This is a genomic window from Chryseobacterium gotjawalense (genome assembly GCF_030012525.1).
In the GTDB taxonomy this organism is placed as follows: Bacteria; Bacteroidota; Bacteroidia; order Flavobacteriales; family Weeksellaceae; genus Kaistella; species Kaistella gotjawalense.
The window spans coordinates 173,014-634,386 of sequence record NZ_CP124855.1 but is presented as its reverse complement, the minus strand read 5'-3'; the positions used below and the strand labels follow the sequence as shown (position 1 = coordinate 634,386).

Below are 461,373 nucleotides of genomic sequence, written 5' to 3'. Positions count from 1 at the left end.
AGAAACGATTCCATCGTTCTTTCGATTGCTATTGAATATACTGAAAATATTTCCGGCGACTTCAAATTTACCATTAAAATAGAAGGGATTAGGACGGTCTTTCTTTCCGATTTCATTATAAATAAAATTATAAATTACTGAAGAAATAAGAATATCCTGCGTTTGACGGTCTTTATTGATCAAAGACTGCAGAAAGTTATTTAATGAAGAAAGGTTATCACCGGTTAACGATTCCTGAAAGCTTTTATCATCCACAATCATGGTTGATAAATCATCTGAACTTATACTTCCTGCGATGAAATCCTGGTATAAAGCAGGTGAATAAATGTTAAACATTTGGTTTCGGACTTCGGCATCCTGTGGAAAGAAGTCATAATAACGGTCTTTATTTCGGGTTAAACTTAATTGGGTATTAAAAATCGAAAGCCGGTGAGAAACAATATCGTTAGCGTTGGCAAAGTAGTTCAGACCTGCGTTAAAGCCAATTCTTCCTAATCCTATATTATCCTGAACTGAAGCTCCTAAAGTAATCGATGAAGTAGGAGAGTACTTTTTGGGAATCAATTTCCAGGTTTGAAAAGGAAGCAGTAAACGAGGGAAACTCAACGAAGTTTGTGCTAAAATTTCATACGCCAGGGTTCGTTGGCTTGTATTTTTAGAACTGGTCACCGAACCGAAAATCCCGGAAAGACTTGTCGTCAAGTTTTCAGCACCTCCGAAAACATTACGGCTTGTAAGATCAATAGAAGGGGAAACCCCAAAATTTAAAATTTGAGAATAATTAATATCGGTCGCCACTTTTAAATCATACTTTGGCAATGGTGCCAGAAAATAGTTTACATCTAAAATGCTGTCGCTGGACTTTCGGAGAATCTCATCATATTTAATGATACTGAAATTATTCATCGCGGCGATATTCCTCTTCGTTAAATCCAAATTTCTCTGATCATATACGTCGCCAGGCCGCAAAATAATTGGTCGCCACAAGGACATTGTTTTGTACTGATCATCGAGCTTATAAAAATTAATTCTTAATAATGAATCTTTGACCGTATCTGCAGAATCCGATAATTTTTCCAAAAGATGAACGTTCACTTTTCCGATTGTCGTAAGCTTATAACGCGAATCTATGGAGTCTTTGTGAATATCCATGGTTAAAGGAACATTCTTTCTGCTTTGTAACGTATCTGCCGTAAAATATATGTCTTCATTAGAATTATTGAATTTGTAATAACCATAGTCTTTCATCAAATCATTAATCCTTTTGACTTCTTTTTCTAAAACCGCCTGATCCAGTATTTTTTTCCCACGAACCAAGCTTTTAGCAAGATGTTGCTCATAAATGTTTTTAATGGCCGGATCTGGAATATTATAGTAGTAATCGCTGATATAGGTTGGATCTTTATGGGTAATTAAATAATTAACCTGTGCTTTTTTTGCAGCTGAATCTAAATCTTGGGTGAACTTCACATCCGTATCCCAATATCCTTTATATACTAAGAATTTACGAACTGAGGTTGCGCTCTGTTCCGTTTTTCTCTGATCTAAAATAACCGGAGGCTGACCAATATTCTGCAAAAATCTTTCATAAAAAAGCCGTTTTCCAACAAATTCCGGATGTTTGTATTTCACAAAAAGAGAATCCCGAAGTTTTTGATCCCTCATTTCATTGGGATAAGTCATGTATTCTGCAAGAATAGAATCGTATTTGGGATTGGTTGCATTGTACATCCATAATCCAATTGGCAAGATGAAAAGTTGCTTTTTATTGGGCTTTTGACTCACATGACTTTCAATTTCCTCATCATGCACTTTTCCATCTTCATATCTGAAATTATTTTTGGTCAAAAGAAACTCACCATCTGGAACCTTTTTTGTGGTGCTGCAGGCATACAAAAAAACAATTGTGATTGCAGATGAAAAAAATAAGTAATACTTTTGAAAATATTTTGAAAAATGCTTACGGCTCATAAAAAAAAGATTTTACAGTCTCTTGATAAAAAGAAGTTCAGACAAAAATACAATTTGTTTTTGGTTGAGGGTAATAAAACGATTAAAGAAATACCAACTTCAAAGTTCCGAATCAAAGAATTTTTTTCGGTAAACCCTTCTGAATTATCAGTTGGCAATATCGTTGCCACAGAAATTTCACCCAATGAATTACAGAAAATAAGTTTCCTGCAACATCCGAAAGATTCAGTGGCAGTCTGCGAACTTACGGAAGAATTGTTATTAGAGGAAACAGGCATTCAATTAATTTTAGACGGAATTCAGGATCCCGGAAACTTGGGAACGATTATCCGGCTGGCGGACTGGTTTGGGATTTCGCAAATCATCTGTAGTGAGGATACCGTGGATTTTTATAATCCAAAGGTAATTCAGGCAAGTATGGGTTCTTTTCTGCGGGTAAACATCGTTTACCGGAATTTAGAAAATTATCTTTCTACCACTCATCAGCCGCTAATCGGAACGGATATGGAGGGCACTGATCTTTATGATTATCAATTCCCGACCCAATTTAATTTAGTTCTCGGGAATGAAGGAAACGGAATCAGACCGGAAATTGAAAATTTATTGACGGACAAAATAACGATTCCGCGCTTTGGAAAATCACAGTCTACAGAAAGTTTGAATGTAGCGATGTCTGCCGGGATTATCTTGGGTCAGATTTTCGGACAAAAATAAAAGCCGGAAAACCGACTCTGTATTTTTATATCAACTGTTCGAAACTGGAAGTTGTTTTGCTTTTTTGATAATCATCTAATTTTTTACGGATAAATCGAAGTGCGATTGGTGCCAGATAAATAAGCGCTAAACCGATCATCTTTTTCTTCCAGCTTTTATTATAAAGATTTTTCCGGGCATAATTACCGACAAAAGTTACCGCTCCTAATTTCATTGCATTTTCAACAATACTCATTCCCGCATCGCTTTTTGCAAAGCCGTACACCGCATTTTTGTTTAGAATTGAATCTTTTATATTACCGGAAATCTCCTTTACAATCTCGCCGGTATTCAGGGAAATTTTGGTTTCGCCGTCAACCGATTTGCTTTCCTGCAGATATTTATCTGTAAAACCATTAGTTAAAGCACTTAGACTTTCTTTGGCATTATCGAAGGTTAAAAGATCTTCTAACTCAGAAACCTCTTTTTTCAGCAGTGCTTTCTTTCTTCGGAGTTCTTCCAAACTGTTGTATTTCGTGCTCATCTTTAGGAATTTATAAATTTAATAATTTTATCGGCCACCTTATTTTTGATGGCATTTCGGGCGGCAAAAGTGATGATTAAAATCAATAAATAAAACCCGGCCATAATCAAAATTCCGTAGGCGTAATTACCCAACCAAGAACCAATGAGTAAACCCAAACCAATATTAAAGAGAATGATGAAGAACAAAGCCGCAACAGATGCTAAAATAAGATAGGTTAAAGTGCCCACAGTGAGTGAAGATTTTTCCGTCATCTCCATTTTGAGCAAATCTATTTTTTTTGAGGCGAATTCTTTTACAATGTCAACCATAATATTTTTTTTAAAGTTACAAAAAAAGGAACTTATCTAAAGTTCCTTTTTATTTTTAGGAATAAATGGAAATCTAAATTAAGACTTCATTCCGTCTAATTCATTTTCTACATCACCTACAACCTCTTTGGTTTTCGCAACTGCTTCATCTTTGTACTTGTCATAGCCCTCTTTTACAGAAGATACTACTTTGTCCGCAGTTTCTTTCAGTTGAGATGAGATCGTATCATATTGATCTTTTACTTTCCCCGATACGTCTTCATACTGTTCTTTTGCTTTCTCAGAAACCTTACTGTACTGATCAACTGCCTGATCTTTTAAATCATTTGCTTTGCTCTTGATTTTTTTTCTTGTTTCTGCACCTTCTTCCGGAGCATAAAGCATTCCCAGAACAACACCTGCTGCTGCTCCAGCTAATAAACCTGCTAATACACTTGCTGCATTATTTCCTTTTTTTGACATCTTAGTTAATTTTTTTAATAGTTAATAAATCTTATGATGGATTTCTCCATCTCTTCTAAAGTTACAATTAATATACCAAAGAAAAAAAAAGTTATCTTAAAATTTTGTTAAAAGCCCTTTAGGTAGGATAAAATCAGATCTACAGTTTCATTTTTTGTAAAATCTGAATTATCGATGGTGATCGCATCGTGCGCTTTCCTTAGCGGAGCAACTTCTCTTTCGCTGTCTGTTTTATCTCTGGAGATTAAATTTTCCCGTACGGTATTTTCATCCGTTTCGATGCCTAAACTTTGCAATTCCAAAAAGCGTCTTTTTGTCCGTTCGTCGACACTGGCTGTCAGAAAGAATTTAAAATCGGCTGTTGGTAAAATGACAGTTCCGATATCGCGGCCATCCATAATAACGCCACCTTTTTCTGCCATTTCCCTTTGAGCATCGAGCAGAAAATCACGAACTTCTTTTTGACTGGCAATTAAGCTTACATTTTGAGAGATTTCATTGGTCCGAATATCTGTAGAGATATCATTACCATTAAGGAACATCACCAGTTCACGATCGATTGGTTTAAATTCGAGTTCTATTTCATTAAACCTGTTAAAGAGTTCCTGCAAGTTTATTTCACCATCTGCATTTAAACAGTTTTTCAAAGCAAAATAGGTAATACCGCGATACAGCGCTCCGGTATCCAGATGAACCAAACCGAGTTTTTGAGCAATGATTTTAGAAATCGAACTTTTGCCGGTAGAAGAGTAGCCGTCGATAGCAATTACAGGTTTTCTCATAAGGCAAATTTCCTGAAAATTTTCGGAGAAAAAAAATAAATCAGTACTGTTCTATTTGCTGGGTAATAATTAATGGTATTTTTAGAACCTGTTTAAATTTATTCAATAAAAATTTTGCGACGGATAATTTGACCCTATTTTCAGAGTTTTCCCTGATGAATTCATTTAAAGTGAAGTGGTAATAAATTTTGCAGGTATATCAAGTTATTTTTTAAAACCTAAATTATTAAACACCGCGGTGATTTTTCCAAAGGTTACTTTAAAAAATAAAGAATATAATAAGCAACCTATTAGCCGAACAACCAACAATTTACGAGAAATAATAAATATTAAGAACTGACAATCAGTTTTTTTAAGAAAATCTTTATCTTCTATTTCCCGAAACTTCGATTAAATCGAGCGTCAATCCAAACATGTTGACATTTGAAGCATTGTGATATCTTATATGAGCATAATCAAATCTGAAACTCGAAATTTTTATCCCAAAACCTGCGGACAAGCCGGCAAAACTTCTTTGATCCAAAACGGCCAGTTCATTTCCGCGTCTTACGTTATACCCAAACCGGATATTAAAAGCCTGTTCCGGAAAAAGTTCAGCGCCTAAAGAAAAATGATCGGCCACTTTGCGGCTCCAGTTAATTTCCTGACCGTTATTGTTGAAATCCTGCGAGATATTGAGTTTTTGCAAATCGTGAGCCGTAATGGTAAACGCCAAAGGAAATTCATCTAAAATTCTGGTATATCCTAAATCCACCCGAAAAGCTACATTCTCACGAAGACCATTAAACGATTTGAATTGATAGCCAAAATTCCGGAATACCAAAGCCACTGTTTCCCGGCTCTGGGTGTTGTGATAAGTAATTGCGGCCGTTCCAACAACAGCCATTGAGGTATAATTGTCGATTTTTGAAGTGACAAAATTAGCACCACCGGCAATGGTGAAGTCTTCATCAAACTGGTACGCGTAGGAAAGTCCCAGTGAAGCATCCATCGCGCCAAACTGGCCATTGATTTCTGCACTTTCATCCGTTCTAGGCATTTTGCCGTAATCCATATATCGGGCATTAAAACCAATGAGATGACCTTCTTCTAAATCTTTTACAAAACTGATGGTTCCATATTGCGAGCCGGCGAGATAAGAAGCATAGTTGATGGAAACCATTTGGTCCTGATTCAAATTCATCAATCCGGGATTGATTGCGGCGAAACTCACATCAAAATCACGGACCGAAACAGCGTCACCACCTAAAGCTGCCTGTCTGGCAGATCCGGGAATATTCAGAAAAGGATACACATTCGTCCCTTCCTGAGCAGATAGTAAGCTAGTAATTAATAGAGCAGAAACAGCGGTGATTTTTCTCAAAATGTGATATAAAGATGCAAAAATAATTTAATTAAGTGCTTTTCAAAAATAATTTCGGTGTAAATATAAATCTATTAACGAAATTATTTGTGTTTCCTTATATTTGCACGGTAAAAAAAGTAATAAACTTGTAAAAATGAAATACGAACGAATTCTTCTGAAATTAAGTGGTGAGGCATTAATGGGAAACCGTCAATACGGAATTGATAATGACCGACTGAAAGAATATGCCGCTGAAATAAAAAAAGTAGTCGATATCGGTTGTCAAGTGGCGATTGTTATCGGTGGCGGAAATATATTTAGAGGTCTTGCCGGTGCCGCTACAGGAATGGATAGAGTTCAGGGTGACTATATGGGAATGCTGGCCACCGTAATTAATGGGATGGCTCTGCAAGGTGCTTTGGAAGATGCCGGAATTTTTACCCGTTTGCAAAGTGCCATCGAAATGGACAAAGTTGCAGAACCTTTTATCAAAAGAAAAGCAGTTCGTCATTTAGAAAAAGGAAGAGTGGTAATTTTCGGTGCGGGTACTGGGAATCCTTATTTCACTACCGATACGGCAGCTACTTTGCGTGCGATCGAAATTGATGCAGATGTAATCCTGAAAGGAACAAGAGTCGATGGAATTTATGATTCTGATCCTGAAAAAAATGCTGATGCGGTGAAATATCATTCCTTAACGTACAGCGAAGTTTTTGAAAAGGATTTAAAAGTGATGGATATGACTGCTTTTACTTTAAGTAGAGAAAATAATTTACCCATTATTGTTTTTGATATGAATAAAGATGGAAATCTATTAAAAGTAGTTCAGGGAGAAACTATCGGAACTTTAGTGAATTTATAGAAAAATAATACTATTTTTGAGTGCTTCATTTAAATTAGTAAAACAGAAATTTAAGATATAATGGAAGAATTAGAACTTATTGTAGGAATGGTCAAGCAGGAAATGGATGCGGCCATTAAACATTTGGAACATGCTTTTCAGAAAATTAGAGCCGGCCGTGCTTCTACAACCATGGTGCAAGACGTTATGGTAGAGTATTACGGCGCACCAACTCCATTGAGCCAGGTTGCCAATGTGATGATTCCAGATGCGATGACGATTTCAATTCAGCCTTGGGACAGAACGGCTATCGGAGCCATCGAAAAAGCGATTATCAATTCAAATCTGGGATTTGCGCCATCCAATAACGGAGATAATATCATTTTAAATGTTCCGCCATTGACAGAAGAAAGAAGACGTGAATTGTCTAAACAGGCGAAATCCGAAGCTGAAGCTACCAAAATTACCGTAAGAAATGCACGCCAGGATGGGATGAAAGAACTTCGGAAATTAGAAGGAGTTTCTGAAGATCTGATTAAAGATGAAGAAGCAAAAATTCAATTAATTACAGACAAATATATCAAACTGTGCGACGATCACTTCAAAGTGAAAGAAGGCGAGATTATGAAAATCTAATCTTTTAAACATAATATAAAAAGCCGTTTCAAAAATGTTGAAACGGCTTTTTTGTTTTTTAAAAACACTGATGAACCAGTGATTTCACAAATTTTTCAATTATTAAGAAATTAAGATTTCAGTCTTAAACATTTAAGAAACCATTTGCGAAGTGAAACGCCTTTGCGACCGTAATTTTATGCAGCATTATTATATAATCCTTTGCGTCTTTGCGTTAAAAAAAATATGACTTTTATTGAAACAAATCAATTATGTTTAAGACTGAATTAGGATTTCAGTCTTAAACATTTAAGAAACCATTTGCGAAGTGAAACGCCTTTGCGACCGTAATTTTATGCAGCATTATTAATTAATCCTTTGCGTCTTTGCGTTAAAAAAAACATGACTTTTATTGAAACAAATCAATTATGTTTATCCGCAAAACTGAATTAGGATTTCAGTCTTAAACATTTAAGAAACCATTTGCGAAGTGAAACGCCTTTGCGACCGTAATTTTATGCAGCATTATTAATTAATCCTTTGCGTCTTTGCGTTAAAAAAACATGACTTTTATTGAAACAAATCAATTATGTTTATCCGCAAAACTGAAAATACTTCCTAATTTAATTTTGGAATAACCGTTCGATTTTATTTTTGATGCATTAATCATTGCGTGAGCGAGAACATCAGTTGGCAAAGGTTTTTGGCTTTTTAGCAGACCTAATTTGTTGATGAATTTAATTACTTTTGCGCCAGCAACTTCACCGAACCGGTCAGAACTTTTCCGCTCCAGCATTCCCGGCTGAAAAATCGTGACTTTGTTGAAATGCAACTTTTTTATTTTTTCTTCCAATTCCCCTTTTAGCTGAGAATAAAACATTTTTGAGGTCGCACTTGCACCGTAGGCAGAAACCAAAATAAAATCTTCTACTTCATTTTCCTTTGCACTTTTAGCGAAGTTATATTGATAATCCACATCTACTTTTTTTTGCGCTTCCTTACTTCCGGCCGCTTTCAACGTGGTACCGAGACAGGAAAACGCAACATCACCTTTTACCAGATCTTTCCATTCGTCAGGTTTTTCAAAATCAACGACATGCGTTCTTAATTTTGAATCATTGATGTTTAAAGGTTTTCTTACAAATACATCAACTTCCTTAAAATCAGAATCCTGTAGGAGTTGATAAACTAAATCTTTTCCTGTCGCGCCGGTAGCGCCGATGATTAATGCTTTCATAATTTTTGATAAGTAATGAAAAATAAGTAATTAGTAATTTCTCAAACAAATTTATTAATTTTATAATGTTAAAACGATTATTATTAATCATTATTACCTATTGATAATTACTTATTACCCTTTACTTATATTATATATGGATATCACCGAAATTTTAGAATATTGCCAGCTCAAAAAAGGAGTAGAAGAAACTTTTCCTTTTAATCCTGAAACATTGGTACTGAAAGTGGCCGGGAAAATGTTTGCTCTAATTCCGCTGGATAAACAACCTTTATCCATTGCTTTAAAAACAGATCCGGAATGGAGCGAAGAACTTCGGGAAAAACATCCGCAGATTACCGGGGCTTATCACATGAATAAAACCCATTGGAATTCGGTGGTTTGTGAGGGTTTGAAAAGAGATTTGATTTACAAATTGATCGATCATTCTTATGATTTAATCGTACAATCTTTAACAAAGAGAAAAAGAGAAGAATTATTGAATTCCTATTAAAATAAAAAAAATCATTGGTAATTTGCATTGTTTATGCATTTAAGACAATAATATTTTTAATAAAATGACATATCTGCTATTGTGTATCTTCTTTTTTTTTTTTTCTTTGAAGAGTTGAAACTCAATGCGCAAAAAAAGTGAAGACATCAATTATTAATTTTAAAAAAATATTACAATGAAAAAAAATATTTTAGGACTGTTTTTAACAGTTGGAATTTCTGGAATTGCGTCAGCAAACGAAATAATAAACGAACATGATATAGAAAAAATAGATGCCACAAATTTTTTAAGCATTCAATATGAAGTTCTTTCTTGTACAACATCTATGTAATGAGATGGTATGATTGTGATGGTAGTTTTACCGACACTAAAGTAGGAACTACTGAAGGAGCATGTGGAGATAGAGAGGAAGAATCATTGAATTTTGAAATATTTAGAATAGATGGTTGTCCAACGGGATAATATACTTATGAAAAATCTAATCTTTATCGTTCTATTAGTAATTTCTTTTTTATCAGTGAAAGCACAAAATATTATAGTGGAATATGAAGTTAAAACACTTTATAGCGGAACGAAAGGAAAAGAATTTGCAATAATAACACCAATTGATTCTTATTATTTTGATTATGTCGAGGAGGATAATGCGCCAATAAAGGAAATAATTGAAAATTATAATATTAAACGAGGCGGACAAAAAATGTATCGTAAATTATTAGATTATAATAACATTTATAGAATTAAAGCTTATCCCGGACAATATGGTGAGCAATCATTAATAATTGATAATAAGCAAGAAATTAATTGGGAGATATTTAATGAAAATAAATTAATTTTAAATATGTTATGCCAAAAGGCTGTAGGAAAATTTAGAGGTAGAACATATACCGTGTGGTTTACTAAAGAAATACCAGTCAGTCTTGGACCTTGGAAAATAGATGGTTTGCCTGGACTCATTTTGGAGGCAAAAGATAATAGTAATGTTAACTCTTATAATGCAGTACAAGTAATTCATAATACTGATTTGGGAATACCTCAAAATATATTATCCTTTATTGAGAATTACCCACAACAAAACATGAAAAGCTATAAAGATTATATTTTTAAAGAAGATATTGCTTTAAAAGAAAGACAACAAAAAGCTTTGTCAAATTTACCAAAAGGAACTAATATTGTAGATGTCCCAAATGTTAGAGACTTACAAAGAGAGATTTCGTTCGAATGGGAGGATACTAAAAAACCTTAATGAAATAACACATTTGCTATTGCGTATCTTCTTTTTTTTTTTTCTTTGAAGAGTTGAAACTCAATGCGCAAAAAAGTGAAGACACTAATTATTAATTTTAAAAAATTATTACAATGAAAAAAATTATTTTAGGACTGTTTTTAACAGTTGGAATTTCTGGAATTGCGTCAGCAAATGAAATTGACATTGCCATAAAACCTGATGAAACTATGATGTCGACGCAGGAGATTTATAGCGAAATTTATGATTTACAGTGCTCTGAAATTATAGATTGTTGGCATGGTTATACGGCTACAATTGTAGATTGTGCCGGAGAAAGGCATAATCTAAATATGGGAGGCTACGCAGGAGAATGTGGTGGTAACGAGAATAATTCAATAGTAATACACCACATGGGAATTTACGAAGTAATGGATTGTGTTGGTAACTAAAAAAGAATTGTGAAATTATGAAAAAAGCCCTTTTTCTTTTATTTATAATAACTGGTTATTCTATCTTTTCCCAAAATTTGACTGTTATTCAATTTGATTTCACGCGGAAAACAGAAAGCACTCCAGTGAAATCCAATCAATTTTTGGTTCTTAATAATAAGGAAGCCTTTTATATAACACCATATCACAAAGTTTTTCAAGATTATTCTGATTTAGTCAATGATAAAGAATATTCTCATTCAACTAGATATATGAATTCTTTACAAATAGAAGATAAAGGGTTTAAAGGACTTGCATATATTCCTAATAATCCTAATTTAATGTTATATATAGATCCAGCACCCACAATTATCTGGAAAATTTTATCTGAAAAAAAGAATATTTTAAATTTTAATTGTCAGGCTGCAATTGGAAATTTTAGAGGTAGAGTTTATAAAGTTTGGTTTACACCTGAAATTCCTTTTTCTAATGGTCCTTGGAAATTAAAAGGGCTACCTGGTATGATCTTAGAAGCGGAAGATAATCAGAACGAATATAGTTACATCGCAACAAAAGTAGTTATAAATTCATATTTAAAAGTTCCTGAGAAATTGATTAATTATTATAACATTAATGAGGGTAAGGAAATAGAGTATATAGATTTTATAAGTAAAACAAACGATGCGCTATTGTTATTCCGACAAAAAATGATGGCTAATCTTCCAAAGAATGTGGTTTTAGCAAACCCGCCACCGATAAGAAGTTTAGAACCCGAAAGAGAATTTGAATGGGATACTAAAAAACCTTAATGAAATACCTATGTTTACTGTTCCTAATATTATCTTTGAAAATCTCTGCGCAAACGGAGATTAAAGGATTTGTACTTTCGGAAAATAAGCAGCCAATTTCAAGAGCCAATGTGATTCTTATGGATTCACAAAGCAATATTTCAACTTTCGTCTTTAGCAATAAAGACGGAAGTTTTTTATTAAATACAGATAAGTTTGGCGACTTTACTTTGCAATTCTCAGCAATGGGATATGTGAAGAAAAGTATGCCCATTTCTTTTATTAAAAAAGGGACTGTTATCGATCTGGAAACAATTGAATTAGAAGCCGATAAAGTAAAAGAAATAAAAGAAGTGGTCATTACCCGCACTGCTCCTATAAAACTAAAAAAAGATACCATAGAATACAATGCTCAACAATTCTCAAACGGAACAGAGCAGAATGTGGAAGAATTGCTGAAAAAACTTCCAGGGATTACCGTACAAAGCGATGGCAAAATAAAATTTGGAGACAAAGAAGTAGAAAGAGTAATGATAGAAAATGATGACCTTTTTGAAAGAGGATACCAAACGCTTACTCAAAATATGCCTTCAAAACCTTTAGACAAAATTCAGGTTCTCAAAAATTATTCTAAAAATAAACTTCTCAAAAATATAGAAAATACAGAACGTATTGCCCTAAATCTCACATTAAAAGAGGATGCGAAAGGAAAATGGTTTGGTAATGTTTTACTGGCTTCTACAAGCTATGAAGAAAATAGGAGACAGGGAAAACTCAATGTAATGAATTTTACAAAGAGAAAGAAAGTATATCTTTTATTTAATGCTAATAATTTGGGATTGAATGAAATGAAAGGAGTAGAGTATCTCATTAATCCAAATTCAGAAAATGAAGTTGAGAATGTAGGGACCAATATATCTATTTTGTCGCCAGTGAACCTTCATCAGAAAAATTTCCAATTCGAAGAAAAGCGGACTAATTTCAACAATGATCAGCTGGCTTCGCTTAATTATATTTATAATTTTAAAACCGGTTGGAAACTCAAATTTGTGACTGTTTTTAATGAAACAGAAAACAGAAATTTCGTTACCAGTCTTTACAAATTTAACTACGAAGGATTAAATTTCACCAATACAGAAGACAAAGTCTGGAAGCAAAACAACAGAAATATTGTCGGAAAAATGGAACTTTCAAAAGAATTTAAAAACAACTCAAACATTTTGTTCTATAATAAGGTTTCTTCTTTGAATGAAAATAATAACAATATTTTTCTTTTCAACGAACAATTAAATAATCAGATGGGAAAAAATCAACTTTTCGCCACTGAAAATAAATTGATTTATACCAAACAAATCGATTCCTCACAAGCTATTGTTGCAGTTGCAAGATATACTTTTCAGGATCGACCCTATGATTTCACTGATGAAAACGATGTATTTCAATTCATTATCAACAATCCAAATGCGCGTAGAATTAACCAGATCATCAATTCTAAAATGAGTTTCGGAGGTTCTAAAATTTCATACCTTAAAAAATACAATGAAAATCAGTCACTTGAAATCCAGGTGGGAAATGAATTCAGAAAAAATGATTTCTCCTCTGATTTATCTGTTTTTGATTTTAATAATCAAAAAATAATTTTCGATAACAGCCCATTTATTAATAATATCAATTTTTCGCAGAATCAAATTTTTGCGCAGGGAAAATTTCAAAAAAAACATAAAAAATGGAATTATGGACTTGCACTGCTGAATGAATATATTTCATTTGATTTTAATCCGGAAAATAAAGCAGGATTTTATATTTCACCAAGCATTAATGTTGGCTATGAAAACAGAAAAACAGGAAATTTTAACCTTCATACAAGCCGAAAGTTTTCGACGGTTTCTATAAACGATCTGTACACCAATTATCTGTATCAGGGTAACAGAAATTTTAAACGAAGTGAAGTAGGTTTTGTTGTGCTTCCTAATTACAACGCGGGCTTTAGCTATAATCTGGGTGACATGCTTTCTGAACATTTAACCTTTAGTGCCAACTATTTTATAAATGAAGATTACCTCTCAAATAATATGATTGTAAATCCAAATTTTATTTACAATCAGAGCATCTTGGTTAAAAACAATACTACATTATCATCTCATATTGAATTACGAAAATATCTGAAATTATTAAAATCTCGGATCAGTATATTAGGTTCTTATCTCCTTTCTGAATACGAAAACAGCATCAATAACCAGCCGCTTATTAAAACAGAATTTAATAACTTAAAAATAGGTTTTGAAATGAAATCAGGCTGGACAAGTTTTGCCAATTATGAATTGGGATATGAGTGGTCTTTTAATAAAATTGCATCTGAAATTAACTCTAATAACTACAAAGATCAGAAAGGATTCTTTAATCTCTACTTTACATTAAATGCTCAATTCAGAATAGAGTCACTGTTAGAATATTATAAATTTGGAAATACCAATCAGGATACCACCCAGTTTTGGGATGTCAAAGCGAACTATAATTACAAAAAGTACAATTTTAATGTATTTTTACAGGGAAATAATTTGTTAAATTCAAACAGTATTCAGAAATATTCTATCACTAATATCAGTGAAAGTTTATATACACAAAAATTGATTCCGCGACATATCGTATTGGGAATTAATAAGAATTTTTAAAAATTAAAATTCTCCGTCAATCGCTTATCTTCATCTAATCTTTCAACCAGTTTCTCCAAATTTTCAAATTTGATTTCGTCGTGCAGAAATTCCCGAAAATTGACTGAAATTTCCTGGTTGTAAATATCTTCATCAAAATCTAAAATATAAACCTCTACAGAAAGTGAATTTCCATTAACGGTAGGATTGGTTCCGATGCTCAACATTCCTTTATAATGACGGTTTTTCACAAACACATCAACAATGTAAGCTCCTTTTTTCGGTAAAAATTTAAGCATATCAACTTCAATATTTGCCGTTGGATAACCAATCGTTCGTCCGATTTTTTTACCGTGAACAACTTTTCCCGAAAGCGAATAATGATAACCGAGCATTTCATTGGCGGCGATAATATTGCCTTCTGATAAAGCATTTCTTATTTGCGTGGAACTTATATTGAAATCTTTATAATTTACTGCTTCTACCTGTTCTACTTCAAAACCGTATTCCGGTCCCATTTTCTTTAATAATGAAAAATCTCCACTTCTGTTTTTTCCAAAAGTATGGTCGTAGCCGATAATCAAATGTTTCACCTGAAGTTTATCGACTAGAATCTGTTTCACGAATTCTTCGCCGGTTAAATTTCTGAACTCTTCATCAAATTCCTTTAAAAACAAATGTTGTAATCCATTTTTCTCCAGCAGATATTTTTTTTCATCAATGGTGTTCAACAATTTCAAATCATCATTTGGGGTAAAAACAGTTCTTGGATGTGGCCAAAAAGTAAGAATGGCAGATTCCAGGTTTTTCTTTTCAGAAATGGCATTGAGTTTCTTTATAATACTCTGATGTCCCAAGTGAACACCATCAAACATCCCAATAGAAAGTGCTCGAGGATTTTGGGAAACCGAACCGGTGAAATTTTCTGTAATTATCAACTGAAATTCTTGATTATAGTGAAAAAATTGCCCTAAAAATGGGCTTATAATAAGTTTATGCAAATATGACAAAAATCTTCTTTTAAACCAATTGCAAATGTGCGAATATTCATTATATTTGCACTCAAGAAAAAAATAAGCAATGGCAAACCAACTTAAAGGAAAAATTTCTCAAATTATCGGTCCAGTAATCGACGTAATTTTTACAGATGCGGCAGAACTTCCAAGCATCTATGATGCATTGGAAATTACAAAAACAGACGGTAACAAAGTGATACTTGAAGTAGAACAACATATTGGTGAAGATTCTGTAAGATGTATCGCAATGGATGCAACAGACGGACTTCAAAGAGGTCAGGAAGTAATTTCACAAGGAAAACAAATCACCATGCCAACAGGTGAAGCGGTATATGGCAGATTATTTAATGTAGTTGGAGATGCCATCGACGGTATCGCACAGGTTTCTAAAGAAAACGGACTGCCGATTCACAGAGATGCACCAAAATTTGACCAGCTTACCACTTCAGCAGAAGTGCTTTTTACAGGAATTAAAGTAATCGATTTGGTAGAGCCTTATTCTAAAGGAGGAAAAATTGGTTTATTCGGTGGAGCAGGTGTTGGTAAAACGGTATTGATCCAGGAATTAATTAACAATATTGCGAAAGGTCACGGTGGACTTTCGGTTTTTGCCGGTGTAGGTGAAAGAACCAGAGAAGGAAACGACCTTTTGAGAGAGATGCTTGAATCCGGTATTATTAAATACGGTGATGCATTCATGGAATCCATGGAAAATGGAGGATGGGATTTATCTAAAATCGATTTGGAAGCCATGAAAGATTCGAAAGCTACTTTTGTTTTCGGTCAGATGAATGAGCCACCTGGAGCAAGAGCAAGAGTTGCTTTATCCGGTTTAACCATCGCTGAGAGTTTTAGAGATGGAGACGGAACAGGACAAGGTAGAGATATCTTATTCTTCGTTGATAATATCTTCCGTTTTACACAGGCAGGTTCTGAAGTTTCTGCACTTTTGGGAAGAATGCCATCTGCAGTAGGTTACCAACCAACTTTGGCTTCTGAAATGGGGGCGATGCAGGAGCGTATTACTTCTACTAAAAACGGTTCTATTACTTCAGTACAGGCAATCTACGTTCCTGCGGATGATTTAACTGACCCGGCGCCGGCAACCACATTTGCTCACTTAGATGCAACTACCGTATTGGATAGAAAAATTGCTTCATTAGGTATATATCCGGCAGTAGATCCATTGGCTTCTACTTCCAGAATCTTAACTTCTGAAATCTTGGGTGACGAACATTACGACTGTGCTCAAAGAGTAAAAGAAATTCTTCAAAAATACAAAGCATTACAGGATATCATCGCGATTCTTGGTATGGAAGAACTTTCTGAAGAAGATAAATTATCAGTTTACCGTGCCAGAAAAGTTCAGAGATTCTTATCTCAGCCTTTCCACGTTGCAGAACAGTTTACCGGTTTGAAAGGAGTATTGGTAGATATCAAAGATACCATCAAAGGATTTAACATGATCATTGACGGAGAGTTAGATCATTTACCTGAAGCTGCTTTTAACCTTAAAGGGACGATTGAAGAAGCGATCGAAGCAGGTGAAAAAATGTTAGCGGAAAACGCATAATTAGAAAATAGAATAAAGAAAAAAGAGTGAAGATTTCTCTTTTTTCTTTTCTCTATACTCTTTAAGTCTAAAAGATATGAATATAAAAATTTTAACTCCGGAATTCGTGATTTTTGAAGGTGAAGTGAAATCGGTTTTGCTTCCCGGAAAAAGTGGAGAATTCCATATCATGAAAGATCACGCTGCTATTGTTACTTCCTTAAATTCAGGGAAAATCAAAGTGTTCACGAATGAAATCAAGGAGGAATACAGTCATCATTTCACCAGAGAAAATGAAAAAGAAAGTGTATTTTCTTTTACGATGAAAAGTGGAGTGGTAGAATTCAGCAATAACAAAGGAATTATTCTTGCAGAATAGAAATCCTTTTTAAATAAATAAAAATCCCGTCTTAATCATAAGACGGGATTTTTTTACTTAAGATCAGAAATCATATTTTATAAACTTAAAATTACTCCGTTTTCTTTCAACAGTTGTAACGGTTTTGAAAACCAGAATAATTCGAAATCTTCAAACGTTTCTTCAAACTGATTTTTGAGTTGTTGAAGTGTTATTTTTTTAGGATTCTCTGTAGAATTTTCAGAGAATATTTTCGTCAGCCAATCTGCTTTTTCCTGTTCAAGTTCTATCTTGACAATATTGGTTTTCAGATGAAAAGTCAGTCGCGTATATTCGAAAGATCCTGCTCTCGTTCTTTTTTGAAAGTTCTCAACATTCGGGTTTTTGTCCAGAAAAATCAACTTTGAATTTCCTTTAAAAACAAAATTCTCTTCTTCCAAAAGACAATCATGAATATAGTCGGGATGAATAGTTGTTTTGGGAATTTTAAAATCAAACCAGTCTTTCAGCGGAAGGTCAAAATTAATTCCGTGCATATAATTGAACAGCGATTTCTTTAAGCCAAAGCTAAATCTGCTGTGGTCAATCCCGGTTTCATCGGTGAAATCGATATCGTTGTGGGCAAAAAGTATTTCCTTATTTAAAGGTTTTACGCCAAATTCTTCGGGATTATTTCCGATAGGCGAGTGTGCAGTCATTGCGAACTGGTGCCAGAAACCGCTTTGCACAATTCCCATTTCAAAAAGCTGGCGCACCATTTCTAAAGAATCCACCGTTTCCTGGATTGTTTGCGTCGGGAATCCGTACATTAAATAGGAGTGAACCATAATTCCGGCTTCAGTGAAATTTCGCGTAACTTTTGCGACCTGATCTACGGAGACGCCTTTGTCAATTAATTTTAATAATCGATCACTTGCTACTTCCAATCCGCCGGAAACAGCTACCAAACCTGAAGTTTTTAATAAGAAACATAAATCTTTGCTAAAGCTTTTTTCAAATCTAATATTGGTCCACCAAGTGACAACTAAATTCCGGCGTAGGATTTCTAAAGCCACTTCTCTCATCAAAGCTGGTGGCGCGGCTTCATCCACAAAATGAAAACCTGATTCACCTGTTTGGGCAATCAATTCTTCCATTCGATCCACTAAAATTTTAGCAGAAATGGGTTCATAAATTTTGATATAATCTAAAGAAATATCGCAAAAAGTACATTTTCCCCAATAGCAACCGTGCGCCATGGTGAGTTTATTCCACCGCCCATCGCTCCATAAACTGTGCATCGGATTAGCGATTTCTATTACAGAAATATATTGGTCCAATAATAAATCGGTATAATCCGGCGTTCCTATAAATGCCTGTTTGTAATCAGATTTTGGCGTATTGTTTTTATAAATTACTTCCTGATTCTCCAGGATAAAAGTTCTTTTGAATTCCCCTTCTGAAATTTCTTTCTTTGAATTTACATTTTCAAAAACCAATTCGATCGGTAATTCGCCATCATCTAAAGTGATATAATCGAAAAATTCAAAGACGCGCGGATCTTTTAATTCTCTTAATTCGGTGTTAGGAAAACCGCCGCCCATGACCGTTTTCAGTCCGGGATAATTCTCTTTAATGAATTTTGCAGACCTGAAAGCGGCGTATAAATTCCCGGGAAACGGAACAGAAAAACAAACAAGTTTTGGCTGAACAAGGTCTAATTTTTCCTTTAATAATTTTAAAGTAAATTCATCGGTAAAAGTTTGAGGAGCATTTAACTTTAAATAAAGTTCATCAAAAGAATTAGCGCTTTGCCCAATACGTTCGGCATATCTGCTGAAACCGAAATCTGCATCGATATTTTCAACAATATAATCTGAAATATCCTCCAGATATAAAGTCGCCAGATGTTTTGCTTTATCCTGCAAACCCATATTTCCGAAAGCAAATTCCATATCATCCAACTGATTAAAACGGGAAGCTTCCGGCAGAAAATTCATACTGCAGATTTGTCTCGCTAAGGTAGGATTATGATTCTGCAGAAAAAGAACGACCTGGTCGATGGTCTTTATGTATTCTTCGCGTAAAGCAAAAATCCGTTTTGAATTTTCTGAGGTATTAATCAGATCGATATTTTCCCCGAATATTTTTTGAATGCCTCTTTTTGAAAACAGTTCTAAAATCACTTCGATTCCCAGATCAATCTGATAACTTGAAATATTTTTAGTATTCAGAAACCCTTTAATATAAGCGGTCGCCGGATAAGGAGTGTTGAGTTGGGTAAAAGGCGGAGTGATGAGGAGCAGATCTTTCAAGCGTTTTCTTTTTGCAAATTTATTTTAAATTCAGGACATTATAACCATGATTTTTTTTAAACCGCAAAAGTCACAAAGTAATCTGTGACTTTTGTATTACAAGTCCACAATAGGAAAAAAATGACGATCATTTTCACCTTTTGTTTTCTTATTTAAAATTAATCTTTCGGCTTTTTAGTTGTTAAAATCATCGGTTACAGATCAAAATCTCCGGCAGATTCCGGCTGATAAATTACTTCATCGATTACAATTTTTGTCATACCGGAAGGAATCAGCCAATCGATTTCGTCACCAACGCGGTAGCCGATCAATGCCGAAGCAACCGAGGAAAAGATCGAGATTTTACGTTCCTTAATATTGGCATCAGCGGGATAAACCAATTGAAATTCCATGGTCGTTTTATTATTCTGAAAGTGAATTTTCACGATAGAATTCATCGTTACAACATCGGGTTCAATTTTGTCCTGTTCTACAATTTTTGCAGATTTCAGTTCTGCGAGTAGTTTTTCAGCTTCTTCTTTTTTGATGCTGTTTTTCGCTTTAGCGTCAGTAATCGATCTGTGGATTTTATTAAAATCCTGCTTGGTAATTATAACTTGGCTCATATTTTTAATGGGTATATAATAAAAAACCGTTTGAATTTTTCAAACGGTCTATATAAAAATATATTCTGAAAAATTTTATGATTCTTTAAATTGAAGTTGTTTTTCCTCCAACAGTTTTTGCTCCTGCTCCTTGTAAAAGCCCGAAACTAATTTCTCATGAATTGCTTCAAATGCTGCCAGCGTTTCATTAATTTCTGAATCGGTGTGGGAAGCGGTTGGAATTAATCTTAATAAAATCATTCCTTTTGGAATCACCGGATAAATTACTACAGAAGTGAAAATCCCGAAATTCTCGCGTAAATCTCTGGAAAGTAGGGTAGCTTCTACGGTTGAACCTTCCATCATCACTGGAGTGACACAGGTATTAGATCCTCCCAGATTGAATCCTCTTTCTTTCAGACCATTCTGTAATTTATATACGTTCTCCCAAAGTTTCGCTTTGATTTCCGGTCTTGAGCGCAATAGCTCCAGTCTTTTTAAACCTCCGATAACCATTGGCATTGTTAAAGATTTTGCAAAAACCTGTGACCGTAAATTATATTTTAGAATTCTGATAATATCTTTATCTGCCGCGATAAATGCTCCGAAACCTGCCATTGATTTGGCGAAAGTAGAGAAGTACACATCGATTTGATCTTGGCAACCCTGTTCTTCACCTGCACCTGCACCCGTTTTTCCTAAAGTTCCAAATCCGTGCGCATCATCAACCAATAAACGGAAATTGAATTTTGATTTTAAATCACAGATTTCTTTGATTTTTCCCTGCATTCCGCGCATTCCGAAAACACCTTCAGTAATCACTAAAATTCCACCGCCTTGTTCCTGTGCCACTTTAGTTGCTCTGACAAGATTTTTCTCTAAACTCGCGATATCATTATGCTTATAAGTAAAGCTTTTACCCATGTGAAGTCGTACTCCATCAACGATACACGCATGTGAATCTGCATCATATACGATCACATCATGTCTTCCGACTAAAGCATCAATGGTAGAAACCATTCCCTGATAACCGAAATTTAATAAATAGGCAGATTCCTTTTCTACGAATTCTGCTAATTCTCTTTCTAATTGCTGATGTTGGTCTGTCTCACCAGACATTGCTCTGGCGCCCATCGGATAAAACATTCCGTATTCAGCTGCAGCTTTTGCATCAGCTTCTAAAACTTCTGGATGGTTACAAAGACCTAAGTAATCATTAGCGCTCCAAAAAATGACTTCTCTTCCTTGAAATTTCATTCTTGGGCCGATCGGACCTTCTAGTTTTGGGAAAACAAAATAACCCTCCGCGTAATCTGCAAATTGCCCTAATGGCCCTGGGTTTTCTCTAAGGCGATCAAAAATATCTTTCATTATTATTTTATTGTTTTTAATACTCAAAGTTAATTAAATTAAACTAAAAAAAACCTTTTGCTTACTACAAAAAGGTTTATTCTCTATTTTTGGGTTTTTATTATTTTATCAATTCTGTTTTGTAAACTTCATCATAATTATGGACTCCATTATTAACGAATCTCTGTTCTGCCATCCATTCGTCGCTGTACACTTTAGTGATATATCTGGAACCGTGATCCGGGAATAAGACAACCACCAAATCATCTTTTGTGAATTCATGAGAATTTGCATACTGCAAAAGTCCCTGCGTCACTGCACCTGTGGTATAACCGCCCATAATCGCTTCTTTCAATGCAATTTCGCGGGTTCTGTAAGCCGCCATTTCATCATTGACGCGAACGAATTCATCGATCTTGTCAAATAATAAAGCAGATGGAATTAGGTTTTTTCCCATTCCCTCTATTTGGTAAGGATGAATATCTTCCTTGTGAATTTCGCCGGTTTCATGATAGCTTTTCAGAATAGATCCTGAAGCGTCAACGCCAATTACTTTAATAGCGGGGTTCTTTTCCTTTAAAAATTTCGCGGAACCTGATAAAGTCCCTCCTGTTCCTGTACAGGCAATCAGGTGCGTAATTTTACCTTCTGTCTGTTCCCAAATTTCGGGACCAGTTGTCCGGTAATGCGCATCAATATTTAACTCGTTGAAATACTGATTGATATATATTGAATCAGGGGTTTCAGAAGCCACTCTTTTCGCAACTTCGTAATAAGATCTCGGATCATCTGCCGCCACATTTGCGGGACAAATATAAACCGTCGCACCCAAAGCTTTCAGATAGGCGATTTTTTCTTTCTTTGTTTTATCACTTACGGCAAGAATACAATGATAGCCTTTGATAATACAAACCATCGCAATTGAAAAACCGGTATTTCCGGAAGTCGTTTCTACCACGGTTGAACCGGGTTTTAACAAGCCTTTTCTTTCAGCTGCTTCTATGATATGAATTGCAATTCTGTCCTTTGTAGAATGGCCGGGATTAAAAGATTCTAATTTAGCATATACTGTGGCTGGAATCTCTTTCGTAACTTCATTTAGTTTCACCAAAGGAGTATTCCCAATTAAGCCCAGAATGTTATCGTGAACATTAGTCATTATTTAGTCATTTTAGTCTATTAAAACCGTGTGCAAAAATACTAAAAAATTAATAAGTCAACAATTAATACCCATGTTTGTATTTGAATGTATGAGAAATGTCACTTAAGTAATCTATAATTCTGCGATCTGCAATTTGTCAAGAATCAAGCCAATTGCTTAAATTTTGTTAAAATCAATGGATAATAAGTTAAAAACCTTATTTTCGCAATATTGAAAATTTAATATGAAAAATTGGTCTTTTAAACAATGGAATACGCTTTTAGGATGGGTAGTATTCGGAATTGCATTTTTTACTTATTTATCAACCATCGAACCGAATTTCAGTTTTTGGGATTGTGGTGAGTATATCTCGTCAGCGGTAAAACTGGAAGTGACCCACGCTCCTGGAGCAGCACTCTTCCAACTGGTAGGTGCCGTTTTTGCCGTATTTGCTTTTGGCAATAGTGAACATTACTCGGTTGTTATCAATGCAATGTCTGCTTTATTCAGCGCATTTACGATACTATTCCTCTTTTGGACCATTACGCATCTTGTTCGGAGATTGCTTCACAAAGATTTTCATGATATTACAAAACATCAGGAAATTTCCATTCTGTTTGCCGGCGTGATCGGTGCTTTGTGTTTCACCTTTTCAGATACTTTTTGGTTTTCTGCTGTAGAAGGAGAAGTTTATTCGATGGCATCCATGTTTATCGCACTTTTGTTATGGTTAATAACAAAATGGGAAAATGAGTATTCAGAAACTGATAATGAACGTTGGATTATTTTAATATTCTTTGTAACCGGTTTATCAGTAGGAGTTCACATGATGTGTATGCTTGTTATCCCAGCGGTTTGCTTTATTTACTATGCCCGTAATTATGAATTTAGCTGGAAAAGTTTCCTTTGGGCTAATGTAATAACGCTGTTTATTCTGGCAACGGTTTTTAAAGGAATCTTCCCTTTGATCATGACTTTGTTCGGTAAATTAGAGATTTTCGCAGTGAACGGAATCGGTCTCCCATTCCACTCAGGAACCATTGTTGCCTTTATTATTTTAATAGCAGTTTTCGTTTTCGCTCTTAAATACGCTCGAAATGCAAAGAAAAGCCTTTATCAGACCATCGTTCTTTCTGTCATTTATATGATGATCGGTTTTTCATGTTGGATGGTTATTCCGATCAGAGCCAACGCAAATCCACCAATGAATCTGAATGATCCGGATACCGCAATCGGCATGCTTGATTATTATAATCGGGAGCAATATGGCGATTGGCCAACTTCTTACGGTCAGAATTATACTGCTTATTTAGATGCAAACGGAATTCAGAAAAATGAAGACGGAAGCTTTAAAACAAAAAAAACGGGAGATGCTTACGAAAAGGATGAAAAAACCGGAACGTATAGAAAAGTAGGAGAGCGTTTTAATTATGTATATAATACGGATCAGGTGAGTTTTTTACCACGGATGTTCAATGAAGATAAAGCGGTAATGGAAAATTATATTTCCATGTATGGCGCGCCCGATTTCACTTTTAATTATGCCAATGAAGATGTGGCAGATAATCCGGAAGCCCACAAAATTTTTGATGATTTAAGAAAAAAATATGAAGAAGGAAGTATAAAAGCGGCAGATTATTTACAGGTAAAACCTTATAATTTAATCAATGTTCAGCGACCTTCTTTAGTGCAGAATTTAAATTATTTCTTCACCTTTCAAAATGGATATTATTTCGTAAGATATCTCATGTGGAACTTCGTTGGAAGACAAAACGACCTTGAAGGAAACATGGAAAACAACCGTGGAAACTGGATTTCCGGAATTCCATTTATTGATAATGCAATGTATGGTGACCAAAGCCAAATGCCTGCAAAATTCAAAAATGAAAGTACGGTTGCCTTTTTCTTCTTGCCCTTACTTTTAGGTTTGATTGGTTTCTTTTTCCAACTGAACCGTGATTTCGGCCGATTCTATGCGATATTGTCCTTATTTATTATTACCAGCGTCGGAATTATTTTCTATACCGGCGTGAAACCTTTTGAAGTTCGCGAAAGAGATTATGCGATGGTGGGTTCTTTCTATGCTTTCGCAATTTGGATAGGATTGGGAGCTGGAGCCCTACTTTGGTATTTGCAGGAAAAAGTAAAATCTAATGCTTTAAATATCGGTGCCGGTGTTATTTTAATGGGAATTCCTCTGATGATGGGCTTCCAGAATTATAATGTCCATGACAGAAGTCAGCGGTATTCCGCTTATGATTATGCCTATTCCACTTTAAAATCGTTACCGAAAAATGATATTCTCTTTGTGTATGGAGACAATGACACTTATCCGATTTGGGGAATGCAGGAAACTTCCGGTCTTCGGGATGATGTCAAAGTAGTGAATTTCACTTTGCTTTCAACGCCCTGGAATATCGATCAGGTGAAGAGAAGAACCTATAATTCAATGCCGGTCCCTTCTGTATTTACGCACGAAGATTATCGGGACGGCACGAATGATCAGATCTTTTTGATGAACAAAAAAGACTGGGAAAATATCTTTGCCAATATGAAAGAGCAAGGTGCGCCGGATGACGTTTTCCCTGAGTTCAGAAAATATCTGACCCAAGATTCGATGTCTTTAAAAGAAGCCGTCAACTTTATTAAAATGAAATCTGACGATAAAGATCAAATTTTAAAAATGATTTTCGGAGAAGCTAAATTTGAGAAATTTAATTTCCTGCCGGTTTCAAAATTCATTTTACCCGTCAATAAACAAAATGCTTTAAAAGCAGGTACCATTGAGCAGAAAGATCTTGCCAGTACTGTGGATCAAATAACTATTGACTACAAGAAATCCAGCATGTTCAAAAACAATTTGCTGTTGATGGATATCTTAGCAAACTTCGATTGGAAAAGACCGATTAATTTCTCTTCAGGTGGAATTTACGATCCGGAAAATCTTTTCTTTTTAGGAGATTACTTACAGTACGACGGATTCAGTTACCGGTTGGTACCTATTGAAACCAAAGAGCGTGAAGACGGCGAAATGGGCAGAGTAGATGCCAACTCGCTTTACAACATTGTTAAAAATTACAAGTGGGGCAATTTCAAGAATTTGAAGGTTCATTTTGACGAAACCTGCACCCAGAATATTGTGAGTTATAGAAGTTCGGCCAGCCGTGCAGCAGAAGCATTGGCACTTTCCGGACAAAAAGCAAAAGCAGTAGAAATATTGGATTTGGCTTCCAGAGAAATTCCGGTGGCGAAATACAATGATCCGCGTTCATTAAGCTCGATGGTTTACGGATATATCGTTGCCGGACAGGAACAAAAAGGATTAGCCTTAGCTGAAGAACTGAAAAAAGGAATCTTTACAGAATATGATTATTATACCAATTTGTCAGATAAAGAGCAACGTTTTGTCAGCCGGCAGATGAGAACCAAGCCGATGGAGTATTCCCTGGTGGTAGGGGCTGTTTCAGACGCTTATACTAAAATCGGCAAGAAAGAAAAAGGGTATGATTATTTGGTAAAATCAATTGAACCTATTGATAAAAAATTCAATAATTTTGTTAAAGATTTGCAGATTATGGGTAAAGAAAAAGCCTATAATGAATCGGAAAAAGTACAGAAAATCACTCCGTTTTATACGTATTTATTTGATCTGATGAAACCGTATGATTCCACTTATGCCAAAGAAAAAGAAGCGCAAATTACCGCTGCTGTTATGAAAGCCACCCAATAAACGGAATCTCAACCCTAAAATTATTTTCAAAATGAACGCATTAGAATATATCAAAAAAGTTCCGAAAGCAGAATTACATCTTCACATTGAAGGCAGTTTCGAACCGGAATTAATGTTTGAAATCGCGCAGAGAAATAAGATAGAAATTCCGTATTCGAGTATCGGAGAATTAAAGAAAGCTTACCAATTTGGGAACTTACAGGATTTTCTGGATATTTATTATGCCGGAGCAAACGTTCTCATCCACGAGCAGGATTTTTATGATTTGACGATGGCTTATTTTAAACATTGCGCCGAAGAAAATATCGTGCATACCGAAATCATGTTCGATCCGCAAACCCATACGAAAAGAGGCGTAGCATTTTCCACCGTTATCAATGGAATGCAGCGCGCCAGAGAAGATGCAGAAAGACAATCCGGGATTTCTTCTTTATTAATAATGAGTTATCTGCGCCATTTATCCGAAGAAGATGCTTTCGAAACATTGCAGCAATCGCTTCCGTTCAGACACCTCATAAAATCCGTCGGTCTGGATTCTTCAGAAAAAGGAAATCCACCTTCCAAATTCCAGAAAGTTTTTGAAGCTTCAGTGAAAGAAGGTTATATTCCTGTTGCCCATGCGGGTGAAGAAGGTCCGGCAGAATACATTTACGAAGCTTTAGATTTGTTAAAAGTCGCCAGAATCGATCACGGAAACAATTGTCTGACAGACCCAAAATTGGTTGAAAGACTTGTTGAAGAGAAAATGGCTTTAACGGTTTGTCCGCTTTCGAATACCGCTCTTAGAAATGTAGATGACATCAAAAATCATCCGTTAAAAAAGATGTTGGATTTAGGTTTACAGGTAACCGTGAATTCTGACGATCCCGCTTATTTCGGCGGTTATCTTACGCAAAATTACATCAGCTGTATTGAAGCGCTCAATTTATCGCTGGAACAGGTAAAACAATTGGTTCTCAATTCCTTTCAATATTCCTTTTTACCGGAGGAAATGAAAGAAAAATTCATCGCTCAACTTTAAAATTAATCAATTGAGATATTGCGCTTTTCTCCGTGGAGTGAATGTTAATGGAACTTCCATGAAAATGGCAGAAGTTTGCAAAGTCTTTTCTGAGGTCGGAATGAAAGAAGTATCTTCCGTTTTAGCCACGGGAAATATTTTGTTTTCATCCGCTATCAACCGATCTGAACTGAAATTGATTTTAGAAAAAGCGCTGTCAGACTATTTCCATTACGAAGCTTTTCTTTTCCTTAAAACCGAAAAAGAAGTCGCTGAAATTTTTGCTCAAAATCCATTTGCAAAATCCGACGATTCTCACATTTATATTTTTGTCGGAATAGAAGGTGTTGAAGATTTGCTTTTACAAGAGTTCAATGATTCCATAAAATCCGAAAACGAAAAAGGAGCAATTGTCAATCAAACTTTTTACTGGCAAATTTCGAAAGGAAATACTTTAGATTCCAACTTCGGGAAAATTTTAGGCAAAAAATCCATGAAAGAAAAAATGACTTCCAGGAATTTGAATACGATTGAAAAAATTGTAAAAAAGTTTTGATATAATTAAAAATTTATTTTTTTTCATCAGTTTCATTTGGTTTAATGTTTTTTAACTTTCCGAACATAAAAAGCATTTGCATAAAAAAATCCGTATTTTTGTTATCTTTAATTCAACTTTAATTTTAACCAAAAATCAATGATTCAATACTTAGATAACATCCATCACAAAAATTCTAAAAACTTTTTCCTGATCGCAGGTCCCTGCATTATTGAAGGCGAAGAAATGGCTTTGAATATCGCTGAGAAAATTGTGGAAATGACCAATAAATATGAGATTCCCTACATTTTCAAAGGAAGTTTCAAAAAAGCAAACCGAAGCAGAGTAGATTCTTTCACCACAATCGGTGAAGAAAAATCTTTGGAAATTCTTAGAAAAGTAGGAGAGACTTTCAATATTCCAACCACGACCGATATTCATGAAAATGAACACGCAGCTTTGGCGGCACAATATGTTGATGTTTTGCAAATTCCAGCCTTTTTAGTTCGTCAAACCGACTTATTAATCGCCGCTGCAAAAACAGGAAAATGTGTAAGTTTGAAAAAAGGTCAGTTCCTTTCTCCAGAATCCATGCAGTTTGCGGTACAGAAAGTAAACGATTCAGGGAATCCAAAAACAGCAATTATTGAAAGAGGAAATTCTTTTGGCTACACTGATTTAGTCGTTGATTTCAGGGGAATTCCGACGATGAGAAAATTTGCTCCTGTGATTTTAGATGTCACCCATTCATTACAGCAACCCAATCAAAGTTCCGGCGTCACCGGCGGAAGACCCGAGTTAATTGAAACCATTGCAAAAGCAGGAATCGCAGTTGGTGCAGATGGTCTGTTTATCGAAACGCATCCAGATCCAAGTGTCGCACTTTCCGATGGAGCCAATATGCTCCGTCTTGATAAACTCGAGGAATTACTGCAGAAATTAACCCGCGTCCGGGAAGCCATACTGTAATTTTTTGTTATCTTTAAAATCTAAATGTTTTACCTTGAAAAAAATTCTATTCCTCTTATTGGTGGTGCCGGTTTGCGCTTATTCGCAAATAATCATTAAAGTTCTGGACGAAAATGGCAAACCAGTTTCTGAAGCCTATATTTCTTATAACAATCAAAATTTTACGACTGATAATAATGGTTTTGTAAAGATTCCAATTGCAGATTCTGACCAGTCTTTATCCGTTCAAAAAACGAGTTTTAGAGATTTTAATAAAAATATTAAAATCCTACCGAAAGTTCAAAACGTAAATATTTTGTTTGTAAAAGCCGAGCGGGAAACCGAAATTCAGGAAGTAGTATTTCAGAAAAAAGGAAAACCAAAAGTAACCGATCTTACTTCAATAGAGATTTCCGCAAAAGAAGCACAACAGGTCGCCTCCCTTTCCGGCGGTGTTGAGGGACTTTTGAAAACATTACCTTCCGTAAATTCAAATACAGAACTTTCGTCACAATATATGGTAAGAGGTGGGAATTACGATGAAAACCTGATTTACATTAATGATATTGAAATTTACCGTCCCTTTTTAATCCGAAATTCTTTGCAGGAAGGACTGAGTATTATTAATCCGGATATGGTTCAGGCCATTAACTTTTCTGCCGGTGGATTCGAAGCAAAATATGGCGATAAAATGTCTTCGGCTTTAAATATTTATTACCGTCAACCCACGAAATTTGAACTTTCCGGTGAAGCGAGTTTAATTGGAGGAAGGCTTACAACCGGTTTTGCGTCAAAGGACAAAAAATTGTCTGCCATGATTTCCGGCCGTTACCGAAATACCAATTTGGTTCTAAATACTTTAAATGAAGACACCGATTTCAATCCGCAGTACATGGATTTGCAGACGTATATCAATTATAAATTAAATGATAAATGGGGATTTTCCTTCATCGGTTACTGGAGCAAAAATGATTACGAAATGATTCCCAAAATGAAAGAAGTTGATTTCGGAACTTTGCAAGCACCTTTGAGACTAAGCGTTTTTTATAATGGTAAAGAAGACGATAAGTATAAAAATATGATGGGAACAGCTTCCATTAATTTTAAACCCAATAAAAAATGGGCTTTTACTTTAGATAATTTCGCCTACCAAAACCGGGAGAGAGAATATTATTCGATTGCTTCTGCTTATATGTTGCAGACTTTTGATCCTGTTTCTGGGTCGCCAGTTGTCTCTTACGATGTCGGTGGTCAAATCGATCATGCCCGAAATGATTTGTTGGTGAAAACATACGGCACACAATTGAAAGCGAAATTTTCACCGGATGTCAATACTAATTTTGAAGTCGGTTTGAAATTCGAAAAAGAAAATTTAAGAGACTTTACCAATGAATGGCAATTGGTTGATTCCTTGGGTTACAGCACGCCAAGAAATTATGCAGAACCTGGAACATTGGATCCATCAAATCTTCGTTTGCGTTACAGCATTTCCGGTGCGAATCATATTGAACCAACGCGACTTTCCGGTTATGCACAATATTCCAGAAAATTCTACTGGGGAGAAAACCGCATTTTCGTGAACGCCGGAGTTCGAGCTTCTCATTGGGATTTTAATGATGAAACGATTATTTCGCCACGTGGACAAATTGCCATTAAACCAAACTGGGATATGGATATGTTGTTCACCGTTTCCGGAGGAGTTTATTATCAGTCGCCTTTCTATAAAGAGATTAAAGATGTTGATGGCAACTTTAATCCAAATATAAAGTCACAACGTTCAATGCAGATTATTTTGAAAAATGATTATGAATTCAAAATGACCGAACGTCCATTTAAGTTAACCACAGAATTGTATTATAAGAAAATGGATCATCTGATTCCTTATTATCTTGACAATGTGAGAATCCGATATTCCGGGTTAAATAATTCTGAAGGTTATGCTTACGGAATTGACACTAGATTATTCGGCGAATTTGTGCCGGGTATTGATTCCTGGGTTTCTGCGAGTTATGCCAGAGTTTACGAAAATATTGATGGCAGAGGTTATATCCCGAGACCTACCGATCCCCGTTTCAGATTCTCCATGTTTTACCAGGATTATATGCCGAAGTTCCCGTCAATGAGAGTCAACTTAACTTTGGTCTACGCTAACGGACTTCCATCTGGAACACCGATTTCTCTGGATGAAAACGGAAAACCTGATTTCGAAGCTCCTTACAGATACCAAAGAACTTTGCCTTCTTACAAAAGAGTGGATATTGGTTTATCTAAAGTTTTCATCGACCAAAAAGACAATAAAGTAAATGGCGGTTTCTGGGGTAATTTCAAAGAATTGACTTTGGGTGTTCAGATTTTCAATGCTTTCAATATCAGCAATACCGTTGCCAACCAATGGGTAAATGATGTGAACTCCGGTTACAATTATCCGGTTCCTGTACGTTTGACAGGGAGATTTTTTAATGTAAAACTAGAGTTTAAACTTTAAAGTTATAAAACTCAAGCCGCTTGTGGTGAAGAAGTTGTCTGTACTTCACAAATTAATTTGCAACCACAATTAAAGTTAAATAAATTCGGTTCATCTGTTTTTGACCGATTTAATTAAAAGCATCAAGAATTAAAATTTCTTGATGCTTTTTTGTTGAATTTTCCTTATTTTTCATTTTCTAAACGCCCTTTAGATTAAAATTACCCATAAGAACACCATTCATGAAATTTTTAAATAAAATTATTACTGAACTTTTAGCACAAGATGTTGATTTGTCGGCATTTAATATTGTTCTTCCCGGTAAAAGACCTGTGGTTTTTATCAATAAAATATTGAAAGAAAAACACTATTCGGGAATGTTGCCGAACTTTTTTACGATTGAAGATTTAATTAAAGAAATTGCAGACCGACAACCGGTTCAGGGAATCGCTTTATGGCTATTTTCTTTTGATGTCTATCGGCAAATTCAACCGTCAGAAGATTTTGCGAATTTCTTGAAATGGTTTCCGACCATCGTAAAAGATTGGGATGATATTTTGAAATTTTCGGATTCTGACAAAGCAGTTTTAGAATATATGTTTGATGACGAACAAATAAAAAACTGGTCCGAAAACTTAGAAGTCCGCGAAGACGGATCTTTGCGGAAGTTCCTCAATTTCTGGCAAAAAATGAATTTGTTTTTACCTTTATTAAAGCAAAAACTTAACGAAAAAAATTGGGCAACTTCAGGAATGATTCACGAAACGGCCAAAAATAAAATTAAAGAATATGCGCAAAAAACAGAAGGTAAATTTGTCTTTTGTGGCTTTAATGCATTTACGCCGGTAGAAGAAAAACTCGTTAGAAACCTGATGCAGTGGGATAAAGCGCAATGTTTCTTTCAGGCTGATGAATATTATATTAATGATGAAAGGCAGGAAGCCGGAAAGTTTTTACGCATCATCAAAACATGGAAAGAATTTAATGAAAGCAGAAATTTCAACTGGATTGAAAATGATTTTGCACAACCGAAAAATATCAAAGTGTATGAAGTTTCGGGAAATATAACGCAGGCGAAAGTTTTGCCCGAAATTTTCGCGGAAATCAACGATGAAAATCTATCAAAAACCGCCGTTGTTTTATTAGATGAAAATCTGCTTCCAACGTGTTTAGATGCGATGAGCAGTGTAGAACATCTGAATATCACGATGGGATTCCCGTTGAAAAATCTTGGTTTCAGCAATGCCATGAAACAACTTTTTTACCTGCAAAAACAGCTGGAGAAAAAAGATTCTTCTTATTATTACAATGATGTTTTATCGGTTTTAGAGGAACTTCCGAATGAAGAAATTGATCAGCAGATCATTTTGGATTTTAAATCAAAAATTGAAGAAAGAAATATCGTTTACATTTCCAAAAAGCAGTTTAAGGAATTTTTATCAGAACTTTCTTATTTTAATTTATTTGAAAAACCCAATTCTGTTAAAGAGTTTATAGATTTGATTATTGCCTATTGTTATCAATTGAAATACAGAGATTTAGATGACATTTTATATGAAAATATTTCTCACTTTGAGAAAAGTTTTAAAATTATTAAAAATCAACTTTCGCCTTATTCATTTGAAATAAAAATGGAAACGCTGGAGGTTTTAATTAATCAGTTGGTAAATTCGGAAACGATTGATTTTCAAGGAGAACCACTTCAGGGATTGCAAGTGATGGGACTTTTGGAAACGCGTTTATTGAACTTTGAAAATATTATTCTGCTTTCTACCAACGAAGGAAAACTCCCTCTTGGAAATTCTCAAAATACCTATCTGCCTTTCGATGTTCGCCAACATTTTCATATGCATACTTTTTTAGAAAATGACAGTATTTATGCGTATCACTTTTACCGGTTGTTACAGGATTCTCAGCATGTTCATTTGCTTTTTAATGCTTTAAGTTCCGGCGTAAATACGGGTGAAAAAAGCCGTTTTATTACCCAGATAGAAATTGAAGATCAACACCATCAAATTGAAAATATCATCATTGAAAATTCGTCTGAGCCGATTAACAAACAGTTAATTCAGATTGAAAAATCTTCTTCGGTTCTTCAAAAATTAGAGGAATGGAAAAAGAGAGTTTCGCCATCACATCTTACATCATTTATTTATAATCCGGTTGATTTTTATCTGACCAAAATTTTGGGAACCCGCGAAACCAGCGAAATGGAAGAAGAACTTTCCCAAAGAAGTTATGGTAATCTCGTGCATTATGCACTACAAATTATTTATGAGAAAAATTTAGGTAAAGTTTTAACTGTTAACGATTTAGAATTTTCAAATCAACAATTGCTTGAAGTAATGAATCAGGCGATTATTAAATTGAATCATCAGACCGATTTTTATGAAAAGGGAATGAATTACATTCATAAATCAATTGCAGAAAGGGTAGTGCGCACTATTTTGGAGGTCGATAAAAAATTAATTGCAGACGGAAATACGTTAGAAATTTTAAGTGTCGAAGGAAATTTTGAAAATATCGATTATTTTTTAAACAAACAGAAAACGGATAAAGTTTCCTTTTACGGATTTATCGACCGGATTGACCGACTGAACGGAAAGTTAAGAATCATTGATTACAAAACGGCAAAAACCAAAAATCTTCTCATTAAAGAAGCCAAAAAAGAAGAGGAAGCAGAAAAACTCGAACAGTTGTTTTTTAGAGATGATTTCAAACAGGCAATGCAGTTATGTATTTATGCTTATGCGGTTTTAAATGAGAAAAAATATCCCGATAATTTCGTAGAATGCGGAATCTGGAGTTTCGCTGAAGCCAACAAAGGCGTTCAGAATTTACAGATTTATGGTGACGAAGAAATTTCGAATCAATCATTGGTAAGTCCTATGAATTGGATTAAAAACGTGATTGTAGAAATTCTGAATCCGGAAAATGATTTTGTAGAAGAAGTGAAAACCAGTTGGTAAATTAAAAAAAAACCTTCAGGTTTCAAGATCCTAAAGGTTTTTTATTTTTTTTTTTATCCAAACGCATTAATTCCGGTAATATCCATGCCGGTTATCAACAAATGAATATCGTGGGTTCCTTCGTAAGTGATGACGGATTCTAAATTCGCTGCATGACGCATCATCGGGAATTCGCCCATAATTCCCATTCCGCCAAGAATTTGTCGGGATTCTCTCGCAATGTCGATGGCCATTTTCACGTTGTTTCTTTTCGCCATTGAAATTTGTGCAGGCGTTGCTTTATGAGCATTTTTTAAATTTCCTAACTGAAGACAAAGCAATTGTGCTTTGGTGATTTCTGTTAAGAATTCTGCTAACTTTTTCTGTTGCAATTGAAATCCTGCAATTGGTTTTCCAAATTGTGTTCTCTCTTTTGAATATTGAACTGCCGTGCAGTAACAGTCGATGGCTGAGCCGATTACACCCCAGGAAATACCGTACCGTGCAGAGTTTAAACAGGATAAAGGTCCTTTCAAACCTATAACTTTCGGTAATACATTTTCTTTTGGAACTTTCACATTATCAAAAACCAACTCTCCGGTTTTCGAAGCCCGAAGTGACCATTTATTATGGGTTTCAGGAGTGGTAAATCCTTCAAAATCTCTTTGTACAATTAAACCCTGAACTTTTCCTTCTTCATTTTTTGCCCAGACTACAGCGATATCACAAAGTGGCGCGTTGGTAATCCACATTTTTGCGCCGTTTAATAAATAATGATCGCCTTTGTCTACGAAATAAGTTTCCATCGAACTGGGATCAGAACCGTGATTGGGTTCGGTTAATCCGAAAGCGCCGATCATATCACCACTTGCCAATTGCGGAAGAAATTTCTTTTTTTGTTCCTCAGAACCGTATTCATTAATTGGAAACATGACCAAAGAACTTTGAACAGAAGCGGCTGAACGAACCGCAGAATCGCCTCTTTCAAGCTCCTGCATTATGATTCCGTATGAAATTTGATCTAAACCGGAACCGCCATATTCTTCCGGAATATAAGGACCGAGTGCTCCGACTTTCCCTAATTCTTTCATCAGGTTAGGAATATCGGTATGATTTTGTGCCGCCTCATCAATTTTGGGCATAACAAAACTCTCCACCCAATCCCGAACAGATTGGCGGATAAGTAAGTGTTCCTCAGTAAGTAAACTGTCAATTCCGTAATAATCTGGAATGGAATTCAGTGGATAGTATGACATATTATTTAAGTTTGCCCTAATTTAGGATATTTTAAAATTTTAAGGAAATATTTATCGAAAATTTATCGTTTTAACCAAATTATAAATTAATTCTCTTATTCTTTAGTCATTAAACGGTATAAGTAGGGCGCTTTGTTGGAAGGAAACATTGAAAAGTTTTTTCATAAAAAAAAATTACACCGTCGAACGTTATTTCGCGTTAAATTTCTTATCAAAATCAGTGCAGGCTACGGGCTTCAAAGTAGATCCTTCATATTTAAGTTTTGCAGGACTTACATAATTAGATTTATTTCCATCTGTTTTTTGCTCACCGATTCCTTCGATGATATTTCCTTCTTTTTTAAGAAAATAAATTTCGCGGTCAGAAGTTTTTCCTTCCGCTTTAAAGGTATAAACCAATTTTAAAGTATCACCATTTTGATTACCAACGATGTCACCGATGGAACTGTCCTTTTCGAAATTTTTATAGTGCATTTTTCCCGTAATAGTACCCAAATTATCTTCCAGAGAAACAAAAAGCGAATCCTTGCCCGTGGCTGTCATATAGCAGGTTTGTAGGGTAGAGGACTCGATAGGTTCATTGGTTTCGGGAATAACAGTCAAAGAATCTGGAGTTTCGTGAGTTGTTACGACTTCAGCAGTTTTTTTTTCGCAACTTAGTACGATGCACATCATAAGTGCAGAAAGAAATAGATTTCTCATAGAATATTTTTCTAATTAATTTTAGGTATAAATTTACTGATTTTAATTTAAAGTGGATATATTATGTTAAATTGAAGATCGATCTGAACATAATGACAGATGCTCAAGAAGAAGTTTTTAATATTATTAATGGCCAGTATTTATTAATCAAACTGGGTTTCTATTTTAAATTTAGTGAAGACAAAATTATTGCGGAATTTCAGTTTGTACTTAAATAATAACTGGAATCTCAGATGATTTTTCAAAATTTTAATTTTAGGAGTTAAAATTTAATAAGTAAAGTTTTCTTTAATTCGAAATTCTTATGAATTGTTCTTTTTAAAATTTTATTCAAGTTAAGTGTTAAATAAAAAATTGTAAAATTTAAACATTCTCTTAATTTTTTTTCGTTTTTAAAAATGAGCATTATTCGAAATTTTCTAATCGCTTAGAATCGGCTGTATAATTTTATTTTGGATAAGGGATCGGATTTATGAAAAATTTGAATTCTAAAAATAGTTTTAAAAATATACATAATAGCCCTACAAAAGATATTCTGGCGATTTATAAAATGTCCTATAATTTATATTATGTTAAATTGTATTTGTTTCCGGGCTAAATAATTAAGGAATTGATGAATCTCTAATTGCAAACTTAAAAATGGGCGCACTCATAAACATTCTTTGTAATCCCGACAAAACCATTCCCGTAAATCTTCAAACAAAAAAAAGAGCCTCCCAAATTGGAAGACTCTTTTCAATATTATTTGTTTTTCAAACATTTTTCTAAGAACTGATCCTGTTCCCATAACGTATGCAATACATTTTCCTTGGCAGCATATCCATGAGATTCTTTCGGTAAAAGAACCATTCTGACTGGCGCTCCTAAGTTTTTCAAAGCCTGGAAATATCTTTCCGTTTGCAAAGTAAAAGTTCCCGGATTATTATCGGCTTCACCATGAATCAGCAGCAGCGGCGTTTTCATTTTATCAGCCTGCATAAATGGAGACATGGTATTATAAATTTCCGGTACATCCCAGTAATTTCTCTGTTCGGTTTGGAAACCAAATGGTGTCAAAGTTCTGTTATATGCACCACTTCTCGCAATTCCACAAGCATAATCTTTGGAATGAGTCAAAAGATTGGCCGTCATAAACGCTCCGTAAGAATGTCCGCCGACAGCAACTTTCGTTCTGTCAATATACCCTAATTTGTCAACGGCATCAATCGCTGCTCTACCATCTGCAACCAATTGTGTGATAAATGTATCGTTTGGTTCCGCTTTTCCTTCGCCGATAATTGGGAAAGACGCATCATCTAAAACCGCATAACCTTTGGTCACCCAATAGATAAACGAACCATAACTAGGGAACGTAAAATCATTTGGATTTTGGGTATTTTGTCCTGCAGTATCTTTACTAACAAATTCTCTGGGATAAGCCCAGATTAAAAGTGGCAATTTTTCGGTGCGATTTTTACGGTCATAGTTTGCCGGTAAATAAAGCGTTCCGGTCAACTCTACTCCATCATTCCTTTTGTAGGTAATTACCTCTTTATATACATTTTTAATGCTTTCAAAAGGATTAGCAAAATGAGTTACTGCGGTCGCTTTACCATTTTTAATGTTTCTTACAAAATAGTTTGGATATTGGCTTGGCGACTGTTCTACCACTAAAACCTGTCCGGTTTTGGCATCTAAAATATCAATGATACTTTCTTTCGACTTGGTTAATTTTGAAGTATAAACTCTCTTTTTAGACATCGTTCCCAGATCCAGTTCATCAATGAAAGGAAACTGACCATCTTTGGTAAAACCAGCGCCGATAAGATTGGTCTTATTATTTTTAACGTCAATTACATTTCTGCCGAATTGATTTTTCGTTTCGGCGAAACTTCCCGGATTGCTGTAAACATCCTGATAATTTCGGTCATCAATTATTTTTGATGAATTATCTTTTAGATTGATCAGATAAGTTTTAGAATTTCTGGTATCATACCAATTATCAGAAACTACTGCGAAATTACTGTTTGTCCAATCGATACCGTTGAATCTCTGCTGTGTTTTGAAGAACGATTTTGGTGTGGTATTGAATGGCGCTTCCCAAACAAAAAGCTCATCGCGGTAATCCACTTTTTTTGACTGATCTCCGCCGTCCAAAGCTTCTGCAAAAACCAATGTTGATGGTTGGTCATCTCTCCAGCTAATATTTCTTTTCCCAGCTCTTACCGAAGAAAAACCTTTGGGCATAATTTCATTCAGTGGCGTTTCATTAACTACTTTTACTAAATTTCCGTTTTTATCATAGACGGTAGAAGTCATTGGAAATCGGTTCAAAGGAACAATGTAAGAATACGGTTTCTGAATGGTTGTCAGCATTAAATAGTTCCCATCTGGTGAGAAATTAACAGAAGTATAAATATCTGCGTCTTTAAATTTCTGCTGATCTCCATTAATAGAAATCTTTACCAAATCAGATTTGGCCAGTGTTTCAAAGTTGGCTTCATCTTGTGGGTTTTTTAATAAATCCTGATAAGTTCTGTTTTGCGAAACTTTACCGTCTGAATTAGAAACTGTAGGCCCAGTTGGCAGATTCTGTTTCTCATCGATTAATGCATTTCTATTGGTAGGAATTTGTTTAACCAAAAGGTTTTGCGAATCCGACATCCAAACATAAGGATTTCCTAAGTTTGCATTTAGGGGTTGGTTTGAAATCTTTTTTGCGGTATTTGAAGCAAGATCTAAAATCCATAATTCAACCGCATTTTTTGTGGTATTGGTAAAAGCCAGTTTTTTCTCATCTGGAGAAAAAGAAAGGTATGCGATTCTTGCGTTCGCGGGTAAACCTTTCACTTGGGATTCCGTTTTATCTTTTAACTTACGTGTTTTCAGATTATTCACATAAGTCATCGTACTCGAAATGTTGGTGATGGGATTCACTCTCAATCCAGCCAGTTTCATTTCATCCTGACTCAAATCATCCAGGGATTTGTAAGTGTCCCGATAAGAGAAAATCATCTGTTCTCTTTTGCTGTCCATAAAAACAGAAGGTGCACGCTCGAAATCTGCTAACTGCATAATTTCCGCAGAAGGTTTTTGATACGTAATGTTTTCCTGGGCACTCGCAAAAACTACAAATAGTAAAGCAATTGCCGTAAGTCGTTTTTTCATAAATACTCTTTTTTCAAAAGTATCAATAATTAATGTTTTAAACAAATATGTACCATAAATAAAACAAAAAAACCACCAAAACATAAAGTTATATGGTGGTTTTGTATTTTTTATTGACTATTTACCATCTGGTTTCTCTCCGCTGAGAGATCATATTGTCGATTGAAAATTTCCGGGGTCCGAAAGTGAAAATGAGCGCGAAAATAGAAAGGAACAAAAGACTGCTTTCTTTTACCGTAAAAGGATCAGAAAAATGAACTCCGAAAGCTGCAATTGCCATAACCAACATCAGTAATAAACTTGCTGCACGCGTGAAAAGCCCGATCATTATTAAAAAAGCGCAAATCAGTTCCATCAGGATGGCCAGAATTAATGTAGCACTTGATCCCATACCAAAAAAATTGTAAAACTGAATTTCACCTCCTGCCAGAAATTTTTCTAATTTGGGAAGTCCATGCAGCATAATCATCGCGACTGCTACAAATATCCGTACTAATAACATGATTATATTATTAAGTGTTGGGATGTCTCTGGTCGAAGAAAAATAATTCATTTAATATAATTAGATAAGAAAATTAATAAAAACGTCTAAACTACAAAATTTTAATCCAAATCATTACCGGTAACCAAAATTTTTCAAATCTCTGTCATTTTTTCTCCAGTCTTTTTTAACTTTAACAAATAAAGCAAGGTGAATTTTTTTAGAAAAGAATTTTTCCAAATCGATTCTCGCTTCCGTTCCCACTTTTTTTATGGCATCACCTTTATGCCCGATGATGATTCCTTTCTGCGTGTCACGCTCTACATAAATCACTGAATCGATAAAGATCATTCCGTCGGTTTCTTTGAACTGCTCAGTTACCACTTCTACGGAATAAGGAATTTCTTTTTCGTAATTCAAAAGAATTTTTTCGCGAATGGTTTCGTTCACGAAGAACCTTTCCGGTTTATCCGTATATTGATCTTTGCCGTAATAAGGCGGATTTTCAGGAAGCATCGATTTTAATTTAGGCAAAATCACTTCAGTATTAAACCCAGTTAAAGCAGAAATCGGTAAAATCTCTGCTTTCGGAATTTGTTCATGCCAAAATTCTATTATTTTTTCAAGATCGGTTTGATTGGAAGCATCGATTTTATTCACCAAAATCAAAACAGGAACCGGAATTTTATTCAGTTTCTCAACCAGGAATTCGCTGTGTTCTCCTTTATCAGTAATATCAATAATGAATAGAAAAACATCTGCATCCTGTAAAGAATCCTTTACAAAATCCATCATTTTTTCCTGAAGGCCGTATTTTGGATCCAAAACTCCGGGTGTATCAGAAAAAACAATCTGTAAATCCTCTTCATTATATATTCCGAAAATACGGTGTCTCGTGGTTTGTGCTTTCTGCGTTACAATCGCTAACTTCTCTCCCATCAATTGATTAAGAAGTGTCGATTTTCCGGCGTTGGGTTTTCCAACTATATTTACGAATCCTGCTTTATGCGTGCTCAATGTATAAAAATTTTAAAGTAAGGGCAAAGTTAATGAATTTTGGTGGGTGTTTATTTTATTCTTTGATTTAAAATCACCAAGATGACCAAACTATAGGATTCGTTTTTCAAAAGGCATAATTATTTCATTATTCAAAATCTTAAATTACTTATTATGAGATCAATCTGGAACGGAGCAATTGGATTTGGACTGGTAAATATTCCGGTGAAAATGTATTCTGCAGTTGAAGACAGCAATCTTGATTTGGATATGTTGGATAAAAGTGATTTCTCAAATATCAAGTTTAAACGTGTCAATGAGAAAACCGGTAAAGAGGTAAAATGGGAAAATATCGTCAAAGGATATCTGTTAGAAGACAAATACATTGTCCTGGATGTCGAGGATTATACTGCGGCAAGTCCCGAGAAAACTAGAATTTTCTCTATTGAACAATTTGTAAAAGAAGCAGAAATCGATTCTGTTTTTTTCGAAGTTCCCTATTTTCTGGAACCGCAGAAAAATGCGGAGAATGCTTATAACCTTTTATTAAAAGCACTGGAAAAGACAAAAATGGCAGGAATCGGAACCTTCGTAATGCGGGATAAAGAAATTTTTGGAATGATACGTCCTTATGACGACAAAGTTCTCATTATAAACAGATTGAGATTTGCACAGGAAATAAGAGATTACAAAGATTTAAAAATTCCGGATCAGAAAAATCCAAAAGAAGGCGAATTAAAAATGGCAGTTTCGCTGATTGAACAAAACTCTGAGAAGTTTGAACCCGCTGCTTTTAAAGATACTTATGCTGAAGATTTAATGAAAATTATCAAACAAAAAGCGAAAGGCGGAAAAGTCAAGAAAGTTGAGGAACAAGCTGAGGACAGCGGTAAAGTTGTCGATTTAATGGCGCAGTTAAAAGCAAGTCTAGAAAGTTCAAAAAAGAATAAAAAAGTCTCCTGATGATGCCACTCGAAGAATACAATAAAAAACGGAAATTCAACGAAACTCCCGAACCGGAAGGAAAAGAAATGAAATCAGATAACAAACTGATTTTCGTGATTCAACGGCATTCTGCGTCCAGATTGCATTATGATTTCCGTTTGGAAATGGACGGAGTTTTGAAAAGTTGGGCTGTTCCGAAAGGACCTTCGCTGAATCCGGAGGATAAAAGACTGGCGATGATGACCGAAGATCATCCTTTTTCTTACCACGATTTTGAAGGAAATATTCCCGAAGGCAATTATGGCGCAGGCGAAGTTGAAATCTGGGATTCCGGCACTTACGAGCCTTTGGAAAAAGTTGAAGGTAAATCTGATGCCTTGATTATGCGCCACGAACTGCATCAAGATTCTTTAAAATTTATTCTTCACGGTAAAAAATTAAAAGGGGAATTTGCTTTAGTAAAGATGAAAAACTCCAAAGAGGGAAATGCCTGGCTATTAATTAAACACAAAGATAAATTCGCACTGGAGGAATATGACGCTGAAGAGCATATTCCTAAAAAATCGAAAGTAACGTTACGCGAAGAAAACCGTCCCGGTAAAAAAAAAATAAAAATTCCAAATAAAGAATCGAAAACATTCAAAAATTATACGCCCTCATTGATTGGTGAAAAAAAATTGAAAGATTTCATTAAACCCATGTTGGCTCAAACGGGAGAAAAAGCCTTTAATAATAAAGATTGGGTTTTCGAAATTAAATGGGATGGTTATCGTGCTGTAGCTGATTTACGGGAACCAGTAATTCAACTATATTCCCGGAACGGACTCTCTTATTCGGATAAATTTTCGAAAATCATTAAAGCCTTAGATCATCAAAATCATCAGATGGTTTTAGACGGTGAAATTGTAGCTTTCAATAAGGAAGGAAAACCTGATTTTCAAATCTTACAAAAAATAGGTGAAAATCCGGATTTAGCAATGACTTATCAGGTTTTCGATTTGCTTTGGCTCAATGGACATTCCACTGAAAATTTAACTTTGGTTCAACGCAAAGAATTGCTCAAAGACGCTTTAACAGAAAATAATGTCATTAAATATTGTGAGCATATTCCCCAAAATGGGATTGATTTTTTTCAACAGATCAAAAAGATGGAATTAGAAGGAATGATCGCAAAAAAAACAGACAGTATTTATTCAGAAGGTGTCCGTTCTTCAGACTGGCTGAAAATCAAATTCCAGAATACAGAAGATGTTTTAATTTGTGGTTTTACCGAACCGAACGGTTCGCGGAAAAATTTCGGTGCGCTGATTCTGGGAACTTTTGCCGATGGTCAATTAAAATATTGCGGACATGCCGGGACTGGTTTTGCAGATAAAATTTTAGATTCTTTATATGAATTGTTTAAACCGTTAATTATCGGAAACTGTCCTTTTGAAGAAGTTCCAAAAACCAATGCTCCTGCGACTTGGTTGAAACCTGAATTGGTTTGTGAAATAAAATTTACAGAAAAAACGAAAGATGGAATTTTCCGGCATCCCGTTTATATGGGACTTCGAAGTGATAAAGACAAAGAGGATTTGATGAATGAAGAAGAGGAAGAAATTGAAAATTCGACTTCTTTAAAAATGAAAATAAGTGAAAGCAAAGTAGAAAAAGATTCAGTAAAAACTAAAACTCAAAAGATGACAAAAGCCGTTAAACTGACCAATCAAAACAAGATCTATTTCCCGGAAAGTGGTATTACGAAAGGTGAAGTTATTGATTATTATCAGTCTGTGGCGAAATATATTTTACCCCATTTAAAAAACCGTCCGCAATCGCTGAACCGTTTTCCCAATGGTATTGAAGGCTTGAGTTTTTATCATAAAGATGCCGGAAACGATGCGCCTGACTGGATTGAAAAAGTTTCGGTCTTTTCAGAATCAAATGAAAAAGACATTGAATATTTAATCTGCAATACAGCAGATGATTTGGCTTATTTAAATAATTTAGGATGTATCGATTTGAATCCATGGAATTCCACGGTCATCGATCTGGATAAACCAACCTGGCTAGCTCTGGATTTGGATCCATCAGAGAAAAATACTTTTGACCAGGTTATCGAAACTGCTTTGTGTGTAAAGGAGATTTTGGATTTAGCAAAAATTAAAGGCTTTTGCAAAACTTCAGGAAGTTCAGGAATTCATATTTTCATTCCAATGGGTGAACAGTATGAGGTTGAATTAGTGAAAAATTTCGCCCATCTTCTAATGCAGAAAGTACAGCAAAAATTACCGGATTTAACTACTTTAGAAAGGAATTTGAAAAAACGGGATAAGAATAAAATTTATCTGGATTATCTGCAAAACCGGACCGGTCAGACGTTGGCGAGTGTTTACAGCGTTCGTCCAAAACCTTTTGCACCGGTTTCAATGCCTTTACTTTGGGAAGAACTGAAGTCCGGTTTGAAACCGACCGATTTCAATATTCATAATGCTTTGGAGCGTATTAAAAAGAATGGCGATTTGTTTAAACCAGTTTTAGGGAAAGGAATTGATATGTTGAAAGCTTTGGAAAATCTTTCTAAAATTTAATGAAAATCTATTTTTAAATCTGATAAGAATTGCACACAGTCTTTCGCCCATAATTCATAAGTCAGTTCAGACGGATGAATTCCATCGCTGAAAAAATCTGCAGTTGTTTGATCTTCTTGCAGTTTTCCCAACCATTCCTGTACGTTAATTTTTCTGGTCGGGAAATAGATGTTTTTGTTTTTTAAAACCTGCGCGTTAAGGTAATCCGCCAATAAATCTTTGTGATTTCCCAAGACCGATTTCATTTGTTTTGTAAATGCAGGAAACGTTTCAATTGTTGGCAAATGCGGAAATAAAATCGGAGTTTCAGGAAATTTATTCTGTAAATTTTCAATAAGAAACTGAATGTTTTTAGTCCATTTTTTGGGTTGAGTCAATTCAAAAGTATCATTGCCGCCAATTCCGATAACGATTAAATCGCAAGTGATTTCCGTGATCTGCGGAACGATTCTCTGGTGAATTTTTTCTACGTTATAACCTGTTTTCGCATACACTTTCCAATCGATATTACATTGAACTAAGGAACTGAATTCTCTGGAGAAATGCCCGGCAAAGCTGTTTTTATGAAAATCTGATCCTACGCCGGCCATCGAACTTTCGCCAATAAATAAAATCTTAAAATTTTTATCGGCGTTAATATTGAAAAAACCTTCGGGATCTTTTGCTTCAGGAAGAAGCGGTATTTGCTTCCTTATTTTTTTTCCCTGAAAATAAATAAGTGGTAATATAGGAATCGACTTTAATAAATGGATTAAATACTTCTTTCCCATTGCGATTGCTTTTTAGTTATTTTTTAAAAACGACGGGCAAAATCTCATTTTCTGTCAAACCAAATTTTCTGCGGTCTTCATTGGAAAATTTCCTGGAGTAAAAGTTGATATCAACTTCAAAACCCGCTTTTTTCAGTCGGTCGAAATAATCCATTCCGTACCAGCGAACGTGGTCGTATTGGCCAAAATGTTTTTGTCTTTCTTTTGGATCTTTGATGGAGAAATCTTCGTATGTTTTTTCTAAAGAATTCTTCATCGGAACCTGAAAAATTCCCCAACCGCCTTTTTTCATGACCCGATAGAGTTCGCTCATGGCTTTCTGATCATCCCCGATATGTTCTAAAACATGATTGCAAAAGACAATATCATAACTTTCATCTTCAAAAGGTAAATCCAGAATATCTGCTTTTACATCGACGATCGGCGAATATAAATCGGCAGAAGTATAATCCAGATTCTTCATTTTTTTGAATCTTCTCAGAAATTCCTGCTCAGGTGCGATATGAAGAACTTTGTATTTTTCAGTAAAAAAATCGGTTTCATTTTGAAGATACAGCCACATTTGCCGGTGACGCTCCAAACTTAATGTTCCCGGTGACAAAGCATTTTCCCTTTGTTGACCATAACCATACGGAAGGAATTTTCGGTAAGATTTCCCATCGATTGGATCGGTGAATTTTGTTCCTTTAAAGAATAAATAAATGACAGGCCTCAGAAAAATGCTTAAATTAATAAGCATTGGCCTGGGTATTCTATTTAAAAGAAATTTGGTGATTTTTTTCATTAAAAATCCATTGTAAATGGTTTTTCTTCGTCACTTACAATTCCTAAAGCTTCATAAATATATTTGTAGGTCGACAATAAAACCGGTTTTCCGCCGATAATACAAACATCGTGTTCGAAATGGGCTGATGGCGACATATCGAGTGAAGTTACCGTCCAGCCGTCATCATGGAATTTTACTTTTTCAGTACCTAAATTTACCATAGGTTCGATGGCTAATACGATCCCATCTTTTAAAACTTTACCGCTCCCTTTTTTCCCATAATTAGGAACTTGTGGATCTTCGTGCATTTTTCGGCCTAAGCCGTGCCCGACTAATTCACGAACAACTCCGTAACCATGAGTTTCGCAATAGGTTTGAATTGCGTTTGAAATGTCTCCTACTCTTTTTCCACGAACGCATTGCTCAATTCCTTTGTAAAGAGATTCTTTGGTTATTTTCAGGAGTTTTTTAATTTCAGGTGCAACCTCTCCTACTTCAAATGAATAAGCGTGATCGCCATAAAATCCGTTCATAAAAACGCCACAATCTACTGACAAAATGTCTCCTTCGACTAATGGTTTTTCATTTGGAATTCCGTGTACCACTTCAGCATTTGGGGAAATACATAAATTTTTCGGGAAACCGTACATTCCTAAAAAGGCCGGCTCTCCGCCGTGATCGCGAATAAACTGCCCACCTAAATTATCAAGATGCAAAGTAGTTACGCCTGGTTTAATTTCTTTGGCCAGCATGCCCAGAGTTTTGGAAACCAGTTGGGCACTTTCCCGCATTAAGCGAAGTTCTTCTATTGTTTTTAACTGTATCAATGTATTATAGTATCTAAAGTTAGAGAAAAGGAAATGTGAATTTTAATAATAATTTACCAGAACAATCCTTTCTTTTTATCTTTTTTTATTTTCGAATAAGCCAGGACTTCTTTGCCATCCACCCGGAATTCTATTCTTTCGTTAATGATATTGTAGATTTCGCCCCAACCTGGGAATCCACCAAGATTTCGGTCGTCGATAAAAAGGTCGGCATCAATTTTTCGGGACGCATTTTCATTCTCGAAAACTTCGCCTTCAAAACTTGAATTAACCGCATAAAACTCAACGCCATTTTTTTTGCAAAACTCAACTGCTTCATCCAAAGTTTTTCCATGTCGGTAAGTCCACAGAATCAATCTGTAGCCTTCTGACTGGAGTTTTTTTAGGGTTTCAAAAGCAAAAGTTTTTGTTTTTCCAATTCCGGGATATCCATCATCTACGATTGTACCGTCAAAATCGATAGCAAGTTTTTTACTGTTTTTCATTTTTTTCTAAATTTCGATGGTGCAAAGATAATAAATTTAGCGTTGAAAGGATGTTCAAATCGATTAGTGGATTCTTTATAAAAGTAAAAAAGCCAAAGAAGTGATTCACTTAATTGGCAATATAATTTACATGAATTAAATCTAAGATTTAATCCATTTGAATTGATATTCCTGATCGGGAGTTGAAATTCTGTCGGTGATTCTTTGTAATCTTCCCGGGAGTTTCATTAAATATTCCTGCGCTTTTTCCGCAGATTCAGTAAGTCCGGTAATATGTTCAATTTTCCAGTCTTCTAATAATTCTGATAAAATATTGATGTAATCCTGGCCTGTATAAACCATAGCACGCTGTGCTGCATCTGAGAAATGTCCCCAAAGTTCGCCAGCTTTCTGACCAGATTCACGCATTAAATGGGCGGGCATTACTATTTTTTTACGCATCATATCTTCGAAAGCCAACATCATTTCTGAAGGATCGAGTTCGAGAATTTTGGTCACAAAATGCTTGTACGCTTTTGCATGTCGTGCTTCATCAGCAGCAATCACCCCGCACATTCTGGAAAGTTTTGTATTTCCGCTTTGTTTTGCCAAAGATCCTACTCTTCTGTGGGAAATATTAGTCGCCGTTTCCTGAAAACTGGTATAAACAAAATTACGGTATGGATCCATCGTAGTTCCGATATCAAAACCGTCCTGAATTAAATATTGAGTTGTGATTTCTACTTCACGCATATTTACACGGCCGCATAAGTACAGGTATTTATTGAGCAGATCGCCGTGGCGGTTTTCTTCTGCGGTCCAGCTTCTTACCCATTGTGACCATCCGGTTCTTTCTTCCTGGTTTACGCCGTCAATTCCCATAATCCAAGACTCATAACTTGGTAATGCCTCTTCGGTAATACAGTCACCTATTAAAGTTACAAAAAGATCGTAACCCATTTCCTGTGCATAAGTTTGAAGTTCTTCTACATCATATTTAAAACTGTCTGCAGACGGATCCGGCAAAAAATCAGTGGGTTGCCATATTTTTTCTACAGGGGTTAAATAGGAGTTAATAAACTCATCGACATTTTTGCCTAAAGTTCTCATTACTTCTATTCTCATCATTTTATTATACATTCTTCACTCTTTTATATATTAGGCAAATATAATTTAAAAATATTATCTATTACATAGTTAACAGAAAAACAAAAGAAATATCTGTCATTTTAATGGTCAATTTTGGAGTTTCTTTAACTTACTAATACTTCTCCGGTCATTATAGGAGGAATTTCAATTCCCATCACTTTTAGAATGGATGGGGCGACATCCCCTAATTTTCCGGGTTTTAAATTCCAGTTTCTGTCTTTATCCATGACGATTAAAGGGACTAAGTTTGTTGAATGCTGCGTATTAGGACTTCCATCAGCGTTCAGCATTACATCTGAATTCCCGTGGTCTGCCAGAATAAAAACCGCATAACCATGTTCATAAGCAGTGGACGCAACTTTAGAAATGCACTCATCTACAACTTCAGCTGCTCTGACGGCTGCAGAAAAAACGCCGGTATGGCCGACCATGTCGGCATTGGCAAAATTTAAACAAATAAAATCTGCTGATTCCTCTTCAATTTTGGGAAGTATTTTTTCGGTAATATCGTATGCAGACATTTCCGGTTTAAAGTCATAAGTAGGAACATCTTTAGGACTCGGACACAACAATCGGCTTTCCCCGACGAATTCTGCTTCTCTTCCACCGGAAAAGAAAAAGGTAACGTGAGGGTATTTTTCTGTTTCTGCGACCCGAATCTGTGTCTTGCCGTTTCTTTCTAATACTTCACCCATCGTTTCGTGTAAAACTTCCTCGTCGAAAACCACATGAACATTTTTATACTTTTTATCGTAATTCGTCATCGTGACATAATACAGATTCAACGGATGCATTCCGTATTCGGGAAACTCCTCTTGTGAAAGAACTTCTGTAATTTCCCGACCACGATCTGTTCTGAAATTAAAACAAAATACGACATCATCATTTTCAATCTTGGCAACTGGCAAACTGTTGTCTTTCAGACAAATAATGGGTTTCAAAAACTCATCGGTAACATCCTGATTATAAGAGCTTTCTATGGCTTGCAGGACATCTCTGGTTCCATCTCCTATCCCATTGACCATTGCATCATAGGCTAATTTTACACGTTCCCATCTTTTATCACGGTCCATCGCGTAATATCTTCCAACAACCGTTGCAAGCTGTCCGGTGCTGGTTTTCATGTGATCCAGGAGTTCCAGTATAAAACCTTTTCCTGAATGCGGGTCGCAATCTCGGCCATCAGTAAAGGCATGAACGTAAACATTCTTGTCTAAACCAAATTCGTGAGCAGCAGTGAGTAAACCTTTCAAATGATTAATATGGGAATGTACCCCACCATCTGAAACTAAACCGATGAAATGAACATTTTTATTATTTTCTAAAGCATATTCAAACGCTCTGGTGATTGTGTTTTCCTTTCCTAAAGTAGCATTTTCAACCGCCATATTGAGTTTTACCAAATTTTGGTAAACTACCCTCCCGGCACCTAAATTCATGTGGCCGACTTCAGAGTTTCCCATTTGTCCGAAAGGTAATCCTACAGCAATTCCACTCGCTTCCAGGGTAGTATGCGGGAATTTTTCATAACAGGAATCGATAAAGGGAGTATGTGCCTGAGCGATGGCAGAAACTTTGGGATCCGGTCCTATTCCCCAACCGTCGAGTATCGCTAAAATGGCTTTTTTTGACATTTCTATTATATTTTTGATTGAATACAAATTTAGTGATTTAACACTTATTCAGCGACTGATTTTAAAGAATCTTAGATAATTTTTTGCTTACAATCCAGCAATTTTTCAAATGCTTTTCGGGCAGCATTCCGAAAGTAAACTTCACCACAATATTGGTAACCTAATTTGTCTAAAATTTTCAACATCGGAATATTATCAAAGTTAGTATCTACTTTAATACTCAAAATATTTTTTGAAAGGGCAATTTTTTCAATTTCTTTAAAAATTTGCGTGGCAATTCCTTTTCCTGCAGACTCCGTTGAGACTGCGACACGGTGAACTACCATGTATTTTCCATCAGAAAGCCATTTCCCTTCAATAGTTTCGTAAGCCGGTTCAGTGTCGGGAATCACTGCTGCATAACCAAGAATAGTATCTTCTAAGGTCAGGACAAATCCATAATCGTTTTGAATATCATTTTCGATTGTTTCCAGATTAGGATAACCGTCTTGCCATTGGGTGCTGCCGTCGTTTTTCCGCCTTTCAATGGCCTGCTGCAGAATTTTCCAGATTGTTTCTTTATCATCTGAAACTGCTTTTCTAAAATGAAATTGTTCTTTTGATTTTGACATTGACTGTAATTTTTCTTTTACAAATTTACAGAAGATTTTATTCTCAATAAAAATAGCGGCAATTTGATGAGTTGTTTATTTTTAAAAAAAATCAGATGAAAAAGAAATCAGTTGTTTTTAAGGTATTGGAATTTCCTTGTATAAAACTTCTTTGACTGAATGGCTTAAAAAAAGCAGGAACTGTAAATTCTTAATTTAATATAATTCACGGGAAAATGATTTAAATGTTGAAGATTTCAATTCAAAACAACAAAAAACCGATTAAATAATAACCGGCTTAATGTTTTTTTTACCATTTGTGTTTTGGTGGTACAAAAGTAAACTTTAGTTTTAGTAAATAAAAGGGTGAAATCACCCTATTTTAGCACATGTGATGTTTAATGGCAAAAAGCACAATTCCTACTCTGGTTTTTACATTCAGTTTTGCAAAGATAGAGTCTCTGTAACCGTCTACAGTTCTTGGGCTCACGCACATTTGTTCTGCAATTTCCTTATAGGTGAGTTCAGAGCAGGCTAATTTAATAAATTCTATCTCGCGGTCTTTTAATGAATTGTTTATTTCTTGATTTATCTTTTCTTCGGTTTTTATTTTCAGCAGACTTTGGGTTACGATATCGGTATAGAAAATTCCTTTTTCATGAACGATATTTATCGCGTCAAAAAGAATATCAGGTGACATATCTTTGAGCAAATATCCTTTCGCGCCTGCTTTCAACATACTGATAATGGTGCTTTCATTATCTTCCATCGTTAAAGCAATCACCTTTAGGTCGGGATAGTTTTTAGTAAGTTCCAGGGTTGTTTCGATGCCGTTTTTCCGGGGCATATTGATGTCCATTAACACTACTTCAGGGAGTATTTTCCGGTGGTCAAGCTGTTTCAGAAAATCTTCGCCATTAAAGCAATTCATTACCACTTCAAATTTTGGATTAAATGAAATCATGTTTTCAATGGCCTTGGAAACTAATTTATGGTCATCTACGATTGCTATTTTTATTCTTTCCATGGTGTGGGTTTCTTGTAGGTGATGGTAATTTCGGTACCCAGATTTTCTGTAGACTTAATCTTAAAAGTGGCATCGATCAGTTTTGCACGATTCTTTATATTTTCTAATCCACTTCCATCATTTCTATGTTCTGCATTAAATCCTACCCCGTAATCATTAATATTAATTTCAGTGAAATTGGGATGATCTTCAACTTTTATCAATATTTTATTTGATCGGGCATGCTTGATCACATTGTTAATAGACTCCTGTATGATTCGAAACAGAATTAAAGCATGATCAGAACTAATTTCTAAATCGTGATTATTGATCTCGTACTCTACGTCCAGTAACTCCAGTCGTTCGATTCTGGAAATTTCCCTTTCCAATGATTCAACAAATCCAAAATGCTTTACCTGCTTGCTTATAAATACTTTAGAAAGGTTTCTGATATCTTGAATGCATTCGCCAATCAACAGGTTGATTTCCTGGGCGATATTTGTTTTATCTTCATCATTTGCCAGCCCGAGTTTATTAGTCATTAATCTTGCTACAGATAGCTTTTGTCCCAAATCATCATGAAGTTCCTGTCCTATATAATTCAGGGTTTGTTCCTTAATCTCTACCTGAGAAATTGCCAATTCCTGTTCAAAAAGAGCTTCTTTTTTTTGTTGAGATAAAAGAAGTTCAGATTTCTTCCTGATGAAAACCCCATACACTAAAACCATCATTAAAATTACAATTAAAATGATAAAAGTTGTAATGGTAAGCAGAAAATCGGTTTCTGTGAGATTCACTTTTTAATATTAATATTTTGTGCGAAAAAAACTCCTGTTATCAAAATAGAATATCCGATAACATTCACAATGAATAAAATTATGAAAAAAATATTGATATTCATCATTTGTATCGCAGTATTACTTATTATGAGTAACGGGGTTACTCCTAAGTAAATGGACATCAACCCTATACAGGCCCAAAACGGGTAATACGACTTGATATTAAGAATCTTATCTGAATTAAAGGTCTCACGCAAAACCAAAAAGATATTCACCATCAGGAGGATGACTTCAACAAAATAAAATTTAAAGGGGAATTTATTAAAGAAGTTATCAGAAAAAGCTGCAAATGAAATATAACTGGCGATAAAGATTATTGTAATAATCAAGTTTATTTTTTTAGATTTTTCTAATTCTAAGATAGAGCGAAAGTATAAAAAGAACAGTAAAAAGACACCGAAATTAACTCCTACTGAATAAATAGGAGTACTGTTAAAATGAGAAGTCGATATCCGCATTATGAAAATCAGCGTATCCAAAAAAACGACCACACCACTGGCGACAATAAAATAATTAATCCCTTTGCCAAGCTTGTTTCTTTTAAACAGTAGAAATATAAAAAATATTACCACCAGCAAAATTTGGATTAAACTTGCTATATTTCTATTCCATTCGATCATTGTATATTAATTAATATGGTGGACAGAGTTGTCCGAAATTTAAACCCGGTAATTCCTCTGGAGTAGAGACTTTTACAGAATTATCTTTTGTATCTTCAGCTGCACCCATATCTTCTGGGGAAAAGAATATGGTTTGGTAGCCTTTGTAAAGTGGATTTAACCGTGGGTCAAATTGGCCGTCAGAATATTTTCCTAGTGTAATTCTGATTCCTTTATTTTTTATTCCCATTTTTTCCATTCCTTCGCGGATCATGTTGATATACTCCTGTAAAATTTCTAAATCATAAGTGTAATATTTAGAATCCGGTTTTTCAGGAGGTCTTTTTGCATTAATGGCCGCATAATTCGTTTTTTCGTATTCCGTAGCCAACTGATCACTTTCTTTCTTTGTAATCAAATGTTTTTCTAATGCACTCATTGCTAAATATGTTTTATTAGTAACAAATTTAAAGTATATTAGTTGAAACTGATGGGTGAAATCACCCAATACGGTAGTTTTTTTAAATTATTTTTCCGCAACTTCACCTCTTTTGTTAATAAAGGATAATTTCCTTAAATTTCGGAACTCATTTCTTTGAAGAATTGAACCTTAAATTAATAAACGAATGCAAAAATTTTCTCCCATTGCCAAGAGTTACGAAGAAATAAAAACCGCTTTACCGGATAATGTTCAGCTCGTCGCAGTGTCTAAGACTCATCCGAAAGAAATGATCCGGGAAGTTTACGATTTAGGACAAAGGGTTTTTGGCGAAAACAAAGTACAGGAACTGATCGAAAAGCATCCGCAACTTCCGCAGAATATTCAGTGGCATTTGATCGGCCATTTGCAAACCAATAAAGTCAAATATATTGCGCCTTTTATCGATATGATTCAAAGTGTTGATTCTGAAAAACTTCTGGTAGAAATTGATAAACAGGCAGAAAAAAACCACCGGAAAATAAAAGTTCTGCTCCAGGTGAAAATCGCCGAGGAAGACACCAAATACGGTTTAGAAGTCCATGAAACCAAAGAGTTATATATGGATTATCTCCAAGGGAAATTTCCAAATATTATTATTTCCGGGTTAATGGGAATGGCGACTTTTACAGAAAATAAAAACCAGGTTAGGAAAGAGTTTACCTTCTTAAAACATCTTTTCGACCAACTTTCTTCACAGCAGAAACTCGATACGTTATCGATGGGAATGAGCGATGACTATCCTCTTGCTGTTGAATGCGGTGCTAATTCAGTCCGTATTGGCTCAGCAATTTTCGGATCCAGAGAATATCTTTAAATTCCTCTTAGGTACGATTATTGCTAAGATAAAAGCAAAATTCAGATAATACTTTTACTCAATCCATAAATTTTTATAATGCAAAAAATCTTAATTGTTGAAGATGAAAAAGCCATTTCGGGCGTTCTTCAAAGCATTCTCTCAGATGAATTACCTGGCTATGAATTCGTTATTGCCGAAGATGGCTTAGAAGGCTTAAAACAAATAGAGAAGGAAGATTTCGCTTTGGTGGTTTCTGACATTAAAATGCCTAAAGTTTCAGGTACCGAACTTTTGAAACAGGCGCTTCAAATTAAACCCGATACGACTTTCGTAATGATCTCAGGGCATGCCGATATCGATACCGCGGTAGATTGTCTGAAAGACGGTGCGTATGATTTTATTTCAAAACCTATCGATATCAACCGGCTGATTACAAGTGTTAGAAATGCTTTGGACAAAAGAATTTTGCAGAAAACAAATCAGCACTTAAAAATAGAAAATACAACTTTAAAGAAAAAAGTTAATAAGAAGTATCAGATGATTGGCGAATCTCCTGCGTTGAAGAAAATTCAGGATATGATTGAAAAAGTAGCGGCCTCTGATGCCAGAGTTTTAATTACAGGACCCAATGGTGCCGGGAAAGAATTGGTAGCCCACGCGATTCATGCACAAAGTGACCGAAGCAAAGGACCGATGATTGAAGTAAACTGTGCGGCAATCCCATCAGAACTCATTGAGTCAGAGTTGTTTGGACACGTTAAGGGAAGTTTTACAGGTGCAATAAAAGACAAACAGGGGAAATTTGAATTAGCCAATAATGGTACTATTTTCCTGGATGAGATTGGGGATATGTCGCTCATCGCACAGGCAAAAGTTCTTCGTGCACTACAGGAAAGCAAGGTCTCACCTGTCGGAAGCGATAAAGAAATCAAAGTAGATGTGAGAGTTCTGGCGGCCACCAATAAAAATATGCAGGAGGAAATTAAAGCCGGAAAATTCAGAGAAGATCTTTACCACCGACTTTCTGTTATCGAAATTTATGTTCCTTCTCTGGATGAAAGAAAAGACGATATTAAACTTTTGGTGAAACATTTTGCCAAAATTATTTCTGATGAACATGGTACCGCTTTGAAAACCTTTGATGATAAAGCAATTAAAGCTTTGGAGAATTTCAGCTGGACCGGAAATATCCGGGAGCTGAGAAATGTAGTTGAGCGTTTGATCATTTTAGGATCAACTCCGATTAATGCAGATGATGTTGCCAGTTTTGTGAGAAAATAAAATCTAATAATCTTATTACTACAATAAGGATATTCTAAATAATAAACCAAAGTACCAATTTGTATTTTGGTTTTTTTATTTGTTTTTAATAGTTTTTGGCACATTAGATGCTTTTTTTTAATGAAAAATAAAAGAGGATTAAAAGCAATTCTAAATTTTCTGTGATGAAAAATAAAATTCCTGAACAAATTATTGGTGTAGAAAGTGAAGCAGTTTCAAAGATTAGTTTTGACAATCAGGATCTGGCCCGAATCCATTTTAAAAAAGTAAAAAAAAGGTTTCTGGATATTAATTCCTGGGAGCTTTTTGCAGGCAAAGAAAAGGCAGAATTTTCTCTTCGTGATGAAAACGGTAATCTGATTTTAGGTGATCCACAGGTTGGAAATTATATCAGCATTAAAGTGCCGCTGCTTCCCAACAGAGATGATGATGGACTCGACTGGGTAAAAATTGAAGTGTATGAAGAGGAAGCTTCTGCGGATTATGAAGCTGTTTATCTGAGAGTTCGTCCCAGTTCAAAACCTAACAACCACAGCAATGAAATCACTCATTTTTTAGATTCATCGGCAACCTCTAATTTCATCATTAAAAGAAGCGGAAAAGAAATCTCCGCCGAAATTTATGCGAGAAATGAAGTTCCTAATTCAAAAGATAAGTCGATTTCAGAAAAGATCCGAAATAAAATAGTTTCAGTTGGTGGAATGTTAATTGGCAGCAAAATTCAATGGGAAGGTTTAACTAAAGGTTTAATTGAAAATGAATAATAAAGTATATATCGGTTGTTCAGGGTTTAGCGAAAGACTTTGGAAAGGATTTTTCTATCCGGAAGAATTGCCTTCTAAAGAATATTTACGCTTTTATTCAAAGCATTTGAATGCCGTCGAAATTAATTCTACTTTTTACAGAAAACCCACTTTGAAAACTTTAGAAAAATGGCATGCTGAAACTGGAGTCGATTTTAAATTTTTTATCAAAATCCCAAAATTTATTTCCCATTTAAAAAAACTGACTGAAACTAAAACCGACACCAAAGAATTCTGCAAACATATTTCATCAGGTTTACAGGAAAAATTAGCAGGTTTTCTTTTCCAGCTTCCACCGTCTTTTACATACAGCAAAGAGAATTTGGAAAAGGTAATCGATACGGTTGATAAAAAATACCTGAATGTGGTAGAATTTCGGCACCAATCCTGGTGGAATGCCGAAGTCTTTGAAAATTTAAATAAACATCAGATCGTTTTTTCCGGGGTTTCTATACCTAAAGATATTCCGGATGATTTTATTATTAATAATGATGACTTTGCGTATTACCGTCTTCACGGGATTCCTGAACTGTTTAAATCTGAATATTCAGAAAAGGAACTTACAACTTTAGCGGCGGAGGTTCGAAAATTTAATGGAACTTCATTTATCTTTTTTAATAATACGTACGGAACCGCCGGAATAAAAAATGCTGTTTATTTGAATAAATTTTTTGTCTGATCCAGCTTAACTCTTATTCATATTACAAACAAAACCCTTTAAATAAAAATATATCTAGAAAGTTTGCAGTAAATTTGCCGCAGATTTTTTTATATATTATGCAAATTTTAAATCCTGTACATACCAAAAGATTATTTAAGTTAGCACTTCCTGTAATGATCACGCAAGTAGGTCAAGTTTCTGTGCAACTGTTTGATAATATAATGGTTGGTAAACTGTTGGGCGCAGATGCACTGGCGTCTGTATCTTTGGCCAATGGTGTATTTTTCTCTGTTTTTGTTTTGGCATTAGGCTTTTCACTGGCAATTCCACCATTGGTTGCAGAAGCACAGTCACAAAATGATCACAACATGATCAATCGTATTTTTCGTCATGGTTTTGTGGTGAATATGTTTATTGGTTTGTTATTAGTTATTTTGATGCTCTTTGCTCTGCCATTGCTATATCATCTCGATCAGCCGGCGAATATCATTCCGGACACCGAAAGTTATTTACGGATAACCATTATCAGTATTCTGCCATTTATGGCCTTTCAAACGATGCGTGAAGTTTCCGAAGGGTTGAGTTTTACCATAGGCGTTACCAAAGCCACCATTATTGCCAATGTCATCAACATTGTTCTGAATTACGTTTTTATTAAAGGAATCGGTATGGAATCTATGGGGGTGGATGGTTCCGCATATGCCTCTTTTATCGCCAGAGTTTTCATGGTGGTCTTTCTGTTTTTCGTAATGAGAAAGAATCCAATGACCAAAAGGTATATGGCGGATTTCACGTTAAAAACTAAACTTTTTCAAAAGAAAATGTTCCGAAAGTTAGTCAAACTGGGATTGCCAACTGCCTTACAAATGTTCTTTGAAGTAACCGCATTTGCAGCAGCCGCTTTTATTTGTGGACTGATTTCTGCAAAAGATATTGCAGCGCATCAGATTGCATTATCTATGGCTTCCTTTACCTTTAATCTTTGCATTGGTTTCAGTATTGCCACTACCATTATGGCGGGAAATAGATTTGGAGAAAGAAACTATAAAGAATTAAGAAATGTCGGGATTAATAATCTGAAAATAGTGTTCATTTTCATGGTACTGTGCGGAATTATATTCATCGCCGGAAGAAATATTTTACCTACATTTTTTACCAAAAAAGAAGATGTCGAGGTCATCATACTGGCCTCAAAATTACTAATAATTGCAGCACTTTTTCAGCTTTCAGATGGTTTACAGATTCTGTCTCTGGGAGTTTTACGAGGAATGCAGGACGTGAAAATCCCGAGTATCCTTACGTTTGTTGCTTACTGGATCATCACTCTTCCGTTGGGATATTATCTTTGTGTAACCAGAGAAATGGGTGCCTATGGAATGTGGATTGCTTTGGGAATTGGCTTGACGATTTCGGCATTTTTATTAATAAGAAGGTTTTTAAGACTGTCTCAAAAGAATATAGATGCCGCATTGTAAGAGACCTTAAACTGTCGTTGTTTATTATTTCTACATTGTAGGAGGTTTGTCATTTTTAAATAAAATAGAGATACTCCAAGTTGATATCTATTATGTTTTATATCGTAAAGTCATCATGCTATTTTTCTTTGATAAAATCTTAAAGTAAAATTAAAATCAATATTACCATTAGATAAATCATTAACAATGAAAAAAAAAATCCGTCAAAGTTAATAACTAAGGTGGATTTTTTTTAGAATGAAATACTGAGAAGTTATAAAGCTTTTTACAACGATATTGGCATCTTAGAATAAGATTATAATTGAATTCTTTTCCCAGAAGTCATTAACAACGAAACATAAAAAAAACCGTCAAAGTTGATAACTAAGACGGATTCTTTTTTTAGGATGAAACTGAATGGTTAAAATTCAATCTCATTTTCAGGATGAATATGTTCGTATTCTTCTTTCATCATTTTTCCATAATTATTCTTTTCTCCTTTTGAAAATCGTTCTTCTAATTTTACGATAATGTAATACACGACCGGAACGATAATTAAAGTCAGGAATAGTGAAGATAACAATCCACCGATAATTACAATCGCCAAACCGTTATTCATTCCGGCTGCGGCACCAGAAGCCATAGCAATTGGCAGCATTCCGAAAACCATTGCAATGGTGGTCATCAGAATCGGACGAAGTCTCGCGTGATTGGCCTGTATTAGTGCATTTTCAATTGTTTCCCCGCTTTCCATCCTATGATTGGTGAAATCGACCAATAAGATCGCATTTTTTGCAACCAAACCGATGAGCATAATTACCCCAAGAATGGTAAAGATATTTAAACTCTGATTGGTAAGAGCAAGTGCCCAAAGCGCTCCAATAAAAGATAATGGAATTGAAAAGAGTACAATAAACGGTTTTACAAAATCATTATAAAGCACGACCATAATCATATAAACCAGCATAATCGCCGCCAATAAAGCCACTCCCAAGGTTCCGAAACCTTCACTTTGGTTTTCCATATTTCCGCCCCAAAGCCAGTTCACCCCGGCAGGCTTCTTTATTTTCTCCATTTTAGCTTCCCATTCAGATGCAACGGTCCCCGTAGTTTTACCAACGACCTGTGATTGAATGGTGACAGATGGTGACCGGTCGTAACGCTCTAATAAAGCGGGACCGGATGAATTCGTGATGGACGCGAACTGAGAAAGTTGAATTTTCTGTCCTGCGTTATTGATGAAACTGATGTTTTTCACATCATCAATATTTTTTCGGTATGCTTCATCTAAAATAATATTGATGTCGTATTCATTGTTCCCGGTTCTGAATTTATTGCTGTCGTTTCCGCTAAATGCAGTCCGTAAAGTTTGTCCTACGGTTGCAACATTTAATCCCAACAAAGCCATTTTGTCACGATCGACACTTACCATAATCTCCGGATTTCCCTCTTCTACAGAAAGATCAACCCCTGATGCTCCGTCGATCGATTTCAGTGCTGCTTCTGCTTGTTTCGCGTAATCCATCACTTCTTTCAGATTGGGTCCCACGATGGTCATCTGCAATGGCGCTTGTTCTGCACCCATAAACCCAACCGGCACGGTCGTTATTTTTGCGCCTACCAGTTCTCTTTCTAATCCGCGTTTTATTTTTGCTGCATAGACTTTTGAACTTTCTTTGCGTTCTGACTGTTCTATCAGTTTTAGACTGATTTCAGATTTATAAGTAGTGGCTTGCGAACCACCCAGACCTCCGGAGCTGGACTGCCCAACTGTTGTGATCATGCTGGTAATCGCAGGATCTTTTTGCAGGAATGCTTCTGCTTTTTGAGTCATAAAGTTGGTTTCCTCGATCGAAACGTCTTTCGGCATTTCAATTTGCACTAAAAACTCTCCTTTGTCTGTCGCCGGGAAGAAATCCGAACCGATATAACCAAAAGCCATTAATAAAATACTCGATGCAAAAAGCAAAATAACGATGACAAAAGTTTTGATTTTATGACCTAAACTCCAGGTAAGAATACCGGTGATAAAATGAGTAAATGCACTTAAACCTGCTTCGAATTTGTAAATTATTTTTCCGAAAAGAGAATCTTTACTGATTAAATCAAGTTTTCCGTATCTGGAATACAACCACGGTACTACGGTAAAAGAAACTAATAACGACAGTAAAGTCGCAATAATTACGGTTACACAAAACTGTCGGATAATATCTGAAACCAGACCGCTACTCATCGCAATCGGAAGGAATACTACTACAATTACCAAGGTAATCGCTGTCACGGTAAAACCAATTTCAGAGGCGCCATCGTAAGCTGCTCTTGCTCTGTTTTTACCCATTTCCATGTGCCGGTGAATATTCTCGATGACCACAATGGCATCATCTACAAGAATCCCAACTACTAATGAAAGTCCCAATAAACTCATTAAGTTTAATGAATAATCCAAAATATTTAAACCGATAAAAGTTGCAATAAGTGAGGTCGGAATTGCCACCATCACAATAAGTGCATTTCGGAAACTGTGAAGGAAAAACAACATTACAAATGCTACTAAAGCAACGGCGATAAATAAATCTTTAATCACAGAATGTGCTGCTTCTAAGGTAAATAAGGAGCTGTCATCAGCAATATTTACTTTTAAATTCTGGGCCTTGTACTGGGTTTCCAGTGCGGCTACTTTTTTGCGAACCAGTTCACTTACATCAACTGCATTGGCATCGGTTTGTTTTTGTATCTGTAACAAAAGGGTTGTTTGCTGATCAACCCTTGCGATTTTATCGGTTTCTTTTTGAGTGTCTTGAACCTCAGCAACATCAGAAAGTTTGATGTTTTGTCCGTTTTGAGAAGAAATGATTAAGTTTCTTAATTCATCTACAGTTTGAATTTTTCCCGAAAGCCTAATTAAAGTACTGTTAGAACGTGTTTTTAAACTTCCAGTAGGGAAATCAAGATTGGAGGCTGTTATAACCTGCTGTACCTGAGGAATCGTAAGACCATAACCTTCCAGTTTATATTGATTAAGATTTACGCGGATTTCTCTTTCCTGACCTCCCACAATATTCACCTTGGCAACTCCTTGAATCCGCGAAAATTCAGGCTGGATTTTTTGATCTATCAAATCATAAAGTTCGCTCTGGGTAAGGTTTGCTGTAACTCCCATGCTCACAATCGGCATATCCGAAAGCGAGAACTGAGAGAGTGAAGGCTCTTCTATATCATCTGGAAGTTCGGAACGGATGGCATTTATTTTCCGTTGGGCTTCATTCAATGCAAAATCTACATTCGCATCGTTATTAAAGGTAATGATAACTGCTGAAAGACTTTCGTAAGATTTCGACTGTATTTTTTTGATTCCTTCCAGAGAAGAAACCGCATCTTCGATTTTTCTGGAAACGGTACTTTCAACCTCGGATGGCGATGCACCAGGATAAATGGTGGAAACGGTTACCACCTTTACTTCAAATTTAGGAATCAGCTCATAGTTGAGCTGGGTATAACTGAAAAGTCCGCCGATAATAAGTAATGCAAGCATTACGATAACTAAACTGGGCCGCTTAATCGATACTTCTACTAATTTCATATTGATAATTTACCGATTACTTTAAAATTCTAATTTTAGTTTTGTCTGAAAGATTGATCTGGCCGCTGGTTACTACCTGCTCTCCTTCATTTAAACCGCTTACTATTTCTACTTTGTCGCCGTAATTAACGCCACTCTGCACTTTTGTCAGATAAGCGACATTGTTTTTTACCACAAAAATGAGGTTATCACTTACGCTTCCTACAAATGCATCTCTTGGTACTACCAGTACGCTGTTTACTCCTGTCCGGTTAAACATTGCACTTGCATACATGCCCGCTTTTAATTTATTAAAGCTATTGGGAACGGTAATTTCGACAGGAAATTTTAAAGCTCCCGATGCAGAGGGCGCGATAAATGTGATTCTGCCTTCAATGGTTCCATCGATTACATCGGGTTTTACTTTTACATTATTTCCTAATGATAATTGGGTTACTAATGCTTGATCAACATCAACTTTAAGTTTTAATGAAGAAATATCAACAATCTCTACAAGAGGAGTTCCCGGTGCAACAACAGATCCTACTTCCACCATTTTTTGATTCACGATACCACTGATTTTTGCAATGATATTGGTATCACCTGACTGTAGTTGTGCAGATTGTACCTGTGACCGTGCATTTTTCACTTGCAGTCTCGCTTGGTCTAACTGCAAAGCGGTAACACCACCTGTTTTATAGGCAGCTTCATATCGGCTTAATGCTGACTGAGCTTGTGATAGATTGGCATTGGCATTTCCGACAGTTACATTTAGTTTTTCACCAGCTAGTCTTCCTATGCTTTGCCCGGCTTTTACATAACTTCCTTCCTTAACATATAGTGCAACCAATTGTCCGTTGATTTCTGAGGCAATTTGACTTTGCTTATTGGGTAAAAATGTTCCGTTAACGGTAAATTCGCCACTGATTTCTTCTCTTTTTACGGGCGCTGTCCTTACGGCTACATCGGTGTTTTTCTCGGCAACAATTGCAACCTCCTGCTGGTTTTTCTTTTTGTTATTCTGTAGAATCCAGTAGAATCCGGCTCCGATAATGATAATGGCCAATATGGTAAATAAAGTTCTTTTTTTCATTTCTTTAGTTTATTTCTTTTAATGTATTAAGTTTTCCCTGCGATTTTAGCAATTCTATTTCTGCAAGTTTATAATCCAGTTTCGCTTGTGTGAGATTATTCTTGGATTGAGTAAGGTCTTTTTCAGCATCTAAAATATCGCTGAGTGTTGCCAAACCGTATTGATAATTTGATCTGGTGTTCGATAATACCTCATCGGCAAGTTTCACGTTTTCTAACTGCATATTTATGGTTGTCATATTATTTGTCAACAAGGTGATTGCATTAGAATGTGCTAAATCCAAACCTAATTTGGTCTCATTAAAATCTGTTTGTGCTTTTTCAATGTCGATTTCATTAAGCTGAACCTTTGATTTTGTAGCAAACCCATTAAAAATAGGAATGTTGATCTGTAATCCTATTGAAGCTAAATCTGACCAATACACTCCATTTTTTGAACCATTCCACAAAGGAAATTTACTTCCCTGACCGACAAAGCCATAGTTTGCGATAAGTCCTACCGTTGGGTAATACTCTGCTTCAGATGCTTTTTTTTGCCATTCCAAAAGTTCTAACTGTTTACTTGCAAGACGAAGTTCTGCTCTGTCTTCAAAATTTCCTGGATCACTATCCGGTAAAATGGCAGGATCAAAAGTTTGATTGGGCAACTCAATTTTCTCTGCCATCGGCATTCCAATCATAAATTTAAGCGCGTTTTCGCTCAGTTGTACCGAATTTGCTAATTGCTGTGTAGTCGCAATGATGTTATTTTTTGCAACAACCGTTCTGTCATAATCTATTTTTCTTGCAAGACCGGCATCATATAGCCCTTTGATAATTTTAATGGTTTGGTCTGTGATCTGAAGATTGTTTTCAGCATTCAATAACATTTGTTCACTTTGATAAACTTGGTAATAAGCATGTGCTACCTTTTCAATAATTTGTTCTTCTGTAAGTTCTTTATTAATGATATAAAATTCGCGGGTTGTTTTTGCCGCTTTCAAACCCGTAAAAACAGACTGATTAAAAAGCACTTGTGAAAGCTGAATGTTATTGCTGGAAGTCCATTTTTGCCCAAAGGCTACTTTTATCTGCTTTCCGGGTTCACCAAATACATCACCAGGCAAAACAGTTTCTTGCAGTAATGGATTATAAGAAGTATTACTGCCGATTGAAATATTGGGATATGCGCTTGATTTTACCTGAGCAATTTGTGCCTCACCTTTTCGGATATCTAACTGGGCTTTCTTGGCATCAGCTTTATTTTGCAGAGCATAAGAAATGGCTTCCGGCAAAGTAAGAATTCTTACTTCCTGCCCGAAGATTAATCCGCCACAGAAAAGGAGGCTTAGTGCTACTTTCTTCATATTAATATTTTATTTTATTTAAAATTTCTTTTCCTTTTTCATTAGTGATGGCGTTCATGTACATACTCATAATTTCATGTTTATAATGAGCTTTATTGATTGTAGCAGGGTCCACATAAAGAGGGTTTTGCATAGACATGAGCAATTGAAAAAATAATTTAGAATACACTTCTGCATCAAAATTAGTTCGGTATAATCCCTGTTCCCTTCCTTTTTCGATATTGTGAACCAGAACTTCGGCGAATTTATCTGAAAATTCAATCATGTGTTTATTGAAGATTGCCGGGTAGTACTTGATCAATTGTTTAATAAGGATGGTATTGTTGGCATCTGCAACATTATCCATTTCCTCATCCCTGCAAAACATCCTTTCAATCGCGTTTTCAATCGTTTGATCCAGATATTTTAACCGGGTGATAATTTCTTCAAGTTTAAAGTGAAGCACCTCTTCGATGAGTTCTTCCTTGTTTTTATATTTAACATATAAAGTCTTTTTGGAGATCCCGAAAGCTTTCGCAATATCATCCATTGTCAAAGTTTTTGCACCGTTTTCAAGAAACAACTGTGAAACTTTTGTTAAAAAAATTGTATCCTCTTCCATAATAAGTTTGCAAATATAAGAAAGAAAACTAGAAAACAAAAATAGTTTCCTAGTTTTTAATTTTCTCTGCGATCATCATTTAATTGTGAATATGACGTGGGAAAGTCATCTGCAGCCCTATTTAAGAAATTTTAACTTTTTTCATTTATAGGTTTTCTATAGCACGATTGCGTAAATACCTCATTTTTATATAGGTGTATTAACTGTGTTCTTCATCGTTTTCATCCAATTAGGAAATTTCATTTTTATCGGTGGTTTTTTCGCTTCAGAATCGATATACATTTGTATCACAAACTAACCAAAAATTTTTAATCATGAAAAAATTACTAGCAAGTGCATACGCACTTATGGCAGTTACCATCGGTTTTGCACAAAGCAACCATGATGAAACTAACCAATACGGAAATTCCAACCATGCAACTGTTGGGCAACACGGTCAAAAGAATTACAACACAATTGACCAAACGGGAGATAATAACTTTTCAACTGTAGACCAGCATGGAAAACCTTTCTTTACGTTCCAAATGAATAACAGTAATAAAACAACACAAGTAGGTGATTGGAATATGTCTAAAACAGAACAGTATGGTAAATATAATTCAGTAACCCAGATGCAAAATGGTAAAGGTTCGGTCAACAATCGTAACTCTGTCTATGCAATGCAATGTGGTGAGCTTAATACAGCGGTACAAAACCAATATGGCACAGGTAATTATGAAGAATCAAAACAATATGGTGAGCTTAATACCGTAAAACAAAATCAAGGTAGTCCTGGCCATGCCGCTAAAGGCAATAAAGCTTACGCATGGCAAAACGGTTTTTTAAACACCATTATTCAAACTCAAAAGGGAGAGAAAAATGAAGCTCATGCATGGCAAAATGGAGGTTTATTAAATCTGATTGATCAAAATCAAGATGGATACAATAATTTTGCTGATGCAAAGCAAACAGGTTACACTGATAAAATCTATCAAGTTCAAAAAGGAGATTCCAATAAGGCATATGCTACACAAGTTGGTAACAGAAATACTATTAGCCAAACACAAACTGGTAATGGTCATTATACAAAAGATTACCAAATTGGATGTGATAATACCATTACTGTTGTGCAGGATACTAACAGTAGTTACAGTTGCTGCAGTAATGTAAACCTGCCGTCAACAAATTGTCCAAAAGGAACCGTTGGTTGTCATTAAACCTAACGACCTGATATTAATTCATCCTTTGGGAGAAGTTATTTAATGGCTTCTCCCTTTTATCCAGAAAATAATAAAATCATGAAAAACACACTCTTAATCCTCACGATTCTCTGCAGTTTTTTGATGGGTGCACAGAGCATTGATTTTAAAAACATCAGCAGTTTAAATGTTTTAAATATAATCGATGCGCCCAGAACCAATGTTTCTGAATTCTCTACGAAGGCATCAGTTACGCAAATAGGAAATAACAACAATGCTATGATTTATGATAAAAGTAAAAGAAGTGATTTAATGATTCGGCAAACGGGTGATTTTAATACCACTTTAATGACCAACACCAATCCTCATTTAGAAAACAAACAGAAAGTAAATGTTGAAGGCAATAACAATTATATCGATGTTACAGGAAACAACAGTAATTCGAAAGAGATGCAGATTAATCTAAAAACAAACGATAAAATGATTTTTGTACGACATTATTAATATAAAATAAAAGGATGAAAAATATTAGTAAAAGTATCAGTCTTATTTTCCTCTTGCTACTTGGAATTAATTCAAACGCACAGGACTCCGGTAAAGTTATTGCAAAAATTGAAACTCATGATATTGAAGGAGTACTCAATCTAAAAGCAGTCGCTCAAAATCAAAGTGAAGTTTTCCAATCCCTTAATTATATCTTTCTTGCTGTGAAAAAAGATAAAGGGAAAAATATGTCCTCTTCAAAACAAGAAAATAAATTTACCCTTCTTCCGAAAGAAACCAGAGTTCTTTCGGAAATCTCTATTAATGTCAATAAAGATGACGCCTTGAAAGTTTATCTTTTTATTAAAGATGAAAAAACCGCGAAAGTTATTGCAAAAGACAGTTTGGAAATGAATTCTAAAAGTTTAAAAAATTCTGTAGCCTACGAAAAAACATCCAACGAAGAGAATGTGATGTTGAGTAATTTGGTTATTAACGATACCAAAACCAGAGTTGGTGAGGATTTTTACACCAAACTCTTTTCTGTTCTAATGCTGAACGATATCAAATTTAGTTTTAGAGTTCGTATTGCAGAATTCCCATCAACTGGAACAAATATGATGCTTCAGGTTTTTGCTGATGATGAAAATGTGCTCACGTTTATGGCACGTCCAGATGAAGATTATATCAATGATGCAGTAAAAGAAACTATCGGTAATCTGATACAATTCGAACAGGATCGCCAGGTGTCAGACAAAGGCTTCATTTATTAATTAAAAAAAACAATGCAATGAAAACACTTATTTTATATTTCGTTTTAGGATTGAGTTTTGTGGGTGCCCAACAATTTGTTTACAAACCAGTCAATCCGGCTTTTGGTGGCGACACTTTTAATTACCAATGGCTTTTAAGTTCAGCTTCTTCCCAAAATCAATTCAAAGGTGATACTTCAGCTTTTAATTCACTGAGCTCGCTTGATAGTTTCACTGAAAGTCTCAATCGGCAGTTATTGAGTCAACTGTCTCAAAAACTCTTCGGAAATCAATTCGGAGATGGAAATCTAAAACCGGGAAATTATACTTTCGGTTCAATGTACATACAAGTTACACAGTCTGATAAAGGATTAATAGTAAGAATTTTAAATACATCAACAGGTGAGCAGTCAGAGATCATAATCCCGAACTAAGAATTAATATCATGAAAACTTTATTAACAATCAAAATTTTACTCCTGCTCTTCTTGCTAGGCGTAATAAACAGCTGTGGTACAATGATGAATCTGCCCGCCGAAGGAGATAAATCTACATTGGGAGAGATGACTCCCTATACCAAACAGCTCAAAGAATTACCTGCACCGGAAGAAAAAATTGTCATTGGAGTCTATAAATTCAAAGACCAAACCGGTCAATACAAAATGGCAGAAAACGGCAGCAATTGGAGCACCGCTATTCCACAAGGAACCACTTCTATTTTACTGAAAGCTTTAGAGGATTCTAAATGGTTCCGTCCCATTGAAAGAGAAAATATCGGAAATCTTTTAAATGAACGACAAATTATCAGATCTACCAGAAAAGAATATGAAGTGGCAACCGACGGAAAAACGATTATCAGCGACCAACTGCCACCACTACTCTACGCTGGAATCCTCTTAGAAGGAGGAATAGTTTCCTATGATACCAATGTAATGACGGGTGGAATGGGTGCGCGTTATTTTGGAGTCGGTGGCGGAACTCAGTACCGGCAAGACCGCGTGACGGTTTATCTGCGCGTGGTCTCGAGCATGACGGGTGAAATACTTAAGACTATTTATACTTCCAAAAACATTCTATCGACTACGGTCAACGGAAGCTTTTTCCGGTATATTGACACAGACCGAATTCTAGAGGCTGAAATGGGCTTTACCCAAAATGAGCCTGTAAGTTTAGCGGTTACTCAGGCTATAGAGAAAGCGGTTTATACTTTAATTTTAGAAAGTGTTGAAGACGGAACGTTTCGAATAGAAAAGGTTCATGAAAAAGAATTAAAAGATCTTCTTCAAAAATATCATACAGAAAAAGAACAAAACACACATCAGTTAGTCGGTAATAAGTTTTCTGATAAAGAAAGGTCGCGGGCATCCGTATTGCTATTGGCCAATGGTGATATTATCAAAGGTGATTATACCGATGCTAAAATGAATATAGGCGGAAAAGCGGGATTCAAATATTTTTTTAATGATCATGTGAATGCCGAAGTGAGCGTCGGTTTTGAAAAGTTAGAAAATAAGGGAATCGTAAAAAATAATTTTATGTACACTGATCTCAATCTTGAATATCTTCTACTGCCAAAGTTTAGCTTTTCCCCTTATGCCTATGCAGGTCTTGGATCGATGTTTAATGGCAAGAATTTCTTAAAATATCAATTTGGTGGTGGCCTAGAGTATTTGCTGGGAAACAATCTCGCTTTTAGGCTCAACGCTCAATACGATATGGGATTTGATGATACTTGGGATGAGTTTATCAATGGTAAACGAAAAGATCAGGCCTTCCATATCGGTGTTGGAATTAATTTTTATTTTGATCAGGCTAAGAAACTCAATACAAAAAAAATAAAACCATGAAAACGCTCTTATATTCTTTATTAGGATCTCTCCTTTTTCTTTTCTGCGTTTCCTGTAGAGAAGAATTAGTAGGGAAAGTATCAACAGGCATAATAACGGGAAAAGTAGTTAAAAAAGGAACCAATACTCCGCTGGCTAATGTGAAAATATATACGTCTCCGACTACTCAAACTGTTTTTACTAAAACAGACGGCACATTTATATTAGACAATGTCCCGTTAGGAGATTATTCTTTAAAAGCAGAACTCACCGGTTATTTATCTACATTTCAAGGAGTGAACGTAAAAACACAAGATGGGATAAGTGTAGTTTTTGAAATGTCAGATGATAATTCTTTAAACTCGCCACCTTCAGTCCCAATTTTATTAACTCCAGCGGATCAGTCAGTGGATCAACCTACATCGGTAAACCTTACCTGGAGCTGCACTGATCCTGATCCCGGGGATTCATTAAAGTTAAAATTTAAAATTATTGTAAAAAACAGTTTAAACAATATCGTTTTTGAAAAAGAAAATATTAAAGTTAAAAATTATGTTTTAGATAATTTAATTTTTGGAGTTACTTATTTCTGGCAAGTCGTGGCAGATGATACCGTGAATACTCCAGTTTATAGTGCAATTCAACAATTTAAAGTTTCAGATACCCCGAACAATAGATTTCATTACGTGAAAAAAGCAGGTTCTAATTATTATATAGTTTCCAGTAATGAAGCTGGTCAGAATTTTCAGTTTACTCCAAATTCTGTGAACAGCTGGAGGCCTAAGTTGAATAATGATGCTGGCTTAGTTGCATTCCTGCGAACTGTTGCCGGAACCACCCAAATTTTTACCGCCAAAAAAGATGGTTCTAATTTGAAACAGGTAACTACTACTCAACCGGTATTAGGATATAATTATGAAGATTTAGATTTCAGTTGGAGTACCAACGGAAGTGAACTGCTGTATCCAAGTTTTAATAAACTGTATAAAATTAATAAAGACGGTAGCGGATTAACTTTAGTTTATACCACAACAGATGGAAATTTTATTACCGAATGCGATTGGAGTATTGACGGATCAAAAATAGCTTTAAAGACAAATGATATCAATGGCTACAATGCCAAAATTTTCATTATCGATCCATTGGGAAATATTCTGCAGACCGTTCTAACCGGACAGACAGGTGCCGCGGGGGGACTGAATTTCTCTATTGCCGGTGATAAACTTATTTTCACAAGAGATATCTCTGGATACGAAAATCCAAATCACAGACAACTGGATTCACATATTTTCCTTTATAATTTGACAACCAGTGTTTTAACGGATATTTCTCTTTCAAGTGAAAAACCTGTTGGCTCAAATGATTTAGATCCTAGATTTTCACCTAATGATGCTGAAATTATTTTTATGAACACTTCTAATGATGGGATCTCTGAAAAAAGTATCTATAAAATGCCACTGAATCTACTGAATAATGGATCGTCCCGAACATTATTATTCAGCACTGCAGAAATGCCTGACTGGGAGTAAGATTTTAAAACAAATTCATGAACTCATCCTTAATTTTTTAAAGTAAGAAGCAGATCCATAAGATCTGCTTTTTCCATTCTAATATTTGTAATTAAAAAACAACCAATTTATTCTCTAAGGCAAATTTCATTAATTTAGAAGAACTGTTGAGGTTGAACTTAAGCATCATATTTCTTCGGTGTGACTCTACCGTATGGGCACTGATGAATAGTTTTTCTGCAATTTCTTTAGAGCGCAACCCTTCACATATTAAAATCAGAACATCTTTTTCTCTGGCAGTAAGTTCTTCGGCTAAGTTGTGCTTTTTTTCGTCTTCTTCATCAATATTGCAGATGAAATTTAAAAGTGCACTTTTTGCATCATCACTTACAAAAATTTTTCCGTCAATCACCTGAGACATGCCCTCCAGAAATTCCGTACTACTCGTGTCCCGACCAAAATAACATTTTATCCCTTTATCAAAAAACTTTTTAATGGATCGAACTTCAGCATTGGCAGAATGAATTATTATTTTAAGCGTTGGGTTTAACTGAAGAAAGTGATCAATACTTTCATTAACATCTGTAAGGCCTAATCCTAAAGTATTTATAATAAGGATACAGTCTTTTTCAAGGATGTGTTTTTCAAGCTGATCGAAATCTACAACACCTTCGATAATATATCTTTTTGTAATACCGTGTCGGTCTAGAAAACAATCCGTACACTCCAAATACAATCTTTGAAGATTGTAAATAATTATTTTATTTTTCATGGCATTTATGTTTTATACGAAATTAATACTAATTTTGATTAAAACCTAATAATACCAAAGTAATAGAGATTATTAATAACGCAACCGTATTATATTTATCAAAACAAAAATTAAAACGAGCACACTTTGTGTAAACCTCAATATTAGCTGTCGATAAAAACAAATGTTGTTTACGATTAATTTTCTATTTATATTGTTTTTTAGCTAATATAATTTCATTTTAAAATAAGAATTATTGTGTGAACTTAAAAAATTAATCTAATTTAGAAAAATCTGATATTTTTGAGTTTCATTAAATACTTCGAGTAAATCTCCATTAACGTGAATCATGGTTTGCATGCTCATGAGTTCAATTTGACTTTCATCTTCGGGATTTTTAATAAAGAAATTAAGTTTTTGCTCGCCTTGATGCTCATCAAATTGATTTTTGAAAAATTCGATATCTTCTTTTCGCAAATCATTCACATCAACTACAACGGTCATTTTCTTTGCAAACTTTTCAAATGCTTCTTTAAGGTCAATAACCTCTGAAACATTCACGAAAACCCGCCCATCATTTGCTTGTGAAAATTTAATTTTAAAAATAATAAATCGTTGGACATCGATTTTGTCTCTGAATTTCATATAATCCCGGTCTCCTAAACGGAAAGAATAACTTCCACTGTAGTCTTCCAACAACAGAAAAGCTACTTTTTCACCGCTGTTTCTCCCATCGCGGATACTGTATTCTGTTATCAAACCGGCGACCATATACTCCGGCGTATTGTTTTTTAGAGCTTGTTTTTCCTTCCAGTTTAATTTATCATTATTAAATAAATCCGGTTGATTGGCAAAAACTGTATTTTTAAAATTTTCAATTTCATCTAAATTTAAAAAATTAAAATTCCCCCGGGGCTCTACTATTTTAGTGGGCTCTTCAATCAAAGCATCCTCTTCACCATCTAAGATTTCAGCAGAGAGATCTACCAAATCGTCGTCTGAATCGTCAATCTCTGAAACTTCAATCGGTAAGATCACTTTTTCGAGTTCTAAAGTTTCATCTTTTTTACCTTCTAAAATTTCTTTCTTGCTCAAAGCTCCCTGCAAAAACTGGAACTGATATTTATACTCGTCCAAAGGATGCGCAGAAAGATAGAAGCCGATAATTTCTTTTTCTTTATTGAGTTTATGCATGTTTTGCCATTCTGGTGCAGGATTTATTTTGGGCTGTTCTATTTTTACCTCATCGGCGAAATCTGCAAACAGGGAATTTTCGATCTCATTTTTACTGTCCTGAAAACTGTAACCATATCGTAATAATCTTTCAATATTAGTCTTTCCAGAAGTATCGATGTCGAAATACTGGGCACGGTGATAGCGGTCAACTTCATCAAAAGCGCCGGCAATCACCAGACTTTCCGCGACTCTTTTATTCATTTGTGAAGAAGGGATTTTTTCAAAGAAATCATAGATATTCTTATACCGTTCCTCTTTTCTCGCTGCAACAATTGCTTCACTCGGACCTTCGCCAATCCCTTTAATCGCTCCCAGTCCAAACCGGATCTGGCCTTTCTCATTGACGGCAAAAGCGTATTGGGATTCATTCACATCAGGACCCAAAACATCAACACCAATACTTTTACAATCCTCCATAAATAAAGTGATTTGTTTGGTATTGTTAATATTATTCGACATCACACTCGCCATATACTCTGCCGGATAATTGGCTTTCAGATAAGCGGTTTGATAGGCAATTAAAGCATAACAGGTAGAGTGGGATTTGTTGAAAGCATATTCAGCAAAGGCTTCCCAGTCTTTCCAGATTTTATTGAGTTTGGTTTCATCGAGGTTATTGATTTTTCCACCTTCCAGAAATTTTGGGTACATTTTATCCAGAACATCTCTTTGTTTTTTCCCCATCGCTTTACGCAAAGTATCGGCTTCACCTTTGGTAAAATTGGCCAGTTTCTGAGAAAGCAACATTACCTGTTCCTGATAAACCGTAATTCCGTAGGTTTCTTCCAGATACTCTTTGGTCTCTTCCAAATCATACACGGTTTCTTCTACGCCATTTTTCCTGTTAATAAATGTTGGGATATATTTGATTGGACCCGGCCGGTACAAAGCATTCATGGCAATTAAATCTGCAAATTCCGTCGGTTTCAGTTCCCGCATATATTTTTGCATTCCCGGACTTTCATACTGGAAAATCCCAACTGTTCTTCCCTCTTTAAATAACTGATAAGTTTTCGCATCATCCAGAGGAATAGTATCAGGATCAATGTCAATCCCGTGTTTTTCTTTAATGAGTTTAATGGCGTGTTTAATGATGGTTAAAGTCCGCAATCCCAAAAAGTCCATTTTCAGCAAACCGGCACTTTCCGCCACCGAGTTATCAAACTGCGAAACCAAAATATCTGCATCTTTTGCCGCAATCGTAATCGGTACCAAATTCGTAATATCTTCCGGCGTAATAATCACTCCACAGGCATGGATTCCGGTATTTCGAATACAACCTTCCATTTTCTGGGCAGCAGAAAGAACTTCGTAACGTTCATCTTTTGGATTCGCCAAAATATCTTTCATTTCCTGCGCCAAAGCTTTATCTTCTGGAGCGAGTTTTTCAAATTTGGCAAATGCTTTTGCAATATTCATTCCCGGTGATGGCGGGATTAATTTCGCAATATTATTGGTCTCAAAAATCGGCAGATCTAAAACCCTTCCCGCATCTTTTATCGCAGATTTCCCTCCCAAAACAGAATAAGTGATAATTTGGGCAACATTACTTTTACCATATTTTTCAACCACCCATTTGATGATTTTATCACGGCCTTCATCATCAAAATCGATATCGATATCGGGCATCGAAACCCTTTCAGGATTAAGAAAACGCTCAAATAGCAAGTCATATTTAATGGGATCCACATTGGTAATTCCGGTGCAATATGCAACCGCAGAACCGGCAGCAGAACCACGTCCCGGACCAACCCAAACGCCCATTTTCCGGGCTTCATTACAGAAATCCTGTACAATCAAAAAGTATCCCGGATAACCGGTTTTCGCAATAACTTCTAATTCGAAATCCAGCCTTTCCCTTATTTCATCGGTGATTTCTTCATATCTTTTTTCGGCACCTTCATAGGTTAAATGTCTTAAATAAGCATTTTCTCCTCTTTTTCCGCCATCAACCTTATCTTCGTCACTTAGAAATATTTCAGGAATATCAAATTCTGGAAGCAATACGTCGCGCTTTAAAGTATAAGGTTCAAATTTGGCCACCAACTCATCATAAGCTTCGAAAGCATCTGGAAATTCCCGGAAACTCTGTTTGATTTCCTCTGTTTGTTTAATATAAAATTCATGAGAAGGCAAGCCTCTTCTCTTACCAAAACCTTTCCCAACAGGCGAAGATAATTTTTCACCATCTTTAATACAGTATAAAATATCCTGAATATGTGCCTCTGATTTTTCGGTGTAAAAGGTTTCGTTTTGAGCTAAAATTTTGACTTCATATTTCTCCGCAAATGTTAATAGAACATCATTTAAATAATGTTCTTCTTCAATTTCATGGTTTTGAAGCTGTACATAAAAATCATCACCAAAGGTATTTTTCCACCATTGAAAAATCTCCTCTCCTTTCTGTTCACCAAATTCTAAAATTGCATTAGGAATATCTCCCATTGTTCCGGCAGTTACCGCAATTAAATCTTCTTTCAATTCCGCAATCATCTTTTTAGAAATCCGTGGAACACCAAAATAGAAACCGTTGATATAACCCAAACTCGAGAGTTTTGCCAGGTTTTTATAACCATTAAAGTTTTTCGCCAACAATACCATATTCGTTCGCCGGTCGGGATCATCTTTGGTAAACTGCTTCTGATCCGGACGGTCTGAAAGATAAAACTCACATCCAACAATTGGAATTAAAGGATTTTTCCGAGGTTCCGCATCAGTAAATACAGTTCCATCTTCTTCCGCTTTTTGCTTTTTATCTAAATAGTCCTGATACGTTTTTTTAATATTACCATTGGTTTTTTCAACTTCAGAAATAAATTTAAACGCGCCCATCATATTCCCTAAATCAACGATACCAACAGCGGGGAAATTATTATCCAGTGCTCTTTTTATCAATTCATGAATATGCGATGACGCCTGAAGTGACGAATAAATACTGTGATTGTGGAAATTAAAATAACTTCCGATTTCAATCTCATCCGTATTATTAAAAGTAGTTTTTTTCTTCTTTTTCGAATCCGCAACCTGTCTTCTGATAACAATCGGAAATGGTCGGATGGCAACCGGATTATTATTAATATAATGCTGTAATTCTGAACTTTCGAGTTTCAAAGTTTCAGCCGGAATGATCCCAATCCGCATCATTTCAAAGAACACTTGCGCTGTTGCATTTACGTCGGCTGCGGCATTGTGCGCTTCATCAAATTTTTCATCGTACAGCTTTTCGTATAATTCTGTAAGTTTTGGCGATTTATATCTTCCACTTTTTCCGCCACCTAACTGACAATAATCAGTTCCCAACTTCATGGTGTCTGCGGACGGAATTTCCTGTAAATTATTATCGATTTCTTTTCTGAAAAACTCAGCACCCACAATATTATAATCGAAAATAATATTATGTCCGATAACGACTTCTGCTTTCTTTAAAGCTTCTTTAAATTCCAGTAAAACTTCATTCAAATCACGACCTTCCTCAGTCGCCATCTTTGTAGAAATCCCGTGAATTCTTTGAGAGGAGAACGGAATATCATAACCTTCAGGTTTAATGATATAATCCTGATTTTCAAGCAAATTACCTTCTTTGTCATGAAGTTGCCACGCAATCTGTACCATTCTCGGCCAGTTGTCGGAATCGGTAATCGGAGCGTTAAAATTTTTAGGTAAACCGGTGGTTTCAGTATCGAAGATTAAAAACATGTAGAAGAAGAATTTTGGTAAAATTAGGCTAAAATTTCTTTAAAAAAAAGTTGCTATTTTCGAAAATAGAACTTATTTCTCTATTTTTAACTTAGACATTTATGGAATAAAAAACGATCATTTATAATAAGTGTAATATCTGACAGAAACAGTTGAAATAAACTGCTCATTTTACATTATTTTTAATTTAAATGAAAATAAAGCCCGTACAAAGAGATGCTTTAAAATTTAATATTTTTCACCTTCCATTAAAATTTTTATCTTTGTTCACTATGGAAATTGATACAAAACAAAAAGTTTCTCAAGAGATTTTACTGAAAGCATTCCGGCACATGATGATTGCCAAAGCAACTGCCGATGTTTACGAAGAAAACAGAAATATCTGCAAATACGTGCACTCTACTTCCCGCGGTCACGAAGCCATTCAGCTTGCCACTGCTTATCAACTTACCAAAGAAGACTGGGTTTCGCCCTATTATCGCGACGAAAGTCTACTTTTAGGAATTGGTTTTGAACCTTACCAATTGATGTTGCAATTGTTGGCGAAATCAGATGATCCATTTTCTGGCGGACGTTCTTATTATTCGCATCCATCAAGTCGGGAAGAAAACCTTCCGAAAATCATCCATCAAAGTTCCGCCACCGGCATGCAGGCGATCCCTACCACAGGAGTTGCACAAGGAATCAAATATATTCAGGAATTTAAATTAAAGGAATACGAAAACAATCCGGTTGTTGTCTGCAGTTTCGGTGATAATTCTATTACAGAAGGCGAAGTTTCCGAAGCTTTTCAGTTTGCCGCACTTCATCAATTGCCGATTATATTTTTAGTTCAGGATAATGAATGGGGAATTTCGGTGACCAAAGAAGAAGCCAGAACTTCCGATGCATATGATTTCGCTGCCGGATTTGTTGGTTTAAATAGAATGAAAGTTGACGGAACTGATTTCGAGGCGAGTTTTTCAGCTATGGAAAAAGCAGTCGATTTTGTTCGGACTGAAAGAAAACCGATGTTGGTCTGCGCAAGTACCGTGCTCATCGGACATCACACTTCAGGAGTTCGCAGAGAATTCTATCGTGATGAAGAAGATTTAGCAAAACATAGGGCTAAAGATCCGGGGAATCTTTTGAGAAAACGGTTATTGGAAGAAGGAACCGATGAAGATTTTTTAAAACAAATAGAAAAAAAAGCCCGGTTAGAAGTTGAACAGGCATTCCAGAAAGCCATTGATGCAGAAGATCCAAAAGCTGAAACCGTAGAAAATCACGTATTCGCTCCTACGCCGATTACGGAAGAAGTTGGTGAAAGAGAACCACAAGGTCAGGAGAAAATTGTGATGGTCGATGCCGCCATTCACGCCATTCAGGAAATCATGTGGAAACATCCCGAAGCGTTGCTTTACGGACAGGATGTTGGTGAAAGAATTGGTGGAGTTTTCCGGGAAACGGTGACTTTAGGAAAAAAATTCGGGAACAAAAGAGTTTTTAATACCCCGATTCAGGAAGCCTATATCATCGGTTCTACGGTCGGAATGAGCGCAGTTGGTTTGAAACCGATTGTGGAAGTTCAGTTCGCCGATTATATTTATCCCGGAATCAATCAGTTGATTACCGAAGTTTCGAAATCGTGTTATTTAAGCAACGGAAAATTCCCGGTGAGCAATATCATTCGTGTTCCGATCGGCGCTTACGGCGGTGGCGGACCGTATCACAGCGGAAGCGTGGAAAGTATTTTATGCAATATTAAAGGAATTAAAGTGGCTTATCCGAGCAATGCAGCCGATTTCAAAGGTTTATTAAAGGCGGCGTTCTATGATCCAAATCCTGTCGTAATGTTGGAGCATAAAGGTTTGTACTGGAGCAAGGTTCCGGGAACCGAAGAGGCGAAAACCATCGAACCGTCGGAAGATTACATCTTGCCTTTCGGAAAAGGAAATATCCTGTTAGAAGCAGATCAAACCGAAACAGAAAAAGGAAGAACCATGCTCATCGTCACTTACGGAATGGGCGTTTATTGGGCAAAAGAAGCCGCAAAAAGTTTTGCTGGGCAAGTCGAAATTATCGACTTGCGAACTTTAATTCCTTTGGATGAAAAACTGGTTTTCGAGCGAACAAAACTGCATGGAAAATGTCTGGTTTTAACTGAGGAACAACTCAATAATTCTTTCGCAGAAGCCTTTGCACACCGAATTTCTAAAAACTGTTTCCAACAATTAGACGCGCCGGTTGAAGCGATGGGTTCCTTGAATTTACCAGCAGTTCCTATTAATTTAATTTTAGAAAAAGAAATGCTTCCAAATGCTGATAAAGTGGCGGAAAAAATTGGGGAAATGCTTTCGCAATAATCGGACATCTTAGATATTTAGAAAATTCTCATTCATTAAAAATGAGAATTTTTTAAATGATAGTCAAATAAAAAGAATTCACACGACCTAAATCCACTTTACGGTTTTCCGTATTTTTCTGTGGGTTGAATCCTATTTGTTTACAAAAATTTACTATGAAAAATCAATAGGAATGGCTCAGATAGTTATCGGAATTAGCTCGTTTTAATTACGAATCCATTCGGCTTTAGTCATAACTTAATTAAAGTTTAGAACCCGTCCATACTCAAAATAATTTTCCTTTTTTTCAATAATCAAATAAAGGTTTTAGTATTTTTGTAGAAATCATCATTCACAAAATGTCCGAAAACATCCAACAAAAAATTGAAGAACTGCGTGCGGAACTTCATCAGCATAATTATAATTACTACATTTTAGATGAAGCTACTATTTCAGATTTCGAATTTGATCTGAAATTGAAGGAACTTCAGGAGTTGGAAAAAGCGTACCCCGAATTTTACGACCCCAACTCTCCTACTTTGCGTATTGGTGGTGAAATCACCAAGAATTTTCCGACCATTCAGCATCAATTCAGAATGTATTCTTTGGATAATTCTTATGATTTCGATGATTTAGAAGACTGGGAAAAACGCATTATCAAAACCATTGATGAACCCGTAGAATTTGTAGCTGAACTGAAGTATGATGGCGCTTCAATTTCTATTTTATACGAAAATGGAAAACTGAAACAGGCGGTCACCCGTGGCGACGGTTTTCAGGGCGACGAAATCACAGCGAATGTGAAAACGATTTCAGATATTCCTTTAACACTGAAAGGCAACTTTCCCCATCAGTTTTTTATGCGGGGGGAAATTTATCTGACCCGAAAAAACTTTGATAAAATAAATCTCCGACGCGAAGAAGAAGGTTTGGACTTATTTATGAATCCTAGAAATACCGCGTCAGGCAGTTTGAAAATGCAGGACTCGGGAGAAGTGAGCAAGCGCAAACTTTCAGCCGTTCTCTATCAGTTTATTTCTTCGGAAATTCCGGCAGAAACGCATTGGGAACTCTTGCAAAATGCCAGGAAATGGGGTTTCAACGTTTCTGAGCAGGCAAGATTATGTAAGAATTTAGATGAAATCAAAGACTTCATTAATTATTGGGATCAGCACCGGCATGAACTTCCTTTTGAAATCGACGGAATTGTTTTAAAAGTAAATTCAATTCAGCAGCAGTCAAAACTGGGTTTCACCGCCAAATCACCTCGTTGGGCAATGGCTTACAAATTCAAAGCGGAAAAGGTAGAAACACAATTACGATCCGTGACTTATCAAGTTGGAAGAACCGGCGCAATTACGCCTGTTGCGAATCTGAAACCGGTATTATTGGCTGGAACCATAGTTAAAAGAGCCAGTTTGCACAATGAAGATATCATTAAAAAACTCGGTTTGCATGAACATGATTTTGTTTATGTTGAAAAAGGCGGTGAAATTATTCCAAAGATTGTAGGAATTAATTTAGAAAAAAGAAATCCCGAAAACAAAGAAATTCAATACATCACGCACTGTCCCGAATGCGGAACGGAACTGGTGAGAACTGAAGATCAGGCGATTCATTTCTGTCCGAATGAAAATGGTTGTAAGCCACAAATAATTGGAAGAATTCAACATTTTGTGAGCCGGAAAGCCATGGACATTGAAGGTTTGGGAGGAGGAACTATTGATTTACTATTTCACAATAATATAATTTCAAATTATGCAGATCTATATAATCTAAAAAAAGAAGAAATAATAGGTCTTGAGAAATGGCTTGAAAATGATAATTCTGGAATTAAATTTAATAATGAACTGCAAGTCGTTTTATCGAAAGCAATTTTTGCATTGTCAAAAAGTTGGGGGAATTTAACTGTGAAAGAAGCGGAAGATTTATCGAACGAAATAAAATGTATAGACAAAATTGCAGATATTAAAGTTTCTTCTGATAATAAGAAATTAGTGAAATTTCAGAAACACATTCTAGAAGCAAAAAAGAATGTTGTTTATTCTGATTTTAATTCAATTGATAATTATGTATCTCTAAATTACATCTTACAATTAAAATTCCCTAAATACTTTTGCATAAAAACGGACAACTTATTTGATGATAAATCTTCAATTTTAAATTCACTAAACTATATTGATGAAATTCTAAAAATTAATGATTTCAGAAATGACAAACATTTCGAAGCTTTTATAGCGAGTATTTCTGATAGAAGCAGAGTTGGTATAAAAGAAAAATCTGCAGAAATTATTATTAAATCTATAGAGAAATCGAAAGAAATTTCCTTTGATAAAGTATTATTTGCTATCGGTATAAAACACGTAGGAGAAACAGTTGCTAAAAAGTTAGCAATTCATTTTCAAAACATTAATAATTTGATTAATGCGTCAATTCCTGAAATTGCAAGCGTTGAGGATATTGGTGATAAAATAGCAGAAAGTATCGTTGATTTCTTTTCTAAAGAAAAAAACCAAGAGATATTAGGTAGACTGCAAATAGCAGGTTTACAGTTTACATTAAATTCCGAATTAGAACCAGTCTCAAACTTACTAAATAATATGACTTTTTTGTTTACCGGTTCATTAACAAAATTTACACGTGATAAAGCTCAAAAATTAGTTGAAGAAAATGGTGGTCGTAATTTGTCAGCGGTAAGCAAGAATTTGAATTATTTAATTGCAGGCGAAAATGCCGGAAGTAAAGTCAAAAAAGCAGAAGATATAGGAACCGTAAACATAATAACAGAAGAAGAATTTTTAAATTTGATTAATCTATAATTATTACAAATGCTTGAAAGTTTTATTGCACTAGATTTTGAAACTTCTTATGGACATATCCCTTGTTCAATCGGAATAGTTGAATTTAAAAATGGAGAACCTATCTCTGAATACTATTCTCTAATAAAGCCAATCGACCTAAAGTTTAATCCAATAAACTCCAGGATAAATGGAATTTATTTGGAAGATGTTCAAAATGAAAGAGAATTCTGTGAGATATGGAATGAAATTGAAGGTTTTTTCCACAATCAAAATATTATTGCTCACAATGCTTCAACCGATATTGCTATACTCGAGAAAACTTTAAGCTTTTATAATATTCCGCATCCCACTTATAGAACATTTTGTACTCTTTCAATTTCAAAGACAAAGGTTAATCTTGAAAATTATAAACTTTCAACTTTAGCAAAGCATTTCAAAATTGAACAAAATAATTATCATAATGCTTTAGATGATGCGTTTGTTTGCGGTTATTTATTCAATCATCTCATTGATGGAGCTTTTGAATATCAGTTTAAAGAAAGAATCAAAAAAGAAAAATCAAGTTCTGTTTCATTAATTAATGTAAATAAAAATAATCTTTTATCAAGTTGTTCAAATTTACTTGATAACAAAACCTTCTTATTCACCGGAAAACTCTGCCTTTTCACTCGCGAACAAGCCGAAGAAATGGTCGAAAAACACGGCGGCAAAAATATCTCCGCGGTTTCTAAAAATCTGAATTATCTGGTGGTTGGCGAAAAGGCCGGAAGTAAACTGAAAAAAGCCCAGGACATCGGAACAATCGAGATTCTGGATGAACAGGAATTCCTGGACCTGCTCAAGTAATATTTTAATAAAGCGTAAAAACAATACGGTTTAGATTGGAAGTTCCCTTTATTTTTAAAAATAAAGGGAACTTCCTGATTTTTATTTTATTAATGAATATCTCCTAAATCAATATTTGCTTTTCCTTTTCGTTCTTTTACGAATAAAACAAACGGAATACAGATCAAAAACAAGATGCCCAGGTAGAGAAAAACATCCATATAAGAAAGAACTGTTGCCTGTTTCAATACTGATAAATCCAAAATTTTATAGGCAGACTGCAAGGCGACATCGGGTGTGAATCCTTTGGCCTGAAACATCGCTTTCAGTCCGGCGATTCTCTGTTGTACATCAAAACTGTTTGCATCTAAATGGCTTGATAAAGCTGCCTTGTGAATCGAAGTTTGATTAGAAATAAAAGTAGTAATCGCCGCAATTCCGAATGAACCTCCCAACTGACGCATCATTCCGGTGAACGATGCTCCCTGACCAATTTCCTGACCTTTCAAAGTACTTAAAGCTAATGAGGTAATCGGAATAAACAGTAAACCAAGACCGGCTCCTCTTACGATCAGCATCCAGAAGAAATCAGATTTTCCGGTATCCGGCGTGATAATATTGTAGCCCCAGAAACTGTAGACAAAGAAAAGCAGCAATCCGAGCGAAACCAGAATCTGCTGTTTTACGCCTCTGGTGAGTAATCTCCCGATAATTGGCATCATCACGGCGGTAGTTAAGGCCGCAGGTATCATTAGTGCGCCGGATTCCAGCGCCGTCCAGCCCATAATACTTTGGGTATAAAGCGGCACAATAAAGGTGGATCCATATAAACCGAATCCAAGGATAAATGACATAACGGTACCAATTCTTAAATTCCCGTTTTTCAGAACTCTTAAATCTACAATAGGATATCTGAAGGTAAGTTCCCGCCACAGGAAGAGAATAAATCCGATGACCGCAACTACGGTAAGAACGATAATTACTTTGCTGTCAAACCAGTCATCTTCATGTCCTTTTTCAAGAATGTATTGCAGCGAGCCAACAAATGCTGCAAGCAAGCCGATTCCCAGCCAGTCGACATCTTTCGCTTTTCTTTTTTCGGAAAATTTAGGACTTCGGATAAACTGCAAAGTCAATAATGTTGCTGCAATTCCAATGGGAATATTAATATAAAAAATATAAGGCCAGCTGAAATTATCTACGATATAACCTCCTAAAGGTGGACCTAAAGTTGGCCCAATAATCACTCCCAAACCGTAAATCGCCTGCGCCATACTCCTTTTTGCAAGCGGGTAAGATTCGGTAATAATCGTTTGCGAAGTCACCAGTAATGCGCCACCACCGATTCCCTGCATTAATCTGAAGAAAACCAATTCCCAAATGCTGGTTGCGTTTCCGCAGAGAAATGAAAATATGGTAAAAATCACGATTGAAGCGGCAAAATAATTCCGTCTTCCGAACTGTTGGGACAGCCAACTCGTCATGGGAACAATAATTACATTCCCAATGGCGTACGCGGTGATGACCCAACCAACTTCAGAAAGTGTGGCTCCCAGATTGCCTTTCATGTCATTCAAAGCCACATTCACAATTGTAGAATCTACAATTTCCAGGAGTGCACAAAGAATGGCCGTAAGGGTTATGATGACACGTCTTGCGCCGTATTCGACTAATAAATCCTCTTGCATTTTTATTGCTGGATATTTGATATCGGATGGATTGGGAATGAGATCTATAAAATACCCAATCTTTAATCCAATATTATTTTAAATTCACGGTTGTTTTCACATTCATTCCCGCACGAAGTTTTTTTGCGATTTCCGGTTTCAATTTTACAAAATCTATTCTTACCGGAAGTCTCTGAACGACTTTTACAAAGTTCCCACTCGCATTATCCGGAGGAAGAATAGAAAACGAAGAACCTGTCGCCGGAGAAAATGATGTCACTTTACCCTCGAATTTTTCTTTAGGAAAAGCGTCGATTTCGATATCTACCGTTTGTCCTTCCACCATCTTTGAAAGCTGGGTTTCTTTAAAATTAGCAATTACCCAAACATCGTTATCTCGAACCAGACTGAATAGCTGTGAGCCTGCCTGTACAAATTGCCCCTTTTGAATAGGAACTTTTGAAACAAAACCATCTTCGGATGCAAGAATTACAGTGTAAGAAAGATTGAGTTTGGCATTTTCGACATCCACTTCCCGTTGCTTAACCATCGAATTTGCTACACCGATCTGCTCAGAACTTGCTGCGGTTTGTGAGGTTACAATTCCAGGTTGTTGCAATACCTGATTTTTTTGATCCACTAAAACCTGTAACTGCCGGTCAGCAGATTGTTTTGCTGCCAAAACAGTTTCATATTGCTGTTGCGTAATGGTGTGATCTTTTACCAGATTTGCATATCTTTTTAAATCCTGAGAGGTTTTCCAGACATTTACTTTTGCGGCTTCAATCTGTGCATTGGCTGTGGCAACTGCTGCATTAGCAGAATTAATGTTTTGAGAAGCTGCATGTGTAGAAGCAATTGCGGTCTGTACATTGCTTCTTGCGGTTCCCAATGCTGCTGCTGCTTGCTGAAGAGTCATTTTCTGGTCACGGTCATCGATGACAATAAGGGTATCTCCTTTTTTCACAAACTGATTATCGCGCACTTTTACTTCGGAAACATATCCCGAAATTTTAGAAATTACCGGACTCATATTCGATGCAATCTGTGCATCATCGGTCTCTTCATGAGCTAAACCATAGGAATAAGCTCTGTATCCAATGACTCCACCGACAATTAAAACGATAGCTAAGATAATCGGAAAAGTAAGTGATTTTTTCTTTTTGATTTCGGGAAAAAATTCTGGTTGTGTATTGTTATCTTCCATTTTTAAAAAAAATATTATAGTTTAATTCTTGGTCTAAATTTTATTAATGTAAAGTCAAAATTCCGGTCGTTTGCAAAAGTTTTCGGTAAGCTAAAGCGGCATCTGCTTTTGCATTGACCACATTTACGTTGGCAGAAATCTGTGCCGTATCAGCGTCCAAAAGTTCAGTGATGGTCGCTAAACCGTTATCGAATTTATTTTTGGTGACTCTGTAATTTTCGTTCGCCTGAGCCGCTGCTTTTTCGTAAACGGCGATTTTCTTTTTCGCAAACTCCGAGTTCTGGTAATCTCTGTTAACTTCTAATTTAATTTGATCATTTAGTAATTCATTGGTCGCAGAAAGTTGTTTTTCTGTAGCCGCAGATTTCATTAAAGAAGAATTCTTTTTCCAGAGGTTATCGATATTATACTGAATTCCCACCCCGATATTTGCCGCATTGGTAATGGTCAGGATTTTCGGGATTTCCGCAGCAATATATCCGCCGGTTAAAGCGATGGTGGGTAAGCTTTCAGCTCTTGCTGCTTTTGTTCCCAATTCTGCCGCTTTTCTTTGATAATCTAGTGCCTGTACATCTTTCCGCTGAGAAACGGCTTGGTTTAAATAATATGAAACCGGTTGATTTTCAGTGAGTTCTGAAATGTAATCAGGATCGATTTCGATTTCCGTTGCGTCAGGTAACCCTAAAAGTAAATCCATATTGATGTTGGCAATATTGAAGTTATTGTTCGCATCTAAAAGCTGAAGTTCAATATCTGAAGTCTGCAGATTCGCTTTCAACTTATCGTTTCGCGCGATGATTCCGTTGTCCTCTAATTTCTGAAAAGACTCATCCCTTTTTTGAGAAGCCGTAAGATTATCTTCCAGAACTTTAATTTGCTGACTGGCTTTAAACAAATTATTGTAAGCTTGCGAAACATTATAAGCGACCGCCAATTTGTCGTTCTCGGTACTGAGTTTTGAAGCTTCTACTAAATATTCTGCCGACTGAATTCCATATTTAATTCGGCCGCCCGCATAAATCGGTAACGAAGCAGCAACGTTTCCATAGAAAGCAGAATTTGCTTTTGGTGTAGTACTTCCTCCATTTGTAGAAGGCGGCAAAACCTTGAGATCAACATTGGCATTGGCTAAAGCCAGAGCACTTGCGGAAACTTTCAAACTCGGCAGTCTGTTATTTTTAGCTTCAAGATAATTGGCGGTCGCCTGATCGATTTTTGCCTGATCGATTTTAAGATTTTTAGAATTCTGAATTCCCAGATTTACCGCTTCATCAAGGGTCAGCATTTTCTTTGCCTGTGCATGAACCGTGATTCCGATGGCCGAAAAAACCATCGCAATCAGGGGACTATATGTTTTCTTCATAACCTAAAAGGTGTTTTAATATATTTTGGACATGTATTTTAATTTCATCGAAATACTGATTTTCGTAATTTTCATCACCCTCAAAAAATTCCTTGTAAACTGGAAGCGTATTGAGTGCTGTAAAAATGGTTCCTGAAACTGTAGAATGCAGAAATTCTATGCGTGGTCTTTTGGTAAAGGTTTTATTTTGTAATCCTTTTTCGATGAGTTCGCTGTAAATAGCCAGAAATCCTTTTTTAGATTTATTTAAAAATTCTGCGATATGAGGATTTTTATTGCTCAGCTGCTCTCTTTGTAAAATACGGTAAAAAGTTTTCAAATTTTTCACACGATCCGCATAACGGTTAATAACAGTGACCAGTTTTTCCCACTCATTCAAATTGTCGTTGGCTAAAATATCTTTACTGAATGCCAAACTTTCGTTCATCCTTACTTCGAATATTTTTACGAAAAGCTTTTCTTTGGAGCCGAAATAATAGGAAATCATCGAAACATTTACCTTCGCTTTTTTAGAAATCTCCCGGGTAGAACTTCCTTCAAAACCCTTTTCAGCAAAGAGTTTTTCGGCATGTAATAAAATATGTTCTTCTTTGGAAATCATAATATCTGATTTTTTTGAGGGTGCAAATTTAAATAAAAACAGAAAACAATCAAACGATTGATTGATTTTTTTTCTGTAAATAAATATAGAAACCGTCTATAATATTCCATGCGATTTTGTGTGAAAAAAATTTAAATGAAAGTGATTGAACGATCCAAAAATAATTTTAACTTTGCTATATCAATAACCATTAAAACCAAATTTTATGAAAAAAGTAATTTCAGTGTTAGCCGTCACCATTTTCACTTTGGGATTTGCTCAGGAAGCTCCGAAGAAAGCCTGTTGTTCCGGAAAGGATAAAAAAGAATGTAAAATGGGTGACAAGAAAGACAGTAAAGCATGCACTATGAAAGATCACAAAGACTGCAAAGGCACTTGTGACATGAAAAAGGAGGAAAAGAAAAAAGCCGCTTAAAAATAGAAACCACCGGTTGGTGGTTTTTTTATGGTTTTTTATGAAGGTAACGGGAAAGTTTAATCCCCAAATCAGTCCATATAATCTTGGTATTTCCGTTTCTTTCTAAGTGATAATTGGCGGTTGAGATTTCTTCTAAAATAGATTCAATATTGGCTCCATGGATGAATTTTGAGAAACTCTCCCATTTGAAACCGCCGGCCTCTATTTTTTTATAGACCAGACTTTCATTTCCGTAATTTTGAAGTAACGCCAGACGGAACATTTCTGCGCAGTATTCTAAAAAATTCATTTGTTTTTCTTTGTTCCAAAGTGAAATTCTTCTGCCCCAAAGAACAATGTTTTTTAAAAACTCAGGTTTCTTTTTTACCTGAAAAGCTTCACGAACCCACATGATAAACTGATCTTCAAATTCGGAATCTGTGTTTTCACTCTGCAGTAATTTCTGCGCGGTATTCCAGTTTCCCTGTGCCTGAAAAACAATTTCCCGTCTTCTGTCTGTACTGATCTCCTTGTTGTTCTGTAAAAACTGGTCGAGATCATCTTCTTTAATACTCGAAATTTCCACAATCTGCGTTCTCGAAATAATTGTCGGAAGCATGAAATCCGTGTTGGAAGCCGTCAGAATGATGTACGTGTTTTTTGGTGGTTCTTCCAGAAACTTCAGAAATTTATTGGCGGCATCCGTATTCATTTTGTCAGCTTGCCAGACAATGAGTATTTTACTGCCGCCTTCAAAACTTTTCAGGGCGAATTTTTTATTGATTTCATCAATTTCTTCGACGTAAATACTGAGTTGTTTATTTTCTGATTCTAAAATTGTGCTCCAATCTTCGTTATTTGAATAGGGATTTTCCAGCATCATCTCCCGGAATTCATCAAAAAACTGAGCCGTCAATCCGCTTTTATTCGCTTTAAAAACGGGAAAGCTAAAATGCAGATCGAGGTGATTGAGGTGATCAACTTTTGAAGAAGAATGCTCGTTTTCCTTTCTTAAAATTTCTTTTGCAAAGGCCATCGCCAAGGGCAGCGTTCCATATCCGTCTTTGCCTACAAATAATTGTGCGTGGCTTACCCGATTATTGCTGATACTATCTTTCAGAAGGTTTTTCAATTCCTGATGACCTACAATTTGTTCCCAATTCATGCTTCAAAGATAAAAATTTTTGCTGGATAATGAGAATGAAAATGGTGATGAGGATCTATAGATATTTTAACGTAAACAGGATTATAAATGTTAAATAATGTAAAACCTCTTTGGTAATATTCAAACAGTTAATTTTGACATGTTTTGTTGAGAATAATAGTACTGTAAAGTGATTTTGAGAAATGTTTAAATTAGATACCCATGTGATAAGCTTAACAAACTTTAACCAAACTTACTTTCACAGTTCAGTATTATTTAAGATATTTGCGCATTATTTTTAAAAATAGAGAATGAAAAGATTTTTTGTATTACCATTGATTGCGGCAGGTTTTTTACTTAATGCACAAACGATTGGTAATTCTCCATATGCTGCCTTTGGAATCGGTGATGTAAAATACGATAATACAACTGATATCAGTTCGATGGGTGGCATTTCTACTGCATATATTTGGGATTTTAACAACAATTTTAATTTCAGCAATCCGGCAGCCAATAAAAATTTAGAACTAACCACTTTGAAAATTGAAGGAAGTAATCAAAATAACTTCTTCAAATCCAATTACAATAACATGAGCGCCACCAAGCATTCATCTTATTTATCTAATTTAACGATTGCCTTCCCAATTTCTAATAAAGTGAAATTTGGATTGGGTTATCAGCCTTACAGTTCAAAAGAATACACTATTTTAAATAAAGAAGTTTTGGATTCCGGAAACAGCCAGATGAGTCTTTACCATGGTGAAGGAACGCTGAATACGGTCCAAGCAGCTTTGGGTTATCAGATTACACCAGAGTTTGCAATGGGTCTTCGATCTAATTTCTTCTTTGGTAATTTATATGATATTAATGAGTTGACTACTTCTGATGCTGAACTGATCAACGGCTACGAAACAAAAAATAAAGTTAAAACCTTTAATTTTACTTTGGGAACCGCTTATCAGAAAAAATTTCAGACCGATAGAAAGTTAACTTTAGGAGCAACTTACACTTTCGGAAATACCGGTCAGATGGAAACCCGATATGTCAACAGCACCTATTTTTACACGCCCGGAAAAATCAAAAATAACGAAAGCATTATTGAGGAGAAATTCAGCGAAGACAAAAACCTGATTCCTATGGAATTCTCATTTGGAGCTGGTTACGGCAGAGATGCCAAATGGTTTGTAGGAACTCAGTTGGATTATAAAAACGGCGAAACCATTCAGTTTTTGGGGAAACCTTTTGTGAACGAAAATTCTTATAAAATTTCTGCCGGAGGTTGGTATTTGCCCAACTACAATAACTTCAGAAATTATTTCTCCCGTGTTACCTACCGATACGGAGCGTATTACGAAAAAGGGAATTTAGCAATCAACGGAACCAATATCAATCAATTTGCGGTTACCGGTGGAATGAGCCTGCCTTTCGAAAATAAAAGCGCGAGCAGAATGAGCGGTATCGATTTAGGACTTGAAATAGGAAAAAGAGGAACGCTTGATAATAATTTGATCCGTCAGAATTTTGTTAATTTGAAAATAGGAATTAATTTTGCTGATAAGTGGTTTAACAAACGACTTTATGATTAAAAAATGAATTTCATTAAAGAAATACTTTATAAAAATATAGCCGGCTTTTTAAGTTGTGCTATATTTTTTGCTTTAATATCTTGTGAAGAAGATCTTGCGAAAATTAATAAAAACAGAAATAATAATTTCCCGTCTCAGATTATCAATAATGCCAATATTGTCCAGCGGGATTCCGGGATGATAAAATTGCGCGCCACTGCACCGCTCATTGAAAAATTCGAGTATATCGACTCGCCTTATATTGTTGCCAGAAAGGGAATTAATATTCTTTTTTATGATAAAAAGAAACCGGATGTCCCGGGAAAAATTTCGGCAAAATATGCGAAATTCAATGAAAAAAAGAAGTTTTACGAAGCCAAAGGAAACGTAAAAATCATCAGCAATGAAAATCAAATGTTTGCCATGCAATCGGTTTATTGGGATCAGGTAAAAAAAATTATTTATACAAAAGACACGGTGTTTGTTACCGATAAAGATGGTTCTACTTTGGTCGGCGCCAATGGAATGAGAGCAAAAGATGATTTCTCTGAATATACCTTCTACAATAATTCCGGCGACATCAACGCTCAAAAAATTCCTGAGAAATCAAGATAAGCAGGTTGATTGCGTTGTATTTTAAGATGGATTTTTTCAACAAAAATTCATACATTTAAATAAATTTTGATTCTATGAATTTCCATGCTTTGGGTTTAATGTCTGGCACCAGTCTCGATGGACTGGATGTTTGTTACGCCTCTTTTCAAAAAGAGGAACTCGGCAAATGGAATTTTAAGATTCTGCACGCCGCCACTTTTCCCTATTCTGAAATTTGGGAAAACCGGCTCAGAAATGCCGTTCATTTATCCGCAGAAGAAATTTTTTCACTCAATTCTGAGTATGGATTTTATTTGGGGGAAAAAGTGAATGAATTTATTACTCAAAACGCAATAAAAAATATAGATTTCATCGCTTCCCACGGACATACCGTTTTTCATCAGCCAGAGAAAAAATTCACGGTTCAGATTGGAGATGGCCGTGCGATTAAATTCCTGACCAATATTCCGGTGATTTACGATTTCCGCAGTCAGGATGTTTTGATGGGCGGAAACGGCGCACCTTTAGTGCCCATCGGCGATGAACTGCTTTTTTCAGAATACAGCGCGTGTTTAAATCTCGGTGGTTTTTCGAATATTTCATTTAAAGAAAATGGAAAAAGAATTGCTTTTGATATTTGTCCGGTCAATATTGTGCTGAATCATTTCTCTAAAAAATTAGGAAAAGACTACGATGAAAACGGAGATTTTGCAAGAAATGGAAAAGTAAATCCAGAACTTTTACAGTCACTGAATTCATTAAAATATTATCAGCAAAATCCACCGAAATCATTGGGAATGGAATGGGTTTCGCAGTATATTTTACCGGAATTTAAAGATGAAGATCCTTCGGTGATTTTAGCGACTTTTACAGAGCACGCCGCCATTCAGATTGCAAACATTTTTAATCAATATCAACTCAATAAAGTTTTATTTACCGGCGGCGGAACGTATAATTCCTTTTTGATTGAAAGAATTTTAAGTAAAACCAATACCGAAATTTGTATTCCCGATAAGGGAACCATCGATTTCAAAGAAGCCCTTATTTTCGCGTTCATGGGAGTTTTAAGAATGACAAATGAAGATAATGTTCTTTCTTCAGCCACCGGAAGTTCCCGCAACCACTGTTCCGGACTTCTCGTTTAACCACTAAAAAAAATAAAAGATAGATGCAAGTAGATATCAGACCTTTAAAAATTGAAGATTACGACGAACTCAGAGAGACGATGCAGAAAGCATATCCTGCGATGTCCGAAAGTATTTGGTCAAAGACCAGTATTAAAAAGTTAATCAAAATCTTCCCAGACGGACAGATTTGTATTACCGTTGACAACAAGATAGCAGCGGTTTGTCTCTCCCTGATTGTACAGTACGAATTGTACGGTGATGATCATACTTATAAAGAAATTACCGGAAATTATACCTTCAACACGCATTCTGATACCGGAAATGTTTTATATGGTATCGAAATTTTTGTAGATCCGGAATTCAGAGAATTGCGGTTGGCCCGACGATTATATGATGCGAGAAAAGAACTCTGTGAAAACCTGAATTTGAAATCAATTATCGTGGGCGGCAGAATTCCGAATTATCATTTGTACAGTTCAGAACTTTCTCCGAGACAATATATCCAGCAGGTTCGGAAAAAAGAAATTTACGATCCGGTTTTAAGTTTTCAGTTGGCCAATAATTTCCTGCCGGTTCGGGTTCTGAAAAATTATTTGCCGGAAGATATTCAATCCGCTGAAAATGCAGTTTTGCTGCAGTGGAATAATATTTATTACAGCAAGAAACCGAATACGATGCAGGATTCTGTAATTCGCTTGGGCTTGGTTCAATGGCAGATGAGGCATTTCAAAGACATCGATGCGTTTTTTGAACAGGTTGAATTTTTCGTGAATGTAATGGCGGATTACAAATCTGATTTCATCATGTTCCCCGAGTTTTTCAATACGCCTCTACTCGCTCCTTTTAATGATTTGAGTGAAAGAGACAGCATGTTTAAACTGGCTGAACTTACGGAAGAAATAAAAAATAAACTGTCACAATTAGCAATCGGTTACAACATCAATATCATTGGTGGAAGCATGCCGCTTGTAGAAAATGAGGAATTATACAATATCAGTTATTTGCTTCACCGTGACGGGAAAATCGATGAACACCGAAAAGTACATATCACGCCCAACGAGAAAAAATTCTACGGAATGAAAGGTGGAAATGAAATAAAAGTCATCGATACCGATTGTGGAAAAGTAGGTCTGGTCATTTGTTATGATGTTGAATTTCCTGAATTACCGAGAATTCTGGCCGATCAGGGAATGAAGATTCTATTTGTTCCTTACCTCACCGATACCCAAAATGCTTATATGCGCGTTCGTAACTGCGCGTCTGCAAGAGCGATTGAAAACGAATGTTATGTGGCGATTGCAGGATGTGTCGGAAATTTACCGGGAGTAAACAATATGGATATTCAGTATGGGCAGGCCGCTGTTTTTACACCGTCTGATTTTGCCTTTCCATCCAACGCGATTAAAGGAGAAGCAACACCGAATACAGAAATGACCTTAATCGTAGATGTTGATCTGAATTTGTTGAAAGAGCTGCACCATTACGGCGCGGTACGAACAATGACGGACCGCCGGAAAGATTTATACGACACCATTTCCTATAATAGCGATTCGGAAACAGAATAGATAAAAATCCCAAAACTTTTTAGTTTCGGGATTTTAGTTTTCTTAAAAATAGAAGTCAACTCTCTTTACAAACTAATGCACTGACAAAATCATCAAAATATAGAAAAGTTCTAAGTGAAATAAGGGTTTTGATCAGGAATTAAAATTTCCTTTAGATAAATATACCACTTTTTTGGTTTCAAAAAATTCTCCTTCAAAATGATCTTTGAGTTGGAATAATTCGGCTTTTAATCCTGCAAGTTCTTCTCCTAAATCGCCACCTTTTAGATAAAGGACACCATTATGTTTAGGATTAAACTGCTCTTTTAAAAATTTACCTTTCAACCAACGCAGAAAAACAGGCATTTGCGTAACTGCTCTGCTGACTACAAAATGAAACTGGTCCTTCACCTCTTCAGCTCTTCCGTGAATTGCGGTTATGTTTTTCAAACCAATTCCTTCCGAAACTTCTTTTACAACGGTAATCTTTTTACCAATAGAATCCACCAAAGTAAATTGAGCTTCGGGAAATAAAATTGCTAATGGAATTCCGGGAAAACCACCTCCGGTACCGATATCCAGAACTTTTGTATTTGGTGCAAACTCCATTATTTTAGCAATTCCTAAAGAATGCAGAATATGTTTTTCGTAGAGTGAATCCATATCTTTTCTGGAAATGACGTTGATTTTTTCATTCCATTCCTTGTATAACCGTTCAAGATCAGCGAATTGCGTTTTCTGATTTTCGGAAAGATTGGAAAAATATTTTTCTATTAATTCTACAGACATTTTTCAGTAATTTTTTTACAAAAGTAAAGAAAGGATTTCACAATAATTTGGTTTGCGCTTTCAAACTAAAAAATTATCTTTGGTTCTTTTAAAATTAAATATGGAAAAATTCTCAGACCGACTGAATCGAATGAGTTTCTCACAGACATTTGTAATGAGCAACAAAGTTCGGCAAATGAAAGCAGAAGGAATCGATGTGATCAGTCTAACGCTTGGCGAACCGGATTTCGATGTGCCAAAAAATATTAAGGAAGCTGCTTTTGCGGCGATTAATAATAATTTCAGCCACTACTCGCCTGTCCCGGGATTTCTGGATCTAAGAGAGGCCATTTGCGGAAAATTAAAAAGAGATAATAATTTAGAATACAACGCTTCGCAGATTTGTGTGTCAAATGGGGCCAAACAAGCGATTATAAACGTACTTGCTTCCATTACCAACGATGGTGACGAGGTTATTCTGCCCGCACCGTATTGGGTGAGTTACCATGAAATGGTGAAAATGATGGGCGGCAAATCTGTTTTCGTGGAAACGTCGATCGATACTGAATTTAAAATGACCGCCGAACAACTCGAAAAAGCGATTACGCCAAAAACAAAAGCCCTGCTTTACAGTTCTCCATGCAATCCATCGGGAAGTTATTATACGTATGAAGAACTTGAAAAAATTGCGAATGTTATTGCAAAATACCCTCAAATAACGATTATCTCTGATGAGATTTATGAGTTTATCAATTATGAAGGAAAGCATACTTCGATTGCAGAATTTCCGCAGGTTTATGAGCAAACTGCCGTAATCAACGGGATGTCGAAAGCATTTGCGATGACGGGTTGGCGAATTGGCTATTCTGCCTGTCCGACCTGGTTGGCAAAAGCGTGTGAGAAAATTCAGGGACAAATGACGAGCGGCGCCAATACCATGGCTCAAAAAGCATCTATCACTGCACTGCAAACCGATCCTGCCGAATATCGTTTTATGATTGAGGAATTTAAAAAACGACGCGATTTGGTTTTTTCATTAATGAAAAATATTCCCGGTTTCAAAGTAAATTATCCGAAAGCGGCATTTTACTTTTTCCCTGATATTTCGTTTTATATCGGGAAAACGTTAAATGGAACAATGATTAAAGATGCCGATGATTTTGCGATGTTATTATTAGAAAATGCCCATGTCGGAACGGTCGGAGGCGTTTCTTTTGGTAATCGTAACTGTATCCGTTTTTCCTATGCTGCGTCTGAAAAAGAACTCACAGAAGCGATGAGGCGAATTCACGAATTTTTAGAAAAGGTTGAAATTAACTAAAAAGATATTCCATAAAAAAACCGGTTTGAAAATTTCAAACCGGTTTTTTTATTATGAGAAAGAATTAAAATTTAATAATATCTTTCATTTTCTCGTTTTCTTCATTGACCAAATCGTCGTCCACCAGGATTTTTCCTGAATGCTCGTCGATAATGATTTTTTTACGTTGAGCAATTTCCATTTGCTTTTGTGGAGGCAATGTGAAGAATGATCCTTTCGGTGCACCTCTTTCTAAACCTACTACTGCTAAACCGGTTGGTGAATTTGTTCGGATTCTGTGGTAAGAAGCCAATAGTCTTTCATCAATATTTTTAGCGAATTCGTTTGATTTTTCAATCAGGAAATCTTCTTCTTTCTGAGTTTCAGAAACTAAATTTTCGAGTTCTTCTTTTTTGAATTTCAAGTGATTTTTCAAATCAGCTATTTTAGAATTTAACTCTTCTAAAGTTTCATTCTTATGGCTTATTTTTACACTAAACTCACTGATTCTTTTTTCTGAAAGTTGAATTTCCAATTCCTGAAATTCAATTTCTTTATCCAAAGATTCGAATTCTTTGTTATTTCTTACGTTATCTTGCTGAGATTTATACTTATCAATCAAAGTTTTTGCGTGACTGATCACTTCATTCTTTGTATTGATTTCATCGTTTTGAAGTTTAATCTCACTTTGAAATTTCTCAGCTCTTTTTTCTAAACCTTCGATTTCAATTTCTAAATCTTCCACTTCAATTGGCAATTCGCCTCTTGTGCTACGGATTTCGTCTAATCTTGAATCGATGATTTGTAGGTCGTAAAGTGCTCTTAGTTTGTCTTCAACGGCGATTTCTACTGTTTTTTTAGCCATATTTTATAAAAAATAGTTTACAGGGTTGGTTTTCTCGGTAGATTTTGAGACTGCAAAGATAGTGAATTTTTGTGATAATATATCAACCAAATGCTCAGTAACAAATTGTTCGGATTCAAAATGACCGATGTCGCAAGTCAACATTTTCCCGTCTCCCTGGAAATAATCATGATATTTTAAGTCGCCCGTTAAATAGGCGTCACATTTTCGGGAAATTGCCGCACCGATTCCACTTGCGCCGCTCCCGCCTAAAACGCCGACTCTCTTGATTTTTTTGTTGACGAAATCAGAATGGCGAATTGCTTTTAAATTAAATTTATCTTTAACAAAAGTCAGGAATTGGTCTTCATCCATCGCTTCTTCAAACTCACCAAATCTGCCTAAACCCAAAAATTGGTTTTCATTTTCTAACTGAATAATTTGATAAGCCACCTCTTCATAAGGATGTGCAGATTTCATCGCCGTAATAATTTGATTTTTTTTATAGCTTTCATAAATTACCGAAATCATCACTTCATCCGCATTTTCGCGAATCCCTATTTTGCCGGAGAATGGTTCTGCTCCATCGATTGGCCTGAAAGTTCCGCTGCCAGAAACTGCAAAACTGCATTCATCGTAAAAGCCGATATTTCCAGCACCTGCGCCAAATAAAGCATTTTTTACTTTTTCTGAAAAATCACGAGGTACGAAAACATTCAGTTGATGAAGACCTTGCTTTTTCGGCATTAATACTTTTTGATTTTTAAGACCAAGTTCTTCACAGATTCTGTAATTCACGCCAAAGTAATCATTATCAAACGCGGTATGAATTGCATAAATGGCAATCTTATTTTCAAGCGCTTTCAACACTGCTTTTTCAACATAATTTTTGCCGGTGATTGATTTTAAACCTGAAAAAATAATCGGATGAAAGGCAATGATAAAGTTGATATTCTTAGCAATGGCTTCATCGACAACAATTTCCAGCGCATCATGACACACTAAAATTCCGGAAACCTCTCTGTCAGGATTTCCGCAAAGCAAGCCTACATTGTCATAATCTTCTGCCTGGGATAAGGGAATTATTTTTTTCAGGTCACAAACCACTTCATTTACTGTCATTTTCTTATGTTTGCAACGAATTTAAGAATTAAATCTGTAATAATACCGCTTGCAATGGAAAGAGAACATAATTATATGCCCGAGCGAATCCGCTGGAAACGTAAACTGTTCCGGATTATTTTCAAAGCTGACACGAAACTCGGTAAACTTTTTGATATTTTTTTATTGGTCTTAATCCTTCTCAGCACTTTCATCGTTATGATGGAAAGCGTCCGGATTTTCGATGCAAAACTCCACAAGGTATTTGTAATCGTAGAAGTAATTATTACCATCTTTTTCACTGTGGAATATGCGTTGAGAATAATTACCATTAAAAACAAGAAAGACTACATTTTCAGTTTTTTTGGAATTATTGATTTTCTGGCGATTTTACCTTTTTATCTTAGTTTATTTATTCCGATTACCAAATATTTTCTGATTATTCGAATGCTTAGAATGCTGAGGATTTTTAGAATATTGAATCTAATGGATTTTATGAATGATGGTTACTTCATCGTTACGGCCTTAAAAAACAGTTCCAGAAAAATCTATATATTTCTTTTATTCCTAATGATCTTTTCTGTCATCGTAGGTTCTATGATGTTCATGGTTGAAGGCGACAGAGAAGGTTTTGAGAGTATCCCGCAAAGTGTTTATTGGGCGGTTGTAACCGTGACTACGGTGGGTTATGGAGATGTCTCGCCAGGCACTCCACTGGGGAAATTCCTGTCTGTATTATTGATGCTTGCCGGTTATTCCATCATTGCAGTTCCTACGGGAATTGTTACTGCAGAAATGCGGAATAAGCGTCAGGAACTTGGCAAAAGCTGTAGCCGTTGCGGAAATAATGACATCGATGATGATGCAAGATTTTGTAAAATTTGCGGCGAGAAAGTCGTATAACAAAAAGGTGCATTGTAACAATGCACCTTCTCTTTTTTTCATTCATTTGGTTTTTTTAACTCATCTTTTTATTTTCGGGAGGAAAACAAAAATCATCATTTGTGTTTGCGGATAGTTAGTAGTTTTTACCCTATTTTTAAAGACTAAGTATTATTAACCCTTTAAAAAAATCTTCACATTAAAGTAAATTTATTACTAACTACTGTTCCGTTATTTACGGTGCGTTAAAATAATGAGATAATAAATTTTCGTCTAATGTTTCTTATTTTTCTGGTACAAATATAAGGCAATGTATTTCCCATATACTAAGTTAAAACACCCTTTTTTTTATAATACAATATAGTTAAGCTCTAATGATTATTCAAACATCCTTTTTTAATCATCATGCAAATTTTCAATATAAGGCTCGCAAACATTCTGTTGACAAAGGCCCTTTTCTTCAGTCTTTTTTTAATTTGTTAAAGGTATTTCACTTTGAAAATTTCACAAAGTTTATCGGTGATTACTCCTTTTTATATACCGCAATAATCATCTTATTGTTGTATAATTTTATCCAACCTCTCACAACTTGCCCTATAGAAAAAGCACCTCAATTTCTTGAAGTGCTTTGTTGGATTAAAATCGGTTAAAATAAAATTCAACCAGTTTTTTTTCAGTTTATTTTGTTAAAGTGGTGTTCACTTTTACCAATTGTACATCGAAGATTAACCAGGCATTTGGTGGGATAACACCTCCCGCGCCGCGAGCTCCATAACCAAGTTCTGACGGAATAAGCAGAGTTGCAGATTCTCCTTCTTTTAACAGAAGAATACCTTCGTCCCAACCTTTAATTACCTGTCCTACTCCAATTGAAATTTCAATTGGTTCATTTCTTTTAAATGAAGAGTCGAATTCATTTCCGTCAACTAATTTACCGGCATAATGCACAGAAACAGCATCACCAACATTAGCTTTCTTGCCTTCAGTTGTTTGAGTTATTTTATAGTACAATCCGGAAGGAGTTGCCTGCATCGTTGCTTTTAAATCATCAACTAATTTTTGCTGATTGGCTGCAAATTCTTCGGCTTTCTTTTTTTTGTCAGCTTCTATTTTTTCAAGGATGGCTTTATTATTCTCTTTGATTTTTGCTTTTCCTTCAGTAAAGATTTTGGCAGCATCATAATTTTTGTATTCATCACCTTTAGAGAAAATCGCCACTTTTTCTAAAACTACATCAGTTTTAGGTTTGTCCTGTGCGCCTTTTTCTACATTGGCAATCGTGTCAATAACTTCAATACCATTCACAACTTCACCAAAAATCGTGTGTTTACCGTCTAACCAAGGTGTAGCAATTTCTGTAATGAAAAACTGGGAACCATTGGTATTCGGTCCTGAATTTGCCATGGACAGAATTCCTTTTCCGGTGTGCTGAAGGTCATTTTTTTCGTCATCGAATTTATAACCCGGGTCGCCCATTCCTGTTCCTTTAGGATCACCTCCCTGAATCATAAAATCTTTGATTACTCTGTGGAAAATAGTTCCGTCATAAAAAGGAACCCCTTTCGCTTTTGCAGTGTTATCAATTTTTCCTTCAGCTAAACCAACAAAATTTGCAACCGTAACAGGTGCATTTTTGTCTTCCAGTTTCACGATCATATTTCCTTTTGAAGTTTGGAAATTGGCATAAAGTCCTTCTTTCAGACCTGCGTAAGTTTCTTTGTCTACGTTCATTTTTTTATAAATTGGGGTGCAACTTGTTATCGAAATCGCTGCTATCGCGATTAGTAAATTCTTTTTTAGCATAAATAGCAATATGTTTTAAAGTACTTTTAATTTAATTATTAAAGGCATATCATTTGAAATCTGATCATTATCGCCATAGGTTCCAAAACCCAGTGCCGAAGGAATCAAAAGGGTAACTTCCTGATTTTTCTCCATGTATCTCAGCGCATCTTCCACCGGTTTTAGTTCTTCAAAATGGCCAAAAATTTTATTTTTATTTTGAACAGGATTTTCATATAATTTCACCAAATCGAAATCGTAAATATCATATTGGTAAGAAATCATTTCACCATTCTCTTTTCGCTTTTGATGCCGGAGGTCTTTATCATTCACCCAATAGTTCATGGTCATCGGATAAAACGCTTCGTCTTGATTTTTTATCCAGTCCTCAATTTGAGTTCTTTCAATCAGATTCAGATTTTTGGACCTGTTTTTAGAAATATCTAAATCTTTCTGACTTAAAATTCCACCAACAGGAGGATGAGCAGGTGCATGCTTTACACAGCCGATCAAGATCAAAGAACAAAGTACGATTATTTTTTTCATAAAAACTTTTGCGAAAATAAGCATTTCGAATTAGATTAAAAAATGAAAAAACCGGGAAAAAATTATTCCCGGTTTTTAATTGCTATTTTTAATAAAACGCTAAAGTTTTTTAGATGCTTTTTTCTACTAAAACTCTCCATCCAAAAGGATCTTCGGCAACATTTGTTTGAAGATCAACTAAATCTTTTTGAAGCGTTAACGCAAAACTTTCCTCTAAAGTTAATTGTGGCAATTCTAATTTTTCACCTTGGTATCCGATTGCTTTGAAAAGGGTGGTTACAACAGCAGTTCCCACTCCCCAAACTTCTTTTAAAGAGCCATTTTTGTGAGCTTCTATTACAGATTTTACAGAAATAGGTTCTACTTTTAATTCAATACCTCTTTTATTTGCTAACTGAATAAAACTGTCTCTGGTAACGCCATCCAATATTTTCTCGGAAGTTGGTGGTGTATAAATCGTGTCATTAATTCTAACGAAAACGTTCATCGTTCCACTTTCTTCGAAGTATTCGTGGGTAGAATCATCCGTCCAGATGATTTGCTCATATCCTTCTTCATTTGCCAACTGCGTCGGGTAAAAAGATGCTGCATAATTTCCGGCAGCTTTGGCAAAACCTACTCCACCGTTGGCAGATCTTGAATAGTAATCAGAAATTTTCACTGAAACAGGTTCCGAATAATAACTTTTTGCAGGAGTAGCTACAATTGCAAACATATATTTATTAGAAATTCTGGCTTTTAAAGCTTCTTCAGTAGCGAAAATAAGGGGACGGATATACAGAGAATTTCCTTCACCATATGGAATCCAATCCCGATCTAGATCAACCAGTGCTTTTAATCCTTCTAAAAAAACCTCTGCCGGGATTTCTGGCATCGCAAGACGACCTGCTGATTTATTGATTCTGGAAAAATTCTTTTCCGGTCTGAAAATAAAAACCTGACCGTCTTTATCCTTATACGCTTTCATTCCTTCGAAACATGCCTGCCCGTAATTAACCCCCATCATTGCAGGAGTAAAAGGAAGTGGCCCGTAAGGCATCAATTTTACTTCACCCCATTTTCCGTCTTCATATTCACAAATAACCATGTGATCGGTAAACATGTTTCCAAAAGAAAAATTCTCTGGATCAAATTCGGATATTCTCGGAGCAGTAGATTTTTGAATTATCATATTTTAATTTTTTGTTGATGTTCTACAAATTTAATATAATTTTTTAAATATCAAAATTTTAAATTAATTTTGAAAAAAAATATCATGGAACGAGAAATAAAAACCACTTCAGATGGAAGTAAAACATTATATATCAGTAACTTAAACGAAAACTATCATTCACACCATGGTGCTTTGCAGGAAGCTCAACACGTGTTTATCGATAATGGATTTAATTTAATTAAAAATTGTGATATTAATATTTTAGAACTCGGTTTTGGTACAGGACTTAATGTTTTGGTTACAATTGATGAGTTTTTGAAAACTGACAAAAGTCATGTTATTCATTATTTCACGCTTGAAAAATATCCCATAAATGAACGGGAAGTTAACGAACTGGATTATGGATCTATTTTTCATAAAACAGAAATGGCGGAAATTTACCGAAAAATACACGCCGGTAATTGGAACGAAACCATTGAAATCCTTCCTCAATTTTTCTTAACCAAATATCACTGTGATTTTTTTGAAATTAAAAATCTGGACCTTCCTGAAATAGATCTGGTTTATTTTGATTGTTTTGGAGCACGAGTTCAACCCGATCTATGGGAAAAACCGCTTTTTGAAATGGTTGCAAATACGATGAAACCGGGTGGTCTTCTTACTACCTATTCTTCTAAAGGCAGTGTTCGCCGTATTTTGAAGGAACTCGATTTTAATGTTGAAAAAAAAGCCGGACCTCCTGGAAAACGGGAAATGATCAACGCTATCAAGAATTAAAGATAAATGAAAAATTGCTAACTTTGTGATTGTTCCAAAAAAAACTAAAATACCAATATGATTGATAAAGTTAATGTCCGAGTGTATGCAACCATTATGAAAAATGGAAAAGTCCTTGCGCTGCACGAAGAATACGTTGGCGAGCACCTCATGAAATTCCCCGGCGGCGGTTTGGAATTTGGCGAAAGTGTTCTGGAATGTCTGGAAAGAGAACTGGAAGAGGAGCTGAATATCACAGTGAAAAACATAGAACATTTGTATACTCAAGAAGATTTTCTGGTGTCTAAATTTCGAGATAATGATCAACTTCTGAGCATTTATTATCTTGCTGAAATGGTGGATGAAAATGAATTGCTTATTATGGATCCGTGTATCGAGAAAACAGAATGGGTTTCCCTCAATACTGAAGAAAACCCATTTCTTTTACCAATAGATAAAATTGTTTTTGATGTTTTGAAGAAGAAACTTCTATAAAATTTCGTTCAAAATTTTTGCTAAGCGCAAACCACCATATAATAATTGACGCTCCACCAAAGGTTCAAATTTATAATTATAATCATAGGAATAATTAGCATCTGGTATGGAATTGGCGTAAATCCTGTTTGCTTGCCGATGACTGTCAAAGAGCCAATCTTCTAAAGTTCCCAATTGAATGGACTTGTTTTCTTCTTTGGTCTTCACATCCAACACTCTTGCAAATTCTGTATAACTGTATTTTTGAAAATCAACCATTTTAGAATCCCACAGAGAATGTAAATTGGTTGGAGCTCCAAAGTAATTCACTTTGATTTTATTCCCTCCCAAATCTTCTAAGCGGCCGACATGAAGCGGCTGAGCAGCGTCTCCAACTAAATGAATAAGAAACCTCAGTGCAATTTCCCGATCTTGAGCTGATGTTTTTTTGTCTTTGATCTGCTCCGAAAGAATTTTGATCTGCGTATAAATATTCGGTCCTTTTTGTGCTTTTAAAGCCTCTGTAAATGGTTGTATGGCCGATTGAGGAGCCACATTTACATAATGCCATTGCTCTGCAGGCTTCCAAACTCCGGTAGTGTCAGATTTAATGTCGTCTGGCCAGTTTGCCCAATAGGCTAATTTTTCTGTACCAATGATTTTCTTTAAACTTCTTTTTGCTTTCCCCGAAAGATGATTTTCTGCGATTTCTGCAATTACTCTGTGACCGGTTGTTCCCCATGAATAACCGAAATTAAAACTCAATAAAGCCAGTAGTAATACTGAGTTTTGTAAAATTCTGTTCATATTATTTTTTAATTTTAAAGGTAAGATACCCAGGATAAGGTTGCAAATATCCGCTATTCCAATTACTTTGCAGCAATGATTCTAAAAATTCATCAGTTCTATCTGCATGTGGGTCGTAAGGGTCTTTCAAACTGACATCAGCGATATTCCCTTTTACGTTCCACCAAAAGGCGCTCCAACCGCCGCGAAGTTCTTTCACGATTTCAAAAACGGTCTTGCCTGTGGCTCGGTTCATCAATTTGGCAAAGATACGTCCTTCGGTCGTTGTTAAATCACGCAATTGCAATTCATATTGATCCGCCAAATCTTTTTGCCTTTCATTCACATATTTTCTCTGCGAATTTTTATCAAGATTCTGCATCTCTGCCTGAATATCTTCATACTGTTCTAAGGCAGTTAAAAAGAGAGGATAAACCCGGTTCAGTTTCTTATTAAGAAAATAGTAATAATTTTGGTCAAGTTGGTTGTTAAACCGAGGCTTACCTTTTAAGATAAGTTCATCCATCACAACGACATTCTCTCCGTTTATTTCGTAAATCCTTGCCTTCTGCTTTGCGTCGTAGTAGTATTTAATTCCAAATTCATCTGTTTTAAGAAGTTCAGGCGGGTATTGACTTATCGGTTTTAGCGTTGTTAATTCCTGTTGTGCATTTGCATGAAGTCCGAAAAACAGAAGAAATAATAAGATCAATTTATTAAAATTCATTATTTTTACCTTCTATAAAATCAAAATTTAACCTAACAAAATTCATTCCTTTCTCATGAAATTTGAAAACAAATCATTAGAATTTTTAGAAAAATATCTAAATACCGCATCTCCAACAGGTTATGAACATAACGGCCAAAAAATCTGGATGGACTATTTAGCACCTTATGTGGACAAAATAGAAATCGATCATTATGGCACATGCTACGGAATCATCAATCCTGAAGCAGAATTTAAAGTAGTTATCGAAGCACACGCCGACGAAATCTCCTGGTACGTGAATTATATTACCGAAGATGGTCTTATTTACGTCATTAGAAACGGTGGTTCTGACCAAATGATCGCCCCTTCAAAGGTGGTTCATCTTCATGGTGAAAAAGGCGTGGTTAAAGGCGTTTTCGGTTGGCCAGCCATTCATACAAGAGGCGTCAATTCAGATGAACCGGTTCCTAAACTGGATAATATTTTCATCGATTGCGGCGCATCAACTAAAAAAGAAGTTGAAGAACTGGGGATTTTTGTAGGAACCATGATTACTTATCCAGACGAATTCTTTCAGTTAAATGATAAATATTTCGTTTCACGCGCTCTCGATAACCGTGTTGGAGGATTTATGATTGCTGAAGTTGCAAGATTATTAAAAAAGAACAAAAAGCAACTTCCCTTCGGGTTGTACATTACCAATTCTGTGCAGGAAGAAGTTGGTTTATATGGTGCGAATATGATTGCAGAGACCATTAAACCAAACATTGCAATCGTAACCGATGTTACACACGACACTTCTACTCCAATGATTGAAAAGAAAAAAGAAGGTGACACGAAATGTGGTGATGGTCCCGTGATTTTCTTTGCACCTAGTGTTCATCACAATATCCGTCAGCTCATTGTAGAAACGGCAAAAACAAATAAAATCCCTTTTCAAAGAGCCGCAGCAAGCAGAGCAACTGGAACAGACACTGATGCATTTGCCCATTCCAACGGCGGAGTTCCATCTGCATTAATTTCATTACCATTGCGCTACATGCATACCACGGTTGAAATGGTGTCGCAAAAAGATGTAGCCAATGTAATTCAATTGATTTATGAATCATTGCTGAAAATAGAACCGACGATGAATTTAAAATATCATTAATTTCAAAGGTCAAAAGAAAGAGTAAAAATAAATTGTAAAAAAGTAAAAATGAAAACAAAATTAATCTCACCATCGCTTCTTTCTGCGGATTTCGGAAATTTGCAGAGAGACATTGAAATGTTAAATCAGTCGCAAGCAGATTGGTTTCACATAGATGTAATGGACGGAAGATTCGTTCCCAATATTTCGTTTGGCTTCCCGATCATGAAAACGGTACAGCAATATGCAGAGAAATTTATTGATGTGCATTTGATGATTATAGAACCCGAAAAATATGTTGAAGAATTTATTAAGTACGGTGCAGATTTGATTTCGGTGCATTACGAAGCCTGCGTGCATCTGAACAGAACGGTTAATCTCATTCAGGAAAAAGGGGCAAAAGCCGGAGTGGTTCTAAATCCGGCGACACCGGTTTTAATGCTGGAAGACATTATTGCCGATGTAGATTTGGTATTATTAATGAGCGTAAACCCAGGATTTGGCGGCCAAAAATTCATTGAAAACACCTATAAAAAAATCGCCGAAACCAAAGATTTGATTTTATCAAACAATTCTACGGCATTAATTCAAATCGATGGCGGCGTCAATTTAGACAATGCGGCTAAACTATTTGAAGCTGGCGCAGATGTACTGGTCGCCGGGAATGCTGTATTCTCATCAGAGAACCCTTCGGCAACGATTGAACTTTTGAAGTTGTAAAACTTTTAAAATATTTTCATCAATAAAAATCCCTTTTAGTTAAAAAACTAAAAGGGATTTACTTTTAAAATCTTTCGTCAAAAAATTGATTCAGATATTTATGGTTTTTTTAGAAAATTTCTCTTCCTGAGAAGTGGAAAGCAGCTTCAATTAAAGCATTTTCATCTGAATCTGAACCATGTACCGCATTCTCTCCTACGCTTCTTGCAAACATTTTTCTGATGGTTCCTTCTGCTGCATCTGCCGGATTTGTCGCACCGATTAAAGTTCTGAAATCTTCAACAGCATTGTCTTTTTCCAAAACCGCTGCAACGATAGGTCCTGAACTCATAAATTCAACTAATTCTCCGTAAAAAGGTCTTTCTGCGTGAACTTCATAGAATTTTTTGGCATCAGCATTGGTAAGTTGAGTCAATTTTAAAGCTTTCACTTTGTAACCAGCTTCTGAAATTTTTCCTAAAATAGCACCGATATGTCCGTCTGCAACAGCATCCGGCTTGATCATGGTGAATGTAATTTTACCTGACATAAATCTTGTTTTATTGTGGTGCGAAAATACAAAAAACTTTTATATATTTGTAATGAAAATTCTTACAGAGAACTGCTGAATTTATTTGGCACGGAAATTGTAAATTTATTTACGATTCTCATGTTTAATTTGAGTTTTCATGGTTATTAGTTTTTACCCAGCTTCGGCTGGGTTTTTTATTGGGCAGAATTCTCTTCGGCCTCCTCCATTATTTTCAAATAAGTGATGTACCGTGTTTCCTCTATTTCGCCGGATTCTACAGCTTCCAGAACAGCGCACTTCGGTTCATTGATATGCATACAGTTATGAAATTTACATTTCCTGCCTGTTTTGAAAATCTCGGGAAAGTAGTGTTGGATTTCTTCTTTCTCCACATCAATCATTGCGAATTCCCGAACTCCAGGTGTATCGATCACGCTTCCACCAAATTTCCAAAAATGCATTTGTGCAAAAGTGGTCGTATGTTTTCCTTTCAGATGGGTTTCAGAAATAGCAGATGTTTTAATATTGACTCCGGGCTGCATCGCATTCACCAAAGTAGATTTTCCACTTCCTGAATGGCCAAAAAACACTGAAACCTTATCTTTAATAATGCTTTTCAACAATTCCAAATTCAAATTTGAATAAGAAGAAATTTCTAAAGTTTCATAGCCGATATTTTGGTAAAGTGCTTCAATTTCTTTCGACACTTCTTTTTCTTCATCTGAAAGCACATCCATTTTATTAAATAAAATCAGCGGCTTAATGTTATAGGCTTCGCAACATGCCAAAAACCGATCGAGAAAACCATAAGAAGTTTCGGGATGTTTAAGGGTAAAAATAAAACAGGCAATATCAATATTCGAGGCGATGATATGAGCTTCTTTCGAAAGATTTACCGCTTTTCTGATCAGATAATTTTTCCTTGGTTCAATCTTAGTAATCCACGCCACATCGTCCTGTTCCAAGGAAAACTCCACCAAATCGCCTACCGCAAGCGGATTGGTCAACCGGGTTTTTATCAGTTTAAATTTTCCCCGAATTCTTGCCTCGAAGAATTTTCCGGTTTCATATTCTAAAACCTGATACCAACTTCCGGTGGATTTTGTAATGAGTCCTTTCACGAATGATTATTGAGGAAAATTAATTTTAAAAATAAGAGAATTAAAGACTGTTTTGCACTTCAATCGATTCTTCATGAATGGCTTTGAATACTTTTTCAATAAATTCTGCCGACATGCCGGATTCATCAGCTTTTTGAATGGCGTATTCCGTAATTACTTTCCATCTTTCCGGTTGGAAAATGGCGATATTATTATCTTTTTTCAAATTACCGATTTTCTCAGAAATTTTCATTCTTTGAGATAATAATTCGATCAACTGAAAATCTAAATCAGAAATTAAAGTTCTGTGACGTCCCATTTCTCCATCAAAAGCGGAAATATCAGAATTTCTGACTTTTAAATTTTGTAGTAATTCTGACAAAGTTTCCGGTGTGATTTGCTGTGCAGCATCACTCCAGGCTTCATCGGGATTGCAGTGGGTTTCTATCATCATTCCTTCATAACCGACATTTAACGCTTCCTGAGCGATTCCTGCCAATCCGGTTCTGTTACCGCAAATATGCGACGGATCTACCAACATGGGAATATTAGGAAACTGATTTTTAAAATCCAGGGCAATCTGCCAATTGGGAACATTTCTATATTTTGTTTTTTGGTAAGTGGAAAAACCGCGGTGAAGAACGCCCAGATTTTTAACGTTCTGACCTAAAAGTCTTTCTAAAGCACCGATCCACAAAGCCAAATCCGGATTCACAGGATTTTTTACCAGGATTGTTTTATCCGCTCCTTTTAAGGCTTCAGCAATTTCCTGCACGGTAAATGGATTCACAGTTGAGCGGGCGCCAATCCATAAAATATCGACATCTGCTTCTAAAGCGGCAGCGACATGATGCGCATTTGCTACTTCTGTGGCAGTTTTAAAACCATACTCTTCTTTAACTTTTTTCAACCAGTTCAGACCGATTACTCCTACTCCTTCGAAACCGTTCGGCTTTGTTCTCGGCTTCCAAATTCCGGCACGGAAAACAGGAACGTCGGCATTTGATTCTTTAATTCTTTTTGCGGTTTCAAGCATTTGTGCTTCACTTTCTGCACTGCAAGGTCCGGCAATAATCAATGGTTTGGAAAATTCTTTGATCCAATTATTTTCTAAGGTCTGTAAATTCATATTAAAAATTGAAGAGTATACTATTAATTAAAATCCAATTTAAAAAAATCATCTAATTCTTTTAAGACTGGGTTTATCTCGGCAAATTTATCAAAAATCTTTCGTTTAGTAATGATTTCTTTTTTCATCGATAAATCAGCGCGATATTCGATTGAGATATTGTGATTGTTTACTTTGTGCATAAAATGATTGAAGAAATCCGCACGTATCTTATCAAATTCCACTTTCGCTGATTCCGATGGATACGTAACTTCTACAATATTTTCGTCTTTTTTCTGAAGTTTAAAAGAACCGATTGCATTATAAATAATAATATCTTTCTGCTGAAGTTCCTGTAAGAATTTTTGCCACTCGCTTTTTAAATCAGTTTCACTGAAGTGCTGACTTGGTAAATCTTCCTTTTTAGAATCGATTATTTTTTCAGGTTCTTCCTCTGATTTTTCTAAAGCCGCACTGATGCTGAATGCAGATGGTCTTTTGGGTAAACCAATGGGTTCTGTTGTTTTCAAAACCACTTTTTTGATTTCCTCGGGGATTTCTTTAGCGACTTCTTTTGGTTTTTCTTTAGCAACTGCGGGAGTTACCATAACTTTAGAACTAAGAAACGGTGCTAAAATCAGATACTTTTTTTTTTAGAGTCTGGCGCGTTTCCAGATAAGGAAGAAAGTTGCATCAACGCAATCTCGACCGTTAACCGTGGATTTTTTGAATTTTTATAATTAATGTCGGCGTGATTACAAATTTCGATTGCATCTACCAATTGTTGAGCGTTCCATTTCTTACTCTGTTCTAAAAACTTGATTTTTGTTTTTTCTCCAACTTCAATCAAACTTACGGTCTGAGGATTCTGAGCCATCATTAAATCCCTGAAATGACTGCCTAAGCCTGCAATAAAAATATGCGGATCAAATCCTTTTTTAATAATTTCATTTAAAGCAAATAAAGTTTCGGAGATTTTATTCTCATGCGCGAGATCAACAATAGAAAGATATTGTTCGTAATCAAGTACATTAAGAACTTCTGCTGCTTTGGCCAAAGTAATATTTTTCTGAGAAAAAGTAGAAAGCCTGTCGAAGATTGAAAGTGCGTCACGAAGCGCTCCATCTGCTTTTTGCGCAATTAAATAAAGAGCATCGTCTTCATACTGAATTCCTTCCTTATCCGCGATTTTCTGTAAATGAAGCTGAATATCTTCAATGGTGATTCTCTTGAAATCATAAATCTGACAACGCGATAAAATGGTAGGTATGATCTTATGTTTCTCGGTCGTCGCCAAAATAAAAATAGCGTGCGCCGGTGGTTCTTCCAATGTTTTCAGAAACGCATTAAAAGCCGCCTGAGACAACATGTGAACCTCATCAATAATATAAATTTTATACTTTCCAACTTGTGGTGCAAACCGCACTTGATCGGTCAGTTCGCGAATATCATTGACGGAGTTATTAGAGGCCGCATCGAGTTCGAAAATATTATAGGCAAAACCGTCTTCTGAGGTAGAACCGTCTCTCTCATTGATTTTCCGGGCAAGAATCCTCGCACAGGTTGTTTTACCAACACCTCTCGGTCCACAAAAAAGAAGTGCCTGCGCCAGCTGATTTTCCCCGATGGCGTGCTCTAGAGTTTCTGTAATATGACCTTGTCCCACAACAGTATCAAACTCTTGCGGACGATATTTTCTTGCAGAAACCACGAAATTTTCCATTGGCCAAAAATAGGGAAATAATTGAGAAGATAAAATAATTGAGGGAAATTATTGTGGCGAAATGCAGGAAGTAATTTTTCGGCAGCCGTACATTACTTACCCTTTCCTTTGACATTCCTTTGACATTCCTTTGACATTCCTTTGACGATGGTTTTATTTTCGTGAAATCAGGTCGGTCTGCGTTTTCTGAGAATTTGCAAGCGCGGTTCTTGCGGACTTGTTGCGGAATAGTTGCGGAATCCTTTCCAAAAAGGGGTGAATTTGGCAAGGTGCTGGCAAGGATTCCCGAACAATGGTGCAAGAAAACCAGTTAAAACAGGTTTTTTCACTATTGTATAAGTTGTTTTGCTCTTTTAAATAATTCAGGACTTGAATTATGCATCATACGCCAATACGATTTTTATGCAATAGACTAATAATCAAATTAATAGTATTTTTTAAAGATAGTGGGAATTGTGTATATTTGGAGTTAGCGGCAACTTATCAGAACTCTCCCAAAATCAAGATATGAACAAGAACATTTGGAATCTTTACAAAAATTCAGAAAGAGGAAAAAACGCAATAGAAATTTTTACAATAAATGAAGGAGAAGAACTATTAGAAAAAATTTCCAAAATTTATGATTTTTGTGAAGAATTCGTTGGCGAAAAATCTGAAAAAGAAAACTTTCTTAATATTTTATTTGGCATTTACGACAATATCATTGTAGATAATTTATATTTGAAAGAAAACGAGAATATTATAGATTTTTATGAAAGATTCATTGATAATTTTGAAATGGCAATCATTGATGAAGATGAGAATGGAAAATTATTAAAAGTTATTAAAGAAAAACCAATCTTTAAGCAGAAAGACTATAAAAATCTATCTTCCATTGTTTCAGAACTTTCGCTAGTATTATATTGTGACTATCCAGAAGCATTTGTCCCAATACTTTTTCCAGAGAGATTCGACAAATTAATCAATCTTTTAGACGCTTTAAATATTGAATTGCCACAACTTCCAACAAGTGTTGACAAAAGGGGGCGATTACTTTTCTACAATAATCTTTGCGAAAACATCTTCAAGTTTGCAGAAGATAATGAATTAACACCACCTGAAATTTGTGCCTGCATTTATGATTTTGGCAAAATGCTAATTCAAGACGATTCAACATTGGATTCCGATTTACCCGAGCCAACTAATATTTGGTTAACAGGAGGAAGTAAAAGTGATTACCAAACATTTTTGAAAAATCCCCCTGAAAATGCACATTCTGTTTGGACCTGTAACGAACAAACAAAACGAGGAGATATTATTGTGATGTATGTCTTGTCGCCATATAGTTGCATCCAATCAATTTGGCGTGCAAATACAGATGGCGTTTTTACGCCATTTAATTACTATAACAGTAGAACAACAGTTACTAATGGAATTGTTTTACCAGAAATAAAACTTGACGAGTTAAAAACCGACGAATATTTTAAAAATATAGGAATTGTTCGTAAAAATTTTCAAGGGGTCAATGGTGTGAAATTTTCCGCAGAGGATTATTCTAAATTACAAAGAATATTAAAAGAAAAAGGATTTGACACTTCTATTCTTCCGCAACTTTATAGCCCAGACTTAAATATTGAGGTTAAATTAAAAAATGAGAAAGATGTTGAAGAGAACCTTTTGATTCCACTTCTGAAAAAATTAGGTTATACGGAAAGTGATTGGACAAGACAATTATCTCAAAAAGCAGGTCGAAAAGAAAAAGCAATACCCGATTTTGTGTTTTTCCCTAAAGGAGAAATTCACTTTCAAAACGCACCTTTAGTGATAGAAGCAAAATATGACATGAGTTCTAGTATTGAAAGAATGAAATCCTACAATCAAGCATTGTCATACGCAAGAATGATGCAGTCACCAATTTTTGCAATTTGTGATAAAGACAGACTAATAGTTTATAAAGGAAAGGACAACAGCTTCAATCGATTCAAGCCTACCTTCGAGAAACATTGGCAGAATTTAAACGATGCTGAAACCTTCAATACATTAAAGAAAATTATTGGAAAAGACTACATAAAAATCTAAAATTCAAAAAAGTCAGCAAATAATAACTAAGCTTTCGTTTTGTCTGAAAGACAAGAAACCGAAGGTTCGCAGAAGGCAGATGAAAGCCCATTGAACCTCTGAGAGCTTCAGGGTACACTTCATATCCAGTAGCTTTTCTCCAATTTTAAACGGTGAGTGGGAAAAGATATCGGAGGTTAGTTTAAGTTATCATAAAAATTCGCTCATTGTTCTTTTTGTTATATTTACAAGACCTGTTTTCATAAGCCCCTCCAACAGAAATACCGGACCGTTTTATTCCATTGCAGACCGTAATAAATTTGGAACTTCGAAATAAAGTAATAACTTTGTAGTCACAAAGAAAATTATTACTATGGATGTTTCAGTCATTCCAATCGGAAATTCTAAAGGAATCCGTTTACCGAAAACCTTATTAGAAAAATATAATATTACAGATAAAGTTGAGCTCATTCTTGAGAAAGGTTATATTATTTTAAAACCAAAATCAGAACCAAGAGCAGGTTGGGAAAATGCTTTTAAAAAAATGCATGAAAACGGCGATGACAAATTGTTGATCAACGATACGTTTGAAGATGAAAACTTTGAAGAATGGATTTAAAACAATATCAAATCGTTTTGGTCAATCTTGATCCAACTATTGGAAGCGAAATAAAGAAAACGCGTCCGTGCGTCATCATTTCTCCAAACGAGATGAATAAATATTTGAATACGATTGTTATCGCCCCGATGACAAGCAGTTCAAAGAATTATCCAACAAGAGTTGAAATTAGTCATGATAAGAAAAAAGGCTGGATTGTTTTGGATCAAAGCAGAACAGTTGACAGACAAAGAATAATCAAGGTTTTAGGAAATTTGTCTGAAAAAGAATTCAAAAAAGTAAAAGACGTTTTGCGCGAAACGTTTGTAGATTAACCGGCAACGGTATATGACAGCGTATTTAAGGCTGGTTTTTAGTAAGTTGAAATTATTTCTTCCAACAGAAATACCCAACCGTTAAGCATCGCCAAATAATGCTAAATTTAACATCAATTTTATTACCGCAATGAAAGCATTAACATTTTCGAAATTCGGGACCTCAGACGTTTTAGAATATATTGACATTGAGAAACCCAAAATATCAGCTCAAGAAGTTCTGGTAAAAATGGAAGCGATCGGTTTGAATTATGCTGATATTTACAGAAGGAAAGGAAATTATCACCTCAAAGGAAATCCGCCTTTTATTGCCGGGTATGAAGGGGCAGGAATTGTGGTGGAATCCAACAGTACAATGGCCAAAGCAGGTGACCGTATTGCATTTGCTGATGTCCCCTTTGCCAATGCCGAATTTGTAAGTGTCCCGGAAGAACATATCATTCCGATTCATGAAAATATCAGTTTTGATTTGGCTGCATCGGTTTTGCTGCAAGGTTTAACGGCCCAATATTTATCGGAAGACAGCTTTAAGGTGAAAAAAAACGATGTGGTTTTAATACACGCTGCTGCTGGAGGTGTAGGTCAAATTCTGACGCAGATCTGCAAAATGAAAGGAGCAGAAGTAATAGGGCTGACAAGAGATGAGAGCAAACTGCAGATCATCAAAAACAATAAAGCGGATTTTGCTTTACAGTTACATTCAAACTGGACTCAAAATGTGATGGAAATTACCAATGGAAAAGGAGTTGATGTGGTTTTTGACAGTGTAGGTTCCACATTGATGCAGAGTTTTGAGGTCACCAAAGAATGCGGTACCGTAGTTTTTTATGGGATGAGCGGAGGCGATCCGGCACTGATCAACCCCAGAATGCTGATGGACACCAGTAAAACGTTAACCGGCGGAGATTTGTGGAGTTATATCAATTCACATCAGGAACGGATTAAAAGATCAAAACAATTATTTGACTGGATTACTGCTGGCAAAATTATTATTCAGGAACCCATCAAGTTCAAATTGTCTGAAGGAAAAAAAGCCCACGACTATTTAGAAAGCGGTAAGAGTTCCAGTAAAGTTTTATTGATCCCTTAAATGATTTATGGTTATTTAAAAAATCGAAACGTCAAATTTTATCAGGAAAATAACCAGCACTACAAATAATAACTAAACTTCTGTTTTGCTTGTTGAACGGAACCTTCAAATCTTTTACTTTAGAAGTTATGGAAAAAAATAGAACTTTTGAATTTGCTTTCTCAAATAAGAGATTATTCACGAATTTAGTTTTAGGAATTTTGTGGTTGGGAATCGGAATTAGTTATTTTTTTGAGCAAGATGATAAATTGAGATATAAACCTTATGTCGTCTCAGTTCTTGGAATTCTTTATATTTCATTATTTCTCTTTGAATTCAAACAAAAATATTTTGAAATAACAAAAGACAAAATTAAAATTAAATCAATTCCAAGTAAAGAAATTAATCTAAATGAAGTGACAGAAGTAAAATATTATGCAGATGATTACACTTTTAAAACACCAATTAAATCTTTAAAAATTGTTAAATCACAGATTAACAAAAAGCAACTTCCTGAATTTGAAAATTTCTTCAACAATTTAAACAGTGAATTAAAGAAAAACGCCGTATAATCGGTGGTAAACGCTGCACAACCCCAATTCACCGGTAAAAGTCCTGAAAACCCTGTAAAAAACAACCTCTTTTAAAGCGATTTAAAAGAGGTCATTGCTTTTCCGTAGCCACGGTATCTACTTACTTTGAGCAAAAAACAATCCCTTCGTTTGAAGGGATTGTTTTTTGCTCAATAAAAGAAAACTAAAGCGCTTTCCCGTCATCGAGAATTTCTTTATGCTGGTAATCCTGCACCAGATCGATGGCATTGGAAATTACATCGCTCAGTGCGGTGATAAAGGTGTTCTCTTCTGCCAGACTCATTGCGTGTTTCAGGGCATCAATTTCTTTAGGGATGATCTCATAACTCAGTTCTCTGCCGGAACTTTGAATTCCGGAAATGACCAGTCCGTTGATTTCTTCCTCGGTTCTTCCCCGAAGGTGTTTTTCGTTGCGGATGATGATATGGTCGAACATTCTGCCGGCAATCTTTCCGCACTCTCTGATGTCTTCGTCTCGGCGGTCTCCCACTCCGGATATGATTCCGATTTTCTTTGGCGAATCAATATTTTTAAGGAAATCTTCAATGGCTTCGTATCCTGCCGGATTATGGGCAAAATCAATCAGCACTTTGAATTTTTTAAACTTAAAAACATTCAGTCTTCCCGGCATCAGTGCAGGACTTGGAATGAAAGTTCTCAGTGAATTGGCAATGTCTTCAATCTCGAAACCATAAAGATAGGTCGCCAAACTGGCCGCCAAAACATTGGCAATCATGAATCTGGCTTTGGCTTCCATGGTAATCGGAATGCTGTTGGCCTTCGCAATACGGATTTTCCAATCTCCTTTTTTAATGGTGACAAAACCTTCTTCATACACGCAGGTTATTTTTCCTTCCTTGGCGAATTTCAGGATGTGGGGATTATTTTCATCCAGACTGAAAATGGCTACTTTAGAATCTAAGTCCGGAAGTAATCTCATTGAATATTCGTCGTCGGCATTTAAAACACACCAGCCATCTTTTTTTACAGAATCCAGTACAACCCGTTTCACTTTTGTCAGATCCTTCAAATTGTGAATATCGTTCATTCCCAGATGATCTTCTTTAATATTCGTTAAAACGCCGATATCACATGAACTGAACCCTAAACCGGACCGAAGAATTCCGCCTCTTGCTGTTTCTAAAACGGCAAATTCCACAGTAGGATCCTTTAATATAAACTCCGCAGAAATCGGTCCCGTAGTATCTCCTTTGGTGAGCATCGTGTTCTGAATATAAATTCCGTCAGAAGTCGTAAATCCTACTCTATAGCCATTATTTTTTACGATGTGGGAAATCAGTCTTGTGGTGGTTGTTTTACCATTAGTTCCGGTTACCGCAATAATCGGGATTTTTGCCGGTTTTCCGTGAGGATAAAGCATATCGACTACCGGAGCGGCTACGTTTCTTGGCAATCCTTCGCTTGGGGCAAGGTGCATTCTAAATCCCGGTGCCGCATTCACTTCTAGAATTGCTCCTCCACTTTCCCTTAAAGGTTGGGTGAGATTTTCTGCCATGATATCAATTCCGGCGACATCCAGACCGATAATTCTGGAAACTCTTTCCGCCATGACTATATTTTCGGGATGAACCATATCTGTGACATCTATCGAAGTGCCACCAGTAGAAAGATTTGCGGTTGATTTCAGATAAACGATTTCGCCGTTTTTCGGAATGCTTTCCAACGTGAAATTTAATTTTTCTAAAAGTTCATTGGTATCTTTATCGACGAGAATTTCTGTTAAAACATTTTCATGTCCGTAGCCTCTTCTCGGATCTAAATTTTCTTTATTAATGAGTTGCTGAATATTCAGTGCACCATCTCCGATAATATGTGCGGGAACCCGGCGGGCAGCTGCAATCATTTTATGATTTATAACCAAAATGCGGAAATCATATCCGGTAATGTATCTTTCTACAATCACTTTTTTGGAATAATTCTGTGCATGAGCCAACCCGACTTTTGCAGTTTCAAAATCATTAATATTGATTGAAGAACCTTTTCCATGATTGCCGTCTAACGGTTTTATTACAAGAGGATACCCAATTTTCTGAATCGTTTTCTCTAATCCTTCTTCATCGGACACCAAATCACCAATCGGAACCGGAATCGCCGCTTCATCGAGCATCTTTTTTGTGAGTTCTTTATTACAGGCAATATCTACCGCAATCGAACTTGTATTTCCTGTAATGGTCGCCTGAAATCTGGTTTGATTAACTCCATATCCCAACTGAACCAAAGAATTTCTGCCCAATCTTATCCAGGGAATATCTCTGGCAACCGCTTCCTCTACAATACTTCCTGTTGACGGACCTAACCGTTCGCGCTCGCGGATTTCTTTTAAATTTCTAATGCATTCTTCTAAATTATAATCGCGGGCTTCAATTAAACATCTTGCAATTTCAACCGACTGTTCAGCCGCATAAATACCGGAATTTTCTTCCAGATAACTGAATACAACATTATAAATGCCGGGAGTTTTTGTTTCTCTGGTACGTCCGAAACCGGTATCCATCCCTGATAAAGTCTGAATCTCCAGAGCAATATGTTCGATAACATGCCCCATCCAGGTTCCCATCTCAACCCGTAAGAAAAAACCGCCCTCCACTCCTTCCGAACACCGGTGGGTAATAAGTGTGGGCATCAATAGCTGTAATCTGTCACGGAAACCTTCAATTTTATTGGTGGGCAAATGCTCCATTTCTTCCAGATCCAAACGCATCTGAATGAGTTTCTTTCTTCTGATACTCCAAATATTGGGTCCGCGTAAAACTTGTATTCTATCAATTTTCATAGGTGATTGGTCTCTTTTATATTCTTTGAATTTTTCTTTGAATTTCAAAGATAATCGAAAACCTTAATAATTCTAAAAAAAATAATTAAAATTGGAAGCATTTTTTCACGCATACCTTTATGAGGCTCATAGGCTTTAATTAAAATGATAAAGTATTATTGAAGTAGCAAAGAATAATTATTTAAATTTGCAATCTATGAAAGCAGTTGGAAAATTAATGATTATTGGCGGCGCCGTTAACAAAGGCAGTTTCTCCGAAACCGATTATGATCAGAATGTAGAAAAAAACCTGAATTTTTTCGAGCGTGGAATTTTAAGGAAAATTATCGATGAATCCCGCTTAAAAGAAAATTCGGTGATCGAAATTATAACGACTGCGTCCCAAATCCCACAGATTGTAGGTCCGGAATATAAAAAAGCATTTGAATTTCTAGGCGCAAAAAATGTAAATATCCTGGATATCACCAACCGCGAACAAGCCAACAGTGATGCAATTACTGCCCGTGCCAGTGCCGCTGATGTGGTCATGTTTACAGGTGGTGACCAACTTCGGTTGACTTCAATTCTGGGTGGAACGAGATTTCATGACGTTCTTCTACAAAAATATCAGGAAGAAAATTTCATTTATGCGGGAACTTCAGCGGGAGCAGCGGCGGCTTCGGAAAATATGATTTATCAGGGATCCAGCAGCGAGGCTTTACTTAAAGGGGAAATTAAAATCGCTCAGGGTTTAGGATTCATCGATAACGTAATTGTAGATACGCATTTTGTGCAGCGCGGGAGAATCGGAAGATTATTTCAGGCAGTGGTCAACAATCCCCGAACTTTAGGAATAGGTTTAGGTGAAGATACCGGACTGTATATTGAAAACGATACCATGACAGCCATTGGATCCGGGCTTGTTATCTTGGTAGACGGCCGTTTTATTAAAGACACCAACTTAACCAATGTAAAGCTTGGTCAGCCTATTTCGATTGATAATCTCATCGTTCATGTTTTATCTCAAAATGATTTTTACGATTTAAAATCAAAAGATCTTACCATTGTTAATTCTCAGTATAAGCCTATTCCGCAGGATCAATAAAATAAATTTTATCATTAAAAATGAAAATAATCATCCACGGGGGATTTTTCTCTGAAAGCGACCAAAGTCATGACGTGAAAGTTGCCAAGCAAAATTCTTTAAAACAGATTGCCCAAGATTCTTTTGAATTCCTAAAAACACATTCCGCAGAAGAAACAGTGGTACATGCTGTAAAATTATTGGAGGATGATTTACTCTATAACGCCGGAATGGGTTCACAAATTCAAAGCGACGGAAAAATCAGAATGAGTGCTTCTCTGATGAACGGAGAAACGCAAAAGTTTTCTGGCGTCATCAATATTGAAAATATAAAAAATCCAATCGAAGTCGCTCAGGTTTTAATGAAAGAAGACGATCGGGTTCTCGGCGGAAACGGCGCGAAAAAATATGCTGCAGAAAATGGTTTCGAAGATTTTTCGACCGAAATTCCGCAACGTAGAAAAGAATATGAAGAAAAATTAAAAAACGGTGGAAAAGGAACCGTAGGATGTGTCGCTTTAGATCAAGAAGGGAGCTTAGCAGCAGCAACTTCCACTGGCGGAAAAGGTTTTGAACTGGTTGGAAGGATTTCTGATTCTGCAACCGTTGCAGGAAATTTTGCTAATGAATATTGCGCGGTAAGTTGCACAGGAGTTGGTGAAGATATCGTAAGCAATGCCACGGCAGCGAAAATTGTAACCAGAGTGACGGATGGTTTTCCATTAAAAGATGCCGTTGAAAAAACCTTTGCCGAACTGAAAGAAATTGACGGTTTTGCGGGAGCAATCGCCATCGATAAAAAAGGAAATATCGCCCATCAGGATTCTTATCCGACGATGGTTTTTGCAAGTTTTGATGGAGCGCGTTTTGAAATTTTTGATTAGGGGAATTAATTAGATTTTGTATTGAATATAGACCCATTCGAGGTAGTTTTATTTAACCAATAACGTCTCAGTCGAACTTTAATGGTCGTATTTTATTTAGGTCAGCATTGGTTTATAATCATTTGATTATATGTAGGAATACAACTCTAAATTTTAGTAAAATGACAAGATTCAGATTTTGATTCATCACCTATTGGAGCAAAAAAAATGCGTTGGTTAACGCATTTAAAATTTTAATAATTGAATAAAACCGATCCCCAGGTAAATCCACTTCCGAAGGCGGAGAGCAGAACCAGATCACCTCTTTTAATTTTTCCTTTTTCAATAGCTTCACTTAAAGCTAAGGGAATCGAAGCGGCAGTAGTATTTCCAAAACGCTGGATATTGTTGTACACTTTTTCATCGGGCAATCCGAAACGTTGCTGTACAAACTGAGCAATCCGCAAATTGGCCTGATGCGGAATGAACATATCTAAGTCTTCCGGTTTTTTTCCGGCTTTATTTAAAGCTTCCATCATGGTTTCGGGAAATCTGGTAACGGCATGTTTGAAAACGAAGTTGCCATTCATGACAGGATAGATTTCGGCATCGGTCACATTTTCGGGTTCCAGACGCATCCGATCGCTCCAGCCAAATTTAGAACCGGGGAATTTGGTGCATAATTCATCGGCATATTTTCCTTCGGAATGCATATTGGTGGCCAAAATATCACCGGCATTTTCGTCTTCTGTAGCTGATAAAATGATCGCTCCGGCTCCATCTCCAAATATGACTGAGACTCCACGTCCGGCATCGGAAAAATCCAAACCAAAAGAGTGAATTTCGGCCCCCACGACTAAAATATTTTTATACTGCCCTGATTTAATAAAAGCGTTGGCAACACTCATCGCATAAACAAAACCCGAACATTGGTTTCTGACATCTAAAGCACCAATGGTTTCACAGCCGAGCATTTCCTGCAAAAGCACACCGCAACCCGGGAAAAAATAATCCGGCGAAAGGGTTGCAAAAACAATATAATCAATATCTTTCCCAGTCATGCCAGCCATTTTTAATGCGGCTTCTGAGGCTTTGAATCCCAGATAAGCGGTCGTTTCTTCGGAGTCATTTCTGTTTTTACGGTGATGGCGTTCTTTGATACCGGTTCTTTCTGTAATCCATTCATCAGTAGTGGTCATCAATTTTGATAAATCATCGTTGGTTACTATATTTTCCGGAACATAATGTCCCACACCTTTAATACAACTTTTAAGCATAAATTTGAAATTTAAACAAAGGTAAATTATATTTTGACACCTTAGAAGTTATTTCCCCGCAACCTTCGAAATCTATAAATATATAAGTTTCCAGTTGAAATTCGGAAACAGTAATATTTTACAATTTCCTGAAAATCCTCAGCGAGTTTTTTAATTTTTTTTGCTGAAATTGGCTTCTTGCTGAAATTCATTTTAAACATTTTCGTACGAACGTGCGGCTTGTAGAGAAATTATAATAGTGAGCATGGAAAGGAAATTTTAAACTTTATATTATTAATTGATTGTATCTATGAAACAAATCGGTCTAAAAATAAACCCCGCAAATTTTGCAGGGTTCATTGTATTGGAGATTGAAATTTTTGTTTTTAAAATGCATAAATCTTTTTATAACACTTTATCTTCAAATGATTTCATTAAAAAAGGAAATGTTACTTTGATAATAGAAGATTTTTTTAATTCATGCAAAACTGATTTTGATTTTAAAATTAAATTTCCAAAGATTTAAAATTCTCTTCTGGATTTTGGAAGTTTTGGAGGATACGGTGAATAAACAAAACATCATCTTTATAATTGTAAATGATGGTATTGTGCTTGGTTAAAAGAAATTTGTGAAAATGAGTATCTTCATATTTCTGAAAAATTACATTTTTAGCCAACAAAATAGCTATTGCTTTCTGAAATTTTTCAAAGAAATCTTCCAAAACATCAATATTCCACTGTTCAAGAAGATAATCTTCAATATCGAGAAGATCTTGTTCAGCTTTTTCAGATATTTCGTAACGCATCTTCTTTGTACTTTTCTATCCGTTTTTTAAACTTCTCTAAAACAACTTCTCCAGGAATTCCTTTGCCATTTCTGAAATCTTCTTCGGTTCGTTTCAGCGATTCCAAGATTTCTTCTTTCGTTTCGTTGCGCCATTGTTTGGGTTCGATGGTTTGTGAAATTGTTAAAAGTTCTTCCGGCGTAAATCTTTTCTCTTTTAATTTTTTAAAAAAAGTAGGTTTCTTAATCCCCGATTTCTCAATGATATAAGACATTTTGAAAGGCGAATCTTTCAGAATCTGATCAATATTATTCTGAATTTCTATATATTTTTCTATTTCTGCTATCATTTTATTACTGTTTTTGGTATCAATATGTTATACAAATGTAAGAAAATTTTGATATAAAATTTGAACTTTAAATAAGTGATTTTTATTTTATTATGCAATTTTGTCACTAATGTTATTTAAGTAATAAATTATTCAAAATAAAATAGGTCATTTTGTCGTAAATTACAAATAAATGCATTAAAAAATTAATAAATTAACAAAAGGTACTATAATTGAAAAAGTTAATATCATTAACAAACAAATTTTATTAATATGCAAAAAGTCATTACCGTTACAACACACACGAACATCATCGATAAAGATGCAAAATTCACTGAAAAAGAATATCCTCAATTAAATGCTTATTTAGAAAAGGGGTATAAAGTAAAAGAGGTAGTGCCAATTACTTTAGCTTCAAATACTGCATATATGTATTCATTAACCTTTATCTTAGAAAAATAAAAAATGAAGTTTAAAATTAATCAGGAAGTGTTAGAAATGGCTTCTGGGAAAAATACTAAATTAAGTTATGTGTACAGGCAAGATGCTCGCACCAGTGTACAAAAATATATAAAAAAACCTGCTTCACAGCAGGTTTTTCTATATCCAAAAATTCTAAAACAAACCCTCATCCACAATATTCGGCAATGTTACTTTCAAATTCGGCTCCACTTCCATCGCTCTTTTAATGGCGAAAATTGCGCCTTCATTTCTGGCCCAACTTCTTCGGGAAATTCCATTGTTCACATCCCAGAACAGCATTGATTTTAATCTGCGGTCTGCATCTTCACTTCCGTCCAGCAACATCCCGAAACCACCGTTGATGACTTCGCCCCAACCAACGCCGCCGCCATTATGTATGGAAACCCAGGTCGCACCGCGGAAACTGTCGCCGATTACATTCTGAATCGCCATATCTGCCGTGAATCGGGAACCGTCATAGATATTTGAAGTTTCACGATACGGCGAATCCGTTCCCGAAACATCGTGGTGATCTCTGCCTAAAACGACTGGCCCAATTTCATTATTTTTAATGGCTTTATTGAAGGCTTCAGCGATTTTCATCCGACCTTCGGCATCGGCATAAAGAATTCTTGCCTGCGATCCAACGACGAGTTTATTTTCCTGAGCTCCTTTGATCCAGGTAATATTATCCTGCATCTGTTGCTGTATTTCCACGGGGGAATTTTTCATGATTTCTTCCAAAACTGTGCAGGCAATTTCATCGGTCTTCTGAAGATCTTCTGGTTTCCCACTGGCACAAACCCAACGGAACGGTCCAAAACCGTAGTCGAAACACATCGGTCCCATAATATCCTGAACATAACTTGGATATTTAAACTCTCTTCCTAAAGTCGGATGATCAGACATTACATCAGCGCCCGCTCTACTCGCTTCCAGTAAAAACGCATTTCCATAATCGAAGAAATAGGTTCCTTTTTCTGTATGTTTATTGATTGCGGCAGCATGTCTCCGTAAACTTTCCTGAACTTTTTCTTTAAATATTTCAGGATTTTCTGCCATCATTTTATTGGATTCTTCAAACGAAATGCCGACCGGATAATATCCTCCAGCCCAGGGATTATGAAGAGAAGTCTGGTCAGAGCCGATATCTATTTTTAAATTTTCACGGTCAAATTTCTCCCATACTTCGACGACATTTCCGAGATAGGCTAGCGAAACGGTCTCTTTGTTTTCCTGCGCTTTTCTAACTCTTTCCACCAATTTATCCAGGTTTTCATGAATTTCATCAATCCACTTTTGCTCGTGCCGAATCCTGGTTATTTTCGGATTGACTTCTGCGCACACCGTAATACAGCCGGCAATATTTCCCGCTTTTGGTTGCGCGCCAGACATTCCGCCTAATCCTGAAGTTATAAATAATCCGCCTTTCGGTTCTTTTTTAATTTTTCTAAAAGCATTCAAAACCGTAATTGTCGTTCCGTGCACAATTCCCTGTGGACCGATATACATATAACTTCCGGCGGTCATTTGTCCGTATTGCGAAACTCCTAAAGCGTTCATTTTCTCCCAATCATCCGGTTTTGAATAATTTGGAATCACCATTCCATTGGTTACGACAACTCTCGGAGCGTCTTTGTGCGAAGGAAAAAGTCCCATCGGATGACCGGAATACATCGTTAAAGTCTGTTCGTCGGTCATTTCCGACAAATATTTCATCGTCAGAAGATATTGCGCCCAGTTCTGAAAAACCGCGCCATTTCCACCGTAAGTAATGAGTTCGTGCGGATGTTGCGCAACTGCGTAATCTAAATTATTCTGAATCATCAGCATGATCGATTTTGCCTGCTCCGATTTTCCCGGATAGTCTGAAATTGACCTCGCTTTCATTTCATAATCCGGACGGAAACGATACATATAAATTCTGCCGTATTTCTCGAGTTCTTCTTTAAATTCCAATAAAAGTTCAGCATGAAATTTTGGATCAAAATAACGGAGTGCATTTTTAAGTGCCAGTTTTTTTTCTTCTTCGGTGAGAATTTCTTTCCGTTTCGGAGCGTGATTAATTTGGGAATCGTATGGTTTTACGGAAGGAAGTACGTTTGGAATTCCTTGTTGAATCTGTTCTTGAAAAGTCATTTTAATATTCAAAGTTGTGAGTTGATTATTCGAAGTTTTAAAGATATTCAAATTAGAAAATACAAAGCAAAGAAATACGAAAAAAGTTCCGGTCTGTAAAAAGAGGAACTTTTTTTTCAATTTAAAAATTAAAAAAAACCTTACTTCTTGTAGTAAGGCTGTGTTAATTATGGCAATATATCTTCATTTTCTTCTTCGTGGTCATCTTCATTATCGCTTCGACTGTAATAATTATTTTCTTCGTCTTCAGATCCGATTTCTTCCATATCATCATCGGCGCTTGCTCCGGGGACATCCAAATTTTCGTCTAAATCACTTTCTTCGGTTGATTCTGCGGTAATTGGATTCCCGTTTCCGTCCAGCGAAATATGTTCTTCCTGATTGAAAATATCATTTTCAGGATCGTAGTTCATCTGCTCCAGTTTTTCTTTTTGTTCATGCGTGTTATTCTTTGGTTTCATAATATAAGATTTGATGTAATTGTACTGCGACAAAAATGATTCCAATTTCTTTTAAAAAAGACAGGTTTAAAAAACGCAATCCTTTTAATAATTGAAAAAAATCTATATTTGCGCTTGATATTTCAATGAAACAGGTGAATCGTGTGCAAATCACGAACTGTCGCGCAACTGTAATCCGCTGTCGGAAAGTCAGATCCCTACTTTGAAATTACAAATGCTTTCGCGATTTGAAGCAGAAAATTCAACTGACCATTCGTTCAGCTTTTTCTGTTCATTTCAATTATTAATGTTTTAATTCAATAACAATGAACTACGAAGAAAAAATCCAAAATTCCGAAACCAGAGTTTTTAAAGTGGTATTCCCCAACATTACCAACCATCACAATACCATGTTTGGCGGAACAGTCATGGAAATGATGGATGAAGTCGCTTTTATGACCGCTACCCGATTCGCCAGAAAATCCTTTGTAACCGTAAGTTGCGACCGAATCGATTTCAAAAAACCAATACCTGCAGATACTTTGGTAGAACTTATCGGTCGGGTAAAATATGTAGGAAACTCCAGTTTGAAAGTGAATATCGAAGTTTATGTCGAACAGATGTACGATGAAATAAGAGAAAAAGCGGTTTCCGGCGATTTTACTCTGGTCGCCATCGGTCCTGACAAAAAACCTGTGAAAATCTTTGAAAGAGAAGAAACGACGAACCAATTATAAATAAAGAATCCACTATGAAGTGGATTTTTTGATGTTATAAATCGTCATCAAGCATTTGATTTCTATTTTTCTCCCAAGCATCACCGTATGCTTTTTCCTGATTTTTCCAGGCTTTCGGAGGAACTGCGTTTTCCGCGTGCAGAGGACGGTCATTGATAATTATTTCGTCTTTTTTGTCGCTTTCGTTTCGAATCACCCGATCGTCAATACCGGGAATTTTAATTATTCGGCTGTCCTTATTGTCGGTATTTTTATCTTTGTTTTTCATGATTGAAGATTTATAATGGGATTAGACATTCTAAAACAAATAGTATTCCGAAATAAAACGGTATCCTCTTCATTAAAATTAATGGAATTAGGAATATCAGCACCGGATTTAAAAGTGAAACATCTTTTCAATTAAATTCAATTTTTTCTTCCACATCATTAGAAACCGGTAAAAAAAATCTTTATCATTCCCAAATAATTCTTAATTTTTATTATTAAATTTGCCCTGATTGATATTATGGAAAAAGACAAAAAAAAAACCACCCCAAAACCGGTAGACCAAAACAAAATCCTTTCTAAACCGCGCATATTTTTCGGTATTTTATTTCTCGTGTTCTCGGTAGTTGCTGCCCTGTCCTTCATTTCTTATTTAATGAACTGGAAATCGGATCAAAGCCAAGCCGGAACCATGTTGGATAAAACCATCAAATCATCGAACATTTTTGGTAAAATTGGTGATTGGCTCGGCAATATTTTTATTTTTGAAAGCATCGGAATTGCAGCATTTCTGGTTGCTTTTCTCTTTTTCGTTTTTGGAATGATGATTCTGAAAAAAAATTACTTCAAACCATGGAAAACCATTGGTCATTCCTTGTTTTTCATCTGTTGGCTTCCTATTTTTATGGGCGCACTGACCAAAGGTGATGGCGTGTTGAGTGGTGTTTACGGATTCCAAATCATGGATTTTTTAAACGCCGTCATAGGATCTGCAGGATTATGGATGGTGATTTTAGTAAGTATGGGTCTGTATTTTATTTTGGAATTTAATCTTCGTCCGAGCAGTATTAAAGCAAAACTTAGTGATTTAAATGACAGCACCATCGGTCGTGTCAAAGGAATGATGCCGCGTTCAGAAGAAAATTTTGAAGCTGATGAGGAATTAGAAGAACAGGCTCATCAGGATGCACCCAATGTTACGGTGACCGAAATGAATCCGCAGCAGGAAGTTCTTCATAAAGAAATTGAAACCATTAAAACTCCAAATCAGACTTCGTTTGAAGAGAATGAGGAAAAAACAACGGTTACTTTAAGTCCAGCTGCTTCTACAGCGGAAAAACCGAATGTTCCTAAAAATGATGATATTGATTTTAAAGTTGAAGTAGCAAAAACTATTGACATCATTGATGAAAGTGACCGCAAATCTCAGGAATTAGTTGACAAACACGGTTACTATGACCATCGACTGGAGCTCGCTAAATTCCAAATGCCAACCATCGATTTATTAAGAGATTATGGCAATGAGGAAATCTCCGTTAATAAAGAAGAATTAGAAGAGAACAAAAATAAAATCGTCGGTTTATTAAAAAACTTTAATGTCGGAATTTCTGAAATTAAAGCGACCATAGGACCCACTGTTACGCTTTACGAAATCGTTCCGGAAGCGGGAATTCGTGTCGCATCGATTAAGAAACTTCAGGATGATATCGCTTTGAATCTTTCGGCCTTAGGAATTAGAATTATCGCTCCGATGCCTGGAAAAGGAACGATCGGAATTGAAGTTCCAAGAAAAAATCCCTCTATGGTTTCAATGCGAAGCGTTATTGCTTCCCAGAAATTCCAAAATTCAGATATGGATTTGCCGGTTGTTTTTGGAAAAACCATTTCCAATGAAATCTTTATGGCCGATTTAGCAAAAATGCCACACTTATTGATGGCAGGTGCTACCGGACAAGGAAAATCAGTCGGAATTAATGCGATTTTAACTTCACTCCTTTATAAAAAACATCCGAGTGAACTGAAGTTCGTAATGGTAGATCCTAAAAAAGTAGAACTTTCGCTTTATTCAAAAATTGAAAGACATTATCTGGCAAAACTTCCTGATGGCGAAGATGCGATTATTACCGATACGCACAAAGTGATCAATACGTTGAATTCCCTGTGTATCGAAATGGATCAGCGTTATGATTTACTGAAAAACGCTTTCTGTAAAAATATAAAAGAGTACAACAAGAAATTCTCTGAGCGAAAACTAAATCCAGAAAACGGACACCGATATTTACCTTATATCGTTTTGGTGGTTGATGAATTTGCCGATCTAATTATGACGGCAGGGAAAGAAGTTGAACTTCCGATTGCCAGATTAGCGCAATTGGCGAGAGCGGTAGGAATTCACTTAATCGTTGCAACCCAAAGACCTTCCGTAAACGTAATTACGGGAATGATTAAAGCAAACTTCCCTGCAAGAGCGGCTTTCCGTGTAATTTCAAGTGTAGATTCCCGCACGATTTTAGATTCGCCGGGAGCCGATCAGTTGATCGGAAAAGGTGATATGCTTTATTTTAATGGAAATGAAATTATGCGTTTACAATGTGCTTTTGTAGATACACCGGAAGTTGAAAAAATTGCCGAATTTATCGGTGAACAAAAAGGATACGCAAGTGCATTTATGCTTCCTGAATATTCCACGGAAGAAAATACTTCTACAGCAAGTGCTTTTGATCCGAACGAAAAAGATGTTCTTTTCGAAGATGCTGCAAGGATATTAGTTTCTACCCAGCAAGGTTCTACCTCAATGTTACAAAGACAATTGAAATTAGGATACAACCGTGCGGGACGAATTATGGATCAGTTAGAAGCCAGCGGCGTTGTAGGAGGCTTCAATGGAGCAAAAGCGAGAGAGGTACTAATCAGTGACTTAAATTCTTTGGAACAGTTTTTGGAAGAATTGCGAAAGTAAATTTAAACCTTAAACAAGAGTTTAACTTTACGGCAAATAATTCATCATAAATAAAAAAGAATGAAAACGATACTGAAAAAAATCTCAATTGTAATGATGGTTGCCGCTACTACGGCAAGTTTTTCTGCCCAAAAAATCGATGCGAAAGCAAAAACCATTTTAGATGCCATTGCCACCAGTTATAAAAGCAAAGACAACGTCTATTTTAAATTTGTTTACGGAACGGGAACCGGTAAAAAAGTAACCAAAACTGAACCTGGAATTTTCTATTCTGCGAAAGACCTTTATAAATTAAAAATAATGGGTACCGAGCAGATCTTTGATGGAAATAAAATCTACAGCATCTCTGACGAAGACAAAGAAATTACCATTTCAAAACCAACCGGAAGTGAGCAAATGTTCTCCCCGCTTACTTATATTGAACAATACAAAAAAGGGTACAACGTAAAATATGCCGGAAAAGTAACGGTAAACGGAGTAAGCTGCGATTATATTAAATTAACCCCCATTAAAAATAATGGAATTAAAGAGGTCAACCTTTTTGTAAATTCAGCAAAAAAGCAAATTGTAAAAGTTGAACAGTTCTCAAATGACAACGCTGTTTCAGTAATTGCAATTAACGATTATAAAGAAAATCAGAAGTTGAGCAGCACCATGTTTACCTTCGATAAAGACCAATATAAAAACTATTTTGTTACCGAACTTTAGAACACATTAAATCACGATAAAAAAGTCACAGAGGAAAAATTTCTTTTGTGGCTTTTTTGGTAAATTTGAACCATGATAAAAAAACTCGACGGTTACGTCATCAAAACTTTTTTCGGCCCGTTTCTTTTCATATTCAGTGTGCTGTTTTTCATTTTTGTGGTGAACATCATTTGGATCCGATTGGCGCAGTTTACCGGTAAAGGTTTGAGTTATTGGGAGATTTTGAAATTGCTTTCTTATCTTTCTGCGATTGTGGTACAACTGGTTTTACCGCTGACAATCCTGCTTTCTTCCATTATGACTTTTGGTGATTTTGGCGAACGTTACGAGTTGGCAGCCATGAAAGCCGCCGGTATTTCGCTCACCAGGATTATGTTGCCGCTGTTTGTCACTACCCTATTCTTTTCTGCTTTTCTGTTTTTTTTCTCCAATAATGTGGTGCCCGATTTCCAGCGGAAGGCGAAGAATATGCTGTATAATATTGCCGCAACCAAACCTGCGCTGAACTTTACACCGGGACAATTCCTTCAGCAACTTCCAGGTTATAGTGTGAAATTTGATAAAATAACCGGTGAAAATGGTGAAAATTTAACAGGAATTTTTATTCATAAAATGGCAACTTCTTTTGAAGACCAGCAATCCATTGTTGCAGAAAAAGGAAAATTCGTTCCTGCAGATAATCCTAATTATTTAAAATTGGTTTTATTTAATGGCCATATTTACGAAGATCAATTGAATGGAATCGATTATAATGTCCGATTAAAGCAACCCGATCAGGCGATAAAATTTGATACTCTGGTGTCACATTTCAATATTTCCGAAATCATTGACAAAGCGATTGAAGCAGAAAAAATAACCGACGACTACTCTTTTCAGAATGTCCTGGAATTGAATACTACTATTAAAAAAACAAAAAAAAGCAACAATGAGATTATGAATAATATGACTTACGAATTGGTCAGCCAAACCAACAGTTACGTAAGTTATGTGGATAAATCGAAAGCAAAAACTCCTGTCATCGCTCCTGTAAAAACAGATACGCTTAATAGTAAAACAAAGGAGGAAATGCTCTATTCTGCTTATAATAAATTAGAAAACATCAAGCAGTCGACGTTGGGTAAAGAGGGACAGATTAAAGATATGCACGCCTATTTTGCACGCGTCGTCATGCATCAACAAAGAATTGTTTCCTATTCCGTTACGTGTCTAATTTTCTTTTTAATCGGAGCAAGTTTAGGTTCGATTATCCGAAAAGGAGGTTTAGGATTACCGGTAGTTATTGCTATTGTAATATTTATCCTTTTTTATGTTCTCAATCTTTCCGCAGAAAATTTTGCGTGGTCTGGGGGAATAGATCCTTATCTGGCAGCTTGGTTGCCTAATCTGGTGCTCCTTCCGTTTGGCGTTTGGTTAACTTATAAAGCATTAACAGATTCCCAACTCTTCGATGCTGAAAAATATAAATCGATGTTTAAACCGCTTATCAACAGGTTTTCAAAGAATAAGGAACATCAGCGGTACCGCTAATAATTTCAATATTCACCTATTTATAAAGGATGGTTTGCCATCCTTTTTTTATTAACTGAAAGCTGATTTGAGCCGATTATTTCAGGAATAAAAACAAGGTAAAAAATCGGCTCCGAACAGGACAAAAAAAGTTTATTGAAGCGAATCAATAAACTTTAAATTTTTAATCAATAAATTTCTTATATGATCACCTTCAATTTACTTCAAATATTTCGTTATAGAATCACTTGTAGGTTTCGTTGTGCTGATAAATGAATCAATTAAATGACCGTTTTCGTCGATCAGGAACTTGGTGAAATTCCACAGAATTGTGGTGTTTTTAACACCGTTTAAATCCTTCTCTGTAAGGTATTTGAAAACGGGCGCTATATCTTCTCCTTTTACAGAAACTTTTGCCGCCATCGGAAAAGTAACGCCAAAGTTTTTCTCACAGAAAGCCCCGATTTCCTGGTTGCTGCCCGGCTCTTGGCCTCCAAAATTATTGGCAGGAAAACCGATTATCACTAATTTATCCGGATAATCTTTCGATAGTTTTTCTAAATCAGCGTACTGGGGAGTAAATCCACATTCGGACGCGGTATTTACAATTAAAATCTTCTTGCCTTTAAAATCGGCAAAGTTGATTTCTTTCCCATCTAAACTTTCTACTTTGTAGTCATAAATTGTATTTTCCATCGTTGTTTTGGTAGTTTTTATCTGTGAAACATCGTTCTTCTGATTTTTGCAGCTTTGTAAAAAAACGCCTGAGGATAACAGAAATATAAATAGCTTTTTCATTGCTTTAAAATTTAAAAGTATTCGCCGGGAATACCTTGTTGGTTTCTATTTTATTTAAAATCATTACAAAATCACTGTCTTTTTTTGGAGATGAAGATTCGATTCGGTAAGGCATCATCACAGATCCCGCCATTTTATAATCAGAATATAATAATGTTTCATCTTTCTTAATTTCCTTCAGAAGCATATACGTTTTAGAGTCAAAAAAGTAGAGTGTTTTATTAATATTTTTAGTCAGTTCTACTTTATGGAAATAAATATCGCCCACTTTTTCTTTGCCAAGGTATTTCGCATCAAAACCTTTATTTTCCCAGTCGATAAAATCGTTATCGAAACTCTCAGGCACATAATTCGGATATTCCTGGATTTTATTGGCTGCATAGTTCATTGCATATCCTTTTGTTCCGTCATAACCTTCTACTGCAGTTTCTTTTTTACCAATGGTAATGGTTGTTTTGGTAAGATTTGGTCTTTGTTGATAAATCTTAATCGGATATTCGTCATTGATCCCTAAAGTCACTCTGCCCTGTAATAAGACGGAATTTAATAATTTCCAATTGGTTAATCCACCCGTTAATTCTATATTTTTTTCTATAATTTCTTTGGCTGTTTGTGCTGAAACTATAGAACCTATTGCCATTAATAAAACTAAAAATAATTTTTTCATATAATAAAATTACGCTCCGAAGGCGTTTTTTATAAAATTAATTGTTTACAAAAATACTGTTTTGCCTGACCAATTTTCAAATATATACTTTTTGAAATGAAATGATAGGATTTTAATTTTGGGTATTGCTTATTTAACCAATTTTAAGAATGTTTATCCTAATATATTTTGAAGAATCTCTTAAGAATTGTTATTATTTTTCAGGATCTCCCGTGCTTTTTCTAAATCTTCCGGCACATCAATTCCAACCCCCACGAAATCGGTTTCGATCATTTTAATTTTCATCCCGTATTCCAGATAGCGGATACACTCAATTTTTTCTGCTATTTCCAGAGGCTGCATTTTCAATTTTGCGAAATTCAGTAGAGCGTTTTTTCTAAAGGCATAAACGCCGATATGTTTATAATATTCTGCTTTGACAGATGTTTCCCGCGGATACGGAATTACCGAACGGCTGAAATAGAGCGCCAAACCCTGATTATCAGTAATCACTTTTACGTTATTTGGATTTTCAATTTCCTCCATTTCCGTCAGTCTTATTTTTAAGGAAGCCAAGGAAATCTGCCCGTTTAAATCATCATTAAAAACAGAGATCAGTTTTTTCAAAGGTTCTGTCTTCAGAAAAGGTTCATCGCCCTGCACATTCACTACAATGTCGCAATCAATATTTGCCACCGCTTCTGCGATTCGGTCGCTGCCGGTTTCATGTTTGCCGGTCATCACAACGTTACCACCTGAACTTTGGATTTCATTAAAAATAATTTCGGAATCGGTTGCAACAAATACTTCATCAAACAATTCCGTTTCTACTACATTTTGATAAGTGGTTGCAATGACCGTTTTTTCACCCAGAATCTGCATGAGTTTTCCGGGAAACCTGCTGGCTTCATAACGGGCGGGAATAACAGCGATAGTCTTCAAATTATTTGTATTTTTTTAATATTTTCTCCAAACGCTCATCGGGTTCATAGTCTAAAACATCAATAAGTTTTACATTTTTGAAATCAGGATGAGTCGTATTTATAATGATATTGTGATTTTCAGGAAGAACAGAAGACGGAACTTTTAACATTAAAGTTGTCCGCCGGTCATACCAGAAATCGCCTCTGTTCTGAAGTTCCGAATAAAATTCTGTACCCCGCCAGTTTTTAGGTAACTTTTTGGCATCTATCTGTTCCATACTTTTACTGGAAATCTCAATAATCATGATTTTATAATCATGATTAAAACCGGTTCCACAACGGTAAACCATATTCTCTAATAAAGCGAGCGAAATATTTTCCGAAGTATAAAGAACCAATTTCCCATTGCTGTTCCATCTACCGGAAAGCCCACTTACAGAAAGGTTTTCGGCATATTTTTTATGGGCAATTCTAAAAACCAGCATTCAAAAAATTTTATACGGGATAACCTTGCGCCATCCTTTCAAGACGGACAATCAACAAATCTACTCCACCTGAAGTATTTAAAAAATCGGAGGGTTTTTCTTCAGAATTCCAAAAGGGTTTTTCCAGCCAATTGTTGAATTCATCGATATTTCCCAGATATTCTTTTCCTTTTTCAAATAGAGCAATCAACTTTAAAAGATGTTCGCTGTGATTGGGTTCTAAAGATTTATTCAGTTCACGGTAATTACTAATCGTTCTTGGGGAAAGATTAAGGACTGCCGCCAACATTTTCTCGGGCATTTTTATAGACTCTGCAAAGGTGTAAAAAACATCGGTTTGGATTCCTGCTTTTGCTTTTTTTACCAGAGAATAATCATTTTGAAAAACAAAATTTCTGTAGGAAGTATTTCCGTAAGCAACTGCCGGTTCAGAAACCAAGCTTTCACTTTCTTTTTTATGTGATTTTGTTTTCATTTTATTTTTTCCTACCACAAAGGTAGAAATTTTTCCATTGCAAAAGCGAATTTTTTCACAATATTTTAAAAAACTAACCCAGTTTTGTCAAAGCATTTTCCAATCTCGGCAACATATTTTTGATTTCATCTAAAGAAACTCCTCCTGCCGAAGCTCTGAACCACGGCATATTGCGAGAATTTCCGAAAGCTGAAAACGGCACCAAAGCGATTCCCGCTTCTTCAATCAAATAGAAAACGAGATCAGAAGAATCTGCGATAACTTTTCCATCCGGTTTCGTTTTTCCAACATAATCTAACTCCACTGTTAAATAAAGCGCGCCCATCGGCTGAATGCTTTCCACAGAAAAGCCTTTATGTTTAAGATTCTGAATTCCGTTGTGAAGAACAGTCAAACTTTCGGCAATTTCTCCTTTAAAATGATTCACGAATTCATCCACTTTTTCCGGATGATTCAGTAAAACGGCTACTGCTTCCTGTTCAGGTTTTGGCGCCCAAGCTCCAATGTGTCCCAGCAAGGCTTTCATTTTATCAATAATTAAAGAAGGTCCAAAACTCCAGCCTACACGGATTCCGGTTGCGGCAAAGCATTTGGATGCGCCATCAATATAAATTGTATAATCCTTTAATTCAGGATACAAAGAAACAGGATCGAAATGCTCGCCACCGAAAGTAAGCATGGCGTAAATTTGATCGTACATCAAATACAATGGCTTTTCTCCTTCGCTACGATTTTTATTTTCCTCCAAAATCAGTTCGCAAATATCAGCGAGTTGTTGCCTGGTAAACATCGTCCCGGTCGGATTCAAGGGCGAACAAAGAGCAATTAAAACCGCTCCTTTTAAACGAGGTTTTAAGTCGGCAGCGGTCGGTAAGAAATTATTTTCCGCTGTGGTTTCCACTTCTATTTTCTGCGCATCCGTTAAATAGGAATAGTGATTGTTATTCCATGATGGTACCGGATAAATAACTTTGTCACCCGGATCGACAATTGTTTTAAATGCTGTGTAAATCAAAGGTCGGGAACCGCCGGCAACTAAAATATCATCTTCAGAATACTCCAGATTCCAACGGTTTTTAATGTCTTTTGAAATCGCTTTTCGCAAAGACAAAAGTCCGTTCGCAGGCGGATAATTGGTTAAATTATTTTGATAAGCTTTTTGAATTTCCTCTTTTAATAAATCCGGAATCGGATAAATATTGGAATTGAGATCACCAATCGTAAGATTCGCAATTTCTGCGCCCTGGGCTTTCAAATCATTGACTTGATTTCCTATTTTGATAATTTCTGAGCCAATGAGATTGGCGGCCAATTTTGATATTTTCATTATTTTTTAATTAAACGAATTATTTTGAACTTCATTGATAATCTCATTCAAAAATACAAATTTTAATTGCTGCTGATATCAATTAAAGTAAGAACTGCTAAAAAAAAATTGGTAAAAATTTCATCAACTTTTACCAATTATTAATAACCAGATTTTTACAAATTCAAATCCTGTTTTACAATATTGATTTTTTCTTCCAAAACCAGTAGTTTTTCTTTAAATTCCTGTGCAGAATTTATCGCATCTTTCACAGAAACATAGAATTTAATTTTTGGTTCTGTTCCGGATGGCCGAACGCAAACTTTCGTTCCATCTTCCGTATAATAAATCAAAACATTTGATTTTGGAATGTCATCCATCACCGATTTTTTATTGTCCAGAAGATTCAAAGAAGTTTGTTCCTGGAAATCTTTTACGATGGCCACTTTGGAACCTGCTATTTCTTTTGGCGGATTTTCACGGAAATCTTTCATCATCTGCTGAATTTCTTCGGCACCTGTTCTCCCCTTTCTCACCACGTTTACCAATCCTTCATAATACATTCCGAGGTCTTTGTAAATATCGATCATGTATTCGAAAACCGAACTGCCGTTGGCTTTGCACCAAGCTGCAATTTCGCAGGCGAGCAAAATAGAACCACAGGAATCTTTATCGCGAACGAAATCTCCGGTCATAAAACCGAAACTTTCTTCACCCCCACAAATGAATTTTTCTTTGCCTTCGAAATCACGGATCATTTTCCCGATCCATTTAAAACCGGTTAATCCAACTTTACAGTCAACGCCGAATTTTTCAGCAATATCATAGAAAATATCAGAAGTTACAATTGTAGAACCGATGAATTCTTTTCCAGTGATTTTTCCGGCTTTTTTCCATTGGTCCAAAATATAATAGGTTAGAATCGTATTGGTTTGATTTCCGTTCAAAAGCTGCATTTCACCATCTAAATTTCTGACTGCGATTCCCAGTCGGTCTCCGTCTGGATCAGTTCCCAGAACGATATCGCCATTGGTAATTCGGGCTAAATCCATCGCCATTTCCAAAGCTGCCGGTTCTTCCGGATTGGGTGAATCAACGGTGGGAAAATTCCCACTCGGAATCATCTGCTCTCTTACCAAATCAACTTTTTTAAAGCCTGCTTTTTTCAGCGCCTGAGGAACAGTTGCATAAGTAGTTCCGTGGATTGAACTGAAAACAATATTCAGATTATCTCTGCCAACATCCTGATAAAGAGAGTTTTCCATACAGGCATCGATATACACATCATCCTGTTCCGGACCGATCCATTCAATTAATCCGTCGTTTCCGTTGAATTTAATTTCATTGAATTTTACCGAATAAACTTCTTTAATAATATTCTCATCATCTGGCGGAACAATCTGCGCGCCATCGTTCCAATATACTTTGTAACCGTTATATTCAGGCGGATTGTGAGAAGCGGTCAATACAATTCCGGCGTTACATTTTTTATCTCGAACCGTGAAAGAAAGTTCTGGCGTTGGACGGTGTTCTTTGAATAACAAAACTTTAATTCCGTTGGCCGTTAAAACATCGGCACACATTTTCCCGAATTCTTTTGAATTATGCCGAACGTCGTAAGCGATCGCAACTTTAATTTCCTGATTTGGAAACTGCTGATGAAGATAATTCGCCAAACCTTGCGTTGCTTGTCCAAGCGTATATTTGTTCAAACGATTGGTTCCTACGCCCATTATTCCTCGCATTCCGCCTGTTCCGAATTCAAGTTCCTTGTAAAAAGAATCTTCTAATTCCTCAGAATTGGTATCGATCCAATTTTGAATTATTTTTTGTGTTTCTTGATCGAAAGTATCTGTTAACCAGAGTTTTGCTTTTTCTAAGGTGGTCATATCTTATTATTTTTTTTTTTAAGTTTTTCAGAGCCGCTTATTCTAATTCTTTATGTTGAACAGTTGCTGTTTTTTCTATTTTCAGAGCGCTGATCGGCTCATTATAATACGTCAGTTTCGCCGTATTTTTAATGCTTCCTTTTAAAGAATCTTTCACATTTACTTCCGCATAATTTCCATTTTTTGATTCAATCTTTAAATGGTCAATCATCCAGTAAGGTGCGATAATACTTGCGGTATCAGATATTTTCAAAACCGCGTCTTTGGTTTTTCCCAAAAAATTAGCACGGCTTTTTTGAGTCATTTCAACTTCTGCTTTTCTGGAATTGACCGACCCAATAAATTTAGCGTTATTTTTTAAACTAAGTTTAAAATTATCCGTCTTTATTTCGCTTGAAATATTTAATTCAACAGAATCAGACATGGATACTTTTTCCAGATTATATTTCGAATAAATGGTGATATTGTAGAAATCGACTCCCTCTGTTTCGCGGTTTTCAGAAATGGTTAACGTTTTATCTTTTACTTTGATTTTTAAATTACCACCTACATTTTTATATGTTTCAACATTCACAAAACTGCTGTCACTTTTAATATAAAAAGCCCGGAATTTACCGTTGAGATTAAGACTCACAAAATCCTCCACCTTAATATCATGGCTTACGATATCTCCTTTCGGCGAAATTTTTCCGCAGGAGAAAAGACTGAATATGAGCAGTATATAAATTAAATTCTTCATTATTAAATTTTCTAAAACCTATTTTTCCGGATCAATACCTTTGTCGATTTTCTAAAGCATTTATATCACTTCTTCCACGTGATAATTCTCGTGTTGTCTATTGGTTCTGATAATCATTTCTCCTAAAAATCCTGCGATGAAAAGAAGTGTTCCCAAAACCATCATGGTTAAAGCAATAAAAAACCAGGCATTATTGGTTAAAAGATGCCCGTAAATTCCACGGGAAACATCTATTAATTTTGAAATTCCGAGCCAGAAGGCGGATAAAAATCCTGCGATAAACATCAATGTTCCTGCTGCTCCGAAAAAATGCATCGGCCGCCCGCCAAATCGGCTTACAAACCAAAGTGTAATTAAATCTAAAAAGCCGCGAACAAAACGCTCCGTTCCAAATTTAGAACTTCCATAAGGTCTTGCCTGATGCTGCACCGGTTTTTCTGTAATCTTCCTGAAACCTGCATTGGCAGCCAAAACGGGAATATATCGGTGCATATCTCCATACACATCGATGGATTTTACCACCTGTTTTTTATACGCTTTCAAGCCACAATTAAAATCATGAAGGGAAACTCCAGAAATACTTCTTGCAGCAGCATTAAAGATTTTAGACGGAATATTTTTGGTCATTACATTATCAAACCGTTTCTTTTTCCAGCCCGAAACAATGTCGTACCCTTCCGTTTTAATCATGTCATATAATTCCGGAATTTCTTCGGGAAAGTCTTGTAGATCGGCATCCATCGTGATAACGACCTCTCCGTTTGCTCTTGCAAAAGCGGCGTGCAAAGCTTGAGATTTACCATAATTTCTGGAAAACTTAATTCCGTGAATTTGCGGATACTGCACTCTTAAATTTTCGATAATACTCCATGAAAGATCGGTGCTTCCATCATCTACAAACCAGATTTCGTAGGAAAGGTTATGGGAGTTACAAACTTTGTCGATTCTTGAAAAAAGTTCGTCAAGAGATTCTTCTTCGTTGAGAAGTGGAATGATGATGGATAAATTCATTGATAATAAAAGATTATTGAGACAAAATTAGGGGTTTATTTTTTTTAATCAGCAATTGTGCAAATGATTAAAATCAAAGTTCTGATCTGCTGCGGAAAAAACTCGCAAAAAACGTAGATAAAATAACATAGAAAACAAGAATTGCGGCGAAATAGTAGGAAAACTGGCGAAAACTAAAAAAATCTTTATCCTTGATCATTTCGTGGGAAATACGTGATTTGTTCTGTTGATATTCGGTTTCCAGTTCTGCTTTTTGCTCCTCAGTTTTTAGGATGGGTTTTGCTTTATTGTACTCGTTATCCATTTCAATCTTCTGTCTTTCAAGGTATTGGAAATTCAATAAATCTTTGGCAGCCGGATCTACAAAGTTTAAAAACAGAAACATGGTGAGGACTGATAAAAACCCGCCAACGAACATGGGTTTAAAAGCGCGGCCAAAACCTTCCCGAAATCCCATCCGGATTCCTGCTTTTCTCAGCGAATTTACGGAGATATAGGCACCCGCCAGATAAATAACCGGCATCACAAAGGAATTGATAAGCATCGTATTATCGAAATAATCGGTATTCATTCCGAAAAAATACATTCCAAAGAAAACGACCATTGTGGCAATAAACAGCATGAAACCAATGGTATAGACATTTTTTATCATATTTAAAGTACTAAATTTTATTATTTTTTTGTTTTGAATTTTGAAATTTGAATTAAAGGCGTATATTTGCAACGGCAAGTCCTAAACAACCAGCTCCTGAGACTCCTCCAGGGTGGGAACGCAGCAAAGGTAATCGGTTGTAGCGGTGTGATTTAGGTAGCTTGCCATTTTTTGTGCCTTATATTCTCGTTTTTTTATTTCACTTAAAGTTTTTTCGTCCATCCAATTCTCTTTGGTTTTAAGATAATTAATCTGCATATCTGAAACTTTAAATTATTTTGTGAAGTCCCGAAAGGTTTTTCTTTTACTCAGTTCTTCTTTTTAAATTTCAAAATCTTCACCTAATTTCGGTAAAGTGAATTCGATATTTCTTTCTGAAAAGAACTGATGAGCATCCTCGTGATTGATTTTAATCGGCGGGAAAGTATCGAAATGACACCCTATTACTCTTTTAGTTTTTAATAATTCTGCTGCTGCAAAACTTGCTTTACGGGCACACATCGTATAATGTGAACCAACGGGAAGAATTGCCAAATCAATGTTCCCAAACAATTTTGGAAACATTTCCATGTCTGCCATTACACCGGTGTCGCCTGCCAAATAAATATTTTTGCCGGAAAATCTGAAAATATATCCTGCAGGTTCGCCACCATAAGTGCCATCGGGGAAAGAACTGGTATGACTTGCCGGCACCATTGATATTTTTAAATCTTCAATCTTTGCAGATCCACCGAAATTAATATCAATCGAATTCGGATGACCGAAATAGCCACAAATTTCAGGTTGCCCAATTACAGAAGCTTCCGGATAATGTTGCAACACTTCTTTCACATCTGCGATATGATCGCCGTGTGCATGGGTAATCAACACATAATCAATTTTTTGCGCCGAAATATCAAAACCGGATCTATCTTTCTGATAATTATAAAAAGGATCAGATAATATGTTTTTTCCTTTGTAGGTGAACAAAAAACAGTTTTGTCCGAGAAATCGTATTTTCATAGTTGAATCCATAAAACTGATTTAAATTTTAATTAAAATAATTCAATCCGGCTGCGACCAAAATAGCCATTGTCAACGTCAAGATTCCCACCTGTTTTAAAAATGGGTCTAATTCTTTCGGCTCTTTAACCTGCATGATTTTTCGGCGAAGTGCCGTCATTGGAAGCATCAGGATGAAAAAGATAAATGCATAATATTTTCCTTCAGTATGCAAACCGTTCATCATCATAAATACCAACATCAAAAGTAGTGGTATTTGCAGCAAAATGATTTCATACACCATTGCTTTTTTGAAACCTAACCGCAATGCGAGAGTTTTCTTTCCGCTCAAGGCATCGCTTTCGATATCCCGCATATTATTCAGATTTAAAACTGCGGCACTTAATAAACCTACTGCAGTGGCGGGTAAGAGCATATCCCAGTCGAAATGTTTGGTAAAAAGGAAATAACTTCCACAAACCGAAACTAGGCCGAAAAAGATAAAAACCATGATATCGCCTAAGCCTAAATAACCATAGGGTTTTTTACCGATCGTATACCCAATCGCAGCTAAAATACAGGCAACTCCCAATCCTACAAAAGTGTAAAATTCTTTCATTAGGTTTTCTCTAAAGAAAGCCAGATACAAAAGCGCAACTGTGGCAATCAAAGACAAAACAGAAAACAGAATTACAGCATTTCGCATTTGAGTTGCGGTAATTCTTCCTGAAGCCACCGCTCTTTGTTCTGCTTCATTTACCCTAAGTTTATCTGTTCCTTTAATTCCGTCACCATAATCATTGGCAAAATTCGAGAGAATCTGATAGAGTAAGGTGACCAGCATTGCCATTGCAAAAATTGTCCAGTCCCATGTTCCTCCACTTTCATGAATTCTCCATTTTGCAATGAAAGAACCTAAAATTATTCCACTCATCGAAAGTGGTAATGTTCGCAGACGCGCTGCTTTTATCCAATCTGTCATAGTTTAGAGATTTGAGATTTTGAGATTCTGGATAAGAGACTAGTATATTTTTTTTGAATATCTATTATCTCCTATCTTCCAGTCTCGTGTCCCAATTTAAGATATCCATTTATTATCGCCGAAATCGGGTTTTCTTTTTTCGAGGAAGGCATTTCGTCCTTCTTTCGCTTCTTCGGTCATGTATGCCAAACGGGTAGCTTCACCGGCAAAAACCTGTTGCCCCACCATTCCGTCGTCGGTTAAATTCATAGCGAACTTTAGCATACGAATTGACATTGGTGATTTTCCCAAAATCTCTTCCGCCCATTCGTAAGCAGTATCTTCCAGTTCAGCATGGGGAATTACAGCATTCACCATTCCCATATCGGCAGCTTCCTGAGCAGAATAATTTCTCCCTAAAAAGAAAATTTCTCTGGCTTTTTTCTGTCCTACCATTTTGGCTAAATATGCTGATCCGTATCCGCCATCAAAACTGGTAACATCGGCGTCGGTCTGTTTGAAGATTGCATGTTCTTTACTCGCTAAAGTCAAATCGCAAACGACGTGCAAAGAATGCCCGCCACCCACGGCCCAACCATTAACCACTGCAATCACGACTTTCGGCATGAAACGAATCAATCGTTGAACTTCTAAAATATTTAAACGGTGTCTTCCGTCTTCACCCACATAACCTTGTTCTCCACGTGCTTTCTGATCACCGCCACTGCAAAAAGCATGGCCTCCATCTTTAGGACTTGGTCCTTCGCCGGTGAGTAGCACCACTCCTACCGAAGCATCTTCGGAAACGTGGTAAAAAGCATCGTATAATTCTGAGGTTGTTTTCGGACGAAATGCATTGCGCACTTCCGGTCTGTTAAAGGCGATTCTTGCGACTCCGCCTTTTTTTTGATACGTAATATCTTCGTATTCTCTGACGGTTTTCCAGTCTGTCATTTTGCGTAAAATTTTGCGTAAAGGTAAGGAAAATAAAAAGCCGGGTCAAAACGAAAATAGGTTTATATTCGTAGTATTTCGCTGTGATTAGGAGCAACGCGATTATTTTTCTTTCAGGAATCTCCAGTCGCTTTCCGCTATAATTCCCCACGCGGGACCAATGCTTACTTTCTCTGACCTTTTCCAATTCAAGCAGATTTTCTCAACAGATCTTAAGGAGTACTAATTTGGCAATATTGGCAATTCCTCTCGCAATGCCCAAAAAAGGATTTGGTCAGGTTGAAATATTCTATTTTTATTGCAGGAACATTTTTGGTAATCACAAAAGCTGGAAGCTGATAAAAAAGTTCTTTTAATTATTTATGAGAAAAAAATTAGATATTAGTGTAGTCAAAAAGTCTGACTATTATCCGACCTATCTATAAAAAAAAGTGGTGTATTGGACTAACTGAGTAAGACCTATGAACAAGTTGCGTAAAATGCTATCGACTTTAATGTAGAGTAATTAGAATGAGAAATACAATAATTTTATTTTCAATATTGATTATAAGCTTAATTTTTTTAAGTAATTGTAGAGGAGATGGCGATAAACAGAATTTAGATATTCATGTGTCAGGCAAAGTATCAAATGACAAAGGTGTCGGAATATCAAATGTGAAAATTTATTTTCAGCGCGGGAAATGGGGAAACTACGCTCCTCCAATATATACGACTTTTGAAACGGTGACCACGGACAATAATGGCAATTATCAATATACCATCAAAAATGACAGCTATGTTTACAAAATATGTTGTGAGTTACCTTCCGGCTATAATTCTGTAACTCCCCGGTGCAAAGACATTGATTATAGTGTAATTCACAGTCATACTATACCTAATGTAATAAATTTTACGCTGACAAATTAGCACTTCGTATAACAATTAAGCTTTCAGCGAGGATTTTTGCGGTTAATTTTAAGTTTTTTGCACGTAGAAAGTTTTTGTATTTTTATCCCACCGGCAGATATACATATAACCGTTCTCTCAACATTAAAAATCCAAACCGAATTATGAAGCTTTTTACAATAGATTCTGACGGAAAACTTACTTCTTACAAAGAGCAATTATTCAGAGATGAGAATAAAGAAACGGACTTAGAAAAATTACTCGAAGAAAATCCTGAATATTTTTTTGAAGATAGCAAAGTTTTGGTTATTGGAAGACAAGTCCCGACAAATTTAGGAACCTGGATTGATTTACTGGGATTGGACAAATACGGAAATACAGTTTTAATAGAACTTAAACGGGGAAAAACACCAAGAGATACAATTGCTCAATTACTTGAATATGCATCGTTTATTGAAAATTTAGACTATGAATCATTAAACTTGATTTATCAGTCTTATATCGGTGAAGAACCTTCGCTAGACACCTACCATCAAGAGTATTTCGCAATTGACCTTGACCAAACAGTTTCCTTTAATAAATCGACGAAATTAGTAATTGTTGCTCAGGAGATTTCTTCCTCTATTAAACAGACATCACTTTATCTTAGAAAAAAAGGATTTGACATTTACTGCATGGAATTTAAGTATTTCCATAATCACGCTTCAGAAAGAATGATAACGTGTGACTTTGTTGTTGGTGAAGAATCTTTCCTTAAAACAGAAATTAATCCTTCTGTGTCTCTACCTAAAACAGACGAAAAGAAATTCTTAGCTTCATTGGATTCAAACGGAAGAGTGGTCTATGAGAAACTTTTTGAATTTGCAAAAAACAATAATTTATTTATCCGCTGGGGCTCAAAAGGCTTTTCTTTAAATTTAGGGTTAGAAAATGGATTTGTTGGTTTATTCTTTGGTTATCCCCCAACTTCCGTTTTCAAACAAAGCATTTACAGCGGATTTGAAGAAATAACTAAAAAAGTAAACAATTCTGAAGAAATCATTGAACACCTTAGATTAGAATTAGAACAGACTGGTTTTTTTGAATCTGCCAGATCAAACTTGAAATGGATCATTAGAAAACCAGAAAACCAGACAGAAATTGACAGACTTTTATCAATAATCACAAAACTGACAGAAAAGATAAGACGAAACGGATTGAAAGGATAAAATACTGGCGTAACAAGATATTTCAATAAACGTGTATAAAGTTTTCATCCAGGGTATGATGGTACAGGATCAAAATTTATATTTCCTGAAAAAGCACCGTTCCGTAGGAGAAATGCTATATGAATGACCAATCAGGAGAAAAATACAGGATATTGAAAATTTCTAAAAAACATCTTCTTCAAAATGTTTTTCTCCAAAATAGGTTTCAATTGTGGAATGTTTGATCTGCAGATGTTCCAACTCGTGTTTGATGGTTTCTTTCAGATTTTCAATTTCGGGAATCGTCAACTTATCTGAAATCCTTACGTGACCGGTTAAGGCATTTTCTGTCGTACTTAAAGCCCAAATATGGACATGCTGAAAATCCTCTACTCCATTTATTTTGAGAATTTCTTGTTTCACTTTTTCTGGATTTATATTTTCGGGAACGCCATCTAAGGATAATTTTAAACTTTGAGTCAGCAAACTCCAGGTGCCAGCCAAAATAACGACGCCGATTAAAATACTCAACAGTGCATCCAGCCAAAACCAATTGGTGTAGATAATGATAATTCCGCCAATGACCACTGCCAGGGAAACCAAAGCATCCGCAACCATGTGCAGATAAGCGCCTTTCACATTGAGGTCTTTTTCTTTATCTTTCAGAAAGAGCCAGGCCGTAATTCCATTCACGAAAATCCCTACAAATGCAACGACGGAGACTACTCCACCTTCCAGAGGCTGAGGATTCATGAATCGGCCGACTGCTTCGTAAATGATAAATCCAACCGCAAAGATGAGTAAAACAGCATTGATCAGCGAGGCCAAAATCGTGGCCCGGCGAAAACCATAAGTATAGGTTGACGTAGGTTTTCTTTTTACTAATTTAAAAGCAATTAAAGATAAGACCAGACTCATTACATCGCTTAAATTGTGCCCTGCATCAGAAAGCAGAGAGAGCGAATTGTACATCCAACCATAACCCGCTTCAACAATCACAAAAACCAAATTCAATCCAATGCCGATATAAAAAGCACGGTTTAAATTGGTTACATTCATCTGGTGCGAATGGTCATGGGAATGATTGTGAGCCATAAATCCTCTGATTATCTGTTATTGTTTTTGGATTTTCTGAAATTAAAGAAAGAAATGGTTACATATCATCTTCGGAGATTTCATCATTTTCCTGGAGGACTTTTTCTGCGGCCTCAAGGTCTCTTTCGCTCACCAATAAATAATAATTTTGGGAAATAGGAAACACCGCAATATTATTTACAAATTCATTTTTTATATAACTGGGTATATCCCGGGAAGCGAGTTTTGTTTTGGCAAGTTCAATTTCGTACAAGTAAGAAGATTGAAAAACAGGCACTAATTCTGACATAATTTCTTTTTCGAAAGTTACTTATTTTTTTCGGAAATGATAAGAATGTGCTGAAATTATAAGCAGACCTTTTTCTCTTTTAACCACAAAAGTCACAACATTTTTTAAGGGGGTTCGTAAAGTTTAAATAAGTTTTTATCAGCTCCTATTATGAAACAATACTTGCGCTTATGAAATATTTCTTCACAACAGTTTCCTCCATTTTCAATGTACTTATCCGCCCTGAATTTTCGTAAAGAAACCTGAAATAAGTTTTTAGCCCCGATCGCAGCGGCATCCTCTGGCTTTTTGCCAAAAAAGCCAGAGATATAGCGGAGAGCGGGACTGAATTTGTAAGAAGGAAAAATCTTGTTGCTTCTGAAAATGAATTGATCTAAAGATTAATTATTTGATTCTCCTGTTGATGAACCAATACACGGGAATTCCAATTAAAATAAGGATGAATCCCGGCCAGGTATATTGTGGTTTAAAGATGATTAAAAGGACGCAAAATGCGGTTCCTATGAGTAAATAAACAATGGGTGTGATCGGGTAAAGCCAGGTCTTATAAGGTCTGTCGAGATTTGGCTGTTTAATCCTCATCCAGATAACGCCGAAAACGGTGACCATATAAAACAGGACGATGATGAATGAAATCATATCGAGCAAGTCGCCGTATTGCCCGGAAAGCGCGAGTAAACATGCCCAACTTCCCTGCATCCAAAGTGATTTACCGGGAACCTCGTTTTGATTATTTTCTGCAGCTGATTTGAAAAACAAACCATCTTTGGCCATGGTCTGAAAAACTCGGGCTCCTGCTAAAACCAATCCATTGATACAGCCGAAAGTGGAAACCATGACTAAAAGCGCCATAATAATGGTACCGGTGCTTCCGAAAATAACTTCTGAGGCCGCCACCGCAGGACGATTGTTAGCGGCAAATGCAATCCCGTCGCGGTCGAGCGCATGAAGGTAAACAAAGTTTACAAAAAGGTATAAAACCATTACAACAGAGGTCCCGAAAACCATGGCTTTCACAACGTTTTTCTTTGGATTTTCAATTTCACCTGACATAAACGTCACATTTTCCCAGGCCACCGAACTGAAAACAGAACCGACCATTGCGGCAGCGATTCCGCCCAAAAGGGTGATTCCTCCGATTGATTTCCAAGTCGTTGGTTCTAAAGTATTTCCGGTGTCTTTACCAAAATCCTGAAAAGCATTCCAGCCGAAACTCATGTTTTCGGCCCATTGTGAATTCTTTACCAAAATAACTCCGAAAATAATAATTCCTAAAAGTGCTATAATTTTCGATGAGGTAAAAATATCCTGTAAAATTTTTCCGTTTTTTAAACCTCTTGAATTAATATAGGTGAGTAGTAAAATAATCCCGATGGCGAGAATTTGAATCCAGGTAATTTTGAATCCGCCACTTTGAAAAATCGGTTGCGAATTAAGTGCCGGGACGAGATAGGCGGTAAATTTCCCGAAAGCCATTGCTACCGCTGCGATAGTTCCGGTTTGGATGACGGTGAATAAACCCCAGCCATAAAGAAACCCGGGCATTTTCCCAAATATTTCGGTAATGTAAGTATACTGTCCGCCAGCTTTGGGAAACATGGCCGAGAGTTCGCCATAAGAAATAGCGGCGGCAATGGTCATGATTCCGGTAATCATCCAGACGGCAATCAGCCAGTATCCGGAACCTAGATTCCGCATCATATCTGAACTGACGATAAAAATTCCGCTTCCAATCATAGAGCCCATTACGAGCATGGTTGCATCCCAAAGTTTAAGTTTTTTATTCATAGATGATCGAGATTAAAGAGAATACAAGATTTATTTTTCTCTTTTAAAATTATATTAGTTATTATTTCAATGTAAATTTTTCTTTAAATAAGACAGTGGTCTTATTTCGAATTCAATTTTGAAAGGGATAAATATATAAATTTTATATAAGGAATTTAATATTTTGATTCCAAGTATATTGCAAATTGTACAAATAGCTGATTCTTAAATAATTCTGATTAAAAAATATTTTATACTTTTGTAAAAATTAAATCAATGAAAAAGTTTGTTCTTTTATTATCCCTGATGCTTTCCACAGTTGCTTTTGCGCAAGGAACAGAAGCGAAAAAAGTTGGTCCGCCAGAAGGCAAAGCCTTGGTGGGAGAAGTTTACGGAGCAGGTGTTTCTGCAAAAGCAGAAAAATCTGCGATAACAACTAAGAAATTAGATCAGAAATTAAAAAAATCTGCAAAAGTAGAAAATGTGGCAGTTAAAGGAAAAGTAACGAAAGTCTGCGATAAAAAAGGATGCTGGTTAACGGTAGAAACCGATAATAATGAGAAATTTTTTGTAAAAATGAAAGATTACGCATTTTTTGTTCCGACTGCTTTGGAAGGAAAAACCGTTGTACTGGAAGGGAACGCGGAGATGAAAGTTACTTCTGTAGATGAACAGAAACACTATGCCGAAGATGCAAAAAAACCACAATCGGAAATTGATGCGATCATGAAACCTGAAGAAGAAATCAGATTTATGGCGAGCGGAATCAAAGTCGTCGATTAAATCTTATCAATAATTCAACACAAAAGCGAAGTCTGCCGACTTCGCTTTTTTTATTATACTATTTTGAAATCGACTTCTTCATCTAATTTCGGGAATTTCCTGTCGGAAACAAAGGTTTTCCCCGTGCAGTCAATTTCTTCCCAGCCTTTCTTTTTGCCGATATCACCGACTTCGACAACGATGGGTACGAAATAAATTTCGTCAGCACCGGGTTTTATTTCTTCCTTATACTGAACTGCGACATCTAAAATACATTCAAAATCGGTATTCAGTTTTACATTTCTGTAAATCAGATCATAATGAGATTCTTTATTTTCCGGAATCTCCCGATAGATTTCCCAACCATCTGTGGCACCATTTAATTCAGAAATTGCCGCCAGCGCTTCGTATAAAGCTAGCGTATAATATTTACGGGTTCCTGTTCTTTTATAATCATTTTGAAAATGACCGCCTTCAAACAGTATGGTTGGAATCCCGAATTTTGTAAAATTATCTCCCGTAGAAGTCGGATAAAACTCATCTGAATACCTCGCAATCTGATGAGGAATTTGAGTCTTCAGTTTTTGGTAAACTTTAGAAATTACTGCCATTGCTTTTTTCCTCGTTTCGGAAATGGTTCTTTCATGATCCTGAGAAGGCGCTAAAAAGGATAGGGTTGCCGGATGAATTCCATCCGTAGTGAAAATCGTTCTTTGTTCATGCAAGTTCAATGCATACTTATAAGATCCATTCTGAGCCAGTTCTTTGAGTAAAGGAAACTCTTTGCTGGAAAGTTTCAGAAAATCTCTGTTAAGATCGATATCAAGTCCATTTCTTCTGGACCATTTTTCTGAACCGTCAGGATTAAGCATGAAAATAAAATCCAGTGAAATCTTTGAAAACAATCCCTCTTTCAGTTCCGGCTGATGTTTAAATATTTCCAATAAATCAAGCATTGCATGGGTGGCATTAGATTCATTTCCATGCATTTGAGACCATGCGAGAATTTTTATTGTACCAGTTCCCAGACTCATTTTAAAAATAGGTTTCTCTAAATAAGAGGAACCGATCTCTTTAATTTGATCGCTGTAATGCTCCTGTAGGAAATTAAATAATTTTTCAGGGGAAATATAGCGGTTTGGGAAATCAGGGTTTTGCAGGTATTTTAAGTTTGACATGATCTGTTCAATTTTACAATTTCCAAATTTAGATTTTTCTTTTCTAAAAATAAAATTAACTTTTGTAAACTCATTAAACAGTTCAGAATGTCAGAATGTCTGTTGGTAAATTTGTGGATTACATTAATTTTAATTTAATTTTATAACTAATTACAAATCAATTAATTATAGATTTTACTTAAATCAAATATTCAGACTTACTTTAAGTGATAATCAGTGTGGAAAACCTCATTTGACGGTAACTAACATAAACGCGTTTATTATTGTACCCCGATTTATTACATCATGGTTTACATTTGTAACCAATTAAACAATTCTTAAATTTGACTATATTTGTTCTTTATAATGATATGACAAACGAGAGTATTTTCTTATTAGGTTTCATCGCTTTTATCTTAATTATTCTGGCATTGGATTTAGGTCTGCTGAATAAGAAATCAGATACAGTTTCTATGAAACAAGCCGGCTTGATGAGTTTTTTCGTAGTAGCGCTTTCCATGTGTTTCTATTTTGTTCTTACCAACTACGGTCACCTACTCCATGGCATAGACAGTATCGAAAAACTGCAGCAGGTCATTTCCAGGCATCATCATCCGGTTAAAATCATTCCCGGAGATCTGGGAAGCAGTATCTATTTATACAATCAAAATCTGGGGCTTGAATATTTAACAGGTTATGTGGTAGAATACGCCCTTTCTGTGGATAATATCTTCGTAATGGTCTTGGTATTCACGGCATTTGGCGTGGCTCCAAGAAATTACCACCGCGTGCTGTTCTGGGGAATTCTGGGTGCGATTGTGATGAGGTTTCTCTTTATCTTTCTTGGTGCGGCACTTATCCAAAAGTTCGAATGGATCATGTATGTGTTCGGTGCTTTCCTGGTGTTTACAGGTATCAAGATGTTCTTTGATAAAGATAATGACGATAAGATTGATACCCAAAAACATCCTGTCGTTAAGTTTGCCAACAGGTATTTTAAGGTTCATAACCACTTTGTCGGAAATAAGTTCTTTGTAAAAATCAATGGTATTACGAAAATGACTCCGCTTTTCCTGGTTCTTATCATCATAGAATTTACCGATTTAATCTTTGCCGTTGACAGTATTCCCGCCATATTCTCGGTTACCAAAGATCCCTATATCGTTTTCTTTTCAAATATTTTCGCCATTATCGGACTGCGTTCTATGTTCTTTTTATTGGCCGGAGTTATCGATAAGTTCAGATTCCTGAAAATAGGATTAGCTCTCTTATTAACCTTCATCGGTTTGAAAATGTTATTCCATGAATATCTGGACCGATTAGGTTTTTCAACCACTGATTCTTTGTTTATTATTGTAGGAATATTAGGTGGAAGTATCTTCCTGTCACTGGTTTTACCGGAACATAAAAAGGAGCGAAAACTGAAATACGATCCTAAAAATGATGATCATTCGCGTAAGTAATTTAATAATGTAAATAATTAAATACAATGTAAATCAACTGGTTATGGCTTAGTTTTACATTTGTAATGTGCTGTATTTTTAATTGATTAACATTTGTAATTTATTATTGTAAAATAATTTTTACATTTGTAATATGGATTTAAAGGAAAGAATTTCAAAAGTCATCGCGTATTCTGAATTGTCACTGTCGGAATTCGCAGATGAAATCGAAGTACAGCGCTCGAGTATATCTCATATCACTTCCGGACGAAATAAACCCTCATTGGATTTTCTAACGAAAATAAAAAATCGTTTTCCTGAATTAGAATGGGAATGGCTGATCGAAGGTGAAGGTGAAATGGTGAAAAAACCCGACCCTGCTTCAGAAGTAAAGCCAATTCCTGAAAAACAAAAACCGACTTCCCTGCCCGATTTATTTTCTTTAATTAATGATGAAGCATTTGGAATTACAGAATCTGAAGATCGCATTGAAACTGAAGTTCCACGAGAATCAAAAATTCGTGTACCGATAGTCGAAAAAGAAAAAATATCCGATTCTCAGCGATTAGAGATCGCACAATCAGAAACCGAAACCGAATCAACTGTTAATCAGGAAGTTAAAATCAAAAAAATTGTTTTCTTTTATGAAAATGGAAAATTCGAAACTTTTGAACCTTAAATCTTGATTTGAGTTTAATTTCTAAAAAAATTCTACAATTAAATTTGTAAATTTGATTGTACTCTTAAAAATGGATTAATATGAAATTGGCTGAACTTGCAAAAGAACTTAAAATCCCTACTGAAAGTTTTATCAAATTTATTCAGGATTTTGATTTGGAACTTACAGAATGTATTACCACCAACTTTGAGGTCAAAGATGATTTTGTGAAGTTCGCGCGGGAAAATATTATTTTCCTGAGGAGGTATTCCGAAGACTTAAACCAAAATAAATCCATCGAAGATATTGCAGAGAATATCAATAAACCGACCGAAAAAGTCGCGGAAATTATCAAAAAAGATCAACCCAGATTATTTGATAATGGAAAATATAAATCATCGGTTTCCAGTTTCGGAATCGACAATAAACTGGGAGGTCATTACGAATTCATTTACAATTATTTTGGAAAAGCCACGCGATTAGCCGAAAGAGATTTCATCGGTTACCGGGATTTATTTTTCTTTGTTACCCAAGCTCTGGAACCCTATTTAAATAATCTTTCAGTGGAAGACTGGGGAATTCATAAACCTGCGGGAATTATTATTTATGGTCCGCCGGGAAGTGGCAAAATATTTTGGGCAAAGAAAATCGCAGAGATTATCGAGTACGAATTCAAAGAAATAAAAAAGCATTTTCTGGGAATTTCTTTTGTGGATAACCAGAAAATAACGTTTAATGATTTTCTCATTCAGGTGATGAAATCAGAAAAGATTCTGCTTTTTTTAGAAGATTTTGATCAGTTGATGGTCGAACGCAGTGAAGATCAACCCGTAAAAAGTTGTGATGAGGAAATTAAAGAAGTTGTTTTGCACTATATCGGTCATTTTGAAAAGGAGAAAATTTTGATGGTTGGCGCCGCAAACTCCGTAGAGAAAATTGACAAAGAACTTCTTGCTCCAGGACGGTTTGATGTTTTAATTCCTATATTTCCACCCAATACAAAAGAGCGTTCAGAAATGCTTTTTCACCATATGACACACGGTCTTTCGGAGGATGCTTTACTGATGAAAATCTTAGAAAACAATAAAGCACGCAGAAAATGCTGGATGCTTCGTTGCGGGATGCTTCTTCAAAACTAACGGGAGATTATCTGGATCAGATTCAACAATTTATTTTTGATGTTTCTTTGAATAATTACGAAGATTTTTCCCAAAGAATTGAAGCATTGAAAAATGAATTAGAGCATTATAAAGTTACTGATGAACCGAAAAAACCAATAGGCTTCAGTCATAATGATTAAAGAGATAACAAATTATCAATCAATCGGTTTGTGAAAACAATTATCAAATCTATCGTTTAATCTTACGGTAAAAACTACTCGTTATTTCTTCTTTTTGGCTATTTTTAATCCGGCTTCTTTCGCTTCAGAGATTCCAATTGCAACGGCCTGTTTTCTGTCGGTTACTTTGTCACCGGACGATGATTTCAGTTTTCCTTCTTTAAATTCGTGCATCACTTCACCAATTTTCTCCTGTGCTTTTTTAGAATATTTTTGGGTTGCCATTTTATATAAAGTTAAGATGCAATTGTTTTTACAACTCCAATTTCATAAACGTGCGCATGTTTCAAATATTTCGAACGTTCTCTGGAAGTTACAGATTCGAATTCACCATTTTTCAGAACAATAATCGGGTCTTCTGAAATTTCTATTTCTGCATTTGAAATATATTTCTCTTCGGGACTTTCTTCATCCAGATGTGATTTTCTTGCCTGGAGCCGTTCCGCAAAATCCCTGAATTCGGGATCTGATGAGTGAATGAACCGATATTCCGGCCCTGCTTCTACGACATAATGAAGCTTTCTATCCACCAGTTCTGCCTCATTTGTTAATTGGGGATTGTCGTTCCCGTCCTTAAATCCGACTTCTGCTAAAGTGCCTTTATTTTGAGCGGCATAGTTTTCAGCATCCTCATACGTAGCAAATCCTACCACAATTTCCTGATCATTTATTTGATATTTTACTAATTTTTCAGAGTTATAGGTTTCCATAATGATTATTTTTTATTAATTATGCAAATAATATCAATTATATTGCCATTAAAAGTGATTACCAGAAAGTTTAACGGTATTTTAAGAAATTTGCTATCTTTGAAAATCTTACTAAATTTATTATGAAAAAAATCCTCTTCTCAATTTCTATTTTAACTTCTGTCGCCTATTTCTCTCAGGAGATTACCTTAGATAAAATCTACTCTGGTTATTACAGAGGCAAAGGAATCTCTGGAATCTCATCACTCAAAAACGGTGAAAATTACGCGGTAATTGAACCGGGTGGAATTGCAAAATACTCCTATAAAACCACCAAAAAAGAAGGAAACATCGTCGACGGAAAATTCCAGTCTTATATTTTCAACGATGATGAATCAAAAATCCTTCTATTAAAAGAAAGTGAACCGATTTACAGACATTCTTTTTTAGGTAAATTCGATGTCAAAGATTTAAAATCCGGAAAAGTTCTCCCGCTCAATAATGGTAATTTTGTGCAGGAACCTACTTTTTCACCTGACGGAACCAAAGTGGCTTTTATTGCTGATAATAATATGTTTTATCAGGATTTACATTCTGGCAAGATTACCCAGATTACGACAGATGGAAAGAAAAATTCTATCATCAACGGGCTTGGAGATTGGGTATACGAAGAAGAATTCGGACATGCGAAACTGTATGAATGGACCAAAAATTCCGACGCCATTATTTTTGTTAAATCGAACGAATCAGAAGTTCCGGAAATGTCTATAACCATTTATGGCAAGCAACTCTACCCTTCTGAAATGAAATTTAAATATCCAAAAGCCGGAGCGAATAATTCGGTGGTATCTGCTCAGCTCTATCGTTTGGATTCTGCAAAAATCATAGCTTTAGATCTCAGCAATTTTAAAAACTACTATATTCCAGATGTTTACAGAACGGCAAAACCCGATGAGATTATTTTGATTACGTCGGAGAGATTACAGAATGCTTCAGATGTTTTAAAAGTAAACACCAAAACCGGAAGTATCACCAAATTATTTACCGAATCTGACAAAAGATGGATTGATACCGATAATGTAACCTTGGAATTTTTGGATGACAATTCTTTCATCTGGGGAGCCGATCGTGATGGGAACAGACATCTTTATTGGTATGATCAAAACGGAAAATTAAAAAAACAGATCACGAAAGGAAATTGGGAAGTGACCAATTACTACGGATTCAATCCTAAAAGCAAAGAAGTTTTCATTCAGACAACTCAAGAAGGGAGCATAAATAAAGTCGTTTCCAAAGTAAATATCGAAACAGGAAAAACAACACTCCTTTCGAATCCGAGCGGAACAAACAGCGCAAACTTTAGCCATAATTATAAGTATTTCATCGAAACTTCTTCGTCTGCGGCAAAACCTTATACTTATGTTTTAAAAGATGGAAACGGAAAAACATTAAAAGAGTTACAGAATAATGAAGAGCAACTGAAAAAACTTCAGGCAGATAATATGGTGACCAAAGAATTTTTCACCATTCCAAATGAAGTTGGCGACCAGATGAACGCATGGATTATGAAACCGAAAGACTTTGATCCCAATAAAAAATACCCGCTATTTATGTTCCAGTATTCCGGTCCGGGTTCCCAACAGGTAAGTAATTCCTGGGATCAGGGAAATGGATTATGGTTCAATCACCTGGTTCAGAAAGGATATATCGTTGCCTGTGTTGATGGTCGTGGAACCGGTTACAAAGGAACTGAATACAAAAAGACAACCTATTTAAACTTAGGAAAATACGAAATCGAAGACCAGATCGCGGCTGCAAAATGGTTCGGAACACAATCTTACATCAATAAAGACAGGATAGGAATTTTCGGCTGGAGTTTCGGTGGTTATATGTCAAGTTTGGCCTTAACCAAAGGAGCTGACGTTTTCAAAGCGGGAATCGCGGTGGCACCGGTAACCAACTGGAGATATTACGACTCCATTTACACCGAAAGATTCATGAGAACACCTCAGGAAAACCCTGGCGGATATGACGATAATTCCCCAACAACCTACGCCAATTTATTAAAAGGAAAGTACCTCTTAATCCACGGAACAGCTGACGATAACGTTCATTTTCAGAATGCTGTGCAATTTTCTGAGGCTTTAATTCAAAACAACAAACAATTTGAATTCATGGCTTATCCTGATAAAAACCACGGTATTTATGGTGGGCAAACCCGCCCGCAACTCTATCAGAAAATGACGAATTTTCTATTAGAAAATCTTTAAAAAAAATGTTTTAAAACAAACTAAAAAAGCTCTCATAAGAGGGCTTTTTTTATTTAAACTTAATAATATATATTTGCTAAAATTTAATTTGAAAATGGAACAAAAAACAACCAGCAAACACCCAAAAGGTTTACCCTATCTGTTTTTTACGGAAATGTGGGAAAGGTTCGGCTATTATTTAATCTTAGGAATCTTCGTTCTTTATATGATCGACAGCGAAAAAGGAGGCCTTGCTTTTCATGATAAAAGCGCAGATGATATTTTCGGAACCTTTATCGCATTAACTTATCTTACTCCGTTTCTGGGCGGTTTTTTAGCTGACAAAGTGTTAGGCTACATCAAAGCTATTTATATTGGTGGTGCTTTGATGGGACTTGGCTATCTGGGAATTGGTTTATTCAAGGAACTCCCTCTTTTTTATGCTTCACTGGGACTCATAATTTTAGGAAACGGATTTTTTAAACCGAGCATTTCTACTCTTTTAGGAAACCTTTATAACGAGGAACCCTACAAGGATAATAAAGACGCAGGCTACAATATTTTCTATATGGGAATCAATATCGGTGCATTTATCTGCAATATCATCGCCGCCTTTATGAGAAACAAATACGGTTGGGGACCAGCTTTTATGACCGCAGGAGTTGGAATGTTCATCGGATTATTTGTTTTTACGTTAGGAAGAAAACATATTTTACAGGCCAACATTTTGAAACCTTCCCAAGAAGGAGATACCAAAATTTCAGATGTTTTGTTGAAGGTTTTCTTACCCGCGATTATTGCAGGATTTATCGGATGGATGATCCCCAATAATATTTTTGGCAGCGATTCTACGGACGCATTTATATTTGCCTGTATTCCGGTCATCTACTTCTATATCATGCTTTATGTAAAGGCAAATTCGGAGGATAAAAGACCTATCGGCGCTTTGCTGGCTATTTTTGCAGTGAGTGTGATGTTCTGGGCGGTGTTCAAACAAAACGGAACGGCGCTGACCCGTTGGGCAAATAATTATACAGACCGATCAATTCCGGCTCCTTTAATTGAACCGTTACGCGCTATCAATTTAATTGACGGTAAAGATGGTGTTAAAGGAAAAACCTATGAAAAGAAGGAAGTTTCCGAGTATGACGATCAATACCGGACGGTAAAAGATGCCGAAGGAAATCCTGTAAAAGAAATGAATCATGACATTTATTTCCGCAATATTGCCGATGCTGAACGCGCAAAACTGGAAGCCAATCCCAACCAGGAAGTTGCCCTTTATAACACCGAATTATTCCAGTCGATCAATCCGGCCTGGGTCATTCTTTTAACTCCGGTAGTCGTTGGATTCTTTATGTTTCTCCGAAGAAAAGGTAAGGAACCTACCACTCCTTCAAAAATTATTCTGGGTTTATTCATCTCCGCTTTATCATGTTTGGTTATGGTTGGCGCTGTGTATGCAGGTAATAATGGTTTGGTAAAAGTATCTGCAATATGGCTGATCGCTTCCTACGGAGTTATTACTTTGGGAGAATTATGTCTCTCGCCAATGGGATTATCTTTAGTTTCAAAACTTTCGCCCCCCAGAATTACCGCATTAATGATGGGAGGATTCTTCCTGTCAACATCTATTGGAAATAAACTCTCGGGAGTTTTAGCAAGTTTCTGGTATGAGTATGATAATAAGGCGTATTTCTTTATTGTAAACTTTGGTCTTTTATTAATTGCCACCTTACTGGGGCTGTCTATTTTGAAGAGACTTAATAAAATTATGAAAGAAAAGGGTGTTAACTAATGTCTTTAATAATAAAAGAAGAGAAAAGTGCTGTATAATTCAGCACTTTTCTCATTTAATTACCATTCATACTTCTTCACAAATAGAAAAAAAACTATATTTGCTAATCTTAACAAAATTTAACAACTAAAAAATTATGGATACAGCAGTACAGAAAGGCCACCCGAAAGGATTGTACCTCTTGTTTATGACCGAAATGTGGGAGCGCTTCAGCTATTACGGAATGAGAGCGATCTTCGTTTTGTATATGACAAAAATGTTATTGATGGGTGATGCAGAAGCATCGGAAATTTATGGAAGTTACACGGGATTAGTTTATTTAACACCGCTTCTGGGAGGGTATCTATCGGATCGCTTTTTGGGAAATAGAAGAAGTATAGAAATTGGTGGAGTTTTAATGGCGATTGGTCAGTTCATTATGTTTTTTTCAGCCTCTACAAACGGTTCCAGTGCAATCACCCTGATGTGGATTGGGCTGACCATGTTAATTATTGGAAACGGATTCTTTAAACCGAACATTTCCACCATGGTAGGTCAGTTGTATCCGAAAGGCGACCGAAGAGTTGATTCTGCCTTTACGATATTCTACATGGGAATTAACTTAGGTGCTTTCTTCTCCCCTCTTATTTGCGGAACTTTAGCAGAAAAAGTAGATTTCAAATGGGGCTTTTTAGCAGCAGGTATCGGAATGGTTTTTGGCTTAATTACCTTTATGGTTCAGAAGAACAGACTTTTGGTCGATAATAATAAACAACCCATCGGTATGCCAACCAATAAATTTGGTATTGCACAGTTCGGAATGGTTGCTGGGGCGATTGCTATGATATTTTTCTTTATGAACTTTAAAACAATGTTCAAAAGTGACCTGGATATTATTGGTTATTTAATTTATGGCGCAATGGTTTTAATGCCGCTGCTAGTTCTAACTGACAAGGGTTTAACCAAAGAAGAACGCGACCGGATTATGGTAATCTTCATCCTTGCATTCTTTGTAATCTTCTTCTGGGGGGCATTCGAACAGGCTGGAGCTTCATTAACAATCTTCGCAGACAGACAGACAGACCGTCATATTTTCGGGTGGGAAATGCCTGCCAGTTATTTTCAATCGGTTAATCCACTGGCTATTATTTTATTGGCTCCTTTATTCTCTTCTTTATGGCTGAATTTAGGAAACAGAAACCGCGAGCCTTCTTCTCCAAAGAAAATGGCGATCGGTTTAACATTAGTTTCTTTAGGATATGGAGTTATTGCATTTGCAGTTTACGGTATTGGAGCTATGGACAAAGTATCGATGTTTTGGTTGATCTCTCTTTACGTAATCCACACTATGGGAGAACTTTGTCTCTCTCCAATCGGACTTTCAATGGTTTCTAAATTGTCACCACTAAGATTTTCTTCTTTGTTAATGGGAACTTGGTTCTTAGCAAATGCTGCCGCTAATAAATTCGCAGGTACTCTTTCCGCATTGATTCCTGGAAGTGGAGAAAATGGTCAGGGTGCAAAAACTACGAATTTCTTAGGATTTGAAATCGCAAATCTTTTTGATTTCTTCCTCGTGTTCATCGTGATGTGTGGTGTTGCAGCAGCAGTACTATTCTTAATGAGTCGCTGGTTAGAAAAGAAAATGCACGGAGTAAATTAATTTTAAAAGTTTAATAAATCATAAAACCACCGATTATTCGGTGGTTTTTTCTATTTTCGTAGTGCATTACGCAAGTTTTATAATTTAAAATTGATGAAAATTTCACTTTGTTCAGAAAAAGATGAAACCATCGTGAAATATTCTGTCTTAAATGACAAAAACAATCTGTTTGCAAGCAAATATCTTTTATATTTACCAAAGGAAGAAGAATTAAAACAAATCATCGATCAAGACAGAATTCGTTTTGAACTCGAACAAGAAGAAAATAAAAATAATTCATGACGCGCTGCGTCAGAAATCAATTATCAATTATAATTATGAACCTAACCCTCGATCAAATCCAAGATTTTAAAGGCAAATATCCAAAACAAATCTGGTCACTTTTCTTTTCGGAAATGTGGGAACGCTTTTGTTTCTACGGAATGCGCGGAATGCTCGTCTTTTTTATGATTTCCCAACTGAACTTGGGCGAAAAAGAAGCCAATCTGCAATACGGCGCGACCCAAGCTTTTGTGTATGCCTTTACGTTCGTGGGAGGTTTGTTCGCAGATAAAATTTTAGGATTCAGGAAATCTTTGTTTTGGGGCGGAATTTTAATGATAATCGGCAGTTTGATTTTAGCCCTGGATCCGCACCAGTTTTTCTTTTTAGGAATCTCATTTACTGTAGTTGGAACAGGATTTTTCAAACCGAACATCTCCACTATGGTAGGAAAACTATACAAGAAAGGTGATAACCGTACAGATGCAGGGTTTTCACTTTTTTATGCCGGAATTAATTTAGGAGCTTTGCTAGGTGGTTATTTGTGTATCGCCATTGGAAAAGGTGAATTGCTTTCCCATTTAATCCCTGAAGGATTACACTGGAATGTGGCTTTCGGTTTAGCAGCAGTTGTAATGGTGATCAGCTTAGTCAATTTTATTTTTACACAGAGAAGATTAGGACCCATCGGACTTCAACCTTTAAAAGTACTTAAAAACGGAGACCTGGTTTCCATGGAAAAATGGAAAGAATACGGAGTTTATGCCCTGTCTTTACTTTTCATTCCGATGATTATGGTCATGGTGGCGAAAACTCAATACACCGATTATTTCATGTATGCTGTTGGCCCATTGACATTAATTTATCTATTCTATGAAATGTCTAAAGTCTCTAAATCAGAACGCAGTAAGCTTATGGCTGCTCTCATTTTCATTCTTTTCTCCATCATATTTTGGGGTATTTATGAGCAAAGTGGTGGTTCGCTAAGTATTTTCGCTGCGCATAATCTGAACAATGATTTACTCGGTTTAGATCCAAACGGCGTGAACAATTCCGGCGGCGCATTCTTCATTTTATTGGTTGCGATCCCAATTGGTTTACTTTGGATCTGGCTCAGTAAAAAGAAATTAGAACCCAACACTATTATTAAATTCGGTTTAGGATTTATATTTTTAGGGTTAGGATTTTATGCAATTTTCGCTACTCAATTTTTTGCAAATGCAGCGGGAGTTACTTCTTTAAGCTTATTTACCATCGCTTTGTTTATTATCACTTTGGGTGAAATGTGTCTTTCTCCGATTGGTCTGTCGATTATGACGAAGCTTTCTACGCAAAAGCTTCAGGGAATGATGATGGGAATGTGGTTTTTAGCTTCAGCTTACGGACAGTATGTTGCAGGATTAATTGGAGCAAATATGGCAACAGCACGCAAGGATGCCTCCAATATTGAAAAGCTGCATGCGTATACATCTGGTTATAAAGAATTAGGTTTATATGCCGTGATTGCCGGGGTTATTTTAATATTAATTTCGCCACTGGTCAAAAAATTGATGCAGGAAGTAAGATAAACCCCAACTTGGTACGACTTTAGTCATTAAATTGAAATGAAAAAAACAGTCCTTTTACTTTCGATATTGATAACGTTCTTCGCCTCTTCCCAAGTCAGATGGATGACTTTGGAAGAAGCGGTCAACGCTCAGAAAACGGTTCCCAAGAAAATACTGATTAATTTCTATACCGATTGGTGTGCTCCGTGTAAAATCATGGAGAAAAACACTTACAATCAACCGGTGATAGCAAATTATTTAAATGAGAATTATTATCCGGTGAAGTTTAATGCCGAAGGAAAAGAACAAATAAATGTATTTGGCAGAACTTTTACCAATACTGAATTCGATAACGGAAATAAAAAAAATGCCATGCATGATTTCACCAAATACATGAATGTCAACGCAATACCATCGGCGGTTTTTCTGGATGAAACGGGAAATCCCATCACCATTTTACAGGGAGCCCTAACTGCCAAAGAATTAGAGCCCTATATTCCATTTATCGCAAACAATGAATATAAAAAGATAAACACCCGCGCACAATGGGAAAATTATCAGAAAAAATTCAAATCAAGTATTAAAGATTAACGGTGATTCTTAAATAACAGTAAAGAAGACTTTCAAATATTTTTTGGAAGTCTTTCTTATTTTAACGAAATTCGCTCCTTGACTTTCAATACGCTTTTTTTTTAATATTGACTTTAGAAACTCCCATAGAATTTTTAAAGGGAATCGGTCCCGAACGCGCCAAATTCATTAAAAATGTTTTAGGATTTACGACTGTGGAAGATTTTCTAACTTTTTATCCTTTAAGATATATTGATAAAAGCAAAGTTCATAAAATAGGCGATTTAAGAACAGAACCCGATGCTGAAATCCAATTTAAAGGCAAGATTACCGATATTCAGGAAGTGGCTTACGGCAAAGGTCAGAAGAGATTAACGGCTAAATTCCGTGATGATTCGGGCACGCTGGATCTCGTCTGGTTTCGGTATTCAAAATGGATGAAAGAACAAATTCCCCTCAATCAGGAAATGTTCGTCTTTGGTAAAATCAATGAATTCAACGGGATTTTCTCAATGCCTCATCCCGAAATCGAAGCCGATGAAAAGAAAGCCCTTTCAGGAACGCTCTTGCCGATTTATCCCGGCAGTGAAAAACTCTCGAAGCGTGGATTAAATAACAAGTTTTTTCAAACGGTAATCGCTGACATTGTTAAAAACCTGCCCAATTTAGTTTCGGAAAACCTACCCGGTTCCTTAATGAAAAGTTTGAACTTAATCGGAAGAATTCCCGCTTTATACCATATTCATTTCCCGAAAGATCTCGTTCATTTTCAACATGCAGAAAACAGAGTCAAATTTGAAGAAGCCTTTTTTTTCCAGTTAGGGTATGGTTTAAAAAAGCAACATCATAAAACGTCCGTAGCTGGAAATCCTTTCCCGAAAATCGGTGAAAATTTCAATCAGTTTTACAACGAATTCATTCCTTTTGAACTGACCAATGCCCAAAAAAGAGTTTTAAAGGAAATCCGGACTGATCTGAAAAAACCGATTCAGATGAACCGGCTTCTTCAAGGCGATGTAGGTTCCGGAAAAACCATGGTAGCGCTTCTTTCGATGTTGATCGCTCTGGATAACGGTTTTCAGAGCTGCATGATGGCTCCGACAGAAATTCTGGCGCAGCAGCATTTTAATTCCATTCAGGAACTTTTAGAAAAAACAGATATTAAAGTCCGGTTGTTAACAGGTTCAACCAAAACGTCGGATCGAAAAGTTATTCATCAGGAACTTCTTTCCGGTGAACTTTCAATTCTGATCGGAACGCACGCGGTTTTAGAAGATATCGTACAATTTAAAAATTTAGGTCTCGCCATTATTGATGAGCAACATCGGTTTGGTGTGGCGCAAAGAGCGAAATTATGGGCGAAAAACAAAATCGCTCCGCACATTCTCGTCATGACTGCAACGCCGATTCCACGGACTTTAGCGATGAGTTTTTACAGTGATTTAGATGTGTCGGTCATCGATGAACTACCGGTCGGCAGAAAAGCCATTATCACCGCACGCCGTCGGGAAAAAGACCGATTATCGATTTTTCGTTTTGCCAAAGAGGAGATTGAAAAAGGCCGTCAAATCTATTTCGTTTATCCTTTAATTGAAGAATCCGAAACTTTGGATTATAAAAATTTATTAGAAAACTTAGAACATATCATCGAATTTTATGAAGGATTTAATGTAACTATGCTTCACGGCCGAATGAAACCTGCTGAAAAAGAAGCAGCGATGCAGTATTTCGCTTCCGGAAAAGCCCATATTATGGTTGCAACCACGGTCATCGAAGTCGGTGTAAATGTTCCCAATGCGTCGGTGATGATTATTGAAAGTGCCGAAAGATTTGGCCTGTCCCAACTTCATCAACTTCGCGGAAGAGTGGGTCGCGGTGCCGAACAGAGTTACTGTATTTTGGTCACTTCCGATAAACTTTCCAGTGACAGCCGAACCCGGATGAAAACAATGGTCGAAACGAATGACGGTTTTAAGATTTCAGAAGTTGATATGAAACTGCGCGGTCCCGGCGATATTCTCGGAACCCAGCAAAGTGGTGTTGTCGATTTTAAAAAACTCGATTTAGTGGCAGACGGCAAAATCATCAAAGCTGCAAAATTGACCGTTGAAAAATTACTCAAAAATGATCCTCATCTAGAACATCCTGAAAATTTCGAATTACGAACCTATTATGCGAAACAATACAAAGGAAAAAATAAATGGGGACGAATTTCCTAATAGTTAAAGTTTATGAGTCTTAACACGTAATCTGCATTGAATTTTAATTTTTTTGAATACTTTTGTTTTCTATGAAAAAACACAGTGCAATTCTCTTTTTATTTATTGGTCTTTTCTTCTTCGGACAATCTAAAATTACGGTTTTAAAAACGGGTGAAGGAACACCGATTCCCAATGCTTCCATTTTTTGTAAAGGAAAACTTTTTGGTAAAACCAATACTGAAGGCACTTTAACCTTCAAAACAAAATGTGAAAAAGTACAAGTAAAAGCTCCGGGCTTTTATGAAGACGAAGCCGTGGTTGATAAAGTGATGGAAATTTCTCTTTCTAAAAACGATCCTAAAACCCAGTCGATTGAAGGAGTCATCATTTCTGATAAAAGTGACCCGCGCGCGTTGAGAATTTTACAGAAAGTAAATGATAATTTCAAAAATAATTCACCGCAAAGTTTAGACTCCTACTCCTTTAAATCTTATGAGAAAATTTCTTTCGACTTCGATGAAGACAGTATTAAGCAGTACAGTCAATATTTGAATCACCGTCTTGATTCACTGAAAACAGTTCCTGTCGCGATACAATCTGCCGAAAAAAAGAAAGATTCATTAGAAAATCTGAATGTGATGAAACTGATGACTGAGAGTAAATTGTTTCTTTGGGAAAGAGCTTCTGAGTTTTTATATTCCAAAAAATACGGCGAAAAAATCAATATTCTGGACAATCGTGTGGCTGGTTTAAAACAACCGGTTTACGAAATGCTGGCGCTGCGCTCTAACAGAAATAAAATTCCCAAAGAAATCCAGGAGGAAAACCGGACTCTTTACCGCTACTTTCTGACAGACAGTATCGAGATTGAAGGCAGAAAAAATTATGTAATCCGTTTTCGCCAGACCGATTATAAAAACCCGGTGCAGAAACGAAAATTCAACGGTTATATCTACGTCGACGCCGAAACTTATGGCCTGAAAAAAATCGAAAGCAACAGCAAGAAAAAAAGTGAAGGATCAATCACAAGCATCTGGAAACCCATCGACAACAAATGGTTTTTGCTCAAAGAAAATTTTAAAATAAAAATGGGATCCACCGTTTTTGACGTCAACAAAACGGACAAAAAGAAAAAGGATGATTCAGACGAAAAATTGAAAAAACAGTTTGGAAACTACGTTTTTGTGAGGGCAGATTATTTCGATTTTAAAACTTCCGTTGACGAGAATAAAAAAGATTTTTCGGGATATTCAATGTCGGTAAAAAACACCGCCGGAGATATTCTGGAAAAATACAGAACAGATTCTTTGACAACACGCGAAAAAATGACCTATTCCAAAATCGACAGCGTAGGAAAAAAATACAACCTCGATCAGAAATTGAATGTTTTTACCGGTTTTCTCAAAGGCAAAATCAGAGTTGGGAATGTAGATTTTGATGCACTTCAACTGCTGAAATACAATCAATACGAAGGTTTTCGTCTGGGTGCAGGCATTAAAATGAATGAAAAATTCAACAAATATATTTCACCCGACGCCTATATCGCTTATGGATTCAAAGATTCTTCCTGGAAATATGGTGCCGGAATCGATATCAAAACAACGTTAGACAAAACTTCTTTTTTCCGGGGCGAATATTATAACGACGTCGATGCGGCGGGACGTTTCAATGAAAATCTCTGGAACTTTAAAATGAAAATCAATAATTCCGGTGTGGACTTAAACAATGACAGATTCTACCATTTCGAAGGTTTTAAAGTGTCCTACGAAAATGATCTGTCTAATTCGCTGACTCTGAGAGTTTCTGCCAAGAGAGATCGCGAGGAAGCAAAATTCGATTACAGTTACAACAATCTCGGAAATCGTTTTGAAAATGTCGCAACGCAACTTACCCTGAAATATTCACCGAATTCTAAAAGTATGATGACGCCATCAGGAAAGTTAACGTATGAACAGAACTATCCGGAGTTTTATTTCAATTACGAACAAGGTATAAAAACTTTAGGCGGAGACTTCGGTTTCAGCAGATTTGACTTTCTGATTCAACACATTTTCAAAACCAAAATCGGTGTTACGGGTGCTCGTTTGTATACCGGTCTGAGTATCGGAAATGCGCCGATTTGGCATCAGTACGCGGTTAACGGTTTAGGAAATGGCGAAAGTTCTCTTAATTTCAACCTTACTTCTTACCTCGGTTTTGCCACGATGGAAGGCGGCAAATATTATAATGACAAGTTCGTAGGTTATTATTTAACGCACAGAATCCCCTATTATTTCAGCACTTTCGGAAAGAAAATTTCCAGTTTCGATATGGTGTACCGTGGAATTACGGGCGATATGAAAAATCCGGAAATTCATCAGTTTGATTTTCAGAAACTCGACCATTTTTATCAGGAAATCGGTTTAGAAGCCAACAACTTTTTAGGGAGTCCTTTCAATTTAGGATTCTTCTACCGCGTGGGATATTACGCCACTCCAACCTTTAAAGAAAATTTCGCCATACAGTTAAAACTCAATTTTTTAGGATTTTAGAAATGAAAAATATACAGATTAAAGCAAGTTCTTTTTTTGAATTATTAAAGATGAAAGATACCTCGATGTGGGAGATTTTCGCCCAAATGATCGATGGCGAAGAAAAAGAAATCATCTTTTTAGATGATGAAGAAAAGATTCTGTTCAGTTACCTGCTTCCCGATAATTTGGAGAAACTGGATGAAGACCGAAAACAGTTTGCGGAGGAATATTCTGAAAAACTGTCTGGATTGAATTAGAAATAAGTAGAACCTGTTTAAATTTGTTTTAAAAACCACAAAAGTCACAATGGCGATGAACATTTTTAAGTTTTTCTAAAGGAAAAATAAGGAAACTGCTCTAAAAAGTTATTTTTTTTCGCCTTCGGAAGTTCTTATTTTCAGATTTTCTTTTGTCAGATTTGTGGTTTAAAATAAAGTTTGATGTCTTTTATTCCATTACTTTTTCAAAAACAAATCAATTGTTTTTTTAGTTGCCAAAACATCGTGAACACGCAGGATTTTTGCTCCTTTTTGCAGAATTTTTAAATGGATTTTCTGCGTTTCTTCCTGAATATCTAAAGGCGATTTTCCTAAAGGTTTATAAATAAATGATTTTCGGGAAATACCGATTAACAAAGGATATTCACCAAATCCGATCATCTCCGTTTCATCAATCATCTGATGTTGCTGCTCCACAGTTTTCCCGAATCCAAAACCGGGATCGAGAATGATGTCCTTAATTCCGAAACTTCTTAATTTTTGAATCTTTTCAGAAAAATAACAATTGATATGGAGGATAATATCGTCATGAATGAGCTTTTCATGCATCGATTCATAAGTCGGGTTAATGTGCATTAAAATATATGGAAGTCCTGTTTCGGCAACTTTTTCGAACATTTTGTCATCAAACATTCCGCCTGAAATATCATTGACCAAATCCAATCCTTCATCAAAACCAAACTTTACCGTTTCAGAATAAAACGTGTCTAATGAAATTAAAATGTGTGGAAATTCTTTTTTAATTATAGAGATCAGATTTCCTATTCTTGAAATTTCTTCTTTTGAACTTAAAAATTCGGCATTTGGTCTGGTCGACTGTGCGCCGAGATCGATGATCGAAGCTCCGTCAGTAATCATTTTTTCGGCATGTAAAAGCGCTGCCTTTTCGGTATTGAATTTTCCTCCATCGGAAAACGAATCCGGCGTGATATTGAGGATTCCCATCACTTTAGGTTCTGATAAAGCGACTAAATGACCATGGCAATTTAGAGTTGAAAAATTGGAAGATTGCGGTTTCGGAATTTCAGTATTCATTTGACAAAAATACGATTTCTGACCAAGATCAACCAACAACTCTCAAACGAAATTCTTATCTTTGAAAAGTTTAGAAATCTTATGCAAAAAACATCACAACAGTTCGACGAAGTTATCAACGTCTGCCGCGAATTATTCAGTAATAAACTGTCTGATTACGGCGCATCATTTCGAGTTTTACGAACTTCATCATTAACAGATCAGATTTTCATTAAAGTTAAAAGTTTAAGAAATTTCCAAACCACGGCAATTTCTAAAGTCGGCGAATCAGAAGAAGAAAATTTTATCGCTATTGTAAACTACTCTATTATCGGATTAATCCAGTTAGAGAAAGGCTTTGCAGATGATTTCAAACAGGATCGCAATGAAATCCTGAAAATGTATGACCAGTTTGCTCGTGAAGCCAAAGAATTAATGCTGAGAAAAAATCACGATTACGGAGAAGCCTGGCGCGAAATGCGGATCTCATCAATTACCGATCTGATCTATCAAAAAGTACTGAGAACCAAACAGATAGAAGACAACTCCGGTATAACTTTAGTTTCCGAAGGAATTGACGCCAATTATTTTGATATGCTGAATTATGCGGTTTTCTGCCTGATAAAATTCTCTGAAGAAAAAGAAGTTTCCAAACCACTATAATTGAATTGATATGTTGAGAAATACACTAAGAATTGCAATTGCATTAGTTTTTATTGCATCAGGTTTTGTAAAAGCCGTAGATGCAGTGGGATTTTCATTTAAACTAGAAGAATATTTTTCACCTGCCGTTTTCAACATTCCTTTTTTAGAAAAACAGGCGCTCATTATTGCAGTGCTCGTCGTTGTTCTGGAACTGGTTTTCGGATTTCTACTGTTAATAAAAAGTCAATTGAAATTCACGCTTTCCGTCTTGATTGCTTTGTGTGTTTTCTTTGCTTTTCTGACTTTTTATTCAGCCTACTTTAATGTGGTAACCGATTGTGGTTGTTTTGGTGATGCCCTGAAAATGGAACCCTGGCAAAGTTTCTGGAAAGATATTATACTGTTGATCGGATTGCTCGTTTTATATTTTCTTTATCGAAATAATTTTAATGAAACCGACCAAAATTCGAACCTTAAGAAATACCTTTCTGCCTTTGCTTTTCTCGCCATGATTTTTGTGATCAGTTGGGGAATTACCCACGAACCGGTCATTGATTTCAGAGATTATAAAATTGGCACCGACCTCAATATCGAGAAAAAAAATATTGCCGAAAATCCGTCTCAATTTAAAACCTATTATTCTCTTAAAAACGAAAAAACAGGAGACGTTTTAGAAGTCAATCAGGATGATTATGTCAATGAGAAGAAATATTGGGAAGAAGGTTCGCCGTGGATGATTCAGGATGACAAGACCACTTCTAAGCTTGTAAAACAAGGTTATGAATCAGAGATTTCTAAATTCAAACCTGAAACCACAGACGGCATCGATTTGACCGGCGAAATGCTGAAAGCCCCAAAAGCGATTCTTATTTTTTCGTACAATCCGAAAAAGGCAGACAGCGAGGTTTTAGCGCAGGCCGAAGCCAAGTTGAGCCAACAAAAAGACGCTCTGGTTATGGGTATTTCTACCAATCCCAATACCTTTAAAACCATTAATAATACAATGATGGATGGCACGGCAATTAAAACAATAGCCCGAAGCAACCCGTTTGTCCTTACTTTAGAAAAAGGAAAAATTGTAGATAAAATGTCAGCCGAAGATTATATTAAACAAAAAAATTAAACGATAATGAATCAAAAAAAATCAAATAAATCGATTGCCGGTTATCACCTGTTAATGATTCTTTCCGCTGTTGATGGGGAATTTGCTCCGGAAGAAGGAATGATGATTCAGCAATATCTAGCCGATGAATTTCCATTTAAAATGGACTTAGATGACGAATTAGAAGTTATTGCTCTTTTAAAATCTGAAGAATGGAAGCCGCATTTTGAATTTCACGCGCAGTGTTTTCTGGATGATTCTACAGAGAAAGAAAGAATGTCTTTCAGACAATTTGCAAAAACGCTGATTAAAGCAGATGAGCAGGTTTCTGACACCGAACACGATTTCTATCAAATCCTTAAAGACATTTGGCAACTTAATTAAATAAATATTTGACCATGAGAAAAAACATCGTTGCAGGAAACTGGAAAATGAATAAAAATGTGATTGAAGCACAGCAATTAATGTTTCAATTATTAGATTACAAAAAACACAACGCCACTCAGTGTGAAGTTTGGATTGCGCCACCAGCACTATATTTAATGATGGCAAAAGATGTTTTTGCCCACAATGAAATCGGCGTTTTCGCCCAGGACATCAGCGCGCACGAAAGCGGCGCTTATACGGGAGAAATTTCGGCAGATATGTTGGCATCTATTCATGCGGCCGGTGCAATTATCGGTCATTCTGAAAGAAGATTATACCATGGTGAAACTGATGCTCACTGTAATGTAAAAGTAAAATTGGCTTTGGACAAAGGTTTAACGCCGATTTACTGTAATGGTGAAACTTTGGAGCAAAGAATAGCCGGCCAACATTTAGAAGTGGTAAAAAACCAAACTGAAGTGGCTCTTTTCTCTTTAACGGCTGAAGAAATTAAAAAAGTGGTCATTGCATATGAACCGGTTTGGGCAATCGGCACTGGAGAAACAGCTTCGCCAGAGCAAGCACAGGAAATTCACGCCCATATCAGAAATTTAATCGCCGGTAAATACGGACAAGACGTTGCTGACGAAATTTCAATTCTATATGGCGGATCTGTAAAACCGGACAATGCCAAAGAAATCTTCTCCCAACCTGATATCGACGGTGGTTTGATCGGAGGTGCCGCCTTGAAAAGTGACGATTTTGCTAAAATAATTGAAGGATTTAATTTGTAGTACACATCCTTTTGTACAAAGTGAAATTTTTCCCATAAAAAAACGGACGTCAACTTTAAGTTGCGTCCGTTTTCAATACTTTATGCGTTGTAAAAAAAAATATTACTTGCTCTCTGTTTTTCTTTGAAGAACTTCATCAACCATTCCAAAATCTTTGGCTTCCCCGGAAGTCATCCAATAATCTCTGTCAGAGGCTTTCTCCACCCACTCGTAGGTTTGTCCTGAATGTTCAGAAATGATGTCGTAGAGTTCTTTTTTCAGTTTCAGCATTTCGCGCAAATTGATTTCCATGTCGGATGCAACACCCTGTGCTCCACCACTCGGCTGGTGAATCATCACTCTTGAATGCTTTAATGCAGAACGTTTTCCTTTTGCACCGGCAACCAAAAGAACTGCGCCCATTGAGGCAGCCATTCCGGTACAGATTGTCGCAACGTCGGGCTTAATAATCTGCATGGTGTCGTAAATTCCTAAACCTGCATATACGCTTCCACCAGGAGAGTTAATGTAAATTTGAATATCTTTTGAGGCATCAGAACTTTCAAGGAAAAGCAACTGCGCGGTGACGATATTCGCAACCTGGTCATCAATTCCTGTTCCCAGAAAAATAATACGGTCCATCATTAAACGGGAAAAAACGTCCATTTGAGCAACGTTCAAACGTCTTTCTTCCATAATATACGGCGTCAGACTGGTTGGGTTAAACATTCCCATATATTGATCAGTCGCCAGTCCGCTGTTTCCTAAATGTTTTACAGAGAAATCTCTGAAATCTTTTTTAATATCCATTACTTATTTTTTTTTGCATTATGTAGTTTACAATTTTTGTTCCCTAAAAAAACTATGCCCTTTTGTCAGTTGGCGGTTCAGTTTTTTATTGATTTCGCTCAGAAGACTTTTTAATACCATAATTTTTTTCACCAATTCATAGTACTCTTCCGGATTTTCATCTCTTACAGCATCTAACTTCTTCACAATATCATAAATCATCTTTTCAATAAAATGACTTTTATGGATGAGAATATCATCTTCAATTTCAGCTTCTAATTTATCGCCGGGTTTAGGCGGAAAGATATTGCTTTTTTCCCAGTTGCTTAATTCTTCATCCCCAAGGATGGCACCTGAAACTTTAGAAACAATAGTTTCATCCATTAAAGTTAAGAAAAAATTACTTTGAATGATCTCATTATTGGCTAATCCGTTTTTTAATTCTTCAATTATTTTCCGGTTAACCGGAGATTGTGGCTCATAATTATCTTCATTAAAGTGACTGATTATTTCTTCAATCACCGTAATTTTAAACGGTTGGTTATCGGCATCAGACTTTTCTAAAACCCGGTCTCCAAAGTTAAGCATGTGTTTCACCAACTTTTCCTCTAATTCCAACAAAGGATTTACCGAAATTATGGTTGGAGGAACAATTTCCATTTTCGGCCTTTCTTGAGGCTCTGCTCTCTGTTGCGGCGAAAACTGCTGATTCTGAATCTGTTTCTGAACATTCAGTTCATTAAAAAGAGATTGCTCTGAAAGTCCAAATTTGGTGGCGACCTCTTTCAGGTAAACTTCCTGTTTCAAGGCATTTTTTACGAAAGCGACCGACTTTACGATATTTCGGATGGCTTCTGCTTTTTTTATCGGATCATCGCCGGCTTCTTTTAATAAAATCTCAGCTTTGAAATCGATAAAATCGTTCGCTTTGGTTTTAATGAAATTTTCGACATATTCCTGAGGATGCTTTCTCGAGAAAGAATCAGGATCATCACCATCAGGGAACAGTAAAATCCGGATGTTCATTTCCTCAGCCAACAATAAATCGATGCTTCTGAAACTGGCTTTAATTCCGGCAGGATCACCATCAAAAAGAATGGTTACATTTTCAGTCAACCTCTTAATCAGTTTGATTTGATCCACGGTCAACGCTGTTCCCGAACTGGCTACGACATTTTCAATTCCGCTTTGATGAAGAGCGATTACATCCATATAACCTTCTACCAGAAGGCAAAGGTTATTTTTTGAAATCGACTGTTTTCCCTGGCTCAATCCGTAAAGAACGCTGGATTTATGATAAATTTCGGTTTCAGGAGAATTAAGATATTTGGCTGTTTTTACATTATTCTTCAGAATTCTGGCACCAAAACCTAAAACCCGGCCTGAAAAACTGTGAATCGGAAACAAAACCCTTTCCCGAAAACGGTCGATGCCGTTCGGTGCATTTTCCGGGAAGATAGAAAGTCCCGATTTCTCCAGAATTTCTTTGGAATACCCTTTATTTAAAGCAAATTCTGTAAACGCATTTCTTTGTTCCGGCGAATATCCCAACTGGAATTTTTTGATAATATCATCCCGAAGTTCGCGTTCTTTAAAATAAGAATAAGCGATGGTTGTTCCTTCTTCCGTTTCAAAAAGTTGATGTTGAAAAAAATCGTTTGCAATCTCATGAATTTTATAAAGCAGTTCCTTATCGGTTTGTGCCTGTTTTTGCTCTTCCGTGAGTTCGCGTTTATCCTCTTCAATTTCGATTCCGTACTTTTTAGCCGCGTGTTTCAGCGCTTCGGGATAGGTGAAATTTTCGATTTCCATTAAAAAAGAAATCGCGGTTCCGCCTTTTCCGCTGGAGAAATCTTTCCAAATCTGTTTGCTCGGCGACACTACGAAACTCGGCGATTTCTCGTCATGAAAAGGACTTAATCCTTTAAAGTTAGAGCCCGCCCGCTTCAATTGTACATATTCGCCGATGATTTCCTCTACCCGGACGGCAGAAAATATCTTATCGATTGTTTGCTTAGAAATCATTCGGTAAAAATAGGAATAAAGTTTTTGTTTTCCTTATCATTGTAATCGTTTCGATTCCCAAAACTTATCAACAAACTCTTGCTGAAATTAATATTGAATGGTACAGTTTTCAGAGAGACAAAGGTTTAATAGTGATGAATAATGGCTAATGAGCAATTATATAAAGAAATTGAGAACCGCTTTTTCACTGCTGAAGAAAAAAACAATAAATTTGACAAATAATTCCATTGACAATGAAAAAACTCCTACTTGCTTGCATTATTACGTTTTCGCTAATGATGACGGCACAAAAAAAATACGTCCTCGTCATCCATGGCGGTGCCGGAACCATTCTAAAGTCAAGCATGACTGCAGAAAAAGAAAACGCTTATAAAGCAAAACTTTCAGAAGCCTTGAAAGCTGGATTTGCTGAGATTAAAAAAGGAAATTCGTCGATAGACGCAGTCGCTGCTTCGATCATCGTTATGGAAGATTCGCCATTATTTAATGCCGGGAAAGGAGCAGTTTTCACCGCAGACGGGAAAAATGAACTGGATGCTTCTGTTATGTATGGAAAGGACAAATCTGCCGGAGCAATAGCGGGTGTCCACACCATTAAAAATCCAATAAAAACGGCAATTGCCGTAATGCAAAAGTCTGAACATGTGATGTTATCAGGCGTTGGCGCAGAACAATTTGCGAAAGACCAAAACTTAGAAATTGTAGATCCATCCTATTTCTGGACGAAAGAGCGTTGGGATGGACTGCAAAAACTGAAACAGAAAGAATCATTAAATACGAAGAAAAAAGTCTCTCAAAATACCTTGCCAGAATCTTACGAAATCGACCAAAAATTCGGAACTGTAGGTGCGGTGGCTTTAGATAAAGACGGAAATATCACCGCCGGAACTTCAACAGGCGGAATGACCAATAAAAAATATGGCAGAATTGGCGATGCGCCGATTATTGGTGCCGGAACTTATGCCAATTCTCAAGTTGGAATTTCAGCGACCGGTTGGGGCGAATATTTCATCCGGGCTACGGCTGCCAGAACAATTGCCGCGAAAATGGAATATCAAAATAAAGACATTAAAACAGCCACTCAGGAAACCATCGACGAGATCGCAAAAATGGGCGGTGACGGCGGTTTAATCGCTTTAGATAAAGACGGAAATATGACAATGCCTTTTAATACTGCAGGAATGTATCGTGGAGCAATTACTGAAGATGGTGAAATTTTCATTGAAATTTATAAATAAACATGGAATTCAAAATTAATAAAATTGAAGACTGGCAAACGGTAACCGATCAAATTCTGCCAGAATTTAAGCATAATATTCTTTTACTGAAGGGAAATCTGGGCGCAGGAAAAACAACATTTACCCAATTCCTTCTGAAAAATTTGGGAAGCCAAGATGAAGTCTCCTCTCCTACTTATGCGATTGTAAACGAATATGACTCCCCGAAGGGAAACGTTTTTCACTTTGATTTATACCGCATGAAATCCGCTGATGAAGTTGAAGATATCGGCATCCACGAATATCTGGACAATTCCTTTTTATGCATTATCGAATGGCCGGAAGTGTATGAAGACGAACTCGCCCATTTCCCACATCATGAGATGAGCATCGAAAATGATGGAGAATACCGCCTCATTAACTTCCGGTAGAATTTGCCCTTTTAATAATCAAATCATTGTATCTTTGCACATTGATTCTATTGAATCAGCTTCCTTATCAAAACTTATAAAATGAGTCATACCCACATTTTTACCCCATTTTCGGAACAGGATTTACTCCCTCAGGAAGAGAAATTAGAAATCGTAAAAAAGGAAAAACAATTCAGCATAGGAATTCCAAAAGAAACTTGTCTTAATGAACGGAGGACCTGCATCACTCCCGATGCCGTGCAGGTATTAGTGGCAAACGGACATCACATCATCGTAGAATCCGGAGCAGGTGAAGGTTCTTTTTTTACGGATTTACAATATTCTGAATCCGGAGCGATCATCACTCAAAGTCCGCGGGAAGCCTTTGAACAGGATCTGGTTTTAAAAATAAATCCGCCGACAACAGAAGAGATCGAAATGCTGAAAATGAATACCTATTTGGTTTCAGCTTTACAAATCAATCTCCGCGACAAAGAATATTTTAAAAAATTGGCTGAGAAAAAGATCAACGCCATCGCATTTGAATTCATCGCTGATGAATACAATCAATTAACATTGGTAAGGTTGATTGGCGAAATTGCAGGAAGTATTTCGATTCTTTATGCCGCAGAATTATTGGCCCTTTCGAACGGATTAATGTTAGGTGGGATTACCGGCGTCCGTCCGACAGAAGTCGTGGTTATCGGCGCTGGGATTGTAGGTGAATTCGCAACCAAAGCAGCTTTAGGTTTGGGAGCGAGCGTAAAAGTTTTTGACAATTCCCTGTCGAAACTTCGCCGTCTGCACATGATGGTTGATGGGCGTGTTCCTACTTCTATCATCGATCCCAAAGAATTAACGAAGAGTTTAAAACGGGCTGATGTGGTTATCGGTGCACTTGCAAAATTAAGTGCGGTTCCGATCGTTACTGAAGAAATGGTTATAGGAATGAAAAAAGGAAGCGTCATTATCGATGTAACCATCGATAACCGAAAAATGATTGAAACTTCGGAACTGACCGACATGGAAAATCCGTATATTATCAAGCATGGCGTTATTCATTGTGGTTTACCTAATTTAACCTCAAAAATGCCTAGAACCACTACGAAAGCAGTTTCAAATTTCTTCCTTTCTTATCTTTTGAATTACGATGAAGAAGGTGGTTTTGAAAACATGCTTGTCCATAAAAATGAAATGAAGCAATCGCTTTATATGTATAAAGGTCGCCATACGAAAAAAATGATCTGCGACCGTTTCGATCTGACTTATCATGACATCAATCTTTTAATTTTTTAAATGAGAAAAGCCAAATTCTTCTTACTGGGACTAATTCCCGGCCTTATAATCGTATTTTTTATTCTGAACAAAAAAGGTGCAAGCTGCAGCGGATACCTTCCTAATTCCAGGGTGATTGCGGAAACATTATCAAAAGAATTCACCTATTCCGACGGATTTAAAGCGGAAATGGAATTTCTGAAAATCGATGAGAAATTTCTGAAAGACAGCATTATTACCAAAGGAAATATTGATTTCGAAAAAAGTGATGCTCAGAAAAAACCTTGTCCCAGTTATATTTTGACTTATCCCAAGAAAAATCCCCGATACGAAATCGGATTTGAAAAATGTACAGAACAATCGAATTTCCAAAGTCTAAAGAAATTACGCTAATCCCAGTATTTGCATATCCACAGTTATGAAATTAACCATCATCGGTGTCGGTTTAATTGGAGGGTCAATTGCCTTAAAATTACGCGAAAAGCATTTCGCAGATTACGTTTATGGCGTCGATCAAAATGAGCAGCATCTGGTTGAAGCAAAAGGATTGGGCATTATCGATGAAAGTTTGTCGCTGGAAAAAGCAATCCAAAATTCTGATCTTATTATTTTAGCCATTCCGGTGGATGCATCCCGAAAATTACTGCCGGCAATTTTAGATTTGGTTACGGACAAACAAACCGTAATGGATGTTGGTTCTACAAAAGCGGGAATTGTAAAAGGAGTAGAAAATCATAAAAACAGAAATCGTTTTGTGGCTTTTCACCCGATGTGGGGAACAGAAAATTCGGGTCCGAAGTCAGCGGTATCAGACAGTTTTGCGGGAAGAGCAGGTGTAATTTGTGATCAGCAAGATTCGGCGCCAGACGCGTTGAAAATGGTCGAACAAGTTGCAGAATACCTGGAAATGAATCTGCTTTATATGGAAGCCGAAAGTCATGATGTTCACACGGCTTATATCTCTCATATTTCCCATATCACTTCTTATGCGCTGGCAAATACCGTTCTGGAAAAAGAACGCGAAGAAGATACTATTTTTCAGTTAGCGAGTTCGGGTTTTTCGAGCACGGTTCGTTTGGCAAAATCTCATCCGGAAATGTGGGTTCCTATTTTCAGACAGAATAAAGAAAATGTGTTGGATGTTTTGAATGAGCACATTACGCAACTCCGTAAATTTAAATCGGCGTTGGAAAAAGAGAACTATGATTACCTGGAAGAACTGATCCGCAATGCAAATAAAATAAGGGGAATTCTAAGATAAGAAAGCTTCAAATAAAAGGTTGAAGCTTATATTTTATCAGCATTTGTCATTCTTTATTTCTTCTTAAATATCATTGTCAAAATTCTCGGAATGGTATTTCTGTCGTTTTCGTCAAAGTATTCGTTTAGATCTACCAACTGAAAATTATGTTTAATAGCTGAACTTACAAAGTCTGAAATATGGTGATTAAAGCAGGTTAATACTTGAAGTCCGTCTGCAGTTTCGAACCTTGCTTTTGAACCGCTGTATTGTTTAAACGGGTGCAATTCGCCAATGTAAATGATCCCATTTGAATTTACGGCTTCACTTAGTTTTTCAAAGATGATATCCAGACTTTCGATATGTTCTAAAACGAGACTGAAAGTGACTAAATCATATTTCTTATTTTCAGTAAATTGCCATTCTGTGTTGATGTCGGTCTGAATAAATTTCACATTATCCGCCTTTATTTTCTGTTTCGCTTTCGTCAGCATTTCATCTGAAAAGTCCACCGCTACAACATAATCTGAAATAGTCGCTAACCATTCGGTATTTTTTCCTGTTCCACAACCTATTTCCAGGCAATCAGCAAAATGATGTTCCTTTAAATTTTGCCGAAGTGAAACTGCTTCCAGATCTCTGGTTTTATTCTCATTGGTATCATATTGTTCAGACCAAATATTGTAGGCTTGGTTCACATTCATTTTTTGTTAATTCTGTTTATGGTTTGTTTTTAAAATGATTTAGAAACGTTAGTAATTCTGCAGGCGGAATAAATATACCAAAATTTATACTTGCAAGAGGTTTAATAAATAGCTAAAATCCAAACTTTCGGTTAAGCACTGACTTTGTAAGTAGAAAACCAACTTTCGATTAAGTTCTACTCTCCGTCAATTGGCTGTCATTCTATTTTTTTAAATTTATGGATTCCAATTTTTCAGTTTCTGTCCAAGGATGAACAGCCGGACCAGTCTTCAGAAAAACCAATCTTATTGCTTCTGAAAATTAAAGAGAAAAATCTAACACTCTGCGACGTTCACGGCGATGGCGAGACCACCTTCTGAGGTTTCTTTGAAGCGGTCATTCATGCTTTGAGCGGTTTCCCACATCGACTGAATCACCTCGTCTAAAGTGACTCGCGCTTTGGTAGGATCGGATTCTAAGGCAATATTCGCCGCGGTAATCGCTTTGATCGCACCCATAGAATTACGCTCGATACACGGAATCTGCACCAGTCCGCCAATCGGATCACAAGTCATGCCGAGGTGATGTTCCATCGCAATTTCAGCAGCCATTTGAACCTGACCGGGCGTGCCACCCATAATTTCGGTAAGACCGGCAGCGGCCATGGCAGACGAAACTCCAATCTCGGCCTGGCAACCTCCCATCGCGGCAGAAATGGTGGCGTTCTTTTTAAAGAGCGTTCCGATCTCGCCGGCTACCAAAAGAAACCTGATGATATTATCGTCACCTTTGAAATCGGTGAAAACCTGGGAATACATCAGCACAGCAGGAATTACGCCACTCGCGCCATTGGTTGGTGCGGTAATAATCCGGCCGAAACTTGCATTTTCTTCGTTCACGGCCAAAGCAAAACAGGAAACCCATTTGTTGATATTGGTAAAACTTACATCAGCATTGATGAGTAACTGATACCACTCATGGATATTTTTATAAATTTTGTCACCAAGTAATTTTCTGTTTAAACCCGCGGCACGACGGGTAACATTTAATCCACCGGGAAGAATTCCTTCTTTGTTGACTCCTTTGTAAATACATTCTTTAATCTGCTGCCAGATATAAAGGGCTTCTTTTTCAGTTTCCTCTCTGGTTCGCCACGATTCTTCGTTAAGGAAAATAAGATCTGAAATTTTATCTAAACCTAATTTGGCCATATTCTTATCAATATCTTTTCCGTTATGGCAAGGATAAAGGGTTCTGGTACAATGGTTTTCGTAAGAATTAGCTTCCTGGGTCGCGATAAATCCGCCACCGATGGAATAGTAGTCCTGAATTAATTCTTCTCCATTTTCAAAAACGGCTTTGAAAATCATTCCGTTTGGATGAAAATCAAGTGATTTTTGTTTGTTTAAAATCAAATGATGACCGTAAATAAACGGAATTACTTTTTCACCGTTAAGATTTAAAGTATTCGACGATTTGATGGTTGCTACTTTCTCATCAATTTTAGAAGTATCGATCTCTTTGAAATTTTCACCAGAAAGGCCTAGCATTCCGGCGATATCAGTTCCGTGGCCGATTCCGGTTTTAGCGAGTGACCCGAAAAATTCGACAAAAACTTCTTTTACTTCCTGAATCTGGTAATCGGTTTTTATTTTTCTGATAAAACTTTCCGCCGCGTTCCACGGTCCCATGGTATGCGAACTTGAGGGTCCGATTCCTACTTTTATAATTTCAAAAACACTGATTGATTCCATTGTGTATAATATGCGATGAGCATTAAACTAAAATTGAGTGGATGACAAAGATAATTCTATTTTTGATATTCTTTTAAGGAAATTTTTAATGGAATAATTTCCTTTATTTCTGATCATTTTCACTAGCGATAAAATATAAAACGTTTACTTATGAAGGGAATAGGCTGATTTTATTTTTTTTTAAGACCGGTTTTATTAATTAAAAATTTCTGCTAAAATCTTAGAAACCTGCTTCGGTTGGGTTACCGGAAAAAGATGCGTTCCATTTTGTACGATATAATCCGGCTTTGAATATTTCACTGGAAACACAATGTCTTTGCTTCCCAGAATCTGTATGACTTTTGGATTTTTATCAGATTTCCAATTGGAAACCTGCTCGATTCCCCATTTTAAATAATAAGGATCGGTGACTTTCAGATACTGCATCATTTTAGGATTTTTCGGATCGACCATTTTTCTCATAAAGGAATAAATGGCGGCAGATTTCACATTGAACATTTTTTCGGGTAAAAATCTGGCAATCCTGGTGATTTCTCCGAATTTAATGAATCTCGATTTTTCTTTATCAGATTTAATGCTTCCCAAAATAACGATTTTTTCAGCAGGTTTAATTTTATCGATTTCCTGTACGAGAATCCCACCAAAGGAATAACCAAGTAGGGCAAAAGGTTCGGACGTGTCAACTCTGTCCGCCATTCTTTTTACGTAATGTTGAAAATCTTCATGATTTGACGGAATCAGCCAGTCCAGAAAGATAACTTCTAAATTTGGTGGAAAAATAATTTTTTCCAGTACTTTAAAATCGGCTCCAAGTCCGCTGACCACGTATAATTTCATACCTCAAAAATAAAAAAAAGAGCAGACAATGCTGCTCTTTCTTTACTAATATTTTGTTAAAGTTATTTCGCAGTAACATTGATGATCATATCGATGTCGTCTTTCACAATAACATCTTTTGCTGCTGAAGCATAAGCGATATCAAATTTCTGACGGTCAAAACTGAATTTATCCGAAACGATATTCAATACTCCGTTTTTCAAAGAAATTTTCGCTGGGAAAGCCACAGGATTTGTCTTATTTTTTGCGGTAAGATTTCCGTAAATCATATAAGGAAATGCTTTGTTATTGTTCTTTTTTACGGATGTAATTTTGTAAGTTGCCACTGGGAACTTATCGGTTTCGAAAAAATCACCTGTTTTTAAATGGTTGTTTAATTTGGTTTGGTATTCGCCTGATAAATCGGTTGCATTAATACTGTTCATATCCAAAGAGAAAGTACCTCCAACGATATTATTCCCTTTCATGACCACATCTCCGGATTGCAAATTAACGACTCCGTTGTGTGATGAAGCTTCGGTTTTTGCTAATTTATATCCAAACCACTGAACGTTTGAATCTGTTACTTTTTTGGTTTGACCAAACATTATTCCTCCAGCTAACAGCGCTGCTAATACTAAATTTTTCATTGTTTTTATTTAAATTTGAATTGCAAAAGTATTTAAAATTTCAGTAACATCGTATTGATGTAGGATAATAAAACTTTATTTAGCCTTAACAGTAACATTTATCTCGACCTCATTACTGATTAGCATGTCCTCGAAAATATTGTATTGCAACCCGTAATCTTTTCTGTTAAAAGTAAATTGAGCAGAAGTCAAAGTATAAACAACATTATTTTTAGAAACCTTTACCGGAAAAGAAATGTTTTTAGAAATTCCTTTGACCGTCAATGGTCCCGCAACCTGATAATTGTATCCATTGCTATTAATTTTCTTTACAGATTTGATCTGAAAGGACGCTGTCGGAAATTTATTCGTATCGAAAAAATCATCACTTTTCAAATGATTCTCCAGCATTTTCTTCATTTTGGGATCTTCATTCATATCTGCGGCATCGATGGTTTTCATATCCATGACGAAACTGCCTCCAGCCAAATCATCACCATTAAAAATGAGATTTCCCTCTTTTAAGCTGACTGTTCCAAAATGAGAAAGCGATTCTGCTCTAAGGGTTTTGTACGCCTTCCAGCGAATCTCAGATGACAGAATTGTTTTTGATTGAGAAAATACTGTAAGTGAAAACAAACCGAATATAATGGGCGCTAACTTCTTCAGCAAAATCTTATTCATTAGAATTAAAATTATTTTAAAAATGAAAAAACTCCGCTTTTAAGCGAAGTTTCTATGTGATATAATTAAGATTTTTTATAGAAAGCGGCGTATAATGCTGCTCCATTGATAATTGTTTTTTTATCTTTCACTAAATAAATCGGGATATCCTTTAAGATGTTTTCCATTTTATCACTGATGATGAAATTTTTATAAAACTTCTTGTTATTAAGGAATTCCTCCAGCATTACCGGAATTTCGCCACTCAGGAATAATCCACCGGTTGCTTTCATTTTGAGAACCAGACTGTTAGCTTCACGCGCAAGATACACCAAAAATGTTTCTATGGTCATAGTACAAATCCGGTCTTTTTTTTCAACTGCTCCATGAATAATTGCTTGAGTGAAATTACCGGCCTCGATTTCCTTGCTCAACCAATCCGGCTGCACCTGTTGCTTTACGTCTCTCAGGAAGCGATAAACATTAAATAAACCTCCTGTAGAAAGTACAGATTCCCAACTTACGATGCCGTATATTTTTTGCAAAAAGGAGTAAAAATCCACTTCGTCATTCGTTCTTGGTGAGAATTCGCAATGGCCACCTTCGGTTGCAAAAGGTCTTAAAAAAGATCCGTCCCAAAACAGAGCTGCTTCTCCTAAACCGTCACCCGGCGCCAAAAGTACAGCATTACCCGGCGTGAAATGTGCCGAATCATGAATTTTAACAAAATCACTTTCTGCCACATGTTCTAAACCATAAGCAGACGCTTCTAAATCATTTATCAGGAAAACTTCATTAATTTGAGTGTTCTTTTTAATTTCGTCGGCATCTAATTTCCAAGGTAACCTTTGCGGTGCACTTTTCCCACCAATAACTGGTCCTGGCACAGCAACTGCAATTTTTGCAATATTTTCCAAAGAATTTTCATTGATAAATCCCAGCACCATTTCCGAAAAAGAACTGAATTCTTTTGTAGAATACGATTTTTCAATTTTCAGAAATATGCGTCTGTTTTCAGTGGCATAAAGGCCGATAACCGTTTTTTCATCTCTAAGATCAACTGCGATCAAAGCGACATTATCGTTCGTTTCCGAAGAAATCCCGGGTAAAAAAAGATTGAATTTATTTTTAGTTTCCATGGTATAATGTAATTAATCAAAGATAATAATTGTTTTTAAAACAGCACTTAAAAAATAAAAAAACCTCCTTTGCTGCCAAAGAAGGTCTAAAAATTTAAGCGAAGATTACTTACCTAGCGGGATGTTATACCCTACTCCTACGCCAATTGCACCAGCGTTATATTTCTGATCTCCAATTTCTCCTTTGTTTCCGGTAAATGTTTTTTGATACTGAAGAGAGAAGTTCCAGTCTTGATTATGGTAACCGATTTCTGGTTTGATGTAAAATCCGCCATCTGGTCGATCAGGCGATCCAACATTAGAAGCAACTTTGTCATCACCAACGATGAAACCGTAACCAAGGTCAGTTCCAAGATAGAAACCCATTTGTTTTGGATAAAATCTGATCAAAGCCGCAACAGGAATTACCCCGAAGTCATTGTTATCAATATCAACACCATTTACGGTATTATTTCTACCAAAGAAGTGACTGTACCCTGTCGCGATACCTAAACCGAAGCCTGGAGTTACCAGATTCTGGTAAGAAACATCTAATCCTACAGTTCCACCAGCATTTTCTGCAGGAACAGCTATACCACCGTTGATACCAACTTTCAGCATGTTTGTCATATCTGCACTTTGTGCACTCATTAATCCTGCTGTCATTAATCCTAATGCAAAGATTGATTTCTTCATTGAATTCATAATTTTAAATTTTAAATTTTACATGAAGGTACTTGTCAAAATCATGCCAAAAGTGATAATATTTTGTTAAAATTTAAAGCAACAAATGCCAGAAACCTGACTATCAACAGAATAATGATGCTTTATATTCCAACAAATATTTAGATTATTTAACAACTATTTGTATTTTAATTGGGAACATTAAAATAAGGCAAAAAAAAAGAGCTGATTCACGATCAACTCCTCTTTTTTAAAACAATTTTTTACAGATTTTCTAAAGTTTGCTGCATATCACCGTAACCTCCTCCATTGTAGACCTCCGGTAAATTTTGAGATTTAAAAAACTCCATGGCTTTACCGCTTCTGTTTCCGCTTCTGCAGAAAAATATTTTCGGACCGTTTAACTGTTCTATTTCATCTTTTCGATCCTGGATTTCTCCTAAAGGAATATTCAGGGCAGACTCTATTTCGCCATCCATTTCAAGTTCCATTGGTTCGCGAACATCTATTAAATGGTAATTCCCTGCTTTTAAAATTTCTTCTATTGACATATTTTGTTTTTTACTGGTTATAAAGATTTAAGACACAAATTTATAAAATATTGTTAGTTTTGCAAGGAAATCTATGTTACAAAGTCCAGAAAATTACTCGAACCTCGTCAAAACCAAAGCAAAAAAGTTTGGTTTTCAAAATTGTGGAATTTCACGGGCTGATTTTTTAGAAGAAGATGCAAAACCCTTTGAAAGTTGGCTGAACAAAAATTACCATGGACAAATGTCTTACATGGAAAATTATTTCGACAAACGACTGGATCCGCGGTTGCTGGTTGAAGGGTCGAAATCGGTAATTTCTCTTTCGTACAACTATTTTCCGGAGGAAGATCTTTTTGGGACTGATCAGTTGAAGATTTCTAAGTATGCTTATGGTGAAGATTATCATGAGATTATTAAAGAAATTCTACGGGAAATGGTTGCAGAACTTCAAGATGAAATCGGTGATTTTCAATGCCGGATTTTCACAGATTCTGCACCGATTTTAGAAAGAAGCTGGGCGAAAAAATCCGGAATTGGCTGGGTGGGAAAAAATGCCAACCTCATCACCAAACAGACAGGCTCTTTTTATTTTTTAGCGGAAATCATTTGCGATCTGGAACTTCAGGAAGATTTTGCGACCAAAGATCATTGTGGTTCCTGTAGAAAATGCATCGATGCCTGCCCAACAGAGGCCATCGTTTCGGATAAAGTGATCGATGGAAGTAAATGCATTTCATACGCAACCATCGAACTGAAAAACGAAATCCCCGAAAGTTTTAAAAACAAAATGGAAGACTGGATGTTTGGTTGCGACATCTGTCAGGACGTTTGCCCGTGGAACCGATTTTCAAAACCTCATCAGCAGGAAAAGTTTAAACCTAATCCTTTGCTTGCCACTTTAGAAAAATCGGAATGGCAGGAACTCTCGCAAGAATTATTTTCAGACCTATTTCGAAAATCACCCGTAAAGAGAACGAAATTTGCTGGTTTAAAGAGAAATATAGAATTTCTGACTGCTTCTGAGATTCCTGATTTTCACAAAAAATAATATTCACTTTTATATAAATAAAATCTACATTGAAAAAAACGCTCCAAATTATCCTCAAAGGTTTAGCCGGAATTGTTGGCTTAGTCCTCATCTACATTATTCTTGCCTTAACAATTCCTTTGATTCCGGTTCAGAAAAAAGCGACGACCGGAAAGGCAGAAATCCCTGTTTATCTTTACACCAACGGCGTTCATACTGATATCGTGCTTCCCATTAAAAATAATCAAACAGATTGGAGCAACAGCATATTATTTAAAAATACGGTTTCTAAAAGTACTGATTTTAATTATGTCGGAATTGGCTGGGGCGATAAAGGGTTTTATCTGGACACGCCAACCTGGGCAGAACTTAAAGTTTCGACGGCCTTTCATGCGGCTTTTTGGTTGGGCGATTCGGCGATGCACTGTACCTTTTATAAAACGATGAAAGAAGGTGATGACTGTAAAAAATTAATGCTTACTCAATCCCAATATGCAGATTTAATCCGATTTGTAGATTCTAAATTTGATAAAAATGCGATGGGACAAAATATTTTAATTCCGACTGATGCGGTTTATAGTAAAGATGACGCATTTTATGAAGCGAAAGGAAGTTACAGTTTCCTCTATACCTGTAACACCTGGACCAATGATGCATTAAAAGCAGCCGGACAAAAAGCAGCACTTTGGACACCGACTGATTTCGGGATTTTTCAGCACTATAAATAGGGTTGATTTCCATCTTAAATACTTTATAAAGGACGCCAACAGAAGTTTGCTGGAACTGGCCGAATCTCAAAAAGGAGTGGAAATCTCCGGAAACAGCAATAAAAAAGTTCCCGGTTAAAGGAACTTAAAAAAAGAAAATCAATTAAATTTAATCTTTTGTTTCTAAACTGAATACGAGATCCAGCTCATCTTTCACATAGACCATCCCGCCCATTTTCTTTGGTGGCACAATCTTAAAGTCCGAAAACCTCAATCTTTTATTTCCAACCAAACTGTTATTATAGAGAGAAAATTCTATATTATACCTTCTTGCAACGGTCATCATTTTCACTTCTACCACTGCTTCAAATTTATTGGAGTTTGATTTTTTGAATTCTATAAATCTAATGTTCAGATTTGGATATTTATCCGATTGCAATACTTTTCTAAAATCAGCAGTCATCATTTTATTTCTGCAATCAAAATCATCTACTGCTACGCTGATATTCGGGAGTTGATTTCCTGTAAAAGAATAAACAGAGCTTGAATTTTTGAACTTAGGATTACTACATTTAAACGTATTAATATTAGTCCAGCCATTAATTTCCAGTCCATTTTTCTGTGCAAAAACATTTGCCGAAAAAAGCAGGATTGCGAATATGATGATTTTATTTTTCATGATTTTAGATAGAAAAAGGGGTTTATAATAACCCCTTTTTCCTGAATATTTAATAATTAGAAACCTATGGTCGCTTCAAACATAATTCCATTAAACTTACCACCTCTTAGAGCACTGGTTGCTCCCCAAACGGCATCATCGTTATATTTCTGGGTAACATACTCTACTTTTGCAAGTACATTTCTGGTCATAAACCAACCTCCGCCTAAGTTAAATCTGTCGATTTTTCTTTCTGCAGAAACCTTATCGTCTTTTCCACTGACAGAGTTGTATCTTCCACCGAAATAGAACTGCTCAGCACCTCCAAATCTGTAAAGTAATTCTGCACCTAGTTGGGTATAAGCGCCATCTGTAGCTCTTTCCGTCAATCCACTTGCTTTATTACCTGAAACATATTCATAAACTCCGAAGAATTCTAATCCTTGATATTTAATGAATGGATTCACCTGAACCGCCTGTACTTTTTTGAATCCAGGATTGAATCTTCCGGTTGCCTGGTTATTCATTCCCATTAAATCATTTTGAGTTAAAAGTACGTAATAATATCTACTTCCTGCTCTATCTGCACTGTATAAATTGCCACCAGTAGTTAAACCGTTCGTCTGGATGAATGACCCTGTCAATCTTACTCTCAGATCTTCGCTAATCTGTTTATCATAACCGATTTTCGCGTAAACAGAAGGTGAATTCCAGCTGGTTCCTTTAACAGGAGTTTGGTTTAATTTTCCATTGGAAACACCTACCATTCCTATGAAATTTTTATAAAACCCGTACGCTTCCCCAAACGCCTCTGTGGTGAAGCTATCCATAATATAATTTCCTACAAATGGATTATTGATTGCTTTTGCGTTATCCGTTCTTCTGAAGTGAGTATCACCGTAGTTAATCTCATCCATACCAACTTTTACTCTCGCATATTTCATAATATCGGCAGCGAAACCTTCTTTAATGAAATCTAAGTTATCAACTTGAATATATCCACCTTTCACCCAAGCTTCGTTATGATGCCTTGCAGAAAGATAAGTTCTTAAATGCATTTTCACCCCTTTTGCTAAGTAAGCATTTACATCTAAGTTAGCGGTAGGAAGGTTAAAATCTTTCCCCATTACCTGTAATGTATTCGGCGTAGTCGTTCCGGTTACAACTCCTAAAGACGGAGCTTTTGTAGAATGATCCAACGCTTGAAACTGTAGTGCGAAGTCACCTCCTACTGAAACTTTTATACCATCAAACGCAGGAGATTCACCTTTTGGATCTTCAAACACGTTACGTGATGATTTTTCCGGAGCCAAATAGTCTCTCATTGAAGTTGAAACTTCCTGAGCGCTGACAAAACTGATTCCTGTAACTAATGCGGCGAGCATTGAAGCTCTGATTACCATAGTTTTCATATTTTTAATTTTTAATTGTTAATTGTTTGTTTGTTGATTTTTAGTTGGCAACAGCATTAACTGTTATTGTGATTTCATTTCCTGTTTTCACAGTGTTCATCATAAATGCCGGTGGAGTAATTCCGTAATCAGTCATTTTAATACTTGTCTGGCCCCAAACGGTGTAAGAATTACCATTTTTTGTAACGTTTACAGGTAAAGTAATTGTTTTGGTAACGTTGGTTACTGTCAATTTACCAGTCATTGTTCCTTTGCCCATATTTACCGAAGCCGCCGTAAAAGTGATGTTCGGATATTTATCAGCTTCAATCGCTTTATAAGCGTTACTGTCCATAGGACCTTTTCCACTTTTCAATGTTTTAGAACCCATTTTATAAGTAATATCCTGAATTGCATTTCCGGAAACATTTCCAGAAAAAGTACCACTGGTTGAAGTCATGCTCCATTCGTGTAAAGTAGACGTTCCAGAAACAGTAGTTTTTACGTTGCTGCTGTTAATTTTTTGAGCAGCTACTAATCCTGAAAACATTCCGAATGCGAGGACCAGTGTTTTAAAGTTTACTAAATTTTTCATTGTATCTAATTTTAAATATTTGTAAGGTTGGGTTTACCATCATTTTGTAGTACAAAGATATCCCAATAATTATTAGATTCATAATAAATAACGTTTAATATAAATGACATATATCTTATTATATTAAAAAAATATCAAAACACCAATAAAAACATATTATAATTAACTATATCACAAAATATAAGCTCCTTATCTTGAAATTAAATAAAAAAAAACCAATTGTGTTAAATATTGTTAATAACTCAAATGTAAGGCGAGCGAAAAACTTGATAGAAGTCATAATAAAATTGATAATTTATTTTAAAAAATGACTTATTTTATGATAACCTTAAATAGAATAAAGAAAAATAGTGTGGATTATTCAGCGCATTAAATGCGTTATTTTTACCAAAGCAAAAATTGAAGAGAAAGGTAGAAATATTTAATTTTGAAGAAGTTAAAATGGTATTGAAATTCTTATAGACCTGAGAACTATAAAGTATATGCTAAATCTTCACTGGGGAGAAAAACAAATTTATAAATGTGAAACTAGCCTGGGAGTCAGCATACAGTCAGCATACATTAGGGGTTGCCGGGAAGATGGGTGCAGTTTGGTTACTTTAAAGTGTAGGCAAAACAGGAGTTTTTTTTGCGTTCAGGTTATAACAACATAAAAAGCCTCTGCGAATCAATGATTGCAGAGGCTTTTGGTACCCGGTACCAGAATCGAACTGGTACATCTTGCGATACTAGAGTTTGAGTCTAGCGCGTCTACCAATTCCGCCAACCGGGCTTTTTTTAAATTGGTGTGCAAATATAGAATTATTTTTTATCTAAGGAAAATTATTTGCTGATTTTTTTACTATTATCTCAGAAAATTCAACTCCCAATAATTAACTGCCTGATTATCAAAAGACCAATTCCAGACCGTCATAAGCAAGATGCACATTCTCCGGAAGCTCCAACTCTACTTCATCATGTAAACCTAAGTGATGAGAGATGTGGGTGAGAAACATTTTCTTCGGTTTTAACTCCTCAAAGAGTTCCAAAACCTGCGGCAATATAAAATGTGCAGGATGCAAATCTGTTTTGCGGATGCAGTTCAGAATCAGAAAATCCAGATTTTTTAATTTTTCTTTTTCCGTGTCCGATATAAAACTCGCATCTGTTATGTAGACCAGGTTTTTTAATTTATACCCAAAAATAGAAATCTTACCGTGCGACACGTCGACAGGAATTACCTCAGTCTCTAAAAGCGTAAAAGGTTTTTCGATTTCATGAAGGTTAAATGCTGGAGCACTGGGATATCTTACATCTGCAAACGCATAGGGAAATCTTAATTTTATTTCTTCACCTACCCTTTTCTGACAATAGAGATCAATATTTTTTCCATTCCGAAAAATCAACGGACGCAAGTCATCCAATCCAATCACATGGTCATTATGTTCATGAGTCAGCAGCACTGCATCGATTTGCTCTTCATTATTAGTAAGCATTTGCATGCGGAAATCGGGTCCGCAGTCGATGAGGATCTTTTTATCGTTGTCCGCAGTCACCAAAGCCGATGAACGGAAACGTTTGTCCTTTGGATTTGATGATTCGCAAACCTCACAATGGCATCCAATGACCGGAACACCTTGAGAAGTCCCGGTTCCTAAAAATTTCAACTTCATATTTTTTGATGTTGGTTTAATTTTGGTAAATTTACAAAAAATAAGAATTGACAGTGATTCAACCGAAATTAACACCGAAACAGAAAGCATTAGCGATTAATCTGGATCAAACTATTTATGGCACTTTCGCCGAGATTGGTGCCGGTCAGGAAACAGTCCGCCATTTTTTCAGAGCGGGCGGCGCTTCCCAAACCATTGCAAAGGCAATGTCTGCTTACGACAAAGACTTCAGTGACGCTATCTATGGCAAAGAGGCCAAGAACAGATATGTCACCCAAAACCGACTCCGTAAAATGCTGCGGTACGAAGTTTCTTTAATTGAAGAGCGCGTATCCCGTGCAACCTGTCCAGGCAGAAAATTTTTCTCTTACGCAAATACCGTAACGACCATTAATTTCGATAAGACCATGAAAGGTCACGGTTGGGTCGGCTTGCGTTTTCAGTGTCATGAAGCTGATGATTACAACGAGATCGTCCTTCATGTAAAGTTTAATGAAAATGATGCCACTTTACAGCAGGAAACTTTAGGAAGCTTAGGAGTGAACCTTATCTATGGCGCTTTCAACTATGCCGATAATCCGCGCAGAATGATTAACTCGCTCTTAGACGACATTTCCAAAGATAATATAGAAATCGACATGATTGATTTCAGCGGACCCGCTTTCAGCTATGTTGACAACCGACTGATGAGTTTGCAGCTGGTAAAGAACGGGATGACCGATGCGGTGATTTTCAATTCAGAGGGAAACAATATGTTACCTGCCGATATTCTTTACAAGAAAAACATTTTTGCGGTTCGTGGGAGTTTCCGTCCTGTAACTTTGGTTAATATTGATATGTTTGAAAAAGGCCTTGAAATGTTCAAAAAAGATTGGGGCTGCAGTCAGGAAGAAACCGAGGTCTTATTTGAAATTACCATTGCCAATTTGAGAGCTGCCGGAGATATCGACGAAAGGGATTTCCTGGACAGAGTCGATATTTTAGGAAAACTGGGATATACGGTAATCATCTCTAACTTCTCAGAATACTATCGACTGATCGACTATTTCGCTCCTTATACCAATGGTAAAATCGGGGTAGCAATGGGCGTAAATAATTTGCTTGATGTTTTCGATGAAAATTATTACGAAAATCTTTCTGGAGGTATTTTGGAAGCGTTCGGTAAATTTTTCAGAAAAGGAATGCGCGTTTACCTCTACCCTTACAAAGATCCTGAAACCCAGCAGTTATTAACCGCTAATAATTTAAAGGTTAATGACAGTTTGAAAGAATTGTTCAAATACTTTAAACACAACAAAAGAATCGTTGATATTCAGAATTACAATCCTAATTATTCCGAAATATATTCCCGGATCATCCTTGATAAAATTGCAAACCATATTCCAGGATGGGAAAAAGAGGTCCCGGAAGGGGTTTCAGATTTAATTAAAGAGCGCGGAATGTTCGGTTATAAAGAAGAACTAAAACTCAAAGAATTTTCTTAAAATAAAAACAATTATGTCGGAAATAAAAAAACGTCTTTCTTCAATAATAGAAAGTCCCACTCACAATACGGAAGTTAAATTACAAAAAATCTGTCAGTTACTGGATCAGGAAATCTCCTATTTCAACTGGACTGGATTTTACTTTAAAAACGGAGACAAAGAGGAACTGATTCTGGGACCTTATGTCGGCGCACCCACAGATCACACCATTATTCCTTACGGAAAGGGAATTTGCGGCCAGGTTGCTGTTTCCAATGAAACCTTCGTGGTGCCGGATGTCCATGAACAGGACAACTATTTAAGCTGCTCCATCGACACGAAAGCTGAAATCGTAGTTCCCATTATGAAAGACGGCGTAAACATTGGCCAGATCGATATCGATTCCCATAAAATAAATCCTTTCACAGATGAAGACAGGGAAATGTTGGAATGGCTGTGTGATGAGGTTGCAAAGATTATGTAATCAAATTTGATTTAAATAACAAAAAGTGTGGATTTTCTATAAATCCACACTTTTTGTTTACTGAATATTTTTATTGCGCCAAATCTGCGATTCCTTTTTTGTCTAAACGGTAAACGGTCCATCCATCCATAGGTTTTGCCTGCAGCGATTTGTAGAAATCAATGGCGGGCGTATTCCAGTTAAGCACCGACCATTCCATTCTGCCGCAGTTTTCGTCTTTAGCAATTTTGGCAAGTTCGATGAAGAGTTTTTTGCCATATCCTTTTCCGCGGTATTCCGGTTCTACGAAAAGATCTTCCAAATATAAACCCGGTTTGCCAACAAAGGTGGAGAAATTGTAAAAATACAAAGCAAATCCAACCGGCTTATCATTTTCTTCGGCAATCAAAACTTTCGAGAATTTGTGGGTAAAGATATTCTCCTTTAATTCTTCCACGGAAGTGATGACTTCATCTTCCATTTTCTCGTAAACGGCTAGTTTTTTAATTAAATCAAAGATGATCGGTGTATCTGACTCGGTGGCTTTTCTAATTTGGAACATTTGTTTTTATATTTTAAAAAGCCAAAGTTAAGGTTTTTGAGAGAATTTTAGAAGCCATGAATGCACGAATTTCTCCTTTAAAAAAACATCTTCAATGTATCATACTTCAAAATAAATTTCCTGCTTTTTAAAATTGTAAAGACACATTCATAGCATAAAAAATAGATATTCGTGCATTCGTGGCTAAAAAAATATTAAAACAATTAGAAGCCACGAATGCACGAATTTTCCTCTCAAAAAACATCTTTGTATCATACTTCAGAATAAATTCACTTTTTTTTATTAAAATTATAAGAATCCAGTTATAACAAATGAAATAGAAATTCGTGCATTCGTGGCTAAAAATTAAATCGGCCACTAAAAAAAACCTTTGAGAAATTCTCAAAGGTTTTTTTTATCTTATTGTCTGCTGAAAATTATATTTCAGTATCTAAATCCCAATTCTGAAGGTAATCATGAACGTGTTTCAGGAACATTCCGCCCAAAGAACCGTCTACCACGCGGTGATCGTAAGAATGTGACATAAACATCAAGTTGCGGATTGCAATCACATCGCCGTCTTTGGTTTCTAAAACTGCAGGTTTTTTCACAATCGCGCCGACTGCCAGAATAGCAACCTGTGGCTGCGGAATAATCGGCGTTCCCATAAGGTTTCCGAATCCTCCGACATTGGAAATGGTGTACGTTGCACCTTGGGTATCTTCCGGTCTTAATTTTTTATTCCGTGCCCGGTGCGCCAAATCGTTAATGGCTTTTGCCAAACCGGAAAGCGACAGCTGATCTGCATTTTTTATCACGGGAACAATTAAATTTCCGTCCGGAAGTGCGGTTGCCATTCCAATATTGATATTTTTCTTTTTGATGATTTTATCGCCATCTACAGAAACATTGATCATCGGGAAATCCTGGATGGCTTTTACGATTGCTTTTACGAAAATCGGCATGTACGTTAATTTCTCACCTTCCCGTTTTTCGAATAAATCTTTATGTTTCGTTCTCCATTTTACCACGTTTGTCACGTCGGTTTCGATGAAAGAAGTTACGTGCGGCGCGGTATGTTTGCTTTTCACCATCGCATCGGCAATGATTTTCCGAACTCTGTCCATTTGGATGATTTCGTCGCCTGCTCCTACTTTTAAAGGTGCAGAAACCGGAGCCGGAGTTGAGGCTACAGAAACTTGCGCTACGGCGGCTTGTGCAGGTGCCGGAGTAGTTCTGTTGGAAACGAACGCTAAGATATCTTCTTTGGTAATTCTTCCTTCTAATCCGCTTCCTTTGATGGACTGCAATTCGTTGTCAGAAATTTTTTCGCTTTGTGCAATTGATTTTACGAGTGGTGACAAATACAAATCAGATCCTTCGAAACTGGTCGCCGTTTTTGAACTTTCCATCGCTTCTTCCAAACCTTTTACCACGTCGGGATCTACATTGGGTATTTCAGTTTGTACTTCTTCTGCAGATTTTGGTTCCTGTGGTTGAGCTGCAACTCCGTCATCTGTACCTGCAACTTCCAAAATTGCAATGGCTTCGCCAATCTTTGCAACTTCATCTTTATGTTTCAGAATTTTAATAATTTTCCCCGAAACAGGGGTCGGAACGTCGGAATCTACTTTGTCGGTAGCAATTTCAACTACAGATTCATCTTCTTTTACAGTATCGCCTTCATTATACAACCAACTGATAATCGTTGCTTCCATAACGCCCTCTCCCATTGAGGGAAGTAGTAATTTATATTCTGCCATTTTTTATTTCGCTTTTTACAAAGATAAAAATTTTTATGGATTAGGAAATAATGAATTTTCACCTCTCTTTTTTGATTTTTTTTCAATATTTAAAATTTCAATATTTACATTTGTAGAAATATTTACCCCCATGAAAAACCTGTATATCGTTGCCCTGTTCCAGTTCAAAGAAAATAACCTGATGGACGCGCTGGAACTGTTGAAAAAATTAGTGATTGAAACCCGAAAAGAAGACGGCTGCCTACAATATGATTTAGTGGAAGATCATACCAACAAAGGCGTTTTCTTTATCGTAGAACTTTGGGAAAGCGAAGAACACCACCATCAACATAACGGCACCGACCATTTAATAAACTTCAGAAATCAATCGGCTTCCCTTTTAGAAAAATCTGCACAGGTTTATAAAGGGTACAAAACTTTTTAAAATGATGAGAAAATATTCATTATTGCTGATATTGTTTTCTGTATTCACTTTTTCACAAAAATATACCAAGCAGGAAATTGCCAGAATTACAGAAGGAAATATCGATACCGCTTTACCCATCTTCCAGACCTCTGATTCTTTGCAAAATAAAGTTTTACTCGGTCACTCGATCGATGCACATCCAAAAAATAGATACACCAAAATCTTGGTTAACCGAATGAAGTCAGCGTTAATTTCAACTGACGGCGGAGTCGGAATCGCCGCTCCACAAGTTGGGATCAACCGAAATATTATTTGGGCAAAAAGATTTGATAAAGAAGGAACACCATTGGAATATTTTATTAATCCTAAAATTATTTGGCGTTCAGAAGTTTTGAATTTAGGTCCGGAAGGTGATTTATCCATCGAAGTTTTCCGGGATTATTTTTATCGAAGTCAGGTTATTCAGTTGGAATATTTTGATTTAAATGGGAAGAAACACACAGAAATTGTAGAAGGATTTACCGCTGTAATTCTGCAGCACGAAATCGATCATCTTTCGGGAATTTTGATTTCTGATAAAATTGAGAATCAGAAAATGAAGACTTTCGAAAAAGTAGAATTGTATAAAGAAATACAATAGAAAACTAAATATTTTTACCGCAAAAGAGACAAAAAATCCTAAGACTTCCAAGTAAAAAGAATTTCAAAAGGTTGCAAAAAGTAAGACCATCCATCTTTTGCAAACTTTTGAACAGTGAATTAAAATAAAACTTTTGCGTCTTTTGCGGTTAAAAACTTAGAAGCCACTAAACGATTTCCGCTTCAAAAACTTCGCAGAAATGTTTTTTAATTTTCTCTTTGACTTCATCCATTTCTTGTGGTGAAAATTCCCGTTCTAATTCTCTTTGCATCGAAGTCACTGCTTTATCTTTGATTCCGCACGGAATGATGTATTCGAAATAGCGCAGATCGGTATTTACATTCAAACCCAAACCGTGCATGGTCACCCATTTTGAAGTTTTCACGCCCATGGCGCAGATCTTTCGGACATACGGTTTCCCAACATCCAGCCAAACTCCGGTTTCACCTTCACTACGTTCGCCTTTCAAACCATATTCTGCAATCACTCTGATAATCACTTCCTCCAGATTCCGCATGTAGAGGAAAATATCAGATTTAAAATTATCGAGATCCAAAATAGGATATCCCACAATTTGTCCGAAACCGTGATAAGTAATATCTCCGCCGCGGTTCGTTTTCACAAAAGTGGCATTGATTTCCTCCAGCTTTTTGGCATTTGCGAGCATATTATGTTCGTCCCCAGATTTACCGATCGTATAAACATGCGGATGCTCAACAAACAACAAATAATTCGGAGTTATATGCTGAATTTCATCGGGTTGACTGCGGTTTTCAAGTTTTAAAGCGATGATTTCCTTCATCAGCTTTTCCTGATAGTCGAAAGCCGGTTCATAATCCATCAAACCTAATTCCTGAAACTGCAAATTTCTATTCTGTGTGCTTGTCATTTTATTTTACTTTTTTGGGCAATCCCCTCTCCATCGCTTTTCCAGCCGCTCGGGTCGGGCTATCCGTTACAATCTTTTTTTTCAAAAAAGGATTTCCACTCCTATCCCTATTGCGGGATTTTGCTTTTTTTCAACTTTTGTGTCACGAATTAAGCCAGAAGATTCTTCGATTTTTATTCCCGGCAAATTTATAAAATTAATTTATTATGCTGCGAATAAAACTTTCTGCTTTCTCTGCCCAATCCTCATTGTTCAATAAAATATTCACAAAGGCAGTTCCGATAATTCCGCCATCTGCTTTTTTGGTCACTTTATCAAAATCAGATTTGTTTTTAATTCCAAATCCAATCATGACGGGATTTTTCAAACCTAAATTCGCCAGTCGGTTCAGGTATTCTTCGTTGTTTATTTCTTTCGCATTATTTCCGGTCGTCGAAGAACTTGAAACTGCGTACAGAAAACCGGAACTTAAAGAATCTAAATATTTTATTCTTTCATCGGAAGTTTCCGGCGTGACTAAAAAGATAAAATTCAGACTGTATTTCTCTAAAATTATTCTGTAGTTTTTCTCAAATTCCACGGCCGGTAAATCCGGAATAATCAATCCCGAAACCCCGGAATCTTTACATTCTTTACAAAAATTTTCGAAACCGAAACTTAAAACAGGATTGATGTAGCCCATTAAAATAATGGGAATATTCATTTCTGATTTCACCGATTTCAGTTGACTGAAAAGTTCTGCGATGGTCATTCCTTTTTTCAGAGCAATTTCGTGTGCTTTCTGAATCACAGGTCCATCGGCAACGGGATCAGAATAAGGCATTCCGATTTCGATGTAATCTGCGCCTGAATATTGGATTAGTTTTAATATTTCTGTAGTGTCTTTCAACTTCGGAATTCCGGCGGTGAAATAGATGTTGAGTTTTTTTTCAGGTCCGAAGTTGGAGGTTGGAAGTTTGATGCTGGTGTTATTATTCATTTTTTTGTTTTAAATAGGGTTTTGTAAAAATACGGAATCTGCGACCCGGCTTGAACGGAGCTCTTTTTATATTGGTGGCTGAGCGAAGCCGAAGCCAGCACTATAAAAAAGCGGGAGTGGAAGACGGAAAAGTCGCCCAAATAATGCTATAAATTTTTCAAATACGTTTCCATATCCTTATCGCCTCTTCCGCTCAAACAAATCACGACGACGTCTTCTTTTTTAAACTTTTTCTTTCCCAAAACCGCCAAAGCGTGCGCCGATTCCAGGGCAGGAATAATTCCCTCAATCTGAGTCAGTTCAAACGCAGATTTCAGCGCTTCTTCATCGGTAATGCTGAAAAATTCTGCTCTTTTTTCTTTAAATAAATTCGCATGAAAAGGGCCGATTCCGGGATAATCTAAACCGGCAGAAATCGAATGCGGCTCGATGACCTGTCCATCTTCCGTTTGCATCACCAAACTTTTACTACCGTGCAAAACCCCTAAAGTTCCGAGGAAAGTGGTCGCTGCAGATTTTCCGGAATCCAACCCGAAACCGCCCGCTTCTGCTGCAATAATTTTCACGGCCGGTTCATCTACAAAATGATAGAAAGTACCGGCAGCATTGCTTCCGCCACCAACACAGGCGATTACGTAATCGGGATTTTCACGACCGATTTTCTCTTTTAACTGCCATTTTATTTCTTCGGAAATGACACTTTGAAAACGTGCGACTAAGTCGGGAAAAGGATGCGGCCCAACGACACTGCCGATGATATAATGCGTGGTCGAAGCATTATTGATCCAATCCCGAAGCGCTTCATTCACGGCATCTTTCAACGTTTTCGATCCTGATGTTGCGGGAATTACTGTGGCACCCAACATTTTCATCCGTCCAACATTCGGGGCTTGACGGGCAATGTCGATTTCGCCCATATAAACGATGCATTCCAGATTCATCAAAGCGCACGCAGTTGCCGTTGCCACGCCATGTTGACCGGCGCCGGTTTCAGCGATAATCCTTTTTTTTCCTAACTTTTTCGCCAATAAAACCTGTCCCAACGCATTATTGATTTTATGGGCACCGGTGTGATTCAAATCTTCGCGCTTCAAATAAACCTGCGTTTGGTATTTTTCGCTCAAATTTTTAGAAAAATACAGTGGCGTTGCGCGGCCTACATAATTTTTCAACAGATCACGAAACTCGGTTTGGAATTCTTCTGAATTGATAATGTCTAAATACTGATTTTGTAACTGTTCGACATTTGGATACAGCATTTCGGGAACGAAAGCGCCGCCAAATTCGCCATAATATCCGTTTTTGTCGGGGTTTTGATAGTTCATAATTTTTATTTTTGGAGCGGTGTTAACAACGCTTATGAAGTTTTTAATTTTTTCTAAATCCTTATTTCCCGGCTCAATTTCAAATTTTGAATTGATATCCAGAGCGAAAGGTTGCTGTTCTAATAATTTTATATTTTCAATATTTTCTTCTGAAATCCCACCACTTAGAAAATAAGGTTTGGTGATTTTTAACTCATTTAAAATTTGCCAGTCGAAGGTTTTTCCGGTTCCGCCAAACGATTTGGAATCGGTATCGAATAAAAGATCTGAGATTTGAGATTTGAGATTTAAGATGTTTTCGACTTGATTTTTAACTTCAGACGAATCATTTCCTACTCTAATCGCTTTTATAATTCCGACTTCGGGCTTTAATTTTTGTTTTAATTCTGTGATAAAATTTTCGTCTTCGTCGCCGTGAAGCTGAATAAAATTCAATCCTGATTTTTCAGTAATATCAATGATTTTCTCAATCTTTTCATTGACGAAAACACCGATTTTGCCTTGATGATTAATGGATTTAATTTCATTGCAAGTCAAAGTATTCAAAACATAACGCGGTGATTTTTCGTAAAATATAAAGCCCAAGAAATCAATATTCATTGCCACTAATTCACGAATTTGATTGAGTTTTGTAAGACCGCAAACTTTTAATTTCATATTATTTTTTTGCCACCAATACACGAATTAAATAAAACCGTTCGTGAATTCGTGGCTTCTAATTTTTAATTATATTGATCAACTCTCCGAATGCAAGTCCCGGATCTTCATTTCGCATAAAATATTCTCCCATTAAAAAGGCGTCAAATCCTTTTTCTTTCAGGAATTTGAAATCCTCAACAGCATAAATTCCACTTTCTGCAACAGCCAGAATTTCTTTTGGCAACATGTTTTTCAAATTAACAGAATGCTGTAAATCGACTTTGAAATCTTTTAAATTTCGATTATTTATTCCCGCCAAATCTACGTTTCTATTAATATGTTTGAGTTCTTCTTCGGTATGGATTTCCAACAAAACTTCTAAATCCAGCCCGTGAGATAATTCCGTAAACTCCTGAACCTGCGCTGGCGACAGACAACTTGCGATTAACAAAACAGCATCGGCTCCGTTGGCTTTTGCTTCGTAAAACTGGTATTCGTCAATCATGAAATCTTTACGCAAAATGGGAATTGAAATTTCCTGTCTTACTTTTAAAATATCGTGCAGCGTCCCGCCAAAAAAGCTTTCATCAGTTAAAATTGAAATTCCGCTTGCCCCGAATTTTTCGTATGATTTTGCGACTTCTGAAACATCAGCTTTATCATTAATAATTCCTTTACTCGGTGACTTTCTTTTAAATTCAGAGATGATGCCGCTTCCCGATTTGACGGATTTTTTTAAGGAAAAAGTTTTGCGCTGAAAAAACACGGCCTCCTTTAATTCAGTTAAAGAGATTTTCTTTTTTGCCTGGGCAACTTCTATCTTTTTATGTTCGATTATTTTGTTGAGAATATTCATTTTTATTTCTAATTTTTATTTGTAGCAGAGTTTGCGACCCGGCTTGAGCGGAAATCCTTTTTTGTGGAGCAAAACGGAACAAAAAAGATTGGGAGCGGAAGACGGAAATTGTCGCCCCAAAAACGCTAATCAATCACTTTTTTAAAACAATTCAGTGCTTTTCCTTGCAGTAAACTTTCTGTCGCCATCATTAAGCAATTTTCATACTCACCGTATTTTTCGGTATTTTTCAAAGCCATTGCGGCGTTGGCCAAAACCACGGCGTTCTGTTCATAAGATCCTTTGCCTTCCAGAATTTTTTTGAAAATCTGCGCGGCTTCTTCGGTACTGTTTCCCCCAAAAATGGTTTCAGGTTCGATATTTCTGAACTGTAATTCCTGGGCGGAATAAATACTTTCGCCGTTTTTATCCATGATTTTGGTATCGCCGGTCAAACTGATTTCATCGTAACCATCCAATGCATTGACTAACAGAAAATCGGCGTTTTTTTTCTGTAGCAAATACTGATAGATCCGTGCAATCTCAAGATTCGCGACACCGATCATGGTGTATTTTGGTTTCGCCGGATTAATCAAAGGTCCCAGGATATTGAAAAAAGTTTTCAAGCCTAAATTTTTACGCATCGGCGCAATAGATTTTAAAGAAGTGTGGAAAATCGGCGCGTGTAAATAACAGAAATTTCCTTTTTCTAAATCAATTTTTAAGTCGGCTTCAGTTTCTTTAAAACGATAACCGAGCGTTTCTAAAACATTGGATGCACCACTGATCGTGGAAGCTGCGTAATTTCCGTGTTTTGCCACTTTTTGTCCGGTTCCGGCTACGACCAGACTCGCCAAAGTTGAAATATTAAAGGTGTTTTTTCCGTCACCACCCGTTCCAACGATATCCACCAAATCGTCGGTTCCCAAATCAATTTGAGGCGCGAGTTGCTGCAACGCTTCGGTGAAACCTTCCAGTTCTGCCAACGTAATACTTCTCATCAGGAAAACTGTGACGAAAGAGGTGACTTCAATTTCATTGAAAATATTCTTTGAAATTTCCAGGAGAATCGATTTCGCTTGCGCTTTGCTTAATGTTTGATGGTTGAATAAATATTGTAAGATGTCTTTCATTTTAAATTTTTTCATGTTTCATAGGGCTTCACCCTGTGCTATTGATTGTCGCCACTTCGTGGCTTTAGTTTTTTAAAAAATTCTCAATTATTTTTCTTCCGTCGGGTGTTAAAATACTTTCAGGATGATACTGAACGGCGTGAACATCGTACGTTTTATGTTGCAAAGACATGATCATTCCATTTTCGTCAATTGAAGTTATTTCCAGTTCTTCCGGAAAACCGTCGGGATTCACGGCCCAACTGTGATATCTTCCGACTTCTAAATTTTCGGCCAAATCCTGTAAAAGCAACGCCTCTTTTTTAATGGTTTTTGCGGTAGTTGCGACGCCGTGATAGATTTCCGTTAAATTAATCAGACTTCCGCCAAACGCTTCTGCGATTGCCTGCTGACCGAGACAAACGCCTAAAATAGATTTTGTTGGTGCGTATTTTTTTATTAAATCAATTAAAATTCCCGCTTCACCCGGAATTCCCGGTCCGGGAGAAAGCACAATTTTATCATACTTTTCGATTTCCTCCAAAGTGATTTCATCATTGCGGAAGACCTCTACCTTTTCTCCCACAATCTGCTCAATCATTTGAACCAAATTGTAAGTGAAACTGTCGTAATTATCGAAGACTAATATTTTCATAAGATTAACTTTATTAATGTACCCATTTATCAATGTAGCAGTTTATTAATTGTTACAGTGTTAAACTTTCAGATTGTTATATTGAGGTAGCTTTTTTAACCGCCATTTTCAGGGCATTCAATTTATTGTTCACTTCCTGCAGTTCATTTTCTGCAGAGGATTTCGCGACAATTCCGGCTCCGGCTTGATAGTACAATGTATTATTTTTACTTAAAAAAGTACGGATCATAATCGCCTGATTGCAGCTTCCATCAAAACCGACAAAACCGATACATCCTCCGTAAAACGAACGGGAAGTTTCCTCGTAAGAATCGATCAGTTCCATGCCTTTATATTTTGGCGCTCCGCTCAAAGTTCCCTGCGGAAAAGTCGTGGCGATCATTTCATAAGGATTTTGATTTTCTTCAACCTCGGCAGTAACTTCGCTGACCAGATGAATGACGTGAGAAAAAAACTGGACTTCTTTCAACTTCGTCACCGTCGTGTTTTTTCCGCAGATGCTTAAATCGTTTCGTGCCAAATCAACCAACATCGTGTGTTCGGCATTTTCCTTGGCATCTTTTTTCAGATCTTCAGCGGCTTTCAAATCTTCTTCAATATTTCCGGTTCGTTTAAAAGTCCCTGCAATCGGATGAATAATGGCTTTTCCATCTTTAATAATCAACTGACTTTCCGGACTGGAGCCCAATAATTTGTAATCGCCGTAATCGAAATAAAATAAATATGGCGAAGGATTGATATGTCTTAAAGCACGATAAACATTGAATTCATCACCGTTAAATTTCTGTTCAAATCGGCGGCTCAACACCAACTGGAAAACATCGCCACGGAAACAATGTTTTTTGGCAGTTTCGACCAATTCGCGGTATTCTTCGTCTTTTAAATTGGAAGTTTCTTCGTCAATTTTTTGAAAAGGAAAAATAGGTGCGTTTTTCTGATTGATTAAATTTTCAATTTCGGGCAGATCAGATCTTAAATCCTTAATTTTATTTTCAATGATGAACATTTCATCGTTGTAATGGTTAATTGCGATGACGTATTGATAAAGTCGGTAACGCAGTAACGGGATTTCATTTTCTTCTGACCGATCTTTAAACTTTATATTTTCGAAGAACGGAATGGCATCGTAACTCGTATAACCAAAAAATCCCTGAGCGGATTTACCGATTTCTCTTGAAGGCTTCTCGCAAACAAAACACTTGGTAAAATCATTTAATAATTCACTCAACTTCTCTTTTTCTAAAGCGATTTTTTGAGGATTCCCAAGAGGAAATTTAATTTCTGCTTCCTGAAAATTTCGGATTTCAATTCCGGCAACTGCATTGATGGCGATGAAGGAAAAATTGTTATCGGTATTTTGATTTCCGGCACTTTCGAGCAAAATCGTGTCCCGAAATTTATCGCGCAGACGCAAATAAATTCCGACCGGTGTGAAAAGATCGCTCATCACCGATTTTACGGTGGTTTTTATGTTGATTTTAGTATCAAAATTCATTTGACTTTTATTTTTTTTAATTATAAACTCATTGGAGTGCATGATTCTGTTTTTCACTTTTGGGCATAAAAAAAGACTTCAACGGATCCCGTCAAAGTCTTTTATATGTTTTTTACAAACAGAATACAAGATTTGCTTCAGACCCTAAAGGAGTTTGAATGCCACCACCAAGTATTGTTTGTTATTGAATTCATTTGTAGAGAAATATTTTTTTTCAATTTCAAATGGAACGGTCATTATTCTTTTTAAGAAATATTTGAGACGCGTTTCATTGAGGCAAATATATAAATGTTTTTTTTATCTGCAAGTAATTTTTAAAAAAATTAGTAACTATCCAAAAAATCAAATCCTTATTTTTTAACCGCAAAAGTGGTAAAAGACAAATGAACTGAAAAGGTTTTCAAAAGACTGCAAAATGGTAAAGCCATTATTTCATGGTGCTTTTGCAAACTTTTGATTTATTTTAAAGTAAACTTTTGTTTCTTTTGCGGTTTAAAAAATCAGACCATTATTTACTCTTCTACATTTTTCAGCGCCATCAATAATTGGTAAGCACCTTTTGTGACGAACTTTTTGTTTGAATTCTCTTTTTTAAAGTTTAAAAGTTCGGTAAAACCATTTTCAGAATTACCGATTTCTACGGGAAACATTCTGTAAGTTTTGGGTTTTATTTCTTCGAAAACATATTGTTTTTCCTCCCAGGTAACAACCGCATCATCGGGAATAACCGTTCCATTAGCAGAATCAGCCTCGATTTCAGCATTCATAAAAGTTCCAGGAATTAAAGACAGATTATTATCCACAAAATGACAGTGAACCAATACGCTACGGTCTGCCGAGAAATCTTTTCCAATGATGAAAATCCGGGCTTCATATTTTTTTGCAGGATTTTGATTGGTGAAGGCAAAGACTTTTTGGCCTGTTTTAATTTTATTTAAATCCTTTTCAAAAACCTTTAAAGCCAAATGAATATCACCAGTATTCACGATATCAAACATTTTATCCATCGGCGACACATATTGTCCGATATTCACATTCACGGTCGAAACATATCCTGAAATTGGAGAAGTGACTGCGAAAGTCCGCCGGATATTATTTGCGTTTAAAGAATTCGGATTAATGCCCAAGGCTGATAATTTCTGCGCCATTCCCTTCATCATAATGTTTTGATTTTGGCTTTCATTAAAGGCTTTTTGGGTTACTTTATCGGAGCTGGCTTTGTTTGTATTCAAATCTTTTTGGCGGGAATAATCCTGTTGAGCATATTGAAGATTCGATTTTGCCAACAAATAATCCTGTTGAAGCTGAACTAATTCAGGATTTTCTAAGGTTGCTAAACTCTGTCCTTTTTTCACAAAATTTCCGGGCATAAATCGGGAAACTCTCACATAACCTCCACTTGGAGCAGAAACGCTTGCCATTCCTTGTGGTGGCACGTCGATCTGTCCGGTGAGCATAATTTTGTGCGCGATATCGAGATTGCTTAACGTGTTGGTTTCAATTCCCGAGTTTTTGATCTGCAAGTCGTTTAAAGTGACCTGATCTCCGTGAACGGTGCTGATCTCTTCCTGAACCGTTTCTTTTTTGGAACAGGAAAAAATTATCAGACTTAAAAGTATTAAAAGTAGTTTTCTCATTGTAAAAATTTTATTATTCAGAATCACCGCCAATCATTTTGGAGGTTATTCCTTTTCGATTCGTATTTTCGGAAATCGCGACGCCGGCGAAGTGCAAAAGAATAAAGACTGGAGTCCAGTAAACCGCGAATTTGTGAACGGTTTCTGCAAGATCTGCCAAAGATTTTGTGCCGATTTCATATTTTAGAATTCCACCGGTAATTATTTGTACGGCAATCAAAAGATAAAAGGCGAGGTAAATAAAACCTTGGAATTTATCCTTGTTTGAAGCATTTTTTACGAATGGATTTGGAAATTTAATTCCCTTTACCATCATATAAATTATCCTTGCAATGAATGCAAAAGTAATAATATAGGCCGCATAAACATGCCACTCAAACATAGGATCCTGAACGGAATGAACGATGGTTCGCAGGCTTTGTGTATCCAGATTTAAATTCTTTATTTCCACATTTTTATTCATTGCATCAGAAATTACGGTTTTGCTCATCCAGTACAGTCTCAGAAATCCGGTGGTGAATAAAACAAGCATCACTGCGGCAAAAACCCAGTGAAGGATTCGGTGAAGGACGGTATATGTTTTCATTTTGATGAAATTGTTAAATTATTATTGAGTTAAATTGTTCAGTTGAATGATTTTCTCATTCAGCATTTTTTGAGAGTCTATCATTTTATTTTGAATCTCTAAACTTTGGTTGATTAAAATGGACCATTCCAGATAGTTGATTTCGCCTTCATAATAAAGCCGGTTGGCGGTTTTCAGGATGGTTTCAGCATTCTTTAATCCGCTGGTTTTATAATAACTGGTTTCGCTTTTCAGTTTTTCATAATCTGAAAACAATGATGCATATTGATTTTTAAGATTTCTGGAACCCAATTCATAATTATTTTCAGCAATCAACTGATTGATTTTCTGCCCTTCGATTAGAGATTTTTGCGCTCCGTTGAAAAGTGGAATTCCCACGCCAATCATTCCGGAGTGAAAACGCGCTGATCTTTCATAAAAGTGATTATCTGCGCCATTTCCGTACATGCTGGAATTGTTGTAACCGATATTGAAAGTCGGCAGCAATTTCGATTTTTCCACATTCAGTTTGGCCAGTTCTATGCTTTTCTGTTGCTCAAGTTGTTTTAAAATGACTGGATTTCCGGCGAAATTCAAATCCTGATTTTCAACGTTCATTTCATAGAAACCAGAAGTTTCATTCGAATAGATCACGTCATCATTAAGCAAATAATTAAATTGATAAAGAGAAATTTCTCTATCTTTTTTCAGATTCGCCAATTGAATTTCCGCCTGACTTCGGTAATTTTCTGCTGTTGTTTTTTCCAGAATATTGCTTTCGCCTTTTTTCAAACGGAGTTCAGCCCGTTTGTAATAATTGATATAAATAGAATCGGCTCTCAAAAGCAATTTTTCTTTTTCATTCTGGTAATTGAGTTCATTATAAATCAAAGCGATTTCGCGCTTTAGCTGCCATTTTTGAATATCTAAATTGAGCATGGAATTTTTCCATTCTTCCATCAAAACCTTTTTTTGGGAATTGTAGAATCCGGGTAATCTAAACGTTTGACTGACGGAAAATTTATTGTCGGCATAGGCCGAATTAATCTGCCCTATTTCTCCGGAAATATTTAAAGGATCCACAATGGCGTACGATTTTTTAATTTTTTCCTGATAATCGATCCGGAGTTGTCCGTTTTTTAAGTTCAGATTATTTTTAAAGGCTTTTTCGTAGGCAGATTCCAGAGAAATCGGCGTTTGTGCTTTCAATTGAATGGCTAGCAAAACTGAAAATGCTGTTATTATTTTTATAAGCTGTTTCATCTTTTTTAAATTTAATTAAAGTCATTGAGTGGGTGCTAAAATCTGCAGCCCGGCTTGAGCGGAAATCCTTTTGTGAGGAGGAACGACGAGCAAAAGATTGGGAGCGGAAGACGGAAATTGCTGCCCAAAAAATACTATTCATCTTCTTTGTATCCATCTTCTTCTTCACTTATTTCCTGAATTTTTTTGCGACGGTCGGGGAAATGTTCCTCAAACCAGATGTAAATTAAAGGCAATAAATAGAGCGTGAGGAAAGTCGCCAAAAGCAAACCGCCGATCACGACAGTTGCTAAAGGCCGCTGAACTTCTGCGCCTTCGCCGGTACTTAATGCCATCGGTAAAAATCCGAGCGAGGCGACCAAAGCCGTCATTAAAACGGGACGCAATCTTATTCTTCCGCCGATTTTAACGACGTCTTTTAAATCTGAATGATGCAATTTCTGTCGGTTGAATTCGGCGATCAATACGATTCCATTCAATACGGCGACTCCGAAAAGTGCGATGAAACCGACACCTGCGGAAATACTGAAATTCATTCCCCGAATCCAGAGCGAGAGGATTCCACCGATCATCGAAAGCGGAATGGCGGAGAAAATGAGCAACCCATATTTTACGGAATTAAAGGCGAAATAAAGCATCAGTAAAATCAACAGTAAACTGATGGGAACAGCGATCATTAAACGGGATTTTGCGTGTTGCAGGTTTTCAAAAGTTCCGCCATAAGAAATCGAATAACCCGGTGGAAGTTTGAACTCTTTTTCAACCACTTTCTGTAAATCCTCGACGGTTGACTGAATATCGCGGTTTCTGACATTGAAGCCGACGATGATTCTGCGTTGCGTATTTTCCCGCTGGATCTGGTTAACGCTTTCTTTGAGCTCAACTGAAGCGACGGTGCTCAATGGAATTTCAGTTCCGGCAGGTGTTGCAATAAGAAGATTATTAACATCCTCTACATTTTTTCTCTTTTCGCCATCCAAACGAACGACCAAATCGAATTTCTTCTCGCCCTCGAAAACGGAACCGGTAGATTGTCCGGCGAATGCGGTGTTCACAATGTTGTTGACGTCTTCTACATTTAAACCAAATTGTGAAAGCGCTTCTCTTTTGTAGGAAATTACAATTTGCGGCATTCCGGAAACAGGTTCTACATAAATATTTTGAGCACCATTGATTTTTTTTGAAATTTCGCCTAACTTTTCTGCGTACACTTTTAAAGTATCCAGATTTTCGCCATAGATTTTACAAACTACATCCTGTCTGGCACCCGTCATTAATTCGTTAAAACGCATGGCGACAGGATACTGGAAGGAATAAGTGATGCCTACCATATTTTTCTTTAATTCTGCAGACATTTTTTCTGCGAGATCGTCATAGGTTTTTGCGGAAGTCCATTCTTTTCGGGGTTTCAGAATGATCATCATATCGCTGGCGTCAATCGGCATGGGATCTGTGGGAATTTCGCTGCTTCCGGTTTTTCCAACGATCTTTTCTATTTCCGGAAATTTCTTCAATAAAACCTGTTGGGATTTCAAAACGGCATCCGTTGAAGTTTTCAGATTGCTTCCCGGTAAAACTCTGGTATCGACGGCGAAATCACCTTCCGGAAGTGATGGAATAAATTCGCCGCCTAATCTTGACATTACAAATAAAGACACGAAAAATAATCCGACAACGCTAAAGAAAACCAGATTTGGAATTTTTAAAACAAAATTTAAAGTCCGGTGATAAAAGATTTCGAATTTCTCCATCATCCTGTCTGAAAAGTTTTTCTTTAAATCAATTTTTTTAGAAAGAAAGAGGGAACTCATCATTGGAATATAAGTCAGTGACAGTATAAATGCTCCAAGCAGGGCGAATATTACGGTTTGTGCCATTGGTTTGAACATTTTTCCTTCAATTCCCTGCAAAGTTAAAATTGGCAGATAGACAATAAGAATAATAATCTGCCCGAAAACCGCTGAATTCATCATGGTACTTGAAGAAGTATAAACTTCGCGATCCATAAATTCCTGGGAAATCTTTTTATCCTGAAACTTGGTTAAATGTTTGAAACGGTGCAGAATGGCTTCGACAATAATCACGGCACCATCGACAATCAAACCGAAATCCAGTGCGCCCAAACTCATTAAGTTTCCGGAAACCCCGAAAATATTCATCATGATAATGGCAAAAAGCATTGCCAAAGGAATGACCGACGCAACCAATAAACCCGCGCGGAAATTCCCGAGAAATAAAACCAGTACAAAAACAACGATCAGTGCGCCTTCCAACAAGTTCTTACTTACGGTACTTATTGCGTTATTCACCATCTTGGTGCGGTCGAGAAAGGCATCTATTTTCACGCCTTCGGGAAGTGTTTTCTGGATTTCTGCGATTCTGGTTTTTACCTCCTTGATCACTTCGTTTGAGTTGGCACCTTTCATCATCATGACGACCGCGCCCGCAACTTCACCTTCGCCATCATAAGTCATCGCACCATACCGAATGGCTTTTCCATATTGGACTTTTGCAATATTTTTAATGAGAAGCGGCGTTCCGTCAGCCAAATTCCTGACCACTGTATTTTCAATATCAGAGATATGATTCATCAAGCCTTCCGTCCGGATGAACAAAACACTTGGGCCTTTTTCAATGTAGGCACCACCGGTATTTTGATTGTTTTTTTGGAGGGCATTAAAAACTTCCGAAATCGTTACACCCATTGATTTTAAAACAGCGGGATTTACGGCGACTTCATACTGTTTTAAATAGCCACCAAAGCTGGCGACATCTGCGACTCCTGGAGTTCCGAGCAATTGCCGGCGGACAATCCAATCCTGAATGGTTCGCAATTCCATGGGATTATAACGGTGTTCGTACCCTTTTTTCGGCCGGACAACATATTGATAAATTTCCCCTAAACCTGTAGAAATCGGCGCCATCTGTGGAACTCCCAAATTGGTGGGAATATCTTTGGAAACCTGTTGCAGTCTTTCTGCAACTTGCTGACGTGCGACCAACAGATCGACATCATCATGAAAAACAATGGTAATTACGGATAAACCAAAGCGCGAAAAACTCCGCATTTCTTTTATTCCCTGAATATTGTAATTAATCTGTTCTAAAGGGAAAGTGATAAAACGTTCTACATCCGGCGCGCCCAAACTTGGGGAAACCGTAATAATCTGAACCTGATTATCCGTAATATCAGGCACCGCATCGATGGGTAATTTTCTGAGTTCGAACAGTCCATAAATAATCAAACCAAGCGTCATTAAAATGATAATCAGTTTATTCTTTATAGAAAATTCTATAATTTTATTAAGCATTTTATAGGAAGTTTTGAGGGTCATCGGATATTTAAATCCTAATAACCGTTATATTAAAAGCTGTCAAACGTTAAAGATTTGACATCATAATACACACTGAAAATGTTTAATTAAATTTTTGGAGGCTCCCAAATCTGCTGAATTACAGCAGGATACATTTTTTCGGAATAAGAAAAATTATTGGAACGGTCAACGAAAACAAGTTGATGCTGCAAATTTAAACTTGGTTTCTCAGGCGGAATGTTCAATGTGATTAAAACACCTGAACAATCTTGCGTTTTGAAAGGCAACTGCAAGTCCTGTTTGTAATCACCGTCTTTGATCTGCTCATCGATGTAATGCATTTTCATAAATGCATAAATGGACATCTCATTATCAGCTGATTTGTGAGAAATAAAATGTTCAACCAATCTGGGTATTTTCGCTAATTGCCGAACCTCGCTAAAAGAAGTGAGATAAGTTAAAAGCAAAAAGTAAATAAACCATTTTTTCACATGACAAATATAAAGAGAATACTTGATAAAAAGAAGCAAAATAAGAATTTGGAAACGATACAAATAGTTCTCTTTCCTGGCAGAATTAATCCAAAATATTAATTTAATAAACCCAAAGAAATCCCTACGTTCAATTTATATCCTATCTCTTTTCACTACTTCTGCACTTCGCGAAAAATTTACTAAATTTGCACACTTTAAAATAGCAAGAAAAATGCAGTTATCAGAACAGGAAATCATCAGAAGAGAAAAGCTACAAACCCTGGAAAAAATGGGGATCAACGCTTTTCCGGCCGAAGAATATAAAATTACAGAAACCACCAAAACCATCAAGCAGGATTTTGTTGAAGGTAAAAAAGTTACGATTGCAGGCCGATTGATGAGCCGAAGAATTCAGGGGAAAGCAAGTTTTGCCGAACTTCAGGATTCTGAGGGAAAAATTCAGGTTTATTTTAACCGTGACGAAATCTGTACTGGTGAAGACAAAACGCTTTATAACGACGTTTACAAACACCTTTTAGATATCGGTGATATTATCGGAATTGAAGGAGAACTCTTCAACACCCAAGTTGGTGAAATGACGGTAAAAGTTACCAATTTCAAAATTCTAACCAAAGCTTTACGTCCGCTCCCGTTACCTAAAGTGGATGCCGACGGAAATATTTTTGATGCATTCAACGATCCTGAACTTCGATACAGACAACGGTATGTAGATTTAGTCGTCAATCCTCAAGTGAAAGAAGTTTTCATTAAAAGAACAAAACTGTTCAATGCGATGCGAACCTACTTTAATAATGCCGGCTATTTCGAAGTGGAAACTCCTATTTTACAGGCGATTCCGGGTGGTGCTGCAGCAAAACCATTTATCACGCACCATAATGCTTTAGACATCCCATTATATTTAAGAATTGCCAACGAACTTTATTTGAAAAGACTTATTGTTGGTGGATTCGACGGTGTTTATGAATTCTCCAAAAACTTTAGAAATGAAGGAATGGACAGAACTCATAATCCGGAATTTACAGCAATGGAAATTTACGTTGCTTACAAAGATTACAACTGGATGATGGATTTCACCGAAAAACTGCTGGAATTTTCTGCAATTCAGGTGAATGGAACTACAGATTCTACTTTTGGCGAACATACCATCAGCTGGAAAGCACCTTATCCAAGAGTTTCGATGACTGAAGCCATTCAGAAATTTACAGGATTCGATATCACCGGGAAATCTGAGCAGGAACTTTTTGATTTTGCAAGATCAATTGGTGTTGAAGTGAATGAAACCATGGGGAAAGGAAAATTGATTGATGAAATTTTCGGTGAGAAATGTGAAGGAAACTTTATTCAGCCGACTTTCATTACCGACTACCCTATCGAAATGTCGCCATTAACAAAGAAACACAGAAGCAAAGAAGGTTTAACGGAACGTTTTGAATTAATGGTTTGTGGAAAAGAAATCGCAAATGCCTATTCAGAACTAAATGACCCTATTGACCAAAGAGAACGTTTTGAAGAACAGTTAAAACTTGCGGCAAAAGGGGATGATGAAGCAGGACAATTTATCGATGAAGACTTCCTGAGAGCCTTAGAATACGGAATGCCGCCAACTTCAGGATTGGGAATCGGTATGGACCGTTTGATTATGTTTTTAACGAACAATCCATCGATTCAGGAAGTTTTATTCTTCCCGCAAATGAAACCGGAAAAAGCAACTCCAACCTTCGAACTGGATGAAGATGAAAAAAAGGTTTTAGAAATTCTAAAAAGTCAGGAAGAACCAATGAATCTGGGACTTGTAAAGGTGAAAAGCGAACTTTCCGGTAAGAAATGGGACAAAGCCACGAAAAATTTAACAAAATATAATTTAGTGAAAATCGAAAAAATTGACGATATTGTATTGATGAAATTGGCCTAATCACCTAAATACAGAATATCATCATGAAAAGAAATGCAACAGCCATTTGGCAAGGTTCAGGTAAGGAAGGAAAAGGAACACTTACCACTCAAAGTACGGTTTTGAACCAGACGCAGTATTCCTATAATTCCCGTTTTGAAGAAGGCGTGGGAACAAATCCTGAAGAACTGATAGCCGCAGCTCACGCTGGTTGTTTCACCATGGCTTTATCCTTCAATATCGACCAGGCAGGCTTTAAAGCTGAAAACCTCGAAACGAAATGCGTCATCAATCTAGATCCCACGCAATTTAAAATTACAGAATCGAGTTTAACTTTAACGGCGACGGTTCCGGGAATTTCAAAAGAAAAATTTGATGAATTAGTTGCCGATGCAGAAAAAAACTGTCCGATTTCGAAATTATTAAATACTGAAATTAAAGTGGACGCAACTTTGGTTTAATTCAGTTTAAAATCATTTTACAGATCCAAATCCTCAAACTTTTGAGGATTTTTTCGTGAAGAAGATCTGCAATTTTATAGGTTCTTTAACTTTTATATTCCGGCGGAATTCAGTATCTTTGTTAGCCTTTTGAAATGGAGTATTTACACTCCTTTTTTCAGCAAACTTTAATTAAAATGTATTTAAAATTCAAAGCCAGTTCGCTTTGATGAACAGTAAAAATATGAGCCAAAAAGAATATACAGCGAGTAGTATACAAGCGTTAGAAGGAATGGAGCATGTGAGAATGCGGCCATCAATGTACATCGGAGATGTAGGATCCAGAGGTCTGCATCATTTGGTCTATGAAGTAATCGACAACTCTATTGATGAAGCCCTGGCAGGACACTGCGACACGATTTCTGTAGTGATCCACGAAGGCGAATCCGTTAGTGTCAAAGATAATGGCCGTGGTATTCCTGTGGATTTCCACGAAAAAGAGCAAAAATCCGCTCTGGAAGTGGTAATGACCAAGATCGGTGCCGGTGGAAAATTCGATAAAGATTCTTACAAAGTTTCCGGAGGTCTTCACGGTGTGGGAGTTTCCTGTGTGAATGCACTTTCTAATTCGCTGATCGCGACTGTTTATAAAGACGGTAAAATTTATCAGCAAAAATATTCCAAAGGAAAGGCTTTGGCAGATGTAGCAGAAATCGGAACAACTACTGAAAGAGGAACAGAAGTTTTCTTTCAGCCGGATGATACGATTTTCCAGGAATTGGTTTATAACTACGATACTTTAGCAAGCAGACTCCGCGAACTTTCTTATCTGAATAAAGGCATCACCATCACTTTGACGGATGAAAGAGTTGTAGATGAAGAAGGCGTACAGAAACATGACACATTCCACTCTGAAGGTGGTTTAAAAGAGTTTGTAGAATACATCGACGGAAACCGTGAAAGCATCATGAATAATGTAATTTTCATGGAAGGTGAAAAAGACAGTATTCCTGTGGAAGTTGCCATGAGATACAACACTTCTTATACTGAGAATCTTCACTCTTACGTGAACAATATTAATACGCATGAAGGTGGAACTCACCTTGCGGGTTTCAGAAGAGCGCTAACGAGAACATTAAAGAAATTTGCTGATGAACTAGGACTTCCCGCAAAAGAAAAAGTAGAAGTTACCGGTGATGATTTCCGTGAGGGATTAACTGCAGTAATTTCGGTAAAAGTAATGGAGCCTCAGTTCGAAGGACAAACCAAAACGAAATTAGGAAACTCAGAAGTTGCCGGCGCGGTTGACAAAATCGTGGGTGAAATGCTTTCTAATTTCTTAGAAGAAAATCCAAGCGAAGCCAAACTCATCGTACAAAAAGTAGTTCTTGCAGCGAAAGCGAGACAGGCTGCGAAAAAAGCAAGAGAGCTCGTTCAGCGTAAATCGCCGATGGGCGGAAGTGGACTTCCGGGAAAACTTTCCGACTGTTCTTCCAAAGATCCTGCTATTTCTGAACTGTTTCTAGTCGAGGGAGATTCAGCAGGTGGAACTGCAAAACAAGGCCGTGACCGTCATTTTCAGGCGATCCTTCCTTTGCGTGGTAAAATCCTGAACGTTGAAAAATCAATGGTTCACAAAGTTTACGACAACGAAGAAATCAAGAATATCTACACTGCACTGGGCGTTTCTGTAGGAACTGAAGAAGACAGTAAAGCTCTGAATATCGCAAAATTACGTTACCACAAAGTGGTGATTATGACCGATGCGGATATTGACGGAGCTCACATTTCCACTTTGATCCTCACCTTTTTCTTTAGATATATGAAGGAATTAATCGAGAACGGATATATCTATATCGCTCAACCTCCTTTATATTTATTGAAAAAAGGAAACAAAAAAATCTATGCTTACAACGAGAAAGAACGCGAAGAGGTTACTCTTGAGTTGTCCCCAGACGGAAAAGGTGTAGAAGTTCAGCGTTATAAAGGTCTTGGGGAAATGAACCCGGAACAGCTTTGGGATACCACTTTGAATCCTGAACGCAGAATCCTGAAACAAGTTACCATTGAAAGTTTAGCAGAGGCAGACAACGTATTCTCAATGTTAATGGGTGATGAAGTACCACCAAGAAGAGATTTCATCGAGAAAAACGCGATCTATGCGAAAATTGATGTTTAATTGTCTTTAATAAATTATTAAAAAGCTGTTCATGTATTTGAACAGCTTTTTTTATGGCATCATCATTCTGACTTAACAATAAGTAAGAATTTAATTCATTTCATTAAATAATATTATATATTTGATAAAATTTAAAATAATAAACTATGATGACTTTATTACAGACTAATCCTTATGATGGAATGAATTCCGGCGATGTGGCAGGCGCTATGGCAATGGGTTTAGGAATGCTTATTTTCTACTTATTTGTCTATTTATTCTTTTCGTTCTGTCTCTACAAAATTTTTCAGAAAGCAGGAAGAGAAGATGCCTGGGCAGCATTTATTCCAATTTACAACACTATTGTTTTGCTTGACATCGTTAAAAAACCTATTTGGTGGTTTATCATGTTGCTGATTCCATTACTCAATATCATTTTCGGAATTATGATGGCAGACCGCTTATCCAAATTCTTCGGTAAAGATACTTTAATGACGGTTCTTTTGGTGATATTGCCATTTATCGGTTTTCCGGTTCTCGCTTTCGGCGATTCAGTTTATAACCCAAACGCTTTGCCTGACGACAGAAAATAACGATGATTATTTTTGTAAGGAGCCGTCAATTTGACGGTTTTTTTTAAACCTTAAAATTTGAATTTCCACTTTTATAAGTTATATATTTTTATTAAATTTCAGAATGAAAAATTTATTGGTCATATCAGTCATATTTGCAGTTTCATTCATGAGTTGTAACAAAGAAAAATCTACCACCGAAACGTCGAATGAAACCGTTGAAAAAATCACTGCTACCACCGGAAACTTTCCGCTTGATTCCGTGAAAGTGAACGATTCGCTAAAAATTGACAAAAATCTCACCGTCAAATTTCAATCTAAAATATTGCTTTTTCCAACTCTTAAAAACAAAACACTTTTAGATTCTATTTATGCTCCAAAAGAAATTCGGTTAGATGAATATTCCAAAGCCAATATCGCGGCGGCACTAGATTTAAAAATGAAAGAATTTTATGAAGAAGAGAAGAATGCCTTACAAGATTACAAACCTGAATTCGCCCAAAACTGGGAAAAAAATTCGGATATGAATCTGGTTTCTCACCGAAATAATTTCCTGACTGTTCAGTACACTGGCGATGGCTATACGGGTGGCGCTCACGGCTATTATTTTGAAACTTATAAAGTTTTTGACTTACAGAACAATAAAACGCTGCAATTAGCAGACATTCTTTCTAATCAGGATTCCGCTTTATGGAATCCAATTCTAATGGCCAATTTTACTCAAAATGATGGAGATAAAGGTCAAGTTGAAATGCTCTTAGTCAAAGAAATCCCATTGAATAACAATTTTTATTTTGATGATAAAAACCTTTATTTCCTTTATAACCAGTATGAAATAACCGCGTATGCGGCGGGTACGGTTTTAATCAAAGTTCCTCTTTCGGATATTAAACCACTTTTAACAGACGAGTTCATCAAACGACAAAATTTATAAAATTTCTTAAAAGCAGGTTTTTATCGCTTGCTTTTTCTATTTTTGCCAACCATGAAGAATGTCGCCTTTATTATCAATCCTTTTTCCGCAAAGAAAAACTACCAGCCTTTTTTGGATTCCCTTCAAAAACAGGTTGAAAACCCTCATTTCTATATCTCAGAATCTTTAGAGGGAACTGAACAGTTCATTAGTGACAATTTTGCAAACGTTGATATTTTTGTTGCCGTAGGTGGCGACGGAACTATTTCTTCCGTCGCGAAGCAGTTGATTAATACCGGTAAAATCCTGGCCATTTTTCCGGCAGGTTCAGGAAACGGATTTTCAAATGAAACGAATTTTACTAAAAATCTGGATGAGCTTTTAGCAAAAATAAAAGCAAATAAATACCGGGAAATAGACACTTTTAAAGTGAATGACCGGCTTTCAATTAATGTTTCAGGAACGGGTTTCGATGGAAAAGTGGTCAGGGAATTTGAAAAAACAAGCCGCGGTTTTAAAAACTATATTAAAACGTCGATAAAAACTTTCTTTAATTATAAACCGATCCAAGTGAAATTTTCGTCAGAAGAGTTTAAGAAACACAATGGCGAATATTTAATGTTAAACGTCGCCAATACCCGGCAGTTCGGGAATAATGCTTATATCGCTCCGCACGCAAGTACGGTGGATGGTTTGGCAGAAATTGTTTTGGTGAAAAAATTCCCTTTGCATCATGGTGCCGCATTTGCCTTCAGAATGTTTTCTAAAACGTTAAAAGAAAACAAATATGTAACTTTCCTTTCTGTCCCGGAAATTGATTTTACAGTGGATACCAAAGACTGGCATTTAGACGGTGAATACAACGAAATCGACTCTCCTATTCATATTAAAGTGCTACCTAAAAGTCTGAAGATTTTGATGTAAACTAGGATTTTTACCGCAAAAAAAACAACAGATTTTCATCATTTTTAAGGTATTAAAAAGAATAAAAAGTTCATAGTGGAATTTCCGAGAGAACCTTAATGCTCTTAATTCCTTCATGAAAAACTTAATGGTTAATTTTTGAATAAAAATTTTACTAATCTTTTTTTTCGCATTTCGCATAAAAGCTTTTGTCTGTTATGCATTAAAAAATCACAGATCCTGCAATCCTTTTTTATACGTTTCCAAAGCACGCAAACGCGCAAATTTGTGTTCAACAGCCGGTTCCGGATAATCTTTTGTTCCGAATTCTTTTACCCATTTTTTAATATATTTAAAATCAGGATCGAATTTTTTCTGTTGTTCTTCCGGATTGAAAACTCGAAAATAAGGCGCCGAATCACAACCCGTTCCCGCACTCCACTGCCAGTTTCCATTATTTGCAGACAAATCGTAATCTAATAATTTTTCCGCAAAATAGGCTTCACCAATTCGCCAGTCCATTAAAAGATGTTTGGTAAAGAAACTTGCACAAACCATTCTTACGCGGTTGTGCATCAAACCTGTTTCGTTGAGTTCCCGCATTCCGGCATCTACAAGTGGATATCCGGTTTGTCCTTCCTGCCATTTTTGTAAAAGTTCTTCGTCATACAACCATTGAATATTGTCGTATTTTCTTTTGAAGGATTCATGTACCACTTTCGGAAAATGATAGAGAATCTGCATAAAAAATTCCCGCCAAATCAATTCCTTTAAATAAGTCTCATTCAGTTTTCTGGCTTCAGCAGCCAGTTTTCTAATGCTTACTGTCCCGAAACGAAGATGAACACTCATTTCAGAAGTTGGCGTCGTCGGGAAATTGCGGGTTTCGTGATAATTCTTCAAAATTTCACGATTTATGGTTGGAGCTTCAAACTGATAAACTGTCTTTTTGAATCCTATTTTTTGCAGGGAAATTTCCTGCTTTTCTACATCAAGTAAATGATGAAGGAGTTTCTCACTGGGATAAGACTCCTCTTCTTCATCATTATACATTTTTAACCACTGCTTTGAATAGGGCGTGTAAATTGTGTACGGACTTCCGTCGGACTTTAAAATATCGCCTTTATGAAAAAGGACCTGATCTTTATAAGACTGAAATCCAATATTTTTTTCACTTAAGAACTGCGCAATTTCATCATCTCGTTTAATGGCTTGCGGTTCATAATCTTCATTGCAGAAAACGTTTTCTATGTCGTAATTCTCAATAAGTTCTTTAAATATATTTAAAGGTTTCCCATGAAAAATCTTAATTGATTTTCCCGATTTTTCTAAAAACTGATTCAAAATCTGCAAAACCTGAACAATAAAGTCGACTCTTTTATCTTCCTTATTTTCGAGTTTCAAAAGAATTTCGGTATCGAAAATAAAAATGGGTAAAACGTTTTCAGCAGATTTCAGCGCTTCAAATAATCCGTGATTATCAGACAATCTCAAATCTCTCCGGAACCAAAATATAGAAACTTTTTCAGTCATGATCTACCATTTGAAAGATTCTCACCAATTCTTCATTTTTAAAATTCGTGTAAACGGTGTGGTGAAAAGTGTTTAGTTTTTTCAAATAATTCAGCAAATTTTCTTTTTCTTCCCCGTTGAGTTTTCCGCACATAATTTTAGAGACCATGGTGATCTCTTTCATCGATTTCAGGAAAACTTTTTTTCCTTTTTCAGTTACCGAAATACGGGTGCTCCTTTTATCATTTTGGTCGGGACTTTCCACTAACAGACCATTTTTCACCAACCTTTTGATAATTTCGATACCGGTTTGTTTTTCATGAGCATTTTTTTCAATCAACTGCATTTTGGTCAGTGACGGATAATCCATCATTCTGAAAAGATAGGTAAAATCTTCATTAACTAAATTAGGATTACCATCCAAAGACTTACGAATCAATTGTTTAGAATACCGACCGAGCATAATTACCTGTTTAGCAATTTCGTTTTCAAGATCGTTCACTTCCAGATCAAACTTTTCGGTTAAATTTCTGGGGTTTTCTTTTTCGTAGGCTTTTTCATTGAGATACATTCTGAAATCTTCCAGCGTTTTTTGACTTCCCGGCTGAATTTTCTGAAAAGAATCGAGTTCTTTTAAAATCTCTATAATTAAATTTAATTCCATGGTTCACTAAAGTTTTTGAAGTTCCTCAAAATACCTTACAAAGATACTTCACTTAGAATATTTTATAAGAATTTAACCTCGCAAAATACGTTCGAACACTTCGTAATTCACTTTTCATCCTTTTATATAAATATTATGAAGGTATGCGTCATAAAGATCTAAAATTTTTCTGCCGGTGAATCCGTATTTTTCTTATCTTATTACTAACATTTGACAAATTTAGTAAATATATTTTCTATTTATAAAATAAAAGTATATTTTTGTTCCATTATTAAAAGAGATGAAAAAAGTAATCATTATCGGATCCGGATTTTCCGCTATTGCTTCTGCCTGTTACATGGCTAAAGCAGGGTATTCTGTTCAGGTTTTAGAAAAAAATGAACAGTTAGGCGGCCGTGCTTCTATGCTGGAAATTGATGGATTTAAATTTGACATGGGACCAAGTTGGTATTGGATGCCGGATATTTTCGAACGATTTTTTGCCGATTTTGGCAAAAATGTTTCTGATTATTATGAATTAAAGAAGTTATCTCCCGGTTACAGAGTTATTTTCGGGAAAGATGACTATATCGATATTTCTGATGAACCCGAAAAAATCATTGCCAAATTTGAAGAAGTAGAACCAGGAAGCGGAAAACATCTGCGCAAATTCATGGAAGATTCCCGCAAGAATTACGAAATCGCCATGAAAGATTTGGTGTATAATCCCGGAAAATCTTTATTAGAACTGGTCAGTTTAGAGACTGCCATCAGATTAAATTTGTTTGTTCAAAACATTTCGCAGACGGTAAGAAAGAACATCAGAAATCCAAAACTTCAAAGCATTCTGGAATTTCCCGTTCTTTTTTTGGGAGCGAAACCTCAGAATACACCGGCGTTTTATAACTTTATGAATCACGCTGATTTTGGTTTGGGAACCTGGTATCCGAAAGGAGGTTTTAATGCAGTTGCTTTAGGAATGGTGAAATTGGCGAAAGAACTGGGCGTTGAATTTCACCTTAATCAAAATGTAATTCAAATTGAAACTGAAAGCACTAAAGCAACAAAAGTTATTACAACAACTGATTCTTTCGAAACAGATTTGGTAATTTCCGGCGCGGATTATGCTCATACCGAGCAACTTTTAAATCCTGATCAAAAAAACTACAGCGACAAATATTGGCAGAAGAAAGTGTTCGCGCCGTCTTCCTTCTTATATTATGTAGCCTTTGATAAAAAAGTTCCGGAACTGCAGCATCACAATTTATTCTTTGATACCGATTTCGGGCAACATGCAGTTGACATTTATGATGAACCGAAGCTGCCAACGAAACCTTTGTTCTACGCAAATTTCTCTTCGAAAACCGACTTAAATTTATGTCCGGAAGGAAAAGAAGTTGGTTTTTTTCTAATTCCTGTAGCCGTAGATTTAGAGGACAGTCAGGAAATTCATGATCAATATTTTGAATTAATAATGGATCGTGTAGAAAAAAATATTGGGGTGGATTTACGAAGCTCTGTATTGTTCAAGAAAAGTTTTGGCGTACAGGATTTCAAAGAGCGGTACAACTCTTGCCGTGGAAATGCGTACGGTTTGGCCAACACCTTATTACAGACTTCGGTTTTGCGACCGAGCATCAGCAATAAAAAACTTAAGAATCTTTTCTACACCGGTCAATTAACCGTTCCCGGTCCAGGAGTTCCGCCCGCTTTAATCTCCGGAAAAGTAGTGACAGATTACATTCTTCAACATCAAAACAAAATATTCTAACCATGAATAATTTAGAAATTTTCAATGCATTTTGTGGGCAATCTTCGAAGATGGTCACCGAAAAATACAGCACCTCATTTTACAAGGCGTCTTCTCTTTTTCAACCGGAAATCCGCCAGCATATCTATAACATTTACGGATTTGTACGATTGGCAGATGAGATTGTGGATACTTTTCACGATTATGACAAAGTTAAATTAATGGCAGAATTTGAGAGAAATTATCATTCTGCAAAAGAAAACGGTATTTCCCTCAATCCAATTTTACATTCCTTCTGTTTAACGCAGCGTGAGAAAAATATTCCGCAGGATTTGGTTGATGCTTTTCTGCATTCAATGAAAATGGATTTGGGAGAAATTAAAGATCTGAATGATGAAAAATACAACGAATATATTTACGGTTCTGCTGAAGTTGTAGGGTTGATGTGTCTTAAAGTCTTTGTTAATGGCAATATAGAAGAATATGAAAAGTTAAAACCTTATGCACAGAGTTTAGGAGCCGCTTTTCAAAAGATTAATTTTTTAAGGGACATCAGCGCTGATTTTCTTGATCTCAACCGGACTTATTTTCCGGGAGTCGATTTTAAAAACTTTTCCGAAAAAGATAAAATCGAAATTGAAAAAGATATCGCCAAAGATTTCGAACACGCTAAAATTGGAATTAAAATGCTTCCAATTTCAAGCAGGTTAGCCGTTTTTATGGCCTACAAATATTACTTTAATTTGTTTAAGAAAATAAGAAGGACAAAACCAGAATTGCTTTTAACCAAAAGAATACGCGTTTCAAATGCCCGAAAAATGTACCTCTTTGGAGAAATGATTTTAAACAAAAATCTGAATCTGCTGTAATGAAAAAATTGAGTTTGCTATTAATCCTATTGATTTCCAATATCATGTTTTCTCAAAATGTTAAAGAATTACGAACTTTGCTAAAAACGGGTGAAAGTTCTGAAAAATCAGCAAAAATATTGATTGAAAAATCCAGCACTGCTTACCGGAATTCGAAAGAACCGATTTACGGGGGATTTTTGGCGGTCGGGAAATTCTTTATGGCAAAACATGCCTTTAATCCACTGAAGAAAATGTCTTACTTTAATGAGGGAAAGAGAACAATGGAACAGGCTTTAAAAGCAGATCCTAAAAATTTAGAAATCAGATTAATGCGTTTAATCACCCAGGAAAAAACGCCCTCGATTTTAGGATACAACCAGCAGATTAAAGAAGACCGGAATTTTTTAGCGCAGGAATACAAAAACACAAATGATGAAGATTTGAAACTATACATCAAAGATTATTTAAAATTATAAAATGGAAATTATTGGATATATCCTGTTAACAATCGCAATTGTTATCAGCATGGAAGGCGTTACCTGGCTTACGCACAAATACATCATGCACGGTTTGGGTTGGTATTTGCACGAAGATCATCATCAACCCGGTTACCCTCATGTATTTGAAAAAAACGATGCTTTTTTTGTCGTTTTCGCAATCCCGAGTATTTTGCTTTTTTACTTCGGAACGCGTGGCGAACTGAACTGGATGTTCTTCGTCGGCTTAGGAATTTTAATTTACGGAATGTGTTATTTTCTGGTTCACGATGTCTTAATTCACCGCCGTTTCAAATGGTTTGATAAAACCAATAACTGGTATTTCCGTGGGTTGAGAAAAGCACACAAAATGCACCATAAACATTTAGGAAAAGAAGAAGGAGAATGTTTCGGGATGTTATTCGTGCCACTACATTACTTCAAAGAAGCCCGATTATCAACTTTAAAAAAATAAATTTTGCAATCGTATTATTACTTACTTTTAGATATTTTCAGTTTTTTAATTCCTTTTCTCTACAGTTTTGAGAAGAAAAGAATGCATTTCATTCAGCACTGGAAAGCTTATTTCACCTCGATTATGACGGTCGGAATTTTCTTTATTCTGTGGGACAGTTATTTCGCTTATCAAAATGTCTGGGCTTTTAATGACCAATATTTAGTCGGTTTCAGGATTCTTAAATTGCCGGTTGAGGAATGGTTATTTTTCTTGCTGATTCCTTATGCAAGTATCTTTATTCATTATTCTTTAAAATATTTCTTTCCGAATATTGAATTATCTGCAAAGGTGACGAAATGGATTACTTACGTTCTTTTCGCGGTCGGTTTATTGCTAACCGTTTTTAATTATGATAAAATGTACACCTTTGTTTGTATCGGATTATTTACATTATTAATGTTAGGTCAGATTATTTTTGAGTGGAAATATGCACAACGGTTTTACCTGAGTTTCATCATTATATTTATCCCTTTCTACTTTGTAAATTCGGCTTTAACAGGAAGTTATTCTGATTTGCCCGTCGTTTCTTATGACGACACTCAGAATCTGGGAATCCGGATGGGAACGATTCCGGTGGAAGACAGTTTTTACTGTTTCGCCCTGCTCTACTCGATTACGCTTTTGTTCGAATATTTAAAAACCAAGAAATTATTTAAATCCACCGATGAAAATTAATTTAACCAAACAATCAGGAATTTACACGTTGACTTCCGAACAAATTTTACCGCTTTCACTTGATAAAGCTTGGAAATTCTTTACATTGCCAACGAATTTAGATAAAATCACGCCGAAAGAAATGGATTTTAGGATCACCAATAATCCACCGGACAAAACGTACAAAGGTCAAATTATCACTTATAAAATCGGCGTTTTACCATTTATAAAATCGAACTGGATTACAGAAATCACGCATTTGGAAGATCATAAGTTTTTTGTGGATGAACAAAGATTCGGTCCCTATGCGATGTGGCATCACGAACATCATTTTGAAGAAGTAGCAAATGGAAAAGTGAAAATGACCGACATCATTAATTTCAAAATGCCCTTCGGAATTTTAGGAGATTTTCTGGCCGGAAAATTGGTGCGGAATAAAGTGAAATTCATCTTTGAAAGCCGTTTCAAAATTTTAGAAAAAACATTTGCATCATGAAAATTTTTCTTACAGGCGTTACCGGTTATATTGGCAAAAGACTTCTGATTCAGTTGCTGGAAGAAGGTCATCATGTGGTATGTTCTGTAAGGGATAAAAATCGTTTCGGGCTTAAATTATTTAAAGAAAAACTCAATCAAATTGAAGTTATTGAGAATGATTTTTTAGACGTAAATTCTTTAAATACGATTCCGCAAGATATAGAAGCAGCTTATTATTTAATTCATTCGATGTCTTCCAGCGAAGGAGATTTTCAGGAAAAGGAAAAAATTTCCGCAGAGAATTTTCGCCATGCTTTAGAAAAAACTTCGGTAAAACAGGTGATTTTTCTGACAGGAATTATTAATGAACAAAAACTTTCCAAACATCTTCAATCCAGGAAAAATGTAGAAGAAGCACTGAAAAGTTCTGTTTACAGCTTAACCAGTCTTCGGGCCGGGATTATCGTGGGTTCGGGAAGTGCGTCTTTTGAAATCATTAGAGATCTGGTTGAAAAATTACCGGTCATGATTACGCCGAAATGGCTCAATACCAAATGTCAGCCGATCGCGATAAGAAATGTGATGCAGTTTTTGGTAGGCGTTTTGGGAAAAGAATTTACCTATAATCAAAATTACGATATCGCCGGGACCGACATTCTCACTTACAAAGAAATGCTTTTGCAGTACGCAGAAATCCGGGGTTTGAAACGTCATATTTTCATCGTTCCGGTGATGACGCCGAAACTGTCTTCTTACTGGCTGTATTTTGTGACTTCTACCAGTTATTTCCTGGCAAAAAACTTAGTTGATTCGATGAAAATCGATGTGGTCGCCCAGCAAAATACTTTGGCAGAGCAGTTAAACATTCACCTTTTTTCTTATCAGGAAGCGATTCGTCAGGCATTTGATAAAATCAAGCAGAATGATGTTTTGTCGAGTTGGTTTGATTCCTTCAGCAATCAGTTTCACAGCCGCCAAGTCTGGCAATATTTAGAAGTTCCAGACGAAGGTTGTTTTAAAGATGTCCGGGAAATAAAAGTGGATGATGAAGCAGCAACTTTAGAACGGATTTTCAGTATCGGGGGAAAAACCGGTTGGTATTATGCAGATTTCCTTTGGCGGATCCGTGGATTTTTAGATAAACTTTTTGGCGGTGTTGGTTTAAGACGGGGCCGCAGAAATGTTAATCATTTAGAAGCCGGGGATTCTGTAGATTTTTGGCGGGTTTTGTACGCTGACAGAGATAAAAAACGGCTTTTGCTTTTTGCCGAAATGAAACTTCCGGGGGAAGCCTGGCTGGAATTTAAAATCAAAAATGGCATCCTACATCAGGAAGCTACTTTTCGTCCGCTTGGTTTATCGGGAAGACTGTATTGGTATTCTGTCCTGCCTTTTCACGGTTTGATCTTTAATGGAATGCTGAAAAAATTAGCAGGGAAATAAATTTTTATCGATCGATAAAAACCTTTTATTGTATTTTTTTAACCAATCTCTAAAATTTCTAAATCGAAATCTGGTTTATACGAAAGTACTTTTTCTCTTATAAAATTTTTATTTCCGTTATTTTTTATCATCTTAAATTATTCTACTCCCACCGAATCATCGCCACGTCCGTCTGCGACAGCAACTGCATTCCCTTTTTCGTCGATAACGATCATTTCTGTTCTTCCGATTTGGGAAACCCTTTCGATTTTATAATTCATTTTTTCTAAAGCCGTTATCGTTGTTTCCGGAAAATTCTTCTCTACCATAACGGTTTCCGGAAGCCACTGATGATGAAATTTCGGGGTATTTACCGACATATTCGGGCTCAGTTTAAAATCAATCACATTCACAATCGATTGGTAAACCGAAGTTGGAATCGTAGTCCCGCCAGGAGTTCCCACGATGATATACGGTTTTCCATTTTTCAAAACGATGGTTGGCGTCATTGAACTCAACATTCTTTTTCCCGGTTGAATGGAGTTAGCTTCACCGCCAACAGCACCAAACATATTGGGAACACCTGGTTTTACGGAGAAATCATCCATTTCGTTGTTCAGGAAAAAACCTGCACCGGAAACGACCACTTTGCTTCCGTACAACCCGTTCAAGGTTGTTGTAACCGCCACAGCATTTCCGTCTTTATCTACGATGGAGATGTGCGTAGTTTCTGTAGATTCTTTGGGTTGCGGAATAATTTTTCCGACTTCTGAACTTGGAGTCGCTGCATTTTTATTAAAAGATTTCCAGCGGTTTTTCAGATACTCATCGGAAATCAACATTTCTGTTTTATCTTTAATAAATCCGGGATCTCCCATATATTCTGCTCTGTCCGCAAAAGCGCGGCGCTCGGCTTCCACCATAATTTGCACGGCCGGCGTAGAGTTCTGTTGGTACTTTTCGACATTTTCGAAACTGCTCATTTTCAGCATTTGGGCTAAAAGAATTCCGCCGCTGGAAGGCAAAGGCATGGATACGATTTCGTTTCCTTTGTAATTAAAAGTGATGGGTTTTCTTTCCACTACTTTATAATTCTTCAGATCATTTAAAGTAATAATTCCGTTTCCGCGCTTCATTTCCTCAATAATCAACTGAGCGATTTTCCCTTCATAAAAACCTTTTGCGCCGTTTTTCTGAATCAGTTTTAATGTTGCTGCCAATTCTTTCTGAATGAGAATGTCGCCCTGTTTCCATGGTGTTGCTTTCTGAAAAACGGTTTTATTTTTATTATGCTGGTTAAAGAATTCCATTTGATTATTGAGCAAATCGGCTTCTTTCTCTGTGATTGCAAAACCTTTCTCCGCTAAATTGATTGCCGGCTGAATCAGTTTTTCCATCGGCAATTTCGCATATTTCAAGGTCGCATAAAATCCGGCAATAGAACCGGGAATCCCGACTGCCAATCTTCCGTTTTGAGACAGATCGGTATTGGCATTTCCTTTTTTATCAAGATACATATCTCTGAATGACTTCTCCGGTGCGGTTTCGCGGAAATCGATGGTAAATTTCTCACCGTTATTTTTTACGCCAACTAAAAAACCACCGCCACCGATATTTCCGGCTTGCGGATAAACGACTGCTAAAGCGTATTGAGTTGCGATGACTGCATCGTAAGCATTGCCGCCCATTTTCATGATTTTCGCTCCGGCTTCACTTGCTAATGGATGTGCAGAAACGACCAAACCTTTTTCTTTGGTATGAATTTCTTTTACAATATTAATGTCGGTGAATTGCGCAAAAGCAAATTGGGAAATAACAACGAATGATAACAGCAGTTTTTTCATGACTAAAAATTTATCAAAAATAACGAAAATGGATGGATTGGCGACGATTTTCATTTCGAATCCTAATTTGCGACCCGACTTGAATGGAGCTCTTTTTACGGAACGAAGTGGAAAAAAACTGGTAACGCTTCGAGAGACTCCGTCTAAATTTCAGGCGGAAACAGTCGCCCAAAAAATTATTTTAAAAATACTATTCCTTATGCTATCTGATTTTGCTAAATTTGTGCGAAATCTAAACTTTAAATATGGAATCCTACACGGAAAAAATACTTATCACCGGTGCTCTGGGACAAATCGGCACCGAACTTACGAATAAATTAGTTGAAATTCACGGCGCGGAAAATGTGGTAGCTTCCGGACTTGACCGTTGGGATAAAAACCTGACTTCCGCGGGATTCTATGAGAGGATGGATGTGACCAATACACAATTGGTAAGACAGGTTATTAAAGATTACGAAATCACTACAGTATATCACCTGGCATCTTTGCTGTCGGGAACTTCTGAGAAACAGCCGCTTTTTGCCTGGAAACTGAATATCGAACCTTTGCTTCAGTTCTGTGAAATGGCGAAAGAAGGTTTGCTCAAGAAAATTTTCTGGCCAAGTTCTATTGCCGTTTTCGGCACAGGAATTCCGAAAGAAAACGTTGGGCAGAATGTTGTTTTGAATCCGACGACCGTGTACGGAATTTCGAAAATGGCGGGTGAAAAATGGTGCGAATATTACCATAATAAATTCGGAGTTGATGTAAGAAGTATTCGTTATCCCGGTTTGATTTCCTGGAAAACTCCTGCTGGTGGCGGAACGACAGATTACGCGGTAGAAATTTTTTATGAAGCCGTAGAACAAGGAAAATACACGAGTTTTATTTCTGAAAATACAGGAATGCCAATGCTTTATATGAATGACGCAATTAAGGCAACGCTTGATTTAATGAATGCTCCGAAAGAAAACCTGACCGTTCATACCGCATATAATTTAGGAGGAATGTCTTTCACGCCAAAAGAACTGGCGGAAGAAATCAAGAAAGAAATGCCGGATTTCACGATTGATTACCAACCGGATTTCCGTCAGCAGATCGCGGATTCCTGGCCGGCTTCCATCGATGATACGGTGGCGAAAAAAGACTGGGGACTTTCTTATGATTACGGCATCAGCGAAATGACGAAAGATATGCTGGAAAATCTGAAAGTGAAGCTGGCGAAAAACTAGTCATTTACTAGAAACATTTGAATTTTAACTGTAAAAGGCAATTTTATAAAATGCGGCGTTCGTTACTTTCTTGTTGAAAAAACTATTAATTTTTCAACATTAAGGAATTAAGAGGCTTAAGGTTTTTTTACTGTAATAACCCAAATCGGATTTTGTTTTTTGATTAATTTATTAAGGGAAATCAACAGATTTTTGGTAGTAAGAAAATTAAGAATCCCTTCGGAAATTGAAACAATACAGTTCTTTTTTAAACTTTTGACCGACTTAAACATTTTGATCTTTTCTGTTTATTTGGTTAAAAAACGAAGATCGTTTCTATAATAATTAACAATCTGCAACGTCAAAGGTATTTCTTCCGATGAGTTTGCAGATTTTTTTATACTTTCACCAAAACAATCTGCTGATCAATGGTTTTACTCACTTTTAATATTATCAATCCTGACTGGGCATTTAAAAACATCGGTGGATTGAGGAATCAGGATCTTTTAGAAATCACAATTCAAAATACAAAAGCAGTTCTGCGAAGCCTGGAAAGCAAAGAAATCCGCGCAACTTTTTTCATCGAAATCTCACTTATTCCCCAGCTCGATACATTGATTAAAAAAATAATCGATGAAGGTCATGAAATTTCTTTTTATCATATTGATTCCAGTTTAGAGGAAATTGAACGCATTAAGAAAAACACGGAAGAACTTATTGAAAAGCAAATCCGTGGAATTCGGATGAAGGAAAATGCTTTTGATTTGAATGAAATTCTACATTTGCGGTTCACTTATGTTTCCCTAATCGAAGAAACCTCTTTTGCATTTCCTTTTAAAAGATTTGAGAGAAAAGCTCCTATCATCGAAAAGAATGGGCTGAGTATTCTGCACGAAAGCATTTCCAGGTATTCTCAAATCCCTTACAATGATTTTATTTTTCAAATAATGCCGCTTTCTTATTATGAAAAAATGGTGGTAGAAACCATTAAAAAAGATGACTTTGTTTTATTTTACCTTAATTCCTGGCAGTTTACGGACTTTGATAAAGATAAATTTGAAATTTCATTTTTTAAAAAATACAATTCGGGCCAAAAGTTACAGGATAAATTAGAAGCGTTTTTAACCTGGATCAATGAAGCTGAACTCGCCCACTCAAGAATGAAAGATTTCGCGTTTTAGACTTCGTATTTAGGCAATTAAAAACACGCTGTCTCGCTGAGTTACGGAAATAATCAGGAGCTACAAAACCGGGTATTTTTACCTGTTCAGTCCGGCTCTTCACTGTATCTTTTTTTCGTCGTTCCTCCTCAAAAAAGGATGCCGTTTCGATCCGGGCTAGAATAAAAACCGTTTGTATTTCGAATATTTCCGGAATTACTTCCAAAAACTTCTTTAGTACGTTCATTTTCTTGCATGTTACAAAAAGAAGTTATATTTTTGCACCTCGAAATAATTAACAAAATTAATTAACATTATGAACAATTACGAAACTGTTTTCATTTTAACTCCCGTTCTATCTGACGCACAGGTGGAGGAAGCAGTGAAAAAATTTGAAGACTTATTGACTTCACACAATTGCGAAATCGTTGCCAAAGAAAAATGGGGACTGAAAAAATTAGCCTATCCAATTCAATTAAAAAAGAATGGATTCTACACTTTGATCGAATTCAAAGGTGAAGGTACTGTAGTAGCAGACTTAGAACTTGCTTTCAAACGTGACGAGAGAATCATCCGTTACCTGACTACAAAACTTGACAAACATGCGATCGAGTATGCAGTAAAAAGAAGAACGAAAGTGAAAACTGCGAAAGCTTAATTTTAACCCTTAAAAAAGAAAAGACATGGCAATAGATGATATGGCTAAGCAAGCCTCAGCAGGAGGAGAATCTGAAGTAAGATTTTTAACTCCACTTGACATTAATACAAAATCTGACAAAAAATACTGTAGATTCAAAAAATTCGGAATCAAACATGTAGATTATAAAGATGCAGATTTCCTTCTTCAGTTCGTAAACGAGCAAGGTAAAATTTTACCAAGAAGATATACAGGAACTTCTTTGAAATACCAAAGAAAAGTATCTGCAGCCATCAAAAGAGCAAGACACTTGGCAATGATGCCTTATGTAGCGGATCTTTTGAAATAAGACAAAATAGATAAAAGAATAAAGAGAGAAACTTAATTTGATTAAGTTTCTTTTTTAAAGCTTTTGTTGCTGATTTATAAATTAATTCTAACGATTTTTAGAAATGAGATAAAAGATGAAAGATAAAAGACTTTACAATCTTGCTTCTTTACTCTTTATTCTTTTCTCTAAAATTAAAAACGGACAACAACAATGGACATTATCCTAAAAAAAGACGTAGAAAACTTAGGTTTAGAGTTTGATACAGTAAGTGTAAAACCTGGTTATGCAAGAAACTTCTTGCTACCAAAAGGATTAGCACTTTTGGCAACGCCAAAAAACAAAGCAGCTTTAGCAGAAACTTTAGAAGCTAGAAAAGACGAAGAAGCGAAATTGGTTGCGGCTGCAAATGCAATCGTAGATCAATTGAAAAAAACAACCATCACTATTGCCACTAAAGTTGGTACCGGTGACAAATTGTTTGGTTCAATCAACAACGCTAACCTTTCTGACGAATTATCTAAAGTAGGAGTACAGGTTGATAAAAAATACATCAAGATTCCAGGGAACAATATTAAGAGAACTGGTAAATCTACTGCAATCATCAGACTTCACAGAGAAGTGGAATACAGCTACGAATTCGAAATCGTTTCTGATGCTCCACCAGTCGTAGAAGCTCCTAAACCAGTTGCTAAACCAAAAGCAGTTACAACAGAAGAAACTCCAGCTGAAGAAGCATAAGAGAGTTTTTTGAAATAATTAAAATCCGTTATCATTTATTTGATAGCGGATTTTTTTTGGTGAATGGCGGATAAGTGAATGGTGAATTTATATTCTTTGGTTTTGATTTTTCTCTTCAAAGTTGATGCATTTCTCTAAATATTACCGAACTGAATTATAAGGTCTTCAATGAAGGTAAGTTCAGGAAAATACGTGATGCAAAACAGAAGGAACTCTCTCCTCCTACGGAGCATTTTATTTTAGTTTAAAGATGATTACTATGAATTGAATTCCAGATTTATGCGGTGACATTTTTGGCTCTTTTGGCGAATTCCCTGGTGCTTTGTTTTTATCTGGTTGGTGGTAGAAAAAATTTATTACAGATTGTAATCTTCCCCAAAAATAGGATCATTTAAAAATATAGTTTTTAAATTTGAAAGACTATGAAAAACAGTAAATTTTCAGAAGTTCAGATCATCAAGATATTATCTGAACAAAATCAAGGAAAAACGGTGAATGAGATTTGCCGGGAGCATGGAATTAGCCAGCCAACCTTTTACAAGTGGAAGAGCAAATATGGTGGATTGGATGTTCAGCAACTTTCAAAAATGAAAGAGATGGAAAAGCAACTTTCGCAATATAAAAAGATTGTAGCTGAGCAAACTTTGGAGATTGTAGTCTTAAAAGATGTGATCGAAAAAAAGCTCTAACGCCTTGTGAGAAGCGTGAGTTAGTGGATTATTCGAAAGAAATCCATAACATGAGTTTGCGCAAGGCGTGCAAAGTGTTCAGTTTAAGAAGTTCAGTTTATTATTATCGTCAGGTATTTAAAAGTTCAGATGATGAGATCCGTGCAGAACTTATTTTACTTGCAGATTCTAATCAAACGTGGGGCTTTTGGATGATGCACAATCGATTGAAAAACTTAGGCTTTGGATGGAATCACAAAAGGGTTTATCGGATTTATAAGTCGATGAGATTAAATTTGCGAAGTAAAAGGAAAAAGCGGCTTCCAGCACGGATAAAACAACCACTGGTTCGCCCTATCTATCCGAACGTTACTTGGAGCATGGATTTTATGCACGACAGCTTGGAAAATGGCAAAAGCGTGAGAACCCTTAATATCATTGACGATTTTAACAGAGAGATTTTAAACATCACTATTGATAGCAGCTTGCCCTCTGCAAAAGTAATCTCGCAATTGGAACAATTAATTGAATGGCGGGGAAAACCTGAAAAGATAAGAGTGGACAACGGACCGGAATTTATTGCAGAAAAGATGAAAGATTATTGCAACAAAGAAAATATCGAACTGGGCTTCATTCAACCAGGGAAACCTACACAAAACTCATTGATTGAGAGGTTTAACAGAACGTTCCGGACAGAGTTTTTAAGTGTTTACCTCTTTGAGAACATCAGGCAAATGAGAAATTACGCAGAAATATGGATGTGGATGTACAATAATGAGAGACCGCATAGTGCGTTACAATACCTTACGCCACGGGATTTTTTATTGAAATATGGAAAACTCAATCAAAATAGCGCAAATGAGTTTCCCACATTCCAACAAAATTTCAACAACGACAACAATAAAATATTAACAAAAAACTCTACTTTTGAGTGTGCCTAAACAAGGGAAGATTACAAGATGCTTTAATAAATGTATTGTATCATTAATTTTTGACAATAAGATTCTATAAAAATTAAAAAACCGATCAAGATATTGGATGGAATTAACTTTAAATTACAATCTGTCGATTACTCTAGGTTATCTTTCGTTATTTTCATTAATCAGTTCAGCAAAAAAAAACTTCAGAAATAATTCTGAAGTTTTTAGTTTATAGTAACTTATTTGTTTTTACAAATTTTAATATTTCCCTGCGGGGGTTTTTACATTTCCTAAAATATCCGGGAAGTAATAATCGGCAAGATGCTCAAATTCGTCTCCGCGCATAAACATACTTGCATCAACTTCACTATACGACGATTTTCCGGCAGCGCCAATAAGCTCATTACAGGTACGCAACGTATTTTTGTGGAAGTGATATACGCGCTCACTCTTATCGGTTACATCTAAACCTTTAATAAGCATTTTATCCTGAGTCGCGACTCCGGTCGGACAGGTATTGGTATTACATCTCAATGCCTGAATACAGCCTAAAGCAAACATAAATCCTCTGGCGTTGTTACACATATCTGCTCCCATCGCAATGGCACGAAGGATATCAAGTGAAGTTAATACTTTTCCACTTGCGATTACTTTCAATTTATCTCTAACATTGAAATTGGTCAAAGTTCTATTAACAAAGATTAATGAAGGTTCTAACGGCATTCCTACTCCATCAGAGAATTCTGGTGGGGCGGCTCCTGTTCCACCTTCTGCTCCGTCTACCGTAATAAAATCCGGATAAATTTTCAATACATTCATCTGTGCGCAAATATCTTCAAACTCTTTGGTATCGCCGATACATAATTTGAATCCCACTGGTTTTCCGCCTGAAAGCTCTCTTAATTCCTGCACAAATCTCAGCAATCCCGCTGCATCAGAAAATGCGGAATGCGAAGGTGGAGAAATAATAGTCATGCCCGGTTGTACGTGACGAATGGCTGCAATTTCGGGCGTATTTTTCGAACCCGGCAGTACTCCACCGTGTCCTGGTTTTGCTCCTTGAGAAATTTTCAGCTCAATCATTTTCACCGCCGGAATCGATACATTTTTCTTAAAAATCTCAGGTGAAAATCTACCGTGGTCATCTCTACAACCGAAATATCCGGTTCCGATCTGCCAACATAAATCACCACCTTCCAGGTGATAAGGCGAAATTCCCCCTTCACCGGTATTGTGGTAAAATCCACCTTTTTTTGCACCTCTGTTCAAGGCCATCTGCGCACGGTCACTTAATGATCCAAAACTCATGGCAGAGATATTGAAAAGTGATGCTTTGTATTTCTGAGTACACTGATCGCCACCGACCAATACCGTTGGCAATTCCTCTGAAGGTGATTTGGCGTATATCGAATGTTTTATTCCTTCGTATTTTCTGTTATTGATCTCGAGTTGTGTCCCAAAAGGCACTGTATCACTAATGTTTTTTGCTCTTCTGTAGGCAGCGGAACGTTCGTTTCTTGGAAAAGGTTTTCCATCAGTTTCTCTTTCGATGAAATATTGCTGCATTTCCGGCGAAATTTCTTCAAAGAAATACCGGAAATAACCCAATACCGGAAAGTTACGAAGAATGGCATGTTTGGTCTGGAAACTGTTATAAAGCCCCAATATATAAATACAACTAAGCAGAATCGGGATCCAATAATGGGTTTTAATTAATATAGATATTACCCATGTTACTACCAGAAGTACTAATCCCCACCTAATGAATTTTTCTCTCATTATAAATTTTTTATTTAGTGCCCCAAAAATAATAATAATAAACGGACAAAAAAAACCGCTTTCATTAATTTTGAAAACGGTTCTATCGAAAGTTTCTATTTTATTTATTCCAGTTGATTTTTACAGTTTTCACCTGTTCAGAATCGGTACCGATCATAATATCAAAGTCACCTGCTTCCCAGTCATATTTCAAGGAATGGTTGTAGAATTTCAGCTCTTCGGGAGAGATATTAAAAGTTACTTTTTTACTTTCCCCTTTCTTTAAAAATATTTTTTGGAAACCTTTTAATTCTTTCACAGGTCTTGTGATGCTGCCAACAATATCTCTTATGTAAAGTTGCACTACTTCTGCACCATCATAATTCCCAGTGTTGGTCACCGTAACTGATGCCTGGATGGTTTGATTTCCTTTTGGATTTACGTTAGAAACCGAAATATCAGAATAATTAAAATGGGTATAACTTAATCCATAACCAAATGGATAAAGCGGCGTATTGCATTCGTCCATAAAATTGGAACGGAATCGCTCGTATTCACATTTTTCTGTTTTTTCAGCGCTCAAAGGTCGTCCGGTATTTTTATGATTATAGTACAATGGAACCTGACCTACACTTCTTGGGAACGTCATCGGTAATTTTCCGGAGGGATTTACTTTTCCAAAAAGAACATCTGTAATGGCATTTCCTGCTTCCGTTCCCGGGAACCAAACATTTAAAATGGCTTCCGGAATATCTTTTATATTGGTTAAAGCCAATGGTCTTCCTGTGAAAAGAACGACTACAATTGGTTTACCGGTTTTCTTTAACTCCATTAATAAATCGACCTGAGAAGCAGGAATATCGATTTCTGTTCTGGAAGAAGACTCCCCACTCATCTCGGCAGACTCTCCGATGGCAAGTACAATTACATCTGCCTGATTAGCAACTGATACCGCTTCTTTCAGCAGCTCTTCTTTCGAACGGAAATCCCGGTCAGTTAACTTTCCGTGGGCAGCGTAGATATTTTCTAGTTTTTCACTGTAATCGATATTGGCTCCTTTTGCAGAAATAAATTTCACCTGTTTGCCCAAATTATCCTGCAATCCTTTTACTAACGAAACAGAATTGGCGTGATTTGCACCAACGCTCCACGTCCCGGCCATATTAAGCGCGTTATTCACCAATGGACCAATGACAGCCACAGTTCCTGATTTTTTCAGGGGTAAAATTTGATTTTCATTCTTCATTAAAACCATGGACTGTGCGGCCGTATTTCTTGCAATCTTTCTATTCTCTAAACTGTACACTTCTTTGGCGGCCAATTTTGCGTCACCATATCGGTACGGATCATCAAACAATCCTAAATCATATTTTGCTTCCAAAATTCTTCTGGCTGCAAGATCGATGGATGCTTGGGTCACCTTTCCTTCCTGCAGGGATTTCTTTAAAGTTTTTAAAAATCCTTCGCCCACCATATCCATATCGATTCCTGCATTCAATGACATTGCAGAAACTTGTTGTAAATCTCCCATGCCGTGATCTACCATTTCATTAATTCCAGTATAATCAGTGACAATAAATCCATCAAAACCCCACTGATTCCGAAGCACTTCGGTTTGCAGCCATCGGTTCCCGGTGGCGGGGATTCCGTCGACTTCATTAAAAGAAGCCATTACAGAGCCTACGCCGGCTTCTACTGCCGCTTTATAAGGCGGGAAATATTCATTAAACATTCTGAGATGACTCATGTCAACGGTATTGTAATCTCTACCCGCTTCAGAAGCGCCATATAAGGCAAAATGCTTCACACACGCCAGGATGGTATTATGATGTGATAAATCTTTGCCTTGATAACCATAAACCATTGCTTTTGCGATTTCACTTCCTAAGTAAGGATCTTCGCCGGATCCTTCAGAAACCCTTCCCCATCTTGGTTCACGGGATATATCGGTCATTGGGGAAAACGTCCAGGAAATACCATCCGCGCTGGCTTCTTTGGCGGCAACTCTGGCGGACTGCTGAATCAAATTCATATCCCAAGAGGCTGCTAATCCTAATGGGATTGGGAAATTTGTTTCATATCCATGGATGACATCCATTCCAAAAATGAGCGGAATTTTTAAACGGCTTTTTTCAACGGCAACTTTCTGAACGGCTTTGATTTTATCAGCCCCTTTAATATTAAAAAGTCCGCCCACCAAACCGTCTTCAATTTTTTTTCCGATGTCGGAATTTTGTGCCTGTCCGGTGGTAAAATCTCCGGCACTCGGTAAATTAAGTTGACCGATTTTTTCATCTAAGGTCATTTTCGCCAAAAGATTTTCTACAAAAACTTTTTTCTTGGCTTTATACTGACTGGTCTGGAAAGACTGTACCGGTTTATTGACAATATCCTGTGCCATCACCAAAGACGAAAGTGCCATGGCTGCCAGCAAAACTATTTTTTTCATTTTAATTAAATTTCGTTTATTTCTTTACTCTATTTTTTTTGAGCGAGCATCTACTCATACAACTTCGGATTAGAATGTTTTTTTCTATGGTCTCAATCGTTAGAAAATAAAAATTAAAAGGTGTATTTTGTTGATTTAAAATCCAGTTTTTTCAGTCCCTGTTTAATTTCAGGTGCATTCATAAATAAATTCCATAGTAAACCTGTTCTATAATTCTCAATCATTGGCGAAATGGTTCCCTGATCAATTGCCAGATATCTTGGCGTAAACCAGTCGTTATAATTAATTGAAGTTGCATCATAGGGACCTGCAGAGCCAATGAATTCTGGTTTTTCCTGATATAAAAATCTTAAAAAATCCATCGATTCTTTTGGCGTGTAAGGAAAACTGCTGAGCGCCGCGGTAGGATTAATTACCCCTGAATCATTGATGGGAGTATGCGCAGTGTAACCTACAGAACCATCATTGTTTCTCGTATAACCTGCTGAAAGTCCCCAGTAATTCGGTCCGTAACCTTTCCAACCTTTTGGATTTTCTACGCAGTATTTATAATCAATTAAGACCTGATTTTTATTAAGATCAAAATAGTTGGCAACATATCGGTCAGAAAGACCAGTCGGATCTAATCCGAGATAGGAATATTGCGCCCAGAAAAGTGGACCGCCATACTCTTCTGCGCCATTATGTTTTACGTACATCGGCAATCCATATTTGGTTTTGTCGGTAGTGTAAGTTCCGTTTCTCGTCCATCCTTTATAATAGGTTTCGGCATCAATTGGATAGGTTGGTGAAGAGGCGGCTAAAATATAGGTTACTAAAGTTTCATCATATCCTTTTAAAGGGAAATTCATTTCCCAACCATAGGTTGGAGACCAATGCCAATAGAGCGTTTTTTCGCCACCTTTGGTGTACCAGTTCCACTCTACTCCTTTCCAAAGATCATCCATTTTCTGGGCAAGAATTTTTTCTTCCTGATTTCCGTTTTTAAAGTATTCCCGCACTGAAATAATTCCCTGAACTAAAAATGCAGTTTCTACTAAATCACCACCATTATCTTTTTTACCAAATGGAACTGTTTTTCCGGTTTCTCCATTAATCCAATGCGACCAAGCGCCATGATGCCGGTCTGATTTTGCCAGAAAATCTGCCATCGTCGTTAATCGCTGAACGGCTTCTTTTCGAGGAATAAATTTTCTTTCAACTCCGACGAGAATGGTCATCATTCCGAAACCTGAGCCTCCAGTAGTAATAACGTTTTTATCATTTTGAGGATAAATATTGTCCTCATGATAACGCTCCCGTCCTAACCTGGAGTTGGGTTCAGCTTCTTCCCAGAAATATTTTAATACATCTCTCTGTACCTGATTCATCAATGCTTCATCTGATTTGTTTATCATCTGATTTTCGGTTGCTTTAATAACTGGTTTCGTACTTTCACACGACATTAACAACACACCGGCAAATGCTGAAATAAGAATAATTTTCTTCATGAATACCTAATTAATTTCGAAATTTTTAATTTTTTTTAAAATCCATATCTGCTTGAATGAAACCCCAATTTAATTAATCCCTGCTTAATATCCGGCGCATTCATAAATAATTTCCAAAGGAACTCTGACTGATGGTTTTCAATCATCGGAGAAATTGTTCCCTGATCTATTGCTAAATATCTTGGAGTAACCCAGTTATAATGGACTGAATATGCATCAAATGGACCTGCTACACCAACATATTTCGCATAATTTTCGTTATACAAAAACCTTAAATAGCTTATGCTTTCTGCGGGAGTATAAGCTATATTGGAAATGGCTGCTGTAGGAGAAATCACTCCTAAATCATTGTTCGGCTGATGGGCAGAATAGCCGGTTGTCCCATCTGTGTTTCGGCTGTAACTTGCAGTTAATCCCCAATTCTTTGTACTGTAACCCATCCAGTTTTTAGGATTTTCGATGGCATACTGATGCATTATTTTTGCATGATTTGTTGCAGCATCTCCATAACTCACGTATTCATCGGAAAGTCCGCGTGGATCCAAACCAAGGAAAGAGTAGTGTGAGAAAAACATTGGTCCTACTGTTCCACTTGCTCCATTATGATTAACTATCAATGGGATTCCATATTGTGATGCGGCAGTTTTTATACTCCCATTTCTTGCCCAACCCTGTTGATAAACTGTTTTAGCAATAGAATAATTGGGTGAAGCCGCCGCCAGAATATATGTAATTAAAGTTTCATCATAACCCTGTATTTTTAGATTCATCTGAAAATCGTAATTGGGCGACCAGTGCCAGTACAAAACGTTTTGACCTTGGGTATACCAATTCCATTCGACACCTTTCCAGAGTTCATCAGCTTTTTTACTCAAAGCGAGTTCCTGTGCATCTGTAGAAGTTTTAAAATATTCCCGAACACAGATTAACCCTTGAACAAGAAATGCTGTTTCAACCAAATCACCTCCATTATCCATTGTACCAAAAGGAATCACATTTCCATTATTACCATTAATCCAATGAGGCCAGGCTCCATGAAAACGGTTGGCATTCTGCAAAAAATTAAGAGAAGTTGTCAATCTGGAAACGGCTTCTGTCCGTGGAACATCACCATTTTTAATGGCTACCAGAATGGTCATTAAACCAAAACCAGAACCTCCCGTAGTAATCACTGAAGCATCTGTTCCCGGATTATCGGTATGGTAACGTTCCCGTGCTAATTTCGAATTCGCTTCTGCATAATCCCAAAAATATTTGGTAACGTCTTTTTGAGTCATTCCGATAATTTGAGGATCGGTATAAACAGTATTTATCGGAGGTTCACTACCGCCGCCGCCAATTGGTGTTCCGCCACTTTTTGGTGGTGAATCACGCGAGCATGAAACAAGCAAAAAAGCTACAGCCAATAATTGGATTGATTTTTTCATTTAATTTTATATCAAAAGAGCCACCTCACGATGGCTCTGTTATGAGTTTATCTGTTGTCTTTTTCCAATTTGTACAGCGCGTTTACATCTGCACTTTTCAATGGAATATTATAAATTCTAAATTCATCTAACATTCCGGCAAAACTTGTTGCCCAGTCTTGCGGCGAGCCATTGTTTTGAGGAGGATTAGTATCAAACTGGTGTGTTCCTATTACCACTTTTCCATTGGTCCCAACCAATTGAATTGCACCATAACCAGGAGCACCATTTGGATTATCGATGCCTCCAGGATCTTTTGCAAACCATGGCGCAGAACCTGTAATTCCCCCGGCAGGAGCAAAAGGAAAACCTGTTAGATTAGCTGCCGGTTCTCCATTGAGATAAGCACTTACTTTGCTGGTTGCTGGGTCATAGGTTACGGTAACATAAATCCATTTATTTTTGCTTCCATCGATATTCATCATCACGCTTTGCCCTCTCCAGTCCACTGCAGGTCTTCCGTTTTCCACAGAAAGTTTTAGGCGGATACGGTCTGGGTTTGCATTGTCCGGGTTATCAATAAATAAATTAATTCCACCCCAAAATTCGGTTGGGCGAACAATTGAAAAAATTCCCTGCGCTCCTTTCCCCTGACCTGGAGTTGCCGGATCTACCGTATTGGCACTTTTCATCCAAAATGAAAAAGTAAAGGCGCTAAGTCCGGTAACCGCGGGCGAAATATTGGCAACGGCATATCTTTTCTGAGAATCAGAACCGCTGTACGCTTTTCCTTTAATCCCAGAATCATATGCTACTGAAGTCCCAACAGCATTAGTTATATTATTGTATTTATCGTTCAAATTGTCTTCAAAGCTAAGTTTGGTGATAAGATTGGCAGCAGCAACATCATCTGAATTTTCATATCCGCCGATGGCTGCGTACGGGACAGGAAGATTATCACGGTCAATACTGTCTTCACAACTCAGTGTAATGACACCCATCAAAAAAGCTACCCCGATATATTTAATTAAAGTTCTATTTTTCATAATCAATATTTTTTGAAAATTAATAGTTAGGATTTTGCGCAGATAATCCTTTGGCTTCAGCAATAAAAGAACTCGGCAAAGGAAATACTTCATGTTTTCCTACGACAAAAGTTTTTCCGTCTGCGGCCATCGCTGCCTTTGCCTGTCCTGTTCTTACTAAATCAAACCACCGGTCATGTTCCAGCGCTAATTCTAATCTTCTCTCCTGCCAGATTGCTGTTCTTACATCAGCTTGTGAAACTGCCGTAGAATTTGCTAATCCCGCTCTGTTTCTAACTTGATTTAAGAATGGAAGTGCGGCGGCTGTTTGACCCAATTCATTCATGGCTTCAGCTTTCATTAATAAAACCTCAGCATATCTAAGATATCTGATATTGGTGTCAGAGTAATCATCTCCCGTATAATTGGAAGAATATACTTTGTAATTGTAAAAAGGATTTTCTACCGTAGCCGGGACAATTCTGCCATCATATAAAGTTGAGTTTCTAAAAATAATGGTTGCATCTCTTCTTTTGGTATCACCCGCTGCGTTGAAGGCATCCACTAAATTTTGAGATGGTGTTGCAAAACCCCAACCCCAGCCTCCTGCACCACGGGCGCCCTGAGTCTGAGAATACTGTTGAATTCCTGGTTGTTGTGGGCCACCTTTTCCCTGGATTTCAAAAATGGATTCTTGATTATTTTCTCCTGAAATTTTATAAATATCTGCAAAGTTTGGTGTGAGTGAATAACCTGTTACCAAATTACAGTTATCAATCACTTTCTGCCAATTTTTCTGATAAAGATTTACTTTCGCCAGCAGTGCGTAAGCTGCACCTTTTGAAGCGCGACCTTTGTTTGCAGCCGAGTAAGTGTTTTTATCTGGTAAGGCCCCAATTGCATCATTCAAGTCATTCATAATGAAAGCATAAACCTCTTCTTTTGATTTTCTGGTCAGCAACATTGTTCTATCGGCTTCATTTCCCGCAGCTGGAACATGATCCACAACAGGTACACCTCCAAACGATCTCACTAAAATAAAATAGGAGAACGCGCGAAGAAATTTAGCTTCTCCTGTTAATCTATTTCTAAGATCTGTATTGGCATTGGTAAGCAGCGGAAGATAAGACAATGCCTGATTGGACCGGTTGACTGCCTGATAATGACCTTGCCATACATCTTGAAAAGAACTTCCTGTTGCAGTGAAATTCAAGGCATCTAATAAATCTTTGTCACCACCTGCGTCACCCGGTGAAGACCCTTTATCAGCTTCGTCAGATGCAATGGTTGTAATGCCAACCCAGGAAAACGAACTGATGTTCCAATCTAAATATTTGGCATAAATCGCAGAAACGAAACTTTCAGCACCGGCGTCATTATTGAGCAAAGACAGGTCGTCAGTAGAAATTGCTTCTGTTGGTTTTACCTCTAAAAAATCATTACGACAACTCTGGCTAGAGAGTGAAAATAAAAGTAATGATGATAATATTATTATTTTTTTATTCATTTTTTTAAATTTTTAAAATTTCAAATTTACTCCTAATACAAAAGATCGCAATGTTGGATATGCATCTAACTCAATACCAGTTAATCCATAAGGATCACCATTGGCATTAAGTTCTGGGGAGAACCCAGTAAATTTCTGCGTGATAAAAGGGTTAACAGCACTCACATAAACCCGTAAAGAAGATAAATAATCAACTGGTTTAGATAAGGTATATCCTAGCGCAATATTATTAATTCTAAAGAAATCACCTGATTCTAAATAATAATTCGATGCTAATGGCACTGCATTGAAAGGTGCAGGATTGGATGAGCCCATATTGGTACTGCTGTAGAAATCTGTAGCTACGCCGTATTCAATATTTTCACCAGAGAAACGCTGTGCTTTTTTACCATTATATACTTTAGCTCCAAATGTTCCGTAGCCATTTACAGAGAGATCAAGCTGTTTGAAAGTTACACCTAAATTAACACCGTACGTAGAAGTAGGCATATAAGAACCGAAGAATTTACGATCTGCTAAATCATCAGCACCAGTTTTTCCATTACCATTAGTATCCACGTATGTAAATTTACCATCGGCATCAATTCCGCTAACTTCCCACAACCAGAAACTACCTAATGGCTGCCCAACAGCAATATCACTAAGGTACTTGGTATATTGTCCGTTTGATAAATCACCTCCTTTAATAGGATTTACATTCTCATTAGCAAGTTTGCTTAAGTTATTCTTGTTGTGAGAAAAATTTCCGCTCAGGTTATAACTCCAGTTTTCGTTGATTTTATCAGCCCAGCTCAGCATCAGTTCGAAACCTTTGTTGGTTACTTCACCCAAATGAGCATATCCATTTTGAGAAATTCCAGAAGTTGAAACAGGAATCATTGCTAAAATAATATTCTTGGTGATTCTGTTATAGAAATCCACGGAACCTTTTAATTTTCTGTTCACCATTTCGAAATCAAGTCCTGCACTGGATTCTTCTGTTATCTCCCAAGAAAGATTAGGATCATAAATTTTATCTAAAGTTGTTCCGTTGGAAATGGCATTACCATTAAAGGCATAGTTGTAACGGTCTCCACTGGCAAAAGGCAGATAATTGGTCGGGATATTCTGGTTGCCCAGTCTTCCCCAACCGCCTCTTAATTTCAACATATTTAAGAAAGAAACGTCTTTAAGGAAAGACTCTTCAGAAACCACCCAACCTGCTCCGAAAGCAGGAAAAGTTCCCCATTTATTACCTTGGGCAAATTGTGATGAACCATCTCTTCTAATCGTCGCCGTTAATAAATACCGATTCATTAATTTATACTGTGCTCTGGCAAAATAAGAATTAGTGGTGTTTTTATTTCCATTTACACTATATAAAGAGATTAGCTGATCCAAATAGTTCGTTCCCGACAGATCCCAATAATTACTGTTAAGGACCATATTTTTCCGGGTAGTACTTATTGTATTTTCCCCATCACGGACTGCTGCTTCAGTACCTATCGTAGCTTCAATATCATGAATTCCGAATTTTTTGGCATAGGTTAAGTAATTGGTCAAACTCCAATTAAAATAATCTTTTTTCTCATTAAATAAGGTATTCACATTATCAGTCGGTTTGTAATCAGAAACTTTTCTCGTAGGATCTGCCGCTAACCAAATGCTCAACAAATCGGCATAGTTATAACTCTTGAAATTATAGTATTCACCAGAGAATTGAGATGTAAATTTAAGATCTTTCATCAGATTAAGATCTAGTTTTAAACCTCCCTGCAGCTGCATTGATTTTTGCTTTTCATTAAATAAATTCAGTTGCGCAACCGGATTTCCAACATTATTAAAGGAGGAACCTGTCGGCGAAGCAAAACCGTTTGCTCCTACGAATGAAACGCCATACTTACCACCCGGAAAATAAACCGGCACAAGAGGCGACTGTTTATAAGCAGCAGTAAAAGCACTCAGAGGTTTTGGGGTAACATTGGTAAACGCAACTGATAATGTTTGGGTAAGCACAATACCTTTGGATACCTTAAATTCATTATTCGTTCTTATCGTACTTCTGTTATAATCAGTTCCCTGTAAAATTGCTTTTTCGTCATAATTTCCTAAACTCAAGAAATATTTTGCATTTTCCGAAGCTCCTGATAAAGATAAATTATGTTGATTGAAGGTTCCAGTTCGGGTTATTTCTTTAAACCAATCGGTATTAACCGGTTGATCCTGAGAAAATTTCGTCATCTGCAAAGCGGTATTCGTATAAAAAGAAAACAGGTTACTACCTGCCATTTTCACTTTTTTCAACGGCATTCTTACTCCTGCCAAACCATCATATTCTACAGAAATCTTTTTACCTTTTCCGGATTTTGTCGTGATGATAATCACACCATTTGCGGCTCTATTTCCATAGATTGCTAGTGCGGAAGCATCTTTCAGAACGTCGTACGTTAAGATATCATTGGAATTGATATTATTGATGTTATCAGCAAAAAGGCCATCAACTACATACAGCGGATTTCTACCACTCAGTGCCGTACCCAAACCACGAATAATAACTGATGGCGTCGAACCTGGTAAATCAGAAGCAATTACAGTAACTCCCGCTGCTTTCCCCTGGATTGCCTGCGTCGCATTTAAAACCTTTGTTTTACTGAGTTCCTCTGCATTGATTGAGCTTATTGAAGTAGTATTATCCACTTTTTTTCTCGTTCCATAACCAATCATCACCACTTCCTCAATGAGTTGTTCTTTGATTGCGGTGTCCTTGCGAGTTTCCTGCGCGCCGACATTCACACCGAAGTATAGCGCCGCTATTAAACAAGGAAATTTTAGATTACTGTTTTTCATATTTAAAGTTTTATCTTTTATCTATATTTAATAAAGCCATTATCTGTTTATGACCATATTAGTTCTAACTCTTTCAAAGTTATATAAATTTATGCAATGTTAACGATAATATAAATTTATTATAATTTTTTGTTAATGACTTTAATCACTACCCATAAATTTTTTGGCGTATTATTTGACTACAGTAAAAATACTAACTTAAGAAAATCATTATGAGAAGAAATACAATATTAGTGGCCACAATGGCCATCGCAACAATCGGAACCACAACACAGTCATGTCTGGCAATAGCAACCTCCAGCGTTGGCTTAGCTGTATTGAAACAAATTTTATTAGGCGGAATTACCAAAGGTTTAAATATCTTCAGCAGTAAAGACAGTTTTTTGGGAAATCAACTCATCGAAGCCGCATTGCCGCAACAGTTGAGAGACATTAATAATACTTTGCAAAAAGTAGGGTTAAGTAATCTGGTTCAAAAAGAAAAAGAATATATCGCGAGCGCAGCAGCATTTACAGTTGATATTTCCCGGCCAATTTTGATAAATGCCGTCAATTCTTTAACAGCAGAAGATGCCACAAGAATCGTACAGGGAGGAAGTGGTGCCGCAACACAACTGTTACGGGAAAGAACTTCGGCACAGTTGATGGCTGCGATCGCACCGAAGGTAGATGCAAAACTGAACGAGTTTGGACTAGTACAGTCTTTGAACTCAGCATTGTCAGGAACCAATATTTTAGGAAGTATTTTCGGTGGTCAGAACAACAATAATTTAGCGACGGGCTCAATAAGCAAATTCGCCGCTCAACAAATGGTTAACGGGCTTTTTAACATTATTGAAAATCACGAGCAGCAAAATTCAAATACCATTCTTAATTCACTCAACGGAACGAGATAAAAAATATATTTAACTATCTTTGAAGTCCGGTTTAGGCCGGATTTTTTTTAACTAAAACAAATATAAAATGGCTAATATTATTGAAAACCAAGATCATAAAAGCTCCGAAGATTTTTACAGTTCTTTAAAAGAAAAACTGGAAGCCACTCACTATTTCCCCGAAGATTATCAGTTCAAATTCATTGTTTTAAATGAAGAAAGAAAAATCACAGAAATTTACCGTGTGTTTGATGATTTGAAATTTACACTGACAACGCGGGACAGCAAAAACGCAAAATATACCTCACTCACTATTACGGCTTTTGTGCTGGATGCTGAACATGTAATTTCCGTTTATAAAAAAGTGGGCGAAATCGAAGGAGTTATGTCCCTTTAATTAATGCATATGAATATTCTAATTACAGGCGGGACAGGACTGGTCGGAAATGAATTAGTCAAAAAGCTGGAAGAACATCAACATTCTGTAAGAATTCTAAGCCGCTCAAAAAGTAATGCAAAAAATGAATTCTACTGGAACGTGGCTGAAAAAAAAATCGACGAAAAGGCTTTTGAAAATTTAGATTGCATCATTCATCTGGCGGGCGCAAACATCAGCGAAAGATGGACCGACAGTTATAAAAAAGAAATGCATTCCAGCAGAATTGATTCTGCCAACCTGCTGTTTGATTATTGCCGGAAAAAGGGAATCCACTTAAAATCATTCATTTCTGCCTCGGGAATTAATTATTACGGAACGTTTAATTCTGACCGTATTTTAACTGAAGATTCCGGAATTGTAAAAACAGATTTTCTCGCAAAACTTTGTGAAGATTGGGAAAAAGCTGCAGACCAATTTTCTGAAATTTCAGATAGAATTGTTTGTTTGCGAACGGCCATGGTTTTATCAAAAGAAGGAGGAGCATTTCCCATGCTGAAAAAAACAATCGATTTAAATATGGGTTCTGCAGTGGGATCCGGTAAACAATGGATGAACTGGATTCATATCGATGATCTGGTCAATATGTATGTAACCGCTGTTGAAAATTCTGCAATCAATGGAAAATACAATGCAGTCGCTGATGAAACCTTAACAAATAAAGACTTCATGAAAAAACTGGCAAAAGCTTCGGATAAGTTTTTTCTTCCTTTGAATGTTCCGTCTTTTATACTGAAAACAGTTTTAGGAGAAATGAGTTCGATTATTTTAGAAGGCACCCGGGCGGATAACAAAAAAATCAAATCGCAGGGATTTGATTTTAAATATTCACATCTCGACGATGCTTTCAAAACGTTAATTTAATTATTTTTCAATAAAAAGTTTTACATTTTCGATGGGACGGCCGATCATTGCGACGGAACCTTTAATGATTACCGGTCTTTGAATCAACTCCGGATTTTTCACTAACATCTGGATTAAATCTTCATCCGATAAATTCCTGTCTTTAAACTGTTCCTTATGTAACTTCTCATTTGTTCTCACCAAATCCTTTACCGGACAATGAAGTTTCTTCAAAACAGTCCGCAGCTCCGTTTCGCTCAGCGGCTGATTGATGATATCAATAATTTCAAAAGGAATCCCGTTTTCATCCAGATATTCTAAAATACCGCGACTTTTCGAACAGGAATTATTATGAAGAATTTTAATCATTTTCTTTAAATTAAAAGGTTACAGCAAATATTACGGACTTGGTTACAGCGCATCAAATTATGGCTCTTCATTTTCCCCTAATAAAAAAATCTAAAACAATCCGTGCAATTCGGTTTCTATTCTTTGCAGAATTAAACCAAAATCTTCAGGTCTTTCCACAAAGTCCAAATCATCTACTTCGATGACCAATAGTTTCCCTTCGCTGTATTCAGAAATCCAACTTTCATATTTCTGGTTCAGTTTCGAAAGATATTCGATAGAAATTGACGCTTCATAATCACGTCCTCTTTTGTAAATTTTCTTCACCAGATTGGGCACATCGGACTTTAAATAAATCAACAGATCAGGTGCCGAAACAAAACTTTTCATCAGATGAAAAACAGAGGAATAATTGGCGAAATCACGGTCAGTCAACAGTTCCATGTCATTTAGATTTTCAGCAAAAATGTGTGCATCTTCATAAATCGTACGGTCCTGAATGACGCTTTTTCCGCTATCCCGAATTTCTTTCACCTGGCGGAATCTACTTCCCAAAAAATAAATTTGTAAGGCAAAACTCCATTTGCTCATATCGGCATAAAAATCCTCCAAATAAGGATTATGATCTACATCTTCAAATTGCGCTTCCCAACCGTAATGTTTTGATAACATAGTGGTTAAAGTCGTTTTTCCCGCGCCGATATTTCCTGTAACAGCAATGTGCATTTCTAAATTTTATTTAATGAATCAGTAATTTATTTTTCGAAAAAGACCATAAATTAATTCTAAATTTTCTTTATTAAAAGATAGTTGTTATTTAATTCCAAAGTCTTTTTCGAGGGGGTAAAGATAAAGTTTGTTCCCTTTGATAACAAAATAAGAAGCAGAGTTTTTATCCACAATTTGCGAATTGTCAGCCTTAAAAACAGTTTTCAAAGCGTGCTCCTCTATTTTATGGATGGCAGTTTTGGAAATAATAAATATCCGGTCATTTTCACGGCGAAGTTTCCGGCCATTTTCCAGCGCAAAATCAGCTGTTTTTTCTGATTTGAAATTATAAACCGACAAATGATCGTCATGTAAGAAATAAACCTTTTTTTCGAAAATTAAAAGATCGATGATATTTTCAAAATTAAGATTAAATGAAAAGGTATTGATGATACGGTCATCCCGGAAATTGTACTGAATTAATCGTTTCGTACTTTCATCCAAAAGCCACACCTGCTGCAGATCTTCTACATAAGCAGTTTTGATAAATCCGAATTTCTGCCGGAAATTAATGGTTTGAATCTGATTTAAATTTTGGTCAAAAAACTTTAATTCCTGAGCATTTTCAGAAAATGAGGGAATGTTTAAAGGATTCTGCACCGACTGAATCCGGAACGGCAAAGTCAGCATCAGTTTCGCTTTCTGATTTCCCAGAGAATCGTATTTTGTAAAGCTGAAATCTTGGTTTTTGTAGAGATAAATATTACCGTAATCATCTGCGAAAAGATCTTTGGCTGTTGCTAATCTTAACGTATCAAAAGGAAGAATTTTCTGCGCAGAAAGTGAACAAAATAAAAATAGAATCAATATTTTAAAAACTTTCAGCATTTAATTATTTGATTGAAACCTCGTAAATTTTCGACCATAATTTTCCGGTAATCAACATATTATCTCCTTTAAATGCGATTCCGTTTAAAGTATTTTCGCTATCAATATCGGTATATTGCTTGGCAATATCTGTAAAATCAATTGTTCCAACCACTTCCCCATTCTTTGGATTTATTTTTAAAATGACGTCTTTGTGCCAAACATTTGCATAGATGAATCCGTTATGATATTCCAGTTCATTGAGTTGGTCATACGCTTCGGTATTTCCTGCGACCGAAATGTAACGAACCATTTTCGACGGGTCAGAAACGCTGAGGAAATAAATATTTTTTGTTCCATCAGAAGCAATTAAGTCTTTACCGTCATAAGTTAAACCCCAACCTTCACCCATCACATTTGGATAAGGAAATTCGCTCAACTCTTTCAAAGAGTTTTTGTCGTAAACAAATCCTTTTTTATTTCTCCAAGTCAATTGATAAATTTTGTCACCAACAATCGCACAACCTTCGGAAAAAACATCATCGGCTTGAGTTGTTTGCGCAATCGGAGTAGTTGTTCCAAGGGTATATTTCCAAATTCTGGATTCTCCTAACTGTCCATCAGATTCATAAATAGTGTTGCCGTCAATTTGAAAACCTTGGGTAAAACTTTTCGGGTCGTGAGGATATTCTTTTACGATTTCGTAGGTTAATTTTGCTGCTGGGTTTTTCGCAAAAACGTTAATAGTCGCATCTTGATTTAAAATCTCACCGCCTTTTTTCTTGATATTAAAAGTAACCTGATTATCTCCTAAAGTAAAATATGCGGGATCAACTACCAGCTTTGAGGTTTCTTTGTCACCAAAACTAATCGAGATACTTTCCGCATTATCGGTCACCTCTTTCGGTAGCTCTAAATGATCCCCAAAATGATAACCTTTGCTTTCCATCGAAAGATTATAGTCATTTAAAGTATTGAGAATTTCCTTGTCTTTATTACAGGAAACAAGAAAAACTAAAGCAAAAACGGTGGAAATAATTCTAATCTTCATTCAATAAATTTTTTCAAAAATACTGAATTTTACTTACACATAACGTTCCAAAGATTCCCCGAACAAAATAATAATTATATTTGTTCCACTTATTTCTTTAAAAATGAAAAAAACTCTTGCCCTTCTTATTTTCACTTCTGCAGTTTTTTCTGCACAGCAATTCACAAAACAAGATTCGCTAAAAGGCTCTAACACCGAATTCAGGAATTTCTGGGATGTCAAAAAATATGAAATTTCTGTGGAACCAAAGTTCGCAGATCAGTCGGTTTCCGGTACGAACAAAATAACTTTTGAAATTTTAAAAGACGTTAAAAACCCTGTATTTCAAATCGATTTACAGCAGCCGATGAATTACAAAATCATCGGTTCTGACACCAAATCATATTCTTCAAAAAGAGAAGGCGATTTTATTTTCATCACGGCGAAGAAAAATTATAAAAAAGGCGAAACGCATTCTTTCACCATTCAATTTTCCGGAAATCCTGTTGTGGCCAAAAATGCGCCTTGGGACGGTGGCTGGGTTTTCAAGAAAGATGCCCAGGGAAATCCGTGGATGTCTGTGGCTCAGGAAGGAATCGGCGCTTCGGTTTGGTTGCCCTCGAAAGATCTCTGGAGTGATGAACCTGATAACGGCATGATTATGAAAATCATTACCCCCAAAGATTTGGTTGGTGTAGGAAATGGAAGATTGATTGCCCAAAAATCTGAAAAAGATAAAAAGGTTTATACGTGGGAAGTTAAAAATCCAATCAATCTTTATTCTATCGTTCCTAATGTTGGGAAATACGTCAATTTTAAAGAAACTTATGCCGGCGAAAAAGGTGCACTTGATTTGGATTACTGGGTTTTGGACTATAATCTGGAGAAAGCCCAAAAACAGTTTCAACAGGTTAAACCGATGATGAAAGCCTTCGAACACTGGTTCGGTCCATATCCTTTCTACGAAGATTCTTATAAACTGATAGAAACGCCCTATCTCGGGATGGAACATCAAAGTGGCGTAGGATATGGAAACAATTACGAAAACGGTTATTTAGGTCGTGACTTATCAGGAACCGGAGTTGGTTTAAACTGGGATTTCATCATCATTCATGAAAGCGGACACGAATGGTTTGCCAATAATATCACCGCAAAAGACAAGGCAGATATGTGGATTCATGAGGGTTTCACCAATTATTCTGAAACCTTGTTTGTGGAGGATTTTATGGGCAAAGCAGCGGCTGAAAAATACTTAGTCGGAATCCGTAAAAACATTAGAAATGACGGGCCAATTATTGGTCCTTACGGCGTTGCAAAATCAGGAAGCAGCGATATGTATTACAAAGGTGCCAACATGATTCATACGATTCGCCAAGTCATTAATAACGATGAAAAGTTCAGACAAATTCTGCGTGGTTTGAATAAAGATTTCTACCATCAAACCGTTACCACAAAACAGGTAGAAGATTATATTTCTAAAAAATCCGGGATTGATTTTTCTACTGTTTTTGATCAATATCTAAGAACGACCAAAATTCCGACTTTAGAATATTCACAAACCGGAAATACTTTAAAATACCGCTATACGCAGATTGTAAAGGATTTAAAATTGCCGCTCAGAATTAACGGTAACCAGGAAATCAATCCGACTGAAAATTGGCAAACGGTGACATTAGCGTCTGGAGATCCGGTAAAATTAGATGAGAACTATTACATTTATTATTCTCAGCAAAAATAAACGGTATAAAAAATACACCCCGTTTTATAAAATAAAAAATGCCGCTTCTTCTGGAAACGGCATTTTTTTCTTTTGGTAAAACAAACAAAAACTAAGAATTTCTCATGGTAATTCTGAAAATTGTTCCCACGCCGAGTTCAGTTTGTGCAATTTTGATATCGCCACGGTGGTATTCCTTGATGACTCTTTTTGCTAAAGACAAACCCAGTCCCCATCCTCTTTTTTTTGTGGAATAACCTGCTTTGAAAGCATTTCTTGCTTGGGTTCTTGTCATTCCCGAGCCGGAATCTTTGATATCGATGACAATGTTTTTACTTTTTTCGTAGAGTTCGATTTCCAGACGCCCCTCTCCTCTCATCGCATCTACCGCATTTTTTACAATATTTTCAATCACCCAGCTCAGCAGAATTCTGCTGTGCGGAATCAGGATCTGTTCTTTTGGCAAGATCAGCATAAAACTTACTTTCCGCGAAATTCTTGATTTCAGATAATCGTAATTCTGTTGTATGGTTTCATTGATATTCAAATCATTAAGCTCGGGAACAGAACCGATTTTCGAAAACCTTTCAGAAATCGTTTTCAATCTGTTGATGTCATTTTCGATTTCTTTTACGCCTTCGCTGTTTTCATTTTCCATGCGGAGAATTTCAATCCAACCGATCATTGATGAAAGCGGTGTTCCGATCTGATGCGCAGTTTCCTTTGCCAAACCTGCCCAAACATAACCTTCATCGGTTTTTTTGATTGTCCGCAGAAACCAGAAAGAAAAGAAAATATAAGCCAAAATAAGCAGACCTAAAATATAGGGTGAATACCTCAAATTATTTAATAAATTGGAATTGGTGTAATAGACATATTGGTTATTTCCATCCGGCATCTGCAGTTCAATGGGCTTGTACGAACTGGCCATTTTATTCACCAAAGCCTGCATTTTCTGAGGATCATTCTGAATTGCTTCGGGGATATTTCTCTGAAAATCAAGACCCAGGGGCTTCTTATTTTTATCGGTAACAATTACAGGAATTGTATTATTGGTTTTGTTAATCTGCAGAATCAAATCCAAAGTCATGGGATCTTCGATGATTTCATTCTGCTGATATTTGATCGTGGTCGCAAAAAGTTCAATCCTTTTGATTTCCTCTTTCCGCAAATAATTAATCAGAACAACAGAAGCCGCTACTACACCTGCAACAGCCGATGTAAGCAATATATAAATAATCCAGTTATTAAGTTTGGAAAAAATCCCGCGTCTCTTCATCGTACGAAAATACAACTATTTTAAAACGTTCAGCACTTGCAATAATGCATCGCCAACATTGCCGCCCTGATAATTATTAATAATGATTGCGAAAACATATTTTTTTCCGTTTTTCGAAGTATGGTAGCCGGCAAATGATTTGGTGTCTTTCATGGTTCCACTTTTCAATTTCATCCCATTTCCCTGGGTCGGAAATCCATCGTAAAATTCATTAAACCAAGGTTGTTTTTTGCTGTAAAGCAACGACTGCACTTCTGCTTTTGCCGAAACGTAGTTTTGGGGAGAAAGTCCACTTCCGTCTGCAAAATTGATCATGGCCGGATTAATTCCTTTTGATTTCCAGAAATCTTTCAGGTAGGAAATTCCTGCATCAAAACTTCCCTCATTATTCTTTTCTTTTCCTAAAGTTTTAATTAAAGTTTCCCCATAAAAATTGATGCTTTTCCGCATAAACCAAAAGATAATTTGATCTAAAGTCGGCGACTTATATTCGAGCAAAAGATTATTCGCCGGAACGGCAGCTGTTTTCTCACCATCAATTCTTTGCTGTGAGGTAGAAGTCACTTTTCCATTAAATTCAATTCCGGATTCTTTCAGCCAATTTTTTATTTCCTGTCCTAAAGTTAAAGGTGGATTTGGAGTTGCTCCGGAAACCGTAATCCCTTTCACTGGCAACACTCCATTGATATAAGCTACCTCAGAATGGGGCGCCGTATAAATCAGGCATTGATCAGAATTTCCGTTTGTTTCAATATCATTCACCCATTTCACATTGGGCAAATCGACATTTAATTTTTTGATTTCGCCGCCGAGCATCTGCATATCGAACTGATTTTCGCGCCAGTTGATTCCCCAAACTCCTGCACCGTAATAATTCCCCAGGTCGTTCCAGGGCCAACCACCGGGAGTCGTGAGAAAGTCAAAATAGGAATCGTCAATAATCAAATTACCGGAAATTTTAGAAATCCCTTTTCCCCTTAAAGACTGAATTAATTTTTGTTTAAAATTTTCGGGTTTATATCCATCATACCTCCAACTTCCCAAAGTGGGATCACCTGTTGATGTCACGAAAAGATCGCCCGCCAAAAAGCCTGACGAAAGAGTCCCGGAATAATAGGCTCTGGTGACAAACTGAAAATCTTTGCCTAAAGTTTCTAAAGCTGCAGCGGCCGTAAATATCTTTTGCGTAGAAGCACTGGAAAGGCCCGCATTGCCATTTTTTTCATACACCAAATTGCCGCCTTCGTCCGCCACATACATGGAAACAATTGAGGAATATGCAGAGGCAGAAGCTAATAATTTCCTGGTTGCAGCATCTAAATTATGTGCGACATTCTGTGTGAAAAAAAACTGGGAAATCAATAGAACAAAAGGGATCAGCTTCTTCATTTTTTACTTTTTTGTGCTCAAATATAAAGAATTAATATTTTTTAAAAGTTAAATATATTAACAATATATCCTTCTATTTTCAATTAATACATAATAACTATTGTTTTTACTTGCATTTTTCGCATTAAATACGTAAACTTTGTAGTGTAAATTTAAAATTTAGAATAATGGCATCAATTATCACAGGCTTATTTGAAAGCCAAAGTCAGTCTCACCAAATTGGCCAGGACTTAGAAAATGCAGGTATTCAGAATCAGGATTACATTCTATATTTGCATGAAGAGAACATTCATAAAAAAATAAAAACCTCTATATGGCAATATTTTTTTAAAGACAAAACCGAACTTGAAGACGACAGTTTGGTGGTCAGTGTAAAAGTAAAGGATCCGGAAGAAACCGAAAAGGTAAAGGAAGTCTTTTCAAGAAACAACTGCATTCATCAAAATTATTTTGAGAACATAAAATTTAGCGATGCAAAATCTTTAGATTATTTAAAAAAAATAGTGGCATTACGTGCCAAAGCAGAGATATTCAATTCCCCGAGCCTTAATTACAGGGGTCAATCGGAAGGGATCAATGCTGAAGTCAATTTTGGAAATTCCCCAGAATCCTAATTTCGTTGTATTTTAGAAGCGGTTTTTTTACGGATCTATTATAATAACAAAAACCTGGGAGTTTTTCATAAATTACATATAACCCTAATATCAAAAACTCTTTAATATAATTAACCAGGAACCTTTCAAAATTTGAAGGGTTCTTTATTTTCTAAAACTCATTTGTCTCCTATGTTAAAAAAAAAATTCTCTCTTATGGATTTAATTACTTTCAATCCTAGCTTTTATTAGCTTCAATATATTTTTATCGGTTTAAATACGCTGACACGGATTTTCTTACAATCGCGATGAATATGCCCTTTCAGCGATCAGAGTTTCATTCAGAAAACCAGTTTCTATTAATACATTTTTTGGGTTTTGTCCACCTATTTGGACTTTTTTTTCTTACTTTCGTGTCCTAATTGGCTTTTATAAATGGTTTACGATTTAGAACAGGAAAATAAAGAAATTCTCGCAAGGTATAAAGATTTAATTACCAATACGTACCGCAAGCTGGATGAGGAACAGAACAAACTCATCCGGAAAGCGTTCGATATTGCTTTAGATGCCCATAAAGACCAGCGCAGAAAAACAGGTGAACCTTATATCTATCACCCGATTGAGGTAGCAAAAATTGTGGCCAACGAGATTGGGATGGGTGCCACATCGATTGCGTGTGCACTTCTGCACGATGTGATCGAAGACTCCGACTATACTTACGACGACCTCAAAAAAATATTTGGAAAAAAAATTGCAGATATTGTCAACGGACTGACCAAGATCGCGGTCATGAATCACCAGAATATTTCGATACAATCAGAGAATTACCGTAAGCTTTTGCTCACTCTTTCCGAAGATTTCAGGGTGATTTTAATTAAAATTGCAGACCGACTGCACAATATGCGGACCCTGGAAAGTATGACGCCGGAGAAGCAGAAAAAAATTGCCTCGGAAACAATTTATATTTATGCACCGCTTGCCCACCGGCTCGGTCTGTATAACATCAAATCAGAATTAGAAGACCTTTCTTTAAAATTTAATAATCCGGAAGTCTATTTTGACATTTCTTCGAAATTAGAACTGGCGAAAGAAAGCCGCGAGAAATACATCGAAGAATTTAAAAAAGAGGTATCGGAACAATTAGAAGATGAAAATCTAAATGTTTCAATTAAAGGAAGAGCAAAAGCAATTTCTTCTATTTACCGTAAAATGCTCAAACAGGGAGTGTCTTTCGATGAGGTTTTTGATAATTATGCCATCAGAATTATTTATAAATCCGATGCTAAGAACGAAAAATTTCTCGCCTGGAAAATCTATTCTATCGTTACAGACCTTTATCACAGTAATCCTCAGCGAATGCGGGACTGGATTTCTCAGCCGCGTTCTACCGGTTATGAAAGTCTGCATCTTACCATTTTAGGCCCTGATAAAAAATGGATTGAAGTTCAAATCCGGTCCGAACGGATGGATGATATCGCTGAAAAAGGCGTCGCAGCTCACTACAAATACAAGGAAGGTTACCAACAAAGTTCTGATGAAAAAAACTTTGAACGTTGGGTAAGAGAAATCCGTGAAGTGCTGGAAAATCAGCAGTCGATGAGTACGACAGAACTCTTAGATGACATTAAGCTTAATTTATATTCAAAAGAAGTATTTGTCTTTACCCCAAAAGGGGAAATAAAAACGCTGCCGATTGGCTCTACTGCTTTAGATTTTGCATTTTCAGTGCATTCGGATTTAGGAACAAAATGTCTTGGCGCGAAAGTAAACGGTAAATTAGTGCCTATTTCCTATGTTTTATTAAATGGCGACCAGGTTGATATCCTTTCCTCACAAAACCAAAAACCCAAAGTAGACTGGCTGGATTTTGTAGTCACTTCGAAAGCCAAATCAAAGATAAAAGCTATTCTGAATTCTGAAAATAATGGTTTAGTGGAAGAAGGAAAAGAAATCCTGCAAAGAAAAATGCGCCACGCAAAACTTAATTTCAATGATGAGGAAATAAATAAAATGCAGAAATTCTTTGAGTTAAAAAGTTCTCAGGAATTATTTCTCAAATTTCAAAATGGTGATTTAGACATCGGTGACATTAAAAAATATACCGAAGGAAAAGGAATTTTCAGTAATATTCTACAACGTTTCCGCAAATCGCCAACCAAAAACGAGCTCTTCACCGAAACGCCGGAAACCAATCTTGACATGATTGTTTTCGGAAAAGATGAGCAGAAAATGAATTATTCGTATGCGAAATGCTGTACCGTAATTCCGGGCGACAGAATTTTCGGATTCATTACTATTTCTGAAGGAATTAAAGTTCATAATGACAACTGTCCCAATGCGATAAACCTTCGTGCCCAATATGACTATCGGGTTTTACCGGCAAAATGGGTCAATGAGGAAAGTTTCAAAAACAGAATAAAAATTGAAATTGAAGGCCTCGACCGCATGGGAATGATCAACGATATTACAGCAGTCATCAGCAACAACATGAATATGGACATGAAAAGCATGTCTATTGAATCTAATAACGGCGTCTTTTTAGGCAGCATTAATCTGGAAGTGAGAAACCGAAGCCAGCTGGACGAAACTTTCAAACAACTCAAAAATATTAATGGTGTTTCCCGTGTAAAACGAATGTAAAAAACACCACTAAATAAATCCTATGCTCATTACCGAATATTTTAAAAAATTTCTTCACAGTTCACAATCTTCAGGAATACTCTTAATCCTTTGTGTTTTAATATCACTCTTTATCGCGAATTCTTCACTCGGAGTTTCATTTCAAAATTTACTGGATACCCACATCGGAACTGAAATTTTTCATCTTAATTATCCGCTGAGCATCTGGATAAATGACGGTTTGATGGCAATTTTCTTTTTGCTCGTCGGTTTAGAAATCAAACGGGAAATCGTAGAAGGTGAACTTTCAACCTTTAAGTCTGCTTCATTACCCATTATCGCGGCAATCGGCGGAATGATTGTTCCCGCTTTAATTTATTACTTTTTCAACCACGGCACCGAATATGCAAATGGCTGGGCAATCCCGATGGCAACAGACATTGCGTTTTCTCTCGCCATTATTTCGATGCTTGGGAAACGGGCACCGCTTTCTTTAAAAATATTCTTGGCTGCTCTGGCAATTGTAGATGATTTAGGTGCAATTATGGTGATCGCTATCTTCTATACCGACCAACTTCACTGGGATTATCTGGGATTAAGCGCAGCAATGGTCGTAATATTAATCCTGCTGAATTTCTTTAAATTCAAGAAACATATTTTCTATATTATTCCGGGTTTATTTCTTTGGTATTTCATGCACCATTCGGGGATTCATGCGACGATTGCAGGCGTGCTTTTGGCCTTCACCATTCCGACCAATACTTCTACCACTGAAATTTCACCTTTAGAAAAATTAGAGCAGAAATTACATTTGCCCGTCAACTTTCTGATCATGCCGATTTTTGCTTTGGCCAATACGAATATCACTTTTAAAGACGGAATGGTGGACGGACTTTTCAGCAACTTTGGCTACGGAATTATCTTTGGATTAATCATCGGTAAAATCATCGGAATCAACTTGTTTTCCTGGATTTTCATTAAATTAAAAATCAGCAGTTTGCCCGACAAAAGTTCCTGGTCTCAAATGTTGGGCGCGGGACTTCTGGCAGGAATTGGTTTTACCATGTCTATTTTTATTGGTTTACTTTCCTTCAAAGGACATCCTGAAATTCAGGATGAAGCCAAATTTGCCATTTTGGTCGCTTCTGCAATTTCGGGATTCGCAGGTTTTTCTTTGTTAAAGTATATTGGGAAAAAGAAGGAAAATCTGGAAGAAACAGAAGGCTAACGGTTTCTTTTTATCTGTGAACAGGAAAATTTTCTTATTGCTGTAACATCCAAAAATTTAACGGAACTGATAAATCATTTATCCGTTGTAATATGATGATGGTCTTCAATAATATCCTCGGTTTCAGAAAGCAGATCTTTATCAAACTGCAATTCGCCGGAAGCCATTTCTTCAGCAATCATTTTTTCGACACGAACTCTTTTAATGGCGATATTCAATTCATTTCCCAATAAAATTAAAATGATATTGATATTCACCCAAACCATTACCAAAATAATTGTTCCGATAGAACCGTAAAGAACATTGTACCTCGAAAAATTTCTCACATAAATGGCAAAGAAATAGGTCACCAGCACAAATAAAACTGTGGTTAAAATCGCACCGGGAACAGCTTGTTTAAAAGTGGTAATCTTCAAACAACCCACCCAGTAAAAAAGCGCCAATAAAATAAAATAGAAAATCGGGAACGAAATAAATCCAATGATCTTCGACATATTATCGACCAACCAGGAAATGTTAATTTCGGGTGTAAATAATTTCAGAACTACTTCACTGTAATAGATTCCCAACAGAGAAGCAATAATCAGCAGAATAAATGCGATGGTTATAACGAAAGCCACCAGATATTCTTTAACAAGACCCCGTTGTAAATTGGTATTGAAATTAAAACCGTTAATCAAAGAATGCGTTCCATTTACCGCAAAAACCATTGCAAACACAATCGTCATATTGCTGATATTTTTTATATTCGGGATAATAAAATTTTGAATATATCCCGTAACATCGCTTTGCATACGGGCCGGCAAGATATTCTGCATCAACACTTCAAAAATATAAAACTGCAATTTATCGTAATGCGGAAGATACGGCAGCAGCGAAAGTAAAAACAGTATAAAAGGAAACAGGCTCAGGAAGAAACTCCACGAAATACTCGCTGCGCTTCTGCCAATCTGCATTTTAAAAACACCTTGTCCATAGATTTCAAACATTTTCCAAAGAGAAATTCCTAAAAAAGGAATATGAATCTTATCCAGAAAATCTTTTATTTTGATGATGAATTGTGGAGTTTTAATGCCCATTAATTTATATTTGCAAAACAAAGATATGAAATGCGAATTAATTTAGTCTGCATGGGCAAAACCGATGATAAAGAAATTACCAATCTGGTCCAATATTATCAAAACCGGCTGCCAAAATACTGGAATTTTGAAATCATCGAAATTCCCGATGTAAAAAACGCCAAAAACCTCAGTCCTGATTTACTCAAAAAGGAAGAAGGAAAATTGTTTTTAAATTTAATTGAAAACTCCGACACCATCGTCCTTCTCGACGAAAAAGGAAAACAGTTTACCAGCCGCGAATTCGCTGCCAAAATCGATAACTGGATGAGTTCCTCGGTGAAAAAAGTTTCGATTATTATCGGAGGTGCTTACGGCTTTTCAGATGAAATGTATGCACGGGCTAATGAAAAAATGTCGCTTTCAAAAATGACCTTTACCCATCAGATGATCCGGCTGTTTTTTGTAGAACAGATTTACCGTGCAGACCAGATTCTGCAGGGAAAACCGTATCATAACGACTGATCAGAATTAAGTTTAATGGTAAATCACATTGACACTTTTATCAATTTGATAAACATTTGCTCATTTCACTATAAAATTGCTTTAATGGTACATTTTTTTCTTTAGACAAGAAAAAAATGTTATGGCATTAGAACAACTCGATAAGTACACCAAGTTTTTTGGTTTTATTCTCAAATACTACAACAGTGATATTGTGAAATCTACAACGAATTCTGCAATGAACGAGATGACCGTGGAAGAAATTCCCAAAGATGATTTCGATGATCAACCGGAAGAACTTGTGGAAGATTTAAAAAGAATGGGCCCCACCTACGTTAAATTAGGACAACTTCTTTCAACAAGACCCGATTTATTGCCTGACAACTACTTGGCTGCACTTGCTGGATTACAGGATGATGTAGAAACCATTTCTTATCAAGAAGTAGAAAATATTTTTGAAGAAGAAATCGGAGTTAAAATCAGCAAAGCATTTGTTGAGTTTAATCCCGTTCCGTTGGCAAGTGCTTCTATTGGCCAAGTTCACAAAGCTGTTCTGCATTCAGGCCGTGAGGTTGCAGTAAAGATTCAAAGGCCTGGGGTCCGCAAGAATTTTTTCGATGATCTGGATGCCTTGAAACAGATGGCAGCAATAGCGGTTTCACATTCCAAAGAGGCAAAAAAATATGCACTTGACGATGTTGTGGAAGAGTTGCGGTATATACTTCTCAATGAACTCGATTACCATAAAGAGGCACAGAATTTAATGGTCCTCAAAGAAAATTTAAAAGAATACAGCCACCTCGTCATTCCGCAACCAGTTGTTGAATATTCATCTTCTAAAGTATTGACGATGGATTTTATAGAGGGTAAAAAAATCACGTCGCTCGGTCATTTAAAAAAGTTAGAAACTGATTTTAATCCATTAATTGATGATCTTGTTGAAGCTTATTTAAAACAGATTATTGTAGATGGTTTTGCTCACGCCGATCCACATCCCGGAAACATTCATTTAACTTCCAATGACCAAATCGCTTTGATGGATTTGGGAATGGTAGCAAAGTTCAGCCCCAAAATGATGGAAAAAATAATGATGTTACTGGTCGGAATGAGCAAAAAAGACGGCGACGCCATTACGGAAGCATTATTAGAAATGAGCGACTATAATTCTGCCACCGCAAATATTGAAAACTTCAGAAAAAACATCAACAGACTTGTCTTAGAAAGCACCAGCACGAAAGCTGAAGATATGGAAACCGGCAGAATTGTACTGCAAATGAATAGAATTGCCGCAAACGATGGAATAAAACTGCCGGTGGAACTGAATATTTTAGGGAAAATATTATTAAATCTAGACCAGATAATTGCGGTATTAACTCCCAACTATAATTTACAGCAAGCCATTCAAAAATTTATTAAAAGAATGGTCAATAAAAAAATAAAGCAGGAATTAAAACCTGAAAATGTGTACGGTTTATTATTAGACAATAAAAAACTCGCTGAAAATTTACCGGGCCGCCTTAATAAAATCACAGAAAAATTAGCCAATAACGAATTTGAAATCAAAATTAATGCGATCGATGAAACACGCTTAACCGATGGTTTTCAAAAAGTTGCTAACCGCATTACCTCGGGGTTAATTATTGCAGCGATGATTATTGGAGCCGCATTACTTATGAGAATCCCGTCCTCCTACTCTATTTTAGGATATGGAATTCTGCCTTTCATTTTTTTCCTGATTGCAATCGGACTGGGCCTTTTCCTTATTTACAACATTATGTTTAAGGATGAAAACTTCAGAAACGACAAAGACTCATGAACAAAAGATTGAAATTTTCAAACAGGCATACTGCTAGCGGCAACTTTTTTTATTTCTAAAGTTTTTTATGTTTATTTTTGTCCTCTATGAAAGATTTGTCTTTAAGAACCGTCACCGTCATGCGTTATATTCTACCTCTGAGAGAAGGCGGCTCTCTGCCCGCACTTGCAGAAGCCGACGATGATTTTAAATATGTCTTAAAGTTCCGTGGCGCAGGTCACGGCGTGAAGATGTTGATTTCGGAATTATTGGGCGGAAAGATTTCACAGGTTTTGGGATTGCCGATTCCCGAACTGGTTTTCGCCAACCTTGATGTGGATTTCGGAAGAACGGAAGCCGACGAAGAAATTCAGGATTTGCTGAAGTTTTCTGAAGGTTTAAATCTGGGACTGCATTTTCTTTCCGGTGCAATTGCTTATGATCCATCTGTAAAAGTTGATCCCTTTTTAGCATCGAAAATTGTCTGGTTAGATGCTTACATTACCAATATTGACCGTACTTTTAAGAACACCAATCTTTTGATGTGGCACAAAGAACTTTGGCTTATTGATAATGGAGCCTCTTTATATTTTCACCATTCCTGGATGAATTTCGAAAAACATGCTTTAAGCCCTTTTGCTTACATAAAAGACCACGTTCTTCTTTCCCAGGCAACCATGCTTGATGAAGCAGATCAGTTTGCGAAATCGGTACTGACCGATGAAATTCTGCACGCCATTGTAGCCTTAATTCCATTAGAGTGGCTGGACTGGAACGATACCGACGATTCGCCGGAACAGATTAAAGAAGTCTATTTTAATTTCCTGAAAGCACGTCGCGATCATTCTGTAAACTTTATAAACGAAGCGAAAAATGCAAGAGGTTAAAATTTACGAATACGCAGTCATTAGGCTCGTACCGAAAGTTGAAAGAGAAGAATTTTTCAACATCGGCCTGATTATGTTTTCGAAAAAAGAAAAATATATCCGTTTTGAATTTCACCTTTGTTCTGAAAAGTTTCGAACGATGAAATGTAAAATTGATTTCGGGGACATCTCTAAAAACCTGGAAAATTTCAAACACGTTGCGAGCGGAGAAAAAGAAGGCGGTCCGATCGCTTTACTCGACATTCCCGAAAGATTCCGGTGGTTAACGGCGGTTAGAAGTTCTATAATTCAAACCTCGCGACCGCATCCCGGAAAAACTAAGGATCTGGATGGAACTTTTGAGCGACTGTTTGAAGAATTGGTGAAATAAAAAGAAACTTTAAATCAACAGATTCAGGTTGTCTTTAAAACTCCTTCCGACAGGAATAACAGCTTCATTGTTCAAAATAATTTCGTGCATATTGATTTTCTGAACAAATTGTCTCTGCACCGCGAAACTCCGATGAACTCTAATAAATGACTGAAAATCAACCTCTTTTAAAAGATTCCCGATACTCGATAAAACACAGTGTCTTTTCTGCGAAGTAATAATCAGAGAGTAATCTCCGAGTGCTTCGATGTAGAAAATGTCGTGAAGTTTCACTTTCGTTTGCTCGTGACCTTCTTTAATATAAATCACATCGCTACCCAAACTTGATTCAAACAAATCGGCTTTCAGTTTAATCTCCATAAATTCTTCAACCCGTTTAATGGCATTCTCAAAACGGTCAAATTTAATGGGTTTTACAATGAAGTCTAAGGTATGCAGTTCAAAACTTTCTACAGCAAATTCTGAATGTGAAGTAATAAAGATACATACCGGAACTTCCTGAGCACTTTTTCGAAGTTCAACACCTGATAAACCCGGAAGATCGATATCTGAAAACAATACATCAATTACATTTTCCGCGATTGCCTTTAATGCGTGTTCAGCACAAGAATAAACTCCGATTACATTAAGAATAGGGAATTTTTTGGCGTAGGATAATACCGTCAACCGGTCAATCTCGCAATCATCGACAATGATAGAGTTGAGTTTCAAGGTGATAGGTTTTAGTTTTACTCAAAATTACTAAAAAAGAATCAGAAAACCACCGCCACCGATTTAAAATATTTCAATGATTCCCTGTTTTCAGTCTTCCACTAAAGACTGAAAAATGATCACGTCAATAAAAAAAAATCTTAGGACAAATAACAATTACAAATTTTCGGCTCTGCTTTACGCTCTTGAATTACTTCAGCAATATTCTTAAAACCGTTCGATTGTTTTGCTTCTGAAACCGCACCTTTGAAGTGTTTTCCTACACCTTAAATTTTCGTCAGCTTTGCGAATTTCAAAATGAGATTTTTTTCGCCCTCATGCTGGAATTTCACTTTTGCTTTGATGTTTTGAGGATCGGTGCCATCAAGAAAAACAACATCCCCCACGCCAAACCGGTCGTGACGAACCCTGTCACCCACTTCGATATCCTGGGAAGAATTCCCACTTGGATTGATTATTCTTGCTGTAGCAACAGGTTTTAGATTTTGCGGAACCGGCAGCGGTTCATTTCTTTCAATCGTTTTCTTCGGATCTTTCTTTTTAAAGAATCTCGGCTCTGCAGGCTCATCATCAAAAATATTTGATTTTAAACCGGAATTATTCATGAAACGGTTTTCGGTTGCAGGGTTAACGAATTCCAGGTACTGCTCATCAACTTCACTTAAAAATCTGGATGGCTCCGCATTGGTAATTTTACCCCACTGAAAACGGGAAACCGCATAGGTAAAAAACACCTGCTTTTCGGCTCGGGTTAAGGCGACATAAAACAGACGTCTTTCTTCCTCCAACTCCTCTCTGGTGGAAGAACTCATAAAACTTGGGAAGAGATTTTCTTCTAAACCGACCACATGAACTACGGGAAACTCCAATCCTTTTGAAAGGTGAATCGTCATCAGTGAAACCTGGTCGCCATCTTCATTTTTGTCGGTTTGTGTATCTGCAGAAAGAGCGATATTTTCGAGAAAACTGGAAAGCGACGGATCACCATCTTCTATCTGTTGCTGCTCTTCGATAAAACCCTGCATCGAGTTCATCAATTCCTGAATATTTTCAACCCGGGAAATTCCTTCGGGAGTTTGATCGTCTTTTAAAAACTTAATAATGCCGGTTCTTTTCGCAACTTCCATGGCGACATTGTAAGCATTCTCGGTTTTCAACATGACCTGAAATGCTTTAATCATGGACCAAAAATCAGAAAGCTTGGTTAAAATTCCATTATTTAATTTCAAGTTGGGCGCATAAAAACCCAGATTATCCAAAACCTGCGAGACCGAAATATTTTGAGAATCGGCAAAGACTATTAATTTATTTTGCGTAGTTTCTCCAATCCCACGGACCGGATAATTGATAATTCTGGAAAGCGCTTCGGAATCATTTTCATTAATTAAAATCCGCAAATACGCTACTAAGTCTTTCACCTCTTTTCTCTGGTAAAAGGATAATCCGCCAAAAACTTTGTAGGGAATATTCTTCCGTCTCAAAGCATCTTCAAAGGCACGTGTTTGAGAATTGGTCCGGTATAAAATCGCAAAATCAGTAAACTTTTTCTGTTGAGAATTGTGCTGTTCCCAAATATTAGAAGCAACAAAATTCGCTTCATCTGCATCTGAAAGCGAACGGTAGACTTTTATTTTCTCTCCTTCTTCATTTTCACTAAAGACGTTTTTCTTAAACTGCTGCAAGTTTTTAGAAATGACCACATTTGCAGCATTCACGATATTCTGCGTCGAGCGGTAATTTTGTTCCAAAGAAACTGTTACCGCATCCGGATAATCTTTTTTGAAGTTTAAGATATTCTGAATATTCGCCCCACGGAAGGAATAGATTGATTGTGCATCGTCTCCTACGACGCAAATATTTTCAAATTTAGAAGCCAAAGCTTTCACAATTAAATACTGCGAATGGTTGGTATCCTGATACTCATCGACCAAAATATAACGGAACCGGTCCTGATATTTTGCCAAAACTTCCGGAAACCTCGTCAGTAATTCATTGGTTCTTAAGAGTAAATCGTCGAAATCCATCGCCCCGTTTTTAAAACAAGCCTCGACATATTTCTGATATATCACGCCGATACTTTTCATATTGGCTTTTTCGTCGGCTTCAATAAGCTCTGGGTTATTGAGATAGGCTTTTACGGTGATCAGATTATTTTTATAAGAAGAAATTCTGGCCTGAACTTTTTTAGGTTTGTATAAATCGGAATCGATTTTAAGGTCTTTCAACACTTTTCGAATGACATTTAAAGAATCCTGAGAATCATAAATGGTAAAGTTCGACGGGTAGCCAATGTAATGGGCTTCTGACCTTAAAATACGTGCAAAGACAGAGTGAAAAGTTCCCATCCAAAGTGATTTTGCTTCACTTTGACCGACTACTTTTGCGATTCTTTCCTTCATTTCCTTTGCCGCTTTATTGGTAAAGGTTAGGGACAAAATATTAAAAGGATCCACCAGATTGGTAATCAAATGAGCGATACGCATCGTAAGCACACGTGTTTTACCGGATCCTGCTCCGGCAAGAACCATTAGCGGTCCTTCCAGGGTGGTTACGGCTTCATATTGTGCTTCATTCAGTCCTTTTAAATACTCCATTTTCATAAAAAAATTTGACAGACAAAGGTACATATTTTATAGCCTTTTTAAAAGTCTGAACCCTGATTTGAATTTGCGAAAAGAAAAATTCCATGAACTGAAACTGTCTTTTGAAAAGCAAACTCTTTCCCCTCGCCCTATTTGCGGCGGAAATTTGATAAATTATAAAATCATAAAAATCAGACTTTCAATAGATGAACAAATGAAAATTTCGGTTATTCGTATTGCTAAGCCATTTACAGGCTTTTGGATTTTTAGAAAAATCTACAACTATTCTTTATTAATGTTAAATAATTAAAAAAAAGCTTTATATTTGCACACTAAAATTCAGAATAAAAAATGAGCACTATATTTACATTATTCATGGTTCTTATCATGATTGCTAGTATTTTACTAATCATTATGGTTATGGCACAAAACCCTAAAGGTGGCGGTCTTTCGGGAACGTTCGGCGGAACATCTTCTGCCCAATTTGGCGTTCAGCGAACCAATGACTTTATGGAAAAAGCAACCTGGACTTTAGGAGCAATTATTGTTGTATTGATTTTGTTAAGTGTTATTTTAACGGCAAAACCAACTACCAGTTTCCAGCAGACACCAGCGAAGAAAGAAGCTCCAGCACCACAAACTGCTCCCGGAACCAACAATTCTGCCACAATGCCAGCTCCTGCAGGCAATTAATAAAAAATATTTTATTTAAATACTAAAAAAGAGATTCATTAATTTGAATCTCTTTTTATTTTGTTTTTCTCTAAGGTATGTCTTAATTTCAATCCTGCTGAAAGGAAACCATGTTGTATTGGTTTTTGTTTTTTATAATATTTATCAACAAAAATCTGCATCGCACCATAAAATTGCTCTAAATATTTCAGATCTTTTACTGTACTCTCCCCTTTGTGATGCAGTATTGAAGATTTTCCGTAATACCAGTTTTTATATTTTTTCCTAAGTAAGGTAAAACACAGATCGATATCTTCTCCATACATGAAGTACTTTTCATCTAAGCCACCGATTTCTTCATAAATCGATTTTTTCATCAAAAGGAACGCACCGGTTACCACATCTACTTCTGCAACTTCATATTCGCCAATATCATTTCTATAATAGGATTTTGACGTGTTTTTCTTAAAATTGTTGAATAGTTTCTCAAAAGAATTAAACATATCAGGAACTGACCGTTTGCTTTCCGGAAGAAATTTTCTTTCCGCATCATGCAGACGAACACCCAAACAACCAAAACTTTCTTTGGAATTCGCAAAATCAAGAATTTCCGTCATATCGTAATCTTCGAATTCGGTATCGGGATTAAGTAAGAGAATATAATCTCCTACTGCTTCTTTGACCGCTTTATTATTAGCAATCGCAAAACCTTCATTTTTTTCTGAAGCAATAAATTTGAACTTTGGAAATTCAGTTGCTAAATCTTTCCAGGAGGAATCAGGAGAATTGTTATCAATGATAATAACTTCATATTCAACACTCTGAACAAAACGTTCTATTGAGGAAAGGCATTTCCTTAATAATTCTGTAACATTATAATTAACGATAATAATAGATAAATTCATCTTCCAATTAGCTTTAAATAAGCATTACGATTTATTCTAACCATATATTTTAATTTATAAAACACAAAATATAAAGCATATTCGGGAAATCCTATCCGATTCTGCAACAACATTTCCTTTAAATTTTTTTGGAAACCCTTTTCCATTGCTGCGAGATTTGCAGATAAACCCGAGATGCCGAAAGATCTTTTTCCAGAATCAGCAAGAAGAAGCTCTTCATTTAAAATATACATTTTATTGTGTTCGGAAATCTTTAACCAATAATTCAAATCCTCAGCATGTCTCTGATTATCATCAAACAAACCACTATTTTGCAAAACCTTTCGTTTAAAAATAACGGTGGAAGGCTGTGTTTCATTTCGGAACATTAATCTTCGAAAAGTAATTTCTGACAGATTATTTTGATCCACTTTATAAGGATAAAGCAATTGATGATTTATTCTTCTCGTTCCAAGAAAGTCAACATCAAAATCTTTGTTTTCCAAAAATCTCATCTGCTTCTCAGTCTTTTCGGGCAACCATTCATCATCAGAATCTAATAAAGCGATGTAATCCCCTTTTGCGATTTTCATAGCTGTATTTCTCGCTTTGGAAACGCCACCGTTTTCCTGGTTCATTAAAATAATATTCTGATCAGGATTTTTTTGCTGGTAATTTTCAATGACAGTTTTGCTGTCATCGGTAGATCCATCATTCACAACAATAATTTCAAAATCTCCTTTCCAAGTTTGATTTTTTATCGAGATAAAAGTTTTTTCAATGCTTTTTTCGGAATTATAGACAGGAATTATTACAGAGATCACGCGTTTTAAATCTTAAAATTAAAAATATCAATGGCTAAAATAAGAAATTAGTTTTTAACTTAATCTTTCTCATTATAAGGCAATCTATTCTGAATCGATCTTCCCAAAGAAATTTCGTCGGCGTATTCTAATTCGTCACCTACCGAAATCCCACGTGCTATGGTCGAAAAACGTACGGGTGAACTTTTGAATTTTTTATAGATATAATAGGCGGTGGTATCGCCTTCCATGGTGGCGCTTAAGGCAAAAATGAGTTCTTTTACAATTCCGTTTTCCAATTTTTTTTCGATGGACGAAATGTTGAGTTTATTAGGACCAATTCCTTCCATTGGAGAAATTTTTCCGCCAAGCACCAGATATTTTCCCCGGAATTTCCCGGTATTCTCAATCGCCATCACATCTCGGACATCTTCTACAACACAAAGTAATTCTTCTGTTCTTTTGGGATTAGCACAAATTTCACAGATTTCAGCATCCGAAAAATTATGACAATTTATGCAGTATTTAATATCGATGACTAATTTTTTCAGGGAATCAGCCAAAGCAATTGCCTGACTTTCGGGCTGTTTCAAAAGATGCAAAGCTAACCGCAAGGCTGACTTTTTACCAATTCCCGGTAAACCAGAAATTTCATCCACGGCTTTTGCTAAAACTTTGCTCGGATAATCCATTTCACAAAAATAAAGTTTAATAAGAGAAGTTCCAAGTTTCAGAGATTTTATTATCTTTAAAAAAAATAATAAATGGTCCTTAAAAATCTGAATTACCCTCTTGATTTTAAATTTAAAATAACCACTTTGTCCAGTGATTTTAACATTACCGATAAAAATGGAAATTATGTAGCTTACGTTCGCCAGAAAATGTTCAAACTCAAAGAAGATGTTCTCGTCTTCAATGACGAATCCAAATCGCAGGAACTGTTTAGAATAAAGGCCGACCGCTGGTTAGATTTCAATGCCAGTTATTCCATCAACGATCTTTTGACCCATAAAAATTACGGCCGGCTCGCCAGAAAAGGAATGCGCTCTTTCTGGAAATCGCATTATGAAATTTTTGATGACAATGATCACCTCAAATTCTCTGTTAGCGAAGACAATGCCTGGGTGAAAATTATGGACGGACTGGTGAGCGAAATCCCAATTATCGGCATGTTCACCGGATATTTCCTCAATCCTTCCTACACGGTAAAAGATGCCGGCGGAACAGAATATTTCCGATTAAAAAAAATGCCTTCTTTCATTGGAAGAAGATTTCAGCTTGACCGTTTAAAAGACATCGATGACCAGGACGAATCGTTGGTTGTTTTGTCTTTTTTAATGATGGTTTTGCTGGAAAGATCACGCGGATAAAATAAATAAACTTTAATAAAAAATAGACCGAATGAAAAAACTGATGATTATCGCTTCTTTAATAATGTTGTTTTCCTGCAAGAAAGAAGAGAAAATTTCGGAAAACAAAGTAACTACCGACTCTTTACAGGTCGTAAATGATTCTGTAAATATACCGGAAACTTTAAACCATATCAAGCTCGAAACATTCGATTTTCCCGCCGAAGTCAATGGCTGCTCCTGCTATTTTTCTAAAACAAAAGAAGACTTTAACAATGAAAAATACGTTTATATTGACGATTACGGAAACAGTGCGTTTTTGAAAATTGACGGAAAATCCGTAAAAATCAAAATGGAAGAAGGTGATTTTGATCCTGAAAACTTTAGCAAAACCATTAAGAATGATGAATTTTCGATAACCATTCAGGGAAAAAAAATAAAAGACTTAGAAGAAGTGATGATGTTTGAAGGAACGATGACCGTAGAAAATAAAAAAGGTGAGAAAACAGTCACGCCGATTTACGGAGAATGCGGCTGTTAAATAGTCTTAAAATTAAACTATTGCGCTTTTGAAAATTTCAGGAGCGTTTTTTTATTTGTAATTTTGAGCTAAATAAATTATAAAATGGAATTATCACAACTCGAACCGCAGATCATCTGGAAGAATTTTTCAGCATTGAACTCGGTTCCCCGTCCCTCGAAAAAAGAAGAAAAAGTAATCGCATTTATTAAAAACTTTGGTGAGCAGCTGAATTTAGAAACTACGGTTGATGAAGTTGGCAATGTGATCATCAAAAAACCTGCAACGGCGGGCATGGAAAACAGAAAATCTATTGTTTTGCAGTCTCACCTCGATATGGTTTGCCAGAAAAATAATGATATCGAATTTGATTTCGACACGGAAGGAATCAAAATGGAAGTTGATGGTGATTGGGTAAAAGCAAAAGGAACAACTTTAGGAGCTGATAACGGATTGGGTGTCGCCTCCATCATGAGTATTTTAGAAAGCAGCGACATTGCTCATCCTGCTTTGGAAGCGCTTTTTACCATTGACGAGGAAACAGGAATGACCGGCGCGATCGGATTGAAACCGGGACAGTTGCAAGGTCAAATTTTATTGAATTTAGATACCGAAGAAGATGACGAAATCGATATCGGCTGCGCTGGTGGCGTAGATGTCACCGCTTCGCAAACTTACGGTGTAGAAGATCCTAAAGGACAAATAGTAAAAATAGAAGTAAAAGGGCTACAAGGTGGCCATTCCGGAATGGATATCCACAAAGGTTTCGGAAATGCGAACGTTCTTTTGGGAAGACTTTTATATACCGGCGTTTACAACCAAAACATTCAGTTAATTTCCATAGACAGCGGAGGTCTGCGAAATGCCATTCCCAGAGAGGGAAACGTGGTTTTATCAGTGCGGAACTCAGTGGAATTTATTGAAGGTGCTGAAATTCTGAAAGCTTCTATTATGGAGGAATTCTCTTCTGTAGAAAAGGATTTACACCTCAATATCGAAACTTATTCAACTCCGGAGCAAGCAATTTCTGAAGAAGATTCCAGGAAAATAATTCTAGCTTTAAAATCAGCTCACAACGGCGTTTACAGAATGTCGCCCGACGTGAAAGATTTGGTAGAAACATCAAACAATATCGCCAGAGTACAACTGGAAAATGGAGCATTACAAATTTTAAATCTTTCCCGTTCTTCCGTTGAATCGGGAAAATTTGCCGTGGCTGAACAATTGAAATCTGTTTACGAACTAGCCGGAATGGACGTAGAATTCAGCGGTTCTTATCCTGGCTGGAAACCAAAACCAGGTTCTGAAATCGTACAGATTATGGAGAAAATCTACGAAAAAGATTTCGGTGAAAAACCCCAGGTGGTGGCTTGCCACGCCGGTTTAGAATGCGGAATTATCGGTGCCAATTATCCCGACATGGAAATGGTGAGTTTCGGACCAACAATCCGCGGAGCGCACTCTCCGGATGAGAGAGCGAATATTCCTTCCGTTCAGAAATTCTGGGGATTCTTAAAAGAAATTTTAGCGAATATTCCGGTGAAATAAAAATAAGATCATCAATAGTTATAAAAACCAAATACGCAAGCCGTATTTGGTTTTTTTTATACTTTATCTCACAAAAGCGTAACCCATATTACCTTTGAAATGTGCTAAAAAGTTCTTTTTATGGATTGAGAACTTTTAAATCAAACCTCAATACTGAAAAGGGAAGAAATAGATTAGAGGAATTAAAAAAAAACCGCATCAAGATTTTTGATGCGGTCTGAAACAGAACTTATTTTGCATTAGGACAAATCACTTTCATCTGTGTACGTCTGTTGACTTGGTGCTCTGCTTCTGTACAAGGAACGCCCTTTGCACATTTATTGAGCAGGTGGGTATCACCATATCCTTTCGCAACCAATCTGGATCTGCTGATATCCCGTGAAATAATATATTCTACGGCGCTTTCAGCTCTTCGTTGAGAAAGTTTCATATTATAAGCATTTGATCCCCTCGAATCGGTATATGCAGACAGTTCAACCTTCGCTTCGCTATTATCTTTCATAAACTGTACGAGTCTGTTGAGTTCGGGTTTGGCATCTTCCCGAATGAAGGATTTATCGAAATCGTAAAGAATATTTTTGAGAATAATAGAATCATTACAGCCCGCTTTATCCATACAAATCTGCATTGGAATCGTCTGCGAGTCGCTCAAGGTATAATCATTCGTATTTAATGTTACCGTTTGCGACATAAAGTCTGATTTTTTACCATAGACCGTGTAAGAAGTTTGCGGCATAGCAGTGAAACTAAATCCACCATTAAGGTCGGTATTTACTGTTTCTACATATCCGGAGCTGTTATTTTTCACCATTATCATTGCATTACCTATAGGTTCAGCTGTTTTACAGTCGGTCGCGGTACCCATTACCGTAAAGCGATCATTGACCAGCAAAATTTCTTTTGTAATACCACCACTGGTACAGTTACCAAACTCAGAAATATCAATCATATTTCCGTTCAGATCTCTTCCCTGATAATTTCCGGTAATCATGTAATTTCCTTTTACAACCGAAGAGAAAGTGATTGAGCCATCTTGATCAGTGACTCCATTTTGTATGGTATTTCCATGTTCATCCAGCAAAATTATGTCGGTGTTCGGAATTGCTTTTTGTGAATATTTATCTTTCGCCATCACCGTAACGACACATTCCAAGGAGGTAGGTTCGGCTATAACTTGTTCTGTTTTTTTATTAAATTTGAATACCAGACCTGCAAAAATACCAAACGACTGCAAAGATCTTTTCTCAGGTTGTACCCTTTGTACAAAATTAGCAGGACTGATCACAATAGGAGCTCCACTTGATGGGTTAATATCGTAGAATGCATCAGTGACATTTAATGCGGTGTTTCTCGCATCGAATGTTCTGAAATGGTTCATGTAATAACCACCGACGGTAAAACCTACATTATTGCTAAAGAAAATATTAAACTGCAAAGAAGCTTTGCCTGCAAAAACACTTTGTTCATCGAATCCACCATGGTAATTCAGCAGGATACCGCCCGGATTTGCAGGTGAATTATCAAATCCCGTCAATCTCGTTTCTCCGCCTTTTATAGAAGACAATCCCGCTCTTAACTTGAGTTCAAAATCAGATCTTGGACTGATCAGAAATCGGAAATCGGGACCTATTCCGTAAAATAAACGGGTAATTCTATGTTCATCTAGAATTACCGAACTAATCGGTTGTTCGGAAGCCGTAATTAAATTTACGGTTGGAAATGTATTTCTCGGTTTGTTTTGAATATAATCAAAATCTCCACCGATACCGAACCAATTCCAGTAATAATCTAAAGAAGCACCTGCTCCAAATCCGCCTTTAAGATCTATAAACGGAGTATCATGTCTAAAAGTAGGAAAATCATAACCTGCTCTCAGCGAAACCCTTACACCAGAATTATCTGCGGGGGATGAATTGGGTATTGGACTTCCTGTTTGGGCTGGCATTTGTCTACAAATTCCTATTAGAAATAAGAGACTGGCTAATTTTAAATGTTTCATTTTGTACTAATTAATGGTTATTTATTAATTGAAGACAAAGTAGAAATTGCATCTTGATTCAAAATTTTATCAACAAATTCGGCAGATGCTTTGCTACTTTATTTTACAGAAAGTAGAGATCGGCTTATTTCAAAGTTGCTTAATTTGACAGGGTAAATTTTCAAATAATTTTTTCAAACCTGAAACAGTAAATAGATGAACGACTCTTTAAATCGACCAACAGCAGCATTATCAAAAAACACCAAAAAAGTTTAAGAAAAATTCAGATATATTAACGGAAAAACCTTATTAATGACTGCCGGATTTGCCAATAAAATTCTTCCGACTGCGAAAAGGAATTCATTGAACGGAATCAAAAAAAACTCAAAACACGTAGAAATAAACTTACCGTTTAATTCAATTCACAACAAAGCAAAAAACATCGTAATTTTAAGGAGTAAAAAAAGTGCACAGCATTAAAGAATTGATATTCAATTGAAAAAATTAATACATCAAAAATTAAACATCAAAAAAAATATGGCTGCAAAAAACAATTATGCTGAACTTTTCCAGATTTTAAAGGAACGTTTTGAGTCAAATATCAATCGGCACCGAGGTTTGAAATGGGAAAATATCCAAAATAAACTTTCCAAAAATTCAAAGAAATGCGAATCATTACTCCAGATGGAAAACAGCGGTGGCGAACCTGACGTGGTCGGAGTTGACCCTAAATCCGGAGAATATCTTTTTTATGACTGTGCCGCCGAAAGTCCGAAAGGCCGCAGAAGTTTTTGCTATGACAAAGCAGCGCTCGATCAAAGAAAGGAACACAAGCCAAAAAACAATGCTGTTGATGCCGCAGCATCGATGGGCATTGAAATCCTAAATGAAGGGCAATACCGGGAATTACAAAAACTCGGAACATTTGACACCAAAACTTCGAGCTGGCTGAAAACGCCGGAAACAATCAGGAAGTCCGGCGGGGCTCTGTTTGCAGATTTTCGATATGATACTGTTTTTATTTATCATAACGGTGCTGAATCTTATTATGCTGCCAGAGGATTTCGGGGAGTTTTAAGGGTTTGAGTTTTTCTGTCAGTTTACCTACAAAAAGGCCGGAAGAAAATTCTTCCGGCCTTGCTATTTGCGCTAATTCCAATCAGGAAGTTCCTGAATTAGTCGACGATAATTTTAGCAGACTGTGTTTTTGTGGTCATAAAATAGACTCCTTTTGGAAGTTTTTTAAGATTCACTTTTTCTTTGTCATTCACGTTATTGATGGTTTGTAACAACTGTCCATTCAAACTATAAACTTTTACGGTTTCATTTTTATCGATTCCGCTGATGAAAAACTGGTTGTTTTTTACAGGGTTTGGATATACCGTAATTTTTTGATTTTTAACCGTTCCCTCATCAGTTGCAAGCCGTGCATAACAAGTCCATGAAAGATTATCGAAACTCTGTTACTAGTCGTTTCATCAATCAATTCAGGAAAGATTGACATCTTTTCATTATACAACCACCCTTCTACCTTATAAGTCAGCATACAGTACACGTTGCCATGAAGGAGCATGCAGAATGTCCACGTGTTTATTTTGTTGTGTACTGGATTCTTTTTATTGGAAAAGGCCCAATTTGTATAAAACCATCACTATCTCAAAAAACCTTCAAACTTGTTAGATTCACATAAACATATTGTTAGGTTAATCTAATTTCGTAGTTTAGCATTTCTAATGAGCAGTAGAAACATTAAAAAACAGGATGGAATCAAGTAACAATTTAGGACTATTAAAAAAAGATCAAATCGCCGTTATCATCGGTCTCTCACCGGACTGTAGCCGCGAAGTCAGGCAGCGGCTGCTCGATTTGGGCTTCGTCCGGGGGTCAGAGATTACCGTTCAGACGATCAGTCCGCTCAGAAACCCTGTTGCCTACAGCATTCACGATACCTTAATTTCCCTGCGAAATGAAGATGCACGAAACGTTTTAATCGAATTAAAAGCAACCGTATGAAAACAGCATGCGATACCTGTGAATTAAATCCTTCTGCGGAACTCAGGAAAATGGGTTTTTCCGCGGGAAATTCAGATTATACGGTTGCACTGGCTGGAAATCCCAATACAGGAAAAAGCACCGTTTTTAATGCATTGACCGGTTTAAAACAACATACCGGAAACTGGCCCGGCAAAACGGTAGTCCGCGCTGAAGGGAGTTTTTCTTATCAGGACGATCACTATAAAATCGTCGATTTACCCGGGACTTATTCGCTTTTATCGACTTCAGAAGACGAGGAGGTTGCCAGAGATTTTGTTTTATTCGGGCAGCCCGACGTTACTGTTGTGGTCGTGGATGCAAGCCGTTTGCGAAGAAATCTGAGCTTGGTTTTACAAATTTTACAAATCACCGATAAAGCAGTACTTTGTCTCAATTTAATGGATGAAGCTCGGCGCCATGAAATCTCAATTGATGTACGAACTTTATCAAAAGATTTAGGTATTCCCGTGGTGGAAACCAGTGCGCGTTCCAAGGAAGGAATCCCGGCACTTTTACCAGCAATTAAACAGGTTGCCAACGGAAGTTTCATAACAGCTCGACACCATTCGTTTGCATTATCTGCTCAAAGCGGAAAAGCCGTTTCTGAAATCGAAAGCCTGTTAGCTCACTTAGATCCCGATTTACCAAATGCCCACTGGCTTGCCATCCGCTTACTGGAAGATGATGAAAGCATTATTGCCGGATTAAGGGAAGGGCGGCTTTCTGCTGCAATATCCCGGCAGAATTTGAATCCTGTTTTAGAAACCGCTGATAATTTACGGATTGAACTGGGCGATACCTATCGAAATGACCTGGTAGAAAGCATTTATGCCCGATCGGCGCAGCTGGTTAAAGATTCTGTTTCCTCTGATCAGTCCAAACGTTCGTTTCGGGTCGACAGAGCCATTGATCATGTTGTGACGCATCGGATCTGGGGCTTTCCTATTATGTTTTTACTGTTAGGCGTTATTCTCTGGATTACCATTGTAGGGTCTAATTATCCTTCCCAAATGCTGGCATCCTTATTATTAGATACCATTCATCCGGTTCTGAAAAACGGTGCCGTCAGCCTGAACTTTCCGTGGTGGCTCAGTGGTTTTCTGGTGGATGGAGTTTATCTTGGTACCGCCTGGGTCGTGGCCGTCATGTTGCCGCCAATGGCTATTTTCTTTCCCTTATTCACTTTGCTGGAAGACTTCGGTTATTTACCAAGAGTTGCCTTCAATCTGGATCGTATTTTTAAAAAATCCGGCGCTCATGGCAAACAGGCTTTAACGATGAGTATGGGTTTTGGCTGTAATGCTGCCGGCGTTGTTGCCACCAGAATCATCAACAGTCCGCGGGAAAAACTGATTGCCATTATCACCAATAATTTTTCGCTTTGCAACGGAAGGTGGCCTACTCAGATCATTATTGCAACCATTTTTCTGGGGGTCCTGGTTCCGGGTCAATGGTCGGGCACCGTTTCGATGTTGGCCGTCATCGGAATTGCAGTTTTGGGAATTGCCTTTACCTTTTTTACGTCCTGGCTTTTATCAAAAACTTTATTAAAAGGAGAATCGTCATTCTTTACTTTAGAACTTCCGCCTTACCGACCTCCGAATGTTTTACAAACCGTTTACACTTCTTTAATTGACCGGACTTTAATCGTCTTATGGAGAGCCGTTGTTTTTGCGGCACCCGCCGGAGCGGTAATTTGGCTCATCTCCAATATAACCGTCGGCAATCAAAGTATTGCGCTGTGGATGATTACCGGATTAGACCCTTTCGGAATGTTTATCGGTTTAAACGGCGTGATCCTGCTGGCTTACATTGTAGCGATTCCTGCCAACGAAATTGTGATTCCAACGATATTAATGCTGACCACTTTAACCATTGGAAACACTGCCTTAGGGGCTGGAGCAGGCGTGATGTTTGAAGGAAGTGATTCAGAAATCGCCCATTTATTAAAGGCCGGGGGATGGACAACGCTTACCGCGGTTAATCTGATGCTTTTCAGTTTGCTGCACAATCCCTGCAGCACGACCATTTATACCATTTACAAAGAAACCGGCAGCAGAAAATGGACTTTTGTAGCCACCATTCTGCCCGTTATTTATGGATTGTCTGTTTGTTTTGTGGTCACGGCAATCTGGCATTTTTTAGCGTAGAATAACTCCAACTGCTTCATTTCGAAGGTCTTCAAAATTTAATGTAAATTGCAGTCAAATAAAGACCTCTATTATGAAAACAATTAAAATCGGACTGGTACTTTTATTAAGTCTTCTACTCACTTCCTGCGTGGTTTCTACTGCTGCAAAGATCGTTACTACGACCGCTAAAATCGGGTATTCCGCTGTGAAAGGAACCATAAAAGGCGTAAGCTGGGCCGTTCAAAAAGCAGATGGAAAAATAAATGAAGACCGTTTAAACGGAACCTGGAAAGTGGTAGGTGTTTACAACGGAACCTACGAACAGTTTGCGCAGGACAGTGATCCGGCAAACAATTTCAAAAGCGAATGCACAGAAGGTTTTGAGGTCATCGAATTCAAGTCTAATAAAGGGAAATTTCAACCGGTACATTGCCAGAGCGAAAAAGAAGATTGGGTGAAATACAAATTTGAGTTTGGTAAAAATCCTCAGACGAAAAACAAAGAAAATTACTTAAAATACAATTCCAGCAACTACATTTCGGTCATCGATGTTACGGGCAAAACGATGGTTTTGGAAGGGAATCTCATGCAACGGTATGCATTTTCCGGCGGCAAACTGTTTCTTTTCGAAAAGGTGAGATAGTCTTTATAACTAATTACGGAGATACAGCAATGATATCAAATACAATTTAATGGATCACGCTGGAAGAAGTTTTATTCCTTATATATAGCTCCCACTGAACTGGCAGATTTTGATGTTTTTAAAAAATGAAATAAATCTGTTCAATCCTTCAAATCTGCGGAATGTTTTCTCCTCAAAGGTAAACTGGTTCTCTCATCGCTTTTTTAGATTTACCATAATTTTAAGCCTCTACTTATTACTTTTGTTTTTTTAGTAAGAATTTTTTTACCGGTACCGGATATTAGGTTTTTCGATTATCCATGATAGTTTAATGCACTAAACCGGCAGACTGACCATCCCCTGAAAAATCTAATATTCAGCATTTATATTGCATCGTATCAATTTATTTTGTACCTTATCCGATAATCTAAAAATTTAAAACAAAATATATGGCGGATTCTTTCTCCAAAAAAGAAAACTTTAAGAAAAAACTTCAGAAGCAAAAAGAAAAGGCGATGCGCCGTGAGGAGCGCAAAGAAAGCAATGACAAAGGAAAAGGCTTAGACGACATGATTATGTACGTCGATGTCAACGGGCAATTTACAAGCACCCCTCCTGACAGAAGTAACGACAATAAAATTGATGTAAGCAATATTCAGTTGGGTGCAGCACCCATTGAAGCTGAAAATCCTATTAAATCAGGGATCGTTACCTTTCTAAGTGAAAAAGGGTATGGTTTTATTACCGAAGACAAAAACAAAGAAAACATTTTCTTCCACAGCAATAATTGCGAAGTATTGGTAAAGAAAGGCAACAAGGTCTCCTTTGAAATAGAAAGATCTCCGAAAGGACTTTCTGCGATAGATATCAAAGTAATCAAGTAAATCTATAAAAAAAAGCTTCGAAAGAAGCTTTTTTTATTGTTCTGTTTTTAACTTCTTCAAAATTTTCTGCAGGCGGATCCGGCATTGTGAGCTAAAAATCTGCGTGACCGAGAGCGCAGCGAAGCAGTCCATTATAGGTAATCATGTTTATTTCCTTTTTATAATCGTTTGCAAACGGAAGGTCGCTTTTTCCGGTGTTTTCTTCAGGTCAAAAATCACCGTATTCTGTGCGGTATAATCAATCCTCAGCTCTTTCAACATCGATTTGGCATTGATATAATCATAATCACATTGAGGACACTACGGCTGTTTTCCTCCTATTTCCAATTCCGCTGTCTCATGAAGGAGACTTTACTGCAGTGAATCTTGTAGCCCCTTAAGTGCCCAAGACTTTATTCTAAAAATCAGGCGATGAATCCTGCTCTTAAACAAATAGTATTTTCATTCATGATTTATTTATAACTTGGCCTAATGGAAGAAATGATTGCATATTTTCTGAAATTTGGAACTCTCACGAAGCAGCAAATTGAGCTTATCGTCAGTAAAGGTCAAATACTGGAATTAAAAAAGGAGGATTACTTTTCGGAAGCCGGAAAAATTCCAAGGCAGGTGGGATTTGTAATTGAAGGGGTGATTCGTGGTTGTTATTACAATAATAAGGGGGAAGAAATTACACGGTGTTTTATCAATGAAAACAGTTTGGTGTGTGATTACGTCAACTTTGAAGCAAACACGGTCTCTTCCGAGTATATTCAAACCATCACGGATTGCCGCCTTGTTGTATTTTCCAGGAAGGAGTGGGAAGAACTCTCCCTTATCATTGCGGGATGGGATCCCATTAAAAATAAAATGGTACAACTCTGTATGCACCAAAAATCGCGGAAAGGCCCGGTAATTTCGCAAGATGCTACCACACGGTATTTAGAATTTATGGAAAATTACCCCTTGCTCGTCAATCGAATTCCTTTGTCAAATATCGCCTCCTATCTGGGAGTAACGCAACAATCGCTCAGCAGAATACGGAAAAATATCCGATAATTTATTTTTTACCATTTGGTAAACCACACTCCTCTTTAATACCCCAATTTTGTAGTAGAAATTTAAACAGTACAAAAACATGAAAACCGTATTAATTACAGGAGCGAACAAAGGGATTGGCTTTGAAACTGCCCGCACGCTATTAGAAAAAGGTTTTTTCGTATTCCTGGGAAGCCGCAGTTTAGAAGGTGGCCGGGAAGCCGTAAACCGATTAAAAACAGAAGGATTCAAGCACATGGAGGCAATACAACTCGATGTTACCGATCCAAAATCCGTACAAACTGCCCGTGAAGAAATCGGCAGAAAGACAGAGGTATTGGATGTCCTCATCAACAATGCAGGCATCAACGGAGGTAATGCTCCCTATACCGTTCTTGAAGCCACCAATGAGGAATATATTAATACACTGAAAACCAATATAATAGGCGTAGCGGAGGTGACAAAAATGTTTATAGACCTGTTGCGAAAATCTCCGGCCCCCAGAATAGTTAACGTGAGTACCAGCGTTGGCTCCCTTGCATTACAGACTAACCCGGAATGGCCGGCCTACAGCTATGCCAAATATGGTGTATATGCCGTATCAAAGGCGGCTTTGAATATGTACACGGTACAGTTGGCGTATGAATTACGGGAGACGGATTTTAAAGTAAATGCGGTTTGCCCGGGACTTACAAAAACCGACTTCTCTTTCTTTAATGGTGGCGAAGTCGGCGTTGCTGCGAACAGAATCATTAAATATGCTTTGATTGATAAGGAAGGTCCCAGCGGTGAATTTTTCAGTGAGGAAACCAATCCGGAAACGGGTGGGATTCCTTGGTAAAAAGCAGCGGTATCATTGCAAAAAAAGAGGTTGGCTATTTTTAGCGGACCTCTTTTTTAGGTAGGCAGATGGCCCCGTTAATTTTTTTTTACCACTGGTTACTTTCCGATACAGAATCTAAAAAAACGTTTATTAATGGTAGTTTACGGAGCTTAAAGTGTACAAAAGTGGTACAGTTCCAACATGCTGCAACATTTTTTTTTTTAGATTTTGACCGGGTTTTCTTCACCTATAAGCACCTTCCATACTGCGTTTTGTAAAAATACAACATTTTTCAAGATTTATATTGTATACCTTCACAAACGTAAACTTCAATAAATCAGCTATTTAACTAAAAAATAGAATGTTGAAAAATGATAGATGTTAACATGATCATCTTTAAGTATCCTTTAGATTTGATAACTTTTAATATCAATAAAGATTTTTTTAAGTTTTTTTGATTTTAATACTCACTAGAAACAAAATACTGTATCGTAAATTTAAGCCGTATGCAATAATCCAATCTATAAATCATTTTCGAAATGTTATTCCCGGCAAAACAAAAATCCCAAAACAAACAATATTTTATCGAGAGGATTAAAAGGTTATTCAAAAACTCTCATCATTGCTGAGAGATTATCTTATCTACTTCTCTTTTTACTGTAAAATTCTTATAACTAATGTATTTACTTGATTTATACTTTTAAAAAACATGAATAAGAAGCGATATATTCCATTGGTAGTACTACAGTATTTTACTATAAACAACTAAAAATAGCTTCAACTTTAGCAACGTAACGCTCTGCTGTATTCTTATCAATAATATCGCTGGAACATACATTGTCACTGTAAGTATGCCCGGCACAGTTTCTCAGATTTAATATGTTTCTATACTTTATAAATAGTCTTTCCGCTTGATTATAATTTGTGAAAATGTTCTTCAGATAATTTGAAAATTCCAGCACTAAGGGAACCGAACAGTAATTATGAACAGGATCGTTTTCTGACCTGATATAGTATAATAATTCAAAGATTTGAGTTAATTCTCCAAATTTATAATCTGTAGAGCTATTGTTGGTGAAAGTCCTTAAATGATAAAAACAAATTTTCTTTTCATTAATTGTTCCCATTTCAAAACCAATTATTTGAGGATTTGGCATGCTGTACCCTAAACTGATAAAAATAGTATTTAATTTATTTTTATAATTGGCATCTAAGCTCCAAAGAGTTTTATTTGAAGGAATAACGGAATTTTTAAAATTATTCATCCATTTTATCATCTCAAATTCAACTGCTCGACCATATTGTATAATAACAGGTGCAAAATCGGCAGCATCATCTAATGTTTCTAGTAAATATTTACCTGTCGACAAATATTTTAATGTTTTTGAATTGTTAATCTTAGTTTTATCTATAATCCTTTCAATTTCAGTTAAATATCTTGAATAGTCTGTCTTGGCTGTATATTCATCAATTTTTTCTGCTTGCCTTTCCAGGAGTTCTTGGAATTCTAACTCTTTTTCCTCCTTCTCTCTTTTAATTAAATTTAGCTGTTCCTCTAATTCACTTTTCCCCGAAGTTGTAGTTGACAATTCTTGATTAAGTTCCTCAATTTTAGAATCATAGTCTTTAAGCGTATCATTAGACTTTTTAAGTTCCTCTTTTATTGTTTCATACTCTTCAACAAAAAGATTTCTTTGAATATTCAATAAACTTAATTTCAAATTAGTCTGTTCGTCAAAAAATCCTTTTCCAAAATACTTGTTATAATCAATACTACCATCTTTATCTATCTGTACATGACTAATGTACTCATCTTTCACTCCTTGTCTAACATCATTAGGATGATTGAAGTAATACATCTTAACATCGTTTGGAGAAACTATTTTTCGACCTATATATTCTTGAAATTTATAAATTAGATACTCGCTATGAGTTTCTATTAAGAACTGGATATTGAACCTAGAAGCAGCATCTATAAATACTTCAGCCATTTTTGACTGTAAAGAAGGGTGTAAATTGGCTTCAGGTTCTTCGATTAATAATGTTGAAGGGCTAAAATAGATTGTTTGTCTATGAGAATCATCTCGATTATCAAAATCATATTCATGGGGTAATTGATGTTTATAAGCGATGATCGCTATTTTCATAATAATTGGAAGTAACTGAGATATGCCATATCCTAAATCGACTAAAGGAGTTCTCGTTCCATCAAAATTGACTAAAAAAATCTTGGTTAAACCTATTGCTTCATCTCTAAAGACAGAAAGTTTCTTTCCTATTTTCAATCCTTTTTGTTCCTGTTTTTCATTTTCACTTTCATCCAAATCATTAATCTCTCCATTACCAATCCAGAAGTTTACAAAATTTTCGATTTGTGGATGATTTTTTAAATATATAGCAGAGAAATCTCTTGCAATCTGAATATCTTCACTATTTTGCTCATCAATAAACCATTCTCTATTTCTACCTCTTGTAGTTGGTAAAAAATAAACTTTATTTAAACTATCAATTTTTTTCTGTATAATATCTGAAAAATCTTTCTCTATTGCTCCCAATAGGTTTGTAAAAAGTTGACTATTTGGTGTTGTTTGAAAGGGGTTTTTAAAAAGACTTCGCAAATTCTGTTTTTCACTGGTTTCCTGTTTTTCGTCAGGTTCCTTTTCTTTTAGCTCAGCACTTACTATATCTCTTTCCATCCCATCACCCATAAAACCAATAATATTATTTGTTTTGAAACATTCTAAAATTTTGTATTGGCTATTATTACGCCCTAGAAGAAGGTCTGTCGTAATTTTTTCTTCTATTGCTGATAATTTTGACTTTTCATCTTCTGTTATTTCAGAATAATCAGAGAATAAACTTTTTCCTTTTTCAAGTTTTTCCGTAAAATCTTCATAACCATCTTTTTTCTTTTTAAGGAAAGGAAAGTCAAAAAAGACGCCCTTATATTCTTTAATCCTGCTAAATAAATCAATTGTAAAATAGTTTTCAGTTTTTTTATTAGGTTCAATTCCTTCCTTTATTTCTACAAAAGGTGTATCTATGATAAGTTGAATGATTTTTTTTAAATCAATGCTTGTTGACATCTCCCAATCACCAGGTTCATCGTGATATTCTCTGAACCCGATAATATTCGACCAATGTAGATATTCTTCATTCTTCACAATGGCAATATCTTTAATGTCGTGGGAAATTATTAGATCTTCTTTAGTTCCATTCTTAGGTATAAATCGTTTCAATTCATACCTAATCTCCAAATTCGCAGATATTTCTCTACTATTTCCCAGCTTTATCGGAAAAGCAAAAACTAAATCTTCATCTTCTTTAAAAATCGGCAGTTCACTTGGATAGTCGTTATTTTTTTTATGAAAATCCGAAAGTTTAGAATACATACTTTGGCTGTCTGGAATCTCTGATTTTTTAAAATCCTCCATTGTAACTCGATTATAGATACGTTCAAGATTTCCAAGTTCATGTTTCATAGCCTTGAAATCTAAGGTTTCTGTAACAATTCCATCTTTAAAATTATCAACCAAGAATTGTATTGCTTTGAAAACAGAACTTTTTCCTGCATTATTTGTACCCGTTATTAATGTTATGGGTGCAAATTCAAGATTTTCTTTTTTTCGGAAAGTCCTAAAATTCTGTAGCCCTAATCCCTCTAAGTTTGGCATTATTATAAATTATTTTTTAAAAGTTTATACCTTTATTGTGTTATAGATGATGAGTTAAATTAATCAAGAATACATGTAATATGTTTATTTTGTATATTTTTTTTCCATTGCACTCATCAGTATAAAAGAATCAAAATTTTATTCTGATAAGTATTTGATTAAAATACCATTTTCCATCCTGTGACAGTAAGTTATTTGTTGTGTTGAAAATATACTTGAACATACTAATTGGTATTTCTACAGAAAAAAAAATAATGTTTTTAGAAAAAAACGGTATTATAAAGCAAAATAACGTTTTAGTTTTTTGGTTCACCACATTCAAGTCTTGATCAATAAATCTATCTCCACAACTCTACTCAACTTATGCCAATTCATTATATTTTCCGTTCTGTCAGTATCTGTAGATCTTCTCATTTCAATTTTATAACATAGAACCAAATTATTATTTTCAAGATACTCCAAAAGATTCTTTTTCTTGATTTCTAAAGTTAATCCATGGGAACCTGGCTTAAATCTCCTCCATCCAGGACCACTTGCGTATGAGCCGATCCATTCGCTAGCTTTCAAGGGACTTTCTTCATCACCCAAAATAATCTGCAGTAAATTCTTTTCCTGCAATCCCATAGCTGAAAAAGCATCAGAAGTAAGATTTGCGTAAGTTACATCAACCACACCACGGAAATTATTTGATGTAACCTGAACAATCGGTTTGATCTCTTCGACTGGATATGGCGGTAAATCTGCCATAACCAATGGTATATCATATGCATACATATTATGCCGAAGCTGAAATGGTAAAGGATTCAGATCAGAAATAGTAAAATCGCGGGATTTCAAAAAAGCTTTCGCATCAAAATAGCATGTTCCGCTCAGCTCCTTGTATTTATTCTGCCGTTGGCTGCCTATTTCAACCAATGGAACAAATTCCGCTAATCTGTGGACAAAGTTTTGAATTATAGACTCAAAATCATTAAACATTATAAAATCCTCTTCAGAAATCCCCGGAGTGAACCAGTTAACATCATCGGCTTTCCGTTGTACCTGATATAATAAAGTGCTCGGATCATACAATCTAAAATCATTACCGATCCCGCTGATAAATTGCTGATCAAAAAAAATTGTACTGATATTACTATAAAACACACGATTAATACTGCTTTTCACCTCATCATAATAATGGGACTGAATTTCAATATTGTCAAAATTTGTGTTGATATTATATTTCCTTTGTACAGCTGCATCCTCAAATCTGGGATTTTCGCTTCTTCCGTTGGTTTTAATTTCATCATAAACCAAACCAAATATTGATTCAGCACTTTTAAAGTGATCATCAATCTTTTTCAGTAGTTCAATTTGAAACCTGGATAATATATAAGATCTCATACTATTCTTTTTATAAAAAACACTTTCCAGGTTTTCCGACTGAAATTGAACCAAAGGACTATTTACATCTGCCGTTTCTTCTTCAGAAAGGAATCCAGGTAAATAAGTATTGATCAGATTTAATAATTCTTTCCCCGTTTGGACAATATTAAAATGTTCCTTATCAAGCAACGCGAATAATTCATCCTTATGTTTGGCAAGGATCTCGGTATGCTTCAGCGCAATTGCCTGAAGTACAACAATACCATGCTCTATTTCATTGTCGTTACCGTTTACGATACAACATTTTACAAACACGTCAAGAGCCTCAGCATCATGCCAAAACATATCAAAGGCAGAACGCAGTGTCAATTCCCTAATTTTAACAACAGGATAGTTAAAAAGCCAGATCAGATGTTGAACTGTTATTTCTTTAAAACTTGGTGTCTCGACATGTTCAAGGATAAACTCATACCTGTCTTCTTTTGGTGAGATTCCTTCACTTAGCTCTTTATTATAGAGTAAATTTGCTTCATAATATGCTTTTATCGAATTACCTTCAAAATATTCTTTGTACTTTAACAGCTTGTCAATCGCCAGTGTCAATTCACGATTATATTTACTTTTCTGAATATAGTAACTATGAAGTAGAAATCTTTTTCCAAAATCGACGTCTTCTCTAAGGATCGATGTCAGGATATCGAACGCAGGCTTATCGGGATCTGTTTCCCTTGGAAATAAAACACTGTCATATTCGTAGCGTGAAAGCATTGACAGAATCTCTTTCGCTTTCTTAAGGTCAAGAAATAAAAAACGGTTACAGATCTTAAGTAAGCTTAGCGTTCGGGTTTTACCATTAGTATGTCTATCTATAAATTCAACAAAATCATCAAGATGATCCAGTGGACATTCGTCCACCAAAATGATAACTTCGGAATCCGGTAAAATATACTGCAGATCATGGTTCCTTTGGAGATGGAGTTCAGAAAGTAGGTTATCAAGCCATTTATTTACATTTAAGTTTTTTTCTACATGGTCTTGAAACTCGGTACTTTGTAAAATATCCGCAATATTGATCACCAATTCATTAAAAAAGCTTTTAATTTCCCTGATATTGTTGGGTTCAGAAATGATCAGATTTACAATCTTTTCTTTAAACGAAACATACTCCTTCGTCAGTTTTGTAGCTCTACCATTATCTAAGTTTTCGGGAGACGTAATCCCTTTTAATAATTTTACAAAAGTCTTCTTGTATGAATTATATAGCCTCCGTAATATTTGGTTACACTGATTTTTGCGGAGGTTTTCAAGAGCTCTTTCAATATAAGCTATAAATCCTGGATAATCCTCTTTAAAGAGCTGATGTACTTTTTCAGGAGGCAATTTTACATCAGCGTAAACAAATTTCTTTTTGTTCTTGGGAATAGTATCTTTATCTCTTGCCACTACATTGAGATCAGCTTCTTCAACAGGCAGATCCAAGGCATATTCCTTTGTCGGAATACTATTTTCATCAAATATTTTTATGATTTCCTTAATGATCTCCGGCTTGTCAAGTTCTGTCAGGGCATTGAATTTCATCAGGTCTACGATCTGCTGAATCATTTCCCTATCATCATAGAAAATTGCACGTTCAAGCAGCAACAAGCTAACGTTTCTAAAATGCCCCTCACTACTGGAACCATTGCTCCATCTGGCCATCGTTTTCACAATAGCCAGATACAATCTGATATCATCAGCTGTACAATTCCGGATCATCGGTTTCAGTATGATATCCAATGTTTCTTCCCTATCAATATTTTCTTCTTCAAATTCCATCAACTTAAAAGCCAGATCAGGAAACCTTTTGCCAACAAATCTGATGAGATTGCTAAGAACGATATGATGCATTCTGCCATTTCCCGCATTTTTTAATTTATCCTGAATATGGAATACTTCCGAAAGCCTTTTTAATGTATTGTCGGGATCTATCTGATGGATCATCTCCAACGGCCCAATTATATTGGACGTCTGATAGTCTTTCCGAGATCCAAGCCCGAAGGAGACATTCAACATCTGATTATATATCCGTTTAAAATCTTCCTTAAATCCGCAGATTCCATATACGCCAGCTATCTCGCCAAGGTAGCCTGTCAATGTGGTGGCCTCGTTTTCTGACAAAGCCCTATTTTCAGCATGCTGGATTAGTGCAAAGATCAGTTCTCTTTCACTGCTATATCTGCTTTTATGGAGCTTTTCCGCAATTGTTAACCCAACCGTATAATGCGTGAAGGCATTATTAATATCATCATTCTCCATCCAGTAATTCACCAGCAATTTCATCTGTTCATCTGATAAAATGCCAAATGCTACCGCAAAAACATCAGCAAACAGTACTTTTATGTTTCTGGCAATTGCAGGACTTTCTGAATCCATATCGAAAAGACCTCTTGACCTCGTTTCGGACAGATTTATTTCATCCCCATAGAGATTTTCAATGCATTCTTCAAAGTTATCCTGGATTTCATCTTCTTCAAGTTGACCGTTTCTCTCCTCATGCCATAAGCGGGACAATAGAAAAATTGATTCATAGATCTGCTCTGCAGAATCCGAAACATAGTTTAATTCACGAATTAGCGTATCGATAGTCTCCTCCTGAAAAATCCACAGAACTTTCAGAATTTTAAAAAGACCGCTTACTTCCTCACTTAAGGCTGAGTTCAAAGAATCTTTGTCAATAATTTCATTTGGCAGAACAGGTTTTGGGATGACTCTTGATGGAAAGTAGCTTCTAATTTCCTCATCAGTAAGATAATCCGTACAAAATTCTACCAGTTCTATGAAACCCTCATCCTCTACCAGACCAAAATTTATTTCCTTTAATTTACTTATTGCTGTAGCCTTTTCTTTACTGAGTAACAACAATTTTATCAGTGTAATCCGAACTTTTTGCTTGAGTAGTTCGTCTCCTAACTCTCTTTCAAGCATCAACAATTTCCGATATTGTTTACAGTCACCGAGATATTCGATGACCTGTAACTTGATAGAGTTGTTATATTCTTCATTTTCATCAGGCGTATGTTCCTCAACCATATGGTCGGTGTGATCTTCGTTAGTAGGGGACCAACGCATCTGATCTATCTTTGAAAATACAGGCAATATATCTTCTAAAAATAATGCCTCAGCCTTGTAAACCTCAACAATGTTTTGATAGGTATTAGTAGTCAGCGGTTTTGAAAATCCCTGGGTGATCACATTCGCAGGTAGAAGATTGCCCGTTGTCGCAAAATATTCTTTGAGATAAAAACATAAACCTTCTTTACTGGTGAGAACAAAATCTCCATCCCATATATATCTCAGACTATTGGCCAATTCACCGGCGCGCAAAAGCAAGATGGGCAAATCTATTTCTGAATTGTCCATTTTTTCTCCAATTTGTCCAAACTGATCCTTTAAAAAAGCGAGCCTTATAAATTCAGGTAGTGATGTGATCTCGATACTTGCCCTCACAGCCAGATCAATATTGATATTAATTTCCTCAATGGACCGATAATTCCGCCATGCTTCCTTTGCCCATTCCAATGTGGTCATTGAAATAATTTCGCCAAATTTCCGTAATTCAAACAGGTGCTTGAAATAGTTCCGATAAGCATCATCTGTGAAAGGATTTTGCTTATAATACTGGCTTAGTGCTGTATTAAAGGTTTCCTTTAAGTTTGGTGTTTTTGAAATAATAAATTCCCTGAAACTATTATGAAATATAGCATAGGATCTGCCATCCATCTGCTTCAGCAAATGTGAAAATCGATTGATCACATTTTCTATGTCCGTAAGATTCCTTTCCTCACCTGCAAGACTCAGTATATTTTTGACTTCTATAAGTTCGGTGTTTTCCTTACGATAAGCCAGAACAGCTAAAACCCACTTCGCCAAACTATCATTTTTTATTCCCTGAAACAGATACTCATGGTACAGATCAATTGTACCGCCGGCTAACTGGGGGAAATCAGATAAAATCTCCCCAAAGTCTTCTTTACGGCTTTTTACTAAATGCTCAGAAATATAATGAAGGTATAGCGGTATACCCCCGGAGATCTGTTCGACCGAATTTAAAATTTCAGCTGAGTCGACTCCCTTGTTATGGAGATACTCTTTTATTTCGCTTTGGTTAAATGGAATTACCTTAATATATCTTTGCGGCTCAGAATCAATCTGCGCCAAAACAGAAGGTGAAAGCACGGCGCTGTACTGTGAGCTCAGAATAAAAAAGATATTTTCAGGAAGATGTCCCTTAATGGAATTCAGCAATGAATCCTCCCCGACCGCAGTATCCCTATGTACGTGGTCCAGACCGTCGATAATAAATATTATTTTCTCCCCCAAGGTACTAAGTTTATCAATATACTGGGAAAGTTTTTCCTGATAGCGTTCCGAATACAGATTAGGCAATTCGACATGGGGGAAACTTTTTTCTATAGCAATACAGAGTGATTTCAAAAAATATTCAGACTGATGACGAAGTTCACCAAAATTATTTTTTAAATCCGGGATAAAACAGTAGTAAGCCAAGGTAACATCCTTGTGACTCATCTTGAATTTTGTCAGCGATGTTGATTTACCAATTCCTGGAAGTCCCTCGATAAAAATATAGCCGCCTGGTAGCTCCGATAAGGCCTTTTCCAATTGACTGAAAAAAGTCTCGTTCGCTACATAATGCTCATCTGCTATCACCTTAAAATAATGCGAAAGTTTATCTTCGAACCTTTCCAAAATTCCCAGTTCCCTCAGAACTATTTGTTTGGTAATGGCATGACCTGAAATACTCCATTTGACCACAGCATTCAACAGCTTTTCCATCAATATCTTCTCAATACCCAAAGTTTCCATTTTAAACTTCAATGCATGCTGCACCTCCTCTATTGGAGCTTGTTCGAACCTAAATTCCAGAGATTTGATAAATTCGTCAAATGAATTCTCATCCAGCGCGCATTCAGCCCGTATTTTTTCGATTGTAGGTTGGTATTCATCAAAATTGACCATTTCGTCATACCTTTTTTCAAAAGACTTCAGGGGTTCAAAGAAAATGCCTATCACCTCTGACAGGCTATGGCTTAATCCTTCACTTGGCCTCTTCTGTCTCCCTACTTTTTTTGTTGTATATAAATTGATTGAAAAAGTTCCACTGTGTCGTTTCGCAGTTACATACCCCTCTGCAAGTTGCTTAAATAATGATTTTTTGGTATCTTTTCCGGTCTCAGATTTTAACATACTGCTTAGCGTATAAGATTTTTCTTCATCTTCCGACCACTTTACCTGAAAATAATCTGTGTGACCATTTTTGAAAACGATAATATCATCAATGTGATTCCCTTTTTTATAATTCTCGAGCATCACTTCTCTTATGTCACTCTGATAAAAAAGACAATCGATAATTTGCAGTGCTGCGACATTATTTTGGTAATAAAACCCTGCCTGTGAAGCCGATCCTTCCATATGTTTAATTTTTTAACGAGTTAGTTTTTATGGCTGTTATACATCTCCTAACATAGGGATAATTTAAGAAATAATAAACAGATTTTCGAAAGAAAATAAAAATAAAATACAGCGTCCTTAAAAAATATCGCTGATGTAATTGAGTAAAATCATTTGAGATTTTTCATAGCAGTTTAATTCTTGCCACTGAGAAACAGGCACTTAATTTCTGCTAAAGATGGACTAAAATCTTTTTGTAGCATTTCATCCACAGCAATGGCAATATCAGGAATACTTGCCAACCTATGTGAAAAATTCGGATATTCAGCAACCGATATCAGCCAATTGCAATCAAAAAGTTGATAATCAAATTTCTTAGGATTCAAGAGCCACTTTTCAAAAGTATTTAAGCCTGTTAACTTATCAAAATACTCCCACTCAACGTCAATTTTAAGTTTGGAGATGAGAAGAATAAAATTTAGAAAAGACAAATTGATTGATTCGAAGTTCCCTAATTTAAAAGTTCTGTTGTTCTTCCAATTATTGATATACAAAACATACTTCTCAAAGTAATCTCCTTCATTAAATTTAATCTCTCCTACATGCAGCAATAATTTATAAAATTCGTCATCAAACTCCTTGTTCAGAAAATCTGTGAATGCAACATATAAAATTTTCTTACATGGATCATCTGCGATCTGAGCCAGATTAATAGCTTTTCTGTAATTCTTAAAAGTTCCATCCTCTCGCTGACAATTTAAAAGCAACCTGTTAACCAAATTCATATTGGAATATTTGTATTGTGGTTTATGTTTAAGAAAAGCTTTCGGGATATCTCTTATTAAACCTTCATACTCGTGATTTGTCCACCACAAGAATTCAATAAAGATAATCCCAGTATAAATAATGTTCTTCTTACCATGATGTGAATTTGTTACGGGTTTGAAATTGGAAATAAGGACTTATATTACTTGATAGCACTAAGAATCCAGGTTGTGGAGATAATTTACCGTGAGCTAAAATATAACGAATCTAACATTTTATATTACCAATTAGCTTCATATTGTTTCCAATCTTCTGGAATTTTGTTTTTTTTAGCAAAAACACGACATAGATTATCTCCTCCTAAAAATGTTTTTTCTAAAAGAAAAATTTTATCATTTTCTATTTTTATTTTATATGTAATTATTCTCATAGCACCATCAGAGATAGCACCATACATATCAATAAACAAATATTTATCCTGATAAAGAATTCCTCTATTCCCTGTAATGTTCCGGTTCTTGTTTGAAAATTTTTTAGCAAATTCTCTAACTTGTCCATTAGGATAAAACTGGAGTGTTTTTCCCCATGTAGCAGCTATTTTTTCACCTTTTTTATAAAAATTAGGGTCAGAATCGTAACTATATTCTAATTCATAGAAATAATTAATATCTATATCTTTTAAAGTATCAGAACTAAATTTATATTTATTTGAAAATCTATATGAGGAAATAGGAACTTTTGTAAAACCATCAGATAAAACAAAATTGCTTCCTACACAAGCATTAAGAAGTCCTAAACTTAATATTGAAAAAATAATTTTCACCATGATGTAAATATATTTCGGGTTTGATATTGAAAATAAGGCTTTATATTTGTTGATAGCACTTCAAAGCCAGGCTGAGGAGACACCCAGCTATGTGCCATAATATTTTGTATAGGATGTCTTACATGTCTATCAGAATCAACACCTAGTCTGTAATTTCCCCAACCTATGTATGCAGCACCCAATCTATATCTTAGTCCTTTTTCCTCTACATAACTATGAGGTAAACAAGCTCCGTTGCTATAACAAGCCCCTTCTTTCATTCTTTGAGCATCAGATCCTCCGAATTCAGCATAACTATCCTTTGTTCGTTCTCCTGTAAATAAATTAAATCCAGCATGAAAATCGCCTACGTTTATCGTCATTGCAGCAGTTCTATATCGGTCATTACCATCTCCCAAATACCCTCCTACTTTATCGAAAGGACTTCCATCATTTTCGTAAGTAAGAGAAAAATCACCACTACCCAAACCGAGAATTCCAGTTTGTTGTTCATGTAAACCAGTCCATTTATTAGTACCTATACTGATACTGAAAGCTTTACTGCTATAATTAAATTGGACAGATTTTCTATATTCCCAACCTGCTTTTCCACTTCCTGCATGTCCTCCGTAATGCATTAAGCCAAACCCTCCCGATATAGCGAAATCACCTGCATGAAATGTCGCACTTACATTTGCACCAAATCCCCAACCCTTACCAATTGCAATACTTGGGGATATGCTAAAATCAAAATCTCCAATGGATAAATTCATTGGCGGAATAATACAAGAAATAGCAGAATTGATGGCAGAATTTCCTATAAAATTCCACATTGCCTGATTTCCAGTTCCAGCCAATCCTGCAGTGTTATAACTAAGCCAACCCATTATTGCAAACTGAAATCCTGCCTTTACAGCACTCCATCCCCATTGTCCAGTCATGATACCATGAGTGACATATCCTACCACAAAACTTACCGCTGCCACAATTAAATCGTCAATACCAAACCACTCTCCGTTAGAATCACTATATAGTAATGGATTATTCCATACGTATCCATATTTATTACAACTCTGGGTATTAGTAGGATCCTGTATGTTTTCATCTGCATTTAAGAATCTTCGTTATAGAGGGTCATACAATCTACCATTCATATGGATTAAACCAACACCGGCAAGATGCTCGTGAGATGTGTAGCCACGATTAATAAAAGTTGATCTGAATAAGTATCTGGATTAACGACCGATCCAGCAACAATTAAGTTCGTGAAATTTCCCCATGCATCGTAATGTCGTCGTTCTACTGCGTATCCGCCTTCGCTGGTAACGGCTAAAATGTCTTTGTGTAAAAACTTGTATGAACTTCTTCTCTTTTTGTAAAATCACTACTTTTTTAAAAACTTAAAATAAAGATAACACTTTTTTTTAAGCATATTCTCAAATTTTTATGACCACACGATAGAAATAGTGCGGCAATCGGGGGTTAATATTTGAAATCATAGCCATTATTAACTTTGGCACATTACCCAGTACCGGAACAGGGAATTATCTTATTCTATGGCAAAATAATTTTTTTTGGTATAAATTCAAAAGAACCTGTGAAATATTCATAACCACCACAACTGCGATTTATTAATTTTTTTAAATTTTTTTTATCAACAAATTCACTAACACCTGAATCTTGTAGTAATAATATACGCCCTTTTTTATAGCCTTTTAATTTATAATAATATGTTTTTTTACTTTCGCGCTCAACTAATTTTGCAGTTTTATCTAAGGACAAACTATCAATTATAATATTGTTACATTTTAAAGCAATGAATTTTTTAAAATCAATGCTATCAACTTCTTCACTTATTATTGTAATTGGTGTGAAATTTTCTGGCCCAATATTATTAAATTCATCTTCATATAAAAAATTATTTATTGTTGGGAATTCAACTAAGAAATTTTTGTTAGTAGAATTTTGAACTTCTAAAATTAGAGTAGAATCTTTATTATTTACAATAGAAGTAATTGTTAAATCCTTCTTATTACACGAAATTATAGATAATAGTAATAATATTATCGATTTTTTATTTATCATATTAATAATTAAAAGATTTAATAAGAGGTAATAGTAATTTGTCTAATTGTGACTTTGAATTCAAGAAAAAATATGTTGGTATGTTCATCCGAGTAAACCATGGATTTAGGTTTGACAAAGAAGAGGTCATCTTTCTAATTGCAACATGCCCCCATGTATCCAGTGATTGTGAGAATTTACCCGTAATATTACTTGCAGTATTTGCTAATATAAACTCAGTGGAATTATTTAATATTACGTGACCTACCTCATGAGTAATTGTTTCCGTAAGTAAAGATTTTGTTGCGAATGCGGCTTTGGAGAGATAAATATTTTTGCCAACAGTAACCCCTAAAACGTTAGAGTGTTCAGGAATACCTCCATATCCAAAATTTTTCTGAAGCCATGTCATTTTATAGAACGAACTATCTTGAGCTACACTATATCCTGAAGGTGCTTGCAAATAATATTTTTCTACCCCACTATTTCCTAAGCTCCCAAAACCCTTTTCAAACTCTTTTATCGTGCCATATGAATATTTTTGTGAATCTCCGCTGGCAACTGAATTTGAACTAATTAAATCATCTCGCTTAATCTCACTGATTGCTTGATTTCCATTTGGGTTTGAAAAAAGTTTCCCTAACCCATAGCTCACAGCACCAACAGCACCTCCAATCACAGCACCTTTCAATAAACCTTCAAAAAAGTTTTGCCCACTCATTATAGAAGTTATACCTCCAGTAGCACCACCAGATAATGAACCGACACCAACTGTGCCCCAAAATCCTGCGGCTTGAAATATATTGGCTATACCACCCGAAACTCCCCCCGTAATTGCACCCAACAAAACAGATTTTGCAAAACCACCTAAACTCCAATTATTAGTGAAAAGACCTTGAACTACATACATTGCGGCTCCAATTCCTGCTCCCACAATTGCACCCCAAATAATAGGAGCAATATAAGTAAGGAAAAAACCAGCTACAAAAAACTCCCCACTTGGATCATTATACATCAACGGGTTATTCATCACATATCCATACTTGTTGTAGTTCTGCGTATTTGTTGGGTCTTGTATGTTTTCATCAGCATTTAAGAATCTTCTCAAAAGAGGGTCATACAAACGACCATTCATGTGGATTAAGCCAACTCCTGCAAGATGCTCGTGAGAAGTATAGCCGCGACTAACTAAAAGTTTATCTGAATAAGTATCTGGGTTTTGGTTTGAACCTACGATTTTTAGGTTAGTGAAATTTCCCCAAGCATCATAGTGACGCTGTTCTATTACATAACCTGATTTATCTGCAACTGCTAAAATGCTACCTAGATAATCTTTGTGTAAGAAATAAAAAGATCCGGTATCTTGGTGTCTGTATCTAAAATAAACAATATTCGATTCATAAGGAGAACCGCCAATATAGAGTATATGTTTTTCTTCTTGAGTTTGGTTGTTCTTAATGATTTCCATACTGCCATCTTCACTATAGTATTTAGTGAATTTCGCATTTTGAGAATCTTCAAATTTGCCTCCGTAGCTCATGATCTGGCGACTTTCGCTTAAACCGTATTCAAAGGCATAATCATTTTGGCGACCTCTAATTTTTATGGGATCATTGTTTTCATTATAGGTGATGTTTTGAAGCAAAATGTTTGTTCCGTCAATTCCGTAGTTGGCAAGACCATTGGCATTAAGATTTATGTTTGAAGCACGGTAGATATTTCCGCCAATGGTATATCCAATATTTCCAAGTTGGTCGTTTACCGTAATTCTTCCCTTATCATCGTAGGTATTCGATGATTGTTGACCAGTTTTGGGATTTGTCCAATTAATAAGCCGGTTATTATTATCGTAAGTAAATGTTTCATTAATCCCGAAAATATAGCTGTACCTGACTACTAACTCATTCTTCACTGCATCGAACATATAATAATTATCGACAATGGAGGACAGCGGAGAGGTATGTTTTGCTGTAGAAATAAATCCACTAGGAGAATATGTATTGGTGATTTGTGCAGCTCCCAATTTGGCAGTAAGAGCTTGTCCTTTTGCATTGGTGGTTTGCAGTTCCCAAAGAATTTTATTGGTGCTTTCTTGTTTTAATTGATAAAGAGAACCATCCCAAGTGTTGTATATGTTTTGGATTGCAACAGTTGTTGTTACCCCACTAGAAACTAAACCCTGATCATATCTCGAAACACGACCATATTGGTCATATACAATATTTTGCTTGAAGAATTCTTTTCCGGCTATATATTCGGTAGTCCAACCCAATCTTCCATCAGGTCTGTATGAATAGGAGGTGACATATGTTTTTCCGTTGGCAGTTCCAGACTTTAAAGTGAGTTGTTTTGTATTAGGATCATATGAAAAGTTATAACTTTTATCAGTGCTTGTTCCATCTTTGGATTTTTCGATTATTTGATCCAATAATCCATTTGGTTTATAAAGATACTGCTTATATCCTTTTCTGCTTGTTTCTTCTTTTATCTCGCCAAAATTGGTGTACTTATATTCATATTTGCCATTTGCAGGATCATAGAATTCAGATTTTCTACCCCATTCATCATAGGAAGTTGTTACAGCATTTTCGGCATACTGCGCTTTGGTTTGTTGCCCTGCTGCATTATAAGTGTAGGTAATAGTTCCACCAGGATCGGTGGATAAAATGAGATTCCCGATGGCATCGGTAGCTTTTATGTAGGTTCTTCCGTAGCCGTTTTTTTCGACAATTGTTGTGGTTCTTCCGCTGATGGAAGTTTCTATTTTTTTACCACTATTTGCCGTCTGCACCGTAACTTTGGTAGGGAATACGGTATCATCATAAGAAATGGTATTACCTGATAATCCACCATAGTTTGGAGAAATTGTTGAAAAATAGGGTTCGCTTTCGTAAGTTTTTCTACCCAGACCATCGTACCTTGTTTCTTTAGCTACATATTTATTTTGTTCAAAAGCTTTGGTAAGAACTTTATAATTTTGCCCAAGGTTATTGGTGAAACTTACTTTAAGGTTTCCGTCGGGACTTATTTCGGTTACTTTCTTTCCTACTTTTCCTGCAAGAGTAAAACTTTCATATTGATAACTTGCTGTACCACCAATGTTAGTAGATGAAGTCTGTAATTTACCCCAACTGTCATAAGTATTGGTAATGTTATTATTTAGAGGATCTGTCTTTGTTAGAACCTGCCCCCAATCGTTATAAGTAATATTCTCTTCTAATCCGAGATTATCTGTTGTTTTAGTGACAAATCTGCCTTTGGCTTCATACTCTGCTTTAGTAGTAACTATAATTGCGTTTAGATCTACACTATTGGTGATTTCCTTTTTAGTGATATTTCCGAAACCTGCGGTATTTCCTTCGTCATAAGTGTATTTTTCTTTGATCCAACCCGCGGTGTTTTGTGCATAGTTTTGATCGTATTTAGTAAGATATTCTAAAAGATTATTAGAATTATAACTATATTCTTCTTTTGATCCTTTAGTATCTCCATACACCGTCATACTCACTGTTTTGGAAAGTGGTCGACCGATAAAATAGTCTTTTCCGGTACCAGTAGAGTTATTAAGATATTCTAGATTAGTTGTGGATATTGCAAAATCATTGTTAACCTTGGAGATTGTTTGTTTCGGCAAATAGTAATTATCGTAAGTGATAGTGTTGGTGGTGGCAATGTCTTTGAGAAAATCTTTGGTAGTGTTTTGTATTGGTACAATAACTTTTATGGCTTTATAAGCCAGTCCTGTTATGATATCTGTTTGGTAAGTAGTTTGTTTATAATTCAGGAGGTTAGGAGTATCAACAGAAATATTCTCAGGGAAAATCTCAAGTTCCTGTAGTTCGGGTGTTACACTTATCGGTTTGATACTCCACTCTTTTATAGGCAATCCCTCATTGAGTGGATCTATTTCTGCACCGCTCCATATTTTTGTATTTTCCATCCCATCGGCGTACCAAGTGGAACGGGCTGTTTGGCGGAAGCCGATCATTCCTCGACCTTGCAGATGGGTTATTAATCCCCTGTATCGAAAATCTTGTGTTCTGCCTTCTTGAGTCAGCCGAGAAACTGCGTAAGATTGAGAAACTTTATCCATTTCCATATACGGATATTGCTCCTTTTTTAAAGGTGCATAGAGATTTGGATTTACTTCGGGATCGAGTTCTTTGTATTCGATATTGGTTGTTATCCCGCCTTGGGTAATAGTGGAAATATTTTTATTAACACCAAGATTATAACTGTGATAACTTATTATTTTTCTATCGTTCGCATCCGTCAATGATTTCGAAATAAATAGTATTTTTGAATTACTGCCATTTATCCTAAAATCACCATAAATAGGACTCATAGAAGTGCCACCTTTTCCATTAGAAAATACATTTTCGCTTTTATAAGTCCATTTGAATTGCGAATTATTGGAGTTATATCTAAATTCACTCAATTTCCACAGAGAAGTGTTACTAAACCCATTTCCTTGCATATTATACCCTGCATAGAAATTAAAAAATTCTGATTTGCCATCATTATCAATATCAGTAACTCCTGGATAAGAATATTGTTGGTAAGAATTTGTTGGATTTTCATTTTCGTAATATTCTTGAAATCCTTGACAAAACTCTGACAAACCAGAACCATTATTTAGATAAATAGACCATCCTGTAACATTATCAGCATCAGCGCCTGAAAAAGATGTAATTTTAGTTAATGGCGCAAGTATTTCAATATTTCTATCACCGTTTAAGTCCGCAAACTGAATTGCTCCCGTTAATCCCTTTACAAAATATGTATCCTTAAGATAGAGGGAATAAAATCCTTTATAAATTCTTCTTAGGGAGTACTGATAAATTCTATTTAATGGTGTTGAAACAGTTTGATTAACTATATTTCCTGTATATCTATTTTTAGTAGCAAAACTAACATTAGTATTGGTGTTATAAGGATCCCGCTCAATGAACATGATATCTTGACCGCCATCATTATCAAAATCCATGATAGACCCTTTGCTTAAAATATTTTTAGTTGTAGGATTGTTTAATAGGGCTAATGTATCATCCTGCAATGTATCGTTATCAACTATTGCATATCGAAATCCTAAATCATTGCAAGACCAGTTATTAGGTGCTATTTGACTTTTGAAACATCTTGAATCTTTTATTGCAAAAATGAGTTCAGAAATACCATCAGAATTGATGTCAGCTTCTTTTGCTAATTCCAAACTAGAATAATTGGAGATGCCATAGTTAGCAGGTGTAGAATATGGAGGATAATAAGAATCTACAAATTTATACTTGCTATCAACTATAGTTTTTGTATACTCTACAACTAATGGATTATTAGTAGTATTTAGTACTGAAGAATCACTATTTACGGAGTAATAGATTAATTCAATATTTGGTGTTGTATGATAATCTGTGTCTAAAGATTTAATTAGTATTAAACCTTGTTTTGTTTTTACATAATTATCGGCAGACTTTATATTAAATGTCAATAATCTGTAGTACTGAAAATTAGAACTGACCCCTAGATAAACATAGGAAGGACTCACATTATTTACAGCATCAAAATAAATATAATATCCTTCGGGTTTACCATTTTGTGCTGCTTGTTTCACGATGAAGTCAACCAAACCATCTCCATTATAATCACCCGACGTAATTACATTTTGAAAATCCCCAAATGGTTTTTCTTGAATATTTGTTGTAAGTGGTTTTGTAGAAAAAGAAACAGGATTTGCTTCCTCATTGTTTGAATTAAATTCCTTGATGCTTTTTACAAACTGATAACCAATTATTTTATTTGGATCATCATCAACATTTACCGTACTATCATATTCAATATGATACTTTTTAAACTGGCTTCCATTGGTAGAAACAACGATATTTTGTAAAAGCCTATCTTGTGTAAATTGTACACCTTTTACATAAGAAACTTCTAATAAATTACGACTTGAATAATTAAACTGAATTTTATTAAAATGTGTTTTCCCTGATATCGCCTCATTCCCACCCCACTGAATATCACTAATTGTTGCGACGTTATTAATTTTATTATAATTGTAAGAGATATAATTTCCTTGAGCATCTTTCCATTTCACAATATTATATTCAACTGGGGTGGTCGCATTATTTGATCCTGTGGTTGTATTACCATACCATGCCTGAGAGCCATCTTCAAAAGTTACCTCCCAATATTCTGGTCCTTTCCATTCTTGCCCTGTAATACTTCCTATTGCTTTAACCTTTATATTAGAATATTTCTCTGTAGTGTAAAAAGAACCATTCGCTCCATCTTGACCAGGACCGTTTCCTCCACTTTTATAAATAAGTCTTTGACCATTGAAACTATAGTAATCGCTATAATCTAATTTTATCCCTGCAACTTCACCATCTTTTTCGATAGTTTTTCCCATTCGGGTAATACTTGTTATTCCAGAAAGATTCCAACCATAACCTGCGATACCGTTTCCGCCACCACTCGTATAAATTAAATTGACTTGCGGACCAACACTCTTTATTCCTGGAGGTAATGCTATAGGTAAAGTATATTGAAGTTGTCCCCCTCCGTTGACCTCTATGTTTCCTTGAGTATCATGAAAGGAGGTGTTTTGTGAAAAAACAAAATTGAAAACAAGTATTGTAATTAAAAGATAGAACTTCTTCATAAGTTTAGTTTTTAGTTACAGTTCTTGTGTAAACACTACCATCTGATAAATTGAATTTAAGATAATAAACCCCATAAGGTAGGTGGCTCATTCTGAAAATGTAGGAATTGGTAGCTAATGATCTGATGTTTATACTTTCGGTAATATTAAAAGCATTGTAAGGAAGCAAATCAATACTAACAATAAAATCTCGAATACTTAAATCCCATAAAACCGTGAGATCAGTTTTTACTGGAACAGGAACGGCTTGAATTTTATTTGCAACTTGATTCGCTAATGTTGTATTTATTTCTTCTCCTGGACGACAAGTGTTACATACATTGCCACTAGGACCTCGAAAAATTTGATTACCTGACTCATCGTAACCAAATAAGACTATAGAGGGGTCACCTTGAGATAGAATTTTTGCGAATTGTGAGTATACACAAGAAGAAAAAAGCAACAGTAAAAAGGAAAGGGATAGAGTTTTTTTCATAAAAATTTCTTTCATCTAAATTAACATAAAAATCTGAATAGCAATGTTTTATTTTTAAAAGAATTAACAATACGGTTATTTGTTAATGAAAACACACTAATAAATTTGAATCAATAACTTTTATTAAGATGTTAATTTCGAGAAAATTCCCTTTCTAAATTCTCTGAAAGTTATAAATATGAAATGTCGTAGAAAAAAATTGTGAAATTATGATTCAGTATTAATAAAAACCATTGTTTAATTGATGCATTTTAATTTATCAAATAAATCGCCATATAACCACAATTAACATAAATGAAAAGATAAGTCATAAAAAATATTATTTCTGCAGTAAGCTAATTTTGCAGAAATGAACGTTTGTACGAAAGAAAAGAAAAATCTTAAGAATTTTTCAATTATGTTCATTCCTGTACACGAGATCATAACGAGAAAAATAAACACGATAAAAATCCTATTTTTATATCACTAGTGTCCACTTAAAACAATCTGCCCATCAGTAAGTTAGGATTTAGTTCTTTGGATATTTGTAAGTAGCTCTTACAGGGATTTTATCGAATAAGAAGATTCCTAAAATCTGTAATATTTCGTAAGTTGAATGTTAAATTTTGAGGTCTTTTCCTACAATTGCAACCAAACAATAAGTGATTATTGTGGTGTGTATCTGGATGCGAACTGCATTTTCGGAAGTTTCCCAAAAAGTTTTAATCTTCAAATGTTGCTTCATCCACTTGAAAAAAAGTTCAATCTTCCAACGATTTTTGTACAGCATCGCTACTTGCAGCCCTGTGATTTCAAAATTGTTGGTTAGGAAGACAAAACATTTTTCCGGTTTCTGTGTCAAAACATTTTACTCTCCGCACTTTTTCGGGATAATCTTTTTTAGAATAAAATCCTTCAAGTTTTCCTTTATGGTCGCAGATTAAGCCGTTTTTTCGTTCTGACTTCAAGGAGTAAATTCTCTTGAATTTTAAATTATTTTTTGCTCTTACCACGAAAAACGCACCCAATGAATGAATTTTATAAAGTCTGGAAAAATCCACGTAAGCTGTGTCAAAAATATAATATGCATCTTTTTCGTAAGGGATTTCATCCATTTCTTTGGAACAAATGATTTGGTAATGACCACTTCAGAAAATGATGCATCTCTATTTTCAAAAGTAAATAATTTTCTTTCTGCCGAACTGACTTTTTCAACAAAGGTTTCATTAAAATCTTTCAAAAAATTGATAGCCTCTTTCCACTCTAATTTCTCCAATTTCCATTACCGCTTAATTATTTGTCCTCCTTCAGCACTTTTAAAATCATAAAAGCCATTTTCAGAAACTGAAAATTTATGATCAGTCATTCTAAAATAGTAATTATGTCCTGATTTCCTTTCGAAGTTGACTTTACCTTTTCTTTCAAGATGAAGAAAATAATCAATGACAGAAATTCGGCTGGAAATTTTCTCAATTTTTGCTCCTGAATAATAGGCCGAATTTGTATTCATTATTTCTTATTTTTTGCAAACTCATTAAACTCAAAAATATCTTTAGCCTCATTATCCCACTTTTTTCGAGGCAACAATTGCAGTGTTACGAAAATGTCTTTTTCTTTATTGTAAGAATCAATCCTTTCTAATCTTCCACCGTAATCAGTTTCGGCATGTTGATAAATAGAATACGGTAAAATCGTATCTGTAGGATAAATGTAATAACGCGCAAAGCTTTTGGCTGAAATCACCTCAAATCTTTTGTACTTTTTACTAAATAAAACAGTATCACTTAGATTCTTTCGATGGAGATAGTTCGGAATCCATTCTCTTGAAAAAAGAGCGCCTGCATTCTTTTTTTCAATAAAAACCGGCTTTTGTTTTTTGGAAATTTCAGACAGTAGACTGCTGCTGTTTTCCTTACCCAATGAATAATATAAAGAATCTTGTATATAATAAATTTCATTGGTTATTTCTGGGAAAGTGAGATCAGGAATTAATTCAATGATGGTATCTCCCGAATAATTAATCCGCGAAAGATGAAAATTCTGTACTTTGTCTAAACCTTTCGAAGCTTCAAAATAAACATTTGAAATAAGATCGATACCTCCTTTTTCAGATTTGATTTCTTTATGGCAAGCGTTTACTATAAAAAGAAAAACCATGGTGGGTAAAATAATGACAGCTTTATACATTTTTTTATTTTTTCCTGTTTTGTAGTCCTGAGTATTTGATTTCATAAGTAATGTTGTTAAAAAATATAACGGCAAGCTTTACGATTAAAACTTACCGCTCGTGAGGGCAATGAGTAAGTGAGATTTATCGCTTAATACTTTGTTCCTTCATGTTCTTCTTTTCGTGCACATGGTCATTCTCCAAACCCTCTAATGGCTTGTTCGTATTGATCCTGTTCATATCCTGATCGTACAGGCATAAATTTTTATATTGAGGATTCAAAACTGCTTTTCCTTCGACTTTATGATCATCCAGTTCAAATTTGACCTTAACAACATTTCCTTTTTCCAAGGATTTTATGGTGGTCTCTTTATGCTCAGGTCTTTCAAAAATCAGGTTTGATTTTTCTACAATCTGTGCGGTATCTACCCCATAATTTTTATAAAAATTCTGGAAGTTATAATTTCCTTTTTCCGATTTAGGTTCTACGAAGTTTAGTTTAACGAAAGCTGGTTCCAGTTGTTCCGTTTTCGGATTAATGAATTCTATTTTCACGGAACGACCTTCTAAAAGGTTGACTGCTTCCTTAGCTGTGAAAGTATTTTCCCGATTTACCGTAAAATTTTGAGAAATGCCTTCTCCTTTTTCATTATTTAAAACTGCGTGGTAAGAGTTTAGAAAAACCCCATCATTTTCAGTCTTATTGAATTTTAAGGTAAAATCAACATTATTTCCGGGTAATGCTTTGTCTGAATTCGTTTTAATTTCAAACTGTTTTTCAGCAGAATTCATTCCCGATTCTAAATCCTTGTGAAGTTTTTCTCCCTCACCAAAACCAAGGTATTTTAATTGATTTCTTAAATAATCTACTTGGTTAAATTCTTTTTGTGTTTCCATAATTTTTGATTTTTGATTTTGTTTATAATGATTAAGGCTCGAATCTTCACGTACTTCACCATTCATTTCTTTTTGATTTCTAAGTACTCCACTGTCAGCAAATGATTCATACAATTTTCTTCCATTTTCACTGTTGAATAGAATAGCATCTAAAATTTCAATTCCTGAAAAATGAAGTTTTTTATTGTAGGTGTTAACTTGCTCCGGAGTGATATTGTTTCCATATAAAATGCATTTTGATCCGCCAAACTTTGCTACTTTTCCAATGATAAAATCAAGTTGATTATCTGGTGGCATAATAAATTTTCCAACGATATTCAACTGATTATTGAGCACGAGCAATTCTGTCTTATCAGATATGCCAAATTTTTGTGACGTAATAAATTTTGCAATATCTGTTGAACTGGTTATTTTAACTGGTTGATAATTTTCGACCAAAACCTGTTTACTGAAAGAATACGGTTGTATTTCTTTAAAAGATTGTGGGTTTGATTTCATATCAATATTTTCAGTTTCATTCTCATCAAATACGACATACTTTCCACTTCGTAAATTGATAATGACCCCGTTATTGACCTTTATATTTGAATCTTCTAATGCTTTTTTTAATTTGATGATACAATCCTTATCAGCTTTTGAAACTTTCAAATTTCCGCTCGGATGGTTATGAACTAGAGTTATTGCTTTCGGCTTGACTTCCAAAACATTTCCAATCAAAAGCCGATTATCTACAAATGCTGCATCAAAAGTTCCGGTAGAAATATGCTGAACAAAATATCCTTTATCCTCAAAATCATAGACTAAAAAAGCATGTTCTACGGCTTCATCTTCCAGTGCTTTAAATAGCCATGCAACATCATCAATACTTCCGATTTTTTCATTTCCAAAGAGTTGAAGTGATTTATTCTCAGCAAAACGCCGTTCTACTAATGCAAAATCGTTGGATTGCAAAGAATTTTCCGGTTCCCGTAGTAAATTGGATCCGGCACCAGTTTCATGGGGATTAAACAATTTAAAAGGTAATTTTTCACCCGACGAGGTTTTTGCATACCTTGTTGTTTCATCTTCCTCAAAAATAAAATTTGAGTTTGCCGATATTTTCGTTTTTTCTTCTGTTGCAATCGATTGAACTTCTTTTTCATTTTGAGTTAAATTGGGGTGGTATTTATCTTCGAGTTCTTTTCTAATTTCTTGGATCGGAACAATTGCGTCGTAATCGATGAGATGTGGCTTTTTCCCTTCTTCTAATCTCACGATCAAAGATTCTCCAGTTTTAAAATAATTGAATCCCATTTTCATAAATTCGAGATTAGCTATAGCCTCATCGATGTCGGAAAATTCCATTTTTTGAAAACCCACAGATTTAATTTGTTCGCTGTACTTGCCTATTTCTAATGTTATACTCATATTTCATTTTTTAGAATGGTGAGATTTTTAACTATTTATCTTCTGAAACCTCTTGATTTCTCCTGATTTTCTTCTAGGTTGAATTTTTCTTCTCTTATCCGATTAGCATCTTGATACAAATCAGGATCATTCACATTGAGTTGAACTTCTGATTGTTCTTGTTTTTGAGAATTACTCTCATTTTGAGAACCACCATTTACGGTGTTGATTTCTTTTGACAAAATATTTAAATCGTTGGTTATTTCTTTTGCCATCTCAGGGAATTGATCAATTTTATCCTGAAGAAAACCTTTCAGTTTTAAAAGTTCAATTTTGTAGCGGTTTGTTTCACCTCTTGCGTTTTTGATTAAATCAAACTCCACCACTTTGTTGGTTTCTTTATCAATTACAAATGCTTTTTTCTCAAAATTCAATTCATTATTTGATTTTGAAAAATCTTGAATATTGGAATATTCAATTTTATCTTTACTGTTGGTGAGGATTTCAGAAATACTCTTATCTCTCTCAAGAAAAATCACATTCAGTCTGCTGTTATTTTCAACAAGTTGAAAAGTTGCTCTGCTTTTGTCGTTATCTGCGACGATGGTATATCCCTGCAAAAACTTTTGAATATCGTTGGCAGAAAGTTTTTTTGAAAAAGAGTTATCTGCATCGATGATTCCGTATTTTTTTAAGTCGTCAATTGGTAAATTGTTAGTTTGCATAATAGGTTGCGATTAAATTGTTTGCTTTAATAAGATCATTTAGGAACCGAATAGGATTTATATAATTTCCATTTTCAGTAACTGAAAAGTGTAAATGTGCTCCAGTAGAATTTCCAGAATTTCCACTTTTCGCGATGATAAATCCGGCTTTTACATATTCTCCCACTTTGTAATAAATTTGCGATAAATGGAGATAGGAGGTTACATAGGAATTGGAATGTCTGATTTTAATATAATTTCCACCACCGCCAGAATCCCATCCTGCTTCCGTTATGATTCCATCCATTACAGAATGAACATTTTCATAATTCGCTTTTAAATCAGCACCATTATGCATTTTCATTTTTCCAAATATGGGATGAATACGAGTTCCAAAAGGTGAGGTCACCATAATTCCGTTTTTCAATGGCATAAATATTTTTGAAACTGCATTTGGTTGATCATCATTAACAAAATCATATTGTTTAATAGATGTTCTTGAATTAATTTCGGTTGAATTTTCAATATTTTTTTTCATCATTTGTATTAAGGAATCTTCAATCTTTTTGAAATTGAGTTTTTCATTTGTATTCTTAGACAGACTATATTTGAGCATAAGCGTTTTTAAAGAATCCAATTCTCTTTTCAATTTGGCTTTTGAAGTAGTATTAAAGAATTTTATTCGAATGTTTTTCTTTTTCTCTTTTTCATCTTTGACTTTTTCATCTTTGTCCTTTCCCACTTGCTGCATCTCTTCTTTTTTAGGGAAAATTTCATCCTTCTTCATTGAATTTCTGGTAAGCGTGTTGAACTGTGCAAATGCCAGCGAACCGCAAAACAAGACTAGAAAAGTCACCTTATATTTAAACTGTTGTTTCATAATTTTAGGCTGTGATCGTTTCATTAACAATGAGTTCTACCTCTTTATTTATTTTTCGAAAATTGGTCATTAGAACTTCTTTCTTTCGGTCATTTCCTTTTTTGTCGATAAATGAATAGTAATTTGGCAGCGGGACATAATTATTTTCCTCGTTTTTAATTGCCTTCATATCAAGATTAATTTTCCCATTGATTGCCGATGTTTTATATTCTTCAGTGTTATTTTCTTCGCCTTGCGCAATCATCCCGACCATTTCCCCTGTTTTGAGCGCAGCGATTTTACCTGCAGGAATCATAAAATCCATTTTTTCATTAATACTGGTAGTCGTTCCTTGTTGTGAAATAGATTGTGAAAAACTTTTCTGTTTGATTTTCCCAAACATTTTCTCCATCCAATCCAATGTGTTTTTATCTCTTGCTGAACCTGAAAGAATATTTCCAACAATAGCGGAAATCGTATCAGCAACTTCTTTTTTGTAGAACTGACGAAGCTGCGGAATCTCTTGAAGTCCTAGTAAGACGGCAATCTTATTGCTTCTTGCAGTAGCCACAATATTGTCTATTTTATGAATGTAAATGGTCGGAAATTCGTCTGCGATAATTCCTCCCGGCAAATTATCTTTGGAATTGATAAGTCGCAATGTTCTATTTAAAACCGATGAATACAATGCAGAATTAATATCCTGTGTTCCTGGATCGGAAGCCAAAATTAGGATGGACGGATTTTCTTTATCCGTGATTTTCAGTTCTACTTCATCGCCTGAAAACACCCAAAAACTTTCTTTTGTAGCCAAACGGGAAAGGAAAATTTTCAAAGTCCCAACTTGTCCTTCTAACTGATCAAATGCTTTATTATCATAAGCTGTTTTGAAAGGTGAAAGCAAGGAATAAATTTCTTCGTTGGTAAAAAGAGTATCGAAAATATCTTTATAACTTCTATTCATAAAAGATAGAATATGAGGCAAATCAGAGTACTTCCCATTTTCGAAAGTCGCAAAAAAGTAGATGCAAGAAGAAAGAAAGTTAATCGCAGATTGAGTGAAAAATGCTTCCGAACCACCACCAGAACTTGAGCCTCCTTTTTGTAAAGATGAAACCATAGATTCTGCCATTTCTTGTGCTTCCGCTAAAGTTCGGATGTATTCTTTTTTAAATGGATTAACTCTTTTGGATTTCTCAACGTCATTCAGATTGATGACATGAAATTGATGTTGATAATTAGAATCCTTTCTCTTCTTTATGAGATAATGATAGTAGGCGATTTTGGCCAAATCAGGAAACTTGAAATCATAAATACAAAGACAAAAAACCTTATCAATCATTTGTCGGATTGCCGGATTTATAACTCCAAATGATTTTCCGGATCCAGGCGTTCCAATAACCATCGTTCCTCGAAACGGATTAATGTTAATCCAACCTTTGTTGGTTTTTTTATTAAATCGAAAGAGGTAAGGAATATTAATCGATGTGTCAGTTTTCACCAGTTCTTGATTTTGAGCAAAACTTTCTTCTTCAATATTCCAGCGGTCTTTACCCATTTTCTGTTGCATCAATTTTGAAATATTATCTGCACCAACTTGCGCTACCAATGCCCCCAGAAAAGATAAAAGTGTGTAAATAATTTGATAAAGATTTAATGGCGGAATTACTTTCGGAAGAGTATTGTTTCCAGCTTCAGAAATAAAAACAAGGGAAGAAAACATCAATGATAATCCGATGATAATTGGTAACAGAATTTGTTTACCGATATTTAAATCTATCTTTTTCTTTGCCCTTGTTCCTATTGCAACCAATGTAATAAGAATGATTGTACAGATTTTAGCATTTACAGGTGGGTAAAAAAGACCCATCTTCGCGAACTTTGTCAGAAGATCAGTTACAAATGGAATATTTGCAGAAAGAAAAAACAAAGAAGCACAATCCAATAAGACGATAAAATAAACCATCTTTTGGAAAAAGCTGTAGATCTTAATTTGATTTTGTTGCTCTTGCATGAGTGAAAGATTAGAGATTATAAGACTGGAGATTGAAGAGATTAAAAAGTATCAGCATTTAAAATGTCTGAATATTTCACGGTCATTTCGATGGCTCTCCCAGAGAGTTGTTCTTCCAAAAGTCGAATTTTCATCACTTTACTATTGGGATAAGTAAATTTTTTGAAGACGTAAATATTGTGGTAACTTTTCTTAAATTGTTTTTGATCGTATAATTTAAAAAGCGGATCAATGGCGATACTCTGATTATTGGTTGCCTTATAGATTTTTTTATCCTCTACAGAAAATTTAATCGCATCGATATCATAACCTAAATTGGAAGAATTTAGAAAAGTCATGTCCAGAAAGATGTAATCATTTACCACATAAACATTATTAATCTGCATCGTGAGTTTGAGACCTTTTACTTCTCGAATAGGTTTATTTAATTTGTTTTTACGCAGAATATCTAAAGAGAATCGATGCAGTTCCGAATTAGAGAATGCCATTTTAGGATATTCAAGCGGCTGCATATCTACTGGTTGAATTTGGATATTGGTTACAGCGTTGCTTTTAAAATCTAAATAATTGACTTTGTACTGAGCCATAAAAGATTGGCAAACGATGGTAATAACTCCTAAATTTTGTACATCAATATTTTTACGAATTGAAGTTGAATCCGTCCCATTCGCATCGGTTATTTTTATTCGCGCGATATTTTCAGCTGGCAAATCACCAGTGAGATTATTTGTTGATAAATCCACAAACTGGATAGGTTCTGGCGAAATAATATGGAGACTTACTCCATTTGAAATATCTAATTTTGCTAAATCTGTTACTCGTTTTTCGGGCATTTCTGTTTGAGCGGAAACTGATATTACTGCAAAAATTGATAATGCAAGAAGTAATATTTTCGATGTATTTTTAATCATTTTCATTTTGTTTAAGTTCTTTGTCATTAATAAGGAAGATGTAAGAGTTGTATTTCAGTTTTGCTTTGTTCTGACGGATCATGTTAGAAATGGTTGTAGAAGTCGAACTGAATAAACTGCTAAAAAGACTGGTAAAAAAGCTTTCTCCACTGCTATCCATTTGAGTTCCCTGTACAGAATTGGCACCCATTTCTCGGAGCATTTCTCTAAAGTCACTTTGTGGAACATACAATCCCTGCATTCCGTCCATGTCAAAAACAGAGAGATTTATGGGCAGAATTTCACCGTTATTTAAAATTGAAATCACATTCAAATTCACTCTCTGTAGAGAAAATCCTGATATTTGGCCATATAAAATAGACCCTTTGGTAATTTTATGTTTTCCAACATTGATGTCTTCTAAAAGTCGAAAACCGATTCTGCTTCCGAGATACCCTTTTAGATTTTCATCAATCACTGCTTTTATAAAATTGTTATCCTTTTTCTTCGAGATTGAATTGAAACTTGGATTCAATGATGACTTATTTACGCGAAGTGTTGAGTTTAAAAAAGCAGCCATCTTTTCTTTATTCTTTTTCAACTTCTTTTCAGAAGCCAATGCAGACTGATATTCCGGATCTTTTGCTTTTTCCAAAGAATCCATCATCAACATTTGTTTTCTTAACATCTTCACCGGATCATTCTCTTTTTCCTGTTTTGCAGCATTTAAACCTGATGGAGAATCGGAATAATTGTTTGCGTTTCTTCCTTGTCCATTGCTTTCATTATTCAGCATTCGTATCATTTCTGCGGAACGCTGAAAATCTTTTTCATCAGAATTTATTTTTGACTGTTGCTTGTAGTAACTACCCTTTCCCAAATCAGTTGAACTTCCATTATTAAGTGATCGAACTGTTTTAAGCGAATCGATATATCTTCTTTGGTGATCGTCAAGATTATCAGAATAATTTTGCAGACTATCTTCTTCTTTGTCAATTCCATCAAGCATTGATCTTCCATCTCCTTTTTTGAAAAAATCATCATAGGCTGCATTTTTCGATAATATAGAATCCTGCGTTTCTCCCAGATTAAGGGATAAATCTTGGGTTACTTTCTGTGGCTGTTTTTCTTTCCCTAAATAATTTGTCGTCTGATAGCCAAGAAAAAGGATAACTGGCAGAAGAATCAATGGGAAAATATATTTTGGCTGTTTAAAATTGAGTTTCTTAATGTCCATTTTTCAAAGTTTGATATTGATTGAACAAATATTCGATTCTGAGACTGTCACTTTTAGTTAAAGGACCATTTTCTCTTTTGTTTTTTAGTTGCTGAAGTTCCTTCACCACGCCACTCATTTTCTGTTCAGTTTTATCCATATCTGATTTTATCTGATCGCTTTTTGAATAAAGGTTTGGAATGTTATTTTTGAAGGAAAATTTCGGCGTGAAATAAAAATATTGAACGAAGATCAAACCAAAAGAAATGAGCAAGACAATCATTACGTAACCGTAAACTTGCTTTGGATGTTTCATAATCCAGTCCTTAAACTGAAGAAATTGTTCTTTAACGAGGTTGTATTTTTCAATGATCATTAGTAGTTGGATTTTGTTTTGTTAGACAGTTCGCTATTATCTAAAATTCTCCAGTTTCTCAGAAGAACACCATGAGGATTATTTGGACTTCTTATCATATCCTCAAAATTTCCCTCAGTAATTAATTTTCGAATGATTAGGGACTTTTTACGGTTGATCATCTGCGTACCGTAATAGATGAATTTTCTATTTGGTAAGTCTATTTTTATAGAATCGTTCCTTACTGTAACCAAAGAATTTCCAGAGATAATCTGATTATAAAATCCCTTCTCTCGCAGATTTGTATATTCTTTTTTTCCACTATCGTCAATGAGGTATAGAGATTTTTCGACGTTTTCCTTGATGTATCTGTCATCTGGTGCGAGGGTAAAAAATAAGCGGTGAAATAATTCGATCTGAGATTGATACTCCACTGGTCGGTTTAATAATTCGTCCGTTTGCTTGACCAAAATGGGAACACCGTTGTCAATCACATATAATGATTTTCGTGAATCTTGCACCATTTTGTAAGCCATCACAAATCCTGCAATAACAACGAAAACCGCAAAGAGTATCGATGCTATTGACACCGCTTTATTTATTTTTATTTTCTGTTCTATGTTTTTAACTAGCATGATTTAAAAGTTGTAAATATTAGACTTCAGATATTAGATTATCATTATTTTTTATTCATTTTACCGACCGCTTTTGCAATTTCTTTAGCCGCAACTACGGCTCCTGCAACTCCTCCTGTAGCTGCTGCTGTTGCTGTTCTCCCAATTGCTTTCCCTGCGCTTGCTACCGTTCCTCCTGCTGCTTTTCCTTTGCTCATAATTCCAGCACCGCCTGCGGAGACAATTGAATCGGAAATTGAAGGAACCATCAAAATTCCGATTCCGGTTATGATATAGGCAACAGCAGGAAACAGAGCCGTGTACATCATACCGCTATTTTGTACGTAAATCCGAAGTGTGTTCATATCTGCAACACCTCCTGAATCAATCATGAGTGCATATCGATCGAGCTCCATTTGATATCCCGACATAATCAATTGCTGACCAATATTGATAATCGTGTACGTGATGAAGCTGTAAAGATTAATATTGATGAATTTGGTAACCCAGTTATTAAAGGAGTTCTCAAATCCTGATATGAGGGACATTCCTACGGCAAAAGGACCCAAAACAATTAATATGTAACTCCATATTTTCTGAATAAAAAAAATCAGATAGGTACAGACCCGAAGAATGGTAAGAGAAACTGCTTCAATAATTTCTGATAATGTTTTTTGAATTTTAAATTCCATTTTCATATACCATTCTTTGGCTGGTGCCAGTAATTTGTCCATATCGATATCGAACCAACTGTCGTCTGCTTTTTTTTCTAACTTATCCAAAGTTTCTTGCTTGGCTTCCTCTTCTGCCTGCGTTTTAATAAGAATTTCTAAGATTTGATTTTGTTTTTTGAATCTTTCAACTCTCAAATCATTAGCATCTTTTTCGATGTCTTGAAAAAGAACGATTCCTGGTTCTGCCAAAGATTGTAGTGGATATTGAATCATATTGGTAAAAGCACCCCAATACATTAAAATAAAAGCAATGATTGTAGGACGGATCATCGGTGTTACTTCCCAAGGTCTTGCACCTTCCTGCATTTGCCAGCCCAAATAACCCATATAGCATAATGCTCCGAAACCACCAACTGCCTGTCCGAGCATTACCGCACCTGCCGACTGCGCTGCCATTGTTGTATCTAATCTTGTGAATGCCTCCATAAACCATTTCTCAAAAGCACCATCTCCTTTTAGAAATTGTAGCAGTTTGTTGTAACTTTCAGTATCGCCAGTTTGACTTAAAATGGGATCGGTATTTTCACCAAAAATTACCGTTGGCAAAAGGAATATTAAAAGACAGAGTGTTAGTGTTAAATATTTTTTCATGCTTTAAAATTTATTTTTATATTCAATCATCATTTTTTGAGCAATCGCCAAGTCATTGGATTTCCAATCAGATTCTAGTTTTGTTCTTGATTTCGTCAGAAGTTTTTTATAGTCGAGAAATAAATTATTTTTTTGCTCGAAAGCTCTTAACTGATTTTCAAATTTTCTCCACCCAAATAAGGTTTCGTGGTACATTAGGAAGCGTTTTCCACGTGGCATATCTAAAGTTCTGGAGTTACTATACTTATCTTTTAGTAGCGCAAGTTCTTTTTCGAGATGTGCAATTCCTCCATTAGCCAACATATTTTGATACGTTTTATCGTCCTTCATTTGCCACTGGATATAATTTTGAGGATTCTCTGGAAACTCTTTCAACGGTCTGAGCATTCTTTTATAATAAAGCAACCAAAGAGGATCGGCTTCAACAGTTACAGAAGTCCAGTGAGCAAAATCTTGTACGTTTCTAGTATATAAAGTATCGATTTGAAGTTTAATTTTCTCAGCTTCTTTTCTTTGAAATTCTAACTCAGCGAATCTTTGAACTTCTAATCCGGTTGGTTTCAATGGTCGAATGTCTGCACCATCCTTGTATTCCCTATTTCTAGCTGGAGCGAGCCAACCCCAAACGGTGGCATAAGCGAAATTGGTTTGTATTCCTAAAAAGTATTTTGGATAGGGACGAAAATCTCCCCATGATTCAAATACCATTCTCTTATTGTGCGCGACAATTGAAGGATCATTCAATCTTTTGACTTGCCCATAGCCTAATGAGCTTCCAACAAAAATTGTAAGAAAAAGTAAAATTCTTTTTGTATAACTTTTCTTCATCGTATTAATTAAAAATGTTTTGGTAATAGATCATGATTTTTTTAACAATAGCTTTATCAAGATTTACATAAGTATTAATGGTCGGAATTTGATAGATATATGGAATTTTCTTAGCGTTTTTCAGCCTTATTTTAATACAGATCAGATAGCCATTTATCATTTGAGCTTTGGAAGAAAGATTTTGAATGAGTACTTGGCGATCGTAAGGATCCATTAGAAAATCGTTTTCTTCATGAAGTATATCCTGCGTCAATTCTGTTTGCATTTTAAGGAGTTCCTGTACAGCTGCTATGTAAAATCTGTTCATTAGAATAGCATATTCAGGATGTTGAGCAGTAAGAATGAGAACGTCATTTGCATTTTGACCGATTTGTACAAAAGTTTTAGATAAATAATAAAGTTGCTTTCCTTGCTTAATTGCTGAATTTATATTGGTCAATTTATCATAGATGAATTCCTGAATGGCAACTACTTGGGCAATTTTTTGATTGATATCGTTGTATAACTTTTTCTGCTTTTCATAAGAGTTTAGAAAGGACTCATTGCTCGCCAATCGAACCACTTGATTTTTGGTCAATTGCGCTAACAGTTGGTCGTTTATAACAATAGTTTGTCCTTCTATAAAAGTTAATCCTGCTATAACAGTAAATAGAGCTAGTATTATTTTTTTCATGTTCTTACTATTAAAAGTGATTGATAATTTGTTCTACAATCTGTTTGTCCTTATTGATATAATTGAGGACAACAAACTTTGTCCACTCCACTTTCCGCTTGATGTCTCGTATCGTCATCAACATAAAAAAGGAATCTCTTCGAAGTCTTGTAACTTCCTCCAAAGCATATTCTAACAAAATTTTTCGTTCGGATTTTTCCATTTGATTAATTGCGCCATAGGAAAGAACAATACCCGTTAGTAATCGCACAATCATTTGCATATCATCAACAAATTTTATTTCTGCAGGCAAAACAACAATGAGTGAATAAGGAGCGGTTTGGATTTCAGTAATTATCTTCGATTGAATATCTTGTATTTTCTGACTTTCTATAAAAATGACATAACCGGTGGGAATGGCCTGCATTGCAAAATCAACAGTTCTCAATCGGTCTTGAATTTTAGTCGTGGTTTCCTTAAACTTTTCCCATTGTTTTTTATTGATTGCTTCGGTTGCTAAATTGGTGTCTTGCCAATTTTTCATTTCTTTTTGTCTTTCATTTTCCTGCATCGTGTGCCGAATCTCTTGGTTCATCATCGGAAATGAAACATTCTCTTTTTCCCACGGAGGAATCGAATTTCCTCCGGACGAAGTAATTAACAGATAAACTGTTGGAAGCATTATTGAAAGAAATAGTCTTTTTTTCATGGTGCTTTTTTTAATATTAAAATCTGCTTTTATAAGTCCACATGATATTTTGTACAATGCTCATATCAGTATTGATGTAACCTTGAAAAGGATTAATGGACTGAAACCATCCTAACCTTATAGCTCTTTCAATATTCAGTTTGGTAGAAAGCAACCATATTTTAAGCATTATTACATTTTGAGAAACCGAAAAAAGTAGTTTATAACGATCTCCTGCAGTGGCAAGATTTAATTCTCCCGGCTTTAATAAGTCTGTCACATCTGTGGTCAATTTTATTACCTGTTCGTACGCTTTTTGAGAGGCCTTAACTCCAAAAACAGCATATTGCGGTTTGTCTTTTGTTAGAATTAAAATATCACTTGAATACTGTAAACAGCGGTCCAGTTCGTTATAAATCCCTACCACCTGTACTCCATTTTTCAATGTTCCAGATACCTCATTCAAACCTTTTAGAACTTGGTTTTGAACATTATTTGCCACCACCATCTGTGTTCCGACCCAAGCTTGAGCTTGTTGTAGTTTTGTTTGCTCCGTAATTGTTTTTTCCTGTTGATTTTCAAAATTGTCCGAATATAATTTTAACGCAAGTGTCGTCGTCACATCGATGTAGGTATTTTGTGCTGAGACGAAGTTTCCTAAGATCAACAAAAGTGTAAGGCTAAACTTTTTCATAACCGTGCTTTTTAGAATTAATGAGTTCTTTTAAATTCAATCCTCGATCTCGCAGTTCCTGCCCAATTATTTTTAAAACATTTGGGTCTTTATTTGCCTTTCTTATTTTCTGGTAATAGACCAAAATATTTTCATCAAGAGGTTGCTGGTAGAGATTAACCAATCCAACCATATTTTCCATTTTGTCCTCCAGTTCATTAAAGTCTTTGATGAAAAGTTGGAGCGCTTCATCATAATTATCCAATTGATGAACATAATATTCAATGGCAATTTTCTCGGATTTCTCTGTCGTATAGGTTAAATATTGCTCCAGGGAAACTTCATTTCCATAGACTTCTCCTTTCGATCCTCGTTTCAAATAAAATTCCTTGAACCGACTTCTTCCGAACTTATTATTCAGATTATTAATGGTGAAAATTTTGTTTTGTTCTACTTTGTTTAGTGATAGCAAAGAGGCGATTTTATCAAAATTATCTTTGAATTTAGTCTGGTCTAATAGGATAAAAGTGTCGGAGTTATTAATGATAGAATCTTTCACAACGGTATTGCCAATAATATCATCAAGTTCCTGAGTTACCACGACCGCTTCACCCCAGAATTTCCTTACTGTTTTGTACAGATAAAGAATGTAACCTCCCATTAATTTGGAAGCAATTGCTTTCCAAGCTTCTTCAATGATGAGTGCTTTTCGTCGGTCTTTTCTCAATCGCATTTTCTGAATAAACGTGTCCATAATAATCAACGTTACGATCGGAAAGAGTTTCGGATTGTCTTTTATATTATCAATCTCAAAAACAATAAAGGGCTCATCAAACAGACTTTCGTCTGCTCTATTATTAAGTGTGGCACCATATCTTCCACCTTTATAAAAGTCTTTTAATACAAATAAGAAGGTTCTTAGTTTGAATTCACTTTCATCAATTTTGTGCTTTTTATTATTGAGATAAATCGGTAAGAACTGATCACAATAGTCGTAGAAACTGTTAAATGATAATTCTGCAAACGCAAGTTTATTTTCTAACTCAACAATTCTTTTGATGAGCGTTTTTCGTAGTGCATCGTTCCATTCTTCATTATTCTTCGGTCTTTTTATTACAGAGTTAGCCATGGTCAAAATGAGTTGCGTTTCGTCATAAACCTTTCTTCTTTCTTCATCATTTAAAGTTTCATAAGCTTCAAAAATTTGAAAAAATTTCGAAGAATCGTAATTCGGATTATTTAAATTTTTATCAGGATGATAAATCTGAATCATTTTCCTTCCTTGTTCTCTAACATCAGCTGTAGAAGCATCAAAAGGAATTTCCAGAATGTCGTAATAGGTTTGACGTTCTTTAATTTCGTTTTCAAAATCAGCATGAATATCCTCTTCGTGAATGTTGTATTTTCGTAAGTATTGAAATAATTCTTCAGCACTTTTCTCTTCGCACCAATTATTTCCACCATTAAAAAACTGATGGTAATAGGACATTAATACATTGTCTAAAATAGATTTTTGAGTGGAACTCATTGACTCGTCTGCACCTTGCCAAATCAAAAAAATAAGATTGGTTAAAAATTCAATTTTTTCGATGTTAAACTCCTCTTTATCCATCAAAAAAGGATTCATTGTAATTGGCTTTTCCTCTGTATATTGAATATATCTTCCACCCTTGTACGCACAAAGACCAGAATAGGAATCGCCGGTATCTACAATAATTACGTCATAATTATAAGTAAGATATTGTTCCACGATATTGTTCATCAAAAAAGATTTACCAGAACCGGACGGACCAAGTACAAACTTATTTCTGTTATTTATTCTGCCGGTTTTCATTGGTAAATCTGATGGGTCAATTTTTAAGGGAACGCCTTGTCGATCTGTGAAGCGCAAATAAAAGTTTGATTCTTCGTTTACGGGATAACTTTCTTTAAAAAAAAAACAAAGCGCAGCTTCGCTTGTAGTTGTAAATAAATCGTATGATTTCAGTTCCACTGCATTTCCGGGAATGCAACATCTAAAAAGCTCAAGTTGATTGTAAGAATTTTGGGAAACGATAATTCCTTTCATGAAAAGCTTATTTTCAATTAAGGATTGTGTTTCTTCCATTTTTTCAAGAGAATCTGTAGAATAAGAAATGGAAAAATGGGCATCGACGATGAGTTGACCATCCATCGCTATATTATGAAGCAGTTCATCAATTTCTTCTGCAACGATGACATTGGACGGTGAATTATTTGCGACACCTTCATGCTTTTTTTTCTTTTTTTCTAACTCACGCTGTTTTGAAGCTTGATGAGGAATCGAAATAATTTGATTGTAAACGATGGTTTTGTAATCGTCTAATTCATTGATAAAAGAAAAATTGTCAACTGCTGTTTCTGAAGCAGAACCGTTGCCACCTAAATAAGAATAGGTTTCAATTTCTGAAGGTAATTCGATTTTTTCTATGTCTACGAAACTGATCGTTTTAACAAATTTATTACCGATGTTAAGATGTTCATGCGTGGCTTTAATGTTATCAAAAGAGGGTGTTTGAGCAAAATTCATTGTTAAAATTCCACTGATATAATGTTCGAAATCCTTTTCCTTTAAAAACTGGGGATCGCAGTCATTTTGAGTCAGAAGCATAAAGATTTTAAGGCATTTATCTCTTAATATTTTGTACGCTTTTTCAGAAAAATTGTATTTGGTTTTCTTTGTATTTTGATCTAATATATCCGAAAACAATAAAAGGGTATCGATGGTTTTGAACATCCTGCCTTCAAAATGGTCGGAATATTTTTGTTGTAAAAATTCATTTGATTTTTCAGCAGTATATTTTTGTTTACTGAAAATGTCAACCTTCTGAACAATATGATTTTCCCCAATGATCGCAACAACTTGATTCAAAACCGTATGAAATTGTAGATAAGCTTCAGGGTCAGCAGAATATTGTTCTACATTATTTTTGATTTGTATTCCGATCACAGGATTGCCGAACTGACCGATGAGCACATCAAAATTCCAGTTATTGTCTTTCCCGTAATCATACCCGATAAAAGGAATATCAAAAGTTTTTTTCTTTAAGTTCATGATTTACTTTTTTTGGTAAAAGTTTTACATTTCTGAATTTTGTCGGAATAATGTGCAATTCTTCTTCGTTCTTTGTTTTGTTATAAAGTCCTTTGCTAAGAAGAAAGTATCGCAACTGTAATAAGTCCACCAACGGCTGAACCCATCGCGAAGTAGATATACTTGTCTTTTAGTCCGAAAAATATAAGGGGCTTTTTCAACCCCTTATAAAGGAAATATCCCATTAGAATATTGCCGCAATAAATGTTGGTACCAACAAAAGGAAAATACAGGCACCTCCCCAACCAACAATTTCTTTGTTGATGTCTTGGTCTCCATTCGTCCATTTGTTGTAAATCCTAATTCCTCCGACCGTTCCTACGATGGCACCAATGGCGTAAATCAGCAATCCCAAATCGGTGATATAACCGGAAATAGTTGAGGCTGCTGCACCTAAAGCAGCACTACCACCAGATTGTGCAAATGCAGGAGTTAAGGACAGAACAATCGCAAAAACAGTTATTGCTCTTTTCATCATTTTGTGTTTTTTGAGTTCTTGATTCATCATTTTAAAAAATTAAGGGTTAAAAAAATATTATTGATTTACATTGCGGTTGATTGATAAACCTTGAATCCATCGATGTTCTTAATTAATTGAACATTGGTTTCAGCTAGATTTAACATCTTCTTCCACCGGTCACTATTTAATTTTTTGATTGCTAAATTCACCGCTTCACTTTGTTGGTTCTGGATTCGTTCATCGTCGTTTATTAGGGGATCAAGTTTCTCTTCGAACTTTAGTTTGGGTATTTCAATTTTTTTTTCTTTGGTTGGTACTATAACTTTTTCATCGTCAAACGCATCAATGTTTTGTTCAGATTCAAACCGCTCTCTCCAATGATCCATATTTTGCCTTTCTTCTGACAGCATTGTTTCAACTGGTAATTCACGTTTAGTAAATGATTTTGGGGTATTTAGATTTTCGACATCCTCAATTCCTATGGTTTTGACATTGACTTCGTTTAACTCTTCAAAATCAAGTAAATAAAAGTCTTCATTCTCTTCAGAATTTACGGCAGACTCCTTTTTAAGAAAGAGGTCATATACGATATTCCCGATGTAGTAAAGAATATAAAGAGCGAGTAGAATAATGATAAATTTTGTCATTTTTTTTAAGTATTTTCCGGTAACATTTGTTTATTAAAGCGAAATTTCTAAAGATTCGTTGATCTGATTAATGAGTTCATCCAATGAATTTTTAACTGCATATTTTTGATGATTCGTTAGTTCTCTTGTACAGATTGTTTGTAGACAATTCCTTTTAAACACAGGATTCTTTAGTAGAATACCATATTTTATTATTTCTGAATCCATTCCTTCTTGATTAAGGTATTTATAGCCTTTATCATATTTTGAACGGATAAAAATGCGTTCTGCCTGACTTTCTAACTGACCCAATACATTCACAAAAACTAAAGTTGATTTTGCAGAGACATCAGAATACTCAAAAGGGATAATGATGAAATCGCTATAAATCAATAAATCGGTATATTTTTCATCAAGCGTTCCTGCCAAATCAAATAAGTTGATGTCATCACTTTCTTTAAGTCCAATAATGGTTTCAAAATCGGAAAACGGCTGCTCCACTTCCTCCTCTATAATTTCTACTTCGTAAAGCTTTGGAAGATTCAGAGCTTCATCTTCCTTCCATTTGTGGTAAAATGATTTTTGAAAATCAAAATCAAAGACATTGATTTTTCTTTTTGAAATTGTCGAAATGTAATTGGCAAAAGCTATAGCAAGCGTAGTTTTACCAGTTCCTCCTTTCTGAGTTGCAAAAGTGATAATCATTTTTCTGTTTTTATTTTCTACGTTTTCGTTTCTTTTTAAGTTCATTTTCAGCAGGGTCTTTTGCTGTTGTCGTACTCTTCCCCAATTCAAATAATATTTCATCTACCGCTTTTATAATTTCAGTTTTTTTATTATTTTGATTTCGGTTTTCGATTTCCATATTAAAAACACCTTCTGCATTGAAATATCTTTGGTATTCATTTTCTCCCAATAGTAATCGAAGTTCTTCGATATAATGGAACCTCGTATGAATTGCGTACCTATTTCCGTCTTCACTTTTTAGTATTGAAATATCTTTTTTCTCATCATTTGTGTTTTTGTAATTCCTGATAAAATCTTTTACTTCAAACTGAACTTTCCGATAGGTTTCCAAATCTTTTTTTCCTCTATTTTCAAAAAGCATAAATTCCTTGATTTCTGCTTCTGGATATTTTTTGTTTAAAAATTCGAGCAATATTTTTTTCGATTCCAGATTTGGAATGTTATAATCTTTTAAGATTTCAAAAAGCTTTTTATCAATTTTATAGGAAGTAAATTCAATCAATTCATTCATTTTTAACACTTCACTTCCCTTATATACCTTTCCTGATTTGTGGTCTATCAAGGTGTATCCAAAAGGTTTCAAATCATCTTTTTGATGAAAAATAACATCAATCCCAAAAACGTCTTTCAACTTTTTTTGAAGTTCACTTTCAAATTCAGTTTTCATTTTTGAATAATTTTCTCGATGAGCAAATTTTTCATCTGGTAGCATTGATTCTTGCCGTCTGTTATCTTCCACTTTAAAAACCTTATTCGAATAGATTTCTTTATATTTTATCAAAATGGCTTTGATTTGATTTTTCCTGTTGTCATTTTTTTGGTTGTCGAAAATGATTTGGTTACCATTTATAGTTTTCTGTTTCACTCCGTTTTTTAAAATATCAAGAGTGTTTTCATCTCCCTTATTTTTCACCATTTTGTAACCGCTTCTTTCGAGTAAAGTTTCCAATTGGCTAAGAGAACCGATTTTATAATTCAACAATTTGTTTAATTTTTCATTCTCATTTATTCCGTATATTTTCTCCATCACTTGAGCCAGCGCTTTTTGTGATTTTAGTTTTTCATAGCTATCATTAATCTTCTTCCCGGTTGTTTTGTCTACTCTTGTAGTAACCAGATGCACATGGTTATTATCGGTATCATTATGAAAAACTACTGTAAATGGCTGTTTTCCGTAACCCATTTCATCCATGAAATTCTCTGCAATCTCCGTCAACTCCTCTTTCGAATGTTCCTGAAATTTGGTCGAGATCATCGCATGAAACTGAGGTTTTAGTACTTTTTTATTCCCAACTGAAATCGCTCTCAAATAATCTCGGACTTGCTCTTTTTTACTGGACTTATTAATGAATGATGGGAAATTTTTCATCAGCATTAATTCTCCGCTTCCCTTGTCTATTTTCTTGTCGTTGTAATTCACTCCCGGAAAACTTGAACCTGCCGCAGCCATTATTTTGATGATCATTTCGAAAGCATTGCATAGATTTTTTCAAACATTTCATTCTGCTTTTCTTTCAGTTTAGAGATGATTTTCAGCTCGTTTCTGAACTCATCAAATTCAGTTTTAGAAATAAATTTTTGACTGTTTACAATTTTCGCCAACTGATTGATGTTAGTTTCTATTTTTATAAAAATGTTATCCTGTTTTTCAATGAACGCTAATACTTTTCTCCTCTCGTCATCCAGAATCCTGTTCTCAACCGAATTGATAATTAAATTCGTCAAGGAGATGTTTTTTTTCGAACAGATTTTTTTCCAGTTTTCCTTTCTGTTGGTGGAAATTCTGATTTTGATATAATCGTTCTTTTCCGAGTTCACATCTTCTATCACTCAACTACATTCAGATAACTAATCGGGAAAGTGGTCATACCTTTGATGGTTCCATTAAATTTTTCAATTTGATTTTTCCAAAGAAGAAGATTAAAATCGACATTAGTTAATGAAATAATGCCTTGCTCGATTCCTAAAACATTGTTGGTTGAGCTTCCACTTACCAAAATATTTACTATTGAACCCGTGCTTCCACTTGACATAAAACCTAAATCCTGCAAAGGCTTACTGAGGTTAAGTGCGACATAATTTGAATTGATGGTTGCTGTGCAATTAATGCTGACATCCAAATAACCCACTGTTCCGATTCGTCTTGCATCAATCTGTCCAGAAATTCCAAGACCTGCTGTTCCTAATCTGTATAATTTGTATGAATGAGTATATTGGCGGGGATTTGTTGGGTATGGAAGCTGGTGATTCCAAAAGGTTTGTTCGGAAAGGGTATTTGCAGGAAGTGTTTCGTCCAAAACGATAAGCGCATCATAATAGCGAGGTTCATTTAGAACCTGAACCCAATACGTTCCGTTGAAAAAATAATAACCTTCCTCCACAACGTGAATGACTTGTCCCAAAAAATTTGTTGCAGGTTGGATGACGTAGACGATAGCTCCTTTTTGAGATATTGCATAATTTTTTTTGGCAAGTTGGTCGCCTGTAATTTTGGGTGGAATAATACCATCGAAATGATTGATTGCATCTGGCTTGCCAACTACTTCCAATGTAGTTTTGGGCGACGTGGTGTTGATTCCGACCTGAGCTTGAAGCTGGAGATTAACAACCAGCATTAAAAAATAAATTATTCTTTTCATTATTTTTGTTTAAAATTTCTACTGCAAAATTGAAGTAGAAATCTTAACAAAACAATAGTGTTCATCGGCAGTGGGCTACATAGTACGAGTTTGGAATACTCTGTATTTTGAAAAAATTAAAAAAGAATAATCTGGACGAGTATGGAAATCTAAACCAATTTTACTGAAAATAAAAAAACAAGTTCCGCAGTTTTTTTCCCTTTTTGCAAAAAAAGCAAGATCGTCTTAGTTCCCAAAACTTGAAAAGTTTGTGGGTACAAAGACACATCTTGCTATCAAAAGAACGCAGATTTTTTGGAGTTCTGAAAAGTGGTTTATGGTATTGAGAATCAGTAAGTTTTACTATATTACCGATTTCAATAGAAAAGTAGCAAAATGAGGTTTAAAATTCAGATAGAGAAAAAATTATTGCTTACAAAGTGAAAATTAACATATCGTACTGTAAATCAAATAGTAATAATTTTAACCTGTGTGCTTTTTACGCAGCTTGCTGTATTCATTTTACACAGGTAGCTGTACTTATTCTACTCACGAACCTATGCTTATTTTACGTAGGTTTTAAGAATGTGACCATGCTTTATTTGACACAGCTTTTATCGTTATTTTGACCTTTGCCTCTTTTTCCATAGTTTGGAGAATGACCTTGTACTGAATTATTCAGGTTTAGGTAAAGATTTGTATTGTATTGCTGAGAAAAATTAAATTTGAAGAGTAAAATAATGGCAGGATCACAACAATTTTGCTAAATTTGGAAAGCAAAATTCACAATGAAAAAAAATATTTTACTCCTTTTACTCAGTCTATCTTTAAACGTATGTTTTTCGCAGAGTATAAAAGGCTTCCGACTTTCAGATTCTTTGAAAGGAAAAAGTTTCGAATATTTAGAAAATACATTTGATAAAACATTAAAAATTAATTCTAAAAAAGCGGAAATATATGCTAATTCTGTTTTATTAAAAGGAAAAAAAGGAGGTAATGAAAACAAAGTTGCAGAAGGTTATCTGCTTTTATATAAAACTACATCCGATCCTTTGTATTTGGATAGTATGATAATGATCTCAAAAAAAGTTCAAAATTTTGATAACATATCACGAGGTTATTTACAGAAAGGAAATTATTACTACTTCAAATCAGATTATTCAAAATCTTTAGAAAATTATTTATTCGCAAGGGATTTTTCTAAAAATAATAAAGACATCTCCCATATCATCAATTTTAATATTGGACTGCTGAAACTAGAGTTAGACAGTTATCAAGAGTCACTAAAATTATTTTTAGATTATAAAAAATATCTTGAATATAATAATCTAACCGTTCGGAAGGACTACATAAGTTGCTTATATGCTATTGCATATACCTATAGTAAAATGGATCAACTTGATTTATCGGATTCTTTTGTCAAGCTTGGATTGGAAAAAAATTCACTAAAAAATAATAAAAAAAATTATTCAAATCTATTATTGGTTTCTGGTATAAATTCTTATAAAAGGAAACAGTATGATCAAGCAATAAAAAAATTAAAAAATGTTTCTAAACTCATTAAGGATCACTCTTACAATGCTCAAAATTTAGCCCTTAGTGAATTTTATATTGGAATGAGCTTGTACGGGAGTCATAACACCCACTTTTTAGATAAATTTAAAGTTGTGGACTCCATAATTATCAATACAAATGATGTCACTTCTGAATTAAGAGATCTATATCCTATATTAATTGAACATTATAAAAAAACTAATGATAAAGAAAATCAACTATTATATATTGAACATTTATTAGATGTTGACAGTATTTTAAATAAAAGCAACCATATTCTTTATACAGAACTAAATAAAAAATATGACACTCCAATCTTGTTAAAAGAAAAAGAAAAATTGATTTCTGAGTTAGATTCTAAAAACTCTATACTATTTTGGATTACTGGAATAATTGGACTGATTTTAATTGTTTTCTTATTCCTTTATTATAAAAACAATAAGAAAATTAAATACTATCAGCAGCAGGCAATTCTTTTGACAAAAAATCCAGAACCGATTATTATAGAAAAAAAATCTTCTATAGTTGATAATAAAGCACCTGAAAAAATTAAAAAAGAAATATCAAAAATAACCCTTTCAGAAGAAATATTAGAAAGTCTAAATTTAAAATTTAAACAATTTGAAGAAAGCAAAGATTTTTTAAATAGAAATCTAACTTTGGATAGCTTGTCAAAAGAATTTAATACCAATAGAGATTACCTTTCTAAAGCAGTTAATGAATTAAAAGGTAAAAATTTTTCGCAGTACATTAATGAACTAAGGATTAAATATATTGTTGAAGAATTAAAAATGAATCCAAAACTTCAAAACCTCACTATAGCTGGAATAGCTGAAGAAGCGGCGTTCAATAATTCAGAATCTTTTACAAATTCATTTAAAAAAATTACCGGGACGTTACCCTCATATTACATCAAAGCCTTAAAAACTTAAAGTGTGAGGTTTTACAAAGTATTAATTTTCAGCAAATTATATTGTAGAATTCCCGAAATTGATCAATCTTGGGAATTTAGTTATACAAACATTCATATTATTCACGTCTTTTGTAACATTAAAATTAAATAAATATTATGAAAAAGAAACAACAAACACACAAAAAGTTGTCTTTAAACAAATTGCAAATAGCAAAAGTGAATAATCCTAGAACAATAAAAGGAGGGTATCAGGAAGGTAATACCGGTTATACAGGCGATACAAAAACAGATCCCACAGAAACAAAATAAAACTTATGATTATTAACAAAGTAAGTGTTCTATTAATTTATTTATTATTTGGAATAATGGCAAAAGCTCAGGTAATGCAGCCGAAAGCACCCTCAATTCCAAAAACTGATATTTATTATGGCATTGAAATAGTTGATAATTACAGAAATATTGAAGATTTAAATGACTTTACAACCAATAATTGGCTGGAAGAACAAACACAACATTCTAAATCTATTCTCGAAAAAATTCCAAATAGGGAATATTACATCAATAAAAGATTGGAGTTTGACAATCGCAAATCATTTTCTGTAGATAATATTAATGTTACAGAAAATGATTTTTATTTCTACTTGCTTAAAAAGCCAAATGACAAATCTGCTAAACTATTTTATAGAAAAGGATTTGGCGGAAAGGAAACAGAACTTTTCAATCCGGAAAATTTCAAAATTGAATTACAGTCTAATTTCATAATTAGCTATATCCAACCCAATTATGATGGTTCCCAAGTGGTTATTGCTTTAACGGAACAGGGTAAAGAAATTTCAGAAATGATAATTTATAGTGTAAAACAAAACAAATTACTCCCTTATAACATTACCCATTGTTGGCCTTCTGACAGTGGTGGTATTTCTTGGCTTCCGGATAATAACAGTTTTATTTACTTACATTACCCCGTTGTTGATCCTAAATCGGATTTGTTTTTGAAAAATATGCAATCTGTGATCTATACAATAGGAGAAGATCCTCAAAAATTAAAACCCATATTCTCTAAAAGTAACAACCCAGATTTAAAAATAAATTCCGAAGATTTCCCACGTGTAAGTTTGCCAATAAAGGATAGTGAATATCTGTTTGGAGAAATATCTGGAGCTACAAGTTTTAAAGACACCTATTATATACCGGCTAAGGATATTAATAATAAAGTCAGATGGAAATTTTTATTTGGTAAAGATGAAAAAATAAGCGATTTCATTATTAAAAAGGATAAAATAATATTTCTTTCTGAAAAGAATGGAGTAAATGCAATTTATGAAACTTCTTTAGAAAAACCAGATTTTCAAAGCCCAACACTTCTTATTCCTCCAATTCCTGATGAAACGATAATCGAATTATATAGCATAAAAGATGGTTTTGTTTTCAGCGGTTCAAAAAACGGAATAGAAGCGAAACTTTATCTTTATGAGAAGGGAAAAATTGAAACTTTAATCCTTCCTTTTCCAGCAGGAGATATTTCTGTAACTACTAAAAATGAACTTTCTAATGATTTTTGGATTGTTTGCAGCGGATGGAAGAACGAAGCAGAAAGATTCAAATATAATTATTCGGAAAAAAAATTCTTGAGCGAGAATTTTTCTCCGGTAATTCAATACCCAGAATTTAATGATGTAATTGTTAAAGAGATTACCGTAAAATCTTATGATGGCTTAGACATTCCTTTTACATTAATTTATAAAAGTGGTATTCAAAAGAATTCAAATAATCCATTACTTATAGATGCTTATGGTGCTTACGGAACCAGCATAAGCCCATATTTTGCTAAAACTTATTTACTGTGGGTTTTAAATGGCGGAATTGCTGCTGTCGCACACGTAAGAGGAGGAGGAGAAAAAGGAGAACAATGGCATGAAGCAGGTTTTAAAGAAACAAAACCTAACTCCTGGAAGGATTTAATTTCTTGTGCTGAATTTATGATTAAAGAAAATTATACGTTTCCAGATAAAATAGCAATTTGGGGAGCGAGTGCAGGAGGAATAACAGTAGGAAGAGCAATGACAGAAAGACCAGATCTCTTCAAAGCAGTAATTATTGAATCCGGTATTCTTAATCCTTTAAGAATTGAATCTATGCCAAACGGATTAAATAGTGTTAAAGAATTTGGTAGCATAAATAATGAAGCTGGATTCAGAGGATTACTTGAAATGGATGCGTTCCAACATATAAAAAAAGATGTAAATTATCCTGCAACATATATTATGAGCGGAATAAATGATCCAAGAGTTTCGCCTTGGATGCCTTCCAAATTTGCAGCAAAATTACTTGCAAACAATACTTCTAAAAATCCCATTCTGTTGAAGATTGACTATGAAGGTGGACACGGAGGAAGTATTCCCTTAGCCCAAAGATATTCTAATTTGGCGGATATTTTCGCCTTTGCATTTTGGCAATTAGGGCATCCGGATTATCAGATAAAAGAAAATTCTAAAAAATAAATGTCCCAGTTTCCTTATCATTTTTTTGACAATTTTATTGTCAGAACACCTATTTTTCCATATAAAGAGTTTCAAAACTTGTTTTCAAATACAGATATAAGTGATGAAGAATTCCAAAAAATTTGGGACAATGAAATTTTTAAAGAAGCCATTTATCTGGCTTCTCCTTACCTGCACCAGCAGCTCGAAAAATCAATAAATGATAGATTTTCATTTTCTTTAAAGCAACATCATAAACTCAAAAACACAATTCTTAAATATCATAATCGAATAAATACACGATGTACTCCTTTCGGTTTATTTTCCGGTGTTGCTTTAGGAAAATTTAATAATCAAGATACCTTGTTTGAAACATATGATAATTGGAAAAAAGTACGAGATACTAAACCCGATATGCATTTCTTACTTTCATTATCCAATCATCTGATTTCTATTTCGTTTATAAAAAATCGAATTTTGTTTTGTCCCAATAATAGCATTTACAAGGTGGGGACGAAAATACGATATATGGAATACGAAAATAATGATGGAAAGAGAGATTACATCATTTCCTCTGCTCCACTTTCAGAAGAATTGGAAAAAATATTGAGTTTTTCTAAAAACGGAAAAACCATTAACCAGCTTGCTTCTATGCTTATTAATGAAGAAATACCCCATCAAGAAGCGTTCGAATATATAGAAGAGCTCATAGAAAATCAGGTGCTCGTAAGTGAATTGGAACCCAATGTTGCCGGAATTGATTTTTTGCAATTAATTATTTCTGTTTTAGACAGAATCGGAGCAAAAAAAGAAAAAGATATTTTGTTTTCCGTGAAAGAAAAAATCGGAGAATTGGATTATCAGTTGGGAAATCCTATTTCTATTTATGCTGAAATTGAAGAAATCATTAACTCATTAAAAATTGATTACGAGCAAAAATATCTTTTTCAGACCGATCTTTACTTTGAAAATGAAATAACATTATCTTATCACTGGAAGAACGAATTAAAAAAAGGAATTTCTTTTCTAAATAAAATTACTCATCTTAATAATAAAGAGACTCATTTTGAAAAATTCAAAAAAGCATTTTATGAAAGATTTGAAAACGAGGAAGTTCCCTTGTCATTTGTTTTAGATACAGAAGTTGGTATTGGTTATCGACAAGATATCCAAACAAAAGGCATTCATCCTTATATTGATGATATAATCTTACCTGTTTCTAAAGAAAAACAGGAATTAAATATAAAGCTACATCCTTTTCAAGTTATTCTCAATCAAAAATTACAAAAAGCTTACATCGAAAGAGAATCTATAATAAATCTTTCTGATGAAGACTTCAAAACTTTCGAAGAAAATTGGAATGATTTGCCTGATACAATGTCTTTTATGACAGAGATCATTTCAGAAAATAACCATGAAAAATTGTATTTGAATAGTGGAAGTGGCAACGCAGGACGATTGTTAGCAAGGTTTTGCTCTGAAAAATCAAATATTAAAGAATTAGTACAAGATATTACCCAAAAAGAGGAAGAGCTTAATTCTAATAAAATTTTAGCAGAAATTATACATCTTCCAGAATCCAGAATTGGAAATATTCTTAGGCGTCCGAAAATAAGAAATTATGAAATCCCTTATTTAGCGAAATCCCTTCTACCATTCGAAAATCAGATTACAGTGGATGATTTATATATTTCAATGAAAAATGACAGAATCGTATTGCGTTCTAAAAGATTGAATATGGAAATAATACCGTCTCTCACAAATGCGCACAATTACTCTGCCAATAGTTTACCCGTTTATCATTTTTTGAGTGATCTAAATTCCCAAAACATGAGATTTGGATTGCGTTTCGATTGGGGCGGATTGACTCATATTTATAATTTTTTACCACGTATAGAATATGGAAACATTATTCTCTCAAAAGCGAAATGGAAGATAAGTTTAGAGGAAATTAACTTACTCTTATCATTATTAAACAATACAGATCAACTAAGAAATGAAATAAAAAGCTGGAGAAATAAAAAACAAATCCCGCAATGGATCCAATGGGTAAAGTCCGATAATACTTTGGTAATAAATCTGGAAAATGAAGATTTATTATTTATGTTCTTATCTTCTGTTAAAAATGAGAAAATAATTGTCATAGAAGAGTTTTTATACAATGAAAAAGACAATTTTACTCATCAGTTTATATTTCCGATTCATAAAAAACAGCTCAATTAATGGCAATTAGAAAATTTCTTCCCGGAAGTGAATGGCTGTATTTTAAAATCTATGCAGGGGTAAAAACCTCGGATATTATTTTGCAAGAAGCAATAATTCCTTTAGTAAATTTTCTATTGAAAGAAGAACAACTTATTATCAAATGGTTTTTCATTCGCTATAACGACCCTAAACCTCATTTGAGAATCCGTTTTCAACTTGTAGACAATAGCAACTATGAAAGTATTTTGGAAAAAGTAAATCATCAATTAAAAGATTTTATAGATTCAGGAGAAATCACAAATATCATGATAGATTCTTATAAACGAGAACTAGAAAGATACGGAGAAAATACAATTGAATTTGCTGAAGTATTATTTTGTAAAAGCAGCGAATTGGTTATTAATTTTTTGGAGTATAATGATGAGGAAAAAATTATTGTCTCAATGTTCTATATTGATAAAATACTTTCTAAACTAAAACTCTCAGACGCTGAAAAATGCGCATGGATAAGCAAATTCAATAATTCATATAAGAAAGAATTTAATGCGGATAAAAATCTGAACACTCAATTAGATATAAAATTTAGAAAATTTAAACCGGATTATATAGATTTTGTTAAATCTGATGAAAATGCAGAAATAAGAAATCTAATTATTTTAAATATTGAAAAAAGTGGAGTCTCGATCGAAAATATAGTTTCAATTCCATTTTTATCTGATTTTTTTCAAAGCATCTTTCATATGCATATTAATAGAACTTTTATTTCTAATCAACGATTGTTTGAGATGATTATTTATGATTATATAAATAGGTATTACAAAGCCCTTATTAACAACAAAAAGTACAGTGGAGAGATCAGGTAAATTATCGATATTTATCAATTTCGATATACTTTTTATCTTTTCCTCAAGTATTGTTTTTAAATTTGAAAATGTCAATAATGACTAATAATTAAACAATTTTTATTATGAAAAATTTAAAAAAAATTTCAAGAGAAAATTTGAAAAAACTTTGTGGAGGTAATGCACCACCAATGGCTTGTTCTGATCATAATGAGTGTGGTAATGGTTGTTGCCGAAATGGAAAGTGTTCTATGGGTTATGATTACGGTTATCCAGTTGCTTGCCCTTAATACCTTTTTTTAGAAACTTTTTTCTACCGAAAAAAGTTTCTTTCATTTAAGAAATTAAAGAATCCCCCTTTTATCACCAACCCTGCTCCATTGCTTATGGTTCCATTTGCACACGAATTGTAAAAAATTATTTTATTATAAAACCATTCAGCAACAATACATTAGAAATTTTCTCTAAGACAAACCCGTGAAGGCAGTTCTTTGCTTGCCTTAAGTGATGTAGTAATAAATTTACGATTAAAAGTATATATTGATTCCAACACAATGATATAAATTTTTAAAATAGGAAAATTAATTTATTTTTCAAGCTGGATTTTTACTATTTCAATTTCATAAAATCGGTATAAGATATCATTGACCATTTTTAAAAGAAAATAGGTATCTATTTCAAAGATGATTTATTTGAATATGAAGTTAAATTAATAATTCATTTGGTTATTTGAATAGTAGTTTATAACTTTAAAAATATAGAGTAATCCGAAAATCTAAAGAGTAGGAAAATTAAAATAAAATTTTATTATGAAAAATTTGAAGAAACTTACAAGACAACCGATGCAAATTGTAAATGGAGGTATTAACTGTGTCTGGGATACAGGTTATTGCCCTGGCAATACTGTTTGTCAAGCTCCTCCGGGATTAAGCGATTATAGTAGTTATAGATGTAGATAATCAAAAAAAAAAAATTAAAACTATTATTAAAAATTTTAAACAAAATGTTCTTATAAAATAAAGGCAGTTTTCAAAAATTTTGAAGACAGCCTTTTTTGTTAAATTTGTTATTTACACATACATAGTTTAAAACAATTACCATTTATAAACAACCTGACGTCAAAGATTGAGGTTCCACTTGATTTAGAATTGTATGCAAATTTTATTAAAAAACCATTCCGTTACAACACCCCCAAACCACAAGAGAAGGAAGTTGATTATTTAGATGAAGCAACTCTGAAGAAAATTTAGGTTGTAGAAGATTACATTAATTTCACGACAGCGTTATAAACTTTAAAAAATAATAAATTTATTAGTTTTCTGAGCAAGGGTTTCACTATTTCAGTATACAATTTTTTAAAAAACTGCGTTTTACAAAATGCTAAATATCAGATATATAAGTAATGCATATCCCATAATTTATCAATTTCGATATACTCTTTATCTTTTCTTCAAATATTAATTTTAAGTTTGAAATGTCAATAATGACAAATAAATAAAACATTTTTATTATGAAAAATCTCAAAAAACTTTCGAGAGAAGATTTGAAAAGTATTTCTGGAGGAAAATTGGCTCCAGAAAGTGGATGTGCAACCATTTGTCCAAACGGAAGCACAATTTCAATTGGATGCACAGCAGGGTGTAGTGTGTCTAATGGCGCTTGGGTAGGATGTGACGGACCCGATAACTCAACTGTAATGTGTGGTTAATTCACACCTTTCTAAAGGTTTCTGCCTTTGGCAAAAACCTTATTTAAATTTTTAAGATGAAATATTATATATTATTTATTTTTTTTATTTTTCATTTTGTTGAAAGCCAAACGCACCGTTTTGTTTATAAAATTGAATATAAAAGAGATTCAACTAGCGAAAATAAATTTAAAATTAATGCCGTTCTTGATATCAATCAAGAAAGTATAAAATTTTATCCATATAATTTTATTGATCTTGATTCAATGAATTTAAAATCGAAAAACAACAAAATGTCATCTACAAGCCCTTTTGATTTGATTGTAACTAAAAAGAAAAGATCAGATTTTTTTGAAAATTATATTTTTATCGGTACAGACTACTTTGTTTACCCTTCCACTGAAAAAATAAATTGGACAATTGATCGAGATTTTAAAACCGAAGGAGATTTTAAATTACAAAAAGCGCAAACGTATTATAAAGGCAGGCATTGGATTGCGTGGTTTTCATCTGATATACCTCTAAATTATGGACCCTATAAATTCGGCAATTTGCCGGGACTAATATTCGAAATTTATGATATCAAAGGAAATTATAAATTTAAGATTATTAAAAATTTTAAAATTCCAATAGAATATGATACAGAACGTATTGTAGAAACTAATTTCGGAAAAAAGCCAATTCAAATATCATTTGAAAAGTATATAAAACTTTTAAAAAATGCGTATTATAATCCTTTCGCAGAGTACAGAGGCAAAACTGGAGATTGGACCTTAGGCATTTTTGGACGACAAATAAAAACCGTAAAAGAATTAGATGAAGTTAGGAAATTGCAACAAAATAATATAAAAAGATATAATAATCCGATTGAATTATCGAATGCTATTAAATATAAATAAATTCTTATAAAATTTTTCTATGAAGATTGACTATCTTATTAATTTTCTAAATTTAGACAAAGCCGAATTCCATTTGCAATTCCAATCTCATCCAAATTACCCTACCGCTCTAGCATTTAGCGATACTCTCAATTTACGGGTGTAATAATAATGTGCAAATTAGAAGAAAATATGGAAAAGATTTAACAGAAATAACAATCTTATCAATAGATAACTATTAAAAGCTTTATAATTAATATCGCTCTCATTTTACAAAACAATGTAAGTTAAACAAATAGATAACATATTTCCCAAGATTTATCAATTTCGACATACTTTTTATTTTTTCTTCAGGTAATAATTTTAAGTTTGAAATGTCAATAATGACGAATAACTAAATATTTTTATTATGAAAAATCTAAAAAAACTTTCGAGAGGGGAATTGAAAAGTATTTCTGGAGGAAAATTGGCACCAGAATCGGGTGGGTGTGAATCTGGTCACGGATGTGCATGTGGAGCAATCTATAATAATTTCACGCCAGGTACTCCACATTGGGATTGCTGTTCTTGCCCTCGCCAAGGGTTTTAACTTTCATTTCTTTCAATATTATGGTCTAAATTAAAGTAAGACCATAATATTAATAATTATATAACAATTCTAAAATAGAATTTAATTAAAATGCAAAAATTATTTTTCATATTTTTCATTCTGTTGCCATTTTCATTGTTGGCACAGACCCATAGGTTTATTTATTCATATCAATTTGTGCCCGATTCAACCAAAGTAGATAGTATTATTACTGAGAATACAAGACTCGAAGTTTTTAAAGATCATTCAGAGTTTTTAAGCGATATTGTTGCAAGAAGAGATTCTGCTATTGTTTCCGCAATTGAAAATAATCAAAGTCAATCATCTATTAATCTCCCCGATGGAAAGTTTAAAAATAAAGCTTATAAAAGTAAAAAACTTACCTATACAATTGAAAATATAGGCATTCAACCTTTTAAAGTAGTGAGAAAAATAAATATTTCTTGGAAATTATTAAATGAAACAAAAAAAATCCAAGGTTATAATTGTCAAAAGGCCATTACATATTTCGGAAATCGTAAATGGGAAGCTTGGTTTACTGCGGAAATTCCTATCCAAGATGGACCATATATTTTTGGTAATCTTCCGGGTCTAATAATACAGATGTATGATTTAAAAAATCATCATTCATTTTTATTGGTTGAGAATTATAAAACCGCCAATACAACAACAAACTTGGTTAATAGACCTTATTTCATACCACTAGAAATACAAGAATTACAATTCATCAAAAAATGGAACGAATTTAGAAAAAATCCAATTGGGGGAACTGAACAATTTATGTTAATGAACCCCAATCTTTTAAGTGGAAAGCGACTCGATGAAAATGGTAATGAAGTAGATATGAGGCAACAGAAAAGAGAAGAACAAAAATATGCAGAGAAACAATTGCAACAAAATAATAATTTTATAGATTTAACACTTTATAAATGATACTCCAAAATCTTATAATAATTTACACTTCAATAACTAAGAATTCCGATTCCATCCAAACTCTTCATGTACATTTTTTTAGTGATATATTTAATGTTTGTTTAAAAACAATAGACAATACAGCTCTTTTGAAGTGAATCATAAAATAATATAGAAATGAATTTTGATAAACTATTGAACCATTTTAAACTTGATAAACCTGAATTCTCTTTCCAATTTAAATCTCACCCTAATTATCCATCGGCTTTGGCTTTTAGTGATACCCTTAACTTTTTAGGTATTAAAAATGACGCTTATGAGTTAGAGAAAAAATATTGGGAAGAATTGCCAAAAGAGTTTATCACAATATATAATAACGATTTTTCATTAATTAAAAAAGAAAAACAAAATTTTAAATTATTTTCAGATGACGTAAAAAATATTTCAAAAGAAGATTTGTACAAAAACACCACAGATTTTGTACTGCTTTTTGAAGAAATACAAGAAAGTGAGGCAAAAAACAATTTGAAATTTTCGTATTTTATATATCCAATATTCAGTATAATTTTTCTGTACTCGGTACTTTTTATGAATTGGCAATCTGCACTTTTCAATGTGTTTTCCATCATAGGGATTTATATTTCTTTAGAACTATTCAATAAAAAATTCGGGAAAGAATCTTCTATAATTGCAGGGATTTGCGGAGGTATTACATCAAATCAGCAAAAAGCAGATTGCAACTCCATTATAGAAAATGATAAAATCAATATTATAGGACTAAAACTTGCGGATTTCAGTTTGGTATATTTTATTTCCGTTCTTGTAATTGGTTTGTTTTTACCTGTAACCGAAGGAATATTAAAATTATTGTCTTATACATCGGTTTTGGTCATTTGTTATTCATTTTTTATACAGATTTTCATAGAGAAAACTTTATGCAAAGTATGTCTGTTGATTATTTCTCTTTTAGCAGGGCAAATTTTAGTTTCATCATTATTTTTCGGTAACGAAATTTCAACAAAATTATTTTTTATACCGCTATTTACCTTTGTAGTTTTTAACCAAGCAAAAAGAAAAATACAGAAAATCGGACATTAAAAATTTGAAATTCAAAAGAAATTATGAGGTTTTCAAAAGAGAGCTTATATCTAAGGATAATATAAATTTTGAAAATAATAACAATGGTTTTTTCTTAGGAAATCCAGATGCTAAATTACATATTTCTTTGGTATCCAATCCGTATTGTGGCTTTTGTAAAAATGCCCATGAAATTTCAGAAAAACTCTTGAAAAATTACCCAAATCAAATCTCTTTACAAATTAGGTTTAATTTTTCTTCAGAGAAAGAAGATGAAAAATTAACGCAACTTATTGGTTCTTTAAAAAATATTTATGAAATAAAAGGAAATTTTGAATTTTTAAAATCACTGCGTTTTTGGTTTGAAAATAAAGATGAGAAACAATTCAATGAAAAAGACTCTTCTTCGAATTATACTAATCTGGAGGAGCTTGAAAAGATTGGAAAAGAGAATTTTATCCACGGGTTGAATTTTACCCCGATGTTTTTAATAAATGGTTATCATTTTCCCGATAAATACGAGCGGGAAGATATATTCTATTTTATTGATGAATTGTTGGAAGACGAAGATATTTTGAAATGAAACACGTTCCCTTGCATCAAATTCGGAACCGTTCAATATGTACCCACAGGAGAAGGCAGCTCTTTACAATACACCAGAAAATTTATTATGTTTTTGATTCGGATTTTCACTATTTCAATTTATAAATCTTTTAAAATCGTGTTTTACAAAATACTAAATATCAGATATATAAATGATTTATATCCCAATATTTATCAATTTCGATATGCATTTTCATCTTTCTTCAAGTATTATTTTTATGTTTGAACTGTCAATAATGGCAAATAATTAAGAAAATTTTATTATGAAAAATTTAAAAAAACTTACAAGAAAGGAATTGCAAAGCTTAAAGGCAGGACATAATTTAGAAGAGTCCTTTGATGGTGGTGAATTAGAGAAGTGCGGTCCAACTTGGTGTGCAGAAGGGAGAAGATGTTGTTATCATAGTGGCGGTGGACTCTACTACTGCGGACAAAATGGTACTTGTGATTAATGAAATCTTCCATGTTACTATTAACATCAAAAGACTATACACAACTAGTGTTCAGTCTTTAATTTTTTTTTTTAAACTAATTATTAATTAGACTCATGAAAATAATTGTAATTTTTATTTCTATTTTTTTATTTAATCAAGCTTTTGGTCAAAGTCAAATTTTCACTTACCAATACCAATTTATACCAGATTCTACATCAACAGAAAATAAGGTTTCTCAACTAATGATTTTAAACATTAATAAAAATCGATCGGAGTTTTATAGTTTAGAAAAAATGAAAATTGATTCCACACTTTTAGATAGAAGAATTAAGGGAGACAATGATCCCCGATATACTCAAAGTGAATATATTACGACGTACAGAATTCTTAAATATCGAAATGATAAAACAATTGATCATAAGCTTACTTTAGGAGTATCGCCATATGTATTAAAAGATGATAGAGAAATTAAATGGAAATTAGAATCAGAATTTGCTGAAATACTAGGGTATAAAGTTCAGAAGGCAACAACCACTTTTGGAGGTAGGAAATGGATCGCTTATTTTACAAGAGATATTCCTTTTACCGATGGACCCTACAAGTTTCGTGGATTACCTGGACTTATTGTAAAAGTTGAAGATGAAAACTACCAACATGAATTTGAATTAATAGGAGTGAAAAATTCAACTGAAAACTTTGTCTATCCAACCTCAGTGAGTTTAAAAGACTTACCGACGATAGACTATAAAATGTTTAAAAGGAAGTTTAAAGAATACCGCGATAATCCAGCAGCAGATTTGTTGGGAAGCATTCCAGATCAAGTTGATCGTAATGGGAATATGAAAACAGGAACTGAACTTTGGTTAGAAATTTCTAAGAAAGAAAAAGATAAATTAAAAAAAGATATGGATATGCAAATAAAATTTCCAGTTAAAGTTAAGCTACATTTTGATAAATTTTGTTTTGATTATTAAACTCTTCTATTGTTTTAAAATTTAGTGTACCGTGACGTCTTTTTTTGTTGTACCAAATTTCAATGTATTCAAAGATTTCTAACTCCATTTTTTCTTTTGAGATAAGTTTGTTGCCATAAATCAGCTCGGTTTTCAATGACTTAAAAAAGCTCTCCGCCACCGCATTGTCCCAACAATTTCCTTTCCTGCTCATACTTCTTATTACGCCATAGAACTCAATTGTATTAGCGAATTTCTTGCTTGCATACTGAACACCTCTATCTGAATGAAAAATTAATCCTTTTTGAACCGTTCTGTTTTTTATTGCCATTTTCCATGCTGCAAGACTTGTTTCTTCGGTACTCATTCCATCGCTTAAGCTCCAGCCAATTATTTTTCGGTCGTACAAGTCTATAACAGTCGTGAGGTATAAAAAACCTTCCTTGGTTTGAATATAAGTGATGTCAGATACCCAAGTTTGGGATGCATTGGTAGGCCTAAAATTCCTATTCAACACATTTTGCACCACCAAATAATTGTGTTTTGAGTTGGTTGTAACTTTAAACTTCTTACTTAATTTGCTTCTCAAACCCAGTTCTTTCATGTATTTAGCAACTGTTATTCTTGATATTTTGTAACCCAATGCGTTCAATTCAAAAGTAATCCGTGGGCTTCCATAACGCTGTTTTGAGGCAAAATAAATTAAACTTATGTGGTGATTTATTTTTTCTTTCAAAAGCAATCTAGCGGAGATTGGCTTACTTTTCCATTTGAAGTAACCGCTGGAACCAACTTCCAAAACCACGCACATTTTTTCAATCGGAAATAGGAATTCATGATTTTTAATGAACTCATATTTCATCGACCGCTCTTGGAAAAAATGCCGATTGCTTTTTTTAATATATCCCGTTCCAGCTCTGCATCCTTGAGCTTTTTCTCCAGTTCATGGATTCTTTCCTGCTCCGGTGTTAGTTTTAAATTTCCTTTCCCAGGAAAGCTTCCTTCTCCAAATTCTTCATATTCTTTGCGCCATTTATAAAGCAATGTGACTTGGATTCCAAGTTCTCGTGCGAGTTCCGAGACATTACTCCTCTCGTTACTTAGTTGCACTGCTTTTGTTTTAAAAGCTGGATCGTAGATTTTTCTCTCTCGTTTCATATGTTAAAATTAAGGTTTTATGCTTAACTTTTACTGGACGCTAAATTAGTATATCCAATAATAATATTTTAGAAATTGATTTATTAAAATGATTTTTTTATAAACTGTACATTATTGAAAACATATTTTCCATAACACTATTAAATATGGGGAGCTTTTTTTATATTTAAAAAATGAAACGGAAACGAAATTACTTCCATTTAATATTATGGTTGATGTTTTTTTGCTACAGTGTTAATGAGACTGCGCAAAGTTCTAGCATTTCCTATGAACTTATTTACAAACCCAATCCGGTTCAAAAAGACAAAATAAAAAAGCAGCAATACAAGCTCGATATTTTACATGGGAAATCAATTTTCCGAACGGAAACACGCAGAGAATCTGACTCGCTAATAAAGAAATACGAAATCGATCCGAAACAACAAGAAAAGGAAGCATCCTTTTTAGGTTTAAACGACACTGTAAAAAATTTAGGATTTAGAAATTTGATTACAGTACAAGAATTTAAAACTTAAATACAAGAAAATTAATAAATTTCCTGAGCTTGCTTTTCACTATTTCAATTTATAAATCTTTCAACACCCTATTTTACAAAACATTAAATATCAGATATATAAATAATTTATATCCCAAGATTTATCAATTTCGATATCCTTTTTATCTTTTCTTCAAATATTAATTTTAAGTTTGAAATGTCAATAATGGCAAAATATTTTAAAACATTTTTAGTATGAAAAAATTAACTGGTATGAAGAAATTTTCTTCATTAGAGAACAAGAAACTGGAGGATTTGAATTCAGTAAAAGGAGGAATGGTAGCAGGTTCTAGATTCAATGTTTCCTCAGGTGAAATGGGTGCTAACACTTCGGAAGCTAGAGTTTTTGATGATGATGGGAATTTTTTGTTTTCATTTTATCTAACTACAGGTTAGTTTCTAATTTAATCACAAACTGCTCAAATTTGTGCAGTTTGTGATACTAAATTAAAATCATATTAATATTAAATTGACTGTAATCATCCTACAAATAATGATATACCATATTTTTTTTATCATTTTTTTTACTATCGCTCAAATTCAAAGTTTTCATGGGCAGTCTACTTCATTCATTTATCAACTAAACTACAAAACAAACAACGATAAAGTTGAAAATATTGTCTTTTATCTTGATGTTATGCATGGTGAATCTGTCTTTCGATCGGAGCAATTAAGGTCTTCTGATTCATTAGCAGTAAAAGGACTTCTAGGAGGAGTTGATCTGCAATATAATAACAAGCAACTCTATGTTTATAAAAATATTGGAGAAAATAAAGTTCTTAAATATGTGTTTGTTCCAATTATAATCAATGGAGTTTATACTATTCCAATAATTGAAAAATTGAGTTGGAAAGTATCTGAAGAAAGAAAGGTTATTCAAATTTATAATTGTCAAAAAGCAACTACAGAATATGGTGGAAGAGTATGGGAAGCGTGGTTTACCAACGAAATTCCAATACAAGATGGTCCTTATATATTTCATGGTTTGCCAGGATTAATTGTTGAAATTCATGATATTACCAAAGATTATTTTTTTCAATTGGGACAAATTAAAAAATTTGAATGGAAGAATCTATATATCGCTAAATCTCAAAGTTTGATTACGTGGGAAAAATTTCAAAAACTCCAAAAAGATTTTTATTCAGATCCTTTTTCAAACGTCAATAAATCTGATATAATCCAATATGACGAGAATGGACAAGTTATTAGAATAGATTTTAAAAAAAAGATAGGTGAAATTCGAAATAGGATACTTGAGAAGAATAACCCTATTGAATTAAATTACAAGATAGATTATAATAAGTAAAAATTATTTATTTTTTATTATGATATTGATTTTTTCTAAAAATGATGATTATACGACTAATGAAATTATAAAATGGCTTATTTTATATGAAAAACCTTATTTGAGAGTTCACGAAGATGAGATATTTGATGTAAGAATACATAAAAGAAGAATACTGCTTAAAAGTGATAGAAATGAATTTTTCATCGATGAAATTGATAGCGTTTGGTATAGAAGAGGAGGACTGAAATTTTTAAGATTAGAATATAAAAATGCTTCAATTAATACTCATATTGTAATCTTCCCCAAAAATAGGATCATTTAAAAATATAGTTTTTAAATTTGAAAGACTATGAAAAACAGTAAATTTTCAGAAGTTCAGATCATCAAGATATTATCTGAACAAAATCAGGGAAAAACGGTAAATGAGATTTGCCGGGAGCATGGAATTAGCCAGCCAACCTTTTACAAGTGGAAGAGCAAATATGGTGGATTGGATGTTCAGCAACTTTCAAAAATGAAAGAGATGGAAAAGCAACTTTCGCAATATAAAAAGATCGTAGCTGAGCAAACTTTGGAGATTGTCGTCTTAAAAGATGTGATCGAAAAAAAGCTCTAACGCCTTGTGAGAAGCGTGAGTTGGTGGATTATTCGAAAGAAATCCATAACATGAGTTTGCGCAAGGCGTGCAAAGTGTTCAGTTTAAGAAGTTCAGTTTATTATTATCGTCAGGTATTTAAAAGTTCAGATGATGAGATCCGTGCAGAACTTATTTTACTTGCAGATTCTAATCAAACGTGGGGCTTTTGGATGATGCACAATCGGTTGAAAAACTTAGGCTTTGGATGGAATCACAAAAGGGTTTATCGGATTTATAAGTCGATGAGATTAAATTTGCGAAGTAAAAGGAAAAAGCGGCTTCCAGCACGGATAAAACAACCACTGGTTCGCCCCATCTATCCGAACGTTACTTGGAGCATGGATTTTATGCACGACAGTTTGGAAAATGGCAAAAGCGTGAGAACCCTTAATATCATTGACGATTTTAACAGAGAGATTTTAAACATCACTATTGACAGCAGCTTGCCCTCTGCAAAAGTAATCTCGCAATTGGAACAATTAATTGAATGGCGGGGAAAACCTGAAAAAATAAGAGTGGACAACGGACCGGAATTTATTGCAGAAAAAATGAAAGATTATTGCAACAAAGAGAATATCGAACTAAGCTTTATTCAACCAGGGAAACCTACACAAAACTCATTGATTGAGAGATTTAACAGAACATTCCGGACAGAGTTTTTAAGTGTTTACCACTTTGAGAACATCAAACAAATGAGAAATTATGCAGAAATATGGATGTGGATGTACAATAATGAGAGACCGCATAGTGCGTTACAATACCTTACACCACGGGATTTTTTATTGAAATATGGAAAACTCAATCAAAATAGCGCAAATGAGTTTCCCACATTCCAACAAAATTTCAACAACGACAACAATAAAATATTAACAAAAAACTCTACTTTTGAGTGTGCCTAAACAAGGGAAGATTACAATATGATGGAAACACAACATTGGATTGTAGATTATGTAATTAAAACACTAGAGACGAAAAAACATGTCAATAAGATAAGTTCTAGTGCAGTTAATAAATTAGTTGTTTTAGAAACCGCAAAAAAAGTTGGTTTGCAAGTTCCCAATTATTACTTAAGTGACAATACTGATGATGTGGTTTTAAATAAAACTATAATAAAATCTATAGCTGGTAATGCAATACTACAAAAATTTGAAAAAGAAACAGATGCTGCTATATATACTAGTGTAGTACGTATCAAAGAAAAAGAGCCTTTCTTCATTACCTTTTTTCAAGAATATATAGATAAAGATTTTGAAATTCGTACATTTTATTTGAATGGAAAATGTTGGTCAACTGCCATTATTTCACAAAATGATAAAAAAACTAGAATAGATCATAGACATTATAACCACTTAAAACCAAACAGAAATGTTCCATATAATCTTCCAAATGAAGTGGAGAAAAAAATAAAGGTTTTAATGGAAATACTTGATTTAAATTGCGGATCTATAGATTTTTTGAAAAAAGGAGAAGATTTTTATTTCTTAGAGATTAATCCAATTGGTCAATTTACAGGGCATTCAGCTATTTGTAATTATAATCTAGAAAATATTATTGCTAATTATTTATGAAAATCAAAGTAAAAGAAAAGAATAAAATACCACTCTCATTAAAATATCTGGAAATACTTAAACCACGTGATACAGGTAATTTACAAAATGATGTTTTATATTATATTAAATGTAACAAATATCAAACTGATTTTTATGTTAGAGAAGCACCAAATAAATCGCTTATAAGATTACTATGACTTATTTCAATCTTTTCAGTAATATTCAGATTGTAAAAGGCATAAGCAGAGTTTTAATTTCTGATTTACAAAGAAATGTCTCAGAAATAATGCCTTTGGAATTTTCGTATTTGATTGAAGAATTGAAAACCAATACCATTGAAGCGGTTTTCAAGTTTTATGATGCGGATTCCAAGATAATAATGCAGGAATATTTGGATTTTCTATTAGAAAAAGAGTACGGCTTTATTACAGAAAATGATTGGGATAAAAATTTCCCTCCTCTCTCTATAGATTATCAAGACTACACTAAAATATCAAATATTTTCATAGAACTAAATGAAATTTCTGTGTTGGAAAGACTGATATCTTCAATAGAAAACTTAGGAATAAAACATTTGGTTATTTTTAGTACAAAACATTTTTTTATCGAAGATTTTGTAAAAATTGATGAATATTTTACTACTTCTGTTTTAGCAGGTATAGAAATTTTTTCACCGTTCCATTCGCAAATAAATAAAGAATTTATACAAAACTTAAATCTTAACACACAGAGGATTTATAATCTTGTTTTTCACAATTGTACCAAACACCCTTTTAAAGTAAAGGATGAATTTCGGTTTGTTATAAATTTTGTACAAGAAAATATAAAAATAACCTCTTGCGGTAAAGTGGATTTAAAATATTTTAACACCAACCTTCCGAAAGTTTTGGAAGCTATCAATCATAACTCCTGCCTACACAAAAAAATTGGGATTGATATTGAAGGTAACATTAAAAACTGCCCTGCAATGCCACAAAGTTTTGGCAACATAAAAGACACCACATTGGAAGAAGCCCTAAAACACAAAGACTTCAAAAAATACTGGAACCTCACCAAAGACAACATTGAAGTCTGTAAAGATTGCGAGTTTCGATATATCTGTACAGATTGCAGAGCTTATACCGAAAGAACACATGAAAACAAAGAAGGTTTAGATACTTCAAAGCCATTAAAATGTGGTTATGATCCTTACACAGGAGAATGGGAAGAATGGAGCACCAATCCATTAAAAGAAAAAGCAATCAATTTCTACGGTATGCAAAATTTGGTAAAAAAATAAATGAAAATTAAAACCTTCCCTTTCTACAAACAACCAGATGCCAAAGATTTCGATCCCACTTGCTTACGCATAATAAGCAAATTTTATGGTAAAACAAACTCGCTTCAAGAAATACGAAATCTATCTGAAACAACAAGAAAAGGAAACATCCTTTTTAGGTTTAAACGACACTGCATAAAATTTAGGATTTAGAAATTTGATTACAATACAAGAATTTAAAACTTAAATGCAAGAAAATTAATAAATTTTCTGAGCTTGGTTTTCACTATTTCAATTTATAAATCTTTTAACACCGGATTTTACAAAACATTAAATATCAGATATGTAAATAATTTATATCCCAAGATTTATCAATTTCGATATACTTTTTATCTTTTCTTCAAGTATTAATTTTAAGTTTGAAATGTCAATAATGACACAAAATAATTTCAAACATTTTTATTATGAAAAAATTAGAAAAACTAAAGTCAAAAACGATAAACAAAAAAAGTTTGGCGAAAGTATTAGGAGCATTAATGGCTCCTGATTACACAGTATACAATACGCAATGCAGTACTAGTAGTGGTGGGCAATCAATAGACTGTGATGATTGTAAAAAAGACAAATGATATAATTTAAACAACTATTTAATCAATTTTTAATAGACTATTATGAAAAAATTAGAAAATCTAAGACCTAAAGAGCTTAAAAAGAAAAACTTAAATACAATCATAGGAGCATTAATGGCTCCCGATTTTACTGTGTACCAAACTGGATGTACTGATACAGGCTCTCCAAATATTGCTGACTGCAGCGATAGTCATTCTGACAAAGATAAATAAATATTTAATCGTAAAAAACCAATCCGTCTCTTTATTGAGACGGATTTTCAAAAAAAAATCCAAAATTGCCAAAGTTCGAAATTTACATTTACCTAGCAATAAGATGACTTTATTTTTTTAAATACTATCATGAAAACAGTTATAAATTTTCTTTTTTTTCTTTTTTTTCTTACTTATAAATGTCAGAGCGTTACATATGAAATTAGTATAGATTCCACCAATCGCAAGATTCATGCAGAGTTTAATGATATACCAAAATATATAAGAGCTGACTTTCTACACAATTTAGAGTATATTATACCCGGACAAGATCCTTTGCGATATTATATCTGTAATGATTTATCTAAATGTAAGGATGCAAAAATATTTGAACAAACCGGCTTTGTAAATTCTCAAAAAGAATTTTGGATGCATCCTCCTCGTGATGGTGAATACCTTCGATTGTTAGAACTCGCTCCTTATCCTTATCTAATGTTTAACAAAAATAAATGGAAATGGAGTTTGGAAATAAGTGATTCATGGTCTGATAGTAAGTGGAAAAATTGGATTGGGGACATTACTTTAAATAATACATATGAAATAACAAATTATAAAGTGAAAATAACAATTAATAATATCACTTATCGCTGTACTGAAGTAACAGCAAAAACGAATTCTGACATCATAAATACAAATGCTATTTTCTATTTCAAAAAGAAAGTGTTGATTTATGCAGAATATCATTTATTAAACGGAGATATATGTAAAATGAGTAAAGTTAAGTAGTATGATATTGTTGATAAGTCAGAGTGAGTGGGAATTTACTACAGATCTAATACACGATTGGATTAATCACCTAGGAGGAAATGTTCAGAGATTGAACGGATTGGATTTATTAGATGAGAAAGCCGATATTCATTTATCAAATGATGATTTTTCAGTTGAGCTACCATCTTTAAAATTTGAAGATATAAATATTATTTGGTTCAGAAGATGGTATCATTCAAAAAATATGTTTCATAACGATACAAGCAAGCACAAATTTTTAGTAAATGAATTTTATGCTATGTCTCAATATTTTTTTTCATATTTAGATGATAAAAATTGGTACAATAAACATAGTTATTTTCATGATTATATATGCAAATCTCAACAACTAATTAAAGCCAAGGAGTCGGGATTTAATATACCTAATACATTAATTACTAGTAACAAATTAGAATTATTAATCTTTTTTCAACGAAATAAATCTATCATCACTAAACCAATTAGTGATATTGATTCTTTCTTTGATAAGAAGGAAAGTAAACTAGTTGCTCCTTTTACGAGTAGAATTGATGAAAAATATTTAGAGTCTTTACCAAATATATTCTTTCCTTCTTTATTTCAAGAAGAAATTATAAAAAAATATGAACTAAGAATTTTTTTCGACAAAGGAAATTGTTATCCAATGGCTATTTTTTCTACTAACAATAAAAAAACAGAGGTTGACTTTAGACAATATGATAATATTTTGCCTAATAGAAATGTTTCTTATTCATTGACAAAAGAGGAAGAATATATGATCCGGGATTTTATGAAAAGATGCGATTTAGAAACAGGCTCATTAGATTTTATAGTATCTGAAAAGAATGAATTGTATTTTTTAGAAGTTAACCCTCTTGGTCAATTTGGGATGGTATCATTGCCATGTAACTATTATATTGAAAAAGAAATTGCAAAAAAATTAATAACTCTTGATAATGAAGAAACAAAAAGCAAAAAAAAGTATAATGCTTGAAAATCTTAAACCTATTAGTGGAGGAAAAGCATTTATAATAAAGTCAGACCGTCATAAAACAGCAGAAACTTTTAGTCTGATTTTTTACAAACCTATAAGTAAATTTGAAATTACAAATGAGAATCAATAATTTTCTATATTTATATTCATGCTGCATCCCCATTAAAGGTGTAAAGCAAAGTATCATATGTGATATACAACGTCGAAACTGGGAACCTATTCCCAATAGTCTTTTTGACATATTAATTAATCTAGACAAAGAACGTAATCTAACAAAACTAAAAGGAAATTATACGGACGAGTCAGAAATCGAAATTTTTAACTCATATATAGATTTTTTGGTAGAACACGAGTTTATTTTTATGGATGATTCATTGCATAAACGTTTTCCTTTATTAGATATTAGTTTTGATACACCAAGTGTAATTACAAATTCGGTTATAGAAGTTAATAATGTCACCGTAATAAGACATTTGATTGAAAAAATTGATGAATTGGATAATCTAAGATGTGAATCAGTAGAATTGAGATTTCATAATGATTCTTTTGAAAAAAGATTTGATGATATTCTTTCTTTATTTAATAACACAGGAATAAGATCTTTAAGACTAATTTTAAATAATTTCAATTTTTCTGATGATTTTTTTTCAATTTTAGCGGTGAAATATAAAAGAATAAGGGATGTTTATATATGTGGTTTAGATGATTTAAATAATATAAACTGTCAATCTTTCCCTGTTATTTCGCTTAGTTCCAATTATTTGTCAAAAGAAAATTGTGGTCATATTTCTGAATTTAATTTTTCAACAGATATTAGGTGCTTTACTGAATCTAATTTCCACAACTCCTGTCTTCACAAAAAAATAGCAATAGATATTGATGGCAACATAAAAAACTGTCCCTCAATGTCGCAAAGTTTTGGCAACATAAAAAACACCACTTTAAAAGAAGCTCTCAATCAAAAAGATTTTAAAAAATATTGGAACGTTACAAAAGATGAAATAGAAGTTTGTAAAGATTGTGAGTTTCGTTATATCTGTACAGATTGTCGTGCTTACACAGAAAGAACACACACAAACGAAGAAGGATTAGATGTTTCCAAACCTTTAAAATGCGGCTACGATCCATATACAGGTAAATGGGAAGAATGGAGTAAAAATCCTTTAAAAGAAAAAGCCATCAATTTTTATGAGATGGAGGATTTAGTGAAAAATAAATGAAGAAAAATTTTCCTTTCTACAAACAGCCCGATGCCAAAGACTGTGGTCCCACTTGTTTACGAATAGTAAGCAAATTTTACGGTAAAACCATCCCATTACAACAAATCCGCAACCTTTCAGAAACCACAAGAGAAGGAAGTTCTTTACTTGGTTTAAGCGATGCCGCAGAAAATTTGGGTTTCCGAAGTTTGGGTGTTCAGGTAGATTTCAACACTTTGGTAGAAGAGGTTCCACTTCCTTGTATTGTCCATTGGAACAAGCAACATTTTGTTGTAGTATATAAAATTGATAAAACAGAAAAAGTTTATATTTCCGATCCAAGCTATGGCTTAATCACCTACGAAAAAGAAGAATTCATTAAATCTTGGATTGGCGAAAATGCAACAGAAAATACTGAAGAAGGAATTGCACTTTTATTAGAAACAACTCCTTCTTTTTTCAAAAATGAATTTGATGAGCAGGAAAGCAAAGCCAGTTTTTCTTTTCTTTCCAGATATCTTTTTAAATATAAATCTCTTGTTTTTCAGTTGGCAATCGGTTTATTGGCAGGAAGTTTAATGTCGCTGATACTTCCGTTCCTTACTCAAAGTATTGTAGATGTGGGAATTCAAAACCAAGATTTGAATTTTATTTATTTGGTTTTGCTCGCACAAGTAATGCTTTTTCTCGGAAGAATGGGCATCGAAGTCATCCGAAGCTGGATTTTGCTCCATCTCTCTACAAGAATCAATATCTCCATTATCTCCGATTTCTTTATCAAGCTGATGAAACTTCCCATCAGTTTCTTCGATACCAGAATGACGGGAGATATTATGCAGCGTATTAACGACCATCACAGGATTGAACAACTCTTAACCAATTCTTCACTCAATACTTTATTTTCGCTAGTCAATTTGATTATTTTCAGTATTGTATTGCTGTTTTATGATTACAGATTATTTTTAGTTTACTTAATCGGTGCGGTTTTATATGTTGTTTGGATTACTTTTTTTCTCAAAAAAAGAAAAGAACTCGACTACAAAAGGTTTTCCCAAGTTTCCCAAGAACAAAGTAAAGTCATTGAATTGATTAATGGAATGCAGGAAATAAAAATGCACAATGCCGAAAAACAGAAACGTTGGGGTTGGGAGTTTTTGCAGGTTAAATTATTTAAAATTCAAATAAAATCCCTTTCATTAGAGCAATGGCAATCTGTTGGTGGAAATTTCATCAACCAAATTAAAGATATTTTGGTGAGTTTTCTTTCCGCAAAATTGGTTTTGGAAGGAAATCTTACTTTGGGAATGATGCTTTCCGTACAATACATTATTGGGCAGTTGAACAGTCCTTTAATGCAGCTGATTGATTTTATTAAGCAAACACAGGATGCCAAAATTTCTTTGGAAAGATTAGGTGAAATACATGATAAAGAAGATGAAGAAAATGCTGATGAACAATATACTTCCGAAATTCCGCAACAAGATATTGAAGTACAAAATCTCTCCTTTCGATACGTTGGTTCAGATGCTTTTGTTTTTGAAAATCTGAATCTGAGTATTCCTTATCAAAAAACTACAGCCATTGTCGGAGCAAGCGGAAGCGGAAAAACAACCTTACTAAAATTATTAATGAAATTTTACGAACCAAACGAAGGTGAAATAAAATTAGGAAATACCAAACTCAAAAATATTTCTCCTAGAACTTGGCGAGATCATTGCGGAGTGGTTATGCAAGAAGGTTATGTTTTTAATGATACGATTGCACAAAACATTGCCGTTGGCGAAGACTATATCGATAAAAGTAAATTGCGAAAAGCGGTTGAAATTGCCAACATTAAAGATTTTGTAGAAGGTTTGCCATTAAGTTACAATACAAAAATTGGCAATGAAGGAGTTGGAGTAAGCGGTGGACAAAGACAAAGATTATTCATTGCAAGAGCAGTTTACAAATCTCCGGAATATATATTTTTCGATGAAGCGACGAGTGCTTTAGATGCCAATAATGAAAAGGTAATTATGGAAAATTTAGAGCAATTTTTCAAAGGAAAAACGGCTATTGTAATTGCACACCGATTATCAACCGTAAAACATGCCGATAAAATAGTAGTGTTGGATAGAGGAAAAGTTGTGGAAGAAGGCAATCACTCAGAGTTAGTGGCAAAAAAAGGAGAATATTACCGGCTTGTTAAAAATCAATTGGAACTTGGAAACTAAAAAAGACCTATTAGATAATTTAGAACTCCGCTCAGAAAACGTTCAGGATATTCTCACGCAACCACCACATTGGATGATTCGATGGGGAAATTCACTTATTTTGGTGATTTTGGGAATGATCATTTTAATGAGTTATTTCATCAAATACCCCGAATTTATTCCTGCTTCAATTATTGTTACCTCTCAGAATCCACCAGAAAAATTAGAAGCAAGAATTAATTCTAAAATCGAAAAAATATTTATTAAAAATCAACAAGAAGTAAAAAAGAATGAGATTTTGATGGTTTTGCAATCCACTTCAAATTATCAGGATGTTTTAAAACTCAAAAAGTTGGTAGATTCTATTTCTCCCAATCAAATTTTCTCATTTCCTATTAATGAAACTTCAAGATTCAAATTAGGAGAATTACAAAGTGATTACAATACTTTTGCAAAAGCTTTTCGGGACGAAAAATTATTTACACGACTTCAACCTTATGCGCCAGAAAATTTAGCCGCTAATCAAGGAATTTCTGAATATAGAGGAAGAATTTCTACGTTAAGACAACAAAAAAATCTAGAGCTTGCAAAATATGAATTGAGTAAAAAAAATTATCAGCGTTCGCAGGAATTGTTTAATCAAGGAGTCATTGCTGCGATGGAATTGGAAAATGAAAAGATAAAATTTCTTCAGGCACAACAGAATTTAGAAAATATTAATATTTCTTTATCCCAAATGGAAGAAGGAATTTCTAACCTTAATAAAACCAAAAGTGGAGCTTCCATCAATACAGAAAAAGACAAAATCACTTATTCTTCGCAAACTTTGCAATTATTTGAGCAGTTGAGAAAATCACTGAAAGATTGGGAGCAAAATTATTTACTCATTTCTTCTACAGACGGGATTGCCAGCTTTCAGCAATTTTGGGGAGAAAATCAGTTTATAAAATCCGGCGATGCCGTTTTATCTATTTTGCCCAAAGATAAAGTAGCGGTTGTGGGAAGAATGTTGGTTCCATCAGCAAATTCTGGGAAAATTGCTCAAGGACAAAAGGTTTTAATAAAATTAGACAATTTCCGTTATCAAGAATTTGGCATCGTAGAAGGAAAGGTTCAAAATATTTCATTAACTCCCGATGAAAAAGGAAATTATTATGTAGATGTCGTTCTTCCGAAAGGGTTGAAAACGTCGTACAACAAGCAATTACCGTTCGACAAAGAACTCAAAGGTAATGCCGAAATTGTAACTCAGGATTTGCGTTTGATCGAAAGGTTTTTTTATCAGATTAGAAAATTGTTGGGGTATCAAGTTTAAATAAGTACATCACATCTAATTAACAAAAATCATAAAAAATTGCAACCTCTTTTCAAAAACATCAAAGCCATAGCATAGAAATGTTTTAGAAATGTGGTTGCATCAATTTCTGTAAAAATGCGTTTTCGACCAACGGGAGAAATTGCATTTTTGCAGCCCGATTGGATATATTAGCTTTTTGATTGTATTTTTCATGTGCAACCGCAAAAATTGTACTTTTACAATTCAAAAAATATTTTGTCTATCTTCAAAAGCATTTTCTAAGGTATATTCGAACCCACTATCAATAAATTAAACGCAATAAATTCTAAAAGAACAATATGAGAAAATTATTATTTTTATCGGCAATATCATTTGCATCGTTTGTATTCAGCCAAACCAATTGTGAATCTCTCAAGAAAGAAAACGAAACGTTGCAATCGACAAACAAAACTTTATCATCTGAAAATGAATACCTTAGAAAAGCACTTGATATTAATAAGTCAATTCTTGATACTGAAAAGGAAAACTCTTCATTCAGAATAACAAAGGTTGTTGGGAATAAAGTCGAAAAAAGCATTGCGATTACATTCCTTGTTGAAGCAACAAGAAAATGACGATTGGTGACGCTTCTATAATAGATATTGAAGGAAATGAATATCAAATCGATTTATATAAATCCAGCAGACCATATCCAGAGTTAGCGTTAAATGTTCCAATTAAATTAACGTTCTCATTTAAAGATGTACAAGACGAGCCTTTATTTATTAAACTCTTCAGATTCGAAACAAATTCGATATCTGAGAAAAGTCCTATCGAAGGAATTAGATCAAATATTGAATTACGTGATATAAAAGTTCTTTGGAATTAATAATACATTGAATACTAAAATTCAAGGTTTTAAAATATAAACTCGCAACCTCTTTTCAAAAATATCATCAGCCAAAGCCTAGAATGTTTTAGAAATGTGGTTGCTCCAATTTCTGCAAAAATGCGTTTTCGGCCAAAGGGAGAAATTGCATTTTTGCCCCCCGATTTTCATCAGGCGGATTTTTAAAGTTTAATCGGTTTGGATTGAAAATTTTTCAGATTAAGGAAAAAGCCTCTGTTTTCGGTCATTCCGTTGCGGAATAAATTCCATAGTAAAGAACTTCCCATTTGCGCCAATGTTGAGTTGATATACAAATCCTGTTTTTCCAATGCTTCTGCCAAACTACAACTTGGCGTATCGTCCTCTAATTCGGATTGTTTTAAAAGTTCACCAAATTCTTCGGTTACAAATGGAAGATTGGCAACCGTTTCATATTTCTCTGAATTGGGTTGATTGATATTCCCGATTGTTGAAAGCAGAACCTGCCCCGAATATCGACTATTCCCAAAATCCATCCAGTATTTACATTGATTTCTGTACAATCTCCTACCCTCTTTTAATTCATTAAGAATTTCTGCAATTTCAAAACGAGATTTTACAATATCCACACACGAAATATAAATTGCAGACTGCATATTATTCTGTATTCTTCCCAAATCATCTTTTTCAAATTTTCGGGTTTCCGCTTTCCAATTTGTTCCGAAAAAACGATTAATTCTATTAATTAGCACAACGGATTTATGCAATCCCAACTCACTTTCTGCAAATAATTGTCTTCCCAAATTGGGTTCGGTTATCAAATCATCATCCCATAATCTCACGGATAATCCTGCGTGATTCAGTTCTGTTAAAGCATGGTTCATTCTTGCCAATGCTGTCAGAACCTGCGAACCTGTTCCACCTGCTCCGATGAGATTTATCGTTACGGGATTGGTAGGATTAAGCAAATCATTATTCGTAAAATGAACTTTCGGTTTTTCTAAATGTATCATTGCAATAATTCTTTTAATGTTCTGTTATTTTTTACTAAAATTTCTTTCGGGAAAAGGTCTTTTGTTTCAATCTGTTTTTTCCAACGATTGACACAATTTCCTTTTATTGGATTTTGGTGTAATAAATGACTGAAATACGAATTGAAAAAATAATGCTCCCAACTCTCGGTAAATTCTTCTAAAGAAGCGGAGTTTTTAATTTTCACATTCACTGTTCCCATGCATACATTTCCGTTTTCATACACATTGAAAAATGGAGCGTGGAAAAGTGGCGTATTTTCATCGGGACGTTCATCACATTCCAAAGCGAAAATTTTTAAATTCTGCTTATTGGCAATCCAAAGCAACGGTGGAACATTTGCTTTTCCGTTGGGAATATTCAGGTTTTTTACAAAAAACAGATCTCTTTCCTGTTCTTTGGTAAACCAAATTACTTTTCCATTTTCAAAAGAATCTATAAACAAAATGTTAGATGAAATAATGCCTTTCGGTTTTAGAAAATCTTTATCCTTTTTATTCTGAATATTGAGAGTTTTAGAAAGTCTTTGTGCTTCTCTCACAGTCAAAGGATGCGCGTTGACTGGGCTTCCGCATTTATCCATGTCAAAATATTCCACATAAGTTTCAGAATTGGGACTTTCAGTTTGATAAAAAACCAATGCCGATTTTGGGTGATAGAGTGTCCCAAAATTGTTAGTAATATCAATGATTTCATTTTCAGTTTTATCATTTTTCATATCGTTAATTTTTATTTTTTTGATTTTATTTAATGACATACATTCATTTTTTTTTTAAATTAACTTCCTAATAATGTTGAAAGTTGAATTAAAATTTCAAACAGACGGTTTTCAAAATCAAGATTATTTTCACTAATATCACTTCCGTTAAAAGCTTTAAAAATCATTGGTTCTTGCAATTCTGAATATTCGTTGAACTCATTATTTACACAGTCGATAAGATTTTGATAAACCCATCCTTTATCATCAGCAAAAAAAGAAATATATTTATCCATTGAAATAACCGTTTCTTCATCATAATCTTCCTCTCCTTCCCTATTTTCCGGTTTCGGAACATTATTAAAATGAGCATTTCTGAAATAACGTTCTTCGGGGTAATCGTTATAAAGCTGAAATACCTTTTTTGAAAGTTGAAAGCATTTTTCATCAAAATCGTCTTTAGGTTTAAATTTTTCAAGCCGTTTCCCAAATATTTTTAAATTTTTTCGGTGCGAAATTTTCTGTTCCATGAAATCACCCAAAATTTCTGCTTGCTGAAGTTCTTTCTTGTAGAGATGATTTTGGTCTATTTCTTCGTCCTGGTCAAGCCAATCAGTCAGCATTTCATAATTCCAATACAGATAAGAATTTTCTTGTCGGTAGTAAGGAACATCAGCATTTCGGTATAAATAAGAACAAACAGACAAAAGTAATTGAGCTGATTTTTTTCTTTTTTTATCTTTTAGCATATTATAAAGCGGAATGACAGGAATGTAAAAAAGGGTTGAGGCTGTACTGCATCTTTCTTCACTGATGAAATAGGTTTTGTTCTCTTTCTGAATTAATCGAATATTATCCCAATTTTTGATTTTGCTTTTCAATTGTTTTTCAGTATCAAACAGTGAAAGCGCAATATTACAAGGATATTCAAACTCTTTTGTCGGCATTGGGTTTATTCCATAGTGATTTGCCAATCGGGAAAGAGATTGGTGAAAATCCCTTTCCGTTTTGGTAATTTTTTTGCCATTTTGTTGAGTTGTTGCAGTTTCATCTTCTTTCAGTTTTGGCAGAAAAATAACTTTCAGAAAACCATTGGAAGTTGCGCTATCGGAACTGATTTCCTTTGGTCTTTTTGGATTTCTGAAGTGTCTTTTTCCTGTTTCATCCAATCTGCAAATTCTCCCAATTGTCGGTGAAGTTGCTTCTGTTTTTTTTCTTCGGGCGGTTTTATTGTACCCGATATTGTTTTTGGCTGCATTCATTTTTTATTTTTGGTTGTCTGTTGATTTTTGTTAGAAAATTACGATTGGCTTTAAAGCAAATTGCTATAAGCCAATCGCAAGAAGTATTTTAGCCTTTTGTTCCCATCACGCTTTCAAATTTGTACTGAATCATATCATCTTTGATTTTCGGTTCAGAAACTTTGGCGGTGGTTAGAATTGGGTAAGTGTTGGCATAAAAATTCATCACCGATTCTACGCTCCATTTCGGTTCGGGATCGGTCAATCGGATTTCCTGTCCGTTGTCTTTGATAATAAAAACTCTTTCTAATTGGGTTGCTAATAACATAACTTTTTGATTTTTAAATTAAATTTTAGGACTGGTTTTCAGTAAAAAGACTTGGGGCAAAATGTCTTTCACATTCATCCTGCTTTTTACGGATAATTTCAGCGTAATCGGGAAACTCCGAAACTTTGGGAAGTGCAGACCAAGCTTCTTTGTACTTTTCTTCTTTTTCAAGTTCTTCGGCTTTTTGCAAAGCATCTTTAAACTTTTTCTCTTTTGCTTCCTTGTCTTTTTTCTCTTTGTCGGATTTTTCCTTTTCCATCGCCGAGTTCTTTTTGGTTTGTTCGAGTTGCTTCATAAAACTTTCCATATCAACCATTAATCCCGACGCAGTTTGTAGCGGTGTAGTTATATTTTCAAAAAAACCATTGTCCAATTCTTCCGAAGTTCCTCGTAAATTCAAGGGCGGAATGGTTTTCCTCGCTTCATCCCCGCATTGCTCGTTTTTGAGCAATACGGAAACGACATAATTGTTTTCTATGGTTTTGGTAAATGTGATTTGTAAATCACCTGCAAGGTTGATATTGGCTATTTGTCTGAAAAAATTGGTTTGCATAATGTGATAATTTTAGATTATAAATTTTGAATTTTAGATGATTGTTTCTCTTCAATTGATGAAAACTAAAAAGGTAAATCATCGTCTGTTTCTTCTTGTGAAAAGGCGGTTTTCTTTGGTTTTGAAGAAGGTTTATCTTCCGTAATGGATTTAGTCCCGCCACCATGCAATTTGATGTTTGAAGTGTGGAAATTCAATCCCGATTTTATTTCGCCGTCTTTTCCAATCCATGCACTCGAACTTGCTCTGCCAGTTAACTCGACCAAAGCTCCTTTGTTAAGGATTTTTGCGACATTCGGACTTATCCAATAGGAGCAATTGTAATAAGTCGTTTGCTCTACGCGCTCACCTTGTTTGTTTTTGTAGCTGTTGTTGATGGCTACTGAGAAATTCACAACTTGTTTGTCGTTTTTCAACGTGTTGATTTCTGCGTTTTTGGTAATTCTTCCAATGATGTTCATAATGTTAATTTTTGATAGTTAATATTTAATTTTTGATAGTTAAATTTTTCGATTGAATTGATTTGGTTTCGAGGACACTCGGCTTTTTTCTTTTTTATACTTTTTTTCCAAATTGGAAAAGCAATATTTATCGTTGTTTGATTTGATTATTTTCATTGATGTAAAAGAGCAACTATGATTGAATTGATTCTCATAACTGAGGTTCCGGCTTTTTCTTTGCTAGTGATTATAGGAAAGTATCAGGCACACAAAACCCGATTCAGTTCCCGTAATTGAATACAAGTTTTGAATCGGGCTTGAAATTTTTTTGTCCGAAGGATTTAGGAGTGTCTGTAAAAATTATTGAAGCTTGCGGAAAGAATTTTTATAGAAACCCAAAAAGATTTTTTTGAGTGAATGATGCTTTCCTACATTTGCAATAGTAAAAAGCCAGACCTGAGTTAGAAGCTGATTTAACAGGTAATATTGATCTGCAATATTTTCAAAAAAAACAGGATAAGAAATGTTTTTCCATGAATAATTAAATCAAATCTGTTTTTATAAAATGTAAACAAATTTGTTTATATTTGTAGTATGAATTCACAACTTATAAAATACAAAGGCATCCATCCGGGAATTATTCTTGAGCGAGAACTACAAAAACGTTCGCTCAAAAAGAGACCTTTTGCCATAGCTGTGGGCGAATATCCTCAAACATTTAATGAGATAACAAAAGGAAGAAGAAATATCCCTGTTTCTTTAGCTTTAAAAATAGAAAAAGAATTGCAGCTGGAAGAAGGAACAATTGTCATTCTTCAGAGTTATTACGAAATATGGAAAGAAAAAGAAAAAATACAAAACCACAGTCCTAACCTTTCTATTCTCCGAAAATCCTTATTTTGGGATACAGACATTAATCAAATAGATTGGGACAAACAATATCAGGCGGTTATCCATCGTATTTTTGAACGTGGAAACGAAGAAGAAAAGACGGAAATTTCACGTTTTTATGGTCAACAGAAAATCAATACCGCTCTTCATTCTAAAAAGACGAAGCCAATGCAACTTCATCCAATTTCTTAATTCTGTACTATGTTATATTATAACACAGTAAATAATGTACTGAAAAACAGTCTTCAAATCCTTATGGAATCTGATGTTTTTGAAAATTTCAGATTGGTAGGCGGAACAGCTTTAAGTTTGCAATTGGGACACCGGATTTCGGTGGATATTGATTTATTCAGCGATTTGCAATATGGAAGCATTGATTTTGAAAAAATTGATCTCTTTCTCAAAAGTAATTTTGCTTACATCGATACTTTTTCTGAATTGGAACCTGCAATGGGGAAATCTTATTTCATCGGAACTGACAAAGAAAATACGGTTAAACTGGATTTGTATTATACCGATTCTTATATACAACCTGCAAAAATAGAAGATGAAATCCGTTTTGCAACGATAGAGGAAATCATTGCAATGAAAATTGACGTGGTACAAAGAGGTGGACGAAAAAAAGATTTTTGGGATCTGCATGAAGTTCTTCCTGATTACAGTATTAATAAAATGCTGGAACTCCATCTGCAACGTTATCCATACAGCCACGACAAAGAATTAATTTTAGAAAATTTCACCAATTTCATTCTTGCAGATGATGATTTCAATCCTATTTGTCTCCATGGAAAACATTGGGAATTTATAAAAGATGATTTTGAAGAAGCCATTTTGAAATATAAAGAGCTATAAACTTGTTTTTCAATTTGGTCTCTTATTTTTTTGTGCAAAACCACTCATTCAAATCCTTAAAACCCAAGTACAATAAAGAGCAATCCTCAACATTTTTATACTTTTTTTGAATAATTTCCTTGGTCGTTTTTCCATTTGCATCATTGTCCAAAAAAAGTGAAATTTTATCATACTTTTTCAAAATTTCATCAACTTTAAAAAGCATTGCTGTAGAATTTAGAATCAGATAATCTGAATTAAAATTTTCTATTTTCTCAATATTGCGGTAAGTCAGATAATCGAAAAAACCTTCAAAAACGACAATTTCTCTGTTTTTATTTCTTTCATTTTCAATTAAAGTAACATCCTTTTTTCCTAAGCAAATTTTAGAATTTTTATTTCGGATTTCCACTCCTTCAGAATTATTAAAAAAACCGATTCCGAAATATTTCTTACCATTCAATATATACTCAATTTCTTGCACTAAATCTTTTTGTTCATACACTTTTCTGGATTTTAAATATTGGATTAATGCAGGATGCTGAATTTCACTCAATTTAATTATAGAATAATTTTTGCTTCGGTCGCTTTCTTCAATTCTGTCATTTTTTTGAATAGAAAAATCAAACTTCTCCAAATATTTCAGCGCATCAAAAGCAGAACATTGATTCATTTGCTGAACAATTGAGATCACATCATAACTTTTCCCTGTTCCGAAATCAAACGCTTTATTCTTCACAAAATCTACCGAAAAACTTGGAGTTTTTTCCTCTCTGTCCAACGCAAAATAAAACGCAGTTTTCTGATTTTCTTTCACCGGAAAAAAGTTGAAGGATTCCAAAACCGCTCTTATGCTAACCCTTTCTTTTATTTTTTCGCAATTCATTTTTTTCTTTTTTAAAGCAAATTTTTTATTCACCTTTTCCTTTTTAATAAAAAAAAGACTTTTTATTACTTTGTAAATACTTTTAGTAATCCGCCAAATCGCATACTCACAAAGTATTTAACATCAATTTGGAATGAGCGCAATTCCGAATTAGAAAGGAGTCGAAATCCGAAATTGGAATGAGCACAATTCCGAAAAACCATCAATTTTGGAATGAGCGCAATTCCGAATTAAATTTTCTCTTTTTCAATTATCTTTAAGCTTATCCACAATTTCCGGTGTTTATTAACGCTTTCATTGCTTTGTAAATTTTAAAATGAGCGCAATTCCGAAAAAACAATCAAAAATTTTTCTGTATTAACATTTCTTTAACTTCAGTGAGCGGAATTCCGAATTCTAAATGAGTGCAATTCCGAAAGTGAGTTGAATCCGAATTCAAATAATCATCGGATAACCATTCGGCAATAATTCTCCCATTTTCGTATTCCGATAAATATCTATGATGAGTTTCTGGATTTCATTTAGAAATAGTTTTCCTTGAAATTCTGTTGATTTTATTCCTTTTAATCTATTTATTTTGATGAATTCTTTGAAAACTTTTTCTATCAATTCTCTGGTTTGAGGAATATTTTTGTATTGATGTGTGAATTGAATCATTTCATGTTTTTGTAAACCATATCTCTTTCTGAAATAGACAAGTCTTCGCGTTATTTTTTCCCTTTGGTTAAGATACGCTTCGCGTGATTTTAATTGATCTCTTGTGTTTACGGATAAGTTGTGATCCGAAACAGCTTTTGTATTATAAGGAATGATAAATATTGAATCCTTTCTGTATTTATAATTAAACGAAAGAGTATTGTACTTGTTCAGGCTGATTCTTACCTGTTTTAGAAATTTAAAACAAAAATCATTGGCGGATTTATAGTTTAATCCGAACTTTTTATTGAGTGTTGAAAGTTTTAAAACCGTTCCATTTTCAGGAATTTTCGATAGCCAAATAGCGAAAATAATATGCTTGTTATTTCTGATGTTATACACCAAATTATACAAAACATAATTGTATTCTGGAATAACCAATAGCTTTTTCAACCAATAACTACTGACTAAAAATGTAGTATAACCTCGTTTGTCATAACTTGGTGTAGAAATCAATCCTCCAAAAGTTTTAATTTCTTTTCCTTTTGAATTCATCGATTTATACCAAGTCATTTTAAATTTAGCCAAAAACTCATAAGCAGCGATGACTTGTTTTGTGGAACCACTTGGAGAAATTTTGTTATTTTTAATTTTTATTGAGGCAAATACATTGTTCTCCGTTTCAAATTCTTCATCAAATAAAGAAAGTTGCTTCGGGCGGTCTTCCGGACGAAATTGCTCGTTGCTGATAATCGAAATAATATTAAAAATTACCCGAAGCGCATTGATGGGAATATCTGCAGCTTCATGATCTTCGAAAATAAAATCATCCACGAATTGATTCCCAATACGAATTCTCTCCGGAATTTTTTCGGTTTTATTTTCAAATTCCTTTCGGATTAACCTCAAATCCTTCTCTTGAATAGCCATATTTCACTTCATGTTTATTTAGGGTTTTTATTTTTTGCTTAATGATTTTGGTCGATTTATATTTGGAATTGATTTTAATGACAGCATACTACCTTCGGTTGTTTTCTTCATAAAAGGCAAAGCACTTTTTAGCGCAGATTTCCAATTGGTAATGGGTCGGTCCACATGGTTTTTCCATTCATTATTTTTCCAACTCTCATATTTTGTTTGTATTTCAAAATCTAACTGTGATTCGTAGATTTCTAATGTTTGGGCGAATTCAATAAATTCTTCCCAACTTGGAGTGTTTTTATTGTTTGATTTTTCTCTTGATGATTGCGCTTCAACTTTTTGAACTGTATTTTCAAAAAAGTTTTGAATCGGTGGAACTGTTGGCGAAGGAAATACTAATTTTTCCTCTTTTTGAATAAATTCTTCCTTCTTAATTTCTTCCTTTATTACATTTTTTGGTTCAGAAACCGACAATGGATAATCTAATAATAACCTGTAATTACACGGAAGTCCGTTTTTTGTTTGGAATTGAATTAATCCTAAGCTTTTAAGCTTTTCTTTCGTTGACTTTATCGTTTTTCTGGTTAATCCCAATTCTTTGCTTACTGCAACATCAGAAATTTGAAAATCATATCGCTCATTGTCAAAAGCAATTTTCAAAAAGTATAAATACATTGAAATTCCAGTTGAACCAATCGATATTTTTTGGTTAAAAACCCAAAATCGATCTGTCAATTCAAGATAATACATCTTATTATTTTCCAAAAAGTTCTAATGCTTTTTCTTTATCAATGATGATAATATTACCGTTTTGAATAATTGCTTTATTCAATATTCCTGAGGATTTTACTTCTGAAGCTTTCGAAACAGAACATCCCAGAATCTTTGCCAAACCTTTCAAACCATATTCATACTTCTTTTCAGAATTTAGATTTTTCGAAACTTCTACAAATTCCTCAACTGTCAGTTGCCAAATCGGCGTTTTGGGATCTATATTTTTCATTTGTTTATTTTTTATTGAATTACTCATTCGTTTGATTATTAGGTGTGTTATTGATTGACATTTTTCACTCTAGAAATCCAATTTCTTGCGGCGGATTGCCAACATTTCATTGGTTTTTTATTACACAATTTCCAATCGATCGATTGATAAAAAGAATAAAATTGATTGGCTTCGCCGGGTGAAAAATCCCGTTCAGTAAAATATCGTTCAACTTCATCAATCATCGGTACATAAAAACAGGTCTCTTCTTTTGGCAATAGATTCTGATTTTGAAATAATTTATTTTTGTCTTTTACTTCACTTTCAAAATCAATAATTTCAATTAAACTTCCTATGTACGAATTGTAATTAGGCGAATAAATTATAAATCCGGCGCAATGCAGTTCTCTGATACATTTATGGTAAGTAGACAGAGATTTGATTTTACTTAAATTCATCACCTCTTTCCGGCAAATACGAAAAGGATTTTGAAACCGATTCAAACTCCAAAATTGCAAAAGTGAAACGTACATGCTGATATGAGAGGGATACAATCGATCATCCTCAATGACCCGTTCAAAAAAGCTGATAATATTTTTAGTCTGTTTCATAATTACTGACTTACAATTAATGTTTACAATCCATCAGCAGAGTTTGGATGTCTTTATAATTGTAATACAGCGTCCCTCCTATTTTGCTGTAAGATAAAGTTCCGTTGATTCTCAGGTTTTGTAAGGTTCCGGAAGATATATTTAAGAGTTTTCTGACCTCAGAGGTTCTAAGCCATAACTTTTCTTCTGTCTTCTTTCCTTGAAGTAAGTTTTCAATACTTTCGAGCAGTTCAATTTTAAACTGCTGGAGATCTTCTTTGGTTAATACTTCTAATGTCATAATTTTTGAGTTAAGTTTGAGGGCCTTAGCTGTGCTCAGAATGACAGTGACCCTTATTACTTTTATTTTGTTATGACAAATTTTGGTATTATTGATGGATTAAACCCACAAGGTGTACCCAAGTTGGGTATTGATATTTTAAAGAAAGCTGAGTTAAAGGAATTATCACCGAATTTTCTCTTTAGACTTCAGAAAGCTCCAACAAAAATCAATAAAAAACTTTCCAAAAATATTGAGTTTATTGAATTGATACAAGGTGGGTGTTAAAGTCAGAAAAATTTCTTATTCATCCTGCGAATCCATTTTGTTGTTCAACAAATTTTGGAGATTATTTAGGAATTTTGTACGGGATGTTCTGTTTTTTATTTCCAGGTATGTCCGATAAACATCACCGAGTTCTATATTGAAAACCGCCTCAAAATAAGCGCTGATTTCCTTGATATCGGCATTACCATTATTGAATGATCCTTTGCACTGCAAGGCATAAATTAATTCAATCAGTGAAGTTTTATTATCTGTCCAGGCCAGTTTTGTTTTGGGCGTGGATATTCGGTACTGCTCCTCCCCTTGCCTATTTAATTTCAGCAATTCATCATTGAGGTAAACTTCGAGAAGATCATTTGCCATTATTTTTGCGACTTTATAATCATGAGAAGTACTAAATCTTGCATCAGATTCAAAAACAAAAGAGTCTAAACTCAACTTAACGTCGAGTTTTCTACGAACAAAATATTTATGATCAAGGTATGTACTGTGGGTTCTGTAATATCCATAAAAATCGACATTTTCTTCAAAGAACTCTTTCAGTTTAATGAGTTCTGTCTGATAGTATTTTCGAATCATCTTTTCACCTCCACTTGGCTTACGGGTTTCGATTCTATAGACTTCATTATGATATATTAACTTTGACAATATCAAGGGTTTGCGGTTTTTGAAAAAATCTATTTCTTCACTATCTGAGGGGAACTTAGTACGTAAAACAAAAGATTTTAGTTTTTTTAATGCGTTATTAATTTCCAACATTGATTCTTCTGCTCTTTGTAGAGGCTTATCAGATTCTAGACTTAGAAACAGTAGTCTGCTTTCCAATTCACTTTCGAGATTTGCAATGAACTTAACCATAGATATTTCATTTATATTCAAATGTATTGCCCATCATTAATTAATTTGCTACACTGTAGATTAAGAAATGCAGAATACCCAAAGAACTACACCAAAGTGTAGGTAGGTAAACATCCAAATAAAGTAGATTTGACAAAACTTTTTACCATGGACCGTTATTTAAGAAACCGCATTTACCTCAGCAACTGCGAGCAACAAAAATTAAAAAATTTCTCGATCGTTATTGCCGGGAGTGGAATCGGAAGCAATATTGCGGAATGTGCACTGCGTACTGGATTTGAAAAAATATGCGTGATTGATGGTGACCTCATCGAAGACTCTAATCTCAACAGACAAAATTACACTGAAGATCAGATTGGAACTTCAAAAGCTACCGCACTTTACGAAAGACTAAAAAGCATCAATGCGAATGCGGAAATCAGCTTTATAAATGAGTTTATAAGCATCGACAATATGCCAGAAACAGGGAGATACAATGCCGGAATCAATGCATTGGATTATACCGATAAAGCACCTCAACTATTTGATAAATCATGTTTTAACAGTGGCATTCCTGTCTTACATCCATATAATGTCGGTTGGGGAGGATTAGTTACTGTTCTTTCACCGGACGGACCACCTCTTGAATCAATTGAAAAATCCAGCAATTTTAATGAAGTGGACGTAGTAGAATATGCTGCAAGTTACCAACGCTATTGGCAGAAACCACAGATATGGCTTGAAGAGGTAATTAATCAATACAAACATGAAGAACTTACGCTACCACCACCCCAGCTGGCTATCGGATCGTGGTATGTCGCCGCTATGTGTACCCATCTTTTGGTGAAAATAGCTACAGGGAGGTTTTATAAAAAATTTCCGGATTTCTATTTGAGTTCTTTATTTCAGGAAGAAGATCATGGAAAAGATGCTATATTAAAGTAGCTTGTTGTTTTTGACATAAGCTAATGCTTCTCCCATATTTTTAACGTGCAATTTGTCGAAAAGCTTTCTTCGATGAAACTTAACGGTATCGACGGCGATACACATTCGATCTGCTATTTGGCCTATTGTTAATCCTTGTGCGTGCAGGCGAACAGTCTGCAACTCCCGTTCCGTTAATCTACTTTTATCCATTTTATTCCATACTCCGCCGGCTAAGTCGAGTTCCCAAAATGAATCTTCACCTGTCTTTGAAAGTAAAATATTTCCTGAATCAGCGTTAGAAGAAAGAGAAACGACACATAGTGCTTTCCATATTTTACCTTCGGAAGTAATAAATATGGGGGTTAATTTGTGATTGATCAAAATTTTGTCTTTTCCAGTCTGCAAATTAAAATCATAGGAAATACTATAATTTTTCCGGTCTTGCAGTGGTGTTCTGTTAAAAAATTCAAAACCTATCTCGTTTATTCTGATCAGCATTTCCAAGTCTTGCTTAGATACATATTTAAAGTAAAAAGCATATCCCATCGCCATGACTTCCGACGGAGTATGATTACATAGAAAAAGTGGATTGTCCGACACATATTCGAACTCCCTTCTCTGATAATCGATTACATACATGCTCATATATGATAGCCTGGAGACGGCCCGCAGGGTTTCGAGATAGTTACCACTTTGAGCGTACTCCTCTTCCGATAAATAATCTACCGTATTCTTTCCTGAAAAGAACTTGTGTATTTCATCCATAATTAAGAGGGAATATTGTTGAACTTAGCTACACTACCGTGTAGTTTTTATGTTTATTTATCAAATCTACACAAAAGTGTAGAAATTATATGAAAACATCATAATACTTTTAGTCAAATAATATAAATATGATATACGATATAGAATATTACACCATGTGCCATGAAAAGATTGATGAATTAATTTATTTTGTAATTAATGAAAATCATCTTCATCATCGGGAAGTTTTAAAAGCTGAAGATATAAATTCTGTAAGACAAATATTATGTGCTGAAGAAAAGCAATATTTAAACTCCCATATTTTCATTTCAATGTCCAATGATGTCATTTGTGGGAGCATCAGAATATTCCAAAAAACAGCTACCCAAATTTTACCAATAGAAAAAATTTTTAATATTAATATTGAAGATTTTGCCGATGCGGGTACACCTATTTACCATATTGGCAGATTCGCTGTATCCAAAGGAGCAGATAAGAGAGGTTTCCATATTTTTAAAACGCTGATGGCACTTGCACTGCAAGTTGCTCAACAAGGTCAAGGAGGAATTGTCTTTGCAGAATGCGACGTGAAATTATTGCGAACGATCCGGCTTTTAGGAATAGAGGCTGAAGCGATCGGTACTCCCATTCACTATCTGGGATCAGAGACGATACCGATCCAGTTGCCGTGGGCGGGCTATCAAAGTTTTCTGAACAGAAACAGGGATCTGCTGCGTAATGAATTGGGGATATTTTGGCAATAGTTTCCTAATATGAACCTACAGCCATGAATACTTATCATCTTGATCTTTTACAAAAGCATTTGAAAAAAGCATTAGAACGTTATTGTGTGCTTTGTGATTCATCACCGGAACGCCAGTATTTGTCGAGTGAGACTGTTTTTTCGCAAACTAAAGAAATTATCAGGCAGTATATCAGGCTGTTTCAGGCTATTCATTTTCTGGATCAGCACACCGAATATTATCATAAGGGATTTGTCTTTACCTATCAGGAGGCAGAAGAAGAACTTACCTCCAATGGGGAGTACGCTGAGATTGTGAAACTGCTCACTGAAGCTTATCAACGCATGGCCGGCTCGGTTTCCAAAGACCGTTTTTTTCTGCCCATTCATGTGCAACAGATCAGTTCAGAGGAAATTCAGATTTTTATAGGGGTGGTCACCAAAGAGCAGTACCACTACACCATTTCTGTTGTGACCCATCAAACGGTTTACCCCAGGCCTCCCGCATCGATAGGAAATAGCAGGTACCGGTACCTGCTGAAACTGCTGGAAACGTATGAGCCTGATGAGCATGGGACCTTAAAGGCTTTTGTGAACAGCAAAGGTCTGTCTTACCGCCAGTTTAGAAAAGACAGCTCTTCGTTTTTTGAAAGTTCCTTTTACCATCATTATCTTAAAATCAAAATGATTCCTGTACTCGAAGACCTCCTGTTGAGTACTTTGAGCTATAAGGAAATTGCCTATGAAAACGGCTTTGCAAATTACTATCAACTCTATATTCTATTCCACAGAACCTACCATTTTCCATTCCACCGCATTCTCCGGATCGCGCTACAACAGTGACTTTACCGTACCGACTTTATTATTCTGTTGACCCTATTATACATATAAACGACTTTATTATACATAAGAACGTCATTATTGTACATAAGAATGTTTTTATTATACATACTTCTGCCTCTAATGTGCATGTATTTAAAAAAGGGATGTCGCAATTTTACTCTATCAAAAATGCAGACATGAAAACCTTAATTAACAAATTGGCTATATACGCATCGTACGCTTTTATTTTACTTTTTACGTATGCAGCGGGAAGTAAAATGTTGGATTTTGAAAATTTCCAGGTTCAGTTGGCGCAGTCGCCTCTGCTGAGTGCATATGCAGGATTTATTTCCTATGCGGTCATCATTATCGAAGTGATGATTGCAGGAGTACTCGCTGATCCAAAAGTAAGACGGATAGGATTGTACGCTTCATTTGGATTGATGGTCGCCTTTACAGTTTATATTTATTTAATTCTGAATTATAGTGATTTTATACCATGCTCCTGTGGTGGAATTCTGGAGAAGATGAGTTGGGATGAACATTTGATTTTCAATGGAGTGTGCGTTGTTTTGGCATTAACAACAAGTGTTTTCATGGGGAAAGAACGGGCGCACGGCTGGAGCCGTATCGCTGCAGCAGCACTCATCGCAGTGTTCTCAGCGGGCAGCATGGTCGCCCTGTTTCTTTCTTCTGAGTATATCATGAAAAAGGAGAATAATTTTACGAGGAGATTTCCGCATCATCCCATTTTGGAAGAGCAGTCTTTCGATCTGGGTGTAAACTCGTTTTATTTTGCGGGAAACCATAAGGGTGATCTTTATCTGGGAAATCCAAGCAATCCGTTCAGAATTTTTAAGTTAGATTCTCTTATGCAAAAAATGGATACGATTAATCTTAATCCAGGCTCTAATTTTAGGTTCAAAAATTTAAGGTATTGCATTGTACAAGGGAATCTCTATGGTTTTGACGGAACAGTTCCAGTTATTTACAGCCAGTCACTCGATTCTCTTTCTATGCCACTTGTTGTAAGGAGTAGTAATCAAGTTTACTTTGATCAACTGGTCGCTGTTTCCCCTTCGCAATATCTGTTGCGTGTGGAAGATTATGCTTCGAAGAGATTGGGAATTGCGTCACTGTCACTACTTGAAAAACCACAGGTTGCCATTAATCAGACCCTTCTGAGCAATAAAGCCGACGGTGGATTTGAGGGAGACGGTAAGCTTTTATATGATACTGCCTTAGGCGATATCTATTATATGTTCTACTATAAAAACACGATCCTTAAACTGAATGCAAGCGCGAAAATTGTTCGGAAGATGAAGACCATTGATCCTTATGATAAGCCAGCACTGAAAGTTAAAAAATTAAAAGACGGGCGGTCGAAGATGAATCAACCCTCGCTTTTAATCAATAGAAATATGATGGCTTATAAAGGGTTACTTTTCAATCATGCGAATTTGATAGGAAAGTATGAATCTAAAGATTTATGGAAAAAAAATAGTGTCATCGATGTATATATGACATCGTCTGGAGGCTATTGGGGAAGTTTTTATGTTCAGCATCGTAAAAAGAATAAAATGTCTCAAATGCTTATGACTGATCATTATTTTTACATTATTTCTGGAAATGAAATTGTACGGTACCGTTGTGCGCAGACGCTGACCAGCAGTTTCATTCAGAGGGAGTAGCCGAAAACCCTTACAAGAGTAGGCACCATTTTAAATATTTTTTATTATGAAAAATTTAAAGGCGCTCTTATTGCCAGCTGTAATGGTATTGGCAGGAGCAGGAAGCGCATATGCGTCTCATGTTACAAAAGATGATGCAAAATCGGTACAACCAGGTTATGCTTATCATTTTGGCGAAGAGGAAGAATGTATTAACGTTGGTAAAACATGTGATACCACTGGAACTATAATCTGTACAGCAGATGTAGGTATGGGTGGTGAACCTCTTTATCAACTGAACGGAACCAGCTGTCCGGATAAACTATTTGAAAGAGTACAACAATAAGCTGAAATGGGGATGCCAATTGGCATCCCTTTTTTTATTGATACATTTCAGAAATCCAAGGGGTTTTAATTCCTTTTAAATGAAAGTCAAACCACTCTTTTATTCTCACAAAAAGATCTTCTCTGTTGCGCCGCTCTGAAAAACTGTGTCCCTCTTTCTCGTAAAACAGAGCAATGACTTTCTTATCATTTCTTCTTAAGCCAAGATAAAATTCCATACTTTGATCCCATGCAATATTTCGATCTTCTTTTCCAGCCCAAAGCAAAATAGGCTGGCTTACTTGTTCTGCATGATATATGGGACTGTTTTCTAGATATAAATTTTTATCCGCTGCAAACGGTTTATATATTCGGTATTGCTGTTCTTCAAACTGCCAATAAAAAGGACTTAAAAAATTGTAGTTGAATGAATGGAAAGAGCGTACTAAATCGCTATTACCTGCACCACTCACATAGGCAGCAAAACGTTTGCTCTGTGTGGCAATAAAATTGGTTTCGTACCCACCATGAGAATGCCCTATTAATCCCACTTTTGAAAAATCAATCTCTCCAATATTTGCTAAGGCGTCCAACGAAGACTCTACCGCATCTACGGCAGATTTACCGGGACCTCTGCCGTCATAGGTTATATCTGGTAAATAGATAAAATAACCACGATCCAAAAAGTTTCTCATATTAAATCCTTCGACACTCCCAATAAATCCATCTCTTAAATATTTATTGCTTTGATTTCTCATTAATTCATAGATCCCTACTACCATAGGATATTTTTTGCCCTTTTTATAATGCGCAGGATAATACAGCAATCCAGTTAATGGAATGCCCATCGAATTGCGATAATAGGTCCGAGTTTTTTTATAGTTAAAAACTGCATCGTCTTCTTTATTTGAATGAAAAATAGCTGCTTCTCTGCTGTTTGTGTTTCTGATTAAAACGGGTGGTTTGTTGTAATTGCTTTTAAGGTATAAGATGCTATTGGCGTCCTTCATTAAAGGAATTGATACCAAATCATCAGAAGAGTGGTATAGTGCTTGAAATGATTGATTACGGTAGGTTCCCAAAGTCTGGTCAGAAGTTTCGGGATTTAATATTTTAATAAGGGTTGTTTTGCTATCATCATAGGAGTTTTTTGTAAACCGGCTGTCAATGCCCAGTGGTTCACTGGATCCACTTATTATTTCTGCATTAAATCCTTGGGGTATTCTGGTCGCTTTTAATTCTGAAGCAGAAATATTGTATTCTGCTATTTTTTGATGTCCTCCAAAAATAATCTTTTCGCCACTTAAGCTAAAATAAGGGATGAGGTCAGCTTCAAGGGTCAGAGCTTTATTTTCCATGGTAGAAATCGTGTATAATATCCAATTTTGATTGAGGTAAGAGAGAAGGTATTTCCCTTTATCATCCATATAGCAGTTTACACCTACTTTTCCTAAAAACTCGTATCTATTAGTATTTACGTCATATCGATAAAGCTCAGATTCAATTTTATCATGGGTGTAATCCTGATTTGCAGTGGGGTCTAATGCAAGCACGTAACCACCGTGTCCGATAGGAATATGTTTCGGAAAACGATCATTATTCAATAGTACATATTCCGATTTTTCCGGATTCCAAATTACATTCTCCAGTCCGACGTTGTTCTGGAATTTCTTCGCCAAATTACGGTCATTGACATACCATATGTCAACAGTAGATTTTTCATTTTTTGGGAGGGTGGTTGTGTAGGTCATAAGAAATTTGCTTGTACCAATTTTTGACACTTGAACCACATTTTTTAAAAGGTGAGAAGAAGGTGGCTGAAAAATTATTTCTTTGCGGGTGGTGATGTTAATATACTTAACCCTATTTTTTGTGGTTGCTGAATCTCGTTCTGCGATGAAAAAAATGGGATTCTCATTACCAACAATATTCATTCTCTTATGTGTGGAAGAGTTGAGTGTAGTTTTTAGATTGGCAGTCCATTTTATCAGCTCGTACAGATTTTTGTTTCGACCTGTGAAAAACAAAATATCCTTATTCTTTTTGATAGCATTCACTCCATGAATTTCATCAATTAACTCCGCATCTTCATTATAAATCCGTAGGATGTCTTTTTGCAATATTGCAATTTTCTCCTCTTTTTCCAGATAAAAGGCATCGGTGATATTTTCCCATATTATGGGTTTTACGGAGGGTAATTTCAGTAGTTGAGCCGTCTTGGCTCCGCGCATAAAAAGATGACCTTTTTTGGAGTAATGCAGGAAATTAGGATATATTCCTGCCGACTGAAATATGATTTTTTCAGGATGTTTTACATTTATTAAAGACAGCGTATCACTGGAATATTCGTAGCTTTTCTGAAAAGAAACATATTTTTTATCCGGAGACCACGTAAGCCAGGAGAGGTTATACGTGTGACCTGCAAACTCATTTGCTTTAAAATCTTTCATTTGAGCAAAACTGAAATTTGCAACCATCAGATAAATAACCATCAGAAAAATTGTTTTCTTTTTAATAACCATCATTTTGCGGATTTAAATGGGGATTTAATAACAGTTCAGAATTGGGTAGCGGCCAGTTTTGATGATACGTTTTCCAGTTTGGTTTGGTGCTCAACAATCCATTCAGTTTTCCTGCTCTTTTTAGAGATAGGAAACGAATCCCCTTTTCTGTAAAAAATTCTTTCCTGTTTTCATTGATTATTTCGGACAATATTTGCTCTTTGGTCGCCGAAACAGGAGTTGCAGTAATGCCTGCTTTTGCTTTTACTGCATTGAGATAAGTTAAGGCTTCTGTTTTTTTATCCTGTTGTGCCAAGGATTCTGCTAAAAGTAAATAGGTTTCTTCCAAACGAAATACAATCGAATATTCATCCGTATTCGCTGAGATATTGCGATACTTATCTGTGCGATAGTAATTTTTCTGGTTAATGGTCAGCGTTTTTATCCATTGCTGCTTTCGGAGGTCGTTGGTGTCAAAAGAAGCAAACAAGTTATCAGAAAGGGTGTATGTATTTGGTAAAGCCGTTGTGAAATAGTACAGGAGTGCTTCACTGGTTGCATTATTTGCCTGCAAAGGCTTTAATTGCCACAAAATATGTTTCCCATTCATTTTAAAAGTTTTAGACAAATCGGGTTGCCAGGTATAAAGGGCATTTTGAATAATTCCTTTCAACAAGATTTCAGCATCCTGCCAGTGATTTTGGGTCATCAAAACGGAAGCAAGGAGTAAGTCTGCGGTTTTTTTGTTGGGATATATTCTGTCAGGATTTCTATAAATGTCGTTTAAAAGCGATGAAGATTCGGACAGGTCATTCTGAATTTTAACTAAAAGTTCTGTTTCATTGGTTTTTGCGAGCGATTGATTTACGGTGTAATCGGTGGTTGTTACATAAGGAATGGCTCCAAAAATCTGGCTGATATAATAATAAATAAGTGCGCGAACAAAGAGCGCTTCTCCTTTTATCCGTTTTTTATCCAGATCTGCAATCGCTGTGCTTTTATTAACCCCTTCAATGATGGCATTTGCCATATAGATTTCTTTGTACGCATTTGCCCAGACCGATTTTATTTTGGTGTTCGTTGAAACCATGCTATTGCTGAAGATATCAAAATCAGCATTGGAGGCTGTGCTGTAGTTCACTAATTCATCGGTATACGAGCCGAGAAGTGCTCCTGCGCCCGACGATGAGCCACTCAATAGTGAATAAGCCTGTAGTTCTGCATAAAGGCTGCTTAATGCAGCATCTGCGGTACTCGTCGATTCAAACACCTGATTTGCATTGATCTGGTTGATTGGCGGGTTCACTTCCAGTGCTTCTTCACAAGAGTGTATCATGCAAAGAAAAAGGGCAAGTACCACTGTATTTCTGGTGATTATTTTTTTGGTAATCATGTTGATTTTGTTTTAAAAAGTTAATTGAAATCCTAAGGACAACGTTTTAAGGGGAGGGAGATATCCAGAGGTCACCATTTCAGGATCCAGACCGAAATAATTGGTCCAGGTCAAAAGATTTTGACCTTGCATATACAAAGTCGCTTCGCGAACAAATGTGCTTTGAAGTGGAATACCGTAATTCAGCTGAAGGTTTTTTAATCTGATGTAAGAAGCATCCCCAACCGCCCCTGTACTGTTTTTAAAATTTGTTGTGAGCGCATTCGTTGCTGCATCAGTCCCTGGAGTATAGGGCATTATAATTCCAGAAGGATTGGCTGCAGACCAGACATTTAGAAATTCGACCGGTTGGTTTACAATCACTCCGGGAGTGCTCATGGTTCTGATATAATTATAGGCCTCCTGTTTTACGAACTGAAACAGAAATGAGAGCTTTACCTTTTTATAGGAGATTTCATTTTGGAATCCACCAAAATATTTTGGTCCTAAATTTTTAATTGCCCGGGCGTCATCTGGAGCCGTAATTTTACCATCCCCATTATAATCTGTAAAAACATATTTGCCAGTTGCAGGGTCGATGCCCTGGTAGTCAAACAATTTTACCGCATAGATCGATTCACCGACTGTATAAGAATTGGCATACGTAGAACCTTCCAATCCGGGGAAAGAAAGCAGTTTATTTTTGGGAACACTGATGTTAAAAGAAGCATTCCATTGGAAGTTTTCTGATTTCAAAGGAATGATGGAGGTCTCTGCTTCAAATCCACTGTTTTCTACCGTTGCATTGAGATTAGAAAGGATAGTGCTAAAGCCAGTGGTAGCAGGTAAAGGAATCCCGACCAATTGATTAGAAGATCTGTTTCTGTACCAAGCGGCTGTTAAAGAGATGCGATTTTTTAAGAAAGCAATTTCCAGTGCGGTTTCCAGTTTGTTCGTTTTTTCCCAAGAAAAATCAGGATTGTATAAACGGGAAGGATAGAGCCCCGGAATATTATTATAAGAAGAGGAGGATAAGGTGTAGGTATCAGTAAACTGGTAATCTCCGATTGCATCACTACCTGACTGACCAAAGCTTGCCCTTAGTTTTGCAAAAGATAACCAGGAACTGTTTTTCAAAAACTGCTCTTCAGAAAGTATCCAGGCAGCACCCACCGCACCAAAATTTGCGAAACGATTATTAGCACCAAAGCGGCTTGAGCCATCTCTTCTTGCAGTTAAATTAAGTATATAACGATTTGCAAACTGGTAATTTAATCGCGAAAAAACTGCGGCATATCGGTATTGTATGGTTCTGAAATCGGAGAACGAAATGGTATTTGCTGCAGCAATATTATAGATTAATGCATTGCTTGAAAAGCCGGTACCCCGAATGGCAGAAATCTTGGACTGGCTTTCCTGGAAAGTAGATCCAAGCAGTATATTCCATTGATGGCGGCTGTATTTTTTGGTCCACGAGATTTGAGGTTCTGCGATATAGGAAAAAACAGATCCCGTACCGCGGGAAGCAGAGGAGCTAGAGGCATTTGCCCCAGAAGGAGAGGCTGGATTAAAAACGGTGTTGGGAGTAAGAGAAAATTCTTCTATATCCTGAAAAGTTATCCCTGTATTCATTTTAAAGGCAAAATCAATCCAAGGCTGGTAGGTTACATTGAGATTTTGATTCAGGTATTTGGTTTTGTTTGAATAACTTGCATTCAGTTGAGAAAGTGGATTGTTAAAGGTGTTTTTCTGCCAGTTTAAATTTCCCAAGACATCATAAAGGGATGGTGCATCTGGAGACAGACTTAATGCTTTGTTGGTATAATCGGTATCCATATTGTTATTGCTTGTTTCCGAAAAAGCATTCGCTAATCCCAGTGAAAACTTACGGTCTGCAGATTGATGGTTAAAATGGGTAGAAACGGTATTGGTCTTAAAATGATGATCACCGGGAAATACTGAAGTTTGATCACTATGGGAAGCGCTTACTAAAAAGCTGTTTTTTTCGGAACCACCAGATAGGGAAAGTTGCACGGTAGTATTCCCGGCGGTTCTGCCAATGAGCTCTTTCTGCCAATCTGTATATCGAGTTTGATCCCATGCACCATTGATGTCGTATGCATTGGCGGGGAAGGTTGTTATGCCTACATTGGCAAAAGCCTTTTTGCGCATGGCAATATATTCAGCAGTATTCATCATTTTGAGTGTAGAGGCGACTTTGCTGAAGCTTGTACCCGTGTTCAGGTTCAATCGAACAGGTGATGATTTTCCCTTTTTCGTGGTAATTAAAATTACCCCATTACCCCCTCTGGAACCATAAATGGCTGTTGCATCTGCATCCTTTAGAACTTCTATACTTTCAATGTCATTGGGATTGATGCTGTTGAGCGGGCTGATATTTTTTAAAGGCAGCACTCCTACAGAATAGGTAGAAGAAAGTTCACCGGAAAACGGTACGCCATCAACAACGTAAAGTGGCTGATTTCCATCGGTAGCACTGTTCAGTGGATTGCGTAAACTATTTCTGCCCCGAATCTGTACGTCATAGCCACCACCTGCGTTGCCGCTGTTCTGGGTAATGTTTACCCCAGCCATTCTCCCCTGTACTGCTGAAAGGACATTGTTTACCGGTTGATTCTGAATGTCTTTTGCGGTGATTTTCGCAATGCTGCCCGTACTTTCCTTGGCTTTCACATTGTAATATCCCGCATTGAGTACTACCTCTTCAATAGACTTTACTTTTTCTGAAAGAGATATAGTAAAAGTAGATTTCCCATCGGTACTGATTCTTCTTTCACCATATTCCGGATGTCGGAAAATAAGTACAGGATTTTCACCGGTAATCTGGAGGCTGAACGTTCCGGAGGAGGATGTGGTAGTCACTTGATTGGTTCCTTCCTGCGTGACGGTCACGCCGCTAATGGGTTTTTCACCGTTGTTGACCGTGCCCGTAGCAGTACGGGTTTGTGCCTGCACCTGCGAATGAATCGCAGAAAACACCAGACAACCGGAAACAAGTCCTATGGTTGATAGGATTTTTTTCATAGTTTTGTTTTTTAATTGTTAGTTCATTTTTGTACTGATAATTGTTATTGCTCTTTCCTGTGGGGTCTGCAAACTTTAGGGAAAGGGCGTTTTTTTTCTGTTAGATGATAGAGAAAAGAGAAAAAAGAAAAAAGATGATAGACCATACGCTGCACCGTTTAAAAAGCGAATGGCGCATTCAAAAGGTTTAATTCATTCTTTTTCTTACTTCTGATTTCCGGTTCCTGACTCTTATTTTTTATCAAGAGAAAAGAGAAAAGATGATAGACCAGGTGCTGCATCGTTTAAAAAGCGGATGGCGCATTCAAAAGGTTTAATTCATCCTTTTTCTTCATTCTAATTTCTGGTTCCTGACTCTTGAAATACTCAAATGTTTTTCATGAACTCCTCATGAACTATCCATGAAGTATCCATGAAGTATCTATGAAGCATCTACGGAGCATCCCTATTTCAATCAAGAACTACTTTTTACTTGGCTCTTTTTACTTGGCTCTCTATACCTTCACTTGGCTCTTTTTACTTTTTACTTGGCTCTTCAGATTGCTTTAGGGGAAAGCAAAACACAAATGATGAAGAAAAGAAATACTTCCCCGCTAAAGACAAATCCTTTTGTTGTTGGATTATGGATGCTGGATGATTGTGCAGATATTAATCCACGGTTTTTGTTACAAATCTCCATTCTCACCGAAGCACTGAATTATCGCATCAGCACATTGCCAAATCAACACATCAACACATCATCCTTCGGAATGGCTTAGGGGAAAGCGTGTAGAAACACTTTTACAGTGGGGTCACTTTCCCGCTAAAGACCAATCCTTTAAAAGAGCTTTGATATGAATGTGAGTGTTGCTCTAAGTATCGTTGAAATAATAAAAATAAATCTTCATGATGAATTCTATTAAAGTTTTTGATATAACGTAGTCTTTAAAACAAGACCATTTCCCGAGTAAGCGTACTGCCGCAATGGGTGTCCCCATTGTAAGTATCATTCCTAACAGGGAAGACTCTCCCCTAGCATCGCGAGCAATCTGTCATCATGAGCCTGTCGAAGGATCTCGAGCAAAACATCCAGCACCCAGCATCCCACATCCAGCCAGAAACAACCAACACTACCCTGCCAAAACCATCAATTTCTAATTGCATCAACTTCTCCTGCATTGGCACTTGTTTAATTGGAAGAAAGAACCTATTTTTAACGTGCGTGTTTTTAAATAGTTCTGAATCCCACAATCCTCCTTTTCCGGTGGCTTTGGTGTGCTTAAGGGCAAATTATTTTACAGATTTTATGAGGCATTGGCCTGCACAGGATCTTACCCTCTGGCAGCGGTGGGTATAGCGTTGGCGTTCTTTTATAAAATCTTGATGAAGCGGTGAGAGACTTTTAGCTCTCTTGGGTTTTTAAGGTGGTAAAAATGTCGTTCTCATAATACATTGTTATTTGTTGTTATGAAACGATGTTCTTGGATGCGAAGAATATCCTTGAAAAAAGCAAGGAGCGGTTTCACACTTTAGAGTCATGGGCGACCAAACCCTCCTTCCCGAAAGAAGTTACCATCTAAAGTTTACGTGAAAACCGCTCCCATGCAGGTACAAAAGTAAGAAACTTTTTTAAGCACGGAGCGATTTCACGGTGTTCTCGATGGAAATTGGTCGTTTTGACTCGAGAAACATCGTCTATTATGGGCTTATTTAGCCTTAATATTCAAATCGTTAAAGCAAATATAACAAAATAATTCCAATAAACAAATTTTTAACAAAATGGAATTGAAATATTCATTAATATATGTCTGATAGTATCAACAAAAAAGTTCTTGAAAATTTCTCAAGATACATAGTCTCTAAAAAGAAAGAACTGGGCTTGTCAAATGAAAGACTAGCCAAAGAATGTAATATTTCAAACGGAGAAATTAGTAAATTAATAACTATGGAAAGAAAAAGTATTTCTCCCAAAACATTCTATTTAATATATACAGGGGTTAAGGATAACTTCTCCAATATCTTCACCTTTGTTTATGAAGGTTATGAATTTTCATTGAACAAATATGTGCCAAAAAAGCGAAGTGAATTGGGACATATTATTATGAAATATGAGACGCAGAAGAATAATATTGAAAAAGTTTCAGCTAAAACTGGGATACCACTTACTAGACTAAAAAATCTGTATTATACTGATATTTCATTTACTACAGAAGAAATAATCTTAATTGAAATGTCATTAAAACTTAAAGGAGGTGAGATCTTTGAAGAGCTTTACGGGAAACCGTAAGGTTGTTATACAAAGCGGTAATATATTTGGAGAAAGAAAGACTTTGCATTTTTATATAATATCACATAACTGTCAGTTTTGCAAAATGCTTCGCACTTCGCAAAGCCGACGGACGTTATGCCCTACCCTAAAAAATGACACGACCGACAATAAACGAACTGAAAAAAGAAATGCCAACGCTTCAGCAAAATAAAAAAAATGCACCCCAACCAAACCCAAGCCCACCAACCAAGTAGACAAGTGACAGTTTGAAGGAAGTTAATAATAACATGATTATAAAAAGTAACTTTACAGCCTCAGAATAAAATTTAAGACAACAATGGCTAAAACAGCAAAGACAGAACAAGAAGAACCACTAGAGAAAAAACTCTGGAAAGCAGCCGACAAGCTCCGTAAAAATATGGACGCTGCCGAATACAAACATGTTGCTTTGGGTTTAATCTTCCTGAAATATATATCAGATGCTTTTGAAGAACAATATCAAAAATTGATTGCACTTAAAAGTGAAGGTGCAGACCCCGAAGACAAAAACGAATACTTGGCAGACAAAATATTTTTTGTTCCAGTTATGGCTCGCTGGTCATACATACAAGGCAGAGCAACACAGCCGACCATTGGTAAAGACATTGACGATGCAATGGATGCTATTGAAAAAGACAACCCTTCTTTGCGTGGTGTTTTACCAAAAGTATTTGCACAAGAAAAACTGGACAAAGCCAGTTTGGGCGGACTTGTAAATCTTGTTGGTTCGGCAACTTTAGGAACTAAAGAAGCACAAAGTAAAGATTTATTAGGACAAGTATTTGAATTTTTCTTGGGTGAATTTGCATTAGCAGAAGGCAAAAAAGGAGGACAATTTTACACACCACAAAGCGTTGTAAAATTGTTGGTGGAAATGCTTGAACCTTATGAAGGTCGAGTATTTGACCCTTGTTGTGGAAGTGGTGGTATGTTTGTGCAAAGCGAAAAATTTATTAAATCGCATCAAGACAACTACAAGAAAAAAGGGAAAGTAGGTTTAAGTTTAAATCCTACCGACCGTATTTCTATTTACGGACAAGAGAGTAACCAAACTACTTGGCGGCTGGCAAAAATGAATTTATCCATTCGGGGCATTGACAGTAGTAATGTAAAATGGAACAACGAAGGTTCATTTTTAAATGATGCACACAAAGATTTGAAAGCCGATTATATTATTGCCAATCCACCGTTTAATGACAGTGATTGGAGTGGTGAATTGTTACGTGATGATGCAAGATGGAAAGTATTAGGCGAAAATCTTACACCTCCAACAGGAAACGCAAACTATGCTTGGATACAACATTTCTTATATCACTTAGCACCAACAGGACAAGCAGGTTTTGTTTTGAGTAAAGGTGCTTTGACAAGCAATACAACAGGCGAAGGAGACATTAGAAAGGCATTAGTAGAAAAAGGATTGGTGGATTGTATCGTAAACCTACCTACCAAGCTATTTTTAAATACTCAGATACCAGCCTGTTTATGGTTTCTATCACGAAACAAAACCAATGGTGATTTTAGAAAACGTGAAAATGAAATACTATTTATTGATGCAAGAAATTTAGGTTTTTTAGTTAACAAACGAAACAGAGATTTAACTGAAGAAGATATTGAATTAGTTGCAGGAACTTATCATAATTGGCGAAACCCTGATGGAACGTATCAAGATGTGGCGGGATTTTGCAAAGTAGCAACGATTGAAGAAGTAAGAAAATTAAATTACACGCTTACCCCAGGAAGATATGTAGGGTTAGCAGAAGAGGAAGACGACTTCAATTTTGCAGAACGATTTACTTCGTTGAAAGCAGAGTTAGAAAAGCAAATTGCGGAAGAGGAAGCATTGAACAAAGCAATAACGGCTAACCTTGCCAAGATAAAATATTAGACGATGGCAAAAGAACTTACTCATCAAAATCTTAGCTTATTTGAACAAATCAAGCAAATAGACGAAAATAGCAACGAATTTTGGAGTGCAAGAGACTTATCCAAAGTGTTGGAATATTCTGAATATAGGCACTTTACACCTGTAATAGAACGAGCTAAAGAAGCTTGTACAAACAGTGGGCAAAGTCTCGATGACCATTTCGAGGACATCCTCGAAATGGTTGTCATTGGTTCGGGCGCACAAAGAAAAACAGAAAGTGTTAAATTGTCTCGATACGCCTGTTACCTTGTAGTGCAAAATGCCGACCCAAGTAAAGAGGTGGTAGCATTGGGGCAGACCTATTTTGCTGTACAAACCCGCTTGCAGGAAATCCGTCAAATGGATGATTACAATCGCCTAAGCACCGAAAATGAAAAGCGTTTGTTTCTCCGTAACGAAATGGCAAAACACAATACCCAACTGGCTGCCGCTGCCAAAGATGCTGGGGTGATAGCGCCATTGGATTATGCCATATTTCAAAACCACGGCTATATGGGTTTATATGGCGGACTGGATGCTAAAGCCATACACAAAAAGAAAGGATTAAAGAAGAGCCAACAAATACTTGACCATATGGGAAGTACAGAATTGGCTGCTAACCTTTTCCGAGCTACACAAACTGAAGAAAAGCTAAAACGGGAACAGATAAAAGGCAAACAAAAAGCCAACCAAGCCCATTACGATGTAGGCAAAAAAGTACGCAAAACCATTGAAGAAATTGGCGGTGAAATGCCCGAAAACCTACCCGTAGAAGACAGTATTAAAAAGATAGAAAAGACACAACAACCCAAAGAGTTAAAAGCCAAGAAAAAAGATAAAGGATGAGCAAGTGGAAAGAATATAATTTAAACGAAGTTTATGACTTTACCTCAGGGCTTTCAAAAGGAGCTTCCGAATTTGGTTTTGGACACGGTTTTCTTGGCTTTACAGACATATTCAAAAACTTCTTTGTGCCTAATGAATTAACCAGTTTGGTTAATTCAACCGAGAAAGAGCAGCAATCTTGCTCCATAAAAAGAGGTGATGTTTTTTTAACAAGAACAAGCGAAACAGACGAGGATTTAGGAATGAGTTGCGTTGCTCTAAAAGATTATCCCAATGCAACTTTCAATGGATTTACAAAACGATTACGCCCTAAAGGAAACGTAGAAATACTGCCCGAATACGCAGGTTTTTATTTCCGTTCTCCAAAATTTAGAGCAACTGTTTCGGGTATGTCATCTATTACAACAAGAGCAAGTTTGAATAACGGAATGTTGGCTCAACTAACAATATCAGTTCCTGAAATTGAAGAACAAAGTGCGATAGCTGATGCTTTATTTTCTTTACTGAAAAAGGTTGAATTATTAAAACGACAAAACGAAACTCTCGAAAATTTAGGAATTACCCTTTTCAGAAAATGGTTTGTTGTAGATGCTAAAGAAGATTGGGAAACAGGAAAATTAGGCGATAATGTAAATATTGTTTATGGCAAAAATTTGCCTACAAAAAATTTACTTAGTCAAGGCTATCCTGTTTTTGGCGGTAATGGTCAAATAGGCTTTTTTAATGAATACCTATATGAAGAACCACAAGTATTAGTGTCTTGTCGTGGAGAAGCATCAGGCACCGTAAACATTACACACAGTAAATCATTTGTAACGAATAATTCTTTGGTTTTAAAGTTGTCGAAAAATAAGAATATTTCTTTTGAGTATTTGAAATATTTTTCGCTTCATACTGATTACAAAGTTTACGCAACTGGTTCTGCACAACCGCAAATAACAATTGAAGTTCTTAATGATGCTGAAATTTTATTACCAAATACTGAATTGATTAATGGGTTTACTCGAATTGTAAAAGACTGGGAACTAAAGAGAACTAATAACACTAAACAAATAATTGATTTGGAAAAAATGTCAAACACATTGCTCCCAAAACTTATGAATAAAGAAGCAACAATTGAAATTTAAAATAATATATGAGCAGGATAATAGCACTTAAAGGAAGAGGAAATTCAGGTAAAACAACCACAATAAATTTATTACCAAACATACTATTGGCAAACGGCTACAGCCGTGTTGCGGGAATGTATCAAAATCACGGAAGTGATTTTTTAGATGTTTTTGAAAATGGCAAACAAAGAGTGGGCGTAACCAGTTCTGGTGATACTTATGATTTAGTCCACGATAGATTGACAGACTTGATAAATGCAAAATGTGACGTTTGCGTTTGCGCTTGCAGAACTTCAGGTGGAACACATACAGCAATCTATAATTTTACTGGCTACACTTCGCACTTTGAACAAAAAACCTATGCTGCGACACCAGCACAAGAACCAATTATTAATGCGGCTGATGCCAATAAATTATTTTCATTGATTTAATGCAAAGACTAAAATCCATTTTAACCAAACACAGTAACTGGGAGCCATACAATGAATATATTGTAAGGATAGAAGGCTATGCAACTACTGATTTTACTTTGTGCATTGAAAATTCAAAAGCATTATTAGAAGGAGTTTCAAAAGAGGTTTGTGCTAAAAAAGGAATTGCATTAGAAAAAGCATCTTCAATGAGTGGTTGTTTAAAAACTGCTTTCAAAGCATTGGGCTATCCTTCTAGTTCAACTATTTTACAAATTGGAACTGCCATTGCCAACGTAGGGCAACAAATGGGTAATTTTAGAAATGAAATTGGCACAACAGCACACGGTAAAACTGTAGAGGAATTACAGAAAAGGCAAAATTCGATTCACGATTTAACTGGCAATTTTTTAATTGAAGCAACTTCAATTGTTTGTTGCTTTTTGATAGAAGCATTTGAAACGGACAAACCAATAAAACCAATTGAAGATGAAATAGATTATGAGGAGAACGAAACCTTCAATGATTTTTGGGATGAACAATATGGAGAATTTACAATGAGTGATTACTCATTTTTTGCAAGCGAAATTTTGTTTAGTAACGACCCAAAAGCTTATGAAAATGAGTTGAACGCCTTTATAATGATACCAAAAGACGAAAGTAACAATGTAGAATAAAAACTAAATCATAAGATATGCAATCTGAAAGTTTTACGAATCATACTGTTTTTGAGAAATTAGAGCAACTTAAACAATCTCTTTTATCAGAAAATGCCAAAGAGAAAATTGGCATTGAGAATTTTTCGTTTTTTGAAACGGCATATCTTTTTATAAACGATAGGCTTAAATTAACGATACCCATATTAGTTCAGGAGACTGAATTAGCCTCTTTGGCTTCTGAAATTGAAGCAGGAACAGTTCAAGTTAACACTTACTTGGGGAATAATAATGCAGGTCATATTGCAAACGCAATCAACAATTTCAATTCTGCATTAAACAGAATAAGAAGTTTTCCTATGCCTTTATCCAAGGGGGATTTTGATTTTTCTAAGGTGATTGCAAATTTTCAAAAAACAGTAGAAGAAGCTTATAAAACAATTGAAGCAGACAACAAAAAACTGCAAGAGGATTTAAAAACAATTCAAGAGGATTTAGAAGAGAAGAATACTCAAATTTCAACTCTGCAACAACAATTGGCAAATAAAGAAGTAGAAATTCAAAATGTATTGAACAACTACAATACGGAATTTGAAACAATAAAAACCAATAACAGCAGCACGTTTGAAGCGGAAAAGAAAAAATTTAATGACAATATAGAAGCAGATAGAAAGACTTTTATAGAACTCATTGACACGGACAAGGAAGCCTACAAAAAAGAATACGAAAAGCAAAAATCAGATTTAGAATCTCAAACGGCAGAAACAATCAAGGGCTTACAATCCAAACTTGAAGAGGCTAAAAAGATAGTTAATATAGTTGGAAATGTAGGCGTTACAGGTAATTATCAAAAAATAGCCGAACAACACAAAAATTCTGCTAATTTCTTTAGATGGGTAGCTTTGGGGTTTATGGTTATAATGTCAGGATTGCTTATTTATTCTATCATTGAATTAAGTAGTGCTGATTTCAATCTTTACAAATCGTTAGTTAGAATATTAGCCGCATCGGTACTTACCTACCCTGCTATTTATGCTTCAAGAGAATCTACTAAGCATAGAAATCTGGAAACCCAAAACAGGAATTTAGAATTAGAATTGGCTTCAATTGGTCCTTTCATTGAATTATTGCCCGAAGCTAAAAAGGAAACAATTAAAGAAGAGTTGGTGAAAAAATATTTTGGTCAACAAACAAATATTCATTCTGATACAAAAGACAGCAATGATGATGTTTCAATAAATGGATTGGAAAAAATATTAAAAGCTATTTTACCTTTTATAAAGAAATAAATGAATAAAATGTTTCAAAAGATAAAATTATATATCGTTTCACTTTGGTTTTTATTTTTACTACTCTTTGTGGTAAAAGTAAACATCCCTATTTGTTTTGATGGAAAGTGTGAGTTTATTGGTTTTAAAGCCCTCATCTTAACAAATGGAATACCATTGTTTGCATTAGTATTTATGATTTTAGGAGCGTTTTTTTATTTTGGTTTCAATAGCAGTATAACTAAAGGTGCAACATTGTTATCAAAAAAAATAACTTCAATTAAGAACCTTAATTCTGAAACGTTATCATTTTTAGCGACATATATTATTCCACTTGCTTGTCTCGATATGGATAGATCGAGGAGTTTACCTATGTTGGTTCTATTGTTAATTCTTATAGGTTGGATATATGTGAGAACAAATCTTTTTTATACAAACCCAACATTAGCAATTATGGGATTTAAGGTATATCAACTCGATACAGAATTGACGAAAGATATAATAGTAATTACCAAACAATCTTTAAAAATTGGAGATGCTATATTACCAAGAACAATAAACGACAATATTCACTATGCAAAAAAATCAGTGTTATGACAATAGACCAACTTAGAAGTAGGCTTTCATTTTTAAATGATGCTAACGAACACATAAGTTTATCAATGTACCTCATTCTCAAAGATGGAGATATACGTTTCGCAAATTTGGAAGAAACAGTAAGAAATGAGTTGAAAAACAAATTTCTCGCTTATTTAAATGGTCGAATAAACAATGATACGGAGTTGAACTATTGCAACCTCACTGATTATACCGATAGAAAAAATACCGTTTGTTATTATGATTTACCAGAACCATTACCAGGACTTCAAGCCTTAAATGTGGTAACTACACAAGAAGAGCAACAAGAATTCTCTTTCATAGATGATGATTTTAGTAATATTGAAGGGTTCATTTTTTTAATTGGTAATGAAACAAAAAAAATCGCTTTATATAAAAAACATTACTCTTTAAGCCTAATAAAAAGAGATAGTTCATTTGTAGGATTAAGGAAGTCAGCTACTGGTTTGGTAAAATTAGAAAGTGATATACTTAAAGTAAATGAAACTTTTGAGTTTTTACAAGTAGATAATCAAGTGGTTGTTTTTAGCATTAAAAGCTTAGAAAGCAGTTTTGGGTATACTGGAATATTAATGAGAGCTGCTAAAACTAAATTTGATTTAATTCAGGATGCAGAATTGATTGAAAATGTGGAAGAATTAGAAGAATTAATTCAAGAAAAGAAATATGCTAAAAAAATTATAAAAATCAAAGCTGACACACCTGTTTTAGCATTGCCATTTGACAGGTTAAGAACTTTCATTTTGGGTCATCCCAAGTTGAAAAGACGATTAAAGTTTAATGACACACAAGACAGGATTAAGTTTCATTCAAAAACATCTAAAGAGCTTTTTTTGAAATTATTAAGTGATAGTTATCTGAAATCCGAGTTGACTGATTTGTTATATGAAACAGATGAGAAAGAGCAATTATCAACCGAAGAAATTGATTAAATGAAACCAATCACTGAAGATAAAATAGAGAAATTCTCACTTGAAATACTCCAATCCATAGGTTGGGAGTATGCTCACGGCTTGTTATTGGCTCCAGGTGCAGAGCAAGCAGAAAGAGAAAACTTTGAGCAAATTGTTTTGGTTGACCGTTTACGCAAATCGGTTTCGGTTTTAAATCCAACTATTCCTCAGGATGCACAGGAACAAGCTATTCAAAAAGTATTGCGGATTTATTCACCTGAATTATTGCACAACAACGAAATCTTTCACCAGCTATTAGTAGAAAAAGTAAAAATACCTTATCAGCAAGATGGCTTTGAACGCAGTTATGAAGTGGCTTTAATTGATTTTGAAAATCCGTTGAACAACGAGTTTTTATGTGTTAATCAATACACCATTGTAAAAAAAAATCAAAACAAACGCCCCGATGTATTACTGTTTGTAAATGGTTTGCCATTAGTTGTCATTGAACTAAAAAATGCTGCAGACGAAAACGCCACAATGCGAAAAGCGTTTGACCAATTGCAAACATACAAATCAACCATTCCGAGTTTATTTACCTATAATGCCATCTGTGTCATAACAGACGGAATGGAATGTAAGGCAGGAAGCGTTTCTGCAGGTTACAGCCGTTTTATGACTTGGAAAACAGCAGACGGCAAAAAAGAAGCATCTCGATTTATTCCACAGTTAGAAATATTACTTAAAGGAATGTTGAACCCTTCTACCCTTTTAGATTTGGTTCGCAATTTCATTGTATTTGAAAAGAGTAAAAAAGAAGATGCAAAAACAGGCATTACGCAAATTGAAACCGTTAAGAAATTAGCGGCTTATCATCAGTATTACGCAGTAAACAAAGCGGTGCAATCTTCCATTATTGCATCGGGTGCAAACGGAGATAAAAAAGGTGGTGTAGTTTGGCATACACAAGGTTCGGGCAAAAGTTTGAGTATGGTTTTTTATTCGGGCAAATTGATTACAGCACCCGAAATGCAAAACCCAACCATTTTAGTTATTACCGACCGTAATGATTTGGACGACCAATTATTTGACACATTTGCCAACTCCAAACAATTACTAAGACAAGAACCCATTCAAGCAAAAGACAGAGCGCATTTAAAAGAATTGCTAAAAGTGGCAAGTGGAGGAATTGTTTTTGCTACCATTCAAAAGTTTTTACCCGAAGACCAAAAATCGATTTACGAGCAACTTTCGGAACGTAAAAATATTGTAGTTATAGCAGACGAAGCCCACAGAACACAATACGGTTTTGAAGCATCAATCAAAGAAGTAAAAGACAAAGAAACCAAAGAGAAAATTGGAGAACGCATTGCGTATGGCTTCGCCAAATATATGCGGGATGCCTTGCCCAATGCTACTTACATAGGTTTTACAGGAACTCCAATTGAAGGAACAGATGTAAACACTCCGCAAGTTTTCGGACAGTATGTGGATGTATATGATATTTCTCAAGCGGTTGCCGATGGTGCAACAGTTCGTATTTATTATGAAAGCCGTTTAGCAAAAGTAAATTTAGACGAAGAAGGCAAACGCCTAATTGAAGAATTTGATGCGGAGCTGGAACAAGACGAAGAAATAACTGACCAACAAAAAGCGAAAGCCAAATACACCAAGTTGGAGGCAATTGTTGGTAATGAAGAACGCATTAAAAACTTAGCCAAAGACATTGTAACGCATTCAGAACAACGCCAAAAAGTATTTGATGGTAAAGGAATGATTGTAGCAATGAGCCGAAGAATTGCAGCCGATTTATACAAAGAAATTATTGCATTAAGACCCGAATGGCACGATGATGATTTAAGTAAAGGAGCAATTAAAGTGGTAATGACTTCTACAAGTGCGGACGGTCCGGAAATGCAACGTCACAACACCACAAAACAACAGCGTAAAAATTTAGCAGAACGAATGAAAGACCCAGCCGACCCTTTGCGTTTGGTTATTGTTCGTGATATGTGGCTGACTGGTTTTGATGCGCCTTGTTTGCATACTCTATACATTGACAAACCAATGAGAGGACACAACCTAATGCAAGCCATTGCAAGGGTAAACCGAGTTTTCAAAGATAAGCCTGGTGGTTTAATTGTGGACTATTTGGGAATAGCAACAGATTTGAAAAAAGCATTGTCTTTTTATTCTGATGCAGGTGGAAAAGGCGAACCGACTTTAGATTTAGACAAAGCAATTGCGTTGATGAATGAAAAATTTGAAGTAGTTCAGCAATTTTTTAATGAAGAAGCAAAAACGCAAAATGATATAGTTGCCGAAGAACCCGAAGCCTATTATGCAAATAGTTTCAAGTTTAATTACAAACGTTTTTTCAATGTTGAGGCAAAAGAAAAAATATCAATCATTTTGCAATCGGAAGAACACATTTTAGGATTGCAAGACGGTAAAACACGTTTCATTAGAGAAGTAACTTTGTTAAGTCAAGCATTTGCTTTGTCCATTCCACACGAAAGAGCAATGGAAATCAAAGACGACATTGCATTTTTTCAAGCAGTAAAAGCACGACTTGTAAAATTTGAAGGAATTGGAACAGGCAAATCAGATATTGAAATTGAAACTGCCATTAAACAAATAGTTGATGAAGCGTTAAGTAGCGACAAAGTGATGGATATTTTTGAAGCAGCTGGTATGGCAAAACCAGACATTTCAATTTTATCGGACGAATTTCTTTTAGAAGTAAAAGGAATGAAGCACCAAAATTTGGCGTTAGAACTTTTAAAGAAATTACTGAATGACGAAATAAAAACACGTTCCAAAACCAATTTAGTAAAGAGTAAAAAACTTTTGGAAATGTTGGAGGGTGCAATAAAACGCTACCAAAACAACTTGTTGACAACAGCAGAAATTATTCAAGAACTCATCAACATTGCAAAGGAAATTAAAGAAGCCGACAAAGAAGGTGAACGACTTGGACTGACAAAAGATGAAGTTGCTTTTTACAATGCTTTAGAAGTAAACGACAGTGCAGTTATGGTTTTGGGCGACGACCAACTCAAAGAAATTGCAAGAGAAATTACAGACAAAGTAAGAGCCAACGCAACTATTGACTGGACAATCAGAGAAAGTGCAAGAGCAAGACTTATGGTAATTGTAAAGCGGACATTGACAAAGTGGGGTTATCCGCCAGACAAACAAGCCAAAGCAATTGAGACAGTTTTAAAACAAGCAGAACTAATGGCGGAATTCTTTACAAAAGACTAACCCGCTCTCCGAAATAAAGCTTAATTATGATTTAAAAATAAACATTTAATGGAAATAATTTCCACTTTATTATAATAAGATATATATTTGCTGAACAAAAATACACACATTTGTGCATTATAAAACAAAATCCCCCTGCTTGGAACAGAGAGATTTGCTTAATTAAATGTCAACCCAGATAGGGAAAACTTTACCGGCAGGAGCGTAAATAACTTTTCCTGTCTTAAGTCGGCGAGATTTCCGAAATATCAATCTTTGGGTTTTTCCATTTATAATTCTAGTGTAACTCATACGGAGTAATTTAGAATAATGGTTAAACTTATCACTGAAATTCCTGAGTTCGAGCTCGGGAATTTCTGCTTCATACTAGTCTTTAAAAAGACCTTTGGCATCCAAGCTGCCAATAACTTAGAGGAGTTTTATATCCGCTTTGACAAATATAAAATTTGATTTTGGAATAAAAAAGTTGGAGTTATGCCTAAAAAGCAATTGCTTGCTTAACATATTAAAAATCAGCTTTTTACAATGTTGATAAGTTGTAAACGCGTTTAGTTCGCTAACTTATTGAGTTAGCAATGTTATTGCTGTTGGTAATTGTTCAAATGTTAATGCTTCCATTATTCAATATTTATTTTGTTATATAGGACAAATGTATATTGAATAGTTTATTTAACCTACCTATATTCAGTTGAATAAACTTGGAAACAAGTAGATACAAGTTTGTACAACTTATTTATTGTGTATTAGTAAGATTTGAAATAAAAACTTTCATTTCTGCAACTTCATCTTTATCAGTAACATCATTGAAAACATAATCATTCATTGCGGTACAGCTTGCAATATTCCAATTAAATTCGGTTTTGCAGTAATCGTGAAATTTTTTCGCTATTCTTTCCTTTGGTAGCAAATTAAGTTCCTGTATTGCAGTAAGTAAAAGTTTTAGACGCTTTCCTTGAATATTTTTGTATTGAATTTTAACGCTTTCAACAATATATGTACTATTTGGGTGCGTAATTATTTCCGCCAAGTTATTTGCTTTTGTTTTGGTTTCGTGTTGAGGTGTTAAGGCTTTTAACAAAGGTATAACCTCATCGATGAATATCTTTTCATCTGCAAACCATTCATTTAAAATATCTGCAAATTTTTTATTGTCATTATCTCCATTAGGCAAATAACCATTTTTCAATTTTAATTCCCTTTCACTTAATACAATTTCAAGTTTGATCTTTTCTGGGTTGGAAAATTGCCCTTTCTTATGAAATACAGAACTATTTAACTCTACAAGTAGGTTATTTGTCAATCGTAATAAAGAATCAATTAAACTACTTTTGGTATGCATTTTACTGCTCGAAAGGTAAGTGGTCTACTTTTTCGACAGTTTGTAAATATAGTTTTTTCATTTGAAATTTGCACTTGCCAACCGAAACGGAATCAGGCGCTGCTGAGGAGCAACCTGACAGGGATAAGTTGGCCGACGAAATATAATTTTCAGGAGCACTGCTTTTTGCGGTGCTTTTTTCTGAACAATATTTCAGAAGCTCATGCCTTAATAAAACCTTACGCTGCTTCATATTCCGCCGGGGTTTTAAAGTTCAGTGCCTCATGCGGTCTTTCATTGTTATAATCCTCAATCCACACCGCAGTAAGCTGCTTCACCTGCTGCTGTGAGAAAAATAAATGCGCATCCAGAATGTCTTCCCGGTAGGTTTTGTTGAACCGCTCGATGATGGCGTTCTGCTGTGGTTTTCCTTTCTGGATTTTGATCCATTCGATATTATTCTCATGCAGCCACGTCTGGAACAGACCCGAGGTGAACTCCGAACCGTTATCGGTGCGGATACCCTTGGGTTTGCCATGCTTCTCGATAACACGCTCCAAAAACGTTATTACCGCTCTGGAGGGCATCGAGGTGCGAATATCAATGCCCAGGCATTTTCTGTTATACTGATCAATAATATTCAGGGTCCGGAACCGTGAACCTCTTGCCAGTGCATCACTCATAAAGTCCATTGCCCATTCCTCATTCTGCTCCAACGGGACAGAAATGGGATTGGCAGGATTGTCGAAGCGTTTTCTCTTCATTCTTCTGTAAAGCGAAAAACCATACTTCTGATACACGCGTCGGATTTGAGAAGCACCGAACTCAGGAAATTTCCTCTTCACTTTCACAATGACTTTCTTGCGTCCCAATCTGCTGGTTCCCAATATTGATGTGATGGCTCCTTTCAGCTTTTCATCCTTCGGCGGCATTCGCTTTTCATAATATTTTGAAGTTCGTGAGCGTCCCATTACGCGGCACACCTTAGCATAACTTACATCCGGTTTTATCTCCTGCAGGTAAGCAATACAGCGCTCTTTTTGATAAGGTGTCACCACTTTTTTGCGTTGATCTCCTTCAAAATATCGATGGACAGTTGCTGGTCTGCAACAATACGCTTAAGGCGGGCATTTTCCGATTCCAGCTCCTTAACACGCTGGAGTTCCGAGAGGGTCATGCCGCCGTATTTGCTCTTCCAGTTATAAAACGTCTGCTCGGAAATCCCAAACTCCCGGCAGATCTCTGCCACTTTTTTACCTTCTTGCTGGGTCTGGAGCACCTTTAAAATCTGGGCCTCCGTAAATCTTGATTTTTTCATTGTTTTTTCTTGACGTTAAAATTAATACTCTAATTTTAATCTGTCCAAAAAAAGAAGCCATGTACCGAAATACCTATGTACTTATTGTAATGACCTTCACCATTTAGAAAAGGTATTTGCTTTTGAAAATGCTCTTTTAGGTTTGAAAAAAATGAAATTTCAAAAGGAAATAATTTAAACCAATTTTCATAAATTTTTAACAGATTTTCCAAGTCATCTTTTTGCTCTCTTACTTCTTTTTCTTTTGATTCAGAATAATTTTGTTTAACGAAATCTAATATTAATGCAGAATTTTTATCGGAAATATTTAACTCTAAATGATGAATAATTTGTCTAATAAACTCACTTAAAAATAATGGTTCTTTAATTGCCGGTACTTTACCAAAACTTTCAACGGTGTATTCTATGTAGTCTGTAATTTCATAGTGTAATCTTCCCCAAAAATAGGATCATTTAAAAATATAGTTTTTAAATTTGAAAGACTATGAAAAACAGTAAATTTTCAGAAGTTCAGATCATCAAGATATTATCTGAACAAAATCAGGGAAAAACGGTAAATGAGATTTGCCGGGAGCATGGAATTAGCCAGCCAACCTTTTACAAGTGGAAGAGCAAATATGGTGGATTGGATGTTCAGCAACTTTCAAAAATGAAAGAGATGGAAAAGCAACTTTCGCAATATAAAAAGATCGTAGCTGAGCAAACTTTGGAGATTGTCGTCTTAAAAGATGTGATCGAAAAAAAGCTCTAACGCCTTGTGAGAAGCGTGAGTTGGTGGATTATTCGAAAGAAATCCATAACATGAGTTTGCGCAAGGCGTGCAAAGTGTTCAGTTTAAGAAGTTCAGTTTATTATTATCGTCAGGTATTTAAAAGTTCAGATGATGAGATCCGTGCAGAACTTATTTTACTTGCAGATTCTAATCAAACGTGGGGCTTTTGGATGATGCACAATCGGTTGAAAAACTTAGGCTTTGGATGGAATCACAAAAGGGTTTATCGGATTTATAAGTCGATGAGATTAAATTTGCGAAGTAAAAGGAAAAAGCGGCTTCCAGCACGGATAAAACAACCACTGGTTCGCCCCATCTATCCGAACGTTACTTGGAGCATGGATTTTATGCACGACAGTTTGGAAAATGGCAAAAGCGTGAGAACCCTTAATATCATTGACGATTTTAACAGAGAGATTTTAAACATCACTATTGACAGCAGCTTGCCCTCTGCAAAAGTAATCTCGCAATTGGAACAATTAATTGAATGGCGGGGAAAACCTGAAAAAATAAGAGTGGACAACGGACCGGAATTTATTGCAGAAAAAATGAAAGATTATTGCAACAAAGAGAATATCGAACTAAGCTTTATTCAACCAGGGAAACCTACACAAAACTCATTGATTGAGAGATTTAACAGAACATTCCGGACAGAGTTTTTAAGTGTTTACCACTTTGAGAACATCAAACAAATGAGAAATTATGCAGAAATATGGATGTGGATGTACAATAATGAGAGACCGCATAGTGCGTTACAATACCTTACACCACGGGATTTTTTATTGAAATATGGAAAACTCAATCAAAATAGCGCAAATGAGTTTCCCACATTCCAACAAAATTTCAACAACGACAACAATAAAATATTAACAAAAAACTCTACTTTTGAGTGTGCCTAAACAAGGGAAGATTACAATAGTAATAATCATCACTATCAATATTATTTTTAATATGATTAAGGGTGAAAATAACTTTATCTGCAACCATTTTAGGCACTTTGTCATAATCAGTTTTTTTGAAAATTGGCAAATGAATAAGCATTGAGTGTTCTGGGCAACAATTAGGAAATGCTTTTCTGTTCATTTTACCCTCATACAATTTGGTTAAGTCAGAATGTATTTTTTTATGATTCTTAATACACGTCTTGCATATTTTATAATCATGCTTTTCTCCTATTGTCGGTTGAGTTTCAAATGGTATTTCATAAGTTCCTGTACTTGTTAGCTCAATTAATTGAGTATTAAAATACGGAACAGCTTTTAGTTTCGTTCCAAGGAAAGTTATTTTTCTGTCTATCATCTGTCTTTTATGCTTTAATTTTTCAATTATTAATTATCTGTTTTTTGATATTCTCATTAAAACTATAAATTATTTCATTTCTATTTTCATCAATAGAATAATCAATTAAATTATAATATTTCTGCTTTGCGGAAACCATTACATCTAATTTGAAAATTTTATAATTTCGGTATTTGTCAGGATAAATAAATGCTCTCATAAAATTAGCAAGAAATCCCTGCGCTTTACTCATATCTGCAACAGCTAAAATTTCTTCTATATTTGAAAAATTCATTTGTTCACAACAATAACTTTCAATCATAAACAAATTATTTTCGTTTGCATAATTGTACGCAACTTCTTTTATGGTTTTGTTTTGGTCTTCGCACAAAAAATAAAAATAATTTACATTGTAAAACAAATCTTCTAAATCTTTATCACTTTCTTTTATCGGTTTCTCAAAACCGTCTAAATGCAGAAACTTTTTAATTACTGAATATTCGCCGTTTTTGTACTCTAAAAATGTGTGAAGTTTCATAAAACAATTTTTGTATTAAATATTCAGTTAAATAACCTTTTATTAAAATTGTCAACCATTTCATAAAACTCTCCCCACCCTCCAAAATGATACATCGTATTGAGTCAAATTTCAATTTCTTTATCATACTTTGCAAAATGCAAAAATTCCTTTTCGATAGATTCATAGACAAGTCTTTCGCGACTTCCTGTTTTTAAAAGTTCCTCATCTGCTTTTAATAGCTTTTCTATTTCATTTTTATTCATCATAAAAATCCAATTTTTGTCCTGCTCTCATAAGTTACTGAACTTTGAAGCAATTATTCTAATAAAGTAGATATGAATTTTCTCCCCAACTATACCTTAATTGTTACCGTTATTTCTTGGTACGTACTATCTCCGGTTTCAGAATCTTGAAAAACTCTGTCAACCCTTTGAAGTATTCTACCTTCTGAGCTATTTATATAAGACAAGATTTCAATCAACCACTTTCCTCTTCTGAATTTCAATTTCTAGTTCTGTAGTATTTCCCCCGCTTCGCAAAAACGTCCTCACTTGTAGAGATCTACACATTATTAGGTATAATCATTTAAAACAAACCTACTATTTTATTTAAAGCAACATGCCATAAAAACCAATAAAATTAGGAAAACAATATCATAATAAACTAATAGTTGGTGTGATACAAATCATCTCAAATCATAGCAATAAATATCCTTACAGTTATAAATTTATATCATCAAAAACTGAAATAATCTAATTCTTTTTGTAAGAATAACTGATTAGTGAATAATTTAAATAATATTACTATGAAAAAATTTTTATTCTTTGTGTATTTATTTTTTTCCTTTATAGGTTTTGGGCAAATTTTCAAATTCACATTCGCGGGTTCTTCAACTTGTCCCACGCCGGATAATACCCCTATTATTCAGAACCTACATACAACCGTTACCCCATTACTAAGACAGAATGTAAATTGTAGTGCAACAGCGTCTTCTTTCAATAGTAATGCATGGCCAACAGGGGCGACACAAAATGAAAATAATTATATAGAGGTTACGGTTTCAGCCTCTGCAGGATACCAGCTTAGCATATCCTCTTTTTCTTTTGATATGCAGCGAAGCGCATCAGGCCCTACATATGGAAAAATCGCTATAGACAAAGGAAGTGGTTTATTTTCCCAGTCTTTTGACATTGCACCCAGCGAATCGTCCCAAAATATAAACTGGGATTTCGATGATTTCACAGTATCATCAGGTCTTACCGTTCGTTTTCGAATTTATGGCTGGCAGGCATCTGCAGGTACCGGCACCTTAAGGCTTAATCATGTGACATTATCTGGAGCGGTAACGCTACAAAATGGAGTTGGAACAGGAAACAGTCCATTTACGGCTTCAGGAGGTAATGTAGGTTTAGATAAAATACCTACCCAAAAATTAGATATTAACGGAAATATACGTACCAGCGGTAAGTTATTAGTGGGAGATATCGGCGACGGTGCTGTTAACATCCTGAGCGATTATTCTCTGGCAGTAAATGGCGGTGCTTTATTTACGTCAGCAACTGTAAAACTTAATTCGAACTGGCCCGACTATGTTTTTAAAAATAATTATCAGTTAATATCACTGGAAGAAGTTGAAAAACACATCATTGAAAAGGGGCATTTACCAGATATTCCTTCTGCCAAAGAAGTAAAAATTTCGGGAATAAATTTAGGAGAAATGAATGTAAAACTTTTAACAAAGATTGAAGAGCTGACCCTTTATTCTATTGAACAAAATAAGAAAATTAAGAAACAGAGTGAACAGATTGAAAAACTGGAAAAATCTCTACAGAATATACAGAAAGATCAAAAATAATAATGATGAGAATAAAAATTTTTGCTTTAGTACTGTTGATGCCATGTATATTTGTTTTTTCTCAGACACAAATTTACTTCAACTACGATGATGCAGGAAACCAAAGATACAGAGGTGATAGTAGTAGTGGTAGACAATCAGACGCTACAACGCAACAAACGACTGCCGTATCATCCCAACAAAATGAAGAAGAAAATTTTTGGGCACAAATTGTTGTGTACCCGGTTCCTGTTAAGGACATACTTACGTTACAATGGACAACTGATGCTGATGTATTGATTGATACGGTATCAATGTATCAATATGGGATTCTTAACTGGAATTTTCAGCAAAAAAACCTTCCACATCTAAACCGCCAGATTCAAATTAGCATGGCAGGCTATTATCGGGGAATATATGTGCTGGCCTTTACCTTAAAAAACGGTAGGACATATACTAAAAATATCATAAAACAATAGATAATTATCCTCCTTTTCATACAATCAAAATAAGACACTATGAAAAAATTCTATTCTCTGTTTGCTTTATTTAGCGTGGCATTAAGTTTTTCACAAACCATTTTAAATCAGTCCGAAACCTCCTCAAGAATTATAGAAGATCCTCAAGAGATTAAAATGCTTCCGGGGTTTAGTGCTAATTCTGCAAATATTAATTTATTTGTCGCTAAAATTTCTGCTTCAGATAGTCCTGCAAATTCTGATGCAGGTGCCAGCAATTCTTCGGGTACTATTGGCAGTAATTTTTTTCATGATACGCAAGGTAATATTGAAGTAAACGGCGGCGGGCAATTGCAGTTTACTTTGCCTATTGCCTTACCGCCAGGAGTGAAAAGTGTGGCACCGCAGATTAATCTGGTTTATACCAGTGGTTCTGGAAATGGAATTGCCGGTTATGGCTGGAATATATCGGGGTTCAGCTCTATATCAAGAGTTGGAAAAACCATTATGAACGATGGTGAAGTTCAGGGAATCAGGTTGGATTATTCTGACTATTTTAGCCTTAGTGGGCAAAGATTAATTTTAAAATCAGGAACGTATGGGAAGAATGGTTCAGAGTATGTGACAGAGAAGTACTCTAATATTAAAATAAAATCAGTTGGAACCATTATCGGGCAGAAATGGGAAGGGCCCGAATATTGGGAGATCACCTTCGAGGATGGTTCCCAAGCCTGGTACGGCGCAATAGGTTCTGCTGCCAATAACGCAAGAACTCCAATAGAATATAATATTGTAAAATGGAGAGATCCCCAAGGAAATATTATTAATTATTATTATGAACAGTACAATAATACTGCTATTATATCTGCAATTTCATGGGGAGAGAATGAGGCATTAGGAAAAAACAGTTTCAATGAGATTCTTTTTAATTACATAGCGAGAGATTTAAAAGAGGCAACCTACGTTAATGGTTTGCAATTTATTCAGTCTAAATTGTTGAGCAATATAATTGTTAACACGAACGGCAACCTCTTTAAAAAATATGAGGTAAACTACAAAAAATCAGGCACAAATTATCAGTTTATTAATTATATAACAGAAAGGAACTCTGCAGATCAGGAAGCCAATCCTGTTGTATTCACAAACCAATCTGATAATTTTGTTCCCCCTACCACTTTTGCGCAGAATTCACGATTTGATGATATTTACGGAGAGAATATTATTTCCGGTGATTTTGATGGCGACGGAAAATTGGATTTTGTGAAAGACAACAATATTATGCTCGCCCGTTTGGATGGTAATAATCAGGTTTACAGTCTTAATATACAGGGGACTGTTCTTTCAGCTATCACTTATGTAAAAAATGACGTACTACTCAATAAGCAGGTCTTACTTACCTATGAATCCGATTACCCAAATAAGAAATTAATATTGAATATATATGAGTTCGCAGATGGTGAAGCTCACTTGATAAAATCTTACGTGTCCGATTTAAGCCAATATCCCACACTTTCTGATGAAACTACCCCACCCCCGCCTGTTTATGAAGACGGTGGAAAATGTCCTGGATATTATGATGGGGAAACTGGAGATTGGATATGTCATCCGATTACATATTACTATAAATATGTTGCTAAAGCTCAAGATGCAGATTTTAATGGCGATGGTATATCGGATATCTTACTCTCTGTTTCTCAGCAACAGATTAAACATCATTATGTTTGGGATGATAGCATAGGAGGGTTCTTCCCTATTGACAGTGTTATTAGGCTAAAAAATAAAAATCTTTTTTGGTATTATGCCAACCCTCAATTAGTAGATTCTAATTTCCCAGACAATACAAAAGTTGCCGATTTCAATGGCGATGGAAAATCTGATTTACTTAAAATTGAGGACAACAGTATCCAAGTGTATGAAATGACTACGCAGGGGCAATTTAACAACATATTTTCAACGACCAAAGAGTCTCTTGACGAAATTATGTATTTCGGAGACTTCAATGGGGATGGTAAAACTGATATTTTAGCACCGATAGCAAACGATTCCTCAAACTGGATAATGTATATATCAACAGGAAATGCTTTCAGGAAAGAACTTTATACCAATTTGTACCTTTATAAACCCATTAATCAAGGATCGCCACGAAAAAACAGAAATACGCAGAGAACATATGCTACTCCTGATCTCAACAAAGACGGCAAAAGTGATTTCCTAATTTTTGAATCGCAGGTTTGGTTTCGGGACGGTGTCCTTGACTGGAATAACCCTGATTCAAGCTATGGATTCAATTATTTAAGAAATGAAGGGGTTGACCCCAATGGCAGGCCCATATTTGCCAATGTTTATCATATTGATCCAAAAGAACTGAATTGGGATGGTGAAGATATTAATTATTCTATGTATGGGGAACATTACATTCCGCTATTTGGTAACTTCCGAATTACACAGTTAAATACTGATTTTGCTATCATTCACAAAACTAAACTCATTACTTGGGATCTCGGAAATAAAATCAACAAGATTTCCAAAATAAAAACCATTACTCAAGGAGGCATAAAAACTGAAGCAGGATATGCTTCACTTACTTCGGCCGGCAATATTTACAAAGCTAATGATACTGCTTCTTTACTATATCCTTATGTGAATATTATCGAAAATATAAATTACGATATTGTTTCCACCCTAATACAGGGAGACAGAAAGCAGGATTTCCGCTATAAAGATATGGTAGGTCATCTCCACGGCAAAGGGATGTTGGGTTTTCGGCAGTCTGCACGTTCAACATTTTATGCAGGCGGTCTCGAAAGCACCAAAGTATGGAGTGGATCTGCAATGAATCTGGTGGATGAAGTATTACCCGCAAAGGAATGGAGCATTAAAACAACATCTGAAGATGCTGTATTTCCAGCGGACATTTCTCAATACAATAGTGAGCTTCTATCATTTAAAGGATATGAATACAAAATCGAAAAACGCCTAAACGGAAATATTGTAACCAGTTATTCAGAGGCCGATAAACCCAAAATTGTCACTGCTGTAAATCCGCACATTACCACCTCTAAAGATTTCCAAAAGGATATTAAGACTGTACATATTGTTTTAAGCTATGATGATCTTTATCTTCCGACAAAATCAACAACTGATATTAATGAAGGATTTGCCACTACAACTACAGAAGTAGCTTACAATGCTCCGATAACTGCAGGAGCAAACTACAGTATAGGAAAACCACTGTGGAAGACAGAAACGGTTCAGGTTTATGGAGATATTAAAAACGGAAAGGAAGAGTATGAATACAACGGCAGTTTATTGGTCAAAAAGAAAACATATAATAGGGATAATACGCAATATATTGAAGAATTTTATGGGTACGACGGCTTCGGTAATATCATACAAAAAACAGTAAGAAACCCTTACAATAATGATCAGGTACAGGCGGCAACGATAAAATCCCAATATGATGATAAGGGTCGGTTCGTCATCAAAAAAACGGATCATCTGGATCTCACAACATTATTTACTTATAATAACTGGGGACAGATTTTGACACAGACTGACCCGCTGAATAATAAACTTACCAATTCTTATGATGCCTGGGGAAAACTACTGACTTCCAATACCAATCTTAGCGGAACAACCACTTTTACTTATGAAAAATTAACCAACGGAGATGCGAAGGTTACAGAATATTCACCCGATGGCGATCAAAAAGTCACCTACGTCAATATTCTGGGCCAAAGTTATAAATCATCTGTAAAAGGATTTGCACAGGGTGCTTATATAAGCTCCGAAATAAAATATGACGTTTTAGGAAGAAAAATTAAAGAAAGTGAACCGTATTTTGAAGGGTCAGCAGCCACCAAATGGAATATAACCGCGTATGATGAGTATTCAAGACCTATAAATTTTACTTCGTTTACCGGAAAAACAGTTGAAACAACCTATCAGGGCAGAACTGTAAAGACCATAGAAACTAACAATAATAACCGTTCTAAAACGCAGGTTTTTGATGCAGCAGGCAAACTCTATTCGGTTACCGATCTGGGAGGTACAATTACTTATAAATATAATGCTGCAGGAGAAAATACGGAAGCTAAATATGGCACTAATACTGTTAAAACAGGCTATGACTATTGGGGTAGAAAGAACTTTTTTTATGATCCTGCCAACTCCGTGGATGAAAACCATGCTTACCGATATGAATATAACGGTTATGGGCAACTTATACACGCAATAAGTCCGAAAGGACACAAATATTACCAATATAATACTTGGGGACAGCAATTCAGACAAACGGAGGTTGCCAACGACAACACCTCTACCAATAAGAACATCATCTTTCAATATGATATTAAAGGAAGGCTTATTAAAAAAACCGGTACCAACAAAGGAGAATACTATGATTCACATATAAATTACGATGCTCATGGACGGGTGGTTTCCTCGGTCGAAAGCAGTAACGGAAAAAGTTACTATAGGAAAAATATTAAATATGATGATAAAGGGCGGATAGTCTCCTATGAAAAAGGGTTGTCTTCCTCAGGCAACATTACTAAAGCAACTGTAGAAAATATATACAGTGTATGGAACGGAGAATTGTATCAGGTGAAAGATCAAACATCAGACAGGATACTATGGGAACTAACCGAGACCAATGACAAAGAACAGGTTCTGAAGGCCAAATTAGGAGGAACTGATATCGAAAATACTTATGACGGCAACAGTTTCCTTTCTTATATTAATCATAAAAATATAATAAACGGAAACACGGTATTGTATATCAACTATTCATTCAATGCAATTAAAAATGAACTGAATAGCCGAAATACCGGAGGTAGTCTTAATATCTTAGAATCATTTGAATATGATGAAAATAACAGATTAAAAAAATGGTCTGATCCAAAAATTCCCGGATATTTTTTTACTAACGAATATGATGATCAGGGTCGTATTAGAGGAAATGACCAGATCGGAACAATTAAGTTTGAGCACCCCTCTAAAATCTATCAGCCTACAGGTGCTACCCTTAATACAGCTGGAGAGCAGAACTATACAGGAAATTTGATTCAGAAGATCTCTTACAATGAGAACAATGATCCTGTTTTTATTGATGGTGAAAAAGGAGATGTTTCTTTTTCGTATGGTTTAACATCCATGAGACAGCGTGCAACGTATGGTGGAAATTTCGGAGAAGGAAATACCGGCAAGTATACTAAATATTACAGCGAAGAAGGAAGTTACGAGATCACCGTAGATCATATCACTGGAAAAGAGAGGCATATTTTGTATATTGGAGGAGATCCTTACTCCAGCAATATTATTTTTGTTAAAAATTTTGAAGAATCTGCAGGCTCTTACAAATTTCTGCATAAAGATTATTTAGGAAGCATTCTTGCCATTACAGATGAAGCAGGAAATATATTGGAGCAACGGCATTTTGATGCTTGGGGTAACCTTACATTTTTCAAGATTGCCGGTGTAGATCAGGACGTTAAAATATTCAATGAAAAGTCTTTGGTGGACCGAGGGTACACCTCTCATGAACACTATTCAGAAGTTGGCATCATTCATATGAACGGTCGCCTTTATGATCCTTTGTTGAGAAGATTCCTGAACGCAGATGAAAATATACAAGATCCCCAAAATACCCAGAATTACAATAAGTATGGATATGTGCTGAATAACCCGTTGCTCTATAATGACCCAAGCGGAGAATTTATCGACCCCATAAGTATGGGAATTGCGATAGGAGTTGCTATCTTTACTTCAATTGCGACCGACTATTACATGAACAGGCCTGTGGATATTGGCAACATGTTTCAATCAGTAGTGATGGCAGTAATGTCAGCCGGCATGTCAGATGGATTAGGAACCGCATTTGCGATCGCCAAAGATGCCAAATTGGTTCCAAAAATTCTCAACGCTGTTGCCAAAGCCGGCGCACATGGGGTAACCCAAAGCATTGTATCATCTGTACAGGGCGGGAATTTCGAAAGCGGTTTTTTATCTGGTGTATTCGCAAGTGTCGCAGGAGATTTGTTAGATTTAGGAATTGGAAATTCTGGTGAATTCAGCGTGGTTAGAAGCAAAGGCTTTGCATTGCTTACAGGTGCAGTAAGTGGCGGTACCGGTTCGGTTTTAGGCGGCGGTAATTTCTGGATGGGTGCTGCACAGGGAGTTGTAGTGACGGCTTTTAATTATTTGGCGCATAGATCAGGTGCAACTTCTCACAATCAAAAATCAGAAGATTATCTTTTATATGATGGAGATGAAATAATTTGGTACAACAGCCAAGGAGTCGTGCTGGAAAGATTTCCAGCAACATCCGGGCTACCCGGCTATCAAAATGCAAATTATCAAAACGTTGCTGATGCAGGACCTGTACCACAAGGAAAGTATAATGTTAATTTAACTCTAGATCCAAATAGAACTGTAAATATTAACTCAAGAACAGGTGAAACTACCCCTGGAAATGGTATTGAAACAATACCTAGTACATTCACAACAAGTTCAGGTAAAACATATAGTTATCCCGGGTGGGGCACGATAAGAGCTAAATTAAATCCGTCAACGGGAACAAATACTTACGGAAGAAATAATTTTTACCTACATGACTCACATAAAGGCTATTCACATGGGTGTATCGAAATAGGGAGAGGGTTTTTCCCTAAGTTAATTCAATATTCGAAAAGTCATTCTTCAATAAATATTATTGTGAAATATCAATATCAAAATACCTCAACTTTAGGAAGAACATTTTACTAATATATTATGAAAAATTTATTTCTTTATGCACTATTGTCCCTTTATACGGGAAGTAGTAATATTAAAATCGACGGATTACTCAATGAATATTATCAAAATCAAAATATTAGGTTTGAAATAACAAATTTTGATTCTTCAAAAAAATATTATTACATAAGTGTGGAATATTGCGAAAATAAAATTTGGTCAGAATTGATTAATGACATTAATAATCCAAAATTAAACATGTCTCTTATTAGTGAAATCGATCCGAAAGAAAAAATAAAGGTGAATATACCCGTCAAAAAGATTTTTTATTTAAAAAATTTTTTAAATTTTAAACTATATCGACTCAAAGTTAGTTACGGTGATTCAAATAATAAATTGAATAGAAAATATTATTCAAAAAACTTTAAAATAGTTAATTGACCAAATTAGAATCCAAGGCAAATTCAGTGTTGTTCGAGTAATGGATTTGCTTTGTTCACAGTAAGTGGTGGTACCGGTTCAGTATTCGGAGGCGGACGTTTGGATATACTAATTTAGCGTCCAGTAAAAGTTAAGCATAAAACCTTAATTTTAACATATGAAACGAGAGAGAAAAATCTACGATCCAGCTTTTAAAACAAAAGCAGTGCAACTAAGTAACGAGAGGAGTAATGTCTCGGAACTCGCACGAGAACTTGGAATCCAAGTCACATTGCTTTATAAATGGCGCAAAGAATATGAAGAATTTGGAGAAGGAAGCTTTCCTGGGAAAGGAAATTTAAAACTAACACCGGAGCAGGAAAGAATCCATGAACTGGAGAAAAAGCTCAAGGATGCAGAGCTGGAACGGGATATATTAAAAAAAGCAATCGGCATTTTTTCCAAGAGCGGTCGATGAAATATGAGTTCATTAAAAATCATGAATTCCTATTTCCGATTGAAAAAATGTGCGTGGTTTTGGAAGTTGGTTCCAGCGGTTACTTCAAATGGAAAAGTAAGCCAATCTCCGCTAGATTGCTTTTGAAAGAAAAAATAAATCACCACATAAGTTTAATTTATTTTGCCTCAAAACAGCGTTATGGAAGCCCACGGATTACTTTTGAATTGAACGCATTGGGTTACAAAATATCAAGAATAACAGTTGCTAAATACATGAAAGAACTGGGTTTGAGAAGCAAATTAAGTAAGAAGTTTAAAGTTACAACCAACTCAAAACACAATTATTTGGTGGTGCAAAATGTGTTGAATAGGAATTTTAGGCCTACCAATGCATCCCAAACTTGGGTATCTGACATCACTTATATTCAAACCAAGGAAGGTTTTTTATACCTCACGACTGTTATAGACTTGTACGACCGAAAAATAATTGGCTGGAGCTTAAGCGATGGAATGAGTACCGAAGAAACAAGTCTTGCAGCATGGAAAATGGCAATAAAAAACAGAACGGTTCAAAAAGGATTAATTTTTCATTCAGATAGAGGTGTTCAGTATGCAAGCAAGAAATTCGCTAATACAATTGAGTTCTATGGCGTAATAAGAAGTATGAGCAGGAAAGGAAATTGTTGGGACAATGCGGTGGCGGAGAGCTTTTTTAAGTCATTGAAAACCGAGCTGATTTATGGCAACAAACTTATCTCAAAAGAAAAAATGGAGTTAGAAATCTTTGAATACATTGAAATTTGGTACAACAAAAAAAGACGTCACGGTACACTAAATTTTAAAACAATAGAAGAGTTTAATAATCAAAACAAAATTTATCAAAATGTAGCTTAACTTTAACTGGAAATTTTATTTGCATATCCACTTTATATTTGTCAATATCTAGACCTTCTTTTTCAGGAACATAACGAACTGCGATCGATCTTAGTAGAATTATATATTGATTATTAGCGTTGGTGAAATTTTAGTTTCTTGATGAGGTCCAAAAAGTATTGCTCTCCCCATAGATCAAGTACGGAGGAGTCAGGAATGAACCGAATCACATCTTCCTTGACGCTGGCAAAATTCACCGATTTGATCTTCTCTTCTAAAAGCTGAATGACCTGCGCTTCATTGATGGTCTCACCCTGCCAGTCATCAGTATCCTGAGCACGGAGCAAAAAGTGGTCGAGATCCAACGGAGTTCCTTTTTTGATATACCACTCAAGGTCATACCAGTCCCTCCCCTTCACCCTTTTGATCCATTTCCGAAATAATAAGGCGTGCATCTTACCAGCAAACAGACTGGGCATTTTAAAACATTTAACATAAAATGAAAAGGGTCGCAACAACAATTTCTCTTCAGTTTCAAAACCTAAAGGCGGCTTGCGGTCTACTTCGATCTTAATCTTTACATTGGGAAGAATCCCTACACCCATCTGTGGTACAACGTCTTCCAAAACAAGCTCTTTCCACACCGTGCCTGATTTTAAAAATGCAGACTCTACATTGGATGCGGTAGATTTCTTTTTCTCCTGGATGCTGACACTGATTCCCAAAGCTTCAAATTCTTTGACGACCGCTTCAAAGTAAGGTTCGAGGGAAAACTTTTCGTCCGGCTCCAACAGTGAAAAATCAAGATCTTCGGAAAATCGATCCAAATTGTAGAAAATGCGGAGTGCAGTGCCGCCATAAAAAGCTGCTTTTTCAAAAAAACCAGCACGTTGAAGACCCGCCAATGCAATTTCCTGCATAATTTCCCGAAGTGCATCATAGACATCTTGCTTGGTTTTGGGATTGTATTCTTGTAACCACTCTTTGATCATAAGGTACTAAGTGTTTTTGTTAACATCTCTAAACTTGTTTTTTTTGGTGCATCCTGGATCCAGGAGTCAATCGCATCTATATTGAGCTTGATGAGCATATTTTCATCGATGCGCATGTCCTCGGTCAGAAATGTGATGACCTGGTTAATACTGCGCAATAATATTCCCGAGGTAGTCACGATCTTATCACAGATGGCCTTTTCCGGAGACGCCATAAGAACAGCTTGTTTCTTTGTGAGATTCACACGTTCAATGCCCATAGAATAATAAGGAAGAGGCAGACGATGGTAGCTAAAACGGGCTATCTCGGTATTGTAGGATTTGGTCGTTTTGGTCGTTGCGGAAGTAACCTCATATACGCGTTCCGGAATAAATGCCCAATGTGAAAGTGCGGCTTCCAATGAAACATAGCTTGGTCCTCTAAGGTGATTGGCCACCAGAAATAATTCAGGGGATACGATATCAAGTTTTGATCCTGGCACATATAGTCCTTTCTTTACTGTTCTAAGATATCCAGCTTTTACCATCTCCGAGATCTTGTCGTTCGGACGTTTGTAATCTGACAGCAAGGAAAGCATGACCTGTCTTGTCAGAGGTTCCTCTGAAAAATTTTTGATAAGATGGGACAATGCTAACATTTGTAAATATTTAATACAATAATCGGAATTTTTCCGATTATATGCAAATTTTTTTACATTATTCGAGTTATTATACTATTCCGATTCATATTTACATAGTTTCCAAAGCCTGGCGTGCTAGCTTAGTTTATCATCATTAATAACTTATAGGCTCATAAACTACCCCAGTAGAATTTCTACAGAAGAGCGTTTACGATCTTTATACAAAAACCATGAGATATTAATAATCTGCAGATAATCACTTTCGGCGCCCAGCTTCTCTAATTCTTTCTCCGTTAAAAGTTCTGAGGTTGAAATATATTCTCCTGTACGCGGAAAAAATGGAAGATTCCATTTGATTTTTACGTTTCCGTGTTGATAACATAAATGTACTTTCATATTTTTTTTACTTCTAAGATACGTATTTCAGAATAAATTTTTACAATGAAAATACAAACTATGGATCTCGAACAAAAATGAGTCCATAAGCGGAATGTAATCATGTCATAAACAGATTCTTCTTTTAAAGCTTTTAAACCTTAACTTTCCTCAAAAGTAGAAATAACACATTCAATTCACGATCTAAATACGCAATAAACAAAAGTGCGTTTTAAATCACTTTACTATTACTTATATTAAAATATTTATTATTGCTATTATTACAATGCGCTAAATGTCACTATTAAGCGACAAGTGAAAATACTTGCTTATGTGATTTCCAGAAAACATGTTCCCACAAAAAGAGGAAACATGTTTTTCGGAACATGGATTGATGCCGAAAGTGAATATTTTGACATCGCTCATTTTCCAAAGGGTCTGGAGCAGTATCTTTTCAAGGCGGAGGATGTTATTTGTTATTGGGTACGGTAGAAGTAGATTTTCATTTTCCGACCATTACCATTCATAAAATGGCAAAAATGCCTTTTATACCCGATCCCAGATATTCGATGGACAAAGAAAAATCTTTAGAAACCACAAGAAACCTACATGAAGACGTAAGTATGACCCCATAGAAAACCTTATCCCCAAGAGCACTAAATTGGATTGCCTAGAAATAAGTTCTCTGCACAAAATTAAGGTAAATGATTCTCCGTAGGTTAAATTTTATTTTTCAGAGAAAACTCTATGGCTTCTCTGTTAATTTCTTCTTTCGATTTATTTGCATTTTGAAGCAGAAACTCATCTATTTTCTTCCTATCAAAAAAAAGAATTTTTCCATTAGGTTTCGAAAACGGAATCAAATTCTCATGTACGAGTTTATAGATATAGGATTTTTTAAATCCAGTATAATCTGAAAGTTCTTCAACATTAAAAATAGTTTTTAATCCGAAAATATGTTTTTCAATCCGGTTAAGTTTGTGCAGAATAATTTCGTTCTTTTCCATTTGTTTCGTTTAATTGATTTAATGAAACAAAAGTCAACATCAAAAACCATATACACAATACAATCAATAACTTACAGTCTAAATACAATCAAATAAGATTAAAAACTACTGCTTCGAATTCAAATCTACTTTAATGGAAAGGTTAAGAACCAAAAATTAGGATTTGAATTTAATCGAGTTGCAACACAAAAAAACTATCATCTACATTTCAATATATAATTCAGGAATAATCTCAGCTGCCTCTTTCATTTTTGAATCCACGATCTTTGCATAAATTTGCGTTGTTCTCAATTCTCGATGTCCAAGCCTTTTAGAAACAGTGTAAATATCTGCTCCGTTTTCCAATAACAAAACTGCATTTGTATGCCTTGCTGAGTGAAAAGTAATATGTTTAGGAACTGCTGCGCGATTACACCAACGGATAATTTCAGTATTGTAAGTCATCCCATATTTCAATCCTCTGAAAACTCGATCCTGTGGATCCTGCCTTTCTCCAAGAATTTCTCTGGCTTGTGCTGAAATATAAAGATACTCTACTCCATCGGTTTTCTCTTGCCTAAAATTGACTTTAGAAAACTCACCTTCATCACGAACTTCTGACCAAGTCAAAGTATTAATATCTGACCAGCGTAATCCCGATAAACAAGAAAACAAAAACGCTTTCTTTAGTACTGGATATTTACATTCCGCTTTTGCTAAAGATTGTAATTCCTCGAATGTTAGGTATTCTCTCTGGCTTTCAGCTTGTTCAAATGATTTTATTTTTGCAGCATAATTGACTGTAAGATAACCTTCATCAAAAGCATTTCTTAATGCCGCTTTAAATTTATTAAAATAAGAGTATTTGGAATTTTGAGAGAGTGGTAAATCACTTTTAGTGAGAGCATCGTTTTCAAAATATTTTCGAACTTTTTTGATGAAATTTTCATCTATTTCGTCAAAGGTCATATTTTTTGAAACAACCTTTTTCAGATGTTGCAAAGTGGAAAACCAATTACCATAATTATTAGAAGAATCTTGTTTTTGCTTTTCTTCTGTTAACTCCTCAAAAAATTTAAGAAATAGCCTTTTTGATTTTACTTTATCTTTTAGCTCATATCTTCCTTGGATAAACTCTGCCTTTCTGATTGCTAAAACATTTTCAGCTAATTCTAAATTCTCTTTATTTTTCTTCTTTTCAACATTATTTTTTGGAACAGAAAAGAGATAAATATCTAAGTTTTCAAAATTTCGTAGATGACGTCTTTTTCCTTCTGCAGTTATTTCAGATCCTCTGTAGTATTCGATTGACAGGCTAATTCTACCATCTTTTAATTTGCGTTCACTTAAAGAAATCTTCATAATTTATTATTTTGTACTACTTTGTACTACTTTTAATCAAAAATTATTTCGAAGTAGTACAAAAGATGTACAAATATATAAAATAAACGCTACCAAGAGAAAATAAAATTCACATAAACCACTGTAAATCAAACAAAAGAACACAAAAGAAACTAGAGGAAAAGCAATTTATTTCCCGATACATAAAGTAATAAGTACTGTAAATCAATACTTTATATTAATGAGGTACAAATAAGGTACAAACAAAACCTTAATTGCTCCAAAAACGGTAAAATAGTGATGAGGTGCTGGCCAACATTTAGAGTAGATATTCTCTAACATCTCATCAATAAAAAATAAAAGTTTTTTTCAACCTACATTTACTACATTATCTACATTGATTATTTTTTTCCGAATAATTTATTTAACTGCTTCATATTTAATGCTCCAGCAGTCCGAATTGAACGGTCACCTTTATCAATAAGATTATTGACTTTGTCAAATTTGAAATTTCCGTAAAAGCCTCCTATTGCTTTATCAAATTCTAATATCATATTGCCCTCAGGAAATTCTAAAGTAATTGTTTCTTCTTTTTTAGTTTCAAAATGCTCTTTGAATATTTGATAAATATTCTCTAATGTATCTGCATTTGTGGAAAACTCAAAAGTGTAGTAAGATAAATCTAAATTATTTACCTGTAATAAATTAAATGATTGAAAGTCTCGATATTCTATCTTTGCTTTAGTTTTATCATTCCTTTGATAAAGTATTGTGTGTGCATAGGCATTGCCTACTTTTTCCCAATTATCGGAACTGTCTTTGATTGTAAATTGTCCAAAAGCTAAAGACGAAATAAAAATAAGTAGTAAAAATAGTTTTTTCATAGTGTGTTAATTTATTTATCAAATCTACAATATTTAGAGGAAAAAAAACAGCCTAAATTTAGACTGCTTTAAAGTTTGGATGATATTTCTAATCCAATGATTGTAAAACAGCCTCAATTGTCTGCAACTGTTCAGGCCTTAATTTACTTATCTTTTCCTCAGTTAGTTCTATTCCATTAATCTGAATGAAGTTATTTTGGTTGTTAATCCTTGCCTTTCCTTTAGTTCCTGTTGCTACATCTAAAAACAAACGTGCTGCTCTCATATCTCCATTTATTGAATGTCTCAAAACCTCAGCCATAACTTTTGGAATCATAAATTTAAACTGCTCATCTATTCCTTTGTACAAAGGGCTGGTCTGAAATTCTTTAAAATGCTTATCTACTGTTTGCCTGCTCAATCCTGTGTATTCTGCTATTCTACTCTTTGTTGGCATTCCTCCACACGTTTGAACATAATCAGTAATTGCATTCATTATATTACTGTGATTAATTTCCCAAATTTGAGTGCGTTTTTTTTCGGGTAAAGAATCAATTACCTTATTTAACAGCTGGTCTTTTGCTTCATCTTTGGCCTCATTATAATTCTTTGCAAAGAAATCATTAAACAATATTAATTGCTTTGAAGTTAATTTATTTAAGTCCTCACAACCTATTTTGGATTGTTTCAACAACCTATCTAAAAACTCTGAATCTGTAAACTTTTGTAAAGTTCTTTTCTTTGCCTCTTTTGAATTTTCTAAATATCTCTCTTTATTCATTAGTTCAATTTTATTAATTTATAATTTGGAAATTCTGTTGCTTCAATTACTTTTTGAATAACTAAAACATCTAATAAATCTGTTGCATTATTGCCCTTTAAACCATCTGCCTCAAAACTCTCTATTATTTGTCTATAACTCATCTTTTCAAGGCCTAAAAACATCTGTGCTGTCATTTCTGCAAGTTCCTGAACAGGGAACAACCTCAGCCCTGTTTTTATCCTTTCCTCATAAGTGTAATGCTCATAAGATTTACTTTTACCTTTCCTGAAATCTTTAGAGTTAAGGTTTATAAGAATATCTGCCAAATCTGCACCTTGCTGCCTTTGCTGGTTATCTGCTAATTGCTCTAATAAATCTGAAAATATAAACCGTGTTGCTGGCAATCGTGTTTCATATTCTTTTGCTTTATCCTGCCATCTTTTAAAGGTGCTGCCATCTTTTGACAAATCAGGAAATACAAAAACATCTCTGCCCTCTAATACTTTCAACTTATCAAAATTAAAACTGCTCTCATTGTAAACTGCTAACCAAATAAGGTTCTTTGGTATCTCAGGATTGCCAAAATACAAAGTACCGTAAATGGCCGTTTTTGGGGCTTCTACCAATGCAATTGGATTAAGTGGAAATCTATTTAATAAATGCTCACCAAATAGACAATTAAAATAACCGTTATCTGTTCCGTAATCTATGTAACTGCTCAGCCAATTAGGAATAATTTTGCTATCCTTGCTTAAACCGTTCAAAATAACTTTATCTAATTTGTCTGTTGCTGAGGTGTTGTTATACTCATTAAATTGCTTAACCTGAACGGCTCTAACATTATCTGCCTTGTCAATGTATGGAAAGGTAATTGCACCTGCTCTATATCCTTTAGTAATAGTGCCTAAACGGTATTGCTCAATAACTTTAGTAACCTCATCTGTACTGAAAGGAAATTGCACCCTGTGCAAAAGGTTCTGTATAAATGTATTTTGCTCATAACCTTTTAAAGTTGCTCTGAATGTTTCAAAATCAAAATATACAGGCTCAGCATCTTTGGGCTTAAATTTAATAGGCTCTAAAACTCTGGTGCTACTTGTTTCAGAAAAGTATTTTTGGTCAAGGTTATTGCATTGTAAAATACAATTGTATTTGGCCTCATCTACAAAATAGGCTGCAATATAAATTCCTTTCAACATCTGCTCTAATACAACGCTTTTTGGCAAAATCATTTCCTTTGAATTCTGTTTAACTACAAAGGCCTTATCTGTTATTTCCTTAATACTGTCAATTGCGACAAAATAAGTTAACATTTCAATTGGTGGGGCTGAATGAAAACCGCAACTACCTTTTCTGTCACATCTGCCGTATTGCTCAGGTGCAAACTGTTTTGAAACCTCATCAATATAAAGTACAAATCTTTTTTTGCCGCATTGTGGGCAATGGTTTTTCTTACTACTCTTATCTAAAGTATATCTATAAATCATAATTTTTCTCTTTTTGCGTTCACGGTGTTCACAGTGTTCATAGTGTGAACGGTGTGAACAGTGTGAACACTTATAATTTTAGATATTTATTAACTGCACCTAATGAAATATGTAACTCTGCTGCAATGCTTCTTTGTGAGAATCCTTTTTGACTCAATTCTTTTGCTTTCTCAATAGTACTTTCACGGTCTTTTTCTGAGAGTTCTTTTAGGTGTTCTCTTTCAGTTCCAAAACTCACAAATTCAAACTCAAGAAAATTGAAAGGCTTTTGAATTTGATATACAACTACATTTTCGGTATCGTAAATTATCTCCGTGTTACGGGCTTTAATCTGCTTCACATATCTTAAATGTTTATCAGTATAACTCTCTCCAATTGTGAAGCAACTATCTACAAAATTGATAAGCATTTTACTGCCTTGCAAGTCATTGCGTGTTATTGGTTTTGACAAATCTCTTTTCGGGGTGTGTGCGAGGGCTAAAATAGAGAGGCCGTATTTGCTTTTTAAGGCTTTCAAATGCTTCATTAATGGCAAAGCATCTCTTGCCTTTTCGGTTTCATTTTTAAGATATGTAAGATTGTCAATAATGAGAATTTTCGAACCTGTTTCAGTAATACTTTGCTCTAATGATTTATTTAGATAACTTTCAAAATCACTGCCCTCAGGTATTTCAGCATCAGGATTTATTTCTACTCTTTTAAAATTAAAATCAAAAGTATAATGCTGTTCAAATGTTTTTTCAGCTTCATTCTTTACGGCATATCTAATCTCAAACTGCTTTGCTGAAAGTTCAAAATCAAAATATAAGACTGGTTGCTTTTCCGCTTCCATTTTAAACCCTGAAATACTTTTGCCTTTACTTATACTATCCGCAATCTGTACGGCTAAAATTGACTTTCCTAAATTAGTATCAGCAAACAAAATACATAGTTCGCTATCGTGCCATAACTCACCAAATAACATCAAAGGTATAGGGCTGCTCTTTGCTTCCTCTATCCATTGGTTAGCAGTCTTTACTTTAAAAATACCTTTATTCTCTTTTTGTAATTCAAGTTCATTCTGAAATTCAGCAATATGGTTTATAACCGTCTCAGGTTTATTAAGGTCGTTAAATTGTGGCTGTATCATTTTGTATTGCTTTTAGAATTAATTAACTCAGGATCTACACTATAAAATCCTGCTCTGTGCTTTGAAATAGGGCAAAAACCCATTCTAACTATTGCAATACTGTTCTCTCTTTGCCATTGTGCTACATAACGGCAAATATTAGCCCTCAAAACCTTTGTTTCAATTGAAACCATTAGCATTGTTTTAGGCTTCTCAGAAAAGGACTTAAAAACCCTTTTCATTTGTGCCTTAAATTGCTTATCTTGCACTTGCCTTTTCTGTGGTGCTGTTATACTATCTCTCATAGTTCAGCACTTTTTTTGTTTTTAGACAAATACAAATCTGCCTCTGCTTCAATTTCTGCAGAGGTCTTTTTCTTACCATTTCTCAGGTATTCCGTTAATTCTGTTAAGGAAAAATACAGGCGTTTGCTCCGCTTCATTACAGGCAGTTCACGCTTAGAAACCTTGCTGTACATTGTAGGTACTGAAAGGTTAAGAAATGCTGCTGCCTGCTGAATAGTTAAAAACTGTTCCGGCTGTTCAGTGTGCTGCTCTTTAGAAATAAGCAACTGTCTAAGTGCGCTAACCTCTTTGGTTAGATTGGTTACCGCTTCGGGTAATTGTTCAAATGATAAATTCATTACAAAGTATTTTTGATTGTTATACTTTGCAATGATATTAGGGTCTTTTCAGGGCATTTTTGGGTAATACTCCCAATTTTACGCCTATTCTAATTGTTGGTAATAGTTTTCTACTGTTTCAGTGAATTGATGAGCAGTATAGCGCTCTCTACTCTCTTTAGAATTAATGTTTAAAGTATTTAAATTTCCCTTTATAGCACGACTGCTGTCTTTGTCGCAAATAATACCTGAGACCAATTTATACATACTTTCTTTAGTATGGCAATATTTAAGTAAAAGGTGGTTAAAGAATCCTAAATAATCTAACATTGCAACCGCATAAGGCAAACCTTTTTCTGAAATTTCTTCAATAATTCTTCCCTTGCTTTTGTCGCTTAATTTCTCAACTTTTTCCAAATTATTAAAACCGTACTCCACTAATGAGGAATTAAGTTTTTTTGCTTTTGTATCTTTTAGCTGAGGTTCTGCCAGACTTTCACTCATTGCCTCCGTTTTATCCTGTTGTACAGGCAATGCAGACTTATACAATTTTTCGTACTCTAATAAAGCTTTAACCCTATTGTAAAAAGTTGGTGCAGAATCAATAACCTTTGTTTTATAATTCTCGTTATTGAATACGTTTAAAAGATTGTTTTTTAATTCCTTTACACTTTTCTCAGCAAATTGTAAAACCTCCTCAATTTCGCTCTGAAAGGTAGCTGCTTCTAACTTCATTTTTTGCTGTTCAATAATCCGTTTTACTTCACTGTGCCGGTTATCAAATTCAAAATCCTCAACCTCTTTTTTATAGTGTTCTAAGAAATTAGTAAAGGAGGAAAAATTAATGTTTTGATATACAGCTTTGCCGGTTAACAATTGTACAGCCTCTTCAAAACTTTCAACCTTTACCGGTTTATTGGAAATATAATCAACCTCATCATCCTCTTCAAAAAATTTAAAGTATTCGTACAACTCACGGTCTAAATCGCTAAAAAATAAACCAAAGGAAAAGTAACCCTGCCAACGTGTTTTAATCCTGTAAATAATATATTGGTTTTTGGCCTTTTTTATTTTTAATAAATCCTGCTCATCAAAGTTCCGCTGCAACTCTAATAAATCACCTAAGGCATTAAGGTTAACTATTGGCGTGCTAATGTCTGCAATGTCATAAAATTCTATTTTCTCCCTTATTGGTACAATAATACTTGCTTCTACAACAGGCAATTTTTCTAAAAAATCCTTATGCAAACTGTCAAATTTCGCTTTGTCCTTAAAATGCTTTGTTGGCCTTAACTTATTTTGCTCTGCTCTAATTTCGTTTACCTCATCAATTAAATGCTGTTGGCTTAAAAAGTAATCTGTTTGACTGTATAGATAATCTATAAAATCAAATAAGTTTTGTACTGCTTTTGTTATCATTTGTATTTTATGCTTTTTATTAAAAATCTAACTTAATATTTCCTGTTGCTTTTCTTTTGGCCTCATCTACAACCTTTGCATAAACCTGAGTGGTTTTTAAATCTTTGTGGCCTAACATCTTTGAAACCGTGTAAATATCTGTACCGTTAAATAATTGCAAGGTTGCAAACGTATGTCTGAAATTATGAAAAGTAATATCTTTAGTAATGCCTGCTGCACCTAACCATTGCCCTAAATGTTTGGAATGATAAGCAGTATATCTTAAACCATCAAATACAATACTCTTTGGCTCTCTAACCTCACCACAAAGACTAACAGCCTGCTCAGATATTGGCAGATACTCAATACCCTCTGTTTTTTCCTGCTCAAACTTTAAGAAATAACCTTGCCCCTTTACAAATTCAATTTCAGACCAAGTTAATTTTTTAATATCTGAATACCTCAACCCTGTTAAGGCAGAAAATAAAGCAGCACGCTTTAATAATTCATTATTGCAAGGTGTTTTTACAAGGTTGTTCAGTTCCTCAATAGTTAAATACTCTCTCCTTGTTTCTTTGGCCTTAATTGGGCTTATTTTAGCGTTTAAATCGTTCTGCAATATTCCATCTTTATAAGCCTGTTTCATCGAGGCTTTAACTTTATTGAAATACGAAACAGCAGAATTTTGAGAAAGTGTAACCTTAATCATTTGTTTGCTTTTAATACTTTTTGTTGTTAGCAGATATTCCTTAAAATCCTCTAAAAACTGCTCATTAAGTTTACTGAACGGCAAAACTCCTTTAGTAAATTGTTTGAGGTAATTATAAGCAGAAATCCAATTATCGTGGTTTGAGGCTTTACGCTTATCTGCTAACTTTTTGAAATACTCAACAAAATTTTGCTCACCTGCTGCTTTCAACCTCAACTGTTCTTTTTCGTAATGGCTGTAAATTTCAGGTTTATTGATAAAGTTATTTCTTTTCTGTCTAATGCTCTCAGCAATCTTTAACGTTTCCTCATTATGCTTTTTTTCTGTTGAGGTCAATGGTTTCAAATCTTTTTGTAACTGCTCTATAACTTCCTTACTTTTTCCTTTACTCTGCATTTCTTTTTTAAGTTCTGCCTTATCAATAAATAAGTAAAGCCCTAAAAACTCCCTCCGTGTTGGCTCACCTGTTTCTGCATTAATTATTGGTGGGTAAAAATCCAAATACAAACTTTTACGGCCTTTTGAAATTGTCTTTTGTCTGAGTGCTACTTTTGTTGCCATTGTGTTTTATGCTTTTGTGTAGTTAGTGTAGATAATGTAGTTTTAAAAACAAACTTATTTTTAATCAATTAATTTATTCAGCTCAGACTTTTTAATCCTTGTTAATCTCTCTGCGAGGTTTACGCTTTTTAATTTCCCGTTATCAATTAATCTGTAAACCGTGCGAACCGAAAATCCTAAAAGTATTGCAGCTTCTTTTGCCGTTAAAAACTCTTTTGCCTTTATCATTTCAATTGGCTCAGCCTCTTTTTTGATAATATCAATTTTAGCAATCTGTATTTTCTCATCTCTCTTTTTGGCTTTATAGCCTCTTTGGTTGCATTTATGACTGCAATACTTTGTTACGGTTGTTTTGGCCGTAAATATCTCATTACAGTACTCGCATCGCTTTTGTATCTCAATTTTACTTGCCATTAGTATCTTTAAATATCTTTAAGTGTAATTAAGTGTAATTAAGTGCCATAATCTCACCTTTTAGCTTCTAATTTTTGTACCTCATCTATCAAGGTACAGTAAAGGTACAAATTTAAACATAATATAGCAAAATATCACAAAACAATTAGTAAGTTTACACAAATAAAAAAAGCCCCATTAATAAGGCTTTATAATTGTTTATATCGGTTTTGTTATTGTTTGTTTTGTGGGTGTTACTTTCCGATACAAAACTTCGAAAAAATATTCCCCAATACTTCATCATTCGTAAACTCACCGGATATTTCACCCAACTGTTCCAACGCATTTCTCAATTCATACGCTAACAGTTCGGTGTGAATGCCGGAACTCACCGCCTCCTCCACCTGAAGCACTGATTGCAGCGACTTCCGCAGTGCGTCGTAATGTCTTTGATTGGTGATGATCACATTGCTTTCCTGATCTTTTAAATTTTCTACATAATCGATCAGGACTGTTTTTACGGCCTCAATTCCCGTTTGATCTCGTGCGGAAATCCTTAACAATTCATCACAATAATCCGGAAACAATTCGAGATTTAAGGTCGAGTCAAATTCGTTTGGAACTTCGTCGTTCGTCAGATCCACTTTATTGTGCACCAACACAATTTTCAGATCGTCGCGGTGGAATTCCTTCACAAAAGCAATCACTTCTGCGGTCGTAGAATCCTGCTCATCGTAGAGATACAAAAGCACTTTCGCGGAGGCAATTTTCTCCTTCGCTTTCGTTACCCCAATTTTCTCAATAATATCAGTGGTTTCCCGCAGTCCGGCTGTATCCACAAAACGGAATGCTGTACCTTTCAGATGAATCACTTCCTCAATGGTATCACGGGTCGTTCCTGCAATTTCCGATACAATGGCGCGTTCTTCTTTCAGCAAAGCATTCAAAAGCGTTGATTTTCCGGCGTTCGGTTTCCCGATGATGGCGACTTCTACTCCATTTTTAAGGGCATTCCCGTACTGGAAACTCTCGATCAGAGCGCTCAGTTTATGCCGAAGATTCAGCAGCAGTTTATTCATGGCGGTGCGGTCTGCAAATTCCACATCTTCTTCCCCGAAATCCAGTTCCAGTTCAATGAGCGAAGTGAAATTCAGTAAATCATTTCTCAAGATCGAAATCTCATTTGTGATTCCGCCTTTCAACTGATTCAAAGCCACTTTGCGCGAGGCTTCATTTTCTGAGGCGATCAGATCAGCGATGGATTCCGCCTGCGCCAAATCGATTCTGCCATTCATAAAAGCACGCATGGTAAATTCACCGGCTTTCGCCAACCGTGCGCCGTTCTTCACCAAAACTTCCAGAATTTTCTTGGCAATATGCGGCGAACCGTGAAAAGAGATTTCCACCACATCTTCTGTCGTAAAGGTTTTCGGCGCGAGAAAAACAGAGACCATCACTTCATCAATAACCTCTTCGGTATTGTTGGGTGTTGGATGTTGGGTGTTGGATGTTTGATGATGGGTGACGGACGATTCATTCTGAATGATGAACTGCTCAACATCTTCCGTCTCCGGTCTATCATCTATTATCTTTGTTCTTTCCTCTTTTTTCTTTCCTCTTGCCTCTCGGCTATTCCCGTCCACAATATAGCCGTAATGCACCGTATGCGACGGTACTTCTTCCAGATTTTTTCCTTTAAAAGTTCTTTGCGCAATTTTCACAGCATCCACGCCGGAAAGTCGGATAATTCCCAAAGCGCCCACTCCGTTTGCAGTCGCTATCGCACAGATCGTATCTTGATTCATGCTGCAAAATTACGGAATTATTCCTATTTTTCGGGACATTATAGCTATTGCCTGCAACTCCTTATCCATTCGCCTGAACACCCATTCATCCCTCATAATATGATCACATAACTCTTCTTTAACAACCCGTTTATAACTTTTCACAGATCGCACATCTTTAAAGTATGATGCGCATTCATGCATCATTGCCCATTGATATCTCTTTTATATCTGTTCACAACCAGCCATTACTAACTACCCAATCATTCCGCGCTCAATTGAAGGACGCTTGTCGCAACCTGTTCCACAAAAAAAGCCATCTCTTTCGAAATGGCTCTAATTTTATAAAAAGTCTTGATTATTTTAAAAAGACAACCATCAGGTACGTAAGTCCTGCCACGAAGGCTGAAATTGGAATGGTTAAAATCCAGGCCCAAAGCAAACTTACCGTGATTCCCCAGCGAACTGCAGAAACCCTTTTGGTAACTCCTACTCCAATAATAGCACCGGTAATGGTGTGGGTAGTAGAAACCGGAATTCCGAAATGTTCTGAAATGAAAAGGGTGATCGCTCCGGCGGTTTCAGCGGCAACTCCTTCCAGAGGGGTTACTTTTGTAATTCGGGTACCCATGGTTTTTACAATCTTCCAGCCACCACTCATGGTTCCTAAAGCAATCATTAAAAATGAGGTAAAGGGAACCCAAAAATAATGTTCTACAAAATAGTTGAACTGGTGGGTGCTGTCTAAAGCGAGGTAAACAGGATCCTGTAAGGTATGGGTGTGATGAAAAATAACGGCTGCTCCGATAATTCCCATTACTTTCTGTGCATCGTTCGTACCATGTCCTAAACTGAATAAGGCCGAAGAAACCAACTGTAGTTTCTTGAAGACATTATCCGCTTTACGGGGACTGGATCTTTTCGACACATTGACGATAAACAAAGTGATCAAAATGGAAATCGCAGAACCAATCAATGGTGCTAAGAAAATAAATAAAAAGATAGGAATCACTTTATCATACCTGACCACATCCTGCGTAAAGAGTTGCTTAAAGGACAGAATCAGCTTCTCAAAGACATCCAGATTCGGCTGAGCCAAAGAGATAAGATGATAATCAGTCACCAAAGCATGCATTAAAGCTGCTCCTAAAAATCCACCGATCAGGGTGTGCGATGATGAAGAAGGAATCCCAAACCACCATGTTAACAAATTCCAGGCGATGGCGGCCACTAAGCCCGCAAAGATAACTTCCAGATTAATGAAATCGGTATTCACTGATTTGGCGATGGTATTCCCAATCTTAAACTCGCCGATTACATAGGCAGCCAGAAAAAAGGCTGCAAAATTCCATACGGCGGCCCAAAGAACTGCCTGGAAAGGGGTTAAAACTTTTGTTGAAACGATGGTCGCAATAGAGTTAGCGGCATCATGAAATCCATTGATATAGTCAAAAATCAGGGCTAGTACAATGATGATGATGAGTAGAATCGGTAAATCCATTCTTTTGTTTATACTGAATTAGGGAATAGATTAGGCGTATTTAATCAAAATACTGTCAATCGTGTTGGCTACATCTTCGGCTTTGTCAGTCACTGTTTCCAGATATTCCAAAACTGATTTTACCTTAATAATCAATAATGCATCATTGGTCTCAAACAATTTCACGATCGCCTGGCTCAAAACGTCATCAGCGATATTCTCGAAAGAGTTAATTTTAATACAGGATTCTTTAACGGCTTTCGGATCTTTGAAATTGTTCAGGTTTTTAAGGGCAAGCTGAACTTCGAGACATGATTTGTAAATCAACAGCGTAAATTCTGTGTAAGCAGGATCCAGAGGCGCTTTATACAAATAAATATATTTAGCAGAAGCGTACATAAAGTCAGCAATATCATCTAACCCACTGGCCAAATGACTGATGTCTTCTCTGTCAAACGGAGTGATAAAATTCTCTCCCAGCTGTACGAAAATCTCATGAGTAAGATCATCCATTCGGTGTTCGTAATCACTCATGTGCTGCAACATCGTATCATCATTGATATCAAAATCGAGTAGACTTTCGTGAAATTCTTTTGACATCGCTACCAGTTCTTCAGCAACTTTTTCAAACAGTACAAAAAACACTTTGTCTTTCGGCTGGAACATTTTAAAAATATTTCCGATTCCCATTATAATTCTTTTAATTAGTGGTGCAAATTTCCGAAAAAGACTGATAGGTTTCTCATTTTTATATTAAGTTTTATTAACATACCGAAAATACTTCCTAACAAAAGAAAAACAGCCTTAATAATAATTAAACTCTTTGACAGCAGAATTGCCGCTACCACACCAATTGATGTTTCATAGATGATCTATGGATCGTTCATGAGGAGATCATTAAAAAAAATTGAGATGCTGTTTAAATTTATTTATAGAATACAAGTAAAGGCACGATTGTCTTGCTCAGTAAATTGTACCGCATGCTTATCTGCAGGAGTAAACCATTATTACAAAACCGTGTTTCATCAAAAATCCCTGCCCGGATTCATAAAACATCAACCAAAAAAAAAAAACAGTCCCATTACTGATAATGGAACTGTTTTGTATTGAATAAGAAAGAAAAATTAGTTAGATTCTTCTGCTCTCATGTCTTTTCCTTTAAACTTCTGAGTTTGTAATCCTTTAAGGACTTCGTCTTTAAATGATTTTTCTACTTCAAAGAATGAGAATTTCTCTAAAATTTCGATATTCCCAATATCTGGTCTTTTTCTTGATTTTTCAGTAGACTTGTTGATGATTTCAAGCATGTCAATTTTTTTCAAGTTGTCCCGTTTTCCTAAGTTAAAGAAAAACCGTACCATATCTCCATCATTTCTTCTAGGTTTTCTGTCTCTGGATTCGCCTCTGTTTCCACCATCTCGTTCTCTGGAATCACGGTTTCCACCATCGCGGTCTCTTCCACCATCTCTGCTTCCACCATCACGGTTATTACTGAAACGGTTTCCGCTATCTCTTCTGTCACCTCTGTCGCGGTCTCTGCCTCTTCCGTCGCGGTCTCTGCCACGGTCTCCGCCCCGATCATCGCTGTTGAATTTCTGATCAACCAAATCGTCTTTATCTTTATAGTAAAGCGCCATGTCTCTCAACTGCAACTGCAATAACTGGTGAACCAATTCTTCTTTGGTAAAAGCTGATAAATCCGGAATCAACTCATTGTCGAATTCAACAAGATTTTCATGCTCTGTAAATAACTTTTCGAATACGCCGGCAACCTGTGCTTCGATAATCTTTTTACCCGTTGGGATTTTTTTCTCAACGATTTCAATCTTGGTAGACTGTTTAATCTGCTTTAACTTTCTGGATTCCTCCGGTTTAATTAATGCAATTGAAATACCGTCTTTTCCAGCACGGCCTGTTCTACCACTACGGTGAACAAATACTTCAGGATCATCCGGTAAAGAGAAGTGAATCACGTGGGTTAATGAATCTACATCTAATCCTCTCGCCGCAACATCGGTTGCCACAAGGATATCGATGTTTTTCAAACGGAATTTCTTCATCACTGTATCCCGTTGCGCCTGAGATAAATCACCGTGAAGTGCATCTGCCGCGTAACCGTTCTGCATCAAAAAGTCAGCGACTTCCTGAGTTTCCATACGGGTTCTACAGAAAAGAATTGAATACTGATTTGGATTTGCATCGATCAGTCTTTTCAAAGCTTCTTTTTTGTTTCTGTAACCCACCACGTAATATTCGTGTTTGATATTTTTCTTCACCTCATTTAAAGAACCCACAACAATTCGGTGAGGATTCGTCAAATAGTTTTTAGAAATTCTTTCCACTTCTCTATTCATCGTTGCCGAAAATAAGAAAGTTTGTTTGGTTTCCGGTGTTTCGTTTAAAATAGTTGCCAAATCATCTTTGAAACCCATTGATAACATTTCATCAGCTTCATCAAGCACCAACCACTGGATTTCAGAGAAATCAAGGGCTTTTCTGTTGATCAGGTCAATCACCCTACCTGGCGTCCCCACAATAATCTGTGGTTTGTCCCGTAGCGATCTGATTTGATCACTGATACTGCTTCCACCATAAACTGCTGTAGTTTTGATGTTCCGCATGTATTTCGAATAATTAATAATGTCTTTGGTAATCTGCAAACAAAGTTCTCTGGTTGGACAAAGCACCAATAATTGGATTTTGCGACTCCCGTCGTCAATCATATCCAAAATCGGAAGCGTAAACGCTGCTGTTTTGCCTGTTCCCGTCTGCGCAAGTGCGATTAGATCGCGTGTATCTGTAGAGATAAAAGGAATAGTCTGTTTTTGGATTTCTGTTGGGCTAATAAAGCCCAGTTCGCCAATTGCCTTCAAGATTTCAGGGCTTAAATTGGTCTCCGTAAATAAATTCATGTAAAAGATCGTCTATAAATTGGGTGCAAAGATACGTTTTTTATTTATCATAATTATATCGATGGTTTATTAAATTATTGTTAATAATTACTTTGCGCGATTTTGATCCATTAAACTCCTTATAATAAAGTCTTTCCGCTCAACGAAAATATGTATTCAATTTCTCAAAACGTTTTAAAAAATATAGAATTCTCTTTTAATTTAGACTAAAAACCCCTCACAAATAACGCCAATTTGAAAACATACGGTCTGATTTTTCCATTCACACATCACCGTCAACGATTACTTGTTACCTCATGTTCTCTTGTTCTCCTGTTCACATGTTTACTTCCTCCATGTTCACTTCCAAAAAATATTCTTTAAATTTGCACCATTCAATTATGGAACACTTACATTTAAAAACCGCCGCTTTTCATACTTTAGGCTGCAAACTCAATTTTGCAGAAACCTCAACCATTGCCCGTCAGCTTACTGGTGCCGGTTATCAGAAAGTAAATTTCGATGAGCCTGCTAACGTGTACATCATCAATACCTGTTCGGTGACCGAAAATGCAGACCGCGAATGCAAGTTTCATGTAAAGCGCGCCATGAAAGCCAATCCCGATGGTTTGGTGGTTATTTTAGGATGTTATGCCCAGTTGAAGCCGGAAGAAATTTCCGCAATTGAAGGCGTTGATTTGGTTTTAGGAGCCAAGGAAAAATTCAATATTTTGAGTTACCTCGATGATTTGCAGAAATCAGAAAACCACGGAATCATTCATTCCTGCGAAATTGACGAAGCCGATTTCTTCATCGGAAGTTATTCGATTGGGGACCGAACCCGCGCTTTTTTGAAAGTACAGGATGGCTGCGATTACAAATGCACCTATTGCACGATCCCTTTAGCCAGAGGAATTTCCCGCTCCGACACCATAGAAAATGTCGTAAAAAACGCCACTGAAATCGCCCAAAAAGGAATTCGCGAAATCGTTTTAACCGGTGTGAATATCGGCGATTACGGAAAAGGTGAATTTGGAAATAAAAAACATGAACATACTTTTCTGGATTTAATTTCAGAATTAGACCTGGTGGAAGGCATTGAAAGAATCCGAATTTCATCTATTGAACCGAATTTATTGAAAGACGAAAGCATAGAACTGGTGGCGAAAAGCAAGCGTTTTGTGCCTCATTTCCATATTCCTTTACAGAGTGGAAGCGATGATTTATTAAAGAAAATGAAACGCCGGTACCTGACGGATATCTACGCTAACCGGGTGGCAAAAATCCGGCAGGTGATGCCCGATTCCTGCATCGGTGTTGATGTCATCGTAGGATTCCCGGGAGAAACAGAGGAGAAATTCCTGGAAACTTATAATTTCCTGAATGAATTACCGATTTCTTATCTCCACGTCTTTACCTACTCTGAAAGAGAAAATACAGAAGCTGCAGAAATGCAAGGTGTCATTCCGATTCCTGAAAGAAAGAGAAGAAATAAAATGCTGAGAATTCTTTCAGAGAAAAAGAAAATGGCTTTCTACGAAACCCAGCTTGGAAAAACACTTCCTGTCCTTTGGGAGCACGAAAATAAAAACGGAATCATGTTTGGCTTCACCGAAAATTATGTGCGGGTACAAAAGCCGTTCGATGAAAATTCTATCAATCAAATAGAAATTTTAAAGCTCAAAAAAATATTGGCCGATGGAACAGTTTCTGTATTCCCGGCTTTTGAGGAATTTCTGGCAAAAATTTAAATACAGTTTAACAAAATTTAAACAGGCTCTAAGTTTAAGAGCCTGTTTAAGTTTTAATGCTATTTTCATTTTGCACCCGTAAGAGCCCCAAACCGCAACATTCATTTCCAATTTCCGAAGAAAATCTTAATTTCTCTTCATGCCTTAATGTTTAAAAATAAACGATCAGACCAGTTTTTTTTTTACCGCAAAAGAAGCAAAAGTTTTATCTTAATACGTTTTTCAAAAGACGGCAAAAGGCGGTGCAAGTTATTTTTTTAACCACAAAGTCACAAAGTCATATCGTTATATTTATTTTTATGCTGCAAAAAAGTTCATGAAGATTTCCGCGCAGTAACTCACGAAGAAAATCTTAATTTCTCTTCATACCTTAATGTTTAAAAATAAACGGGTATACCAGTTTTTTTTAACCGCAAAAGAAGCAAAAGTTTTATCTTAATACGTTTTTCAAAAGGCGGCAAAAGGTGGTGCAAATTTTTTTTTAACCACAAAGTCACAAAGCGATACAGTTGTGTTGAAATTTTTTATGCCGCAAAAAAGTTCATGAAGATTTGTGTACGGTCAACTCCGAAGGACAGCTTAATATTCTTAATTTCTTCATCACAGCTTAATGGTTCAATTTTCAATGATTATTTTCAGTTTTTTTTAACAGCAAAAGAAGCAAAAGTTTTATCTTAATTCGTTTTTCAAAAGGCGGCAAAAGGTGGTACAAATTATTTTTTTAACCACAAAGTCGCAAAGTCAACAGTTATCCTGAAGTTTTTATGCTGCAAAAAAGTTTATGAAGATTTCCGCGCAGTAACCCACGAAGAAAATCTTAATTTCTCTTCATACCTTAATGTTTTAAAAATAAACGCTCACGCCAGTTTTTTTAAACTGCAAAAGAAGCAAAAGTTTTATCTTAATTCGTCTTTCAAAAGTTGGAAAAAAAGTTGGTCCAAAATTATTTTTTAAACCACAAAGTCACAAAGTGATACAGTTGTGTTGAAATTTTTTAAGCTGTGAAAAAGTTCTTGAAGACTTGTGTACGGTCAACTCCGAAGGACAGCTTAATATTCTTAATTTCTTCATCACAGCTTAATGGTTCAATTTTCACTGATTATTTTCAGTTTTTTTTAAACCGCAAAAGAAGCAAAGTTTTATCTTAATTCGTTTTTCAAAAGTTGGAAAAAAGTTGCTGCAAATTATTTTTTAAACCACGTAGTCACAAAGTCAACAGTTATCCTGAAGTTTTTATGCTGCAAAAAAGTTCATGAAGATTTCCACGAAAAAGAAAATCTTAATTTCTCTTCATTTCTTAATGTTTTAAAAATAAATGCTCACGCCAGTTTTATTGTAACATCCTTCCTTCTAAGAAAACAATTTTAAACTGATAGGTCAATTATGTTTAAAATAAATGTAAACATTCATCATTTATTTTGTCGGTTTATTATTTTCCCATATCTAAACTTTCGAACATATTCGGGAAATACATGAGCAAAATAAAATAGAAAATAATCATCACGACAATCACAGCGATTGCAATGAGTACGATAGGCGCAGGTTTATTTTTATCAGTTGGTTCCATGATTTGTAAGTTAAAGATTCCCTTATTGAGCATCAACTTTTACACCAGATTGATCAGGCATTTCTGTCTGCGCTTTTTCCATTGGAATTTTAGAAAACCGAGGTTGCAGAATCTTTGCGATTAAGCCCGTCCAGCCGGTTTGGTGCGACGCTCCTACTCCACGGCCGTTATCACCATTAAAATATTCATAAAATAAAATGTAATCCTTGAAGTCAGGATCTTCCTGAAATCTCGGATATTGCCTGTTAAAAGGACGTTTTCCGTTTTCATCCATTAAAAAAATCGCAGCTAACCGTTTGCCCAGAAAATCTGCAATCTCATCTAAATTCAAGTAATTTCCGCTGCCAGTCGGGCATTCTACTTTAAAATCGGGACTGTAATAAAAGAAGAAGCGCTGCAGACTTTCAATAATTAAAAAATTAATGGGAAACCAAATGGGTCCCCGCCAATTGCTGTTGCCGCCAAACATATCGCTGTCACTTTCTGCCGGGAGATATTTCACAGTATAATCGGTTCCGTCTAAATTAATATGAAACGGATTTTCTTCATATTCCTTTGATAAAGCCCGCACGCCATAGTCGCTCAGAAATTCTTTTTCATTCAGCATTCTTTCCAGCAGTTTTTTCAGCCGGTGGCCTCTCAATAAAGAAAGTAAATGTTTGGAATCGCTGCCTTTTACTTCCCAGTGGGAAACGAGGGCAGCCAACTTCGGTTTGTTTTTTAAGACCCAGTCCATTCTTTCTTTGAAAGCGGGTAATTTATTGAGCATTTCTTCATCGATTACCTCTACGGCAAACATGGGAGTCAAACCTACGATGGTACGGATCCGCATAAACATATTGGTACAGTCTTTCAGCTGCAGCGCGTCATAAAAAAACTCGTCCTGATCATCCCACAGCGAAAAATCATTTTCTCCCATATTGTCCAGTGCATTGGCAATACTTAAAAAATGTTCAAAGAATTTGGTGGCCATATCTTCATATACTTTATTATACAAAGCCAGTTCCATAGCGATTCTCATCATATTCAGTGAGAACATCGCCATCCAGCTGGTACCGTCGGCCTGTTCTAAATTCTCCCCATACGGCAAAGTTTCATTTCGGTCGAAAATTCCGATATTGTCTAAACCCAGGAAACCTCCTTCGAAAATATTATTTCCATTATTGTCTTTTTTATTGACCCACCAGGTGAAGGTCATCAATAATTTCTGAAAAACTCCTTCCAGAAATTCCAGGTCAGGTTTTCCTTTGAGGACTTCATCAATTTTAAAAACCCTGAAAGCGGCCCAGGCATGAACCGGCGGATTGACATCGCTGAAATCCCATTCATACGCCGGCAACTGACCGTTCGGATGCATAAACCATTCGAGGGTCAACAGTTTCAACTGCTGTTTGGCAAAATCAGCATCGATAATGGAAAAACTTAAGGTATGAAAGGCCAAATCCCAAGTGGCAAACCACGGATATTCCCATTTATCGGGCATTGAAATGATATTCAGAGAATTGAAATTTTCCCAGTTTTCATTTCGGATATGTCTTCGGGATTTCGGGGGTGGGATTTCGGAAGGATCACCTTCTAACCATTTTTCAATATTGTAATGGTAAAACTGTTTGCTCCACAACATTCCGGCGAACGCCTGCCGCTGTACTAATTTTTCATCAGCGGTTTTTACGCCTTTCTGTACCTCTTTATAAAAATCATCGGCTTCTGTTTTCCGTTGTGAAAAAACAGAATCAAAATCTGCAAACGGCTGCTCAAAATCCCGGTCGCATAAGCGGAATTCGAAAACCTGCGTCGCATTTGCCGGGATTGTTTCATCGATAAAGAAGGAGGCCTTGGTGCCATTCTTTTCATTATTAATGGAGTTTTCATTTCCATTAATAATGAAATCATTGATGCCGTCTTTGCAATATTTCCCGGCATTTACCGACTGAAATAAGCGCTGATAATTGGTTTCATTGTCGCAAAAAAGAACGTCAGAAGATTGTTTAGCGTAGATATTTTTTATGGTTAATTGTTGATGATTAACCGCAATCTGATCCGAATTTACCGCGTTTAAATGAGGCCGGTAACCGTCATAACCCCAACTCCAGGTATTCCTGAACCAGATTGTGGGCAGAAGAATCAAAGGAGCGTCTTGCGACGATTTATTGGTCACCGTAATTTTGATGAGTATGTCTTCGGGAGAGGATTTGGCGTATTCAATGAAAATATCAAAATATTCATTCCGGTCAAAAATCCCGGTATCGATGAGTTCATATTCCGGATTTTCTTTTCCGGCCTGTTCATTTTTAAGGATTAAGTCTTCGTAAGGAAAAGCGTTTTGGGGATATTTATACAACATCTTCATGTAAGAATGCGTGGGCGTATTGTCTAGATAATAGTAATATTCCTTCACATCTTCGCCATGATTGCCCTGACTGTTGGATAACCCGAACAGCCGTTCTTTGATCCTATCGTCTTTTTTGTTCCAAAAACCTAAGGAGAAAACGAGCAGTTGTTTATCATCACAAATGCCGCAAATTCCCTCTTCACCCCAACGGTAAGTTTTCGCTTCGGCAGAATCATGGTTGGTATAATCCCACGCGTCACCATCAGCGCTGTAATCCTCGCGAACCACTCCCCATTCCCTATTGCTGACGTAAGGACCCCATTTTTTCCAGGCAATATCGGGGAGTCTTTTATTTTCTTCTATCATCTTATTTTGAGTTTAAAAGCCAATTAATATGTAGAAATTCTTCAGAGTAAGAAACAATGATTATGCAATGAGAAAGGCAGTTTTACCGATGATGAATCACCTCATGAAAAATCTTGATTTTTTACAATCCTCACAAAAAGGAAGAAATTTACCCGCCCGTTGAGAAAGATTCGAAGGTGGTCATTCCTCCATCGATAAAGACACTTGCTCCAGTAATATAATCTGCCAGATCGCTCGCCAGAAAAACCGCCAGATTCCCAATATCCTTAGGCTGACCAATTCTGTTATACGGAATCAATTTCAGCAAAGAATTTAATTCCTCCGGTGTTTGCCACGCATCTTTATTGATTGAAGTCTGAATCGCGCCCGGACAAATGGAGTTCACGCGGATTTTATCTGCCCCATACTCCTGCGCCAACGTCTGCATCAACATCCTGATTGCCCCTTTACTGGAAGCATAATTGGCATGACCAGCCCAAGGAATAATTTCGTGAACGGATGAAATATGAATGATTTTTCCGCAGGCGACCGAACGGGAGGGATCAATTCCTCTTCTAAGAAATTCTTTCACAGCTTCCCGGGCGCATAAAAACTGACCGGTTAAATTAATCCCAATCACGGCATTCCACTGATCCAAAGTCATTTCGGTAAACTTCGCATCTTTTTGAATTCCGGCATTGTTGACTAAAATATCAACGGTGCCTAATTGTTTTACAACCTCCTGAAACATTTTGATGACTTCGTCTTCTTTGGAAACATCGCATTGGTAAACGATTCCTTTTCCTCCTTTATCAGTGATTTCTTTCAGAACGGCAGTTGCTTTTTCCAGGGAACCTTCCGAGGGATAATTAATGACAACCTTAGCGCCTGATTCTGCCATCGACTGCGCAATTCCGGCTCCGATTCCGCTGGAAGAACCTGTGATAATGGCGACTTGATTTTTAAGAGAAACTTCCATAGCATAAGTTTATTATTTAAAAAATAAAGAATAGAAACTATCGAGCCAAATTACGCCGCTCCGCCACAGTTGACTTATATTTTAATGGTGATAAACATCTTCATACATGACGCCTGCTTCAATTCTGACCGGTAAAAAATTCTCTGCAGGAACAATCGGGCAGTTGTAATCGAAAGCATTATAGGCACAATAGGGTTGGTAGGATTTGTTGAAATCTAAAATAATGACATTGTTTTTCGGAATTTTCAAATCCATGTATTTCCCGCCACCATAGGTTTCTTTGTCGTTAGTCAAGTCCCGGAAAGGAAGAAAAAGATAGTCTTTGTATTTTTTCGTCTTTATTAATGCTAAGTTTTGATAAAGCGTTAAAGTCAATTCCTGACCATCTAAAACAAATGTCACTTTGCCGAATTCCCGGTAGGTTCTGGTTTTCCCCGAAGACGTGGGAAGTTCAAAAGGTACTGGATTTTCAGTTTTGATGAATTTTGCAGAAACGCGGTATTTTAAATCAACAGGAAAAAAAGGATGCTCTTTGAAACCGGTAAAATTACTTCCCCTCAAGGGAGTTTCCTTTGGGTTTAAATATTCTGCGTTGAGATCTTTCTGAAACTTTTTAACATCAGAAAACTCCTTTTCCTGAATGTTTGAAACGCAGGAGGTCAGCAGAAAACCCATCATCACAATGAAGAAATTTTTCATTTCTTATAGTATTTTTTTCTGATGGTTTCGTAGTAACTTTCGTCTGCAGAAACGTAAAAAGGCATTTCGATAAAATTTTGATCACGGTACATTCCGAGATGCAGATAAACCGGTTCTGCAGATTTTTCAGTCTTTAATTTAAAATTTAAAACATCCATAAAATCTTTGGGCGACTTTGTGGTATGGGCAGAAACCAACTTTCCTACGGTTACTTTTCCATTTTTATAATAGAGGTAATTACAGGATTTCTTTAGGGAATCCGGGGATAACCTTGCCTGGAACTTTTTCGAAATGTTAAATCCTTCAAATGCAGAATAGTCTTTATTTTCACATTTTTTAAAATAGGTTTCAACAAAATCCTGGGCAATCTGTTTTCTTTCTTTATTCATTTTATTCACTGAAACTACGTCGTATCGAGAGTTGCAACTTCCCAGCAAAAAGGGAATCATCCACAGGAAATAGATTTTCTTCATTCTAATTAATTTTTACTTTATAAATATCGGTTTTATTTCTTTTAATATTTTTGATCCAGAATCCACCTTCTTCCGGAATTTCTTCTTTTAAATCAAAATTAGTACACGCTTTTGGCAACCCAGAAAAAACCAGGGTAAACCAATAATCTTTCATCGGTGGAACTTCTGTCCAGTAAGGAAAAAGTGAAATATTCTCGTGGTGAATCAATGTGCTTTTATGTCCCAAACTCTCATCAATCAGAAATGTCGAAGGCCAGATACGGATCAGCATATCCAAAAAAGGAGTCGCCGGAAAACAGCAGTGTACGATGACCTGTTTTTCCAGTTCTACCTTCGGCTGAAGCGCTGCCAGCAGTTCCGGTGAAATTTCGGGTTTGGTAATGGTTGTCATTTTTAAATAAGCAATGGGTAATGGATAATGAGTAATTGCTAATTATCGAGTTGGAGTATTTCTTTGGTGTAGTTTCTAATATTTCGGATAAGTTCGGGATTATCTGCCAATTTCTGTCCATAGGTCGGAATCATTTCTGTTAATTTTTCTTTCCATTCATGTTGAACTTTTTCAGGGAAACATTTCTCTAAGACCTGAACCATCGCAAATGCAGCCGTAGAAGCGCCGGGAGAAGCGCCCAACAGGGAAGCGATCGTTCCGCTTTTATTCACAACGACTTCTGTCCCGAATTCTAATTTACCGCCTTCTTCTTCACTTTTTTTAATGATCTGAACTCTTTGTCCCGCAATTTTCAATTCCCAGTCTTCTGATTTCGCATCTTTTACAAACTCTCTTAAATGCTGCATCCGCTGTACTTTGGTCATCGCGACCTGTTGCACGAGATATTTCGTTAACGGCAGATTATGCCACCATGCGCCAAACAGGGATTTGATATTTTTTTGATTGACACTTTCCGGTAAATCCAGGTAGCTACCTTCCTTTAAAAACTTGGTCGAGAATCCTGCAAATGGTCCAAAGAGCAGTGCTTTTTCTCCATCAATAATCCGCAAATCCAAATGGGGGACACTCATTGGCGGAGCTTCCACACCGGCCTTGGTGTAGACTTTTGCCTGATGCTTTGCGATTAATTCAGGGTTATGGGTAACCAGCCACTGGCCGGAAACCGGAAATCCGCCATAGCCTTCACTTTCGGGAATATCGGAACTTTCGAGCAGCGGAAGCGCGTAACCACCTGCACCGATAAACACAAAATCAGCGGTAATATCGCTCACTTTATAATGCATACGGTCTTTGACTTTCACCAACCATTTTCCGTCGGACAAAGGATCAATATCTTTCACATCATGGTACAAATAAACATCGGTGTGGGAATCTTCCGCTAAAAACCGTCCCATTTTCCGGGTTAATGTTCCGAAATTAACATCGGTTCCTAAATCCATTTTCGTGGCTGCGAGGACTTCGTTATCTTTTCTTTTGGCCATAATTAAAGGAATCCATTCGCGCAGTTTGTCGTGGTCTGTGGTAAATTCCATTCCTTTAAACAATTCAGACTGAATCATTTTTTCATGACGCTTTCTTAAATATTCAACATCATCTTTGCCGAAAACCAAACTCATGTGCGGACAGGAATTAATAAAGTCTTTCGGCCGGTCAATATATTTTTTAGAAAGTAAATAAGACCAGAACTGTTTCGAAATTTCGAATTGTTCGGCAATACTTTCTGCTTTGGAAATATCGATAGAACCTTCTTCGTTCTCTGGCGTATAATTGAGTTCACAGAAGGCAGAATGTCCTGTTCCTGCATTATTCCAGGCGGCTGAACTTTCCCGGGCGAAGCGGCCGAGTCTTTCGAAAATAACAATTTTCAGGTCGGGATCAAGCTCGTGAAGCAAGGTTCCGAGTGTGGCACTCATAATTCCTCCGCCGATTAAAACAACGTCGTAATGGGATTGAAGGGCTTTATTATTGGCTGATGTAGGCATATCATTCTATTTTAAGATAACGAATTTCGGTAAAACTTTTGTTTTAGCTCAAACAAAAGCTGTTAAAAATTCCTTAAACACCTATTTATAAAAAAGTATGGTGACACCCTTCTCCATTTTAATCAGTTAAAATTCAGTATAATCTGTGGAATCTGCACTGAAATGCTACTGTCTTGTTTTAAGAGCCCGATTAAAATTCTTCAAAATTAATAGCCCCAATCCCTAATGGGTGTAATTCTGATGAATTTTTAAGAAATTTTCCACCCTTTAGGTCGGGGAAAATTTCTTTTTTAAGCAAATTTAAACAGGCTCTCAGATGAAAACAAAATCTTAATTCCCGGAAAAAGGAATTACATAAAAATACACCGACATAAAATGGCAGAATGTTCCTAATAAAACGAACAGATGAAAAATGGCGTGATTGAATTTTATTTTATGAATGCTGTATAAAACCGCACCCATGGTATAGGAAATACCGCCAGCAAGCAACCAAACCAATCCCCGGAAATCCAGATGATACAGCAGACTGTCAAAACTGAAAATAATCAGCCAGCCCATTCCGACATAAAGAACAGTGGATAGAATATTAAATCTGCCCGTAAAGAAAAGTTTAAAAATAATTCCAATTAAGGCAATGCCCCAAACGACTCCAAAAATCGTATAACCTTCCGGGCCATTAAGAGAAACCAGGGCGAAGGGCGAGTACGTTCCGGCAATTAATACATAAATCGCGGCATGATCGAAGATATTAAGCCGGTATCTTCTTTTAGGATGTTTGGATGAATGATATAATGTAGAAGCCAGATAAAGGATAATCATGCTCAGACCAAAGATAGAAAAACTGATGAGCGCCCTTTTACTTCCTAAATCCAGTGCGCGAAACACCAATAAAACCAAGGCCACGACACTCAGGAGCAAACCGGTAAAATGAGACCAAATATTGAACCGCTCTTCTAAAACTGAATAGGTATGAACGGCATATTTTGTCCCGGATTTCATTAATTTAAGAGTAAGGTTAATTTTTTAAATTCAGTTTCGGCATTTTTCTCGTTGTATAAAATTCCGTAAATCGTATCGATAATCGGCGTTTTCAGTTGTTTGCTCTTTGCGGTATGGTATACGGAATCTGCTGCATAATATCCTTCTGCAATCATATTCATCGACTGGATGGCCGATTTTACGGTATACCCTTTTCCGATGAGATTTCCTAAATTCCGGTTACGGGAAAACAGCGAGTACGCCGTTACCAGTAAATCACCGAGATAAGCGCTCTCATTCACATCCCGTGGAACTTCGTACACGGATTCCAGAAAAATCTCCATTTCACGAACTGCATTAGAAACAAAAACAGCCGTAAAGTTATCACCATATCCTAAACCGCTGGAAATACCGGCACCTACTGCATATATGTTTTTCAAAATCGCACTGTATTCATTTCCTAAAATATCTTTGCTGCAGTGAACATTAATAAAGTCCGAAGAAAACAGAGAAAATAATTTATGGGCAACCTCCTCTTCTGCAACTGCAATCGTAAGGTAAGACAGCCTTTCCATACCAACTTCCTCTGCGTGACAGGGACCGGCGATTACGGCCTGATTGCGGAAACCTATTTTGAATTCATCACGAAGATAATGCGCCACAACATCATTTGCCTTGGGAACAATTCCTTTAATTGCAGAAACAAAAATTTTATTCCCGTAATCGCAGGTCATTTTATCCATTGCATCTGAAAGATAAATGGACGGCGTTGCCAAAACCACTACTTCACACGCTGAAACCAATTCATTAATATCGGTAGTGACCTTCAGATTTTTCGGATCAAAAGAGACCGAAGTTAAGTAATTGGGATTATGACCGCGTTGCTCAATCGCCCCTTTTACATACTCATTCCGCACACACCAGTGAACCAGCTTGCTATTTTCAACCAACATTTTCACAATTGCAGTTGCAAAACTACCACTTCCTACTACGCCAACCGGAATATTTTGAGTCTGTGATTTTGGGGCTTTCTTTTTTGTCATAATTAAAAAAACTTAAGTACTGTTCAGAAGTTTCTGAACAAGCAGGAATCTTCAGCACAAAGATATTAAAGCTTTCTGAAATAGGACAAACAATTGTTTTGTAATAAACTGAACTAAATCATCAGACACCGCGCTCACATAAAAAAAACCTTTTAAAAATATTTTATAAATTTGCACTCTCAATTTTTTGACAACCAAGTGTTTAATAATGAAGAATTTTATAAGCAGTAAAAGAAACATCAGTTTAATCCTCGGACTCCTGGTAGTGGTTATTTTCGGACAGGCGATTTTTATCGGAAAACTTTACTCGGAAAAAGACGATAAATCATACCAGGTCAATTTAGTACCGGTTAAAACTGAAAAAGACAGCATCGATTACCTGGAGTTAAAGAACAACCTGACTCTAGTTGACCATAGGGTCCAGGAACTTAATTCCTTTTTGGCCGCAAAGAATTTATCTGACGGCAAAATAGAGATGCTCGCGAAAGACAGTATTTCGAATACGGTATATCTGGCAAAACAAACCAATCGCTACAGCCAGTATTTAGTGGATTTACAGAAAAAATTACAACAGGTTCCTTTGGGAATTCCTACCGACGGCTATATTTCCTCGCAATTTGGAAAAAGAAAAAATCCGTTCCCTGAAAAAACAGTGATGTTGGCATCCGTACATTCCGCAAAAGCTGAACCACCGTACATCGAAGTAAAAGACAGCTTAGGAAATGTGACTAAAAAAATGATCGTTCCTAATCCAAACCAACAATTGTCCGAAAAAAATAACGCTCCCGCCGAAAAAGACCAGATGAAATTTCATAAAGGGCTGGACATTGCCGTGGCTCACGGATCCGATGTCCGGAGTGCGGCCTCAGGAAAAGTAATTTTTGCCGGCGAAAAAAGCGGTTACGGAAACTGTGTCATTATCTCGCACGGAAATGGTTTGGATACCCTCTACGGACACCTTTCTAAAATATTGGTAAAAACAAATGATGTGGTAACGGTAAACGATGTGATCGCAAAATCCGGAAATACAGGCCGCTCCACCGGACCTCATCTTCACTACGAAGTTCACAAAAACAACAGGCCGGTAAATCCGAAACTGTTCCTGAATCTCTAATCAACTCATTTAAAAATACTGACGCTCCTGAATTTTCGGGAGCGTTTTTTTGTGGGAATCCTTAAAATATCTTCTGATTCTGATTACCTGTTTTTACTGATACTACTCTTTTTCTTAAACGCCAAATGCACCAATAAACTTTCACAAACAACACAAATTATCAATGTTATTGGTGAGAATATTCGTGTTATTGGTGTTAAAAAGTACCGTTTAATTTTCACCATTAAGATTCCAGTTAAAAATTAATATCATTAAGATTTTCTTTGGAAATGCAAATACACTTTTTTTATCTCTTGGAAAATTTAAAAAGGGTTTATCCTTGACTTTGCGGTTTTTAAAACAAATTTAAACAGATCTTTTGTAAAAACATGGTTGGCGGTTGTGTTAAAATTACAGTTTAACGTTCACCATTAAATTTTCGGTTTTCTAAACCCTTTTTTTAAATTAGAAAGAATTTCTTTTCCCGGGTTTCAACCCATAGTTTAGAAAAATTTACTGAAATTTGCAGTCGCCCAAAAAATGAAGTTGTGTTATGAAATTATGTATTGCTGAAAAGCCAAGTGTTGCCCGGGATATTGCTAAAGTTTTAGGAGCTGATGTTCCCAAACAGGGCTATTTTGAAGGCAATGGCTATTGGGTAACATGGACGTTTGGACATCTTTGTACGCTGAAAGAACCGCATGATTACAGTCCGCACCTTAAAGCCTGGAATTTATTCACACTTCCTATTATTCCAGATCCTTTCGGAATAAAATTAATAGAAAATGCTGGTGTTGAAAGGCAATTTAAAATCATTGAAAAATTAGTTGCTGACTGTGAAGAAGTCATCAATTGCGGGGATGCGGGGCAGGAAGGAGAAGTGATACAGCGTTGGGTTTTACACAAAGCCAAATGTAAAAAACCCATCAAAAGACTTTGGATTTCTTCACTGACGGAAGTGGCCATTAAAGAAGGATTTGCCAACCTGAAACCTTCTGAAGATTACCATAATCTTTATCAGGCCGGAAATGCACGCGCTATTGGCGACTGGCTTTTGGGAATCAATGCCACCCGATTATTCACCCGAAAATTTGGAGGAAACAAAAGTGTCCTTTCCATTGGTCGCGTTCAAACGCCCACTTTGGCCATGATCGTTCAGCGACAAAAAGAAATTGATGCCTTCAATACCGAAGAATACTGGGAACTGAAAACCAAATACCGGGACGTTATTTTCAATGCGGCCATAGACCGTTTAAAAACGAAAGAAAAAGCAGAAAAAGGTTTGGAATATTTAAAACAAAACCTTTTCGAAATCGTTTCTTTTGAAATTAAAGAAGGCAAAGAGAAAAATCCAAGACTTTTTGATTTGACGGCTTTACAGGTTGAAGCCAACAGGAAATTTGGTTTTTCTGCGGAAAATACGTTGAAATATATTCAAAGTTTATACGAAAAGAAACATACGACGTACCCGCGTGTGGACACCACTTACCTTTCGGAAAGTCTGCATCCGCAGATACCGGCTATTCTGCAGAGCATGAATTTTTACCGTGAATTAACCGCGCCACTTTTAACCCAGCCGATTCCCAAATCGAAAGCGGTTTTTGATGATTCTAAAGTGACTGATCACCACGCAATTATTCCAACCGAAATCCCTCCTTCTTCCAGTTTGAGCAGAGAAGAAAAGTTAATTTATGATCTGGTTGCCAAACGGTTTATCGCTGTTTTTTATCCTGAATGTAAAATTTCGAATACTTTGGTGGAAGGCCAGGTCGGCACCATTCCGTTTAAAACCACAGGAAGACAAATCCTGGAACTGGGCTGGCGCGAAGTTTACAGTAAAGAAAAAGACGACACCGAGAAAAAAGAAAAAGACGAAGAACAATTGATTCCCGAATTTAAAGCCGGGGAAAAAGGACCGCACAAACCATTAATCCATCAGGGAAAAACCAGTCCACCAAAAGCGTATACGGAAGCGACTTTGCTTCGCGCAATGGAAACTGCGGGAAAACAGGTTGATGATGAAGAACTTCGTGAAATGATGAAAAACAACGGCATCGGACGACCTTCTACCCGAGCCAATATTATCGAAACTTTATTCAGAAGAAAATATATCGAGCGCAAAAAGAAAAACATTTTAGCAACTTCCACGGGTGTTGAACTGATTGACACCATTCAGGACGAATTGTTAAAAAGCCCTGAATTAACGGGAGAATGGGAATTTAAACTCCGAAAAATTGAGCGCGGCGAATATGAAGCCAGTCAGTTTAAAGAGGAACTGATTACAATGGTGACCAATTTAACCCGAGCCGTCATCAACGAAAAAGCAAAGGTAATCTCCTTTCAACAGGAAGTTCAACCCAAAGAAAAGAAAGAATCAACACCCCGAAAAACGGTTGCAATAATCTGGGAAGAAACCGATTGTCCGAAATGTAAAGAAAACAAACTGATGAAAGGCAAAACCGCCATCGGTTGTTCCAATTATAAAGGCTGTGGTTTCAAAATTCCGTTTATAGTGTTCGGAAAGAAACTCACCGAAAAACAGATTCAGGATATTATTGTTAAAGGAAAATCGGGTAAACTAAAAGGATTTACCGAACATCCGGAAAGATTAACTGAAGGTGTTTTGCGGCTCACAGAAGGCGGTGCCGTCGCGTTGCAGACCGACTAACATTCAATTATTTTCCCGCCGAAGCAACTTCATAATCGCTCCTGATTTAAATATTGGCGGGGTGCAGTTATTCAACCGCTTATGATTCCATTCATGGATTACAATTCTCCGACAGGAATATTTCCTTTGCCCCCTGAAATTCCGATTGTCATAAATCAATGTTAAAGTGATAAATCTCAGAAATTTCACTGTCTTTTAATCCGTAAATTTGAGTAAATAAAAATCAAAAATATGGGACAGTTACAAGACAAAATCGCCGTTATTACCGGCGCGGGCTCAGGAATTGGTAAAGCAACCGCATTATTATTTGCAAAAGAAGGTGCAAAAGTGACGGTAAGTGACATCAACGAAACTCATGGAAATGAAGTGGTAGAATTGATTAAGAATAATGGCGGTGAAGCCATTTTCGTGAAAGCAAATTCGGCAAGTCCGGAAGACAATGAAAGACTGGTGAAAGAAACCGTAGAAAAATTCGGTGCACTGCACATTTCTGTAAACAATGCTGGAATTGGAGGCGAAAGCAATAAGGTAGAAGATATGTCCGTGGAAGGTTGGGAAAAGGTAATTGCCATCAATCTTTCCGGTGTCTTTTTCGGGATGAAATTCCAAATCCCCGCTATGCTGAAAGCTGGCAAAGGAAGCATTATCAATATCGCTTCCATTTTAGGACAGGCAGGATTTGCAAACTCTGCGGGATATGTGGCAGCCAAACACGGCGTAGTGGGTTTAACAAAAACCGCTGCGTGGGAACACGGCCCTGAAAACATCCGCGTCAACGCAATAGGTCCCGGGTTTATTTATACCGGAATGGTCAATGAAGAAACCATGGGGAAAGAAGCGATCAACCATCTGGAATCCAAGCATGCATTCGGCCGCCTCGGAACACCGGAGGAAATTGCCGCGATGTGTCTGTTTTTAGCCTCGGATTCCGCCTCTTTCGTTACCGGAAGTTATTACGCCGTAGATGGCGGTTATCTGGCAGTTTAGTACTCATCTTTGAAATAACAAAGCAGGTCTGAAAATATTCGGACCTGCTTTGTTGTATAGTGCTGAAAACTCAATTTAATTTGCGGAAACGGGATAATCGGTATATCCTTTTTCTCCCGGGGTATAAAAAGTATCGGGATCCGGGGAAGCTGGCTCGCCTCCTGCAGCAAACTTCTTCACCAAATCGGGATTGGCTATAAAAGGCCTTGCGAATGCTACCAACTCTCCTTTTCCGGCTTTAAGGTCCGCTTCAGCACGCACCGCATCATATCCTCCGGAAAGAATAATAGTACCTCCAAATTCCTTTCTTACCGCATCTTTTACAGATTGCGGAACCGCTGGCGTTCCCATGGATGAATGATCTACCACATGGATATATACGATGCCAATAGCTTTCAATCCTGCAGCCAATTGGGCATACTGTTCTTCGGTGGCTTCATCAGGTAACATTTCACCAAAAGCTCCAAAAGGAGAAAGTCTGATCCCTGTTTTGTCCTTACCGATGGCATTTGCTACGGCCTCGGTTACTTCCAGCACCAAACGGTTGCGGTTTTCTATGGAACCTCCATACTCATCAGTACGCTTATTGGAAGCGGTATTTAAAAACTGCTCCAGCAAATATCCATTGGCCGCGTGCAGTTCCACTCCGTCAAATCCTGCAGCAACCGCTGATTTTGCAGCGTGCACAAATTCAGCAATAATTGATGGGATTTCGCCGGCCGCCACTTCTTTTGGAACAGGCAGTGGCTGCATGGCTTCCTGATCGGTGTACATCGGGGTATTGGCTACCGCGATGGGAGAAGCTCCTATTACTTCTGCTCCTTCGGGCATGTTCAATGGATGACTTATCCGGCCGGTGTGCATCAGCTGGACAAAAATTTTACCACCACTTTGGTGTACAGCATCGGTTACTTTTTTCCAGCCTTTAATTTGTTCGTCGCTGTACATGCCTGGTATTCTGGCATATCCCAGACCATTTGGTGAGGGAGAAGTTCCTTCGGTGATAATAAGTCCTGCACTGGCTCGGCTGCCATAATACTGCGCCATGAGATCGTTTGGAATATTACCGATTGCCCTGCTTCGCGTCATGGGTGCCATCACAATGCGGTTCTGTAAGGTGAGACTGCCCAGTTGATATGGGCTGAAAAGGGTTTCTAATGAATTCATAACTTGTATTTTAATTAGGGGTTAATGCCATATCGTGTTACAAAAAGACGGTCCATAAAACGGGGTCTCTTATATTTTTACGGACTGCCGGTTCAATATTCTTTGAATAACCTCTATGCAATTTACAATTATATTTTGAAAGAATTGATGAACTCCATTTCTCTGTCCGTTGATATTTTATTTGAAATCAGTACCTTTGCACCCGATAGGATTAACCCTAAAAGTTACCCATTAAAACACACAATTTTAATAAGAGGATTTATACTCCTTGATAACATTAACCTTATGACAATAGACAAGAATCACGTAGTAGCATTACATTACACGCTGAACGCCATCGAAGAGAACGGTGAAAAAACTTTCATTGAAAAGACAGAGACCGAAAACCCTTTCACTTTTTTATATGGGGTCGGAATGATGTTGCCGAAATTTGAAGAACATCTTCAGGGAATGGTTGCAGGAGATCAGAAATCTTTCACCATCACGCCGGAAGAAGGCTATGGCGACAAAATAGAAAATGCAGTCACACAATTGCCTGCAGAAATGTTTGCGCAGTCGGGAATGCCTCCAATCGGCGCGATGCTGCCTTTACAGGACGCTCAGGGAAACCATGTAAGCGGCGTTGTTTTAGAAGTTACTCCAGAAGCGGTAACAGTAGACCTTAACCATCCAATGGCGGGAAAAACCTTACACTTTGATATTGAAGTAGCTTCAACGAGACCAGCAACAGACGAAGAGCTGGCGCACGGTCACGCTCACGGCGTTGACGGAAACGAAGAACACTAAACAACTATTTTATTCAAAGAAGCTGCGGTTTTTTCGCAGCTTTTTTTGTATCTATAAACACGATATGAGCTTTTGGGTGTGATCTTAAGACAATTAGGAGAATGGCGATTCAAAGTCAAATTTCGTTGAATCTTCGATTTCCTGCCTGTGAGCGCTCTAAAAAATTATTATCTTTGATAAAACCAATGCTTTGTCCCAGACCAGTAAGACGGTACTCAAAAAACAGTTGCTTAAGTTCAGATTTCCTTTAACCTGATTCGATACAGATACAGTATGCATTTATTAAAAAACCATTGTGTCTCCAATAATCTATTGGAGTTTTATTGGACTTATATTAGAGGTATATTGCAGATAGGTGGAAGCAGAGCACAAGCAGTGATACAGCAACCCAGGGGGAAAACGAGGCTGCCCCCGTCCTGGACTCACGATACAGATGAATTAATAAATCCTGATACAGTAAATAACAACAGTTGCAAATCAGTATAAGTAATGGATTGTTTTCAAAAATAATCACCTTGGGTAAAAGGCAACCTGTGAAAGTCGGCTGCTGCCCCTTAAAGTCTTTGCAAGCCGGGCACCGCGTTATTTAAAAATTTCAGTTTTTATCCTGCGCTCCGTTTAAAACTGCAGAACACAAAATTCTGCTCCGTCCCAAAAGGAGTCATATGATTTTCCGTTCTGCAGCTTAGTTTTTCGAAACCTTCGCCGAAAACAGAGGGAAGTGTTTCTTCTGTGTATTGTCTGATCGGAAGGCCGCTGCATTTTTCAGGACCGTTTTCCGAGAATGTCCCAATTGCCAGATACCCGCTTATCGCCTTTTCAGCGGTTTCCAAATACTTTTTAACCTGCGTTTCTTCCGTCAGGAAATGGAAAGTCGCGCGGTCGTGCCAAACATCGTAAGTCGTTTCTGGCTTAAATTCGGTAATGTCGCTCACGATCCATGTCACCTTTCCGGCTTTTTCTCCCAACCTTGCCTGTGCTTTTTCAAGGGCTTTAGCGGAAATATCCAGAACGGTGATGTTTTCAAATCCCTCATCGAGTAGAAAATCCACCAGTTTGCTGTCACCACCACCGATATCGATAATCTTTGCGGAACGGTCCAATCCAAACGAGTGGATTAACTCCAGCGAAGTTTTAGGAATATCCTGGGTCCAGCTCACTTCCTGCGGGTTTTTCGTTTCGTACACTTTTTCCCAGTGCTCTTTTCTTTCTGTATTCATTTTTTTGAAGTGAATTTTCCTGAAGTTTACAATTTAATGCGGCAATTTCTCTCTGATATAACCATACACCCAGGTTCCGGCAATCGCGCTGAGCAGTGTTACGACAACGACGGTAGCGCCGGTGCCGATCTGTGCAAACAGCGGCCCTGGACATGCACCGGTAAGTGCCCAACCGAAACCGAAAATCAGTCCTCCATAGATCTGGCCTTTATTGAAGGTCTTCTTATGGAAGATAATTTCTTCCCCATAGATGGTTTTGATATTGAATTTCTTGATCAGCCAGATGGAAATCATCGCCACCAGAATGGCGCTCCCAATGACGCCGTACATATGGAAAGACTGCAACCGGAACATTTCCTGGATGCGGAACCAGCTGATTACTTCGGCTTTTATAAATACGATTCCGAAGAAAATTCCCAGAATCAGATATTTCAGGTTATGATACCAGCGGTGCTGCAGATGACTTTCGTTCACACACATGGTGTCTAATGATCGTAGTTCCAGATCGTCCTTGGTTTCTATATTTTGCTGCATTATTTTAATTTTAAAGAGAAAGAATAATCGGGAGTAACACATTGGCCATCAGAAATCCGCCAATCATAAAGCAGACTGTAGCAATTAAACTGGGAAGCTGCAGATTGGCAATTCCCATGATCGAATGTCCGCTGGTACAACCACCGGCATAACGGGTACCGAATCCGACCATAAAGCCTCCGCCTACCATTATCAGTAAACCGCGTACCGTGAAAAGCGACTCCCAGTTCATGAGTTGAACCGGAACCAGATTTGTGTAATCAGTGATGCCGTATCCTGCAAGTTCCTTAGCCAGATCGGGATGAACCTCTATGGGATTGTGATTCGAAAAGAACAGCATGGTGATGACGCCGCCCAGAAAGATGCCGAAGACGAAAACGAGATTCCATACTTCTTTTTTCCAGTTGTATTTAAAAAAAGGAATATTGGCCGGCAGACACAATGCACAGATATGCCGCAGCGAAGAAGAGATTCCGAATGATTTGTTACCGAGGATTAAAAGCACCGGAACGGTAAGTCCGATCAATGGTCCCGCGACATACCACGGCCACGGCTGCTGAATAAATTCTGTCATAATTTGTTAAAAAATATGCTGCAAATTTACAGATTATATCTTCTTAAAGAAAGCGGATATCGTTGCGATTTGCGCGCTGACTAAAGCTGAAATCACCAAGCCCGTGACCTTGCATTGGCGGCGGCACAGTTATGCTAATCACTTACTGGAGAGCGGAACAGACCTGCGGTATATCCAGGAGCTATTAGGGCATAACAGCAGCAGAATAACAGAAACCGAGCATGTTCGGTTCATCAAAACCTTTAAAAAAAATAGAATTTTGATTAAATCGATACGTATGTCAGTACAAAAAATCTGCAGCAGATAAAAAGTCCGTTTGATGATTTATAAAGAAAAAAAATATATCTTAGTGCAAAGAACTCAATCTCACGACTTTCAGACCAATCCCTACAAAACAGGTGGTATTTGTCTGACGAAGTAGGATATATATAAGTTAGCAGAAATGCTATAAAACCTGCAACATAAAAGAAATGAAAAAAATTTATAGTTTAATCGTATTATTTTCAACGCTGATTTATTCACAAAACAAAACTGAAGCTGATAAAAAAGTTAATGAAGGTATTTCTCTTCACGATTCTGGAAAATTTGATCATGCAATTTCAAAATATGATGAAGCTTTGATTCTGGATAAAGATAATTCCTTTGCACTGACTGAAAAAGCTATGTCTTTAGAATCATCAAAAAAATATGATAATGCAATAGAAATATGCAAGCATATACTAAAGCTATATCCAAATGAAGATAACAAAACAGTCTATATTACTTATGGAAATGCATTAGACCATTCAGGAAAATCGGATTTGGCTTTAAAAGTTTATGATGCGGGACTCGTAAAATATCCAAATTATTATCAACTTTATTTTAATAAAGGAATAACCCTATTCAATGCGAAAGAAAACGAAAAAGCAATACAAGCATTTCAAACTGCAACAAAGTTAAATCCTAATCATACAAGTTCTTTCAATGCATTAGCAGTTTTAAATTCATCAAATCGGATTCCTTCCATTTTGGCTTCAAGTAGATATCTTACTTTAGACAATAAATCACCCAGAGCAAAAGGAAACCTAGATGCAATTATTTCTCAAATGAAAAAAGGTGTTTCACAAAAAGATGATAATTCAATTTCATTATCCATTGATGAAGAGACACTTAATAAAGCAAATAAAAATAAGAAAACTGAAAATAACTTTTCTTCTGTTGATTTAGTGTTATCGATGTCTGCTGCTCTTGATTTTGACGAAAAGAATAAAGACAAAACCGAAATTCAAAAATTCATCGATAAATTTAAAAGTATGTGTGAAGTAATGAAGGAAGTGAAAAAAAATCAAAAAGGTTATTATTGGGAATTTTTAGTACCTTATTATCTTGAAATGAATAATAAGAATTTAATTGAGCCATTTGCAAACATTATTTACCTTTCTTATCAAAATAAAGAAGCAATAGATTACAAAGAAAAACATTCAGACAAAATAGAAGAATTTTATAAGTGGTCAAAAAATTACAACTGGAAATAGAAGCACTATTTGCTAATAACTAAGCTTTCGTTTTGTCTGAAAGACAAGAAACCGAAGGTTCGCCGTAGGCAAATGAAAGCCCGTTGAATCCTTCGAGAGCCTCAGGGTAAACTACAGCTTCGGTGGCTTTTCTCCAATATTGGTTCTTCTACGGAGTTATCGTTTTTAGAAATTAGATATACAAAGCAGTTTTTTTAGAAGGACTGCTTTTTTTGTGGTGTTTGGTAACCTTTATTGACGGGTTTCAGCGGGTTTTCTTCGCTGCAGAACATAATTTACATTGCCCGAAAAGTTTATTCTGCAGACAAAAGTTGGGTTACGAAAAGAAAATCCTGCGGCGGACCGCGATGCCCGAAAGCGCGATGGTCAAAAGGTTTCCTTCCTTGCAGCACGCCTTCATCGTAATCTTTGTAACCAAAACGGACTTCCTAATTCGTCACTTCTTTGATGCGGCGGTTGCTGATGGTAAAACGAACCGGATTATCTTCAGAAACATCTTTTAAACTTGTGAAAACCATTTGATTGCAGACTATTCCAGTGATGTTTTGCATTATTAAATATACGAATTTACTCCTGTATTATTAAGATAATTTAACTATTTTTGAAAGTAATAAACGGAGGTTTTTTCACAGACTGACGTTGGCAGACCTATCAGAAATCCCGCATTTAAACAAAAGTTGTTCAATTGAATAACTTTTCTTATTTTTGTAAGTAAATGAATGAACTGAAAATAAGAAATGTTTTTATTTACAAAAATTATTTTTTTGAATTTTTTGAAAAGCAAAATCAGAAAGTAAAAGATAAAATAATTTGGACAATAAAAGTTATTGAAACTATTGACAAAATTCCGGCTGAATACTTTAAACATTTGGAAGGAACAAATGGACTTTATGAAATTAGAGTTCAAATTGGAAATAATATTTTCAGGATTTTCTGCTTTTTTGATGAAGGAAAATTGGTTGTTATAACAAATGGTTTTCAAAAGAAAACGCAAAAGACACCGAAAAGAGAAATTGAAAAAGCTTTGAAAATTAAAAAGGAATATGAATCGGAAAAATCTAATTCTAAAATTTAAAATGTAAGAAAATGATGGCGACAAAAAATAAAAATCTGACTTCTTTAGACGAACTTATCGACAAAGAATACGGAAAAAAAGGAACCGAAAAAAGAAAGGTATTCGAGAAAGGTTTTGAAGACTTTAAATATGGTACTTTAATCCATCAAGCCAGACTAGATCAGGGAATGACGCAGGAACAACTCGCAAAAAAATGCGGAACAAATAAAGGTTATATTTCAAAAGTTGAAAATAACATCAGTGACGTTCGGCTTTCGACTCTGCAGAGAATTATAGAGGTTGGACTTGGTGGAAAATTAGAACTGGGAATAAGCTTGTAAAAGATACATCTGCTAATAAACTAAGCTTTCGTTTTGTCTGAAAGACAAGAAACCGAAGGTTCGCCGTAGGCAAATGAAAGCCCGTTGAATCCTTCGAGAGCCTCAGGGTAAACTACAGCTCCGGTGGCTTTTCTCCAATATTGGTTCTTCTACGGAGTGATCGTTTTTAGAAATTAGATATACAAAGCAGTTTTTTTAGAAGGACTGCTTAACTCAGGCCCACTCCGAACAACAAAATAAATGGTGGGAAAGTGCTGTCCAATCACATTCCGAAAGGAAGTTCGAGACCGAAAATTGTATTCAGGAATACTGCCAATGCCATCGGAAACCTCAAAGAAGCCTGGTTGGCAGATTTTTTCAAAAGAATAAACTACAAAAAAGGAAGAGCACCCGCTGTTTCTGCTCTTGCCCGAGAACTCGCCGTCATCATCTGGAATATGCTAGTGAAAGGTCAAGGGTGCCCGCCTTCACAATACCTTTTTTCTAGACGAGAAAAGAAAAATTGCTGCAGCCAAAAGAATTCAAAAACAAATCACTAATTTTGGACTGACTGATAAGGACACTGAATTCACAACAGATTGATTATCAATGTTTAAATTAAACGTTAGTCAGAATTTTAAAAGAATACCCCGAAACATTCGAATGAAAAAAAATATCTATTTTCTCTTATTTTTGACTTTGGTTTTCAATAACCTATATTCTCAAATATCAACAGAGGTTGTTCCAATTTCAGAAACGTTTTCGTCAAATGGAGAATTTAAGTTGTTATCAATTTCCTACGATGAAGAATTTCCAAACTTGAGAGGAGAATCTTTAGTTTCATACACCCAAAAATATGACAGTATTGGTGTTAGAAAAAAATATTACAAAATAAAAAGGTCCTTTGATATTTATGAAGGTAATCCGTTTTTTGCTGCATTAAGTAATGATGGAAGAAAAATCATATACATTACTAATTATGTTTATGAAAACGGTCTAGAAAATAAAAATGTAACCTATTATGTTGACGGTAAATTAGAGAAAACATACACAACTGAAGAATTTATTAATTGTGATAAAAACAAGGAGAAATGTGAGCTTTTTTATAATAATCGGCATCAACTCTTTGAAGGTCACAGTTCTACCATAAAACAATACAAAAAAACAGCTTCTGAGAAAGATATTTTTTTAAATAAAAGCTTTGTTTTTAACAAAAATGATACGATTTATGTAATTGATTCAAGAAAAAAAGTAACTCTTTATGATTTGAATAAAGGAAATGTCGTGGTTTCAAAAATTGAATTTGATTCAATTTATCCAAAAATTAGAAATATCGAACCTTTAAAAAGTAGAGTTTCTTACTATAAATATCCATACAAGTATGTTGTTGACATTCAAAATTCACAAAATAACGAGAAACTATCTGAAAGCATTGGCAAAAGGGCAGGCTTAAAATTTATCTCTATTAATGATTCAACTTTTCATAAATATAAGCTTTTTAGAATTGAACTTAGTGGCTATATGAATCGAAACGGAAAATTTGAAATTGAAAATCTTCAAACTGATTCGATATTTGATAGAAAATGGATAGAAAACTACATTCACTCTACCACATTCAAGACAGATTTTATTCCTCGTGAAGTAGATAGAATCTATCTGAAAAATTTTTTTGGTGGCTATAGAAGTTATGATGATAAAATTGCAGAAAAAGAAACCCTTAATGAGAAAGAAAGAAGAAAGGAAGAATTCAAAAAAAGACTTACACTTGAAAAAATTGACGGTGTTTATATTCCCAAAAACTTATATGAATGTTTAACAGGGTTAGACCAAATTTTAGATTTTGAAAGTAAAAAGCAACTAACTGAAGCAAAAGATTCTTGGCAATTCAATTCCCATATGGGCGGACTGGGAATGTGGATAAGAAACAATTGGGGTATCAATGGAGGTTCTCGACTTTTAAAATATTTTAATGATAGAAATATTGGAAAAGAAATGTTTGGAAATGATGATATTTCAGGAATAATAATTACACAATATATTAATTGGTTGAAAGGAGATAAAAATGCTTGGAAAAAATGGGAAAAGAAAAATCCTAAAAAATAAAAACTACGGCTAATAACTAAGCTTGCGTTTTGTCTGAAAGACAAGAAACCGAAGGTTCGCCGTAGGCAAATGAAAGCCCGTTGAACCCTTCGAGAGCCTCAGGGTAAACTACAGCTCCGGTGGCTTTTCTCCAATATTGGTTCTTCTATGGGTTGTCGTTTTTAGAATGTAGAGATACAAAGCAATTTTTCAGAAGGACTGCTTTTATTGGGTTAATAAAACAAAGTTACCCATCGCAAATATGCAAAACGTTACCGGCAAGCGTAAAGAACGACACAGCAATTAGAAATAATCGTACTGAACATATCGGAATTTGAAATATGGAAAAAATTGGACGTAAGAAATGGCAATCAGACAGGCTTCTTTTTCTAGGAGTCCTTTTATTTTTATTTGGATTACTCATCGGCTTATTTATTCCACGGATGACTAATCCAAGAATGGGACTTTCTGCTCATCTTGAAGGTTTGATGAACGGCATGTTTTTAGTTATTCTGGGACTTATTTGGAACAGACTTGTAATAAAAGACAGCTGGTTATCCTATACATTTTGGCTGACACTATATGGTTCTTTCGCAAATTTTGTGGTGGTTACCTTTGCAGCTATAACTGGAGCCGGGAAAATGATGCCAATAGCAGGTGGTAAAGAAGGAACACCTGTTGTTGAAGGACTAATTTCATTTTTACTTATTACTCTTGCTCTTGCAATGATTTTTGTTTGTCTTGTTTTATTGACAGGTCTATATAGATATATAAAGTTGAGACAAGAAACCGAAGATTCACCGAAAATGAAAGCCCGCTGAATCCTTAGCTGCGCGCTGGACAGGCTACGCCTCCGAGTTAATACATTACTAATATCATAGCTAAACGCCCATATCGGGGTGGCTTTGTATGATTTTATGATACATATAAACGAGTTAGCGACAATTGTAAAACGACACTTCCAACATTTAAACTAAGGAACAAAGATTACCTTTAACGAACAATAAATAATACAATTATGAGTAAAATTATCTTTGACAGTGGAATATCTCTTGACGGTTTTTTCGCTGGTGACAACAGAAGTCCAAAAAATCCAATGGGCGGTGTTTCAGGACAAATACATCAGTGGATGTTTAAACAAAAAGCATTTTGGGAATACTTAGGAATGGATGGCGGTAAAGAAGACGGACCTGATGGTATATTTATTAGGGAGACAATTGCAAGAACAGGTGCATTTATTATGGGAAAACGAATGTTTGAAGAAGGCGAAGTCAGTTGGCCAGAAGACTTATATAAAGCAGATGTTTATGTGTTGACACACGAAAAACGGGAACCCTGGATCCAAAAAGGGACTACAACTTTTTATTTCATCAATGACGGAATACAAAGTGCATTAAAAAAAGCAAAACAATCAGCCAATGGAAAGGACATAAGAATACAAGGTGGTGCGAATACTATTCAACAATTTCTCAATGCAGGGCTTGTGGACGAATTTTTCATTCACATTGCTCCCGTTTTTTTAAGCAGTGGAATCCGACTGTTTGATGGCATTGACAAAGACAAATACGATATTCAGATTGTAGAAGTAATACCCTCGGACTTGACAACACATTTAAGATACAGACTAACGAAAAAATGAAAACAACTACTGCTAATAACTAAACTTTAGCTTCTCAGTTCGGCTCCGCCTTGGGTCGTTTTGTCTGAAAGACAAAAAACTGAAGATTCACCTAAGGTAAATGAAAGCCCATTAAATCCTTCAGCTACGCTCCTGGCCTTGTAAGACAGCCACCCAGGAGGATCTGTTCAGCATCGGAGGGAATGGGTAATCAGTGGAGATGAATAAATGACAAAATGCGGTACATGGCTTCTTTTTTTGGACAGATTAAAATTAGAGTATTAATTTTAACGTCAAGAAAAAACAATGAAAAAATCAAGATTTACGGAGGCCCAGATTTTAAAGGTGCTCCAGACCCAGCAAGAAGGTAAAAAAGTGGCAGAGATCTGCCGGGAGTTTGGGATTTCCGAGCAGACGTTTTATAACTGGAAGAGCAAATACGGCGGCATGACCCTCTCGGAACTCCAGCGTGTTAAGGAGCTGGAATCGGAAAATGCCCGCCTTAAGCGTATTGTTGCAGACCAGCAACTGTCCATCGATATTTTGAAGGAGATCAACGCAAAAAAGTGGTGACACCTTATCAAAAAGAGCGCTGTATTGCTTACCTGCAGGAGATAAAACCGGATGTAAGTTATGCTAAGGTGTGCCGCGTAATGGGACGCTCACGAACTTCAAAATATTATGAAAAGCGAATGCCGCCGAAGGATGAAAAGCTGAAAGGAGCCATCACATCAATATTGGGAACCAGCAGATTGGGACGCAAGAAAGTCATTGTGAAAGTGAAGAGGAAATTTCCTGAGTTCGGTGCTTCTCAAATCCGACGCGTGTATCAGAAGTATGGTTTTTCGCTTTACAGAAGAATGAAGAGAAAACGCTTCGACAATCCTGCCAATCCCATTTCTGTCCCGTTGGAGCAGAATGAGGAATGGGCAATGGACTTTATGAGTGATGCACTGGCAAGAGGTTCACGGTTCCGGACCCTGAATATTATTGATCAGTATAACAGAAAATGCCTGGGCATTGATATTCGCACCTCGATGCCCTCCAGAGCGGTAATAACGTTTTTGGAGCGTGTTATCGAGAAGCATGGCAAACCCAAGGGTATCCGCACCGATAACGGTTCGGAGTTCACCTCGGGTCTGTTCCAGACGTGGCTGCATGAGAATAATATCGAATGGATCAAAATCCAGAAAGGAAAACCACAGCAGAACGCCATCATCGAGCGGTTCAACAAAACCTACCGGGAAGACATTCTGGATGCGCATTTATTTTTCTCACAGCAGCAGGTGAAGCAGCTTACTGCGGTGTGGATTGAGGATTATAACAATGAAAGACCGCATGAGGCACTGAACTTTAAAACCCCGGCGGAATATGAAGCAGCGTAAGGTTTTATTAAGGCATGAGCTTCTGAAATATTGTTCAGAAAAAAGCACCGCAAAAAGCAGTGCTCCTGAAAATTATATTTCGTCGGCCAACTTATCCCTGTCAGGTTGCTCCTCAGCAGCGCCTGATTCCGTTTCGGTTGGCAAGTGCAAATTTCAAATGAAAAAACTATATTTACAAACTGTCGAAAAAGTAGACCACTTACCATGCCCCGCTTGGTGTGAGGCATTTTATTATACAAAAATATCCTGAAAGAGGTAAAATGTTTTCATGAAATGAACAGGATTACTCTCTTGATTCGTAATATTCAATAGTAGGTTTACTGATAACGCCGGCTTCTTTCATTTTTTCCTTTAATACCGGAGAATTCATAAAAGCTTTTGCTTTCGCCATATCCGTAATATCACAGACAACCTGCACTGTCATGGGATTATCTATATTCCGCGCTACCAAAGCATCAATTAATCCGGCATTCTCGCGCATCGGTTTCCCTTGGTCGAAGCCTACCAACCAGGCATCAAAATCTTTAACCTTATGCGTCATAATCGCCCATTTGGATTCCTTAGCATCGGGATTATGCCGAATGACCTGATAAAATTCTGCTTTGGGATTAGTGACGCCTCTCATTTTTATTCTTTCCAGATAAGCAGGGTCTTTCATAGCGGCCTTGGCTTTTTCCACATCCATTACGGTCGCTACATTCATCATGTGATTGGGCTGCCCTACTTTTGAACTGATGATAATGGTGTTCATTCCATTTTGTTTGCGCTGCAGAGAATCTTTCAGGAACAGGGGCTTCCACATGTTAAAATTCTTTACATGAAAGCTTGTTTCTACGATTTTATCCAAGTTCATTTTTTGATCCGTATTCTGTGCAAAAACAGTACTGAAAGGAATCAGCAGCAATAGCATTAAAGTCGGTCTCAACGGATTGAGCATTGTTTTTAAAATTTTCATGGTTGTTGTTTTTAGTTTATAAAATGCATTTAAAAAGTAAAGTTACAACGTCCGCCACCATTAATTACAAATTAAACAATGCATTTAACTAAACATTAACTGCAATCCAAATATTTTCTTAAAAATCAATAAATTCAACAAAGATGACTGCATATGCTCTTCGAAAATAAATAGGGTTTGAAAGGCTTTACCGGATGCTTTTTTTCCTCAGGTAGGTGAATAGGGCATTGAATTCTTCTTTTTCTTTTTCTTTGATGTTTGAAAAACATGGTGATTCCTTCATGCGCAAATGTCCGGTCGAAAGAAACATCATTGCAGAATAAGTATCATGCCAATTGCCAAGCTTTTTTTCCTGCTTTTTAATTTCTGCTTCATTCAGTTGAATTTCTTTTTCGATTTCAGGAGGCAAAGCGTTATATAAATACATGATTTTCTTTATTTTCATTCTGTACCGATGCATCTTTTCCCGATCTTTCAACTTAAGAATTTTAGTTGCTTTCTTTATTTCATTTTTAAAGTATTTCTTAATGGTGTTTTTACCGGGTAATTTTTCAGGTAAGGAAATTTCTTTACGAAAATCCTGGATAAGAAAGGTGTATTTTGAACAATTACCGATAAAGCTCCGAACCAGAATATCTTCTTTATTTTGCAGCTTCGAAATAAGATTTTTAGGAAGACTTGGATCACAGGCCAACATACGGATGGTTATTTTGCTCACCCTTATTTTTCCTGCTTCCTGAAATAATGGCCTTAGCCTTGTGGCGTCATATTTTTCCTGATAGACCTTTCCAGCAAAAGAAAATACCGCCTTTATCATCTTTATATCAACGCGTAACCCATGAATATGTTTAGGCTTTCTGTCGTTTGGATATTCTGAAAGATGCTTTCCGATCGAATCAAGGCGTTTAAAAATATAATATTTTAATAAATTCTTTTCCATTATATTTTATATTTAAACTATTGGACAACTGAATCTTAACCACCTTGTTTATAACATCAGTCTGTGAAAAAACCTCCGTTTATCATGATCAAAATTAACTAAATTATTTCAATAAAACGAGTAAGATTTGTATATTCAATGTGGCAGGATTTCATGGAAATAATAGTCAATCCCCCGAAATGGCACCGTGTGGCTTTATAAAACTTCACCATAAGCATGAGTGTTTCTGCCTTCAAAACACGCTTACATCTAATAAAAATGATTTTTTCAATGAAAACCCTGCTCTGTCACCTGAAATCACAGATTCGGCGCAGCCAATCCTTTTCCGGGGTCACAATAATATCCGTGACCACAACAATAACCGCTGAATTTTCTATTTGAACCTATAAATTCCATAATCCAGAAGGTCGTTATTTTATCAGCTTTCCTTTGCAATACATTGTTTCTGTTCTTATGATGACAGCCGAAAACACTGAGTAGAATAAGAAAACGCCAAGCTGAAAATTCATGATTTTAATAAAGCGGTATTGAACGAAAGTTTAGATCTTTGTGCGATCATAAATAAATTCAGTAAATATGAAGAACGGAATGAATACTATTTTGAAACTTGAAGAGCTGGGACAGTTTTCACTCTCGATCATCCTATTTAATCAATTAGACTATGCCTGGTGGATTTTTCCGGCCTGTATTCTATTACCTGATTTATCAATGATTGGTTATTTAGCCAATCCTAAAACAGGTGCTTGGATGTATAATTTTTTCCACCATAAAATGGTTGCAGTTAGCATTTTGATTTTGGGGGTTTGCTTAAACAGTTCTTTACTCAGTTTAGCAGGCATTATTTTATTTGGACATTCAGCAATGGACAGAATTTTTGGATATGGACTGAAATTCAATGACAGTTTTAAAAATACCCATTTGGGTTGGATGGGGAAAAAAGATTAAATCAAGTAGTTGAGAATTATGAGAAAAATAAACACTACCGCCAATAAGTAAACTTCCCTTTTATCTGCAAGACAAGAAATGAATTGAAAATCACCCGTT

At 35.7% G+C, this 461,373-nt stretch carries 419 protein-coding genes, 1 tRNA gene, 1 other RNA gene and 6 pseudogenes (1 of these 427 only partly in view); 206 read left to right on the top strand and 221 right to left on the bottom strand.

Annotated elements, in window-relative coordinates; translation table 11 throughout:
* A protein-coding gene (tamL, locus tag QGN23_RS02830; protein WP_282905521.1) for a translocation and assembly module lipoprotein TamL crosses the window boundary here: on the bottom strand, positions 1-1,971 show its 5' portion. It extends 591 nt beyond the left edge of the window; the window shows 1,971 of its 2,562 coding nt (coding positions 1-1,971); its start codon is at positions 1,969-1,971; the stop codon falls past the left edge of the window.
* Here tamL and QGN23_RS02825 point away from each other — a divergent pair.
* Positions 1,957-2,685 carry an RNA methyltransferase gene (locus tag QGN23_RS02825; protein ID WP_282905520.1) on the top strand — a complete coding sequence of 243 codons (729 nt, stop codon included), beginning with the start codon at positions 1,957-1,959 and terminating at the stop codon, positions 2,683-2,685. The two genes, tamL and QGN23_RS02825, sit on opposite strands and share 15 nt — an antisense overlap.
* Before the next feature lie 25 nt (positions 2,686-2,710).
* On the opposite strand, the gene QGN23_RS02820 is transcribed toward QGN23_RS02825, so the two are convergent.
* From QGN23_RS02820 to porQ, 5 genes are all read right to left on the bottom strand, one after another.
* A complete protein-coding gene (locus QGN23_RS02820) occupies positions 2,711-3,208 on the bottom strand; it encodes a phosphoribosyl-ATP pyrophosphatase (RefSeq protein ID WP_282905519.1) in 498 nt (165 codons plus the stop codon).
* 2 nt (positions 3,209-3,210) lie between these two features.
* Positions 3,211-3,519 carry a phage holin family protein gene (locus QGN23_RS02815; protein ID WP_282905518.1) on the bottom strand — a complete coding sequence of 103 codons (309 nt, stop codon included), beginning with the start codon at positions 3,517-3,519 and terminating at the stop codon, positions 3,211-3,213.
* 78 nt (positions 3,520-3,597) lie between these two features.
* Entirely contained in the window at positions 3,598-3,981 is a 384-nt protein-coding gene (locus QGN23_RS02810) for a YtxH domain-containing protein (RefSeq protein ID WP_133440551.1), read from the bottom strand.
* A gap of 107 nt (positions 3,982-4,088) precedes the next feature.
* Positions 4,089-4,763 carry a (d)CMP kinase gene (gene cmk, locus QGN23_RS02805; protein ID WP_282905517.1) on the bottom strand — a complete coding sequence of 225 codons (675 nt, stop codon included), beginning with the start codon at positions 4,761-4,763 and terminating at the stop codon, positions 4,089-4,091.
* A gap of 364 nt (positions 4,764-5,127) precedes the next feature.
* On the bottom strand, positions 5,128-6,126 hold the full coding sequence (gene porQ / locus QGN23_RS02800; protein ID WP_282905516.1) for a type IX secretion system protein PorQ: 999 nt from the start codon (positions 6,124-6,126) through the stop codon (positions 5,128-5,130).
* A gap of 136 nt (positions 6,127-6,262) precedes the next feature.
* Between porQ and pyrH the strand changes: the two genes are divergently transcribed.
* Positions 6,263-6,970, top strand: a complete 708-nt coding sequence (pyrH, locus tag QGN23_RS02795; RefSeq protein ID WP_282905515.1) for a UMP kinase — start codon at positions 6,263-6,265, stop codon at positions 6,968-6,970.
* Between the two features lie 60 nt (positions 6,971-7,030).
* Complete coding sequence (gene frr / locus QGN23_RS02790) at positions 7,031-7,585, top strand: ribosome recycling factor (RefSeq protein ID WP_282905514.1); 555 nt, start codon at positions 7,031-7,033, stop codon at positions 7,583-7,585.
* Between the two features lie 562 nt (positions 7,586-8,147).
* Here frr and QGN23_RS02785 read toward each other — a convergent pair.
* A complete protein-coding gene (locus QGN23_RS02785) occupies positions 8,148-8,801 on the bottom strand; it encodes an NAD(P)H-binding protein (protein WP_282905513.1) in 654 nt (217 codons plus the stop codon).
* A 136-nt stretch (positions 8,802-8,937) separates the two neighbouring features.
* Between QGN23_RS02785 and QGN23_RS02780 the strand changes: the two genes are divergently transcribed.
* The 6 genes from QGN23_RS02780 (at position 8,938) to QGN23_RS02755 (ending at position 14,407) form a co-directional block, all read left to right on the top strand.
* Entirely contained in the window at positions 8,938-9,294 is a 357-nt protein-coding gene (locus tag QGN23_RS02780) for an MmcQ/YjbR family DNA-binding protein (protein ID WP_282905512.1), read from the top strand.
* A gap of 175 nt (positions 9,295-9,469) precedes the next feature.
* Complete coding sequence (locus tag QGN23_RS02775; protein ID WP_282905511.1) at positions 9,470-9,625, top strand: hypothetical protein; 156 nt, start codon at positions 9,470-9,472, stop codon at positions 9,623-9,625.
* 138 nt (positions 9,626-9,763) lie between these two features.
* Complete coding sequence (locus QGN23_RS02770; RefSeq protein ID WP_282905510.1) at positions 9,764-10,537, top strand: GLPGLI family protein; 774 nt, start codon at positions 9,764-9,766, stop codon at positions 10,535-10,537.
* Between the two features lie 113 nt (positions 10,538-10,650).
* On the top strand, positions 10,651-10,968 hold the full coding sequence (locus tag QGN23_RS02765; protein WP_282905509.1) for a hypothetical protein: 318 nt from the start codon (positions 10,651-10,653) through the stop codon (positions 10,966-10,968).
* Between the two features lie 17 nt (positions 10,969-10,985).
* The gene (locus tag QGN23_RS02760) at positions 10,986-11,756 is read left to right on the top strand and encodes a GLPGLI family protein (RefSeq protein WP_282905508.1); all 771 of its coding nucleotides are present in this window, start codon (positions 10,986-10,988) and stop codon (positions 11,754-11,756) included.
* Entirely contained in the window at positions 11,756-14,407 is a 2,652-nt protein-coding gene (locus QGN23_RS02755) for a carboxypeptidase-like regulatory domain-containing protein (protein ID WP_282905507.1), read from the top strand. The genes QGN23_RS02760 and QGN23_RS02755 overlap by 1 nt, the downstream gene beginning before the upstream one ends.
* On the opposite strand, the gene QGN23_RS02750 is transcribed toward QGN23_RS02755, so the two are convergent.
* On the bottom strand, positions 14,404-15,324 hold the full coding sequence (locus QGN23_RS02750) for a bifunctional riboflavin kinase/FAD synthetase (protein WP_282905506.1): 921 nt from the start codon (positions 15,322-15,324) through the stop codon (positions 14,404-14,406). The genes QGN23_RS02755 and QGN23_RS02750 overlap by 4 nt on opposite strands.
* Before the next feature lie 142 nt (positions 15,325-15,466).
* Here QGN23_RS02750 and atpD point away from each other — a divergent pair, with 142 nt between their 5' ends.
* Together atpD and QGN23_RS02740 are read left to right on the top strand one after the other, a co-directional pair.
* Positions 15,467-16,975, top strand: a complete 1,509-nt coding sequence (atpD, locus tag QGN23_RS02745) for a F0F1 ATP synthase subunit beta (protein ID WP_282905505.1) — start codon at positions 15,467-15,469, stop codon at positions 16,973-16,975.
* Positions 16,976-17,051: 76 nt separating this feature from the next.
* Complete coding sequence (locus QGN23_RS02740) at positions 17,052-17,333, top strand: FoF1 ATP synthase subunit delta/epsilon (RefSeq protein WP_282905504.1); 282 nt, start codon at positions 17,052-17,054, stop codon at positions 17,331-17,333.
* A gap of 77 nt (positions 17,334-17,410) precedes the next feature.
* On the opposite strand, the gene QGN23_RS02735 is transcribed toward QGN23_RS02740, so the two are convergent.
* The 4 genes from QGN23_RS02735 to QGN23_RS02720 form a co-directional block, all read right to left on the bottom strand.
* Positions 17,411-19,606 carry a B12-binding domain-containing radical SAM protein gene (locus QGN23_RS02735; protein ID WP_282905503.1) on the bottom strand — a complete coding sequence of 732 codons (2,196 nt, stop codon included), beginning with the start codon at positions 19,604-19,606 and terminating at the stop codon, positions 17,411-17,413.
* A 194-nt stretch (positions 19,607-19,800) separates the two neighbouring features.
* Positions 19,801-20,211 (bottom strand): nucleoside diphosphate kinase regulator, encoded by a 411-nt coding sequence (gene rnk, locus QGN23_RS02730; protein ID WP_133440564.1) that lies wholly within the window; start codon positions 20,209-20,211, stop codon positions 19,801-19,803.
* Positions 20,212-20,286: 75 nt separating this feature from the next.
* Complete coding sequence (locus QGN23_RS02725; protein WP_282905502.1) at positions 20,287-21,561, bottom strand: aminotransferase class I/II-fold pyridoxal phosphate-dependent enzyme; 1,275 nt, start codon at positions 21,559-21,561, stop codon at positions 20,287-20,289.
* A gap of 100 nt (positions 21,562-21,661) precedes the next feature.
* Positions 21,662-22,699: a PLP-dependent cysteine synthase family protein gene (locus QGN23_RS02720; protein ID WP_282905501.1), complete on the bottom strand. Its 1,038-nt coding sequence runs from the start codon at positions 22,697-22,699 to the stop codon at positions 21,662-21,664.
* A gap of 226 nt (positions 22,700-22,925) precedes the next feature.
* Between QGN23_RS02720 and QGN23_RS02715 the strand changes: the two genes are divergently transcribed.
* The 6 genes and pseudogenes from QGN23_RS02715 to QGN23_RS02690 all read left to right on the top strand — a co-directional run bounded on the left by QGN23_RS02715 (position 22,926) and on the right by QGN23_RS02690 (position 34,327).
* A complete protein-coding gene (locus QGN23_RS02715) occupies positions 22,926-26,411 on the top strand; it encodes a glycosyltransferase family 117 protein (protein WP_282905500.1) in 3,486 nt (1,161 codons plus the stop codon).
* A 31-nt stretch (positions 26,412-26,442) separates the two neighbouring features.
* A complete protein-coding gene (locus tag QGN23_RS02710) occupies positions 26,443-27,432 on the top strand; it encodes an adenosine deaminase (RefSeq protein WP_282905499.1) in 990 nt (329 codons plus the stop codon).
* A gap of 10 nt (positions 27,433-27,442) precedes the next feature.
* Positions 27,443-27,967 (top strand): DUF1697 domain-containing protein, encoded by a 525-nt coding sequence (locus tag QGN23_RS02705; protein WP_282905498.1) that lies wholly within the window; start codon positions 27,443-27,445, stop codon positions 27,965-27,967.
* A 138-nt stretch (positions 27,968-28,105) separates the two neighbouring features.
* Positions 28,106-28,915: a 3-deoxy-8-phosphooctulonate synthase gene (gene kdsA, locus QGN23_RS02700; RefSeq protein WP_282905497.1), complete on the top strand. Its 810-nt coding sequence runs from the start codon at positions 28,106-28,108 to the stop codon at positions 28,913-28,915.
* 61 nt (positions 28,916-28,976) lie between these two features.
* Positions 28,977-29,522, top strand: a pseudogene (locus QGN23_RS14885) (TonB-dependent receptor); the annotation flags it as partial.
* Between the two features lie 2,078 nt (positions 29,523-31,600).
* Positions 31,601-34,327, top strand: coding sequence for a PD-(D/E)XK nuclease family protein (locus QGN23_RS02690; RefSeq protein WP_282905496.1), 2,727 nt, complete (start codon positions 31,601-31,603; stop codon positions 34,325-34,327).
* A gap of 53 nt (positions 34,328-34,380) precedes the next feature.
* On the opposite strand, the gene QGN23_RS02685 is transcribed toward QGN23_RS02690, so the two are convergent.
* The 5 genes from QGN23_RS02685 to era form a co-directional block, all read right to left on the bottom strand.
* Entirely contained in the window at positions 34,381-35,562 is a 1,182-nt protein-coding gene (locus QGN23_RS02685; RefSeq protein WP_282905495.1) for an acyl-CoA dehydrogenase family protein, read from the bottom strand.
* Between the two features lie 189 nt (positions 35,563-35,751).
* Complete coding sequence (locus QGN23_RS02680) at positions 35,752-36,264, bottom strand: hypothetical protein (protein WP_282905494.1); 513 nt, start codon at positions 36,262-36,264, stop codon at positions 35,752-35,754.
* Positions 36,265-37,005: 741 nt separating this feature from the next.
* Positions 37,006-39,411 carry an alpha/beta hydrolase family protein gene (locus QGN23_RS02675; RefSeq protein ID WP_282905493.1) on the bottom strand — a complete coding sequence of 802 codons (2,406 nt, stop codon included), beginning with the start codon at positions 39,409-39,411 and terminating at the stop codon, positions 37,006-37,008.
* Positions 39,412-39,532: 121 nt separating this feature from the next.
* On the bottom strand, positions 39,533-39,964 hold the full coding sequence (locus tag QGN23_RS02670; protein ID WP_282905492.1) for a DoxX family protein: 432 nt from the start codon (positions 39,962-39,964) through the stop codon (positions 39,533-39,535).
* Positions 39,965-40,027: 63 nt separating this feature from the next.
* Positions 40,028-40,909: a GTPase Era gene (gene era, locus QGN23_RS02665; protein ID WP_282905491.1), complete on the bottom strand. Its 882-nt coding sequence runs from the start codon at positions 40,907-40,909 to the stop codon at positions 40,028-40,030.
* Positions 40,910-41,062: 153 nt separating this feature from the next.
* On the opposite strand from era, the gene ku reads away from it, so the two are divergent.
* Both ku and ligD read left to right on the top strand, forming a co-directional pair.
* The gene (ku, locus tag QGN23_RS02660; RefSeq protein ID WP_282905490.1) at positions 41,063-41,851 is read left to right on the top strand and encodes a non-homologous end joining protein Ku; all 789 of its coding nucleotides are present in this window, start codon (positions 41,063-41,065) and stop codon (positions 41,849-41,851) included.
* Positions 41,851-44,406, top strand: coding sequence for a DNA ligase D (gene ligD / locus QGN23_RS02655; RefSeq protein WP_317622315.1), 2,556 nt, complete (start codon positions 41,851-41,853; stop codon positions 44,404-44,406). Before ku ends, ligD begins: the two co-directional genes overlap by 1 nt.
* Here ligD and QGN23_RS02650 read toward each other — a convergent pair.
* The 10 genes from QGN23_RS02650 to QGN23_RS02605 all read right to left on the bottom strand — a co-directional run bounded on the left by QGN23_RS02650 (position 44,403) and on the right by QGN23_RS02605 (position 53,489).
* Positions 44,403-45,176 carry an SGNH/GDSL hydrolase family protein gene (locus QGN23_RS02650; protein WP_282905489.1) on the bottom strand — a complete coding sequence of 258 codons (774 nt, stop codon included), beginning with the start codon at positions 45,174-45,176 and terminating at the stop codon, positions 44,403-44,405. The two genes, ligD and QGN23_RS02650, sit on opposite strands and share 4 nt — an antisense overlap.
* Before the next feature lie 16 nt (positions 45,177-45,192).
* Positions 45,193-45,960 carry a class I SAM-dependent methyltransferase gene (locus QGN23_RS02645; protein ID WP_282905488.1) on the bottom strand — a complete coding sequence of 256 codons (768 nt, stop codon included), beginning with the start codon at positions 45,958-45,960 and terminating at the stop codon, positions 45,193-45,195.
* Positions 45,960-46,769 (bottom strand): type I methionyl aminopeptidase, encoded by an 810-nt coding sequence (map, locus tag QGN23_RS02640; RefSeq protein ID WP_282905487.1) that lies wholly within the window; start codon positions 46,767-46,769, stop codon positions 45,960-45,962. The genes QGN23_RS02645 and map overlap by 1 nt, the downstream gene beginning before the upstream one ends.
* A gap of 53 nt (positions 46,770-46,822) precedes the next feature.
* Positions 46,823-47,254 (bottom strand): BT0820 family HAD-type phosphatase, encoded by a 432-nt coding sequence (locus QGN23_RS02635; protein ID WP_282905486.1) that lies wholly within the window; start codon positions 47,252-47,254, stop codon positions 46,823-46,825.
* Between the two features lie 141 nt (positions 47,255-47,395).
* On the bottom strand, positions 47,396-48,373 hold the full coding sequence (locus QGN23_RS02630) for an acyl-ACP desaturase (protein ID WP_282905485.1): 978 nt from the start codon (positions 48,371-48,373) through the stop codon (positions 47,396-47,398).
* A 113-nt stretch (positions 48,374-48,486) separates the two neighbouring features.
* The gene (gene gpmI, locus QGN23_RS02625; RefSeq protein ID WP_282905484.1) at positions 48,487-50,016 is read right to left on the bottom strand and encodes a 2,3-bisphosphoglycerate-independent phosphoglycerate mutase; all 1,530 of its coding nucleotides are present in this window, start codon (positions 50,014-50,016) and stop codon (positions 48,487-48,489) included.
* A 71-nt stretch (positions 50,017-50,087) separates the two neighbouring features.
* Positions 50,088-50,627 carry a GNAT family N-acetyltransferase gene (locus QGN23_RS02620; protein ID WP_282905483.1) on the bottom strand — a complete coding sequence of 180 codons (540 nt, stop codon included), beginning with the start codon at positions 50,625-50,627 and terminating at the stop codon, positions 50,088-50,090.
* A 361-nt stretch (positions 50,628-50,988) separates the two neighbouring features.
* On the bottom strand, positions 50,989-51,633 hold the full coding sequence (locus tag QGN23_RS02615; RefSeq protein WP_282905482.1) for a response regulator transcription factor: 645 nt from the start codon (positions 51,631-51,633) through the stop codon (positions 50,989-50,991).
* Entirely contained in the window at positions 51,621-52,409 is a 789-nt protein-coding gene (locus tag QGN23_RS02610; protein ID WP_282905481.1) for a sensor histidine kinase, read from the bottom strand. Before QGN23_RS02610 ends, QGN23_RS02615 begins: the two co-directional genes overlap by 13 nt.
* Before the next feature lie 672 nt (positions 52,410-53,081).
* A complete protein-coding gene (locus QGN23_RS02605) occupies positions 53,082-53,489 on the bottom strand; it encodes a hypothetical protein (RefSeq protein WP_282905480.1) in 408 nt (135 codons plus the stop codon).
* Between the two features lie 187 nt (positions 53,490-53,676).
* On the opposite strand from QGN23_RS02605, the gene QGN23_RS02600 reads away from it, so the two are divergent.
* The 5 genes from QGN23_RS02600 (at position 53,677) to QGN23_RS02580 (ending at position 58,547) form a co-directional block, all read left to right on the top strand.
* On the top strand, positions 53,677-54,345 hold the full coding sequence (locus QGN23_RS02600; RefSeq protein ID WP_282905479.1) for a YggS family pyridoxal phosphate-dependent enzyme: 669 nt from the start codon (positions 53,677-53,679) through the stop codon (positions 54,343-54,345).
* Positions 54,346-54,423: 78 nt separating this feature from the next.
* Positions 54,424-55,608 (top strand): sigma-54-dependent transcriptional regulator, encoded by a 1,185-nt coding sequence (locus QGN23_RS02595; RefSeq protein ID WP_282905478.1) that lies wholly within the window; start codon positions 54,424-54,426, stop codon positions 55,606-55,608.
* Between the two features lie 164 nt (positions 55,609-55,772).
* Positions 55,773-56,372, top strand: coding sequence for a hypothetical protein (locus QGN23_RS02590; protein WP_282905477.1), 600 nt, complete (start codon positions 55,773-55,775; stop codon positions 56,370-56,372).
* Positions 56,365-57,090, top strand: coding sequence for a DUF72 domain-containing protein (locus QGN23_RS02585; RefSeq protein WP_282905476.1), 726 nt, complete (start codon positions 56,365-56,367; stop codon positions 57,088-57,090). Before QGN23_RS02590 ends, QGN23_RS02585 begins: the two co-directional genes overlap by 8 nt.
* A gap of 98 nt (positions 57,091-57,188) precedes the next feature.
* Positions 57,189-58,547, top strand: coding sequence for an MATE family efflux transporter (locus tag QGN23_RS02580; protein ID WP_282905475.1), 1,359 nt, complete (start codon positions 57,189-57,191; stop codon positions 58,545-58,547).
* Positions 58,548-58,947: 400 nt separating this feature from the next.
* Here the strand turns inward: QGN23_RS02580 and QGN23_RS02575 are convergent, their stop codons facing one another.
* The 4 genes from QGN23_RS02575 to QGN23_RS02560 are packed head-to-tail and all read right to left on the bottom strand — an operon-like array spanning position 58,948 to position 65,124.
* Positions 58,948-62,106: an efflux RND transporter permease subunit gene (locus QGN23_RS02575; protein WP_282905474.1), complete on the bottom strand. Its 3,159-nt coding sequence runs from the start codon at positions 62,104-62,106 to the stop codon at positions 58,948-58,950.
* 16 nt (positions 62,107-62,122) lie between these two features.
* Positions 62,123-63,178 (bottom strand): efflux RND transporter periplasmic adaptor subunit, encoded by a 1,056-nt coding sequence (locus tag QGN23_RS02570; RefSeq protein ID WP_282905473.1) that lies wholly within the window; start codon positions 63,176-63,178, stop codon positions 62,123-62,125.
* Positions 63,179-63,182: 4 nt separating this feature from the next.
* Positions 63,183-64,523, bottom strand: coding sequence for a TolC family protein (locus tag QGN23_RS02565; RefSeq protein WP_282905472.1), 1,341 nt, complete (start codon positions 64,521-64,523; stop codon positions 63,183-63,185).
* Position 64,524: 1 nt separating this feature from the next.
* A complete protein-coding gene (locus QGN23_RS02560) occupies positions 64,525-65,124 on the bottom strand; it encodes a TetR/AcrR family transcriptional regulator (protein ID WP_282905471.1) in 600 nt (199 codons plus the stop codon).
* A 314-nt stretch (positions 65,125-65,438) separates the two neighbouring features.
* On the opposite strand from QGN23_RS02560, the gene QGN23_RS02555 reads away from it, so the two are divergent.
* The 6 genes from QGN23_RS02555 (at position 65,439) to QGN23_RS02530 (ending at position 70,891) form a co-directional block, all read left to right on the top strand.
* A complete protein-coding gene (locus tag QGN23_RS02555; protein ID WP_282905470.1) occupies positions 65,439-66,320 on the top strand; it encodes a hypothetical protein in 882 nt (293 codons plus the stop codon).
* 81 nt (positions 66,321-66,401) lie between these two features.
* A complete protein-coding gene (locus tag QGN23_RS02550) occupies positions 66,402-66,806 on the top strand; it encodes a hypothetical protein (protein ID WP_282905469.1) in 405 nt (134 codons plus the stop codon).
* 14 nt (positions 66,807-66,820) lie between these two features.
* On the top strand, positions 66,821-67,558 hold the full coding sequence (locus tag QGN23_RS02545; protein WP_282905468.1) for a CsgE family curli-type amyloid fiber assembly protein: 738 nt from the start codon (positions 66,821-66,823) through the stop codon (positions 67,556-67,558).
* 17 nt (positions 67,559-67,575) lie between these two features.
* The gene (locus QGN23_RS02540; RefSeq protein ID WP_282905467.1) at positions 67,576-67,971 is read left to right on the top strand and encodes a curli production assembly/transport component CsgF; all 396 of its coding nucleotides are present in this window, start codon (positions 67,576-67,578) and stop codon (positions 67,969-67,971) included.
* Positions 67,972-68,054: 83 nt separating this feature from the next.
* Positions 68,055-69,383, top strand: a complete 1,329-nt coding sequence (locus QGN23_RS02535; protein ID WP_282905466.1) for a CsgG/HfaB family protein — start codon at positions 68,055-68,057, stop codon at positions 69,381-69,383.
* Positions 69,380-70,891 carry a carboxypeptidase-like regulatory domain-containing protein gene (locus QGN23_RS02530; protein ID WP_282905465.1) on the top strand — a complete coding sequence of 504 codons (1,512 nt, stop codon included), beginning with the start codon at positions 69,380-69,382 and terminating at the stop codon, positions 70,889-70,891. Before QGN23_RS02535 ends, QGN23_RS02530 begins: the two co-directional genes overlap by 4 nt.
* A gap of 91 nt (positions 70,892-70,982) precedes the next feature.
* On the opposite strand, the gene QGN23_RS02525 is transcribed toward QGN23_RS02530, so the two are convergent.
* The gene (locus tag QGN23_RS02525) at positions 70,983-71,642 is read right to left on the bottom strand and encodes a response regulator transcription factor (RefSeq protein WP_282905464.1); all 660 of its coding nucleotides are present in this window, start codon (positions 71,640-71,642) and stop codon (positions 70,983-70,985) included.
* A 258-nt stretch (positions 71,643-71,900) separates the two neighbouring features.
* The gene (gene dnaE / locus QGN23_RS02520; RefSeq protein ID WP_282905463.1) at positions 71,901-76,553 is read right to left on the bottom strand and encodes a DNA polymerase III subunit alpha; all 4,653 of its coding nucleotides are present in this window, start codon (positions 76,551-76,553) and stop codon (positions 71,901-71,903) included.
* A gap of 272 nt (positions 76,554-76,825) precedes the next feature.
* Here dnaE and QGN23_RS02515 point away from each other — a divergent pair, with 272 nt between their 5' ends.
* From QGN23_RS02515 to QGN23_RS02500, 4 genes and pseudogenes are all read left to right on the top strand, one after another.
* Positions 76,826-78,898, top strand: coding sequence for an alpha-ketoacid dehydrogenase subunit alpha/beta (locus QGN23_RS02515; RefSeq protein WP_282905462.1), 2,073 nt, complete (start codon positions 76,826-76,828; stop codon positions 78,896-78,898).
* A 338-nt stretch (positions 78,899-79,236) separates the two neighbouring features.
* Positions 79,237-81,696, top strand: coding sequence for an NAD-dependent DNA ligase LigA (gene ligA / locus QGN23_RS02510; RefSeq protein ID WP_282905461.1), 2,460 nt, complete (start codon positions 79,237-79,239; stop codon positions 81,694-81,696).
* Between the two features lie 9 nt (positions 81,697-81,705).
* Positions 81,706-82,116, top strand: a pseudogene (locus QGN23_RS02505) (exonuclease domain-containing protein); the annotation flags it as partial.
* A gap of 174 nt (positions 82,117-82,290) precedes the next feature.
* Positions 82,291-82,524: pseudogene (locus tag QGN23_RS02500) on the top strand (BRCT domain-containing protein); the annotation flags it as partial.
* An 89-nt stretch (positions 82,525-82,613) separates the two neighbouring features.
* On the opposite strand, the gene QGN23_RS02495 reads toward QGN23_RS02500, so the two are convergent.
* From QGN23_RS02495 to QGN23_RS02480, 4 genes are all read right to left on the bottom strand, one after another.
* Entirely contained in the window at positions 82,614-84,191 is a 1,578-nt protein-coding gene (locus QGN23_RS02495) for a DHA2 family efflux MFS transporter permease subunit (protein ID WP_282905460.1), read from the bottom strand.
* Between the two features lie 73 nt (positions 84,192-84,264).
* The gene (locus tag QGN23_RS02490; protein WP_282905459.1) at positions 84,265-85,377 is read right to left on the bottom strand and encodes an HlyD family secretion protein; all 1,113 of its coding nucleotides are present in this window, start codon (positions 85,375-85,377) and stop codon (positions 84,265-84,267) included.
* A 43-nt stretch (positions 85,378-85,420) separates the two neighbouring features.
* Positions 85,421-86,740 carry a TolC family protein gene (locus QGN23_RS02485; protein ID WP_282905458.1) on the bottom strand — a complete coding sequence of 440 codons (1,320 nt, stop codon included), beginning with the start codon at positions 86,738-86,740 and terminating at the stop codon, positions 85,421-85,423.
* Positions 86,724-87,341: a TetR/AcrR family transcriptional regulator gene (locus QGN23_RS02480; RefSeq protein ID WP_282905457.1), complete on the bottom strand. Its 618-nt coding sequence runs from the start codon at positions 87,339-87,341 to the stop codon at positions 86,724-86,726. The genes QGN23_RS02485 and QGN23_RS02480 overlap by 17 nt, the downstream gene beginning before the upstream one ends.
* Positions 87,342-87,546: 205 nt before the next feature.
* On the opposite strand from QGN23_RS02480, the gene QGN23_RS02475 reads away from it, so the two are divergent.
* Complete coding sequence (locus QGN23_RS02475; protein WP_282905456.1) at positions 87,547-87,756, top strand: hypothetical protein; 210 nt, start codon at positions 87,547-87,549, stop codon at positions 87,754-87,756.
* A 28-nt stretch (positions 87,757-87,784) separates the two neighbouring features.
* On the opposite strand, the gene QGN23_RS02470 is transcribed toward QGN23_RS02475, so the two are convergent.
* Positions 87,785-88,903 carry a DNA polymerase III subunit gene (locus tag QGN23_RS02470; protein WP_282905455.1) on the bottom strand — a complete coding sequence of 373 codons (1,119 nt, stop codon included), beginning with the start codon at positions 88,901-88,903 and terminating at the stop codon, positions 87,785-87,787.
* A gap of 290 nt (positions 88,904-89,193) precedes the next feature.
* On the opposite strand from QGN23_RS02470, the gene QGN23_RS02465 reads away from it, so the two are divergent.
* The 4 genes from QGN23_RS02465 to QGN23_RS02450 all read left to right on the top strand — a co-directional run bounded on the left by QGN23_RS02465 (position 89,194) and on the right by QGN23_RS02450 (position 93,733).
* The gene (locus tag QGN23_RS02465; protein ID WP_282905454.1) at positions 89,194-90,468 is read left to right on the top strand and encodes a hypothetical protein; all 1,275 of its coding nucleotides are present in this window, start codon (positions 89,194-89,196) and stop codon (positions 90,466-90,468) included.
* Positions 90,469-90,471: 3 nt separating this feature from the next.
* Complete coding sequence (gene lptC, locus QGN23_RS02460; protein WP_282905453.1) at positions 90,472-91,062, top strand: LPS export ABC transporter periplasmic protein LptC; 591 nt, start codon at positions 90,472-90,474, stop codon at positions 91,060-91,062.
* A 74-nt stretch (positions 91,063-91,136) separates the two neighbouring features.
* Complete coding sequence (locus QGN23_RS02455) at positions 91,137-92,186, top strand: anhydro-N-acetylmuramic acid kinase (protein WP_282905452.1); 1,050 nt, start codon at positions 91,137-91,139, stop codon at positions 92,184-92,186.
* 23 nt (positions 92,187-92,209) lie between these two features.
* Positions 92,210-93,733 carry a carbon-nitrogen hydrolase family protein gene (locus QGN23_RS02450; RefSeq protein ID WP_282905451.1) on the top strand — a complete coding sequence of 508 codons (1,524 nt, stop codon included), beginning with the start codon at positions 92,210-92,212 and terminating at the stop codon, positions 93,731-93,733.
* A gap of 132 nt (positions 93,734-93,865) precedes the next feature.
* Here QGN23_RS02450 and rsmG read toward each other — a convergent pair whose 3' ends face one another.
* Entirely contained in the window at positions 93,866-94,501 is a 636-nt protein-coding gene (rsmG, locus tag QGN23_RS02445; protein WP_282905450.1) for a 16S rRNA (guanine(527)-N(7))-methyltransferase RsmG, read from the bottom strand.
* Between the two features lie 100 nt (positions 94,502-94,601).
* On the opposite strand from rsmG, the gene QGN23_RS02440 reads away from it, so the two are divergent.
* Positions 94,602-95,801, top strand: coding sequence for a pyridoxal phosphate-dependent aminotransferase (locus QGN23_RS02440; protein ID WP_282905449.1), 1,200 nt, complete (start codon positions 94,602-94,604; stop codon positions 95,799-95,801).
* Between the two features lie 64 nt (positions 95,802-95,865).
* Here the strand turns inward: QGN23_RS02440 and QGN23_RS02435 are convergent, their stop codons facing one another.
* Entirely contained in the window at positions 95,866-96,645 is a 780-nt protein-coding gene (locus tag QGN23_RS02435; RefSeq protein ID WP_282905448.1) for a zinc ribbon domain-containing protein, read from the bottom strand.
* Positions 96,646-96,648: 3 nt separating this feature from the next.
* The gene (locus QGN23_RS02430) at positions 96,649-97,746 is read right to left on the bottom strand and encodes a Nif3-like dinuclear metal center hexameric protein (RefSeq protein WP_282905447.1); all 1,098 of its coding nucleotides are present in this window, start codon (positions 97,744-97,746) and stop codon (positions 96,649-96,651) included.
* A 54-nt stretch (positions 97,747-97,800) separates the two neighbouring features.
* Here QGN23_RS02430 and QGN23_RS02425 point away from each other — a divergent pair, with 54 nt between their 5' ends.
* Positions 97,801-98,628, top strand: coding sequence for an ion transporter (locus QGN23_RS02425; protein WP_282905446.1), 828 nt, complete (start codon positions 97,801-97,803; stop codon positions 98,626-98,628).
* Positions 98,629-99,285: 657 nt separating this feature from the next.
* Here QGN23_RS02425 and QGN23_RS02420 read toward each other — a convergent pair.
* The 3 genes from QGN23_RS02420 to QGN23_RS02410 form a co-directional block, all read right to left on the bottom strand.
* The gene (locus QGN23_RS02420) at positions 99,286-100,338 is read right to left on the bottom strand and encodes a peptidylprolyl isomerase (RefSeq protein WP_282905445.1); all 1,053 of its coding nucleotides are present in this window, start codon (positions 100,336-100,338) and stop codon (positions 99,286-99,288) included.
* A gap of 87 nt (positions 100,339-100,425) precedes the next feature.
* A complete protein-coding gene (locus QGN23_RS02415) occupies positions 100,426-100,935 on the bottom strand; it encodes an FKBP-type peptidyl-prolyl cis-trans isomerase (protein WP_282905444.1) in 510 nt (169 codons plus the stop codon).
* A 109-nt stretch (positions 100,936-101,044) separates the two neighbouring features.
* Positions 101,045-102,106 carry a branched-chain amino acid aminotransferase gene (locus QGN23_RS02410; RefSeq protein ID WP_282905443.1) on the bottom strand — a complete coding sequence of 354 codons (1,062 nt, stop codon included), beginning with the start codon at positions 102,104-102,106 and terminating at the stop codon, positions 101,045-101,047.
* An 84-nt stretch (positions 102,107-102,190) separates the two neighbouring features.
* Between QGN23_RS02410 and mnmD the strand changes: the two genes are divergently transcribed.
* Positions 102,191-102,865, top strand: a complete 675-nt coding sequence (gene mnmD, locus QGN23_RS02405) for a tRNA (5-methylaminomethyl-2-thiouridine)(34)-methyltransferase MnmD (protein ID WP_282905442.1) — start codon at positions 102,191-102,193, stop codon at positions 102,863-102,865.
* 57 nt (positions 102,866-102,922) lie between these two features.
* Positions 102,923-103,339: an NUDIX domain-containing protein gene (locus tag QGN23_RS02400; RefSeq protein WP_282905441.1), complete on the top strand. Its 417-nt coding sequence runs from the start codon at positions 102,923-102,925 to the stop codon at positions 103,337-103,339.
* On the opposite strand, the gene QGN23_RS02395 is transcribed toward QGN23_RS02400, so the two are convergent.
* On the bottom strand, positions 103,334-104,125 hold the full coding sequence (locus tag QGN23_RS02395) for a S1/P1 nuclease (RefSeq protein WP_282905440.1): 792 nt from the start codon (positions 104,123-104,125) through the stop codon (positions 103,334-103,336). The two genes, QGN23_RS02400 and QGN23_RS02395, sit on opposite strands and share 6 nt — an antisense overlap.
* Before the next feature lies 1 nt (position 104,126).
* Positions 104,127-104,831 (bottom strand): DUF4294 domain-containing protein, encoded by a 705-nt coding sequence (locus QGN23_RS02390; RefSeq protein ID WP_282905439.1) that lies wholly within the window; start codon positions 104,829-104,831, stop codon positions 104,127-104,129.
* Between the two features lie 55 nt (positions 104,832-104,886).
* Here QGN23_RS02390 and QGN23_RS02385 point away from each other — a divergent pair, with 55 nt between their 5' ends.
* Together QGN23_RS02385 and rpe are read left to right on the top strand one after the other, a co-directional pair.
* Complete coding sequence (locus QGN23_RS02385; protein WP_282905438.1) at positions 104,887-105,963, top strand: M42 family metallopeptidase; 1,077 nt, start codon at positions 104,887-104,889, stop codon at positions 105,961-105,963.
* 48 nt (positions 105,964-106,011) lie between these two features.
* A complete protein-coding gene (gene rpe / locus QGN23_RS02380) occupies positions 106,012-106,662 on the top strand; it encodes a ribulose-phosphate 3-epimerase (protein WP_282905437.1) in 651 nt (216 codons plus the stop codon).
* Between the two features lie 109 nt (positions 106,663-106,771).
* Here rpe and QGN23_RS02375 read toward each other — a convergent pair whose 3' ends face one another.
* The 5 genes from QGN23_RS02375 to dnaX all read right to left on the bottom strand — a co-directional run bounded on the left by QGN23_RS02375 (position 106,772) and on the right by dnaX (position 111,104).
* On the bottom strand, positions 106,772-107,191 hold the full coding sequence (locus QGN23_RS02375; RefSeq protein ID WP_282905436.1) for a nucleoside-diphosphate kinase: 420 nt from the start codon (positions 107,189-107,191) through the stop codon (positions 106,772-106,774).
* 176 nt (positions 107,192-107,367) lie between these two features.
* On the bottom strand, positions 107,368-108,294 hold the full coding sequence (rsgA, locus tag QGN23_RS02370; protein ID WP_282905435.1) for a ribosome small subunit-dependent GTPase A: 927 nt from the start codon (positions 108,292-108,294) through the stop codon (positions 107,368-107,370).
* A gap of 40 nt (positions 108,295-108,334) precedes the next feature.
* The gene (locus QGN23_RS02365) at positions 108,335-109,402 is read right to left on the bottom strand and encodes a chorismate mutase (protein WP_282905434.1); all 1,068 of its coding nucleotides are present in this window, start codon (positions 109,400-109,402) and stop codon (positions 108,335-108,337) included.
* A gap of 23 nt (positions 109,403-109,425) precedes the next feature.
* The gene (locus QGN23_RS02360; protein ID WP_282905433.1) at positions 109,426-109,989 is read right to left on the bottom strand and encodes a hypothetical protein; all 564 of its coding nucleotides are present in this window, start codon (positions 109,987-109,989) and stop codon (positions 109,426-109,428) included.
* Between the two features lie 29 nt (positions 109,990-110,018).
* Positions 110,019-111,104, bottom strand: a complete 1,086-nt coding sequence (gene dnaX, locus QGN23_RS02355; protein WP_282905432.1) for a DNA polymerase III subunit gamma/tau — start codon at positions 111,102-111,104, stop codon at positions 110,019-110,021.
* A gap of 507 nt (positions 111,105-111,611) precedes the next feature.
* Between dnaX and QGN23_RS02350 the strand changes: the two genes are divergently transcribed.
* The 5 genes from QGN23_RS02350 to QGN23_RS02330 all read left to right on the top strand — a co-directional run bounded on the left by QGN23_RS02350 (position 111,612) and on the right by QGN23_RS02330 (position 115,715).
* Positions 111,612-113,162, top strand: coding sequence for a type I restriction enzyme HsdR N-terminal domain-containing protein (locus tag QGN23_RS02350; protein WP_282905431.1), 1,551 nt, complete (start codon positions 111,612-111,614; stop codon positions 113,160-113,162).
* Between the two features lie 352 nt (positions 113,163-113,514).
* Positions 113,515-113,760, top strand: a complete 246-nt coding sequence (locus QGN23_RS02345) for an AbrB/MazE/SpoVT family DNA-binding domain-containing protein (RefSeq protein ID WP_282905430.1) — start codon at positions 113,515-113,517, stop codon at positions 113,758-113,760.
* Positions 113,751-114,074 carry a type II toxin-antitoxin system PemK/MazF family toxin gene (locus tag QGN23_RS02340; RefSeq protein WP_282905429.1) on the top strand — a complete coding sequence of 108 codons (324 nt, stop codon included), beginning with the start codon at positions 113,751-113,753 and terminating at the stop codon, positions 114,072-114,074. The genes QGN23_RS02345 and QGN23_RS02340 overlap by 10 nt, the downstream gene beginning before the upstream one ends.
* A gap of 130 nt (positions 114,075-114,204) precedes the next feature.
* A complete protein-coding gene (locus QGN23_RS02335; protein ID WP_282905428.1) occupies positions 114,205-115,164 on the top strand; it encodes a quinone oxidoreductase family protein in 960 nt (319 codons plus the stop codon).
* Between the two features lie 128 nt (positions 115,165-115,292).
* Positions 115,293-115,715 carry a hypothetical protein gene (locus QGN23_RS02330; RefSeq protein WP_282905427.1) on the top strand — a complete coding sequence of 141 codons (423 nt, stop codon included), beginning with the start codon at positions 115,293-115,295 and terminating at the stop codon, positions 115,713-115,715.
* 184 nt (positions 115,716-115,899) lie between these two features.
* Here QGN23_RS02330 and cphA read toward each other — a convergent pair whose 3' ends face one another.
* Positions 115,900-118,530 carry a cyanophycin synthetase gene (gene cphA, locus QGN23_RS02325; protein WP_282905426.1) on the bottom strand — a complete coding sequence of 877 codons (2,631 nt, stop codon included), beginning with the start codon at positions 118,528-118,530 and terminating at the stop codon, positions 115,900-115,902.
* Positions 118,531-118,726: 196 nt separating this feature from the next.
* Here cphA and QGN23_RS02320 point away from each other — a divergent pair, with 196 nt between their 5' ends.
* Together QGN23_RS02320 and QGN23_RS02315 are read left to right on the top strand one after the other, a co-directional pair.
* Positions 118,727-119,614: a cyanophycinase gene (locus tag QGN23_RS02320; RefSeq protein ID WP_282905425.1), complete on the top strand. Its 888-nt coding sequence runs from the start codon at positions 118,727-118,729 to the stop codon at positions 119,612-119,614.
* Between the two features lie 20 nt (positions 119,615-119,634).
* Positions 119,635-120,477, top strand: coding sequence for an isoaspartyl peptidase/L-asparaginase (locus QGN23_RS02315; protein ID WP_282905424.1), 843 nt, complete (start codon positions 119,635-119,637; stop codon positions 120,475-120,477).
* Between the two features lie 233 nt (positions 120,478-120,710).
* Here the strand turns inward: QGN23_RS02315 and QGN23_RS02310 are convergent, their stop codons facing one another.
* From QGN23_RS02310 to QGN23_RS02300, 3 genes are all read right to left on the bottom strand, one after another.
* A complete protein-coding gene (locus tag QGN23_RS02310) occupies positions 120,711-121,733 on the bottom strand; it encodes a 3-oxoacyl-ACP synthase III family protein (RefSeq protein ID WP_282905423.1) in 1,023 nt (340 codons plus the stop codon).
* Positions 121,734-122,218: 485 nt separating this feature from the next.
* A complete protein-coding gene (locus QGN23_RS02305) occupies positions 122,219-122,518 on the bottom strand; it encodes a type II toxin-antitoxin system RelE/ParE family toxin (RefSeq protein ID WP_282905422.1) in 300 nt (99 codons plus the stop codon).
* The gene (locus QGN23_RS02300; protein ID WP_282905421.1) at positions 122,499-122,846 is read right to left on the bottom strand and encodes a hypothetical protein; all 348 of its coding nucleotides are present in this window, start codon (positions 122,844-122,846) and stop codon (positions 122,499-122,501) included. The genes QGN23_RS02305 and QGN23_RS02300 overlap by 20 nt, the downstream gene beginning before the upstream one ends.
* A gap of 252 nt (positions 122,847-123,098) precedes the next feature.
* On the opposite strand from QGN23_RS02300, the gene QGN23_RS02295 reads away from it, so the two are divergent.
* Positions 123,099-123,287 (top strand): hypothetical protein, encoded by a 189-nt coding sequence (locus QGN23_RS02295; protein ID WP_282905420.1) that lies wholly within the window; start codon positions 123,099-123,101, stop codon positions 123,285-123,287.
* 153 nt (positions 123,288-123,440) lie between these two features.
* Here QGN23_RS02295 and QGN23_RS02290 read toward each other — a convergent pair whose 3' ends face one another.
* Together QGN23_RS02290 and QGN23_RS02285 are read right to left on the bottom strand one after the other, a co-directional pair.
* Positions 123,441-125,426, bottom strand: coding sequence for a urocanate hydratase (locus QGN23_RS02290; RefSeq protein ID WP_282905419.1), 1,986 nt, complete (start codon positions 125,424-125,426; stop codon positions 123,441-123,443).
* Between the two features lie 167 nt (positions 125,427-125,593).
* Positions 125,594-125,887, bottom strand: coding sequence for a hypothetical protein (locus tag QGN23_RS02285; protein WP_282905418.1), 294 nt, complete (start codon positions 125,885-125,887; stop codon positions 125,594-125,596).
* 305 nt (positions 125,888-126,192) lie between these two features.
* On the opposite strand from QGN23_RS02285, the gene QGN23_RS02280 reads away from it, so the two are divergent.
* Complete coding sequence (locus QGN23_RS02280; protein ID WP_282905417.1) at positions 126,193-126,603, top strand: acyl-CoA thioesterase; 411 nt, start codon at positions 126,193-126,195, stop codon at positions 126,601-126,603.
* A 34-nt stretch (positions 126,604-126,637) separates the two neighbouring features.
* On the opposite strand, the gene QGN23_RS02275 is transcribed toward QGN23_RS02280, so the two are convergent.
* On the bottom strand, positions 126,638-126,871 hold the full coding sequence (locus QGN23_RS02275) for a hypothetical protein (protein WP_282905416.1): 234 nt from the start codon (positions 126,869-126,871) through the stop codon (positions 126,638-126,640).
* A gap of 237 nt (positions 126,872-127,108) precedes the next feature.
* Between QGN23_RS02275 and QGN23_RS02270 the strand changes: the two genes are divergently transcribed.
* The 3 genes from QGN23_RS02270 to QGN23_RS02260 all read left to right on the top strand — a co-directional run bounded on the left by QGN23_RS02270 (position 127,109) and on the right by QGN23_RS02260 (position 131,782).
* Positions 127,109-129,547: an FtsK/SpoIIIE family DNA translocase gene (locus tag QGN23_RS02270; protein ID WP_282905415.1), complete on the top strand. Its 2,439-nt coding sequence runs from the start codon at positions 127,109-127,111 to the stop codon at positions 129,545-129,547.
* Positions 129,548-129,607: 60 nt separating this feature from the next.
* Positions 129,608-130,255, top strand: a complete 648-nt coding sequence (locus QGN23_RS02265) for a LolA family protein (protein ID WP_282905414.1) — start codon at positions 129,608-129,610, stop codon at positions 130,253-130,255.
* Positions 130,256-130,327: 72 nt separating this feature from the next.
* Complete coding sequence (locus QGN23_RS02260) at positions 130,328-131,782, top strand: LptF/LptG family permease (RefSeq protein WP_282905413.1); 1,455 nt, start codon at positions 130,328-130,330, stop codon at positions 131,780-131,782.
* Positions 131,783-131,980: 198 nt separating this feature from the next.
* On the opposite strand, the gene QGN23_RS02255 is transcribed toward QGN23_RS02260, so the two are convergent.
* From QGN23_RS02255 to QGN23_RS02210, 10 genes are all read right to left on the bottom strand, one after another.
* Entirely contained in the window at positions 131,981-132,559 is a 579-nt protein-coding gene (locus QGN23_RS02255; protein WP_282905412.1) for a glutathione peroxidase, read from the bottom strand.
* A gap of 4 nt (positions 132,560-132,563) precedes the next feature.
* A complete protein-coding gene (locus QGN23_RS02250; RefSeq protein WP_282905411.1) occupies positions 132,564-133,226 on the bottom strand; it encodes a LolA-like protein in 663 nt (220 codons plus the stop codon).
* Between the two features lie 180 nt (positions 133,227-133,406).
* Complete coding sequence (gene kdsB / locus QGN23_RS02245; protein ID WP_282905410.1) at positions 133,407-134,147, bottom strand: 3-deoxy-manno-octulosonate cytidylyltransferase; 741 nt, start codon at positions 134,145-134,147, stop codon at positions 133,407-133,409.
* A 1-nt stretch (position 134,148) separates the two neighbouring features.
* Positions 134,149-134,613 carry an RES family NAD+ phosphorylase gene (locus QGN23_RS02240; protein WP_282905409.1) on the bottom strand — a complete coding sequence of 155 codons (465 nt, stop codon included), beginning with the start codon at positions 134,611-134,613 and terminating at the stop codon, positions 134,149-134,151.
* A 10-nt stretch (positions 134,614-134,623) separates the two neighbouring features.
* Positions 134,624-135,088 carry an antitoxin Xre-like helix-turn-helix domain-containing protein gene (locus tag QGN23_RS02235; protein WP_282905408.1) on the bottom strand — a complete coding sequence of 155 codons (465 nt, stop codon included), beginning with the start codon at positions 135,086-135,088 and terminating at the stop codon, positions 134,624-134,626.
* Positions 135,089-135,161: 73 nt separating this feature from the next.
* Positions 135,162-136,415 (bottom strand): pyridoxal phosphate-dependent aminotransferase, encoded by a 1,254-nt coding sequence (locus QGN23_RS02230; protein ID WP_282905407.1) that lies wholly within the window; start codon positions 136,413-136,415, stop codon positions 135,162-135,164.
* Positions 136,416-136,570: 155 nt separating this feature from the next.
* Positions 136,571-138,283 carry a phospho-sugar mutase gene (locus QGN23_RS02225; protein ID WP_282905406.1) on the bottom strand — a complete coding sequence of 571 codons (1,713 nt, stop codon included), beginning with the start codon at positions 138,281-138,283 and terminating at the stop codon, positions 136,571-136,573.
* A 37-nt stretch (positions 138,284-138,320) separates the two neighbouring features.
* Positions 138,321-139,022 (bottom strand): GIN domain-containing protein, encoded by a 702-nt coding sequence (locus QGN23_RS02220; RefSeq protein WP_282905405.1) that lies wholly within the window; start codon positions 139,020-139,022, stop codon positions 138,321-138,323.
* A 60-nt stretch (positions 139,023-139,082) separates the two neighbouring features.
* A complete protein-coding gene (locus QGN23_RS02215) occupies positions 139,083-140,033 on the bottom strand; it encodes a glycosyltransferase family 2 protein (RefSeq protein ID WP_282905404.1) in 951 nt (316 codons plus the stop codon).
* Positions 140,034-140,106: 73 nt separating this feature from the next.
* Positions 140,107-140,685, bottom strand: coding sequence for a DUF4199 domain-containing protein (locus QGN23_RS02210; protein WP_282905403.1), 579 nt, complete (start codon positions 140,683-140,685; stop codon positions 140,107-140,109).
* A 72-nt stretch (positions 140,686-140,757) separates the two neighbouring features.
* Between QGN23_RS02210 and ffs the strand changes: the two genes are divergently transcribed.
* Positions 140,758-140,855: signal recognition particle sRNA small type (gene ffs / locus QGN23_RS02205), an RNA gene on the top strand.
* Positions 140,856-141,006: 151 nt separating this feature from the next.
* On the opposite strand, the gene QGN23_RS02200 is transcribed toward ffs, so the two are convergent.
* The 3 genes from QGN23_RS02200 to QGN23_RS02190 all read right to left on the bottom strand — a co-directional run bounded on the left by QGN23_RS02200 (position 141,007) and on the right by QGN23_RS02190 (position 143,581).
* Positions 141,007-141,687 (bottom strand): metal-dependent hydrolase, encoded by a 681-nt coding sequence (locus tag QGN23_RS02200; RefSeq protein ID WP_282906425.1) that lies wholly within the window; start codon positions 141,685-141,687, stop codon positions 141,007-141,009.
* Positions 141,688-141,715: 28 nt separating this feature from the next.
* Entirely contained in the window at positions 141,716-142,648 is a 933-nt protein-coding gene (gene menA / locus QGN23_RS02195) for a 1,4-dihydroxy-2-naphthoate octaprenyltransferase (RefSeq protein WP_282905402.1), read from the bottom strand.
* Positions 142,649-142,744: 96 nt separating this feature from the next.
* The gene (locus tag QGN23_RS02190) at positions 142,745-143,581 is read right to left on the bottom strand and encodes a 1,4-dihydroxy-2-naphthoyl-CoA synthase (protein ID WP_133440658.1); all 837 of its coding nucleotides are present in this window, start codon (positions 143,579-143,581) and stop codon (positions 142,745-142,747) included.
* Between the two features lie 510 nt (positions 143,582-144,091).
* On the opposite strand from QGN23_RS02190, the gene QGN23_RS02185 reads away from it, so the two are divergent.
* The gene (locus QGN23_RS02185) at positions 144,092-144,487 is read left to right on the top strand and encodes a peptidase associated/transthyretin-like domain-containing protein (RefSeq protein WP_282905401.1); all 396 of its coding nucleotides are present in this window, start codon (positions 144,092-144,094) and stop codon (positions 144,485-144,487) included.
* Positions 144,488-144,630: 143 nt separating this feature from the next.
* A complete protein-coding gene (locus QGN23_RS02180; protein ID WP_282905400.1) occupies positions 144,631-145,674 on the top strand; it encodes a PDDEXK family nuclease in 1,044 nt (347 codons plus the stop codon).
* A 162-nt stretch (positions 145,675-145,836) separates the two neighbouring features.
* Here QGN23_RS02180 and QGN23_RS02175 read toward each other — a convergent pair whose 3' ends face one another.
* The 3 genes from QGN23_RS02175 to QGN23_RS02165 form a co-directional block, all read right to left on the bottom strand.
* On the bottom strand, positions 145,837-146,748 hold the full coding sequence (locus tag QGN23_RS02175; RefSeq protein ID WP_282905399.1) for a cation diffusion facilitator family transporter: 912 nt from the start codon (positions 146,746-146,748) through the stop codon (positions 145,837-145,839).
* A gap of 58 nt (positions 146,749-146,806) precedes the next feature.
* A complete protein-coding gene (locus tag QGN23_RS02170; RefSeq protein WP_282905398.1) occupies positions 146,807-147,037 on the bottom strand; it encodes a putative signal transducing protein in 231 nt (76 codons plus the stop codon).
* 384 nt (positions 147,038-147,421) lie between these two features.
* A complete protein-coding gene (locus QGN23_RS02165) occupies positions 147,422-148,825 on the bottom strand; it encodes an APC family permease (protein ID WP_282905397.1) in 1,404 nt (467 codons plus the stop codon).
* 255 nt (positions 148,826-149,080) lie between these two features.
* Here QGN23_RS02165 and QGN23_RS02160 point away from each other — a divergent pair, with 255 nt between their 5' ends.
* Positions 149,081-149,587, top strand: a complete 507-nt coding sequence (locus QGN23_RS02160) for a DUF4920 domain-containing protein (RefSeq protein WP_282905396.1) — start codon at positions 149,081-149,083, stop codon at positions 149,585-149,587.
* A gap of 53 nt (positions 149,588-149,640) precedes the next feature.
* On the opposite strand, the gene QGN23_RS02155 is transcribed toward QGN23_RS02160, so the two are convergent.
* Entirely contained in the window at positions 149,641-150,744 is a 1,104-nt protein-coding gene (locus tag QGN23_RS02155; protein WP_282905395.1) for a M14 family zinc carboxypeptidase, read from the bottom strand.
* A gap of 350 nt (positions 150,745-151,094) precedes the next feature.
* Between QGN23_RS02155 and QGN23_RS02150 the strand changes: the two genes are divergently transcribed.
* The 4 genes from QGN23_RS02150 (at position 151,095) to QGN23_RS02135 (ending at position 154,123) form a co-directional block, all read left to right on the top strand.
* Positions 151,095-152,186 carry a TerC/Alx family metal homeostasis membrane protein gene (locus tag QGN23_RS02150; RefSeq protein WP_282906424.1) on the top strand — a complete coding sequence of 364 codons (1,092 nt, stop codon included), beginning with the start codon at positions 151,095-151,097 and terminating at the stop codon, positions 152,184-152,186.
* Between the two features lie 133 nt (positions 152,187-152,319).
* Complete coding sequence (locus tag QGN23_RS02145) at positions 152,320-152,844, top strand: helix-turn-helix transcriptional regulator (RefSeq protein ID WP_282905394.1); 525 nt, start codon at positions 152,320-152,322, stop codon at positions 152,842-152,844.
* A gap of 80 nt (positions 152,845-152,924) precedes the next feature.
* The gene (locus QGN23_RS02140) at positions 152,925-153,962 is read left to right on the top strand and encodes an AAA family ATPase (protein WP_282905393.1); all 1,038 of its coding nucleotides are present in this window, start codon (positions 152,925-152,927) and stop codon (positions 153,960-153,962) included.
* Positions 153,923-154,123, top strand: coding sequence for a hypothetical protein (locus tag QGN23_RS02135; RefSeq protein ID WP_282905392.1), 201 nt, complete (start codon positions 153,923-153,925; stop codon positions 154,121-154,123). Before QGN23_RS02140 ends, QGN23_RS02135 begins: the two co-directional genes overlap by 40 nt.
* An 81-nt stretch (positions 154,124-154,204) precedes the next feature.
* Here the strand turns inward: QGN23_RS02135 and QGN23_RS02130 are convergent, their stop codons facing one another.
* Both QGN23_RS02130 and QGN23_RS02125 read right to left on the bottom strand, forming a co-directional pair.
* Entirely contained in the window at positions 154,205-154,387 is a 183-nt protein-coding gene (locus QGN23_RS02130) for a DUF6496 domain-containing protein (protein ID WP_282905391.1), read from the bottom strand.
* Positions 154,388-154,398: 11 nt separating this feature from the next.
* Entirely contained in the window at positions 154,399-154,872 is a 474-nt protein-coding gene (locus tag QGN23_RS02125; protein ID WP_282905390.1) for a hypothetical protein, read from the bottom strand.
* 122 nt (positions 154,873-154,994) lie between these two features.
* Here QGN23_RS02125 and QGN23_RS02120 point away from each other — a divergent pair, with 122 nt between their 5' ends.
* From QGN23_RS02120 to QGN23_RS02080, 9 genes are all read left to right on the top strand, one after another.
* Positions 154,995-157,121, top strand: a complete 2,127-nt coding sequence (locus QGN23_RS02120) for a S9 family peptidase (protein ID WP_282905389.1) — start codon at positions 154,995-154,997, stop codon at positions 157,119-157,121.
* A gap of 94 nt (positions 157,122-157,215) precedes the next feature.
* Positions 157,216-158,898: a peptide MFS transporter gene (locus QGN23_RS02115; RefSeq protein ID WP_282905388.1), complete on the top strand. Its 1,683-nt coding sequence runs from the start codon at positions 157,216-157,218 to the stop codon at positions 158,896-158,898.
* 136 nt (positions 158,899-159,034) lie between these two features.
* A complete protein-coding gene (locus tag QGN23_RS02110) occupies positions 159,035-160,540 on the top strand; it encodes a peptide MFS transporter (RefSeq protein WP_282905387.1) in 1,506 nt (501 codons plus the stop codon).
* A 93-nt stretch (positions 160,541-160,633) separates the two neighbouring features.
* Positions 160,634-160,822: a hypothetical protein gene (locus QGN23_RS02105; protein ID WP_282905386.1), complete on the top strand. Its 189-nt coding sequence runs from the start codon at positions 160,634-160,636 to the stop codon at positions 160,820-160,822.
* 35 nt (positions 160,823-160,857) lie between these two features.
* Entirely contained in the window at positions 160,858-162,369 is a 1,512-nt protein-coding gene (locus QGN23_RS02100; protein WP_282905385.1) for a peptide MFS transporter, read from the top strand.
* Positions 162,370-162,405: 36 nt separating this feature from the next.
* Positions 162,406-162,939: a thioredoxin family protein gene (locus tag QGN23_RS02095; protein ID WP_282905384.1), complete on the top strand. Its 534-nt coding sequence runs from the start codon at positions 162,406-162,408 to the stop codon at positions 162,937-162,939.
* Between the two features lie 107 nt (positions 162,940-163,046).
* Positions 163,047-165,137, top strand: a complete 2,091-nt coding sequence (recG, locus tag QGN23_RS02090) for an ATP-dependent DNA helicase RecG (RefSeq protein ID WP_282905383.1) — start codon at positions 163,047-163,049, stop codon at positions 165,135-165,137.
* 71 nt (positions 165,138-165,208) lie between these two features.
* On the top strand, positions 165,209-167,650 hold the full coding sequence (locus QGN23_RS02085) for a DUF5686 family protein (protein ID WP_282905382.1): 2,442 nt from the start codon (positions 165,209-165,211) through the stop codon (positions 167,648-167,650).
* 2 nt (positions 167,651-167,652) lie between these two features.
* Positions 167,653-167,889, top strand: a complete 237-nt coding sequence (locus QGN23_RS02080; protein ID WP_282905381.1) for a hypothetical protein — start codon at positions 167,653-167,655, stop codon at positions 167,887-167,889.
* Between the two features lie 198 nt (positions 167,890-168,087).
* Here the strand turns inward: QGN23_RS02080 and folP are convergent, their stop codons facing one another.
* Positions 168,088-168,945, bottom strand: coding sequence for a dihydropteroate synthase (gene folP / locus QGN23_RS02075; protein ID WP_282905380.1), 858 nt, complete (start codon positions 168,943-168,945; stop codon positions 168,088-168,090).
* Between the two features lie 81 nt (positions 168,946-169,026).
* Between folP and QGN23_RS02070 the strand changes: the two genes are divergently transcribed.
* From QGN23_RS02070 to tpiA, 4 genes are read left to right on the top strand one after another with little or no spacing between them, the layout of a single operon-like run.
* Positions 169,027-169,587 carry a DUF1599 domain-containing protein gene (locus QGN23_RS02070; protein WP_282905379.1) on the top strand — a complete coding sequence of 187 codons (561 nt, stop codon included), beginning with the start codon at positions 169,027-169,029 and terminating at the stop codon, positions 169,585-169,587.
* Between the two features lie 10 nt (positions 169,588-169,597).
* Complete coding sequence (locus QGN23_RS02065; RefSeq protein ID WP_282905378.1) at positions 169,598-170,692, top strand: BT_3928 family protein; 1,095 nt, start codon at positions 169,598-169,600, stop codon at positions 170,690-170,692.
* Between the two features lie 6 nt (positions 170,693-170,698).
* Positions 170,699-171,055 carry a tellurite resistance TerB family protein gene (locus QGN23_RS02060; RefSeq protein WP_282905377.1) on the top strand — a complete coding sequence of 119 codons (357 nt, stop codon included), beginning with the start codon at positions 170,699-170,701 and terminating at the stop codon, positions 171,053-171,055.
* Between the two features lie 14 nt (positions 171,056-171,069).
* The gene (tpiA, locus tag QGN23_RS02055; protein WP_282905376.1) at positions 171,070-171,831 is read left to right on the top strand and encodes a triose-phosphate isomerase; all 762 of its coding nucleotides are present in this window, start codon (positions 171,070-171,072) and stop codon (positions 171,829-171,831) included.
* A 102-nt stretch (positions 171,832-171,933) separates the two neighbouring features.
* Here the strand turns inward: tpiA and clpP are convergent, their stop codons facing one another.
* Positions 171,934-172,620 (bottom strand): ATP-dependent Clp endopeptidase proteolytic subunit ClpP, encoded by a 687-nt coding sequence (gene clpP / locus QGN23_RS02050; RefSeq protein ID WP_282905375.1) that lies wholly within the window; start codon positions 172,618-172,620, stop codon positions 171,934-171,936.
* A gap of 27 nt (positions 172,621-172,647) precedes the next feature.
* A complete protein-coding gene (gene dnaG / locus QGN23_RS02045) occupies positions 172,648-174,624 on the bottom strand; it encodes a DNA primase (RefSeq protein ID WP_282905374.1) in 1,977 nt (658 codons plus the stop codon).
* A gap of 233 nt (positions 174,625-174,857) precedes the next feature.
* Between dnaG and QGN23_RS02040 the strand changes: the two genes are divergently transcribed.
* The 5 genes from QGN23_RS02040 to QGN23_RS02020 all read left to right on the top strand — a co-directional run bounded on the left by QGN23_RS02040 (position 174,858) and on the right by QGN23_RS02020 (position 178,787).
* The gene (locus QGN23_RS02040; RefSeq protein ID WP_282905373.1) at positions 174,858-175,862 is read left to right on the top strand and encodes an isoaspartyl peptidase/L-asparaginase family protein; all 1,005 of its coding nucleotides are present in this window, start codon (positions 174,858-174,860) and stop codon (positions 175,860-175,862) included.
* 2 nt (positions 175,863-175,864) lie between these two features.
* Positions 175,865-176,272 carry a tRNA (adenosine(37)-N6)-threonylcarbamoyltransferase complex ATPase subunit type 1 TsaE gene (tsaE, locus tag QGN23_RS02035; RefSeq protein ID WP_282905372.1) on the top strand — a complete coding sequence of 136 codons (408 nt, stop codon included), beginning with the start codon at positions 175,865-175,867 and terminating at the stop codon, positions 176,270-176,272.
* Between the two features lie 81 nt (positions 176,273-176,353).
* Positions 176,354-177,547 carry an alanine dehydrogenase gene (locus QGN23_RS02030; RefSeq protein ID WP_282905371.1) on the top strand — a complete coding sequence of 398 codons (1,194 nt, stop codon included), beginning with the start codon at positions 176,354-176,356 and terminating at the stop codon, positions 177,545-177,547.
* Positions 177,548-177,919 (top strand): hypothetical protein, encoded by a 372-nt coding sequence (locus QGN23_RS02025; protein WP_282905370.1) that lies wholly within the window; start codon positions 177,548-177,550, stop codon positions 177,917-177,919.
* Between the two features lie 25 nt (positions 177,920-177,944).
* Entirely contained in the window at positions 177,945-178,787 is an 843-nt protein-coding gene (locus tag QGN23_RS02020; RefSeq protein ID WP_282905369.1) for a prephenate dehydrogenase, read from the top strand.
* Between the two features lie 53 nt (positions 178,788-178,840).
* On the opposite strand, the gene QGN23_RS02015 is transcribed toward QGN23_RS02020, so the two are convergent.
* The 8 genes from QGN23_RS02015 to QGN23_RS01980 form a co-directional block, all read right to left on the bottom strand.
* Positions 178,841-179,470: a class I SAM-dependent methyltransferase gene (locus QGN23_RS02015; protein WP_282905368.1), complete on the bottom strand. Its 630-nt coding sequence runs from the start codon at positions 179,468-179,470 to the stop codon at positions 178,841-178,843.
* A gap of 315 nt (positions 179,471-179,785) precedes the next feature.
* Positions 179,786-181,204, bottom strand: a complete 1,419-nt coding sequence (locus tag QGN23_RS02010; RefSeq protein WP_282905367.1) for an L-serine ammonia-lyase — start codon at positions 181,202-181,204, stop codon at positions 179,786-179,788.
* Between the two features lie 195 nt (positions 181,205-181,399).
* Positions 181,400-182,041, bottom strand: coding sequence for an alpha/beta hydrolase (locus tag QGN23_RS02005; protein ID WP_282905366.1), 642 nt, complete (start codon positions 182,039-182,041; stop codon positions 181,400-181,402).
* Between the two features lie 62 nt (positions 182,042-182,103).
* On the bottom strand, positions 182,104-182,670 hold the full coding sequence (locus tag QGN23_RS02000) for a YceI family protein (protein WP_282905365.1): 567 nt from the start codon (positions 182,668-182,670) through the stop codon (positions 182,104-182,106).
* Positions 182,671-182,745: 75 nt separating this feature from the next.
* Positions 182,746-183,333: a YceI family protein gene (locus tag QGN23_RS01995; protein WP_282905364.1), complete on the bottom strand. Its 588-nt coding sequence runs from the start codon at positions 183,331-183,333 to the stop codon at positions 182,746-182,748.
* Positions 183,334-183,398: 65 nt separating this feature from the next.
* Positions 183,399-184,451, bottom strand: a complete 1,053-nt coding sequence (locus QGN23_RS01990) for a glucokinase (RefSeq protein ID WP_282905363.1) — start codon at positions 184,449-184,451, stop codon at positions 183,399-183,401.
* 105 nt (positions 184,452-184,556) lie between these two features.
* A complete protein-coding gene (locus tag QGN23_RS01985) occupies positions 184,557-185,135 on the bottom strand; it encodes an outer membrane beta-barrel protein (RefSeq protein ID WP_282905362.1) in 579 nt (192 codons plus the stop codon).
* Positions 185,136-185,377: 242 nt separating this feature from the next.
* Positions 185,378-185,665: a rhodanese-like domain-containing protein gene (locus QGN23_RS01980; RefSeq protein WP_282905361.1), complete on the bottom strand. Its 288-nt coding sequence runs from the start codon at positions 185,663-185,665 to the stop codon at positions 185,378-185,380.
* Positions 185,666-185,738: 73 nt separating this feature from the next.
* Between QGN23_RS01980 and queG the strand changes: the two genes are divergently transcribed.
* The gene (gene queG / locus QGN23_RS01975) at positions 185,739-186,695 is read left to right on the top strand and encodes a tRNA epoxyqueuosine(34) reductase QueG (RefSeq protein WP_282905360.1); all 957 of its coding nucleotides are present in this window, start codon (positions 185,739-185,741) and stop codon (positions 186,693-186,695) included.
* A gap of 29 nt (positions 186,696-186,724) precedes the next feature.
* Positions 186,725-187,402, top strand: coding sequence for a TIGR02117 family protein (locus QGN23_RS01970; protein ID WP_282905359.1), 678 nt, complete (start codon positions 186,725-186,727; stop codon positions 187,400-187,402).
* 148 nt (positions 187,403-187,550) lie between these two features.
* Here the strand turns inward: QGN23_RS01970 and QGN23_RS01965 are convergent, their stop codons facing one another.
* From QGN23_RS01965 to QGN23_RS01945, 5 genes are all read right to left on the bottom strand, one after another.
* Positions 187,551-188,060, bottom strand: a complete 510-nt coding sequence (locus QGN23_RS01965) for a hypothetical protein (RefSeq protein ID WP_282905358.1) — start codon at positions 188,058-188,060, stop codon at positions 187,551-187,553.
* A 56-nt stretch (positions 188,061-188,116) separates the two neighbouring features.
* A complete protein-coding gene (locus tag QGN23_RS01960) occupies positions 188,117-189,451 on the bottom strand; it encodes a hypothetical protein (protein ID WP_282905357.1) in 1,335 nt (444 codons plus the stop codon).
* A gap of 40 nt (positions 189,452-189,491) precedes the next feature.
* Positions 189,492-190,025: a YceI family protein gene (locus QGN23_RS01955; RefSeq protein WP_282905356.1), complete on the bottom strand. Its 534-nt coding sequence runs from the start codon at positions 190,023-190,025 to the stop codon at positions 189,492-189,494.
* A 687-nt stretch (positions 190,026-190,712) separates the two neighbouring features.
* Positions 190,713-190,797, bottom strand: a tRNA-Leu gene (locus QGN23_RS01950).
* A 115-nt stretch (positions 190,798-190,912) separates the two neighbouring features.
* A complete protein-coding gene (locus tag QGN23_RS01945) occupies positions 190,913-191,677 on the bottom strand; it encodes an MBL fold metallo-hydrolase (protein ID WP_282905355.1) in 765 nt (254 codons plus the stop codon).
* Between the two features lie 56 nt (positions 191,678-191,733).
* On the opposite strand from QGN23_RS01945, the gene QGN23_RS01940 reads away from it, so the two are divergent.
* Positions 191,734-193,161, top strand: a complete 1,428-nt coding sequence (locus QGN23_RS01940; protein WP_396127357.1) for a TonB-dependent receptor — start codon at positions 191,734-191,736, stop codon at positions 193,159-193,161.
* 13 nt (positions 193,162-193,174) lie between these two features.
* Positions 193,175-193,624, top strand: coding sequence for a GAF domain-containing protein (locus QGN23_RS01935; protein ID WP_282905353.1), 450 nt, complete (start codon positions 193,175-193,177; stop codon positions 193,622-193,624).
* Positions 193,625-193,694: 70 nt separating this feature from the next.
* Here the strand turns inward: QGN23_RS01935 and QGN23_RS01930 are convergent, their stop codons facing one another.
* Together QGN23_RS01930 and QGN23_RS01925 are read right to left on the bottom strand one after the other, a co-directional pair.
* Positions 193,695-194,165, bottom strand: coding sequence for a GNAT family N-acetyltransferase (locus QGN23_RS01930; protein WP_282905352.1), 471 nt, complete (start codon positions 194,163-194,165; stop codon positions 193,695-193,697).
* Between the two features lie 416 nt (positions 194,166-194,581).
* Positions 194,582-195,907: a dihydrolipoamide acetyltransferase family protein gene (locus QGN23_RS01925; RefSeq protein ID WP_282905351.1), complete on the bottom strand. Its 1,326-nt coding sequence runs from the start codon at positions 195,905-195,907 to the stop codon at positions 194,582-194,584.
* Positions 195,908-196,037: 130 nt separating this feature from the next.
* Here QGN23_RS01925 and QGN23_RS01920 point away from each other — a divergent pair, with 130 nt between their 5' ends.
* The gene (locus tag QGN23_RS01920; protein ID WP_282905350.1) at positions 196,038-196,331 is read left to right on the top strand and encodes a putative quinol monooxygenase; all 294 of its coding nucleotides are present in this window, start codon (positions 196,038-196,040) and stop codon (positions 196,329-196,331) included.
* 1 nt (position 196,332) lies between these two features.
* Entirely contained in the window at positions 196,333-196,953 is a 621-nt protein-coding gene (locus tag QGN23_RS01915) for a peptide deformylase (RefSeq protein ID WP_282905349.1), read from the top strand.
* Positions 196,954-197,119: 166 nt separating this feature from the next.
* Here the strand turns inward: QGN23_RS01915 and lipB are convergent, their stop codons facing one another.
* The 13 genes and pseudogenes from lipB to QGN23_RS01855 all read right to left on the bottom strand — a co-directional run bounded on the left by lipB (position 197,120) and on the right by QGN23_RS01855 (position 212,068).
* A complete protein-coding gene (gene lipB, locus QGN23_RS01910; RefSeq protein ID WP_282905348.1) occupies positions 197,120-197,842 on the bottom strand; it encodes a lipoyl(octanoyl) transferase LipB in 723 nt (240 codons plus the stop codon).
* 196 nt (positions 197,843-198,038) lie between these two features.
* Complete coding sequence (gene trpA / locus QGN23_RS01905) at positions 198,039-198,821, bottom strand: tryptophan synthase subunit alpha (RefSeq protein WP_282905347.1); 783 nt, start codon at positions 198,819-198,821, stop codon at positions 198,039-198,041.
* A 146-nt stretch (positions 198,822-198,967) separates the two neighbouring features.
* Positions 198,968-200,146: a tryptophan synthase subunit beta gene (trpB, locus tag QGN23_RS14865; RefSeq protein WP_317622322.1), complete on the bottom strand. Its 1,179-nt coding sequence runs from the start codon at positions 200,144-200,146 to the stop codon at positions 198,968-198,970.
* Positions 200,147-200,236: 90 nt separating this feature from the next.
* Positions 200,237-200,746 (bottom strand): annotated as a pseudogene (locus tag QGN23_RS14860) (phosphoribosylanthranilate isomerase); the annotation flags it as partial.
* Positions 200,747-200,861: 115 nt separating this feature from the next.
* A complete protein-coding gene (trpC, locus tag QGN23_RS01895) occupies positions 200,862-201,641 on the bottom strand; it encodes an indole-3-glycerol phosphate synthase TrpC (RefSeq protein ID WP_282905345.1) in 780 nt (259 codons plus the stop codon).
* Between the two features lie 125 nt (positions 201,642-201,766).
* Entirely contained in the window at positions 201,767-202,753 is a 987-nt protein-coding gene (gene trpD, locus QGN23_RS01890) for an anthranilate phosphoribosyltransferase (RefSeq protein WP_282905344.1), read from the bottom strand.
* Between the two features lie 64 nt (positions 202,754-202,817).
* Positions 202,818-203,387 carry an anthranilate synthase component II gene (locus QGN23_RS01885; RefSeq protein ID WP_282905343.1) on the bottom strand — a complete coding sequence of 190 codons (570 nt, stop codon included), beginning with the start codon at positions 203,385-203,387 and terminating at the stop codon, positions 202,818-202,820.
* Between the two features lie 76 nt (positions 203,388-203,463).
* On the bottom strand, positions 203,464-204,882 hold the full coding sequence (locus tag QGN23_RS01880) for an anthranilate synthase component I family protein (protein WP_282905342.1): 1,419 nt from the start codon (positions 204,880-204,882) through the stop codon (positions 203,464-203,466).
* Between the two features lie 512 nt (positions 204,883-205,394).
* A complete protein-coding gene (locus tag QGN23_RS01875) occupies positions 205,395-206,519 on the bottom strand; it encodes an efflux RND transporter periplasmic adaptor subunit (RefSeq protein WP_282905341.1) in 1,125 nt (374 codons plus the stop codon).
* Positions 206,520-206,532: 13 nt separating this feature from the next.
* The gene (locus QGN23_RS01870; RefSeq protein WP_282905340.1) at positions 206,533-207,105 is read right to left on the bottom strand and encodes a cytochrome b/b6 domain-containing protein; all 573 of its coding nucleotides are present in this window, start codon (positions 207,103-207,105) and stop codon (positions 206,533-206,535) included.
* Between the two features lie 21 nt (positions 207,106-207,126).
* On the bottom strand, positions 207,127-208,347 hold the full coding sequence (locus QGN23_RS01865; protein WP_282905339.1) for a TolC family protein: 1,221 nt from the start codon (positions 208,345-208,347) through the stop codon (positions 207,127-207,129).
* Positions 208,348-208,481: 134 nt separating this feature from the next.
* Complete coding sequence (locus QGN23_RS01860; RefSeq protein ID WP_282905338.1) at positions 208,482-211,658, bottom strand: efflux RND transporter permease subunit; 3,177 nt, start codon at positions 211,656-211,658, stop codon at positions 208,482-208,484.
* A 110-nt stretch (positions 211,659-211,768) separates the two neighbouring features.
* Entirely contained in the window at positions 211,769-212,068 is a 300-nt protein-coding gene (locus QGN23_RS01855) for a hypothetical protein (RefSeq protein ID WP_282905337.1), read from the bottom strand.
* A gap of 298 nt (positions 212,069-212,366) precedes the next feature.
* Here QGN23_RS01855 and lysS point away from each other — a divergent pair, with 298 nt between their 5' ends.
* From lysS to QGN23_RS01825, 6 genes are all read left to right on the top strand, one after another.
* Positions 212,367-214,067, top strand: a complete 1,701-nt coding sequence (gene lysS, locus QGN23_RS01850) for a lysine--tRNA ligase (protein WP_282905336.1) — start codon at positions 212,367-212,369, stop codon at positions 214,065-214,067.
* Positions 214,068-214,090: 23 nt separating this feature from the next.
* Complete coding sequence (locus QGN23_RS01845; RefSeq protein ID WP_282905335.1) at positions 214,091-214,507, top strand: OsmC family protein; 417 nt, start codon at positions 214,091-214,093, stop codon at positions 214,505-214,507.
* 223 nt (positions 214,508-214,730) lie between these two features.
* Positions 214,731-216,665, top strand: coding sequence for a DNA topoisomerase (ATP-hydrolyzing) subunit B (gyrB, locus tag QGN23_RS01840; protein ID WP_282905334.1), 1,935 nt, complete (start codon positions 214,731-214,733; stop codon positions 216,663-216,665).
* A gap of 146 nt (positions 216,666-216,811) precedes the next feature.
* Positions 216,812-217,237 carry a DUF5684 domain-containing protein gene (locus QGN23_RS01835; RefSeq protein WP_282905333.1) on the top strand — a complete coding sequence of 142 codons (426 nt, stop codon included), beginning with the start codon at positions 216,812-216,814 and terminating at the stop codon, positions 217,235-217,237.
* 103 nt (positions 217,238-217,340) lie between these two features.
* Positions 217,341-218,150, top strand: a complete 810-nt coding sequence (locus tag QGN23_RS01830) for an RsiV family protein (RefSeq protein ID WP_282905332.1) — start codon at positions 217,341-217,343, stop codon at positions 218,148-218,150.
* Between the two features lie 51 nt (positions 218,151-218,201).
* On the top strand, positions 218,202-219,053 hold the full coding sequence (locus tag QGN23_RS01825; RefSeq protein ID WP_282905331.1) for a diacylglycerol/lipid kinase family protein: 852 nt from the start codon (positions 218,202-218,204) through the stop codon (positions 219,051-219,053).
* 210 nt (positions 219,054-219,263) lie between these two features.
* Here QGN23_RS01825 and QGN23_RS01820 read toward each other — a convergent pair whose 3' ends face one another.
* The gene (locus QGN23_RS01820; protein WP_282905330.1) at positions 219,264-220,565 is read right to left on the bottom strand and encodes a cryptochrome/photolyase family protein; all 1,302 of its coding nucleotides are present in this window, start codon (positions 220,563-220,565) and stop codon (positions 219,264-219,266) included.
* A complete protein-coding gene (locus tag QGN23_RS01815) occupies positions 220,558-221,208 on the bottom strand; it encodes a MarR family winged helix-turn-helix transcriptional regulator (RefSeq protein WP_282905329.1) in 651 nt (216 codons plus the stop codon). The genes QGN23_RS01820 and QGN23_RS01815 overlap by 8 nt, the downstream gene beginning before the upstream one ends.
* Before the next feature lie 280 nt (positions 221,209-221,488).
* On the opposite strand from QGN23_RS01815, the gene QGN23_RS01810 reads away from it, so the two are divergent.
* From QGN23_RS01810 to QGN23_RS01780, 7 genes are read left to right on the top strand one after another with little or no spacing between them, the layout of a single operon-like run.
* The gene (locus tag QGN23_RS01810) at positions 221,489-222,958 is read left to right on the top strand and encodes a phytoene desaturase family protein (RefSeq protein ID WP_282905328.1); all 1,470 of its coding nucleotides are present in this window, start codon (positions 221,489-221,491) and stop codon (positions 222,956-222,958) included.
* Positions 222,959-222,960: 2 nt separating this feature from the next.
* On the top strand, positions 222,961-223,806 hold the full coding sequence (locus QGN23_RS01805) for a phytoene/squalene synthase family protein (RefSeq protein ID WP_282905327.1): 846 nt from the start codon (positions 222,961-222,963) through the stop codon (positions 223,804-223,806).
* Positions 223,806-224,264 (top strand): hypothetical protein, encoded by a 459-nt coding sequence (locus QGN23_RS01800; RefSeq protein ID WP_282905326.1) that lies wholly within the window; start codon positions 223,806-223,808, stop codon positions 224,262-224,264. The genes QGN23_RS01805 and QGN23_RS01800 overlap by 1 nt, the downstream gene beginning before the upstream one ends.
* 1 nt (position 224,265) lies before the next feature.
* Positions 224,266-224,739: a sterol desaturase family protein gene (locus QGN23_RS01795; protein WP_282905325.1), complete on the top strand. Its 474-nt coding sequence runs from the start codon at positions 224,266-224,268 to the stop codon at positions 224,737-224,739.
* Between the two features lie 3 nt (positions 224,740-224,742).
* Positions 224,743-225,456 (top strand): lycopene cyclase domain-containing protein, encoded by a 714-nt coding sequence (locus tag QGN23_RS01790; protein WP_282905324.1) that lies wholly within the window; start codon positions 224,743-224,745, stop codon positions 225,454-225,456.
* Complete coding sequence (locus QGN23_RS01785) at positions 225,446-225,931, top strand: SRPBCC family protein (RefSeq protein ID WP_282905323.1); 486 nt, start codon at positions 225,446-225,448, stop codon at positions 225,929-225,931. Before QGN23_RS01790 ends, QGN23_RS01785 begins: the two co-directional genes overlap by 11 nt.
* Positions 225,928-227,355 carry an SDR family oxidoreductase gene (locus QGN23_RS01780; RefSeq protein ID WP_282905322.1) on the top strand — a complete coding sequence of 476 codons (1,428 nt, stop codon included), beginning with the start codon at positions 225,928-225,930 and terminating at the stop codon, positions 227,353-227,355. Before QGN23_RS01785 ends, QGN23_RS01780 begins: the two co-directional genes overlap by 4 nt.
* A gap of 137 nt (positions 227,356-227,492) precedes the next feature.
* Here QGN23_RS01780 and ggt read toward each other — a convergent pair whose 3' ends face one another.
* The gene (ggt, locus tag QGN23_RS01775; protein ID WP_282905321.1) at positions 227,493-229,178 is read right to left on the bottom strand and encodes a gamma-glutamyltransferase; all 1,686 of its coding nucleotides are present in this window, start codon (positions 229,176-229,178) and stop codon (positions 227,493-227,495) included.
* A gap of 245 nt (positions 229,179-229,423) precedes the next feature.
* Here ggt and QGN23_RS01770 point away from each other — a divergent pair, with 245 nt between their 5' ends.
* From QGN23_RS01770 to QGN23_RS01740, 7 genes are all read left to right on the top strand, one after another.
* Positions 229,424-230,389: an NAD-dependent epimerase/dehydratase family protein gene (locus QGN23_RS01770; RefSeq protein ID WP_282905320.1), complete on the top strand. Its 966-nt coding sequence runs from the start codon at positions 229,424-229,426 to the stop codon at positions 230,387-230,389.
* Between the two features lie 407 nt (positions 230,390-230,796).
* A complete protein-coding gene (locus QGN23_RS01765; RefSeq protein ID WP_282905319.1) occupies positions 230,797-231,549 on the top strand; it encodes a polysaccharide deacetylase family protein in 753 nt (250 codons plus the stop codon).
* 295 nt (positions 231,550-231,844) lie between these two features.
* Positions 231,845-232,186, top strand: coding sequence for a 30S ribosomal protein S6 (rpsF, locus tag QGN23_RS01760; protein ID WP_282905318.1), 342 nt, complete (start codon positions 231,845-231,847; stop codon positions 232,184-232,186).
* A gap of 25 nt (positions 232,187-232,211) precedes the next feature.
* Positions 232,212-232,514: a 30S ribosomal protein S18 gene (gene rpsR / locus QGN23_RS01755; protein ID WP_133440260.1), complete on the top strand. Its 303-nt coding sequence runs from the start codon at positions 232,212-232,214 to the stop codon at positions 232,512-232,514.
* Positions 232,515-232,706: 192 nt separating this feature from the next.
* Positions 232,707-233,234: a 50S ribosomal protein L9 gene (rplI, locus tag QGN23_RS01750; protein ID WP_282905317.1), complete on the top strand. Its 528-nt coding sequence runs from the start codon at positions 232,707-232,709 to the stop codon at positions 233,232-233,234.
* A 422-nt stretch (positions 233,235-233,656) separates the two neighbouring features.
* Positions 233,657-233,923, top strand: coding sequence for a transposase (locus tag QGN23_RS01745; RefSeq protein ID WP_133439681.1), 267 nt, complete (start codon positions 233,657-233,659; stop codon positions 233,921-233,923).
* Between the two features lie 23 nt (positions 233,924-233,946).
* Positions 233,947-234,843: an IS3 family transposase gene (locus QGN23_RS01740; RefSeq protein WP_282905316.1), complete on the top strand. Its 897-nt coding sequence runs from the start codon at positions 233,947-233,949 to the stop codon at positions 234,841-234,843.
* Between the two features lie 237 nt (positions 234,844-235,080).
* Here the strand turns inward: QGN23_RS01740 and QGN23_RS01735 are convergent, their stop codons facing one another.
* The 7 genes from QGN23_RS01735 to QGN23_RS01705 form a co-directional block, all read right to left on the bottom strand.
* A complete protein-coding gene (locus QGN23_RS01735; protein ID WP_282905315.1) occupies positions 235,081-236,601 on the bottom strand; it encodes an FMN-binding glutamate synthase family protein in 1,521 nt (506 codons plus the stop codon).
* Between the two features lie 100 nt (positions 236,602-236,701).
* A complete protein-coding gene (bglX, locus tag QGN23_RS01730; protein ID WP_282905314.1) occupies positions 236,702-239,029 on the bottom strand; it encodes a beta-glucosidase BglX in 2,328 nt (775 codons plus the stop codon).
* Positions 239,030-239,142: 113 nt separating this feature from the next.
* Positions 239,143-240,519: a glucoamylase family protein gene (locus tag QGN23_RS01725; RefSeq protein WP_396127341.1), complete on the bottom strand. Its 1,377-nt coding sequence runs from the start codon at positions 240,517-240,519 to the stop codon at positions 239,143-239,145.
* A 35-nt stretch (positions 240,520-240,554) separates the two neighbouring features.
* Positions 240,555-241,946: a glucoamylase family protein gene (locus tag QGN23_RS01720; protein ID WP_282905313.1), complete on the bottom strand. Its 1,392-nt coding sequence runs from the start codon at positions 241,944-241,946 to the stop codon at positions 240,555-240,557.
* 47 nt (positions 241,947-241,993) lie between these two features.
* Positions 241,994-242,971, bottom strand: coding sequence for a LamG-like jellyroll fold domain-containing protein (locus QGN23_RS01715; RefSeq protein ID WP_282905312.1), 978 nt, complete (start codon positions 242,969-242,971; stop codon positions 241,994-241,996).
* A gap of 19 nt (positions 242,972-242,990) precedes the next feature.
* Positions 242,991-244,457: a RagB/SusD family nutrient uptake outer membrane protein gene (locus QGN23_RS01710; RefSeq protein ID WP_282905311.1), complete on the bottom strand. Its 1,467-nt coding sequence runs from the start codon at positions 244,455-244,457 to the stop codon at positions 242,991-242,993.
* 12 nt (positions 244,458-244,469) lie between these two features.
* Entirely contained in the window at positions 244,470-247,283 is a 2,814-nt protein-coding gene (locus QGN23_RS01705; protein ID WP_282905310.1) for a SusC/RagA family TonB-linked outer membrane protein, read from the bottom strand.
* 212 nt (positions 247,284-247,495) lie between these two features.
* On the opposite strand from QGN23_RS01705, the gene QGN23_RS01700 reads away from it, so the two are divergent.
* From QGN23_RS01700 to QGN23_RS01690, 3 genes are all read left to right on the top strand, one after another.
* Positions 247,496-248,179 (top strand): DUF4197 family protein, encoded by a 684-nt coding sequence (locus QGN23_RS01700; protein WP_282905309.1) that lies wholly within the window; start codon positions 247,496-247,498, stop codon positions 248,177-248,179.
* Positions 248,180-248,246: 67 nt separating this feature from the next.
* Complete coding sequence (locus tag QGN23_RS01695; protein WP_282905308.1) at positions 248,247-248,555, top strand: DUF493 family protein; 309 nt, start codon at positions 248,247-248,249, stop codon at positions 248,553-248,555.
* A 9-nt stretch (positions 248,556-248,564) separates the two neighbouring features.
* On the top strand, positions 248,565-249,458 hold the full coding sequence (locus QGN23_RS01690; RefSeq protein ID WP_282905307.1) for a TIGR01777 family oxidoreductase: 894 nt from the start codon (positions 248,565-248,567) through the stop codon (positions 249,456-249,458).
* Here the strand turns inward: QGN23_RS01690 and QGN23_RS01685 are convergent, their stop codons facing one another.
* The 4 genes from QGN23_RS01685 to QGN23_RS01670 form a co-directional block, all read right to left on the bottom strand.
* Positions 249,459-249,806 carry an arsenate reductase family protein gene (locus tag QGN23_RS01685; RefSeq protein WP_282905306.1) on the bottom strand — a complete coding sequence of 116 codons (348 nt, stop codon included), beginning with the start codon at positions 249,804-249,806 and terminating at the stop codon, positions 249,459-249,461.
* Positions 249,807-249,896: 90 nt separating this feature from the next.
* Positions 249,897-250,511 (bottom strand): deoxynucleoside kinase, encoded by a 615-nt coding sequence (locus QGN23_RS01680; protein ID WP_282905305.1) that lies wholly within the window; start codon positions 250,509-250,511, stop codon positions 249,897-249,899.
* Between the two features lie 87 nt (positions 250,512-250,598).
* Positions 250,599-251,381 carry a hypothetical protein gene (locus QGN23_RS01675; protein WP_282905304.1) on the bottom strand — a complete coding sequence of 261 codons (783 nt, stop codon included), beginning with the start codon at positions 251,379-251,381 and terminating at the stop codon, positions 250,599-250,601.
* 4 nt (positions 251,382-251,385) lie between these two features.
* Positions 251,386-252,411 (bottom strand): glutaminyl-peptide cyclotransferase, encoded by a 1,026-nt coding sequence (locus QGN23_RS01670; protein ID WP_282905303.1) that lies wholly within the window; start codon positions 252,409-252,411, stop codon positions 251,386-251,388.
* Between the two features lie 103 nt (positions 252,412-252,514).
* On the opposite strand from QGN23_RS01670, the gene QGN23_RS01665 reads away from it, so the two are divergent.
* Positions 252,515-254,128, top strand: coding sequence for a M1 family metallopeptidase (locus QGN23_RS01665; protein WP_282905302.1), 1,614 nt, complete (start codon positions 252,515-252,517; stop codon positions 254,126-254,128).
* A 91-nt stretch (positions 254,129-254,219) separates the two neighbouring features.
* Here QGN23_RS01665 and QGN23_RS01660 read toward each other — a convergent pair whose 3' ends face one another.
* Together QGN23_RS01660 and dacB are read right to left on the bottom strand one after the other, a co-directional pair.
* Positions 254,220-255,386 (bottom strand): sensor histidine kinase, encoded by a 1,167-nt coding sequence (locus tag QGN23_RS01660; protein WP_282905301.1) that lies wholly within the window; start codon positions 255,384-255,386, stop codon positions 254,220-254,222.
* A 15-nt stretch (positions 255,387-255,401) separates the two neighbouring features.
* Positions 255,402-256,775 carry a D-alanyl-D-alanine carboxypeptidase/D-alanyl-D-alanine endopeptidase gene (gene dacB, locus QGN23_RS01655; RefSeq protein WP_282905300.1) on the bottom strand — a complete coding sequence of 458 codons (1,374 nt, stop codon included), beginning with the start codon at positions 256,773-256,775 and terminating at the stop codon, positions 255,402-255,404.
* A gap of 167 nt (positions 256,776-256,942) precedes the next feature.
* On the opposite strand from dacB, the gene QGN23_RS01650 reads away from it, so the two are divergent.
* The 3 genes from QGN23_RS01650 to nhaA all read left to right on the top strand — a co-directional run bounded on the left by QGN23_RS01650 (position 256,943) and on the right by nhaA (position 261,215).
* A complete protein-coding gene (locus QGN23_RS01650) occupies positions 256,943-257,389 on the top strand; it encodes a hypothetical protein (RefSeq protein WP_282905299.1) in 447 nt (148 codons plus the stop codon).
* Positions 257,390-257,803: 414 nt separating this feature from the next.
* The gene (locus QGN23_RS01645) at positions 257,804-260,008 is read left to right on the top strand and encodes a RelA/SpoT family protein (protein WP_282905298.1); all 2,205 of its coding nucleotides are present in this window, start codon (positions 257,804-257,806) and stop codon (positions 260,006-260,008) included.
* A gap of 22 nt (positions 260,009-260,030) precedes the next feature.
* Positions 260,031-261,215 carry a Na+/H+ antiporter NhaA gene (gene nhaA, locus QGN23_RS01640; protein WP_282905297.1) on the top strand — a complete coding sequence of 395 codons (1,185 nt, stop codon included), beginning with the start codon at positions 260,031-260,033 and terminating at the stop codon, positions 261,213-261,215.
* 74 nt (positions 261,216-261,289) lie between these two features.
* On the opposite strand, the gene QGN23_RS01635 is transcribed toward nhaA, so the two are convergent.
* Positions 261,290-262,294 (bottom strand): YihY/virulence factor BrkB family protein, encoded by a 1,005-nt coding sequence (locus tag QGN23_RS01635; protein WP_282905296.1) that lies wholly within the window; start codon positions 262,292-262,294, stop codon positions 261,290-261,292.
* A 30-nt stretch (positions 262,295-262,324) separates the two neighbouring features.
* Between QGN23_RS01635 and rlmH the strand changes: the two genes are divergently transcribed.
* The 4 genes from rlmH (at position 262,325) to QGN23_RS01615 (ending at position 265,829) form a co-directional block, all read left to right on the top strand.
* The gene (gene rlmH / locus QGN23_RS01630) at positions 262,325-262,798 is read left to right on the top strand and encodes a 23S rRNA (pseudouridine(1915)-N(3))-methyltransferase RlmH (protein ID WP_282905295.1); all 474 of its coding nucleotides are present in this window, start codon (positions 262,325-262,327) and stop codon (positions 262,796-262,798) included.
* Between the two features lie 121 nt (positions 262,799-262,919).
* A complete protein-coding gene (locus tag QGN23_RS01625) occupies positions 262,920-264,593 on the top strand; it encodes an ABC1 kinase family protein (protein WP_282905294.1) in 1,674 nt (557 codons plus the stop codon).
* 86 nt (positions 264,594-264,679) lie between these two features.
* Positions 264,680-265,459, top strand: a complete 780-nt coding sequence (locus QGN23_RS01620; RefSeq protein ID WP_282905293.1) for a HipA family kinase — start codon at positions 264,680-264,682, stop codon at positions 265,457-265,459.
* On the top strand, positions 265,446-265,829 hold the full coding sequence (locus tag QGN23_RS01615; RefSeq protein ID WP_282905292.1) for a DUF3037 domain-containing protein: 384 nt from the start codon (positions 265,446-265,448) through the stop codon (positions 265,827-265,829). The genes QGN23_RS01620 and QGN23_RS01615 overlap by 14 nt, the downstream gene beginning before the upstream one ends.
* A 9-nt stretch (positions 265,830-265,838) precedes the next feature.
* On the opposite strand, the gene QGN23_RS01610 is transcribed toward QGN23_RS01615, so the two are convergent.
* Together QGN23_RS01610 and QGN23_RS01605 are read right to left on the bottom strand one after the other, a co-directional pair.
* Positions 265,839-266,540 carry a LytR/AlgR family response regulator transcription factor gene (locus QGN23_RS01610; protein ID WP_282905291.1) on the bottom strand — a complete coding sequence of 234 codons (702 nt, stop codon included), beginning with the start codon at positions 266,538-266,540 and terminating at the stop codon, positions 265,839-265,841.
* A 266-nt stretch (positions 266,541-266,806) separates the two neighbouring features.
* Positions 266,807-269,134 (bottom strand): ATP-dependent helicase, encoded by a 2,328-nt coding sequence (locus tag QGN23_RS01605; protein ID WP_282905290.1) that lies wholly within the window; start codon positions 269,132-269,134, stop codon positions 266,807-266,809.
* Between the two features lie 67 nt (positions 269,135-269,201).
* On the opposite strand from QGN23_RS01605, the gene QGN23_RS01600 reads away from it, so the two are divergent.
* Together QGN23_RS01600 and secG are read left to right on the top strand one after the other, a co-directional pair.
* Complete coding sequence (locus QGN23_RS01600; protein ID WP_282905289.1) at positions 269,202-269,432, top strand: hypothetical protein; 231 nt, start codon at positions 269,202-269,204, stop codon at positions 269,430-269,432.
* Positions 269,433-269,473: 41 nt separating this feature from the next.
* Positions 269,474-269,815, top strand: a complete 342-nt coding sequence (gene secG, locus QGN23_RS01595) for a preprotein translocase subunit SecG (protein WP_282905288.1) — start codon at positions 269,474-269,476, stop codon at positions 269,813-269,815.
* A 38-nt stretch (positions 269,816-269,853) separates the two neighbouring features.
* Here secG and QGN23_RS01590 read toward each other — a convergent pair whose 3' ends face one another.
* From QGN23_RS01590 to recR, 3 genes are read right to left on the bottom strand one after another with little or no spacing between them, the layout of a single operon-like run.
* Positions 269,854-270,699: a glycosyltransferase family 2 protein gene (locus QGN23_RS01590; RefSeq protein WP_282905287.1), complete on the bottom strand. Its 846-nt coding sequence runs from the start codon at positions 270,697-270,699 to the stop codon at positions 269,854-269,856.
* On the bottom strand, positions 270,696-271,502 hold the full coding sequence (locus QGN23_RS01585; protein ID WP_282905286.1) for a glycosyltransferase family 2 protein: 807 nt from the start codon (positions 271,500-271,502) through the stop codon (positions 270,696-270,698). The genes QGN23_RS01590 and QGN23_RS01585 overlap by 4 nt, the downstream gene beginning before the upstream one ends.
* A gap of 59 nt (positions 271,503-271,561) precedes the next feature.
* Positions 271,562-272,173, bottom strand: a complete 612-nt coding sequence (gene recR, locus QGN23_RS01580; protein ID WP_282905285.1) for a recombination mediator RecR — start codon at positions 272,171-272,173, stop codon at positions 271,562-271,564.
* Positions 272,174-272,245: 72 nt separating this feature from the next.
* On the opposite strand from recR, the gene QGN23_RS01575 reads away from it, so the two are divergent.
* From QGN23_RS01575 to QGN23_RS01565, 3 genes are all read left to right on the top strand, one after another.
* On the top strand, positions 272,246-272,851 hold the full coding sequence (locus QGN23_RS01575; protein WP_282905284.1) for an LURP-one-related/scramblase family protein: 606 nt from the start codon (positions 272,246-272,248) through the stop codon (positions 272,849-272,851).
* Between the two features lie 31 nt (positions 272,852-272,882).
* On the top strand, positions 272,883-273,371 hold the full coding sequence (locus QGN23_RS01570; RefSeq protein WP_282905283.1) for a hypothetical protein: 489 nt from the start codon (positions 272,883-272,885) through the stop codon (positions 273,369-273,371).
* Between the two features lie 84 nt (positions 273,372-273,455).
* Positions 273,456-274,898 (top strand): aminoacyl-histidine dipeptidase, encoded by a 1,443-nt coding sequence (locus QGN23_RS01565; RefSeq protein ID WP_282905282.1) that lies wholly within the window; start codon positions 273,456-273,458, stop codon positions 274,896-274,898.
* Between the two features lie 229 nt (positions 274,899-275,127).
* On the opposite strand, the gene QGN23_RS01560 is transcribed toward QGN23_RS01565, so the two are convergent.
* Positions 275,128-276,897 carry an OmpA family protein gene (locus tag QGN23_RS01560; RefSeq protein ID WP_282905281.1) on the bottom strand — a complete coding sequence of 590 codons (1,770 nt, stop codon included), beginning with the start codon at positions 276,895-276,897 and terminating at the stop codon, positions 275,128-275,130.
* Between the two features lie 516 nt (positions 276,898-277,413).
* Between QGN23_RS01560 and QGN23_RS01555 the strand changes: the two genes are divergently transcribed.
* On the top strand, positions 277,414-277,962 hold the full coding sequence (locus QGN23_RS01555) for a DUF4256 domain-containing protein (RefSeq protein ID WP_282905280.1): 549 nt from the start codon (positions 277,414-277,416) through the stop codon (positions 277,960-277,962).
* A gap of 89 nt (positions 277,963-278,051) precedes the next feature.
* Here the strand turns inward: QGN23_RS01555 and QGN23_RS01550 are convergent, their stop codons facing one another.
* Entirely contained in the window at positions 278,052-278,213 is a 162-nt protein-coding gene (locus QGN23_RS01550; protein WP_282906422.1) for a T9SS type A sorting domain-containing protein, read from the bottom strand.
* Positions 278,214-278,637: 424 nt separating this feature from the next.
* On the opposite strand from QGN23_RS01550, the gene QGN23_RS01545 reads away from it, so the two are divergent.
* The 6 genes from QGN23_RS01545 (at position 278,638) to QGN23_RS01520 (ending at position 284,406) form a co-directional block, all read left to right on the top strand.
* Complete coding sequence (locus QGN23_RS01545; protein ID WP_282905279.1) at positions 278,638-278,889, top strand: FeoA family protein; 252 nt, start codon at positions 278,638-278,640, stop codon at positions 278,887-278,889.
* A complete protein-coding gene (feoB, locus tag QGN23_RS01540; protein ID WP_282905278.1) occupies positions 278,886-281,060 on the top strand; it encodes a ferrous iron transport protein B in 2,175 nt (724 codons plus the stop codon). The genes QGN23_RS01545 and feoB overlap by 4 nt, the downstream gene beginning before the upstream one ends.
* 73 nt (positions 281,061-281,133) lie before the next feature.
* Positions 281,134-281,685 carry a hypothetical protein gene (locus QGN23_RS01535; protein WP_282905277.1) on the top strand — a complete coding sequence of 184 codons (552 nt, stop codon included), beginning with the start codon at positions 281,134-281,136 and terminating at the stop codon, positions 281,683-281,685.
* Between the two features lie 428 nt (positions 281,686-282,113).
* A complete protein-coding gene (locus tag QGN23_RS01530; protein WP_282905276.1) occupies positions 282,114-282,548 on the top strand; it encodes a cold shock domain-containing protein in 435 nt (144 codons plus the stop codon).
* A 471-nt stretch (positions 282,549-283,019) separates the two neighbouring features.
* Positions 283,020-283,586, top strand: coding sequence for a Crp/Fnr family transcriptional regulator (locus QGN23_RS01525; RefSeq protein ID WP_282905275.1), 567 nt, complete (start codon positions 283,020-283,022; stop codon positions 283,584-283,586).
* A 79-nt stretch (positions 283,587-283,665) separates the two neighbouring features.
* Complete coding sequence (locus tag QGN23_RS01520; protein ID WP_282905274.1) at positions 283,666-284,406, top strand: SDR family NAD(P)-dependent oxidoreductase; 741 nt, start codon at positions 283,666-283,668, stop codon at positions 284,404-284,406.
* A gap of 737 nt (positions 284,407-285,143) precedes the next feature.
* Here the strand turns inward: QGN23_RS01520 and QGN23_RS01515 are convergent.
* From QGN23_RS01515 to QGN23_RS01365, 31 genes are all read right to left on the bottom strand, one after another.
* On the bottom strand, positions 285,144-288,062 hold the full coding sequence (locus QGN23_RS01515; RefSeq protein ID WP_282905273.1) for a DUF3696 domain-containing protein: 2,919 nt from the start codon (positions 288,060-288,062) through the stop codon (positions 285,144-285,146).
* 318 nt (positions 288,063-288,380) lie between these two features.
* Entirely contained in the window at positions 288,381-294,896 is a 6,516-nt protein-coding gene (locus QGN23_RS01510; protein WP_282905272.1) for a dsDNA nuclease domain-containing protein, read from the bottom strand.
* A 173-nt stretch (positions 294,897-295,069) separates the two neighbouring features.
* The gene (locus QGN23_RS01505; RefSeq protein WP_282905271.1) at positions 295,070-295,660 is read right to left on the bottom strand and encodes a hypothetical protein; all 591 of its coding nucleotides are present in this window, start codon (positions 295,658-295,660) and stop codon (positions 295,070-295,072) included.
* A gap of 260 nt (positions 295,661-295,920) precedes the next feature.
* Entirely contained in the window at positions 295,921-296,466 is a 546-nt protein-coding gene (locus QGN23_RS01500) for a hypothetical protein (RefSeq protein WP_282905270.1), read from the bottom strand.
* Positions 296,460-297,431 carry a polymorphic toxin type 23 domain-containing protein gene (locus tag QGN23_RS01495; RefSeq protein WP_282905269.1) on the bottom strand — a complete coding sequence of 324 codons (972 nt, stop codon included), beginning with the start codon at positions 297,429-297,431 and terminating at the stop codon, positions 296,460-296,462. Before QGN23_RS01495 ends, QGN23_RS01500 begins: the two co-directional genes overlap by 7 nt.
* A 568-nt stretch (positions 297,432-297,999) precedes the next feature.
* A complete protein-coding gene (locus QGN23_RS01490; RefSeq protein ID WP_282905268.1) occupies positions 298,000-298,530 on the bottom strand; it encodes a hypothetical protein in 531 nt (176 codons plus the stop codon).
* A 1-nt stretch (position 298,531) separates the two neighbouring features.
* On the bottom strand, positions 298,532-305,167 hold the full coding sequence (locus QGN23_RS01485) for an RHS repeat-associated core domain-containing protein (protein ID WP_282905267.1): 6,636 nt from the start codon (positions 305,165-305,167) through the stop codon (positions 298,532-298,534).
* A gap of 4 nt (positions 305,168-305,171) precedes the next feature.
* Entirely contained in the window at positions 305,172-305,657 is a 486-nt protein-coding gene (locus QGN23_RS01480) for a hypothetical protein (protein WP_282905266.1), read from the bottom strand.
* Between the two features lie 583 nt (positions 305,658-306,240).
* On the bottom strand, positions 306,241-306,483 hold the full coding sequence (locus tag QGN23_RS14880; RefSeq protein WP_396127339.1) for a transposase: 243 nt from the start codon (positions 306,481-306,483) through the stop codon (positions 306,241-306,243).
* 420 nt (positions 306,484-306,903) lie between these two features.
* Positions 306,904-307,131 (bottom strand): hypothetical protein, encoded by a 228-nt coding sequence (locus QGN23_RS01475; RefSeq protein ID WP_282905265.1) that lies wholly within the window; start codon positions 307,129-307,131, stop codon positions 306,904-306,906.
* Positions 307,131-307,853, bottom strand: a complete 723-nt coding sequence (locus QGN23_RS01470; protein ID WP_317622314.1) for a hypothetical protein — start codon at positions 307,851-307,853, stop codon at positions 307,131-307,133. The genes QGN23_RS01475 and QGN23_RS01470 overlap by 1 nt, the downstream gene beginning before the upstream one ends.
* A 79-nt stretch (positions 307,854-307,932) precedes the next feature.
* On the bottom strand, positions 307,933-310,092 hold the full coding sequence (locus QGN23_RS01465; protein ID WP_282905264.1) for a JAB domain-containing protein: 2,160 nt from the start codon (positions 310,090-310,092) through the stop codon (positions 307,933-307,935).
* 35 nt (positions 310,093-310,127) lie between these two features.
* Entirely contained in the window at positions 310,128-310,796 is a 669-nt protein-coding gene (locus tag QGN23_RS01460; RefSeq protein WP_282905263.1) for a hypothetical protein, read from the bottom strand.
* A complete protein-coding gene (locus QGN23_RS01455; protein ID WP_282905262.1) occupies positions 310,786-311,655 on the bottom strand; it encodes a M23 family metallopeptidase in 870 nt (289 codons plus the stop codon). The genes QGN23_RS01460 and QGN23_RS01455 overlap by 11 nt, the downstream gene beginning before the upstream one ends.
* 4 nt (positions 311,656-311,659) lie before the next feature.
* Entirely contained in the window at positions 311,660-313,648 is a 1,989-nt protein-coding gene (locus tag QGN23_RS01450) for a type IV secretion system DNA-binding domain-containing protein (RefSeq protein ID WP_282905261.1), read from the bottom strand.
* 41 nt (positions 313,649-313,689) lie between these two features.
* Positions 313,690-314,559, bottom strand: coding sequence for a conjugative transposon protein TraN (gene traN / locus QGN23_RS01445; protein WP_282905260.1), 870 nt, complete (start codon positions 314,557-314,559; stop codon positions 313,690-313,692).
* Positions 314,552-315,775, bottom strand: coding sequence for a conjugative transposon protein TraM (traM, locus tag QGN23_RS01440; protein ID WP_317622313.1), 1,224 nt, complete (start codon positions 315,773-315,775; stop codon positions 314,552-314,554). The genes traN and traM overlap by 8 nt, the downstream gene beginning before the upstream one ends.
* Entirely contained in the window at positions 315,765-316,130 is a 366-nt protein-coding gene (locus tag QGN23_RS01435; RefSeq protein ID WP_282905259.1) for a hypothetical protein, read from the bottom strand. The genes traM and QGN23_RS01435 overlap by 11 nt, the downstream gene beginning before the upstream one ends.
* Positions 316,130-316,744 carry a conjugative transposon protein TraK gene (gene traK, locus QGN23_RS01430; protein ID WP_282905258.1) on the bottom strand — a complete coding sequence of 205 codons (615 nt, stop codon included), beginning with the start codon at positions 316,742-316,744 and terminating at the stop codon, positions 316,130-316,132. The genes QGN23_RS01435 and traK overlap by 1 nt, the downstream gene beginning before the upstream one ends.
* A 44-nt stretch (positions 316,745-316,788) precedes the next feature.
* On the bottom strand, positions 316,789-318,048 hold the full coding sequence (locus QGN23_RS01425) for a hypothetical protein (protein ID WP_282905257.1): 1,260 nt from the start codon (positions 318,046-318,048) through the stop codon (positions 316,789-316,791).
* Positions 318,049-318,051: 3 nt separating this feature from the next.
* Complete coding sequence (locus QGN23_RS01420; RefSeq protein WP_282905256.1) at positions 318,052-318,876, bottom strand: hypothetical protein; 825 nt, start codon at positions 318,874-318,876, stop codon at positions 318,052-318,054.
* 4 nt (positions 318,877-318,880) lie between these two features.
* Entirely contained in the window at positions 318,881-319,549 is a 669-nt protein-coding gene (locus tag QGN23_RS01415) for a hypothetical protein (protein ID WP_282905255.1), read from the bottom strand.
* A 10-nt stretch (positions 319,550-319,559) separates the two neighbouring features.
* Positions 319,560-320,237, bottom strand: coding sequence for a hypothetical protein (locus tag QGN23_RS01410; RefSeq protein ID WP_282905254.1), 678 nt, complete (start codon positions 320,235-320,237; stop codon positions 319,560-319,562).
* Positions 320,238-320,253: 16 nt separating this feature from the next.
* A complete protein-coding gene (locus tag QGN23_RS01405; RefSeq protein ID WP_282905253.1) occupies positions 320,254-320,910 on the bottom strand; it encodes a hypothetical protein in 657 nt (218 codons plus the stop codon).
* Positions 320,897-323,962 (bottom strand): TraG family conjugative transposon ATPase, encoded by a 3,066-nt coding sequence (locus tag QGN23_RS01400; RefSeq protein ID WP_282905252.1) that lies wholly within the window; start codon positions 323,960-323,962, stop codon positions 320,897-320,899. The genes QGN23_RS01405 and QGN23_RS01400 overlap by 14 nt, the downstream gene beginning before the upstream one ends.
* 223 nt (positions 323,963-324,185) lie before the next feature.
* Positions 324,186-324,479, bottom strand: a complete 294-nt coding sequence (locus QGN23_RS01390; protein WP_396127337.1) for a DUF4134 family protein — start codon at positions 324,477-324,479, stop codon at positions 324,186-324,188.
* A gap of 65 nt (positions 324,480-324,544) precedes the next feature.
* Positions 324,545-325,108, bottom strand: coding sequence for a hypothetical protein (locus QGN23_RS01385; RefSeq protein WP_282905251.1), 564 nt, complete (start codon positions 325,106-325,108; stop codon positions 324,545-324,547).
* A gap of 33 nt (positions 325,109-325,141) precedes the next feature.
* Positions 325,142-325,792: a ParA family protein gene (locus QGN23_RS01380; RefSeq protein WP_282906419.1), complete on the bottom strand. Its 651-nt coding sequence runs from the start codon at positions 325,790-325,792 to the stop codon at positions 325,142-325,144.
* Between the two features lie 10 nt (positions 325,793-325,802).
* Positions 325,803-327,299, bottom strand: coding sequence for a relaxase/mobilization nuclease domain-containing protein (locus QGN23_RS01375; protein WP_282905250.1), 1,497 nt, complete (start codon positions 327,297-327,299; stop codon positions 325,803-325,805).
* Positions 327,296-327,664 carry a hypothetical protein gene (locus QGN23_RS01370; RefSeq protein WP_282905249.1) on the bottom strand — a complete coding sequence of 123 codons (369 nt, stop codon included), beginning with the start codon at positions 327,662-327,664 and terminating at the stop codon, positions 327,296-327,298. The genes QGN23_RS01375 and QGN23_RS01370 overlap by 4 nt, the downstream gene beginning before the upstream one ends.
* Complete coding sequence (locus QGN23_RS01365) at positions 327,661-328,473, bottom strand: hypothetical protein (protein ID WP_282905248.1); 813 nt, start codon at positions 328,471-328,473, stop codon at positions 327,661-327,663. Before QGN23_RS01365 ends, QGN23_RS01370 begins: the two co-directional genes overlap by 4 nt.
* Positions 328,474-329,240: 767 nt before the next feature.
* Here QGN23_RS01365 and QGN23_RS01360 point away from each other — a divergent pair.
* The 15 genes from QGN23_RS01360 (at position 329,241) to QGN23_RS01300 (ending at position 343,600) form a co-directional block, all read left to right on the top strand.
* Positions 329,241-330,938 (top strand): helix-turn-helix domain-containing protein, encoded by a 1,698-nt coding sequence (locus tag QGN23_RS01360; protein WP_282905247.1) that lies wholly within the window; start codon positions 329,241-329,243, stop codon positions 330,936-330,938.
* Between the two features lie 137 nt (positions 330,939-331,075).
* Positions 331,076-331,228: a class I lanthipeptide gene (locus QGN23_RS01355; RefSeq protein WP_282905246.1), complete on the top strand. Its 153-nt coding sequence runs from the start codon at positions 331,076-331,078 to the stop codon at positions 331,226-331,228.
* A gap of 5 nt (positions 331,229-331,233) precedes the next feature.
* The gene (locus tag QGN23_RS01350) at positions 331,234-333,420 is read left to right on the top strand and encodes a prolyl oligopeptidase family serine peptidase (RefSeq protein ID WP_282905245.1); all 2,187 of its coding nucleotides are present in this window, start codon (positions 331,234-331,236) and stop codon (positions 333,418-333,420) included.
* Positions 333,421-335,622 (top strand): lantibiotic dehydratase family protein, encoded by a 2,202-nt coding sequence (locus QGN23_RS01345; protein WP_282905244.1) that lies wholly within the window; start codon positions 333,421-333,423, stop codon positions 335,620-335,622. It abuts the gene before it with no gap.
* Positions 335,622-336,467, top strand: a complete 846-nt coding sequence (locus QGN23_RS01340) for a thiopeptide-type bacteriocin biosynthesis protein (RefSeq protein WP_282905243.1) — start codon at positions 335,622-335,624, stop codon at positions 336,465-336,467. The genes QGN23_RS01345 and QGN23_RS01340 overlap by 1 nt, the downstream gene beginning before the upstream one ends.
* A gap of 104 nt (positions 336,468-336,571) precedes the next feature.
* A complete protein-coding gene (locus QGN23_RS01335; protein WP_282905242.1) occupies positions 336,572-336,736 on the top strand; it encodes a bacteriocin-like protein in 165 nt (54 codons plus the stop codon).
* A gap of 519 nt (positions 336,737-337,255) precedes the next feature.
* Positions 337,256-337,405 (top strand): bacteriocin-like protein, encoded by a 150-nt coding sequence (locus QGN23_RS14910; protein ID WP_449727703.1) that lies wholly within the window; start codon positions 337,256-337,258, stop codon positions 337,403-337,405.
* 551 nt (positions 337,406-337,956) lie between these two features.
* Complete coding sequence (locus QGN23_RS01330; protein WP_282905241.1) at positions 337,957-338,154, top strand: bacteriocin-like protein; 198 nt, start codon at positions 337,957-337,959, stop codon at positions 338,152-338,154.
* A gap of 56 nt (positions 338,155-338,210) precedes the next feature.
* Positions 338,211-339,032 carry a GLPGLI family protein gene (locus QGN23_RS01325; RefSeq protein WP_282905240.1) on the top strand — a complete coding sequence of 274 codons (822 nt, stop codon included), beginning with the start codon at positions 338,211-338,213 and terminating at the stop codon, positions 339,030-339,032.
* A 388-nt stretch (positions 339,033-339,420) separates the two neighbouring features.
* Positions 339,421-339,600 (top strand): bacteriocin-like protein, encoded by a 180-nt coding sequence (locus QGN23_RS14905; RefSeq protein ID WP_449727702.1) that lies wholly within the window; start codon positions 339,421-339,423, stop codon positions 339,598-339,600.
* A 90-nt stretch (positions 339,601-339,690) separates the two neighbouring features.
* Positions 339,691-340,533: a GLPGLI family protein gene (locus QGN23_RS01320; protein ID WP_282905239.1), complete on the top strand. Its 843-nt coding sequence runs from the start codon at positions 339,691-339,693 to the stop codon at positions 340,531-340,533.
* Positions 340,534-340,689: 156 nt separating this feature from the next.
* Positions 340,690-341,610, top strand: a complete 921-nt coding sequence (locus QGN23_RS01315; RefSeq protein ID WP_282905238.1) for a vitamin K epoxide reductase family protein — start codon at positions 340,690-340,692, stop codon at positions 341,608-341,610.
* Positions 341,611-341,614: 4 nt separating this feature from the next.
* Entirely contained in the window at positions 341,615-342,172 is a 558-nt protein-coding gene (locus tag QGN23_RS01310; RefSeq protein WP_282905237.1) for a thioredoxin domain-containing protein, read from the top strand.
* Between the two features lie 283 nt (positions 342,173-342,455).
* A complete protein-coding gene (locus QGN23_RS01305; protein ID WP_133440894.1) occupies positions 342,456-342,644 on the top strand; it encodes a bacteriocin-like protein in 189 nt (62 codons plus the stop codon).
* A gap of 95 nt (positions 342,645-342,739) precedes the next feature.
* Positions 342,740-343,600: a GLPGLI family protein gene (locus QGN23_RS01300; protein ID WP_282905236.1), complete on the top strand. Its 861-nt coding sequence runs from the start codon at positions 342,740-342,742 to the stop codon at positions 343,598-343,600.
* Here QGN23_RS01300 and QGN23_RS01295 read toward each other — a convergent pair.
* Positions 343,563-344,737 (bottom strand): IS3 family transposase gene (locus QGN23_RS01295; protein WP_282905183.1). Its coding sequence is split into 2 segments (ribosomal slippage): positions 343,563-344,470 and positions 344,470-344,737, totalling 1,176 coding nucleotides; the frame shifts between segments, so codons are not numbered across the junction. The two genes, QGN23_RS01300 and QGN23_RS01295, sit on opposite strands and share 38 nt — an antisense overlap.
* A gap of 173 nt (positions 344,738-344,910) precedes the next feature.
* Between QGN23_RS01295 and QGN23_RS01290 the strand changes: the two genes are divergently transcribed.
* The 17 genes from QGN23_RS01290 to QGN23_RS01210 all read left to right on the top strand — a co-directional run bounded on the left by QGN23_RS01290 (position 344,911) and on the right by QGN23_RS01210 (position 357,908).
* Positions 344,911-345,252: a hypothetical protein gene (locus tag QGN23_RS01290; RefSeq protein WP_282905235.1), complete on the top strand. Its 342-nt coding sequence runs from the start codon at positions 344,911-344,913 to the stop codon at positions 345,250-345,252.
* Positions 345,253-345,467: 215 nt separating this feature from the next.
* The gene (locus tag QGN23_RS01285; protein ID WP_282905234.1) at positions 345,468-345,668 is read left to right on the top strand and encodes a TIGR04139 family peptide modification target; all 201 of its coding nucleotides are present in this window, start codon (positions 345,468-345,470) and stop codon (positions 345,666-345,668) included.
* A 97-nt stretch (positions 345,669-345,765) separates the two neighbouring features.
* Positions 345,766-346,578, top strand: coding sequence for a GLPGLI family protein (locus tag QGN23_RS01280; RefSeq protein ID WP_282905233.1), 813 nt, complete (start codon positions 345,766-345,768; stop codon positions 346,576-346,578).
* A 19-nt stretch (positions 346,579-346,597) separates the two neighbouring features.
* Positions 346,598-346,882, top strand: coding sequence for an ATP-grasp domain-containing protein (locus QGN23_RS01275; RefSeq protein WP_282905232.1), 285 nt, complete (start codon positions 346,598-346,600; stop codon positions 346,880-346,882).
* A gap of 27 nt (positions 346,883-346,909) precedes the next feature.
* Entirely contained in the window at positions 346,910-347,176 is a 267-nt protein-coding gene (locus QGN23_RS01270) for a transposase (protein WP_133439681.1), read from the top strand.
* Between the two features lie 23 nt (positions 347,177-347,199).
* Positions 347,200-348,096, top strand: a complete 897-nt coding sequence (locus QGN23_RS01265) for an IS3 family transposase (protein ID WP_282905191.1) — start codon at positions 347,200-347,202, stop codon at positions 348,094-348,096.
* Positions 348,097-348,114: 18 nt separating this feature from the next.
* Complete coding sequence (gwsG, locus tag QGN23_RS01260) at positions 348,115-348,765, top strand: grasp-with-spasm system ATP-grasp peptide maturase (RefSeq protein ID WP_282905231.1); 651 nt, start codon at positions 348,115-348,117, stop codon at positions 348,763-348,765.
* Between the two features lie 175 nt (positions 348,766-348,940).
* Complete coding sequence (gene gwsS, locus QGN23_RS01255) at positions 348,941-350,026, top strand: grasp-with-spasm system SPASM domain peptide maturase (RefSeq protein WP_282905230.1); 1,086 nt, start codon at positions 348,941-348,943, stop codon at positions 350,024-350,026.
* Positions 350,027-350,218 carry a cysteine peptidase family C39 domain-containing protein gene (locus QGN23_RS01250; protein WP_282905229.1) on the top strand — a complete coding sequence of 64 codons (192 nt, stop codon included), beginning with the start codon at positions 350,027-350,029 and terminating at the stop codon, positions 350,216-350,218.
* Between the two features lie 251 nt (positions 350,219-350,469).
* Positions 350,470-350,634, top strand: a complete 165-nt coding sequence (locus QGN23_RS01245; protein ID WP_282905228.1) for a hypothetical protein — start codon at positions 350,470-350,472, stop codon at positions 350,632-350,634.
* A gap of 42 nt (positions 350,635-350,676) precedes the next feature.
* On the top strand, positions 350,677-350,847 hold the full coding sequence (locus QGN23_RS01240; RefSeq protein ID WP_282905227.1) for a hypothetical protein: 171 nt from the start codon (positions 350,677-350,679) through the stop codon (positions 350,845-350,847).
* A 129-nt stretch (positions 350,848-350,976) separates the two neighbouring features.
* Positions 350,977-351,612: a hypothetical protein gene (locus QGN23_RS01235; RefSeq protein ID WP_282905226.1), complete on the top strand. Its 636-nt coding sequence runs from the start codon at positions 350,977-350,979 to the stop codon at positions 351,610-351,612.
* 1 nt (position 351,613) lies between these two features.
* Positions 351,614-352,606 carry a grasp-with-spasm system ATP-grasp peptide maturase gene (gwsG, locus tag QGN23_RS01230; RefSeq protein ID WP_282905225.1) on the top strand — a complete coding sequence of 331 codons (993 nt, stop codon included), beginning with the start codon at positions 351,614-351,616 and terminating at the stop codon, positions 352,604-352,606.
* Positions 352,607-352,722: 116 nt separating this feature from the next.
* Positions 352,723-353,826: a grasp-with-spasm system SPASM domain peptide maturase gene (gene gwsS, locus QGN23_RS01225; RefSeq protein WP_282905224.1), complete on the top strand. Its 1,104-nt coding sequence runs from the start codon at positions 352,723-352,725 to the stop codon at positions 353,824-353,826.
* Positions 353,823-356,018: a peptidase domain-containing ABC transporter gene (locus tag QGN23_RS01220; protein WP_282905223.1), complete on the top strand. Its 2,196-nt coding sequence runs from the start codon at positions 353,823-353,825 to the stop codon at positions 356,016-356,018. Before gwsS (QGN23_RS01225) ends, QGN23_RS01220 begins: the two co-directional genes overlap by 4 nt.
* Entirely contained in the window at positions 356,008-357,312 is a 1,305-nt protein-coding gene (locus QGN23_RS01215) for an HlyD family secretion protein (RefSeq protein ID WP_282905222.1), read from the top strand. The genes QGN23_RS01220 and QGN23_RS01215 overlap by 11 nt, the downstream gene beginning before the upstream one ends.
* A 320-nt stretch (positions 357,313-357,632) precedes the next feature.
* The gene (locus QGN23_RS01210) at positions 357,633-357,908 is read left to right on the top strand and encodes a hypothetical protein (protein ID WP_282905221.1); all 276 of its coding nucleotides are present in this window, start codon (positions 357,633-357,635) and stop codon (positions 357,906-357,908) included.
* A 436-nt stretch (positions 357,909-358,344) separates the two neighbouring features.
* Here the strand turns inward: QGN23_RS01210 and QGN23_RS01205 are convergent, their stop codons facing one another.
* The 6 genes from QGN23_RS01205 to QGN23_RS01180 form a co-directional block, all read right to left on the bottom strand.
* Positions 358,345-359,151: a PRTRC system ThiF family protein gene (locus QGN23_RS01205; protein WP_282906418.1), complete on the bottom strand. Its 807-nt coding sequence runs from the start codon at positions 359,149-359,151 to the stop codon at positions 358,345-358,347.
* Complete coding sequence (locus tag QGN23_RS01200) at positions 359,151-359,891, bottom strand: PRTRC system protein B (RefSeq protein ID WP_282905220.1); 741 nt, start codon at positions 359,889-359,891, stop codon at positions 359,151-359,153. The genes QGN23_RS01205 and QGN23_RS01200 overlap by 1 nt, the downstream gene beginning before the upstream one ends.
* Before the next feature lie 59 nt (positions 359,892-359,950).
* Positions 359,951-361,132 (bottom strand): hypothetical protein, encoded by a 1,182-nt coding sequence (locus QGN23_RS01195; protein WP_282905219.1) that lies wholly within the window; start codon positions 361,130-361,132, stop codon positions 359,951-359,953.
* Positions 361,133-361,220: 88 nt separating this feature from the next.
* A complete protein-coding gene (locus QGN23_RS01190) occupies positions 361,221-361,439 on the bottom strand; it encodes a PRTRC system protein C (protein ID WP_282905218.1) in 219 nt (72 codons plus the stop codon).
* A gap of 25 nt (positions 361,440-361,464) precedes the next feature.
* Positions 361,465-361,992 carry a prtrc system protein e gene (locus tag QGN23_RS01185; protein ID WP_282905217.1) on the bottom strand — a complete coding sequence of 176 codons (528 nt, stop codon included), beginning with the start codon at positions 361,990-361,992 and terminating at the stop codon, positions 361,465-361,467.
* Between the two features lie 65 nt (positions 361,993-362,057).
* Positions 362,058-362,453 (bottom strand): single-stranded DNA-binding protein, encoded by a 396-nt coding sequence (locus QGN23_RS01180; protein WP_282905216.1) that lies wholly within the window; start codon positions 362,451-362,453, stop codon positions 362,058-362,060.
* Between the two features lie 573 nt (positions 362,454-363,026).
* Between QGN23_RS01180 and QGN23_RS01175 the strand changes: the two genes are divergently transcribed.
* Both QGN23_RS01175 and QGN23_RS01170 read left to right on the top strand, forming a co-directional pair.
* On the top strand, positions 363,027-363,515 hold the full coding sequence (locus QGN23_RS01175; RefSeq protein ID WP_282905215.1) for a helix-turn-helix transcriptional regulator: 489 nt from the start codon (positions 363,027-363,029) through the stop codon (positions 363,513-363,515).
* 9 nt (positions 363,516-363,524) lie between these two features.
* Positions 363,525-364,175 (top strand): nucleotidyl transferase AbiEii/AbiGii toxin family protein, encoded by a 651-nt coding sequence (locus tag QGN23_RS01170; protein WP_282905214.1) that lies wholly within the window; start codon positions 363,525-363,527, stop codon positions 364,173-364,175.
* Between the two features lie 22 nt (positions 364,176-364,197).
* Here QGN23_RS01170 and QGN23_RS01165 read toward each other — a convergent pair whose 3' ends face one another.
* The 6 genes from QGN23_RS01165 to QGN23_RS01140 all read right to left on the bottom strand — a co-directional run bounded on the left by QGN23_RS01165 (position 364,198) and on the right by QGN23_RS01140 (position 368,470).
* Positions 364,198-365,040: a toprim domain-containing protein gene (locus QGN23_RS01165; RefSeq protein ID WP_282905213.1), complete on the bottom strand. Its 843-nt coding sequence runs from the start codon at positions 365,038-365,040 to the stop codon at positions 364,198-364,200.
* 435 nt (positions 365,041-365,475) lie between these two features.
* Positions 365,476-366,606, bottom strand: coding sequence for a hypothetical protein (locus tag QGN23_RS01160; RefSeq protein ID WP_282905212.1), 1,131 nt, complete (start codon positions 366,604-366,606; stop codon positions 365,476-365,478).
* A 27-nt stretch (positions 366,607-366,633) separates the two neighbouring features.
* Positions 366,634-367,272 (bottom strand): hypothetical protein, encoded by a 639-nt coding sequence (locus QGN23_RS01155; RefSeq protein ID WP_282905211.1) that lies wholly within the window; start codon positions 367,270-367,272, stop codon positions 366,634-366,636.
* Positions 367,273-367,351: 79 nt separating this feature from the next.
* Entirely contained in the window at positions 367,352-367,600 is a 249-nt protein-coding gene (locus tag QGN23_RS01150; RefSeq protein WP_133440917.1) for a DUF3853 family protein, read from the bottom strand.
* Between the two features lie 47 nt (positions 367,601-367,647).
* Entirely contained in the window at positions 367,648-368,190 is a 543-nt protein-coding gene (locus tag QGN23_RS01145; protein ID WP_282905210.1) for a hypothetical protein, read from the bottom strand.
* Positions 368,191-368,206: 16 nt separating this feature from the next.
* Positions 368,207-368,470 (bottom strand): helix-turn-helix domain-containing protein, encoded by a 264-nt coding sequence (locus QGN23_RS01140; RefSeq protein WP_282905209.1) that lies wholly within the window; start codon positions 368,468-368,470, stop codon positions 368,207-368,209.
* Between the two features lie 72 nt (positions 368,471-368,542).
* Between QGN23_RS01140 and QGN23_RS01135 the strand changes: the two genes are divergently transcribed.
* The gene (locus tag QGN23_RS01135; protein WP_282905208.1) at positions 368,543-368,737 is read left to right on the top strand and encodes a hypothetical protein; all 195 of its coding nucleotides are present in this window, start codon (positions 368,543-368,545) and stop codon (positions 368,735-368,737) included.
* A 15-nt stretch (positions 368,738-368,752) separates the two neighbouring features.
* Here the strand turns inward: QGN23_RS01135 and QGN23_RS01130 are convergent, their stop codons facing one another.
* Entirely contained in the window at positions 368,753-369,382 is a 630-nt protein-coding gene (locus QGN23_RS01130; RefSeq protein WP_317622312.1) for an RteC domain-containing protein, read from the bottom strand.
* Between the two features lie 339 nt (positions 369,383-369,721).
* Here QGN23_RS01130 and QGN23_RS01125 point away from each other — a divergent pair, with 339 nt between their 5' ends.
* On the top strand, positions 369,722-370,516 hold the full coding sequence (locus QGN23_RS01125) for a ThiF family adenylyltransferase (RefSeq protein WP_317622311.1): 795 nt from the start codon (positions 369,722-369,724) through the stop codon (positions 370,514-370,516).
* Here the strand turns inward: QGN23_RS01125 and QGN23_RS01120 are convergent.
* Positions 370,508-371,263 carry a helix-turn-helix transcriptional regulator gene (locus tag QGN23_RS01120; RefSeq protein ID WP_282905206.1) on the bottom strand — a complete coding sequence of 252 codons (756 nt, stop codon included), beginning with the start codon at positions 371,261-371,263 and terminating at the stop codon, positions 370,508-370,510. The two genes, QGN23_RS01125 and QGN23_RS01120, sit on opposite strands and share 9 nt — an antisense overlap.
* A 128-nt stretch (positions 371,264-371,391) precedes the next feature.
* Between QGN23_RS01120 and QGN23_RS01115 the strand changes: the two genes are divergently transcribed.
* The 4 genes from QGN23_RS01115 (at position 371,392) to QGN23_RS01100 (ending at position 374,822) form a co-directional block, all read left to right on the top strand.
* Positions 371,392-372,006 (top strand): N-acyl amino acid synthase FeeM domain-containing protein, encoded by a 615-nt coding sequence (locus QGN23_RS01115; protein WP_282905205.1) that lies wholly within the window; start codon positions 371,392-371,394, stop codon positions 372,004-372,006.
* A 23-nt stretch (positions 372,007-372,029) separates the two neighbouring features.
* Complete coding sequence (locus tag QGN23_RS01110) at positions 372,030-372,827, top strand: hypothetical protein (RefSeq protein WP_282904805.1); 798 nt, start codon at positions 372,030-372,032, stop codon at positions 372,825-372,827.
* 176 nt (positions 372,828-373,003) lie between these two features.
* Complete coding sequence (locus QGN23_RS01105; RefSeq protein ID WP_282904806.1) at positions 373,004-374,497, top strand: MauE/DoxX family redox-associated membrane protein; 1,494 nt, start codon at positions 373,004-373,006, stop codon at positions 374,495-374,497.
* A gap of 46 nt (positions 374,498-374,543) precedes the next feature.
* Entirely contained in the window at positions 374,544-374,822 is a 279-nt protein-coding gene (locus tag QGN23_RS01100) for a DUF6520 family protein (protein WP_282904807.1), read from the top strand.
* A gap of 34 nt (positions 374,823-374,856) precedes the next feature.
* Here the strand turns inward: QGN23_RS01100 and QGN23_RS01095 are convergent, their stop codons facing one another.
* From QGN23_RS01095 to QGN23_RS01085, 3 genes are read right to left on the bottom strand one after another with little or no spacing between them, the layout of a single operon-like run.
* Positions 374,857-377,325, bottom strand: coding sequence for an alpha/beta hydrolase family protein (locus QGN23_RS01095; protein ID WP_282904808.1), 2,469 nt, complete (start codon positions 377,323-377,325; stop codon positions 374,857-374,859).
* Complete coding sequence (locus QGN23_RS01090; RefSeq protein ID WP_282904809.1) at positions 377,312-378,694, bottom strand: RagB/SusD family nutrient uptake outer membrane protein; 1,383 nt, start codon at positions 378,692-378,694, stop codon at positions 377,312-377,314. The genes QGN23_RS01095 and QGN23_RS01090 overlap by 14 nt, the downstream gene beginning before the upstream one ends.
* A 12-nt stretch (positions 378,695-378,706) precedes the next feature.
* Complete coding sequence (locus QGN23_RS01085; RefSeq protein ID WP_282905204.1) at positions 378,707-381,718, bottom strand: SusC/RagA family TonB-linked outer membrane protein; 3,012 nt, start codon at positions 381,716-381,718, stop codon at positions 378,707-378,709.
* 566 nt (positions 381,719-382,284) lie between these two features.
* Between QGN23_RS01085 and QGN23_RS01080 the strand changes: the two genes are divergently transcribed.
* The 11 genes from QGN23_RS01080 (at position 382,285) to QGN23_RS01030 (ending at position 394,975) form a co-directional block, all read left to right on the top strand.
* Positions 382,285-382,476 (top strand): hypothetical protein, encoded by a 192-nt coding sequence (locus tag QGN23_RS01080; RefSeq protein WP_282905203.1) that lies wholly within the window; start codon positions 382,285-382,287, stop codon positions 382,474-382,476.
* Positions 382,477-383,501: 1,025 nt separating this feature from the next.
* Positions 383,502-383,984 (top strand): helix-turn-helix domain-containing protein, encoded by a 483-nt coding sequence (locus QGN23_RS01075; RefSeq protein ID WP_282905202.1) that lies wholly within the window; start codon positions 383,502-383,504, stop codon positions 383,982-383,984.
* A gap of 319 nt (positions 383,985-384,303) precedes the next feature.
* A complete protein-coding gene (locus tag QGN23_RS01070; RefSeq protein ID WP_282905201.1) occupies positions 384,304-385,890 on the top strand; it encodes a type I restriction-modification system subunit M in 1,587 nt (528 codons plus the stop codon).
* A 3-nt stretch (positions 385,891-385,893) separates the two neighbouring features.
* Positions 385,894-386,754 (top strand): DNA damage-inducible protein D, encoded by an 861-nt coding sequence (dinD, locus tag QGN23_RS01065; RefSeq protein WP_282905200.1) that lies wholly within the window; start codon positions 385,894-385,896, stop codon positions 386,752-386,754.
* Positions 386,751-387,881, top strand: a complete 1,131-nt coding sequence (locus QGN23_RS01060; protein ID WP_282905199.1) for a restriction endonuclease subunit S — start codon at positions 386,751-386,753, stop codon at positions 387,879-387,881. Before dinD ends, QGN23_RS01060 begins: the two co-directional genes overlap by 4 nt.
* A gap of 8 nt (positions 387,882-387,889) precedes the next feature.
* Positions 387,890-388,294 carry a P-loop NTPase family protein gene (locus QGN23_RS01055; RefSeq protein ID WP_282905198.1) on the top strand — a complete coding sequence of 135 codons (405 nt, stop codon included), beginning with the start codon at positions 387,890-387,892 and terminating at the stop codon, positions 388,292-388,294.
* A complete protein-coding gene (locus QGN23_RS01050; RefSeq protein WP_282905197.1) occupies positions 388,294-388,950 on the top strand; it encodes an abortive infection family protein in 657 nt (218 codons plus the stop codon). Before QGN23_RS01055 ends, QGN23_RS01050 begins: the two co-directional genes overlap by 1 nt.
* A 17-nt stretch (positions 388,951-388,967) precedes the next feature.
* A complete protein-coding gene (locus tag QGN23_RS01045; RefSeq protein WP_282905196.1) occupies positions 388,968-390,218 on the top strand; it encodes a coiled-coil domain-containing protein in 1,251 nt (416 codons plus the stop codon).
* Between the two features lie 9 nt (positions 390,219-390,227).
* Positions 390,228-390,794 (top strand): anti-phage protein KwaA, encoded by a 567-nt coding sequence (kwaA, locus tag QGN23_RS01040; protein ID WP_282905195.1) that lies wholly within the window; start codon positions 390,228-390,230, stop codon positions 390,792-390,794.
* Positions 390,791-391,747: an anti-phage protein KwaB gene (gene kwaB, locus QGN23_RS01035; protein ID WP_282905194.1), complete on the top strand. Its 957-nt coding sequence runs from the start codon at positions 390,791-390,793 to the stop codon at positions 391,745-391,747. The genes kwaA and kwaB overlap by 4 nt, the downstream gene beginning before the upstream one ends.
* The gene (locus QGN23_RS01030) at positions 391,748-394,975 is read left to right on the top strand and encodes a type I restriction endonuclease subunit R (RefSeq protein ID WP_282905193.1); all 3,228 of its coding nucleotides are present in this window, start codon (positions 391,748-391,750) and stop codon (positions 394,973-394,975) included.
* Between the two features lie 733 nt (positions 394,976-395,708).
* Here QGN23_RS01030 and QGN23_RS01025 read toward each other — a convergent pair.
* The 3 genes from QGN23_RS01025 to QGN23_RS01015 form a co-directional block, all read right to left on the bottom strand.
* Positions 395,709-396,314, bottom strand: coding sequence for a hypothetical protein (locus QGN23_RS01025; RefSeq protein WP_282905192.1), 606 nt, complete (start codon positions 396,312-396,314; stop codon positions 395,709-395,711).
* A 218-nt stretch (positions 396,315-396,532) separates the two neighbouring features.
* Positions 396,533-397,351 (bottom strand): IS3 family transposase, encoded by an 819-nt coding sequence (locus QGN23_RS01020; protein ID WP_282904627.1) that lies wholly within the window; start codon positions 397,349-397,351, stop codon positions 396,533-396,535.
* Positions 397,345-397,611, bottom strand: a complete 267-nt coding sequence (locus QGN23_RS01015; RefSeq protein WP_282904626.1) for a transposase — start codon at positions 397,609-397,611, stop codon at positions 397,345-397,347. The genes QGN23_RS01020 and QGN23_RS01015 overlap by 7 nt, the downstream gene beginning before the upstream one ends.
* Before the next feature lie 484 nt (positions 397,612-398,095).
* On the opposite strand from QGN23_RS01015, the gene QGN23_RS01010 reads away from it, so the two are divergent.
* Both QGN23_RS01010 and QGN23_RS01005 read left to right on the top strand, forming a co-directional pair.
* Positions 398,096-398,362, top strand: coding sequence for a transposase (locus tag QGN23_RS01010; protein ID WP_133439681.1), 267 nt, complete (start codon positions 398,096-398,098; stop codon positions 398,360-398,362).
* Between the two features lie 23 nt (positions 398,363-398,385).
* Complete coding sequence (locus QGN23_RS01005) at positions 398,386-399,282, top strand: IS3 family transposase (RefSeq protein ID WP_282905191.1); 897 nt, start codon at positions 398,386-398,388, stop codon at positions 399,280-399,282.
* On the opposite strand, the gene QGN23_RS01000 is transcribed toward QGN23_RS01005, so the two are convergent.
* From QGN23_RS01000 to QGN23_RS00990, 3 genes are all read right to left on the bottom strand, one after another.
* A complete protein-coding gene (locus tag QGN23_RS01000) occupies positions 399,263-399,682 on the bottom strand; it encodes a hypothetical protein (RefSeq protein WP_282905190.1) in 420 nt (139 codons plus the stop codon). The two genes, QGN23_RS01005 and QGN23_RS01000, sit on opposite strands and share 20 nt — an antisense overlap.
* A gap of 22 nt (positions 399,683-399,704) precedes the next feature.
* Complete coding sequence (locus QGN23_RS00995; RefSeq protein ID WP_282905189.1) at positions 399,705-400,199, bottom strand: hypothetical protein; 495 nt, start codon at positions 400,197-400,199, stop codon at positions 399,705-399,707.
* Positions 400,200-400,303: 104 nt separating this feature from the next.
* Positions 400,304-400,447: a hypothetical protein gene (locus QGN23_RS00990; protein ID WP_282905188.1), complete on the bottom strand. Its 144-nt coding sequence runs from the start codon at positions 400,445-400,447 to the stop codon at positions 400,304-400,306.
* A gap of 539 nt (positions 400,448-400,986) precedes the next feature.
* Here QGN23_RS00990 and QGN23_RS00985 point away from each other — a divergent pair.
* The 5 genes from QGN23_RS00985 to QGN23_RS00965 all read left to right on the top strand — a co-directional run bounded on the left by QGN23_RS00985 (position 400,987) and on the right by QGN23_RS00965 (position 410,978).
* Positions 400,987-402,036, top strand: a complete 1,050-nt coding sequence (locus QGN23_RS00985; RefSeq protein WP_282905187.1) for a hypothetical protein — start codon at positions 400,987-400,989, stop codon at positions 402,034-402,036.
* Positions 402,037-402,038: 2 nt separating this feature from the next.
* A complete protein-coding gene (locus QGN23_RS00980; RefSeq protein WP_282905186.1) occupies positions 402,039-402,494 on the top strand; it encodes a hypothetical protein in 456 nt (151 codons plus the stop codon).
* 39 nt (positions 402,495-402,533) lie between these two features.
* A complete protein-coding gene (locus QGN23_RS00975) occupies positions 402,534-409,238 on the top strand; it encodes an FG-GAP-like repeat-containing protein (RefSeq protein ID WP_282905185.1) in 6,705 nt (2,234 codons plus the stop codon).
* A gap of 6 nt (positions 409,239-409,244) precedes the next feature.
* Positions 409,245-409,646 carry a hypothetical protein gene (locus QGN23_RS00970; RefSeq protein ID WP_282905184.1) on the top strand — a complete coding sequence of 134 codons (402 nt, stop codon included), beginning with the start codon at positions 409,245-409,247 and terminating at the stop codon, positions 409,644-409,646.
* Positions 409,647-409,803: 157 nt separating this feature from the next.
* Positions 409,804-410,978 (top strand): IS3 family transposase gene (locus tag QGN23_RS00965; protein WP_282905183.1). Its coding sequence is split into 2 segments (ribosomal slippage): positions 409,804-410,071 and positions 410,071-410,978, totalling 1,176 coding nucleotides; the frame shifts between segments, so codons are not numbered across the junction.
* Positions 410,979-411,091: 113 nt separating this feature from the next.
* Here QGN23_RS00965 and QGN23_RS00960 read toward each other — a convergent pair.
* The 3 genes from QGN23_RS00960 to QGN23_RS00950 all read right to left on the bottom strand — a co-directional run bounded on the left by QGN23_RS00960 (position 411,092) and on the right by QGN23_RS00950 (position 412,965).
* Positions 411,092-411,949 carry a nucleotidyl transferase AbiEii/AbiGii toxin family protein gene (locus QGN23_RS00960; protein ID WP_282905182.1) on the bottom strand — a complete coding sequence of 286 codons (858 nt, stop codon included), beginning with the start codon at positions 411,947-411,949 and terminating at the stop codon, positions 411,092-411,094.
* On the bottom strand, positions 411,946-412,587 hold the full coding sequence (locus tag QGN23_RS00955) for a type IV toxin-antitoxin system AbiEi family antitoxin domain-containing protein (protein ID WP_282905181.1): 642 nt from the start codon (positions 412,585-412,587) through the stop codon (positions 411,946-411,948). Before QGN23_RS00955 ends, QGN23_RS00960 begins: the two co-directional genes overlap by 4 nt.
* Positions 412,588-412,746: 159 nt before the next feature.
* The gene (locus QGN23_RS00950) at positions 412,747-412,965 is read right to left on the bottom strand and encodes a hypothetical protein (RefSeq protein WP_282905180.1); all 219 of its coding nucleotides are present in this window, start codon (positions 412,963-412,965) and stop codon (positions 412,747-412,749) included.
* A gap of 285 nt (positions 412,966-413,250) precedes the next feature.
* On the opposite strand from QGN23_RS00950, the pseudogene QGN23_RS00945 reads away from it, so the two are divergent.
* Positions 413,251-413,604, top strand: a pseudogene (locus QGN23_RS00945) (DNA polymerase III subunit alpha); the annotation flags it as partial.
* Positions 413,605-413,663: 59 nt separating this feature from the next.
* On the opposite strand, the gene QGN23_RS00940 reads toward QGN23_RS00945, so the two are convergent.
* The 15 genes from QGN23_RS00940 to QGN23_RS00870 form a co-directional block, all read right to left on the bottom strand.
* Positions 413,664-413,951: a helix-turn-helix transcriptional regulator gene (locus QGN23_RS00940; protein ID WP_282905179.1), complete on the bottom strand. Its 288-nt coding sequence runs from the start codon at positions 413,949-413,951 to the stop codon at positions 413,664-413,666.
* A gap of 201 nt (positions 413,952-414,152) precedes the next feature.
* Positions 414,153-415,292, bottom strand: a complete 1,140-nt coding sequence (locus QGN23_RS00935) for a tyrosine-type recombinase/integrase (protein WP_282905178.1) — start codon at positions 415,290-415,292, stop codon at positions 414,153-414,155.
* Positions 415,293-415,672: 380 nt separating this feature from the next.
* Positions 415,673-416,155: a hypothetical protein gene (locus QGN23_RS00930; RefSeq protein WP_282905177.1), complete on the bottom strand. Its 483-nt coding sequence runs from the start codon at positions 416,153-416,155 to the stop codon at positions 415,673-415,675.
* A gap of 88 nt (positions 416,156-416,243) precedes the next feature.
* Entirely contained in the window at positions 416,244-416,915 is a 672-nt protein-coding gene (locus QGN23_RS00925) for a helix-turn-helix domain-containing protein (protein ID WP_282905176.1), read from the bottom strand.
* Positions 416,915-418,384: a DUF6371 domain-containing protein gene (locus tag QGN23_RS00920; protein ID WP_282905175.1), complete on the bottom strand. Its 1,470-nt coding sequence runs from the start codon at positions 418,382-418,384 to the stop codon at positions 416,915-416,917. The genes QGN23_RS00925 and QGN23_RS00920 overlap by 1 nt, the downstream gene beginning before the upstream one ends.
* A 70-nt stretch (positions 418,385-418,454) precedes the next feature.
* Positions 418,455-419,513: an AAA family ATPase gene (locus QGN23_RS00915; RefSeq protein WP_282905174.1), complete on the bottom strand. Its 1,059-nt coding sequence runs from the start codon at positions 419,511-419,513 to the stop codon at positions 418,455-418,457.
* Entirely contained in the window at positions 419,510-419,797 is a 288-nt protein-coding gene (locus QGN23_RS00910) for a hypothetical protein (RefSeq protein ID WP_282905173.1), read from the bottom strand. Before QGN23_RS00910 ends, QGN23_RS00915 begins: the two co-directional genes overlap by 4 nt.
* On the bottom strand, positions 419,794-420,135 hold the full coding sequence (locus QGN23_RS00905; RefSeq protein WP_282905172.1) for a helix-turn-helix domain-containing protein: 342 nt from the start codon (positions 420,133-420,135) through the stop codon (positions 419,794-419,796). The genes QGN23_RS00910 and QGN23_RS00905 overlap by 4 nt, the downstream gene beginning before the upstream one ends.
* A gap of 84 nt (positions 420,136-420,219) precedes the next feature.
* Positions 420,220-421,533, bottom strand: a complete 1,314-nt coding sequence (locus QGN23_RS00900; RefSeq protein ID WP_282905171.1) for a hypothetical protein — start codon at positions 421,531-421,533, stop codon at positions 420,220-420,222.
* Positions 421,534-421,552: 19 nt separating this feature from the next.
* On the bottom strand, positions 421,553-422,782 hold the full coding sequence (locus QGN23_RS00895; RefSeq protein WP_282905170.1) for a tyrosine-type recombinase/integrase: 1,230 nt from the start codon (positions 422,780-422,782) through the stop codon (positions 421,553-421,555).
* Between the two features lie 60 nt (positions 422,783-422,842).
* Entirely contained in the window at positions 422,843-423,196 is a 354-nt protein-coding gene (locus QGN23_RS00890) for a helix-turn-helix transcriptional regulator (RefSeq protein ID WP_282905169.1), read from the bottom strand.
* A 233-nt stretch (positions 423,197-423,429) separates the two neighbouring features.
* Positions 423,430-424,980 (bottom strand): tRNA uridine-5-carboxymethylaminomethyl(34) synthesis GTPase MnmE, encoded by a 1,551-nt coding sequence (mnmE, locus tag QGN23_RS00885; protein WP_282905168.1) that lies wholly within the window; start codon positions 424,978-424,980, stop codon positions 423,430-423,432.
* A 337-nt stretch (positions 424,981-425,317) separates the two neighbouring features.
* On the bottom strand, positions 425,318-426,460 hold the full coding sequence (locus QGN23_RS00880) for an inorganic phosphate transporter (protein ID WP_282905167.1): 1,143 nt from the start codon (positions 426,458-426,460) through the stop codon (positions 425,318-425,320).
* A 30-nt stretch (positions 426,461-426,490) separates the two neighbouring features.
* On the bottom strand, positions 426,491-427,129 hold the full coding sequence (locus QGN23_RS00875) for a DUF47 domain-containing protein (RefSeq protein ID WP_282905166.1): 639 nt from the start codon (positions 427,127-427,129) through the stop codon (positions 426,491-426,493).
* Positions 427,130-427,563: 434 nt separating this feature from the next.
* A complete protein-coding gene (locus QGN23_RS00870) occupies positions 427,564-429,351 on the bottom strand; it encodes a DEAD/DEAH box helicase (protein ID WP_282905165.1) in 1,788 nt (595 codons plus the stop codon).
* 380 nt (positions 429,352-429,731) lie between these two features.
* Here QGN23_RS00870 and mtaB point away from each other — a divergent pair, with 380 nt between their 5' ends.
* A complete protein-coding gene (gene mtaB, locus QGN23_RS00865; protein WP_282905164.1) occupies positions 429,732-431,081 on the top strand; it encodes a tRNA (N(6)-L-threonylcarbamoyladenosine(37)-C(2))-methylthiotransferase MtaB in 1,350 nt (449 codons plus the stop codon).
* A gap of 1,429 nt (positions 431,082-432,510) precedes the next feature.
* Here the strand turns inward: mtaB and QGN23_RS00860 are convergent.
* From QGN23_RS00860 to QGN23_RS00820, 9 genes are all read right to left on the bottom strand, one after another.
* Positions 432,511-432,648, bottom strand: a complete 138-nt coding sequence (locus QGN23_RS00860) for a hypothetical protein (RefSeq protein WP_282905163.1) — start codon at positions 432,646-432,648, stop codon at positions 432,511-432,513.
* Between the two features lie 22 nt (positions 432,649-432,670).
* Positions 432,671-435,346, bottom strand: coding sequence for an MGH1-like glycoside hydrolase domain-containing protein (locus tag QGN23_RS00855; RefSeq protein ID WP_282905162.1), 2,676 nt, complete (start codon positions 435,344-435,346; stop codon positions 432,671-432,673).
* Between the two features lie 148 nt (positions 435,347-435,494).
* Positions 435,495-436,304, bottom strand: a complete 810-nt coding sequence (locus QGN23_RS00850; RefSeq protein WP_282905161.1) for a glucose 1-dehydrogenase — start codon at positions 436,302-436,304, stop codon at positions 435,495-435,497.
* Between the two features lie 81 nt (positions 436,305-436,385).
* Positions 436,386-437,003, bottom strand: coding sequence for a DUF1684 domain-containing protein (locus QGN23_RS00845; protein ID WP_282905160.1), 618 nt, complete (start codon positions 437,001-437,003; stop codon positions 436,386-436,388).
* The gene (locus tag QGN23_RS00840) at positions 437,000-437,476 is read right to left on the bottom strand and encodes a hypothetical protein (RefSeq protein ID WP_282905159.1); all 477 of its coding nucleotides are present in this window, start codon (positions 437,474-437,476) and stop codon (positions 437,000-437,002) included. Before QGN23_RS00840 ends, QGN23_RS00845 begins: the two co-directional genes overlap by 4 nt.
* 1 nt (position 437,477) lies before the next feature.
* Complete coding sequence (locus QGN23_RS00835; protein ID WP_282905158.1) at positions 437,478-437,867, bottom strand: hypothetical protein; 390 nt, start codon at positions 437,865-437,867, stop codon at positions 437,478-437,480.
* Positions 437,868-437,905: 38 nt separating this feature from the next.
* Positions 437,906-439,411: a malate dehydrogenase (quinone) gene (gene mqo / locus QGN23_RS00830; protein ID WP_282905157.1), complete on the bottom strand. Its 1,506-nt coding sequence runs from the start codon at positions 439,409-439,411 to the stop codon at positions 437,906-437,908.
* Positions 439,412-439,741: 330 nt separating this feature from the next.
* A complete protein-coding gene (gene trhA / locus QGN23_RS00825; protein ID WP_282905156.1) occupies positions 439,742-440,410 on the bottom strand; it encodes a PAQR family membrane homeostasis protein TrhA in 669 nt (222 codons plus the stop codon).
* Complete coding sequence (locus QGN23_RS00820; protein ID WP_282905155.1) at positions 440,410-441,432, bottom strand: NAD(P)H-dependent glycerol-3-phosphate dehydrogenase; 1,023 nt, start codon at positions 441,430-441,432, stop codon at positions 440,410-440,412. The genes trhA and QGN23_RS00820 overlap by 1 nt, the downstream gene beginning before the upstream one ends.
* A gap of 208 nt (positions 441,433-441,640) precedes the next feature.
* On the opposite strand from QGN23_RS00820, the gene QGN23_RS00815 reads away from it, so the two are divergent.
* From QGN23_RS00815 to QGN23_RS00805, 3 genes are all read left to right on the top strand, one after another.
* Entirely contained in the window at positions 441,641-442,546 is a 906-nt protein-coding gene (locus QGN23_RS00815; protein ID WP_282905154.1) for a M23 family metallopeptidase, read from the top strand.
* A 532-nt stretch (positions 442,547-443,078) separates the two neighbouring features.
* Entirely contained in the window at positions 443,079-445,193 is a 2,115-nt protein-coding gene (locus QGN23_RS00810) for a type IA DNA topoisomerase (RefSeq protein WP_282905153.1), read from the top strand.
* 231 nt (positions 445,194-445,424) lie between these two features.
* Positions 445,425-446,180, top strand: a complete 756-nt coding sequence (locus QGN23_RS00805; protein WP_282905152.1) for an SDR family NAD(P)-dependent oxidoreductase — start codon at positions 445,425-445,427, stop codon at positions 446,178-446,180.
* Between the two features lie 75 nt (positions 446,181-446,255).
* Here the strand turns inward: QGN23_RS00805 and QGN23_RS00800 are convergent, their stop codons facing one another.
* On the bottom strand, positions 446,256-447,347 hold the full coding sequence (locus QGN23_RS00800) for an alkene reductase (protein ID WP_282905151.1): 1,092 nt from the start codon (positions 447,345-447,347) through the stop codon (positions 446,256-446,258).
* A gap of 285 nt (positions 447,348-447,632) precedes the next feature.
* On the opposite strand from QGN23_RS00800, the gene QGN23_RS00795 reads away from it, so the two are divergent.
* Entirely contained in the window at positions 447,633-448,133 is a 501-nt protein-coding gene (locus tag QGN23_RS00795; protein ID WP_282905150.1) for an FKBP-type peptidyl-prolyl cis-trans isomerase, read from the top strand.
* A 602-nt stretch (positions 448,134-448,735) separates the two neighbouring features.
* Here the strand turns inward: QGN23_RS00795 and QGN23_RS00790 are convergent.
* The 3 genes from QGN23_RS00790 to QGN23_RS00780 are packed head-to-tail and all read right to left on the bottom strand — an operon-like array spanning position 448,736 to position 450,461.
* Positions 448,736-449,353, bottom strand: a complete 618-nt coding sequence (locus QGN23_RS00790) for a class I SAM-dependent methyltransferase (RefSeq protein ID WP_282905149.1) — start codon at positions 449,351-449,353, stop codon at positions 448,736-448,738.
* 33 nt (positions 449,354-449,386) lie between these two features.
* Positions 449,387-449,887, bottom strand: coding sequence for a DUF6691 family protein (locus tag QGN23_RS00785; RefSeq protein ID WP_282905148.1), 501 nt, complete (start codon positions 449,885-449,887; stop codon positions 449,387-449,389).
* A gap of 10 nt (positions 449,888-449,897) precedes the next feature.
* Positions 449,898-450,461: a YeeE/YedE family protein gene (locus QGN23_RS00780; protein WP_282905147.1), complete on the bottom strand. Its 564-nt coding sequence runs from the start codon at positions 450,459-450,461 to the stop codon at positions 449,898-449,900.
* A gap of 73 nt (positions 450,462-450,534) precedes the next feature.
* On the opposite strand from QGN23_RS00780, the pseudogene QGN23_RS00775 reads away from it, so the two are divergent.
* A pseudogene (locus tag QGN23_RS00775) lies at positions 450,535-450,791 on the top strand (tyrosine-type recombinase/integrase); the annotation flags it as partial.
* A gap of 140 nt (positions 450,792-450,931) precedes the next feature.
* A complete protein-coding gene (locus tag QGN23_RS00770; protein ID WP_282905146.1) occupies positions 450,932-451,975 on the top strand; it encodes a tetratricopeptide repeat protein in 1,044 nt (347 codons plus the stop codon).
* A gap of 428 nt (positions 451,976-452,403) precedes the next feature.
* Here QGN23_RS00770 and QGN23_RS00765 read toward each other — a convergent pair whose 3' ends face one another.
* Positions 452,404-452,526 carry a hypothetical protein gene (locus QGN23_RS00765; RefSeq protein WP_282905145.1) on the bottom strand — a complete coding sequence of 41 codons (123 nt, stop codon included), beginning with the start codon at positions 452,524-452,526 and terminating at the stop codon, positions 452,404-452,406.
* 164 nt (positions 452,527-452,690) lie between these two features.
* Here QGN23_RS00765 and QGN23_RS00760 point away from each other — a divergent pair, with 164 nt between their 5' ends.
* The 7 genes from QGN23_RS00760 to QGN23_RS00730 all read left to right on the top strand — a co-directional run bounded on the left by QGN23_RS00760 (position 452,691) and on the right by QGN23_RS00730 (position 458,434).
* Positions 452,691-453,050 (top strand): type II toxin-antitoxin system RelE/ParE family toxin, encoded by a 360-nt coding sequence (locus QGN23_RS00760; RefSeq protein WP_282905144.1) that lies wholly within the window; start codon positions 452,691-452,693, stop codon positions 453,048-453,050.
* 11 nt (positions 453,051-453,061) lie between these two features.
* On the top strand, positions 453,062-453,370 hold the full coding sequence (locus QGN23_RS00755) for a helix-turn-helix domain-containing protein (RefSeq protein ID WP_282905143.1): 309 nt from the start codon (positions 453,062-453,064) through the stop codon (positions 453,368-453,370).
* A 642-nt stretch (positions 453,371-454,012) separates the two neighbouring features.
* A complete protein-coding gene (locus QGN23_RS00750; RefSeq protein WP_282905142.1) occupies positions 454,013-455,452 on the top strand; it encodes a DUF6794 domain-containing protein in 1,440 nt (479 codons plus the stop codon).
* A 320-nt stretch (positions 455,453-455,772) separates the two neighbouring features.
* Entirely contained in the window at positions 455,773-456,252 is a 480-nt protein-coding gene (locus QGN23_RS00745) for a hypothetical protein (RefSeq protein ID WP_282905141.1), read from the top strand.
* 197 nt (positions 456,253-456,449) lie between these two features.
* The gene (locus tag QGN23_RS00740; protein WP_282905140.1) at positions 456,450-457,070 is read left to right on the top strand and encodes a dihydrofolate reductase family protein; all 621 of its coding nucleotides are present in this window, start codon (positions 456,450-456,452) and stop codon (positions 457,068-457,070) included.
* A 285-nt stretch (positions 457,071-457,355) separates the two neighbouring features.
* Entirely contained in the window at positions 457,356-457,622 is a 267-nt protein-coding gene (locus tag QGN23_RS00735; RefSeq protein WP_282904626.1) for a transposase, read from the top strand.
* Positions 457,616-458,434, top strand: coding sequence for an IS3 family transposase (locus tag QGN23_RS00730; RefSeq protein ID WP_282904627.1), 819 nt, complete (start codon positions 457,616-457,618; stop codon positions 458,432-458,434). Before QGN23_RS00735 ends, QGN23_RS00730 begins: the two co-directional genes overlap by 7 nt.
* A gap of 283 nt (positions 458,435-458,717) precedes the next feature.
* Here the strand turns inward: QGN23_RS00730 and QGN23_RS00725 are convergent, their stop codons facing one another.
* Positions 458,718-459,389 carry a hypothetical protein gene (locus tag QGN23_RS00725; RefSeq protein ID WP_282905139.1) on the bottom strand — a complete coding sequence of 224 codons (672 nt, stop codon included), beginning with the start codon at positions 459,387-459,389 and terminating at the stop codon, positions 458,718-458,720.
* A 187-nt stretch (positions 459,390-459,576) separates the two neighbouring features.
* Positions 459,577-460,329, bottom strand: a complete 753-nt coding sequence (locus QGN23_RS00720) for a CHAD domain-containing protein (RefSeq protein ID WP_282905138.1) — start codon at positions 460,327-460,329, stop codon at positions 459,577-459,579.
* 576 nt (positions 460,330-460,905) lie between these two features.
* Here QGN23_RS00720 and QGN23_RS00715 point away from each other — a divergent pair.
* Positions 460,906-461,274 carry a DUF4260 domain-containing protein gene (locus QGN23_RS00715; protein WP_317622310.1) on the top strand — a complete coding sequence of 123 codons (369 nt, stop codon included), beginning with the start codon at positions 460,906-460,908 and terminating at the stop codon, positions 461,272-461,274.
* Positions 461,275-461,373 lie beyond the last annotated feature (99 nt).

Coding starts and splice junctions, on each gene's coding strand:
- QGN23_RS02825 (WP_282905520.1), top strand. CDS start 1,957: ATGCTTACGGCTCATAAAAAAAAGATTTTACAGTCTCTTGATAAAAAG.
- QGN23_RS02820 (WP_282905519.1), bottom strand. CDS start 3,208: ATGAGCACGAAATACAACAGTTTGGAAGAACTCCGAAGAAAGAAAGCA.
- QGN23_RS02815 (WP_282905518.1), bottom strand. CDS start 3,519: ATGGTTGACATTGTAAAAGAATTCGCCTCAAAAAAAATAGATTTGCTC.
- QGN23_RS02810 (WP_133440551.1), bottom strand. CDS start 3,981: ATGTCAAAAAAAGGAAATAATGCAGCAAGTGTATTAGCAGGTTTATTA.
- cmk (WP_282905517.1), bottom strand. CDS start 4,763: ATGAGAAAACCTGTAATTGCTATCGACGGCTACTCTTCTACCGGCAAA.
- pyrH (WP_282905515.1), top strand. CDS start 6,263: ATGAAATACGAACGAATTCTTCTGAAATTAAGTGGTGAGGCATTAATG.
- frr (WP_282905514.1), top strand. CDS start 7,031: ATGGAAGAATTAGAACTTATTGTAGGAATGGTCAAGCAGGAAATGGAT.
- QGN23_RS02785 (WP_282905513.1), bottom strand. CDS start 8,801: ATGAAAGCATTAATCATCGGCGCTACCGGCGCGACAGGAAAAGATTTA.
- QGN23_RS02780 (WP_282905512.1), top strand. CDS start 8,938: ATGGATATCACCGAAATTTTAGAATATTGCCAGCTCAAAAAAGGAGTA.
- QGN23_RS02775 (WP_282905511.1), top strand. CDS start 9,470: ATGAAAAAAAATATTTTAGGACTGTTTTTAACAGTTGGAATTTCTGGA.
- QGN23_RS02770 (WP_282905510.1), top strand. CDS start 9,764: ATGAAAAATCTAATCTTTATCGTTCTATTAGTAATTTCTTTTTTATCA.
- QGN23_RS02765 (WP_282905509.1), top strand. CDS start 10,651: ATGAAAAAAATTATTTTAGGACTGTTTTTAACAGTTGGAATTTCTGGA.
- QGN23_RS02760 (WP_282905508.1), top strand. CDS start 10,986: ATGAAAAAAGCCCTTTTTCTTTTATTTATAATAACTGGTTATTCTATC.
- QGN23_RS02755 (WP_282905507.1), top strand. CDS start 11,756: ATGAAATACCTATGTTTACTGTTCCTAATATTATCTTTGAAAATCTCT.
- atpD (WP_282905505.1), top strand. CDS start 15,467: ATGGCAAACCAACTTAAAGGAAAAATTTCTCAAATTATCGGTCCAGTA.
- QGN23_RS02740 (WP_282905504.1), top strand. CDS start 17,052: ATGAATATAAAAATTTTAACTCCGGAATTCGTGATTTTTGAAGGTGAA.
- rnk (WP_133440564.1), bottom strand. CDS start 20,211: ATGAGCCAAGTTATAATTACCAAGCAGGATTTTAATAAAATCCACAGA.
- QGN23_RS02725 (WP_282905502.1), bottom strand. CDS start 21,561: ATGAAAGATATTTTTGATCGCCTTAGAGAAAACCCAGGGCCATTAGGG.
- QGN23_RS02720 (WP_282905501.1), bottom strand. CDS start 22,699: ATGACTAATGTTCACGATAACATTCTGGGCTTAATTGGGAATACTCCT.
- QGN23_RS02715 (WP_282905500.1), top strand. CDS start 22,926: ATGAAAAATTGGTCTTTTAAACAATGGAATACGCTTTTAGGATGGGTA.
- QGN23_RS02710 (WP_282905499.1), top strand. CDS start 26,443: ATGAACGCATTAGAATATATCAAAAAAGTTCCGAAAGCAGAATTACAT.
- kdsA (WP_282905497.1), top strand. CDS start 28,106: ATGATTCAATACTTAGATAACATCCATCACAAAAATTCTAAAAACTTT.
- QGN23_RS02690 (WP_282905496.1), top strand. CDS start 31,601: ATGAAATTTTTAAATAAAATTATTACTGAACTTTTAGCACAAGATGTT.
- QGN23_RS02685 (WP_282905495.1), bottom strand. CDS start 35,562: ATGTCATACTATCCACTGAATTCCATTCCAGATTATTACGGAATTGAC.
- QGN23_RS02680 (WP_282905494.1), bottom strand. CDS start 36,264: ATGAGAAATCTATTTCTTTCTGCACTTATGATGTGCATCGTACTAAGT.
- QGN23_RS02675 (WP_282905493.1), bottom strand. CDS start 39,411: ATGAAAAAACGACTTACGGCAATTGCTTTACTATTTGTAGTTTTTGCG.
- QGN23_RS02670 (WP_282905492.1), bottom strand. CDS start 39,964: ATGAATTATTTTTCTTCGACCAGAGACATCCCAACACTTAATAATATA.
- ku (WP_282905490.1), top strand. CDS start 41,063: ATGAGATCAATCTGGAACGGAGCAATTGGATTTGGACTGGTAAATATT.
- ligD (WP_317622315.1), top strand. CDS start 41,851: ATGATGCCACTCGAAGAATACAATAAAAAACGGAAATTCAACGAAACT.
- QGN23_RS02650 (WP_282905489.1), bottom strand. CDS start 45,176: ATGGGAAAGAAGTATTTAATCCATTTATTAAAGTCGATTCCTATATTA.
- QGN23_RS02645 (WP_282905488.1), bottom strand. CDS start 45,960: ATGAAAAAAATCACCAAATTTCTTTTAAATAGAATACCCAGGCCAATG.
- QGN23_RS02635 (WP_282905486.1), bottom strand. CDS start 47,254: ATGAAAAACAGTAAAAAACTTGCTATCGATTTTGACGGTACAATCGTA.
- QGN23_RS02630 (WP_282905485.1), bottom strand. CDS start 48,373: ATGTATAATAAAATGATGAGAATAGAAGTAATGAGAACTTTAGGCAAA.
- gpmI (WP_282905484.1), bottom strand. CDS start 50,016: ATGTCAAAAAAAGCCATTTTAGCGATACTCGACGGTTGGGGAATAGGA.
- QGN23_RS02620 (WP_282905483.1), bottom strand. CDS start 50,627: ATGTCAAAATCAAAAGAACAATTTCATTTTAGAAAAGCAGTTTCAGAT.
- QGN23_RS02615 (WP_282905482.1), bottom strand. CDS start 51,633: ATGGAAAGAATAAAAATAGCAATCGTAGATGACCATAAATTAGTTTCC.
- QGN23_RS02605 (WP_282905480.1), bottom strand. CDS start 53,489: ATGAGTGCATTAGAAAAACATTTGATTACAAAGAAAGAAAGTGATCAG.
- QGN23_RS02600 (WP_282905479.1), top strand. CDS start 53,677: ATGCAAAAATTTTCTCCCATTGCCAAGAGTTACGAAGAAATAAAAACC.
- QGN23_RS02595 (WP_282905478.1), top strand. CDS start 54,424: ATGCAAAAAATCTTAATTGTTGAAGATGAAAAAGCCATTTCGGGCGTT.
- QGN23_RS02590 (WP_282905477.1), top strand. CDS start 55,773: ATGAAAAATAAAATTCCTGAACAAATTATTGGTGTAGAAAGTGAAGCA.
- QGN23_RS02585 (WP_282905476.1), top strand. CDS start 56,365: ATGAATAATAAAGTATATATCGGTTGTTCAGGGTTTAGCGAAAGACTT.
- QGN23_RS02580 (WP_282905475.1), top strand. CDS start 57,189: ATGCAAATTTTAAATCCTGTACATACCAAAAGATTATTTAAGTTAGCA.
- QGN23_RS02575 (WP_282905474.1), bottom strand. CDS start 62,106: ATGAAATTAGTAGAAGTATCGATTAAGCGGCCCAGTTTAGTTATCGTA.
- QGN23_RS02570 (WP_282905473.1), bottom strand. CDS start 63,178: ATGAAAAAAAGAACTTTATTTACCATATTGGCCATTATCATTATCGGA.
- QGN23_RS02565 (WP_282905472.1), bottom strand. CDS start 64,523: ATGAAGAAAGTAGCACTAAGCCTCCTTTTCTGTGGCGGATTAATCTTC.
- QGN23_RS02560 (WP_282905471.1), bottom strand. CDS start 65,124: ATGGAAGAGGATACAATTTTTTTAACAAAAGTTTCACAGTTGTTTCTT.
- QGN23_RS02555 (WP_282905470.1), top strand. CDS start 65,439: ATGAAAAAATTACTAGCAAGTGCATACGCACTTATGGCAGTTACCATC.
- QGN23_RS02550 (WP_282905469.1), top strand. CDS start 66,402: ATGAAAAACACACTCTTAATCCTCACGATTCTCTGCAGTTTTTTGATG.
- QGN23_RS02545 (WP_282905468.1), top strand. CDS start 66,821: ATGAAAAATATTAGTAAAAGTATCAGTCTTATTTTCCTCTTGCTACTT.
- QGN23_RS02540 (WP_282905467.1), top strand. CDS start 67,576: ATGAAAACACTTATTTTATATTTCGTTTTAGGATTGAGTTTTGTGGGT.
- QGN23_RS02535 (WP_282905466.1), top strand. CDS start 68,055: ATGATGAATCTGCCCGCCGAAGGAGATAAATCTACATTGGGAGAGATG.
- QGN23_RS02530 (WP_282905465.1), top strand. CDS start 69,380: ATGAAAACGCTCTTATATTCTTTATTAGGATCTCTCCTTTTTCTTTTC.
- QGN23_RS02525 (WP_282905464.1), bottom strand. CDS start 71,642: ATGAAAAATAAAATAATTATTTACAATCTTCAAAGATTGTATTTGGAG.
- dnaE (WP_282905463.1), bottom strand. CDS start 76,553: ATGTTTTTAATCTTCGATACTGAAACCACCGGTTTACCTAAAAATTTT.
- QGN23_RS02515 (WP_282905462.1), top strand. CDS start 76,826: ATGGAAATTGATACAAAACAAAAAGTTTCTCAAGAGATTTTACTGAAA.
- ligA (WP_282905461.1), top strand. CDS start 79,237: ATGTCCGAAAACATCCAACAAAAAATTGAAGAACTGCGTGCGGAACTT.
- QGN23_RS02495 (WP_282905460.1), bottom strand. CDS start 84,191: ATGCAAGAGGATTTATTAGTCGAATACGGCGCAAGACGTGTCATCATA.
- QGN23_RS02490 (WP_282905459.1), bottom strand. CDS start 85,377: ATGGAAGATAACAATACACAACCAGAATTTTTTCCCGAAATCAAAAAG.
- QGN23_RS02485 (WP_282905458.1), bottom strand. CDS start 86,740: ATGAAGAAAACATATAGTCCCCTGATTGCGATGGTTTTTTCGGCCATC.
- QGN23_RS02480 (WP_282905457.1), bottom strand. CDS start 87,341: ATGATTTCCAAAGAAGAACATATTTTATTACATGCCGAAAAACTCTTT.
- QGN23_RS02475 (WP_282905456.1), top strand. CDS start 87,547: ATGAAAAAAGTAATTTCAGTGTTAGCCGTCACCATTTTCACTTTGGGA.
- QGN23_RS02470 (WP_282905455.1), bottom strand. CDS start 88,903: ATGAATTGGGAACAAATTGTAGGTCATCAGGAATTGAAAAACCTTCTG.
- QGN23_RS02465 (WP_282905454.1), top strand. CDS start 89,194: ATGAAAAGATTTTTTGTATTACCATTGATTGCGGCAGGTTTTTTACTT.
- lptC (WP_282905453.1), top strand. CDS start 90,472: ATGAATTTCATTAAAGAAATACTTTATAAAAATATAGCCGGCTTTTTA.
- QGN23_RS02455 (WP_282905452.1), top strand. CDS start 91,137: ATGAATTTCCATGCTTTGGGTTTAATGTCTGGCACCAGTCTCGATGGA.
- QGN23_RS02450 (WP_282905451.1), top strand. CDS start 92,210: ATGCAAGTAGATATCAGACCTTTAAAAATTGAAGATTACGACGAACTC.
- rsmG (WP_282905450.1), bottom strand. CDS start 94,501: ATGTCTGTAGAATTAATAGAAAAATATTTTTCCAATCTTTCCGAAAAT.
- QGN23_RS02440 (WP_282905449.1), top strand. CDS start 94,602: ATGGAAAAATTCTCAGACCGACTGAATCGAATGAGTTTCTCACAGACA.
- QGN23_RS02435 (WP_282905448.1), bottom strand. CDS start 96,645: ATGGCTAAAAAAACAGTAGAAATCGCCGTTGAAGACAAACTAAGAGCA.
- QGN23_RS02430 (WP_282905447.1), bottom strand. CDS start 97,746: ATGACAGTAAATGAAGTGGTTTGTGACCTGAAAAAAATAATTCCCTTA.
- QGN23_RS02425 (WP_282905446.1), top strand. CDS start 97,801: ATGGAAAGAGAACATAATTATATGCCCGAGCGAATCCGCTGGAAACGT.
- QGN23_RS02420 (WP_282905445.1), bottom strand. CDS start 100,338: ATGAACGTAGACAAAGAAACTTACGCAGGTCTGAAAGAAGGACTTTAT.
- QGN23_RS02415 (WP_282905444.1), bottom strand. CDS start 100,935: ATGAAAAAAATAATCGTACTTTGTTCTTTGATCTTGATCGGCTGTGTA.
- QGN23_RS02410 (WP_282905443.1), bottom strand. CDS start 102,106: ATGATAATTCAAAAATCTACTGCTCCGAGAATATCCGAATTTGATCCA.
- mnmD (WP_282905442.1), top strand. CDS start 102,191: ATGGAACGAGAAATAAAAACCACTTCAGATGGAAGTAAAACATTATAT.
- QGN23_RS02400 (WP_282905441.1), top strand. CDS start 102,923: ATGATTGATAAAGTTAATGTCCGAGTGTATGCAACCATTATGAAAAAT.
- QGN23_RS02395 (WP_282905440.1), bottom strand. CDS start 104,125: ATGAACAGAATTTTACAAAACTCAGTATTACTACTGGCTTTATTGAGT.
- QGN23_RS02390 (WP_282905439.1), bottom strand. CDS start 104,831: ATGAATTTTAATAAATTGATCTTATTATTTCTTCTGTTTTTCGGACTT.
- QGN23_RS02385 (WP_282905438.1), top strand. CDS start 104,887: ATGAAATTTGAAAACAAATCATTAGAATTTTTAGAAAAATATCTAAAT.
- rpe (WP_282905437.1), top strand. CDS start 106,012: ATGAAAACAAAATTAATCTCACCATCGCTTCTTTCTGCGGATTTCGGA.
- QGN23_RS02375 (WP_282905436.1), bottom strand. CDS start 107,191: ATGTCAGGTAAAATTACATTCACCATGATCAAGCCGGATGCTGTTGCA.
- QGN23_RS02365 (WP_282905434.1), bottom strand. CDS start 109,402: ATGAATTTACAGACCTTAGAAAATAATTGGATCAAAGAATTTTCCAAA.
- QGN23_RS02360 (WP_282905433.1), bottom strand. CDS start 109,989: ATGGTAACTCCCGCAGTTGCTAAAGAAAAACCAAAAGAAGTCGCTAAA.
- dnaX (WP_282905432.1), bottom strand. CDS start 111,104: ATGGAAAATTTCGTGGTTTCTGCAAGAAAATATCGTCCGCAAGAGTTT.
- QGN23_RS02350 (WP_282905431.1), top strand. CDS start 111,612: ATGAACAAGAACATTTGGAATCTTTACAAAAATTCAGAAAGAGGAAAA.
- QGN23_RS02345 (WP_282905430.1), top strand. CDS start 113,515: ATGGATGTTTCAGTCATTCCAATCGGAAATTCTAAAGGAATCCGTTTA.
- QGN23_RS02340 (WP_282905429.1), top strand. CDS start 113,751: ATGGATTTAAAACAATATCAAATCGTTTTGGTCAATCTTGATCCAACT.
- QGN23_RS02335 (WP_282905428.1), top strand. CDS start 114,205: ATGAAAGCATTAACATTTTCGAAATTCGGGACCTCAGACGTTTTAGAA.
- QGN23_RS02330 (WP_282905427.1), top strand. CDS start 115,293: ATGGAAAAAAATAGAACTTTTGAATTTGCTTTCTCAAATAAGAGATTA.
- cphA (WP_282905426.1), bottom strand. CDS start 118,530: ATGAAAATTGATAGAATACAAGTTTTACGCGGACCCAATATTTGGAGT.
- QGN23_RS02320 (WP_282905425.1), top strand. CDS start 118,727: ATGAAAGCAGTTGGAAAATTAATGATTATTGGCGGCGCCGTTAACAAA.
- QGN23_RS02315 (WP_282905424.1), top strand. CDS start 119,635: ATGAAAATAATCATCCACGGGGGATTTTTCTCTGAAAGCGACCAAAGT.
- QGN23_RS02310 (WP_282905423.1), bottom strand. CDS start 121,733: ATGCTTAAAAGTTGTATTAAAGGTGTGGGACATTATGTTCCGGAAAAT.
- QGN23_RS02305 (WP_282905422.1), bottom strand. CDS start 122,518: ATGCGTTACGAAATATCTGAAAAAGCTGAACAAGATCTTCTCGATATT.
- QGN23_RS02300 (WP_282905421.1), bottom strand. CDS start 122,846: ATGATAGCAGAAATAGAAAAATATATAGAAATTCAGAATAATATTGAT.
- QGN23_RS02295 (WP_282905420.1), top strand. CDS start 123,099: ATGCAAAAAGTCATTACCGTTACAACACACACGAACATCATCGATAAA.
- QGN23_RS02290 (WP_282905419.1), bottom strand. CDS start 125,426: ATGACTTTTCAAGAACAGATTCAACAAGGAATTCCAAACGTACTTCCT.
- QGN23_RS02285 (WP_282905418.1), bottom strand. CDS start 125,887: ATGAAACCAAAGAATAACACGCATGAACAAAAAGAAAAACTGGAGCAG.
- QGN23_RS02280 (WP_282905417.1), top strand. CDS start 126,193: ATGAACTACGAAGAAAAAATCCAAAATTCCGAAACCAGAGTTTTTAAA.
- QGN23_RS02275 (WP_282905416.1), bottom strand. CDS start 126,871: ATGAAAAACAAAGATAAAAATACCGACAATAAGGACAGCCGAATAATT.
- QGN23_RS02270 (WP_282905415.1), top strand. CDS start 127,109: ATGGAAAAAGACAAAAAAAAAACCACCCCAAAACCGGTAGACCAAAAC.
- QGN23_RS02265 (WP_282905414.1), top strand. CDS start 129,608: ATGAAAACGATACTGAAAAAAATCTCAATTGTAATGATGGTTGCCGCT.
- QGN23_RS02260 (WP_282905413.1), top strand. CDS start 130,328: ATGATAAAAAAACTCGACGGTTACGTCATCAAAACTTTTTTCGGCCCG.
- QGN23_RS02255 (WP_282905412.1), bottom strand. CDS start 132,559: ATGAAAAAGCTATTTATATTTCTGTTATCCTCAGGCGTTTTTTTACAA.
- QGN23_RS02250 (WP_282905411.1), bottom strand. CDS start 133,226: ATGAAAAAATTATTTTTAGTTTTATTAATGGCAATAGGTTCTATAGTT.
- QGN23_RS02240 (WP_282905409.1), bottom strand. CDS start 134,613: ATGCTGGTTTTTAGAATTGCCCATAAAAAATATGCCGAAAACCTTTCT.
- QGN23_RS02235 (WP_282905408.1), bottom strand. CDS start 135,088: ATGAAAACAAAATCACATAAAAAAGAAAGTGAAAGCTTGGTTTCTGAA.
- QGN23_RS02230 (WP_282905407.1), bottom strand. CDS start 136,415: ATGAAAATATCAAAATTGGCCGCCAATCTCATTGGCTCAGAAATTATC.
- QGN23_RS02225 (WP_282905406.1), bottom strand. CDS start 138,283: ATGACCACCTTAGAAAAAGCAAAACTCTGGTTAACAGATACTTTCGAT.
- QGN23_RS02220 (WP_282905405.1), bottom strand. CDS start 139,022: ATGAAGAATTTAATTTATATACTGCTCATATTCAGTCTTTTCTCCTGC.
- QGN23_RS02215 (WP_282905404.1), bottom strand. CDS start 140,033: ATGAATTTATCCATCATCATTCCACTTCTCAACGAAGAAGAATCTCTT.
- QGN23_RS02210 (WP_282905403.1), bottom strand. CDS start 140,685: ATGATAAAAAATGTCTATACCATTGGTTTCATGCTGTTTATTGCCACA.
- QGN23_RS02200 (WP_282906425.1), bottom strand. CDS start 141,687: ATGAAAATACGATTTCTCGGACAAAACTGTTTTTTGTTCACCTACAAA.
- menA (WP_282905402.1), bottom strand. CDS start 142,648: ATGACAGATTGGATAAAAGCAGCGCGTCTGCGAACATTACCACTTTCG.
- QGN23_RS02190 (WP_133440658.1), bottom strand. CDS start 143,581: ATGACAGACTGGAAAACCGTCAGAGAATACGAAGATATTACGTATCAA.
- QGN23_RS02185 (WP_282905401.1), top strand. CDS start 144,092: ATGAGAAATACAATAATTTTATTTTCAATATTGATTATAAGCTTAATT.
- QGN23_RS02180 (WP_282905400.1), top strand. CDS start 144,631: ATGAAGCTTTTTACAATAGATTCTGACGGAAAACTTACTTCTTACAAA.
- QGN23_RS02175 (WP_282905399.1), bottom strand. CDS start 146,748: ATGGCTCACAATCATTCCCATGACCATTCGCACCAGATGAATGTAACC.
- QGN23_RS02170 (WP_282905398.1), bottom strand. CDS start 147,037: ATGTCAGAATTAGTGCCTGTTTTTCAATCTTCTTACTTGTACGAAATT.
- QGN23_RS02165 (WP_282905397.1), bottom strand. CDS start 148,825: ATGAATAAAAAACTTAAACTTTGGGATGCAACCATGCTCGTAATGGGC.
- QGN23_RS02160 (WP_282905396.1), top strand. CDS start 149,081: ATGAAAAAGTTTGTTCTTTTATTATCCCTGATGCTTTCCACAGTTGCT.
- QGN23_RS02155 (WP_282905395.1), bottom strand. CDS start 150,744: ATGTCAAACTTAAAATACCTGCAAAACCCTGATTTCCCAAACCGCTAT.
- QGN23_RS02150 (WP_282906424.1), top strand. CDS start 151,095: ATGACAAACGAGAGTATTTTCTTATTAGGTTTCATCGCTTTTATCTTA.
- QGN23_RS02145 (WP_282905394.1), top strand. CDS start 152,320: ATGGATTTAAAGGAAAGAATTTCAAAAGTCATCGCGTATTCTGAATTG.
- QGN23_RS02140 (WP_282905393.1), top strand. CDS start 152,925: ATGAAATTGGCTGAACTTGCAAAAGAACTTAAAATCCCTACTGAAAGT.
- QGN23_RS02135 (WP_282905392.1), top strand. CDS start 153,923: ATGCTGGATGCTTCGTTGCGGGATGCTTCTTCAAAACTAACGGGAGAT.
- QGN23_RS02130 (WP_282905391.1), bottom strand. CDS start 154,387: ATGGCAACCCAAAAATATTCTAAAAAAGCACAGGAGAAAATTGGTGAA.
- QGN23_RS02125 (WP_282905390.1), bottom strand. CDS start 154,872: ATGGAAACCTATAACTCTGAAAAATTAGTAAAATATCAAATAAATGAT.
- QGN23_RS02120 (WP_282905389.1), top strand. CDS start 154,995: ATGAAAAAAATCCTCTTCTCAATTTCTATTTTAACTTCTGTCGCCTAT.
- QGN23_RS02115 (WP_282905388.1), top strand. CDS start 157,216: ATGGAACAAAAAACAACCAGCAAACACCCAAAAGGTTTACCCTATCTG.
- QGN23_RS02110 (WP_282905387.1), top strand. CDS start 159,035: ATGGATACAGCAGTACAGAAAGGCCACCCGAAAGGATTGTACCTCTTG.
- QGN23_RS02105 (WP_282905386.1), top strand. CDS start 160,634: ATGAAAATTTCACTTTGTTCAGAAAAAGATGAAACCATCGTGAAATAT.
- QGN23_RS02100 (WP_282905385.1), top strand. CDS start 160,858: ATGAACCTAACCCTCGATCAAATCCAAGATTTTAAAGGCAAATATCCA.
- QGN23_RS02095 (WP_282905384.1), top strand. CDS start 162,406: ATGAAAAAAACAGTCCTTTTACTTTCGATATTGATAACGTTCTTCGCC.
- QGN23_RS02085 (WP_282905382.1), top strand. CDS start 165,209: ATGAAAAAACACAGTGCAATTCTCTTTTTATTTATTGGTCTTTTCTTC.
- QGN23_RS02080 (WP_282905381.1), top strand. CDS start 167,653: ATGAAAAATATACAGATTAAAGCAAGTTCTTTTTTTGAATTATTAAAG.
- folP (WP_282905380.1), bottom strand. CDS start 168,945: ATGAATACTGAAATTCCGAAACCGCAATCTTCCAATTTTTCAACTCTA.
- QGN23_RS02070 (WP_282905379.1), top strand. CDS start 169,027: ATGCAAAAAACATCACAACAGTTCGACGAAGTTATCAACGTCTGCCGC.
- QGN23_RS02065 (WP_282905378.1), top strand. CDS start 169,598: ATGTTGAGAAATACACTAAGAATTGCAATTGCATTAGTTTTTATTGCA.
- QGN23_RS02060 (WP_282905377.1), top strand. CDS start 170,699: ATGAATCAAAAAAAATCAAATAAATCGATTGCCGGTTATCACCTGTTA.
- tpiA (WP_282905376.1), top strand. CDS start 171,070: ATGAGAAAAAACATCGTTGCAGGAAACTGGAAAATGAATAAAAATGTG.
- clpP (WP_282905375.1), bottom strand. CDS start 172,620: ATGGATATTAAAAAAGATTTCAGAGATTTCTCTGTAAAACATTTAGGA.
- dnaG (WP_282905374.1), bottom strand. CDS start 174,624: ATGATTTCTAAGCAAACAATCGATAAGATATTTTCTGCCGTCCGGGTA.
- QGN23_RS02040 (WP_282905373.1), top strand. CDS start 174,858: ATGAAAAAACTCCTACTTGCTTGCATTATTACGTTTTCGCTAATGATG.
- tsaE (WP_282905372.1), top strand. CDS start 175,865: ATGGAATTCAAAATTAATAAAATTGAAGACTGGCAAACGGTAACCGAT.
- QGN23_RS02030 (WP_282905371.1), top strand. CDS start 176,354: ATGAGTCATACCCACATTTTTACCCCATTTTCGGAACAGGATTTACTC.
- QGN23_RS02025 (WP_282905370.1), top strand. CDS start 177,548: ATGAGAAAAGCCAAATTCTTCTTACTGGGACTAATTCCCGGCCTTATA.
- QGN23_RS02020 (WP_282905369.1), top strand. CDS start 177,945: ATGAAATTAACCATCATCGGTGTCGGTTTAATTGGAGGGTCAATTGCC.
- QGN23_RS02015 (WP_282905368.1), bottom strand. CDS start 179,470: ATGAATGTGAACCAAGCCTACAATATTTGGTCTGAACAATATGATACC.
- QGN23_RS02010 (WP_282905367.1), bottom strand. CDS start 181,204: ATGGAATCAATCAGTGTTTTTGAAATTATAAAAGTAGGAATCGGACCC.
- QGN23_RS02005 (WP_282905366.1), bottom strand. CDS start 182,041: ATGAAATTATACGTGGTCAGCGGACTTGGAGCCGATTTTAAAGTACTG.
- QGN23_RS02000 (WP_282905365.1), bottom strand. CDS start 182,670: ATGAAAAATTTAGTATTAGCAGCGCTGTTAGCTGGAGGAATAATGTTT.
- QGN23_RS01995 (WP_282905364.1), bottom strand. CDS start 183,333: ATGAATAAGATTTTGCTGAAGAAGTTAGCGCCCATTATATTCGGTTTG.
- QGN23_RS01990 (WP_282905363.1), bottom strand. CDS start 184,451: ATGGAAACTAAAAATAAATTCAATCTTTTTTTACCCGGGATTTCTTCG.
- QGN23_RS01985 (WP_282905362.1), bottom strand. CDS start 185,135: ATGAATTCAATGAAGAAATCAATCTTTGCATTAGGATTAATGACAGCA.
- QGN23_RS01980 (WP_282905361.1), bottom strand. CDS start 185,665: ATGTCAATAGAAGAAATTTTAAAAGCAGGGAATTACCATTTAATAGAT.
- queG (WP_282905360.1), top strand. CDS start 185,739: ATGTTACAAAGTCCAGAAAATTACTCGAACCTCGTCAAAACCAAAGCA.
- QGN23_RS01965 (WP_282905358.1), bottom strand. CDS start 188,060: ATGAAAAATAAAATCATCATATTCGCAATCCTGCTTTTTTCGGCAAAT.
- QGN23_RS01960 (WP_282905357.1), bottom strand. CDS start 189,451: ATGAAAACTATGGTAATCAGAGCTTCAATGCTCGCCGCATTAGTTACA.
- QGN23_RS01955 (WP_282905356.1), bottom strand. CDS start 190,025: ATGAAAAATTTAGTAAACTTTAAAACACTGGTCCTCGCATTCGGAATG.
- QGN23_RS01945 (WP_282905355.1), bottom strand. CDS start 191,677: ATGAAGTTGAAATTTTTAGGAACCGGGACTTCTCAAGGTGTTCCGGTC.
- QGN23_RS01935 (WP_282905353.1), top strand. CDS start 193,175: ATGTCGGAAATAAAAAAACGTCTTTCTTCAATAATAGAAAGTCCCACT.
- QGN23_RS01930 (WP_282905352.1), bottom strand. CDS start 194,165: ATGTTCCAAATTAGAAAAGCCACCGAGTCAGATACACCGATCATCTTT.
- QGN23_RS01925 (WP_282905351.1), bottom strand. CDS start 195,907: ATGGCAGAATATAAATTACTACTTCCCTCAATGGGAGAGGGCGTTATG.
- QGN23_RS01920 (WP_282905350.1), top strand. CDS start 196,038: ATGAAAAACCTGTATATCGTTGCCCTGTTCCAGTTCAAAGAAAATAAC.
- QGN23_RS01915 (WP_282905349.1), top strand. CDS start 196,333: ATGATGAGAAAATATTCATTATTGCTGATATTGTTTTCTGTATTCACT.
- lipB (WP_282905348.1), bottom strand. CDS start 197,842: ATGACAAGCACACAGAATAGAAATTTGCAGTTTCAGGAATTAGGTTTG.
- trpA (WP_282905347.1), bottom strand. CDS start 198,821: ATGAATAATAACACCAGCATCAAACTTCCAACCTCCAACTTCGGACCT.
- trpB (WP_317622322.1), bottom strand. CDS start 200,146: ATGAACTATCAAAACCCCGACAAAAACGGATATTATGGCGAATTTGGC.
- trpC (WP_282905345.1), bottom strand. CDS start 201,641: ATGAATATTCTCAACAAAATAATCGAACATAAAAAGATAGAAGTTGCC.
- trpD (WP_282905344.1), bottom strand. CDS start 202,753: ATGAAAGACATCTTACAATATTTATTCAACCATCAAACATTAAGCAAA.
- QGN23_RS01885 (WP_282905343.1), bottom strand. CDS start 203,387: ATGAAAATATTAGTCTTCGATAATTACGACAGTTTCACTTACAATTTG.
- QGN23_RS01880 (WP_282905342.1), bottom strand. CDS start 204,882: ATGAATTTTGATACTAAAATCAACATAAAAACCACCGTAAAATCGGTG.
- QGN23_RS01875 (WP_282905341.1), bottom strand. CDS start 206,519: ATGAGAAAACTACTTTTAATACTTTTAAGTCTGATAATTTTTTCCTGT.
- QGN23_RS01870 (WP_282905340.1), bottom strand. CDS start 207,105: ATGAAAACATATACCGTCCTTCACCGAATCCTTCACTGGGTTTTTGCC.
- QGN23_RS01865 (WP_282905339.1), bottom strand. CDS start 208,347: ATGAAACAGCTTATAAAAATAATAACAGCATTTTCAGTTTTGCTAGCC.
- QGN23_RS01860 (WP_282905338.1), bottom strand. CDS start 211,658: ATGCTTAATAAAATTATAGAATTTTCTATAAAGAATAAACTGATTATC.
- lysS (WP_282905336.1), top strand. CDS start 212,367: ATGCAGTTATCAGAACAGGAAATCATCAGAAGAGAAAAGCTACAAACC.
- QGN23_RS01845 (WP_282905335.1), top strand. CDS start 214,091: ATGAAAAGAAATGCAACAGCCATTTGGCAAGGTTCAGGTAAGGAAGGA.
- gyrB (WP_282905334.1), top strand. CDS start 214,731: ATGAGCCAAAAAGAATATACAGCGAGTAGTATACAAGCGTTAGAAGGA.
- QGN23_RS01835 (WP_282905333.1), top strand. CDS start 216,812: ATGATGACTTTATTACAGACTAATCCTTATGATGGAATGAATTCCGGC.
- QGN23_RS01830 (WP_282905332.1), top strand. CDS start 217,341: ATGAAAAATTTATTGGTCATATCAGTCATATTTGCAGTTTCATTCATG.
- QGN23_RS01825 (WP_282905331.1), top strand. CDS start 218,202: ATGAAGAATGTCGCCTTTATTATCAATCCTTTTTCCGCAAAGAAAAAC.
- QGN23_RS01820 (WP_282905330.1), bottom strand. CDS start 220,565: ATGACTGAAAAAGTTTCTATATTTTGGTTCCGGAGAGATTTGAGATTG.
- QGN23_RS01815 (WP_282905329.1), bottom strand. CDS start 221,208: ATGGAATTAAATTTAATTATAGAGATTTTAAAAGAACTCGATTCTTTT.
- QGN23_RS01810 (WP_282905328.1), top strand. CDS start 221,489: ATGAAAAAAGTAATCATTATCGGATCCGGATTTTCCGCTATTGCTTCT.
- QGN23_RS01805 (WP_282905327.1), top strand. CDS start 222,961: ATGAATAATTTAGAAATTTTCAATGCATTTTGTGGGCAATCTTCGAAG.
- QGN23_RS01800 (WP_282905326.1), top strand. CDS start 223,806: ATGAAAAAATTGAGTTTGCTATTAATCCTATTGATTTCCAATATCATG.
- QGN23_RS01795 (WP_282905325.1), top strand. CDS start 224,266: ATGGAAATTATTGGATATATCCTGTTAACAATCGCAATTGTTATCAGC.
- QGN23_RS01785 (WP_282905323.1), top strand. CDS start 225,446: ATGAAAATTAATTTAACCAAACAATCAGGAATTTACACGTTGACTTCC.
- QGN23_RS01780 (WP_282905322.1), top strand. CDS start 225,928: ATGAAAATTTTTCTTACAGGCGTTACCGGTTATATTGGCAAAAGACTT.
- ggt (WP_282905321.1), bottom strand. CDS start 229,178: ATGAAAAAACTGCTGTTATCATTCGTTGTTATTTCCCAATTTGCTTTT.
- QGN23_RS01770 (WP_282905320.1), top strand. CDS start 229,424: ATGGAATCCTACACGGAAAAAATACTTATCACCGGTGCTCTGGGACAA.
- QGN23_RS01765 (WP_282905319.1), top strand. CDS start 230,797: ATGGTTTTACTCACTTTTAATATTATCAATCCTGACTGGGCATTTAAA.
- rpsF (WP_282905318.1), top strand. CDS start 231,845: ATGAACAATTACGAAACTGTTTTCATTTTAACTCCCGTTCTATCTGAC.
- rpsR (WP_133440260.1), top strand. CDS start 232,212: ATGGCAATAGATGATATGGCTAAGCAAGCCTCAGCAGGAGGAGAATCT.
- rplI (WP_282905317.1), top strand. CDS start 232,707: ATGGACATTATCCTAAAAAAAGACGTAGAAAACTTAGGTTTAGAGTTT.
- QGN23_RS01745 (WP_133439681.1), top strand. CDS start 233,657: ATGAAAAACAGTAAATTTTCAGAAGTTCAGATCATCAAGATATTATCT.
- QGN23_RS01735 (WP_282905315.1), bottom strand. CDS start 236,601: ATGAGAGAAAAATTCATTAGGTGGGGATTAGTACTTCTGGTAGTAACA.
- bglX (WP_282905314.1), bottom strand. CDS start 239,029: ATGAAAAAAATAGTTTTGCTGGCAGCCATGGCACTTTCGTCTTTGGTG.
- QGN23_RS01725 (WP_396127341.1), bottom strand. CDS start 240,519: ATGAAGAAAATTATTCTTATTTCAGCATTTGCCGGTGTGTTGTTAATG.
- QGN23_RS01720 (WP_282905313.1), bottom strand. CDS start 241,946: ATGAAAAAATCAATCCAATTATTGGCTGTAGCTTTTTTGCTTGTTTCA.
- QGN23_RS01715 (WP_282905312.1), bottom strand. CDS start 242,971: ATGAAAAATAGAACTTTAATTAAATATATCGGGGTAGCTTTTTTGATG.
- QGN23_RS01710 (WP_282905311.1), bottom strand. CDS start 244,457: ATGAATAAAAAAATAATAATATTATCATCATTACTTTTATTTTCACTC.
- QGN23_RS01705 (WP_282905310.1), bottom strand. CDS start 247,283: ATGAAAAACAGTAATCTAAAATTTCCTTGTTTAATAGCGGCGCTATAC.
- QGN23_RS01700 (WP_282905309.1), top strand. CDS start 247,496: ATGAGAAGAAATACAATATTAGTGGCCACAATGGCCATCGCAACAATC.
- QGN23_RS01695 (WP_282905308.1), top strand. CDS start 248,247: ATGGCTAATATTATTGAAAACCAAGATCATAAAAGCTCCGAAGATTTT.
- QGN23_RS01690 (WP_282905307.1), top strand. CDS start 248,565: ATGAATATTCTAATTACAGGCGGGACAGGACTGGTCGGAAATGAATTA.
- QGN23_RS01685 (WP_282905306.1), bottom strand. CDS start 249,806: ATGATTAAAATTCTTCATAATAATTCCTGTTCGAAAAGTCGCGGTATT.
- QGN23_RS01680 (WP_282905305.1), bottom strand. CDS start 250,511: ATGCACATTGCTGTTACAGGAAATATCGGCGCGGGAAAAACGACTTTA.
- QGN23_RS01675 (WP_282905304.1), bottom strand. CDS start 251,381: ATGCTGAAAGTTTTTAAAATATTGATTCTATTTTTATTTTGTTCACTT.
- QGN23_RS01670 (WP_282905303.1), bottom strand. CDS start 252,411: ATGAAGATTAGAATTATTTCCACCGTTTTTGCTTTAGTTTTTCTTGTT.
- QGN23_RS01665 (WP_282905302.1), top strand. CDS start 252,515: ATGAAAAAAACTCTTGCCCTTCTTATTTTCACTTCTGCAGTTTTTTCT.
- QGN23_RS01660 (WP_282905301.1), bottom strand. CDS start 255,386: ATGAAGAGACGCGGGATTTTTTCCAAACTTAATAACTGGATTATTTAT.
- dacB (WP_282905300.1), bottom strand. CDS start 256,775: ATGAAGAAGCTGATCCCTTTTGTTCTATTGATTTCCCAGTTTTTTTTC.
- QGN23_RS01650 (WP_282905299.1), top strand. CDS start 256,943: ATGGCATCAATTATCACAGGCTTATTTGAAAGCCAAAGTCAGTCTCAC.
- QGN23_RS01645 (WP_282905298.1), top strand. CDS start 257,804: ATGGTTTACGATTTAGAACAGGAAAATAAAGAAATTCTCGCAAGGTAT.
- nhaA (WP_282905297.1), top strand. CDS start 260,031: ATGCTCATTACCGAATATTTTAAAAAATTTCTTCACAGTTCACAATCT.
- QGN23_RS01635 (WP_282905296.1), bottom strand. CDS start 262,294: ATGGGCATTAAAACTCCACAATTCATCATCAAAATAAAAGATTTTCTG.
- rlmH (WP_282905295.1), top strand. CDS start 262,325: ATGCGAATTAATTTAGTCTGCATGGGCAAAACCGATGATAAAGAAATT.
- QGN23_RS01625 (WP_282905294.1), top strand. CDS start 262,920: ATGGCATTAGAACAACTCGATAAGTACACCAAGTTTTTTGGTTTTATT.
- QGN23_RS01620 (WP_282905293.1), top strand. CDS start 264,680: ATGAAAGATTTGTCTTTAAGAACCGTCACCGTCATGCGTTATATTCTA.
- QGN23_RS01615 (WP_282905292.1), top strand. CDS start 265,446: ATGCAAGAGGTTAAAATTTACGAATACGCAGTCATTAGGCTCGTACCG.
- QGN23_RS01605 (WP_282905290.1), bottom strand. CDS start 269,134: ATGGAGTATTTAAAAGGACTGAATGAAGCACAATATGAAGCCGTAACC.
- secG (WP_282905288.1), top strand. CDS start 269,474: ATGAGCACTATATTTACATTATTCATGGTTCTTATCATGATTGCTAGT.
- QGN23_RS01590 (WP_282905287.1), bottom strand. CDS start 270,699: ATGAATTTATCTATTATTATCGTTAATTATAATGTTACAGAATTATTA.
- recR (WP_282905285.1), bottom strand. CDS start 272,173: ATGGATTATCCGAGCAAAGTTTTAGCAAAAGCCGTGGATGAAATTTCT.
- QGN23_RS01575 (WP_282905284.1), top strand. CDS start 272,246: ATGGTCCTTAAAAATCTGAATTACCCTCTTGATTTTAAATTTAAAATA.
- QGN23_RS01570 (WP_282905283.1), top strand. CDS start 272,883: ATGAAAAAACTGATGATTATCGCTTCTTTAATAATGTTGTTTTCCTGC.
- QGN23_RS01565 (WP_282905282.1), top strand. CDS start 273,456: ATGGAATTATCACAACTCGAACCGCAGATCATCTGGAAGAATTTTTCA.
- QGN23_RS01560 (WP_282905281.1), bottom strand. CDS start 276,897: ATGAAACATTTAAAATTAGCCAGTCTCTTATTTCTAATAGGAATTTGT.
- QGN23_RS01555 (WP_282905280.1), top strand. CDS start 277,414: ATGGCTGCAAAAAACAATTATGCTGAACTTTTCCAGATTTTAAAGGAA.
- QGN23_RS01545 (WP_282905279.1), top strand. CDS start 278,638: ATGGAATCAAGTAACAATTTAGGACTATTAAAAAAAGATCAAATCGCC.
- feoB (WP_282905278.1), top strand. CDS start 278,886: ATGAAAACAGCATGCGATACCTGTGAATTAAATCCTTCTGCGGAACTC.
- QGN23_RS01535 (WP_282905277.1), top strand. CDS start 281,134: ATGAAAACAATTAAAATCGGACTGGTACTTTTATTAAGTCTTCTACTC.
- QGN23_RS01530 (WP_282905276.1), top strand. CDS start 282,114: ATGGCGGATTCTTTCTCCAAAAAAGAAAACTTTAAGAAAAAACTTCAG.
- QGN23_RS01525 (WP_282905275.1), top strand. CDS start 283,020: ATGGAAGAAATGATTGCATATTTTCTGAAATTTGGAACTCTCACGAAG.
- QGN23_RS01520 (WP_282905274.1), top strand. CDS start 283,666: ATGAAAACCGTATTAATTACAGGAGCGAACAAAGGGATTGGCTTTGAA.
- QGN23_RS01515 (WP_282905273.1), bottom strand. CDS start 288,062: ATGCCAAACTTAGAGGGATTAGGGCTACAGAATTTTAGGACTTTCCGA.
- QGN23_RS01510 (WP_282905272.1), bottom strand. CDS start 294,896: ATGGAAGGATCGGCTTCACAGGCAGGGTTTTATTACCAAAATAATGTC.
- QGN23_RS01505 (WP_282905271.1), bottom strand. CDS start 295,660: ATGAATTTGGTTAACAGGTTGCTTTTAAATTGTCAGCGAGAGGATGGA.
- QGN23_RS01500 (WP_282905270.1), bottom strand. CDS start 296,466: ATGGTGAAAATTATTTTTTCAATATTAAGTTTAGGACTTCTTAATGCT.
- QGN23_RS01490 (WP_282905268.1), bottom strand. CDS start 298,530: ATGATAAATAAAAAATCGATAATATTATTACTATTATCTATAATTTCG.
- QGN23_RS01485 (WP_282905267.1), bottom strand. CDS start 305,167: ATGAAGAAGTTCTATCTTTTAATTACAATACTTGTTTTCAATTTTGTT.
- QGN23_RS01480 (WP_282905266.1), bottom strand. CDS start 305,657: ATGAAAGAAATTTTTATGAAAAAAACTCTATCCCTTTCCTTTTTACTG.
- QGN23_RS01475 (WP_282905265.1), bottom strand. CDS start 307,131: ATGAATACAAATTCGGCCTATTATTCAGGAGCAAAAATTGAGAAAATT.
- QGN23_RS01470 (WP_317622314.1), bottom strand. CDS start 307,853: ATGAAATCAAATACTCAGGACTACAAAACAGGAAAAAATAAAAAAATG.
- QGN23_RS01465 (WP_282905264.1), bottom strand. CDS start 310,092: ATGAGTATAACATTAGAAATAGGCAAGTACAGCGAACAAATTAAATCT.
- QGN23_RS01460 (WP_282905263.1), bottom strand. CDS start 310,796: ATGCAAACTAACAATTTACCAATTGACGACTTAAAAAAATACGGAATC.
- QGN23_RS01455 (WP_282905262.1), bottom strand. CDS start 311,655: ATGAAACAACAGTTTAAATATAAGGTGACTTTTCTAGTCTTGTTTTGC.
- QGN23_RS01450 (WP_282905261.1), bottom strand. CDS start 313,648: ATGCAAGAGCAACAAAATCAAATTAAGATCTACAGCTTTTTCCAAAAG.
- traN (WP_282905260.1), bottom strand. CDS start 314,559: ATGATTAAAAATACATCGAAAATATTACTTCTTGCATTATCAATTTTT.
- traM (WP_317622313.1), bottom strand. CDS start 315,775: ATGGACATTAAGAAACTCAATTTTAAACAGCCAAAATATATTTTCCCA.
- QGN23_RS01435 (WP_282905259.1), bottom strand. CDS start 316,130: ATGATCATTGAAAAATACAACCTCGTTAAAGAACAATTTCTTCAGTTT.
- traK (WP_282905258.1), bottom strand. CDS start 316,744: ATGCTAGTTAAAAACATAGAACAGAAAATAAAAATAAATAAAGCGGTG.
- QGN23_RS01425 (WP_282905257.1), bottom strand. CDS start 318,048: ATGAAAAAATATTTAACACTAACACTCTGTCTTTTAATATTCCTTTTG.
- QGN23_RS01420 (WP_282905256.1), bottom strand. CDS start 318,876: ATGAAGAAAAGTTATACAAAAAGAATTTTACTTTTTCTTACAATTTTT.
- QGN23_RS01415 (WP_282905255.1), bottom strand. CDS start 319,549: ATGAAAAAAATAATACTAGCTCTATTTACTGTTATAGCAGGATTAACT.
- QGN23_RS01410 (WP_282905254.1), bottom strand. CDS start 320,237: ATGAAAAAAAGACTATTTCTTTCAATAATGCTTCCAACAGTTTATCTG.
- QGN23_RS01405 (WP_282905253.1), bottom strand. CDS start 320,910: ATGAAAAAGTTTAGCCTTACACTTTTGTTGATCTTAGGAAACTTCGTC.
- QGN23_RS01400 (WP_282905252.1), bottom strand. CDS start 323,962: ATGAACTTAAAGAAAAAAACTTTTGATATTCCTTTTATCGGGTATGAT.
- QGN23_RS01390 (WP_396127337.1), bottom strand. CDS start 324,479: ATGATGAAAAGAGCAATAACTGTTTTTGCGATTGTTCTGTCCTTAACT.
- QGN23_RS01385 (WP_282905251.1), bottom strand. CDS start 325,108: ATGACAAAATTTATCATTATTCTACTCGCTCTTTATATTCTTTACTAC.
- QGN23_RS01380 (WP_282906419.1), bottom strand. CDS start 325,792: ATGATTATCACTTTTGCAACTCAGAAAGGAGGAACTGGTAAAACTACG.
- QGN23_RS01375 (WP_282905250.1), bottom strand. CDS start 327,299: ATGATCATCAAAATAATGGCTGCGGCAGGTTCAAGTTTTCCGGGAGTG.
- QGN23_RS01365 (WP_282905248.1), bottom strand. CDS start 328,473: ATGAAAAGAATAATTTATTTTTTAATGCTGGTTGTTAATCTCCAGCTT.
- QGN23_RS01360 (WP_282905247.1), top strand. CDS start 329,241: ATGAAAAAAAATATTTTACTCCTTTTACTCAGTCTATCTTTAAACGTA.
- QGN23_RS01355 (WP_282905246.1), top strand. CDS start 331,076: ATGAAAAAGAAACAACAAACACACAAAAAGTTGTCTTTAAACAAATTG.
- QGN23_RS01350 (WP_282905245.1), top strand. CDS start 331,234: ATGATTATTAACAAAGTAAGTGTTCTATTAATTTATTTATTATTTGGA.
- QGN23_RS01345 (WP_282905244.1), top strand. CDS start 333,421: ATGTCCCAGTTTCCTTATCATTTTTTTGACAATTTTATTGTCAGAACA.
- QGN23_RS01340 (WP_282905243.1), top strand. CDS start 335,622: ATGGCAATTAGAAAATTTCTTCCCGGAAGTGAATGGCTGTATTTTAAA.
- QGN23_RS01335 (WP_282905242.1), top strand. CDS start 336,572: ATGAAAAATTTAAAAAAAATTTCAAGAGAAAATTTGAAAAAACTTTGT.
- QGN23_RS14910 (WP_449727703.1), top strand. CDS start 337,256: ATGAAAAATTTGAAGAAACTTACAAGACAACCGATGCAAATTGTAAAT.
- QGN23_RS01330 (WP_282905241.1), top strand. CDS start 337,957: ATGAAAAATCTCAAAAAACTTTCGAGAGAAGATTTGAAAAGTATTTCT.
- QGN23_RS01325 (WP_282905240.1), top strand. CDS start 338,211: ATGAAATATTATATATTATTTATTTTTTTTATTTTTCATTTTGTTGAA.
- QGN23_RS14905 (WP_449727702.1), top strand. CDS start 339,421: ATGAAAAATCTAAAAAAACTTTCGAGAGGGGAATTGAAAAGTATTTCT.
- QGN23_RS01320 (WP_282905239.1), top strand. CDS start 339,691: ATGCAAAAATTATTTTTCATATTTTTCATTCTGTTGCCATTTTCATTG.
- QGN23_RS01315 (WP_282905238.1), top strand. CDS start 340,690: ATGAATTTTGATAAACTATTGAACCATTTTAAACTTGATAAACCTGAA.
- QGN23_RS01305 (WP_133440894.1), top strand. CDS start 342,456: ATGAAAAATTTAAAAAAACTTACAAGAAAGGAATTGCAAAGCTTAAAG.
- QGN23_RS01300 (WP_282905236.1), top strand. CDS start 342,740: ATGAAAATAATTGTAATTTTTATTTCTATTTTTTTATTTAATCAAGCT.
- QGN23_RS01290 (WP_282905235.1), top strand. CDS start 344,911: ATGAAACGGAAACGAAATTACTTCCATTTAATATTATGGTTGATGTTT.
- QGN23_RS01285 (WP_282905234.1), top strand. CDS start 345,468: ATGAAAAAATTAACTGGTATGAAGAAATTTTCTTCATTAGAGAACAAG.
- QGN23_RS01280 (WP_282905233.1), top strand. CDS start 345,766: ATGATATACCATATTTTTTTTATCATTTTTTTTACTATCGCTCAAATT.
- QGN23_RS01275 (WP_282905232.1), top strand. CDS start 346,598: ATGATATTGATTTTTTCTAAAAATGATGATTATACGACTAATGAAATT.
- QGN23_RS01270 (WP_133439681.1), top strand. CDS start 346,910: ATGAAAAACAGTAAATTTTCAGAAGTTCAGATCATCAAGATATTATCT.
- gwsG (WP_282905231.1), top strand. CDS start 348,115: ATGATGGAAACACAACATTGGATTGTAGATTATGTAATTAAAACACTA.
- gwsS (WP_282905230.1), top strand. CDS start 348,941: ATGACTTATTTCAATCTTTTCAGTAATATTCAGATTGTAAAAGGCATA.
- QGN23_RS01250 (WP_282905229.1), top strand. CDS start 350,027: ATGAAAATTAAAACCTTCCCTTTCTACAAACAACCAGATGCCAAAGAT.
- QGN23_RS01245 (WP_282905228.1), top strand. CDS start 350,470: ATGAAAAAATTAGAAAAACTAAAGTCAAAAACGATAAACAAAAAAAGT.
- QGN23_RS01240 (WP_282905227.1), top strand. CDS start 350,677: ATGAAAAAATTAGAAAATCTAAGACCTAAAGAGCTTAAAAAGAAAAAC.
- QGN23_RS01235 (WP_282905226.1), top strand. CDS start 350,977: ATGAAAACAGTTATAAATTTTCTTTTTTTTCTTTTTTTTCTTACTTAT.
- gwsG (WP_282905225.1), top strand. CDS start 351,614: ATGATATTGTTGATAAGTCAGAGTGAGTGGGAATTTACTACAGATCTA.
- gwsS (WP_282905224.1), top strand. CDS start 352,723: ATGAGAATCAATAATTTTCTATATTTATATTCATGCTGCATCCCCATT.
- QGN23_RS01220 (WP_282905223.1), top strand. CDS start 353,823: ATGAAGAAAAATTTTCCTTTCTACAAACAGCCCGATGCCAAAGACTGT.
- QGN23_RS01210 (WP_282905221.1), top strand. CDS start 357,633: ATGAGAAAATTATTATTTTTATCGGCAATATCATTTGCATCGTTTGTA.
- QGN23_RS01200 (WP_282905220.1), bottom strand. CDS start 359,891: ATGAAAAATGATAAAACTGAAAATGAAATCATTGATATTACTAACAAT.
- QGN23_RS01195 (WP_282905219.1), bottom strand. CDS start 361,132: ATGAATGCAGCCAAAAACAATATCGGGTACAATAAAACCGCCCGAAGA.
- QGN23_RS01190 (WP_282905218.1), bottom strand. CDS start 361,439: ATGTTATTAGCAACCCAATTAGAAAGAGTTTTTATTATCAAAGACAAC.
- QGN23_RS01185 (WP_282905217.1), bottom strand. CDS start 361,992: ATGCAAACCAATTTTTTCAGACAAATAGCCAATATCAACCTTGCAGGT.
- QGN23_RS01180 (WP_282905216.1), bottom strand. CDS start 362,453: ATGAACATCATTGGAAGAATTACCAAAAACGCAGAAATCAACACGTTG.
- QGN23_RS01175 (WP_282905215.1), top strand. CDS start 363,027: ATGAATTCACAACTTATAAAATACAAAGGCATCCATCCGGGAATTATT.
- QGN23_RS01170 (WP_282905214.1), top strand. CDS start 363,525: ATGTTATATTATAACACAGTAAATAATGTACTGAAAAACAGTCTTCAA.
- QGN23_RS01165 (WP_282905213.1), bottom strand. CDS start 365,040: ATGAATTGCGAAAAAATAAAAGAAAGGGTTAGCATAAGAGCGGTTTTG.
- QGN23_RS01160 (WP_282905212.1), bottom strand. CDS start 366,606: ATGGCTATTCAAGAGAAGGATTTGAGGTTAATCCGAAAGGAATTTGAA.
- QGN23_RS01155 (WP_282905211.1), bottom strand. CDS start 367,272: ATGTATTTATACTTTTTGAAAATTGCTTTTGACAATGAGCGATATGAT.
- QGN23_RS01150 (WP_133440917.1), bottom strand. CDS start 367,600: ATGAAAAATATAGATCCCAAAACGCCGATTTGGCAACTGACAGTTGAG.
- QGN23_RS01145 (WP_282905210.1), bottom strand. CDS start 368,190: ATGAAACAGACTAAAAATATTATCAGCTTTTTTGAACGGGTCATTGAG.
- QGN23_RS01140 (WP_282905209.1), bottom strand. CDS start 368,470: ATGACATTAGAAGTATTAACCAAAGAAGATCTCCAGCAGTTTAAAATT.
- QGN23_RS01135 (WP_282905208.1), top strand. CDS start 368,543: ATGACAAATTTTGGTATTATTGATGGATTAAACCCACAAGGTGTACCC.
- QGN23_RS01120 (WP_282905206.1), bottom strand. CDS start 371,263: ATGGATGAAATACACAAGTTCTTTTCAGGAAAGAATACGGTAGATTAT.
- QGN23_RS01115 (WP_282905205.1), top strand. CDS start 371,392: ATGATATACGATATAGAATATTACACCATGTGCCATGAAAAGATTGAT.
- QGN23_RS01110 (WP_282904805.1), top strand. CDS start 372,030: ATGAATACTTATCATCTTGATCTTTTACAAAAGCATTTGAAAAAAGCA.
- QGN23_RS01105 (WP_282904806.1), top strand. CDS start 373,004: ATGAAAACCTTAATTAACAAATTGGCTATATACGCATCGTACGCTTTT.
- QGN23_RS01100 (WP_282904807.1), top strand. CDS start 374,544: ATGAAAAATTTAAAGGCGCTCTTATTGCCAGCTGTAATGGTATTGGCA.
- QGN23_RS01095 (WP_282904808.1), bottom strand. CDS start 377,325: ATGATGGTTATTAAAAAGAAAACAATTTTTCTGATGGTTATTTATCTG.
- QGN23_RS01090 (WP_282904809.1), bottom strand. CDS start 378,694: ATGATTACCAAAAAAATAATCACCAGAAATACAGTGGTACTTGCCCTT.
- QGN23_RS01085 (WP_282905204.1), bottom strand. CDS start 381,718: ATGAAAAAAATCCTATCAACCATAGGACTTGTTTCCGGTTGTCTGGTG.
- QGN23_RS01080 (WP_282905203.1), top strand. CDS start 382,285: ATGATGAAGAAAAGAAATACTTCCCCGCTAAAGACAAATCCTTTTGTT.
- QGN23_RS01075 (WP_282905202.1), top strand. CDS start 383,502: ATGTCTGATAGTATCAACAAAAAAGTTCTTGAAAATTTCTCAAGATAC.
- QGN23_RS01070 (WP_282905201.1), top strand. CDS start 384,304: ATGGCTAAAACAGCAAAGACAGAACAAGAAGAACCACTAGAGAAAAAA.
- dinD (WP_282905200.1), top strand. CDS start 385,894: ATGGCAAAAGAACTTACTCATCAAAATCTTAGCTTATTTGAACAAATC.
- QGN23_RS01060 (WP_282905199.1), top strand. CDS start 386,751: ATGAGCAAGTGGAAAGAATATAATTTAAACGAAGTTTATGACTTTACC.
- QGN23_RS01055 (WP_282905198.1), top strand. CDS start 387,890: ATGAGCAGGATAATAGCACTTAAAGGAAGAGGAAATTCAGGTAAAACA.
- QGN23_RS01050 (WP_282905197.1), top strand. CDS start 388,294: ATGCAAAGACTAAAATCCATTTTAACCAAACACAGTAACTGGGAGCCA.
- QGN23_RS01045 (WP_282905196.1), top strand. CDS start 388,968: ATGCAATCTGAAAGTTTTACGAATCATACTGTTTTTGAGAAATTAGAG.
- kwaA (WP_282905195.1), top strand. CDS start 390,228: ATGTTTCAAAAGATAAAATTATATATCGTTTCACTTTGGTTTTTATTT.
- kwaB (WP_282905194.1), top strand. CDS start 390,791: ATGACAATAGACCAACTTAGAAGTAGGCTTTCATTTTTAAATGATGCT.
- QGN23_RS01030 (WP_282905193.1), top strand. CDS start 391,748: ATGAAACCAATCACTGAAGATAAAATAGAGAAATTCTCACTTGAAATA.
- QGN23_RS01025 (WP_282905192.1), bottom strand. CDS start 396,314: ATGCATACCAAAAGTAGTTTAATTGATTCTTTATTACGATTGACAAAT.
- QGN23_RS01015 (WP_282904626.1), bottom strand. CDS start 397,611: ATGAAAAAATCAAGATTTACGGAGGCCCAGATTTTAAAGGTGCTCCAG.
- QGN23_RS01010 (WP_133439681.1), top strand. CDS start 398,096: ATGAAAAACAGTAAATTTTCAGAAGTTCAGATCATCAAGATATTATCT.
- QGN23_RS01000 (WP_282905190.1), bottom strand. CDS start 399,682: ATGATAGACAGAAAAATAACTTTCCTTGGAACGAAACTAAAAGCTGTT.
- QGN23_RS00995 (WP_282905189.1), bottom strand. CDS start 400,199: ATGAAACTTCACACATTTTTAGAGTACAAAAACGGCGAATATTCAGTA.
- QGN23_RS00990 (WP_282905188.1), bottom strand. CDS start 400,447: ATGATGAATAAAAATGAAATAGAAAAGCTATTAAAAGCAGATGAGGAA.
- QGN23_RS00985 (WP_282905187.1), top strand. CDS start 400,987: ATGAAAAAATTTTTATTCTTTGTGTATTTATTTTTTTCCTTTATAGGT.
- QGN23_RS00980 (WP_282905186.1), top strand. CDS start 402,039: ATGATGAGAATAAAAATTTTTGCTTTAGTACTGTTGATGCCATGTATA.
- QGN23_RS00975 (WP_282905185.1), top strand. CDS start 402,534: ATGAAAAAATTCTATTCTCTGTTTGCTTTATTTAGCGTGGCATTAAGT.
- QGN23_RS00970 (WP_282905184.1), top strand. CDS start 409,245: ATGAAAAATTTATTTCTTTATGCACTATTGTCCCTTTATACGGGAAGT.
- QGN23_RS00960 (WP_282905182.1), bottom strand. CDS start 411,949: ATGATCAAAGAGTGGTTACAAGAATACAATCCCAAAACCAAGCAAGAT.
- QGN23_RS00955 (WP_282905181.1), bottom strand. CDS start 412,587: ATGTTAGCATTGTCCCATCTTATCAAAAATTTTTCAGAGGAACCTCTG.
- QGN23_RS00950 (WP_282905180.1), bottom strand. CDS start 412,965: ATGAAAGTACATTTATGTTATCAACACGGAAACGTAAAAATCAAATGG.
- QGN23_RS00940 (WP_282905179.1), bottom strand. CDS start 413,951: ATGGAAAAGAACGAAATTATTCTGCACAAACTTAACCGGATTGAAAAA.
- QGN23_RS00935 (WP_282905178.1), bottom strand. CDS start 415,292: ATGAAGATTTCTTTAAGTGAACGCAAATTAAAAGATGGTAGAATTAGC.
- QGN23_RS00930 (WP_282905177.1), bottom strand. CDS start 416,155: ATGAAAAAACTATTTTTACTACTTATTTTTATTTCGTCTTTAGCTTTT.
- QGN23_RS00925 (WP_282905176.1), bottom strand. CDS start 416,915: ATGAATAAAGAGAGATATTTAGAAAATTCAAAAGAGGCAAAGAAAAGA.
- QGN23_RS00920 (WP_282905175.1), bottom strand. CDS start 418,384: ATGATTTATAGATATACTTTAGATAAGAGTAGTAAGAAAAACCATTGC.
- QGN23_RS00915 (WP_282905174.1), bottom strand. CDS start 419,513: ATGATACAGCCACAATTTAACGACCTTAATAAACCTGAGACGGTTATA.
- QGN23_RS00910 (WP_282905173.1), bottom strand. CDS start 419,797: ATGAGAGATAGTATAACAGCACCACAGAAAAGGCAAGTGCAAGATAAG.
- QGN23_RS00905 (WP_282905172.1), bottom strand. CDS start 420,135: ATGAATTTATCATTTGAACAATTACCCGAAGCGGTAACCAATCTAACC.
- QGN23_RS00900 (WP_282905171.1), bottom strand. CDS start 421,533: ATGATAACAAAAGCAGTACAAAACTTATTTGATTTTATAGATTATCTA.
- QGN23_RS00895 (WP_282905170.1), bottom strand. CDS start 422,782: ATGGCAACAAAAGTAGCACTCAGACAAAAGACAATTTCAAAAGGCCGT.
- QGN23_RS00890 (WP_282905169.1), bottom strand. CDS start 423,196: ATGGCAAGTAAAATTGAGATACAAAAGCGATGCGAGTACTGTAATGAG.
- mnmE (WP_282905168.1), bottom strand. CDS start 424,980: ATGAATCAAGATACGATCTGTGCGATAGCGACTGCAAACGGAGTGGGC.
- QGN23_RS00880 (WP_282905167.1), bottom strand. CDS start 426,460: ATGGATTTACCGATTCTACTCATCATCATCATTGTACTAGCCCTGATT.
- QGN23_RS00875 (WP_282905166.1), bottom strand. CDS start 427,129: ATGGGAATCGGAAATATTTTTAAAATGTTCCAGCCGAAAGACAAAGTG.
- QGN23_RS00870 (WP_282905165.1), bottom strand. CDS start 429,351: ATGAATTTATTTACGGAGACCAATTTAAGCCCTGAAATCTTGAAGGCA.
- mtaB (WP_282905164.1), top strand. CDS start 429,732: ATGGAACACTTACATTTAAAAACCGCCGCTTTTCATACTTTAGGCTGC.
- QGN23_RS00860 (WP_282905163.1), bottom strand. CDS start 432,648: ATGGAACCAACTGATAAAAATAAACCTGCGCCTATCGTACTCATTGCA.
- QGN23_RS00855 (WP_282905162.1), bottom strand. CDS start 435,346: ATGATAGAAGAAAATAAAAGACTCCCCGATATTGCCTGGAAAAAATGG.
- QGN23_RS00850 (WP_282905161.1), bottom strand. CDS start 436,304: ATGGAAGTTTCTCTTAAAAATCAAGTCGCCATTATCACAGGTTCTTCC.
- QGN23_RS00845 (WP_282905160.1), bottom strand. CDS start 437,003: ATGAAAAATTTCTTCATTGTGATGATGGGTTTTCTGCTGACCTCCTGC.
- QGN23_RS00840 (WP_282905159.1), bottom strand. CDS start 437,476: ATGAAGAAAATCTATTTCCTGTGGATGATTCCCTTTTTGCTGGGAAGT.
- QGN23_RS00835 (WP_282905158.1), bottom strand. CDS start 437,867: ATGACAACCATTACCAAACCCGAAATTTCACCGGAACTGCTGGCAGCG.
- mqo (WP_282905157.1), bottom strand. CDS start 439,411: ATGCCTACATCAGCCAATAATAAAGCCCTTCAATCCCATTACGACGTT.
- trhA (WP_282905156.1), bottom strand. CDS start 440,410: ATGAAATCCGGGACAAAATATGCCGTTCATACCTATTCAGTTTTAGAA.
- QGN23_RS00820 (WP_282905155.1), bottom strand. CDS start 441,432: ATGACAAAAAAGAAAGCCCCAAAATCACAGACTCAAAATATTCCGGTT.
- QGN23_RS00815 (WP_282905154.1), top strand. CDS start 441,641: ATGAAGAATTTTATAAGCAGTAAAAGAAACATCAGTTTAATCCTCGGA.
- QGN23_RS00810 (WP_282905153.1), top strand. CDS start 443,079: ATGAAATTATGTATTGCTGAAAAGCCAAGTGTTGCCCGGGATATTGCT.
- QGN23_RS00805 (WP_282905152.1), top strand. CDS start 445,425: ATGGGACAGTTACAAGACAAAATCGCCGTTATTACCGGCGCGGGCTCA.
- QGN23_RS00800 (WP_282905151.1), bottom strand. CDS start 447,347: ATGAATTCATTAGAAACCCTTTTCAGCCCATATCAACTGGGCAGTCTC.
- QGN23_RS00795 (WP_282905150.1), top strand. CDS start 447,633: ATGACAATAGACAAGAATCACGTAGTAGCATTACATTACACGCTGAAC.
- QGN23_RS00790 (WP_282905149.1), bottom strand. CDS start 449,353: ATGAATACAGAAAGAAAAGAGCACTGGGAAAAAGTGTACGAAACGAAA.
- QGN23_RS00785 (WP_282905148.1), bottom strand. CDS start 449,887: ATGCAGCAAAATATAGAAACCAAGGACGATCTGGAACTACGATCATTA.
- QGN23_RS00780 (WP_282905147.1), bottom strand. CDS start 450,461: ATGACAGAATTTATTCAGCAGCCGTGGCCGTGGTATGTCGCGGGACCA.
- QGN23_RS00770 (WP_282905146.1), top strand. CDS start 450,932: ATGAAAAAAATTTATAGTTTAATCGTATTATTTTCAACGCTGATTTAT.
- QGN23_RS00765 (WP_282905145.1), bottom strand. CDS start 452,526: ATGCAAAACATCACTGGAATAGTCTGCAATCAAATGGTTTTCACAAGT.
- QGN23_RS00760 (WP_282905144.1), top strand. CDS start 452,691: ATGAATGAACTGAAAATAAGAAATGTTTTTATTTACAAAAATTATTTT.
- QGN23_RS00755 (WP_282905143.1), top strand. CDS start 453,062: ATGATGGCGACAAAAAATAAAAATCTGACTTCTTTAGACGAACTTATC.
- QGN23_RS00750 (WP_282905142.1), top strand. CDS start 454,013: ATGAAAAAAAATATCTATTTTCTCTTATTTTTGACTTTGGTTTTCAAT.
- QGN23_RS00745 (WP_282905141.1), top strand. CDS start 455,773: ATGGAAAAAATTGGACGTAAGAAATGGCAATCAGACAGGCTTCTTTTT.
- QGN23_RS00740 (WP_282905140.1), top strand. CDS start 456,450: ATGAGTAAAATTATCTTTGACAGTGGAATATCTCTTGACGGTTTTTTC.
- QGN23_RS00735 (WP_282904626.1), top strand. CDS start 457,356: ATGAAAAAATCAAGATTTACGGAGGCCCAGATTTTAAAGGTGCTCCAG.
- QGN23_RS00725 (WP_282905139.1), bottom strand. CDS start 459,389: ATGAAAATTTTAAAAACAATGCTCAATCCGTTGAGACCGACTTTAATG.
- QGN23_RS00720 (WP_282905138.1), bottom strand. CDS start 460,329: ATGGAAAAGAATTTATTAAAATATTATATTTTTAAACGCCTTGATTCG.
- QGN23_RS00715 (WP_317622310.1), top strand. CDS start 460,906: ATGAAGAACGGAATGAATACTATTTTGAAACTTGAAGAGCTGGGACAG.